The following is a 357492-nucleotide window of genomic DNA, read 5'->3' as shown; positions in this document are numbered from 1 at the left end:
ACAGCTTGACACCTGCAACGGGTGCCAGGACCACACGGTTTTGCCGTACGCTTATCCACGCCGTCGTCGAGGCGTAAACCAGCGTCCACCGCAACCCGTCCAACGTCCGTGACGACGGCCGACGCCCTCTGAGAGGGACGGGATGGCGATATATATGCACCTGATTTGTCTTCTGGTAAACAGAAATATTTTTCATTTCGGGGCTTGACACTAATTCCGTAAATCGTAAGTGATTTGCCCGTCGGGTTGATTTGTCGCACGCAGACCTCAAGATTGTGCTTGCGTGTGAGGCGACGCAACTGGCGTTTCGTAGTTGGCTGGCAGCATTGGGGCGAGGCCCCGTGTTTCGAGGTCAGGCCGGTCGCGTTAGTCGCGGGCGGAGGCGAACTGCGAAGGGTCGCGTGCCAGATGCTGGCCGGCCCCCTTGCGGCCGACCAGGGTGCCATCCGCGACGACCACCTCACCACGCACCAGTGTGGTCACGGGCCAACCGGTGACGCGGAGGCCCTCATAGGGCGTGTAATCGGGGCCGTGATGCAGGATGTCCTGGCTGATCGTCACCTCGCGCGTCGGATCCCAGATCGCGATATCTGCGTCGGAGCCGATCGCGATCGTGCCCTTACGCGGGTAGAGACCATAGGTCTTGGCATGGTTGGTCGCCGAGAGGGCAACGAACCGGTTCAGATCGATTCGTCCCTTGACCACGCCTTCCGAAAACAGAATCGGCAACCGCGTCTCGACGCCGGGAATCCCGTTCGGCACCCAGCGAAAGCTGGTGCGGCCTTTCGGGGCGAGCTTTCCGGTCGTGTCGTAACGGAACGCGCAATGGTCGGAGGAGAAAACGCTGAAGATCCCTTGCTGCAATCCTTCCCAGCAGGCGACCTGGCTTGGGACATCGCGTGGCGGCGGACTGCAGACGTATTTGGTACCCTCCATGTTGAGCCCCTCCATGTCCTTCTCGGTCAGGACGAGATATTGCGGGCAGGTTTCACCAAACACCTTGAGGCCGCGCTGCTGGGCACGACGAACTTCTTCCATCGCTTCGCGGTTGGAGACGTGGACGATCATCACGGGCACGTCGATCAGCTCGGCGAGGGCGATGGCGCGATGGGTGGCTTCACGTTCGACGACAATCGGCCGGGATGCGCCGTGGAAATGCGGCGCGGTCTGGCCGCCTCGCTCCAGGCGATCGGTGAGGAAACGGATGGCGTCGAAATTCTCGGCGTGGACCATGACCAGCGCGCCGGTCTCGCGGGCAACCGACATCACCTCGAGGATCTGGCGATCGCTGAGTGCCAGATCCTCATAGGTCATGAACACCTTGAACGAGGTGTAGCCATCCTTGATCAGCGCCGGGAGCTCCTGGCCGAGGACCTGTTCGGTCGGGTCCGAAATGATCAGGTGGAAACTGACGTCGATGTAGCAATTGCCGTCAGCCTTGGCGTGATAGTCCCGCACCGCCTGCCGCAGGCTCTGTCCGCGTTCCTGCAGACAGAACGGCAGCACCGTGGTGTTGCCGCCGAAGGCGGCCGCGCGGGTGCCGCTTTCGAAATCGTCGGCCATGACGATGCCGGGCCCGCTCGGCTGGGAGAAGTGGACGTGGCTGTCGATGCCGCCGGGCAGGACCAGCCGGCCGGTAGCATCGATGGTCTGTCCCGCATCGCCGAGGCCGTGGCCGAGGGCTGCAATCCGTCCGTCCGATATCCCGACATCGCAGGCGAAGGTGTCGGACGCCGTCGCCACTGTGCCGCCGCGGATGATGGTGTCGAATGTCATGTCGCGCTCCGGTCGGGTCGGTTTGCGGATTGCTCACCGGGGAGCGCTGCCGCGCCATGCGGCAGCACCTGCCGTCAGTTGGTGGGGCCGTCGCCGCGGATGACGAAAGTGGTGGCTTTCAGCTTGGTCATGCCGAACTTGTCGAACAGCTTGTCATAGGTGCCGTCGGTGCGGATGGCCGTCAGCGCGTCTGCCGCCGCCTGCGCCAGCAGCTTGTCGCGGAAGGCGAAGGTAATGTCGGTGCCGGCAATGTCCCGGACCCAGATCTTGGCGATGCCGCGCTGCTCGAGCGAGTTGGCGGTCTCGTTGATGTTGAGCGCAGCCTCGAGCTGTCCGGCGCGCAAGGCTGCCGAGGTCGCGGTGACGGTCGTGAACGTGCGCAACTCGATTTCCTTGAGCCCTTTGGCCACCATCGCGGCGCTGTACTCGCGCGCCTTGCGCTCGGTATAGGTCGCCGACTCGACGCCGACGACGCGGCCGGCGAGATCTTCGAACTTCTCCAGCTTCAGGCTCGATGCAGGATCGGTGTAGATGCTGATCGCCTGCTGCGCGTAGGGCACGAGGTACAGCATCTTCGAGCGCTCCTCGGTCCAGAACAAACCGGTGTTGATGGCGTCGAAGCGGCCGGAGCGCAGACCCGGAATCATTGGCGGGAAGTCCATCCGCAGGAACACCGGCTCGATGCAGATGCGTTTGGCGATTTCGCGCGCCAGTTCGACATTGAGCCCCTGCAGTTCGCCCTTGTCGTCGATGAACTGCTGCGGTGGCAGGGTCGGATTGATGGACATCTGCCATTTGCCGGCTTCGATCAGGCTCGATGCCGGCACTTTTGGCGTGCAGTTCTGGGCGTGAGCTGTTGGGACTAGGCCGATCAGCACGGCCAGAGCGGAGAAGATATTGAGAAGTCGCATGACGTGAACCCCTTACGTGAAAGTGAATAGGTGAGGCGGCGTTCCCGGGTCTGGTCGTCTTTTCGTTGTCTCGTTATGACGCGTCCGGCGTGGCGGATGCGCAATCGGGCTGGCGGGTCAGGATCAGCGAGGTATGGCGGGCTTCCGTCACCACCTCGTCGCGCTGGTTGATCAGCTCGAGTGCTTCGATGACGACGCCGCGCGCGGGGTTGCGGGTCGGCCGCTTCTCGACGAAGCGGAATCGCACGCGCAAGCGGTCGCCGGCGACCACCGGCGCCTTGAAGCACACGCCGTCCCAGCCGAGCGAGGCGACTGACGTCTCTTCATAGAGTTTCAGCTCCGACTTCAGCCCTTCCATCAGTGACAGGCCATACAGCCCATGCGCGATCACTGCCGGAAAGCCGCGGGACTTCGCGTAAGCAGCGTTGACATGCAGCGGATGATGATCGCGCGTGACGTCGGCGAAGGCCGCGATATCGGCGGGTGTTACGGTATGCGCCGCACTTTCGAACTGCGTGCCGGGTTCGATATCCTCATAGCGGAGATTGATCGACGCGGAGGCTATGGTTTCCATGGCGCGTCCTCAGGCGACCTTGCGCGGGCGAGCGGGCAGTTCGACGAAGCTCTGGCCGATTCCCATCGGCCCGGGCCGGAAGATCCGCGGGTCCATATCCCTGAGGTCGGGGCTGATGCGCGGCCGGAAACCCATATGCGCCAGCACATCCTGTTCCAGGCGTACGCCCGGGGCGATCTCGGTCAGCGTCATGCCGCCATTCTCCAGCTGGAACACGGCCCGTTCGGTGACGTAGGAGACTTCCTGGCCGCGCTGCGCGGCCAGACCAGCACTGAAGCTGATCTGGCCGACCTGCGGCACGAATTTACGGAAGGCGCCGTCGCGGCGGATCGTCAGGCGTCCGTTCTCGACGGCGATGTCGAACTTGCCGCCGGTCATGGTGCCGCTGAAGATCAGCCGCTTGGCGTTCTGGGTGATGTCGATGAAGCCCCCAGAGCCGTCGCGGCGGTCGCCGAAACGGGTGACATTGACATTGCCCGTCTCGTCGACTTCCGCGAATGAGAGAAAGGCGCAGGAGAGGCCACCGCCGTCGTAGAAATCGAACTGGTAGGCCTGATCGAGGATGGCGCGGGGATTGATGGCGGTGCCGAACTCCCGCGCATGGCCCGGTACGCCGCCGACCACGCCGGATTCCACGGTCAGGGTGATCAGATCCGCGATGCCTTCCTCGGCTGCGACATTGGGGATCATCGCCGAGATGCCGACGCCGAGATTGACCACGTCGCGCGGGCGCAGCTCGAAGGCGGCGCGGCGGGCGATCACCCGCCGTTCGGTGAGCGGATCGGGCACGATCATCGCGACCGGTACGCGGGTCTCGCCGCAGCGAGCGGGATCGTAGAGCGTGCCGTAGGTCTGCATCTGCCCGGGTTCGAGCACGACGTGGTCGATCAGGAAGCCGGGGATCTTGACCATCTGCGGATGGATCGAGCCGCGCTTGACGATCCGTTTCACCTGGCAGATCACAGTGCCGCCGGCATTGTGAACGGCTTGCGCGATCGAGAGATCCTCGCGCGTCGTGCCTTCGTGCTCCATGCTGACATAGCCGTCCTCGTCGGCCGAAGTGCCGCGGATGATGGCGACGTTGGGAGGCGAGGGCGCGCGGTAGAGCAGCCACGATTGGCCCTGCAGGTCGACGAGGTCGACCAGCGGCAGGGTGGTGCGTGCATTCATGCGCCCCCCGTCCTGGCGCGGGTCCATGTAGGTGTTGAGGCCGACATGGGTCAGCACGCCGGGATGCTTTGCGGCCATGGCACGGCAGAGCTGGCTCATCACGCCTTGGGGGAAGTTGTAGGCGTCGATCAACTCGTCGCGCACCAGGCGCATGAACGGCACTTGCAGCCCGAAATTGCCGCCGACCACCCGCGCGATCAGGCCTTCATGCGCGAGATGGCATAGACCCTTCTCGGTCACCGCGCCGACGCCGGTGATGTTGATCAGCGTTAGCCCGTGCGGCCCGCCGCCGCCGAGGAAACGCTGCTCCAGCGCATCGAGAACGGCTTCCGCCACGCCGGTTCCGCCATTGCCGCCGACGATCAGCGTATCGGTGTCGCGGATCAGGCTTGCGGCCTGTGCCGCGGTGATGATGCTCAGCACGGTTGCACGCTCGCCGTCATGCGGCCTCCTTCTCGACCTGGCGGGCGATGATGAGGCGCTGGATCTGGTTGGTGCCCTCATAAATCTGCGCGAGGCGCACGTCGCGGAACAGCCGTTCAATGCGGTAATCGCGTGAATAGCCGTTGCCGCCATGGATCTGCAGCGCGTTGGAGACGTGCTTCATCGCCATGTCGGTGGTGAACAGCTTGGCTTGCGCCGCTTCCTTGGCGATCGGCTCGCCGGCGTCGTGCAGGCGCGCGGCGTGGTGGATCAGAAGGCGGGCGGCGGCGATGTCGGTCGCCATGTCGGCCAGCATGAACTGAATCGCCTGAAAACCGATGATCGGCTGGCCGAACTGCTTGCGGTCCTTGGCGTAGGCGGTGGCATCCTCGAACGCGGCCTGTGCCATGCCGAGTGCCATTGCCGCCATCATCAGCCGGCTGAAATTGAAGTTGCTCATGGCCATCTTGAAGGCCTGGTTCTCCGGCCCCATCACGCTGTCGGCCGGCAGGCGCACGCCGGAGAAGGTGATCTGGCAATCCTCGAGGCCGTGCATGCCAAGGAGCTCTTCATTCTTGCCGCGCGCGATGCCCGGCAATTTGCCATCGACGAGGAGGCAGGAAATGGCGCGGTGTCCGGACTCGGCGCCGGTGCGGGCGAACACCATGATGCGGTCGGCGACGCCGCCGAGTGTCACCCAGGCCTTGGTGCCGTCGAGCAGCCAGCCGTTGCCGTCGCGCACCGCTGATGTCCTGATGCCGGCGACATCGGAACCGTGGTCGGGTTCGGAGACGGCGGTGGCGGGGATAATCTCGCCGCTCAGGATTTGCGGGATCAGCGCCTTGTGCGTCTCGGTGCCGTGCTGGTCGAAAAACAGCACCGCTTCGACCGGAATGGCGAAAGCGTTGGCCACCGCGCCCGAACAACGTGCCAGCTCTTCCATGGCGATGCAGGCGGCGACCGCGTCGAGCCCTGCGCCGCCCGCGCCTTCGCGAAGGCAGATGCCGAACAGGCCGAGGTCGGCCATGCCCTTGTAAAGCGAACGGTCGAAGCGGTCGTCGCGATCGATCGCCGCGGCGCGCGGCAGGATCTCGGCCTGCGCGAAGCGACGCGCGGTGTCTCGCAGCGCTTTCTGGTCCTCGGTGTAGAAACGGTCCATGGCGTGTCGCTTCCCTCAGTCGCTGGCGAGCTTGGAATCGTGGGCGACCTCGTCCTTCTCGCGGTCGAAGAAGTACGCGGCGACATCGGCCCCCGGCACGCCATAGGCGTTGCAGACGCTTCGCGTCAGCGCAGCCGCGGCGGCACGGCGCTCGGCCTCGCTGCGGCGGAAAGCGTGCACCTTGAGCAGGATACGCTGGCCGGTGCCTTGTGATCCCATCTCTCCGGCATGGGCATAGTCGTCGGGAGCGATCGGCAGGAAATAGAGCGTGATCGTCTGCGCGTCGACGCCGAAGCTCGACATCAGGCCGTCGGTGATGGATTTGGCCAACGCGGCCTTGCTTTGAGGCGGGGCAGGCGGCGCAAGGATTTCGACATAGGGCATCGGTCAGGCCTTCGCTCTGGACGATTTGGTTGCGGAGGATTTGCGTGGGGACGGATCGAACGGGCGGCAGGAATCGCGCTTCACCAGCCGGGCGCCGACGCGATATTCGCGCACGCCATCGGCGCCGTTGCCCTTGGCGTCCATGCGGTGCAGCAGGCGGTCGACGGCGAGGTTGGCAAGGTCGCTCGCGCCGTTGTCGACGATGCTGATGGCCGGGCGATGCCACTCGAACCAGGGCGAATGCTCGTAACAGAGCAACGAGAGATCACCGGGAATCGACAGGCCACGTTCGGCGATCACGCGCAGGACGCCGAGCGTCGCTTCGTGGTTGGCGACGAAGATCGCACTGGGGGGCTCGGCGAGATCCAGCAGCTTGCGACAGGAGGCGGCGCCGGTTTCCGGCTCGAAATGGCCGGCATGGATCAACGCGTCGTCCACTTGTATCGACGCCTCGCGCAGTGCACGGACATATCCCGACAGTCGCTCGCGTCCCGATGTCGTGTCTGGACGGCCGACAATAAGGCCGATCCGTCGGTGCCCGAGCCCGATCAGGTACCGCGTGCCCACGAAGGCGCCTTCGGAATCGTCGGCGAGTACGGTCTCGAGATCTGTCCCGTCGTCGCGGCGCACCAGACAGACGATCGGGATTTCATTTGCCAGAGCGGTCAAGCGGGCGCCGTTCTTGCCCGTGGGCACGACGATCAGTCCATCGACGCGATGGTCGGCAAGTGTCGTCAGCGTATCGCTTTCCAGCTGCGGATCGTCGCCGGCGATGCACAGCAGCATCTGGTAACCGAGCGCCTTCAGCCGCGCCTGCACCACCTCGGCCATTACCTGGAACGACGCATTGGCGAGGTTGTGGACCAAAAGCCCCACCAGCCGCGACTGTCCGGTTTTCAGTCCGCGTGCGATCGGGTTGGGACGGTAGCCGAGCTCGCGCGCAATACGCGTCAGGCGCTGCTGGGTACGCTCGCTCGTCAATCCGCTGCCGCCCAGCGCGCGCGAGGCTGTGCTGATCGAAACGCGGGCCGCCAGTGCCACATCTTTGAGCGTGACGCTCATCAATCCTGCCATTAGAATGGAAACGATTGCAAAACAGTATTGGCATAAATTTGCACGTGCAAGCCTAAATTTGAGATGGGTCTTGCCCAAATCAACGCCAATATTGCAATCGTTTGCAGCATTGCGGTGGCCCGCGATAGGGGCCGCTGCTCGGGTTCACGTTGAGCAACTGGAAGTCTCGATGAAGACATTTCGCGGCACCTACACCGTCATGATCACGCCGTTCACGCCGGGCGGCGATGTCGATGCCGAGGCGTTGCGGGACTTTGTCGATTGGCAGATCGAGCAGGGGATCCACGGGCTGATTCCGCTCGGCTCGACTGGCGAATTCCTGTCGCTCGATGACGACGAGAAAATTCTGGTGGCCGAGACGGTCATTGCCCAGGCGGCGGGTCGTGTGCCGGTGCTGATCGGGACCGGTGCGGAGGATACGCGAGAGGTGGTGCGCCTCAGCCGTCGTGCTGAAAAATTGGGCGCCGATGGCGTGATGATCATTCCACCGTTCTATTCGACGCCGACCGACGACGAGCTCGTCCATCACTACAAGACCGTGGCCGATGCGATCTCGTTGCCCATTATGGTCTACAATAATCCCGCGACTGCCAATGTCGATCTCAAGCCGGCACTGGTGGCGCGGCTCGCCGAGATCGACAACTGTCTTTACATCAAGGAGTCGACGCTCGAGGTGACGCGCGTGCGCGACATCATCCGGCTGTGTGGTGACCGGATGACCGTATTCGGCGGCATCCTCGGCTTCGAATCTTTCGTGGAGGGCGCGCAGGGCTGGGTAGCGGTTGCCTCCAACGTGGCGCCCCAGGCGATGGCGCGCATCTTCAGCCTCGTCGCCGATGAAGGCGAGATCAATGCGGCGCGCAAGCTCTATCTCGATTATTTGCCGGTGATCGAATTCGTCGGCGGCCAGGCTTATGTCGCCGGCACCAAAGCGCTGCTCGGCCATATGGGCTTTTCTGTCGGCGTGCCCCGTCCGCCGCGTCTGCCATTGCCGGCCCCGCAGGACGCGGCCGCGCGGGCGTTGGTAGCGAAGTTCGGCCTGGTCTGGCCAGGGGCAATGGTTTCATCAAGGCAGGTCGCCGGCTGAGGAAAGGGCGCGCATATGATCGCAGTAGCTCGTCACAGGCACAGCGCGGTTCCACGGCGCGAGCGATCATGAGTGATCGGATGAAGAAACCCGATCTGCGCGGCGTCACGGTCGCCACCGTGCTGCCATTCAACGACGACCTGACGATCGACTGGGAAGGCTACGCCCGGCTGCTCGATTATTGCGCCTGCCCGGATGGCATCGCGGCCGTCTTTGTCAACGGGCATGCGGGCGAGGGCGCCTCGCTGTCGGACGAAGAGCGCCAGGCGGTGATCGCGCGAACCCGAGCCCATATCGGCGAGAAGCCGCTGCTTGCCGGCATCATTGCGCACTCGACCGCCGACGTCATCAGCCAGGCTCGGCTCGCCGAGGCCGCCGGTGCGGATTGCGCGGTCTTGTTCCCGCCTGCCGCGCTCGGCGGCGGTGCATCCGCCACGTCGCGCGCGCCGGTTAGCTTCGTGCGGTCGGTCAGCGAGGCAATCGCAATCCCGGTGTCTATCTTCCAGTATCCGGTGGCGTCCGGTTTTGGTTATTCGCCGCAGACGCTCGCCGAAATGGCGGCCATCGACCGCGTGATCGCCGTCAAGGAAGGCAGCGATACGATGCTCGCCTATGACGAGAACCGGCGGGCCGTGAAAAAAGCCGATCCGGAGGTCGCGGTCTTGCCTTCGAATTACAACTGGTTCCTGCCGCAGCTCGCTGTCGGTGGCGACGGCATCCTGTCCGGGCTCGTCAGCCTGGCGCCGCATCTGTTTATCGAACTCTGGCAGGCGTCGGTCGCCGACGACCTCAAGGCGATGCGCGCCGTGAACGAGCGCCTCTATCCGATCGTCAAGGCGATTTACGGTCCAGCACCGATCGTTGACATGCATACGCGCATGAAAGTGGGCCTTAAAGAACTCGGCCTGATCCGCAACGCAGATCCGCGGCCACCGCTGTTGCCGGTTCTGCCCGGACTTTACGACGACATCGCAACGACGCTCGGCGCCGCGCGCCGCGCCAGCGACATTCGCCCGACTTGAGGATGTCATCATGTCCGACGAAGCCTTCATCGATATCGTAGCTCCCGACGGCGGCACAAAATTTGCTGCCGAACGGTATCTGATCGGAAAGCCATCCGCCTTCGAAGCCGGCAGCTGGCAGATGAACTGGCTCAGCCAGCCGATCGATCAGGCGCTTGCAATCGTCGGCCCCGGTCCGGCCTGACACATGGAGACGAGCCGATGACCCATTTCAATCTGGCGGCCAGCGTCGACTACTTTTTCAATTTCTTTCTGATGAAGGGCGTGCTCGTCACCATCGGCTTGACGGTTGCCGGAGTCGTTGGCGGGCTCATTCTGGGGATGGGCATAGCGCTGATGCGCATGTCATTTAACCCTGCGCTCAGCGGCTTCGCCCGATTCTACATCTGGTTCTTTCGCGGCACGCCGCTCCTGATCCAGCTCGTGGTGATCTACAGCGGCTTGCCGCAACTGGGTATCAAATTCGACGTGATCACCTGCGCCCTGGTCGGATTGATCCTCAATGAAGCCGCATATCTTGCTGAAATCGTTCGCAGCGGTTTCATGGCGGTGTCGGCCGGGCAACGGGAGGCCGCCTGGGCTCTAAGTCTGTCGAGATGGGTAACGTTCCGGCGCATTACGCTTCCGCAAGCGTTTCGACTGATGATCCCGCCGCTCGGCAACTCCATCAATTCGCTCCTGAAGGCGACGTCGCTCGCCTCTGTCATCTCGGTCGAGGAAATCATGCGCCGAAGCGACATGCTGATGCAGGAGCATTTTCAGATTCTCGAAGTCTATGCGGCCGCCACGGCCTATTACTTGATCCTCACCTCGGTCTGGGATGTGGCTCAGCGCCGCCTTGAAAAGCACTTTGGCCGTTCGAGCGCGACAAGATCGCGAAGATCCAACGCAACAGCGCCGCCGACGCAAGCCGGCCTCGAGGCCAGAGCATGATTGTGTCGAGGGAGGTTGTTGTTGCGAGGAACGAAGCTCCGGTCGCGAGGAGCAGCTCCGCTTCGCGCGCCACTTAAGGAAACGCATCGATGGCAACCGATATTGACGATGTACAGGGGCAGCCCCGCAAAGGCGAGGTGGCCGCGGTTCGGATGGAGGCGGTCTACAAGTACTACGGCGAATTTACAGCCTTGAACGAGATCGATCTCAAGGTGGCCAGTGGCGAGAAGATCGTGATCTGCGGCCCGTCCGGTTCGGGGAAATCGACCCTGATCCGGTGCGTCAATCATATCGAAAAGCACGACCAGGGGCTGATTTACGTCAACGGCACCGAGCTGGATGATCAGCGCAAGAACATCGACGCCATCCGGAGGGACACCGGAATGGTGTTCCAGAGCTTCAACCTGTTCCCGCACATGACGACCCTGGAAAACTGCATCCTGGCGCCGATGACGGTGAACGGCATGACGAAGCAAGAGGCGAAGGACATCGCCATGCACTTCCTGACCAAGGTTCGGATCCCCGAGCAAGCCGAAAAGTTTCCGGGGCAGTTGTCGGGCGGACAGCAGCAGCGCGTCGCCATCGCGCGCGCGCTCTGCATGCGGCCGAAGATCATGCTGTTCGACGAGCCGACGTCGGCGCTTGATCCGGAAATGGTCAAGGAAGTACTGGAAACGATGAAGAAGCTGGCGGAAGAGGGCATGACCATGCTCTGCGTCACCCACGAGATGGGCTTCGCCCGCGAGGTCGCGGACCGGATCGTATTCATGAATGAGGGAAAGATCGTCGAGCAAGCGGCTCCGGAAAACTTCTTCAATCATCCGGCGTCCGAGCGGGCGAGGACATTCCTCGAGCAGATCCTTCATTAGTTCGTAGCTCTCGCGCTTGAACGAGAGAGACCAATCGGCACCGAGTGAAGACGAAGCCAGACGACCTGGCGAGCAAACACGAGATGCAGCTGCGCGCAAGGCCAGAGCGGCGCGATTCATTCCGGGCAAGGACCACGCAGCCCAGGCATCAACTGATGCGGGGCGCGTTACAGTCGGATTGCCGATCGTTTGCGATCACCGAGCACCAGTCATGTCGGCGGCTCCGGGCAAAGCTTCGCTAACGCACCTTCTCTTCGGCGATGGTCTGCCGACCCAGAATTGTCGAAGACGATTTTCGTGATCGAGTCGGTCTGCAGTCAAAGAGTCTGGAGAAACCGCCGCCCCATCGCCACTGTGCCCTCCGCATAGCCGTTTCCCAGCAGACGTGCCGGCTCGGTTTCCGGGTGCGATGCGATCCAGGCCGTCAGCAGCATACGCCTCAGCATCACAAAGGTAAGCATCGCCTCATCCTCTTTCGATACCGGTGCCACGTTCTGATATCCTCAAGCCACGTATTCTGCAGATCGGTGATGATCGGTTCGTGCTCCATGAAGCTCACGGCCGCCGCGACTGGGTATGCACGGAGGAGCCGGAAGCAATCGGTCCAATTCCGCGCGCCGAGCCATCCTGATTGACGTGAACGAGCAGATCGATTCCGATTCGGCGAATGGTTTCGTCGCGAAACGTAATCATCTCGCGAAATTTCAAGGTTGTATCAACGTGCAAGAGCGGGAAGGGAAGCTTGGCCGGATGGAACGCCTTGATCGCCAGATGCAGCATGACGCTTGAATCTTTGCCGATCGAGTACAGCATCACCGGCTTTCCGAACTCGGCAATGACTTCGCGCATGATCTCAATTGATTCCGCCAAAGGCCTCGTCTGGCCCGGCGGCAATCTCGACAGGTCCGGTTATTCTTTCCACTTTAGAAAGCTTCAAAACTAGCGAGCGTGTTGTCGAAGTCCCGGATAGGTCGCGCGTCAGTCAACCCAAGCGAGAATTGCAAAGAAAATCAGGGGCGATCCATGGATCAAGAGCCGGTCGCGGTTTCGATGGTACTCGCTTTGCAACGCTCCTCAGGGAAAACCGCGTCGGCGCTCGCGCAGCTTGCGGAAGTCATCGCCCGCGTGGTGTGAGGAGCGTGTCAGCGGCGTGGCCGACACCAGCAGAAAGCCCTTGGCGTAGGCGATCTTTTGATAGGCCTCGAACTCGTCAGGGGGAACGAAGCGTGCGACCGCATGGTGCTTGCGCGTGGGCTGGAGATACTGGCCGATGGTCAGGAAATCGACGTCGGCGGAGCGCAGATCGTCCATCAATTGCAGCACCTCGCTCCGGTCTTCGCCGAGGCCGACCATGATTCCGGACTTGGTGAAGATCTGTGCGTCGAGTTCCTTCACGCGCTGCAGCAGCCGGACCGAATGGAAATAGCGCGCGCCCGGCCGCACCGTCAGATATTTCGACGGCACGGTCTCCAGATTATGGTTGAACACGTCGGGTTTCGCTGCAACCACCGTTTCGAGTGCGCCGCGCTTACGCAAGAAATCCGGGGTCAGGATTTCGACCGTCGTACCTGGGCTTGCCGCGCGGATGGCCGCAATCGTCGCGGCGAAATGCGCCGCACCTCCATCGGCAAGGTCGTCACGATCGACCGAGGTGACGACCACATGTTCCAGTCCCAGCTTGGCTACCGCTTCGGCGACCTTGACCGGTTCATCCGTATCGAGGGCACCCGGCAGGCCAGTGCGCACGTTGCAGAAAGCGCAGGCGCGCGTGCACGTGTCGCCCATGATCATGAAGGTCGCGTGTTTCTTCGCCCAGCACTCGCCAATGTTCGGACAACTGGCTTCCTCGCAGACGGTCACGAGCTTGTTCTCGCGCACGATGCGCTTCGTCTCGGCCCATTCGGCCGAGCCGGGAGCCTTGACGCGGATCCACGCAGGCTTGCTCTGCAAGGGCGTGTCGGGTCGTTTGGCTTTTTCGGGGTGACGCGGCTTGTCCGGCCGCATCCCGGCTCGCGGATCGCTGTTGAGGAGATCGAGTATGACGGTCATTTGGTCAGCCTCGTGAGTGCGGCAACTCGCGGACATTCGGCTATCCAAACGAAGTTCGTCAATTCGATTCTTCGTCCTCCCACCAGCGACCCCTCGCGACCGGTCGCTGCGCTGCGCGGGCGCTGCTGCCTCGATCGCGCAGGCCGGTTTCCGACTTCGAGCCGTGCATTTGGAACCCGTCGCCGTTCCGGTCCGACATTTCGGGTGATCCGTCCGGGTGGTTTTCCGGAGCTTCAGACAGATTCGAGCCGATCGCCCCCGAGGGCGCGACGGCTTGCATCGCAATCTCAAGCAAAATGAACGGCATGCGCGCGATGGGCCGCGCTTTTCGTGGTCTGGCACGAATGCTGCTTAGGTAATCGGCAAAAGAAGCATCCGCAAAAGAAGCGGCAGCTCAAGAACAGACAAAGCGAGGGGACGTTCAGATGCCAGCCAGTATTCAACTCATCACCTAGAGCGCCAGGCGATATCGCCTGTGCGGCATTGCGCGTTTCCGCAGTACGCGGAGCGCAATGAACGTTGACGCTTGTTTTCGGCTTGGCCTGCAATGGAGAAGGTAATGAAGGTCGCGGACGCGCATGATCTGGATCCGCTGGAAACCCGGGAGTGGCTGGATGCCTTGTCGGCGGTCCGGGGCCATCGCGGCAACGAACGCGCCGAGTTCGTCGTCAATGCGGTGATCGACGCCGCGCGCAGCGGCGGCCTCGGCATTCAGCAGACGTTGACCACGCCCTACTGCAACACGATCCCGCCGGACCAGCAGCCGGCGCTGCCGGGCGATCGCGCGATCGAACACAAGCTTCGCTCGATCATCCGGTGGAATGCGCTGGCCATCGTGCTGCGCGCCAACAAGGAGAGCTCGGAGCTTGGCGGCCACATCGCGAGCTTCCAGTCGGCGGCAACACTCTACGACATCGGCTTCGGCCATTTCTGGCACGCGCCGACCGAGAAGCATGGCGGCGACCTCATTTTCGTCCAGGGGCATTGTTCGCCGGGCATCTATGCGCGCGCCTTTCTCGAAGGCCGCTTGAGCGAGGAGCAATTGCTCGGCTTCCGGCAGGAGACCGCGGGCGGCGGATTGTCGAGCTATCCGCACCCCTGGCTGATGCCGGACTTCTGGCAGTTCCCTACGGTATCGATGGGGCTTGGGCCGCTGATGGCGATCTATCAGGCGCGGTTCCTGAAATATCTGGAGAACCGCCATCTGGCCGAAACCGCCAATCGCAAGGTCTGGGCCTTCATGGGCGACGGCGAAACCGATGAGCCGGAATCGCTCGGTGCGATTTCGCTCGCCGGCCGCGAAAACCTCGACAACCTGATCTTCGTCATCAACTGCAACCTCCAGCGGCTCGATGGGCCCGTCCGCGGCAACGGCAAGATCGTCCAGGAGCTCGAAAGTGTTTTCCGCGGCGCGGGCTGGAACGTCATCAAGGTGCTGTGGGGCTCGGGCTGGGATCGGCTGCTGCAGAAGGACAAGACCGGGCGGCTGCTCCAGCTCATGGACGAATGCGTCGACGGCGAATACCAGGACTTCAAGAGCAAGAGCGGCGCCTACATACGCGAGCACTTCTTCGGCAAATACGCGGAAACGAAGGAACTCGTCGCCGACATGAGCGACGATGATATCTGGCAGCTGGCGCGTGGCGGCCATGATCCGGAGAAGGTGTTCGCCGCCTACACCGCAGCGGTGAACCACAAGGGCCAGCCGACCGTCATCCTGCCGAAGACCGTCAAGGGCTTCGGCATGGGAGAATCCGGCGAAGGCCAGATGATCGCGCATCAGGCAAAGAAGATGACGCAGGATGCGCTGCGCGGCTTTCGCGATCGCTTCCAGGTGCCGGTCTCGGATGCGGACCTGAGCAAGGTTCCGTTCCTCCGTCTGCCGGAAGACAGCCCGGAGATGAAGTATTTCCACGCCCAGCGCGCAAAGCTCGGCGGCAGTCTGCCGCAGCGCCGGCGCAAATCCGCCTCCCTGCAAATTCCGCCGCTATCGACGTTCCAGCGGCTGCTCGACGCCACCGGCGAGCGCGAAATTTCGACCACGATGGCTTTCGTGCAGATGCTCGGCACCCTCGTGCGCGACAGGGCGATCGGCAAGCACATCGTGCCGATCGTGCCGGACGAATCCCGCACCTTCGGCATGGAGGGCATGTTCCGCCAACTCGGCATCTACTCGTCGGTCGGTCAGCTCTACCGGCCGCAGGATGCCGACCAGCTGATGTATTACCGCGAAGACAAGAGCGGACAGGTGTTCCAGGAGGGCATCAACGAAGGCGGCGCGATGTCGAGCTGGATCGTCGCAGCGACGTCCTACTCGACCAACAACGTGCCGATGATCCCGTTCTACATCTATTATTCGATGTTCGGCCTGCAACGCGTCGGCGATCTCGCCTGGCTCGCCGGCGACATGCGTGCCCGCGGCTTCCTGCTCGGTGGCACCGCCGGCCGCACCACGCTGAACGGCGAGGGGTTGCAGCATGAGGACGGCCACAGCCATTTGCTGGCCGCCACCATCCCGAACTGCATCTCGTACGATCCGACCTTTGCCTATGAGGTCGTGACTATCGTCCGCGAGGGTATGCGCCGCATGTACGAGACGCAGGAGGACGTCTACTACTACATCACCCTGATGAACGAGAACTATCAGCACCCCGGGTTGGCCGAGGCCGGCAAGGGGGCGGAAGAAGGAATCCTCAAGGGGCTCTACCTCCTCAAGAACGGCGGCGAGACCGCGAAGAAGGGTCTGCGTGTCCAACTCATGGGCTCCGGCACGATCCTGCGCGAAGTGATCGCGGCCGCGGATCTGCTCAAGGCGGATTTCGGCGTCACCGCCGATGTATGGAGCGCGACCAGTTTCAACGAACTGCGCCGCGACGGCATGGCGGCCGAGCGCTGGAATTTGCTGCATCCGACCGAGCCGCGGCGCAAGAGCTGGGTCGAGGCGCAACTTGAAGGACATGCCGGGCCGGTCGTGGCGTCGACCGACTACATGCGCAGCTACTCCGACCAGATCCGGGAATATCTCCAGGCAGCCGGACGGCGATACGTCACCCTCGGCACGGACGGCTTCGGCCGCAGCGACTATCGCGTGAAGCTGCGAAAATTCTTCGAGGTCGACCGGCATTACGTCGCGGTCGCCGCGCTCAAGGCGCTGGCCGACGACGGCGCGATCAAGCCGGCCGTCGTGGCCGAAGCCATCGCCAAATACAAAATCGACGCCGGGCGTGCTGCGCCCTGGACCGTGTGAGCCAGCGGAGCCGAGGACAGAACGATGAGTGGTCTGATCGACATCAAGGTTCCCGATATCGGTGATTTCAAGGACGTCCCGGTCATCGAGGTCTTCGTCAAGCCGGGCGACACGGTGAAGGCCGAGGATCCGCTGGTCGCGCTGGAGTCCGACAAGGCGACCATGGAAGTGCCGTCGCCGCGCGATGGCGTGGTGAAATCCGTGGTCGTGAAGCTTGGCGACAAGGTCAGCGAAGGCACGGTGATCGTGCAGTTCGATGGCGCCGGCGCGGAGCAGGCCGAGGCGCGCCCGGTGGTCAGCGCTCCGCCGTCTCCGGTCAACGCACCGGCGGGTGTTGCCGAGGTGCGCGTCCCCGATATCGGCGACTTCAAGGACGTTCCGGTCATCGAAATCTTCGTCAAGGCCGGCGACAGTGTGAAAGCGGAGGATCCGCTGATCGCACTCGAGTCGGACAAGGCGACGATGGAAGTGCCGGCGCCGCTCTCGGGCACCGTGCGCGAGATCAAGGTCAAGACCGGTGACAAGGTCAGCGAGGGCTCGATCATCCTGTCACTCGCAACCGGGGCATTACCTTTGCAGGCCGACATCCCTCCCGTGTCGCCGCCTGCGTCCTCGTCGGCCACCGCCGCTGGAACGGCGGTGGTCGGCGCCTTTGATGAAGGAAGCTTCGCGCTGGCCTATGCCGGTCCGGCCGTGCGCAAGCTGGCGCGCGAACGGGGTGTCGATCTCGGCAAGGTCAAGGGCTCGGGCAATCACGGCCGCATTCTGCGTGAAGACGTCGAGGCCTTCGGCAAAGGCGGGGCACCCTCCGCCAAGCCGCAAGCAGCGGCCGCAAGCGGCGGCGTCGGCGGTATCGACCTTCTGCCCTGGCCCAAGGTCGATTTTGCGAAATACGGGCCGGTCGAACGCAAGGAACTCGGCCGCATCAAAAAGATCTCCGCGGCCAACCTGCACCGCAACTGGGTCGTCATCCCGCACGTCACGACCCACGACGAGGCTGACATCACCGATCTCGAACAATTCCGGGTGACGATGAACAAGGAGCTGGAGAAGAGTGGCGTAAAACTCTCGCTGCTGCCGTTCATGGTCAAAGCCGCGGTCGCGACGCTGCAAAAATTCCCGGAATTCAATGCGAGCCTCGACGGCGACACGCTCGTCTACAAGAACTACTGGCACATCGGCTTTGCCGCGGACACGCCGAACGGCCTGATGGTGCCTGTGATCCGTGACGCCGACAAGAAATCGGTGCCCGAAATCGCCAAGGAGATGAACGCGCTCGCCAAGCTCGCGCGCGAAGGCAAGATCAAGCCCGACCAGATGCAGGGCGGGACTTTCTCGATCTCCTCGCTCGGCGGCATCGGCGGCATCTATTTCACGCCGATCATCAACGCGCCCGAAGTCGCGATCATGGGCGTCTGCAAGGGTTACTGGAAGCAGCACTCCTCCGATGGCCAGACCTCGAACTGGCGGCTGACGCTGCCGCTGTCGCTGTCCTGGGACCACCGCGTTATCGACGGTGCGGCGGCCGCGCGCTTCAACGTCTACTTCGCCAGCGTACTCGCCGATCTGCGGCGCGTGCTGTTCTGAGATCGGGGGAAACAGCATGGCTCAGCAGATCGAAGTGAAAATTCCGGATATCGGTGACTTCAAGGACGTTGCCGTCATCGAGGTCCTGGTGAAGCCCGGCGAGACCGTCGCGGTCGACACCAGCCTCATCATGGTCGAGTCCGACAAGGCGTCGATGGAGATTCCGTCGTCCCACGCCGGCGTCGTCAAGGAGGTCAGGGTCAAGGTCGACGACAAGGTGAGCGAAGGATCGACCATCCTCGTGCTGGAGGCAGAAGGCGCGGTCGCTGCGCCGAAGCCCGCGCCAGCATCGCAGCCGGCGGCGACCGCCAGCCCGCCGCCGGCCGCGCCTTCCGCCGCGTCCTATGCCGGCAAGGCGGACATCGAATGCGATATGTTGGTGCTGGGCGCCGGTCCCGGTGGCTACTCGGCCGCTTTCCGCGCCGCCGATCTCGGCATGAAGACCGTGCTGGTCGAACGTTACGACACGCTCGGTGGCGTGTGCCTCAACGTCGGCTGCATCCCGAGCAAGGCGCTGCTGCATACGGCTTCCGTAGTCGACGAAGTCAAACATCTGCCCGACCACGGCATTTCCTTTGGCGCGCCGAAGATCGACCTCGGCAAGCTGCGCGCGTTTAAGGACGGCGTGATCAAGAAGCTGACCGGCGGCCTTGCCGGCATGGCGAAGGCGCGCAAGGTCGAGGTTGTGACCGGCGTCGGTGCCTTCCTCGACCCACACCATCTCGAGATTGTCTCGGCCGGAGGCAAGAAGACGGTCAAGTTCGCCAACGCCATCATCGCCGCCGGCAGCGAGGCCGTGAAACTGCCGTTTCTGTCCGAAGATCCGCGCATCGTCGATTCGACCGGCGCGCTGCAGCTGAAATCAATCCCCAAGCGCATGCTGGTGATCGGTGGCGGCATCATCGGTCTCGAAATGGCGACGGTCTATTCGACGCTCGGCGCACGCATCGATGTTGTCGAAATGCTCGACGGGCTGATGCAGGGGGCCGACCGAGACCTGGTCAAGGTCTGGGAGAAGATGAACGCGGGCCGTTTCGACAAGGTCATGCTGAAGACCAAAACGGTGGGCGCGAAGGCGATCGAAGCCGGGATCGAGGTGAGCTTCGAGGGCGAGCAGGCGCCTTCCGGGCCGCAGGTCTATGATCTCGTTCTGGTCTCGGTCGGCCGAAGCCCGAACGGCAAGCAGATCGGGGCCGAGAAGGCCGGCATCGCGGTGACCGAGCGAGGTTTCATCGACGTCGACAGGCAGATGCGCACCAACGTGGCGCATATCTTTGCGATCGGGGACGTCGTCGGCCAGCCGATGCTGGCGCACAAGGCGGTGCATGAAGGCCATGTCGCCGCGGAAGTAGCGCATGGCGAGAAGTCGTATTTCGACGCGCGGCAGATTCCGTCTGTCGCCTACACCGATCCTGAGGTAGCCTGGGCCGGGAAGACCGAGGAGCAGTGCAAGGCCGAGGGTCTCAAGGTCGGCAAGGCGGTGTTTCCATGGGCGGCCTCGGGCCGCGCCATCGCCAACGGCCGCGACGAGGGCTTCACCAAGCTGCTGTTCGATACGGCGACCCATCGCGTGGTCGGCGGCGGCATCGTCGGCACGCATGCCGGCGATCTCATCAGCGAGATCTGCCTTGCGATCGAGATGGGCTGCGAGCCGGCCGATATAGGCAAGACCATTCACCCGCACCCGACCCTCGGCGAGTCGATCGGCATGGCGGCCGAGGTGTTCGAGGGCCATTGCACGGACCTTCCGCCACAAAAGAAAAAGTGACGCTGAAGTCCAACCAATTGCCAGAACAAGGGTGCGGTTGAAATGAAGGAGGCAGTCATGGTTTCAAGAACGTGGCGGATTCTGATCCTTCTCGCATTTGTTCTGCTTCCGCCCAAGTTGGCGTCGGCGGCGGAGGCGCATTGGCCCGAGACGCTTACTCTCGGCACCGCGTCGGAAGGCGGCACCTACTACGCCTATGGTGAAGGGCTGGCTCGATTGCTCTCGCGAGAACTCGGCATCGCGGTGGTGGCGCGACCGACTGGCGGCCCGGTCGAGAATATCAAGCTGCTCGAGACCGGCGAAATTCAGCTGGCCTTCGTTACACAGGGCGTGGCGTTGCAAGCCTGGAACGCCGGCGCTGCCTGGACCGATGGGCGGCAATACCGAAACATGCGCGCCATGTTCGCGATGTATGATACGCCGTTTCAGTTTCAGGTGCTCAGTGAATCGCCGATTCAATCGTTTGCCGAATTCGCCGGCAAACGTATCGGTGTCGGGCCCGAGGGCGGCACCACCGCCGCCTACTTTCCCGAGTTCCTCAAGGCGCTGAAGATCGAAGCCACCCTGGTTCACGGCGATTGGGCGGAGCTCGCGGAGAAGTCGCTGGCGCGAAGCATCGATGCGCTCGCGGTTGGCGCCGGCGTGCCGGTTCCGGTATTTATCGATATCGAGCGCAAGGCGAAGGTGCGCTACCTCCCTCTCACGCGGCAGGAGATCGCAACGCTGCGCCTGACGATGCCGGAACTCTCCGCATCCGTTGTTGCGGCGGGTTCGTATCCGACTTTGCGGCGCCGGTACGACACGATCGGCCTTTTCAACTTTGCCGTAGCGCACAAGGATTTGCCGAACGATCTGGTCACAGCCATCGTCGACACAGTGTTCGCCAATAACGAGCGGCTGGTCGAAGTTCATCCGGCGGCGGCGGAAACGATCCCCTCCAACATCATGCGCAACAATTTCATTCCGCTTCATGGCGGCGCGGTCAGTTGGTATCGCAGCAGGGTCACGCCCGGGGTTGTGCATTCTGATTGAGAAACAGTCCTTAGGGAAGGAATAGGATATGGCAACAGCAGCAACGACAGGCGGTCACCATTCCGCAAAATGGTATCAGCACCTCTATGTGCAGGTTCTGGCTGCAATCACGGCCGGCGTCCTACTGGGCCATTTTTATCCTCAGCTTGGCGAGCAGATGAAGCCGCTCGGCGATGCGTTCATCAAGTGCATCAAGATGATTATCGCGCCGATCATCTTCTTCACGGTTGTGCATGGTATCGCCAGCATGCGCGACATGAAGAAGGTCGGACGCGTTGGCTTGAAGGCATTGATCTATTTCGAAGTGTTGACGACGGCTGCGCTGATCATCGGGCTTATCGTTATCAATTTGTGGAAGCCTGGCGTCGGCATGAACCTCGATCTGTCGACCGTTGACACAAAATCGATCGCGGCCTTCACCGCGAAAGCGAAGGAGCAGGGCACGGTCCAGTTTCTGATGGACATTATCCCGTCGACCGTCGTCGGCGCGTTTGCCAACGGCGAAATCCTGCAGGTGTTGTTCTTCGCAATCCTATTTGCATTTGGCCTGCAAGCTCTCGGTCATCACGGTGAGGGCGTGCTGCGGCTGATTGATGTCGTGAGCCACGTGTTCTTCAAGATCGTAGGCTACATCATGAAACTTGCGCCGATCGGAGCGTTCGGCGCAATGGCGTTCACGATCGGCAAGTATGGCGTGGCGACGCTGATCTCGCTGGCAAACTTCATGCTGGCGTTTTACGTGACATGCTTGTTGTTCGTCTTCGTCGTGCTCGGCTCCGTTGCGGCCCTTAGCGGCTTTTCGATCTTCAAGTTCATCCGTTACATCAAGGAAGAACTCCTGATCGTGCTTGGCACTTCGTCATCGGAATCGGTGCTGCCGCGCATGATCGCCAAGACTGAGAACCTTGGCTGCGAAAAGTCGGTCGTCGGATTGGTTATTCCGACCGGCTATTCGTTCAACCTCGATGGCACCTGTATTTACCTGACAATGGCCGCGATCTTCCTGGCGCAAGCGACGAACACGCCCCTGACGATCTGGCAAGAGCTCGGCATCATCGGCGTTCTGCTCCTGACATCCAAGGGCGCCGCTGGTGTCACGGGATCCGGCTTCATCGTCCTGGCCGCAACACTTGCATCGGTCGGGACAATTCCGGTCGCGAGCATCGCCTTGATCCTTGGCATCGACCGCTTCATGTCGGAGGCGCGCGCGCTCACCAACCTCATAGGAAATGGCGTTGCGACGGTCGTCGTCGCCAAATGGGAAGGGGCGCTCGACGAAAGAATGCTTCATCGACGTCTGAACCAGGAGAGCGATGTCGAAGCTGATGATCCGGAGTCCGTAAAGATTGCGGATGACGAGATAGAGGCAGGCGCGCCCCGGCCAGTCGTCGCTTGACGTTGAAAACGGCAGAGGCTGCCAGCCTGGAGTTTGTTAACCCGCTTGGCAACGGCGTGGGAAGCGCAGGGAACACTAAACGAGGAGTTGATCATGACTGATGTAGTGATTGTGTCCGCCGCGCGGACGCCGGTTGGTTCTTTCAATGGAGCGTTCGGCTCGCTGACTGCCCACGAACTGGGGGCTGTGGCGATCAAGGGCGCGCTGGAGCGCGCCAAGGTCTCGCCGGAAGAAGTCGATGAAGTGATCCTGGGCCAGGTCCTATCCGGCGGCGAGGGGCAGAATCCGGCGCGGCAGGCCGCCATGGCGGCCGGCATTCCGCAGGAGAAGACGGCGTGGGGCATGAACCAGCTTTGCGGTTCGGGCCTGCGGTCGGTGGCGCTCGGACTGCAGCAGATCGCCAACGGGGATGCAAAGGTCATTGTCGCCGGCGGCATGGAGTCGATGTCGATGGCGCCGCATCTGTCGCACATGCGGAACGGCACCAAGATGGGCGACACCAAGTTCATCGACTCCATGCTGAAGGACGGCCTGCTCGATGCGTTCCACGGCTATCACATGGGAGTCACCGCGGAGAACATCGCCACCAAATGGCAGATCACCCGGGAAGAGCAGGACGCGTTCGCCACCAGTTCGCAGAACAAGGCCGAGGATGCGCAGAAGGCCGGCCGGTTCAAGGACGAGATCATTCCCGTCACCGTCAAGACCAGGAAGGGCGACGTCGTCGTCGACCAGGACGAATATATCCGCCCGGGCACGACACAGGACGCGCTCGCGAAGCTGAAGCCCGCCTTTAACAAGGAGGGCAGTGTGACCGCCGGCAATGCTTCCGGTCTCAACGACGGCGCGGCCGCGCTGGTGCTGATGAGCGCCGATGAAGCCAAAAAACGCGGCCTCACGCCGCTTGCCAGGATCGTCTCCTGGGCGACCGCGGGCGTCGATCCCGCGGTGATGGGATCGGGACCAATTCCGGCGTCGCGCAAGGCGCTCGAAAAGGCCGGATGGAAGGTTGGGGATCTCGATCTCGTCGAGGCCAACGAGGCCTTCGCGGCGCAGGCCATCGCGGTCAACAAGGACATGGGTTGGGATCCGTCGATCGTGAACGTGAACGGTGGCGCCATCGCCATCGGGCATCCGATCGGCGCATCCGGCGCGCGCGTTCTGACGACGCTGCTGTTCGAGATGCAGAAACGTGGCGCGAAGAAGGGGCTTGCCACGCTGTGCATCGGCGGCGGCATAGGCGTCGCCCTGACGGTCGAGCGCTAGACCGGCGGACGGGCCGGTCGTTCCGGCCGGAGCGAGGCGCGGACGGCACCGGGCCGCCCGCGAACGACAACGGCTCCCCGAGAGCCGGCAAATACAAGTTCAACCGATCAAAATCAGGAGGAGACCATGTCCAGAGTTGCGGTAGTGACGGGCGGTACGCGAGGCATAGGTGAGGCGATCTCGATCGCGCTCAAGGCGGCCGGCTACAAGGTGGCTGCGAGCTATGCCGGCAATGATGAGGCGGCCGCGAAGTTCAAGGGCGAGACCGGCATCAACGTCTACAAATGGGACGTGTCGAGCTACGACGCCTGCGTCGCAGGACTCAAGCAGGTCGAGGCCGATCTGGGTCCGGTGGATGTACTGGTCAACAACGCCGGCATCACCAAGGACGGCATGTTCCACAAGATGACGCCGGACCAATGGTACGCGGTTATCAACACCAACCTGAACTCGCTCTTCAACATGACGAGGCCGGTGTGGGAAGGAATGCGCGAGCGCAAGTTCGGCCGCGTGATCTGTATCTCCTCGATCAACGGCCAGAAGGGCCAGATGGGCCAGGTCAACTACTCCGCCGCCAAGGCAGGTGACATGGGCTTCGTGAAGGCGCTGGCCCAGGAGGGGGCTCGCTCCGGCATCACCGTTAACACCATCTGTCCCGGCTACATCGCCACCGAGATGGTCAGGGCGATCAACCCCGAGGTCGTGGCCAAGAACATCCTTCCCCTGATCCCGGTCGGCCGTCTGGGCGAACCGCACGAAATCGCGCGCACGGTGCTGTTCCTGGCATCCGACGATGCCGGCTTCATCACGGGCTCGACGATATCCGCAAACGGTGGGCAGAGCATGGTCTGAGGCGCCGCCATGTCGATGCAGCCACAAGGGGATCTGACGACGCGAACGCTCGCCATGCCTGCGGATGCAAATCCGAGCGGCGATATCTTCGGCGGCTGGGTGCTTTCCCAAATGGATATTGCGGGTGGCATCCATGCCGGCCAGCGCGCACAGGGGCGCGTCGCGACGGTTGCGATCGAGGCGATGCACTTCATCAAGCCGGTCCATGTCGGAGACGTTCTGTGCGTTTACGCCGCGGCCGAGCGTGTGGGGCGGACATCGCTGGCGATCCGCCTGGAGGCCTGGGCGCTGCGCCGCCGCCTGGGGGACCGTGTGAAGGTGACCGAAGGCATCTTTACGTTCGTCGCGCTCGACGCCGAAGGACGACCGTCGCCGATCGCAAGCGTGACCGACGCCGCTGCCACAAATCAACACCGCACCACTCACTCATGAAGGAGACGGACATGTCTGACAACAAGTCAATGCCGGGCGCAGATTGGGGCCTCCCCGGGTTCGACTTCGCCAAACTCATCGAATCCTGCCAGATCAGCGGCGTCGACATGATGTCGTTGATCGACATGGAGAAGAAGAACATCGACGCGCTCACCGAGGTCAATCGTTCGGCATATGAGAGCTGGCGAAACCTGATGGCACGGCAGACCGAGGTTTTCCAGGAAACCATGAAGGCGATCGCCGCCGAGGCAAGCAACGAAACCGTTGCGGGACGGCGCACTGAAATCGCCCGGCTGGGATTCGAGCAAGCTCTCGCCAACATGCGCCAGCTCGCCGAGACCGCGACCGAGTCCCAGAAGCAGACGATCGAAATATTGCGCCGGCGCTTCGAGGAAGGGATGGCCGCGATGCGCGCCCGTGGCGGAAGCGCCTGAGAGCCGCTGACCGAGCAAGAGCAGGAGAGGGGGCGCATCCGCCTCTCGAACCAAGGGTAGAATCGGGGAATATGATGGATCAGGATCTGAGGGAAGCCGCACTCGAATATCATCGCTTGCCGAGGCCGGGGAAGATCTCCGTCGTGCCGACCACGGCGATGGCAACGCAGCGCGATCTGGCCCTGGCGTATTCACCCGGCGTGGCGGAACCTTGCCTGGTCATTGCCAAGGATCCGTTGCAGGCCGATGAACTGACGGCGCGCAGCAACCTCGTGGCCGTCGTCACCAACGGCACCGCCGTGCTTGGTCTCGGCAATATTGGCCCGCTGGCGAGCAAGCCGGTCATGGAAGGCAAGGCGTGCCTGTTCAAGAAGTTCGCCGGGATCGATGTATTCGATATCGAACTCGCCGAGGAAGACCCTGACGCGCTGATCGAAACGATCGCCAGGATGGAGCCGACCTTCGGCGGCATCAACCTGGAGGACATCAAGGCGCCGGAATGCTTCTACATCGAACAGAAGCTCCGCGAGCGAATGAAGATTCCGGTCTTTCACGATGACCAGCACGGCACTGCGATCATCGCGGCGGCGGCAATCCTCAACGGGTTGAAGCTGGTCAAGAAGGACATTGCCGACGTCAAGCTGGTGTGCTCCGGAGCCGGTGCGGCGGCGCTGGCATGTCTCGATCTCATCGTCAGCCTTGGCCTGCGGCACGACCGTATCATCGTGACCGACGCAAAAGGCGTCGTCTATGCGGGCCGCACGGAGGGCATGGACGACAACAAGGCGCGCTATGCGGTGAAAACGGAGGCGCGAAAGCTGGGCGAGATCGTTCAGGACGCTGACATCTTCCTCGGCCTGTCGGCCGGCAATGTGCTGACGCCCGACATGGTCAAGAAGATGGCGCGAGATCCCCTGATCTTCGCCATGGCCAACCCGATCCCCGAAATCATGCCGGAGGACGCGCTGGCCGTTCGTCCCGATGCGATCATCGGGACAGGGCGTTCGGACTACCCCAACCAGATCAACAATGTCCTGTGCTTCCCGTTCATCTTCAGGGGCGCGCTGGATTGCGGGGCGACCACCATCAACGAGGAGATGAAGCTTGCGACGGTCCGCGCGCTTGCGGATCTGGCCATGACCGAAGTGCCCGAGGTGGTCGCCGCCGCATACAAGGGGGAGGGGCTTCGCTTTGGCCGCGACTATCTCATTCCCAAGCCGTTCGACCCGCGTCTTATCGAAATGATCGCACCGGCGGTAGCCAAGGCCGCCGCCGACACTGGCGTCGCCAGGCGTCCGATCGCCGATATGGAGGCCTATCGTCAGAAACTCGGTCGGTTCGTCTACCAGTCCGGCAACGCGATGCAGCCGGTTTTCTCGGTGGCGAAGGGAAGCGGCAAATCGCTCCTGCTGGTGGAAGGCGAGGATGAACGGGTGCTGCGCGCGGCACAAGTCGTCGTCGACGAGAGGATTGCAAGACCGCTGCTTCTCGGCCGGCCGTCGACGATCGAGGAGCGAATCAGGGCCTTCGGTCTCCGGCTCGAGCCGGGTAACGACTGCGAGATCATTGATCCGCATGATGCGCAGGTCTATTCCAAGTGCGCGGACGTCTACCATGCGAGCAGGAAGCGCGATGGTGTGTCGGCCGCGCTGGCGCTGTCGGAGACACGGAGCAATGCGACGGTGCTCGCATCGATCCTGCTCGAGAGGGGCGTCGGCGATGCGATGCTATGCGGGGTCATCGGAAGGACCGCCGATCACCTTGCCGCCATACGCAACGTGATCGGGACGCGGGAGAACGTGCGGACGCTTGCAGTAATGCAGATGCTCATTCTGCAGCAGCATCAGCTGTTCATTTGCGATACCCACTGCAATCTCAGCCCGACCGCCGAGCAGGTCGCCGACATTGCGTTGCTGGCGGCTGCCGAGGTCAGGCGGTTTGGCGTCACGCCGAGGGTTGCGCTGTTGTCGCATTCGAGCTTCGGTAGTTCGGCCGTCCCGGAGGCGCACAAGATGCGGGAGGCGCGCGCAATCATTCGCGAGCGATCGCCCGATCTGGCCGTGGAAGGCGAGATGCGCGGGGATGCCGCGCTGTCGCAGTCGGTACTTGATCACGAGTTTCCCGATTCCGGCTTCGTGGGTCCGGCGAATGTGCTGGTGATGCCGAATCTCGACGCCGCCAACATCTCCTACAATTTGTTGCGGATGGCGGCGGGCCAGGGACTGACGGTCGGCGGCATCCTGCTGGGGGCGGCAAAGTCGGCCCACATTCTCACGCCATCGTCGACGGTCCGGCGAATCGTGAACATGGCCGCCGTCGCGGTCGCAGATGCAGTCTCCGAGAGAGCCTGATCAGGAGGACGCGTTTGGGCGGGTTGTGAACTGATCGGTCGAGGCCATCATGAGTGAGCCACAGTTGGGAAAATCCCGCATCGTGATCGTCGGAGGCGGAGCCGGCGGATTGGAGCTGGCGACGCGCCTGGGCGACAAGTACGGACGCAAGGGAAAGCTCGACATCACGCTGATCGAGCGAAAGCGCACGCACGTGTGGAAGCCGAAGCTGCACGAAATTGCCGCCGGCAGCATGGATATCGCCGCCCACGAGGTCGATTATCTTGCCCAATCCTACTGGCATGGCTTTCGCTACCGGATCGGGGAGATGATCGGGATCGATCGGGATCGCCGTCAGGTGCAGGTGGCGCCGTATTTCGACGCCGAGGGCCGCGAGGTTACCCCGAAGCGGGCCTTTGACTATGACGTCCTCGTGGTTGCCGTCGGAAGCCAGAACAACGACTTTGGCACGCCCGGAGTCGTGGATCATGCGATTAAGCTCGAATCGCAGTCGGACGCACGTCGGTTCCACGAAAGAATGGTCAATGCATGTATCCGCGCGCATGCCCAATCGGCGCCTCTGGGAGCGCACCAGTTGAAAGTCGCAATCATCGGGGCCGGTGCGACCGGCGTCGAGCTTGCGGCCGAGCTCCACAGAACAACGCGCGAAGTGGTGGCGTATGGCCTCGATCAGGTTGATCCCCAAAAGGACATCAGGATCACGCTGATCGAAGCCGCCGAACGGGTGCTGCCCGCCTTGCCCGAACGGGTTTCGAAAGAGACGGAAAAGTTGCTTGGCAAGCTCGGAGTCAATGTGCTGGTCGGCGCCAAGGTCTCCGAGGTCGGGTCCGACCAGGTGAACCTGACGGACGGCCGGACGATTCCCGCCGAATTGATAGTCTGGGCTGCGGGCGTCAAGGCGCCCGACGTCCTGAAGGATATCGCCGGACTCGAAACCAACCGCATCAATCAGCTCGTGGTTCGGCCGACGCTGCAGACAACGCGCGACGACGGCATCTTTGCCATCGGTGACTGCGCGGCCTGCTCGTGGGGCGAGCGCGGCAATGTGCCGCCTCGCGCACAGGCGGCTCACCAGCAGGCCTCTCACCTGTATTCACAGATTCCGCGCTATCTGCGCGGCGAGCCGCTCAAGCCCTATCGCTACAGGGACTTCGGATCACTGGTGTCGCTCGGCGAATTCAGCACGGTCGGCTCGATGATGGGAGCGCTCGTGGGCGGCAATCTGGTCTTCGCAGGCATCTTCGCGAGGATGATGTATCTGTCACTCTACAAGATGCACGAACACGCGTTGCATGGTTCGGTGAAGGTGGCGCTCGACACGCTGGCCCGCCTGATCACCCGGCGCACCGAGCCGCACGTGAAGCTCCATTGATTGCAGGGCATGGATGGGATGGGTGCTGTGTCGGCCATTGTGCACTTGATTGGGGGTGAGGCACTGCGCCGAACCTGGAGGGAATGCTGATGGACGTCGTGGTCCTTGCGCGCATCCAGTTCGCCGCCAATATCACGTTCCACATTCTGTTTCCCTCGATTTCGATCGCGCTAGGCTGGGTTCTGCTGTTTTTTCGGCTGAAGCACCTGCGCGCGACCGACCCGCAGCAGAAGCTCGCTTGGCTGCGCGCCTACCGGCTTTGGACAAAAATATTCGCCCTGACATTCGCGCTCGGGGTCGTCAGCGGCGTCACCATGAGCTTCCAGTTCGGCACCAACTGGCCGGGCTACATGGAGCGCGTCGGCAATATCGCCGGCCCGCTACTCGGCTATGAAGTGCTGACCGCATTTTTTCTGGAAGCGGGTTTTCTTGGCGTGATGCTGTTCGGCCACCGCCGGGTAGGGGAGATGATCCACCTTGGGTCGACCTTCCTGGTCGCATTCGGCACAATGCTGAGCGCATTCTGGATCCTTGCCTTGAATTCATGGATGCAGACGCCGGCGGGCTACGAGATCGTCGACGGCCAGTTTCACGCGCGGAACTGGCTGGAAATCATCTTCAACCCGTCCTTCCCGTACCGCTTCGTTCATATGATGCTGGCATCCGCGCTGACCTGCGCGTTCCTGCTGATCGGGATTAGCGCCTGGCAGATCCTGAAAGGTGTCGCGACGGCCAGTGCGTCGCGCGTGCTGCGGACCGGGCTGGTATTCGCCTCCCTGGCTATACCGGCGCAAATAGTGGCGGGTGATCTTCACGGGCTCAATACCCTCCAGCATCAGCCGCAGAAGATCGCAGCGATGGAAGGTATCTGGGAAACAACTCGGGGAGCCCCGCTTCTGTTGTTTGCGATCCCGGATGACGCGACGCGAACGAACCGCTTCGAACTGGCGGTGCCGAAACTCGCGAGTCTGATCCTCCGGCACGATGCTGACGGCGAAATCAAGGGGCTGAACGAGTTTCCATCGGCCCATCCGCCGGTCTTTCCGGTGTTCTGGTGCTTCCGGATCATGGTGGGGACTGGCATCCTGATGCTGCTGGTCAGCTGGATCGGCTTGTGGCGGCATTGGCGCGATGGCTGGGATTTCGCCCGGATGCCGCGGCCGATGCTCAAGCTGTTCGCCGCGATGACCTTTTCAGGTTGGGTCGCGACCATCGCCGGATGGTACGTCACGGAGATCGGACGCCAGCCCTTCATCATTGCCGGCCTCCTTCGGACCAGCGACGTCGCCTCTCGTGTTCCGTCGTCGAGCATTGCCCTGACGCTCGGCATCTACATTGCGGTCTATCTGGCGCTGCTCGTCGCCTATGTCGGCGTGCTGAAGCACATGTCGGAAACATCGGAAAAGAAGCCGGGCATGATCACATCGGAAGGCTTGGCGGAGAGCCCGCAGGAATATCAGCGCCGGGGAGAATTCGCATGATTTCGATGTCGTTCGACGAACTGCTCCCACTGATCTTCATCGGGTTGATGGGGGTGTCGCTGCTCGTCTACGTCGTGAGCGACGGATACGATCTCGGGGTCGGCATGCTGATGCATCGGGCGACGCCCGAAGAGCGGGATACCATGGTCGCATCCATCGGTCCGTTCTGGGATGCCAACGAAACCTGGCTGGTTCTTGGCGTCGGCCTGCTCCTTGTCGCTTTCCCCAAGGCGCATGGGTTGGTCCTGTCGGAACTGTACCTGCCGACTGCCCTCATGCTGGTTGGCCTGATCCTGCGCGGCGCAGCTTTCGATTTCAGGGTCAAGGGCAAGGCCAGCCGGAAGGCGATGTGGGACCGCCTCTTCATCGCGGGGTCAATGCTTGCGTCCGTGTGCCAGGGCTGGATGCTTGGTCGCTATATCAGCGGCTTCGGTGAGGGCTGGAACTATCCAATCTTTGCTGGCGCCATTGCGGTAGCGCTGCCGATGGCATACGCGCTGCTCGGTGCGACATGGCTGGTGATGAAGACGGATGGCCAGCTCCAGGACAAGGCGATCGAGTGGAGCAAGATCGCCTGGCCGCCCATGGTCGTGGGCTTGATACTGATCTCGATGGCAACGCCGTGGATCAGCGAGACTGTTCGTGTCAGGTGGCTTACCTTGCCGGCGATGATTGCGGTGGCGTCGATCCCGATCACGACGGGCATTGCGCTGCTGACGGCGCGCCTCCTGCTCGGGTCGCCGGCCGTACGCGGCAGCCTGTGCTGGCTGCCCTTCGCATTGCTGGTGCTCGTCTTCTTCCTGAGCTTCCTCGGCCTCAGCTACAGCATCTATCCGTTCGTGGTGATCGACAGGCTTACCGTCTGGCAGGCCGCCAGCAGCCCCGAATCGCTCAAGATCATCCTGATCGGCGTTTGCGTCACGTTGCCTGTCATTATCGCCTACACCGGATTTTCCTATCGCGTATTCCGGGGCAAGACCATAGAGTTAGACTATGCATGAGCGGTCGTCCGTCGTGGCCGGCGCTCCTCGGATTTGTCTGGTTCCCGAGATGACGGACCTTCCATCGCTGGTGAACATCAAGGGGAGTCCCGCAATCAGTTCGGTGGCGCCCGGTTCCACGCGTTGGCTTGTGCGCGGAGCAATTGCAGCCGGGCTGGTCGTGGCCGCTTCGTGGCTCGGATATGCCGTGGCTTTCCAGCGCGGACTGGAGCATTTGCGCGCGGCAGCGCAGCAGCGGCTGGCCGTGGAGGCCGCCCGGCTCGACGGTCATCTTTCAAGATTTGAATACCTGCCGTCCTTGCTCGAGACGTCCCCCAGCGTCTTCCGGCTGCTCGACGCGCCCGGCGATCCCGCACTGCGGGAAGCCGTCAGCCAGTACTTGAAGTCGATCAATCTGCTTGCGGGAGCCGAAAATCTCTACGTCCTCGGCGTCTCCGGCGATACACTGGCCGCGGCTGATTTCGAGCAGCCGGGTACACCGTTTGGCCAAAACCTGTCGTACCGTCCCTATGTCAGCGAGGCTCTCTCGAAGGGTCGAGGGACGTTCTTCGGCGTCGGCATTACCAGCGCGCGCGCCGGCTACTATCTCTCCTACGCCCTGAAGGACGGCGGGGAGACGAGGGGTGTTGCCACCGTCAAGGTCAACCTGGATTCGTTCGAGCGCGCGTGGCGCGACATTGAGAGCGATATCCTTCTGCTCGACGAACGCCGGGTCACGATACTCTCGTCCCGGGACGCGTGGCGCTTTCATCCGATGGCGCCGCTGTCGCCTCAGATGCACGAAGAGATTTCGCGATCCAAGCCATACGGAAACCACGAACTGACGCCGCTCGGATGGACCTTCGTCGCTCAGTTCTCGGAGGGCGCTGCACGCGTCACCGCAGAAAACGGCGTGGCCTACACCCTCAGCGAACGGCCAATCAACCGCGGTCTGTGGAAGCTGGTCCTGCTCGACGATGAGGCGCCGACGCGGCAGACTGCGCTGATCATCGGCGCGATGTCGGGCCTCGCCTGCATCGTTGCGTTGCTGGCGGCTGGTCTGGTCGAGCAGCGCAGGCGAGCGATCAAGCAACGCCTGGCCAACCAGGCGGCGTTGCAGGCGGCGAACGACATGCTCGAGATCAGGGTGCAGGAACGAACCGCCGAACTGCGGGCCGCGCAGGATGATTTGGTCCATGCCGGCAAGCTCGCCGCCCTCGGCCAGATGTCGGCCGGAATCGTGCATGAACTGAACCAGCCTCTGGCCGCCCTGCAGACGGCCGCCGACAATGCGGTTCTGCTCGTCGACCGCGGGTCGATCGGCGATGCCCGCGGAAATCTGACCCGGATTGGCGAATTGGTGCGCCGACTCGGACGCCTGACCGGCCAGTTGCGGACATTCGCATACAAGTCGAGCAGCCCGCTTGAGGCGGTCTCCGTCGAACATGCCGTGGCCGAATCACTCAAGATACTCGCCGGGCGCGTCAAGGAAGGGGGAGTGACCGTCGTAACCGACGTTGACGCGAATATCTGCGTCATCGCCGATCAGACGCGGCTTGAGCAGCTGTTGTGCAACATCGTGGCGAATGCGCTGGACGCCGTGGAGAGCGCCGACCGGAAGTCGATCCTGATCCGCGCGAGCCGGGAACAGGGGCAGACCGCGCGCTGCCGCATCGTCATCAGCAACAGCGGTCCTTCAATCGCGCCCGATGTCCTGCAGCGCATGTTCGAACCTTTTGTGACGACCAAGCCGGCGGGCAAAGGGCTCGGTCTTGGTCTCATGCTCTCCAACCACATCGCGCACTCCTTTGGCGGCGAACTGCGCGCACGAAACCTGACGCCATGCGGCGCCGAATTTGCAGTGACCCTTCCATTGGCTGGCACATCAGAGGTTTCGCATGAGCGATGACCAATCGATCGGCGTGATCTACGTCGAGGACGATAACGATGTCCGGATCGGCGGCGTTCAGGCGCTTGAACTTGCCGGGTTTTCCGTCTCGGGGTTCGCCTCGGTCGAGACCGCCAGCGTGTCCGTCCGTGCCGACATGCCGTTCGTCGTGGTCTGCGACGTGCGTCTGCGCGGCAAGAGCGGCCTTGAATGGCAGTCCGATCTGCACAGGTTGGATCAGGATCTGCCAGTGATCCTGATCACCGGGCATGGCGATATTTCCATGGCCGTGCAGGCGATGCGAAACGGTGCCTACGACTTCATCGAGAAGCCGTGCTCGTCGGAGCAACTTGTCTCGGTGGTACGCAGGGCGACCGAAAAGAGGCGACTGACCCTGGAGGTGCGCTCGCTGCGATCGGCCCTCGCAGACCGCCAGGCAATCGAGGCGAGCCTCCTGGGCCGCTCGCCGCAAATACAGGAAGTGCGCCGGCTCGTTTCCACATTGGCCGCGACGAACGTCGACGTCACGATCTATGGCGAGACCGGAACCGGCAAGGATGTGGTTGCGCGCTGTCTCCACAATCACAGTGGGCGACGCGGCGGCCACTATGTCGCGGTGAACTGCGGCGGCCTCCCCGAATCGCTGGTCGAGAGCGAGTTGTTCGGCCATGAGGTAGGGGCGTTCACCGGCGCCACCCGTCAGCGTATCGGAAAGATCGAATATGCGAATGGCGGAACGCTGTTCCTCGACGAAATCGAGAGCATGCCGCTGAGCGTGCAGGTGAAGTTGCTGAGGTCGCTGCAGGATCGATCGATCGAACGGGTCGGAACGAACAAGCCGATCTCGGTGGATTGCCGCGTCGTTGCGGCGAGCAAGACGAATCTGCTCGAGTTGAGCGAGAAGCGGCTGTTTCGCGCCGATCTCTACTATCGCCTTGGCGTCGCATTCATCGAACTGCCGCCGCTTCGCGAGCGGCGCGAAGACATTCCCCTGCTGTTCGAGCACTTCACGCTGGACGCCGCCAGACGGTTCGAGCGCGACGCACCGATACTGGACGAGCAGACGCTGTCCATCTTGCTGGCCTATTCGTGGCCGGGAAACGTACGGGAGCTCCGTAACGTCGCCGATCGCTTCGTGCTTGGCGTGCTCGACGGCAAGGCCATCAACAAGCCCGGGTTGGGTGCATCCGATGTGTCGTTGCCTCGACAGTTGGAGAACATCGAGCGTTCGATCATCGAGGACGCGTTGCGGCGCAAGCAGGGCGACGTTCAGGCGACGGCAACGCTTTTGGGCATCCCGAAGCAGACGCTGTACGACAAGATCAAACGCCTTTCCGTCAACGTTGACGGGATCAGGGAGGGGACAAGTGTTCGCTCCGGCTCCTGACGACAACAAGCGGCCATTGCGACGGGTCCGGCCGGATAGCTGACAAGGTCTCGGCGCATACGAGAGCGAAGGGCGCCAGACAGAAGCTGCCCGAAGAGGAAACGAACGAAACATTCAATCTTGCTGAGCGAGGGTAAGTGATGGATCGGCCATTCAATATGCCTGACGAATTTGTCGAAGGTTTCATGAAGGCAGGCGCGAGCCTCTGGCGGTCGCTGGGTTGGACACCGAACGGCGATCGTGACGGCGCGGGCCTTGGTGCAACGCTGAATTCATCGGGGCGCATCGCCGAATTGCAGGCTGACCACCTGATGCGTCTGTACCAACTCACGGAACAGGTCATCAAATCGGCTGCAGGCGTGCAGGGCGAAGGCAGCGTCGGGCCGGTGCGTGGCGATCGCAGGTTCAACGCCACGGAATGGCGGGACAATTCGCTCCATAGTCTGCTGAAGCAATGCTATCTGCTGAATTCGCGCTATTGCACTGACTTCGTAGAAGCGCTGGATCTGGACGAAAAGGAAAAGCAACGGCTGCGCTTCTTCACGCGCCAACTCGTCGAGGCGATCAGTCCGACCAATTTTCTCGCCACCAATCCCGAAATCATCAAGCTTGCAACGGACACCGAAGGCCAAAGCCTCAAGGCAGGCCTCGACAATTTGATGTCGGATCTGGGCCGGGGCAGCCTGACGATCACGGACGAGGGCGCATTCGAGGTCGGAAAGGACGTCGCGGCATCCGGGGGCGCGGTCGTGTTCGAGAACGATCTTTTTCAACTGATTCAATATGAACCGGCGACGGAGCAGGTGGCCGTTCGGCCGTTGCTGATCGTGCCGCCCTGCATCAACAAGTTCTACATTCTCGACCTTCAGCCGGCCAATTCCTTCGTCCGGTTTGCGGTCGAGCACGGCATGACGGTCTTCATCGTTTCCTGGCGCAATCCGGATGCCTCTTGCGGACATTTTGGATGGGATGATTACGTCGAGCATGGCGCCATGCGCGCCATCGAGATCGCCCGATCGATTTCCGGCGCCGACAAGGTCAACGTCGTCGGCTGGTGCGTCGGGGGAACCATCCTGTCGTCTGCGCTCGCTATCCTGCGGACGCGGGGCGACGAATCGGTCGCCAGCGTGACTCTGCTGACGACCATGCTCGATTTCCGCGAACCAGGTGATCTCGGCGTATTCGTGGACGAGGAGAGCGTGCGACAGCGTGAGCAGACCATTGGGAATGGCGGCATCTACCGCGGCGCCGAACTCGGATTCGTGTTCCAAACCCTGCGTTCGAAAGAGCTGATATGGCCGAACGTGATCAACAATTATCTGAAGGGAAAATCGCCCGAGCGTTTCGATCTCCTGTTCTGGAATGCCGACGTCACCAATCTGCCGGGACCGATGTACTGCTGGTACATCAGGAACATGTACCTGGAGAACAATCTCCGGGAACCGAACAGGTTGACGATGTGCAACACGCCAGTCGATTTGGGGCGGGTCGATCTGCCGGCTTATGTTTTGGCGACCGTCGAGGACCATATCGTGCCGTGGCGATCCGCCTATCGCACGACCGGCCTGTTCAGCGGTGATACGCGCTTTGTCCTCGGCGCAAGCGGACATATCGCCGGTGTGATCAATCCCGCGTCGAAGAACAAGCGAAGCTATTGGGTGTCGACCAAGCGATCCGACGACCCGGCGACCTGGCAGGCAAGCGCCGATGAAAAGCCCGGCAGCTGGTGGAACGACTGGATGGCCTGGCTCAAGCCGCGGGCGGAAGAGCAATTGCCGGCGCGAACGCAACTCGGCAGCAACCTCTATCCTCCGGGCGAATCTGCACCCGGTCGATACGTGAAGGCGAAAGCCGACTGACAGCGTCTATGGCGAGCATGGTACTACCGGCAACCGAGAGGCAGTCGAGGCGGCGATGGTTGGCGCATGCGCGGCGGCTTTTGGCGGCCTACCATGTTCGGCCTGGCGAGCTAGGCTACCTCCGATCGATTCGCGAAACCGCGAAAAGGTATCCACCTAAGTATTTGATATATAATAGTGTTATACTATTTTTGCGATTTTAGTATAACCCGCTTGCCGGGATGTCCCTGATCGGATCGTCCTAGCAGCCCATGGTCGCTAGATGGGTGCTCGAAGTCTGAGCCAGCGTCGTCACACTGCTCACATTCTATTGAGGTGTTTCTCGACATGCGCCGACATTGGAGCACGCATGATCTCTTCAGTTCGCATTGGATCAACGCGGATTTCGTTGCAGAGCATGCGTGCAACGGCAGGTCGAAACGGGTACCAACGCGCGCAGTTTCCGTTTAGTCTGGATGCACATGTTTGCAGTTCATCACATTGAGAGAGTAGTCTAGGCTGTTGAAGCATCAAGATTATCGCTTCTCCGTCGCACCCATGATGGATTGGACCGACCGGCATTGCCGCGTGTTCCACCGTCTGATGACGCGGCGGGCGCGGCTTTACACGGAGATGCTGACGACCGGCGCCATCATCCATGGCGACCGAATGCGGCTGCTCGGCTTCGACCAGAGCGAGCACCCCGTTGCGCTGCAGCTTGGCGGCTCCGATCCGCGCGATCTCGCTACCGCTGCGAAGATCGGCGAGGATTTCGGCTATGACGAGATCAACCTCAACGTCGGCTGTCCGTCGGACCGGGTAAAGGACGGCCGCTTCGGCGCCTGCCTGATGGCAGAGCCGGCGTTGGTTGCCGAGGGCGTCGCGGCGATGAAGCGCGCGGTGAATATTCCCGTCACGGTCAAATGCCGTATCGGCATCGACGACCAGGATCCGGAAGTGGCGCTGGACGTGCTGGCGCGCGGCGTCGTTGCCGCGGGCGCCGATGCGCTGGTCGTGCACGCCCGCAAGGCCTGGCTCAACGGCTTGTCGCCGAAGGAAAACCGCGACATTCCGCCGCTCGATTACGACAGAGTCTACCGCCTGAAGGCCGCGCTGCCCGAGGTGCCCGTCATCATCAATGGCGGGATCGGCAGCCTCGCCGAGGCGAAGGCGCATCTTGCCCATGTCGATGGCGTGATGCTGGGGCGGGCGGCCTATCAGGAGCCGTGGCGATTGCTCAAGGTCGATCCGGAGTCATTCGGCGAGGCGGCGCCGCATGCGACGATGAAGGATGTGTTTGAGGCTATGATGCCCTACATCGAAAACCAGCTCGGGCAGGGCACGCGGCTGCATTCGATGACGCGGCATTTCGTCGGTGCGTTTCACGGCGTGCCGGGGGCGCGCGCCTTCCGCCGCCATCTCGCCGAAAACGGCGTCAGGCAAGGCGCCGGCGCCAACGTATTGTGCGATGCGATTGCGCTGGTCGAAGCCCGCGCGGCGTCTTCGATCGCGGCGTGACGGCAACGCTTCTGGCGCGCGACCCAGGCTGATGGCAGCGTTGGTGCTGCCGGCAATTTCTTCAATTAGCTGTCTCGCTTCCACGAGCCTGGCCACTCCATCTTTCACCGGCTCACTTGCCGGTCCGACAGATATCGCCTTGACAGCGCAATCATCCCGTCCGTAACTTCAGCTCACAAGATCAAAAAAACATCAACCAAGGAGAAATTGCTGCCAAAAGGGAGGAGTGAGAATGCTCAGGTACACGTCTATTGTCGTGGCTGCTGCCCTCGGACTCGCCGCCACCTTTACGGACCCAGCCCAGGCTCAGACCCCGGCTCCGGCGCCCAAGCCCCTTGTATTAAAAGGGCAATCGACCCACCCCGCGTCGTCGAACTTCCACCTCATCTTCAAATTGTGGGCCGAGACCGTCGAAAAGATGACGGCTGGCCGCCTCAAGATTGAAACGCTCCCGGCCGGCGCCATCGTTCCCCCGTTCGAGGTCTTCGACGCAACGTCGAAGAACGTTCTCGACGTTGGAATGGCGCCGTTCGGCTACATCCTCGGCCGCAACACGGCGACGATTCCGATGTCGCACGGTCCGTTGTTCGGCATGGACGGAAGCGACTACTGGGCCTGGTACTACGACGGCGGCGGCATGGCCCTGCTGGAAGAATTCTACCGCGACGTCCTGAAGCTCAACGTCGTGGGCTTCCCGATTCCGACCGACTATCCGCAAGGCATGGGCTGGTTCAAGAAAGAGATCAACAGCCTCGCCGACCTCAAGGGGATGAAGTATCGCATCTACGGCATCGGCGCGGAGACCTACGGCCGGCTTGGCGTGTCGGTCGTCACCATACCGGGCGGCGAGATCGTCCCGGCGATGGAGCGCGGCGTGATCGAAGGCGCTGAATGGATCAACTGCGAGGAAGACAAGAAGCTCGGTCTGCACCAGGTCGCGAAGCACTACTACACCCCTGGCATGCACGAGCCCGTCACCGGTGGTCAGTTGATGATCAACGGCGATGTCTGGAAGAAGCTGACGCCGGATCTGCAGGAGATCATCAAGGTTGCCAGCGTCTACGCCACGACGCAGCGCAATTTCTCCTTCAACCGCGAGACCGCGCAGGCCTGCCAGGACCTCCTCAAGATGGGCGTCCAAATGCATCGCACGCCGGATGATGTCCTGAAGAACTTCCTCGACGAGTGGGAGAAGATCCAGTCCGAGTACGCCGCCAAGAACCCTTTCTACAAGAAGGCGATGGACAGTCAGAAGGCCTACGCCGAGAAGATCGTCCCGTTCAAGCTTTCCTGGTTCCCGCCGTATAATTTCGCCGGCGAGTACTACTGGAAGGACAAGGTCTATCTGCAGAAGAAGTGATCCGCTTTCGCGTGCGCAACTGGCGTCATTGACAGGCGCCAGTTGCTTTTCAAGGGGGATCATGATGTCGACTGACGGCGGAGCCTCGTATCCTGCTGGCGTGGGAAGTGAGTTTCCACACGCCTTCTACACGATCATTCGGGCCATTGACCGGTTCTCGGACGTCACCGGCAAACTCATCTCCCTGACGATGCTGTTCCTCGTGGTGACGATCACCTACGAGGTCGTGATGCGTTACGGGTTCAATGCCCCGACCGCCTGGGTTTACGAGTCGAGCTTCATGGCCAACGGCGCGGCCTTCATGCTCGCCTGCGGATATGCGCTCTACAAGGGTGCGCACGTTCGAACCGATATTTACTGGGAGAATTTTTCGGAACGCACCAAGGGGATCATCGACATGATCTCCTACATCCTGCTGTTCTACCCGGTCATGATCACCTTCATGGTGGTCAGCTACGACGCCGCATTGCATTCCTGGGACACCGGTGAGAGGTCGCAGGAAAGCGTGTGGCGCGTGATCATGTGGCCGTTCCGGGCCACCATCCCGCTGGCGGCGGTCCTTCTCATGGTTCAGGGCGTCTCCGAAGTACTGAAGTGCTGGTATCAGATCCAGTTCGGGCGCGAGTTCGAGCACAAGGAAAAGATCGAGATATGACCGGACTCGAGCTGCTTGGCCTATTCATGCTGCTGGTGATGCTGGGCGCGATCTTCATCGGCCTGCCGATCAGCTTCACGCTTTTGTTTCTCGCAGGCGTGTTCGGCTACATCGGCATGGGGCCGCGGGTGCTCAGCCTCGCCTACCTGCAGACCATCGGCATCATGAAGCAGGACGAACTGGTCGCAGTGCCCATGTTCATCCTGATGGGCTTCATCTGCGATCAGGCCGGGCTGATGGAACGACTGTTCAGGGCGTTCCGCGATCTGTTTGCGCCGCTGAAGGGCGCATTATACGTGGTCGTCATCGTTACCGCGACGCTGTTCGGCATCGCTGCCGGAACCGTGGGCGCGACGGTGGCGCTGCTCGGCATCATGGCCGGGCCGATGATGATCCGCTCCGGCTACGACGTGCGCATGTCGGCGGGCGCGATCGCGGCTGGCGGCACGCTCGGCATCCTGATTCCGCCGTCGGTCATGCTGGTCGTGATGGCGCCCGTGCTCGATATCTCGATCATCGACCTGTACGCGGCCGCGTTCGGCCCGGGCTTCCTGCTGTCCGGCATGTTCATCGCCTACACGCTGATCCGCTGTCATTTCAATCCGAAGCTCGGTCCCCCGGTGCCAATCGAGGAGCGGCCGGAATCGATGAAGATCGTGCTGTGGGAGTGCCTGGTCGGCCTCGTACCGGTGACGGTGCTGACCATCGTCACGCTGGGTGCGATCCTGGCCGGCATCACGACGGCGGCGGAGGCGGCGGCACTCGGCGCGCTCGGCGCCATCCTTCTGGTCATCCTCTACGGCAAATTCACGTGGAGCGGTTTGCTGCAGGCCTGCTACAGCACGATGGCGACCACCAGCATGGTGCTGCTGCTCGCGGTCGCCTCCAACGTGTTCGGTGCGGTGTTCGCGTGGCTCGGCACCGCCAGCTGGATGACCAATGCGCTGCTTGCCTCGCCGCTGCCGGCCTGGGGCACCATGACGCTGCTGCTGACGCTGATATTCCTGCTCGGCTGGCCGTTCGAATGGCCGGCGATCGTGTTTATCTTTCTTCCCATGCTCGCACCGGTGGCCAAGGGCCTCGGCTACGACATGGTGTGGTTCGGCTGCATCGTCGCGGTCGTCCTGCAGACGGCGTTCCTGTCTCCACCCGTCGCGATGTCGGCCTATTATCTCAAGCAGGTCGTGAGGGAATGGAATTTGAGGTTGATCTACCGCGGCATGGCGGACTTCATGGTCATCCAGGTTCTCTGCGTGGTCCTGGTGCTGATCTTCCCGGCGATCGCGATGTGGTTTCCGGGCTGGCTGCAGGCCCGCAGGGATGCCGAACGCAAGAAGGTGCAGATCGAGTATGTGATGCCAGCGAAAGTCGCCGCTTCGGTGCTCGGGCCGAATTGACTCACACGCAGCCGAGCCACCCATCCGCAAGGCGCCGGCGGGCCGCGCGATGTGATCGCGCTAGTTGGCAGCCGCGCGGTCGCGCCGGGGGCGGCGCGGGGGGCTGACGCTGCCCGTCACGTCGGGATAGCCGTGCAGCATCAGCTGGTCGGCCTTGACGCCCCAGCTTTCCAGGCGATCCAGAAAGCTCATGCCGAGCAGGTTGGTTTTCATCTGCCCGCGCTGCACCACCAGCGCCGGGACCGATTTCTCGACGAGGTGTCCGACCGCGAGACGGTCGAGCGTCAGCCGCGCCGCCTTGGTGTGCCCGCCCACGGTTTCGACGTCGACATTGTATTCGAGCATCTCGAGCGGCAGCCCGATCGCTTTCGCGGTTTCCCAGGTCAGCACCACCGAGGTCGCGCCGGTGTCGATCACCATCGGCGCCTTGACGCCGTTGATCTTGGCATGCAGCGCGAACTCGCCGGCCTGGCCGCGCGCGATCTGTACCGCGGGCGCCGGCTGCGGGCTGTGCCGCCGCAGCATCTGCGAGACTGAATCGCTGGCGCGTGCGATCTGTTCGGGGTCGCCGTAAGCAACGACGGCGCCGGCGGTGGCGGCGAGCATGATCAGGACGAGCAGGATGCGGCTCATCGCGCGCCCCCCTGGGCAGTCCTGCGATCGATCAGCTGGACGTCGGACGCTCCGCGATCTGCGCCAGGCCGGCCTCTGCCATGCGGGCCGGCAATCCTGCCATCACGGCCAGCCGCTCCGCGCTGTCCATGCGGTGCCATTGCGCGATTTCCGGCAGCGTTCGTCCGCAGCCGAAGCAGAGTTTGGTTTTGGGGTCCATCATGCAGACTGCGATACACGGCGTTTCTTTGCTCATTCAGGGAGTGTGAAATGCTTTCGGTGGTTTGCGCAAGCGCTCCAGTTACAGTCCTGTTCCGGCGCTCATGATCGGTTTGTGGCGCGCCCGGCGCTTCTCGTCGGCGGTCGCAATGATGACGGGCTCCGGCTGCAGGGGCGGGGCCTCTTCGGCCATCGGCGCCAGCGCCGACATCACGCGCTCCGGCGGGAAGGTGACGATGACTTCGGTGCCGATCCGCAGCTTCGATTTCAGCGTGAAGGTGCCGCCATGCATGTCGATCAGGCTTTTTGCGATCGGCAGTCCCAGCCCCGCGCCCTGTTCGGCCGACTTGATCGAGTTGGAGCCCTGGCCGAACGACGCCAGCACGATCGGGATTTCGTCTTCGGCAATGCCGGAGCCGGTGTCCTTGACGCTCAGATACTGGCCACCGGACGCGGTCCAGCCGACCTTCAGCCAGATATCGCCGCCTTGCGGGGTGAACTTGATCGAGTTCGACAACAAATTGAGCACGATCTGACGGGTGGCGCGCTCATCGCCCCAGATCCGCGGCATGCCCTGTTCGAACACTTCGTGGATGGTGATGCCGCGGCTGGTGGCGCGCAGTTTCAAGAGATGATGGCAGTCGGCGACGACATGCACCAGCGACACCGCTTCCTCGTTGAGTTCGTAGCGGCCGGCCTCGATCCGCGACAGATCGAGGATCTCGTTGATGAGGTTGAGCAGGTGGACGCCCGAATTATGGATGTCGGCGGAATATTCCTTGTAGACCGGCACGGTGTGCGCGCCAAAAATTTCGCTCTTCATCACCTCGGAGAATCCGAGGATCGCGTTCAGCGGCGTGCGCAATTCGTGGCTCATCTGCGCGAGGAAGCGCGACTTGGCGACGTTGGCGGATTCGGCGCGATGCCGCGCCTCGTCGGAGATCGCCTTGGCCTGCTCGAGCTCGCCGATCAGCGCATCCTTTTCGGCGCGCGCCTCCAGCGTCGCCAGCGTCGTCGAGTGCAGGCGATGGGCGAGCAGCGCGAAATAGCCTTCGGCGGCCAGCGCCAGCATGGCGAGCGCGTAGGTGTCGAAGGTGCCGCCCAGCACGAAATTCAGCGCGATCGCGGCCGTCACCGGCGCGGTGGCCGCCAGCGCCGCAATCGGCAGGCTGGCCGCCAGCATGCTCGACACCGCGATCACCAGCAGCATCAGGAACATCATCATCGTGTTCGACACGACGTCGAGGCCGGCGGGGTGGATCAGGATCGCGGTCCAGCACAGGCCGTAGAGCAGGTCGAGCAGCACAAATCGCGTGCGCCATTTGCGCGTGGCGGCGAGCGAGGGCTGCACCGCCAGAAATCTCCGGCAATTGCGGATGATGACGGCATGAATGCACAGCATGCCGAAGGTCCAGGCCAAAGCCGCTATCGGGTGCATCCAAAGGCCGAACAGCACACCGGTCGCAACCACCAGCAGCATGACGACGTAGGAGGCCGACATCCGGGTCTGGGCATATTGCCGGAGCAGTTCGGTGTCGAAAGCCGGGCGGGTTCCGCTGGTCGACGTTAACCGGTCGCGCGCCTCGCGCACCCGCTGCGCCGCGGCGCGCCGGGTATTGACCGGCGCGGCGACTGGCGGGTCCGCCGGAAGCTGGACAACCTCGGGCTTTTCTGCGGGATTACTCATTAAACAACACAAACCCTGCCCGCGAACCGCGCGGGCTTTTTGTATTGTCTATCTGTGAGCCCAAATCCTTAAGCGATGACTTAAAGAGCTAAAGAATCCCGTTAACGCGAGGTTAAATTAACCTCTTCGCTCAGCGCTGCAGCCTTGCCAGCAGGCTCGACGTGTCCCAGCGCTTGCCGCCCATTTTCTCGACTTCGGAATAGAACTGATCGACCAGCGCGGTGACCGGCAGATTGGCGCCGTTGCGGCGGGATTCGGCGATGCAGATCGACAGATCCTTGCGCATCCATTCGACTGCAAAGCCGAAATCGAACTTGCCGTCGTTCATGGTCTTGTAGCGGTTCTCCATCTGCCAGGACTGCGCGGCGCCCTTGGAGATGGTCTCGATCACGGCCTGGACGTCGAGGCCGGATTTTTTCGCGAAATGAATGCCTTCGGAGAGGCCCTGAACCAGCCCCGCGATACAGATCTGGTTGACCATCTTTGTTAACTGACCGGAACCGGCAGGTCCCAGCAGCTTGCACATCCGCGCATAGGCCGCGATCACGGGCTCGGCGCCGGCATAGGCGTCCGCGGCGCCGCCGCACATCACGGTCAGGACGCCGTTTTCGGCCCCGGCCTGGCCGCCGGACACCGGCGCATCGATGAATTTGAAGCCCGCTTTGGTGGCGGCGGCATCGAGCTCGCGGGCGACTTCGGCCGACGCGGTGGTGTGATCGACGAAGGTCGCGCCCTTCGTCATGCCGGCAAAGGCGCCATCAGCGCCGATCGTGACCGCGCGCAGATCATTGTCATTGCCGACGCAGCACATCACGAAGTCCTGGCCTTCGGCGGCGGCCTTTGGCGTCGGCGCCGTGCGGCCGCCGAACTTGTCCGCCCATTCCTTCGCCTTGGCTCCGGTCCGGTTGTAAACGGTGACCTCGTGGCCGCCCTTTTTCACCAGATGGCCCGCCATCGGGAAACCCATCACGCCGAGACCGAGAAAAGCGACTTTAGCCATGTGTGCTACCTTATCGTTTGCCCTGGCGGGCTTGATCTTTGGGGGGCCGGACTTCGACCGAAGCTGGGAAGGGCCGGGCGGAACCCTGAGGCGGGTGGCCGCACCATAACCTCTGCGCCATGAAGGGCAACGCCTTCGTTTGGCTGGCGCGACCGGACACCGGTTCGCGTCAGGAAAACGCATCAAAACAAGAGGCTAGAGAAGTCGGTTATGATTCCATCAGAACCGATTATGCTCTAGGATCACCCGGTTCAAACAACTCACAAAAAAGGGAGTGAGATCGCATGGGCGTCAGCGTGGGCGTGCTCGATCATTTCAACATCCGGACCCGGAATCTCGCCGACACGGTCCGTTTTTACGAGGATATCCTGGGCCTGGAAAAGGGCGCCCGGCCGAACTTCGCCTTCCCCGGCGCGTGGATGTATTCGGAGGGCAAGGCGGTGGTGCACTTGGTCGATATTTCCAAGACCGACGAACCCCAAAAGCCTGACTCCGGCGTGGTCCATCACGTCGCCTTCGCCAGCACGGGCTTTGCCGGCATGCAGCAGCGGCTCAAATCCAAAGGAACGGAATTCGACTCGCGTCAGGTTCCCGGCGGCGATCTCTGGCAGATCTTCGTCACGGATCCCAACGGCGTCATGGTCGAATTGAACTATGAGGCCGCCAAGGAGGGCGGGGTCGTGGCCCCGGCCGAACGCCGGGACGACGTCGGAGCAAGGTAGCCTTTTGGGCTGCAACGCTCTAAGAGGGCCCCGGTTCTGATGTTCATCAGAACCGAAGGCTCCAGGAGACGTGCGGTGAGCGTAACGCAGCAACAGGTTCTCGATGCCTTGGCCAAGGTGGCTTCGCCGCGCGGCGTCGCCTTGACCAATGCCAATGTGCTGTCGGCGATCACGGCCACCGACGGCAAGGTGTTCTTCTCCATCAATGTCGACGCCGCGGAGGCCCGCGCGTGGGAAAGCGTGCGGGCGCAGGCGGAAGCTGCGGTTCGCGCCATTCCCGGCGTCAGCGTGGCGATGATCGCACTGACCGCCGAGCGCAAGCCCGGTGCGGCTTCGCCGTCATCAGGCGCGGCGTCTTCGCCGCCACCGCCACCGCATCAGCATCGCCATGCCCACGGCGTGCAGCCGGTATCGGCGCATAAGCCGCCGCAAAGCCCGGCGTCGCCGATGTCCAGGCAAGCCGAAATTCCGGGCGTTGCGGCCGTGATCGCGGTGGCATCCGGCAAGGGCGGCGTCGGCAAGTCGACCACGGCGCTCAATCTTGCGCTCGGCCTGCGCGATCTCGGCCTGCGCGTCGGCCTGCTGGATGCCGATATTTACGGCCCCTCGGTGCCGCGGCTGACCGGCATTCACGAGAAGCCGAAACTGAACGACGATCGGAAAATGATTCCGATCGAACGCTTCGGTCTCTCCATCATGTCGATCGGCTTCCTGGTCGAGGAAGAGACCGCGATGATCTGGCGCGGACCGATGGTGATGTCGGCGATCACCCAGATGCTGCGCGACGTGGCATGGGGCACGCTCGACATTCTCGTCGTCGACATGCCGCCCGGCACCGGCGACGCGCAACTGACCCTGGCGCAGAACGTGCCGCTGAAGGGGGCGGTCATCATCTCGACCCCGCAGGATCTCTCCTTGATCGACGCGCGGCGCGGCCTTGCCATGTTCAAGAAGGTCAACGTGCCCGTGCTCGGCATCGTCGAGAACATGAGCTATTTCCAGTGCCCGCATTGCGGCACGCGGTCGGACATTTTCGGTCATGGCGGGGCGCGGCACGAGGCCGAGCGGCTGGGTGTGCCGTTTTTGGGGGAGATCCCGCTGCACATGTCGATTCGCACCACCTCGGACTCCGGTAACCCTGTGGTGGCGAGCGAGCCGGACGGTCCGCACGCCGCCATCTACCGCGAAATCGGTACCAAGGTCCGCGACCAGCTTCAGGGCGCAAATGCAGCCGCCTGAGGGCCTTATTCTGCTTGCCTGAGACTTTCGTTTAATCAGTGCAGTCATGCCTTTGTCGCGTTTTCGTTAGCCAACTTCCATGTTAAAGCGCCCCCGCCAGAGCGCCCCGGATGACGTGGAATTCGCCCCGCCGGAGGATCGCTCGCGGAAATTGGGAAACGCCCCCGCCTTTAAGGAGATGCCTGAATGAAGCGTCGTGATTTTTTGAAAGTTTCAGCGGCCGGTGCTGCCGCGACCGCCGTTGCCTCGCCGGCGATCGCGCAATCCTCGCCTGAAATCAAATGGCGCTTGACGTCGAGCTTCCCGAAGTCGCTCGACACGATTTACGGCGGTGCTGACCAGCTGTCGAAATATGTCGCCGAAATGACCGACAACAAATTCCAGATCCAGGTCTTCGCCGCGGGCGAGGTCGTTCCCGGTCTGCAGGCGCTCGACGCCACCTCCAACGGCACGGTCGAGATGTGCCACACCGTCTCCTATTATTACGTCGGCAAGGATCCGACCTTTGCGATCTATGCGTCGGTCCCGTTCGGCCTGAACGCACGCCAGCAGAACTCCTGGTGGTCGCAGGGTGGCGGTGGGGAACTCGGCAACGAGTTCTTCAAGAAGTTCGGCGTGATCGGTTTCCCTTGCGGCAACACTGGCACCCAGATGGGCGGCTGGTTCCGCAAGGAGATCAAGACGGTCGCCGATCTGTCGGGCCTCAAATTCCGCATCGGCGGTATCGCCGGTCAGGTGTTGCAGAAGGTCGGCGTCGTGCCGCAGCAGATCGCCGGCGGCGACATCTACCCGGCGCTGGAAAAGGGCACTATCGACGCCGCCGAGTGGGTCGGTCCTTATGACGACGAAAAGCTCGGCTTCCAGAAGGTCGCGAAGTTCTATTATTACCCCGGCTTCTGGGAAGGCGGCCCGATGGTCCACGCCTTCACCAATCTGGAGAAGTGGAATTCGCTGCCGAAGAACTATCAGGCGATCCTCACCAACGCTGCGGCGCATGCCAACGGCTGGATGAACGAACGCTATGACATGCTCAATCCGGCAGCCTTGAAGCGTCTGGTCGCCGGCGGCACCCAGCTCCGTCCCTTCACCAACGAAGTGTTGGAAGCCTGCCTGAAGGCGACCAACGAGCTGTGGGCCGAACTGTCGGCCAAGAATGCCGACTTCAAGAAGACGATCGATTCGATGCAGGCCTACCGCTCCGACCAGTATCTGTGGTGGCAGGTTGCCGAATACACCTTCGACAGCTTCATGATCCGCTCGCGCACGCGCGGCTGATACATAGCGTTTTCGAGCGAAGTGGATCCCGGTTCGCGTCAAGAAAACGCGTCAAAACAAAAGTGAGACCCCTGGGTCTGATGTAATCAGGACCAGGGCCTCATCCTAAGTCGCACAAGCAAGCCCGGTCTCCGCGAGGAGGCCGGGCTTTTTGCGTTACGCCCTGCAGTTCGGGATGGAAATCGGGAACCGGATGTTCCATGGTGCCGCCAAAGCCTCGGCAAGAAGGCTATCGGACACACATCCACAAGGGCAGGATTACATGAAAAGAAGAGATTTTCTCAAGGTCACAGGTATTGGCGCCGCAGGTGCCGCAACTCTGGCGGCGCCCGCGATCGCGCAATCGATGCCGGAAATCAAATGGCGGCTGACGGCGAGCTGGCCGAAATCGCTCGACACGCTGTGGGGCGGGGTCGAGGTGATGGCCAAGCAGGTTGCCGAAGCCACCGACAACAAATTCCAGCTCCAGACTTTTGCCGGCGGTGAAATCGTTCCGGGTCTACAAGTCCTCGATGCCGTGCAGAACGGTACCGTCGAGATGGGACATACCGCGTCCTACTATTACTTCGGCAAGGACCCGACATTTGCGTTCGGCACGGCGGTGCCGTTCGGACCCAACCAGCGCCTCAACCAGGCCTGGTACATGCAGGGCGGCGGCAGGGAGCTGCTGAACGAGTTCTACAAGAGCTATAACGTCACGTCGTTTCTGGCCGGCAATACCGGCTGCCAGATGGGCGGCTGGTTCCGCAAGGAGATCAACACCGTCGACGACCTGAAGGGACTGAAGATGCGCATCGGCGGCTTTGCCGGCCGCGTCATGCAGAAACTGGGCGTCGTGCCGCAGCAGCTGGCCGGCGGCGACATCTATCCCGCGCTCGAAAAAGGCACGATCGACGCGGCGGAATGGGTCGGCCCCTATGACGACGAGAAGCTCGGCTTCAACAAGGTCGCCCCGCATTATTACTATCCCGGTTGGTGGGAAGGCGGTCCGATGCTGCTCGGCATCGTCAATCTGGAAAAGTGGAACACGCTGCCGAAATACTATCAAACCGTGCTCGAGCTGGCAGGGCAGTCCGCCAACAGCTGGATGATGGCGAAGTACGATCAGCTCAATCCGCCGTCACTCAAAAAGCTGCTCGCCGGTGGCACCAAGCTGCATAGCTTCTCGCCGCCGATCATGCAGGCCTGCCTGAAGGCGACCAAGGAGATTTATGCCGAGACGTCGGCGACCAACCCGAACTTCAAGAAGGTTCTGGACTCGCTGAACGGCTTCACCAGCAACGGCTACCAGTGGTTCCAGGTCGCCGAACTCGGCTACGACAGCTTCATGGCGCGCAACCCGCAGGGCTGATCGCCAAACAAGCAGCAGCTTTGACAAACAAAAACCCCGGAGCGAAAGCTCCGGGGTTTTTCGTTACAGGAATCTTGGCAGGGATCTCGGCGGGAAGCGCGCCCGCTATTGTTTAGGCTGGCCGAAATCCAGTGGTGGCAACTCGATCTGCGGCACCTCGATCCTGACCTTGCTGAGATCGACGTCGAGCGGCTTGTCGAGGAACACGGTCACCACGATCGGGAAGGCGATCACGATCGCCACCATGATCGCCTGCAGGCCGATCCAGGGCAGGGCACCCCAGTAGATGTCGGAGCTCTTTACTTCCTTGGGCGCGACGCCGCGCAAATAGAACAGCGCAAATCCGAACGGCGGATGCAGGAACGACGTCTGCATGTTGACGCACAGCATGACACCGAACCAGATCAGCGCCGCATCGGGCCCCACGACCGGCGCCAATACCTTCTGCGCGATCGGCGCCACCATCGGCAGGATGATGAAGGCGATCTCGAAGAAGTCGAGGAAGAACGCCAGGAAGAAGATGAAGAGGTTGATGAAGATCAGGAAGCCCCAGACGCCGCCGGGGATCGAGGTCAGATGATGCTCGAGCCAGACGCCGCCGGAGACGCCGAGGAACACCACCGAGAAGCAGGTCGAGCCGATCAGGATGAACACCACCATGGTGGAGAGGCGCATCGTCGACTCGTAGCCCTGCTTGATCAGGCCGCGCAGGTCGGGGATACGGACGGCTTCGAGGCAGAGCCAGACGACGGCGAGATAGACCACCGCGAAGGTGAGTTTCAATACCTTGCCTTCACCGAGCAGCATGCCGACGATTACGGCGACACCGGTGGCGGCGATGCCGATGAGGAGCATCTTGTGCCCCTTGTTGCTCAGATCCTTGTGGTGGATCGCGGCGAGCACGATGGCGCCGATGGCGCCCATCGCGCCGGCTTCGGTCGGCGTTGCGAGGCCGAGCATCATGGTACCCAGCACCACGAAGATCAGAACGGCCGACGGAATGATGCCCATCAGGCATTTCTTCCAGAGCGGCCAACCCGTCAGCGTGAGCGCGTCTCTCGGAACCGGAGGGACGTGATCCGGTTTGATGAGGCCGAGCATGAACGTATAGCCGGCGAACAGGGCGATCTGGAGGATTGATGGCCCCCAGGCGCCGAGATACATGTCGCCGACCGACTTGCCGAGCTGGTCGGCCATCACGATCAGCACCAGCGAGGGCGGCACCAGTTGGGTGATCGTGCCGGACGCGGCGAGCACGCCGGTGATGTAGCGAATGTTGTAGCCGTAGCGCATCATCACCGGCATCGAGATCAGCGCCATGGCGATGACCTGCGCCGCCACCGTGCCGGTGATCGCGCCGAGGATGAAGCCGACGATGATGACGGAATAGCCGAGGCCGCCGCGGATCGGTCCGAACAGCTGGCCCATCGAGTCCAGCATGTCTTCCGCAAGCCCGCACCGTTCCAGGATCGAGCCCATGAAGGTGAAGAACGGGATCGCCAGCAGCAATTCGTTGGAGAGCACGCTGCCGAAGATGCGGCCCGGAATGGCCTGCAGGAAGTTCATGTCGAAGAAGCCGAGATAGATCGACAGGAAGCCGAACGACAGCCCGAGCGCGGCCAGCGTGAAGGCCACCGGGAAGCCGATCAGCATGGCCAGAATCAAGCCGCCGAACATCAGCGGCGGCATCATTTCCAGCGTAATCATTGCACCGGCCTCTCGTATTTGGCGTCGATCATCACATAGCCCTTCAACGCCGCGATACGCTTGATCACTTCGGAGAGTCCTTGCAGAGCGAGAAAAACGAAGCCCACGGGAACGACGGCCTTGATCGGCCAGCGCACCAGGCCGCCGGCATTGCTCGAAATCTCGCTGACGGCGTAGGATTGCATGAAGAAAGGCCACGACAGATAGGCCAGCAGCAGGCAGGACGGGATCAGGAAAAACAGCGTTCCGATCATGTCGAGCCAGAGCTGTCCGCGCTCGGACAGCATGAGATAAAGAAGTTCGACGCGAACATGCTCGTTCTTCTTGAAGGTATAGGAGGCGCCGAACATCACGAAGACGGCGAACATGTACCACTGCAATTCGAGCCAGCTGTTGGAGCTGTAGCCGAACGCGTAGCGGATCATCGCGTTGGCGGCGCTGACCACGCAGGCGGCGAGCACGAGCCAATTGCAGATGCCGCCCAGTTGTTCGTTGATCCAGTCGATGCCGTTACTGATTGCCAACAATGGACGCATTACGTTCTCCTCGGGCACGTCATCGACATGCGCCGGATTTCTTCATTGATATTGCGTCGCCACCCCGCGTCAGGCGCGCAGAGCCGCTGCCGCGCGGCAAACGCGCAGCTTCGTTCCGGCGCGAAAAACGCGCAGGTTCGCAGCTCATTCGCTGGAGCGATTGCAACGATAGTCCTCCCCCGTTCGCACGCTTCCGCCGTCTTGGCTGTTCCATTGGGAAACAGCGGCCCATCCGGCCGTGCTGGCGTAAAGCAGCCGCACCATTTCAGTGCGTTGCAGCGGCGTCAATCGGAAAATGGACAAATTGACGCGGGCTATCAGTTGCGTGGGGAGGACGCGCTTCGTCGCGCCGGACGGCTGAAATACACGCTGAAATTTCAACCGCCGGTGACGCTCATGTGGCGGCTGACGCTTGGGCGGTTATGGCGGCGGTCGATGATGAAGTCGTGGCCCTTCGGCTTCAGGCCGATGGCGCGATCGATCGCGGCGGCGAGCAGGTCGTTGTCGGCAGATGCCCGCAAGGGTTTGCGCAAATCGGAGGCATCCTCGTGACCGAGGCAGGTGTGCAGCGTGCCGGTGCAGGTGATCCGTACCCGGTTACAGGACTCGCAGAAATTATGGGTCATCGGCGTGATGAAGCCGAGCTTGCCTCCGGTCTCGCTGACGCGGACATAGCGGGCTGGGCCGCCGGTGTCGTCGTCGAGGTCATCAAGCGTGTAGTGCTGGGCGAGACGCGCGCGCAACAATGACAGCGGCACGTACTGATCGATCCGGCCTTCGCCGATGTCGCCCATCGGCATCACTTCGATCAGCGTCAGCGCCATGCCCTTGTCGTGCGCCCATTGCATCAGCGAGGGGATCTCCTCCTCGTTCATGTTCTTCAGCGCCACCGCATTGATCTTCACCGCAAGGCCCGCCGCGCGCGCAGCTTCAATGCCGGCCAGCACCTTGTCGATGTCGCCCCAGCGCGTGATGGCGCGGAATTTGGCGGGATCGAGCGTGTCCAGCGAGACGTTGATCCGGCGCACGCCGGCGTCGCGCAACTCGCCGGCAAAGCGCGCCAGCTGCGAGCCATTGGTGGTCAGCGTCAACTCATCGAGCGCGCCGCTCGAAAGATGCCGCGACAGCGAGCGCACCAGCGACATCACGTTGCGCCGGACCAGCGGTTCGCCGCCGGTGAGACGGATTTTGCGCACGCCCTTGGCGACGAAGGCCGAGCACAGCCGGTCAAGCTCTTCCAGCGTCAGCAAATCGGCCTTCGGCAGGAACGTCATGTCCTCGGACATGCAATAGAAGCAGCGCAGGTCGCACCGATCGGTGACGGAGACCCGCAGATAGCGGATGCTCCGCCCGAACGGATCGGTCATCGGAGAAAACAGCTGATCGGGAGAAGTCGACAATCCGCTCATCCAAACTGCCTTGCAAACCCTGCCTGCGCGCCGCGTGCGGCGGAACCGCCGCAACGTCTGTCACCCATCATCCTATAGCGCTTTCGAGCGAAGTGGATACCGGTTCGCGTGAAGAAAGCGCGTCAAAACGAAAGACTTATATCCCGGTTCTGATCTTCAATCAGAGCCGGGATATAGGCACGAAGCAGGACGGCTACAATCCGCAGCTTTCGGGTGCGGTGCCGATCAGCGGGCCGGCTGCGCCGCCGGCGCGGCGGGGCTCGGGGACGGCGAGGCGGCGGCGGGCGCGGCTGCCGCAGGCTTCGGCTTTTTCTTCGGCCGCATCGGTTTTTTGCGCGGCGGCGGCCCCGCGGGCTTCAGCTCGGCGACCACGGGATTGGGATCGATCGTGGTGGAGGCCGGCGTTACGTAGTCGCCGGGGTCGCGAATCACCTGAACGGGAACCGTGACCGGCTGGAACCTCGGCATCGCGAAGGTGACCGTAAAGCCGGAATCGGGGGCGGCGACCGCAACCGAGCAGGGGGTCTTGCAGCCCGGTCCGACCGAGGTGGTGGCATCCGCCCCTGGTGGCACCGACTCCAGCTGGACCTGGATCGGCGGCGGCGTCGGCTTGAAGGAATCCATGGAAAACGAGGAACAGCCGGCCAGAGAGGCTCCGGCGACGGCAATCGCGAACACACGACCTATGATCATCACTCACCTGCGGCGATCAGCCACAATCCCCGATCCGGACCATAGGAGCGTGAGAACAGGGCCGCAACCGCGGCGTGCAGATTCGCTAAAGGATGGTTAATGTCGCTCCGTAGCGATTCGGATATGATATATAAATCAGCATGTTAGGAGGCCGTCGCGGCCCCGCTAAGACTGTTCACGGCCGCGGGCAGTTCGCGAAAATGGCCGATCAGCCGGTCCGGCTTCAACTCGGCAATCGGCACGTCGGTGTAGCCGAATTCGACCCCGATCACCGGAATGCCCGCGCGCCGGGCCACGCCGATATCGGGACCGGCATCGCCGACCATGATGGCGCCCTCGAGCTGCGTGCCGGCACGGGCCAGCGTCTGCTGCAGGATCACCGGATCGGGCTTTGAGACGCCAAAAGTGTCCGCGCCGCAGATCGCGGCGAACCGCTTGCTGAGGTCGAGCTTGTCGAGCAGCAGTTTCGAAAGCCATTCCAGCTTGTTGGTGCAGACCGCAAAGCGAAAGCCTTGTCCTTCCAGTTCATCCAGCGCCGCTTCCAGCCCCTCGAAGGGGCGTGATTCATCGGCGATGTGGGCGGCGTAATATTCGACGAAATCCCTGGTCAGGCGGTTGACGTCGTCCACGCTCATGGTGCGGCCCTCGAGTTCGAGGCCGCGCTCGATCAGCTTGCGCGCGCCGGCGCCGATCATGTTGCGCGCGCGGGCGAGCGGCACGGGGGCGAGGCCCTCGCGATGAAGCACGAAATTGAGCGCGCTGATCAGATCCGGTGCGGTATCGACCAGCGTGCCGTCGAGATCGAATACGAGGGTGCGGGGAGGTGTCATTTGGCATTCGCTACCGGCCCGGGCGTGATGATGCAAGGGCTCGATAGGCCCGATTTGGCCTCGTTAGCGCTATTCCTGCCGCCCAAACGACGCTAGATATGCGCCGCCAGACCGGCGGATTTTCAAAGGGCATATCCACGTGGACATGGACGCATTGAAACGGCAGGCGGCGGCGCGCGCGCTGGAGCATGTACAGGACGGCATGAAGCTCGGGCTTGGCACCGGCTCGACCGCCAAGCACTTCGTCGAACTGCTCGGCGAGAAGGTCGCGAAGGGCATGCGCGTGATCGGCGTGCCGACCTCCGAGGCGACCCGTGCACAGGCGCAGGCCTGCGGCGTGCCGCTGACCACGCTCGACGAGATCGACCACCTCGATCTCACCGTCGACGGCGCCGACGAGTGCGACGGCGCGCTCAATCTCATCAAGGGCGGCGGCGGTGCGCTGCTACGGGAGAAGATCGTGGCGGCCGCCTCCGATCGCATGATCGTGATCGCCGACGACAGCAAATGGGTCGATGTTCTCGGCCGCTTCCCCCTGCCTGTCGAGGTGATCCCGTTCGGGCTCGCCGCAACGCAGCGGGCGATCGTGTCAGCATTTGCGCAAAGCGGCGTTTCCGGGCAAATGGAGGTCCGGAAGGCCAAAGACGGCCACGTTTTTGTCACCGATGGCGGCCACTGGATTGTGGATGCCCATCTTGGGAAAATACCGGATGCGCCGCGCCTGGCAGGCTTGTTGAGCGTGATCCCGGGCGTCGTCGAACACGGCCTGTTCATTGGCCTGGCCCGCACGGCCGTGCTGGCCGGCGCACAGGGAATTCGCGTAGTTGAACGGCGATAGCGCCGAATCTTTGAGGAGAATTGGAATGAAGAGTCTTTCCGGAAGTTTGTCGGCTGCGGGTCTCGCGGTGGCACTGGCGCTGATCGGAGCGCCAGCCATGGCGCAGCAGAAAAATGCCCCTGCGCCCACCCTGGCCATACCCGGCAAGCCCGCGTCGCCTGGCGCCATCGCCGCGGCCAAGGAAATCCTGAACATGAAGAACGCGAGCGCGATGTATTCCAACGCCGTTCCAGGCCTCGTCGATAAGACCAAGAACGTGCTGCTCGGCGCCAACCTCAATTATCAGAAGGACCTCAACGAGGTCGCCGTGATCGTCGCCAAGAATCTGGCCGGCCGCGAGAAGGAAATCGGCGACGGCATGGCGCAGATCTACGCCAACGAGTTCACCGAGCAGGAATTGAAGGATCTGGCGACGTTCTACAAATCGCCGCTCGGCCAGAAATTGATCCTGAACGAGCCGAAGGCGATCTCGGGCAGCATGGCCTATATGAACGAGTGGGCGCAGTCCTTTGCCGAGGTGATCAACGGCCAGTTCCGCACCGAGATGAGGAAGCGCGGCAAGGAAATCTGATCTTTCGGTTACCTCGCCCCGCTTGCGGGGAGAGGTCGGCGCGCAGCGCCGGGTGAGGGGGTACAGGTCTCAACGCGCATGTTGCTCGTGGAGGGAGCCCCTCACCCCAACCCTCTAAGAGCGAGCTTTGCTCGTCTAGACCCCGCAAGCGGGGCGAGGGGGAATTGACAGGGGCTGACCATGGCTGAATACGACGTCGATCTGTTTGTCATCGGTGGTGGTTCGGGCGGCGTCCGCGCCGCGCGCATCGCGGCCGGCTACGGCGCCAAGGTGATGGTCGCCGAAGAATACCGGATGGGTGGCACCTGCGTGATCCGCGGCTGCGTGCCGAAAAAACTGTTCGTGATCGGCTCGCATGTCCGTCACGAGATCGAGGACGCCGCCGGCTTCGGCTGGACCATCCCGGAAGTTTCCTTCGACTGGCCCACTTTGGTCGCCAACAAGGACAGGGAGATCGCCCGGCTCGAGGGCATCTACACGACCAATGTCGAGAAGACAGGCGCGCAGGTGGTGAAGGCCCGCGCGGTGCTCGAAGATGCCCACACGCTGCGCCTGTCCGACGGCAAGCGAGTCACCGCGCAAACCATTCTGATCGCGACCGGCGGCCGGCCCAACCACGGCGCCGAGATTCCCGGCATCGAGCACGTGATCTCCTCGGATGAGGCGTTCCACCTCACTGAGTTGCCAAAGCGCATCGTGATCCAGGGCGGCGGCTATATCGCGCTGGAATTCGCCGGCATCTTCAAAGGCTACGGCGCCGACGTCACCGTAATCTATCGCGGCGACAACATCCTTCGCGGTTTCGACGAGGACGTGCGCAAGCATGTGCGCGCGGAGATGGAGAAGCATGGCATCAACATCATCACCGGCTGCACCATCGCGAAAATCGAAAAACACGGCAAGGAATTCACCACGCACCTCTCCAGCGGATCGAGCATCGCCTCGGACCAGGTGATGTTCGCGATCGGCCGCCATCCGAACGTCGCCAATCTCGGGCTGGAGACGGCGGGTGTCGCGATCAATCCGAAGAACGGCGGCATCGCCGTCGACGCCTGGTCGAAAACGTCGACGCCGAACATCTACGCCATCGGCGACGTCACCCACCGTATCAACCTGACGCCGGTCGCGATCCGTGAGGGCCATGCCTTCGCCGACACCGTGTTCGGCAAGCGCCCGGTGCAAGTCGATCACGCCACGATTCCGACCGCGGTGTTCTCGCAGCCCGAAGTCGGCACCGTGGGCCTCACCGAAGCCGAAGCCCGCGCGCAGTTCAGCCACGTCGATATCTACAAGACCGATTTCCGGCCCATTAAAGCGACGATGTCCGGCCGCGACACCCGCGTCCTGATGAAGCTCGTGGTCGACGGCACGAGTGACCGCGTGCTCGGCTGCCACATCGTCGGCGAAGCCGCTGCCGAGATCACGCAGGCCGTCGGCATCGCCGTGAAGATGAAAGCAACCAAGGCCGATTTCGACGCCACCATCGCGCTGCACCCGACCGCGGCCGAAGAACTCGTGACGATGCGGACGCCGACGGCGCGCTATGTGCGGGAAGCGGCGGCGGAGTAGGGCGCGCGTAGCCCGGACGAGCGCGCATGATCCGGCCAGCGGCCCGCGCGCCCCGAGAACGATGCTATCGACGAGATATCAGCTACTTGCAGCGACATTGCTTCACTGCCGCTCAGTATCGGGGTCGATAGTCGCCGCGCCGCTGCAGTGCGAAAGCGTAGTGGGGATTGATCCCGCAATAGGCGTCGGTACCGTTGGCGGTGGCCATGCATTGGGCGTAGCTGGAGAATTGGCAATTGCCCGGATAGCCCCATACGCGCCCTTGCAGGCAGTAGCTGCTCGGAACGCTCTCATAAGCCTGGGGACCGTAAAAACCTGGGCCATATGTCTGAGCCCGGGCTTGCCCGTCTGCCAGGGCGATACTCATCGTCAAGATCGTCAAAGCCAAAGTGCGCATTGGAGTTTCCTCGAAGTCGGCACAACACCGGTACACTTGGACCGCCGGCAATATTGATCCAGGTCAATGTATTCCCGATAGGTTCACACGTGAAGCGAGCGCGCGTCTGTCTTGTGTATTTCTTCCATCGAGCGATCCGCGCACCAGCGATACCCGGACGTGCCGAACCCCGGCATAGCCGGTGAGATCGACCACCCTGGCGACCATGACGCGGTGCACCCCCTCCCGCCTGTTATTGACCGGCCGTGCCCGACTCCAAGTAAGCAATGATCTTTGCGCGCTCGTCCGCCGATGCGAGACCGCCATACGGCTTCATGGTGTTGCCGGGCACGACCGCATCGGCGTTAGCCATGAAACGCTCGAGCTTGTCCGCATCCCAGGCGAAGCCTGCCTCCTTCATGGCACTGGAATAACCGTAGCCCGGCAGCGATCCTGCCTTCCGTCCGATAATTTTGTGCAGATTTGGGCCCTGCCGGTTATCGCCCTCCTTGATCGTGTGGCAGGTCCGGCACGCATTGTTGAACGCCTGTTGGCCGGCCGCAGCATCCGCGCCTTGCGCCGGTGTTTGCGATGCGGCTGACGACGACAGCATCAGGCACGCCATCCCGCTCAGGGCCATGGCTGAAACCAGGGTTCGCATCGGCCGTCCTCCGTATTCCCCTGCCAACAAACGCGCGAGGCAGCGAAGGTTTCCCTGGCCGTGAAGCAATCGGCGGCTCATGAGGCGAAAGAACAGCGCGGTCTCGTGTAAGGTACTGCTTGACGATCGTAAGGTATCGCCTTACATGTCGCTCATGATCCGCTCGTTGCGGGACAAGGCTCTCGAACGTTTTTTCGCGACCGGGGACGGGCGCCGGCTCAGCGTCCAGAATCCGAAACGGATTGCCAGCATACTGAGGGCGCTCGATGACGCGTCGCGGCCAGAGGATATGAATTTGCCGGGATTCCGGTTTCATGCGCTGGTCGGCCGCGATCGGGGGGCGCTGTGCGGTTAGCGCCAGCGGAAATTGGCGCATTACATTCGGTTGGACCGAAGGCGATGCCCTCGACGTCGATCTGGAGGACTACCATTGAGGATCAAGCCATGACCAAGAAGCTTCCGAAGCGTGGTTTGCCGCCGATGCATCCCGGTGAACTTCTTCGCGAGGAGATTTTGCCCGCTCTCGACCGGCCCAAGACAGAAATAGCCAGGCTGCTCGGCGTGTCGCGTCAGACGTTGTACGATCTCCTGAAGGAGAAGCAGCCGGTTACCCCGGTGATGGCGTTGCGGCTCGGGAAGTTGTGCGGCAACGGTCCAGATATCTGGCTCAATCTGCAAAAGCGCTACGATTTGGATCAGGCCGAGCGGGAGCTTGGAGAGGACATCAAGAACATCCCGACGCTGGCCGTTGCCTGACCAGCGTGCGAGTTACTTCGTATCCCGCGACGACCTTCTCCGGAAAGCCAAGGCCTCCGGCCCCCACATCCTGATCATCACGACCGCGCAGGAGGCGATGCCGACGAAGGCGAGCATGACGGTGAGGGCGATTTCCATGGTACGTGCATAAATGATTTGCGGGTGATTTGTCTTCCGTATCACTACGGTGTCATTGCGTTTCCCTGCATCGACGTTTCGGCGCTGACGGCCCACAATCCGCAATCTCATTCAGGTGTTCGGGGCGTTCATGCAGTCTTCCCGTCGAAACCGGCCCGCAAAGAAAGAACTCTGGTTTCAGTAGCGGCCGCTATTTCGCCCGCACGGTGCGGCGCGAGGATGCGTCCGCGCGCTGGGCGCAATGGCTCAGCGATCCCCTGGGTGGTCGAGGCGCAACCTCCCGGGATTCCGCGGGAGCGAAGCGGCTGCTTTTTTGGGCAGCGCCTATTTCGTGCGCTTAACGCGCGGGCGGCTTGGAGGGATGCCTGTCGACGACGACGGAGTCGGGATGCGAGACGATGGTCATGAACCAGATCGAGCTGACGACCAGCGACAAGAACGTATTCCAGTAAACCCAATTCATTGGTGCTTCCAATCCATCTAGGGCTTCCGGGTCCGAACGCTGCTCAGGCTGTTCGCAACAAAGTCTTCGAGATGCGCCGGCACCGGAGCCCCCTCAATATCACAGCGGCACTGAATTTCCTCTGCGACATTTTTGGAGATGTCGGCGGTCCAGTGTTCGAGCGTGTTGAAGGCGTAGATTCCGACCGGGTTGTTAAAGCGCGCCAGCATCAGATCGTTGATCACGGTATCGAGATCGGGGCGCTCGATCGGATTCTGCAGCTGCAAATCCCTCGGACCGAACGTATCCATCACCAGATACAGCGTTTGATCGGCGCCATAGGGCACGGTTAACGGCAATCCAGTCATGGCCTGGGCACTCCGTGGAACGCTTATTCAAGTTTGAATCGAAGCGTTGGTTCCAGCGGCGAGCGCAGCACCTTCGTCTAATTTTTCGCTGACATGGTTGATGACAACGCCGATGCCCGGCCGGGCGTCGGCTCAACGCCGGAAATGTGAGGCAGCAGGTTAGCCCGGCTGAGCAACGCGACATCCGGGTCTTGGTCCCCGCATATCGGGCTGCTCATGCGGGCTACTTGCTCGGGCCTGTCCGCCGATGCGTCGAGGCGAGGCCTCCCGTCAAGCAGACCGGGCCGGCCCTCAATGTCTTGTTGTTAGCCAATCTTGCGCGACGGGCCTTTTGTCCCTGCGCCGCCCAGAGCGCCGGCCAGCGCACCGGCCAACGCGTCGTTCGCGTTGCTGGCCTGCAAATGCGACACCGTAGCCAGAAGGCGCAGGGGATCCGTGCCGCCGCTGACGGACGCAAGCTCGTTCAGGTTCAGTTCGCGAATTTCGTTGGTCATTGTCCCGCTCCGTTGTGTCCGAAGGACGCGCGGTGATCGCGCGTCATGCAGGCACACTAGCCGTCGTTCTGAAAACCAACCGTGCGCTGAATCACACAGGGAAAGCCAGATCAGCCAGTAGCCCGCATATCGCGGTGCTCATGCGGCTACTGTCGGCAGGTGGGTTCAGGAGACCAGCGACAGCAGGCGCTCTTCCTTGAACCGCTTGTAGGCGTCGATCGCCCGGTTCGCGAGCATCAGCTTTCGCGTTTCGCCGCGCCGGATCAGGGTCTCGACGGCATCCGTCAGGAAGCGCGCCGCGACTTCGGGATCGCCGAGTTCGGCGGTCCCCTCGAGATAATCCCAGGCGATCTGGATCGAATTTTCCATCAGCAATGGCAATGGTTCGGTCATGGAAATAAAACTCCCTAAGGCAACATCAGTTCCTCAAGGCGGCGGCAGCGTGGGGCATCCACGCCGCGCCGCGCCGGGTTACGGCCTCGGGCCGTAGCTGCTGACCTTGCCGTTGATGTCGAAGGTGAAGGTCAAGCCGAGGAACGACAATTGACCGCCGCGGGCGTCGATCACGTCGGGGTTCTTGGTGCCGGGCGTCCACTTCATGCCGCCGTTCGCGGCGTCGAGCTCGATTGCGTTGAGTTCGCGATTGTCGGTGTTCATGTCCAGTCTCCATTGATTGGTGGCAAAGCCACATGCGATGGTGATGGAAGAACCACAGCGGCCGGTCCGCCACCGTGACCGACGTCACAATGCCGGCCGCCCCGATGGCGCGCGGCTGCAAATCCATAAACTTCGATTCAATGCGCCGTTAAAGCGCTAAGGGAACCTTACGGTCCTGCCTTCAAGTTGGTGGTCTGACCCAACGGATGTCACCCGTGACGATGGATGCCCTTAAGCCAAAGGTGGTGCGCGAACCGCGCCGGCAACTGCACAAGCAGCCGGCCTGGATGACGGTGGATGATGGCCTCACCAACCGTGAATGCTTCGTGCTCGACGTATCGCCGGGCGGCGCAAGGATCGTGACCGATGTCGCGATCGACGTCAGGGACAAGTTCGGATTGGCGCTGGTGCGCGATCGCCCAAAGCACCAGTCCTGCGAAGTCGTCTGGCGCCGCGGCAAGACCTACGGCGTCAAGTTTTTGGGCGCCGGCAAAGCAGGGCCGGTCAACGACCTTTCTGCCGTAGAGCCTCATGCGCAGGCGGACCTGTTCGACACAGCTCAGCGCGTGAAGGCGGAAGCCTGACCCGCCTTGCGGACCTTCGTCATTCCCCGATGCGCAATTGCGCATCGGGGAATGACGAAGCTGATTTCCGGCCGAAGGTGCGAAATCTTGCCGCGCGCAAAACGAAGGCCCGACACTTTGGGTGCCGGGCCTCCGCGGCGCGTCGCTCTAGCGAGCGAGCCTATTTCTTCTTGGTGGCGCTGCCCGTGGTCTGCTGACCCGGCGCGTGTTCCGATGCGCCCGGTGCCGTCGATTTCTTGGCGGCCTTCATCTTGTGACCCGGCGCGTATTCCGACGCACCCGGAGCCGTTGATTTCTTGGCGCCCTGCATCTGATGGCCCGGTGAGCTATCCGATGCTCCAGGTGATTTGGTTCCGGATTGCGCAAAGGCGGACGAAGCCAACGCGAGCGACGCCGCGACGATCAGGGATTTCTTGAACATCGTGTTTCTCCTCCTGGCTATCGGCAATCAATGCGCGGTGCGCGCGCATGTTCCACTTTTTCCCGAATGATTGTTTCAGGATGAACCGGCAAGGTTGATGAACGGATGTTTATCTCTCGCGCAAACGCTTCGCGTCTGTCGCAGTCCATGAGGACGGAGAACTCCTAAAAGCGTAGTCCGGATGGAATAGGCGGTGGGTTGTTGTGGAGCTGTGATGCTCATCACGTTCGCAGAACACTTCTGATTTGCGGAATCCATGTCAAGCCCTAAAATAAAAAATATTTCTGTTTACCAGAAGGGAAATCAGGTGCATATGTTGGCCCATCCCGTCCTACTCAGAAGGGCGTCGGCCGTCGTCACGGACGTTGGGCGGGTTGCGATGGACGCTGGTTTACGCTGAGACGACGGCGTGGATGAGCGTACGGCAAAACCGTGTGGTCCTGGCGCCCGTTGCTGGCGTCAAGCCGTCGGCTAAGCGTGAGCTGAACCGGCGGTGACGGAGTCAACCAAGAACTCGTCTCCGGGGAGATCACGGCATAAGCCGTAAAGCCATTGCGCAGGGAAGGCCGGGTGTTCACCGCTGCCCTGTATGCTCGTGTGCAGCCTACTTAGTGCAAACCGCACGCGAGACCGCGGGTGCAGCGCGCACCCGGTCTTCCCTGCGCCCTCTTGATGAGAGGGCGAGGAATTTCTGGCAAAGCTCGGGCGCAATGCGTCGCGAGAATGCGAAGCTATATCCACGTCGTCCCGGCGAAGGCCGGGACCCATAACCACAGGGAGACGTTTTGCGAAAGGTCTCTGCTACCGAGCTTCTATTGAGAGATCACGCGGTATGGGTCCCGGCCTTCGCCGGGACGACGAGGGGGACGACATCAACGACTACTCCGCCGCCTCGATCCATTCCGCCGCCCCACGCCACAACGTGTCGCGATGCTCAGGGCGGAAGAAACCAAAATGGCCGATCCGGCTGGCGCCGGTGTCCTTGGGTGTCACCGTGATGATCTCGGGCTTGATCGACGTAAATCCCGAGCACAGCAACTCCACCGCCGGCCGCGTCGCCCAGGGATCGTCAGACATGCTCAGCGCGCGCAACGCGCCTTTGTAGTTCGGAAAATTTTGCAAGGCCGCCAGATTCTTGTCGTCGAACATGTAGCGCGGGCTCATCACCCAGGAGACCCATTGCAGGAATACGTCCTTCGGCATGTCCATGCCGAGCCCGAGCCAGCCCGGCGTGTAGCCGAACGCGCGGGTGAGGGGGACCGCGGCATTGAGCATCGCATAGACGCGATAGCGCTCGGGCACCGCGATCAGTTTCCAGGTGCCGGCTTGGGCGGCGATAAACAGCGCGCGCGAAATCTCGGTGTTGTTCGGCAGCAGACCCAGCGCCTGGCCGCCAAAGGAATGCCCGACATAGGCAAACGGCAGCGCCTTGTAGCGCTCGCGCATCCAGGCCACCGCGGAGGTTACATCCTGCGCGGCCCAGTCCGACATCGAGGCCTTGAAGCCGACCAGCGATTTCGGCTGGTTGTAGCCGGTCATCGACTTCTGCCGCGAGTCGCCGGTGCCGCGGTAGTCATAGGTCAGCACCGCGCAGCCGCGCTTGGCGAGGTAGCCGGCAAAGCCGCGATAGACCTTGCGGTGGACCGCGGTCGCCGAATTGATCAGCACGGCGTGGCGCTTGGCCCCGCGCGGCAAGAACAGCGTTGCTCCCAGCGGATAGCCATCCGCCGCGGGAAGCGTGATATCGTCGATGAATACGTCGTCCAGCCCCAGCTCGGCCACCCGCGATTTCCTTCCTCGCTTTTCGCGATTTGGCCTTAACAAATGCGAATTCGGCTTTTGCTGCAAGGGCTTGACGGGGAGACCCGCAAGGCTTGACGGGGACACCCGCAAGGGCTTGACGGGGCAGGTGGAAATCTCATGGCGGTTGGCCATCGCCCTGTGTATAACCCGGCCCTTCGTAACTGCGGGTAAGTCGCGGTTTTTGCTCAGGAGTTAACGTCATGTCCGAGCGGTGGACACCCGATAGCTGGCGCGCCAAACCGGTGCTGCAGGTGCCCGATTATCCCGATGCCAAGGTATTGGCTGATGTCGAGGCGCAGTTGGCTACCTTTCCGCCGCTGGTGTTCGCCGGCGAGGCCCGCAATCTGAAGAAATCGCTCGCGCGCGTCGCCGCCGGCGAAGCCTTCCTGCTGCAGGGCGGCGATTGCGCCGAGAGCTTTGCCGAGCACGGCGCCAACAACATCCGCGACTTCTTCCGCGTGCTGCTGCAAATGGCCGTCGTTCTCACCTATGCCGGCGCGCTGCCGGTGGTGAAGGTCGGCCGCATCGCCGGGCAGTTCGCAAAGCCGCGCTCGTCGAACACCGAGAAGATCAATGGCGTCGAGCTGCCGAGCTATCGCGGCGACATCATCAACGACATCGCGTTCACGCCCGAGGCGCGCATCCCCGATCCGCAGCGCCAGTTGATGGCCTATCGGCAGTCGGCGGCGACCCTCAACCTGCTGCGTGCGTTCGCGACCGGCGGTTTTGCCAATCTCGGCAGCGTGCATCAGTGGATGCTGGGCTTCCTGAAGGACTCGCCGCAGTCACGCCGCTACAAGGAACTGGCCGACCGTATTTCGGACGCGCTGAACTTCATGCGCGCCTGCGGTCTCGATCTCGAAAGCCATCCCGAGCTTCGCGCCACCGATTTCTACACCAGCCACGAGGCGCTGCTGCTGGGCTACGAGCAGGCCTTTACCCGGGTCGATTCCACCACCGGCGACTGGTACGCCACCTCGGGCCACTTCATCTGGATCGGCGACCGCACCCGCCAGCTCGACCACGGCCATGTCGAATATTTCCGCGGCATCAAAAACCCGATCGGCCTGAAATGCGGCCCGTCGCTCAAGCCCGATGAACTCCTGAAGCTGATCGACATCCTCAATCCCGACAACGAGCCGGGCCGGCTGACGCTGATCAACCGCTTCGGCTCCGACAAGGTCGGCGATCATCTGTCGCCGTTGATCCGCGCGGTGCAGCGGGAAGGGCGCGTCGTGGTCTGGTCGTGCGATCCGATGCACGGCAACACCATCAGCTCGAATTCAGGCTACAAGACCCGCCCGTTCGACCGGATATTGTCGGAAGTGAAGTCGTTCTTCGCCATCCATCAGGCGGAAGGCACCCATGCCGGCGGCATTCACCTGGAAATGACCGGGCAGGACGTCACCGAGTGCATCGGCGGCGCCCGCGCCATCACGGACGAGGACCTCAACGACCGCTATCACACGGTCTGCGATCCCCGTTTGAACGCCGAACAATCGATCGACATGGCCTTCCTGATCGCCGAACTGCTCAAGCAGGAACGCGCCGGCAAGGTCAAACCGATACCGGCTGCAGCGGGTTTCTGACTTGCTGCGACTCTGGCGCGCCACGATCAATACGCGTAACGGCCTCGCTTTTGCGATCCGGTCGGAGCAGGCCGTCCGCGAGGAACTGTTTGCGCTGGCGCTGTCGGTGCCGCTGGCCTGGCTGGTCGGCGCCAGCGTGATGCGCCGGGTGGAACTGGTCGCGGCGGTGGCGTTCGTTCTCGTCGTCGAGATCCTCAACACCGCGATCGAAAAGCTCGCCGACCGGCTCACCACCGACCATGATCCGCAGATCGGGCGGGTCAAGGACATGGGATCGGCTGCGGTCGGCGTGGCGCTGTTGATGTCCGGCGCGTTCTGGCTGTTTGCCATCGCCGAACGCATAGGCGCGTTCTAAAGGCGGCGATTGAAGTTTCGGCGTGTGCAGGGCACCATTGGCGTATGAGCGAACCGAAATTCACAATTACGCTGGCGCAGTTGAACCCGACCGTGGGCGACGTCCCCGGCAACGCCGCGAAAGCGCGCGCCGCGCGTGAGCAGGCGAAAGCCGCCGGCGCCGATCTGCTGGTGCTGCCGGAGTTGTTCATCACCGGCTATCCGCCGGAAGACCTGGTGCTGAAACCGGCGTTCCAGGCGGCTTGCCGCGCGGCGGTCGAGGAACTGGCGCGCGAGACCGCGGGCGGTGGCCCGGCGGTGCTGATCGGCACGCCCTGGGTCGAGGACGGCAAGCTCTATAACGCCTGTGCCTTGCTCGACGATGGCCGCATCACGGCACTTCGTTTCAAGGCCAATCTGCCGAACTACGGCGTGTTCGACGAAAAACGTCTGTTCGCACGCGGTCCGGCCGCGGGGCCGGTGACGGTGAAGGGAGTCCGGGTCGGCGTCCCCATCTGCGAGGACATCTGGCTCGAAGAGTCAGAAGAGTATGAAAACGTCGTCGAGTGCCTCGCCGAGACCGGCGCGGAAATTCTGGTGGTGCCGAACGGCTCGCCTTACGCCCGCGACAAGAACGATCTGCGGCTGTCGATCGCGGTCGCCCGTGTCACCGAGAGCGGGTTACCGCTGGTCTATCTGAACCAGATCGGCGGGCAGGACGAACTGGTGTTCGACGGCGCATCGTTCGCGCTCAACGCCGACCTTTCGGTCGCGACGCAGATGCCGGCGTTCGAGGAAAACATCACGACGTTGATCTGGACCAAGAGCCCGGACGGCTGGCGCTGCAATGGACCGGTAGTGCCGCTGATCGACGGCGACAAGGGCGATTACGCGGCCTGCGTGCTCGGCCTGCGCGATTACGTCCGCAAGAACGGCTTTCCCGGTGTGCTGCTCGGCGTCTCCGGCGGCATCGACTCGGCGCTGTGCGCGGCGATCGCGGTCGACGCGCTCGGCGCGGAGCGTGTCCGCGGCGTGATGCTGCCGTTCCGCTTCACCGCGCAGGTCTCGCTCGACGATGCGGCCAAGCTCGCGACTGCACTGGGCTTCCGCTACGAGGTGCTGCCGATCGCGGATGCCGTGAACGGGTTCGAGAAGATTCTGTCCGGCACGTTTGCCGGCCTGCCGCGCGACATCACCGAGGAAAACCTGCAGGCGCGCACCCGCGGCACGCTGCTGATGGCGATTTCGAACAAGACCGGCGCGATGGTGGTCACGACAGGCAACAAATCGGAAATGTCGGTCGGCTACGCCACGCTCTATGGCGACATGAACGGCGGCTTCAATCCGATCAAGGACATCTACAAGACCGAAGTGTTCCGGCTGTCGAGCCTGCGCAACGAATGGAAGCCGGACGGCGCGCTGGGCCCGTCGGGCGAGGTCATTCCGGTCAACATCATCGTCCGCCCGCCCACCGCGGAATTGCGCGAGAACCAGACCGACCAGGATTCGCTGCCACCCTACGAGATACTCGACGGCATCTTGGAACGGCTGGTCGAACGCGAGGAGCCGCTGGCTTCCATCATCGCGGCGGGTTTCCCGGCCGATGTGGTGACGCGGATCGACCGGCTGCTCAACATCGCCGAATACAAGCGTCGTCAGGCGGCGCCGGGCGTCAAGGTCACGGAAAAGAATTTCGGCCGCGACCGCCGCTATCCCATCACCAACCGTTTTCGCGACAACGGCAAGGCATTGCCGGCGCCTGACGAGAAACTGGCCGCCCGCGCGGGGCGCGCCTCGGCGGACGTGTTCGACGGCTAAGGCTTTGACTCCTCGTCTTCATCTTGCCTAGGATGGTACGCCTTTTGCTTGCCGGAAGGTTGTGGCCGTCCTGCACGAAGAAGGCCTTGGCTGATGATGCCGCCGTTTACGTCACGCTCCTATTTGGATGTCGACTCGTTCCAGGCCGACATCACCAGCGTTTGCGGTCATTTCAACGTCAGCCCGGCAAGCCGAAGCGGGCAGATGAAGGGGCGGATCGCACTGGACCGGTTTTGCGGCGTCGAGATCGCATCCATCGGTCTCGATGCGGATCGCGTGGTGCGCGACCAGCGCGATATCAGGACCGATGACGCGGACTATTTCTTCCTGATCATTCAGTCCAGGGGCAGGGTTTTGATGCGCCAGGGCGGCTATCGCGCGCTGCTGCGCGAGGGCGACATGTTCCTGGTGGATTCGGCTGAGCCGGCGAGCTTCGAGTTTCAGGGCCGCTACGGCGAACAGATATCGTTGCATCTGCCGCGCGACGAAGTCATCCGCCGCTTCGGAGACAGCGTCCATGGCGGGATCGATCTCAGACGCGAAGATGCGCTGAGCCTTGCGATGCGCTCGGTCCTCGAGCGCATGCTCGATGGCCAGTCGGGCGGCAGCAATCGTCTCGCCGAAGCATTCTTTAGCGTGTTCGGCGCGTTTCTGTTCGAACGCCGCAATGGCGCGCGTCCGCAAATCGCAGATGATCGAAGCCTGATTGCCGCGGCGGTGCGTGCCATCGACTTGTACGCCAGCGACCCGGAATTCGGCCCCAAGCAACTTGCCGGTCATCTTGGCGTGTCGCTGCGCAAGCTGCAGCGTGAATTCAGGCAGATCGAGGAAACGCCGGGCCGGAAGCTGATGTCGACGCGGCTGGCGCGCGCCCATGAGGCGTTGCGGCGGCGATCGCCCGCGTCCGGACCGCGGACGGTAAGCGAGATCGCGTATGAGCAGGGTTTCAACGATCTCTCATATTTCTATCGCGAGTTTCGCAAGCGCTACGGCGTCGCGCCCGGCTGTGCCGCGCGCCCGGGGGGCAGCGCCGCGGATTGACGTTTCCGTCCATATCGCGCTGTCGCGTAGCTCCAAGACAATCCCGCAAGCCGTTTTCCAATGTGCGTCATGCCGGCGAACCGCCGGCGGGCCACGGGGGAAACGACGGGATGCCCGAGACTGCAACAACCTATTCGATGGTCATCGACGGCAAGGCCGTCGCCGCCGCCTCAAGTTTCCCGGTGTCCAACCCGGCGACGGGCAAGATCGTGGGCCTTGCACCTAACGGCACTGCGGCCGACCTGGACAAGGCGGTCACGGCCGCCGAGCGCGCCTTTCCGGGCTGGTCGGCAAGCCCGGATTCCGAGCGTGCAGCGGCCTGCGTGGCGATCGCCCGGAAGATCGGCGAGCATGCCGAAGAACTCGCCGCCCTGGTTACCCAGGAACAGGGCAAGCCGCTGAACGGCGTCGGTTCGCGCTTCGAAATGGGCGGGGTGCAGGCGTGGGCCGGCTATACCGCCTCATTGTCCCTGCCGATGCAGCTTCTCCAGGACAACAATGAGGGGCGGGTCGAGATGTACCGCAAGCCGCTCGGCGTGGTGGGCTCGATCACGCCCTGGAACTGGCCTGCCTTGATCGCCACCTGGCACATCCTGCCCGCCGTCCGCACCGGCAACACCGTCGTCGCCAAACCCTCGCCTTACACGCCGCTGTCGACCCTGCGCATGGTCGAATTGATCAATGAGGTCCTGCCGCCGGGCGTGGTCAACGTGGTTTCCTGCGACGATGCTACCAACAATCTGGGCGGCGCGATGGCGTCGCATCCCGGCATCCGCAAGATCGTCTTCACCGGCTCATGCGCCACCGGCTCGAAGGTGATGATGTCGGCGGCGGAAACCATGAAGCGTCTGACGCTCGAGATGGGCGGCAACGATGCGGGCATCGTGTTGCCGGACGTCGATCCAGAGGCCATCGCCGAAGGCCTGTTCTGGGGCGCCTTCATCAATATGGGCCAAACCTGCGCCGCGATGAAGCGGCTTTACGTGCATGAGGACGTGCACGACGCCGTCTGCGAGGCCCTGGTCGAATACACCAGGAAGATCCCAATGGGCGACGGCATGGACGAGAGCAGCATTCTCGGACCGGTCGCAAACAAGATGCAATTCGACAAGGTCAGCCGTCTGGTCGAGGACGCCAGGGGCAGGGGACGCGTCCTCCTCGGCGGCGCGCCGGCCGACGGGTTGTTTTTCAACCCGACCATCATCGCCGGCCTGACCAACGGCGATGCGCTGGTCGACGAGGAGCAGTTCGGCCCTGCGTTGCCGATCATCAAATACCGCGACGTCGAAGACGCGATCGCACAGGCCAACGCCTCCGAAAACGGACTTGGCGGCTCGGTCTGGTCCGCCGACATCGACAGGGCGCGCGAGATTGCCAGGCGCATGGAATGCGGTTCGGTCTGGATCAACAAGCACGGCATGATTCAACCCAACGCGCCATTTGGCGGGGTCAAGAAATCGGGTCTGGGCGTCGAGTTTGGCGAGGAAGGCCTGCAGCAATACACCGATATCCAGGTTGTATTCAGTTGAGTTCTCGCCGCCGATCGCCATTCACCAGCTCTCGTTTCGCTTGAGGAAGCACACGCCGATGACCAACAAACCGAACGGTAATCATGCACTCGACGGCACATTCGACTATGTGATTTGCGGCGCCGGCTCGGCCGGCTGCGTGCTCGCCAACCGGCTGACCGCCGATGGCGCCAGCGTGCTGCTGATCGAGGCCGGACGTCCGGATAATTCCGACATGATTTCGACGCCGCTGCGCCTGATCGAGTTGTGGCAGACGGAATACGACTGGGGCTACACTACCGCGCCGCAGAGGCACTGCCACCAGCGCCGGATCTATTGGCCACGCGGCAAAACGCTTGGTGGTTCGTCATCGCTGAACGGCATGATTTATGTCCGAGGCCACGCCAGCGACTACGACGCATGGGCTTATGCCGGCAATCCCGGATGGGACTACGTCAGCGTGCTGCCCTATTTCAGGAAGTCCGAAGACTACCAGCGCGGAGAGCACAGCTTTCACGGCGTCGGCGGGCCGCTGCACGTCACGGCGGACTTCGAGCCGCATCCGCTGACGAAAGCCTTTGTCACTGCCGCGGTCGAGGCCGGCCATCCCGCCAACGACGATTGCAACGGCGCCGACATCATGGGCGTCGGCTACACGCATCTCACAACAAAGGACGGCCTGCGCCATTCCACCGCTGCGGCCTTCCTGCGTCCGGCGCTTGGGCGCAACAATCTCAGCGTGGTCACGGGCGCGCTGGTGCAAAGGATCGAGATCGATGGCCTTAGGGCGGTCGGCGTGACCTACATGCTGGATGGCGCGTTGCATTCGGTAAGAGCCAACCGTGAGGTCGTCTTGTCGGCGGGAGCGCTGGAATCGCCCCGCTTGCTCATGCTGTCGGGCATCGGCGAGCGCGCACAACTCGAGGAATTTGGCATTCCCGTGATCAAGGAACTGCCGGGCGTCGGCAAGAACCTGCACGACCACACGCTATGCGCCATGATCTTCGAGGGCTCGAAGGAGATTCCGCCGCCGACCAACTTGGCCATTCAGCCGCTGCACGCCCACGCGTTCATGAAAACGGACGCGGCGCTGCCGGGCCCAGATCTGCAACCGCTGTTTTTCCACGTGCCCACCTATTTGCCCGAGCAGGAGGCGGTGACGCCGAATGCCTACACGTTGAACGCCGCCGGCATTCGCCCCACCAGCCGAGGTGAATTGCGTCTGACCAGTGCGGATCCACAGGCTCCGCTGATGCTCGATCCCAACCTTCTCGCGACGGATTACGATGTCGCGGCTCTGGTCAAGAACATGCGGATCAATCGCGAAATCGTAAAGCAGCCGGCGCTGGCCGAATGGACCGCCCGCGAGATCTATCCCGGTCCGGACAAGCAGACCGATGAAGAACTGGCCGACTACGCACGCAGCGCCGTGACCACCTATCACCATCAGGTCGGCACCTGCAAAATGGGGAGGGACGCCCTATCGGTGGTGGATCCATGTCTGAAGGTTCACGGCATTGCGGGTCTGCGGGTTGCTGATGCCTCGATCATGCCTCAGGTCACGTCGGGAAATACCAACGCGCCGACGATCATGATCGCCGAGAAAGCCGCCGACATCATCTTGTCCGGTTCGTGACGTGTGAGGTTGCGCACCGGCATCATCCCGTGATCCCGGTGCGGGACAGGATTACGCTGCAATTACTGTTTCGGCGGGATGAAGGTCGGCCCGACGGTGCGGATCGGCTTCTTCTCGTCCGTCGCGCCGGTTGACTCGGCGGCAGGCGCCGGAGTTGCAGGAGCGGGCGCGGCGGCCGTCGTGCCTGCCGGTGCCGTGCCTTTCTTGGCGACGGGGGCCGTCTTCTGCTGAGGCATCGCGCGCTGCTGCATCCTCTTCGCGCTCTCTTCGGTGACGATGATGTCGCCCTGCTGTTCGGCGGCGGCTTTCTCGTCGATCGATTTCAGCGCATCCGACCAGGTCTGGCCCGCGGCCTTGCAGGCGCAGGACGGATTGAACTCGGTGCGGAATTTGAACGCGTTGGGCAGCGACGAGTAGGGCTGGCCGCTGACCGAGACCGCCTGGTTGATGTCTTCGCCGGGATTACGAAAGGTGAACAGCGATGCTTCCGTTGCCGGGCACAGCGCCTTGCAGGTCTTCTCATCGTCCTGGAAGCGCGCCTGGTAGGTGGCGAACGAGACCGGGAAATAGGCGCCGTCGCAGGTGCGCACGCACACCGTGCGGAACGTGCCGGACGGCGCACCAAGATCGGCGCTCGGCGGAGGGATGGTGTTGTTGCCGAACAGATTGTCGATGAAGCTGCCCCCGCTGCGCGCGGCGGCGGCGTATTGCGGGCCGCAATTGTTCTGCGCGAGCGCCGTCAGCACCGAACGGCGCTGGTTTTCGCGGTCGGCGCCGCCGATGCCGCCTGAGCGCAACCGCTCGAGGCTGGTCGTCATCTGCTCGAGATTGCCGCGCATCTGCTGGATCTGGTTATTGACCGGTCCGCATTGTGCGGACTGGCCGTTGAACAGCGAGAAGAAGCCGGAACTTTCGCAGCCCATTCGCTTTGCTTGCATCGTGACGCGGTCAAGCTCGGCCTGCTGTTTGGTTGCCGCTTCCTGATAGCGGCGGATTTGTTCTTCCTTGGCGGGATCGCCGCCGCTGGCACCGCGGTCGACGGCTGCCAATTGTCCTTCAAGCCGGATGCAGATCGGGTTGGCTTGCGCGCCCTGTTGCTGCGGAGGCGGCGCTGCTCCGGGGGGCATTTGTGCGAGCGCGTCCATATTGGATTGCGCGGGATCGGCTTGTGCGGTCGCAGCCGAATTCGTCGCGGCGATGCCAGCAAGCAGCACGGCGCAGGTCAAAATCCACCGGGAGAAGGGAGTAGTCAGCGTCAGGGGCATGTCCAGCCATCAGAAACGAATCCGCGCGGCTTTATAGCCGAAAAGGCGCGGCCAGGGCGGCATGGTGCGGCCGAGGCCGCATCCCATAGCTGCTTCTCGGGGCAGCGTCACGTCGTTTCCGCGGCGCCGGTGTGGCAATGCAGCAACGGCCCGTTGTGGCGATCCGGGTCAGCGCTGGCAGGTAATGGCGACGTATTCGTCGCAGCCGCTGCCGCTACACCTGTCGTTTCCGCCCCTCGGAACCGATCCGGTGATTTCATCGGGATCGACGCGGCGGTAGGCGGTGGCAGAAGCAAATTCGCGTGACTGGCAATAGGAGCGGGCGGCATGGGCGCCGCATTTGTCACCTTTGGCGAGGCACTGGTCGATGCCGTAGCTGTCGGCCTGATTGGCAATGATGAAAACGCGGCTATCGGCATAAGCGGCCGAGGCGGCGAGCAGGAATGCGTTGGTAAAAAATGCTGCTGAAATTCGCATGGGGGCACCCAATAAGGAAAAGGGATCGCCCCTCTCAGATAAGCCCAAAGTCTTAACAATGATTAACCATGAGCCGGTTGCCGGGCGTTTAGCGGCGAATTTGGCTCAAAAACGGGCGCAGGCGGGCCTTGACGTCATCCCCCGGGCTGGGACATGGTGGAACCATGAACGGTTTCCTCGCCATCTGCAGCATTTGCCGCGAGATTATTAGCTAGCGATTCGCTGGCTGAGGCCGTCTTTTCTCAAATGAGATCACTGGACGCCCGGCCGTAAGGTACGGGATACCCATGCAATTACGACTCTACGATACGTTGACCAAGGAGAAGCGGCCGTTCACGCCGCTCGATTCCAATAACGTCCGCATGTATGCCTGCGGACCGACGGTCTATGACTTCGCCCATATCGGCAACGGTCGCGCCGCGATCGTGTTCGACGTGCTGTTTCGCGTGTTGCGCCATCGCTATGGCGCTGATCATGTGACCTATGTACGCAACATCACCGACGTCGACGACAAGATCAACGTGCGCGCCGCGCGCGACTATCCCGGCGTGCCGCTGAACGAGGCGATCCGCAAGGTCACGGAAACCACCTATCAGCAGTATCAGGACGACGTCACGGCACTCGGCTGCTTGGCCCCGACCGTGCAGCCGCGTGCGACCGAGCATATCCCGGAGATGCGGGCGATCATCGAGAAGCTGGTTGCCGGCGGCTTTGCCTATGCCGCCGAAGACCACGTGCTGTTCTCGCCGCAGGCCATGAATGCCGCAAATTCGGTGATGCCGCGCTATGGCGCATTGTCGAGGCGCTCGCTCGACGAGATGATCGCGGGCGCCCGCGTCGACGTCGCGCCCTACAAGCGCGACAACACCGACTTCGTGCTGTGGAAGCCGTCCAAACCGGGCGAGCCGTCGTGGCCGTCGCCGGCCGGTATCACCGTGGAAGGTCGCCCGGGCTGGCACATCGAGTGCTCGGCGATGGCCTGGAAACATCTCGGCGAGAAATTCGACATCCATGGCGGCGGCATCGACCTGGTGTTTCCGCACCATGAGAATGAACTGGCGCAGACCTGCTGCGCCTTTCATTCCGACCGCATGGCTGAGGTCTGGATGCACAACGGATTCCTGCAGCTCGAGAGCGAGAAGATGTCGAAGTCGCTCGGCAACTTCTTCACGATCCGCGAGATGCTGGCCGATTGGCCGGGCGAGGTGCTGCGCTTGAGCATGCTCAAGACGCATTACCGGTCGCCGCTCGACTGGACCACCAAAGGGGCGGAAGAAAGTGCCAGGACGCTGGATGATTGGTACGCCGTCGCAGCCGACGCCGACGCCGGTGAGCCGTCGCCGGCCCTGACCGAAGCCCTCTATGATGACCTCAACACGGCGCAGGCCATGGCGGTTTTGCACGGCCTGCGCAACGCAGCGGCGTCCGGTGGCGATCGCGAACGAAGCGAGTTCGCCGCGTCCCTTCGGCTGCTCGGTTTCCTGTCCGTGAGTGCGGCAGACTGGAAAGGTCGGAAGCAGCAGGCGAGCGGCATCGATGCAGCGCAGGTCGATCGGCTGATCGTTGACCGCGCCGCCGCGCGGGCGCGAAAGGACTTCAAGGAGTCCGATCGGATCCGCGACGAGCTCGCCGCGATGGGCGTTGTCATCAAGGACGGCAAGGACGCCGATGGCAAACCTGTGACCACCTGGGAGATCGCGTGATGGACAAGCCCGACACGCCTTTCCCAAAGCACTGGCGCTACTACATCTTCATCAAATGGGCTGTCATCGTTGCGGCGGTCGTGCTCGTGCTGAGATTGTTCGGAGTATTTTGACGCGATGGGACAGTCGTTGCCCAAACCCGCACTACGGCCGTTTCTTGCGGCGGATACCCCTGTTGTGGCGGCGATCTTCGTTGCCGCGATCCAGGAATTGACCGGCGACGATTACAGCGAGGCGCAGCAGGAGGCCTGGGCGTCGGCGGCCGATGATGAGGAACAATTCGGCAAGAAGCGGGCCGGTGAATTGACCCTGATCGCGACGCTGCAGAATTCGCCGGTCGGGTTTGCCTCCCTGAAGGGCGCCGATCACATCGAGATGCTCTTCGTGCACCCCAGCGCGGTGGGGCAGGGCGTCGGCGCCATGCTGTGCGATGCGCTGGAAAAGCTTGCCGGTGCGCGCGGCGCCAGGATTCTTACCGTTGACGTCAGCGACAACGCGCAGGAATTCTTCCTGAAGCGCGGTTACGTCGCCATGCAGCGCAACACCGTCACCATCAACGGTGAATGGCTCGCCAATACCACGATGCAGAAGACGCTGGCCGAGGCCGCGCCGGGAGCGCCACAATGAGCCGCGAACGCCTTTATCTGTTCGACACCACGCTGCGAGATGGCGCGCAGACCAACGGCGTCGACTTCACGCTGCATGACAAGCAGATCATCGCCGGCATGCTCGACGAGCTTGGCATCGATTATGTCGAAGGCGGCTATCCCGGCGCCAATCCGACCGATACCGAGTTCTTTGCCACCAAGCCGAAGCTCGACCATGCGCGCTTTACCGCGTTCGGCATGACGCGGCGTCCGGGCCGCTCGGCTTCGAACGATCCGGGGCTGGCGGCACTGATCGAGGCCAAGGCGGATGCGATCTGCTTTGTCGCGAAAGCCTCCGCCTACCAGGTGCGCGTCGCGCTCGAAACCACGAACGAAGAGAACCTCGCCTCGATCCGCGACAGCGTGAGTGCCGCCAAGGCCGCCGGCCGCGAGGTGATGGTGGATTGCGAGCACTTCTTCGATGGCTACAAGGAGAATTCCGAGTTCGCGCTGGCCTGCGCCAAGGCGGCTTATGAGTCCGGCGCGCGCTGGGTCGTGCTGTGCGACACCAATGGCGGTACCATGCCGCATGAAGTCGAGACCATCGTCGGCGACGTGATCAAGCTCATTCCCGGCGGTAATGTCGGCATCCACGCCCATAACGACACCGAGCAGGCGGTCGCCAACTCGCTCGCGGCGGTGCGCGCCGGGGTGCGGCAGATCCAGGGCACGCTGAACGGGCTCGGCGAGCGCTGCGGCAATGCCAATCTCTGTTCGCTGATCCCGACCTTGCGCCTGAAGAACGAATTTTCGGACGCCTTCGAGATCGGCGTCACCGATGAAAAGATGGCAACCTTGATGAAGGTGTCGCGGACGCTCGACGACATGCTGAACCGCGCGCCGAACCGCCACGCCGCCTATGTCGGCGAAAGCGCCTTCGTGACCAAGACCGGCATCCACGCCTCCGCTGTCATGAAGGACCCGCACACCTATGAGCACGTGCTGCCCGAACTGGTCGGCAACCATCGCAAGGTGCTGGTGTCCGATCAGGCCGGCCGTTCCAATGTGATGGCTGAACTGGATCGTGCCGGCATCCCTTACGAGAAGAGCGATCCGAAGCTGGCGCGGCTGGTCGAGGAGCTGAAGGAGCGCGAGGCGGCCGGTTACGCCTACGAATCCGCCAATGCGTCGTTCGATCTGTTGGCGCGGCGTACGCTTGGGCGGGTGCCGGAATATTTCCGGGTCGAGCAGTTCGACGTCAATGTCGAGCAGCGCTACAATTCCAACGGCCAGCGCGTCACGGTGGCGCTCGCGGTGGTAAAGGTCGATGTCGCCGGCGAGCGGCTGATATCGGCCGCGGAGGGCAACGGCCCCGTCAACGCGCTCGACGTCGCGCTGCGCAAGGACCTCGGCAAATACCAGAAATACATCGAAGGCCTGAGACTGATCGACTACCGCGTCCGTATCCTCAATGGTGGTACGGAGGCGGTGACGCGGGTGCTGATCGAGAGCGAGGATGAAAACGGTGATAGCTGGATCACGGTCGGCGTCTCGCCCAACATCATCGACGCATCGTTCCAGGCGCTGATGGATTCGGTGGTCTACAAGCTGGTGAAATCAGGCGCGCCGGTGTGAGGCCAAGAATGTAGCCCGGATGAGCGCAGCGAAATCCGGGACTGACGTTTATTGTTGATCCCGGATGTCGCTGCGCTCATCCGGGCTACGGGCGATCGATAGAAGGTGCCGCATGCTCGATCACGTCTCCGTCGGCGTTGCCGATCTCGAACGCGCGGCGCGCTTCTATGAACCGACACTGGCCGCGCTCGGCCTGTCACGGCTGGTGACGCGCCCGGCAACAATCGGCTTCGGCAAAACCTATCCCGAATTCTGGATCAACCTGCGTGCCGGCATGCCGCCGGTCGCGCCGGAGAGCGGCGTCCACATCTGCCTTCGCGCGCGGTCAACTGATGCGGTCGATGCGTTTCACGCCGCGGCGCTCAGCGCAGGCGGCCGCTCCGACGGCGCGCCGGGCTTGCGTCCGCACGACCGCGTGAAATACTATGCGGCGTTTGTGATCGATCCCGACGGCAACCGCATCGAGGCGGTGACGTTTCCCGATTTGTAGCAATGATCGGAAGCCAGGCAGCGATAGCGACGAAGCTCCGTCAGCTCAGTCGACGACTGCGACGGCCTCGATCTCGACCAGCCACTCGGGCAGTGCGAGCGCGGATACCCCGACGAGCGTGCTCGCCGGTGGCGTACCTTTCGCGAAGAACGGTGCCCGCGCTTTGCCGACGATGGCCCGATGCTCGGGTTTGTAGTTCACGACATAGGTGGTGATCTTCACGACGTCGCCGAAGTCGGCGCCGGCCGCGGCAAGGGCGAGCCCGACATTGCGCATCACCTGTTCGGTTTGCGCGGCCAGATCCCCGGCGCCGACCAGTTCGCCGCGCTCATCGATCGACACCTGTCCCGCCGTGTAGATCGTGCGCGTCCCGGTGGCTGCGACGACTTGCGAGAAGGCCGCATTGTGCAGCAGTCCTTGCGGGCGAGGGTGCTCCAGCGTGCTCATGCCCGGAATCCTTCTACCTACTTACAGCCGTCGCGCGACGTCCGGCGCCATCTCCTGGGTGCCCGCGGGCGCAAGGGCTGCGGCGGCGCGCAGGCGAGGCAGGACGTCCTCGACGCGTTCGGCCTTCAGGACCTCGACGTCCAGGGCAGGGCGGATGAACTGATTGGCGCGCATATGCGTCAGCAACGCGATCAGCGGCTCCCAGAAATCGTCGATGTTGGCGAGCAACACCGGTTTGGTGTGCCGGCCGAGCTGTTGCCAGGTCATCTGCTCGACCAGTTCCTCCAACGTGCCGACGCCGCCGGGAAGGGCGACGAATGCGTCGGAGCGTTCGAACATCAGCCGCTTGCGCTCGTGCATGTCAGGCGTGACGACCAGTTCGGTAAGGTTCGGATTCATGCGCTCGCGGTTGGCGAGAAAATCCGGAATGATCCCGGTAACGGTGCCACCGTGATCCAGCACGGATTTGGCAACCGCGCCCATCAGGCCCACCGATCCGCCGCCATAGACGAGGCGGATACTGTTCTCGGCGAACACCTTGCCCAGCGCGATCGCAGCTTCCACGAAACGGGGGTTCGAGCCGGAGCCGGAGCCGCAATAGACGCAGACGGTTTTGATTTGGTTCATGTAATTTATGTGGCACTGCAGCGTAGAAAGCTCAAGTCCGAGATTATACTGCCACAGTGGTTTTGAACCCGAAATGCGGGCAAACCGGAGAAAGTTTTGCCTTTCAAGGCTGTACGCGGCGTTTAAACGCTCTATATGACGAGCAGAATGACGATCAATGGAAACCATGTAACGGCGAACGGGCGCGCCATCAGACTTTTGGGCGCTTGATCCATGGCCGACACTGATTCGCGAGCCGACGAAGCGCCACTGCCCGATAGCTCCTCCCTCGAAAAGGCGACCCTGATCGGGACGCTGGCGCATCTGTGGCCCTATATCTGGCCCGGCGACCGCGCCGACCTGAAAATGCGCGTGGTCTGGTCGATGGTGCTGCTGCTGGTCGCGAAGCTCGCGACGCTGACGGTGCCCTTCACCTTCAAATGGGCGATCGACGCGCTCAACGGCCACGGCAGTGCGCCGGTGGAACCGTCGAACTGGACGCTGTGGTTGATCGCGTCACCCTTGCTGATGACCGCAAGCTACGGCGCGGTGCGGGTGCTGATGGCGGTGCTGACGCAGTGGCGCGACGGCATCTTCGCGCGCGTTGCGATGCATGCGGTACGCAAGCTCGCCAACATCACCTTCGTACACATGCACGAGCTGTCGCTGCGCTTCCACCTCGAGCGCAAGACCGGGGGACTGACCCGCGTGCTGGAGCGCGGCCGCACCGGCATCGAAGTGATCGTGCGGATGGTGATCCTGCAACTGATCCCGACCATCGTCGAGGTGTCGCTGTTGATGGCGGTGCTGCTGTGGCAGTTCGACTGGCGCTACGTGCTGGTCACCGCGGTCACGGTCGTGATCTATATGTACTACACCTACATCGCGACCGAATGGCGGATCGAGATCCGCCGCAAGATGAACGATTCCGACACCGAGGCGAACACCAAGGCGATCGACTCGCTGCTCAACTACGAGACCGTAAAATATTTCAGCGCCGAGCAGCGCGAGGCCGCGCGCTACGACCGCTCGATGGAGCGCTACGAGCACAACAGCGTGAAGACCTACACGTCGCTCGCGGTGCTCAACACCGGGCAGGCGGTCATCTTCACGCTCGGTCTCACCGCGACCATGCTGATGTGCGCGATCGGCGTGCGCAACGGTACCAACACCGTCGGTGACTTCGTCATGGTCAACGCCATGATGATCCAGTTGTACCAGCCGCTCAATTTCATGGGCATGGTCTATCGCGAGATCAAGCAGGCGGTGATCGACATCGAGAAGATGTTCAGCGTGTTGTCGCGCAACCCTGAAATCAAGGATATCCCGGGCGCCGTGCCGCTGGTGGTCGGTTCGGGCAATGTGCGTTTCGAAGACGTGCGGTTTGCCTATGACCCCGAGCGTCCGATCCTGAAAGGCCTCAGCTTCGAGGTGCCGGCGGGCAAGACGGTTGCGATCGTCGGGCCCTCGGGGGCGGGCAAGTCGACGATCTCGCGGCTGCTGTTCCGCCTTTACGACGTTTCCGGCGGTCAGATCCTGATCGACGGCCAGGACATCAGGAACGTCACCCAGGCGTCGCTGCGCGCCTCGATCGGCATGGTGCCGCAGGATACCGTGCTGTTCAACGACACCATCCGCTACAACATCCGCTACGGCCGCTGGGACGCCAGCGATGCGGAGGTGGAGGAGGCCGCGCAACTGGCGCAGATCGACAGCTTCATCCGGATGTCTCCGCTGGGATATGAGACCCAGGTCGGCGAACGCGGACTGAAATTGTCCGGCGGCGAGAAACAGCGCGTCGCGATCGCGCGCACCGTGTTGAAGGCGCCGCCGATCCTGGTGCTCGATGAGGCGACCTCGGCGCTCGATAGTCATACCGAGCATGAAATCCAGGAATCGCTCGAGCGCGTCTCGCGCGGCCGCACCTCGCTGGTGATCGCGCATCGGCTCTCGACCATCGTCGGCGCCGACGAAATTATCGTGCTGGATCAGGGCCGCATTGCCGAGCGCGGCACGCATGCCCGGCTTTTGGCTTCCGGCGGACTTTATGCCAGTATGTGGAACAGGCAGCGCGAAGCCGAGGAGGCGCGGGAGAAGCTCGCGCAGATCGACGACGACAACGAGGCGCCCAACCGCACCCCGCCGCCGGTCCAGGATCCTCTGGTCACCGCTGCGGAATAATTGAAATACAGCTCGATCCCGAAAGAACGGGACCGGGCCAGCCAATAGTGAGCCTTGATGTCGATTGCCAATTCCATCCGCGCGCAAATCCCGCCGATCCATCCCGAGGGCTATCCCTTCATCGGCGGCTTTGCGCTTGCAAGCCTGGTCCTGTTCTGGATCTGGACGCCGCTCGGCTGGATCGGCACGATCCTGACGGTATGGTGCGCGCTGTTCTTCCGCGACCCCGTGCGCGTCACCCCGGTACGCGAAGGCGTTGTGGTGTCGCCGGCCGACGGACGGGTCTCGATGATCTCTCAGGTGTTGCCGCCGGCCGAGCTTGGTCTCGGCGACCGGCCGCTGCTGCGCATCTCGATCTTCATGAGCGTGTTCAACTGCCACGTGAATCGCAGTCCGGTGGCAGGCCGGATCGACCGTATTGCCTACCGGCCCGGCACCTTCATCAATGCCGAGCTCGACAAGGCCAGCGAAGACAATGAGCGCAACTCGCTGGTGATCTCGACCGCCAGCCATGGCCGCATCGGCGTGGTCCAGATCGCAGGCCTGGTGGCGCGACGTATTGTCTCGTTCGTGCGCGAGGGGCAGACGATCGGCGCCGGCGAGCGGTTCGGCCTGATCCGGTTCGGCTCGCGGCTCGACGTCTATTTGCCCGAAGGCGGCAAATCGCTGGTTTCCGAGGGCCAAACCGCGGTCGCCGGCGAGACCGTGCTGGCCGATCTCGGCGGCGCCAGCGAGCAGGGGCGGACCTTCCGCGCCGATTAACCATCCGAATGGCTGAGGCGCCTGCCGGCCGCCACAATGGCGGTGCAGGCTGGCGCTTGCTATATATTGGCGAGCCATGATGATACCCGATCCCAAATCTCCGGAAATGCGCCGCCGCCGGTTTCGTCCGATTCCGATCCGGATGCTGGTGCCGAACTTCATCACGTTGCTGGCGATCTGCGCCGGGCTGACGGCGATCCGGCTGTCGATCGAAGGCCGCATGGAGCTCGCAGTTGCCGCGATCGTTTTCGCGGCGGTGCTGGACGGGGTCGATGGCCGCGTCGCGCGCATGATCAAGGGCCAGTCGAAATTCGGTGCCGAACTCGACAGCCTCGCGGACTTCGTCAATTTCGGTGTCACGCCCGGCCTGATGCTGTATTTCTGGCAGTTGCATGAACTCGGCAATGGCGGCTGGATCGCGGCCATGGTGTATGCGATCTCAGGCGGCCTGCGGCTGGCGCGGTTCAACGCCAGCATCGACGATCCGAACAAGCCCGCGTTCGCGGCAAATTATTTCACCGGCGTTCCGGCGCCACTCGGTGCGCTGACCGTGATGCTGCCGATCTATCTGGTCTTTTTGGGCGTCCCGCAGCCGCCGGCCATACTGACCGCGTTCTATACGCTGCTGATCGGATTCCTGATGGTGTCGCGGCTGCCGGTGCTTTCCGGCAAGACCGTGCGCATGCGCGTGCCGCCGGAAATGGTGCTGCCGGTTTTCGTTTCGGTGGTGTTCTTCATCGCGCTGCTCGTGAGCTATCCCTGGTACATTCTCTCGGTCGGGACGGTGCTGTATCTGTTGAGCCTGCCGTGGGGCTGGAAAACCTATCGCGATCACGAGCGAAACGCCGCTGCCGCGCTGGCGGCCGCGACCACCGATGCCGCGGCACCCGCCGGTCCGGCAACCGTATTCCCGGCGGCTCCGGCCGACGCCGAGCATGACGACCGGCCGGCGCGGCTGAACTGAGCCGCCTGCAAGACCTCCGGATACGAGCCTTCCGTTATATCTGCCATGAGCGCTGGCCGAGTTGGGTTCGACCCCAATCTCGGCTATAGGGCTTACGATGTCCGGCTGTCCAGAATTCCGGCCCAAAAATCAGGAGAGAAACGCAGTGACCCAGTCCGCTTCCGCCCCGCTACCGGCTTCCGTGCTTGAAGCGTTGGCCCGCTACGACACGCCGACGATCTGCAATGCGATGGAGATCGTGGCGCCTGAGCGCCGGCTGATCGGCTATACCACCAAGCCGCTGGTCTGCCCGTTTCCCAATCTGCCGCCGATGGTCGGCTATGCCCGTACCGTGTCGATCCGCTCGGTGCTCAAGTCCGACCTTCCGGCCGATGAGCAGGCAAGGCGCCGCATCGCCTATTATGAATATGTCGGCACCGGCTTTGGCCCGCGCATCACCGTGATCCAGGATATCGACGGCGCCGACGTCGGCTATGGTGCGTTCTGGGGCGAAGTGCAGAGCAACGTGCACAAGGCGCTCGGCTGCCTCGGCGTCATCACCGATGGTTCTATCAGGGACATCCCGCAATGGGCGCCGGGCTTCCAGGCGCTGGCCGGATCGATTGGTCCGTCGCACGCCTGGGTGCATGCCGAGAGTTTTGGCGGCGAAGTGCGCGTCGCCGGCATGACGGTGCATTCCGATGATCTGATCCATGCCGACCAGCATGGGGCGATCGTGATTCCGATCGATATCGCCGCCAAGATTCCGGACGCCGCCGAACTCTGCGGCCGCCGGGAGACGCCAATCCTCGATATTGCGCGCAGCCCGGACTTCACGCTCGAGAAACTGAAAGAGGCTTTGAAGCGGTCGGCCGAGATTCACTAGAGCCGGTTCGGTTCTGATTGAATCAGAACCGGGCTCTAGCCTTTTGTTTTGACGCGTTTTCTTGATGCGAACCGGTGTCCACTTCGCTTGAAAACGCTCTAGCGACAACAAGCCACCGGCAAAAAGCCGGGGTCATCAACAAGCGAGGGGAAACGTCATGAGAGCCTTTTGGGCGGCGCTGTCATTGCTTGTCATTGCCGGCGTCGCGGAGGTCGAGGCGCAAACCTATCCGTCGCGGCCCATCACGCTCGTCGTTCCCTTTCCGCCGGGCGGATCCACCGACGCCGCCGCCCGGATCATGGCCGAGCGGATGCGCGCAACGCTCGGGCAGTCGATCGTGATCGAAAATGTCGGCGGTGCCGGCGGCAGCATCGGCGTCGGTCGTGTCGCCCGCGCGGCACCGGATGGTTACACCTTCGACATCGGTCAATGGGACACCCATGTCGGCAGCATCATCTACAAGCTCGACTATGATCTGGAAAAGGATTTCGAGCCGATCGCGCTGATCTCCAACAACCCCCAGCTGATGGTCGCCAAGAAAGATCTGCCGGCGAACACGCTTGGCGAACTCGTGACCTGGATGAAGGCCAATCCCGACAAGATCAATTTCGTCAACCAGAACGCGGCCGCCAATGTCACCGGCGTCATGTTTGAGAAGCTGACCCGGCAGAAGGTGCAGTTCATTCCCTATCGCGGCGCAGGACCGGCGATGACCGATCTCGTCGCGGGTACGGTGGATCTTCTGGTTGTGCAGGGTGCGGTGGCGCTGCCGCAAATCCGCGCCGGCGCGATCAAGGCGCTGGCCAATCTGTCGGTGGCGCGCTCCGCCTCGATGCCTGATATCCCGACGGCGGACGAGACCGGCGTGCCCGGACTTTATATGTCGGGCTGGTTCGGCTTCTGGGCGCCGAAGGGAACGCCAAAGGACATCATTGCCAAGCTCAACGCGGCAACCGTCGAGGCGCTTGCCGATCCGGCGATCCAGAAACGCTTTACCGAGCTGGGGCTCGACGTCGCCCCGCGCGCACAGCAGACGCCGGAAGGACTGGCCGCATTCCAGAAGGCCGAGATTGACAAATGGTGGCCGATCATCAAATCCGCCGGCATCGGCGTACAGGCGCAGTGAACTGACCGAGCGAGTTGATCGATTGAATGGACTGCCCCTGCGGTCCGCGGTTGCCGGCGCATTATGGTTAGCGAAAGGTTGCGATCGCGCCAGGGCCCTTGATCCGGCAAATGGCGCCGATATTTTGACGGATTCCTGCGCCCGGGACGTCGGCCCTCGCAATTGTACGGCACAGCCGCGCTTAACCTTTACGCGTCTTTAACAGCGCCGACGTAGGGTTCAATTGGCGCGGCCCCCTATGGGGCGCGCCACCGTCCAGGACGGGCAGGTCGTTCGCGTACGCGTCGGAGTTCAGAATGGATATCACCACGCTAATTGGCCTGGTCGCCGGCGCCATCGTGCTGTGCACGCTGATTTTGATGGGTGGCGATTTCCGGATGTTCTACGACATCCACGCCGTCATCATCATTTTCGGCGGCTCGTTCGCGGCGACGCTGATCCGGTTTCCGCTCAGCGCGATCCTGCATGGCATGCCGCTCGGCGCCAAATTCGCTTTCACGATGAGCCGTCTGTCGGCGCGCGACCTGGTCGATGAACTCGCGCGTATCGCCGAAATCGCCCGCAAGCAGGGTCCGGTCGGGTTAGAAAAGGTCGATACCAACGAGCCGTTCCTCGCCAAGGGAATCCGCTACGTCGCCGACGGTTACGATCTCGAATTCATCCGCGACAACCTCGAGCGCGATCGCGACAATTTTTTGATGCACCTGAACGAAGGTTCGAAGATATATCGCGCCATCGGCGACTGCGCGCCGGCGTTCGGCATGATCGGCACGCTGCTCGGCATGGTGCAGATGTTCTCGAACATGCAGGATCCTTCGAAACTCGGTCCCTTCATGGCGGTCGCCTTGCTGGCAACGCTCTACGGCGCGCTGGTCGCAAACCTGATCTGTCTGCCGATCGCCGACAAGCTGCATGGCAAGCTGCTCGACGAGGAGACCAATCGCACGCTGATCATCGACGGCATCCTGATGATCCGGGATTCCAAGAGCCCGGCGCTGGTGCGCGAGATGCTGCTGGCCTATCTGCCCGAAAAGCATCGCCACGAGGAAGGCGAACTGGCGCCGGCCTGACCCTTCGGCAGCATCCAGGCGCGGATATAGAGCATGGCCAAGAAAAAACGCGAAGAGGCACACGGCGGTCACGGCTGGTTCGTGACGTTTGCCGATCTGATGGCGTTGCTGCTGGCCTTCTTCGTGATGCTGGTCGCGTTCTCCAGCCAGGACAAGGACAAGCTGAAGATCGTTGCCGGCTCGATGCGGGAAGCGTTCGGCGTGCAGACCGAAGTACGCTATTCCGGCATCGTCGAATCCGATGGTCTGCCGACGCGGCCGAAGATGAAGAACACCGCCCACATTTCGCCGGAAGACTCCTCCGCCACGCCGACCCCGGACGACAAGGAGCGTTCCCGCGAAAGCGGCGCCCGTATCACGGTCGATCGTGAGTTCGCGCTGGCTTCGGCGTCGTTGCGGCAGGCGTTGCAGGACCTGCCGGAACTGACCGAGATGTCCAAGCACATCATGTTCGAGGAGACCAGCCAAGGCCTCAATCTCGAGATCGTCGATCAGGAAGGGCGGTCGATGTTTGCCGATGGCTCCAAGGTGCCCCATGACCGCACCCGCCGGCTGATCCAGAAGCTCGCGGTTCCGCTGAAGGCGACGCCACTGCGATTGTCGATCGTCGGCCACACGGCGGCAGGCTTCCTGCCGGCGCGAAGCGATTATGGCGCGTTCGATCTTTCGGCCGACCGCGCCAACACGGTGCGTCAGATTCTGGAGCGCGAAGGCCTGCCGCCATCGCACGTCTTTGCCGTATCCGGCAAGGCCGACAGTCAACCGCTGTTTCCCGATGATCCGACGTTGCCGGCAAACCGTCGCGTGACCATCACATTAATGCGCGAAAATCCACCGCTTCCACCCGGTTTGAAGCCGTAATTCGCCGCAACTACCATCTTACCTCTCCAATAGTGTGATGAAATTTGCTTTGCTTGGGTGCCGCATCCCCAGCGGTGCTATGCTCGGCGATGATTGACAGGCGACGCAGAAGCGTCGATAGCCGCCCGGATCAAATAATTGAGAGCGTGTTTCCCGCGTCATGACTGTCAGCGCCACATCCACCGAGGCCCATGAGGGGCAGGTCACCTCAGGCTTTTGGGCCCTGACACTGGGCAGCATCGGCGTGGTGTTCGGCGACATCGGCACGTCGCCGCTGTATGCATTCCGCGAAGCCGTAACCCATGCGGCAGCGGGCGGGCCGGTGTCGCGCGAGATCGTGCTCGGCGTACTCTCCCTGATCCTGTGGTCGCTGTTCATCGTCGTGACCGCCAAATATGTGCTGCTGCTGCTGCGCGCCGACAATCATGGCGAGGGCGGCACGCTCTCCCTGATGGCGCTCGGTCAACGGGCGCTGGGCCGGCGCAGCTGGGTGTTGATGGCGCTGGGCGTCGTCGGCGCCTCGATGTTCATCGGCGATTCCATGATCACGCCGGCGATTTCGGTTTTGTCGGCTGTCGAAGGTCTCAAGCTCGTCGCGCCGGCGCTCGACCATTATGTGGTGCCGCTGACGATCTTCATTCTGGTGCTGCTGTTCTCGGTGCAGAGCAGCGGCACCGCGCGCGTCGCGTCGGCGTTCGGACCGGTCATGGTGGTCTGGTTCGCCACGCTGACGATTTTGGGCCTCATCCACATCAGCGACGATCCCACCGTTTTGCAGGCGATCAATCCCTATTACGCGATCCAGTTCGTGCTTTCGCACGGCATGATCGGACTGGTGACGCTGGGCCTGGTGTTTCTGGCGGTGACCGGCGGCGAGGCGCTTTATGCGGACCTCGGGCATTTTGGACGCAAGCCGATTCAGGCCGGATGGTTCTATCTGGTGATGCCGGCGCTTCTGATCAATTACTTCGGGCAGGGCGCCTTGGTGCTGTCCAATCCGGCGGCAATCGTAAGCCCGTTCTACCGGCTGGCGCCCGAAATCCTGCTGCTGCCGCTGGTGGTGCTTGCGACGGCGGCCACGGTGATCGCGAGCCAGGCGGTGATCACGGGCGCCTATTCGCTGGTGCGGCAGGCGGTGCAACTCGGCCTGTTGCCGCGGTTCGAGGTTCGTTACACCTCCGAGACCCATGCCGGGCAAATCTACCTGCCGCGGGTCAACCGGATGCTGCTGCTGGGAGTGATCCTGCTGGTGCTGCTGTTCCGCACCTCGAGCGGATTGGCGTCGGCCTACGGCATCGCCGTCTCCACCACCATGGTCGTCGACGGCATCATGGGCTTTGTCGTGATCTGGAAATTGTGGAACTGGCGCGCGGCGACAGCGGCCGCGTTGATCCTGCCGCTCGTAGTTGTTGATATGGCGTTCTTCACCGCCAACCTGTTGAAGCTGCTTGAAGGCGCCTGGGTGCCGCTGCTGTTCGGGGTCGCGATGGCGGTGATGATCTGGACCTGGCGCCGCGGCGCAGCGATCCTGATCGCCAAGACGAGGCGCATCGAGGTGCCGCTGATCGACCTGATCAAGAGTCTCGAAAAGCGTCCACCGCACATCGTCAAGGGCACTGCGGTGTTTTTGACCAGCGATCCGAATTTCGTGCCCACGGCGCTGCTGCATAATCTCAAGCACAACAAGGTGCTTCACGAGCACAATGTGATCGTGACGATCGAGACCGCACAGACGCCGCGCGTCGATCCGGCCGAACGCGTCAAGATGGAGACCATCAGCGAGAAATTCGCCACCGTGCGGCTGCGGTTCGGCTTCATGGAATCGCCGAACGTGCCCAAGGCGCTGGTGATCGCCCGCAAGCTCGGCTGGCAGTTCGACATCATGGCGACCTCATTCTTCGTCTCGCGGCGCTCGCTGAAGCCTTCGGCGCAGTCGGGAATGCCACAATGGCAGGACCACCTGTTCATCGCGATGAGCCGGTCGGCCAACGATGCCACCGACTATTTCCAGATCCCGACCGGACGCGTCGTCGAGGTCGGCACTCAGGTAACTATCTGATTACCTGACGAAATTTCGGTCCGCCAGCCTCCTGGAACCCATGCGCTGAATGCATATCGGAGGCCTGAATTCAGGCTAACCTATGCATTCACGACAGGAGTATAGGCCTGCACTTCCTGATTGTGCAGTGCGGCAAAAACCGAGGCCCGTCTGATGTCATCCCAGATTGCGATTACCGCGGCGGAAACGCCCGCGGCCAACGGGCATGGGGAAGCGCACTGCACCGCCGGCTTCAAGGCGCTGATGCTGGGCTGCATCGGCGTGGTCTATGGCGACATCGGCACCAGCCCGCTCTACGCGCTGCGCGAGGCCATCGTGGCGGCGAGCGGCAGCACAAGCAGCGCCGATCCTCAGGCGGTCCTCGGCGTTCTCTCGCTGATCCTGTGGGCGCTGGTCGTCGTGGTGACGCTGAAATACGTCGTCATCCTGCTGCGTGCGGACAACAACGGCGAAGGCGGAACGCTGGCGCTGATGGCGCTGGCGCAGCGCGGCGTCAGCAACAGCAAGGGCGCCGCCGCGATCGTGCTGCTCGGGATCATCAGCGGCGCGTTGTTTTACGGCGATGCCGTCATCACGCCGGCGCTGTCGGTGCTGTCGGCGATCGAAGGCATCAAGCTCGTCACTTCGACATTCGACCACTATGTCGTGCCGCTCACGGTGATCATTCTGATCGTGCTGTTCGCGGTTCAGTCGCGCGGCACCGCGCGGGTCGCCACGTTCTTCGGGCCGGTGATGTGCGTCTGGTTCGCGGTCATTGCCGTTGCCGCTCTGCCGCAGATCATGCGCCATCCCGAAGTGCTGCTGGCGCTCAACCCGCTCCATGCGGTTTCCTTCATGACCCATCATGGCGTGATCGGCTTCGTGACGCTTGGCGCGGTGTTTCTCGCCGTTACCGGCGCGGAAGCGCTCTACGCCGATCTCGGCCATTTCGGCAAACGGCCGATCCAGACCGCCTGGTTCTCCATCGTGCTGCCGTCGCTGGCGCTGAATTATCTGGGGCAGGGCGCGCTCCTGATCGGCGATCCCAAGACCATCGAAAACCCGTTCTTCCTGATGTTCCCGGATTGGGCGCTGATCCCGATGGTGGCGCTTGCTACGCTCGCGACCGTGATCGCGAGCCAGGCCGTCATCACCGGCGCCTATTCGCTGACGCGCACCGCGATCCAGCTCGGCCTGATGCCGCGGTTTGAAATCCGCCATACCTCGGAGTCGCATTCCGGCCAGATCTACATTCCGCGCATCAATCTGCTGCTGTTCATTTCGGTGATTCTGCTGGTGCTGCTGTTCCGCTCCTCCAGCGCTCTGGCCTCGGCCTACGGGATTTCCGTGACCGGGACCATGGTGGTCACGGCGATGATGGGCTTTGTCGTGGTCTGGCGGGTCTGGAAATGGTCGGCGGTGGCGGCCGCTGCGCTGATCGCGCCGTTCCTGTTCCTCGATCTCACCTTCCTTGCGGCCAATCTGCTGAAGGTGTTCGAGGGCGGTTGGGTGCCGCTGGCGCTGGGCGGCATCGTGATGCTGCTGATGTATACGTGGCGGCGCGGCAGCCGGCTGTTGTTCGAGAAATCGCGCAAGCTGGAATTCCCGCTGGTCGAACTGGCGGCGATGCTGGAAAAACGGCCGCCGCAGCGGGTCCCCGGTACGGCGGTGTTCCTGACCAGCGACCCCGAAAGCGCACCGACGGCGCTGATGCACAGCCTGAAGCATTACAAGGTGCTGCACGAAAAGAACGTCATTCTCACCATCGAAACCGCGCCGACGCCGCGGATCGATGATTCCGAACGGATCCGGATGGAGCAACTGAGCGAGACCTTCTCCAAGATGACGCTGCGGTTCGGCTTCATGGAATCGCCCAATGTGCCGAGAACGCTGGCGCTCGCCCGCAAGCTCGGCTGGCAGTTCGACATCATGGCGACGTCGTTCTTCCTGTCCCGCCGCGCGCTCAAGCCGGCTGCGCATTCGGGCATGCCGCGCTGGCAGGATCATTTGTTCATCGCGCTCAGCCGCAGCTCCAACGACGCCACCGATTATTTCCAGATCCCGACCGGGCGCGTGGTCGAGGTGGGAACGCAGGTGACGATCTAGGACGTGAACTCATATATCGAGATTGGCGGACGTCCGCTTTGTGCGCGATACGGACTTAACTTGGACATCGCACCAGGCCCGAAAAGTGCCAAACTCGGACGTCGCATCGCTATTGCAGAGAGCTTCTATGGGGCATCAACGCAGAAAAGTGTTTGCTCTCGTGTCAAGCGGCTAGAAAGAAATGTTCCACATCGCGACGCCTACTTCGCTCAACCGCCCATCGGCATCGAATTCCAAGTCTACGATCCACTGTTTGTGTCCAAGGACGTTGGGCGTCGTCGTTTGACAATCGACAAAGTCTTTTCTGGTCCGACCGCTGTTCGGCATATTCGTCGATCCACGAGCCTCCGGAAAGCGTTGCCGCAGCCGGGTGTCTGTGATCGGCTCAGCGATAGTCTGGCAGCCGAGTCCCTCCCTGCGGAGCACTGCGATGGCTGCTTCTCTTTCTGTTCTTAATGGCACTACTTCCAATAGCGCCTCACGTGCTGCTGCGGAGTCGTTTGTGCTGCTCTTTTGCCGGGCGCGCATTTCGCCAAGTAGGCGCTTTTCTTGATAAAAGCTCTCAACTTGAGCACTCTTGAACCAAGTCCAGAGCGACAGTGATGCCACCAGTACGGCTATGACAGCCGTTACTACAAGGCAGACCAGCAGCGCGCCTCTAACGACTTTCCGCACAGAGCTACCCATTTTGCGACAGACCGCGAGAAGACTATTTGGCAATTCCTAACAGTTTTTTGCCGATAGTTCCGGCAGGGTAACGTCCGAGTTGGGTCAATCGCGTCGATTTTGGCATTTCCACCGTATGTCTGGGCACGGGTCCAATCCCGGAAATGCCGTCGGTTTCGCCGGCTCGCATTAGGCTGCATTTGGTTGCATGAGTCCGCGCGCTGGAAGAACATAGGTGTATTTCACGTCTCATTGTAGGATCGCTAGTCGACATGGGTGCAGTCGTTCACCGCTTGGCAACCCACGACGACGCGCCCCGTTTGTTCGAGGTACGGCGCCGATCGATCCTTGAACTGGCACCGCGGGGAATGTCGATCGCAAATGCCGAGGCGTGGGCGGCCCAGCTCAACCTCGCCGGCATGGAGCGGAAGCTTCGCGAACAGGAAATATGGATTGCGGAGGCAGAAGGTGTGGTGGCCGGGTGGGGCGGCATCCGCGGCGACACTCTCGAGTCGCTGTACACGGCCCCCGAATATGCCGGGCAGGGCGTCGGTGCCGCGTTACTCGACCGGCTCGAGGGACTGATGCGTGGACGGGGCTTTGAGACAGTTCGTGCGGAAGCCAGCCCAAATGCCATGGGGTTCTATCTGCGGCGGGGTTACAGGGTGACCGGTTCGCTAACCCCGGTCGGTGCCTGGCCCATTGCAAGGCAACTTTCGACCTGAAAAGACCGCCGCGAGAGAATAAATGGCGCCATGCGCGGTGACCGCGTGACCCCGTTTCGGTGGCCTATTAAACCGTTCGCAGCGCTTGATTTTCGCCGCGCCAGAGGCGACTTTGGCGCCCGGCTGGCGGGCGGGACCCCTCAAAGCAGGATGTCGGGAGGATATTACGTGGCGGACCATCAGGTGCACGATTTGACGCCGGAAGAAGTCGCAAAGGGGATGGCGGAGGGACGCTATCTGCTCGTCGACGTGCGCGAGCCGAATGAGGTCGCCGTGGAAGCCTATCCTGGCGGCGTGGTGGTTCCGCTGCAGTCGTTCGATCCGGCGGCCATTCCGGACCCCAAGGGCAAGCAGGTGGTTTTCGCCTGCCGTTCCGGCAAGCGCTCGGTGACGGCGTCGCTGGCGGCGCAGGCCGCGGGGCTTCCCTACGACAAGCATTTGGCGGGCGGCATCATTGGCTGGAAGGCTGCGGGATTGCAGACCAAGGCCGGCGGTTGATTTTTCCAGGGACTGCTTTGAAAAAATGACCTCCATGAACAAGGTCTTCGCCGACCTTCCCGTCACCGTCTTCGAGGCGATGTCGCAAGCCGCGCGCGACAACAACGCCATCAATCTCGGCCAGGGTTTTCCTGATGATCCCGGGCCTGAGGATATCAGGCGCGCCGCCGCCGACGCGTCGATCAACGGCTATAACCAATACCCGTCGATGATGGGCATTCCGGAACTGCGGCAGGCGATCGCGTCTCACTATGGACGCTGGCACGGCCTCTCGCTTGATCCGATGAGCGAAGTGATGGTGACGTCGGGCGGCACCGAGGCGTTGACGTCTTCCATTCTTGCCGTCGTCGAGCCCGGCGATGAGGTCGTCTGCTTCCAGCCGGTCTATGACAGCTACCTGCCCATCATCCGGCAGGCCGGCGGCATCCCGCGGCTGTTGCGCCTCGAGCCGCCGGACTGGCGGCTCAGCGAGGAGATGCTGCGCAGCGTCTTCAATCACAAGACCAAGGCGGTGTTGTTCAACAACCCGCTCAATCCGGCCGCCGTAGTCTATCCGCGCGAGGACCTCGAATTGCTGGCGCGGTTTTGCCAGGAGTTCGACACCATCGCGATCTGCGACGAGGTTTGGGAGCATGTCACCTTCGACGGCCGCGAGCATATCCCGCTGATCACGATCCCGGGCATGCGCGACCGCACCATCAAGGTCGGCAGCGCCGGCAAGATCTTTTCGCTGACGGGGTGGAAGATCGGCTTCGTCTGCGCCGCGCCACCGCTGCTGCGCGTGGCAGCGAAGGTGCACCAGTTTCTCACCTTCACGACCGCGCCCAATTTGCAGGCCGCCGTCGCCTACGGTCTCGACAAGCCGGCCGAGTATTTTTACGACATGCGCAAGGAGCTGGCGCGGAGCAGGGATCGCCTGACGAAGGGGCTCGAGAGCATCGGCTTTCCCGTCCTCAAATCACAAGGCACTTATTTCCTGACCGTCGACCTGTCGCCGCTCGGACTCAACGAGACCGACGTGCAGTTTTGCCATCGCATCGTGAACGACTACAAGGTCGCCGCGATCCCGGTGTCGGCCTTCTACGAACAGGATGCCGTGACGTCGGTTGTGCGTTTCTGTTTCTCCAAGAAGGACGCCACCCTGGACACGGCGCTGGAGCGTTTGTCGGACGCGGTGCATCGCCGGAAGAGGTAGACGAGATGCACGACCGGACCCGCAATGTTGTTGGTTTCATTGGCGCGGTTGCCGCGATCCTGTTGTTGTCGCCGGCGCGAGCCGAAGAGCGCACGGTCAATTTCTACAATTGGTCGAACTACATGGCGCCTGGCGTGCTGGAGGATTTCACCAAGGAAACCGGCATCAAGGTAACTTACGACACCTTCGACGCCAACGAGACGCTGGAGACACGGCTGCTCGCTGGAAAATCCGGTTACGACGTCGTCGTTCCCACCGGCTATTTCCTGCAGCGCCAGATCACGGCAAAGGTTTTCCTCAAGCTCGACAAGTCGAAACTGCCCAACCTCGCCAACGCCTGGCCGGTGGTGACGAAGCAACTCGCGACCTACGATCCCGGCAATAATTACGGCGCCAATTTCATGTGGGGCACCACCGGGATCGGCTACAACGTCAAAACGGCGCAGAAGATTTTGGGCGCTGACGCCAAAATCGACAGCTGGGATATCGTCTTCAAGCCGGAGAACCTCGCAAAATTCAAGGATTGCGGCATCCACATGCTGGATTCCGCCGACGACATTCTGCCCGCGGCGCTGAGCTATCTCGGCATCGATCCGAACTCGACCAAGCAAGCCGATCTGGAAAAGGCCGCCGATCTCGTTACCAGGATCAGGCCCTATGTCCGCAAGTTTCACTCGTCGGAATATCTGGGCGCGCTGGCGTCAGGTGAAATCTGCTTCGTGGTCGGATGGTCGGGCGACATCATGCAGGCGCGCAGCCGGGCGGCGGAGGCCAGGAACGATGTCGAGATCGGCTACACCATCCCGAAGGAAGGCGCGCAGATGTTCTTCGACAATCTCGCGATCCCGGCCGACGCCAGGAACGTGACGGAAGCCTATCAGCTGATCGACTATCTCTACCGGCCGGAGGTCGCCGCCAAGAATTCGAATTTCCTGTCCTACGCCAACGGCAATCTGGCGAGCCAGAAGCTGGTCGATCCCAAAATCCTGGGCGACAAGAACATCTATCCGGATGAGGCGATCCAGAAAAAGCTGTTCGTGATCAACGCCCGCGATCCCGCGACCCAGCGCATCATCAACCGGCTTTGGACTCGGGTGAAGACCGGGAAGTAGGATCTATCGGCACGATCGCGCGGCGAAATATTCCAGGTCAGCAGTCACGAGAAAAGTCGGACCGTCACAACAGCTGATTAGACAGATATGTGAATCTGCCTGATAAGCGGCGATGTTCATTCGCATTTGCCGCTAAGTCGAAAATGCCTGGTCCGTTGGTCGTTCCTTCCCCCGGCGATCTCCAATTCATTGCTCGCCAAGTCTTAGAGACTCCTGTGCGATCCTCGCCCGTGCTGGACGCGCGGGTTGGGCGGATGATCCACGTCAAGGACGAGACCGTTCAACGTAGCGGATCGTTCAAGTTTCGTGGTGCCGTACTTGGGTTAAGAAACGCCGAGCGAGGTGTTGTTGCTGCCGGAGCAGGAAACTTTCCAATCGCGGTTGGTTTGGCGGCTCAGGTGCTCGACAAACCAGCCTGTCTGATGATGCCCAGCGACGCACCGGATTTCAAACGAGAACAGGCGCGGAAAACCGGAGCTGAGATAAAGATCGCCGAGCGGTCCGAGTTGACTGCACGTGCGCAGGCGGAAGCGCGAGGACGCGGTTGGCGTAACCTGCATGCCTTCGACGACATCGAGATGATTGCGGGAAGCTATACGCTTGGTTCTGAGGTGGCAGCTGCCATTGAGGCGAGGAGTACTGCTTCCGATGCGGTGGTCGTGGCCTGCGGCGGTGGCGGACTGGCTGCGGGTGTGGCGCTTGCCCTGCGGTCGCGATCTATTTCCGCTGCGATCTATGTTGTCGAGCCGGCCACCCACCGGCGATATGCCCGGGCACGCGAAGCGGGGATGCCGGTCCGGATCGAACCTTCAGGGGATACGATATGCGATGCGCTGCGCTCGCGTCAGATCGGGACGCGCGCATTCGAAATCCTGGAACGGTCGAACGTCCGGGTGTGCGCGGTCGACGACGAGCTTGTGCAGGGTGCAATGACGCTGCTCCACGAGACATGCGGCATTCGGGCGGAGCCGAGCGGAGCGTTGGCGATGGGAGCGGTCCTCGCAGGCGCCGTCGACAGCGAGCATTCGCGCGTGTGGGTCATTGCTTGCGGAGGAAACGTGTAGGTGCCGTCGGTAATGGACGGGATACACGCGCGTGGAAATACATGCCGTTGTCGGCAAGATTTTCCGGTGTGAAACTCCTTTCGCGGACAGGACACCAGCCGTTTCAGGCATTTCAGCTTGGCACAATGATTGCTGCCACCCTTGTCGCTGCGGAAGGGTGTATCGATGATTACGAGTATGGCTGGTGCCGGGAGTTATTTGCGTCCCGCGCAAACCTCATCGACGACGGTGTTGACGCGGGCCGACGCGTTACCCGTTCCCCAGCAGATGCAAGCACCACCGTAAGATCCCGGATGTTCGTGCGCTACTGTTGCCGGAACCCGAGGCAGATTCTATAGCTGCCGCCGGGAGCATCACATGACCAACATCCTCACGTTCTTTTCAACGCGCACGCTGCTGCAGATCATCCTTGTCCTGGGGGCGACCGTCGCGATGAAGGCGTGGAACCTCGGCTTGGTGTTCGGCGGCTAAGCCGGCCTGCAGCCCGGATGAGTGAAGAGATATCCGGGGACACCGCTGAGACCGGTCCTGGATATCGCGGAGCCTGTCATCGGGCGCGCATTCGCGCGACCCGTTGGCTCATATCCGGGCTACCAGAGAGGCGCTACCGCCACCTTCGGTGCAGCCACAGCCACTGGTCCGGATACTCGCGCACCCAGCCCTCGATGACAGAGGTCACGGCCTGCATCGTGCCGGCGATGTCGATCTGCCCCGATGCATCGCGCACTGGCTTGACCTCTTCGGAGAGTTCGGCGCGGAAGCGATGGTTGGGCAGGCGGATGATGCGCACGCCATGGATCGGGCATTCGACCTGGCGCACCAGGCGGGCCAGCGTCGGATTGGCCTTGGTCTTGCGGCCGAAGAAGGTGACGTCGACGCCGTTGGTCAAATACTGATCGACCAGCATCGCGACGTGCTGGTTGTTCTGCAGCGCTTCGGCGAGCTTGAGCGGCGCCTCACGGCCGGCCGGGATCAACGTGCCCATTTTGACGGCGCGGATCCGCTCGATCGCGCGATCGGCCGATTCGCTGTTGGGCCGCCGGAACAGGATCGCGCAATCGAGCCCGTGCGCGACGGCGCCGAGCGCCGGTATCTCCCAATTGCCGAGATGGCTCGCGAAGATGATGGCGGGCTTGCCGTCGTCCCTGAGCTGATCGAAGATCTGCTTGGTCCGCGCGCCGAACTCGACCCGGCTCGGCTTGTCCGGACGATCGACGTCGTAATCCCAGATGTGATCGAGATGGGCAAATTCGGCGCCGATGCGGCCGAGATTGTCCCAGACGCCGGCCAGGATCTTCTCGATCTCTTCCGGTGATTTTTCCGGGAAGGCAGCCGTGAGGTTCTCGCGGCCGATCCGGTCCTCACGCAGCCTGCGGCCGATGAAGCGCGTGACGCGGCCGAAGAAATTGGCAGTCTTGTCCGGATCGAAATAGCGCGTGGTGCGCAGCAGGGCGATCGTCAGCGCGCCCACGGCGGCTTCCGTGGCCGGCTTGGCGGCGTCGCGCAGGCGCGCCTTGGTGCGTAGGAGCAGGCGGTTCATGGGGACTACGATAGCGTTTTCAAGCGAAGTGGATCCCGGTTCGCGTCAAGAAAACGCGTCAAAACAAGAGGCCACGCGGCTGCTAGGCCGGTTCACGCGTCAGGATCAGCGAGGCATTCTGCCCGCCGAATCCGAAAGAGTTGGACATCACGGCGGTGACGCGGGCGTCGCGCGCTTGGTTGGCGACCACGTCGAACAAAATGGCCGGATCCGGAACCTCGTAGTTGATGGTCGGCGGAATCCGCTGATGCTCGAGCGTCAGCAGCGAGAACACGGCCTCGACCGCGCCGGCGGCTGAAATCGTGTGCCCGACCATCGACTTGTTCGACGACACCGGGATCTTCGGCAGATGATCGCCGAACACGACGGCGGTGGTGTTGTACTCCATCTTGTCGTTTTCCGGCGTCGCGGTGCCATGCGCGTTGATATGGTCGATCTGCTCCGGCTCGAGGCCGGCATCCGCCAGCGTCTTGCGCATGCAGCCGATGATCGGCTTGCCATCCGGGCTGGAGCGGGTGCGGTGGAAGGAGTCGGTCAGTTCGCCGCAGCCGGCGACGACGCCCAATATCCTTGCGCCCCGCGCCATTGCGGACTCATAGCTTTCCAGCACCATCGCGCCGGCGCCTTCCGCCATGACGAAACCGTCGCGGTTCTTCGAGAATGGTTTTGAAGCTGCTTGCGGCGGATCGTTCTGCGTCGAGAGCGCCGACAGCAGCGAGAACCGTACCAGGGCTTCCGGATTGACCGAGCCGTCGGTCGCCACGCACAGGGCGGCATCGGCGTCGCCGCGGCGGATCGCTTCAACGCCGAGCTGGATCGCGGTCGCGCCGGATGCGCATGCGGTGGAGAGCGAGATCGGCGAGCCCTTGGTGCCGTACGTCTCGGCCAGATGGCTTGCCACCGAGCCGAACATGAAACGGTGATGGAACGCCGAGAACCGGCCGCCGCCGCTGACGCGCAGCATGTCCTCATAACCGAAATCGGTCTTTCCGATCGCGCGTCCGAGTTCCAGCCGCTGCGGCCACTCGACCTCGACGGGCGCCACCGCCAGGAACAGCGGCCCGGGGAAGTCGGCCTTGCCGCCGATGGCGGCTTGTTCGAGCGCTTCCTCGGTCGCCAGTTTAGCCAGCTGCTCGGTCAGTCCCGTCGAGGAGACGGGATCGACACTGACGAAGTCGACGGTGCCCGCCATCGTCGACTTCAGGCCGTCGATCGGAAAGCGCGTCACGGTGCGAATGCCGGATTCGCCCGCGGTCAGCCTGGTCCAGTTGTCCTTCTTGCCGGCGCCAAGCGACGTCACGACGCCCATGCCGGTGACGACGACGATCGGCCTGCCGAATTTATCGCGTGGTGCTGACATGTTTCCCCCGTCGATGCTGCGCCGCAACTGAAAGCGCTCGCGCGCTCATTTCATGGTCTCGGCGTGATCCCGCCTGAACAGCTGTCTTGTTCCGGATCACGCGCTACTTGATGGCCTCGACCAGCGCCATGCCTTCGCCCTGCCAGTGACCGGCCCCGAGCACCACAATCTGGTCCGGCACACCAGGCTTTTCAACCTCGAGCCCGGTCGGATCGTTGGGCGGAAACAGCGCGCCGCGCGACAGCGACAGTGCCGCCAGCGCCAGTCCCAGCGGAAACTGGGTTTCCAGCGTGTGGCCGAACATCGTCCCGGTCGCGCGCACGGCAAAGCCGGGATGCTGGCGCAGGAATTCCTTTTCTTCCGACGTCACCGGTCCGACGCCGGTCGCGCCGGTAATCAGGTTGCCGGTATCGCCGGTGATGCCGAGCTTCGGCCACAACGCTTCCAGCGATTTCGTCACCGCGCCGGGTTGCTTGCGCTGGGCGAGGTCGGCGACCACCTTGGTTAGCCGGGCGTAGGGCTTGGCGCCGCGGGCTTCGGCGTGCTCGCGGGATTCCATCACCAGGAAGCAGCCGGCGGAACCAAGCGCGAAACCGCCTTTATCGTCGCGCTGCCACACCGGGGCGTATTTCTCGGTCAGATTGAAATCGCCGAATTCATAGAGGATGAGCAGATCGGGGCGCTCGCCATTATGCGCGGCGCCGACCAGTGCGATCTCGCTCTGCCCGGATTCGATCCGCGCCAGCGCGATCCGCGCCGCATCGATGGAGGCTGCTTCCTCGCCCATGAAGGTGCGCGAGGTTCCGGACACGCCATGGACGATGGCGATGTTGCCGGCGAGCAGGTTGGAGAGCTGGGCCAGAAACAGCGTCGGCCGCAAATCATTCATCAGCCGTTCGTTGAGGAAGGCCGGACTCGAATTACCCTTGGCGTCGGCGTTCATGATCGCGAGGTCGACGGCAATGTCGCGCTCGCCGCCGCCGGCGGCCACGATCATGTCCATCCGTCCCAGGATTTCCTGGTTGCCTTTGACGCCGGCGGAATCCAGCGCCAGCCCGGCGGCATAGGTGCCGATGCGCTGCCAGGCTTCCATCTGGCGCTGGTCGCCCTTTTTCGGGATCTGGGCGTCGAAGCTGACCGGGGCGAGGGGATGGACGATGTAAGGCGCGAAGCGCTTGTCGTCGACATTGATGCGCTTCTGGTTGAGCGCATCCCAATGCGCGTCCAGTCCCTCACCGAGCGAGGACACGATGCCGATGCCGGTGATCCAGACTTCCTTGGCACCCGGTGCCGTGGGTTCAGTCATGCTTCAGCACCTGCATGGGGAACCCGATCTCCTTAGCCTTCGCGTCCATGAACACGCGAAAAGTCGGGTCGGGGAATGGGGCAAGGCCGAAGGTTATTTCAGCGCTGCACTTCAGTTCCTTGCCGATGCGGCCCTTCGCCTTGGTGACCGCAAAGCCGGAACCTTCGTGCTCGACCTTGGCTTCGATCGTCAGTAACTGACCGGGACTGACGAACCCCCGCATCTTGGCTTCCTTGACGATGGCCAGGAACGGCATGCGCTCGAACTTCAACACGCCGAGCAAAAGCCAGCCCGAACTCTGCGCCATCGCTTCGGTCAGCAGGACACCGGGCATGATTGGGAAGCCGGGGAAATGGCCCTCGAAAATGGTGTGCTTTTCCGGAACCTGGGCTTCGACCACAATCGTCCGTTCGCCGAGATTGAGGTCGACGATCCGATCGATCAGCTGGAAATAATCAAGATCCATGGTGGGCGATTACGCGCCCGTGCCCGCGTTCTTGGCTGCGACCAGTTCGTCGATACGATCGGCGAGGTTCTTCAGCACGAAGTACTGTTCGGTCGTGGCCTTGCCGTCGTTGACCTCCTGGGTCCATTTTTCGAGCGGCATCTTGATCCCGAACGCCTTGTCGATGGCAAAGGCGATGTCGAGAAAGTCCAGGCTGTCGATGCCCAGATCGTCGATGGCGTGACTCTCCGGCTTGATCGTGTCGCGCGGAATGTCGCAAGTCTCGGCGATAATGTTGGCGATCTGATCGAATGTAGAGGACATCATTAAGCCTTTGATATATTGGAGATAAATCCGGGACGGCTTGGAGGAGGCGGGCGCGGCGTTTTTCCCCCGGCCGGAGTCGAGAGCCCGTATATCGGAGCGCAGCCCTGAGTTCAATGGAGGTTGGCAACCCCTGTGGGGACCGATTTATCGGCGAAAATGGCCGTTTAGGCCAGCATTCTAGGTGTGCGGCATCGCGGAAATCCGGGCGCAGTCCCGGCGTCCCATCAGCACGCAATCCTGGGTCTTGCGCAGATCGGCAATGCTGATCGCAAGCCATATCCCGATTACCGTCAGCGCCATCGTGAAGGCCAGGGCCGCAATGTTGGCCAGCATGCGATGACGGAAGTCGTCCGGCTCGTCACGGGACCGTTCGTAGCGGGACAGATCGTTTGCCGCCGGTTGGCCATTGGTCGGGGCGGGCGGCTGGGCATTGGCCGCGGCAGGCTCTTCCCGCCGGCTGGGGGGATGGGCCGAGGTGCGCGGCCGGAATTTGACCACGACGTGCTCGTCATCCCTTTGTATGGGCAGCTGGGGCTTCACTGCAGTCGGTCCGCAAAGGTTGTGGTGCTGTTTAGCATGCCGGCCGTGCTTCCAACATAAAATGTTGGTGCGCATCCACGCAGGCCGATCCCCGCAGAGTCTCATGGAACCTGCGTTTCACGACAGGGGCCTATTTCGGCAGCCGCCCCATCATGTAGAACTCGTCGTTCGGCCGCATCGCGGTGACGTTGGCCAGCCGGTTCGACAGCGCAAAGAACGCGGAAATCGCCGTCATGTCCCAGATGTCGTCGTCGGAGAATCCGTGGCCGGCGACTTCGGCAAAATCCTGTTCGGAAACCGTGTTCGCCTCCTGGCTCACCTTCATGGCGAAGTCGAGCATGGCGTGCTGGCGCGGCGTGATGTCGGCCTTGCGGTAGTTGACGGCGATCTGGTCGGCGATCTGCGGGTTCTTTGCCCGGATGCGCAGGATCGCGCCGTGAGCGATCACGCAGTAATGGCACTGGTTGGCGCTGGACGTCGCCACCACGATCATTTCGCGCTCGGCCTTGGTCAGGCCGCTGTCCTTTTCCATCAGCGCATCGTGATAGGCAAAGAACGCGCGGAATTCGTCGGGACGGTAGGCCAACGTCAGAAAGACGTTGGGAACGAAGCCCGATTTCTCCTGCACCGCCAGGATACGGGTGCGGATATCCTCCGGCAGCTTGTCGAGGGAGGGCGTCGGAAATCGCTTTGCAACAGGCTGCGTCATGGAATGGTTCCGGCTTTGGCCGCGCGATGCGGCGCTCGTGCCGGAACCATATCGCGTTTTTGAATGATGTGGATACCGGTTCGCGCCGGGAAAATGGGCGGGAACGCGAGACCCGCCGAAGCTGTCAGCGCAGCGGCTTCTTCAACAGCGAGAAGCGGTCGGGATCCAGGCCCAGCGACGGCTGCAGCATCGGCGCTTCGACAGAACGCGGTTCCAGCGTTCGTGCGGCGGGCCGTTCGTTGATCATGGGATCGTTGGGAACGTCGCGATGCGAGGTGGCGCCGCGCCAGCGGTCCAGCACGGCGCTGACGAAATGCATGTCGTGACCGGCGGCGACCGACGGCGCGGTCGCGATGGTGGCCTCGCTGCGCGGCAATTGATGGATAGGCACTTCCTTGAAGCGCAGCCGCGTCGGCAGTGCCACGCCTTCGCCGAACGCCAGCACTTCGCGGGTGCCGAGCGAGGGCACGAACGACAACAAATTGGCGGCGGCGTCCGAGACGGCCGAGCGCAGCAAGGCCTGATCGCGGTCGTTGGCAAGGCGCATCGCAAACAGTGTGTTGCACTGGGAGATGATGGTGGCGTCGAGTTCGGCCGGACGCTGCGTGACCAGGCCGAGATAGACGCCGTATTTGCGGCCCTCCTTGGCGATACGCGAGACCGCCTTGCGGGTCGGGCCGAAGCCGATATTGCGGTCGGCGGCGGCGTAACGATGCGCCTCTTCGCAGACGAACAGCAGCGGCGAGACGCCGTCGCTCCAGAGGCCGAAATCGAACGCCATGCGGCACAGCACCGACACCACGGAATCGACGACTTCGGCGGGGAAGCCGGCGAGCTGCATGATGGTCATCGGCCGGCCATTGGCGGGCAGGCGGAACAGATGGCTGATGACTTCCGCCATGGTGTCGCCGCCGACATTGGCGTTGTCGAACATGAACGCGTAGCGCGGGTCGTTGCGCACGGTTTCGACGCGCGAAATCAGCTTGTGATAGATGATGCGCGACGAGCGATTTTCCAGCTTGCCCATCCGCTCGTCGATCAGCGAAATCAGGTCGACCAGGCGATAGGGCACCGGCGTATCGACGGTGTAGCCGATCGCCTTGGGATCGATCCGTTTCAAGCCGACGCGGTCGGCGTTCTGGTATTGGGTGTAGATGCCCTTCGCCATCGGAATGACTTCGGCAAGAATATCGAGCTCTTCGGGCACGCCGGGGCGGCCGGCGAACAGGACGTCGACGATCTCTTCGAAATTGAACAGCCAGAACGGCAGTTTCAGGTTCCGCGGGTTGAGCACCAGCGCCCGGTCACCGAAGCAGCGGCCGTATTCGTTGTGGACGTCGAGCAGGAATATCCGCAGGTTCGGCCGCGATTTGAGGATTTCGTTGAGCAGCAGCGAGACGCCGGTCGACTTACCGACGCCGGTGGAGCCGAGCACCGCGAAATGCTTGGAGAGCATTTCCTCGACGTCGACATAGGCGATGACCGAACGGTCCTGTTGCAGCGTGCCGACATTGATCTGGTCCGAACCGGTCGGCGCATAGACCGTGCGCAATTCCTGATTGGTGATCAGCTCGACGGCATCGCCGATGGTCGGATAGTTGGTGACGCCGCGCTGGAATTTCGGGCGATCGCCGCCGAGGATTTCGCCGAGCAGGTCGACGCCCGCGCTGGCAATGTAATTATCGGAGCTCGGCAGGTCCTCGCAGGTTACGTCGGTGATCATGGCGACGATGGTGGAGGTTGCGCAGCGGATGCTGATGAAGCGGCCGACAGTGGCGCGTACTTCCGAGGTAGCCATCTGGCTTACCGCGAGAAGTCCGACCCGGGCGAGGGAGCCGCGCACCGAAATCACACGTCCGAAGGATGTCACGATGTTGAACCTGGCATGTCATGAGATTGGTCTGGCCGCATTATGGGCGGCCGGGACTAGCAAAACGGTTAAACCGCCGCCGTTCCAGATTGGCTAAATCTGTTGCATCCCGCTCAGGCTTCGTTTTGCAGCAGGCGCCTGCCACGGCCACGACACGCCAGTTGTGCAGGAAAATCAGCGCTTTTCTGCATTTGCGCGCGCGCGTGCGATCGGCTCTGGATTAATCATTCATTTACCACATCGGGGGAGAGGCCGGATTTGATCGGGGGCTGGCAACGTCCGGTACCGGACTCGAGATCAAGTGTCAGTCCGTGTATCGCGGTAACCGATTGCTAACCGCAAGTTGTAACCCGCCTTCCATTTGTCGTGCGTAACGATGTCACGCTGGGACGGACCAGGTGACTTTCGATAGCGGCCATTACATGCCGGGCGATTCTGCGAATCCTGTAGAGAAGACCGGGACGGTGAGGCGCCTGGCGCTTTGTGCTGTCCTGATCGCGGTGGCGATTTCGGCCGGCGTGGCGACATCGGCGTGGGAGCTTCGCGAACGCGTACTGCTTGCCCTCGTCGTGATCCTCGCACTCGTCGTCGCTCTGCTGCTGAGGCGTCATCGATTGTCCGACCAGCGGCTCGCGGCCGAACGGCGCCAGCTCACAATTGCCGTAAACAATATCCCGCAAGGTCTTGTTCTCTATGATGCATCGGCGCGCATCGTCATTTGTAATCAGCCCTATATCGATATGTTTGGCCTGTCGCCGGATGTAGCGAAGCCCGGCTGCACGATGCATCGCTTGATCGAACACCGCAAAGAAACCGGCTCCTTTGACGGCGATGTCGACGCGTTCTGCAATGCCATCATCCGCACCGTGTCGCTCGGCAAAGCCACGAGGCAACTCACGGAAGCGCCCGGCGGCAGGGCGATCGAGATCGTCAACCGGCCGCTGAATGCGGGTGGCTGGGTGGCCACGATCGAGGACATCACCGAGCGCACCCGCGCTGACGAGAAAATCGCCCACCTGGCGCATTATGACGGGCTGACCGACCTGCCCAACCGGCTCCTGTTTCGCGAGCGACTGGAACAGGCGCTGAAGACGGTCCGACCGGGCGAACAGCTGGCGGTATTCTATATCGACATCGACGAATTCAAGAGCGTCAACGATGCCCTTGGCCATGCGATCGGCGATGAGTTGCTCAAAGGCGTAGGCGAAAGGCTGCGCTTGTGTCTGAAGGATACAGATGTGGCGGCGCGGCTGGGCGGTGACGAGTTTGCCGTGATTCAAACCGGTATCAAGAAACAGACGGAAACCACTCAACTTGTTGAAGGAATTTACGCGGCGATCAGGGCGCCGTTCGAGTGCGCGGGCCACCTGATCACAACAGATGCCAGCATCGGCATCGCGCTCGCCTCCGGCGATGGGCTCGATCTCGACCAGTTGCTCCGGAACGCGGACCTCGCGCTGTACGGCGCCAAAGGCGAAGGACGGCGGACCTACCGCTTCTTCGAGGCCGGCATGGACGCCCGCGCCAAGGCGCGACGAGTCCTGGAACTCGAATTGCGTCAGGCGATATCAGATGGCGGCCTCGAGGCCTATTATCAGCCTGTGCTCAATCTCGAGGACGGCAAGGTTTCCTCCTGCGAGGCGCTGCTGCGATGGCGCCACCCCGAACGCGGCATGATTTCGCCCGCGGAGTTCATTCCGGTCGCGGAAGAGACCGGCCTGATCAACGAACTCGGGCACTGGGTGCTCAATACGGCGTGCGCCGAGGCTGCCAGCTGGCCGGCGGAGGTCCGCGTCGCGGTCAACGTTTCACCGGTTCAGTTCCGGAGCCAGACGCTGGCGCTCAACGTGGCGGCGGCCCTTGCTGCCTCGGGCCTCGCCGCATCCAGGCTCGAGCTCGAGATCACCGAGGCGGTGCTGATCCGCGACGACGACGGCGCGCTTCAGATGCTGCATCAGTTGCGCAAGCTCGGGGTACGCATCGCGCTGGACGATTTCGGCACCGGGTATTCCTCGCTGAGCTATCTGCAGCGGTTTCCATTCGACAAGATCAAGATCGACCGCTCTTTCATCAGGGATCTGGCCGGCGCAGGCGCGTCGTCGTCGATCGTCCAGGCGGTAGTGAACATTGCGGCCGCGAGCGACATGACGACGACAGCGGAAGGCGTCGAGACCGAGCAGCAGCGAAACCTGCTGTACATTCTCGGCTGCACCGAGATACAGGGATTTCTGTTCAGCCCCGCGATACCAGCCGCGGACATTCGGCGGCTGTTGCTCTCGCACCGCGGCAAGCTGGTATCCGGGAATTTGACGCCGGCGGGTTTCGCGGAAGCGGCCGGTTAATTGGTGTTAGTCCTCATCGGAACCGCTTCGAAAAAATCTTGATCGATCTCCTTGCGCGCGCGGAACCCGCGGCCGCCAAGCGTTTCCGAAGGATACTCCCCGAACAGCGAGTGATAGTAGTGAGAGAAGCGTCCAAGCTCGATGAAGCCGTGCCGGATCGCCACCTGCGCGACGGTGACCGTCGCAGGATTGCTTTCCCTCAGAACGGAATGAATGGCGCAAAGCCGCTTGTGACGCAGGAACGATATCGGTCCCAAACCGAAAACGTCGTAGAATGCGCGATGCAGAGTCCGTCGTGACACGTTGAGGTGGGCGCAGATTTCGGAAACGTGCACGGGGCGAAGGCCGGCGGCTTCGAGATAGTCGTCGACTTTCCCGACCAGCTGCATCGCCGAGGGCAGAAGCCCTCTGGTGTCAGGCGGTAATGATTGCGCGATGGTTCCGGTGACGGCATCGATGATCGAGCGCTTCCAGAAATCGGCGACGGCATCGGACAAGGCGCTCTGTTGCCGTGCCAACCGGGAAATGATCAGTGGCAATCGGTGCGTCGCCGCAATCCCGATCGAAGGGTCCGCCTGATAGACGTTTTTGTTGAGCCATGCGGCGGGGTCGCTCAATCTTGGTTCACCCTTGAACAGCGACATGACCTCGGCAAGATCGAGACGGATCGCGGCATAGGATGAGGCGCCATGAAAAATTCCGTCATGCTCGGTGCTGGGCGGCATGATCAGGACATCCGCCGGACGCATATCGAAGGACCAGTGGGTGACCCGGTCTTCCGAATTCAGCAGCATCCCGACAACGAGCTTGTCATCGGTCGAGACGCGCTGGGTGCGAACGCCGACGGAAAACGAGCCGATGCTGAGCGAAAAATCTCCGATCCCGACATGGCTCAATGAGCCTCGAAACTTTCCGCGGCCGAGTTGCGTCACCTCGACATGCGATCCTCTGATCGCGTTGTGAAGGCCTTCGAAGCTGTCCAGACTGGAGGTGTTGACCGCAAGCTGCCCGCTCATGGTTCGGCATCCCGCTGCTAAAACTTTGCCTTGATTGGCTTCAGGGGCGCAGCTTGGCTGCTGCTGTCGATCGCGAGCGGGACGGCCACGGTGAAGAAACCCGCGGTGCCTTCCATGCGGTTCCGCACGTCAAACTCGCGATAGACCTTGATGCGTGTCGATACCGGCAGCTTTCCTATCTCGAACATATAGCCGATCGATCCGCCGAGCGCGACCACGCGCCCTTCGAACGCACCGAGGAGCGCGCCGGTGCCGCTGTCCGGCGTCAGTTGCTGATAGAAGTAGCCGACCAAGCCGATCGTGAATTCCTTGGTCAGATATTTGGTCGCGGCCCATTCGAGGTGGAATTCGTCGCCGGTCTTGTAGTCGGTGGCGGTGTTCGTCTTGTTGAACGTGAACCCTGCGGCTGCGGAGAGATCCCAGCCGATCGCGGGATCAAGCCACGTGATCGCACCGAACACGTCGATGGCAGGCCGGTTCAGGGATACGTTGGACAACTGGCCAGGCACATAGGTGCCGGATGGAATGACGCCTCCGACACCGAGCTGCCAGTGGAAATTGCCGGCGTGCCATCCGATGAACGAGTTCACGAAGAAATCGCTCACGTTGAGCTGTGCATCAGTGGCGTTGACGCCGATCGGCCCGAACCGCGGCGAGTTCACCAGGAGATTGGCGTTGACGCGCGGTTCGCCGAACGGCGTGGTGAGGGAGACGGCGAGGTCACCGCCGAGAATCTTCGCCGGCGTGACCCACATCGTGGTCGGCAGATTGATCCAGCTCTGTGCGGAGACATTTGCGACCAGCAGGCCGCCCAGCGGCAGCGTACGCCCGCCGCCGATCTTGCCGCTGTAGAAGTAAGTATCGTCGTTGAAGTAGAGGCCCGGCGGCGGCGTGATGCCGGCTCCAACGGAGCGCGAACCAAGAAGGTAGATGCCGGTCGCGGCCTCGGCGGCTTCCGCGCGCTTCTCGAACGCGTGGAGCGTTGCCGCAGCGAGAAGTAACGAACACAAACCATAGCGCATCGACAACTCCCAAGGAAGCGATGCCCCATCCCCGACTCGATCTAGCCACAACTCCCGCGCGATCACAATGAATTTCAGTGATCCGCTGTGATCAGGTTTGCTCTGATGCACAGACGCTCAGCGCAGACTCGAGAGCCGGCGAGAATATTTGTCTAAAGTTTTGGACAGTACGAGATGCAGTTCGGTCAATGCGTTGATCGATTTGCGAAGTTGTCCATTAAGGCTGAAATCGAGCCGATGCAGATTGGCACAAACTGCACATCACAGAGCTTCGAGATTCGTTTAGCCTGCAAGTGCGCCAATGCTTCGTGTCTCGTAAGCCTTTGAAGAGGCTGAGGCTGTGCGCCAATGAGCCGCGCCAAAAATTGGGCGGAAAAAGGGAAGAGGGGCTGACTGATCTACGTCTGCCGCGCGCAACCCAAACGCGAGCGGCCGCAATAAGAAAAGGGTCCGCCTATGCGTTCAACGAGAACCCGCTTTGTCGATCTGGCCAACGCTCGCAACGAAATGCTCTACGCGCTGGCCTTCTCCGCCTTCGTTGTTCTGACGCCTTCGCCGGTAACGGCGACGGTCATCGTGCCCTCCGGTTCGCTGCAGCAGCAACTCAAGCAAGAACGCACGCAAGACAGTCTGGTGACTGAAGTCCACGCGCGAGCCGGAGGCTCTGTACGCCGGACCACCGTCGTCGGTCCGCGAGGCAACGCTGCCAGTCGGACCGTGGTGCGTGGGGGTGCGGTGGTGGGGCCGGGTGTCGCGCGCACCGGCCGCTGGGTCCGTCCGGCCAATTACTATTGGCGTCCGGGCGGCGCGATCGCGGCCGGTGCGGCGATCGGATTCGTCGCCGCTGCCTCCGCAGCAGCCTATGCCGGCTCACCGCCGGCGCCGGGTTACTGCTGGTACTACTCCGATCCGAGCAAGACGCAGGGCTTCTGGGACGTTTGCCCGTAACCGCGCACGTCAGGAGTCAGTGCCATGACGCTGCTGCAAACCGACGTCCGGCAGGGCGACAAGCCGTCGGAAGATGGCCGGACCGCCGACATGATCCGCATTCCCGGCGGCACATTCCGAATGGGCTCCGACAATCATTATCCCGAGGAAGCGCCGGTACATCGCGTGACGCTGGAGGGCTTCTGGATCGACCGCACGCCGGTGACCAACCGTCAGTTCAAGCGGTTTGTGATCGCAACCGGTCACAAGACCTTTGCCGAAATCCCGCCTGACCCAAAGCATTATCCCGGTGCTTTGCCGCACATGCTCTACGCGGGCTCGCTGGTGTTCGAGCGGCCGCACTCGACCTACGATCTGCGCGACTGGAGCCAGTGGTGGTCGTTTATGAAGGAGGCTGACTGGCGGCATCCCTACGGGCCCAAGAGCAACATCAATGTCCTGAACGATCATCCCGTCGTACATGTCGCCTATTCGGACGCGCTGCTCTATGCGCGATGGGTGGGCAAGGACCTGCCGACTGAAGCCGAGTGGGAATTCGCCGCACGTGGTGGTCTCGACGGCGTTGAGTTCGCATGGGGTAACGAATTTGTGCCCGATGGCGTGCATATGGCCAATACCTGGCAGGGTGAATTCCCGCTGCACAATCGCCATGAGGATGGCTACGACCGCACTTCGCCGGTGACGGCGTTTCCGCCGAACGGTTATGGCCTGCACGACATGATCGGCAATGTCTGGGAATGGACCTCGGACTGGTATTCGCCGAAACATGAGGCCGACGCGCCAAAGGCGTGCTGCATTCCCGAAAATCCGCGCGGCGGGCGCGAGGAGGGCAGCTACGACCCGCGTCAGCCGAACGTCAGAATGCCACGCAAGGTCATCAAGGGTGGTTCGCATCTGTGCGCACCGAATTATTGCCGCCGCTATCGCCCGGCGGCGCGGCATGCCGAGGCGATCGACACCTCGACCAGCCATCTTGGGTTCCGGTGTGTGGTGAGGGACGTCAAATGACATCAGCTCCGACATCGGCGTTTGCGCGTGCCCTGACCTGGCTCGCGGTCGCCGTGTCGGTCGTGCTGCTTGGCCTCGGGATCGCCTGGTACGGATGGTCGATCGAAATCCATCGCCGGTTCTGGGCGGACATCTTCGAACGCATCCACGGACCGATGACGTTCCGCTTCTATCTGCAGCCGGTGATGGCCGCGCTGGCGGCGTTGCCGGACGGCATCAGGGATGCGCGGCTCGGCCACAAATCATTCTTCTGGTCGGCGTGGTGGGACAACAACGCGTCAGCCGGGCGGCTGCGCGAGGGTGCCATTTCCACAGCGCGGGTCGTGCTGCTCGGGCTCAGCATGGACGTGATCTATCAATTCAAGGTGCTCGACCGCTTCTATCCCGCGGAAGCGTTGATGATGGCGATCCTGCTCGCCGTCATTCCCTACTTTATCTTTCGATGGATCGTCGAGCGCGCCGCCATCTGGTGGTTCGCGCGAAAGGGTACCGGCGCGTTGATGTAGTTAAGAGGCGTTCAATGGCTGAAGGCGTAACCTCAAAATCTGCTGCCGACCAGATCTCGGTCGAGTTGTCGTCGCGCCGCACCGGCATGTCCTTCCAGCGCACCCGCATGAGCGCCGACCGTACCCTGATGTCGGTGATCCGGACCTCGCTTTCGCTGATCTCGTTCGGCTTTACGATCTATCAAGTGTTCGAGAAGCTGCGCGACCAGAACATAGTCACGCATGGCGCGCCCGCGCGCAATTTCGGCTTGACGCTGGTGGCACTGGGAGTCCTGATGCTGCTTGGCGGCATCGGCTATCACCTTCAGTTCATGGCTCACCTGCGCGAAGAGCGCAAATCCATGGCGGAATCCGAACTGATTCACGCCCAGAGCGGCTTTCCGGTTTCGCTGACGCTGATCACCGCAGCGATTCTGCTGTTCATCGGCATCGCCGCCATCGTCAGCATGCTGTTTCAGGTCGGTCCGTTCGGGTGAGGAGATCAAATGGCAAAGAAGTCGGCAAAGAAAGGTCCAACGAAGAAGGCTGGCGGAAACACGGCTTCGGAGAAGGTCGCGTCAGTGAAGCAAAGAACAACCCAGAAAACTGCAGAACCAAAAGCATCAAAAAATGGGAGCGCGAAAATGGCCAAAGTAAAGAAGCCCAATATCCTCGTGATATGGGGCGACGATATCGGCATCTCCAATCTGAGTTGTTACTCAATGGGTCTGATGGGATACAAAACGCCCAACATCGATAGACTGGCGAAGGAAGGAATGATTTTTACGGATTCCTACGGCGAGCAGTCCTGCACCGCGGGCCGATCGTCATTCATTACGGGCCAGAGCGTAATGCGCACCGGTCTGTCCAAGGTGGGCATTCCGGGCGCGCCGGTCGGCATGAACGAAAAGATCGTGACGATTCCGGCGCTCTTGAAAAACGAGGGCTACACGACCGGCCAGTTCGGCAAGAATCACCTCGGCGATCTCAATCACATGCTGCCCACCAACCACGGTTTCGACGAGTTCTACGGCAACCTCTACCATCTCAACGCCGAGGAAGAGCCGGAGATGTATGACTACTTCCCCAAGGAAGAATTCGGCGACTTTATCGAAACCGTCAGGCCGCGCGGCGTCATCCACAGCTTCGCGACCGATAAAGACGATCCGACGGTCCAGCCGCGCTGGGGCAAGGTCGGCAAACAGAAGATAGAAGATACCGGACCGCTCAGCACCGAGCGCATGTTGACGTGCGATGACGACTTTGCCGAAAGGGCAAAGGGTTTCATCAAGAAGGCCGTGGACGGCGACAAGCCATTCTTCGTCTGGGTCAACTTCACCCACATGCATATGTTCACGCACACCAAGAAGGAAAGCCTCGGACAGGCAGGGCGCTGGCAGTCGCCGTATCATGACACCATGATCGATCACGACAAGAACGTCGGCTCGCTGTTGGACTACCTCGACGAATTGGGCATCGCCGAGGACACGTTGGTGATCTATTCGACCGACAACGGCCCCCACCGCAATTCATGGCCTGACGGCGGGATGACGCCGTTCCGCAGCGAAAAGAACACCAACTGGGAAGGCGCGTTTCGCATTCCGCTGGTCGTGCGTTACCCGGGCAAGATCAAGCCAGGCTCCGTCTCGAACGAGATTGTCCAGCATCACGACTGGTTGCCGACCTTCCTTGAACTGGCCGGCAACAAGACCGTGGTCGAAGACCTGAAGAAGGGCGTGAAGGCGCTCGGCCGTACCTACAAGAATCACATCGACGGCTTCAGCCTCCTAAGCTACCTGACCGGCAAGACGGAAAAGTCGCCACGCCAGATGTTCATGTACATCTCCGACGACGGCGACACGTTGGGGATTCGCTACGACAACTGGAAGATCGTCTTCATGGAGCAGCGCCTCAAGGGCACCATGGGAGTGTGGGCGGAACCGTTCACGCCGTTACGCGTGGCCAAGCTGTTCAATCTCCGGACCGATCCTTTCGAGTTCGCGGATGTCACGTCCAACTCATACTACGACTGGTTCCTACGTCACGCTTTCATCATCTATGGTGCGATCGCAGTGATGATGAAGTTCAACGAGACGTTCGTCGACTTTCCGAAGATTCAGAAGCCGAACACCTTCACCGCCGATCAGGCGATCGACAAGCTGCATGCGACGGCCGCAGGAAGCTGATGGGTTTCTGGAACACCGGGAGCGGGTGGCGTTGACGACCGAGCGAATACGGAAGGGCGGCACTCGCGCGGCCCTTCGCTACTGAGGATCTGAACCGGGGTCGCCCGTGAAGCAATGGCTGGTCTTCGCCACCGAGAACGCCGTCGTCTTCATCGATGCGTTGGCGCTCGTCATCATCGTGGTCGGTACGGTCGAGGCATTCTTCGGCGGCCTGCGGGCGATGCTGGGTTCGCCGTCCGGGCACGAACGTCGGGACATCTGGCTGCGCTATGCGCGATGGCTGGTTGCCGGGCTTACGTTCCAGCTTGCCGCCGACATCATCGAGACATCGATCACGACGAGCTGGGAAGCGGTGGGGCGCATTGCTGCGATCGCACTAATCCGCACCTTCCTCAATTACTTCCTTGATCGCGACTTGGAAGAAGTGCGCCAGCGGCAGCGCGAAGTCGCGGAAACGCCACCGAGGCCGGTATGAGGGGTCAGCAATGTTGAACCGACGCAGCCTGTTGGCGCTGCTTTTCGTCCTTTCCGCCATTGGCGCGGCCGCGGCGCAGCCATCGCAGGACCCATTGCCGTCCTGGAACGACGGTGCCGTCAAGAAATCCATCGCCGACTTCGTCGCCCGCGTAACGACACAAGGCGGTGCCGACTTCGTCCCCGTCGAGCAGCGCATCGCCACCTTCGACAATGACGGCACGCTGTGGTGCGAACAGCCGGTCGATTTCCAGCTCGCGTTCGCCTTCGACCGCATCAAGGCGATGGCGTCGCAGCATCCGGAATGGAAGACGACGCAGCCGTTCAAGGCGCTACTCGACAACGACATGAAGGCGTTCGCGGCGACCGGCGAGAAGGGGCTGCTGCAGATTATGACGGCAACCCATAGCGGCATGACCATAGATGAATTCAGGAAGGTCGTGCTCGACTGGACCGCGACCGCGCGCCACCCGGGCTTCAACCGGCCCTATACCGACCTTGTCTACCAGCCCGTGCTGGAGCTGCTGGCTTACCTGCGCGCCAACGGTTTCAAGACCTTCATTGTATCCGGCGGCGGCATCGAATTCATGCGGCCGTGGACGGATAAGGTCCACGGCATTCCGCCGGAGCAGGTGGTCGGCTCGTCGGGCGTGGCGAAACTCCAGACGGGCGCCAATGGCAAGCCGGAGCTGACGAAGCTCCCCAAGGTCGAATTCATCGATGACGGTCCCGGCGGGAACCGCTCCATCGGGCGGCGATCGATCTTCGCATTCGGAAATTCCGACGGTGACCTGCAAATGCTGCAATGGACCACCGCAGGCGAGGGCGCGCGCTTCGCCGGCATCGTCCATCACACCGATGCGGAGCGCGAATACGCCTACGACCGGCAGTCGAAAATCGGAAAACTCGACAAGGCGCTGGACGAGGCGAAGGCAAAAGGCTGGACCGTCGTCGACATGAAGCAGGACTAGAAGAAGGTTTTCGCGTTCGAACCGTAAGGGAGATGGCGCATTGATTATCGGTGCACGATTCGCAAGATGGGGTCTCGGCCTCTTCATCTTCGGTGTGTTCCTTACCTTCGGGATCATCGCGCACTACTGCGCGGGCTCTCGCTGGCCGAACGGTGCGCTGTTCATGCAGAATATCACGCTGTGGTAGGCCTGCCCGTGGACGCTGTCGGTCGCGGCCGTGCAAGCTGGCGGGCTCGGCATGGTGGCAATTGGTCTCACGCTGATGCTGGCCGCACGAGTATCGCCAACACGACCAGCGGCCGAAGGCTCGGCGGCGCTGTGGCTTTGCATCGTCGGGCTGTTGGGTGTCTTCGCCGTCGGTTATCCCGGTTACTTCGTCTTCGATGCGATATGGCCGAGCTACTACTACTCGCCAATAGCAACCGGAAAGAATGCGTGGCTGCTCGGTCAGGCGCTTTTCATCGCGATCTATTTGCAGGCCTCATGATCGCGTTCGGAGACGTTCGTCAGGCACTTTCGCTTGCGACACAAACCGCGACCAGAGCTTGAGGAGAACAACGATGAGCAAGAAACTGTTTGTCGCACTTGCGCTTTCCTGCCTTGCGGGAAATGCGGCCGCGCAATCGACACCGCAGGAACGGTTGGTCCGCAGCCGCGCCGTCGAAGCGGCGATCTGGGGCATGCCCGTCGTCAATTACGACCTGATGCTGCAGGAAATGCTGACCAAGACTCCGGGCAAGGTGAACCAGGTGATCTATTGGGGCAAGCCGCTCGACTGGAAGAACCAGACGCTGACGCCCAATCCCGACACGCTCTATTTCATGACGTTCCTCAACACCAAAGATGTCGGGCCGATCGTGATCGAGATCCCGCCTGCGGACGCGACCGGATCGCTCAACGCCAACATTGTCAATGTCTGGCAGATGCCGCTGGAGGATGCTGGCCTGCTTGGCGTGGACAAGGGGGCTGGCGTCAAGCTGCTGATCCTGCCGCCCGGTTACAACGGGCAGGTGCCGGCGGGCTATGAAGCGCTGCAGCCGAATACCTGGGGCAGTTACGCCCTGATCCGCTCCAACCTGAAGAGCCACAGCGAGACGGACGTCGCGAACTCCGTGGCCTATGCCAAGCGGCTCAAGGTTTATCCATTGTCGCAGGCATCCAACGCGCCTCCGACCGTCTTTACCGACGTCAAAGACGTCCTGTTCGACACAACCATTCGCTACGACGAGAGCTTTTTCGTAAACCTCGACCGCATGGTGCAGAGCGAGCCATGGCTGGGTCGTGACCGCGCGATGATCGACCAATTGCGTACGATCGGCATCGAGAAGGGCAAGCCGTTTGCTCCGGACGCCACGACGAAGCAGGCCATGAAGGAGGGTATCGCCGACGCCCATGCGTGGATGGCCGCCAAATACGACGCCGCCCCGCCTCAGTTCTTCGAAGGCACGCATTGGACGTTTCCCACGCATCCTGAATTGCTCAAGGGAGCAAGCGAGGAGTTTGAGGGAGCGAACGACTATCCCGTGGATTGGCGCGGGATCACCTATCACTATGCCTATATCGGCATCAAGCGGCTGGGTGCCGGCCAATTCTACCTCATCAACATCAAGGACAAGGACGGCGCCGATTACGACGGCTCAAAGACGTATCGTCTCCGTGTTCCCGCGGGCGTGCCGATCGAGCAATATTGGTCGTTGACCGCCTATGACCGGGACACGCATGCGCTGATCAAGAACGTCGACCGCGCCAGCCGCGCGTCGAACGCGACCGACATAAAGAAGAATTCCGACGGCTCCGTCGACATCTTCCTTGGCGCCAAGGCACCCGCCGGACAGGAGACGAACTGGATACCGACCGATCCCGCCCGCAAGTTCGAGCTGATGTTCCGCCTCTACGGTCCGAAGAAGGAGTTCTTCGACAAGGTGTGGAAGCTACCGGACGTGGAAGCGATCACTGCATCGACGATAGGGGGCAGCAAATGAGGGCAGAAGCTATTGCAGCATTTGCATTCGGTGAGCTGAAGGCTGCGTCACAAGGACAACGCTTATGGGAATTGAAGCAATGATCACCAACGCAGATCCCGATCGCAGAAATATCCTGCGCACCGGGACGACGCTCGCAATCGCGTCAGTACTGGCGGGGAGTACTTCGTCCGTCGCCAACGCTGAGTCCTCGTCGCTCAATCCACAGCCTCTGCCACCGTCGCCGGGATGGGTTCGCGCGCTGCCACCGGGGCCGGACGCACGCGTGAAGATCACCGAGGCCTATGCCGCCCACGTCGCGCGCGACGCCTTCTTCTGGGCCTGGCCGCTGGTCAATATCTATAACCGCCGGCTTGCGTTCTCGAAGATGACGGAACAGAGGTATGTCGGCCCGTTGCTCCAGGCGCCGCTCAACCGCCTCACGATGCTGACGGACTATGTCGATCCGGAAGAGCGCAATGTCGCGTGCCCGAACCAGGACGTCGTCTACGGCCTCGGCATGATCGCACTGGATGTTTCTCCGGTGGTGGTCCAGGTGCCGGATTTCGGCGATCGCTTTTGGGTGTATCAGATTGTCGATCTACGCACTGACAGCTTCGTTCAGCTCGGCAAGATGTACGGCACCGTGCCCGGCTTTTACCTCCTTGTCGGACCCAACTGGAGCGGTGAGGTACCAAAGGGAATCACCCGCGTATTCCGCGCGTCGAGCAATACCGGCCTTGTTGCGCCGCGTGTTTTTCAGGACGACACGCCGCAAGACAAGCGTACGATTCAGGGCGTGCTGACCGGTATCGCGATGTATCCGCTCGCTGACTACGACGGGCGGATGAAGAGCACGGAGTGGAGCAAGCTGCCCAAGGTAGCCGGCGCGCCTCCCGGCGAAGAGGAAACGCGATGGGTGCTCCCTGAGAAGTTTTTCGACGAGCTTCCGACCGTACTCGCCGACGCGCCGCCGCTGCCGGGCGAGGAAGCACGCTATGCACAGCTGCTCGCGGTACTGGCTGCCGCCAAGGATAATCCAAAAATAAAGCAGGGGATGATCGAGGCCGCCAAGGATGCGGAAGAGAAGCTGGTGAATCCGTTGTTCCAGTTCCGTAACTACGGTCAGCAATTGCTGCATAACTGGAGCACCATCTCCAACGAGTCGGCGTTTGGGACGGACTATTTCACCCGGACGGCGGTGGCCAAATCGAACATCCTGGTGAATTCGCCAAACGAAACCAAATATTTCTATCAGGACCTCGACGCCTCGGGGGCTCGGCTTAACAATTCCAACCGCTACGCCGTGACGTTCGCGAAGGACGGCACGCCTCCCGTGAATGGCTTCTGGTCGCTCTCGATCTACAACCAGCACCATTTCTTTGTCGCAAACCCGATCAACCGCTTCTCGGTCGGCACCAAGAACAAGGATCTCAAACCTGCCGCAGACGGTTCGCTCACCGTCTACGTGCAGGCCGAGGCGCCGGCCGATCCCACACAGCGCGCCAACTGGCTGCCGGCTCCGAAGGGCGATTTCTCACTCTACGTGCGCGCGTACTGGCCGAAAGCGCCCGTTCTGGATGGCTCCTGGACGCCGCCGCCGGTGCAGCGCGTCAGTTAGCGAGGCATCATGAGCGGCCTCGATATCTTCGCCTGGATTGTCCTGATCATTCTCGCCGCCTGTGTGGTCGGCGTGTTCTGCATCGCCGGCTGGCTGCCCGGGCATATCGCCAAGAGCCGCGGGCATCCCTGGGCCGAGGCGGTGACGGTGGCAGGTTGGGTAACGCTGATCTGCGGCTTTGCGCTGTGGCCGCTGGCGCTGATCTGGGCTTACGTTGACGTACCGGCGCGGCATTCGCAGGAGCGTGCCCCATGATCGTGGCGATGCTCTGCGTCTACCTCGTCCTGATGTTTGCGCTGGTGAAGTTTGGCATCATCAGCTTCAATCTGTTCTGGAAGGTGTCGCCGTTCATCGTCCTGCTGCTGCTCAATCTCGGTCTGTTCATTCCGATGGGGTGGGGCGCACCGCAGGGACCCGTGCTGGTGGTGCGCAATTCGGTCGCGGTTGTGCCAAGCGTGGCCGGCGAAGTGATCGACGTTCCCGTCGAGGCGAACAAGCCGCTGAGGGCGGGCGATGTGTTGTTCCGCATCGATCCCGTACCTTTCGAGGCGCAGGTCAAAGCAATCGAAGCACAGCTGAAGCTGTCGGCGACGCGTCTCGCTCAGATGACGCAATTGTTCGAGCGAGATTCCGGCCGCGGTTTCGACGTCGAGCAACGCCAGTCCGAAGTTGACCAGCTCAAGGCGCAACTCGAAGGCGCGAAATGGAATCTGGACAAGACGGTTGTGCGCGCGCCCGGCGATGGCTACGTCACCAACGTCGCGCTGCGCAAGGGCGCCCGCGTCGCCAACCTGCCCCTGGCTCCGGTGATGGCCTTCATCGATACGTCCGACAGTATCGTTGGTGTCGAAATCGCGCAGATCGATGCCCGCTATATTGAACCAGGCCAAGCCGTCGAGGCGACGTTCAAGTTCAAGCCGGGGCAGATCTACAGCGGCAAGGTCGAGAGCGTCCTTCAGGCGGTCGCGACCGGTCAGGTGCAGACCTCGGGACTGGCCGTGACGCCCAAGAATATTGCCTCCGTGCCGTTTGTTGTTCGTATCCGGCTCGACGACGCGCATCTGGTCCGGAGTTTGCCCGCCGGCAGCGCCGGCGATGCCGCCATCTTCACCGAACACGTCAAGCTGGCGCACGTCATCCGCAAGGTGCTGCTGCGCCAGATTGCGATCACGAATTACGTCAATCCGTTCTGAGTGGAGTGATTGATGGTGCTTCGATGACGAACAACAGAAGCCTACGGCTCGGGTTCAAGACCTCCGTCATCACGCTGTTCGTCGCGATCGTTCTCGTCATCGGTCTGGCGCTGGTCTATCTCAGCTTTGAGCGGATCACCGCGGTCACTAATGCGGCCGCCAGCCAGTTCATCGGCAAGGTGGCCGAATCGTCGGCGGACCGGATCGGCTCGCAACTGAAACTGGTGAGGGACAATCTCGAAATTCTCAACGCGCTGCCGCCGATCCAGTCCGCGGAAATCGAGGATAATCCGCGCCTGTATGCTCTGCTCGCGGCCATGGTGAGGAACAACACACAGCTCTTCAGCCTGTATGTCGGTTACGACGATGGCTCGTTCATCGAGATGGACGATATCGGCGGTACCGGTCGGGACTCGCGCGCGCGGCTGGAGGCACCCGAACAGGCCGCATTCCGGCTGGTCGTGATCTCGCGGTCCGATCCTGCTCGCGTCAAGTCAAGAAGGCTGTTTCTGTCAGAGACGCTCGAAATAATCAGGGAGTTGCCGGGGCCGCTCGATTACGATCCGCGCCAGCGCCCTTGGTACAAAGACGCTGAGCGCCGCGATGGCAGCTGGCTGACCGGACCGTACATTTTCTTCGCGACCGGAAAGCAGGGCTATACCGTGCAGTCCGCGCTGAAAGCGGGCAGGGGCGGCGTGATCGCGGGCGACCTGCTGATGGATGCGACGCAGGAGGTGTTGAAAAGGGAGAAGCTGACGGACTCCGGCGTCGCCTTCCTGTTTGACGATGACGATCGCATTCTGGCCCATCCCCGGATGTCGGAAATGCTGGGAAGAGAGGTGTCGGGTACTGTTCCGAGCCTGCGTGAGACCGATATGGCGGGAGTTCTCAAGGCGATCCGTGCCTGGCGCGCGAACGGGATTTCCGAACAGTTCTTTAACGACCCGGCGGGCCGGCTGTATGCCGCCGCATTCCAGACCATCCCCCGTTCGGGTCCGGCCAACCTCCGCGTCGCGGTGGTGGCGCCGGTCGATGAGTTCTTCGCCAGTATCCTCTCCGAGCGCCGACGGCTGTTTGTCGCCACGCTTGGATTCGTCGCAGCCATGGTGCCGATTGTCTTCGTTATCGGTTCGATTCTGTCCAAATCGCTGCGGGCGCTGGCGGACGAGACCGACCGAATCCAGCGGTTCCAGCCGGCGGTCGGGTCATCCCTGCATTCCACGATCCGCGAGATCGACGATCTCGGCCGGTCGGTCTCCACCATGCGCACGCTGGTGCAGACCTTCTCGAACTTCGTCCCTAAGCGCCTGGTGCAGCAACTCGTGGAAACCGGCGACGCGATGACGCTGGGCGGCGCGCGTCGGGAGGTAACGGTCCTGTTCACCGACGTCGTCAACTTCACCGGGCTGACCGAAAACAGGGACCCCACTCAGGTGATGCAGTACACCTCGCGCTACTTCGGGGCCATGTCCGAGGCGATCATGGCGAACGAGGGCACGGTCGACAAATTCATCGGCGATGCCGTGATGGGGATATGGAACGCTCCGATCGAGGATGATGATCATGTTGCCAATGCCTGCGCGGCGGTGCTCGCCTGTATCGAGGCCAACGGTGAGCTCAATGCCGCGTTCCAGCGCGAAGGATGGCCGCTCTACAACACGCGCTTCGGCCTGCATGTCGGCGATGCCGTGGTCGGAAATATCGGATCGTTGGACCGGATGAACTACACCGTTCTGGGGGCAACGGTGAATCTCGCCGCGCGCCTCGAAGGGTTGAACAAGAATTACGGGACATCGATACTGGTAAGCTCGGCTATTAAGCAGCGTGTCGACGGCCGGTTTCATTTCCGCAGCGTTGACCGTATCAACCCGAAGGGATTCGCGGAGACATTCGAAATCTACGAACTGAGATCGGAGCGGGCGGACGTGCCGAGCGCGGATGCGGAATTCTGCCTGGAATGGGAGATGGTCTACGTTGCGCTTCGCAACGGCCCGCTGGTTACGGCGGAAGAGCTGCTCGGGGCTTTCCTTGCGAAGTATCCGTGGGACGGCATTGCCGGCTATCACCGGCGACTGTCGGCAAGAGCAGGGTAGCCATGCGCTGGGGCTATCATAATTGACACAAGCGATCCCTGCACGCTATCCAAGCTCTAGCAAAGAACAAGAAACAGGGCAGGGTGGAACGCGATGAATCGCGACGGCGAGTCTTGAGCGATTTCGCGCGGCCTTCCGCGCTCGCTCCATTCCGGATCCGGAATTATCGTTTCCAGTGGCCCGCCGATCTGCTCACCTCATGGGCGTTCGAGATGGAGATGATCATCCTCGGCTGGTACGTGCTGGTCGAGACCGGGTCGGTGCTGCTGCTCACCGTGTTCGCCTCCCTTGGTTATATCGGTACATTGGTCGCCCCGATGTTCGGCGTCGTCGGCGACCGCATCGGCCACCGCGATCTCCTGGCCATGATGCGCGCGTGCTACGCGGTGCTGGCGAGCGTGCTGATGACGCTGGCGCTGTCAGGCCATCTCAGTCCACTCTTTGTTTTTATCGTCGCGGCGCTGATGGGGGTCGTCCGTCCGTCGGACCTCGGCGTGCGCGGCGCGCTGGTTGCGACCATCATGCCGCGCGATCAATTGATCGGCGCGATCAGTATCTCCCGAACCACGATGGATACCGCGCGCATCGCCGGCGCGCTGAGCGGCGCCGGATTGTTCGCCGCGCTCGGGATGGGGTCGGCCTATGTGGCGATCGTCTGCCTCTATCTCGTCGCGACCGTGCTGACGCTGTGCGTGGTGGCACCGGCCAAGCCGCATCCGACCGGGGATACCGAAGGCGAGGCGCTGCGGCCCTCGCCATTGCGCGACCTGATGGAGGGCGTGGCCTATTGCTGGACCACACCGCGCATGCGCGCCGCGCTGTGGGTCGCGTTCCTCGCCAACCTCACGGCCTATCCGCTGACCAACGGATTGCTGCCCTATGTGGCCAAGACGATCTACGGCACCAACCAGACCGGGCTCGGCTATCTCTCGGCAAGTTTCGCCTTCGGCTCGCTTGCGGGCTCGATCGTGCTGAGCCTGATCCACGGCATAAGGGTGGCGCGGCTCATGATCGCCTCGACCGTATTGTGGTACGCGACGCTGCTGCTGTTCGTGCAGATGCAGACGGTGCCGACCGCGATCGTCTGCCTGGTCATCGCCGGTTTCTCGCAGAGCCTCGCGATGATCTCGATCGCCGTCATCCTGATGCGCACGGCAGCCGAGAATTTCCGCGGCCGGGTGATGGGCGTCCGCATGATGGTGATCTATGGCCTGCCGTTCGGCCTTCTGGCCGCAGGCAGCTTGATCGACGAGATCGGCTTCGCCGCGACGGGAACACTGTACGCGGCGGTCGGTCTCGCCTTGATGCTGGCGATCATGCTGCACTGGCGCGCCGATTTGTGGCCGGTGCATGCCCCGGCCAATGCGCGATAGGCGTCGCGTTGGCGCGCCTCACTGCATCTTGATGTTGGCTTCCTTGAGCACCGGCTCCCATTTGGCGGCCTCCGCGCGCATGAATGCGTCGAATTCCTGCGGTGAGTTTCCGACCGGCGTCGCGCCCATCTTTTCCAGCGCGGTCAGAACCGCCGGGTCCTTGAGGGCGGCCTTGAGATCGGCGTTGATCCTGGTCACCAGTTCCGGCGCCATGCCCGCGGGTCCGAGAAAGCCCCACCATACCGACGCGTCGTAGCCGGGCAAGGTGGACTCCGCGACCGTCGGGACATCCGGCAGCGCCTTGGCACGCTGCGCCGTCGTCACCGCAAGCGCGCGCACCGTACTGCCCTCTAGCTGGCCGACGACCTCCGGCAAGGGATTGACGCTGATCGGAATCTCGCCCGCGATTACGGCGGTGAGGGCGGGCGCACCGCCCTTGTAGGGAATCGCAAGGATCTTCACCTTGGCCATGTAGTTGAGCAGTTCGCCGGCAAGGTGCGCCGACGTGCCGTTGCCGGACATGCCATAGGACAAGGCGTCGGGCTTCTCGCGGGCGATCGTCAGCAACTCCCCGAGATTCTTCACGGGGCTGTTCCTGGAGACGACGATGGCGAGCGGCGACGCGGCGATCTCGCTGATCGCGGTAAAATCCTTGAAGGTGTCGTAGGGCAGCTTTGGATAGAAGAATTGATTGAGCGGATGGCCGCTGGCAACCAGGATCAGGGTGTAGCCGTCGGGGGCGGATTGGGTCAGCGCCTGCGAAGCGATGGTGCCGCCGGCGCCGGGCCGGTTTTCGATCACGGGCTGCTGGCCCCAGATCTTCGACAGCGACTGGCCGACCGTGCGCGCGAGGACATCGACCGCGCCGCCGGCCGCATAGGGCACCAGGATGCGCACCGGCTTGCTTGGGAAACCCTCGGCGTTTGCCAGCGTACCGGCCAGCGAGAATAGTGCCGCGGCCAGAACGGAACGGATGAGTTTGCGCGACGTCAGCATGATAGGAAATCCTTCTTGTCCGGATCGATGGTTGGAAGTGGCCGGCGTGCGCCGCTAATTCTGTGTTTCTGGCGTAACCGCGCCGCGCAGCCCCGCGCGCGCAATCGCGGCCTTGACCAGGCCTTCCGATTTCGCGGCTTCGGTGAACTGCCGGATGAACGCCATCCCGCCGTCGCGTCCTTTGGGGACGCCGATTGCGAAACGCTCGACGCCCCAGCGGCCGTCGAGCACTTTTGACCCCGGCAGCTTCTCCGACATCTCGTACAGGGAGGCCTTGTTGGTGGCATAGGCGTGGAGGGTGCCGGCCGTCAGCATCTCGATGGCGGCATCGAAATTTGCCGCGCGCACGATCTCGGCCTTCTTCAGGTCGCGCGTAAGGGTGCCGTCCGAGGAGCTTCCTGCCGTGACGCCGACGCGCATGCCTGCTGCATCCACCTCGATCAGCGCTGTGAGCGCCGAGCCCTTCGGCACGAGATAGCCGAGCTCGACTTCAAAAACGGGCGGGCCGAAATCCAACTCCCGTGCCCGCGCGGCCGTGGCGTTGGTGAGGGCGATGTCGGCCTTGCCCGTCTTGACCGCTTCGAGGACCTCGGCGTTCACGGAGAAAATCACCGGCTCAAAGGGTACGCCGAGCCGGCTCGCGAGTTCCTTGCCGAGATCGTGGCCGACGCCCTTTGGTCCGCCCGACTTCGGATCCGGCAGGATCGAGGTCGGTGTTCCCGGATACAGCGCCACCCGCAGCGCACCGCTCGGCGCGAGGATCTGCCGAATCTCGGTGTCGGCCGCAATGGCGCCACCGGCAAAGAGCGCGGCAACCGCCAGCACCGCAACAATGATCTGGCGCCTTCCAGCCATATCGCTCTCCCGTGCCTTCCGCTCCAGTCGCGTCGGCGCCGGGTTTTTCCGGCGCCACCGATATATTTGTTGACTGGACCTGATAATTTGTACATCTGTACAAAAGAAAAAGCGGAAAGCAAACCCCAAAGAAAAGCCCAAAGAAAACTCATGACGCGCAATCCCAATATGCGGGAAGCAATCCTCAGCGCGGCCGAGAGCCTGTTCTCGACCCGGGGCTTCAACGCGGTCTCGATCCGCGACATCGCGCTGGAGGCGGGCGCCAATCCCGGCAGCGTCACCTATCATTTCAAGAGCAAGGACGGCCTGCTGCTCGAAATCTACAAGCGGCATTGCGGTCCCATGAACAAGCGCCGTATCGAGTTATTGGTGGCGGCGCGGCGCGTGCGCGACGTGCAGGACCGGCTCGAGGCCGTGGTGCGCGCCTATGTGCAGCCGGCGTTTTCGTCGAGCAGCGATCTGGCGGGCGGCGGCGCGCGGTTCACGCGGCTGCGCGCTGTCATGTCGGCGGAAGGCAACGCCGTGGTCGGCCGCATCATTGCGGAGATCTTCGACGACACTACCAACGCCTTCATTGAAGCGATCGAGCAGAGCCTGCCGCATCTGCCGCGCAGGACGCTGGTCTGGCGCTCCCAGTTCCTGCTCGGCGCGCTCTATTACACCCTGGTCAACCCGGAACGGGTGACGCGGTTGTCGCGTGGCGAGGCCGATGGCGCCGACATGGCCGAGGCGATCGAGCAACTGGTTTCTGCCACCGTCGCCGCACTGCAGGCGCCTGACATTAACGGCCAGGCGGCCGCCGAGCCCGCTGCGAAAGCCGGAGCCAGGAAAGCCCCGGCCGGTTCCCGCTCACGCACCGCATGAGAGCATGATGTCGAAGCCAACGATTCCCGGCCCGGATCGCAATACGCGGACGCCGAAATTCCGCCTGCCGCCGCTGGCGTGCGACGCGCACACCCATATTTTCGGGCCGGGCGACAAATATCCGTATGCGCCGGGGCGACCGTACACGCCGCCGGACGCACCGCTGGAGGATTTCAGGGCGCTGCATCAGAAGCTCGGCATTGGCCGGGCCGTCATCGTCAATGCCAGCGTGCACGGCACCGACAATCGCGTTGCGCTCGACGCCATCGCCGTCAGCAACGGGACCTTTCGCGCCGTCGCCAATATCGACGATACCATCACTGAGCGCGGCCTTCAGGAGCTTCACGACGGCGGTTTCCGCGGCTGCCGCTTCAATTTCGTGCGCCATCTCGGAGGTGTGCCCGACATGGCGGTGTTCCACAAGATCGTCGCGATGGTGGCGCCGCTCGGCTGGCACATCGACCTGCATTTCGATGCGATCGACTTGCCTGAATATGCCGACCTGCTGGCAAAACTGCCGGTGCGCTACACCATCGATCACATGGGACGGGTCAAGGCTGCTGACGGACTCAACCAGTTGCCGTTCCGGACCCTGATCGACCTGATGCAGCGCGACGAGAAATGCTGGGTCAAGGTCTGCGGCTGCGAGCGGGGGTCCTCCAGCGGACCGCCGTTCCACGACGCGGTGCCGTTTGCGCGCCGCATCATCGAGACGGCGCCGGATCGCGTGATCTGGGGAACCGACTGGCCGCATCCCAACGTCAAGGCGATGCCGAACGACGGCGATCTGGTCGACCTCATTCCACTATTCGCGCCGGAGCCCGAGTTGCAGCAAAAGATACTGGTCGATAATCCCGCGCGGCTGTTTGAGTTCTGATGGATCAACCATGACGGTCAGGCCCGAGGGTTTTGGTTTGAGCGGCCGCTGCGCATCGATCGCAGGCGCATTTGTGTTGGCAGTGTTGCTGCTGACGCCGCAGATCGCCTGCGCCCAGAATTATCCAAACCGGCCGGTGCGGCTGATCCTCCCCTTCGGTCCGGGCGGGGTTGCCGACGTCACCGCGCGGATCGTCACCGAGAAGCTCGGCGAAAAGCTCGGGCAGCGCTTCATCATCGAGAACATGCCGGGCGCCGGCGGCATCACCGCCGCTCGCGCGGTGCTGTCGTCGGCCGCCGACGGCTATACGCTGGCGCTGCTGAGCAATGGCACCGCGATTTCGGTGTCGCTGTTCAAGAACCTGAGATTCGATCCGGTCAGGGATTTCGTTCCGGTCTCGAGCATGGGTTATTTCGACTTCATCCTCGTCACTCAGGCCGGCTCGCCGTACCAGACATTGGCGGACCTGATCAAAGCGGCCAAGGCAAGGCCCGGTGCGCTCAATGTCGGCACCATCAATGTCGGCTCGACGCAAAACCTCTCGGCGCAATTGTTCAAATCCACTGCCGGCGTCGAAATCACCATCGTGCCGTTCCGCAGTTCGCCCGATGTCCTGATCGCGCTGCTGCGCGGCGATATCCAGATGGCGATCGAGAATTACACCGCGGTGCAGTCGCACATATCAGATAAGGCGGTGACTGCGGTCTCGACTTCAGGTTCGGTCCGCACGCCGTTCCTGCCTGACGTTCCGACGGTAAAGGAAGCCGGCGGCGGCGATTTCGAGGCGCAGTCCTGGAACGCGATTTTTGCGCCCAAGGGCACGCCGCCGGAGGTGATCAAGACGCTCAATGCGGCGCTCCGCGAGGTGCTCGACACGCCCGACTTGAAGAAGCGCGCGCTCGAGCTGGGCATCGAGGCCAAGGCCTCCACGCCGGAGGAAATCGCGCAGCGGCTGAAGGACGATATCGAGAAATGGGCTAAAGTGATCGAGCGGGCGGGCATCGAGAAGCAATAGCCGGAAAACCGAAAGAGGAAACAGCAATGACCAATGCAAACAAGACCGGCCTCGTGGTCACGGCGCATCCCGGCGATTTCGTCTGGCGCGCGGGCGGGGCGATCGCGCTTCACGCCAAGAAGGGGTACCGCATCAAGATCGCCTGCCTGTCGTTCGGTGAGCGCGGCGAGAGCCAGTTCGCCTGGAAGGAAACCGGTGCCACGCTTGAAAAGGTCAAGGCGGGACGGCGCGACGAGGCGCAGCGCGCAGCCGAGATGCTGGGAGCGAAAATCGAATTCTTCGATGCCGGCGATTATCCGCTGCGCACCACCGAAGTGCATTTCGATCGCATGGTCGATATCTACCGCGAACTCAATCCGTCCTTCGTGCTCACCCACGCGCTGGAAGACCCCTACAATTTCGATCATCCCAACGCCGCGCATTTCGCGCAGGAGACCCGCGTGGTGGCGCAGGCGATGGGCCACAAGCCCGGCGCTAAGTACACCTACGCCGCGCCGCCGGTGTTCCTGTTCGAGCCGCACCAGCCCGAGATGTGCAATTTCAAGCCGCAGGTGATCCTCAACATCGACGAGGTTTGGGAGCAGAAGCGCAAGACCTTTGAAATTCTCGCCGCGCAAAAACACCTGTGGGCGTACTATGAGCGCGTCGCATTGCAGCGGGGCATGCAGGGCGGCCGCAATTCCGGCAAGGCCATGACCTATGGCGAGGCCTATCAGCGGCTGTTCCCGATGGCGATGGAGGAACTGGCATGAAAACCGTTGTTGTCCGCAACATCAAGCGTACCGATGCCGACCTCGTGAACCGCCTTGGCACGCTCGGCGTCGCCACCGCGCACGAGGCCTATGGCCGCTTCGGCCTGATGAAACCATATTTGCGTCCGGTATGGGCCGGCGGCGAGGCGGCAGGCACGGCGGTGACCGTGCTGGCGCAGCCCGGCGACAACTGGATGATCCATGTCGCGGTGGAGCAGTGCAAGCCCGGCGACATTCTGGTGGTCGGCTGCACCACCGACAATACCGACGGCATGTTCGGCGATCTGCTCGCGACCTCGCTGATGGCGCGCGGCGTCAGGGGCCTGGTGATCGATGCCGGCGTCCGCGATGCCAAGGCGCTGCGCGAGATGGGGTTTCCGGTGTGGTCGAGGGCGATTTCCGCCAAGGGCACGGTCAAGGCGACCTTGGGCGCCGTCAATGTGCCCGTGGTCTGCGCCGGGATCAACGTGGTGCCGGGCGACGCTGTCGTCGCCGATGACGACGGTGTTGTGGTCGTCAGGCGGAAAGATGCCGCCGACGTCGTTGCCAAGGGAGAAAAACGCCACGTCGACGAGGACGGCAAGCGCAAGCAACTCGCCGCCGGTGTGCTCGGCCTCGACATGTACAACATGCGCGAGCCCTTGGCGAAAGCAGGCCTTGTCTATATCGATGAGCCGGAGAGCGACTGAGATGGCAATACGCCTGCGCACCTTGCTCGGCGACCATCCCGGCACCGCGGCGCTGAAGAGCGGCGCGATTAAATCCGATCTGGTCGAGTTCGACTTTGTCGACTATTCGCCGACCAACAAGGGCTTCAAGCCGATGGTCCGCGAGGCCGCGTTCGACGTCTCCGAGATGGCCATCGTCACCTATCTGATGGCCAGGAGCTTTGACAAGCCGATGGTGCTGCTGCCTGATGTGGTGATGGCGCGCTTTCAGCATGGACATGCGCTGTACAACGCAAAGCGGGGCGCGCTGACCCCTACCGATCTGAACGGCAAGCGCGTCGGTATCCGCTCCTTTACCACCACGACCGGCGCGTGGCTGCGCGGCATCCTCGCCAATGATTACGGCGTCGATCTCAATTCGATCGACTGGGTGACCTTCGAGGACGCCCATGTCGCCGAATTCAAGGACACGACCAAACGGGCACCGGCCGGCAAGCCAATCATCCAGATGCTTGTGGATGGTGAACTCGACGCGGTGCTCGGCGAGAAGTCAGACGATGCGGATTTGAAACCGCTGTTCGCCGACGTCGGCGCGGAGGAGAAGGCCTGGGCTGCGAAGCATGAGGTCGTGCCGATCAACCACATGGTGGTGGTGAGCCGGGCCCTATGCGAGAAAAATCCGGACGCGGTGCGGGAAGTGCATCGGTTGCTGGCGGAGTCGGCCAACGCATCACCCACCGCGCCACGTTTCACGGCAGATGAGATGCGACGTTCGCTTGAACTGATTATCGGCTACACGGCCCAGCAAGGCCTCATTCCGCGTGCTTTCAGCGTCGATGAGCTGTTCGACGACATAACGCGTGCGCTGCAATTGTAGGGAGGGCAAAGGCGCGTAGCGCCGTGCCCACCATCCGAACTTGAACTGGTGGGCACGCTACGCTTTGCCCACCCTACGAGAGAGACCACCTATGACCCTAGAGCCGATCTTCGATCTCGCCCATCTCGGCCACATGGAAATGCTGACGCCGAAGCCGGAGGAAAGCGAAAAATTCTTTGTGGACGTCATGGGCATGACCGTCAGCGGCCGCAAGGGAGGGTCGGTCTACTTGCGCGGCTGGGACGATTACGAGCGCTATTCGCTCAAGCTCACGGCTTCCAAAACCTCAGGGATGGAGCATATGGCACTGCGCGCGCGCAGCCCGCAGGCGCTGGAGCGACGTGTCGCCGCGCTGAAGGGATCCGGTTTCGATATCGGCTGGGTCGATGGCGACATGGGGCAGGGGCCGGCGTTCCGTTGCCGCGACCCGGACGGCCATATCGTCGAACTCTATTACGAGACCGAGTGGTATCAGGCGCCGCCCGAACTGAAGCCCGCACTGAAGAACCAGGCGCAGCGGTTTCCGGCGCGCGGCGTCAATGTCCGCCGGCTCGACCATCTCAATTGCCTCGCGGTCGACATCAAGGCCAACCGCCTGTTCTTCGAAAACTATCTCGGGTTGCGCACCACCGAGCAGATCGTGCTCAACGACGGCACGGAAGCCGCGATGTGGATGACGATGTGCAACAAGAGCTACGACTTTGCCTACACCCGCGATCACTACGGCAAGATGGGCCGCTTCCATCACGTCACCTACGCGCTCGACAGCCGCGAGGAGATATTGCGCGCCGCCGACATCTTCCTGGAGAACGGCATCCACATCGAGACCGGCCCGCACAAGCACGCGATCCAGCAAACCTTCTTCCTCTATGTCTACGAACCCGGCGGCAACCGCGTCGAGGTCGCCAACGCCGGCGCCCGCCTCATCCTCGCGCCCGACTGGAAACCGATCGTCTGGACCGAGGAAGAGCGCAAGAAAGGCCAGGCCTGGGGGCTGAAGACGATCGAGTCGTTTCACACCCACGGCACGCCGCCGGTGTGACGGGGGAAAGCCTGTCAGCACGCTTCTACCGAAGCAGCTCCCGGGCGATCACCACGCGCTGGATCTGGTTGGTGCCTTCGAAGATCTGGGTCAGCTTGGCGTCGCGCATCATGCGCTCGACCGGATAGTCCATGGTGTAGCCGTAGCCGCCGAAGATCTGGACGGCGTCCGTTGTCACCTTCATGGCCATATCGCTGCCGACGCATTTGGCCATGCTGGCGAGCAAATTGAGGCGCTTCCAGTCGCCGGCATCGCCGGCCCGGGCGCATTCGTAGACGAGGGCACGTGCGGCCTCGATCTGCATGGCCATGTCGGCCAGCATGAATTGCACGCCCTGAAACTCCGCGATCGCCTTCTTGAACTGTTTGCGCTCCTTGGCGTAGGCAACGCACGCGTCGAGCGCGCCCTGGGCCAGGCCGACGGACTGGGCGCCGATGGTCGGCCGGTTGAGGTCGAGCGCGCGCATCGACGCCCGGAAGCCCTTGCCTTCTTCTCCGACGAGGTTCTCCGCAGGGACGTGGACATTGTCGAAGAAGATCGGTGTATTCGGCGCGCCGCGGAAGCCCATCTTGCGCTCGTGGCGTCCAAACGAGATGCCCGACATCGTCTTCGGTTCGACGATGAAGGCACTGATCCCGTCGGCGCCCGGGGCGTCGCTGGTCCGGGCCATCACCACGATGTAGTCGGCGACGACGCCATAGCTGCACCATTGCTTGCGGCCGTTGAGGACGTAGCTGTCGCCGTTCTTCCGGGCACGGGTATTGATCGCGGTGACGTCGGAGCCGGCTTGTGGCTCGGATATCGCGATCGCCGTGACGACGCCGCCCTTGGCGATAATGGGTAGGTATTTGGCACGCTGCTCCTCGGAACCGAAGTGAAGCAGCGGCATGATGAACATGGTGTTGAGGGCTGCGATCGAGGCGCAAGCCGGCGAGACCCTGGATATCTCCTCCCGGGCGAGGCAGGCCAAGGTCAGGTTGCCGTTCGGACCGCCGTAGCGTTCCGGCACCCAGAGCTGCATCAGCCCCATCTCGCCGAACAGCTTCACCAGTTCGAGCGGGAAGCGGTCGGTCTCGTCGATTTCGGCCGCGACAGGCGCGACGTGCTTTGCGACCATCTTCCGCACGGTGTCGCGGAACGCGATCTGCTCCTCGGTGAAGCTCATGTTGATCCCCGGGTCATCTTTTCTTGCCGGAAGTTTAAAAAAGGGACTTCCATTGAATGGGTGATCCATTTAATAATTCACCGCATGAGCACCAAGTCAAGCCCTCGCACGCCCGCCCGCCCCAGGTCTTCGACGCCCAACCGGCGCGAAAGGGTCCCCGATCACCGCGCGGCTGGCGCGCCGGCCGCGCCGGCATTCCGCCCGATCCACACACGGCGTGCGTTCGAGGAAATCTGCGAGCGCATCCGCGAGCAGCTCGCGCTCGGCGTCCTCAAGCCGGGCGACAAGCTGCCGCCCGAACGAGACCTGGCCCAGCAGCTCGGCGTCAGCCGCAACGTGCTGCGCGAGGCCTTGCGCAGCCTCGAAATGGCCGGCGTGCTTCGGCTGCAGAAGGGCGTCAAGGGCGGCGCCTTCATTCAGGAGGGCGACACCAGCCGCATGAACGGCGTGATGCGCGATATGCTGTCGCTCGGCACGATTTCCGTCCGGGAATTGTCGGAAGCGCGCGTTCACGTTCTCGATCTCGTGGTGCGGCTGGCGTGTGCCAATGCACGAAAAGCCGATCTCGACGCGCTCGAGGCCAATATTCGGCGCACCGAGGATGCGACGCGGGAAGGGCGGCTGCTGGACCGCGTCGAATGCTCGCGCGAATTCTACAAACTGCTCGCGGCGTCGACCGGTAACAAAGTGATCGCCATGATCATGGATTCGGTCACCGAGATTCACATGCGCTTCGTCTACGCCAAGGTCTCGTCGAGCGGCGTCGCGATGGCGCGGCTGGCGGAAAAGCGACGGCAATTCCTGGCGGCGCTGGGTGAACGAAATGTTGCGTCGGCGACGCGCCTGATGCGTACCCATCTGGAATCCGTGCAGCGGATGCTGGAGCAGGACCCCGGCGCGATGTCGCTTCACGTCGCGTTGGCGGAGGTGCAGCCCGGAATGCGCAGATAACAGAGAGTGGCTCGATCCACGCTCGAACAATTATAACAACGGAGGAAAATGTGTCCCAATATGCCAGATACGAATGCCTGACGGTCGAGGTCGCGGACAAGGTCGCGACCGTGACTTTGAACCGGCCGCAAGCACGCAACGCCATCAATCAGAAGCTGATCCGCGAACTGCGGACCATCTGGGACGACCTGGCCGACGATCACGCCGTCCACGTCGTGGTGCTGACGGGCGCGGGTGATTTCTTCAGCGTGGGTGGCGACGTGAAGGCGATGTCGGAGCGACCGGGCGGCGACGTTCTCGAGGAGGGGGAAGTCCACGACCCCATGATCAGCCGCCGTGGCGTGACGCGCCAGCTCGAACTCGACAAGCCGATCATTGCGGCGATCAACGGCGACGCCATCGGCCTCGCCGCAACTCACGCGCTGCTTTGCGACATCACGGTGATGGCGGAGGACGCGCGCATCGGCGACACCCACGTCTCGCGGGTCGGCCTGGTCGCCGGCGACGGCGGCACCGTGATCTGGCCGCTGCTGATCGGCATCAACAAGGCCAAGGAGTGCCTGATCCGCGGCACCCTTCTGAAAGGTGCGGAGGCTGAGCGGATCGGGCTGGTCAATCATGTCGTGCCGCGCGCGGAGGTGCTCGCCAAGGCCCGCGAGATCGCGATCGAGCTCGCCAACGGCCCGACCTGGGCCATTCGCTGGACCAAGCTGTCGATCAACCAGATCGTCAAGGATCGCGTGAATATGATGCTGGAGGCCTCGATGGCGCTCGAGCAGGTGACATTCGAGACCGCCGACCACAAAGAGGCGACGATGTCGTTCAAGGAGAAGCGCAAGCCGAAATACGGCAAGGCCTAGTCTCCCATGGATGCGGCCGCGCCTCCGAGCGACGACACCGCCAAAATGCTTCGGGATTCCCTGCGCGGGTTTCTCGAAGCGCATTGGGTCGCGGGCGGCGGCAAGGAGCGGCCGTTCCCGGACGATACCTCGGCGGTCTGGCGCAAGCTCATCGGGCAGGGGGTGGCTGCGCTCGGCTCCGGCCGCGATGAAGGCGGCCTTCGCGAGATCCTGGTGGTGATGGCGGAACTTGGCCGCGCCGCATGTCCGGCGCCGATGTGGTCCGTCGCGCTGGCCAACTTTTCCCTCTCGGGCTCGCGGACCGACGCCGCCGTGGAGCTGCTGGAAAAGCTGCATGCCGGCACAGCGGTGGCTGCTTTCTCCTTCGGCGCCCGCGACCCTGATGTGGGTGCAGGATCGATCCGGATTGACGGCTCGCGCGCAACAGGCGTGCTTCGTTTCGTCGAGGCCGCTGGTGCCACACATCTTCTCGTGGCCGTTGACGCGTCCCATCTTGCCCTCGTCCAACTGGATGCTCCCGGCATTGTCCTCGCGCCGACGCGCGCCATGGGCGCATGGGGGCTCTGCGAGGTGCGGCTGAATTCGGCGCCGCTGACGCTGCTTCCGCTGGAGGCGGTCGACCTCGATGATATCAGCCTCAAGGCCCAGGTCGCATTGCTGGCGAGGGCACATGGCGCCGCCCGGCGCGCGTTCGAGCTGGCCACGGACTACGCCAGGGAGCGTCACCAGTTTGGGCAACCGATCGCAAAGTTTCAGGCGATCCAGCACAAGCTCGCCAATGGCTTGATCGCGCTCGAAGGCGTCCGCCTGATCCTGGATCATGCGGCCAGGCTGCACGACATTGGTGATTGCAACTGGCGCTATTTTGTCGATTGCGCGGTTGCCTTTGGCGGGCATGCGCTGCGGCGCGTGTCGCTCGAGACCCAGCATATTTTCGGCGCCATCGGCTATGCCGAAGAGCACGAGGCCACGCGACATTTCAAGCGCGTGCACCTGGACACGGTCGCGCTCGGCGGGGCGCCTGATGCACGGCGGCGGCTGGCTTCGTATTTGCTGGATCGCGGCGGCGCGCCGTTGCCGCAATACGATCTCGGTCCGGCCGGCAACGAGCTGCGCGAACAGGTGCGGCGGTGGCTCGATCAAAACTGGTCGGGAGACCGGAAGGCGAGGTTCGACCAACAGCCATTTGAAAAGCGTGAGTTCGACGCCGAGTTCGCGCGCGATATCGGCAAGACCGGATGGATCGGCCTCGGATGGCCAAAGCAATTCGGCGGGCAGGGCCGTTCCCCGTTGGAGCAGATCGCATTCATGGAGACGATGGAGCAGGGCGAAGCACCGCGGATCGGCGCGTCGATCCAGGCCAACGCCCTGATGATGTTCGGCACGCCGGAGCAGCAGCAGAACTACTTGCCGGAAATTCTCCGGGGCGAGGCCATGCACGGCATGGGCTACAGCGAACCGCAAGCCGGCTCCGATCTCGCCGCGCTGCGCACCAGCGCGGTGCGAGACGGCGAGCACTGGGTCATCAACGGCCAGAAGATCTGGACCACGACCTGGTGGGGAAAATACATGTTTCTCGCAGCCCGGACCGACAGGAATGCCAAGCCGCCGCACGCCGGCATCAGCATGTTTATCGTCCCGATGAATGCGCGGGGCATTACGATCCAGCCGGCGAGCACGATGTATGACGGCACGTTTGCCAACATCTTCTACGACGACGTTCGCATTCCCCTGGAAAACATTGTCGGCGAGGTCAATGGCGGCTGGAAAGTCCTGACGGGCGCACTCGCCTTTGAGCGCGGTCTGGTCGGCGGCGGCATCGTGTTGAAGGTGGCCCACGCCTTCGAGCAACTGCGCCGGCATGTGATGGCGGCCGAGGGCGATCGGCCGCCGCCCGCTCAGGATGCGATCGTGCGCGACAAGATGGCGACGCTTGCCTGCGAAATCGAGGTTGGCCGGCAACTGATGATGCATTGCGCCGAACTCGCGGCCGATGGCGTGACGCCGCCGGAATATGGCGCGATCAGCAAGGTCTATTCCGGCGAACTGATGGAAGGGTTCGGCGAGGCGGCGCTCGACATTCTCGGGATGCGCGCCGCGATTTCCGAGCAGATGCCGGGCGCGATCGACAATGGCCGGTTCGAACAGAACCTGCGGCATTCGCTGATGTGGGTGATCAGCATCGGGACCAACGAGATACAGCGCAGCCTGATCGCCCAGCGCGGGCTCGGGCTGCCGAGATAGGAGGCAGGCAGTATGCAGAACCAAACATCGACATCGGCCCTCGAGGGCGTGCGGGTGCTGGATTTCTCCATCATGCTGGCCGGGCCCTATTGCGCGCGGCTGCTGGCCGATGTCGGCGCGGAAGTGATCAAGATCGAGCCGCCGGAAGGCGACGAAATGCGACTGCGCGCGCCGGTGCGTGACGGCCACAGCGCCTATTTCGGCCAGCTCAATGCCGGCAAGCGGAGCATCGCGCTCGACCTGAAATCTTCAGATGCGATCAAGCTCGTCCATCGCATGGTCGAAGACACCGACATCCTGGTCGAGAATTTCCGACCCGGTGTGATGGAGCGCCTGGGTCTCGGATATGAGACGCTGCGACAGATCAATCCGGGACTGATTTACTGCTCGATCTCCGGCTACGGCCAGACCGGTCCGCAGGCCGAGCGCGCCGCGTATGCGATGATCGTTCATGCCGAGAGCGGCTTCGATCGCACGCTGATGCGGTATGCCGACGACCGCGACCGGCCGGCGGCAGGTGCGGTGTTCGTCGCCGATGTTCTCGGCGGCATTTTCGGCTTCTCGGCAATTCAGACTGCAATGGTGCAGCGCTCGCGCACCGGCGAAGGACAGCGCATCGATGTCGCCCTGATGGATTGCATGCTGAATCTCTTGGTGTATGAGCTGCAGGAAGCGCAATTCTCCAAGCCGATGCCGCGGCCGACTTACGGGCCCGTGCGCACCATGGACGGCGACATCCTGATCGCGCCGGTGTCGGCGCGCAACTTCGCGGCGCTTCGCGACCTGACCGGCCTGGCGGAGCTTTCGTCCGACCCGCGCTTCACATCGGTGCCGAAGCGCGGCGCGAACTGGACCGCGATGATGCAGGTCATCGAAAAATGGACCATGCAATACACGATGGACGAATGCTTAGCCTTGCTCGATCAGGCCGGCATTCCCTGCGCGCGCTTTCGTGACCCGGCCGAGGCCTTGGACGATTCCGATCTTGCTGATCGCGGCACATTCGCGCCGATCGCGGACGCCGCCGGTGAATTCAAGGGCGTCAACGCCCCGTGGCGAATGTCGGGTGCGCGTAGTGCGATCGGGCGGGAAATTCCGTCCGTAGGGGCGCACCGCGACGACGTGCTCGAACGCGTGCTCGGACTGTCCGCGGATGAAATCGCAAAACTGGCCGCCTCCGGCGCGTTCGGAAAGGTCGCCAGAACGGCAGCGGAATAAAGCCGACCGGAGAGAAAGACTGCATCAAAAAACAAAAGAGACGACCTGATGGGAGGATCGACGTGAAACGACTTCATTTCTTCGCTCTTGCACTCGGCCTTGTGGTTCTTGCCGGAACTGCCGCCGCAGATAATTACCCGTCGCGGCCGATCCGGCTCATCGTTCCATATCCCGCCGGCGGTTCGACCGACATCATGGCGCGCGCGCTGCAGGAGCCGATGGCAAAGATCCTCGGCCAGCCGCTCGTCATCGACAATCGCGGGGGCGCGGCGGGCACGACCGGCGCCAACGAAGCCGCCCGGGCGGATCCGGATGGCTACACCCTTTTGTTTGCAAACAACGGCCCGATCTCGATCGCCCCACTGCTTCAGAAGGGCGTCGATTTCGATCCGTTGAAGAGCTTTGCACCGGTCTCGCTGGTCTCCAAGGCGCCGCTGGTTCTGGTTGCGAGTGAAAAGGTGCCGGTGAACGATGCCGCCGGGCTGATCGCCTACGCCAAGGCGCAGGGCAAGCCGATGCTGTATGCGACCGCCGGACCTGGCTCGCTCGGACATCTCAGCACAGAGCGCTTTCTCAACCAGGCCGGGCTGCAGATGGTCCACGTCCCGTACCGCGGCCAGGCACCGACAACGCTCGCGATCTTTGCCGGCGAGGTCGACATCCTGCTCACGACAACATCCGACACGCTGAACGAACATATCCGCTCCGGCAAGGTGAAGCTGCTCGGCGTTTCGTCGCCTGAGCGCTCCGCCGTTGCTCCCGGGGCCACGCCCATCGGGAACGTCTTGAAGGGGTATTCAGTCGAAACCTGGTTCGGGCTGTTGGCTCCCGCGGGTACGCCGCCTGAGATCGTCAGCAAACTCAACGCCGCTATCAAGACGACGCTGGCGATGCCGCAATTGCGCGACCGCTTTCTGGCCTACGGCGTGGAGGCCACGACCAGTACTCCCGCCGAACTGTCCGCCATCATCGCGGCCGAAATTCCCGTGTGGCGCAAGGTGATCGAGGAGCGCCATGTCAAGACCGAGTAATGGCCGGCAGATGATCGAGCTTTGTTCGAATCAGAACGTGCCGGGATAGGCGCCGCCGTCGATCAGAATGTTTTGCCCGGTGATGTAACCGGCTTGCGACGAGCACAGGAACGCGCAGGCAGCGCCGAATTCATCGGGCTGGCCGAACCGCTTGGTCGGGTTGGCCGTTCTGATCTCCTCGGTCACGGCGCCGACCTCGCGCGACGAATGCCGGGCCAGCGCCGTCAGATTGGACTTGAGGCGGTCGGTATCGAACGTGCCGGGCAGCAGGTTGTTGACCGTCACGTTGTGTTCGGCGACCGACCGGGCCAGTCCCGCGACAAAACCCGTCAAGCCGGTGCGCGCGCCGTTGGAAAGCGCAAGCATCGCTACCGGCGCTTTCACGGCATGCGAGGTGACATTGACGATGCGACCGAACTTGCGCGCGATCATGCCGTCCAGCGTCGCCTTGATCAGGGCGATCGGTGCCAGCATGTTGCCATCGAGGGCCTTGATCCAGTCCTCACGCTCGAATTTGCGAAAATCCCCGGGTGGCGGCCCGCCGGCATTGTTGATGAGAATGTCGGGAGCCGGGCAGGCGGCGAGAATGGCGTCACGGCCCTCTTTGGTGGTGACGTCGGCAATGACGGTTTTGGGCCGGTTGCCGGTCGCAGACGCGATCTCCTCCGCGGCACTCTCCAGCACATCCCCGCGGCGGGCCGCGATGATGAGGTTGACTCCTTCGCGGGCGAGCGCCATCGCGCTCGCCTTGCCAAGGCCCTGGCTTGCCGCGCACACGATCGCGGTACGTCCCCTCAATCCCAGATCCATTTGTACTGTTCCAATCAGGAGTTCGGCAAAGCCATGCCCGCGGGTTTCGAACCCCACATGCAGAAACTGGTCGGCTCAAAGCCGAATTGCCGCGGCCGGTGCGTCGCCTCGTCCTCGATCTCGTCGACGCCGACCGAGTATTCGAAGATCATGCCGTCCGGGCCTTTGAAGTAGAGGAAGCGCGCGCCCGAGGTCGGATGGCGGCCGGGGCCGAACACGATCGGCACGCGCCGCTCATTGAGGAAGTAGTAGGAGCGCAGCACGTCGTCGCTGGTCTCGACCTGGTGGTTGATGTGCTGGATGCCGGCCTTCGGCGCCCGCACCAACGCAATGGTGTGATGGATCGCGTTGACGCGCATCAGCGGAATATCGCCGATCCGGTCGCTGACACGGGCGTTGCACACTTGCGTCCAGAACCGCTCATCGCGCGCCGGATCGGTGGAGTTGAGGCCGATATGGCTGAAGCCGGTGATCCCGGCATCGCGGCTGGCGAAATAGCGCCGGCCGCTGCGCTCCGGCCGCACCACCAGCTCAATATGATTGCCGGTCGGATCGCGAAAACCGATGAAGGCTCTTACCTTGCGCCGCTCGGCTTCCTGCGCAGTCCCTGCGTGGACGGCATGCCCGAGCTGTTCCAGCGTTGAGGCCGCTTCCTGCAGGCTTGCCTCGTCCTCGACCTCGAAGCCGACGGTCTGGTCGTCAGGGTCGCCTTCCATGTAGCACAGCGTGTGCGCACGCTCGTCGGAGCGAAGGTACAGATCCTTCTTGCCGCGCTCGGCAATCTGCAGGCCGAGACAGGCGGTCGCGAAATTCTCGGCCGCTTCGAGATCGGGCGAACCGAGGCGGACGTAGCTCACATCCTTCAGCTGGATCATGTTGTTCTCCTGTTCATCGGCCCGGCGCTCAGTTCCGGTACGTCCTTGCTTTCGCTGCCCCAGTCGCAGAGCGAGGAGGCAGCAAGCGGGAATTGCCGCGCCAGCCGCGGCTTGCCGTCGATTTCAGTCATGCCGTTCACGTAAGAGAAGATCAGGCCGTCCGGGCCTTCGACGTGCAGGAACATCTGGCGTGAGGCGGCCTCGCGGCCCGGGCCCTGCACGATCCTGATCTGGCTTTCCTGCATGAAGTAGCTGTTCTGCATGATCTGATCGAGCGCCTCGACTTCGAACGCCGCATAGAGCAGCCCATTGCGGTTCGAGGGATACAGCGCGATGCGGTGGTGCAATCCGTCGATCCGCAAATAGGCGATGTCGCCGACCCAGTCGCTGACCTCGGCGCCGAGCGCGCGCCAGAATGCGAGGTCGCGTGCGTGATCGGTGCTACGAAGGCCGACGCCATGAAACGCGACGATGCCGGCATCGCGCGGTGGAAAATACCGCCGTCCGCTTCGTGTCGGCCGCACTGCCAGATCGATCCGGTTGCCGGATGCGTCTTCCGTCAACAGCGCCGACCGGACATAGCGGCGCCGACACTCGCTGGCTGACGCCTCTTGCACCGTGAAGCCGAGTGCGCGCAATCGCCCGCCGATTTCTGCCAGCGCCGTATCATCCCAGACCTCGATCCCGACGCTGGGGCCATCAGAAAAATTCTGTCCAAGGCTCACCGTGCGAAACCGGTCGTCGGAACGAAAGGCGATCTCGCCATCCTGATCGGCGACGCGCTGCAGCCCAAAAATATCGGACACAAAGCGTGCGCTCGCGCTCGGCTCGCTAACGGCGAGGCGAACGTAGCAGACCGATGTGATCAGAGGGGTGGCGCGGCCATTGTTCATCGCGCCCGCGCCTTCGGATGCTGGGATTCCAGGAAAATCTTGATCATCCGCCGCCACACCGCGAACAGCTCGTCGAACCATTTGGGATCGTTGTCCCACAGCGTGCGCAGCGCCATGCCGCGGACGAGGCTTAATGTTAGGGCCACGATATCGGCCGACAGCGAAGGCGGCACGCCGCTCGCAGCCAGCGCTTCGGTCCAGGCCGTCTCGACCGGCCGGCGCGCCTTGCGGGAGATGTCCAGGATCTGCTTGCGGACGGCCTGATCGGTCGACGTCGACAGCACGATGTCGATCGCTACCATGAAATGTTCGCTGAAGAAGAACTCGCGTGCGTCCTCGATCACGGCCTCGATCAGATCACGCGGCCGGTTCACCGCCGCGGCGCGGCGCCGGCTTTGGATCTGCGCCTGCTCGAAGACGTATTCCAGGGTGGCGACAACAAGCGAATCCTTGGTCGGAAAATGATGAAGCTGCGCGCCACGGGACAGGCCCGCTTCGGCGGCGACGTCGGCGGTTCGAAAGCGGGCGTAGCCGCGCCGGCGAATGAGTTCCGATGCGGCCTTGAGGATGCGCGTGCGCGTTTCCTCGGTTCGTTCGGCCTGGGTGCGCCGCCGGGCTGTGCCAAGCGGTCGGCGCGCGGATTTCAGCGGGGCGGGGACACGGTCAGGACGGCTCGCCATTTCTAGACCTCGATCTGAACGTTGCCGTCAACGATGGTGACGGGGTAGGTTTTCAATGCAATTTCGCAGGGCATGCCGGTCGGCTCGCCGGTGGTCACGTCGAACGTGCCGAAGTGGAACGTGCACTCCACGGTTTTGCCGGTAATGATGCCTTCTTCCGCTAGCGATGCCTCTCCGTGAGTACACATGTCGGCGGTGGCGTAGATCGCGCCGTCGACCCGGTAGAGCGCCACGTTGGAGCCATCGGGCAGCGGCGCCTGCTTGATTTCGCCTTCGACCACTTCATTAGCCGCGCAGAGGACGAGTGTTTCACCCATATCAAGACCTAGAGCATGGTGCTGCCGCCGTTGACGCTGATGACCTGTCCGGTCACGAACGATGCTTCGGCGGAAGCGAGATAGGAAACCATCGAGGCGACTTCCTCCATTTCGGCCGGACGGCCCATGGGAATGACGCTGACGAATTTGGCGGCGAGCGCGGGGTTGCTCTTGGTGATCGCCACCATCTGCGGCGTGTTCACCGCGCAGGGGGCGACCGTATTGACCGTGATGCCGTCCTTGGCGAATTCCCGTGCCATGCCTGTCGTGAGGCCGTGAACGCCGCCCTTGGCGGCGTTATAGGCAGCATGATCCCACAGGCCGTTGCGGACTGAATCGGCGCCAAGGTTGATAATGCGGCCATAAGCCTGCGCGCGCATCCTGGGGACCGCGTACCAGGAGCACCACAGCACGGTCCAGAGATTGCGATCGATGGTGGTCTTCAGGGTTTCCGGCGTTTGCTCGGCGAACGCCTTGATGATGCCGCCGCCGGCATTGTTGATGAGGATGTCGAGCCGGCCGAAGCGCTCACTCGCGAGATTGATGGTCTTCTCCGCCGTGCCCTGATCGGAGAGATCGCCGGCTTGGCTGGTGACCTCGGCGCCGAACTCCTTGCTGAGATGAGTGGCAGCCTGCTTCAGCCCGGCCTCGTCGAGGTCGGCAAGCACGAGCTTGGCGCCGTCCCGCGCCAACCGCTCGGCGATCGCAAGGCCGATGCCCTTGGCCGCGCCCGTGACGATGGCCACATTATCCCTGAGCTTTTGATCCATTTCTTGCTTTGCTTTCACAGAATGATGCTGACGCGGCCCTGGGCGCGAAGACCTTCGCTGTCCAGCAGGCAGCGCTTCTCCTTGATCCGGAACGTGCCGTTGCCGGGCACCAGACGATACCGGTTGCTGCCGAAATAGGTGTCCGTCACGCCGTCCTTGGTGCGATAGGTGATAAAGGCCGAACTCACCTCGATATCGTCGCCGATATGCTTTCTGATGCGGACGTTGCTGACGAGGTGTCGCGTCCTCGAATGCGGGAACTCGGCATGCGCGGTTCGTTTCATCAAGCGCTTGACCCGCTCGCTGAGCCGGAAGCGGTCGTCGGCGACATAGAACAGGTTGTTGTCGGGCGAAGCGTCGACGGCCAGGTCCGTCGCCGGGACGTAATAAATCGCGTCGTCAGTGAACAGCTCCAGCCATTCCGGCAGCCGCCATTCATCCAGCAGTTCGGCTTCGGCAAACAGGAAATCCTCGACGTCGGTACGGGCTATGGCGTGCATCGCGGTTACTCCGTCGCTCATGCCGGCACCCTGAAAATATGCTCGTTCCAGTTCGACCAGAACGCGCGCATCTGCAATTCGTCGTCGTAGGACGGGTTTTCCTTGCCCATGCCTTTCGAAATGTCGTTCCACTGCGCCTCGGCGGAGTTGCGAAAACCGCGCTGGCACTGCTCGAGCGCCTCGACGTCGTCAGGCGTTGCAAAGCCGCCGGGCCCGAGAAATTCGAGGAAGTTGAACAGCCGGTATTTCCGTGCCCATTCGGTCTCTTCCTTGGGGGCCAGGGCCCAGGCGCTGATGTTCATGAAGTCGGGCGCGGCGGGATAATAGGTTCGTACCGTCACGGCCATGATGTCGTTGATCACCAGGTTCGGAAAGATAAACAGATTGCGGTTGAAGGTGGCGATGCGATCGGCGCGCTCCTTGCCGAACCGCTTCACCAGGCCATCATAAAGACGGGTAAGCTCGTGTTTTCCTTCCTCGCCCCATGAGGGAATCCATTGCGCGACGGGGCGGCCCCAGGGCGCCTTGTATTCGAGCACGGCATGGCCTTTGCCGAGATCGCGCGCAGAGCCCTCAAAGGCGACCTGAGCCAGCGCGCCGCTCGCCGACTTCAGGTAGTCCAGATAGGTCGCATGCGTCGTCAGCGCGTGGTAGCCGTCGATGCTGTTCTCGGTCAGCAGCTTCCAGTTCGCCCGCATCGAGTATTCCTGCGTGCCGCCGACGATGGTCATTCCCATCTCGGCCTGATCGCAGATCACATCGAGATACTCCTTCACCGGACCGAGATAGTCCGAAAGGCTCTCGACGCCCTTGTCGAAGCAAATGAAATTGAGATCGCGGTAGCTCTCGAACCGCGCCACCTGTTGCATGTTGGAGGTCGAGCGCTCCTTGAAATCCGCGGCGTAGGAGGACTCGCCAGGCTGGCTGCGCAGCGTTCCATCGAGCCCAAATACCCAGCCGTGATAGAAGCATTGGAAGGATTTGGCGCTGCCGTGCTTTTCGCGGCAGACCTGCGCGCCGCGATGCGGGCAGGTGTTGAGCATCGCCTTGAGATTGCCCTTGCCATCGCGCGCGAACAGAATGTTCCGCCCCCCGACCGAACGCGTGACAAAGTCCCCCGGCTTGGCGAGTTCGGAACTATGGCCGAGGTAGAGCCAGCATTTGTCGAAGATCTGCGCCCGCTCGGCCTCCAGAATATCAGGATCGACAAAGGCCCGGCGCGAAACCTTGAATATCTTCTTGCCTTCATCGATCATGAGCGCGGTATTCATCCGTTGGAACGCGTTCATTGCTGTTTCTCCCTGGAAAGTTCTTTGCTTTTCATTTCAAGGCGGCCCGCAAATCGTAGGCGGGCGATTCAAGATCGGCACGTGACGGCTTGGTGTTCGCCGCGATCACGCGCTTGAGTATCGCCATCTCCTTGGCGGCATTAACCGACAACGCGCCGACCACTTCCGAGCCGCGCATCGCTACAACCGAGAATTTCCCAGAACGTTCATCGCCGCGGACGATGTGGTCGCTGTCGAGCATGTCGCCGGCGACCTGGATGTTCAGGTCATATTGGTCGGTCCAGAACCAGGGCGGGTCGCTGTACTCTCTGGCCTCGCCGATCATGTTCGCCGCGACCGAAATCGCCTGGTTCTGCGCGTTGGCCCAGGTCTCGACCCGGATCGCGCGGCCGTGACAGCGGCTCCATTGCAGAGCGGCATCGCCGGCGCAGAACACGCCTGACGCCGCGGTGCGGCCGCAGGCATCGACGGCGATCCCATCCGCCGTTGGCAGGCCAAGCCGTTCGGCGACCGTCGGCACCGGTTCAACGCCAATGCCGATCAGCACCAGATCCGCCTCGACCCCTTCGCCATTGCTGAGCTGAATGCCTTCAGGCGTACTTCCGGTGACGGTCGCGCCAAAGATGAAGTTGACTCCATGGCTGCGATGCTTGGCGGCGACGATGTCGCTGACGAGCGACGGGAATGCCCGGGCCAGCAAGCGCGACTCGCTCTCGATCACCGTAACGCGACATCCGTTCTTTGCGGCTGCGCAGGCCGCCTCGAGCCCGATCACGCCGCCGCCGACGATCGCGATCCGGGATTGATGCTGAACGGATTTGCGAAAGCGCAGCGCATCCTCGACGTTGCGCAGGTACTGAATTTCAAGGCCCGGCTGTTCCAGCGCAGCAAGCCGGCGAGGCCGCGTTCCGGTCGCGATCAGCAGGCGATCGTAGGCGAACGAACGGCCATCGGCTGTGGTAACCGTGCGGCGGTCGGCGTCGCAATCAGTCACTGCCGCGCCGGTTTCGAGCCGAACGTTCAGGACGTCGCTCCAATCCCGGGCCTGCTTGATGTAGGCTACCGGCGCGTCCGGGCTGCAGAGCATCGCCTTGGACAATTGCGGCCGCTCGTACGGCGGATGGGGCTCTTCGCCGAGGATGGTGATGGCGCCCTGAAAGCCGCGGGCGCGCAACGCTTCCGCCGCACGGCCGCCGGCCTGGCCTGCTCCTGCAATCACGATGTTTTCGACTGGCGCCGTCAATTTTCCGCTTTCACTCCCTGACGCGATCTTGATCGTCGCGTCCTTTCCGCAAGTCGGTTGAGCGGAGGTCCGCAAAACCCTGCAATTCGTTTCTTTGATTGCATCCATATTAAAAACAGTCCAACCTGCTTGTAAAGTAGCATCGCAGGTTCCGCCCGGAGAATGTGGGCGGGGAACACTGGTGCGGTGCATAACAATATCGAGGAAGCGCGTTGTGGCCGAGGCCATCGATACCCATACCCATTTCGTTCCCGGCAGCATTCCGCAGCAAGCCGGGCGCAATCCGCTTTGGCCGTCGATCGAACGCAAGGGGGCAGATAGCGGCGCGGTGATTGTCGGCGGCAAGGTGTTCCGCGTCATCGATTCCCGAAGCTGGGACGCCAGGCGCCGCATCGACGACATGGCAGCCGACGATGTCGACGTGCAGGTCGTCTCGCCGATGCCGGAACTGCTGTCGCACTGGTTTCCGGCCGCGGATGCCGACGCGCTGTGCCGGCATATCAATGAGGGTATCGCCGAACTCTGCAATGCGAACCCCGGGCAATTCATCGGCATCGGCATGGCGCCGATGCAGGATGCGTCTCTCGCCGTCAAGCGGTTGGACGAGATCAAATCGCTTGGCCTGCGCGGCATCGAGATTGGCAGCCACATCAACGGTATTCCGCTCGGCGATATCAGGCTGCACGATATCTATGCCGCGGCCGAACAGGCGGGCTTGATGGTGATGGTCCATCCGCTGCATCCGCTCGGTCTCGACCGCATGGGCGGTCGGCCCGAGCTGGCGGCGGTTGCGGCATTTCCGCTCGAAACCGCGTTTGCCGCGGTGTCGCTGATGACCAACGGTGTGACTGAGCGTTTCCCAAATCTGCGGATCCTGCTCAGTCATGGCGGCGGCGCGCTGCCCTGGATCCTGCCGCGGCTGCGGCACGCCCGGAGCATTGGACCGCCCTTGGATAGCCTGTTTCCGCGCGATCCCGGCGAGATGGTAAAGTCGTTCTTTTACGACACCATCCTCTATGACGATGTCGCGCTGGACTATCTGGTGACCAAGGTCGGGAAGGACCGCATTGTGGCTGGGTCGGACTATCCGTTCACGATCAAGCAGGATCGGCCGGCGGAGTTTGCCGAGCGGGCGCTGGGCCTCGCGCGTGAAACGTTTATGAGCAATGCGAAGGGCTTGTTGGGTCTCGACATCAGGGCCCCAGCTTGAAGCAAACCTGAAGGGAGGCTGTTCTGGCTACCTGCTATTCCTATCGTCAATTCTGTTCGCTTGGGCTTCTCCCACCGCGTACGCCGGCAAGGCCGGACCCGCAGGTGCCGCGCGACCGCGCATTGGGACCGTGCGCGCATGGCAAAATCGGTGCATTTTATTTCTATGCGGAGGGCTCGCGCGACGATCCCGCGTTCGGCTTTTGCGACATCGAGGTTTCGATCCAGGTGGTAGCGACCGGGAAGGTGCGGCTCGAACTCTATTGCATCGCCGATGGCTACCAGACCGCACGCGGTGTCGGCGCCAGGCATCCGCTCAAGATCGCGGTGATGGCAAAGGACCGGGTACTGGCTGTGGCGGCCTGGCACTTTGCCGACGTGATATGCGGCCATGCCGATCCCATGAACTTCGCAACCGATCTTGATATCGCGGATGAATTGTTCGCGCAGATCGACCGGATTGAACTGCAGGAAACCAAAGGCGAATCCAGGGCGTGCGAGTAGAAGGGTAGGCCGTGCTGATGCGTGCCGACGACGCTACCTGCGGGCCCACGACAAAAGAAACCGGCCAACTTGCTTGTAAGCCAAAAATTAGTATGCTAGTGTACCGTTAAATCGAGATCCGTTCAAGCGGGCTTAACGGGGAGGGAAGCATGATCCGGAAATTTGGATGGACGGCCGCGGTTGCCATGATGGCCGTTGCAACGATCGGTGACCTGTCGGCCGCCGAGAAGAAATACGGGCCCGGCGTCACCGACACCGAGATCAAGCTCGGTCAGACGGTTCCCTATAGCGGGCCGGCGTCGGCGTTCTCCAGCTACGGCCGGGTGATGACCGGCTATTTCAAGATGGTCAACGAGGCCGGCGGCATCAACGGCCGCAAGATCAACATGATCTCGCTCGATAACGCCTTCAGTCCGCCGAAGGCAATCGAACAGACCCGAAAGCTGGTCGAGAATGACGAGGTGCTGGCCGATGTCGGTACCGTCGGCACGACGCCGAATGTCGCGATCCAGAAATATCTGAACGGCGCCAAGGTGCCGCACATCTTCGTGTCTGCCGGTGGCCGGCGTTTCGCCGACCCGCAGAACTTCCCCTGGACCGTGCCGATGTATCCGGGCTTCGAGATGGAGGGAAAAACGTTCGGGCAGTACATCCTGAAGCACAAGCCGACCGCCAAAATCGGCGTGCTCTATCAGAACGATGATTACGGCAAGGACTTTCTGGTCGGCCTGAAGGCTGCGCTCGGCGACAAGATCAAGATCGTTGCCGAAGTGACCTATGAAATAACCGAGCCGACCATCGACTCCCAGATCGTTCGTCTGAAGGATTCCGGATCCGACACGTTGCTGTACTTCTCGACGCCAAAATTCACCGCGCAAGGACTGCGCAAGGTGAAGGAGACGGGCTGGACGCCGCTGCAGTTCCTTGCCAGCCCGACCAATTCGGTCAAGACGGTGCTGGAGCCGGCCGGATTCGACAACGCGCAAGGCATCATCACGACGCAATTCACCAAGCAGGCTGGTGATCCGGCCTGGGCCGATGACCCCGAGGTGAAGGAGTATGTGGACTTCATGAAGAAGTGGGCGCCGAACGACAATCCCGGCGATTTCGTCGCCCTGTCGGGCTATGTCAACGTGCAGGGCATCGTCCAGGCGATTACGAAGTGCGGGGACGACCTGACGCGGGAGAATCTCCTGAAGCAGGCGACCAACATGAAGGGCACGCGCCTCAAGATGATGCTGCCCGGAATCCAGCTCAACACCACGCCGCAGGACTATGCTCCCTATGAATCGCTGCGCATGGCAAAGTTCGAAGGCTCTTCGTGGAAGCTGATCGACGAGGCTGCAACGTCGGCCTCGGCCAAATAGCGGCATTGGTCCGGAGTACCGGCCGTCACCTGATCCTGATCAGCCGCTTGCCGGTGTTCTCACCGCGATAGAGTCCGGCGATCGCTCCCGGCGCGTGTTCGATGCCTTCGAGCACGTCTTCGGAATAGCGCAGTCGTCCATCGCGGATCCACTGGGCCAGACGGGTGACGGCCTCTTCGAACCGGGGCGCGTAGTCGAAGATGACGAAACCCTGCATGCGTGCGCGTTTGACCAGCAAATGGCGCTCGGTGCGCGGACCGTTGGGCCACGGATTCCAGCTCGACACCGACGCGGTACCGCAAATCACCACGCGGGCACCGACGGCGAGATGGCGAAGCACAATGTCGCTGATAGCGCCACCGGTGTTGTCGAAATAGAGGTCGACACCCCTTGGGCAGGCCGTGGCAAGCGCGGTCTCCAGACTGTCGCTCTTGTAATCGATCGCCACGTCGTAGCAGAACAGTTCACGACACTGGGCGACCTTGGCCGGCCCGCCGGCAATCCCGACCGTCCGGCAACCCGACAGTTTTGCGATCTGGCCGACCGCTGACCCCACCGCGCCGGCCGCGGTCGACACCACAACGGTGTCGCCGGGGCGCGGCTGGCCAACGTCCAGCAGCCCGAAATAAGCAGTGATCCCGTTGAGACCGGTGACGCCGAGCGAGAGCGAAAGCGGCAGTCCGTCTTCCCCGATCTTTCGCGTGACGGCGGCAGGTCCGACGACGGCGAACTCCTGCCATCCGAACATGCCCATCACCTTGTTGCCCGGCTTGAAGTCGGGATGTGCCGATTGCAGCACCTCGCCGGCGGCGAATGAGCGCATCACTTCGCCGATGCGCACCGGCTCCGAATAATTGGCGACATTGCTGACCCAGCCGCGCATGGCAGGTTCGACCGAAAGATAAAGGTTCTGCACCAGGATTTGGCCCTCCCGCAGATCGGGAACGTCGGACTCGATGATTTCGAAATTGTCGGCCTGAGGAATATCGGCCGGCCGGGATTTCAGGATGACCTGACGATTGCGATTGTTGTTCATGGCCAACGGTTCCTGTTGGGAGGGTATGCGGTGCGCGCACGCGACGAGCTGATGGGCTCACCGATCCGCTTGCATTAGTCCGCAAAGATAGTACGTATGTGTACTATATCGGACAAGGCCCATATGTCGAGGTCGATCCGGAAGGCGATGCCGCCCAAACGCCAACAGGGGAGAGATGAGCTTGAGGGCCAATTTAGTGCGGGCTATCGCTGTCGTCGTACTTCTCTTGGCCGCTTGCTTCCCGGCGGCTGCTGCGGAACCCTATCCCTCGCAGCGTCTCACCCTGATCGTTCCATTCCCGCCCGGCAGCGCGACCGACAGCGTGACGCGGCATCTGGCCGAAAGCATTCGTGCAACGACCAACGCCACCGTTGTGGTCGAGAACAAGCCCGGCGCCGACGGCAATCTTGCGGCGCTCGCGGTCCTGAAGGCGGAGCCCGACGGTTATACGGCATTTGTGACGACGAATTCGACGCAGGCGGCGAACATCAGCCTGTTCAATTCGCTGCCCTACGATCCCAAAGCGGACTTCGCACCGGTCGCCGGCATCATGACAATACCGATGATGCTGACGGTAAGGGCTGATTTTCCGGCCAGGACCGTTACCGAATTCGTCGCGCTGGCGAAGCAGCGCGAAAAACCCTTGTCCTTTGGCAGCGGCAATACATCGAGCAGGGGCGCGGCCGAGCTATTCAGGTTTCGCCAGGCCATCGAAATGCAGCACGTGCCGTATCGCGGCATGCCGCAGGCCTTGACGGACGTGATGGGCGGGCAGATCGATTGTGTCTTCGCCGATCCCGCGAGCGCGCAGGGACTGGTTCAGGACGGCAAGCTGCGGGCTTTGGCCGTGACCAGTGCAAAGCGGCTGGAGACGATGCCGGAGCTACCGACCATCGCGGAAAGCGGATTGCCGGGTTACGAATTGACGGCCTGGGTTGGCGTCTTCGTCCGGGCAAAGACGCCAATCGACATCATCGCAAGGCTCAACACGCTGGTCACCGGCTTCGTCAACAGCGCTGAGGCGAAAAAGTACCTGACCACGATTGGTGCTGCGCCATTTCCCTCGACGCCGCAAGAGCTCGGGGCCTTTCAGGAAGCGGATACCAGGCGCTGGGCCGAGATCGTCGCGACCGCGAAGATCGAAAAGAAGTGAACGGCACTCTGCTGTTCGTCGACGTGCGCAAATGGCGCTGCGGCGATGGCGAGTTCCCCTGAGTGTACGTGTCAGTGAAACGAAACGATCCAGGAACAATGAAAATGGGAAATCTGTGTGCGGGACGTGTTGCGATCGTGACGGGTGCGGGCCGCGGCCTCGGGCGCGAATACGCGCTGATGCTGGCCGAGCAGGGGGCGAAGGTCGTCGTCAACGATCTCGGCGCCACCGCGGCCGGTGAGGGCGCCGATCTGACGCCGGCGCAGTCGGTGGTCGAAGCGATCAGAGATGCCGGCGGCGAGGCGATCGTGAACGGCAACGACGTCAGCGACTGGGGCGGCGCGAAGGCGCTGATCGACGAAGCGGTTGGGACATTCGGGCGCCTCGACGTCCTGATCAACAATGCCGGTATCCTGCGGGACCGCATGATGGTCAACATGACGGAGCAGGAATGGGACAGCGTCATCAACGTGCATTTGAAGGGGACGTTCGCGCCTTCGCACCATGCGGCACAATATTGGCGGCAGGAAGCCAAGCGGCGCGGTTCCCCGGTGGGCGCGCGGTTGATCAATACATCTTCCGCCTCAGGCCTGTTCGGCAATGTCGGCCAGACCAATTACGGGGCGGCGAAGGCGGGCATCGCCGCCTTCACCATCATCAGCGCGACCGAACTCCGGCAGTATGGAATAACCGTCAACGCCATCGCGCCGCGCGCGCAGACCCGGATGACGGAAGGATTGAGGGAGCGCACCGAGGAAGACATCAAGCGGCGCAATCCGCGCTGGGTCGCGCCGATCGTCGTCTGGCTGGCCAGCGAGGAATCCCGCGACGTCACGGGCCGCGTGTTCGAAGCGGGCGATGGCATTCTCAAAATTGCCGAGGGCTGGCACGCGGGGCCGGGGATAGAGCCGGTCGAGGATCCCAATGAGTTGGGTCCAAAGGTTGCGGAGTTGCTGAAGCAGGCACGCCCCAATGCCGATATTTGGGGGCGAGACATCGTGTCATAGAGCGCCACCGCATCGCTAACGATCGATGCGGTCTGCTCAGCACGTAAAGGGATGAGCGGCTACGCCGCTTTCCTGCTCTTCCGTGGTTTGCCCTTCTTGCCGACGTCTGCTTCGCTCTCATCCGGCAGGGCGCTTCCGTCGGACATCGCCAGCAGATTGTGCTTCATCGCCAGCAATGCGTCCGAAGCCGCCTCCAATGCCTGCCGGTCAATCCCGTTGGTCAGTTGGGCATTGAATTTGTCGGTCTCCTTGCGAAGTTTTTCCAGGAAGCCGCGCGCCTGCTTGGTGACGAAGACGCGCTTGACGCGGCGATCGACCGGGTCCGCCTGCCGAAGCACGAAGCCGGAAGACTCCAGACGATCGATCAGCGCTCCCACGCCGACCTTGCCGACGTCGAGCTCATTGGCGAGCTGAGTCTGCGGCAGTCCGTCTTTCCGCGAGATGAAGGCAAGCACCCACCATTGCGACCGCGTGATGCCGAGCGGCGCCAGGGCGCGGTCGAACATCATCCGGCGCAGCCGGGAAACGTCGTGGATGAGGTAGCCTAGTCGGAGATCCCAGTCGGGCCGGTCGACCATTCGATTTTTTCCTCGTCAGAAGCTGATACCGATTGCGTGTCCATCACCGGCGATTCAACTGATATCATACACAAGCGTATTTTAAAAGGAACGCGCCGCGGCGATCCCGTCCGCGGCGATTCATGGCCGTACGTATCCCCAGGAATCGGCTCTATTTGCTGGGGATTAAGCCGGATCTAGCTCCCGGGGACATCCTTGAGTCGGGACGATCGCGATTTACAGATGAAGTACATTAGTGTATTAATTTGGCTTGGCGGCCTGGCTTGGCTGTAATGTAAGCTTCGAATAGCGGGATTTGCCGTTCATGTTCAGCCGTGACGTCCTCAAGGGAAAGCGCGTCCTCGTGACCGGCGGCGGCACGGGGCTCGGCAAGGAGATTTCCTTGGGCTTTGCCGCGCATGGCGCGCATGTCTTCATCTGCGGCCGCCGGCCGGAAATTCTCGAGCAGGCGGCGGGCGAAATTCGTGCGCGATCGGGCGGGCAGGCCGAGGCGCTGGTCGCCAACGTTCGCGATCCCGACAGCATTGAAAAGATGATGGCGGAAATCTGGGCTACCGGACCTCTCACGGGCCTCGTGAACAACGCCGGCGCCAATTTCCTGGCGCCGACCGAGACGTTGTCGCCTCGCGGTTACGAGGCGATCAGGTCGACCATCATGGACGGCTCGTTTTACGCGGCGCAGGGCTGCGGAAGACGCTGGATTGCGGCGGGGCTCCCCGGCGTGATCATCAGCAATCTCGTCACCTGGGTCTGGACAGGATCGGCCTATGTGGTGCCGGCCGCGATGGCCAAGGCCGCCGTCCATGCGATGACGATGTCGCTCGCAGTCGAATGGGGACCGAAGGGCATCCGCGTCAACGCGGTCGCGCCCGGTCCGTTTCCGACCGAGAATGCCTGGGACAAGCTCAATCCGCTGGCGGAGACCGGCGTGGGGGCGACCCAGGCGGACGAGGTTCCGCTGCGCCGGTTCGGCAAGATGGATGAGCTGCGCAACCTCATGATCTTCCTGATGTCGGATGGCTGCAGCTACATCACCGGCGACACCATCAGCATCGACGGCGGGCATCATCTGGCGGCGCCAAGCACGTTTGCCGGGCTCTCAAAACTTTCGCCTGACGATTGGCAGCGGGCGCGCGAGGCCATTCAAGCCTCCACGCGCAAGGAAAAGGAAGGCCGGTCAGCCTGACGCCAGGCCGGCGACGAAAAGCCGTTCCATGCTGGCCGCCTCGAACGCATTTTCAAGAAGGTCCGAACGCCCTGGGAGAGACGCAATGGGTCTGGCAATCGCTACCACCAGCTTCGAATGCACGATCGACGGTGGCCTCGCGCATATCGTTCTCAATCAGCCCGAGCGGGGCAACCCGATCGACGGCGACTTCTGCCGCGAGTTCGGCCTTTGCATGGCAGAATTAAGCGAGCGCGACGATGTGCGGTCCGTGCTGATCTCCGCACGCGGAAGGCTGTTCAGTGTCGGCGGCGATCTCGCAGCGCTCGCCTCCCGTGGCGCCGCGTTGCCCGTGACTATCAAGTCTTGGACAGCCGATTTGCATGCCGCCATCGTGCGGATGGTCCGCATGCGTGCGCCGGTCGTCGTGGCCGTGCAAGGCAACGTCGCGGGCGGCAGCGTCTCGCTGATGGCAGCGGGCGATCTGGTGGTGATCGGCAAATCGGCGCGCATTTCATCCGCATTCGCCAGGATCGGCTTCACGCCGGACAGCGGCTCGACGACAACCGTGACGCGGCGCATCGGGGTCGCCCGTGCCCGGCGGTTTTTCCTGCTGGCGGAGACGATGGACGCCGACGCCGCGCTGGCGACGGGGCTGGTCGACTATGTCGTGAACGACGACGCGGTTGTCGCCGAGGCCGAGAAGATCGCGCGCGAGCTGGCTTCGGGTCCCACCGAAGCCTATGGCGGGATCAAGCGCCTGTTCCTGCAGACGCTCAACCGTCCCATCGAGAGCCAGTTGGAGGATGAGGCACAAACGCTCGCAGCGATCTCGCGAACGGCGGATGCCCAGGAGGGCATAAAAGCCTTCAGGGAGAAGCGCAAACCGACATTTGCGGGAAGATAGGTTCTATTGATCCCTGTAGGTCGGGTCGCGCTTCTCTCGAAATGCCGCGACAGCCTCCTGGTGGTCGCTGGTTTCAAGCAGCATCACCTGCTGGCGGTCCTCGATCATCAGCGCGGCATCGATGCCGGGAGCGTCGATCAGCGCGTTCAGCGTTTGCTTGGTCATGCGCAAGCCCATTGGCGAGGCGCGGGCCATTTCAGCGGCGAAAGCAAGGCCGGTCTCGAGCAATTTGTCGTCGTCAACGACGTCGCTGACGAGTCCTACCGCCTTGGCCCGGTCCGCACCCAGAAACCGCCCGGTCAGCAACAATTCCGACGCCACCGAAAGACCGATCAGCCGCGGCAGCAGATAGCCGGACCCCATGTCGCAGCCGCCGACGCCGACGCGTATGTAGGCGGCGTTCATCCGCGCCGCCGGCGTGGCGAAGCGAACATCGGAGGCCAGCAGCAAGGAAAACCCGGCGCCGCATGCCGCTCCCTGAACAAGTGCGACGATCGGCTGCGGGCAACTTCGCATCAGGCGGATGATCCGCGAATAGCGCTGCTGCATGTCCAGCTGCCGCTGCGGACGCCCCGCGCCGGGCGCTGCGAACGCATCGGATCCGAGTTCGGCCCCGGCGCAAAACGCCCGCCCATTGCCGCGGAAGATGACGATGCGCGTGGTCAGGCGTTCGTGCAGACCCGAAAAGTAGGCGATCAGCTCGTCGGCCATCGCTGGTGTCACCGCATTGAGCGCATCCGGCCGATTGAGGGAGAGGATTTCAATGGTGTCGCGCGCTTCGACGGTGATGGTCGTGAATTTGTCCATGTCGTGCGTTTCCAAGGGCATCATTCGGCGCCGGGACAACACAATGTCACGGGGCGATGTGGATGGCCATAAGCGGCCGGTTGTTCCAATCGTTCGGCCTCCGGCCTTGTGGCGAGGCCCGCCGCAAAGCGCTTGCGAAACAGAGTACACCATATCATAATATAGTGTACTAATTCTGGCAATGCGGCGTGACCCGCCAGTCCGTCACTCTCGGAGAGCACGATGCCGTATCAATCGGTTTTCAGGTCCGATCTGTTCAAGGGCAAGACGATTATCGTCACCGGTGGCGGCAGCGGTATCGGCCGTTGCACCGCACACGAACTGGTTGCTCTCGGTGCCAATGTCGCGATCCTCGGCCGCACTGCCGAAAAGCTGGCGGAGGTGAGGGCGGAGATTGAAGAGGATGGCGGACGGGTCCTCACCCATGTTTGCGATATCCGCGACGAAACGATGGTAATCGCTGCGATCGACGCGGTGCTCGGCACTTATGGCCGCATCGACGGGCTGGTGAACAATGCCGGGGGTCAATATCGCGCGCCGATGAAAACCATCTCGACCAAGGGCTTTGAGGCCGTGGTCCGCAGCAATTTGACCGGTGGCTTCATTTTCATGCGCGAGGTCTACAACCGCTGGATGGAGGCCAATGGCGGGGCCATCGTCAACATCATTGCCGACATCTGGCATGGCTGGCCCGAGTTCGCCCACTCCGGTGCGGCGCGCGGCGGAATGCTGACGCTCACCGAAACCGCGGCGTGCGAATGGTCCGCTTCGGGAGTCCGTGTCAATGCGGTCGCGCCGGGCGGCATCGTGTCCAGCGGGTTCGATACCTACACGCCGGAAATGCAAAAGAAGCTGCATGATTTCACGGCCGGTGTGCCGCTGCAGCGGTTCGGCACCGAGGCCGAAATTTCGGCCGCGATCGTGTATCTGTTGTCGCCGGCTGCCGCCTACGTCACCGGTTCCTGCATTCGGGTCGATGGCGGCACACCGAATGCGCGGACGACGTGGAAGCTCGAACCGCACAATCGTAGCGCGCCCTTTGAAGGCTTTCATCGCTCCAGGCTTCCGGAGGCGTTGAAGAAAGCGCCCTGACTCCTGTCGGGCAGCGTCAATAAGAAATAGTACGTGTGTGTACGAATACAGAAAGGCGAGGAAACGGGATGGCGGGACTCTATTTCGAGCAGTTTTCGGTCGGGCAAACTTTCGTTCATGAAATCCGGCGGACGGTCACCGACATGGACAACATCCTGTTCTCGTCGCTGACCTATAATCCGGCGGCCGTGCACATCGATCACGAATACGCCAAATCGACCGAATTCGGCAAACCGCTGATGAACTCGATCTTCACCCTCGGCCTTGTCATCGGCCTGTCGGTGCAGGACACCACCCTGGGAACGACGGTCGGAAACCTCGGGATGGAAGACACCAAATTTCCACGCCCGGTCTTTGCCGGTGATACGATCAGGGCGGAAACGAAGATCCTGGCGGTGCGCGAGAGCAAGTCCCGCCCGACCCAGGGCATCGTCACGTTCGAGCATCGCGGCTTCAACCAGCACAACGAGGAAATCGCTTATTGCCGCCGCACAGGCCTGATGATGAGGCGTCCCGCATGAGATTGCGCTCCCTTCTGTTTGTGCCTGGCGACAGCGAGCGCAAATTCGCAAAGGCATCCGGTATCGGCGCCGACGCGCTGATCCTCGATCTTGAGGATGCCGTAGCGCCGCCGCGCAAGGCGCTGGCGCGCGAGATGGTGAAAAACCTGCTGGGTGGTCCGGCGCGCGACTGGGCGTTTCTGGTGCGCATCAATCCGCTCGGCAGCGAGCTGACGCTCGAAGACCTCGCGGCGGTTGTTCGTCCGGGCCTCGACGGCATCCTGATCCCGAAGGTCAACGGCACGCAGGATATCGAACTGATTTCGAACTACGTCGACGTGCTCGAGGTGGCAACCGGGGTCACGCCGGGGCATGTGAAGTTACTCGTGGTGGCGACCGAGACACCGGCTGCGATGATCGGCTTTGCGAGTTATGCAACGCCGAGCAGGCGCCTGGTTGCGATGACGTGGGGCGCCGAGGATTTGGGTGCGGCGCTCGGCGCACTGTCCAACAAGGAAGCCGACGGAAGCTGGACGTTCCCGTATCAGGTAGCGCGGGCGCAATGCCTGTTCGCCGCGGGTGCTGCGGGTGCCATGGCGCTGGACACGCTGTATGGGGATTTCAAGGACGAGAAAGGGCTGGCGGAAAGCTGCCGGATCGCACGCCGCGACGGCTTTGTTGGAAAGATCGCCATTCACCCCGCTCAGGTCGCGACGATCAATCAATGCTTCACGCCGTCGGAGGCCGATCTGGCGCATGCGCGCCGCGTGGTGGCGGCGTTCGCGGCGCAGCCCGATGCGGGGACGCTCGGTATCGACGGCAAGATGTATGACATGCCGCATCTGATCGCGGCCAAGCGCGCGCTCGCGTCGGCCGGGGAGGACGTCACATGAGTGCATTGGCCAACGAGTTCGAGCCGGGAGACGATCAGGCGGCTATTCGCGAGGGCGTACGCTCAGTCGTCACGCGCTTTGGCGACGATTACTGGCTGGCGCGCGATGACGACGGCAAGTTTCCGTTCGAGTTTCATCGCGCGATGGCCGACGCCGGCTGGCTCGGCATCACCATGCCGGAAGAGTATGGCGGTTCCGGCCTCGGGGTGACCGAGGCTGCGATCATGATGCATGAAGTCGCCAGCCATGGCGGCGGTATGTCCGCGACATCGGCGGTGCATATCAACCTGTTCGGACCGCATCCGATCGTCGTGAAGGGCACGCCGGAACAGAAGGCGCGCTGGGTGCCGCGACTGGTCGCCGGCGAAGATCAATGCTGCTTCGGTTTTACCGAGCCGGATGCCGGGCTGAACACGACCAGGATCAAGACTTTCGCGCAAAAGGTCCCCGGTGGCTATCTCGTGCACGGCCAGAAGGTCTGGACCTCGACCGCACAGGTCGCCAACAAGATCATGCTGCTGACCCGGACCACCAAGTATGAAGATTGCGCGCGGCCGACCGATGGCATCACGATCTTCTACACCGACCTCGACCGGTCGAAGATCGATGTTCATCGCATTCCGAAAATGGGCCGCAAGTCGGTTGATTCCAATGCCATCTTCATCGACGGCCTGTTCATTCCGGAAGCCGACCGGATCGGCGAGGAGGGCAAGGGCTTTTCCTACATCCTGCACAGCCTCAATCCCGAGCGCATCCTGATTGCGGTCGAAGCGATCGGGATCGGCCAGGACGCGCTGCGCCGGGCGGCGAAATATGCAAGGGAGCGCGTGGTGTTCGACCGGCCGATCGGCCAGAATCAGGGCATCCAGCATCCGCTCGCGGAAAACTGGATGTATCTGGAGTCAGCCTGGCAAATGGCGATGCGTGCTGCCTGGCTCTACGATCACGACAGACCCTGTGGCGCCGAAGCCAACGCCGCCAAATTCCTCGGCGCCCGCGCCGGCCACGACGCGGCGTGGCAGGCGATCATGACCCATGGCGGCTTTGGATACGCCAAAGAGTATCACGTCGAGCGCCTGTTCCGCGAAGTCTCGATCACGCGGCTGGCCCCGATCACCGAACAGTTGATCCTCAGTTTTATTGCCGAGAAGGTGCTGGAATTGCCGAAGAGCTATTGAGGGATTCTGAAAATGATTCGCTTTTTCGTCATGGCCGGGCTTGTCCCGGCCATCCACGTCTTTCTTGCCTAAGGAAGCCAGGATGTGGATGCCCGGCACAAGGCCGGCATGACGACGTGAGAGCCGCGAAGCGGCTTCTCGAACGATGCAGCCCCGATCTGCCCTACAGATTGCGCGAAATCAGCTCACGCATGATTTCCGAGGTGCCGCCGTAGATCCGCAGCACCCGCGCATCCGCGTAGAGGCGGCAGATCTCATACTCGCGCATAAAGCCGTAGCCGCCGAAGAATTGCAGGCATTGGTCGACAAGCCGGCCATGCATTTCGGTGATCCAGAGTTTTGCCGTCGACGCCGCGTAGGTGGTTAGTTCGTGGTTGATATGGTCGTGCAGACACTGGTCGGCATAGGCCCATCCCACCGCAAGATCGGATTTCAGGTCGGCCAACTTGAACCTTGTGTTCTGGAAGCTGCCGATCGGCGATCCGAAAGCGTTGCGCTGCTGCACGTAGTCCTTGGCAAGATCGAAGGCCTTCTGCGCCGCGGCGATCGAATGCAGCGCGATGGTCAAACGCTCCTGCGGCAGCTCGCTCATCAGCGCGCCCATCGCGCCACCTTCCGCTCCCAGCAGATTGCTGACGGGGACGCGCACGCCGTCGAAGAACAGTTCTGATGTATCGGAGGAGAGGTGTCCGAGCTTTTCGAGGTTGCGGCCGTGGCGAAAGCCGGGACGGTCGGTCTCGACAAGAACCAGACTCATTCCTCGTGAACCACCTTCCGGGTTGGTCCTGACAACGAGGATGACGAGGTCGCACATCTGCCCGTTGGAGATGAAGGTCTTCTGGCCCGAGATCACGAACTCGTCGCCTTCGCGTAACGCGCGGGTGCGGATGCCCTGCAGGTCGCTGCCGGTGCCGGGTTCGGTCATCGCGATCGCGCAGACGGTTTCACCCGTCACCATGCGCGGTAGCCATTTCTTCTTTTGTTCGGGTGTGCCGTAGCTGAGCAGGTACCCGCAGCAGACATCGTTGTGCACGGAGAAGTCAGTGGCCGGGCCTGCGAAGCCGGAATAGCTGAGTTCCTCGATCACGACGGCATTGTGCCGGAAGTCGCCGCCGGCGCCGCCGAACTCTTCGGGGACCTGCGGGCAGAGCAGGCCGGCCGCGCCGCCGGCGCCCCAGAGCGACCTGTCGATGATCCCGGCTTCTTCCCATCGTGCGAAATCGGGCGCGATCTTCGATGCCGCGAAGCGCCGCACGGTTTCCCTGAACTGTTGATGTTCTTCGTCGTAAACCCTGCGATGGGGCAGCATTGAGGCCTCCCGTTGATTGCTTTTGGCGATCCGGCCGCTACATCATTCCGATCGATCAGCGGTCAGAACGCGACCTTGTCGCCGCCCTTGAGCTCAAGGATCTCGCGCGCCTCGTCGGCCGTCGCGACGTCCAGTCCCAGCCCTTCGATGATCTTTCGAACCTGCGTCACCTGATCGGCGTTCGACGCCGCAAGTTGGCCGGCGCCGATCCACAGGCTGTCTTCGAGGCCGACGCGCACATTTCCGCCGATGGCCGCCGCAATCGCCGCGACCGGCATTTGTGCGCGCCCGGCGCCCAGCACCGACCAGCGATAATTGTCGCCGAACAGGCGATCGGCGGTGCGCTTCATGTGCATGACGTCTTCCTGATGCGCGCCGATGCCGCCCAGGAGGCCGAACACGGTCTGGATGAACAGCGGCGCTTTCACCAGACCCTCGGTCCAGAAGTAATGCAGATTGTAGAGATGACTGGTGTCGTAGCACTCGAACTCATAGCGCGCGCCGGTCGAGTTAAGCGTTTCCAGCGCGTAACGGATATCCTTGAAGGAATTGCGGAACACGAGGTCGTGGGAGCCCTCCAGCATCGCGGGCTCCCAGTCATGCTTGAACTGCTTGTATCGCTTGAGCATCGGGAACAGGCCGAAATTCATCGATCCCATGTTCAGGCTGGCGACCTCCGGCTTCCAGACTGCCGCGGGCTTGATCCGCTCTTCGACGGTCATATAGGGCGAGCCGCCGGTCGTCAGATTCACGACCACGTCGGATCGCTGCTTGATGACACGAAGAAAGGGCTCGAAGGCTTCCGGCGACTGGTCCGGCCGGCCGTCTATCGGATTGCGGGCGTGAAGGTGCACGATCGCGGCGCCTGCCTCGGCCGCCCCCAGAGCGGATTCCGCGATCTCCGCCGCGGTCACCGGGAGGTGAGGCGACATCGAGGGCGTATGGATCGAGCCCGTGATCGCGCAGGAAATGATGACCTTACGTGCCGGCACGGTGTTTTCCTCTTGCGATGCGCGTTCAGCGATGCGAGGTGAGGGCATCGGCGAGCGCGAGGGAGGCGACGCGTTCATTGCCAAAAGGGCTAAGTGAACTTGTGGAAGTCCGGCGTCCGCTTCTCGTTGAAGGCGGCGACGCCTTCCTTCGATTCCGCGGTATCGTAGAACAGCTTCACCGCGTGAAGGGCCAGGTTGCTGATACCGCGAATGTTGTCGCTGTCGGCGTTGAAGGAGCGCTTTGCCAGCGCGATCGCGGTCGGTGACCGCTGCGCAAGCTTGTCGGTCCAGTCCTTGACCGCGGCATCGAGTTCGGCGGCCGGAACCACCTTGTTGACCAGCCCCATTTCACGCGCCTGTTCGGCGGTGTAACGGTCGTTGATGAACCAGATCTCGCGCGCCTTCTTGTCGCCGACGTGGCGGGCCAGCAAGGCGGTACCCCAGCCGGCGTCGACGGAGCCAACCTTCGGTCCGACCTGCCCGAATTGCGCGGTGTCGGCGGCAATCGTCAGGTCGCACAGCGTCGCCAGCACGTTGCCTCCGCCGATCGCAAAGCCATTGACGCGTGCAATGACAGGTTTGGGAACATCCCGGATCAGTCCCTGCAGCTCGTCGATCGGCAGCCCGACGACGCCGCGGCCGTCATATTGCCCTTCATGCGCGGACTGATCGCCGCCGGTGCAGAAGGCCTTGTCGCCGGCGCCGGTCAGCACGATGCTCGAAACGTTGCGGTCGTTGGCGGCAATCTGGAACGCCTGAATCAGTTCTTCGAGGGTCTGGCCGCGAAAGGCATTATAGACCTTGGGCCGGTTGATGATGATCCATGCGGCACGATCGCGGACTTCGTAGATTACGTCGGTGAATTTGGTCGGATCTGCTATCATCGCTAAACCTCACATCTGCTAGATCATGTTCATGCCGCCGGAGACCGAGATGGCCTGTCCGGTGATGAATTTGCCGTCGTCCGACGCCAGTAAAGCGATGATCCCGGCATAGTCGTCGGGCTCGCCCATGCGCTTTAAGGGAATGCCGCGAACCATCGCGTCCTTCCATTTCACAGCCTGTTCGCCTTCGCCCAGCACCGCCGCCATCATCGGCGTGTTGGTGGGACCCGGACACACCGCATTCAGCAGCACGTTCTTGCGGGCGAGTTCGCGAGCGATCGATTTGGTGAAGGAGATCAACCCGCCCTTGCAGGCCGAGTAGACCGCCTCGTCGCTGGTGCCGACGCGGGCCGCGTCGGAAGCGATATTGATGATACGGCCGCCGCCATGTTCGACCATCAGCGGCGCGATGGCGTGGTGGGTATTGAGCGGACCATACAGATTGATGCGGATGATCTTGTCCCAGAGTTCCTTGTCGGTCTTCAGGAACGGCATCGGCCGGTCCCAGCCGGCGTTGTTGACGAGAACCCAAATGGGGCCGATTTCGGCCTCGACCTGCGCGACTGCGCGATCGACCGAGGCGCGGTCGCCGACATCGACGGTGTAGGTCGTGATCGCCGACTGCGGCGCCAGTTTCGCCGTCTCATGTCCGGCGTCGGGATTGATGTCGAAAATCGCCACCTTGCAGCCTTCTTCCGCGAGCCGAAGGGTGATGGCGCGGCCGATGCCCTGGCCGCCGCCGGTAACGATCGCTACCTTGCCTGATAAGCCTCTCAAATCTCACTCCCTTGGTTTGCGACGCTTCGGTCGTCTGTTCTGTTTCGGCGGATACCTTGGCGTCCGCCGGCCGTGTGGCATCAATGCGATCAACCGCTCTTGGTGAGCGCAAAACCACATTGCGCGAACATCTGGCGGGCGATGATGGTTTTCATGATCTCGATCGATCCGCCCGCAATCTTGACGATCCGGGCGTCGACATAGGCGCGCGCGATCGGGTACTCCGTCATATAACCCCAGCCGCCGAATAATTGCAGGCATTCATCGACGGCTTCGCAGTGAAGTTCGGAAGTGAACATCTTGGCCATCGCGGCGTCGACCGGATCGAGCTTTCCTTCCATGAAGAGCGAGATGCATCGATCGGTAAAGACACGGGCGACCGTTGCCTTGGTCTTGAGATCGGCGAGCTTGAACTGGGTATTCTGGAAGTTGGCGAGCTTTTGACCGAACACGCTGCGGTCCGACGTGTATTCAACGGTCCAGTCAATCACGGTTTCGGTGACGGTGGCGGATCGGATCGCCTGGGCGAGCCGCTCCTGCGACAGCTTCGTCATCATCAGGGCAAAACCCTTACCCTCCAGTCCGAGCATGTTGGTCGCGGGAATGCGGATGTTCTCGAAGAACAGTTCGGAGGTATCCTGGGCCTTCATCCCGATTTTTTCGAGGTTTCTTCCGCGCTGAAAGCCGGGCCGGTTGCTCTCGACGATGAACAGCGTCACGCCCTTGGCGCCGGCGCTGCCGTCGGTCTTGGTCGCCAGCACGACGAAATCGCAGAGCTGGCCATTCGAGATGAAGACCTTCTGGCCGTTGATGACGAAATCATCGCCATCGCGCACGGCGCGGGTCCGGATCGCCTTGAGGTCGCTGCCGGCATGCGGTTCCGTCATGCCGAGCGAGCCAATCGCTTCGCCCGAGACCATCTTCGGCAGCCAACGCCGCTTTTGCGCTTCGGTGCCGAACGAAAGCAGATAGGTCGCCACGAGATCGGTGTGAATCAGAAATCCCGGGCCGCTCGCGCCGGAGCGCCATAATTCCTCGAACACGACCACGTCGAACAAATAGTCGAGGCCCATGCCGCCATATTCTTCCGGAACGGTACAGCAGAGCAGCCCCTCGGCGCCGGCCTTGAGCCACAGTTCCCGTGGCACGATGCCGTCTTTTTCCCACTGCGCATGAAACGGCACGATCTCGCGATCGACGAAGCGCCGGACCGATTCCCGGAAAATATGATGTTCCTCGCGGAAAATGGTGCGCTCGATCATCGACATCCGTCCACATCAATTTAGTTAGGTAGTGTACTATATGTTCGAGGATGGTAAAAGGCAAGCTGGCGCCGCGGGCTTTTTGCATCAGCGGTAAATAACGTCAGTGTCAGAACTTTCGCGCCCTGCGGCATCATCGCTGCAACCGAAGTAGAGCATTTTTCAAGGCGGCAAAGCTGTTGGTTTAAACTAGTACACAGATATACGATATGCTATAGGGCAAAAAACAACGGCGGAGAGGAAGCCCATGGACGAACTGCGAAAGTTGCAGCAATTCCGCGCCGAACGCCGCGAAAACAATGTCCTACATCTTGTTTTCGACATGCCCGGCCGTCCGATGAATGTGTTCTCCAACGCCGCGATTGCCGAACTCGCCATTTTCAGCCGGTGGCTCCGCGACAGCGACGTCAAGGGCGTGGTGATCCGCTCGGGAAAGCCATCGGCATTCTGTGCCGGCGCCGATCTCGCCGAACTGGGATTGGCCTACGACATGATCATGGCAGCGCCGGCCGAGACGCGGGATCGCGTGGCGTTCGACCATTTCTTCCGCCTCAGTCAGGCGCTGCGTGGAATCGAAACCGCGGGCAAGCCAGTCGCGGCGGCAATCGCGGGCCTGGCGCTCGGCGGCGGCGGCGAACTGGCGCTGGCGACCCACCACCGGGTCATGGTCGATGATCCCAAGGTCGCGTTTGGCTTGCCGGAGTCTCTGGTCGGGCTGTTGCCGGGAGGTGGGGGAACCCAACGGCTGCCGCGTCTGACCGGAATCGAAAAGGCATTTTCGATCCTGCTGGAAGGTGCGCGGCTGTCCGGCCAGGCCGCTATTGCCGCCGGCGTGGTCGATGAGTTGGTTGCTGCCGGCGAAGAGGTGGCGGCGGCGGAACGATGGGTGCTGTCGCATCCATCGGCGTCGCAGCCTTGGGACCGTTCCGGTTGGCGGCCGGTGGACGTCGATGATGCAGCTTCAATCATCGAGCGGAAACGCGAGGGTGTTCTGGCGGAAACACTTGGGCACTATCCGGCGCCGCTCGCTATTCTCGATTGCGTCGCGCAAGGGCTGCCGCAACCCTTTGATGCGGCGATCCGCAGCGAGATGCAGATATTCTCAAAGCTCATCCAGCGGCGCGAGCCGCGCAACATGATCAGGACGCTGTTTCTCGGGCGGCTCGATCATGACCGTTTTCGCAAGGCGGGAGGCATTCCGGCGCCCGTCGAACAGGCCGTGGCGGCGGTATCCGAGGCGCTGCAGGCCGGAGCAGATGCAACGCTTGCAAACGCGTTCGCCCGCGCCGGTTTTCACGGCCCGGGCAAGGCGCCGGCATTCGATGGCGTCATTGCCCAGTCCGCATTCTGGCTGGAGGCGGAGCCTGTCACCGAAGGCAAACGCGCGCTGCGCGAGCGGCTGACGCGGGCGTATGCCGCGGCAGACCAATGGCGGGCCACCTTCTCCGAGGATCAGCGCCGCGCGGCGGATTATCTGCTGGTCACGAAATATGGCTTTCCCGCCTACATGGCAGGTGCCTTCTCGTCCGCTCAGCCGGGCGCCTGACTGATGCCGGCGTCGAAACTTCATCTACCGCGGCTCGCGCAACTCAATTGAGAGAACGACAGTGTCAAAACCCCTGACCGGCATCCGCGTCCTCGACCTGTCGAAGGTCCTGGCAGGTCCGCTATGTGCGCAATATCTCGGCGATCTCGGCGCCGACATCATCAAGGTGGAGACCGTCGGCCAGGGGGATGAGACGCGCGGCTGGCCGCCGTTTCCGGCGCCGGGCCTCGGCACGGTCTTTCTCAGCGCCAACCGGAACAAGCGTAGCATCGCCGTCGATATGAAAACGGAGAAGGGCCGCGAGATCGTCCACGCGCTGGCCAAATCCGCCGACGTCGCCATCGAAAGCTTTGGAACCGGAGTGGCCGAGCGTCTCGGCATCGACGCGGCAACGCTGCGCACCCTGAATGACCGCCTGATTCATTGCAGCATCTCCGGGTTTGGCCGCGCTGGGCCGCTGAAAAACTCGCCCGGCTATGACGTGATCCTGCAGGCATTTTGCGGGGTCATGTCGATGACCGGCGACGAGGACGGCGGCTATATCCGCAGTCCGATCTCGCCGATCGACCAGATGACCGGTGTGCATGCCTTCAGCGGCATTCTGGCGCTGCTGTATGCGCGGGAAAAAACCGGGAAGGGCGGCGAGATCCAGGTCTCGCTGTTCGAAACCGCACTGGGCCTGCTCGGTTACAACCTCCAGACCTTCTGGGAGCGCGGCGTTCAGCCGCCGAAATGCGGATCGAGCCATGAATCGCTCTGTCCCTATCAGGCCTTCGAGGCGGCCGACGGGCCGATCATGATCGGGGTCGCCAACGACAATCTCTGGCGCAAATTCTGTGCGGTCACCGGATTGAGCGCAATCGTCGATGATATCAGATTCAGGACCAATGCGGATCGCGTTGCGCACCGCAAGGAAACCCTCGGCCATGTCCAGGCGGCGCTGCGGCAAAATTCCGTCGCGCACTGGAACGAGGTGCTGACCGGCGTCGGCGTGCCCTGCGCGCCGATCAATTCGATCGCGCAGTTGCTCGACCATCCGCACACCAAAGCAAGCGGCATCATTGTCGATTACGAGCACCAGACCGCGGGTAGGCTGAAGGGTGTCGGTCACCCTGTTCTGATCAACGGGGCGGAACGTCGCGCAGGCAGGCCGCCGCCGGTGCTGGGACAGCACACCGACGACGTGCTGGGTGAAATAGGTCTGTCATCCGAAATAATCGGCGAATTGCGTCGGGAACGTGTGATCGGTTGAGGTTTGCGCCGCTTAAGGGGAAATTGAGAAGATGGGACAATCAACAGATACGGCCTTGGCCGCGCTGAAAATCAGTGGACGTGTCGCTTACGAGCGCCTGGCGCGGCCAATGGCGCGCCGGTTCGACGATGTGCCCTGCACACCTTACGCTGTTACGCCTGAATGGCTGACGGCGGTCCTCTGCGGCAAGGTCCCGGGAGCCATTGTCACAGACGTTGAAATCAAGCCTGCGAGTGCAGGCACCCACGAGCGGCATCAGTTAAGAGTGTCCTACAACGAGGAAGGTCGCCGCGCCGGCTTGCCGGTCTCGATCTTCACCAAGTCGCTGCCGAGTATCGTCACCCGCATGATCGGCGGCTTCAACGGCACGGCGCGCGTGGAGGGCAGTTTCTTTACGCAGATCCGCGCCCAACTCGAGATCGAAGCCCCGCTGTGCTATCATTCCGCCTATGACCGGCGAACGTTTGCGGCGATCCATCTGCTGGAAGATTTGGTCGCAACCAAGTCAGCGACGTTCTGCAATCACAAGACATACGTCACCCGCGCCATGGCCGACGACATGATCGATCTCTTGGCGTCGTTGCACGGCCGCTTCTACGGCGATCCGACGCTGGCCGAACGCTACCGCTGGCTCGCCAGCTATCCCCGATGGTTCACCATCGGTGCGGCGAAAATGGGCACCGAGTATTACACGAGGAAAGCGTTTGACGCCGCCGCTCACGTCATCCCAGCTGCGGTCATGGCGCGCCGCGACGATGTCTGGCCCGCAACAATGCGCGCACTTGCGCTGCATGACAGCGAGCCGCAGGGCCTCATTCACTCCGACGTGCACATCGGCAACTGGTACCGGACAGGTTCGGGCCAAATGGGGTTGTGCGACTGGCAATGTCTGTCGCGCGGCCATTGGTCACGCGACTTCGCCTACGCCGTGACGGCGTCGCTGACGCCGGATGATCGCCGGAGCTGGGAGCGCGAACTGCTGGCCCGCTATATCGAGCGGTTCGCGGAGAAGACCGGCGTCAAGCCGGACTTCGACCTCAGCTTCCGGCGCTATCGGCAGCAGATCGTGCACGCGCTCGCAATGTGGACGATCACGCTGTGTCACTCGCCGCTGTTGCCGAACATGCAGCCCGAGGCCACCACGCTGACGATGATCGGGCGGATGACGACGGCGATGGCCGATCTGGACGCGCTCGACAGTTGATCTTCGTTGGCTTGCAGTTTTGTGCGCCGAAATCCGCCGCGTCGTTGCGCTTGTGTACTAGTTCGTCGACCAAACTCCCGGCGTGACGGCATACGTGTGGCAGAGCAGCGCAGGTTGGTTGGCGTTTTGCGTTTGCGGGGCATAGAAGTATATGATAAACACGTGTACTAAATAGCGGGCATAGACCCGGTCCGCCGGCACGGCGGGAAAAGAAGCAGTTCGGCGTCGCGCCCGCGATCGGATCGTTGGCGCACGCCTAACGTGGCGGGGAGGGTCCATTGCGGAAGCGGGTGCGCAAATTGGCGGCGTATCGGACGGACGCGTTTCGTCCGCGGACGCATGACGAGAGGGCGCCGGCGTGATCGCGCTGTTGATCGCCAATTCGCTGGCGCTTGCCTCGCTGCTGATCATGCTCGCCAGCGGCCTCGCGCTGATCTACGGGCTGCGCGACGTCATCAATTTCGGCCACGGCGCGATTTACATGCTCGGCGCCTATCTCGGCTACACGGTCTCGCTGGTCGGTGGATTCTGGCTGGCATTGATCGTGGTGCCGATCCTGCTTGCGCTGCTCGGCATCGCCTTCGAATATCTGGCGCTGCGGCCCCTGCAAGGCAGGTCGCATATCGAGGTCGCGCTGGTCACGCTCGGGCTCGGCATCATCCTCGGGCAGATCATCATCTTCTTCTATGGCGGCGTTGCGCGCAGCGTCGATGCGCCGCAAATCCTGTCCGGTTCGGTCACGGTGCTGAACCTGTCCTATCCGGTCTACCGCATTTTCCTGATCATCATGGGGCTGGGGTCGTGCGCGCTTCTTGCCCTGTGGCTCAGATACACATCCTCGGGGCTCTATGTCCGCGCGGTGAGTCAGGATCCGTCCGTGGCGCGCATGATGGGCATCAATGCCGACCGGCTCAGTCTGCTGGTGACCAGCCTCAGCACCGCGTTCGCCGGTGTCGCCGGCGTGCTGGCAGGTCCCTATCTGTCGATTGACCCGGGAATGGACGTGACGATGATCGTCAACTGCCTCATCATCGTGGTGATCGGCGGCACCGGAAGCATTGGTGGCGCGATCGTCGCCGCGTTGCTGTTCGGGTTCATGCAGGTCGCGGGATCGGTTTTCCTGCCGAATATCGCTGCCCTGGTTCCCTACATCTTGCTGATGATCGTGCTGCTGGTCGCTCCCCGCGGCATCGGGCGCGGCAGGGTGCTCAATTGAGTAACCGGACAACGACCGCGGCAAGCGAGCGCGTTGCCCCGCTTGGCGCGATCGGCGGATCGTCCCTGCGCGTGCCGCTGACCCTTGTCGCGGTTGCGATCGTGTTCGTGGTGGGTGCGGTGGCGCCAACCCGCTTCGCCGGCGATTTCGTGCTCCGGCTGGCCAATGAAGGCTTGCTGCTCGGCATGCTCGCCCTCAGCGTCGCGTTCCTGATGAACCAGGCCGGACTGGTGGCGCTGGGCGCGGCGAGCATCTATGGCGGCTCCGGCCTGCTGTTTGCCATCGCCATGAACGATTGGAACCTGACCCCGGTGTGGGCGTTGTGCGCCGCCTTTCTCATCATTGTCGTCTACGCCACCGTTCTCGGCGCGCTCATTGTGCGCACCAACCCGCTCGCCTTCATGATGCTGACGCTTGCCGCCGGCGAGATGATCAGCCACGCCGTCATGCTGGAAGCATTGCGCGACTACACCGGAGGCGCCGACGGCCTCGTCGTCAGCTTCAAGGGCACGGTATTCGGCATGGAGGCCGCGGACTTTGCCAGCCCGGCGCGGTTCTGGTTGGTGATGTGGGTCGCCGCATGGCTTTCCGGTTTGGCGCTGTGGGCCGTCGGCCGTTCCCGCCTCGGTGCCATCCTGCGCGCGGTGCGCGAGAACGAGGAACGCATGCGGTTCTCGGGATTCGACACCTATCTGCCGCGCCTGATCGCCTATGTCCTCGTCAACATCGTCGCCGCCGTCGCCGGCCTGCTGCACGTACTCAACGCCGGCTTCGTCTCGCCGGAGAGTCTTGGGATTACGATCAGTACCAATTCGCTGGTCGCAGCGCTGATGGGCGGCATTGCTGGCTCCGTTGGACCGCTGCTGGGCGGCGTGATCTTTTCCTTTGCGCAGGATGAATTCGGCGCGCGCGGGCTCACGCAGCTTTTGACAGGCATCGCCATCGTCGTGTTCATCGTGGTTTTCCCGCGCGGTGTCGTCGGCGGATTGTCGAGCATGGCATGGCTGCGGAAGCTCGGGTTCGGCGGACGACGGGAGACGTCCTGACATGCTCAAGATCGAGAATCTTTCCGTGAGCTATGGATCGGTCCGGGCCCTGTCGGACGTCGATCTGGAAGTCCTTGGCGACGGCATTCTTCACGGCGTGATCGGTCCCAACGGCGCCGGCAAATCCACACTGCTCGACGCGGTTTGCGGCCGCCGCCGTCCGGTCGCGGGAACCGTCCACTATCGCAACGAGGATATCACGCGGCGCTCGGTGGCCTGGCGGCGGCGGCAGGGCATGGCGCGCTCGTTCCAGCGCACCAGCGTGTTCCAGGATCTGACCGTTCACGAACAGCTTCATTTGGTTGCGCAGCATCTTGGCGACAACAGGCTCGACGACGTGATCGAGGTGATGGATCTCTCCGGCTATCTGCACCAGAAGGCCGGCCGGATCGCCTACGGCGTGCAGCGCAGGGTGGACGTCGCCCTGGCCTTGATCGGCCGCCCGCATTTGCTGTTGCTGGACGAGCCGGGCGCAGGCCTTTCGGCGGCGGAGACGCTGCACCTGTTCGAGCATCTGCGCGATCTCGTGCGCGAGCGGAAGATTGCGGCGGTCGTGGTGGAGCATGATGTCGACGCGGTATTCGCCTGCTGCGGCAAGGTCACCGTGCTCGACCTCGGCCGCCACCTCGCCACCGGCACGCCGCAGGAAATTCGCGCCGACCATCGCGTCGTCGCCGCCTATCTCGGAACCGCGGCATGAGCGCGCTCCGCATCGAGAAGCTGGTTGCCGGCTATGGCGCCTCGACGGTGCTGCATGGGATCGACCTCACGGTCAATGAAGGGGAATCGGTGGCCGTGGTGGGCCGCAACGGGGCGGGCAAGTCCACGCTGCTGCTCTCGGTTTTTCGCGAGACCAACATCATCTCCGGCGCAATCTGGGTGCATGACAGCAGGGTCGATCATCTGCCCGGCTATATGGCGGCGAAACTCGGCATTTCGATTGCACCGCAAGGCCGTCGCATCCTGCCCAATCTGACCGTCAAGGAGAACCTGCTGCTCAGCAAGGCGACGGGCAGGGCTGGGTATTGGGATCTGAGGGCCGTCTACGATCTGTTCCCGGTGCTCGAAGAGCGCGCGAACCGGCCCGGCACCATGTTGAGCGGCGGCCAGCAGCAGATGCTGGCGATTGGCCGGGCGCTGATGGCCAACCCGAGCCTGGTTTTTCTCGACGAGCCGTCGGAGGGCCTTTCGCCGGTGCTGATCGACGGGCTGGTTGGCGCCCTCAATACGATCCGCCAGGCAGGAACCGGTGTGCTCGTAGTCGAGCAGCATTTGAATCTGGTCAAGCGTGCGACTGACCGATTCATCATTCTGGCCAAGGGAGAAGTCGTCGGCTCAGGACCGACACCGGCGATCGGTGCGCCTGAGAACCAGGCACTGATGGCGTTGTAAGAAAATTTAAAACCAGGCGTAGGGAGAGCAAATATGAGGAAGGCACTTACCAGTACGGGCTTCGGCGCGCTGCTTTCGGCGGCCCTCGCCATCGCGATGGCAACCACGGCGCCGACCACAGCTTCCGCCAACGATACCGTCAAGATCGGCGTGCTGCTGATTGACAGCGGGCCATTGGCTGGCCTGAAGGAAACCCAGACCAAGGCGGTCAATCTGGCGATCGAGCGGATCAATGCCGCCGGCGGCGGCGCCGGCAAGAAGCTTGAAGCCGTCTTCATCACCTATCCCGGCACGCCTGATACCGCCGTGGACGGCGCCACGCGCGCCGTCCAGAAGGATGGCGCGTTGTTCATTACCGGAATGGACACCTCGTCCGTCTCGCCGGCGCTACAGGCGAAACTTCCGGCATTGAAAGCCTTGATGGTCGAAGTGATGGCCAATGCCGATGGTCTGACCGGCAAGGGCTGCTCGCCGAATTACTTCCGGGTCAACGCCAACGACTCGATGATCATGGGTTCCTACAGGGAATTCCTGAAGGACCAGGGCGTCAAGAAATGGGACATCATCGCGGTTGATTACGCGGCAGGGCGCGACTCCGCCGAGAAGTTCAAGGGCTTGATTACCTCGCAGGGTGGAACGATCGCGAAGACGTTGTTCACCCCGTTCGGAACGCCGGACTTCGGCGCCAAGATTTCCGAGCTCGGCGCAGAACCGGCCGACGGCCTGTTCGTGACGATCTTCGGCAGCGACGCCATCAACCTCGCCAAGCAGCAACAGCAGTTCGGCCTGTTCAAGAAGTACAAGATGGTGCTGGGAAATTCCTTCGTGATCCCGCAAACGCTGCCCGCGCAGGGCGACACGGTGCTGGGCGTCTATCAGAACATCGGCTTCGTTGCCGGTTTTCCGGGCGCGCAGGCCGAAGACTTCGTGAAGGCCTATGGTGAAAAGTACAACGGCGAACTGCCGCCTTACACCGGCGCTGACCAGTACGCCGCCATTCAGCTGATCGCGGCCGCACTCAACAAGGCGAATTCGACCGACATCAACGCCGTGCGGACGGCGCTGTCGGGCCTGAAGGCCGATACGGTGCTTGGCGACGTGGAGATGCGCGCGGGCGATCATCAGGCCGTGCGGCGGATGGCCATCAGCCAGATCCTGCCGGGTAAGGATGGCAAGCCGACCTACCACATCAAGAAGATCGAGCCGGGCCCGGACATCATTCCCCCGGTCGATCCCGCCTGCAAGAAGTGAGCGGTCCGGCGCCGATGTCGATCAAGTTTCGACGCCGGCGCCGAATTGTCTGCGTCAGGCCGCGCCTGTTTGCGGCCTGCCTGTCACGGCACCAGCGACACCTTGCCGAATTGCGCCCCGGACGCGAGATGGTCGAATGCGGCGCGTATGTCCGCCATGTCAAATGTCGCATCGATGACCGGTTTCACCAGACCGCGATTGAACACATCGAGCAGTTGGCGGAATTCGGCAAGGCTGCCGCCGGTCGATCCGTAAATCTCCAGCTGGCGGATGAACACGCGTTGCAGATCGGCCGGCGGGTTGGAACCCGTCGTCGCGCCGCAGGTGACAAGCCGCCCGCCGCGCCGCAGCGACCGCAGCGATTCACCCCAACTCGCTTCGCCGACGCTGTCGATCACCATATCGACGCCGCCATCGCTCATTTGCAGGATAGCGTTCGAAACCCGGTCTCTTTGATAGTTGACGCCGCCGCTGGCGCCCAGCGCGATCGCGCGCTCGATCTTCTCATCGCTGGACGAGGTGACGAAGACCCGCGCGCCCACCAGTTTTGCAAGCTGCAGGCAGGCGACCGCGACGCCCCCGCCGATGCCGACGATCAGGACGCTCTCGCCGGGCTGCAAGGTCTTCTTGCCGAACAGCATACGCCAGGCGGTGAGGTGGCCCGTCATCAGGGCGCCGGCCGCGACCGGATCGGCGTCATCAGGCAACGGCAGGAAACATCGGTTCGGCATCGCGATATATTCGGCAAAGCCGCCATGGCGGTGCTCGCCCATGATCTTCACGTTCTCGCACAGCGGCTGGTCGCCGGCGAGGCAATAGCGGCAATTGTTGCAAAACGCCTCGGAAAACAGGATGGCCTTCATGCCGGGCTTCAACCCGCTACCGGGCTCGGCCTCGACGATCTCGCCCGCGGCCTCCACGCCCATCACCTGCGGCAAGGTGTGCGTGATCCCGGCGCCGTTGTCGCGCATGTAGAGATCGACGCGATTGAGCGACGAGGCCGCGACCTTGAGCACGGATTCGCCGGGGGCAGGGGCCGGATCGGGAAAATCCCGCCAGCTGACGCCGTCGGCTCCGCGCCGTTCCAGGACCGCCGCTTTCATGGTGCCTTCTCCTGCTTCGCCCGTCGCGCGTTCCGGTATTCGGACACACGTTTATCATATGTGTCTTGTGCTTGTTCCCTCAAGGCGCGCTCGCCCCGCCGCGGTCGGTACGCGGTCCAGTTTCGATAGGTGAACGGGCCGGTAGATTTTTGAGTTGCGGTTCATCGGAAAACTAGTACACTAGCGAACGAATAGGCCGTCAAGCGCCGCGATATGATTTCAGGGAGAGAACGCATGAGCGGAAATCGATTTGATCCCGTCGCCCACGCACGGTCGATGCGCGCAGGCGGCTTCTGGATCGACAAGAGCTTCGACGAATTTCTGCAAGCGACCATCGCGGCCACGCCGGGAAAGCTCGCCCTTCTGGCCGACCGCGCCGATCGCCCCGAGGCCAAGCGCTTCACCTATGCCGAACTCGGCGATCTGATTTCGCGCGCGGCGGCCGCCTTGAAGCGCCTCGGTGTCGGCCCTCGCGATGTCGTCTCCGTTCAGCTTCCCAATTGGTGGGAGTTTGCCGTGATCGCGCTCGCCGCCTTCCGGGTCGGCGCCGTCGTCAACCCCCTGATGCCGATCTTCCGCGAACATGAACTGAGCTACATGCTCGACTTCGCGGAAACCAAGCTTTTGATCGTGCCAAAACTGTTCCGTGGCTTCGATCACGAGGCGATGGCGCAGTCGCTGCGGCCCAAATTGCCAAAACTTCAGCACATCATCGTCGTCGACGGCGAGGGGGCCAGCAGCTTCGACCAGGCGTTGCTCTCCGGCAGCGATCGTCTCGCGCCGCCCCCGAACGGAGAGATCGGCGCGCTTCCGGCCGATCAGATGGCCGTGCTGATGTTCACCTCGGGCACGACAGGGTCGCCCAAAGGCGTCATGCATTGCCTCAATACGCTGCTGGCTTGCAATATCGCGCTGGCCGGCCGCTTCGGCCTCGATACCAACGACACGATGCTGGTCTGTTCGCCGCTCGGCCATATGACCGGCTTTGCGGCCGGCATGCTGCTCGGCCTCAAGATCGGCGCCTCCGTCGTGTTCCAGGACGTGTGGGAGCCGAAGCGCGGTATCGCCATCATGGCCAATGAAGGCGTTACCTATTCGGCGGGTGCCGCGACGTTTCTCGCCGACATGTGCGAGGCGGTCGCCGGCGGCGCGGCAAAGCCTGCGCGGCTGCGCAAATTCCTGTGTGCCGGCGCGCCAATTCCGCCGGCATTGATCGATCGCGTCTATCGCGAGCTCGATCTCAAGGTCTGTTCGCTGTGGGGCATGACGGAATCGCTGTCGAGCACGTTGACCGAGCCGGAACGCGCGCTCGAAAAATCGTCGAAGACCGACGGCCGCCCGCTGGAGGGCGTTGCCGTAAAGGTGCTTCGCATGGACGGATCGCCGGCGCCGGTCGGCGAGAAGGGGTTGCTCAAGGTGCGCGGCGCGCAGATGTGCCTCGGCTACTACAAGCGCGCCGACATGGAGCCGTTCGACGCCGAGGGGTGGTTCGACACCGGCGACATGGCCTACATGGACGACGAGGGCTACATCCGCATCGACGGTCGCATCAAGGACATCATCATTCGCGGCGGCGAGAACGTGCCGGTCTTCGATATCGAGAACCTGCTGTTCAAGCATCCCGCGGTGCTTTCGACCGCGATCGTGGGTTATCCGGATCCGAGACTGGGCGAACGCGCCTGCGCGTTCGTGGTGCTGCGTCCCGGCCAGACGCTCGATCTGGCCGCCGTGCAGGCCCTGATGGCGGAGCACAAGGTCGCGAAACAATATTGGCCGGAACGCATTGAGATCGTCGCCGATCTGCCGAAGACCCCGGCGGGCAAGGTGCAGAAATTCCAGCTGCGTGAGATCGCAAAGGCGTTCGCCGAACCGCCGCACAAGGCCAGCGCATGAACTCCCGCCTCAGGGATCGCGTGTGCGTCGTCACCGGCGCCGCGCGCGGGATCGGCCTTGCGATCGCCGAGCGCTTCGGCCAGGAGGGCGGTCGTATCGCCTGTGTCGACGTCAGCGCGCGCCGTCTGGAGCCTGCGGTCGAGGGGTTGAAGAGCAAGGGGTTCGACGCCAAGCCCTATGAAGTGGATGTCGGTAAGCGCGACGATGTTCATGCCTTGTTCGCGAGGATCGAGAGCGAGTTTGCTGCGCCGGTAGCCGTGCTCGTCAACAATGCCGTCTTTGCGCGCTTCGAGCCGCTGGCGCAGATCGAAGTCGAGACCGTCGACCGCATGTTCGCGGTCGGCGTGCACGGCCTGATCTGGACCACGCAAGCGGCGGCGCCGCAGATGGAGCGTCGCGGCGGCGGCTCGATCGTGAATTTGAGTTCCGTGTCGGCGTTCAACCCCGCCAAGGACTCCATTGCCTATTCCGCCCTGAAGGCCGGCGTCGTCGGCCTCTCCCGGGCATCGGCGATCGAGCTCAGTGCCAAGAAGATCCGCGTCAACGTGATCGCGCCGGGCATGATCGGCACGCCGGCTTCGATCGCGCAATTCGATGAAGCGACGATTGCCACGCGCCAGGCCGAGATGCCGGCCGGACGCTTTGGCGAGCCGGAAGAGATCGCAGCCCTTGCCGCATTCCTCGCCAGCGACGACGCGAGCTACATCCAGGGCGCCGTCATCACCGCCGACGGCGGTTGGACCATTCCTGCCAGATAGGAGAAGCGCGATGAGGCGACTGGAGGGCAGGCGCGCGGTCGTTACCGGCGGTGGCAGCGGCATCGGCCGCGCCAGCGCGATCCGTTTCGCGCGCGAAGGCGCTTCCGTGCTGGTGGTCGGCCGGGCCGGCAATACCGAGGAAACGGCAGCAGCGATCCGGGACGAAGGCGGCATCGCATCGGCGTTGATCACGGACGCGGCGGTCGAGGAAAACGTCGCCGAGATCGTCCGGCGCTGCGTGGCGGAATTCGGCGGTCTGGAAATCTTCTTCGCCAATATCGGCGTCACCGGAACCAACACGCCGCTGCTGGAGCAGACGGTCGAGGAATGGTCGGACGTCTACCGCATCAACACCATCAGTTGCTTTCTCGCCATCAAATATGCCGGCCGGCACATGACGGCGCAGGGCTACGGCTCGATCATCCTCACCTCGTCGGCCGCATCGCTGCGCGCCAATGCCGGCGCCATCTCCTACAGCGCGAGCAAGGCGGCGGTGAACAATCTGGCGCAGACGGCGGCCAACGCCTTTGCCGGCACCGGCGTGCGCGTCAATGCCGTGCTGCCGGGGCTGGTCGAAACGCAGCTGACCCGAAAAGTGTTCGAAGATGCGCGCGCGCGGGGCGTCGAAGCCAAGCTCGGCCATGTGACGCCGATGAAGCGACCCGGGCGTGCCGAGGAGATCGCGGCCGCCGCGGCCTTCCTGGCCAGCGATGATTCTTCCTACGTGGACGGACAACTGCTCTCCGTCGATGGCGGCGTCAGCAGTACCCACCCTTATGGGCGGATCGCGCTCTAGCAGCGGCCTAAAACAAAGAGAGCACCGGGAGAGGCGCCATGGACTTCGAACTGCCCAAGGAAATCACCGACAAGCTTGCTGAGCTGGACGCCTTTATCGAGGCCGAGATCAAACCGCTCGAGCGCGACAATATCAAGTTCTTCGATCATCGCCGCGAGAATGCCCGAACCGACTGGGATGATGACGGACGCCCGCGCACCGAATGGCGCGCGCTGATCAGCGAAATGGAGCGCCGTGCCGACAAAGCAGGGCACCTGCGCTATGGCCTGCCGAAATCATGCGGCGGCCAGGCCGCATCCAATCTTGCGATCGCAGCGATCCGCGAGCACCTCGCCGCCAAGGGACTCGGCCTGCACAACGATCTGCAGGATGAATCCTCGATCGTCGGCAATTTCCCGATCATTCCGGCGCTCGCCGACTACGGCACCGAGGAACAGAAAAGCTATATCGAGGGCATCATCACCGGAAAGAAACATCTTTCCTTCGCCCTGACCGAACCCGGACATGGCAGCGACGCGACCTGGCTGGAGACGACAGGCGTGCGTGACGGCGATCATTGGGTCATCAACGGCCGCAAGCGCTGGAACAGCCAGGTTGCCCGCGCCCATGCCAATCTGGTGTTTGCGCGCACCTCCGGCAAGCCGGGCGAAGCCAGGGGCATCACCGCCTTCATCGTTCCGACCGACACGCCCGGCCATCACGTGCTTTACAATCACTGGACCTTCAACATGCCCAGCGATCACGCGGAGACGGAACTGCTCAACGTGCGCGTGCCCGACAGCGCCATTCTGCACAAGGAGGGGGAGGGCCTTGTCGTCGCGCAGCGCTTTGTGCACGAGAACCGCGTGCGCCAGGCCGCGGCGAGCGCGGGCGCCGCGCGCTACTGTATCCTGAAGGCGGTCGAATACGCCAAGACACGCGTCGCCTTTGGCGAGCCGCTCGCCCGGAAGCAGGCGGTTCAGTTTCCGCTGGTCGAGCTGTGGTCCGAATACGAACTGGTGCGCAACTTCATCTTCCGCACCGCCTGGCAGATGGACCGCCAGAATCCGCTGGAGATCAGCGATATGGTCTCGATCTGTAACTTCCGCGCCAACCGGCTGTGCTGCGAGGCGGCCGACCGGGCGATGCAGGTGCATGGCGGCATTGGCTACAGCCGTGCGCTGCCGTTCGAGCATATCTACCGTCACCATCGCCGTTATCGCATCACCGAGGGTACCGAGGAAGTGCAGATAAGGCGCGTCGCGCAATACTTGTTCAACTTCAGCGGCAAGCGTGCGAGCAGCGGATGACCGGGGCGGACGCCTCCGACCGCGGCATCGACTTCGACGTGGCGCGGCTCGATGAATATCTAAAGGATTGGCTCGGCGGCACAGGTCCGACGCGGGTGGAACGCACCCATGGTGGGATGTCGAACCCGACCTACTTTGTCACCCGCGGCGGGTGGCGCGCGGTGCTGCGCAAGCAGCCGAAGAACGTGCTGCCGTCGGCACATGCGATCGACCGCGAATTTCGTGTCTTGACGGCGCTGCAAGGCAGTTCCGTACCGACACCAAAACCCTATCGATACTGCGAGGATCGCGAGATCGTCGGGACGCCGTTCTATCTCATGGAATGGCTTGACGGCCGCGTCTTCAACGAGTTCGGAACGCCCGGTCTCGCCCGCGCCGAGCGCGCCGAGCTGTTCCGCTCGATGTGCGCCGCGCTGGCCGCCATCCACAGGCTGGATTACCGGGCGCTGGGGCTGGGCGATTTCGGCCGGCCCGGAAACTATTTTGCCCGCCAGCTCAAACGCTGGTCGGAGCAATGGACAAAATTCCGGAGCGGCGATGACGATAACCCCGCGCTCGACCGGATGGTGCGCTGGCTTGCCGAGCGTTTGCCCGAAAGCGAGACCACAGCCCTTTGTCATGGCGACTTCCGTATCGCCAACGTGATGTTTCATGCAACAGAGCCGCGCGTGATCGGCGTGCTCGACTGGGAGCTCTCCACGCTCGGGCATCCCCTCGTCGATCTCGCCTTCAACAGCCAGGCCTGGCTGATGGCGCCGGACGAGAACGGCGGATTGCTCGGCCTGCCGCTCGAGGAGCTGGGGATTCCGTCCGAGCGCGATTATCTGGAACTCTATTACGAACTGTCCGGCGCGACCGAGCGCCTCACCCGATTTCACCAGGTGTTCGCGATGTTTCGCGGTGCGGTCGGCAGCGCCGGCGTCGCTGCGCGCGGGGATCTCGGCACCGGGGTGTTGCCGGACGCGGCGCGCGTCGGACGGCATCTGGCGCGGGCCTATGCCGCGCGAGGTGTCGCGTTGATCGAGGAAGAGCGATGAGCATGCGCGAACGGCCCGCCATCACCATCGACGAGGCGATCCGGCGCCGCCGCTCGGTCCGTGGCTTTCTGCCCGACGAAGTTCCGGAGGCGACGTTGCGCGAGGTATTCGAGCTTGCGCAATGGTCGCCGTCCAATTGCAACGTGCAGCCCTGGACGCCGCATGTCGTTTCGGGTGAAGCGTTGAAACAACTTCGCGCGGCGCTGGTCGCGGCCGGGATGCGGGACGAGCCGATCAAGCCGGACTGGCCGGCTGACGGCAAATTCACTGGTATCTACCGCGAGCGGCAGGTGGACGCGGCGCAGAAATTATATGGCGCGATGGGGGTCGAGCGGAGCGACGTGGTTGGCCGCAAGATGGCCTATATCCGCAACCACGCCTTCTTCGATGCGCCGCACGCCGTACTGATCTTCATGCCGACGCCGTTCGATACGCGCGAAGCGGCCGATATCGGCATGTATGCGCAGACCCTGATGCTGGCGCTGACAGCGCGCGGCATCGCGTCCTGCGCGCAGGGCGCGCTCGGGCTGTTTCCTGAGATCATCCGCGAACAGCTCGGCATTTCCCGGAATTACAAACTGCTGTTCGGCGTTTCGTTTGGCTACGAGGATCACAGCATCAAGGCCAATGCCGCGCGCGTCGGCCGCGCTGATATCGGCGATGCCGTCCGGTTCCACCGCTAGAGAGGAGACTTCATCGTGACGGGACCGTTGAACGGCTTTCGCGTCGTCGAGATGGGCGGGATCGGCCCGGCGCCATTCGCCGGAGCGCTGCTCGGCGATCTCGGCGCCGACGTCCTGCGGATCGACCGCATCGCCAAGGTGGGCATCGAGCCGGATTTGCCGCCGCGCTTCGACTTCTACAATCGCAACAAGCGCTCCGTAGCGCTGGACCTCAAGCAGCCGCAGGCTGTGGCGACCGTGCTGGATCTCCTAGCCGGAGCGGACGCCCTGATCGAAGGGTTTCGTCCCTCGGTGATGGAGCGGCTCGGGCTCGGTCCCGACATCTGCCACGGGATCAATCCGCGGCTGGTCTACGCGCGCATGACGGGCTGGGGGCAGGAGGGGCCGATGGCGCAGGAGGCCGGCCACGACATCAACTACCTCGCGCTGACGGGCGCGTTGCATTGCCTGGGCGATGCCGATCGGCCGCCGCCGCCGCCGCTCAATCTGGTCGCCGATCTCGGCGGCGGCGCAATGTATCTGGTGGTGGGCCTGCTCGCGGCGTCGATGGAAGCGCGTCAATCGGGCCGCGGACAGACGATCGACGTCGCCATGATGGACGGCGTCACGCATTTGATGTCGGCGTTCCAGGCTTTTCGCCAGCAGGGCAGCTGGACCGGGCGGCGTGCCGATAACATCGTCGATGGCGGCGCGCCGTTTTACGGCAGCTATGCCACGCGCGACGGCAAGTTTATCGCGGTGGGCGCCATCGAACCGCAATTCTACGCCAGTCTCCTGAAGGTGATGGGCATCGACGGCGAACGCCTGCCGGACCAGAATGATCGTGCGGCGTGGCCGGAGATGCGCAAGCGCTTTGCTGAGATTTTCGCAACGCGCACGCGCGATGAGTGGGTCGCGAAAGCTGCGGGGCGCGACGCCTGCCTTGCGCCCGTGCTGACGATCGACGAAGCGCCGCAGCATCCGCAGATGCAAAGCCGCGATGTCTACACGGCGTTCGACGGTCTCCGGCATCCCAGCCCTGCGCCCCGTTTTTCCCGCACGCCTTCCGACCTTCGCCGGCCGACGCCAGCCGCCGGACGTGACAGCCGGGAGGCTCTCGCAGATTGGGGGATTTCTGCGGCGCAAATCTCTGAATTGGAAGCCGCCGGCGCCATGGGGCAGGTTTGACGTGGTCGATCGGGCAGCCTGGTGAATGGTCCGACGCGCAGCACGCGTCGGCGGCTTTTCGGTTTAAGCGGCTCCAACTGGCGCTTGCGTAGCTTGCGATATGACGCGAGCGGCGCACGAAGCGGTCACCTCGTTGGTTCAATGCGAACGGCGATTCTGGACGAAGAACCCCGGCTTAAGCCGCTGCGCTTCTCGATCATCTTGAATCTGGGATATCAGGCCGCCAGTCGTACCCGCGCCCAGCGGCGCGGTCTGCGGCGCGAGAGCGCGAATTGATTGTTGCAATCGCAGAATTGAGCGGTCTCGCGCCTGGACCTCGGCAGTGGCGACAAGCTGCTCTACAGTTATCGGAGCCGAAGGCTTGCAAACGAGCTTCTCAAGCTGCTCTCTGCGAAACGGAATAAGGAATTCCGTTAGAGCCGGCGAGAGCGCTGCCTTCTCATCGATGTGAACAAAGTTGAGGCTAGCAGGCCAAAGGATTTCTTCCGCTCCAAGTTTGGCTATTGGTGCAGTTCCTGCAGGCGGCCCCGCCTTGAAGAAATTGTGACATCCGGCGCATGTAACGGCTGCCGCGCGAGCAACCAACTGTGTTGAATCCACACCAACCTTGGCCAGCCTGGCAGCTTCTGGATCGACAACTGTTTGCTTGAAGGCCGTGTTATCTATAGCTGGGCCCATGGGATTGTCGATTGGCGAAACTGAACTCTGGAACTCGTTGAACTTGTCGTCGAAACGAGCACCAAGCTTGCTAAAGAGGTAGCTTTTGAAAACTTTGAGATCGAATTCCGGAGCGGTCCTATCTAAGCGTTTATCATAGTTTTTGTGGTTTTTATCCGTTGCAACTTCATCGAACTCAATCAACTGCCCCAGGTAGCTGCCCTTGAACTCCCTCCAAAACTCGTCTTTGACAGTTGCCGCACGCGCCTGCGGAGCCGCCGTAGCGGGTACGCCGGCACCGTAGAGTTCGGCAAGCGGATTTGTCTTCACCGTTACCGGAACGAAACTGCTCGAGTTGCCATCGACGCTTGTGATGATCCACTCTCGCAAATTCCACTGGACCGGCCCGGTGGACATGCCGACCTTGTTTACAAAAAGATTGCCCCGAACCTGTCCAAAACGATAATTGTCGGCATGTACCACGGGACCAATGTTGGCGGACAACCCCGTATAGTAAAAACGATCCAATTCGTCGGCTATGACCCCACCATCCGCGAGTTTTGACAAATTGGCCCAGAACTCTGCTACGGGTTGGCAGCCGATCTGGCCTCCTAGTGGATTTCGAAGACGGGCTTCAAAGATTATCGTCATCCGGCTGGCTGGCGGACTGTTGCCGTGATCGATTGCCTTGTTGAAAGTGTAGACGATACGATGCTCTCCGCAGTCCGACCAATCCTCGGGTACTAGATCCAGCCTATTGAAGAGGCCAACAGGAACCATGGCAAAAGGGTTGTCTGGCTTATCCGCATCCAACAAATCGGACGCTTTCAAAACGGACTCCATGGGCCGTTCTGATACCTGCATCCGAAGCTGACTGTTGCGATTTACGAAGTCATCGGCCACAAACGACGACAACATTGTCGAAACAAGTTTTTCGGCGGCCTCCTTAGTCACCGCAATACCTTGCGACTTCAACACTGCGTTGATCGTTTTTCGAAAACTAAACCGGTCGGCCAAAGCCGCCTTATCGTTGAAAACGATCGAATGCTGCTTTAACGGCTCAGGACAATATGGCTGGGCGTACGCCGATGAATGCGTAGCGATTAGAATGACTGCAGTACTCATCCGAAGTTTAGCGACGGAAATCATGACCGATTACCCCTCAAACTAAACGTGCAATAGCTCGAACTTCAACCTTATTATGCATACTCGCTTGGCGTGTGCAACCTGCCTCGTGCTACAGGCGGAGTCCGGGCGGCTTCAGGTTTCGACGCATTGGCGACCTAGAGGAAGGTGTTCGACCTGGCCTGCAAGGCAGAGAGGTTGTTTAGGGTGAACGTCGCGCGCGAAGAGAGGCGGCTTTTGGAATTTGTCCCCGCTGGTTCGACGTAGAAGGGCGAGGAGCTATCGGCGACGGTCCGTCAGCCTTCGATTTGCTTGCGGAAACAGCCCCCTCGCGGCGGCTAGGGGATAAACGGGTAAAATACGTCTGAGCATCCAAATTGGCTGGGGAACTAGGATTCGAACCTAGACAAACAGAGTCAGAGTCTGTTGTGCTACCGTTACACCATTCCCCAAGAATTGCTTAGCGACATCAAAGGCTTAGTGAGCCGGTCGGCAATTGCTCGCGGCCGGATCCTGAGAATCCGGCGAACTGGCGCCCTTCTACTCGCTACCTTGCGCCCTTGGCAAGCGCGCGGGGAAGGCGTTGTTGCATTGGGGGCCCGCCAAATCGGGTCATTTACGGCGCGGTCGCGCCGCAGTCAGGGCCTTGGTCGATGAGCCTTTCATTCGAAGAACTGGACTTCCGCCCGACGCCGATGGGCGTGCTCAGCCTGCGGCGCCGGCGGCGGCCGATGTCCGACGTCGATGTCTACGAAATCAAGCTCGGCGACGAGTTTCTGATGTCGAGCCAGTTCACGTTGGCCGAGATCGAACTGGCTCGGCTTGGCCTCGCGGCGCTCGATCGCGCGGATCTGGACGTGGTGGTCGGTGGCCTCGGGCTCGGCTACACCGCACGCGCGGTGCTCGAAAACGCCGGCGTGCGATCGTTGATCGTGGTCGATGCGCTTTCGGAGGTGATCGAATGGCACGAGCAGGGATTGCTGCCGCTCGGCAAGGAACTCACCGGCGATCCGCGCTGCCGCCTTGCCCATGGCGATTTCTTTGCGATGTCGGCCTCCGCCGAAGGGTTCGACGCGCGTTCACAGGGGCGCCGTTTCGATGCGGTGCTGGTCGATATCGATCACTCGCCGCGCAAGCTGCTGCATCCGCGGCACGCCGCGCTGTACGAGCCGGAAGGGCTGGCGCGGCTTGCCGGCCATCTTCAGCCGGGCGGCGTGTTCGCGCTGTGGTCGAACGATCCACCGGACGATGCGTTCGAACGCGTGCTGGCCGGCGCCTTTGCGACCTCGACAACCCATGTCGTGACCTTCGACAATTGGCGCGGGGATCACGATGCCAGCAACACCGTCTATGTGGCCGTGAAAGCGGAGTTGCCGCTGTCTGGGGCCGTCGCCTGAGCAGAGCAGCCGACGCGCGCCGTTACTTGATCTTGTCGTAGGCCGAGGCGAAGTCGGCGAGCGGCATCGGAATGGTGATGCTTTCCTTGGCCATGTTCTGGAACGACACTTTCAGCTGCTTGCCGGATTTCATCGCCGCCAGCATATCCGCCGGGATCGGGCTGTTGGCGTAGCAGCCGCGCTGCTCGCAGGTCTGGATCTGCAAATCCGAAACCTTGCCATCGTCGACCTGGAGCTTGGCGCCCGCCGGCAGGTTCAATCCGAGCGGCAGCTGGATGATGGCCATCGGCTGACGGGTGTCGCCGGCGACCCGGATGTTGAGCAGCACGATCACCTGTCCGGTCTTGGTGAGCACCGCTGTCTGTTCGACCGCGCATTCGAGCGGCGCGTCGCGGCTTGGGCTGGAGCAGCGCGCGACCCAGCCGGGAGGGGCGGGGGTGTTGGCCGGCGCAGCATCGGCCTGCGGGGCCGGCGTCGGCGACGGCGTGGCCTGGGCTGCACGCGGCCCCGCCTTGGCCTTGGGTGCCTGCGGCGCCTGGGCGAAGCCGGGGGAGGCAAACGTAACGGCGACGACGAGCGTTGCTGAAATTTTCACTGTGGATCCGGCTCCGAAATATGTCGCTCTCGGATGTGCCGTCGGACGCTCAAAGTCAAGTAACTCGCCAGGCCAGATCGCCTGCAGGGTTAAATCACTGGCAATCCATCACGCGCAAAGCCAGTTCACTCGGCGGCTTGCTTGACCGCGCCCTGTTGTTCCGGATCGGCTTCGCGATCGGGATGCGCCGGTCGCCCCCAGCGCGCAAACGCGTTCGAGAGCCGGTCGAGATAGAGATAGATCACCGGCGTCGTGAACAGCGTCAGCGCCTGGCTGACGATGAGGCCGCCGACCATGGCATAGCCGAGCGGCTGGCGGATTTCCGATCCGGTACCGGTGCCGAGCATCAGCGGCACGCCGCCGAGCAGGGCGGCCATCGTCGTCATCATGATCGGGCGGAAACGCAGCAGCGCCGCCTTTCGGATCGCGGCCTCGGGCTCCAGCTGCTCGTCGCGCTCGGCCGAGATCGCGAAATCGACCATCATGATGCCGTTCTTTTTCACGATGCCGATCAACAGCACGATGCCGATCAGCGCGATCAGGCTGAAATCGAATCCGAACAGCATCAGGATCGCCAGTGCACCGACGCCGGCCGAGGGCAGCGTGGACAGGATCGTGATCGGGTGGATGTAGCTTTCATAGAGAATGCCGAGGATCAAATAGACGACCACGAGGGCCGCGAGGATCAGCAGCGGCACGGTGCCGAGCGATTGCTGGAAGGCCTGCGCGGTGCCCTGGAAACTCGAGTTGAGCGTCGTCGGCGCGCCGATCTCGACCATCGCCTTCTGGACGGCGCTGGTCGCCTGGCCCAGCGCCACGCCCTGGCCGAGATTGAAGCTGATCGTGATCGCCGGGAACTGGCCCTGGTGGCTGATCGACAGCGGCCGCACCGGCACGCTGGTCCATTTCGCGAAGGTCGATAGCGGCACCTGGTCGCCGGTGGTCGGGGATTTCACATAGATCTTGTTCAGGGTGTCGATGCTGCCCTGCAATTCCGGCAGCACCTCGAGGATCACGTGATAGCTGTTGAGCTGCGTGAAGTATTGCGTCACCTGGCGCTGGCCGAAGGCGTCGTACAGCGTGTCGTCGATCAATTGCGGCTGGATGCCGTAGCGCGAGGCGGTGTCGCGATTGATCTTCAGTTCCACCGTGGTGCCATTGGTCTGCTGGTCGGTCGCGACGTCGCGCAGTTCGGGCAGCGTCTGCATCTTGGCCAGGATCTTCGGCGCCCATTCGTTCAGTTCGGCCAGATTGGCGTCCTGCAGCGTGAATTCGAACTGGGTTCGCGTCGGCCGGCCGCCCAGCCGCACGTCCTGCGCCGCCTGCATATAGAGCCGGGCGCCCTCGACCTTTTCCAGCTTGGGGCGCAGCCGCGCGATGATCTCCTGCGCTGACGCCTTGCGCTCGTTGCGCGGCTTCAGCGTGATGAACATGTTGCCGTTATTGCCGGCCCTGCCGCTGCCGCCAATGTTCATGGCGATGGTCGCGACATCGGGATCGGCCATCACGATCTTGCCGAGCTCCTCCTGGTGGCGCTTCATGTCGGCGAACGAAATATCCTGGCTGGCCTCGGACGTGGCGGTGATCAGGCCGACGTCCTGTTGCGGGAAGAAGCCTTTCGGGATGATCACGAACAGGTAGACCGACAATCCGAGCGTCGCGAAGAAGATCATCAGCGTCGTGAATTTCCAGCGCAGCGCCAGGTCGAGGCCGCGCTCATAGGCGCGAAGCATGGCGTCGAACGCGCTTTCGCTCCATTGGTAGAAGCGCCCACGCCTGGTCTCATGATGCGACCTGAGGAAGCGTGAGGCCATCATCGGCGTCAGTGTCAGCGACACGATCATCGATACGAAGATCGTCATCGCCAGCGTGACCGCGAATTCACGGAACAGCCGGCCGATGATGCCGCCCATCAACAGCAGCGGGATCAGCACCGCGACCAGCGAGATCGAGATCGAGACGATGGTGAAGCCGATTTCGCTGGCGCCCTTGAAGGCGGCGGCCATCGGCTTTTCGCCGTCCTCGATGTAACGGGTGATGTTCTCCAGCATCACGATGGCGTCGTCGACGACGAAGCCGACGGCGATGGTCAGCGCCATCAGCGACAGATTGTCGAGCGAATAGCCGAATACCCACATCAGCGCGCAGGCGCCGAGCAGGGCCAGCGGCACCGTGATGGTCGGGATCACCGTTGCCCAGAAGCTGCGCAGGAAGATGAAGATCACCATCACCACCAGCGCGATGGTCAGAAGCAGCGTGAATTGCACGTCCTCGACCGCGGCGCGGATGGTCTGGGTGCGGTCGCTGATGACCTCGATCTTGATCGCAGGCGGGATTGCCGCGACCAGCCGCGGCAGCGTCGCCTTGATCTTGTCGACGGTCTCGATGACGTTGGCGCCGGGCTGCTTGAACACGACGAGGAACACGCCGCGTTTGCCGTTGGCCCAGGCCGCCTGCTTGGCGTCTTCCGGGCCGGTGACGGCCTGGCCGATATCGCGAACCCGCAGCGGTCCGCCATTGCGATAGGCGATGATGACGTCGTTCCAGTCCCTGGAATCGAGCAGCTGGTCGTTGGCGTAGATGGTGTAGGCGCGGGTGGCGCCGTCGATATTGCCCTTCGGGCTGTCGACGGTGGTGATCGTGATCTGGCTGCGCACATCCTCCATCGACAGGCCCTTGGCGACGAGCTTGGCGGGATCGATCTGGATGCGGATCGCCGGCTTTTGTTGCCCGCCGATGATGACCTGCGCAACGCCGGAAATCTGGCTGATCTGCTGCGCAAGCTGGGCGTCGACGCTGTCGCTGACGGTGGTCAGCGGCAACGTATCCGACGTCGCCGACAGCAGCAGGATCGGCGAATCCGCCGGGTTGACCTTGCGATAGGTCGGCGGCGAGGGGAGGTTCTTCGGCAATTGACCGCCGGCGGCGTTGATCGCGGCCTGCACGTCGTTGGCGGCGCCATCGATCGAACGGTTGAGATCGAACTGGATGGTGACCGCCGACGTGCCGAGATAGCTGGTCGAGGTCATCTGCGCGATGCCGGGAATTTGCGCGAGCTGGCGCTCCAGCGGCTGCGCCACCGACGAGGCCATGGTCTCCGGACTGCCGCCCGGCAGGCTGGCGGAGACCTGGATGGTCGGAAAATCGACCTGCGGCAGGGGGGCCACCGGCAACAGCGGATAGGCGACGAGACCGATGAACAGAATGCCGGCCATCATCAGCGAGGTGCCGATGGGGTAGCGAATGAAGGGCGCGGAGATTCCGCCGCTCATTTTCGGCCGACCTTGGCCGGCACCGGATCCGAACTTGCGACCGCGGTCGAAACCAGCGTGCCCGGCTGAACCTTGTATTGGCCAGCCGTGATCACCTGCTCGCCGGGCGACAATCCCTCATCGATCACGGAGCGCCCGTCGATCGACCGCGTCACCTTGATCTTGCGCAGTGCGGCCTTGTTGTCCTGGTCGACCGTGAAGGCGTAGAGGCCGTCGGTCCCGTGCTGAACCGCATCGTCGGGCACCACGGTGGCGTCCTTCAGCGTCGCAATCAAAAGCCGGGTCGAAACCGACTGGCCCGGCCACAGCGCATGATCCTTGTTGTCGAACAGCGCCTTGAGCCGGATCGTGCCGCTCGTGGTGTCGACCTGGTTGTTGATCAGCGCCAGCGTTCCAGTCGACAGCACGCGCTTGCCGTCGGTCGACAGCGCGATCGTTTCCGGCGGCGCCACCGCAAGTGCAGCCCTGATATCGGGCAGTTGATCTTCGGGGGCCGTGAAGATCACGGCGATCGGTTCGATCTGCGCGATGGTCACGATGCCGGTCTGGGTTGCGGCATTGACGATATTGCCGACGTCGACCTGGCGCAGGCCCGCAACCCCGGAGATCGGCGCCTTGATGGTGGCGTAGTCGAGCTGGGTTTGCGCATTGAAAATGGCCGCGGCGTCGGCCTCGATCTGCGCCGTCAGCTGCGCGACGGTGGAGCGCTGGGTATCGGTTTGCTGCCGGGTCGCGAACTCGCCGAGCTTGGTAAAGCGCTGCAAATCGAGACTGGCGTTGGCGAGATTGGCTTCGTCCTGGGCTTTCTTGGCCTTGGCCTGATCGAGCGTCGCCTGGAACGGCCGCGGATCGATCTCGACCAGCGTATCGCCCTGCTTGACGAACTGACCTTCCTGGAAGGCGATCCGGTTGATCTGGCCATCGACGCGGGTGCGGACCAGGACAGTATTAAAGCCTTGCACCGTGCCGAGGCCGGTCAGATAGACCGGGAAATCGGCCTTCTCGACGGCGGCGGTCTTGACGGCGACGCGGGCCGGTACGCGCTGCTGGGAACTGGCAGCCTGCGCGGCGTGGTTTTCGCCATGGAAGCGCTGCCAGCCGAAATAGCCGAGCCCGGCCATTGCACCGATCAGCAATAACAGACGGATCGCGCGCGATTTGGACATGCAGGCTTCTTGGGTTCGGGAGGGTATTCAAACGAGTCCCCAGCGAAGACCGGTGTAATATGCGCGCCGTTTGGCTGTAAACACACTAAGACTTGAAGAATCCTAAACAATTGGAAAGGTTTGAAGCCTCGCAGCTTGATCGAGAATGTTGCTTCGCAATGCCTGCCGATTGCGCAACTCGCCGGGCGTTCGCGCGCCGCATCGCGGTGGATGAATGCATCAACAAACGTCGTGGCGAGACGAGTTCTGTTGAAGCCGGACAACATCGCCTCAACGCCTCAACGCCTCGCGCGACGCGATCGACGGCTCGTCGAGCTCCCGCACCTCTTTTGGTTGCGTCATTTCGAAATGGTTGAAACACGATTGGATGTCGTCCATAGCGCGCGAGCAACGTTGCGACATCGGGAGCAAGTGATGGATGAGTTGAACGGACGCATGATGGCCTGCGAGATCCTGGTCACGGGATTGATCGCGCGCGTCGCCAACAGCTCGCCCGATCCGTTGCGGTTTCTCACCGACTTCCGCGACGAGATCAAAGCGGTGGTCAAGGGCGTCAACATCGCCGGGATGGAAAACACCGAGCGGGTACGACAGGTCGCGCAGGCGAAGGTCGATGAGTTGTTTTCGCTGATGAAGCCGCCGAGCTCGGATTGATCAAAACAGAAATGAGAGGAGGCCTGATTTCCAAGCCACCATTTTTTCAAGCCGCTATCTGCATCATTTTAGAACGCTTCAAATCTCAGTTTAGAACGGTTTCAAACTGCAGATTAGAATTACTTTTAACTCGATCGATTCAAGCACTCTGTTGCCGTAATCGCATTGACCGGAAATTCCCCACTGGATAGCACCACAATGGGACGGATCGTCGCGCGTCAAAATTGCGCACGAACCAAAGTTTTTCAGGGGCGCGTTTCATGAACAAAGCTAAAGCACCGAAATCGCTGCGTTTCGGGGCGGCGATCAGCTCGGCCAATCAAACCATCGAAAACAATTCCGGCAAAACGGTCACGGCGGTCGCGGGTCTGATCGCCGTTGCTTCGTTCTCCGGCGCCGAAGCCCAGCAATCCAGCCTCCCGCCGGTGACGGTCGATGCCCCGGTCGCTCGCCCACGTCCTGCTGCTGCGAAACCTTCGGCGGACCAACTCCGTGCCCGCTCGGCGCTGCGGCGCGCGGCGCGCCGCGCGCAGCCCACGGCGGCCGCGGCGGTGCCGTTCCCCAATGCCGGTGGCTTGCGCGCGGACCGCAATCCCTATGCAAATCCGGATGCGCCCTACATGGCCACCCGGGTGCAGGCGTCAGGCAAGTTTCCCGAGCCGATCCTCAATACGCCAAAGACGATCACAGTGCTGACAAAGGAAGTGCTGGAAGACAAGAACGCCACCACGCTCAAGCAGGCGATCCTGAGCACCGCGGGCGTGACGCTGGGCACGGGCGAGGGCGGCAACGCCTTCGGCGACCGCTTCTTCATCCGCGGCTTCGACGCCCGCAACGACATATTCATCGACGGCGTGCGCGACTCCGGCGTCAGCGTCCGCGAGAATTTCTTCACCGAGCAGGTCGAGATTCTCCGCGGACCCGGTTCGTCCTTTGCCGGCCGTGGTACGACCGGCGGCGCGATCAACATCGTGACCAAGCAGGCGACCACTGAGAAAAGCTTCTACAACATGGACACCACGTTCGGCACCGACCACGCCAAGCGGGTGACGCTCGACCTCAACCAGGTGATCAGCCCGACGCAGGCGCTTCGTGCTGGCGGGCTGTTCCAGGACGCGGACGTCGCCGGCCGCAGCTACGTCACCGATAACCGCAATGGCGGCTTTGTCGCGGCAACCTGGAAGCCGGTCGATGCGGTGAAGGTCACCGGCAACTATATCCATACCGAGCTGACCGGTATCCCCGATTTCGGCGTGCCTTACTACCGGCCGAGCACGGCCACCACGGCCGGCGGCCCGTTCACGGATTTCGGCGTCAATCGCAACAACTGGTACGGAGCGATCAACCGCGACTTCTACAGGACCGGCCAGGACATCGGCACGATCAACGCCGAGGTTCAGATCACGCCCGACCTGATGATCAGTAACAAGTTCCGCGCGTCTAGCTCGACCCAGAATTACATCGGAACGCTGCCGGAATCGCCAGTGCTAGCCAACCCGCTCTCGGCTTCGACGCTGACGTCCAACCCGCAGAGCCGTTTTCAAATCACCGACGTGCTCGCCAACCAGACGGAAGCGATCTACAAATTCCAGGATGCGGTCGGGTTCAAACATACCGTGCTGGCGGGTATTGAAGTCGCTCGTGAGAGAACGTCGATCGACAAGTATTTGGGGCTTACCTCGGAGGCAAACGGAATTCCTGTAAGCCCGTCTGGCTCGCCAACGAACACCAGCGTCTTCTATCCTCAAAACACGAATTTGCCTCACGGAATCCCGTCGCTTTCGGGATTCCCGACAAAGGTCGCGATCGACACCACGAGCGGATATGTCATGGATTCCGCCAATTACCGCGACCTCGTGATCGTCAACGGTGGTTTCCGCTACGATGACTACAGCATCAAGACGTCAGGATACGCGGCAAATAATGCCTTCGGCCAGCAGTCGGCGGATTTCCAGATTCCCAACTTCAACCTCGGTGTCACGCTGAAGCCGTTGCCGAACGGCAGCTTCTATGTGGCTTACGCGACCTCGGCGAACCCTGTCGGCGCCGAATTCGACGGCACCAGCACGGCCTATGGCGGCATCAATCCGGTACTGCCCGGTGGCAATACCCAGATCTTCGGGCCGGAAAAGAACAAGGCCTTCGAAGTCGGAACCAAATGGGAGCTGTTCGATCGCCGCCTGCTGGTGACCGCGGCGCTGTTCCAGACCGAGAAGGAAAACGCTCGCGAAGCGCAGAATGTGAGCAGCTCCAGCACTGCGACCGCGCTTGGGTGTGTCTATCCGACCGGTACGACGGGCAACATTTCCTGTATCACAGCCGGTGCCGCTTACCGCATCCGCGGCATCGATCTCGGGGTGGGCGGCAAGATCACCGACAAGTGGAGCGTGTTCGGCGGGCTCGTGCTGATGCAGTCGGAGGTCACGAAGTCGCTGGCGCCGTCACCCAACACGGTGCTGTTCCCCACCAACGTCGGACTGAAGCTTGCCAACGTCGCGCACCAGTCCTTCAGCCTGCTGACCAAATACCAGCTCACGGACGTCTGGGAGCTCGGCGGACAGGCGGTGTACCGCTCGGAGATTTACGGCGGCACCTTGCTGGCCGCCAACCAGGGCACGTCGATCCCGAGCTACTGGCGTTTCGACACCTTTGCCGAAGCGAAGATCAACCAGAACTGGAAGGTCAAACTGTTCGTCAACAACATCTTCGACAAGCGCTACTACGACGCGCTGTATCAGAGCGCAGCACCGTTCGTGCTGGAAGCGCCTGGCCGCGCGGCCTATCTGGTGCTTTCGGCGCGGTTCTAGACAAATTCTAAGGATGCAGGTGGCATGCTGATCTGCATCCCCGCGGTGCTTGATAAGGCTGATGTGGCGGACTTCCGCCGCATCATGGATGAGAGTGCGTGGGAGGATGGTCGTTCCACCGCTGGCGCGCAGTCCGCGTTGGTCAAGCGCAACGAGCAATTGCCGCCGGACAGCGAGGTCGCCCGCAAGCTCGGCCATCGCGTGCTGTCGGCGCTGACGGCGAGCCCGAGATTCATCTCGGCGGCGATCCCGCTGCAGATCTTTCCGCCGCTGTTCAACCGCTACGCCGCCTCCGACGGACATCATTTCGGTGTCCATGTCGACAACGCGGTGCGGGGCGACACCCTGACCGGCTTGCGGATCCGGACCGACCTGTCGGTTACGTTGTTTTTGTCGGAACCCGACGAGTACGACGGCGGCGAACTGGTGGTCGAGGACCGCTATGGCTCCCAGGAAATCAAGCTCCCGGCCGGGGACATGGTTCTTTATCCTGCTTCTAGTTTGCATCTGGTGACGCCGGTCACACGAGGTATGCGTGTCGCATCTTTTTTCTGGCTGCAGAGCATGGTACGGGATGCTCACGCCCGCAGCCTGATCTTCGATCTCGATACCGCGATCCAGGCATTGGTAGAGCGACTTGGGCGGGATGACCCTGAAACGGTCAAATTGACCGGTATCTATCACAACCTAATCCGCTACTGGGCCGAAGTATGAATTCCATAATTGTTCGCACCACCGTTGCCGTGATCGCCGCCCTGGCGATGCTTTCGTCGACCGTGCCTTCGTCGGCCCAGCAGAAGATGGCGCCTGCAGCGCCGCCCGCGCCTGTGGTTCAGCAAGCTCCGGCGGCGGGGCAGCAGCCCGCCGCGCCGGCCGCACAACCTCCGGCCGTTCAGGCTCCCGCGCCGTCGGCGGCCGCAGCGCCAAACGCCGCATCCCCGGCGGCAGAAGCCACCGCGGCGCCGGCCGAGCGTGACAAGCTGCTGAAGGCCGCCGCTGCGGAGCTCCGCGAATTGTCGCCGTGGTCCATGTTCAAGTCGGCGGACGTGCTGGTCAAGGCGGTCATGATCGGTCTCGCCTTTGCCTCGCTGCTGACCTGGACCATCTTCATCGCCAAGATGATCGAGATGACCGTCATCCAGCGCAAGCTGCGCAACGCGCTTAACAAGATCAGCGACGCCCGCTCGCTTGCGGAAGCGCAATTCGCGCTGGGCGCGAAGGGTAGCGTGCTGTCGTCGTTGCTCGCGGCCGCGATGCGCGAAGCGCGCCTGTCGGCGGGTATCTCGAGCGACGCCGGCATCAAGGAGCGCGCGGCGTCGAGCTTCGCCGAGATCGTGCGCGCCGAGGCGCGGCGGATCCGGCTCGGCATGGGCCTGCTCGCCACCATCGGCGCAACGTCGCCCTTCGTCGGACTGTTTGGCACGGTCTGGGGCATCATGAACAGCTTCATCGGCATCTCGAAATCGCAGACGACGAATCTGGCCGTGGTGGCGCCCGGTATCGCCGAAGCGCTGCTGGCGACCGCGATCGGTCTGGTCGCCGCGATCCCCGCCGTCATCATCTACAATCACTTTTCGCGCGTGACCAAGGGCTACCTGGAACTGGTCGGCCGCGCGTCGGGCGCCGCGGGACGGCTGCTGTCGCGCGATCTCGATCGCACCCATGTCGGCGGTTCGCATTCCCGCACGGCAGCGGAGTAGGCGATGGGCGCTTCAATCGCAGACAGCGACGACGACGACAGCGATTTTGCGGAATCGCACGAGATCAACGTCACGCCGTTCATCGACGTCATGCTCGTCCTCCTGATCATCTTCATGGTGGCGGCGCCGCTCTCGACCGTCGATCTTCCGATCGATCTGCCGACATCGACCGCGACCCCGCAGAAGAAGCCGGACAAGCCGACTTACGTGAGCATCAAGCCGGATCTGGCGGTTGCGATCGGCGAGAACCTGGTCAAGCGGGTCGACCTGGTGCGCTCGCTCGACGCGATGCCGGATATGAGCAAGGATAAATATGTGTTCCTGCGCGCCGACCGCGCGGTGCCCTATGGCGAGTTGATGGACGTGCTGGAGATCCTGCGCGCCGGCGGTTATTCCAAGCTCAAGCTGGTGACACTCGAAGGCGTTCCGGATGCGGCGGCCTTGCCGGCAGCGCCGGCCGAATCGAAGCCTTGATTCTTTATTTTTGACGCGTTTTCTTCACGCGAACCGGTACCCACTTCGCTTGAAAACGCTACGGGTAACTGATGACTGACCTTGACGAACAAACGACGTCCCGGCGGCTCTGGATTTTCGCAGGCGTCTGCGCGCTCGCGCTTCACATCGGCGGCGCGGCGCTGGCGATCTCGCATCTGCAGACCGAAGAGGCGGACGACGCGCTTGGCGCGCAGGCGATCGAGATCGGGCTCGAAATGGCCTCGGTCCATCGCGAGGTGACCGATCTGCCGCCAGGCCCCGATACGGATGCGTCGACGGCGTCACCTCAGCTCGCCGAGCAGAAGGCCGAGGTCAAGGAAACCGAGCTGCCGCAGGACAAGCCAACCGAACCCGAAGAAGCGGACCGGGTGGTGACGGAGACCGAGTCGAAAAAACCCAAGGAAGACGATCCGAAGATCGCGGCGGTGCAGACCGCAGCCTCGACGGAGTCAGTCGCGTCAGAAGCAACCGCCACCCCCAGTTCCGAGGCGATCCCGGAGGGGCCGCGCTCGATCGCACCGGCCATCGGCAGCGGCGAGACGGCGCGCCGCGTGCGTGCGACCTGGCAGAAGGAACTGTCCGCCCATCTCGACAAGCACAAGAAATATCCAAAGTATCGCGCACAACAGGCCGCCGAAATCGCTGTTCGTTTCACGCTGGACCGGATGGGGCGCGTGCTTTCGGTCAGCATCGAAAAAGGATCCGGCGACGCCGCGTTCGACGAGGCCGCACTCTCAATGGTGCGGCGCTCCGATCCCGTGCCCGCGCCGCCGCCATTGATCGCGGACGAGGGGTTGAGCTTTACCGTGCCGGTGATCTTCCGCGTCAAATCGAAGAAGGGCTGAGCGGGGCCTACGACGCCGGCTCCGTTCGGAGCGCGCGCACCGCGGCTCTGATCATCGCGACGATTTCGAGCTTGGCGTCGCCGTCCTCAGGTTGACGCCACGCGCTCTGGATTGCGACGACCACCTGCTCGGCCGGATTGACGACGATGATCTGGCCATAGTCGCCATTCGCCGAAAAGACACCGTTGCTGACGCCGCCCGGCAAGGGCGGCATCGCCCACCAGTGGTAGCCGTATCCCAACGGCGAACCGGGCATGAGCCGACCGAAGCCGGTGGGGGCGCTGTCGGGCTGTCCGGCGAGATCGCGCCAGCCGGGCGGAAGGACCCGCTGCCCATTGAAGGCTTCGCCATCCTCCAGCACCAGCTGGCCGAAGCGGCCGAAGTCGCTCAGGCGTGCGCTGACGCCAAACCCGGCGAGCTCCAGGCCGCCTTCAGAGTCAAGTTGCCAATACCCATCGGCCTCCATGCCGGCAGGTCCCCAGATCTTCTCAGCGCAGTAGTCGGCCAGGGGCCGGGCTGTTGCGGCCGCGACCAACGCGCCAATCAGGTAACTCTCGCCGGTCGAATAGTTGAAGACTGTGCCCTGCGGCTGTGCGCGCGGCAGTTTGCACAGGAGGTCGAGGACGGAGCCTGGCCGCCGTCTCACCATGGCCTTGACCAGGCGAGTGCAGTCTGACCGTCCGTCTGCATCGTCGTGCTCGCGCCAGGCCACACCGGAGCACATCCGAAGGAGGTTACGAATCGTGACGCCCTCGTAAGCCGAGCCGCGCAGCCGCGGCAGGTATTGCTCGCAGCGATCGTCAAGGCTGCCGATCGCGCCATCGTGGAGCGCCGCCCCGGCGAGCGTCGCGGTGATCGACTTCGCGGTCGACATGCTGACCCACCGGCTCTCCGGGCCGTTGCCCATGCCGTAGCATTCCAGCGCAATCTCGCCATGCTTCAGGATCAGCAGCCCGGCCATGCGGCGGCGGGCCATGTGGTCGCTGAGGCCGAGGCGCACCCCGCCCACCTCAAAGCTCAGGTCCGCGAGCGAATGGGCGTGCGGTGGGAGCGGCCGTACCGCGTCGCCGCGCCGGATGACGCGCACCGGCCAGACCTGGTCCTGGTTGCGGAAGGTCGGCGGCTGGTTTTCGGATGTCGTGTTCCAGTGGTTCGGAGCCGCCCGCTCCGGGGCGGCGTCATCAGCGGCATTCGTCGGTGCAGGATTGGCCATGACTACGCCCTCGTTCGTTGAGACGACGGCCAAATCGCCCGGGAACGGCGCGTTTGCAAAGCAAATCAAGTTGGTTTGACCTGGCCTGGTCCCGCTGGCATGCTGACGGCCGACGATACGGAGACATAGCCCCGTCAGGGGATGTGCGAATGTCCGCCCAGGGGCAAACTGAGAAGTCCAGACCGGCGCGCGGGAAGTCGGGTATGCCTGCGGGACCGGACATCGTCGTGCCGTTCACCACGTCGCAAAAGTGCCATTAGCCGCTGTGAGCAATCGCAGCACAGCGGCCTCCCGAGCCGCCGCCGCTTCCACGCGGGTACCACCCGTCCTTGTGGAGGGGGTTCTCCTTTGATTTAGATCTGACCCGCTTGCTGGAGTACCTGGGCGAATGTCTTCATCGCCTGCAGCTGCTCTCGGTTTTCCTGTTCTTTGACCTTCACCTTGTTGCCGCCAGACGCCGCATCGAGCTCCTCGGAGGACAACTCGTGCAGTTCCAGAGCTTCGCTCTTAGCGTTGATTGCATTTCCAGTCATCGCATTTCCCCTTTGAATTAGCCGCCGCGATCATCCGCGCCGATGCGGCCATATCTGGCATCACCGCTCTCGTCGGTATGTGACGGCCATCACAAAATGTCTGATTTAACCGGGGCGCTCGCCTATAAGCTTGGGCGTGGCAGCGAAATCTTCCCGCTTATGTCGGCTTGGGTTCAGTCGCGTCACTTTGACTGCGTGCTGCGAACTTCCGCTCGTCAACAATCAGCGGGCATCACCGATCGTGTATGTCAGGTCCGACAAGTGCCACTTCCAGACGTCAAACCATGTCAGCGCCGCCCCGTCATCTTGCTCAATTCTTTCGATACGCGCTTCACAGCCTTCAGGCCGTCTGGATCGGCCGGAGCGAGTTGAGAGTGCATCTTGAAGTCAGCCAATGCCGCTTGCAGACTGCGTTTCTTCTCCCACGCAACGCCGCGGTTGTAATAGGCTTTGGCAATTTTCGGATCGAGCCGGATCGCCTCGTTGTAATCCGCAATGGCCCGGTCGAGGTCGCCCCTGTTGCCCCAGGCGCTGCCGCGGTTGACGTAGGCGCGCGCATATTTCGGATTTAGCTCGATCGCCTGGTTATAGTCCGCGACCGCCCGGTCGTATTTGCCCCCGGCGCCCCAGGCGCGGCCGCGGCCGTAGTGCGCTTCAGCATCTTTCGGATCGATCTCGATCGCCCGGTTGAAGTCCGCGATGGCCCGGTCGAGGTCACCCTTGGCCCCCAAGGCGCTGCCGCGGTTGGCGTAGGCGACCCCATATTTCGGATCGAGCTGGATCGCCTGGTTATAGTCCGCGATGGCCCGGTCGAAGTCGCCTTTGTGGAACCAAATGTTGCCGCGGTTGCTGTACGCAGCCGGATACGTCGGATCGATCCGCATCGACTCGTTGTAGTCAGCCACTGCGCGGTTGACGTCACCCTGTGCCTGGTACGCCCCGCCGCGACGCGTATGCAGCCGCGCGAGGTTTCGCCCGGTGTATTGGTGCGAATCGATGGCGCGCGAGCACTCTGTGACCGCGAGGTCATCTGACAGTTTTATGCAGAAATCCAACTCGTCTGCGGCTGCCACTCTCGGCAACCCGGCGAGAACCACCACGGCCATGCATGCTAGCAACCGGTATGTTGAGAAGCGCATCTGCATCGCACGTGGTCTCCGCACGTTGGTCGGAGCAGCCGGAACAACCGACCGCCATTCTCCGGACGTTCATTTGTCCCTTAGTCGGGGTCGCAGAACAAATGGTTCATCAGCGATGATTGGACGCTCGGTTTCCGCGTCGGGTCAATCGCGGCGGTTTGTCGATTGACCGGCATCTTCCGGTCCACCCCAGTCAGCAGACATCGTGAGAGCCGACCGTCAAGTCTCAAATGTGCCGGATCCGGAAGTTGCGCGCTCTTCACTGAAAGAACAAGAAACCCCGCGTCGCATTATCGCAGCATAAACTTTTGCGGCATTATAAGGAGACGGCAACCTAGAATGGTCGTGGTCATGCGCCTCCATATTTTATTAATCGGCATACTTCTGGCTTGCGTCGTGCCGGCAAAAGCCGAACCAACGTCCATTCACTGCGACGGCAAATTCTATCTGCAGCAGCAACCTTACTTCGTAACCTACGACCTTGAGACAAACTACGTCGTATGGGAACGCGCTGGTGGCAACATAGTTACGGGTGAAATCATTGCGACGAGTGGTGCGCAGCTGGAGCTTAGCCTGAGGGCCAATGGCGGACGTATCCTGCTTTTCTTCAACCGCGAGCGCAAAGAGATAACGTGGCCGGGAATGCCTGCCGGTGAACTGGGAAGACCTTATTTGCGACACCCCTGCACGGAGGTGACTGGCAGAACAATGCTATCGTCATTTTGGCAATCCGAGCCATTCGACCCGAAACGTAGAGATGCCGTAGATGCATTTTCGCTCACTTGCCAAGGCGATACCGGTTTATTTTTCATAACTTTCGATCGCGTCACGAAAAGCGTAGTTGTCGAAGCCGAAGGTGGCTCTAGCAGTTTTGCGGGCAATATCACGGGCATCGACGATGGTGTCATCAAGTTTACATATGGAATGAGCCGGTCAAATGTTGCGCGGTGGGACGAGCGAAACCAATCCCTGATGTTTATCGATTTTCCCGACGATCCGGCAAGGTCGCCCAGGATCAAGCGGTGCAACGTGACAAAGCCGCGATCAATTTTGGAGTTCTACAAGGCATGGGTGCGTTCGGGTAAGTGAGAAAGTATCTATTGGCTGCCTCCTTTGGGTCATTCGCGTCGCTTCCGGCCTACCGGTCGAAATCCGCTCGGCGAGAACCATCGGACACGCGCCGCACCATTCGCAGACTGTAGTCGATCCTCTTTAGTTTGAGATCCGCCCGACCGAGCTTGCTGCGTCGCTTCGCGAGCAAGCGCTATTTTGCGGCCCAGGTGCGACAAATCAACCCGACGGGCAAATCAATTCTGAGTATCAGAAATCGTGTCAAGTAGAAAATTTCTGTAAATCAAAAATATTTCTGTTGTCGGCCGACCCAAATCAGTGCGCATCTATCGCCATCCCGTCCTGGTCAGAAGGGCGTCGGCCGTCGTCACGGACGTTGGGCGGGTTGCGATGGACGCTTGTTTGCGCTGAGACGACGGCGTGGACTAAGCGTACGGCAAAACCGTGTGGTCCTGGCGCCCGTTGCTGGCGTCAAGCCGTCGGCTAAGCGCAAGCTGAACCGGCGGTGACGGAGTCAACCAAGAACTCGTCTCCGGGGAGAGCACGGCATAAGCCGTAAAGCCATTGCGCAGGGAAGGCCGGGTGTTCTCCGCTGGACCTGTATGCTCGTGTGCACCTTGTTTTGTGCAAACCGCACGCGAGACCGCGGGTGCAGCGCGCACCCGGTCTTCCCTGCGCCCTCTGTCTTCGAGGGCAAGGAATTTCTGGCAAAGCTCGGGCGCAATGCGTCGCGAGATCGCGAAGTCGCGTTTGGATGATGGTGCAATGACAAACACCGCTGTCGTCCCGGCCTTGAGCCGGGACCCATAACCACAGGAAGAAGTTTTGCGGATGGTCTCTGCTACCGAGCCTTCACCGAGAGATCACGCGGTATGGGTCCCCCGATGCGCAATTGCGCATCTGAGTTCGCCGGGACGACGATAGGGCGGGCTGTATGAAAACTGAATCAGAACATCTCGCGACGGATCCTGTTTCGCGTCGTCGCGAGGGAAGGGGCCAACCGATCGCCCAACAAAAATGCCGGCGATCGCTCGCCGGCATTTTGCACTTGGGACGATCCGCCGGATCAGGTCTTCTTCAGCATCGGGCAGACGCTCTTGTCGAGTGGAATGAAGGCTTCCTCGGCCGGGATGGTGGCGACGAGGTTGTAATAGTCCCACGGATATTTCGAATCCGCCGGCTTCTTCACCTCGAACAGATAGGCCGGATGGATCTTGCGTCCATCGGCACGGACCGTGCCCTTGCCAAACAGGTCGTCGTCGGTCGGCATTTCCTTCATCTTGGCGACCACCGCGCGGCCGTCATGCGGGTTGCCGCCGAGCGCTTCCAGTGCCTTGAAGTAATGGATCAGCGAGGAATAGACGCCGGCCTGCACCATGGTGGGCGGGCCCTTCTTGTGCTTTTCATTGAAGCGCTTGGTGAACGCGCGGGTCTTGTCGTTGGCGTCCCAATAGAACGTCTCGGTGAAGTTCAGGCCCTGCGCGACCTTCAGCCCGAGCGCATGAACGTCGGTGATGAACATCAGCATGCCCGCGAGCTTCTGCCCGCCGGAGACGATGCCGAACTCCGCCGCCTGCTTGATCGAGTTGGTGGTGTCGCCGCCGGCATTGGCAAGGCCGATGATCTTCGCCTTCGAGCTCTGCGCCTGCAGCAGGAAAGAGGAGAAGTCGGCATTGTTGAGCGGATGCTTGACGCCGCCGAGCACCTTGCCGCCATTGGCGGTGACGACCGCCGCCGTATCGCGTTCGAGCGCGTGACCGAAGGCGTAGTCCGCCGTCAGGAAGAACCAGCTGTCGCCGCCCGACTTGACCAGCGCCTTGCCGGTGCCGTTGGCCAGCATCCAGGTGTCGTAGACCCAGTGAATCGTGTTCGGCGAGCATTGCGCGCCGGTCAGGTCCGACGACGCCGAACCGGAGTTCAAATTGACGACGTTCTTGTCCTTGGCAAGGTTTGAGATCGCAAGGCCAACGCCGGAGCTGGCGAGATCGACGAACACGTCGACCTTCTCGACGTCGATCCACTGCTTGCCGATGTTGACGCCGACATCAGGCTTGTTCTGGTGATCCGCCGAGATCAGTTCGATCTTCCAGCCTTTCGCCAGCAAACCGGAATCATCGATCGCCATCTGCGCGGCGACGCTGGAGCCGGGGCCGCCGATGTCGGCGTACAGGCCTGATTGATCGCCGAGGCTTCCGACCTTGACGACCTTGTCGAGCGTTTGCGCAAACGCTCCCCCTGCAAATACCAGGCTCGTGGTCATCACCAAGGCTGCAATGGATCGCTTCATTTCCCCTCCAGGGATATTCTTGAATGTTTGCAAATTCACAGAGCCATTATGCCCGGCATCGTGTTCGCCGCCTAGCTGCTGCAATGAATTGTGCCTGCAGGGAATATTCCATGCCGCGGTGAATTCGGCGCACGCGCCGGCGCTGCATGCCACTGAAACGCGAAAATGTCGCGAAGACGTATCGCGTCGATCAGCGCGGATTCAAATCATTCCGCCCTGGAATAGAAAGCCGCAACTCGGAGGCATCGTACGGCAGCGAAGATCACCGTCATCCCGGCAATCGCGCGTTAGGCCTGCAACCGTATGCAGCGCCACGGTCAGCTCTCTTTCCCCCATGCCGCATTCTGCCCGATTGGCGTCAGGTACGGAGCGTCTCCGCGCATTGCGACGAGGCCAAGCTCGATCAGCTTCGCCAAATGATCCTTGTTGAACGATCGCCTTCCGGCAATGTCCCGCAACGTCCATCTGAGATCGACCGCGTCGATCCCGAACTGTGCAAGCGGATCTGCGTCGTTGCTCATTTCGCTTTCTTGCGCGAGGGTCGGGCTATCGCCAGTAATAGCGGATGCCGACATAGACGACGACAAGGCACGCAAAGATCAGCGCCACCGGAAGCCGCGGTTTTGCCTGTGGTCCTGATGCGGCGACCTTTGGCTTGGCAGGCGGCCTGCGAAAGGCGGTGACGTTGCCGGTGTCGGCGGCGGGATCGCTGGATCGCGCGGGGATTTCCGGTGCGGTTCCGGCGCCGCCCATCTCCGCATAATAGCTCTTGTACATGAGCTGGATGGTAGCCTCGGAAGCATCCGCATCCGTCATCTTCTCAAGCAGCTGCTTGTAGCTGACGAGAAAACCTTGCGCCTCGGCGGGCAGGGCGGAAGCGCCATTAAGCTTGGCGAGCATTCTCCAGGTAGCAAAATCCGCCCTCGCGCGGGTGTCGGCGCGTCGTGCGATCAACATATCGGCGGCTTTGATCACCATGGCTCCAAGCCAACTCCTCCTTGTCCGGCGTTCTCTATCTCAGGTTTAAGCGTTGCCCGTGATAAAGAGAAGCGCGCGGATCACATAGCCGGTCAGTGTCCGCAGTATTGCCGAAATAACATCAAGATTTAGGCCGAGCTGGCTGCCCAGGATCGGCAGCAGGATCAGCAGGCCGATCAGGATCAGCATGCCATAGGGTTCCAGCCGCGACAGCGGGTAAGCCAGCACCCGCGGCAGTAGCCCCACCGCGACCCTTCCGCCATCCAGCGGCGGGATCGGCAGCATGTTGAAGATCGCCAGCACGATGTTGATCAGGAACGCATTTTTGAGGTTGTCCGCGGTCCATTGCGCCGCATTCGCGGGCACCAGGGGCATGATATGGAAGGCAAGGGCCACCAACACGGCCAGGACGATGTTGGTGGCCGGGCCCGCCAGCGCCACCCAGACCATGTCGAGCCGGGGATGGTTCAAATTGCGGAAATTCACCGGCACGGGCTTGGCGTAGCCGAACAGGAACGGCGAATGCGAAAGCAGCAGCAATCCGGGGAGAATGACGGTCCCGAACGGGTCGATATGCTTGAAGGGGTTGAGGCTGACCCGGCCGAGTTGCCAGGCCGTGTTGTCGCCGAGGCGATAGGCGGCAAAGGCGTGGGCGGCCTCATGCAGGGTGATGGCGAGCAGGACCGGCAGTACCCAGACCGATACGGCGTACAATGAGATGTTCAATCGATCGGCCCCGATTCACGCGCTGTGCTGGGCTCAGCCTAGCACGTCGGCGTCACTGGGGAACCGTCTCCTGGTATTGCGGTAGGCCGTCGTCGAGCCGTACCCAATCGATCTTTTCCGAGACCCAGATGTGCTCGGTCGGCGCAAAGGTGTTGCGGTCGTCGAAGGCGGCAAGCGCGACGCCGACCACCGTGCCGTTGGTCCGCCGGGAAAACAGCCGGGTGCCGCAGGCCTTGCAGAACATCCGGTCGAGTGCGTCCGAGGATAAATAACCCGCCGTGTCGCCCTCGACCGTCAGCGCGCGCTGGTCGAACAGCGCGCGGGCAAAGAACGGCGATCCCATCGACTTCTGGCAGTTGCGGCAATGGCAGATCCGGATATTGACCGGCTCGCCGTCGGTCTTGAACCGGACCGCGCCGCACAGGCATCCGCCTTCCCGGATCGTGCCCATTTCAATACGTCGCCCGGCCGCCGGAGATGTCGAACACGGCGCCGGTCGAGAACGCGCAGTCTTCCGATGCCAGCCAGGCCACCATGGCGGCGAGTTCTTCCACCAGCACGAAACGGGCCTTCGGAATTTTCGACAGCATGAAGTCGATGTGCTGCTGCGTCAGCTGGTCGAAGATCGCGGTTTTCGCCGCTGCCGGCGTCACGGCGTTGACCAGGATGTCGTGCGCCGCCAGTTCCTTGCCGAGCGATTTCGTCAGCGCGATCAGGCCGGCCTTGGACGCCGAATAATGCGCGGCGTTGGGATTGCCTTCCTTGCCGGCAATCGAGGCGATGTTGATGATGCGGCCGTATTTGTTGGCGAGCATCGCCGGCACCACGGCCTTGCAGCAGATGAAGGGGCCGTCGAGATTGATGCGCATCACCTTGCGCCATTCGTCGAGGTCGGTTTCCCACACCGTCTTGTTGATACCGGCGATGCCGGCATTGTTGACCAGGATGTCGATCTTGCCGAACGCCTTCAGCGTCGCATCGCGGGAGTCTTCGACGGCGGCGAGGTCGGAGACGTCGACCTTGAACGCGGTGACATTCTCGCCGATCTCCTTCGCGGTTTTTTCCGCAAACGGCAGGTCATGGTCCCAGATCGCCACCTTGGCGCCGGACGCCACAAAGCGTTCGGCGATCGCGCGCCCAAAACCCTGCGCGCCACCGGTAACGATCGCGCAGCGGCCGTTCAGATCGATCTTGTTCATGCTGGAATCCCTTGATCGCGTGGCCGTTAGAGCATGTAGCCGCCATCGACGACGAGGTCGACGCCGGTGGTGAATGCGCTTTCGTCGCTCCCAAGATAGATCGCCATGGCCGCGATTTCCTGTGCGGTACCCAGTCGGCCCATCTTCTGGCGGGCAACGAACTTCTCGCGTCCATCCGGGCCAGCGGCGGCCGCGCGATCGAGCATCGAAGGCGTCTCCACGGTGCCGGGGCAGATGCTGTTGCAACGGATGCCCTGATTGATGAAGTCGAGCGCTACCGCGCGCGTGAGCAGCGAAACCGCCGCCTTGGACGCACTATAGACATAACGGTTGGCCGGTGGCCGGAGCGCCGCGCAGGACGAGATGTTGACGATGCTGCCGCCGCCGCCTGCGATCATGGCTGGCAAAAACGCCTTGATGGTCCGGTGCATCGATTTGACGTTGAGGTCGAACGAGAAATCCCAATCTTCTTCGGAACACTCCATGATGGTTCCGTGGTGCACGAAGCCCGCCGCATTGAGCAGGATGTCGATCTTTCCAACGCGCCTGGCGAAGGCGTCGACGTCGGCGGTGCTGCGAACGTCGAGCCGAGCCGTCTCGGCGACGCCTTCCTTGCCCAGGGTGGCGATGCCGCTTTCATTGATGTCGGTGGCGATGACAGTGGCGCCTTCACGCGCAAATGCTATTGCGCAAGCACGCCCGATGCCCGCCGCTGCGGCGGTGACGACAGCGCGCTTTCCCTTCAGTCGATCAGACATCTTCTTCTTCCTTTGAACCTTAGCGAATTATCTTCGGTGTCATACGCGGGCTTGACCCGCGTATCCATCTTCTCAAGAGCGATGGATTGCCGGGTCGAGCCCGGCAATGACATCGTGGCTCAATGATTATCCCGCGCCACGCCGACCGTGCCGGCGATGTCCTGATAGCGCGTGGCGAGTTCCATGCAGGCGCCGGTGGCCTGCTGGCCGACGGTCGAGCGATAGAGTTCCTGCCACGGCGTCTGGTGCGCCGGGTATTTGAAGCCGCCGCCCGCCTTGAGGTCGGCGTGACGCTGCTTCAGTTCCGCATCCGAAATGAGGATGTTCGCTGAGCCCTTGTTGAGGTCGATGCGGACCTTGTCGCCGGTCTTCAAGATCGCGAGTCCGCCACTGGCGGCGGCTTCCGGCGAGGCATTAAGGATCGATGGCGAGCCCGAGGTGCCGGATTGCCGGCCGTCGCCGATGCAGGGCAGGGCCAGGATGCCGCGTTTGATCAGCGCCGCCGGCGGCTGCATGTTCACGACTTCGGCGCCGCCGGGATAACCGATCGGGCCGGCGCCGCGGATGAACAGCACGCAGTGCTCGTCGATATTGAGCGAGGGATCGTCGATCCGGTCGTGATAGTCCTCCGGGCCCTCGAACACGATGGCGCGGCCCTCGAATGCGTTCAGGTCCTTGGCGTTGCTGAGATAGCGGTCGCGGAATTCCTTGGAGATCACGCTGGTCTTCATGATCGCGGAATCGAACAGATTGCCGCGCAACACCAGGAAGCCGGCCTCCTTGACCAGCGGCTTGTCGTAGCTCCAGATCACGTCGCCGTCGGGTTTTGTCGCCTCGCGGCAATTCTCGCCCATGGTGCGGCCGTTGACCGTTTTGACGGCTTCATGGATTTTCTTGTGCGCCATCAATTCGCGAACCACCGTCGGCACTCCGCCAGCGCGGTGAAATTCCTCGCCAAGATAGAAGCCGGCCGGCTGCAGGTTCACCAGCATCGGGATTTCGTGGCCGTGTTTCTGCCAGTCATCGATCGAGAGCTCGACGCCGATGTGGCGCGCCAGCGCGTTGATGTGGATCGGCGCGTTGGTCGAGCCGCCGATCGCCGAGTTCACCACGATGCAGTTCTCGAACGCCTCACGGGTCAGGATGTCGGACGGTTTGAGGTCCTCCCAGACCATCTCGACGATCCGCTTTCCGGTCTCGTAGGCGATCTGGCCGCGCTCGCGGTAGGGAGCGGGAATCGCCGCGCAGCCCGGCAGCGACATGCCGAGCGCCTCGGCCAGCGAGTTCATGGTCGAGGCCGTGCCCATGGTGTTGCAATGGCCGACCGACGGCGCGGAGGAGGACACTATCTCGATGAATTCGTTGTAGTCGATCTCGCCGGCGGCAAGCCGTTCGCGTTGCTTCCAGACGATGGTGCCGGATCCGGTGCGCTCACCGTTGAACCAGCCGTTCAGCATCGGGCCGCCCGACAGCACGATAGCGGGCAGATTGACGGTCGCTGCCGCCATCAGGCAGGCCGGGGTGGTCTTGTCGCAGCCGGTGGTCAGCACCACGCCATCGAGCGGGTAGCCGAACAGGATTTCAACCAACCCGAGATAGGCGAGGTTGCGGTCGAGCGCCGCGGTCGGGCGCTTGCCGGTTTCCTGGATCGGATGTACCGGGAATTCCATCGCAATGCCGCCGGCCATACGGATGCCCTCGCGCACCCGGTGCGCCAGTTCGAGATGGTGGCGGTTGCAGGGCGACAGATCATTACCGGTCTGCGCGATGCCGATGATCGGCTTGCCGGACTGCAATTCCTCGCGGGTCAGGCCGTAATTCAGATAGCGCTCCAGATAGAGCGCGGTCATCCCCGGATTGTGCGGGTTGTTAAACCACTCAAGGGAGCGAAGCTTCCGTCCCTTGCCATTGCTGGCACCATTATTGTCATTTTTTTTCATTGGTTCCTCCCGCACTGCAAACTGCTTAGGGCGGCTCAAATCACGGCAGCGGTTTCCACCATGCTCAAAATTTCATCCGCTGCAAACGCGGCCGCGCATCCAATTCCTGACTCTCTTGTTCGATCCTAGTTCGCGCCAAAAGACAGCGCTACCATTTTCTGTGCAACCCTGCATGAGCCGTGTGACACAAGGCTTTCAAGCCGTCTGCGGCGTCGAACTTTCGCGGATCATGAGTTGAAAACCAAGGTCGAGGACCGGTTCCCGCGGCCGGCGGCCCTCGATCGCGTCGATCACCATGGTGATGGCGTGACGGCCCATCTCGTAGCGATTGGTCCGCACGCTGGTGAGCGAGGGGACGGCGGAGGCCATGAATTCCAGATCGTTGAAGCCGACAATCGCCATCTCGCCGGGAACCGATATCTGGCGGCGCTGGCATTCGAACAGCACGCCGAGCGCAAGGTCGTCATTGACGCAGAACACCGCGTCGATATCAGGCGTCTTCGCAATGAGATCGGCGAACAGCGTACCGCCAAGCGTCACGGTGGTCGGCACCGTCGTCGTGACGACGAGGTTTGGATCGAACAGCGAGGCCGCCTTCATGGCGTCGCGATAGCCGTCGAACCGCCGCTGGACGCGGGGATCCATCCGCGCGCCGAGGAAGCCGATGCGCCGGCGCCCTTGCTCGAGAATATGCGAAATAGCCGCAAAACCGGCGTCGTAATGCGAAAAGCCGATCATCATGTCGACCGGGCTGTCCCCGATCTCCATGATCTGCGCGACCGGGCAATCCATGGTCTCCAGGATGACGCGGGATTCCGCGGTCTGGTTGATGCCGGTCACGATCAATCCGGCCGGCTTCTGCGCCCGGAACAGCCGCAGCATCTTCTCTTCCTGCAGGATGCTGTAGCGCGTATTGGTCAACTGGATGCTGTAGCGGCTCAGCTCGGTCGAATCGTAAATGCCACGCAAGACGTCGGCGAACACGCTGTTGGTCAAAGACGGAATCACGACGCCGATGACTTCGGTGCGATGCGAGGCCAGCGCGCGCGCCGCCAGATTGGGCACATAGCCCAGTTCCTTCACGGCGCTGTCGACGCGTTCGCGTTTGGCGAGCGACAGCGCATCCGGGTTTCTGAAGAAGCGGGATGCGGTGATTGGCGACACGCCAGCCAGCTTGGCGACCTCGGTGAGGCGGATTTTGCCAGACTTCGTCGGTTTTCGTGCCATTCCGCGCTCTTACCATAAGAAACCAGACAAATGAACAATTATTGACAGCGCTACCATCGCATTGCTAAAAACCGCCAAACTGCGGATGATAATGCTTGGCTGAATTCGGCTGGATGGCATTAGAGTCGAACAAGACAGCGTGGCGCCGGCCTCCGTCCGATGGCGTCAGAAAACAGAAAATGAGGGGAGAGAAGTCCGATGTCGTCGGTACAGATTCGCGACGTGCGAAAGTCGTTCGGTAATTTTGAGGTTTTGCACGGCGTTTCGATTCCGATCGAGGACGGCGAGTTCGTAGTGCTCGTCGGCCCCTCCGGTTGCGGCAAGTCGACCTTGCTGCGGATGCTCGCGGGCCTCGAAAACATCACCTCAGGCACGATTTCGATCGGCGACAAGGTGGTCAACAATGTCCAGCCGAAAGAGCGCGACATTGCGATGGTGTTCCAGAATTATGCGCTCTATCCGCATATGACGGTCGCCGACAATATGGGCTTCTCGCTCAAGCTGCGCGGCGCCAAGCCTGAGGAAATCTCCAACGGCGTCAAGCGCGCCGCGGAAATCCTGGCGCTGACCCCATTGCTCGAGCGTTATCCCCGGCAGTTGTCCGGCGGACAACGTCAGCGCGTCGCGATGGGCCGCGCCATCGTGCGCGATCCCCAAGTGTTCCTGTTCGATGAGCCGCTGTCCAACCTCGACGCCAAGCTGCGGGTTGCGATGCGCACCGAAATCAAGGAACTGCATCAGCGCCTGCGCACCACGACGGTCTACGTCACCCACGACCAGATCGAAGCCATGACCATGGCCGACAAGATCGTGGTGATGCATGACGGCATCGTCGAGCAGATGGGCACGCCGCTCGAACTGTACGACACGCCGGCCAACCAGTTCGTGGCGGGCTTTATCGGTTCGCCGGCGATGAACTTCCTCAAAGGCAAGGTGAAGTCGAACGGCAGCGCCGGGTTCGAAGGCCCGAACGGTGTCAAGCTGCCGCTGATGTCGGCGCCCGCCAACTCCGAAGGCAAGCCGGCGGTCTACGGCGTCCGGCCCGAGCATTTCACCATCGCCGATGACGGCGCCGAAGCCGAGATTGTGGTGGTCGAACCGACCGGCTCGGAGACCCAGGTCTTCGCCAAGCTCGGCGGCGAACAGGTCGTCGCCGTGTTCCGCGAGCGACATCAATTCAATCCGGGCGACAAGATCCGGCTGAAGCCGGATCCTGCGCTCGTCCATCTGTTTGACGAGACCACAGGAAAGCGACTGAACGCCTAAAAAACATAATCAAAATCAAATTCACAGGGGAGGATCTACGATGCACGATTTTACTCGCCGCTCGCTGCTTCAAGGCGGCACTGCGCTGGCCGCGGCTGGCGCGCTGACCGGGCCTGCACTGCTGGATTTCGCCAAGGCCTGGGCGCAAGCCTCGCCTTGGAAGGCGGAGCCGGGCGCCAAGCTGACGGTGATGCGCTGGAAGCGTTTCGTGCCGGCGGAAGACGACGCGTTCAACGCCATGGTCGCCGCCTTCAAAGCCGCGACCGGCACCGAGATGAACGTGTTCAGCGAGTCCTTCGAGGACGTGCAGCCGAAGGCGTCCGTCGCTGCGAACACCGGCTCCGGACTCGATGTCGTCTGGGGCCTGCATACGCTGCCGCAACTGTTCCCGACGCAGGTGATGCCACTGAACGACGTCGCCGACTATCTCGGCAAGAAATACGGCGGGTGGACCGAAGCGGCGGCTGTTACCTGTAAGCAGGGTGACAACTGGCTGGGTATCCCGGTCGCCACCATTGGCGGCTACATGACTTACCGAAAGTCTGCCGTGGACAAAGCGGGCTTCAGCGAGTTTCCCAAGGACTTTCCCGGCTTCCTTGAAATGTGCAAGGCGCTCAAGAAAAACAATACCCCGGCGGGCTTCGCGCTCGGCCATGCAACCGGCGACGCCAACGGCTGGCTGCACTGGATCCTTTGGGGTCACGGCGCCTATACCGTCGACAAGAGCGACAAGGTGATCATCAACTCGCCGGAGACCCTGAAGGCGCTGGAATACACCAAAGCGCTTTCGGATACTTTCATTCCGGGCGCCGCGTCGTGGAACGATGGTTCCAATAACAAGGCGTTCCTTTCGGGCGAACTTTATGTCACCGCCAACGGCATCTCGATCTACGTCGCGGCCAAGGATGACCCGACCAAGAAAGAGCTCACTGAGGACACCTACCACGCGCTGTATCCGGTCGGTCCGATTGGCAAGCCAACCGAACTGCAGCTGTGCGTCCCGATCCTTGCGTTCAAGTTCACCAAGTACCCGAACGCTGCGAAGGCCTTCATCGCCTTCATGCTGGAGAAGGAAAACTACGACAAGTGGTTGTCCGGCGCGCGCGGTTATCTGACCCACACGCTCAACGCTTATGACTCGTCGCCGGTGTGGACGGCAGACCCGAAGAATGCGGTGTTCGCCCAGGCCAGCAAGCGCGCGCTCCCTGCGTCCGGCATCGGTACGCCCGGCGAGAAGGCGGCGACCGCGATCGCCGACTTCCTGGTGGTCGACATGTTCGCGAACTATTGCACCGGCCGTGAGACCGCCGCCGGTGCGATTGCGATCGCCGAACGGCAGCTGAAGCGCATCTATCGCTGATGACAACAGCTACGGGCGGCACGCAATGCCGCCCGTAGTTGCCGGATGCTTCGCTATCGAGGACGAGACGGCACCACGGCCGTTACACTTGCGGGATTTTGCCAATGGCTGACATCGCCCTCCAACCCCGGACTGCCAGACGGCCGATTCGCGAGGCGTCGAGGTGGGACCTGATCAAGGCCAATCGCAACTATCTCGGCTTCTGGTTCATGCTGCCCGCAATGGTGTTCCTGGTTCTCTTCCTGGCTTATCCGCTGGGGTTGGGAATCTGGATTTCGTTCACCGACGCGCGCATCGGCAGGCCCGGCGCGTTCGTCGGGCTGGAAAACTATGAATGGCTTTGGGGCGACTCGATCTTCTGGCTGTCGGTATTCAACACGCTGCTCTACACATCCGTCGCCAGTGTCATCAAGTTCGCGATCGGCCTTTATCTCGCGCTGCTGCTGAACGAGAACATGCCGTTCAAGGCGATGCTGCGAGCCTTGGTGCTGATCCCCTTCATCGTGCCGACGGTGCTGTCGGCACTGGCGTTCTGGTGGATCTTCGATTCGCAGTTCTCGATCATTTCCTGGTCGCTGAAGCAGATGGGATTGATCACCGACAATATCAATTTCCTCGGCGATGTGACCTGGGCGCGGATCTGCGTGATCTTCGCCAACATCTGGCGCGGCGTTCCCTTCGTTGCGATCACGCTGCTGGCCGGCCTGCAGACGGTCTCGCCGTCGCTTTACGAAGCCGCGACGCTCGATGGTGCGACCAGCTGGCAGCGGTTCCGGTTCATCACCTATCCGCTGCTGACGCCGATCATTGCCGTCGTAATGACCTTCTCGGTGCTGTTCACGTTCACCGATTTCCAGTTGATCTGGGCGATGACGCGCGGCGGTCCGGTCAATGCCACGCACTTGATGGCGACGCTGTCCTATCAGCGGGCGATCATCGGCGGCGTTCTCGGTGAGGGGGCCGCGATCTCGAATGCGATGATTCCGTTCCTGCTGGCGGCGATCATGGTCTCCTGGTTCGGACTGCAGCGCCGCAAGTGGCAGCAAGGTGAAAACAATGACTGATCTGCCCACACAGAGGCTCGACCTCAAAGGGGTGTTGTCGGGATCGGCGCGAACCGCGGCTGCCGACGATCACACCGTCGGCATGAGCTATCTGGAGTCGCTGCCGCGGCGCCTGGTGACGCTTTATCTGCCGCTCGGGATCATCGTCGTTGTGCTGTTGTTCCCGTTCTACTGGATGGCGCTCACCGCCATCAAGCCGGACGAGCAGTTGCTCGACCTCAACACGTACAACCCGTTCTGGACCTGGAACCCGACGTTCAAGCACATCCACAAGCTGCTGTTCGGAAGCTACTATCCGCTTTGGCTGTGGAACACGATGTATGTGGCGGTCTGCTCGACCGTGCTGTCGATCTTCGCCAGCGTGCTGGCAGCCTACGCCATCGTGCGGCTGCGCTATCGCGGCGCGCAATGGGTTGGCGGGCTGATCTTCCTGTCCTATCTGGTGCCGCCCTCGATCCTGTTCATTCCGCTCGCCACCGTGGTGTTCCAGTATGGTCTGTTCGACACGCCGTTCGCGCTGATCCTGACCTATCCGACCATCCTGATCCCGTTCTCGACCTGGCTGTTGATGGGCTATTTCAAGACCATCCCGTTCGAGCTGGAAGAGTGCGCGCTGATCGACGGCGCCAGCCGGTGGCAGATCCTGACCAAGATCGTGCTGCCGCTGGCGATCCCGGGATTGATCTCGGCCTTCATCTTCTGCTTCACGCTGTGCTGGAACGAGTTCATCTACGCGCTGACCTTCCTGACTTCGGTGCAGAACAAGACGGTGCCGGTGGCGATCGTCAACGAATTCGTCGATGGCGACGTCTACCGCTGGGGATCGCTGATGGCCGGCGCGCTGGCGGGTTCGCTGCCGCTGGTTATCCTTTACGCCTTCTTCGTCGAGCATTATGTGTCGGCCATGACGGGAGCCGTGAAAGAGTGAGCGCGCGGGCCCGAAGCAAGAAATAACAAAAGCCATCGCTGTCGTCCCTGCCTAGGGCGCAATTGCGCTCAGGAGCAGGGACCCATAACCACCGGCAGCAATTGTTGAAACGAAGTCGTCAACCATTTCGTCTCAGTCACATCGGCCGGGGCGTATGGGTCCCGGCTCGAGGCCGGGACGACCAAAAATGAAAAAGGAGTAGGTCTTGCACATTCTTATTCTGGGTGCCGCCGGCATGGTCGGCCGCAAGCTGACCGAGCAACTGCTGCGCGACGGCCGGCTCGGCAAGCAAGACATCACCCGCATGACGCTGCAGGACGTGGTGGCGCCCACCAAGCCGGCCAGCTCGATCCCGGTCAACGTCGTTGCCTCCGATTTTGCCGATGCCGGTGCCGCCGCGCCGCTGATCGCCGAACGGCCTGACATGATCTTCCATCTCGCCGCCATCGTGTCTGGCGAGGCGGAGGCCGAATTCGACAAGGGCTACCGGATCAATCTCGACGGCACGCGGCATTTGATCGACGCGATCCGTGCGATCGGCGGCGGCTACAAGCCGCGGCTGGTATTCACGTCCTCGATCGCCGTGTTCGGCGCGCCGTTCCCCGAAAAGATCGGCGACGAGTTCTTCCATACGCCGCTGACGAGCTACGGCACCCAGAAGTCGATCTGCGAACTCCTGATCAACGACTACACCCGCAAGGGCCTGCTCGACGGCATCAGCATCCGCCTGCCGACGATCTGCGTGCGGCCGGGCAAGCCGAACAAGGCGGCGTCCGGGTTCTTCTCCAACATCATCCGCGAGCCGTTGGCGGGCAAGGAGGCGGTGCTGCCGGTGTCCGAAGACGTGCGCCATTGGCACGCCTCGCCGAAATCGGCGGTCGGCTTTCTCATGCACGCCGGCACCATGGACCTCAACGCCATGGGCGCGCGGCGCAATCTCAGCATGCCCGGGATGTCGGTGACCGTCGGCGAACAGATCGCCGCGCTTGATCGCGTCGCCGGCAAGAACGTCACCGCGCGCATCAAGCGGGTGCCCGATCCGACCATCATCAGCATCGTCAGCGGCTGGCCGCGCGATTTCGTCACCGACCGCGCGCTCAAGCTCGGCTTCACCACGGCCGAGAAGACTTTTGATGACATCATCCGGATTCACATCGCAGATGAACTCGGCGGCAAATTCGCCGGCTAAAGCATGATCCGGAAAAGTGGAAACCGGTTTTCCCTCGACAAACGCGAAGCGTTTGCTCGGAGATCATGCTCAAACAAAAGGATAGAGCGAGATGACGAAGTCATCTTGCTCTAGCGTGCGTTCCGGCGATCCCGTACAGATGCGGTCATGACCAGGGTAGCCTGTATCGGCGAATGCATGATCGAGCTGAAGCAGGCCGAGCACGGCCTGTTTTCGCGCGGCTATGGCGGCGACACGCTCAATACCGCCGTCTATCTGGCCCGGCTTGGTGCCGGCACCGACTACATCACGGCACTCGGCGACGATACGCTGAGCGATGAAATGATCGCGGGCTGGGAGGCCGAGGGTGTTGGCACGGCGCGGGTGTCCCGGCTATCGGGCAAATTGCCGGGCCTCTACATGATCCAGACCGACGACAAAGGCGAGCGTCGTTTCTTTCACTGGCGCGAGAGCGCCGCCGCGCGCAGCCTGATGGATTTGCCGGAGACGGCGGATATCCTGAATTCACTGGCGAGTTACGACATCGTTTATCTCTCGGCGATCACGCTATCGCTCTACAATGACGTTGGCCGGGCGCGGTTGTTCTCGGGGATCAAGCGCGCCCGCGAAGCCGGGGCGCGGTTTGCCTTCGATACCAATTTTCGTGCCCGCGGCTGGCCCGACCTGAATGTGGCCCGCGCCGTCTATCAGGATGCATTCGATCTCGCCGATATCGTGTTGGCCTCGACCGAGGATTTGCTGCCGCTCTATCCCGGTGAAAGCCACGATGGCTTGCTGGCGCGCATTCCGGGCGGGGAGGTCGTGCTAAAACTTTCCGAACCCGCGAGCATCCTCCGTCTCGACGGCGCGTTGCATCGGACCCGGGCCGAGCCGCTGACGAAACCCGTCGTCGATACCACGGCGGCGGGCGACAGTTTTGCAGCTGCCTACATCGCCGCACGGCTTGCGGGTGCTGGGCCAGTTGAGGCCGCGCGGGCCGGGCATCGTCTTGCCGGCGTTGTGGTATGTCACCCCGGTGCGATTATCCCGCGCAACGCAATGCCGGCCTGATATCGTTGGCCACCAGCAACCTCTCGCAAGGCGTCCCTATGAGCGTGAATGTAACAGCAAGGCAGGAAAATCTCGCGGCTTTGGTGAAATCCGCCACCGTCATACCGGTGCTGACCATCGAGCGGCTGGAAGACGCGGTGCCGCTGGCCAGGGCGCTGGTTGCCGGGGGCGTGCGCATGCTGGAAGTGACGCTGCGCACGCCGGTAGCGATCGAGGCCGCCAAGGCCATGATTGCTGAGGTGCCGGACGCCATTGTCGGGATCGGCACCATCCTGAACGGCGATGATCTCAAGCGGACCGAGGCGCTCGGCGCCAAATTCGGCATTAGCCCCGGAGCGACGCCAGAACTGCTGAAGGCTGCTGCGGCCAGCGACCTGCCGTTTGCGCCGGGTATCGCGACCGCGTCCGAACTGATGCAGGCGCTGGCGCACGGTTTTGACCTCGTCAAATTCTTTCCGGCGGAACAGTCCGGCGGTATCAAGGCACTGCGTGCGCTCGCAGGTCCGTTCCCGAACATCAGGGTTTGCCCGACCGGCGGCATTGGCGAGGCCAATGCCGCGGCGTGGCTGGCCGAACCGAATGTGCTGGCCGTGGGCGGTTCCTGGCTCTGCCCGGCGGCGGATATACGGTCCGGCAACTGGGCCGGCATTTCAGCCATGTGCGCGCGGGCGATGAAAACGCTGAAACCGGCGTGAAGTATTTTTTCCGATAGGGTACAAAACCGTCCGAACCGGAACAGGGAGAACGACCATGACAGCCAGCATCGTGGGATGGGCGCACACGCCATTCGGCAAATTCGACGCGGAGACCGTTGAAAGCCTGGTGGTGAAGGTAGCGACCGACGCAATGGCCGATGCCGGCATTTCCGCTGAAGACGTCGATGAAATCGTACTCGGGCATTTCAACGCCGGCTTCTCGCCGCAGGATTTCACCGCCTCGCTGGTGCTGCAGGCCGACCCCAAATTGCGCTTCAAGCCGACCACGCGGGTCGAGAATGCCTGCGCCACCGGTTCGGCCGCGGTGCATCAGGGCATCCGGGCGATCGCCGCGGGCGCGGCCAAGATCGTGCTGGTGGTCGGCGTCGAGCAGATGACGCGCACACCGGGCCCGGAGATCGGCAAGTACCTGCTTAAGGCGTCGTATCTGCCCGAGGATGGCGACACCGTCGGCGGTTTCGCCGGGGTGTTCGGCAAGATCGCGCAGAGCTATTTCCAGAAATATGGCGACCAGTCCGATGCGCTGGCGATGATCGCGGCGAAGAACCACAAGAACGGCGTTGCCAACCCCTATGCGCAGATGCGCAAGGACTTTGGCTATGAGTTCTGCCGCGCCGAGAGTGAGAAGAACCCGTTCGTCGCGGGGCCCCTGAAGCGGACCGATTGCTCGCTGGTGTCGGATGGCGCAGCAGCGCTGGTGCTGACGGATTCGGAGACCGCAAAGACCATGGGCAAGGCGGTGAATTTCCGCGCCACCGCGCACGCGCAGGATTTTCTGCCGATGTCCAAGCGCGACATCCTGCAGTTTGAAGGTTGCACGGTCGCCTGGCAGCGCGCGCTGCAGCAGGCCGGCGTTAGCCTTTCCGACTTGTCGTTCGTCGAAACCCATGACTGCTTCACCGTCGCTGAGCTGATCGAATATGAAGCGATGGGCCTGACGCCGCGCGGGCAGGGCGCCCGCGCCATCAAGGAAGGCTGGACGCAAAAGGACGGCAAGCTGCCGGTCAATCCGTCCGGCGGGTTGAAGGCGAAGGGCCATCCGATCGGCGCCACCGGCGTCTCCATGCATGTGATGAGCGCGATGCAACTGGTCGGCCAGGCGCCCGAGGGCATGCAGCTGAAGAATCCAAAACTCGCGGGCATCTTCAACATGGGTGGCGCCGCGGTGGCGAACTACGTTTCAGTGTTGGAGCCGGCGAAGTAAGACGGTAAATTCCGTGTCGTCCCGGCGCAGGCCGGGACCCATAACCACCGTCGTTCGTTGTTTTGCCGAGCCGTAGGCTCCGTCTTTCGACTGCAACTTCACGGCGTATGGGTCCCGGCCTGCGCCGGGACGACGCGGAGTATTGAGCTTCGCCACGCATACGCCCATACCCCTGACGCCCTTGCTCTTCGTTTCACCCTGCCGTTACTAGATGGGGAATAACCACATCCGGGAGCGAATTGGGCATGGGACCGCTAAAAGGCATCAAGGTCGTCGACATGACGTCCGTGCTGATGGGGCCCTTTGCCACCCAGACGCTCGGCGATTACGGCGCCGACATCATCAAGGTGGAATCGCATGATGGCGACGTCACGCGGCAGATCGGGCCAACGCGGCATCCAGGCATGGGGCCGGTGTTCCTCAACACCAACCGCAACAAGCGCAGCATCTGCCTTGACCTGAAGAAGCCGGCCGGGCGCGACGCCGTGCTGCGGCTGATCGCGAAGGCCGACGTGCTGGTCTACAACGTGCGCCCGCAGGCGATGGCGCGGCTGCAGCTCGGCTACGACGTGGTCTCGAAAATCAACCCGCGTTTGATTTATGCCGGCGTGTTCGGCTTCGGTCAGGACGGGCCTTATGCAGCCAAACCCGCCTATGACGATCTGATCCAGGGCGCCACCGCGCTGCCGGCGTTGATGGCACAGACCGGCGACGGCGTGCCGCGTTATGTTCCCAATGCCCTGGTCGACCGCATCGTCGGGCTCACCGCGGTCGGCGCGATCTGCGCCAGTCTTGTGGATCGCGACCGCACGGGCCGCGGCCAGCGCGTCGACATCCCCATGTTCGAGACCATGGCGAGCTTTGTGATGGGCGACCACATGGGCGGGCTCACCTATGAGCCGCCGCTCGACAAGGGCGGCTACGCCCGGCATCTGTCGCCGGACCGGCGGCCCTACAAGACGTCCGACGGCTACATCTGCGTGATCGTCTACAACGACAAGCAGTGGGAGAATTTCTTCCATGCCACCGGCCGCGACGATTTGCGCAGCAATCCGAAGTTCGCAACCTTTGCCGGCCGCGCCACCAATATCGACACCGTCTATGCCGAACTGGCGCGCATCCTTGAGACCAAGAGCACGGCCGAGTGGACCGCCATCCTCGAGAAGGCCGACGTGCCTGTCATGCCGATGCATGACCTCGAAAGCCTGCTGCAGGACCCGCACATAACAGCGACTGATTTCGCTCCCGTGATAGATCATCCGACCGAGGGACGGATTCGCAACATGCGGTCGTCGGCGCGGTGGTCGGAGACACCGGTGGAGATGACGCGATTGGCACCGCGCCTGAGCGAGCACAGCGCCGAGATTTTGCAGGAAGCAGGCTTCTCGGTCGACGAGATTGCCGCCCTGGTTCGCGACGGCGTCACCAAGACCGTATCAAACACCTAAGGACTGAGACCATGGATTTCGCGCTGTCGGCCAACCAGGAATCGATCCGCGATGCGATCGGGAAAATCTGTTCGCGCTTTGACGACGCCTATTGGCTGAAGAAGGACAAGGAAGGCGGCTATCCCGCCGACTTCCACCGCGCGCTCGCGGATGCCGGCTGGCTCGGCATCTGCATCCCCGAGGAGTATGGCGGCTCAGGTCTCGGTATCACCGATGCCGCAATCATGATGCGCACAATTTCGGAGTCAGGCGCCGGCATGTCGGGCGCCTCGGCGGTGCACATGAACGTGTTCGGCCTCAATCCTGTCGTCGTATTCGGCACCAAGGAGCAATGCACACGCATGCTGCCGCCGATCATCGACGGGCGCGACAAATCCTGCTTTGCGGTGACCGAGCCCAACACCGGGCTCAACACCACGCAGCTGAAAACCCGCGCTGTGCGCAAGGGCGACAAATACATCGTCAACGGCCAGAAGGTCTGGATCTCGACCGCCCAGGTTGCCAACAAGATCCTGCTGCTGGCGCGCACCACGCCGCTCGAAGAGGTGAAGACGCCGACGCAGGGCCTCAGCCTGTTCTACACGGACTTCGACAAGCAGCGCGTTGCCGTGCACGAGATCGAGAAGATGGGCCGCAAGCCCGTCGATTCCAACGAATTGTTCTTCGAGAATTTTGAAATCCCGGTCGAGGATCGGCTCGGCGAGGAAGGCCGCGGCTTCGAATATATCCTGCACGGCATGAATCCCGAGCGCATCCTGATCGCAGCCGAAGCCGTCGGCCTCGGCCAGGTCGCGCTGTCGCGCGCGTCGGCCTATGCCAAAAACCGCATCGTGTTCAATCGTCCGATCGGCATGAACCAGGGCATCCAGCATCCGCTGGCCAAGAACTGGATGGAGCTGGAAGCCGCGTGGCTGATGGTGCTCTCCGCCGGCTGGCAATATGATAAGGGCATGCCGTGTGGCCCGGCGGCCAATGCCGCGAAATATCTGGCGGCCGAAGCCGGCTTCCATGCCTGCGAGCAGGCCGTCATGACCCATGGCGGCTTTGGTTACGCCAAGGAATATCACGTCGAGCGTTACTTGCGGGAATCCCTGATCCCGCGCATCGCCCCGATCAGCCCGCAGCTTATTCTCAGCTTTATCGCCGAGAAGGTGCTGGGGTTACCGAAGTCGTATTGAGGATGGCCATACGATTACCCCACGTCGTCATTCCGGGATGCGCCGCAAGGCGCAGGCCCGGAATCCATTGGGCTACTTGCGACGGCGGCGAAATGGATTCCGGGCTCGCGCTTCGCGCGCCCCGGAATGACAATGGGGGACGACCATGAGCTTCATCACCGGTGTCGGACTGACGTCATACGGCAAGCACGAAGGCTCGTCCTCGCTCGATCTCATGAGCAAGGCAGCCGAGATGGCGATTGCCGATGCCGGGCTGAAGCGCTCGGAAATTGACGGCATCCTCTGCGGCTACAGCACGGTTTCGCCGCACATCATGCTGGCAACGGTGTTCGCCGAACATTTCGGCATCCGGCCGTCCTACGCCCACGCCGTACAGGTCGGCGGCGCGACCGGGCTCGCGATGACCATGCTGGCGCATTATCTGGTCGATGCGGGAATCGTAAAACATGTGCTGGTGGTCGGCGGCGAAAATCGTCTCACCGGGCAGAGCCGTGACGCCTCGATTCAGGCGCTGGCGCAGGTCGGCCACCCCGACTATGAGGTGACGCTGGGGCCGACGATCCCGGCCTATTACGGCCTCGTCGCGTCGCGCTACATGCACGAATACGGCGTCACCCAGCAAGACCTCGCCGAATTCGCTGTGCTGATGCGAGCGCACGCGCTGACACATCCCGGCGCCCAGTTCCATGAGGCGATTACGGTCGCCGACGTGATGGCGTCAAAGCCGGTGGCGATGCCGCTTAAGCTGCTCGACTGCTGCCCGGTGTCCGATGGTGGAGCGGCATTTGTGATCAGCCGCGAGGCGACCGGCGCGACTGGTATCCGCGTGCGTGGTGCCGCACAGGCACATACCCATCAGCATGTCACCGCGGCACCAGCCTTGAGCGAGCTCGGCGCCGAGATTTCGATCGCGAAAGCCAAAGCCGCATCCGGCCTAACGATCTCCGACGTGCGCTATGCTGCCGTCTACGACAGTTTCACCATCACGCTGGCGATGCTGCTGGAGGACCTCGGCCTTGCCAAACGCGGCGAGGCGGCGGCAAAGGTGCGGGCAGGGTACTTCGGCCGCGACGGTGAGATGCCGCTCAACACCCATGGCGGTTTGCTGAGTTACGGCCATTGCGGCGTCGGCGGCGCGATGGCGCATCTGGTCGAAACCCATCTGCAGATGACGGGGCGCGCTGAAAATCGCCAGGTTCGAGATGCCTCGATCGCGCTATTGCACGGCGACGGCGGCGTGCTGTCGTCGCATGTCAGCATGTTCCTGGAGCGGGTGCGATGAACGCGGATTGGACCAAGGGCGGCGAAGGCATCGTCTACCAATCCTGCGCCGCTTGCGGGAAGGTGCAATATTTCCGTCGCAGCTTTTGCGCGGCCTGTGGCGCGCCGGATCCGGCGGAGAAATCCGCAAGTGGAGCAGGGACGGTCTACGCGACCTCGCTGGTATGCCGCGCCGCAACGCCTGAGACCCGCGCGCACGTTCCCTACAATATTTTGCTGGTCGATACGCCGGAAGGGTTTCGCATGATGGCCCATGGCGACCACGATCTGGCCATTGGCGATCAGGTCAGCGCGACCTATCAGCCATTTGCCGGGCGGCTGATTCCTTATTTCGCAAAGGCAAAATGAAGCATAGCGTTTTCGAGCGAAGCATGCCCTCGGACTTGATCCGGGGGTGGACACCGGTTCGCGTTAAGAAAACGCGTCAAAACAAAATGCAAAGCTCCGAAGCAATCCAGAGTGACGCGGAACGGATGTTTTCTGGATTGCTTCGTAACGCTTTCACTCACAAACCGCGGCTTCACCGCGCGTAGAAGATGACGCTGGCGATGACGAGCATTGCCGTCACCGCCAGCATTTGCGCAAGCGCCTCCGAGGCCGCCCTTTTGGTGGCTTCCTTCATGCTTTCTCCCTAGACTTGGGCATAGCTCATCGCTGCACGACAAGCGTGCTGGACGGCCGTTTATTTTTACTCGGAACACCCCGCGACGATCATTCGCTTCGATTGAGTCCCCACTCAGCGAACATCGACCGTGCCAAGTTTGAACAGCAATGCGGCGGCATTTTGGCTCAGGCGCAGCCGGATTTTGCGCGCGTGGTGGCGATTTCCGAGCATAGTCTGGTTGATCCGCAGGGAACCGCAAGGCATGATCCGCCTGCAAAATCAAAGAAAACAAGGTGAGAAATGGCCCGTATCGAATACAGCGATCCCGCTAAACACAACGATCGTACCCGCGAAATCCTCGGCAAGAACCGCAATGCCAATATCTTCAGAATGATGGCGCATTCGCCGAGCTATTTCGAGCAATATTGCCGGCTGGGCGGTGCGATCAGGCACAAGGGCGAGCTCGATCCGGTCGTGCGCGAACTTGCCATCACCCGCACCGGCATCCTGTGCGAGGCGCCTTACGAGATCGTCGCGCACAAGCGTATCGGCAAGAACGTCGGCGTCAGCGACGAGCAGAACGAAGCGCTGGAAAACTGGCAGTCGGCCACATGCTTCAACGAGGTGCAGCGCGCCGCGCTCGCCTTCACCGATGAAATCGTCAAGCTGCACAAGCCGACCGATGCGACCTTCAACGCCATTGCGTCGAAGCTGACGGCGGCCGCGCTGGTCGAGCTGCAGCTTTCGGTTGGCTTCTACATCATGACGTCGAAGTTCCTGGAGACGTTTGCCATCGACCTGCAGCCGGTGACCGAAGTGATTCCATAGGTGGGCGAGAGTATGACTGAAGAGGAACTCGACGCCTCGGTAAGCGTGGCCATCGCCCGGCTACATCAGGCGATGGCCAGAGTTGCCAATGGTGATGTGTCCGCGATCAAGGCGCTTTATTCGCACACCTCGGAAGCGACCAGCTTCTACGGCTGGGGCGGCTACGAGAAGGGATGGGAAGCGGTGTCTCGGCGGTGGGACTGGGCCGGCGCGAGGTTCAAGGGCGGAACCGTCCGTCACGAGAATATCTCCAAGGTCGTCACCCCTGCGATGTTCTACGTGACCGATATCGAGACCTTCGAAAACCAACGCGTCGCCGACGTCGAAGGCATCACCGGCTGGTCCAATCGGGTTACGCATATCTTTTGCCGCGAGGCCGGCGAATGGCGCCTCGTTCACCGCCACGGCAACCGGCTGGAATCGCAGCACGAGCCATCCACCAAACTTGGCGAAGTTGGCCGCTGAGGCGATGGTTTGCCGTCGGCTTCCATTCAATAACGACTGTGTTCGGATGCGGGTGCCCTCATGAGCAACGGATGGGAGCTTTCAGCGCAAGCCTGGATCGACTCCATGGGCGAGCGCGGAGATTGGGGCCGCGAGCACGTGCTCGATCCGGTCATGCTCAGCCGCGTGGCGGCAGGCCGGTTCGAGCGAGCGCTGGATGTGGGCTGCGGAGAGGGCCGCTTCTGCAGGATGCTGAAGGCCGCCGGCATCGCAGCGACCGGGATCGATCCGACCGGTCAATTGCTCGAGGTAGCAAGGCAGCGCGATCCATCCGGTGACTACCGGTCCGGCAATGCCGAGCAGCTTGAATTCGAGGCGGCAAGCTTCGATCTGGTTGTCAGCTACCTCACGCTGATCGATATCGTCGATTTCAGAACGGCGATCAGCGAGATGGCCAGGGTTCTGAAACCCGGCGGCTCGCTGCTGATCGCAAATCTCACCGGCTTCACGTCGGCCGCTGCCGATCGGGGGTGGGTGAAAGATGCCGAAGGACGCCATCTTCACTTTCCCGTCGATCGTTACCTCGAAGAGTTTCCATTCTGGTTCGAATGGGCGGGAATACGCATCCAGAACTGGCACCGGCCGCTTGCCGCCTACATGACGGCCTTTCTCGAAAGCGGTCTGCATCTGACGTTTTTCGCGGAGCCCGGACCCGTATCCGGCGAGGCCGCGCATCAGGAACGTGCCCGGCGGGTGCCCTGGTTCGTCGTGATGGAGTGGCAGCGGCCTTCCGTGGGATGATTTCAGGCCCGCGGCCCGTATCTCCGCAGCGCCTCCAGCGTCAGTCCTTTGCCGACCGCGCCGAACGTGTCGCCTTCGACGAGACGGGCCGCCGGCACCGCCTTCCTGATCGCATTGCGGACATGGGCGAGCTGCACCGAACCACCGGTCAGGAAGACAGCGTCGATGTCCTCAGGCCCAAGCCCGGCCTGCGTGAGGCAATTCTTGATGCGGGCGGCGATACGCTCGGCCAGTTGACCGGTATGGCTGACCAGATCGGGGCGGCTGATGCCAGCGTTGAGGCCGGGCATCACCCATTCCAGCGGAATGTCGGCGCGGCGCTTGTCCGACAGGGCGATCTTGGCTTCCTCGACCTCCATCAACAGCGTGTGGCCGCGCTGTTCCTCGACCACGCGCGCCAGCCGGTCGAGCAATTCAGGCTCGCTGGCCTCGCGCCGGACCTGGCGGATGTCCGCGAGCACGCGCGGCTCATACATGCGGTTGATGCTCGACCAGGTCGCGAGGTCGTGGAAATAGCTTGAGGGCACGTCGAGCCCGGCGCGGCTCATGGCGCTGCCGAAGCCGAACAGCGGCATCACGACGCCGAGGCTGAGCTGGCGGTCGAAATCGGTGCCGCCGATCCGCACGCCGTCATTGGCGAGAATGTCGCTTGAGCGGTTGGCCTTGGCGTGGCGTTCGGGCCCGAGCCGCACGATCGAAAAATCCGACGTGCCGCCGCCGATATCTGCGATCAGGGCAACTTCTTCGCGTTCGATCTGGCGCTCATAATCCAGCGCCGCGGCAATCGGCTCGAATTGGAAGGTGACGTCGTCGAAGCCGACTTCTCGCGCGATCTGGCGCAGCGTCTCTTCCGCCTTGCGGTCGGCGTCCGGCGCATTGTCGACGAAATGCACGGGGCGGCCGTGCACGACATCGCGCAGTTCGAGGCCGGTAGCTTGTTCCGCGCGCCGCTTCACCGCGCCGAGGTAATAGGCGATCACGTCGCGAAAGCCGGTCCGCTGGCGCCCGAGGCGGGTGGTTTCGTCGATCAGCGAGGTTCCGAGCACCGATTTGAGACTGCGCATCAGGCGGCCGGGGGCGCCGTCGACATAGGCGGCGATGGCCTTGCGCCCGATCAGGACCGCGCCGTCCACCTCATAGAAGATCGCGCTGGGAATGGTGGTGTAGCCGGCTTCCAGCTCCGCCAGGACCGGCGCTTCGCCTTCGATGGTGCCGAGCGTCGTATTCGACGTTCCGAAATCTAGACCGCAAATGGACATGGACGCTCCCAGGGGAAGCGTCCGTCTACACATTACCGGGCCGTCGATCCACACATATATTGGCCCGTTAATAGGGACTTGACCCAACGATTCCGGCAATCCGGCCACGCTGATCCACAGATCAATTTCTTTGCGTTTTCGCGGCCCTGGCGGGTTGATGAATCGATCCGTGGTAGTCCATAAGCGGCGTCCCGCGGCCATCATTCCGCCGCGGCCAGTCTGGAAAGAGGTTGCGTGGCAAACATCAATCGACAGATCGCAGAAGAGCTTGGCGTTCGCGAGCAGCAGATCGAGGCGACGGTCACGTTGCTCGACGGCGGCGCCACGGTCCCGTTCGTGGCGCGCTACCGCAAGGAAATCACCGGCGGGCTCGATGACGCCCAATTGCGCACCCTGGAAGAACGCCTGACCTATCTGCGGGAGCTGGAAGAGCGCCGCGTTGCGATCCTCAATTCGGTCCGCGAACAAGGCAAGCTCGATGCCGCGCTGGAAGCCGCGATCATGGCCGCCGACAGCAAGGGGCGGCTGGAAGACATCTATCTGCCGTTCAAGCCGAAGCGCCGCACCAAGGCGGAGATTGCCAGGGAAGCCGGCCTTGAGCCGCTTTCCGAATTGCTGCTGACACAGCCGCAAAACGATCCGCAGGTGGTGGCCGCCACTTACGTCGATGCTGAAAAGCAAGTGGCCGATGTCGCGGCGGCGCTCGAGGGCGCGCGTGCGATTCTGGTGGAACGGTTCGCGGAGGACGCCGACCTGATCGGCAAGCTGCGCGAGGAAATGTGGTCGAATGGGGTAATGACCTCGACCGTGCGCAAGGGCAAGAAGCTCGAAGGCGAGAAGTTCAAGGACTATTTCGAATACAACGGAGCGCTGCACAAGCTGCCGTCGCACCGCATCCTCGCGCTGTTCCGCGGCGAGAAGGAGGAAATCCTCGAGCTGCAGATACTGCCCGACGCGCAAGTCCCGGTCGCCAACGTGCCGAGCGCCTATGAGCTGAAGATCATGCAGCGCTTTCTGATTTCCGACCAGGGCCGCCCCGGCGACCGCTGGCTGGTCGAGACCGCGCGCTGGGCGTGGCGCACCAAGATCCAGGTGCATCTCAATATCGACCTGCGCATGCGGCTGTGGACCAATGCCGAAGCCGAAGGCGTGCGGGTGTTCGCCTCGAATTTGCGTGATCTTCTGCTGGCGGCGCCTGCAGGCGCCCGCGTCACCATGGGGCTCGATCCCGGCTTCCGTTCCGGCGTCAAGGTCGCCATCGTCGACGCCACCGGCAAGGTGGTGGCCACCACCGCCGTCTATCCGCACGAACCGCAGCGGCAGTGGGACGCGGCGCTGGCGACGCTCGGCAAGCTCGCGGTTGCGCACCGCGTCGATCTGATTGCGATTGGCAACGGCACCGCGTCGCGCGAGACCGACAAGCTGGCGACCGAGCTGGTCAAGCTGCTGCCGGACCTGAACATGTCGAAGATCGTCGTGTCGGAGGCCGGCGCGTCGGTTTATTCGGCCTCGGCCTTTGCGTCCGAGGAATTGCCCGAGCTCGACGTCACCCTGCGCGGCGCAGTCTCGATCGCGCGGCGCCTGCAGGATCCCTTGGCTGAACTGGTGAAGATCGACCCCAAGGCGATCGGCGTCGGGCAATACCAGCATGATCTCGGCGAATCCAAGCTGGCGCGTTCGCTCGATGCCGTGGTCGAGGATTGCGTCAACGCGGTCGGCGTCGATGCCAACACGGCGTCCGCGCCGCTGCTGGCGCGGGTGTCGGGCATCGGCGCGGGTCTGGCGCAGAGCATCGTGCAGCACCGCGACGCCAACGGCCCGTTCAAGTCGCGCAAGGGGCTGAAGGAAGTGCCGCGGCTCGGCCCGAAGGCATTCGAACAGTGTGCCGGCTTCCTGCGCATCCAGGGCGGCGAGGATCCGCTCGACGCCTCCGGCGTGCATCCGGAAGCCTATCCGGTGGTACGCAAGATTCTGACCGCGACCAAGAGCGACATCAAGGCGCTGATCGGCAATGCCGAGATCGTGCGCCAGCTGAAGCCGCAGAGTTTCGTCGACGACACGTTCGGCCTGCCGACGGTGACCGACATCCTGCGCGAGCTTGAAAAGCCCGGCCGCGATCCGCGCCCGGCGTTCAAGGCGGCGGTGTTCAAGGAGGGCGTCGAGGAGATCAAGGATCTCAAGCGCGGCATGATCCTCGAGGGCACCGTGACCAACGTCGCGGCGTTCGGTGCCTTCGTCGATATCGGCGTGCACCAGGATGGATTGGTGCACATCTCGGCGATGTCGAAAACCTTCATCAAGGATCCGCGCGAGGTGGTGAAGCCTGGCGACATCGTCAAGGTGAAAGTGCTGGAGGTCGAGGTCGCCCGCAAGCGCATCGCACTGACATTGCGTCTCGACGACGAGGTCGGCGACAAGGGCCCCAAGCTGTCGGACAGCAAGATGCGGGAATACTCGAAGGCATCGATGACGTCGTCAGCGCCGCGCAAGGCCCAGGAATCTGGCGGGGGCGCGCTCGCTGAGGCCTTGAAGCGTGCCGCGGAGAAAAGCGGGCGCGGAAAGATCTAATTCGACGTCAGCAAATTCACCTTGGCGTTGGCGAGGATCAGGCGGTCGGCGAGCAGTTGCGCGAGGTTGCGCATGATCCGCTCGCCGGCGCGGGGATGCTGCTCACGAAAACGTTCGAAATCGCGGAGCGGGACCTCAAAGGCGGTGGCCGACATATCGGCCAGCACGTCGGCGGAGCGGCGTGGCTCCAGCAGGGCCATCTCGCCGAACGGCATTCCCGCGGTCAGCGTCGCCAGCCGGATGCCGTCGGGCAGGGTGACGTGAACCACGCCGCTGCGCAGGAAAAACAGCGAGGTGGCGGGATCGCCTGACGCGATGATCTTTTCGCCGGGCTGGTAGGTCGTGATGCTGCAGAGCGAACCCAGATCGGTCAGTTCCTCGTCCGTCAATCCCACCAGCAGCGGCTGTTCGGACAGTTCCGTCGTCTCGAAAAAATCGATCGAACCGCCATGGCGAAACACCACCTGGTCTTCCGCCCATTCGATCGCGGCGTCGAGCAGGAAATAGTACCGCATGTTCGGCAGGGTGCCGGTCCGCTCCGCGATCGGCTGCCATTCCGCGTCGGCCCGCTTGATGCCGGACACGATCACGGTGACCTGATAGGCCGCCAGCTCGCGAAACTCCTCGGCGAGCAGCCGGGCGCCCGCCGGGGTCATCGACGTGACCCGGCGAAAATCAAAGATGACGAATTGCGGGAGTGGCTTGGCCACGAGCCGGCGCGCAATATAGTCGACATTCGACAGCGACAGCGTGCCCATCAGCTCGATGACGCGGACGTCCTGATAGTGCGCGGCGAGGATGGTTTGCTCGTGCGGGCGGCGGCTGCGCCGTGACGGATTTTCGCCGATATCGTAATCGGCAATAATGGCGTTGCGCGCATTGTCGCTGCGGTTGAGCATGTGCAGGTCGTAATGCGCCGACAGCGCCTCGCAGACCTTGATGCCGCGTACGCTGTTGCCGTGCTTGTCGAGTTTGGGCGAATAGCTGCCGAGCCCGATCCGCGCCGGCAAGGCGGCGAGGATGCCACCGCCGACGCCGCTCTTGGCGGGGATGCCGACGCGGTAGATCCATTCGCCGGCGTAGTCATACATGCCGGAACTGGTCATGACCGACAGCGTCCGCGAAATCGCGTAAGCGCTCATCACCTGTTCGCCGGTGACCGGATTGATGCCGCGATTGGCCAGTGTCGCCGCCATCACGGCGATGTCGCGCGCGTTGACCAGGATCGCGCATTGGCGGAAATAGACCTCCAGCACCGAGCTGACATTGTCCCTGATGACCGCGTTGGTACGCAGGAGATAGCCGATCGCCCGGTTGCGGTCGCCGGTCAGGCTCTCGGAGGAATATACGGCGTCGTCGACGCCAAGCTCGCGCCCGGCAAAACGTCCCAAAGCCTGGCGGATGTACTCGAACGCGCCGTCGCCCTTGGCCTCATAGATCAGCCCGGAGCAGGCGATGGCGCCGGCATTGACCATCGGATTGAACGGGTGGTTCTCGGCGTTGAGACGGATCGAGTTGAAGGGATCGCCAGAAGGCTCGACGCCGATCACGCTCTCCACGCGCGCGGCGCCCAGCGTGTCCAGCGCCAGCGCGAACACGAAGGGCTTTGACATCGACTGGATCGTGAAGGGGACCTGTGTGTCGCCGACCTCGTAGACATGGCCGTCGAGGGTCGCGAGGCTGATGCCAAAATGGGCAGGGTCGGCCTTGCCGAGCTCAGGGATGTAGTCGGCAACCGCCCCGCTGGTCTCGGGCAGGTATTCGGCGTGACAGCCGTCGAGAAACCGCAGCAATGGCGGTTTCGAACTGGTCCAGGCCGGGGCGCCGGTGGGCGATACTTTCATCGCCTACCGTTTTGCCGCGCAATCACGGGGCGCGCAACTGGTTCGGCAACAGACTTTGGCGCCGGCACAACAGGAAGGCGACCAGCACGGTCGGGATCAGGATGGCGAGGCCAAGGCAGGTGATCTGCAATTGCGAGATCGGCATGATGCCGCCGCCGGGTGTCGCGATCACGAAGCCGCCGATCACCAGCAGCACGCGCAGCGGCCATTCCAGTGCGCCGGCGCCGCGGAGGTCGCCGACATAGGCCTGATAGCCCTGGATGCCGCCGCATATGAAGATGATGCCGAAACAGGCCAACCCCGTCAGCCCGATCGCTTCCAGATAGGGGTTGTTCCCCTGCAGCAGCAATGCGGGGTTCAGCACGAAGAAGAACGGGATGAAATAGATGATGCTGCCCACCCACATGCTCTCCCAGCCCGTCTTCATCGCGGGCGCACCGGCGATGCCGGCCGCGGCAAACGAGGCGATGGCGACCGGTGGCGTGATCGCCGACAGCATGCCCCAGTAGAAGATGAACATGTGCACGGCCATCTTGTTGAGCCCGAGCTTTTCCAGCGCAGGGGCCACCAGGATCGCGAGGAAGATGTAGCAGGACGTCGTGGTCAGCCCGAGCCCGAGGATCAGGCTGGTGAACGCGCACATGATGAGCAGGAGGAACGCGTCGCCGCCGGCGATGTTCAGCAAATCGTTGGCAAGGCTTGAAATCACGCCGGTGAGCGAGAACGCACCGATCAGGAGACCGCAGCCAGCGAGAATGGCGATCAGCTCGACGAAGGTCTTGCCGTTCAGTTCGAGGAACTGCAGCCAGCGCGCGCCGCCCCAGTTCTTGCCCGGAAAGAATTCGTTGAGCGCGGCGAGCAGGCACATGCCCCAGAGGATCGCGTTGAGCACGTCGAACCAGAACATCAGCCCGGTCGCGACGATCGAGAGGACGAGCACCGCCGTATTGCCGCGCTTCCATGGCGCCGGTCCCGACCATTGATGCAGGATCACCAGCAGCACGGATGCGTAAAACGGCGCGTGACTTTCGCGCTTGAAGTGCAGCAGCATGACCACGAGGATCGCGATGACAAAGAGGTAGTACCAGCCTTCCTTGAAGGCATCCCAGAAGCGCGGGAGCTCCTCCCGCGGCAGCCCCTTCAGCTTGTGACGCGCGGCGTAGGCGTCGACCTGCGCGAACAGGCCGACATAATACAGGATCGAGGGGATGGTCGCCGCCAGCGCGACGTCGGCATAGCTGGTGTTCATGAACTGCGCCATCACGAACGCGGTGGCGCCGAGCACCGGCGGCGCCAGAACGGCGCCGGTCGAGGCGCAGGCTTCGATCGCGGCGGAGTAGGATGGTGTAAAGCCGGTCTTCTTCATCGCCGGGATGGTCATCGTGCCGGCCGTCAGCACGTTGGAGACGATGCTGCCGCCGACGGTGCCGAGCAGGCCGCTGGCAAAGACACAGACCTTTGCCGCGCCGCCGCGGAACGTTCCGCACATCGCGAATGCGATATTGATGAAGAACTTGCCGGCGCCGGTCATCATCAACGCGGTGCCGAACACCAGGAAGCCGATCACCGTGTCGGCGAAGGCCTGGACCGGAATGCCGAGCAGGCTTTCGCCCGACAGCGTGTGATAGGCGGTGGTCTGTTCGAGGTTCGATTGGGTGCCGCGAAATGGTCCAAGCCATTTGGAATCGGCGAACATCGGATACAGCGTGAATGGAAGCACGCTGAGCAGGAGGCTCCAGCCGCCGGTGCGCCGCAACGCCTCCATCAGCACGAACCACATCACCAGGCCGGCTGCGATCACCGGCGTCGGCGCGCCGCCGAATTCCCAGCCTGCCGACGCCGCCTTGCGGACGTTCATCATCAGGTAGATCGCCGCACCGAATGTCAGCAGGAACAGCGCGATGTCATACCAGGGCATTCGCTCGATGCTTGCCTTCTCCGAACCTGGAAATATCAGGAACGTAAAAGGCAGCATCAACGCGATCAGCAGATAGAAATATTCGGTGTTGAGCTGCGTGTAGTCGATGAAGAACCGCAATGAGAATTGCTGGTTCACGCAGAGCAGGATCGTCACCGCGGTCAGGACGATCAGCAACCAGCGCCAGCCGCCTTTCAGCGTTCGGATGCGCGAGACCTCGGCTTCCTGCAGGTCGGCTACCGCGACCAGCGGATCGGCCAACTCGACCTTGGCCGGCTCGGCCGGGCCGCCGCCGGTCGGCGACGACACGGCGCGCGGCTGCTGCGCTCTATCGGATGGAGGAAGCGTCATTCATCTGTTCCAATAGTTGCGGGCGATCGGTCGTGCGCGGGTTTGCGATGGTCTATTCGAATCCGTTCGGCATGCCGGCTTTGGCAAGGGCTGCGGCGCGAGCCTTCATCCAGCCATCCAGGAATGCCTTCTCATCCGACGGCGGGCTGGCTTTGCCGTAGTCGGCCCACGCCGCGGCCAGAACGGCCTGCCGCTTGAACAGCGCATTGTTGTGCGCCTCCTGGTCGTCGCTCCATTGGCCGGCTTCCTTCATCGCCTTCACCGCGCCGGGATGGAGGGGCACCGCCCAGTTTTTGGTCTGGCGGTCGGCCGCTAGACCGGCGGCGCCGGCAGCAGCGTCCTTGTAAAGGTCGTAGCCCGTGATCATCGCCTTGGTCACGGCATAGACCTGATCAGCCGGCTGCGATCCATAGACGACGAAAATGGGATACGGATAGTTTCCGAGTTCGATCGGCTTTTCCTTCGTAATGCCGGCGCCGCAGGTGGCGACGTGCGGGAAGAAGAACGAACCGACTTTCTTGACGCGTTCCCAACCAGCCTTGTCGCTGTGCGGGAGCGGGGGCCAGACGATGCCGCGCGGCGAGGTCTCGGCTTCCTTTGCAGGGGCGGTGATGGTGGTCGCGAAGGCAGCGTCGACGTCGTTGTTGATCAAGCCCTTCCACATCGCGCCATAGCTGGAGAATTCCACCGCCTTGACGTCGCTCTGCTTGAGATCGCCGAACGCCAGGATCGCAAGCGCATTCTGGTTCAGCGCCGGGGAGCCGACGACGAATCCGACCCGCTTTCCGCGGAGATCCTTGACCTCCTTGACCCCGGTATCGCGGGCGACGCCGAGTGAACCTGCGTTGCAGTCGACCGACGAGAGCACCAGTTGCAAGGCTTGCGGCCCCCATTCCTTGGCGCCGAATTCAAACACGCCTTCCTGCGCGAAATAGGTGCCGGACCCCATCGCCGAAGACATCGCGCGACCGGCGCGCAAGGGCGCGAGGCGCGCCACGTCATTGCCTGCCGGGAGAACCCGCAGGTCGGTGCCGTATTTGTCCTTCATCATCTTGCCGACGGCGACCGCAATGTTGAATCCGGCGGTACCGGTGTCATAGGCGGTGAACGTCATGGTCGGCGGCAGCTTGACGTCCTGGGCCAGCGCCGGCGCAAACGCCATGAGCGAGATGCCTGCGAGTGCGGCAGGCGCAAAGTTCGACAGTCGACGGTTCATGTTTCCCCCAAATTGTTTCGCTAGATGAAACTTTTTCTGATTAGGATGATGTCATCGCAGCATTGCTATGGCAACGTCCGAGCACGTTCACGTCCACCATTATGCCAGTTGCACTGGCGGACAGATCGTCACGCATCAAAAGTATGAGCGCGAAAGAGCTAAGCTTCGACGATCGCGACCACCTGTCCTTCAGCGATCACGTCGTCGAGTTTGACCAGAATTGCCTTGATTTTCCCGGTAATTGTCGACGTTACCGGGATTTCCATTTTCATCGCTTCGACGAATGCAATCTCGTCGCCGTCACCGACACTCGCTCCAGCTTCTGCAGCCAGCGCGCACACGCGTCCGGCGACTTCGGTCACAATCTTGATCTCTGGCATGCCACCCTCCGGTACCGTGTGACGTGACAATTTCGTCCCGCGAACGGCTTTTTGTTGTGGCTGCAGATTGCCTGAGGTAGCTTGATCTGCAAGTGGAATTTTATTCCGCAGGGCGGAACGGAGCCAAAATATGGGAAGGCGCTCAGAGCGGCTTAGCAAACAGGGAATGCTTGCCAGCGATCTGGCGGGCGAGGGCGATGTGATCCAAGTGGTGTCGCGGGCGTTCGATGTCCTGCGCTGCTTCGAGGGTCACGAAGCCCGACTCGGCAATCTCGAAATTTCCAATCGCTGCGGTCTGCCGCGATCGACGGTGTCGCGGTTGACGCACACGCTGACGCGGATGGGTCAGCTGGTCTATCTGCCGCGCGACCAGAAGTACCGCATCGGCCCGAGCGCGGTGGCGATGAGCACCTCGATGATGAAGGGATTGCAGCTGCGCAATCTGATCCGGTTGCGGTTGCAGGATGTCGCCGAGCAATTGCCGGGCACCGTCGGTTTCGTGATCCCCGATCGTTTTCAACTGGTCTATCTCGAGTTCGCCCGCGCCGCGAATGCGCTCGGCCTGCACGAGACCACCGGCAGCCGCATTGCGATGGCGAGCACGGCGGCGGGCCACGCCTACACCGCGGCGCTCGACGACGATGTCGGCGATGCGCTCATCGTGGAAATGGAACGCGAGATGCCGGATAGCGCGCGGATGCTGAAGTCGCGCATCGAGGACAATCGCCGTCATCTGCGCGAACACGGCTATGTCGTGGCCTGCGGCACCTGGAGCCCGCACATCAACGGTTGCGCCGTGCCGCTGTGGTCGCCGCAATATCAAACCTACGTCGTCGCGACGATCGGTCTGTTGTCCGCGATGTTCGATGAAAAGCGGGTGCACCGCGACGTGGCGCCGGTGATGGTCGAACTGGGGGCTGCGCTCGGCGGTCTGCTCGAAGGCGCCGACGGCGACATCTTCACCAACCGGCTGGAAAGAAAAGCGCTTCCGGTGTCAGTGCATAACAATAATAAAATCATCAAGGCGGAGGATACGAATGAACTGGAAGCCGGAACTCGACGACCTCGCCCGGCGCGAAGCGTTCGCGCGCGAGATGGGAGGCGTTGACAAGGTCAAGCGTCAGCATGACCAGGGCCGGCTCACCGTTCGGGAGCGCATCGACAAGATCGTTGACCAGAAGTCCTTCCACGAAATCGGCGCCATCTCCGGCATCGCCGAATATGACGAGAACAGCGAACTCAAGCACCTGACGCCCGCGAACTGCGTGTTCGGCCGGGCCAAGGTCGAAGGCCGTCCGGTGGTCGTCGTTGGCGACGATTTCACCGTGCGCGGCGGCTCGGCCGACGCCTCGATCTCCGCCAAGCCGCTGATGGCCGAGGAGATGGCGCATGATTTCCGCCTGCCGATCATCCGCGTGATCGAAGGCTCGGGCGGCGGCGGCTCGGTGAAGACGATCGAGACGCGAGGGGCCGCTAATCTGCCGGGCGGCGTCGGCGGCACGCGCTGGTACTGGTTCACGACGGCGAACATGGCGCGCGTGCCGGTGGTGGCGCTCGGCCTCGGCTCGGTCGCGGGCCTCGGCGCGGCGCGGCTGGCGGCGAGCCATTATTCGGTCATGACCAGGAACTCGGCGATGTTCGTCGCGGGGCCGCCGGTCGTGAAGCGTCTCGGCCAAGACCTGACCAAACAGGAACTCGGCGGCGCTGACATCCAGACCCGCGCCGGCGGTGTGGACGATGCCGTCGATACCGAGGAAGAGGCGTTCGAGCGCGCCCGGCGCTTCCTGTCCTATCTGCCGTCATCGGTCTACGAGCTGCCGCCGACCACGCCCTGCACCGACGATCCGGAGCGCGCCGAGGAAGTGCTGATGAAGGCGGTACCGCGCAACCGCCGTCAGGTCTACAAGATGCGCCCGATCATCGACGCCGTCGTCGACAAGGGCTCGTTCTTCGAGGTCAACGCCAATTTCGGCCGCCCGATCATCACGGGCCTCGCGCGTCTCGAAGGCCGCGCGGTGCTGCTGCTCGCCAGCGATCCCTTCCACTATGGCGGGTCGTGGACGGCGGAGGCCTGCCAGAAGGTGGTGCGCTGGGTCGACTTCGCCGAAACCTTCCATCTGCCGGTGGTCTATCTGATGGATTGCCCGGGCTTCATGATCGGGCTCGAGGCCGAGAAGTCGGCGACCATCCGGCACGGCGTGCGCGCGATGGCCGCCGTCAACCAGAGCACCGTGCCCTGGTGCACCATCATCGTGCGCAACGCCTTCGGCGTCGCCGGCGTCGTGCACCAGCCGGCCAACCGCTATTCGATGCGTTACGCCTGGCCCTCGGCCTATTGGGGCTCGCTGCCGCTCGAGGGCGGCATCGAGGCCGCCTATCGCGCCGACATCGATGCCGCGGAAGACCCGGCGGCAAAGCTGAAAGAGATCGAGGACCGTCTCAACAAGCTGCGCTCGCCGTTCCGCTCGGCCGAAAAATTCTGGGTCGAGGAAGTGATCGATCCCCGCAAGACGCGCTCGCTATTGTGCGAATTCGCGCGGCTGGCTGAACGGGTCCTCACGACGGGGCCGGCGACGAACATGGCCATCAGGCCGTAGGTGGTTGCCGCGCACTCAAGTCGTCATACGCGGGCTTGACCCGCGTATCCATCGCCCGCGCTAGCGGACAATCGCGATTCATTCGAAGAAAGATGGATTGCCGGGTCAAGCCCGGCAATGACGATAGTCGAGCTACGCCTCGTTCTCCCGATGCACGTCGTGGATCACAATACCCATGCCTTCGTCGGGCATCCGGATCCAGTCGCGGCGCTTCAGGGTGCGTTTGGTGTCCTCGTGGCCGCTCATCCAGTGCTCGCGCATCGAGGTGCCCGAGAATTCGTGGTCCTTGGCGTCGCCTTCATAGGCCTTCTGCTGGTAGATCAGTTGCAGGATCGCGATCTCGGGCAGATTGCCGATGCTGGCCTTGATCTGACGCTCTTCGTCGGACAGCTGATCGTCGGGAATTCGTGACAGCGCCTTGTGCAGGCGCGCTTTCAGATTGTGCGTCTTGCGGTAGACGTCGGTATTGTGGCGCGTGCGCGAGGAATACATGATGTCCTTGTGCCGGGCCATCACGTCCTGGATGTCGCGCGGCAAGGCTCCGCGGGCGCTGAACAGGTCGACCTGGAACACCAGCGAATTGAGGCTGTCCTCCTGGTCCAAGAGATGCTGCAGCGGCGTGTTCGAGACGATGCCGCCGTCCCAGAAATGGTCGGTGCCGACCTTCACCATCGGCAGGGCCGGCGGCAGCGCGCCGCTCGCCATGATGTGCTCGGGAATGATCTCGTCATGGGCGTTGTCGAAATAAATGAAATTGCCTGACAGCACGTTGACCGCGCCCACCGCAAACCGGATCCGCTTGTCGTTGATCATGTCGAAATCGACGAGCTCGAGCAGCGTCTGGCGCAGCGGCTCGGTGTCGTAATAGCTCGTCGCCGTCCGGGCGCCGGTGGCGCTGAGCCACGGGTTGGTCATGTGCGGGGTGAAGAAGCCGGGCTGGCCCAGCGACGTCGTCATGAGCGAGCTCGCGAAATTGCGCGCCTTGCGATAGATGTCGCCGTCCGGCGTGTAGTGCCAGATCTTGCGGCTGGTGATGCGGTCCCAGAAAATCTGCAAGCGTTCGAGCCGGCGCTCCGGCGGGTTGCCGGCGATGATCGCCGAATTGATCGCGCCGATCGACACTCCGCACACCCAGTCCGGCTCGATATGGGCCTCGTGCAGGGCCTGATAGACGCCGGCCTGATAGGCGCCGAGCGCGCCGCCGCCCTGCAGCACCAGCGCAACGCGGTCGCAGCGCTCCGGCCGCCAGCCGCGCGCATGGATGGTCTGTTCGAGATGTGGGGTTCGCGCGTCCATGTTCATTACTCCAAAACTGCCCGACAATTCCGCGCGCTGGTGACGCGATGATGACAAATGTGTCGATCGGCTTTTGCCGCCTCGCGTTTTGCCTGCGCCTGAAGCATTGACGTGTTCGAAAAACGGAGGCCGAAATTTGCGGTCATGACGCTGAAGGAAATCCCTCACATCCCTGTCAATTTCGGCCGCTAGCAATCGGCAGGACGATTTTCAGCAGGGGATTGCAATGCGCAGGGAAGACTTGCTCAAGTTTCCGTCGATGCCGGCCGCAGGGCCAAGCTATCCCGCCGGTCCGTATCGTTTCGTCAACCGCGAATTCCTCGTCATCACCTATGAGACCGATCCCGAACTGATCCGTGCGGGATTGCCCGAGCCGCTGGAGCCGGTCGATCAGCCGATCGTGCACTATGAATGGATCAAGATGCCGGACAGTTCCGGCTTCGGCAGCTACACCGAATCCGGGCTGGTCATCCCGGCGCGGCTGCATGGCGAGGAAGTCAATTTCGTCTCGCAAATGTATCTCGACGACGATCCGCCGATCGCAGCGGGGCGCGAAATCTGGGGCTTTCCGAAGAAATACGCACACCCCAAACTCGAGATCGTCAAGGACACCTTCACCGGCACGCTGGAATATGCTGGCCAGCTCGTGGCGATGGGCACCATGGGCTACAAGCACGAAAGCATGGCCGGCAATGGTGAAATCACGCGCGCCACGCTGTCGAAGACGCAGATCAATCTCAAGATGATCCCGGGCGTCGATGGCCGCCTCGAGATCTGTCAGCTCGTCGCGATCAATCTCACCGACATCGTCGTCAAGGGCTCATGGATCGGGCCGGGGCGGTTGCATCTGGTGCCGCACGTCAACGCGCCGGTGGCGGATTTTCCGGTGCGCCGGGTGGTCGGCGCCCATCATTTCCTGGCCGACCTGACGTTGCCGTTCGGCCGCGTGGTTCACGACTACAACAAGGAAGTCGAACAGGCAGCGGTAACCGGTCTCGCCGCGGAGTAGGCGGCGAGAGCGATCTCTTCGGTGACATCAAACTGTAACAATAGTGCAATTGAATCGCCTGGCATGCACGAGGGCCGCTGCGGCTGAGTTCTCCTATGGCCGCTGCGCAGGGTTTGGCGGGGGCTGCTGATGTCTTCGATGGATACGTTGGCCGAGCCTGCAACGGGGACGGGTGCGCCGGTCTTGGATGCCGCTTCGGCTATCCCGGGACTGGTGTGGGTGTTTCGCCTGCACAGCGATGGCAGCGCCGAGCCGCTGCCGATCAACGTGCCGATCGAATTCAGCCATGACGGGCGGCTGTGGCTGCACTTTAATCTGACCGACGCGAGGGCGCGGTCGTGGCTGGCGGGTGTGGACGTGCCACTGCCGGCGCGCGAGCTGCTACTGTCGAAAGACAATTATCAGCAACTCCACATCTCGGACCATTGCGTCTACGGGGTGTTCTCCGATCTCGTTCGTGCCATCGACACCGCGACCGAGGAAACCGGATTTCTTCGCTTCGCGATGACCGAGCGCCTTCTCATCAGTGGCCGGCATCAGGCGCTTTGCGCCGTCGATTCCACTCGCCGTGTGCTGGAGAGCGGTCATCGCGTCGATACCGTCGCCGCATTGCTGGAGAAGATCGTCGACGAGGTCGCCGATACCATGGACCGCATGGCCGACAAGATCGGCACCGCAATCGACAATATCGAGGAGCGGATTCTCGCAGGCGAGACAAGATCGGAAATGCGCGCAGCACTTGGCCGGTCGCGGCGGACCTGCGTGCGTTTGCACCGGCAGCTGGCGGGATTGCGCGTGCTGTTCCACCGGCTCGAGCAGAAGAGCGTTGAACACCTCAGCCCGGCGCTGCGGCTTCAGGCCGGAAAACTGGCGCAGCGGCTCGATGGCCTCGACCACGATATCGTCGAACTGCGCGAGCGCAGCCGCCTGCTGGAGGAAGAAATACATTTCAAGATGGAGGAGGAGAGCAACCGGCACCTCCACACGCTGTCCATCGTCACGACGATGCTGCTGCCTCCGACGCTGGTGACCGGCATCTTCGGCATGAACACCAAGGGCCTGCCGCTCACCGACACCGAAACCGGATTTTTGTGGGCGGCGGCGATCATGGTTGGCGTCGCCGGTGCGGCCTATCTCGCCATGCGCCGCTCAGGCTTCTTCAAATAGAGCAGTCGGCGGCGGTATCGACACCATGTACAGCGTTCTTTCCCGCGCCGTCACCTTGCTCGCGACGGCGGCCTGTCTTGTACTCGCACCGGTCGCGTATGCCGACATCGCTCCGGCGAAGCCAAAGGAAACGCCACAGGACGCGCGCGAAGCCTTGGCGGATGCCGGCTATCAGTTCAGTCTGATCTACATCGGAGAGGGGCTCGCCAATATCTCCGGCGGCATGCGGACGGGGGCGATCTACACCGGCCGTCTCGATTTGGGCACCACGATCGATCTGGAGAAGGTGGCGGGTTGGACCGGCGCCAGCTTCCACGCCAACATGTTCCAGATCCACGGCGACGGGCTGTCCCGCAGCTATATCGGCAATCTGATGCTGGCCAGCGGCGTCGAGGCGTTGCCGGCCACGCGGCTCTACGAATTCTGGGTCGAGCAGAAGCTGCTTGGCGGCAAGCTCGCCGTCCGTGTCGGGCAGCAGGCGTCCGACATCGAGTTCATCGACAGTTCCTATGACGACATCTTCGTCAATTCGGCGCTGGGCTGGCCGGGCCATGCCGGCATCAATTTGCCGAGCGGCGGGCCGTCGCCACCACTCTCGGTGATGGGCATCAGGGTGAAAGCCGAACTCACGGACCGGCTCACGGCGTACTTCGCGCTGTTTAACGGCGACTCGGCTCCACCAGGGCCGGAAGATCCGCAGATCAAGAATCCCCACGGGCTGTTGTTTCGCGTCAGCGATCCACCGTGGTGGATCGCCCAGCTCAAATACAAAGTTGAACTTGGTGAAAGCCGGCTGCCCGGGACGATCACCGGCGGCGGCTGGTACCACATAAAGTCGTTTCCGGATCAGCGGTTCTCCGCCGATGGCCTTTCGCTGGCCGATCCCAACAGCAATGGGGAGACCGCATGGCGGCGGCGGAATCCCGGCGTGTTCATGGTCTACGAGCAGTTGTTGATGCGCGCGTCGCCGGGCTCCGACAAGGGCATCGCCTTCTTCATGCGTGCCTCGATGAGCCCGTCGGACCGCAACCTGGTCAGCGCCTATATCGATGGCGGCTTTTTGTTCACTGGTTTCAGTACCCAGCGCCCGAACGACAGGTTCGGGATCGCCGGGACCTATGCGCGAATATCCGACCGCGCCCGCGCGCTCGACCGCGACACGCAGATCTTTACCGGCACGCCGTACCCGGTGCGCGATTATGAGGCGATCCTGGAGATCACCTATCAGCACGAAGTGCGGCCGGGCTTCCTGTTACAGCCGGTGGTGCAGTACATCGCGCATCCCGGCGGCGGCATACCCGATCCGAACGATCCGACGCAGTCCAAGCGCATCAAGGACGGCGTGATGGTGGGTGTTCGCGCCACCATCACGTATTGAGCTTTACGCCGGCGCCACTGCCGCCGCCGGCTTCGGCGCCGGCCGCGAGATCGCCAGCGTGATCAGGGCCGCGACGATGCAGAGCGCACCGGCGGCGAAGAACGCGTGCAGGTAGGTCCCAGAGACCGTCCGCCACAGGCCCGCACCGAAGGCCGCGACGCCGGCGCCCAATTGGTGGCCGGCGAAAATCCAGCCGAACACCAGATTGGCGCGTTCCGCTCCGAACCGCTGCGCGGTCAGGCGTACCGTCGGCGGCACCGTGGCGATCCAGTCCAGTCCATAGAACACCGCGAACACCGACAGGCCGTAGAACGAGAAATCCGTAAAGGGTAAGAACAGCAGCGAGAGCCCACGCAGGCCGTAATACCAGAACAGCAGCCAGCGATTGTCGTAGCGGTCCGACAGCCAGCCGGACACGATGGTGCCGACGAAATCGAAGATGCCCATCGCGGCAAGCAGGCTCGCGGCCTGGACCTGCGGGATGCCGTAATCGAAGCACATCGGAATCAGGTGCACCTGGATCAGGCCGTTGGTGCTGGCGCCGCAGATGAAGAAGGTGCCGAACAGGATCCAGAACACTTTCGTCTTCGAGGCGTCGCGCAAGGTGCCGAGCGCCGCGGCCATGATTGGCGCGTTGCTCGGCGGCGGCGCTGCGATCGGCTCGGTGCCCGTATCGCCGTATGGACGCAAACCGAGGTCGCTCGGGCGGTCGCGCATGATCATCGCCACGGCAAAGGCCGCGGCCGAGCATCACGCAGATCAATCCCAGCGCGGTCCGCCAGCCGTAATGCTGCGTCAGCGTGGCGAGTAGCGGCAGGAACACGAGCTGGCCCGTCGCCACGCTCGCGGTGAGGATGCCGACCACCAAACCGCGTCGCGCCACGAACCAGCGAGCCGAAATCGTGGCGCCGAGCACCAGCGCGGTCATGCCGGTGCCGAGACCGATCACGACGCCCCACAGCAGCATCAGGTGCCAGACCTGGGTCATGAACAGCGACGCGATCAGCGCTGTGCCGACGATCAGCAACGACAACAGCGACATGTTGCGCAGGCCGTAACGGTTCAGCAGGGCTGCCGCGAACGGCGCCATCAGCCCGAACAGGATGAAGCGGATCGACAGCGCCGAGGAGATCTCGGCAGCGCTCCAGTGGAATTCCTCCTGCAGCGGCACGATGAACACGCCGGGCGCGCCAACGGTGCCGGCCGAGATCAGCGCGGTGAAGAAGGTCACGCCGACCATCGCCCAGCCATAATGGATGTTGCGGCGGGCGAGGGCGGCGGAGAGCCAGTTCGAAATCATTGGGCCTCTGAAAAATTCAATTGGAAGGTTTGCAGGATGTGGCGGAGCACCACATCCTGACACAAACGCCTAGCGACATAAATGCTGAACTTCCCTCGTTTTCGGACATGCATCTAATGCACGATGCGCTCGACCGCGATCGCGGTGGCTTCGCCGCCGCCGATACAGAGCGCCGCGACGCCGCGCTTCAGGTTCTGCGCTTCCAGCGCATGCAGCAGCGTGACGATCAGGCGCGCGCCGGTGGCGCCGATCGGATGACCGAGCGCGCAGGCGCCACCGTTGATATTCAGCTTCTCGCGGGGAATCCCGAGGTCGCGCTGCGCCGCCATCGCCACCACTGCAAACGCCTCGTTGATCTCGAACAGGTCGACATCGCCGACGCTCCAGCCGACCTTGTCGAGCAGCTTCCGGATCGCCGGGATCGGCGCCGTGGTGAACCATTGCGGCTCCTGGCTGTGGGTGGCGTGGCCCTTGATCTCGGCGAACGCCCGCAGGCCTTCGCGATCGGCGAGCGAGCGCCGCGCCAGGATCAGCGCCGCGGCACCGTCGGCATTGGCGGAGGAGGCGGCGGGCGTAATCGTGCCGTTGGTGCGGAACGCCGCCTTCAGCCCGGGAATTTTGGCGGGATCGACCTTGAGCGGATGCTCGTCATTGGCGATCACGCGCGGACCGGTCTTCTCGCTGACGGTAATCGGCACGATCTCGGCCCTGAACGCGCCGCCTTCGACCGCCTTGCGGGCGCGCGTCAGCGTCTCGATCGCGTAGGCGTCCTGATCGGCGCGGGTGAACTGATAGGCTTCCGCGGTGGCCTCGCCGAAATCACCCATCGAGCGGCCGGTCTCGTAGGCGTCCTCAAGCCCGTCCATCATCATGTGGTCGATGATCCGGTCGTGCCCGGCGCGATAGCCTCCGCGCGCCTTGCTCAGCAGATAGGGCGCGTTCGACATGCTCTCCATGCCGCCGGACAGGACGATCTCGGCCGAGCCCGCCTTGATGATGTCGTGCGCCAGCATGGTGGCCTTCATGCCGGAGCCGCACACTTTGTTGACGGTGGTGGCGCCGGTGGCATCCGGCAGCTTGGCGCCGCGCGCGGCCTGACGCGCCGGCGCCTGGCCCTGGCCGGCCGGCAGCACATTGCCCATGAACACTTCGTCAATCCGCTCCGGCGCCAGTTTCGCGCGTTCCAGCGCCGCGCCGATCACGTGCGAGCCGAGCTTGTGGGCGCTGAAGGGCGACAATTCGCCCATGAAGCGGCCAAGCGGGGTGCGGGCGGCGGACAGGATGACGACGGGATCGGAGGCGGCCATGGCGGAACTCCCAGGGATGTTCGGATAATAAGATTATGAACATCATATGATGCGCTGCAAAAATTGCAACGGATGATCTCACGGAAATGGGTGGATCATTCCATGAGAAAATATCGCGATCGGATGAGCAGAATTGATCCTGCGATCGGATGAGCAGAATTGATCCGGTGATCGAGCAGGAGATGTGGAGCGGCTACGCGCTATTCCAGCCCGTCGAGCGCCGTCCGGATGGCGTTCTGGAACACGGCGATATCGCCGAGTTCATGGCCGAGCACCAGCGCCAGCCGGGTCAGGAACAGCGCCTCCCGCTCGGGCCCGGCCGAATCGATGGCCGTTGCGAGCGTCTCATAGGCGGTTTCGAAATCCGCTGATGGCATCGTGCTCATGCTCTGGCCCTCCCGAGGCACAAGGCGGCAGTCCGCAGCACCTCATTTGCGGCGATCGTTTTCCATCGCCCGGCGACATGCAGGTCGGGACGCAGCAGATAGAGCGTGCCGGGAGCCGCCGCGTACAGGCGAGCAATCTCGCCGTCGGCATCGCTGATGTGACTGGTTCCGATCAAGAGTGCGGCAAGGCGCTTGTCCGTGTTGCGAAGCCGGTCGAGGAGCATGATGTCGTCGGTGGACGGCGCGCCCCGGCAGAACAGGATGGCAGTCATGCCAATGCCGGCCTGATCCAGCAAATGACTGCCGTCGGGAAGCTTCGCGTTCGGCGCAACGCTGCCGCAGACGGGGCCACCCGTAAACTCGGCATCTCTGATGGCATAGGGTGTCAGCGGGCTCTCGGAATAGGTGTAGGGCTGCATCTGCCTGGGATTGGCGAGGCCACGCGGAAATTCGTGCTTCAGGCTCAGCGAGAGCGCCGCCTCGCGCGCCAGCCGCCAGCCACGGGTCGGCGGCGTCATGAAGCGCGTGCTCTTGGTGGCGTTGGCGAACACGTCCAGCGTGGCGCCGCGGCGCTCCGGCGAATAGCTGTCGAGCAGCGTTTCGTCCGCCTCGCCGTTGAGGACGAGCGCCAGCTTCCAGCCGAGATTTTCGGAATCCGCGAGGCCGTTGTTCAGCCCGCGCACGCCAAAAATCGGCACGACATGCGCGGCGTCGCCGATGAAGAACACCCGGCCGTGCCGGTAGTCGTCAAGGCAGAGCGTGTTGGCGGAATAGACGCTCCACCATTCCAGTTCCCACGGTCTGTCGTGGCCGATGTCACCAAGGATGGCGCCGACGCGGGCGCGGATGTTTTCCTCGCGCATCGCATCCTGTTCGCTTTCGCCTTCGCGAAGCTGGTAGTCGATGCGCCAGATCCCTTCCGGTTGCTTGTGGATCAGCACCGTGCCGCCGGGATTGCCACTCGGCTCGAAGAAGGCCCGGCGTTCGGTCGGGAAATCGTGATCCATGCGGATATCCGCAATCACGTAGCGACCTTCGTAATTGTCGCCCTTCATCCGCAACCCGAGCTGCGATCGGATCGGCGAGCGCGCGCCGTCGGCGGCCAGGACATACCCGGCATCGAGGCGGTAGTTGCCGGCGGGCGAGGCAATGCCGATCGAAACGCCATCCGCGTTCGGCTTGATGTCGGAAAGCTCGCTCTGCCAGCGCATGTCGATGAGGTCGCACGCCGCGACCGCGTCATGCAGATATTGCTCGATATACTGCTGCTGCAGATTGTACATCGGCAGATATTTTTCATTCGGCGGATGCGGCATCTCGAGCCGGAAGATCTGCTCGCCGCGGTAGTAGCTGCGGCCGTAGCGCCATCCCAGTGATTTCTGGAGGAAGGGCGCGACCGCGCCGATCCGTTCCAGGATATGCATGCTCGGCCGGGCGATGCAGAGTGCGCGGCTGCCGTCGTTGAAAGTGTCCTTGCGATCGATCAGCACGCTGCGAACGCCGTAGCGCGCCAGCACCAGCGCTGCCGTCATCCCGATCGGGCCGGCGCCGACGATCGCAACGGGATGGCGAGCGGCCACGCCGTCCAGTTCGGGCACGCGCCGCGCCGGAAAGATCGGATAGTTGAAGTAGAGCGAATCCAGCGGCCCCTTGCCGGCAGGTCTCATGCGTTTCCCGCTTTGTTCATCCGGTTCCTTGTTCACGCCGACTACAGCTTGAAAGAAGCGGGATGGCAAGGCAGCATGTGTCGAACGCGAACAACCTTCACGATTGAAAGAAGGCCGTACGATGAATCAGCCAGCCCGCAGCGAGCAGACGGAATCCAACGAAGTTCTCTACGAGGTCGACGAGGGTATTGCGGTCATCACGCTCAATGCGCCTGAGCGTATGAACACCATCTCCGGGCCGATGCTGAACGACCTGACGCGCCTCCTGATCAGGGCCAATGAGGACAAGGCCGTGCGCTGCGTGATCCTGACCGGCAAGGGGCGGGCCTTTTGCGCGGGGCTGGATTTGCGCAAGGAGCGCAGCGGGGATGGGCTCAGCTCGGCCTCATCGAGCACCTCGCTCGACCTGCGCAACACGCCGCCGACGGTGATGCAGGCGATGGACAAGCCGACGATCTGCGCCGTCAACGGCGGCGCTGCGGGCTACGGCATGGATACCGCGCTCGGTTGCGACATCCGCATCATGGCGGAATCCGCCAAATTGGCTGCCGCCTTCGTCAAGCGCGGGGTAGTACCGGAGTCCGGCGGCACCTGGTTCCTGCCGCGCATGATTGGTTGGGCCAAGGCCTCCGAACTGATCTTTACCGGGCGCACGCTCAGCGCGCGCGAATGCCTCGAATGGGGACTCGCCAACGAGGTGGTTCCTGATGCGGATCTGATGGGGAGGGCGCGTGCGGTGGCGCGGGAGATTGCCGCCAATGCGCCTTTGGCGGTGCAGGCCGCCAAGCGGATGATGCGGATGGGGCTGAACGAAACATTCCCGGACCATGTGCACCACGTCTATCTGCAGCTCCTGCCGCTGTTCAAGACGCAGGACATGCAGGAAGGCATCAATGCCTTCATGGAGAAGCGCGAGCCGAAATTCGAGGGCCGTTGAGGCGGGGGATAAATTGTCGTGACGTGGCCGCCTTTTGCGGCGAAGCGCGCCGGGATCTCAGATAGCGCCTGAAAACGAGAACTTGCTTACGTCCAGATGTGATTGACCAAGCGCCATCTGCGCAAGGGTTTCTCCAACAGCTGCGGAATGTTTGAACCCGTGTCCCGAGCACGGCGAGGCGATGATGACGTTCTTCATGTCGGGGTGATGGTCAATGATAAATCGGGCGTTCTTCACACAGGTGTAAAGGCACACCTTCGCCTTCACGCAATTTTCGTCGAGGCCGGGGAAGAACGGCCCGACATAGGTTCTGAACATCCTGGTGATCTCGTCTGGATCAACGCTCCGGCGAACCGTGTCGGGCGTCGTAGTATCGACATACTGCTCGGTGGCGATCTTCACCCCTTGTTCGGGGTGGCCAATCAATGGAAAGCCGTAGATGCTCTGGGGTGCCGGAAGTTGCCAGATGTAAACCGGAAATCGCTCTGGAAGAAATTCCGGGTATTGGTGCTGGTTTTTCAGGCCAAACCAGTAAAGCACCTGCCGTGTTATGCTGAATTGCCGATCCAGGCCTAATACCTGGTTGATCCATGGACCAGCGGTTACGATGAGTTTTTTGGCGCGATAGGTGCTGACGCCTGTCGTCACCTGCACGCCGTCGCCATCGGGTTCGAATTTGAGCACCTTCTCGTAAAAGCGCAGCACGGCGCCCGAGGTGGCCGCGAGCTGAAGCTGTGCCTCGACGCATGATTCAGGTCGCACAAAGCCGCTGACCTCGTCGAAATAGGCTTCGTCGTCGTCGTTGACATTGAAGGCGGGAAAACGTTCCTTGATCGTTTTGCCATCCAGAATTTCGTAGTGGATCCTGGCCTCGTCGGCCGCTGCCACCGTGGTCTTGAGGAATTCCGGATTTTCATGTCCAGCTGCACGCTGACCCTTGCCTGAGATCACCAGCAGTCCATTTTGGGTGAAAAGATCCCGACCGGTTCGGCTCTCGATGTCGCGCCATATCTCGTGCGACCGCTGGGCAAATGGCGAATACTCGGGACCCTCGCCGCAGGCGATACGCGTAATTCGGGTATCGCCGTGCGTCGAACCCAACTCATGAGGCGGCTTGAACTGATCAATCCCGAGAACGGAGGCGCCTCGACTGGCCAGCTGGTAAGTCGCGGCGGAGCCCATTGCTCCCAAACCGAGTACGATTGCGTCGAACGACCGTTCCATTTCTTCTCCTGCGCCTATCGCTTCCGGTCGAGAAATCCCTGCATCATCCGCTGCGGTTCGCCGGTCAGGAAGGACTGCCCGAATACGCCAACGCTAAGATTGACAGATTCCGTCAGCGGCAGCTCTTCCCATTGTCGCATGAGCGCCTTCTGCGAACGCAGCGCTTCCGCTCCGCATTCGAGCAGCGCCTTGACCGTATGCTCGACCGCGTCATCGAGGCCGCCGGCCGGCGCGACCTTGTCGACCAGTCCCCAGGCCAGCGCCGTCGGCGCGTCGATGTTTTCGGCCGTCATGACAAGCCAGCGGGCGCGGCCCCAGCCGATCAGCCGCGGCAAGAGTGCTGCGTGGATCACCGAGGGAATCCCGACCTTGACCTCCGGCATGCCAAAATGGGCGTCGTGCGCGGCAATCCGGAAATCGCAGGCAGCCGCGACTTCAAGGCCGCCGCCGAGACACCAGCCCGGCAACCGCGCGATCACGGGCGCCGGGAATTGGCGCACGGCTTCGCAGAGGTCGCGCAGCCGCGTGATGAAGGCTTCGGCGGATTTCTGGTCGAGTTTTGCCATTTCCTTGATGTCGGCGCCGCCGATCATGCTCTTCTCGCTTTGGCCGGCCAGGATCACCGCGCGAATGGTCCGATCGGTGGCGAGTTTCTCAAAGCCTTCGCGTACGCCTGATGTGACGGCCGAGCTCAGGATGTTCAGCGAACCGGCGTTGCAGATCGACAGCCGCACCACGCCGCGCGGATCGCGGTCGATACCGCAATGGGGATTGAGCATTTCCATCTGATTTTCTCTGATTGGTTTTGGTTTTTGGGTTCAATGGCACGGTTCACGCCACTTCCCGGACAATGCGCTGAATTGTCAAGGGCAGGCAGGCGAGAGGCGTTGCGCGGCGACGGTCGGCCATATAATATGACAATCGTCATCTAAAAGGAGTTGCCATGAGCGCGATTGATACCGCCGACCTGTTTTCTTCAGCCATGCGCCGGGAGCGCGTGGTCGACTGGCAGGCGCCGGGGCCGGCCGCGAAGGCCGCCGCAGGGATGACGGGCATGGAGGCGATGTGCGCGATCCGCGACGGCGTGCTGCCGGAACCGCCGATGGCCCGCCTGATCGATTTCCGCCTTCGCACTGTCGAACCGGGGCGGATCGTGATGGAACTCCAACCGCACGAGAGCCTGGAAAATACCATCGGTCTGCTGCACGGCGCAACCGCGGCAGCTCTGCTCGATACCGCCATGGGTTGTGCGATCTCGACCATGCTTCCGGCCGGGCAGGGCGCGGTGACCCTCGATCTCAAGCTGACCTATCTGCGACCGCTCTCGGTCAAGTCGGGCAAGATCTCGGCCGAAGGCAAAATCATAAAACTCGGCCGCCAGACCAGCTATACCGAAGGCTTTGTCCGCGACGGCGCCGGCAATCTTGCAGTGCACGCGACCGCCACCTTCTCGATGATCGGCGAGGGGCCTAAGACGAAATAGGTGCAGCTTTTTTCGTACGCAACTGCTATTATATGACTGCAAACATCTAATGGTTCAGGAATCGCGATGCGCTATTCGAAGGAGCACAAGCAGGAAACCCACGCGCGGATCGTGAAGAAGGCGTCCGTGCGGCTTCGCGAAAAGGGCGCGCATGGCATCGGCGTCGCCGACCTGATGAAGGAGGCCGGCCTGACCCATGGCGGCTTCTACGCCCATTTCGATTCCCGCGAGGCGCTGGTCATCGAAGCCTTTGCCTATGCGATGGACCGCTCGACCGAGCGCTGGCGCAAGGTCGCCGACGAGACCCCGCCGGACAAGCGTCTCGCAACCATCGTCGAGAACTATCTGACGCCTGTTCATCGCGACGATCCCGGCCATGGCTGCGCGATTCCGACGCTCGGCGCCGAGATCGCGCGTGAGAGCGCGAAGACGCGGAAGGCTTTTGCGGCCAAGCTGGAAGCGATGATCGACATGATGGCCGATCAGATTCTCGACGTGCCGCGCAAAGTCGCGCGCAAGCAGGCGGTCGCGGCGCTCGCGACCATGATGGGCACGCTGGTGCTGTCGCGGATCGCCGGCAATGGCGAGTTTTCCGACGAAATGCTGGCCGCCGGGCGCGAGGCCGTGCTCGGTCGCGCGGCGGCGGCGAAACCGGCGGCGAAGAAGGCCGCAGCGAAGTCGAAGCCGAATTAGAAGCCACCACCACCGCTGTCGTCCCGGCGAAGGCCGGGACCCATACGCCGTGACGGCCGTGTTGGAAAAGAAAGCAATTAACAACGATCTCGGCAGACGATTGCAGCCTGTGGTTATGGGTCCCGGCCTTCGCCGGGACGACACACGTCGCTTCACCGCCCACTAAACAGCGCGCGCTCGTTCTCCACCGTCTCATAGATGTAATCCGCCACCGCGCGGATCCGCGCCAGATCCTTGCTGTCGGCATGCATCAGCAGCCAGAACGTCCGCGAGATCGTGATCTCGTCCGGCAGCACCGGGCGCAGCTCGGGATGCGCCGTCGCCATGAAATGCGGCAGCACGGCGATGCCGAAGCCGGCGATGGTGGCGTTGAGCTGGGCGATCAGATTGGCGCTGCGGAATTTAGCGGAGATCTTCGGGCTAACCTGCGGCAGATAATCCAGTTCCGGCGTGAACAGCAGTTCCTCGATGTAGCCGACGAAACGATGTGCGGCGAGGTCACTGCGCCCGGTAATCCCGGGCGCGCGATCGAGATAGGCGGGGGCGGCATAAAGCCCGAGGCTGTAGTCGAGCAGCTTGCGCCCCACGATCCGGCCTTCCTTCGGCATCGTCAGGCTGATCGCGATATCGGCCTCGCGCTTGGAGAGGCTGAACAGCCGCGCGGTGGCGACCAGCTGCAGGTCGAGGTCCGGGTATCGCTCGACGAATTTTACCAGCCGCGAGGCTAGGAAGTGGCTGCCAAACCCGTCCGGCGCCCCGATCCGCACCGTGCCGGTCAGATGCGCGCGGGAGCCGCCGACCGCCTCCTGGTTGGCGACGATGGTCGATTCCATTGCTTCCGCGCTGTCGGCGACGCGCTGGCCGGCCTCGGTCAGCAAATATCCGGTTTTACGCCGATCAAACAGTTTTGCGGACAGATGCCGTTCCAGCCGGTCGACACGCCGGATCACTGTGGCATGATCGACGCCAAGCTGTTTTGCGGCAACGGATACCGTTCCGCCGCGCGCAATCGCCAGCAGAAAACGGAAGTCATCCCAATCGATCGTACCGCCGCCTTGATCCAGCATTTCCGCACATCTATGGTGCAATTTATCGCACTTGTATCCTAGGAAATGCAGGTCAAAAAGGGCGGTAAAGCGATCTAACCGGGTCTAGGGAGAAGATTCATGCGTTCAATCGGACATTTCATCGGCGGCAAAGAGGTCAAGGGCAATTCGGGCCGGACGGCCGACGTTTTCGAGCCGATGACCGGAGACGTCCAGGCCAAGGTGGCGTTAGCCTCCAAGGCCGAGGTTCGCGCCGCCGTCGAGAACGCCAGGGCAGCTCAGCCGGAATGGGCCGCGACCAACCCGCAGCGCCGCGCGCGCGTGATGATGAAATTCGTCGAACTGGTACAGCGTGATTACGACAAACTCGCTGATTGCCTTGCGCGTGAGCATGGCAAAACCGTTCCCGACGCCAAGGGCGATATCCAGCGCGGACTCGAAGTCGCCGAATTCGCCTGCGGCATTCCGCACCTGATGAAGGGCGAATACACCGAAGGCGCCGGCCCCGGCATCGACATCTATTCGATGCGGCAACCGCTCGGCGTCGTCGCCGGCATCACGCCGTTCAATTTCCCGGCGATGATCCCGATGTGGAAATTCGCGCCGGCGATCGCCTGCGGCAATGCCTTCATCCTGAAGCCGTCGGAGCGCGATCCCGGCGTGCCAATGATGCTGGCCGCCCTGATGATCGAGGCCGGCCTGCCGCCCGGCGTGCTCAACGTCGTCAACGGCGACAAGGAGGCCGTCGACGCCATCCTCGACGATCCCGATATCAAGGCGATCGGCTTTGTCGGCTCGACGCCGATTGCGCAGTACATCTACGAGCGCGCTGCACAGACCGGCAAGCGGTGCCAGTGTTTCGGCGGCGCCAAGAACCACGCCATCGTCATGCCCGACGCCGATATGGACCAAGCTGTCGATGCCCTGATCGGCGCCGGCTACGGTTCGGCCGGCGAGCGCTGCATGGCGATTTCGGTCGTGGTGCCCGTGGGCAAGACCGCCGCCGATCGCCTGATGGAAAAGCTGATCCCGCGCGTGGAGTCGCTCAAGATCGGCACCTCGATCGATCCCTCCGCCGATTACGGCCCGCTGGTGACGCGCGAAGCGGTCGAGAAGGTGAAGAGCTACATCGATATCGGCGTCAAGGAAGGCGCGACGCTCGCCGTCGACGGCCGTGGCTTCAAGATGCAGGGCTATGAGAAGGGATTCTATCTCGGCGGTTCGCTGTTCGACAACGTCACCAAGGACATGCGGATCTACAAGGAAGAGATTTTTGGGCCGGTGCTGTCGGTGGTGCGCGCGCACGACTACAAGGAAGCGCTGGCGCTGCCGTCGGACCATGACTATGGCAATGGCGTTGCGATCTTCACCCGCGACGGCGACGCCGCGCGCGATTTCGCCGCCAAGGTCGAAGTCGGCATGGTCGGCATCAACGTGCCGATCCCGGTGCCGATCGCCTATTACACGTTTGGTGGCTGGAAGAAGTCCGGCTTCGGCGATCTCAATCAGCACGGCCCGGATTCGATCCGCTTCTACACCAAGACCAAGACCATCACCTCGCGCTGGCCGTCGGGTGTGAAGGAGGGCGCGGAGTTCTCGATTCCGACGATGAACTAGCGCGCAGAAGCCGAGCGCAAAATGCATTTCGCTCTCAACGAGGACCAGATTGCGGTTCGCGATATGGCGCGGGAGTTCGCCGCGGAAAAAATCGCGCCGCATGCGATCCGCTGGGACGAGGAAAAGCATTTTCCCGTCGACGTGATGCGCGAGGCCGCGACGCTCGGCATCGGCGGGGTCTATATCCGCGACGATGTCGGCGGCTCGGCGCTGACGCGGTTCGACGCCGCGCTGATCTTCGAGGCCCTGGCGCAGGGCTGCCCGACGGTGTCGGCGTTCATCTCGATCCACAACATGGCGTCCTGGATGATCGATGCCTATGGCAACGATACCCAGCGCCAGAAGTGGTTGCCAAAACTCTGCACCATGGAGCTGCTGGCGAGCTATTGCCTGACCGAGCCGGGCTCCGGATCGGACGCGGCTGCCTTGCGTACCCGCGCGGTGCGCGACGGCGATCACTACGTGCTCAACGGCCAGAAACAGTTCATTTCAGGCGCCGGCAAGGGCGATCTCTATGTGGTGATGGTGCGCACCGGCGCCGATGGCCCCGGCGGCATCTCGACCCTGGTGATCGAGGGCGATACGCCAGGGCTGTCGTTCGGCGCCAATGAGCGCAAGATGGGCTGGAACGCCCAGCCGACCCGCGCGGTGATTTTCGAAAACGCTCGCGTGCCGATCGAAAATCGCCTCGGCGACGAAGGGATCGGCTTCAAGATCGCGATGGCCGGGCTCGATGGCGGCCGCATCAACATCGCCGCCTGTTCGCTCGGCGGCGCGCAGAACGCGCTCGATAAATCGCTTAGCTACATGAAAGAGCGGAAAGCCTTTGGCAAGCGCCTCGACGAATTCCAGGCGCTGCAGTTTCGCCTCGCCGACATGGCGACCGAACTGGAAGCTGCGCGGACCTTTGTGTGGCGCGCAGCCGCCGCGCTCGACCGCAAGGATGCGGACGCAACCATGCTGTGCGCGATGGCCAAACGCTTTGGCACCGATGTCGGTTTCGAGGTTGCCAACCAGGCGCTGCAACTGCATGGCGGCTACGGTTACCTCAGCGAATACGGCATCGAAAAGATCGTGCGCGATTTGCGCGTGCACCAGATCCTGGAAGGGACCAACGAGATCATGCGGTTGATTGTGTCGCGAAAACTGATCGAAGGCGCGCGATGACAGCAGTCGAATCGCCAGAGGGTGACCTGATCGCGCGGCGCGAGGGATCTTGCGGCGTAATCCGCCTCAACCGGCCGAAGGCGATCAATGCCGTGACGTTGGAGATGTTCCGCGACATCGACAAGGCGCTCGATCAGTTCGAGGCCGATCCAGCGGTCGCGGTGATCCTGCTTGAGGGGGCAGGCGAGCGCGGCCTCTGCGCCGGCGGCGATATCCGCGCGCTCTGGGAAAGCTCGAAGGTCGCCGGCGATCTCGGCAAAATCCTGTGGCGCGAGGAATACATCCTCAACGCCCGCATCAAGAGATTCCCAAAGCCCTATGTCGCCTTCATGGACGGCATCGTAATGGGCGGCGGCGTCGGGCTATCCGCCCACAGCAGCCATCGCGTGGTGACCGAGCGGACAAAGCTCGCCATGCCTGAAGTCGGCCTCGGATTTTTCCCAGATGTCGGCGGCACCTGGCTACTCTCGCATTCGCCGGGCGAGATCGGAACCTATTTTGGCCTGACCGGCCAAACCATGAATGGTCCAGACGCGATTAATGCGCGCTTTGCCGACACGGTGGTGCCGTCGGCCAAATTGGCCGCGCTGCGCGAGGCGCTCACCAAAGTCCGGCCCGGAGCAACATCAGCCGAAATCAAGACCCTTATTGATGGCTTTGCGACCGGCGAGACTGCCGGTCCCGTCGCCGCGATACAGGCAAAAATCGACAACTGGTTCGCCCATGACCGGATGGAAGATATCGTCGCCGCCCTGCAGCGCGACGGCTCGGAACTGGCGCTTTCAACGCTGAAGACGCTTGGCGAAAAATCGCCGCGCGGCATGGTGGTCACGCTGAAACTGCTGCGACTGGCGCGGGCGTCGTCCTCGATGGAAGAATGCCTGGTGCGGGAATATCGCGCGGCCCTCGAAGTGTTTGCCAGCGACGACTTTCGCGAGGGCGTCCGCGCCGCCGTGATCGACAAGGACCGCAGTCCAAAATGGTCGCCGCCACGGATCGAGGACGTGACCCCTGCGATGCAGGCGCCTTATTTCGCCGAGATCGGCGCCGACGAACTCAGGTTCAACTGAAACAACAAGAACAGCTCACGCGGAGGATTCGAGATGGCAACTATCGCATTCATTGGCCTCGGCAATATGGGCGGGCCGATGGCGGCCAACCTGGTCAAGGCCGGCCATAAGGTCATCGCCTTCGATCTGGTCGAGGCCTCCAAGAATCAGGCCAAGAGCGACGGCGCCACGATTGCGGAAAGCGCCGCGGCCGCGGTGAAGGGGGCGGATACCGTCATCACCATGCTGCCCGCGGGCAAGCACGTGGTCTCGGTCTGGACCGACGTGGTTCCGGCGATGGCCAAGGGCGCGCTGATCATCGATTGCTCGACCATCGACGTCGAGAGTGCAAAACAGGCGCATGCGCTGGCGGCCAAGCACGGCATGGCTTCCGTCGATGCACCGGTGTCCGGCGGCACCGGCGGCGCCAAGGGCGCGACGCTGACCTTCATGTGCGGCGGCGAGGAGAAGGCGTTCGGCGCCGCCAAGCCGGTGCTGGAAAACATGGGCAAGAAGATCGTGCATTGCGGCGGCGCCGGCGCAGGGCAGGCGGCCAAGATCTGCAACAACATGATTCTTGGCATTTCCATGATCGCGGTCGGCGAGGCCTTCGCGCTCGCCGAGAAACTGGGCCTGTCGCATCAGGCGTTGTTCGACGTCGCCTCGACCTCATCGGGACAATGCTGGTCGCTGACGACTTATTGCCCGGTGCCGGGCCCGGTTCCGACCTCTCCGGCCAACAACGACTACAAGCCCGGTTTCGCCTCCAATCTGATGGTGAAGGATTTGACGCTGGCGCAGGACGCCGCCAATGCCGCGGGCGCCGCGACCCCTCTGGGCAAGCACGCGCAGGAGATCTACAAGGCGTTCGACGCCGCCGGCCATGGCGGGGTGGATTTTTCCGGGATTATCCAGCACGTTCGGAGTCTCGCCGGGAAATAACGGAGAGCCGATGACGAGTTTCCAGGAAGCGCGCGCCTTTCTGCTCAAGCACCGCACCGACTACGACACCGCGGTAAAGGGGTTCCGCTGGCCGGATCCGGTTCCGTTCAATTGGGCGCTGGACTGGTTCGATGCCGAACTGGCGCGTAACTCCGACAGCAAGGACCGCGCGGCGCTGTGGATCGTCGATGCCGGCAGCGACAAGGAGACAAAGCTTTCCTTTGCCGCGCTGTCGCGCCGTTCCAACCAGGTCGCCAACTTCCTGCGCGCACAGGGATTGAAACGCGGCGATCATCTGCTGCTCTTGCTCGGCAATGTCGTGCCGCTGTGGGAGACCATGCTGGCGGCGATGAAGCTCGGCGTCGTCGTGATTCCAGCGACCACGCTTCTGACCCCCGATGAATTGCGCGACCGGCTCGACCGCGGCCGGGCGAAGGTGGTGGTGGCCTCGCAGGATCAGGTCGCAAAATTTGCCAGTCTCGGCGCCGAAGGCCTGGTGCGCATCGTGGTCGGCGCGACATCGAAGCACGAGGGCTGGTTGCCGTTCGAAGAGGCTGCCGGCGCTTCGGAAACATTCGCAGCCGATGGTCCGACCAACGCCGACGACGCGATGCTGCTCTATTTCACCTCGGGCACCACGGCAAAGCCAAAGCTGGTGCGGCACAGCCAGCGCAGTTATCCCGTCGGCGCGTTGTCGACGATGTTCTGGCTCGGGCTGCAGCCGGGCGATGTGCATCTCAACATTTCCTCGCCGGGCTGGGCCAAGCATGCCTGGAGCTGCTTGTTCGCGCCCTGGAATGCCGGGGCCACCGTGTTCGTGGTCAACCAGCCGCGCTTCGACGCCAAGGCGTTGCTCGCGACCATCGGCCGTTGTGGCGTGACGACCTTGTGCGCACCGCCGACGGTGTGGCGGCTGTTCATCCAGGAGAAGCTTGCGGCCTTCAAAGTCTCCTTGCGCGAAGTCTGCGGCGCCGGCGAGCCGCTCAATCCCGAAGTCATCGATCAGGTCCGCACCGCCTGGGGCCTGACCATCCGCGACGGCTATGGCCAGACCGAAACCACGGCGCTCGCCGGTAATTCGCCGGGCCAGACCGTCAAGGTCGGATCGATGGGCCGGCCGTTGCCCGGCTACCGCGTGCAGATCACCGACAATGATGGCCACGCGACCAAAGAGGGCGAGGTGACGCTGGTGCTCGGCGCGGACCGTCCGGCCGGCCTGATGCAGGGCTATCAGGGCGAGGACGGCAAACTGAGCGGCGCCGATGGCGACCTCTATCGCAGCGGCGACGTGGTGTTCGCCGATGACGAGGGTTATCTGACCTTTGTCGGCCGCTCCGACGACGTCTTCAAATCGTCCGACTACCGCATCAGTCCATTCGAACTGGAGAGCGTGCTGCTGGAGCATGAATCGGTCGCGGAGGCCGCGGTCGTGCCCAGTCCCGATCCGATCAGGCTCGCAATCCCGAAAGCCTATGTCCTGCTGGTCGCGGGCGTCGAGCGCACGCCGGAGACCGCGCTGTCGATCTTCAACCACCTGCACACCCGCCTGGCGCCGTTCAAGCGTATCCGCCGCATCGAGCTTGTGACCGAGCTGCCGAAGACGATTTCGGGAAAAATCCGCCGCGTGCAATTGCGCCGGCTGGAGCACGACGACAACCGCGCCGATGCGCTGCGCGGGACGGAATTCCGCGAAGAACAGTTTCCGGAGCTGCAGAAGGTGCGGACTGCCGGATTGGAGACCTGAGTAATGAATGAAGTCTGGAAGAAACCGCCGGTCTCGTTTGAAGCCTATCAGGCCATGGTCGGCAAGGAGATCGGCGTCTCGTCCTGGCACCTGGTCGATCAGGCCAGGATCAACCTCTATGCCGACGTGATCGAGGACCACCAGTTCATCCATGTCGATCCCGAGCGCGCCAAGAAGGAAACCGCTTACGGCACCACCGTGGCGCACGGCTTTCTGACGATGTCTCTGCTGTCGATCATGTCCTACGAGGTGATGCCGGTCATCGAAGGCACCACGATGGGGGTCAACTACGGGTTCGATCGGCTGCGGTTCATGTCGCCGGTGCGCGCGGGCTCCCGCGTCCGCGGCCGTTTCACGCTGCTGGAGGCAATTTTGCGTAAGCCCAAGGAGCTGCAGTCGCGCACCAATGTCACCGTCGAGATCGAGGGTGAAGCAAAACCCGCTTTGGTCGCCAACTGGCTCGGCTTGATCTATTTCGCGTAAGGTTTCGCCAGTCATGCCGGGCTTGACCCGGCAATCCATCACTGCTCAAAAACCTCTCGATTTTGGGTGGATGCCCGGGTCAAGCCCGGGCATGACGAAGAGCAGGAACTGCAATCATGACAATCAGGTTTGACGGACGCGTCGCAATCGTCACCGGCGCGGGCAATGGTCTGGGACGGGCGCATGCGCTGGGGCTGGCCAGCCGCGGCGCCAAGGTCGTCGTCAATGATTTCGGCGGCGCGCGCGACGGCACCGGTGGCTCGCTGACCCCGGCCGAGACCGTGGTTGAGGAAATCCGCAAAGCCGGCGGTACCGCGATCGCCGACGGCGCCGATGTCTCCAATTTCGAGCAGGTCACGGCGATGGTCGAGCGCGCCACCAAAGAGTGGGGCAGCGTCGATTTGCTGTGCGCCAATGCCGGCATCCTGCGCGACAAGTCGTTCACAAAAATGGAAGTCGCCGATTTCGCGAAAGTGCTGGATGTCCATCTCACCGGCACCTTCTATTGCTGCAAGGCGGTGTGGGCCGGCATGCGCGAGCGCAATTACGGCCGCATCGTCGTCACCACCTCCTCATCCGGCCTGTTCGGCAATTTCGGCCAGGCCAATTACGGCGCGGCCAAAGCCGGCATGATCGGCCTGATGAACGTGCTGGCCGAGGAGGGCCGCAAGAACAACATCCGCGTCAACACCATCTCGCCGACCGCGGCGACGCGCATGACCGAGGAACTGCTGCCGCCGCAGGCGCTGGCGCTGATGCGCCCCGAGGCGATCACGCCGGCGGTGGAATTCTTGCTCAGCGAGGACGCGCCGACCCGCACCATCATGGGCGCCGGTGCCGGCTCGTTTGCGGTGATCAAGGTCGTCGAGACCGAAGGCATCAACCTGGCCCAATCCGACTGGACGCCGGACGCGATCGCCGCGAACTTTGCCGCGATCGGCGATATGTCCACGGCGAAGGCGCTGCAGGGCGCGTTCGAGCAGACGCAGAAGTACGTGGGGCAGGCCGCGGCGAGAGCGGGGATCAAGCTGTAGCGCTCGCCGTCATTCCGGGGCGAGGCGAAGCGTCGAGCCCGGAATCTCGAGATTCCCCAGGGCGCAATTGCGCCCCTGAGGTCTGGTCCTTCGGACCATCCCGGAATGACGTTCTTTTTTGCGGTAGGCGAATCCGGCTTACACTCACGCCATGTCATCGCCTCGCGCCAACAACATCGCCATCATCGGTGCCGGCCCCGCCGGCCTGATGGCCGCCGAGGTGTTGGCCAATGGCGGCGCTGCCGTCACCGTCCATGACGCGATGCCGTCCGCCGGCCGCAAGCTGCTGATGGCCGGGCGGGGCGGGCTCAATCTGACGCACAGCGAACCGCTGCCCGCGTTTCTCTCGCGATACGCCGAAGCAATGCCGAACCTGAAGGCGGCCATCGATGCCTTTCCGCCACAGGCGCTGCGCGACTGGAGCGAGGCACTGGGGCAATCGACCTTTGTCGGCTCCAGCGGCCGGGTTTTCCCAAAGGCGTTCAAGGCCTCACCGCTGCTGCGGGCATGGCTGCGGCGGCTGGACGGGCAAGGCGTTCAACTCGCGCTGCGCCATCGCTGGACCGGGTGGGATGACAACGGCCGCTTGCTTTTTCAAACACCCGATGGCCAACGCGAGATCGAGGCGACGGCAACCGTGCTGGCGCTCGGCGGCGCTAGCTGGCCACGGCTCGGCTCCGACGGTGCATGGGCGGAAACGCTTGCCGCCAAGGGTGTGACGATATCAAAGCTGCGCCCGGCCAATTCCGGCTTCACCGTCGCTTGGTCCGACATTTTCCGCGATCGTTTTGAAGGCCAACCGCTGAAAGGCGTCGCGCTGACGTTTGGCGCGCGCACCGTTCGCGGCGAAGCGATCGTCACCCGAACGGGCATCGAAGGCGGCGCGATCTATGCGTTGTCGGCGGACTTGCGCGAAGCGATCCCCAGCGCGGGGCAGGCGACGCTGCAGATCGCGCTGCGCCCTGATCTGGCGATCGAGGAATTGACCGCGCGGCTCTCGGCGCCAAAGGGCAAACAATCCCAGTCGAATTTCCTGCGCAAGGCCGTGCATCTTTCGCCTGTTGCGATCGGGTTATTGCAGGAGGCGGTCAAGATATCCGGCGTGTCGATGGCGTCGCTATCGCCACCTGATCTCGCCCGTCTGATCAACGCCGTGCCCATAGAACTCAACGGCGTCGCGCCGATCGCGCGCGCGATCTCGACCGCGGGCGGTATCGCCTTCGACGAACTCGACGACGCCTTCATGATCCGTCGTTTGCCAGGCGTATTCGCCGCGGGTGAAATGCTGGATTGGGAAGCCCCAACTGGCGGCTATCTGCTGCAGGCGTCGTTTGCCACCGGCGCTGCGGCGGGCAGGGGCGTATTGAAGTGGCTCAGCCTGGCTTCGTAGGGTGGCAAAGCGAAGCGTGCCCACCATTTCGTTGGATAGATAGATGGTGGGCACGGCGCGAAGAGCGCGCCTTTGCCCACCCTACGTGCGTATCACCGCAACTTCCCCCGCGCCGCGACCGGCAGCGTTCCAAGAATCTCGTCGCCGCGCACCATCACCACTTCGTCCATCATGTTGACGACGACGCAGACATGGTTGGGCACGATCCGCACGACGTCGCCGACGTTCGGCCGCGTATTGCTGCGGGTGAGGTCGAGGAAGCCATGCTCTTCGGCAAAACGCGCGATCTTGGCTTCGGGATGCTCGAGGATCAGGCCGTGGCCTTCGAGCCCGCCGGTGTCGGACGTCAGTGTCTTGGAGCCGGCATCGAGAATGCCGCGGTCCGGACCGGCGCGGCTGACGACCGTTGAATAGATGCTGAGTGCGCAATCGTCCCAGCTGGCGACGCCGGCCGCGACCTGCATGCGGTCGTTGTAGATGTAGGTGCCGGGCCGATGCTCGGTGGCGCCCTTGAGCTTGCCGACATTCTTCATGTTCGGCGAGCCGCCGGTCGAGACCATGGTTGCATCGAGGCCGTGGGCGCGGACGCCTGCCAACGCCTCGTCAAAGAACTTCTGCGCTTCCGCCCAGCCGGTTTCGGTCGGGTACAGCATGAAGCCGGCGAATTTCAGCCCCTTGGAGCCCGCGATCTCGCGCGCCAGCGCGATGGATTCCGCCGGGGTCTCGACGCCGGCACGCTTGCGGCCAGTGTCGCATTCGACCACCACCGACAGCTGCCGGCCGGATGCAGCGGCCGCCTGCGGCAGGCCCGCCACCACGACGGAATTGTCGCAGGCGACCGTCATGTTGGCCTTGCCCTGCAGCGCGCCGAGCCGGGCCATCTTCTCCTCGCCGATCAGATTGTAGCTGATCAGGATGTCGTCGATCCCGGCGTCCGCCATCACTTCGGCCTCACCCAGCTTCTGGCAGGTGATGCCCTTGGCGCCAGCCTTGATCTGCATCGCGGCCAGCAGCGGGCTCTTGTGGGTCTTGATATGCGGCCGGTTGGCGACGCCTGCGGCATCGCACGCCGCCTGGATCCGCGCGATGTTGCGCTCGACCCGGTCCATGTCGATCACGGCGGCGGGGGTGCCGTATTCACGGGCGATCTTGGCGGCGAGGGGTGTGGTCATTTTTCACTCCAATTCAGCATGCTCGTCATTGCGAGCGAAGCGAAGCAATCCATCTATCCGAGGTGCAGAATGGATTGCTTCGTCGCTGCGCTCCCTTGCGCAAACGCTTCGCGTTTGTCGCAGGCAATGACGATGGCAACCATCCCACGCATCATGCCTGTTCTATCTCTTCGCGCAGCACCTCAAGCTCCAGCCACTTGTCCTCGGCTTCCTGCAATTCCTTCTGCGCCTTTGTAAGCGCATCGGAGGCGGAATCAAACTTCTTGCGGTTCTTCTTGTAGAGATCGGTATCGTCGAGGATGCGCTGCTGCTTGGCAATCTCGGCTTGCAGCTTCGCCATGGTCTTGGGTAGCGTTTCCAGCGCGTGCTTTTCGTTGAAGTTCAGGCGCCGTTTCGGTCCGGTCGAAGGCGATCCAGCGGCAACCCTCGCTTCCCGTTTCTCTTCGGCGACCTTTACCGCCTCGCGCTTCAGATCCGCGCCGCGCTGCGCCAGCATGTCGGTATAGCCGCCGGCATATTCGATCCAGCTTCCGTCGCCTTCGGGCGCGATCACCGAGGTCACGACGCGGTCGAGGAAGTCGCGGTCATGGCTGATCAGGATCACCGTGCCTTCGTAGTCGCCGAGCATTTCCTCGAGCACGTCGAGGGTTTCGAGGTCGAGATCGTTGGTCGGCTCGTCGAGCACCAGCAGGTTGGATGCCTTGGCCAATGAGCGAGCCAGCATCAGCCGCCCGCGTTCGCCGCCCGAAAGTACCTCCAGCGGCGTGCGCATCTGCTCCTGCGCGAACAAAAAGTCCTTCATGTAGCTGACGACGTGCTTCGGCTTGCCGCCGATCATGACGTGGTCGCTGCCGCCCCCGGTCAGGGCGTCGGCCAGCGTCGATTTGGGGTCGAGGCTTTCGCGGTGCTGGTCCAGCGTCGCCATCTCGATATTGGCGCCGAGCCGGATCGTGCCGCTGTCGGGCGGACTGCCGCCGGTCAGCATGTCAATGAGCGTGGTCTTGCCGGCGCCGTTCGGGCCGACGATGCCGATGCGGTCGCCGCGCTGCACCCGGATCGAGAATCCGTCGACGATCTTGCGGTCGCCAAAGGATTTGCCGATGTTCTTGGCCTCGATGACCAGCTTGCCCGATTTGTCCGCTTCGGCGGCGGCGAGGCTGGCATTCCCGGTCGCGCCGCGATAAGTGCGCCGCTGATCGCGCAGGGCATGCAGATTGCCGAGCCGCTTGACGTTGCGCTTGCGGCGGCCGGAGACGCCGTAGCGCAGCCAGTGCTCTTCGTTGACGATCTTGCGGTCGAGCTTGTGCTGGTCGCGCTCTTCCTCGGCCAGCACTTCGTCGCGCCAGGCCTCGAATGCGGAAAAGCCGCGGTCGATCTGCTTGATCTGGCCGCGGTCGAGCCAGGCGGTAGAGCGCGACAGGTTGGAGAGGAAGCGGCGGTCATGGCTGATGATGACCAGCGCACAGCGGCGGCTCTCCAGCTCGCCTTCCAGCCATTCGATGGTGGTGAGATCGAGATGGTTGGTCGGCTCGTCCAGCAGCAAAATGTCGGGGGCGGGCGCCAACACCCGCGCCAGCGCCGCGCGGCGGGCTTCACCGCCCGAGACATGGGCGGGATCTTCATCGCCGCTCAAGCCCAGCTGCTCGATGAGATAGCGCGCCTGATAATGGTCGTCGCCCGGATTGAGTCCGGCCTCGACATAGGCCAGCGTCGTCTTGTGCGCGCCGAAATCAGGCTCCTGCGGCAGATAGCGGATGGTGGCGCCGGGCTGCACGAAGCGGCTGCCGCTGTCGGGCTCGACGAGTCCGGCGGCGATCTTCAGCAGCGTCGATTTGCCGGAGCCGTTGCGGCCGATCAAACACACGCGCTCGGCCGTCGACACGGACAGTTCCACGCCCGACAACAGCGGCGTGCCGCCAAACGTTAGCGCGATATCTTTCAACTGGATCAGCGGCGGCGGCATCGTTCAGCTCAATTCTGGTTCGGCGCAGGCGGCAAAGCCCGCTGACGCTGGATGCGCCGGATAGTCTGGTCGAGCGCGGAGAGGAACGCCGAGCGGTCGCGCGGCGCAAAGGATCGCGGGCCGCCCGTCACTTCACCGGACGAGCGCAGGTCGGTCATCAGATTGCGTACCGCGAGCGTCATGCCGATCGATTGTTCGGTGAACGGCTTGCCGTTGGGGGCCAGCACCTCGGCGCCGGCTTTCACGCAGCGGCTCGCCAGCGGAATATCCGAGGTGATGACGATATCGCCTTTGCCGGCGCGTTCCGCAATCCAGTCGTCAGCGGCATCCATCCCGGCGCCGGCGGCGATCCGCTCGATCAGCGGATCCTGCGGCACGCGGATGAAATTGCCCGCGACCACGCTGACGGGCAGGCCGTGCCGGCTCGCGACCTTATAGATCTCGTCCTTGACCGGGCAGGCGTCGGCGTCGACATAGATGCGGGGTGGATTCAAGTCAGGCACTTCAGTCGGTTTATTGGGGTGGATTCGGTCTCGTCGTCTCGTCCGCGCGTGGTACTCCATGGGGCGGAAAAAGGCGAGGAAAACAGGCCGGGGAACACGCTTGCCACGACACTTTCTTTGCGTACGATAACGCCCGGAAACAACAAGAAAATAAAGGAAACGGGCATGACAAGCCGGATCGGGCCGTATCGCGTCTCGGCCTACAACACTTCCAAGCATTCCGAGAACAAGATGCACGATGACACGGTGGCGAAGCGCTATGGTTTTAGCGGCGGTCTGGTGCCCGGTGTCGATGTCATGGCCTACATGATGCACCTGCCGGTCGCAAAATGGGGCCGGGCCTTTCTGGAGCGTGGCCTGATCGAGGCGCGCTTCGTCAAGCCAGTTTATGACGGCGAGCAGGCCGACGTCATGGGCGAGGAAACCAACGGCGTGCTTGAGCTCCAGGTCGAGAGCCGGGGAGATATTTGTGCGACCGGCACAGCTTCGCTGCCATCGGCAGCGCCATCATTTTCGCTTTCCGACTTTGTCGAGGTCGCAGCCGCAGGCGAGCGCAAGCCGGTCGATGCGTCGTCCTATGCACTGGGTAAATGGCTCGGCGCGGCGCCGCGCACCTGGGCGACGGACGCGGCAAAACAATATCTGGCGGATATTCGCGAAACCGAAGTGATCTACGCGCAGGAAGGACTCGGCCACCCCGGCCTGTTGCCGCGGGTGATGAACATGGTGCTGGTCGACAACGCCGTTATGGGCCCATGGATTCATGTCGGCACAAGGATGCAGCTCCTGTCAGCGGCCCGCATCGGGGATGAATTGACCGCGCGCGCCAAAGTGATCGGCAATTACGACAAGAAGGGCCATCGTTTCGTCGAACTCGATGCGCTGGTGGTCGCCAACGGCAAGACACCGCTGGCGCATTGCCACCACACCGCGATCTACCAGCCGCGCGAACAGGTGGCGGCGTAACCATGGGCATTACCATCGACTACTATCTGTCGCTGAACTCGCCCTGGACCTACATGGGCAGCGGCCCGTTCGCCGAGATCGCGCGGCGCTATGGCGCGGAAGTCAACGTCAAGCCCGCCAAGTTCGGCCCGATCTTCGAGCAGACCGGCGGGCTGCCGCTGCCAAAGCGCTCGCCGCAGCGGCAGGCTTACCGGCTGATGGAGCTCAGGCGCTGGCGCGAGGTGCGGGGACTTCCGCTCAATGTCGAGCCTAAATTCTTCCCCAGCGATGACGCGGCGGCGACGCGCCTTGTGATCGCGGCCAAGCTGCAGGGCAAGGACGCTCATAAATTGTCGCTGGAGCTGGCGCGCGCCATCTGGGAGCGCGAGGAATCGTTTGCGGACCCCGTGGTGATGGCATCATCAGCGCAACGCGCCGGACTCGACGCCGCCGCGCTGCGCGCCGGCGGCCCGTCGGACGCGGAACTCGATGCGCTGTACGAGCAGTACACGCAGGATGCTCTGAAGGCGGGCGTGTTCGGCGCGCCCAGTTACGTCTTGCCCTCGGGCGATATCTTCTGGGGCCAGGACCGGCTGGAGCTCCTGGAGCGCGCATTGAAGCTCGCCGCCTAGGCGGCGTGCTTCACATCTCGAAGACGCGACCGGGATTGAGGATGTGATGCGGATCAAGCGCGCGCTTCAGCGTGCGCATGGTCTCGATCTCCTCCGCGGTGCGGCTGAGCTTGAGATAGGGCCGCCTGGAGATGCCGATGCCGTGCTCGGCCGAGATCGAACCGCCGAAGTCGCTGGTGAGGCCGAAGACCAGTTTCTTCATCTCCTCATGCTTGTCAGCCGGAGGCGAGTATTTTGTGTTGACGTGCAGATTGCCGTCGCCGACATGCCCGAGCACGATGGTGTAGGCGTCCTTGTCGACCGCCTTGATCGCCTTTGCGACCGCTTCCGTGAACGGTTCCATCTGGTCGATGGCGAGGCTGATGTCGAAGCCGACGGTGGGCGCGGTCGCCCGGCTGAGTTCGACGCTGGAATCGCGAACCCGCCAGATCGCGGCTGTAGAAGCACCTGAATTGGCAATGATCGCATCGAGGATGATGCCTTCACCCAGCGCCTCTTCGAGCAGTTGTTCAACGTCGGCGCGGAGGCGCTCGGCGTTGCTGCCCGAGGATTCCATCAGCAAATAGAAGGGATGGCTGGCTGGCAGCGGCGCGGCGACGCCTCGAACCAGCTGCGTCACGAGGCGGTAATAGCTGTTCCACATCACCTCGAACGCGGTCAGTTCGCCGCCAAGCCGCTTGCGCGCCAGGTCGAGCATCGCCCGCACCTTGTCGAAACTCGGCAGCGCGCAAAGCACCACCTGTTGTTCGGCCGGCGCCGGGAAAATCCGCAACGCCGCGCGGGTCACCACGCCGAGCGTGCCTTCGGTGCCGATGAACAATTGCTTGAGGTCGGTGCCGGTGTTGTTCTTGATGTATTTGCGCACGCCCTTGAGCACGGTGCCGTCAGCAAGCACCGCTTCGAGCCCAAGCACGAGATCGCGCGTCATGCCGTAGCGGATCACCCGGTTGCCGCCGGCATTGGTCGAGATGTTGCCGCCGATCGTGCAGCTGCCGCGGGCGCCGAGATCGAGCGGGTACATGAAGCCGTCCTGCGCGACGCGCTCGTGCACGCGTTGCAGCGGCACGGCGGCCTGGGCGATGACGACCCCGCCGCCGGTGTCGACCTCTTCGATCGCGTTCATGCGCTCCATCGACAGCACGATTTCGCCGGCCATCGGCATGGTGGCGCCGACGAGTCCGGTCATGCCGCCCTGGGTCGTGACCGCAACGCGCGCCCGGTGGCAGATCGCCAGGAATCGCGAGACGTCCTCGGTCGAGCGCGGCCGCATCACCGCAATCGGCGGAGGGACGGGGATGCCGGCTATATCGGTGTAATAGCGCGCATCGATATCGGCGCCGGTCAGGACCGTTGTCGCGTCGAACGTTGCGCGGAGTTCACCGATGATGGCTGGTTGCATCCTATGCCGCCTTCCTCGCCTTGGCCTCCTGGATCGCACGCCAGACGCGTTCTGATGTCAATGGCATGTCGATCTGCGAAATGCCGTACTCCGACAGCGCATCGATCACGGCATTGACGATGCAGGCGAGGCTGCCGGCGCAGCCGGCTTCGCCGCAGCCCTTGGTGCCCAAAGGATTGGTCTTGGCCGGCGAGGGGTGATCGGCGGTTGCCATCAGCGGAATGTCGCCGGCGCGCGGCATCGCGTAATCCATGAAAGAGCCGGTGATCGGCTGGCCGCTGGAATCGTAGCTGACTTCCTCCATCAGCGCCTGGCCGATGCCTTGCGCGACGCCGCCATGCAGCTGGCCGTCGACGATCATCGGATTGACGATGGTGCCGAAGTCAGAGATCCCGGTGTAGCGCACGATTTTCGTAACCCCGGTGTCGGGATCGATCTCGACTTCGGCGACGTGGCAACCATTGGGGAACGTCGACGGCGTGTCCTTGGTGGCGTGATCGACGTCGAGCGTATCGGGCACGCCCTCCGGCACCTTGCCGTCGCGCAGCCGCTGCGCCAGTTCCATGATGCCGATCGAGCGGTCGGTGCCGGCGATGGTGAAGCGGCCATTGCCGAATTCGATGTCGCCCTCGCTGGCTTCCAGCAGATGCGCCGCCGCCTGCTTGCCCTTGGCGACCACCAGCGCCGCGGCTTCGACGATCGCCTGACCGGTCGCGGTGATCGAGCGCGAGCCACCGGTGCCGTTGCCGAAACGCACGAGATCGCTGTCGCCCTGTTCGAGCGTGACCTTCTCGAAGGGTACGCCGAGCTCTGCGGACAGTACCTGCGCAAACGGCGTGGCATGCCCCTGGCCGTAATCGAGCGTCCCGGTGGTTAGCTTCACCGATCCGTCCGGCTCGAAATTGATCTTGCCGAGTTCACCGCTCGGCGGTGCGGTGACTTCGAGATAGGAGCCGACTGCAATCCCGCGCAGTTTGCCCTGCTTCTTGCTTTCCTTTTTGCGCTTGGCAAAATTGGCGTGGTCGGACAATTCCAGCGCCTTGGCGAACACGCCCTGGAAATCGCCGCTGTCATAGGTGACACCGGATGCCGCCGGGAACGGCAGTTGCGCCGGCTTGATGAAGTTGCGCTTGCGCAGGGTGAGCCGGTTGATGCCCATTTCATCGGCGGCGCGGTCGATTAGCCGCTCCATGTAGTAATTGGCCTCGGGCCGGCCGGCGCCGCGATAGGCGCCCATCAAGGTGGTGTTGGTCAGCACCGTCTTGATGTCGACGCCGAGCAGCGGCGTACGATAGACGCTCGCAAGATTCTTGGCGGTGTTGAGCGACAGCGGGCCCGGCGCCACGCCGGTGATGTAGGCGCCGAGATTGCCATAGCCCTTCAGACGCACGGCGAGGAATTTACCCTCGGCGTCGAGCGCCAGTTCGCAATGCATGATCTGCGCGCGGCCGTGGCTGTCGGACAGGAAGCTGGTCGAGCGCTCGTCGGTCCACTTCACCGGACGGCCCAGCACCTTCGAGGCATGCGCGATGCAGGTGTATTCCGGATAGTTCATGTTCTTCATGCCGAACGAGCCGCCGACATTGGCGGTCAGGATGCGAACCTTGTCGTTCGGCACGTTCAGGATTTTTGCAAACGTGACCTTGTTGCCGGAAACGCCCTGGGTCGGCACCTGGATGGTGAAGCGCTCGCTGGCCTTGTCGTAGGAAGCCAACGCCACGCGCGGCTCCATCGACACCACGGCGACGCGGGTGTTGACGATATCGAGCTTTGTTACATGCGCGGCGCCGGCGAATGCCGCATCGATCTTCGCTGCATCGCCATAGTGATAGTCGAGCGCTGTGTTGTTGGGGATGTGATCGTAGAGCTGCGGCGCGCCGGGTTGTGCCGCTTCCTCGGCACTGGTCACCGCGGGCAGCGGCTCGATATCGAGCTCGACGGCTTCCGCCGCATCACGCGCCTGCGCCAGCGTTTCGGCGACGACATAGGCCACGGGATCGCCGACGAAGCGCACCTTGTCGGTCGCCAATGCCATGCGGTTGGTCTGCAGCAGCGGCGAGCCGTCGCGGCTCTTCAGCGGCAGACCGCAGGTGAAGGGGTTGTAGCCGGCGGCCATAAGGTCCTGGCCGGTCCAGGCGCCGAGCACGCCCGGCATGGTCCGCGCGGCCTTGATATCGATGCCGCGGATGATTCCGTGGGCGTGGCTGGAGCGCACGATCCAGGCATAGGCCTGGCCCGGCAGGCTGAAATCATCGGTGTATTTGCCCTTGCCGCGGACCAGCGTGTCGTCTTCCTTGCGGCGCACAGGCTGCCCGACGCCGTATTTTTGCACTGCGATAGCGTTTTCCAGCGACGACGGCGACGTATGATCTTGCATCGAAAAATACCTGAAATGCTTGGATTTCCGCGACTTTCGCGGGCTCGGAACCAAATAACCCACCGATCCCCCAGCGACAACGCCTGTTTGGGCATGGTCCTATGTGATGGGATGTTGCGTAGGCCCTTGGCGCTGCTAAAGTTTCCGTGAGCGCTCATTCTTCGGCGGCAGCAAAGCCGCGGAAAGACAGTTTTGATGAACGAGGATACGCGGCTTGCCGATGGCCTTGCGGCCCGCGCAAGCCCGTCAGGGTCTGCTGTGGCAGGGGCGGAAAGCGGCGTCTACGCCGCGCTCGACCTTGGCACCAACAACTGCCGGCTCCTGATCGCCTGTCCGGCCGGCGACGGCTTCCGCGTGGTCGATTCGTTCTCGCGGATCATCCGGCTGGGCGAGGGCATCTCCTCGACCGGTTCCATCAGCGAAGCGGCGATCGACCGTGCCATTGCGGCCTTGAGTATCTGCAGCGACAAGATCCGCTACCGCAAGGCCCGGCGCCTGCGGTTGATCGCAACCGAAGCCTGCCGCGCCGCGGCCAATGCCGAAAGCTTTCGCGAGAGGGTGGCAAAAGACACCGGCATCCGGCTCGAGGTGATCGATCGCGAGACCGAGGCGACGCTCGCGGTGATCGGCTGCTCGCCGCTGCTCGACCCCAAAGGGCGAGGCGCCATCCTGTTCGATATCGGCGGCGGATCGACGGAACTGGTCCGGATCGAGCGCGATCCAGGGGAAGAAAACGCCGTCCCGCGGATCAAGGCATGGATGTCGATCCCGCTCGGCGTCGTCACCATCGCCGAGCATTTCGGCGGCAAGGACGTCACGGCCGAATCCTATGCGCGGATGATCGCCGAGGTCGCGCAATACGTGGCGCCGTTTGCGGCCGAGCATGGCGGTGATCTGCGTGACATGCATCTGCTCGGCACGTCGGGCACCGTGACGACGCTGGCCGGCGTGTTTCTCAATTTGCAGCGCTACGACCGGCGCCGCATCGACGGCATCTGGATGAACAATTCCGACGTCACGTCGGTGATCCAGCGGCTGCTCGGCATGAGCTATCAGGAGCGCGCCAACAACAATTGCATCAGCATTGAGCGCGCCGATCTGGTGCTGGCCGGTTGCGCCATTCTCGACGCGATCCGCGACGCGTTCCCGCTGCCGCGGCTGCGCGTCGCCGACCGCGGCCTGCGCGAGGGCATGCTGGTCGAAATGATGCGGGAGGACGGCGCGCTAAGGTCGTGCTAAGGCGGCGCACGTGCGGCCTGGCTTACCTCACCCCGCTTGCGGGGAGAGGTCGGATCACATCGCAGATGTGATCCGGGTGAGGGGGTACAGGTCCATCAACTGGAACCAATTTCGCGGATCGAGCCCCTCACCCCAACCCTCTCCCCGTGAAGAACGGGGAGAGGGAGAACCACTGTATCGCGTTTCAATAGTATCCAAAGGCAAGCATCCGCATGGCGAAAGACACCACCGGCCGGTTGCACGTCACGGTCAAGTCTGGTGGCAAGCGCAAGCTGTCATCAAAGCTCTGGCTGGAACGGCAGCTCAACGATCCCTATGTGGCGCAGGCCAAAAAGGACGGCTGGCGCTCGCGCGCGGCCTACAAGCTGATCGAGATCGACGACAAGCATCGCTTTCTGAAGTCAGGCATCTCCGTGGTCGATCTCGGCGCGGCCCCCGGCGGCTGGAGCCAGGTCGCGGCCAAACGCATCGGGGCGGCCAACGGCAAGGGCAAGGTGGTCGCGATCGATCTGCTGGAAATGCCGGAAGTGCCGGGCGTCACCTTCGCGCAGCTCGATTTCCTTAGCCATGACGCGCCGGAAAAACTGCTGGCGATGATGGGCGGCCGCGCCGACGTCGTGCTGTCCGACATGGCGGCCAACACCACGGGCCATCGCAAGACCGATCAGCTCCGCATCATCGGGCTGGTCGAAACCGCGGCGGCGTTCGCCACCGAGGTGCTCAATCCCGGCGGCACTTTCGTCGCAAAAGTGTTTCAGAGCGGCGCCGAAGGCGAACTGCTGGCGCAGCTGAAGCGCGATTTTGCCACCGTCAAACACGTCAAACCGGCGTCAAGCCGACAGGACTCGTCCGAGCGCTACGTGCTGGCGATGGGCTTTCGCGGCGGCGCGAAGTCACAGCAATAAGTTTCCCGTCATTGCGAGCGAAGCGAAGCCCGGTCGGAAGCATGGATTGCTTCGCTTCGCTCGCAATGACGAAAGACTTCCAACAAAAGAGGCCGCCTGATGTGCGGCCTCCTGTCGGTCCGATGTGCGAATGATCAATATTTGTTCCAGGGACCGAACGGAATCGGAAACGGGAACGGGAACGGAAACGGGTCGGTCGGAAAGGTCGGGCCGGTCCCGGTCGGAAGCCGCGGTCCGGTCTGCTTGATCATGCCGCCAGCGACCTTGTTCAGTTCATCGAGGCTCAGTTCATTCTTGGTCATGTCAGTCTCCTGTTGGTTTGGGATTGATCGTTAGCCGATGGTCCAACGCGCGAAGACGTCCTTGAACGTCCAGTCGCCGGTCGGGTACGGCGGGGGCACCGGGCGTCCCGGAATGCAGCCGCCATGCTGGACGCCGCCTGCCACCGCTTCCAGCGCGGCGTCGTCGAGCAGACGAACCGGCTGATCTGAATTCCTAGAGTTCACCATTGTCGTCTCCCGTGTATCCTTGAAGCGAGACCATTCCCGCCATCCGTGATCACAGGGATACGGCATGGGCCGGCCCCTTGCCGTGACCGACGTCACACAGCAAGACGGGGCTTATTTCGGCTTCAAATGGGAGCGCTTGGCCAGCCCGCGGCGGCTAGAGCCTTTCCGTTCCGATGGAATCGGAACGGGGCTCTGGATTCTTGTTTTGACGCGTTTTCTTCACGCGAACCGGTGTCCACGTCGCTGGAAAACGCTCTAGCCCTTGGTGAACTGCCTGAAGTCCGGCTCGCGGTGGAACCAGAATTCGTAGCCTCCGATGTTCTTTTGCATCGCGACGTCGTGGATCGGCTGGTTGAGCGGAATCACCGGAACGTCGCGCATGCACAGCGCAATGAACGCCTTCACGGTCGTTTCGTACTCCGCGGCATCGGTCGCAAAGCGCGCTTTGTCGATCAGCTTGTCCATCTCCTTGTTCTGGTACGAGGAGATGTTGAAGATCGAATTGTTGCCGTGGAAATTCCAGTAGAAGTAATATTCGGGATAATCGAGCCAGCCGCTGAATCGGTTGAGCGCCCGCGGCAATTCCTTCTTGTTCAGCGTCGTCCGCCAGTTGGCGCCCGGAATCTTGCTGATGTCGGCCTTGATACCGATCTTGGCGAGGCTCTCCTGAATGAGCACGATGGTGGGCTCGCCGACCGTTGCCGTGCCGGTGTCAAGCGAGAGCGTCGTCTCGAACCCGGTCTCAAAACCGGCCTCTTTCATCAGCGCCCTGGCCTTGTCGAGGTCGGTGACATAGGGGAAGGGTTGTGGCCATATCGGCTTTGAGATCTCAGTGGGGCCGCCATACATCGGAACGGCGCGGCCGAAGAAGGCGCTGCTCTGGATCTGTTCGTAAGGCATCGCCCAGGCGAGCGCCTGGCGCAGTTTGACATTGTCGAACGGCGGCTTGGCGGTATTCAGCGCCAACGACCAAAGCGCATTCGGGATCGGCACGCCGGAGACCTTGACCTTGCCGTCCTTGTTGACCTGATCGAAATCACGAGGGGCAAAGCCGCTCGAGAGATCGGCATCGCCGCGTTCCAGCGTGGCCCGCCGCGTGCCGGCGGAAGGGATGTCCCGCATGATAATGCGTTTGATTTTCGGAAGCGGGCCGCTCTTCCAGTCGTCGAAGCGCGTCAGGACGGTCTCGGTGCCGGGCTTCCAGCTGTCAAGCTTGTAGGCGCCGCCGCCGGCCTCGTTGTTCTTCAGCCAGCTCAATGCCCAGGGATCCTCTGGCGTCGCATTCTTCTTCGCCAATTGCGAATTGATGATGAAGGGGACGACGACGGCGACGTTGAACAGCAGCAGTTTGTCCTTGCGGACATAGTCGATCCGGAAAGTGTGGTCGTCGACGACGACGAACTGTTCCGTTTTTTCCAGCGAGCCCGCCGACATCTGAAAGGTGGGAAAACCGCCGACCTTGACCGCGCGATCAAACGACCATTTGACGTCGCTGGACGTGACCGGCGTGCCGTCGTGAAACTTTGCGTCCTTGCGCAGCTTGAAGGTGCAGGACATGCCGTCGGCCGCAGCTTCCCAACTCTCGGCCAGTTCAGGCGCGAGTTTTTCGCGGTCGTAGGACAGCGTCCCGTCGGGCAGCGTTTTTGACGCGTAGGTCAGGAGCCGGTCGTAGCAATTCCAGGACAGCCCGTTGACGGTCTGGTTCGAACCGACGCCCTGCATATCAAGCGAATTGGGGCCGAGCTCCTGCACGACCAGCAATGTTTCCGAGCGGCCTTGCGCAGCGGCGTCCGAACCGTGGAAACCTACGGCTGTCGCGCCGGCCAGGGTGGTCTGCAGAAAGTGCCGGCGGCTGAGGAAAAACGATGAATGCGACATGAGCAGCGATCCCTCTGCAGAACAAAGATGCTCATTTGCAGGCAAGGTCTGTGCCACAGGTGGGTAAGCGCTTCGGTACGTTGCGCCTTCATTGGGCCGGGTGCAAACATGCTGAAATCGACGCGATTGCCCGTCGACGAGGCGATCGAATGAAGCGCAGGCAGTTTCGCCGGCGGCGCGGCTTGGCGCGTCCGCAGAAGGCGTCGGTCCATGCGCGCCGTCGCGGCTCAGCTTCCAAAAACTCGCAATAACGGCCTCAGCGCCTTTCAAGCTTCGGCGCCGAGGCCGTTAGAGTCAGAAGCGCTATTCGCGCCAGCGTGTCAGCTGCAGTGCAACTGATCGCCCTTCACGGTCAGCGTACTGCCTGAGAGGACGCAGCTCGCCGCGAACCACAGCCGATGGAGGTTCTCGTAAAGGGTGCGTTCACCGCCGCTCACGAGTTCCAGATCGGTGTCGTCGAGACGATTGGTCGAAGCTTCCGTGTTCGCTTTGGTCATAGACGTTTCCCTCCTTGATTTCTGGCGAGCCCATCTCGCCAGGAGGGAAATCTTTGCCAGTGTATCGATGGATCGCAGTGATAAAAATCACATACAACCGTATGTCAGGACACGGCGCTATCGTCCCACGCCCGAACCCGGAGCAGGAGTTACCGGCGATCCGCTGGGGGAGGTATTGATTGCGGGATTTCCTGATGGATTCCGCGCGCTGTTCGCGCCGGCGGCGGCGCTGCCGGCATCGTTGCTCAAGCCGGTGGTCGAACTGCCTGTCGTCGTGCTGTTGACCGACGGTCCCGTGGTGGTGCCGCTTGTGGTCGATCCGCCGGTCGCGGTGCTGCCACCGGTGGAACCAGTACCGGTCTGTGCGAGCGCGAAGCTGCTTGCAAGTGCAAGTACCGCGGCCAATCCAAGCGTTCCGAATTTTGCGAGTTTCATGGTGTCTTTCCTTTCGAGGTACGAAAGGAAAACGGTTGCGCCCGGATATGTTTCCGGCGCCGGGATCAACTGGGTGTGACGGATCTATCCCAGCCGCTGATCGCGCGCGTCCTCGGTGCCTTCGCTGGCGGCTTTGGTCGCGGCCTTTTCTGCGCCCTTGCGGCTGGAAATCTCGACCGCTTTGCGGCCCGAAATTTCGTGCCCGGCGTCATCGGGCATCTGCCAGAAGAACCAGGCCGACACCGCCGAGATGATCGCGACCACGATGAAGGCCGGGCCGAACATGGTTGCATCCAGTTCGGTGGCGTGATGCCACAGCATGGTCGATTCCACCGAGAACGCGCCGACGGCGACGCCGGCCGAGGTCGCCAGCTGCTGGTTGACGCTCACAAGCGTGGTGGCGCGGCTCATCTGCGCCGGTTCGACTTCTGCATAAGCGACGGTGTTGATCGCGGTGAATTGCAGCGAGCGGAAGAAGCCGCCGACCACGAGGATGAGGAAGATCAGCGTCAGCGGCGTCGTGATCGTGAACAGGGCGCAGGCGGCGAGAAATACCGAGCTGATGATGGCGTTGACCGCCATCATGTTGCGAAAGCCGAAGGTGCGGATGATGCGCGCGGCCAGCGTTTTCATGCCCATGGCGCCGACCGCGGACGAGAACGTCACGAGGCCGGACTGGAACGGCGTTAGCCCAAAACCTTCCTGCATCAGCAGCGGCAGCAGGAATGGCAGCGCGCCGATGCCGAGCCGGAACAGGAAGCCGCCATAGATGCTGGCGCGCAGCGTCTGTAGCCGCAGCATCGAGAAGTCGAGGACCGGCGAACCCGTCTTCCGCGCGTGCACCATATAGAGCGCCATCGAGATCGAACCCACCGCAACCAGGCCCGCGACGACCGTCCACGGCAGGAGATTGAGCCCGGCGACCGAGAGGCCGAAGGCGATGCCGGCGAGGCCAATGCCCGCCAGCACCAGCCCGTAGAGATCGAACCGCTCCGGGTCTTCGCTGCGGATCGGATCGATGTATTTCATCGCCATGAAGATGCCGAGCAGCCCGATCGGAATGTTGATCAGGAAGATCCAGTGCCAGGAGAAATAGGTGGTGATGAAGCCGCCGAGCGGCGGCCCGATCACCGGGCCGATCAGCGCCGGCACCGTCACCCATGTCATCGCCTGCACCAGCCCGCTTTTGTCGATCGAGCGCAGCAGCACCAGTCGTCCGACCGGCGTCATCATCGCGCCGCCGAGACCCTGCAGGATGCGCGCGATCACGAAATGCGTGACCGACGTCGACATCGCGCAGCCGATCGATCCCAGCATGAAGACGCCGATGGCGATGGAAAATACCATCCGCGCGCCGAAGCGGTCGGCGGTCCAGCCGCTGGCGGGAATGAACACCGCGAGCGAGAGGAGGTAGGACGTGATCGCCAGTTTCAGCGTCAGGGGACTGGTGCCGATATCAGCCGCGATCGCCGGCAGCGACGTCGCAATGACCGTCGCGTCCATGTTTTCCATGAACAGGGCGGTGGCCACGATGAGCGGGATCAGGCGCTGTTTGTCCATCGGGAATCGGGGTGCGGGAGGGCAGGCGGGGTGAATTGGGCTGTATCACCCCGCTGTCGGACAAGCCATTGCGGAACCGTGCAAACCACCTAAATCCTGCGTGACGCCGCTAGCTGGCGCCACCGGAGACCCGACGATGATCTACCTGCTCGCCGCGCTGTTGCCGCCACTTGGGCTGCTCCTGAACGGACAGCCATTTTCGGCGATCTTCAACCTCGTTCTGCTGGTGTTTTTGCCTGGTTTTCGGCCTGTTTTTCCACGTCCTGCTGCTGGTGCCGTCGGCGCATGCGCTCATCGCGGTTCACATGAAGCGGGAGGACCGCCGGCACCGGGAGGTGGTTGAGGCGATCCGCCAGCACGGCCCGCCGCCCGGATATCAACGTTAAGGCCCTTTAACTAAGGGCTTTTCGGGAAAAGCCTGTGCATAGCGGCCAAACGCTTTGATTCGGCCGTCCGCCATGCTATCGACCACCGTCAACCCCACCGATGGGCTTCGATTCGACGGCAGCGCCGCTCGCGCAGCCGAAGGCGACGTTCATCTTAAATAATATGCGGCGGAAGGCCGCCGAAAGGAGTTGGCAAATGGCGCAGGGACTTCAGGCTATCCGCGAAGCCTACACGTTCGACGACGTGCTGCTCAAACCCGGTCTTTCCGACATCCTGCCCTCGGAGGCGGATATCCGCTCCCGCGTGACCCGCGCAATCCCGCTCAACATCCCGATCATTGCTTCCGCAATGGATACGGTGACCGAAGCGCGGATGGCGATCGCGATGGCGCAGGCCGGCGGCGTCGGCGTCATTCACCGCAATTTCGATCCCGAAGGCCAGGCCGCCCAGGTGCGGCAGGTCAAAAAGTACGAATCCGGCATGGTGGTCAATCCGCTGACCATCGGCCCCGACGCCATGCTGTCGGACGCGATGACGTTGATGACCGATCACGGCTTCTCCGGCATTCCCGTGGTCACCGGTGCCTCCAAGGGCGTTCCCGGCAAGCTGGTCGGCATCCTCACCAACCGCGACGTCCGTTTTGCCACCGACCCCAGGCAAAAAATCTCCGAGCTGATGACGCATGAAGGCCTCGTCACGGTGCGCGAAGGCGTCAGCCAGGACGAGGCGAAGCGGATGCTGCACAAGCATCGCATCGAAAAGCTGCTGGTGGTCGACGAGCAATATCGCTGCGTCGGCCTGATTACCGTGAAAGACATGGAAAAGGCGGTCGCGCATCCGCTCGCCTGCAAGGACGCGCAGGGACGGCTTCGCGTCGCGGCGGCGACTACGGTCGGCGAGGGCGGCTTTGAGCGCACCGAGCTGCTGATCGACGCCGGTGTCGACCTCATCGTGGTGGATACCGCGCACGGCCACTCCTCGCGGGTGCTGGAAGCCGTCAATCGCATCAAGCGGCTTTCCAACGCCGTGCAGGTCATCGCCGGCAACATCGCCACCAAGGAAGGCGCGCAGGCGCTGATCGATGCCGGTGCGGATGCGATCAAGGTCGGCATCGGGCCGGGTTCGATCTGCACCACGCGCATCGTCGCCGGTGTCGGCGTGCCGCAACTGACAGCGATCATGGATGCGGTCGAAGCCGCCAAGAAATCCGACATCCCCGTGATCGCCGACGGCGGCATCAAATATTCCGGCGATCTGGCCAAGGCGCTCGCCGCCGGCGCCGACATCGCCATGGTCGGCTCCTTGCTCGCCGGCACCGACGAGACCCCGGGCGAAGTGTTCTTGTGGCAGGGCCGTTCCTACAAGGCCTATCGTGGCATGGGCTCGGTCGGCGCGATGGCGCGCGGCTCGGCGGACCGTTACTTCCAGCAGGACATCAAGGACACGCTCAAGCTGGTGCCCGAGGGCATCGAGGGCCAGGTGCCGTATAAGGGCCCGGTCGGCAACGTCATGCACCAGCTCGCCGGCGGTCTTCGCGCGGCAATGGGCTATGTCGGCGCGCGCAACCTCGCCGAATTCCACGAGAAGGCGCAGTTCGTGCGCATCACCGGTGCGGGCCTGCGCGAAAGCCATGTCCACGACGTCACCATCACCCGCGAAAGCCCGAACTATCCGGGCGGAGTTTGAGCTAAGGCCCGTCATTCCGGGGCGATGCGCAGCATCGAACCCGGAATCTCGAGATCCCGGGCCTGGTCCGGACCATCCCGGAATGACGCTGCCTTCATGCGCTAGCAGCGCTGTTTTTGAAAGAAATTGAACATCATGGTCGATTGGTCGGACGACAGGATTGCCGCGCTTTCAAATCAGGATTTGAAGAATCTGCTCGTCAACGCCGAGCGGAAAGCCGCGGCTGATATCATCGCGCGGTGCAACGCCGAGCTGCAAAAGCGCAACGCGGCCAAGCCAGGCAAGGCATCGAAGCCGCGCACCGAGGCAAAAGAGTTCGAGCACGCGATGTCGGAGCAGCTCGCCGAAATCGGCAAGGCGATGGCCGCCAAATTCGATCTGTCGGAAGAGACCGCGAAAGCGAAGTCGGTTGGCATCAAGGGTTTCAAGGCCCACAAGCTGCTCGACTCCAAGGGCTTTGCAAAACTCGGCGGCATGCAGCGCGACGGTTCGGTGGCGGTCGACCGCTATATTTCCTATCGGCGAGGTACTGACATCGTCTCGCTCAGTGTCTTCCTGCTGAAGGATCAGCCGGTCGAAACCCATGAATTTCACGTGATCGCGCCGGCGGCCTTGCTCGATGGGGCAAAGCCGATCGCGGAAGTGCGTCCCACCGCGACCGCGGACCAGAAGCAGACCGCCGATAGCGGGCTTGCTTTCGCGGATTTGCCAAGCGCTGCGGCGGCGTTTGAGGCCGCGCTGGCAAAAATCGCGGCCTGATATTCGAGTACGGTAATATCAGACGTCATTCCGGGGCGATGCGAAGCATCGAACCCGGAATCTCGAGATTCCGGGTCTGGTGCTTACGCACCATCCCGGAATGACGTAGCATCATCGCTACGCTCGCAATGACGACAAATAACAATCCGGAGGAAACAACCATGTCCGCAAAACGCATCGTTCTCGCTGCTCGCCCCGTGGGCGAACCGAAGCCATCCGACTTCCGCCTCGAGGAATATACCGCGCCGACGCCCGGTGAGGGCCAGGTCCTGCTGCGCACCATCTGGCTGTCGCTCGATCCCTACATGCGCGGGCGGATGAGTGACGGCCCGTCCTATGCGGCGCCGGTGCCGATCGACGGCGTGATGGAAGGCGGCACGGTCAGCGAGGTGATCGCCTCGAACAATCCCGGTTTTGCGAAAGGCGACATCGTGCTGTCGCGCGCCGGCTGGCAGACGCATGCGATTTCCGACGGCAAGGGACTCGCCAAGATCGATCCGAAGCTCGCGCCGATCTCGACCGCGGTCGGTGTGCTCGGCATGCCCGGCATGACCGCCTATACCGGCCTGCTCGATATCGGCAAGCCGCAGCCGGGCGAGACCGTCGTGGTGGCCGCGGCCTCCGGCGCCGTCGGGTCGGCCGTTGGGCAGATCGCGCGGATCAAGGGCGCGCGGGCGATCGGCATCGCCGGCGGCAAGGACAAATGCGACTACGTCAAAAAGGAACTCGGCTTCGACGATTGCCTCGATCACCGCGATCCGGATCTCGCCGCAAAACTGAAGGACGCCTGCCCGAAGGGCATCGACGTCTATTTCGAGAACGTCGGCGGCGCGGTGTTCGATGCGGTGTTTCCGCAGCTCAACGCGTTCGCGCGGATGCCGGTCTGCGGCTTGATCGCCGAATACAATAATTTCGGCGAGACCTCGCCGAAATGGGCCGGCAAGATGATGCGCGCGGTGCTGACCAAGCGCCTCACCATCCGCGGCTTCATCGTCAGCGATTTTGCCGCGCGCCATGGCGACTTCCTGCGCGACATGTCGGGGTGGTTCCGCGAAGGCAAGATCAAGCACAAGGAATTCGTCACCGAAGGTCTCGACAGCGCGCCCGCTGCGTTCATGGGCCTGCTCAAGGGCGCCAATTTCGGCAAGCAGCTGGTGCGCGTCGGGCCGGACAAGGCGTAGGGAGTAGGTCTCAGATGCTGCCGCGCTCGACGAAGAAGAGTTCGACCGCGTGTCGCTGCACGGCATGCGGCGTACCGGCCAGACGCGCCAGCAGAAGTTCGCCGGCGATCCGGCCGATCGCCGCGGAATCAAATGCGATCGTGGTGAGGCCCGGCGTCATCTGATCCGCCACGTCGTTGTCGCCGAAGCCGAGCAACGCAAGATCGCGCGGCACGGACAGGCCGCGGGAGCGCGCTTCGATCAGCGCTCCCGTCGCCAATAGATCGTTGGCGCAGAAGACGGCGTCGACCGGATCGCCGCGGGCGAGAAGGGCGCCGAAGGCGGTGCGGCCGTCGACAAGCCCTGTGATCTCGCCGACGGCGATCTCGTGCACGATCTCGATGCCGAGTTTTCCAGCGGCTGCCCGAAAACCGTCGCGGCGTAGCGCGCCGCGGCCGCTGCTGCGACCGATGAAGGCAACGCGGCGATGTCCGGCGGTCGCCAGTCGCCGTGCCGCCATCGCTCCGGCATCCGCATTGGAGAATCCGACGAGCATGTCGATCGGATCACGCGGATAGGCCCATGTCTCGATCACCGGAATGGCCAGTTCCTGCAGGGCGGCCCGGTTCTCTTCGAGCTCGATCACGCCGGTAAACAGCACGGCCGCCGGCCGGATGCCGCGCAGCGACTGCAGCATCGCCACTTCCCGGGCATAGGAGTAGGAGGTCTGACCGACCAGCACTTCGTATCCTTCCGGCTCGAGCGCCGCAGCGAAGCTTCGAACGGCCAGGCCGAACTGCTGGCTGAGGATGTTGGAGACGAAGGCAATGACGACGTTGGAGCGGCCCGAACGCAACGCCCGCGCGTGAGGGTTGGAAGCGTATCCGGTCGCCTCGATGATCCCCAGAATGCGGTCGCGGGTCTCGCGATTGACCTTCTCGGGATGACGCAGCACCCGCGACACCGTGATCGGGGAGACCCCGGCGCGTTCCGCCACCTCTTCGATGCGCGGCGGTCGCCCGACCGCAGTGCCGCGCCCGGGCGGCGCCGGAATTCGCACGACATCATCGAAGGTTGTCACGGTCGGATCGGCCATCGAACCCAAGTGCTGGCGTTGTCTAGAGCCTTTTCCGTTCCGATGAAATCGGAACGGGGCTCTAGATTCTTGATTTGACGCGTTTTCTTGACGCGAACCGGCGTCCACTTCGCTGGAAAACGCTCTAGAGTCGTTTCGCGCATCAAAATCTCATCGGCCCGAAACCTCACCCCGTGTCAACGGCCGGCCAACCTGGACCAGGCAATCACCGCTCTGGCAGTCCGTGTGGAGACGTTGCGAGATCACGATCCCGGCGGCGGGGAAGTGCAGCACTTCCTCCGGCGCCTCGGGTCGTTCGAAATCGTGGTACCAGCCCGCCACGTCGCCGTCCCCAACCCGCGCGCCGACCACGACCGCCGGTTCGAACCAGCCGCGCCGTGTCGCGAACACCGCCTGGGCGTGGCTCTCCAGCGCCAGCAGTTCGGTTTGTCCTTCGATGGGGACGTGTGGGCCGAGCACCGGTGCATCAATGATGCCAAGCGCGAGCAGCAGGCGGTCCACGGCCCGGGCGGTCAGGGCCATCGTCTGCGGCGTGACGGTGCCGCCGGAGCCGAATTCGCCGGAGATGCCGATCGCTCGGGCCCGCGCGGCGGCTGCCATCGAGGTCGGGGCTTCGGGACCGTTTTCGGCGACGAAGGCGAACGGCATTCCGAGCCCCTCCATGAGACTGAGCGCGCGGGCGAACATGTCCGGCGGGCCTTGGCGCTCGATCAGGGCGCAAGGCAGATGCGCCATCGACGTCCCACCGGAATGGATGTCGAAGATCACGTCGTGGCGGGGGAAGAGTTCATGTTCGAGGAAATGAGCGAGCCGGAAAGTCGGCGTGCCCGAGGGGTCGCCAGGGAAGGCGCGGTTGAGATTGCCCTCGTCAAGCGGCGAGCGTCGGCGGGCTGCCATCACCGCCGGGAGATTGGCGAAGGGCAGGATCGTCACCGCGCCCTTGATGATGGCGGGATCGAGCCGGCGAAACAGCCGCGCGAGCGTGATCTCACCCTCGTATTCGTCGCCGTGGTTACCTGCCATCAGCAGAACCCGAGGGCCCGCACCGTTGCGGATCCGGAAGATCGGAATCTTGACCTGAAAATACGGCGATCGATCGATCGAGAACGGGATGCTGAGGTGGCCGGACCATTTGTGGTCGGCGTCGAAGTCGATCTCGTGGAAAAGTCCGGTATGCATTGGATGCCTCAGGGCCGCGTCGTCACCGACGCCGGCCGAAGGTTGAAGGAGAGCACGAAGCGCGTCTCAGACGGCGGCGACGGCCGTCATCTCGACGCGCAAATCGGGGTCGGCGAGCCGCGCTTCGACGCAGGCGCGTGCAGGCGGATTGGCGGGATCGATCCAGGCGTCCCACACCGAGTTCATCGCCTCGAAGTCGGTGATGTGCGGCAGGAAGACGTTGACCGCGACCAGCCTGGAGCGATCGGATCCCGCCTGCTTCAGCAGCGCCTCGATCTTGCCGAGTACCTGGCTCGTCTGGGAAACGATCCCCGCCTTGCGGTCGTCGGCCACCTGGCCGGCGATATGCACCATGCCGGCGCAGACAACGGCCTGGCTCATGCGCGGGCCGACCAAATAACGTTCAATCATGTTTGCAGCTCCTTGAGAAAAAAGAAGTTCGCCTGAACTCACAAGGTCGGCAGTGACTGCTCTTCCTTGAACCACTTCAGCTGCAGAGCGCCGAGCTTGCCGTTCAGCTTGTTGGTGAAGAGGTCGGTGTTGATCCAGTTGAGCAGATTCTGCTCGCCCTGCCGCAAGCCGATATGCGCCGGCGACTGACGGATGAGGAACTTCAGCTCGACCTCCTTGGTTGGATTCTGCTCTTTCACCTTGAGCGCGATCGCGCTGTTCTCGGCGAAGGTATCGGCCTGGCCGGCGAGATAGGCGGCGATCGCCGCGGGAGTGTCCTCGAAGCGCACCAGCTTCACCTTTGGCGCGTTGTCGGTGAGCCAGACGTCGAGCGTCGTTCCCTTGGCCACAGCGACGGTGTGGCGTTCGAGGTTTTCGGCCTTCTTGCCGGTCGCTGTGGCAATCGACTTCGGACCATAAACGCCGAGATTCACCACCGCGTAGGGCTGGGAGAACATGACCTGCTGGGCGCGTTCCGGCGTTGCACCAAGACCTGCGATCAGGACATCGATCTTGTCGGACAACAGGCTCGGGATGCGCGCCGCGCCCGTCACCGGGACGAGTTCGAGCTTCACGCCCATATCGGCCGCAATCAGCTTGGCGAGATCGGCGTCGAGGCCGGCGATTTCGCCCTTGTCGTCCTTGAAGCCCCAGGGTGCAGCGTCGGTGAGGATGCCGACGCGCAGACGTCCGGCACCGAGCACATCCTGCAGCTTGTCGGCCCTGGCAAGACCTGGCGCAGCGAGGACGGCGAGCGCCGTGGTGGCGATAGCGAAGAGGGATTTCAATCTTCTCATAACTCTCTCCTGGTGGCGGCACGATGGCCGGTTTGCTTGGAAGGTGCTCATTTCACCGAGGCGATGAAACTTGCGAGTTCGGGGGTCTCGGGTCGGACGAACAGTTTCGACGGCGGTCCCTGTTCCCAGACGCGGCCCTGGTGCATGAAGACGATGCGGTCGGCGACGTTGCGGGCAAATCCCATCTCGTGCGTGACAAGGATCATCGTCATGCCCTGGCGCGCCATCGCCTCCATCACCTTCAAGACCTCGCCGACCAGTTCGGGGTCGAGCGCCGACGTCACCTCGTCGAACAGCATGAGGTGCGGGGCCATGGCGAGGCAGCGGGCAATCGCCACCCGCTGTTGTTGACCGCCGGAGAGCTGCTCCGGCCAGGCGTCGATCTTGTCGGCGAGGCCGACGCGGGCGAGGACATCCAGGGCAAGCGGGCGCGCTTCGGACTTGCCGATGCGGCCGGTGAGCAATGGGGCCAGCGTGATGTTGCGTTCGACCTTGAGGTGGGAAAACAGGTTGAAGGCCTGGAAGACGATGCCGACGCGCTGGCGAAACTGCCGCAAGTCCGGCATCCTGGCGTGGACCCTTTGTCCCTCGACGTGAATCTCGCCGGCATCGACCGTCTCGAGCGCGTTGATGCAACGGAGCAGCGTCGATTTTCCCGAGCCGGAGCGGCCGATGATCGTGACGATCTCGCCCTCTTCGACGTCGAGCGAAACGCCGTTGAGCACGTCGGTCCGGCCGAACTTCTTGTGGACGTCGCGGATTTCAACGAGAGCCATCGAGGCGAGCCTCCAGGGAACGGGACCACAGCGTGAGCGGCAGGCAGGTTGCGAAGTAGATCGCCGCGACCACGGCGTAGGTGAGGAGCGGCTGGAAGGTCGCGGCGCTCACCACCTGGCCGGCGCGCGCCAGCTCGACGAAGCCGATGATCGAAGCGAGCGAGGTGCCCTTCACGAGTTGGACGAGGAAGCCGACCGTCGGCGGCAGCGACAGGCGCAGCGCCTGCGGCCCCACGATGTGGCGGAATTGCTGCCAGCGCGACAGGCCGAGGCAGGCACCGGCTTCCCATTGCGCCTGTTTCACGGCCTCGAGCCCGCCGCGCCAGATCTCGCCCAGGAAGGCCGCGGTGTAGAGCGTGTAGGCCACCGTAACCGCGACGAGCGCCGGCACCTGGATGCCAAGGAACACCGGCATGCCGAAGTAAAAGAAGAAGAGCAGGCCGAGCAGTGGCACGCCCTGGATCACCTGGATCGCTGCGGCCGAGATCCAGCGCAATGGGGCGAGGCGGCTGATCCGGCCCGTCGCCAGCCCAAGTCCGAGCGGCGCGCCGAAGCCTAGCGCGAGGACGACAAGCACCACCGTCCAGCGCAGCGCCGAGAGCAGCGAGACGAAATCGATGAAGGAGAAGGATCGCATGCGGCGGCCTGCCTCAACGCCGCCGGGGCCAGCGGAAGGCGAGGGCGCCTACCACCGCGAACAGGATCTTGAACGACATCGCCATCGCGAAATAGACCGCGCAGATGATCGCGTAGACTTCGAAGCTGCGATAGGTGCGGCTCTCGATGAAGCCTGCGACGTGGAACAGCTCGTCGGCGGCGACCTGCGAGGCGAGCGAAGTCCCGAGCAGGAGCAGCACGAACTGGCTGGTCACCGCCGGATAGGCGTTGCGCAGCGCCGGCGGCAGCAGGACATGGAAAAACACCTGCCAGCCGCTGAGACCGAGGCATTGGCCGGCCTCGATCTGGCTTTTCGGGACGGAGTCGAGGCCCGAGCGGATGATCTCGACCGAATAGGCGCCGAAGTAGAGTGACAGCGCCACCGCCGCCGCCTCAAACGCCGGCAGCTTCAAGCCGAAATTCGGCAGCACGAAGAACACGATGAAAAGCTGGATCAACGATGGCGTATTGCGGAACAGCTCGATGTAGCTGCGCACCAGCCAGCGCGTGGGCTTCACGCGCCCCTTGAGTGCGACGGCGCCGGCGGTGCCGATCAACAGGCCGAAGCAAGCGGCTATGACGGTCAGTTCGAGCGTGACGATCGTCCCATCGATCAACTGGTCGCGATAGCGCCACAGCGGCAGGAAGTTCATCGCCGTTCCCTCAGCCGAAACGGGTGTGCAGGACCGGCCTCAGGGTCCTGTCCGCATCGGGACCGAAGATCACGCGCCACCGATCGAGCTGGGTGCAGGAATGGGAGAGGCCGAGGGGGATGTGTCGCTCCATCTGTGGCGAGGTACCGGATCACCGTATGATAGAATGACAACGTTGTCATTATCAGTTTTTAGCCATTTTTGGCCCAAGAAGGAGGCAAAGGCGTATCCGGGGAGGGGACGACAGCGGACGAGGAACCTAGCCCGCGCCGAGGACCAGCCGGCCGAGCGAAACGGAACGACCACCAAAGCGGACGGCCGTCGACCATTCTGAATTCGCGGGTTCGCGGGCTAGCTGGCCGGCGCTTTTTGGAGCAGCTCATCCAGGTCGACATCGACCTGGCCGGGCGCTCTGATGTGGCGGACTTCAAAACTGTCGAGCGTGAACCGGTATTCGACCAGCCCGGTTTCCTTGATCGCGATCAACGGCTGCATGCGACCAGGAATGACGAAGCCCACAGAAGGCGCCCAGACATGGCGGATGCGGCCATAGGTGAAATCGCGGCGCTGGTGGACGTGGCCGGAGGCCACTAAACGCAGATCGACCGTGCCGAACATCTCGATCAGCCGCGCCCGCGCCGGCTGCGGCACGTAGCGGATCGCAGAAGACTCAAGCTCGGGATCGTCGGGCGCGTCGAGATAGAGCGGCTTGTGCAGGAACAGCGCGACCGGCTTGCCGTTCGTGCGCGCCAGCTCCGACGCCAGCCAGTCGAACTGCTCGGCCTCGCTGGCAAGCCCGGTGTTCATGATCAGCGAGTTCAATCCGACAAAACACCAGCCGGCTTCGTCGAACCGCCAGCGGTCTTCGCCGATCACAGCGCGAAAGTTTTGCAGGTGCTGTTCGCTCGCCGGATGCGACGGCACCGGTCCGACCGCGGTCGGGTTGTCGCCGATGTCGTGATTGCCGGGCAGATAGCGGCAGGCAACCGGCAGCTCGGCGTGTAGCGATTTGGCGAAGGCGAGATCGTCCGGGCTGGTCGGGGCACTGAATGCGAGATCGCCGCTGTTGATCACGAGATCAGGCCGCGTCGCGTCGATATGCGCAGCTACGCGATGAAAATTGTCGGTGAGCTTTGCGAGGCGGCGGGCGAGGTGGGTATCGGAAATCTGGGTCAGGCGGAATGAGCTCATGCGAAAATCCTTTCGTCGCCGATTATAGATTTGTCGGCGACGGAATGATGGAATTCCAATGGTAACCGCCCCGTCCGACGACAGGCAACCGAAGGTTGTTTGAAGGATTGTTTGAAAAGATGTTCGAATTGAGAACGCCGCGTCTTCCATCCCTCTCACAAGGGGAGAAGGGAAAAGAGATCGGCTCACAGCACGCGGTAGCGGATCGCAAAAGCGTTGTGCGTCTCGGGTGTCACGGTGTCGCCCTTCGCAAGCGTGATGCCGTCGGCCAGATGCCACGGCCCGAACTTGTCGGAATGCGTCGGGCTGGCCGGCAGCCGCAGCTTGAACTGGGTTTGCGCTCTCCCGGGCAGATTGAGCACCACCATGCGTTCGGTGGTGCGGTAGTCGAGCGTGACGGTTCCCGTGAGCACGCTGCGGCCGTCCGATGTCGAGGCCAGCGCATCCTGCACTCTGGCCAACTTCTGGTTCCGGTCGGTGAGCAGTTCCACCTGGGTATCGGCAATTGCCGTCAGCGCCGCCTTCGGCAGCCGGATTTCGAATTCCACGGCGGGTTTTGCCGGATTGATGCCGAGATAGGCCAGCGCGGCATGCCTGACGTCGTAGACCACGAAGGCGAAGAGGGCGATCACGACAACAGCGGCGAGGCCGTGCTTGAAAAGGTCGCGCGGGCTGCGGTAGCCGCTGCGGAAATAGACCGACAGCACGATGGCCACCGCCAGCGCGGCGGCGACACCGGCCAGCGTCGACGTCACAATGCCAAGCCCGCCATCGACGCTGTCGTCGAACCATCCGGTTCCGGCGCCAACCATTCTGAGCAGGGAGGTCACGGAATCGCCGGGTACTTCGGCCACACGGGCCGCGCCGGTCCAGAGCGGTGAGGTGATGTTCATGGCGCCATCTCGAAGGTCGCGTCGGAGCCGTCCGAAGCCGGAATGACCTGAACCCTCCAGCTTTTGGTCACGGCGGAGCCGATTGCGGTTCAAGCGGACGCGGCTGCTGATTTGTCACAGGGCGGCACCCCCGCTATTGGTTGGCCGGGCGGCGAACGCCCTGCGGGGGAGATTCCCATGGGCGTCCTGATGTCGATTCAACTGGTCTTGCTGCCTGTCTTTGCCCAGGTCGGGCTCACCTTTGCGCTGCTGCTGTGGATGGCCACGGCGCGGACCGGTGCCCTGAAAGCGAGGGAAACCACCCTGAAGGACATCGCGCTGCGCCAGCCGAACTGGCCCGAAAAGGCCACCCAGATCGGCAATTGTTACAGCAACCAGTTCGAAATCCCGGTTCTCTTCTACATCCTGATCGCGCTGGCGCTGCCGCTGCGCAAGGCCGATTTCTTCATCCTGCTGATGTCCTGGGTGTTCGTGGTGACGCGCTTTGCCCATGCCGGGATTTTCGTGACCTCCAACGATGTCCGGACCCGCTCGCTGGCCTGGTTCGCCGGCGTCCTTGTGCTGCTGGCGATGTGGATCTACTTCGCGCTGAAGATGCTGTTGCTGATTTGAGAGCATGATCCGGAAAAGTGGGAACCGGTTTTCCGAAGAAGATCATGCTCAAAGAGTAAGGCTTGCGCCCTTCTCGAACCGAAAGCTTTGAATGACCCCCGCCGCTCGGCTGTCCGCAGCCATCGAACTGATCGACACTATCGACGCCCAGCGTGTTCCCGCCGCCAAGGCGCTGAAGGAGTGGGGCACCGCGCACCGCTATGCCGGCTCCGGCGATCGTGCCGCGATCTCGGGCCTGATCTGGGACGTGCTGCGCCGCCGCGCCTCGAGCGCCTGGCTGATGGAGGCCGACACGTCGCGGGCCCGCGTGCTCGGCATGCTCCGGCTTGAGCGCAAGCTCGATACGGATGCCATTGCCGCGCTCTGCGACGGCAGCCGTTTTGCCCCGGAACCCCTGAGCGTCGGCGAACGCTCCGCGCTGACCTCGCGTTCCCTCGACGGCGCGCCGCCGCACATTGCCGGCGATTACCCGGAATGGCTGGATGCGCATCTGGCTGATGTGTTCGGCGACGACCGCGTCGCGGAAGCCACCGCGATGGCCAGCCGGGCGCCGCTCGACCTTCGCATTAACACCCTAAAAGCCAACCGCGAGAAGATGTTGCCGCGGCTTTCTCATCTCGGCGCACAGCCGACGCCATGGTCGGCGATCGGCCTGCGCATCGAACTCGGCGCCGATGCCCGCAACCCCGGCATCCATGCCGAGGAAGACTTTATCAAGGGCGCAGTTGAAGTGCAGGATGAAGGCTCGCAGCTTGCGGCATTGCTGTCGGCGGCAAAACCCGGCGAGCAGGTGATCGACCTCTGCGCCGGCGCCGGCGGCAAGACGCTTGCGCTAGCGGCAATGATGCAGGGCAAGGGCCGTTTGATCGCCACCGACCACGACAAGCGCCAGCTCGCGCCGATCCACGAGCGGCTGTCGCGCGCCGGCATCCACAACGCCGATGTCCGCACGCCGAAGGGCGACGCCGACCCGCTGGCCGACATCCACGCCTCAGCCGATCTGGTCGTGATCGACGCGCCGTGCACCGGCACCGGCACCTGGCGCCGCAACCCCGACGCCAAATGGCGGATGCGCCCCGGCGCGCTCGAGGTGCGCTTGAAGGACCAGGCTGAAGTGCTTGATCGCGCGGCGGCTCTGGTAAAGCCGGGCGGCCGGATCGCTTACATCACGTGCTCCGTGCTGCCACCGGAAAACGGCGCGCAGGTTCGCAGTTTTGTCGCGCGCCATCCGGGGTTTGCGGTCGTACCGCCGGAACAGACGGCGAGCGTGCTGTGGGACAAGGCGGTGGATTTTGCCAAGGCCGCGCTGGAAACGCCGGAGGGTTGGCTGATGACGCCGCGCAGGACCGGAACGGACGGGTTCTTTGTGTCGGTGTTGAAACGCAGCTAACTCGTCATGCCCGGCCTTGTGCCGGGCATCCACGTCTTTGCTTCACCAGCCAAGGAAGACGTGGATGGCCGGGACAAGCCCGGCCATGACGAACGAGCGACTATCCGAGCTCAATCCACAATAAACAGCTTCACCCCCGTCGTCGTCGACGACCGGTGCGCCGCATCGCCGAAATCCGATACCTGATAACTCATCCCCGCCGTCAGCTTGAATTTACGCCCATCCCGCAGCTCGCTATCGAGCTCACCCTCCAGCACATAGAGCACATGCCCGCGGTCGCACCAGTGATCGGCGAGGTAGCCCGGCGTGTACTCGACCATCCGCACCCGCAAGTCGCCGATGTTCAACGTCCGCCACGTCGCCTGACCGGTCTCACCCGTGTGCGTCGTTGGCTCGACCTTGCTCCAGTCGGTGACGGTGAAGGGGAGTGTCGGGATTTTCATGGGGTGAGCGTCCTCAACGATGAATTCACAACTGCCGGCGTCTTGGTCACCTCGCCCCGCTTGCGGGGAGAGGTCGGATTGCGAAGCAATCCGGGTGAGGGGGTACAGGTCTATCGTTAGACCACCATGGCGGAGGGAGCCCCTCACCCCAACCCTCTAAGAGCGAGCTTCGCTCGTCTCGACCCCGCGAAGTGCGGGGCGAGGGAGAAGTCACCCTCTAATGCACCAGATGATTGGCCGAACCCTGCCTGATCTTGCCCTCATCATTCAGCCGCAGATACTCGCAAAGTTTCGCGCCGCGATCGTTCTGATACAACACGATCACGCTGTCCGGGCTCACAAAAATATCGATCAGCTCAAAACGCAAACCGGGCAGCCGCTGCAGAGCCAGGCTCCAATAGGCACGAAGGGAATCCTTGCCGCGCAGCGTGCCCGAGGCATCGAGCGCCGGAATCCCGTCGGACGTCATCTCGCTGTCCTCGGCATACATCGCCAGCACGCGTTCCAGATCGTGCGAATTCCAGGCGGAAATCCATTCCCGCCCCAGCGCGGCGAGGTCGGCGGCATCGTGGGGCAGGCTTGCCATGGCTTCCTCCGTTTCCGTCACCCAAATTAGGTCAATAATACTGACATAATGGCGCCTGTCCATCCCCGCAGAAGAATGTGAGTCCCCCGTTTGTGCGGTTGCGAGTACGGCCCCCGTCGCGTAATTCCTGTCCATGACAGCAGCACAGCCCGCAGCAGAGTCGACGCCCTCAGTGGCCTCGGCGCACGACAAGATTCTGATCGTCGATTTCGGCAGTCAGGTGACGCAACTGATCGCCCGCCGCGTGCGCGAGGAGGGCGTCTATTCCGAGATCGTGCCGTTCCAGAAAGCCGAACAGGCCTTCCAGGAGATGAAGCCGAAAGCGGTGATCCTCTCCGGCGGTCCGGAATCGGTGCATGAGGCCGGCTCGCCCCGCGCGCCGCAGCTCATTTTCGACTCGGGCGTTCCCGTGCTTGGCATCTGCTACGGCCAGATGACCATGGCCGCCCAGCTCGGCGGCGAGGTCGAGGGCGGTCATCACCGCGAATTCGGCCGCGCCGACGTCGAGGTCAAGGCGGCGAGCCGGCTGTTCGAATCCACCTGGGGCATGGGCGAAAAGCACCAGGTCTGGATGAGCCATGGCGACCGCATCACCAAGATGCCGCCGGGCTTTTCGGTCGCGGGCGTCAGCGCCAATGCGCCGTTCGCGGTCATCCAGGACGAGAAGCGCAAATATTACGGCCTGATGTTCCACCCCGAAGTGGTGCACACGCCGGACGGCGCCAAACTGATCCGCAATTTCGTCCGAAAGGTTTCCGGCCTCACCGGCGACTGGACCATGCGCGCCTTCCGCGAGGAGGCGATTGAAAAAATCCGCGCCCAGGTCGGCAAGGGCAGGGTGATCTGCGGCCTCTCCGGCGGCGTCGATTCCGCGGTCGCCGCGGTGCTGATCCACGAGGCGGTCGGCGACCAGCTCACCTGCGTGTTCGTCGATCACGGCATGCTGCGGCTCGATGAAGCCAAGACCGTCGTCGACCTGTTCCGGCACCACTACAACATTCCGCTGGTGCACGTGGACGCGTCAAAGCAGTTCCTCGGCGAACTCGCTGGGGTCACCGATCCCGAAGTAAAACGCAAAACCATCGGCCGCCTGTTCATCGACGTGTTCGACACTGAGGCGAAAAAGATCGGCGGCGCGGATTTCCTGGCGCAGGGCACGCTCTACCCCGACGTGATCGAGAGCGTCTCCTTCACCGGCGGCCCGTCGGTGACGATCAAGAGCCACCACAATGTCGGCGGCCTTCCTGATCGCATGAACATGAAGCTGGTCGAACCCCTGCGCGAATTGTTCAAGGACGAAGTCCGCGTGCTGGGCCGCGAACTAGGCCTCCCCGAAATCTTCGTCGGCCGCCACCCGTTCCCGGGCCCCGGCCTCGCCATCCGCTGCCCCGGCGACATCACCAAGGAAAAGCTCGACATCCTCCGCAACGCCGACGCCGTCTATATCGATCAAATCAGGAAACACGGCCTCTACGATGCGATCTGGCAGGCCTTCGCCGTGCTGCTGCCGGTCAAAACCGTCGGCGTGATGGGCGACGGCCGCACCTACGAATACGTCGTCGGCCTCCGCGCCGTCACCTCCACCGACGGCATGACCGCCGACTTCTATCCCTTCGAGATGAAATTCCTCGGCGAGACCGCGACGAGGATTATCAACGAGGTGAAGGGGGTCAATAGGGTGGTGTACGACGTGACGAGCAAGCCGCCGGGGACGATTGAGTGGGAGTGAGAACCGGCTGACGTCGTTGGTTTTCAGTGTCCGGCCTTTGCGCGATCGATGATCCAGCGCGGGTCTCAGCATCGACTTGCGGTCGGTCGTACGCTGGGTTTCCCGGGCGTGGGCGCGATGTGGAACCGGTTAGATGACCGCATACGACGATGACGATGTGGCCGGCCGCAGCCGAACCATTGCGGACCTCGAACAAAAACTGAAAAACGTCTCCGCAGAGCGCGACGAGCTGTTTGAACAGCAGGCGGCTACCGCGGCTATATTGAGGGTTATCGGCGGCTCCCGATTCGATCTCCGAACCGTGGTGGACACGATCGCGCGCTCGGCCTGCCAGATTTGCAAGGCGGATCTTGGCGCGGTGTCGCTTCGTGACGGCGACACGTTGACGACCCTTGGCGTGTTTCATACCGATCGCAAGATGGCGGATATGGTCCGGCAAATCCCGATCAAGATCGACGATCAGAGTTATGTCGGCCGGACAGTGCTTACCGGCATTCCCTCGACTGTCTCCGATTTCGAGACCCATAGAAAAACCAACCTCTACACGTTCCGGAAGGCGCTCGGATTCAAGTCGATCATGTTCGTCGCGTTGATGCGGGAGGGACGGGCCATCGGCGTCTTCTCCATGGCTCGCAACTCGGAAGGAGAATTTGTGCAGCGGGACATCGACCTGGTCAACACGTTCGCCGATCAGGCTGTCGTTGCCATCGAGAATGTGAGGCTCTTTGAAGAGGTTCGGCAGCGCTCGGACGAGTTGGCGCAGTCGCTCGATGAGCTGCGTTCCGCGCAAAATCGCCTGGTGCAGACCGAAAAGCTGGCGTCGCTGGGCCAGCTCACTGCCGGGATCGCACATGAAATCAACAGCCCGATCGGCACGGGTCTGACGATCGCTTCGAGCCTCGTCCTGCGATGCAACGCCTTTGTCGGCGAACAGGCAGCCGGTTCGCTGCGACGTTCCCAACTCGACGCGTTCGTTGCCGGCGCGCGAGACGCCGCCAATCTGCTCGTCGCCAACCTGGAACGGGCGAGTGAACTCGTACGATCGTTCAAACAGGTCGCCGTCGACGAGACAGCCGCGGATCGCCATTCATTCGATCTCGGACTCGCAACCAGCCAAATGCTGGCAACGCTGCGGCCCCACCTGAACGGACTTGACGTAACGGTGGAGACCAACGTTCCCGACGGCATCGTGATTACTTCTTATCCCGATCTGTATGGGCAGATGTTATCCAATCTGTTTATCAATGCCGTGGTGCATGGCCTTGCGGAGATGCCGCGCGGATTCATCAGGATCAGCGCGCGGCGCGAGGCGGACCAGGTGGAAATCGTCTTCAGCGATAACGGAAAAGGAATGTCCGACGAAGTGCGGCGTCTCGCATTCGACCCGTTTTTTACCACCAACCGTAATCAGGGAGGGACCGGGCTGGGCCTTCATATCGTGCACAACATCGTGGTGCAGCGATTTCGCGGTACCATAAAGCTCGAGTCCGGTCCTGGACGAGGCACGACGTTTGTTATCTTGGTGCCGCTGAACGCTCCCGGTTAGGCGCGGCCCGCGCCTCACCCCGCCGCTTGTCTTCCCCCGATGATTTGTTGTCCGAAGCGCGTAGGACCTCCTACCCTCGGTCAAGTGGGCGGTCTCCCTTTATTTCGAAAGAGTAGCGCCGTGCTCGATGCTGTCCAGGACGCTTCGCGCCGGCTGCGCCGGTGCCAAAGGGCATCCTGGACAACATCTGCGCGCGACGCTCTGCCGATCGGCAGCTCTTAGGGTGGATTATTAGCCGAAGGCGTAATCCACCGCATTGCTTCACCGTGACAGCCTAGTGGTGCGGCGGGTTACGGCTTCAAGCCGCCGATTCCGAGCGTGCTATTGACGAAAATTGAAGCTTTGGATAGCAGCTTGCTCGCCCGCCATCCAACGCCGGCAGCTACCGGCTCGGTCAACCGGCCAAGGGTCGTTTTCCCTGGCGCGAACAAATAGCCACCGCCGGTCGGTGTGATCCACTGTTGTCCGTCGTCTGAAAGTTCGACCGTTCCCGAAGGGAAAGCAATAGGCATACTCCTCGGACCATTATTGCGACCAACCAGAAGGTCGTGACCCGCACTTCCCGCCGGCGCGGCTGGACTGTTCATCCACGCTGAGGTCAGAAATTCCAACTGCTCCTGAATGGAGGTCTGGTAAGATATGAACGCCAGACCACGTTCAGCGGGCGGGTCGCTATCAAATGGCGGTCCGAACGGAATGCCGCGGCGAAGGATGCGCAACACATCGACGACGTCCTTGGGGCCGGATCGAGGATTCACCTTGCGGATGTGAGCGCCCAGCGGGCATTCTGCCCATAATGGGTCGCTCGGAAAATCAAAGGCGTTGTCGTTCGGACGTTGGCCCGGATCGGTGGTGACGCCGATCAGCGTGAGCGCGCCCTTCGGCCAGCGGCCAACGATCAAAGCCTCAAGATGGGCCGCAGTCAAACCAGGAAAATGTTGCGCAAGTGCTTTAGCTTTTCGATGGCAGAAGTCACGAAAGGCCCCCACGTCCTGCGCCAACCGGCGAAACACTAAAAATGAACCGTTGCGCAGATACCCCTTGGGGTCACCGCCTGGGAGATAAGGATTCTCGCCCGCCTTGCGTGCATAGCCAAACACGAAGTTGCCTGCATCGATGACACCGCCAGTATCTATGCCTCTGACCAGCGGTTGCGATACGCCGTCCCGAAAGCCGAAATGCTCAAGGTCGTCGATCCTCCGCGCAGTCTCCCGATACGAATTGCGAAGCCCGGCCGCTGCGGCCTGGGCGAGGAGTTCATCGGCGCGCCCATCAGCGGCACCCTCATTGTTCGACCCGAAGATCAGCAGCACGTCGAGCGGGTTATCGGGACTACCAACCCGCCAGGCATTTTGGTCCGTGCGATCACCCAGAACCGGACGAGCGCGTTTGCGAAACCCAAGTGTGAAGCCTGCATCGAAAAAAAACAGATCTTCCCGGATTTGGGCGAGAAAATCGGAGCCAATGCCGATACCTAGCCAGACACGCTCGCCGGTCCCCCCGGTGAGTTGAGCCTTCATGATCCCGCGCTCCTCGCGGATATCCGCCATCGACGTAATCGACGGCGCCAACCCTGCCAGCCAAGCGGCAGCATCGCTAGCTCGGCCGGCATCGACTGAAAGTCCGATCAGGACTTGCATATTGGTATTAAAACCAGCGAGGACGTTTCCTTGGATTTCACGTAGATCGAGTTCCACCCCTTAACGGCCCTTATCTAGCGGCGCGGTTGCGGCGACGGCAGCCAGGTTGTGCGTTGACGCGACGATTGCAGCGGGGTCCTTGATCAAGCCAGGGAAGGCGAGGTCAAAATCAGGTGCGCAGGTATCGTTCGTTATCACCAATTGCTGGGTGCCGTGCCGGCGGCAGCAAGTGCCGGTACATGGCAGGCTGGGGTTCTCGCTTCCGTGCTCCCGATCCCAGACGGTTACGAAGAGGTGCACTTGTAGCAAGTCAGCGAGTTGACCAACGAAGCGAACCGGTTCTCCGTCAACTTCAAGGTCCTCAAGCGTAAGTTTTGAGTTTTTGGGAGGCGCAAGTTCCAGGCGAAGCACACGGCTGGTGCTCGGCTTGTCGAGGCCGTTTCCGCGTACCACTGTCCACCAATCCGGCGTAAGATCTTCGCCGCCCCGGGTCTGAACGCGTTGGTGGTTTATCGATGCGATATAGAGCCCGACTGGATTTGCAAGCGTGTAGCGCTTGTTGTTGCGCACCAGCCCATAGGCCTGTTGCGAAATGAGTGGGTCGCTATTTCTATTCGGATTTCCGCCCTCGCAGCAGCAGAGCAGTTCCTCGGGATTGGTTCCGTCAAGGATGGTTCCGTCGGCCTTCAAGCGAAGAATGCCGGAAACCCCGGCCAGATTGACTTCTGCGCCAAGCGAGTTCGCTCGATGAGAGAGATGTACGATGCCCGGATTGATATTGAAGCGATTGCGCGGGTTGAAGCTGCCGGGTTCAGCGACGGTTAGGCGGGATCCATTGGGCAATCTTCGGTAGATGCCGTGCCGCGCACGCAAATCATCTACCCTAATTGTCGAGTCCTCGGTGAAGTCGCGATACAACTCCAACGCTCTGCCTTCGTCGTGTTCGAACAACTCTGAGTAATAGTCGTAACCCTCGGCTACAAATATGGCTTTTGACAGCTTTCCATCGGTGTTCCTGCGGCCAACCCATTCGAGATATTCGTCCTGACGATGGCGAACCGGCAAATGGAGCACGCAGTCATTTTGGTCGACAAATACCCCCGGCCTGTGATCCTCATCACCCAGATGCTCCGCCGCTCGGCGCGTGCCGTCATTGTCGCCCGTCACTGGTTTGAAATCGAGCCAGGGTTTTCGTCTTGTCACGGCGCGTGGAAATGCTGGCCAGGAAGCGATATTGACTGTCTGCCCGGGAGAACTCGGTGGGGTCGTCGCAGGATCGATGTAGCCGAGCGTGGGGGCGTGTTCGGCGATCTCGTCGTCTGTCACGTCGCCTGGGTTTTTCTTGACAATGTCCGCAACGAGTTGACGGACAATGCCACGAGCTTCCTCTGCCATGGCATTATGCCAATTTCTCGGATTTCTGAAGTCGGTTACGCCACCGGGTGCCTCGAATAACCAATCCGTCATGGTGTGCTCCCTTATCCAAGCTAAAAATCACTTTGCCTCGGATGAACTTCACGGCCGAATATGCCGAAGAATCTGGTAACCCGAAAGAATACACGTAAAGGTAGCATTTATGACATTCGGAGTCGAGTTAATAAGGGGAGTTGTCCGCGGTAGCTCGCGAGCCAAGGTGGAAGCAATCCATCGATCGCTCGCGCCGCTTTGGACTGCCGCGCCTCTCACGCAATAACGAAGTTGTCGTTCCACCTGCGACAAAACAACCCGACGGGCAAATCACTTATGATTATCGGAAATCATGTCAAGTACAAAAATTCCGAAAAACAAAAATATTCTTGTTTCCATCGACCCCAAATCAGGAGCACATCTTTACCCATCCCGTCCCACTCAGAGGGGCGTCGGCCGTCGTCACGACGAGGGACGGGTTGCGGTGGACGCTGATGTTGCGATTGACGGTCGCGGCTGATGCGTACGGCGAAAGCGTGTGGTCCTGGCGCCCGTAACGGCGTCAAGTCTTTCGGGAGCCAACGCTTCCGAGGGGCGACGGTGGCAATAGAGGCCGTCTCACCGGGGAGAGCGCGTTATAAGCCGTAAAGCCATTGCGCAGGGAATGTCGGATGTTCTCCGCTGCCCTGTATGCTCATGTGCAGCATTCTTATGCACAATCGCACATGAGACCGCGGGTGCAGCGCGCATCCGGCATTCCCTGCGCCCTCTGTCTTTCGAGGGCGAAACCAAAGCAATAGCTCGGGCATGTCGTGCCGCGAGAATGCGGCCCCGTGCCACCGTATTGTTTCACCGCGACGAAGCGGCGGGTTACGCTAAGTTTATCATCGGGCGCGCATTCGCGCGACCCGGCGGCTAACCCCGCCCTACGGGCCATTCGGCGGAACAGGCGTGAGGTTATCTTTAAAAAATCCCAGACACCATGTCGGCCCGATCAAGGCTCATTCGTCCTCGGGGCACCAACCCGCAATCCAAGAGGTCCATCAGCATGCCCAGCACCATCCGTTTGCACCGTGTCCTGACAACCAGCCCGCAAAAAGTCTATCGCGCGTTCCTCGAAGCGGATGCGCTTGCGAAATGGCTTCCGCCGAACGGCTTTGCCTGCACCGTGCACCATCAAGAGCCGAAGGTCGGCGGTACGTTCAAGATGTCCTTCCGGAACTTCACGACGGAAAAAAGCCACTCGTTCGGCGGCAAATATGACGAGCTCGTTCCGGGCGAACGTCTGCGCTACACCAATACATTCGATGATCCGGGCTTGCCCGGCGAGATGCAGGTGACCGTGACGCTGAAGAAGGTGTTGGTCGGCACCGAGGTGAATATCGAGCAGGCCGGTGTGCCGGACGTCATTCCAGTCGAGGCTTGCTATCTCGGTTGGCAGGAGTCGCTGCGAAACCTGGCGAAGTTGGTCGAGCCCGAGATCAATCAGTAGGGTTCGTAGGCTGGATAAGCCGGGCGCGAGCCCGGAATCCATTAGGCCACATACTCTGTAGATGAATGGATTCCGGGCTCGATGCTGCGCATCGCCCCGGAATGACGGAGAGAGAACTCGTAGGATGGATTAGCCGACTTGTCCGACGTGGCTCGCAGAGCGAAGGCGGAAGGCGTAACCGGAACGAAGAGGTGGCCTCATGATCGTGAAGTCCTGCAGTCGCAACGTCCTCAGCGGCACGTCGGGAGGGTGGCGCGTCTGGTCGCTATCGGACGGCTACCTCGATATGCCTGCGTCCCTTTTGCGAGACGCGCGGGATAACCCCGTGCCACAGACCGGGCGGGCGGGGACGCTTCGCTTATCGGTCAATTGCTTCGCCCTCGCAGGTCCTGATGTCGACGGCGTTCTGATCGACAGCGGAGGAGGTGGCTGGAACCCGACAGTGGGGCGTCTCGAGCAGACCATGGCGGATGCCGGGATCGAGCCGGCTTCGATCACGGTTCTGGCGTTGACGCACACCCACCAGGATCACTTGCACGGGCTGTTGACCGCGGACGGCCGGGTGCTGTTTCCCAACCTGAAGACGATCGTCATTTCCGAGGCGGCTGTGGAGAGCTTTTTCGCCGAGGCGCACCTTGCGCGGTTCCGGCCCCTGCTGAAATCCATCCGGGATGGCGATCGGGTGGCCGAGCGATTGAGCGCGGTCGCATTGCCCGGTCATGCTCCCGGTCATACCGGCTACGCGTTTGATACGAACGAAGACCGTTTTCTGTTTTTCGGGGACATCATTCATGTCCCGGCGCTGCAGTTTGGCAATCCCGATTTCAGTTGGGGCTATGACGACGACCAGCCGGCTGCACGCGCAACCCGCCAAATGGTTCTCCATGAGGCGGCTGAGACCGGGACGTGGATCGCCGGCGCGCATCTTGGCTGGCCGGGCATTGGCCGCGTCGTTCGCAAGGGCGAAGCATACGGCTATGAGCCGGCGGCAGGATGATCGCACACATGGAACGAACAACCGCGGGCTGGGGCAGTGGGCTCCTCGGCGTGATTATCTTCAGCGGATCGCTGCCGGATGCGCCAGCGTCAGCACAAACCCACAGACTGACCCCCGCGAACGCTTCTTGCGCCGCGGGGGCAGTCTGGAAGATGAATCAGTTCGGGCGGTCGGTCGCACGGCGAAGGTCGCCGTCTCCTTTCAAACGGCGAACGATCCAGCGCCCGATGTCGCCGAAGATGTTGCCGCCGCTGATCGCCTCGAGCTCTGCATCGGTCAATTCGCGGATTTCCGAGGTCTTCTGTTCCATGTTCTGCATTGTCGTCCACTCCTTGTCAGGTCGGGCGGACCATTCCGCCGTCGATGGGCAGATCAATGCCGCAGGACGCCGCGCGTCGCTGTGACTGACGTCACACGGCGTCGCTTGGGTGCCGACGAGGTTCGAAAACGCGGTGAAGAAATCTCAAGCTGCATCTGCCGCAGCAAAATGCGCCAACTGGTCTGCGTGTGCCTTCACGAAAGACGGTCGGGCCGTGGCGCGCGCGACATAGTCGTGACAGGCGGGATATTTTGCGAGGCCGTCGAACCGGGCGACGAGGCGCAGCACATCCACCATGAGGATGTCGGCGACGGAAAATGTCCCGGCGAGCCATTCGCGTCCTGCCAGCACGGCCTCCATGTGTTTGAGCCGGTGCTGATGGAGGAACCCGTCAAAGAGTTTCAAGGCCGGCGTGTCGCCGGTGTTGCCGGAAAAGATGAGCAGGGACCAGGGCAGCCTGGCCATCTCGACGGAGTTGAGCGCGGCGAACAGCCATTGCTTCGTATCGCTGCGAGCGCGCGGATCACTGGGCATCAGCGCGTCGCTGCGCTCGCCGAGATGCAGCAGCATCGCGCCGCTCTCGAAGATCGAGATGTCGCCATCGGTCAACCACGGCACTTGGCCGAACGGCTGGTGGGCGAAATGTTCGGCGCTCCGATCGCGAAACGGCACGCTCTCGACCCGGTAGGGCAGGCCGGCCTCTTCCAGCGCCCAACGCTCGCGGATGTCGCGCACATAGCCGCGCGGCGGTTCGGGAACCCAATCGAAGGTGGTGAGGATCAGGTCGCTCATTCGGCTTCTCCAGAAAAAACCTCGAGAAAGACGGGTAGTTTGTCGAGCAGGCCGCTCCAGCCCTGCTCGTGACTCTTGCGCGCCTCATCGTCGGGAAGATGCTCGTGTCGCAATGTCAGCCTGGTGCCGCCGTCGTCAGGCTCAAGCAGAAACGTGACCAGCGACTCGCGTGCCTTCGTTCCCGGCAAGTCCCAGGTGAACACCAGCTTCCTTTCGGGAATCACCTCCTGATAAATTCCGGTGGGATTGTGCTCCTCGCCGTTCAGCAACCGGAAGACGACGCTGAAGCGGCCTCCCGGCCGCACGTCCGCCTCGGCGCGCAGTGTCGGCCCGGCATCAGGACCCCACCACTGCATCATCAGTTTGGGCTGCGTGATCGCCGCCCACACCCTGGCGGGCGGGGCCTTGATTCTGCGCACGATGGTCACGCTCGGCAGGCTCCACGTCATCGCTCGCCATCCTCTTCCACGAGCGCAACAAGGCGATCGAGGCTGACCGTCCAGAGCCGCTCATACCGTTTGAGCCACTCCATGGCCTCCCGCATCGGCCGGACCGAAAGATGGACCGACACGGTGCGACCGGTTTTGGTGCGCTTGATCAATCCCGCATCGGACAGCACATCCAGATGCTTCATCATTCCAGGCAGTTTCAGCGAAAACGGCCGGGCGAGTTCGCTCACCGAAAGCCCGGGTTTTTCCTTCAGCCGTAGCAGGACGGCCCGCCGGGTAGGATCGGCGAGCGCGGAAAACGTGCGGTCCATACGGGATGCTTGATACTTCACCATGTAGCGAAGTATTGCTTTTGTCGCCGGCGGTGTCAACTTCGCCGTCGGATTGATGAGGTTTCCAACCGATATGACTGAGGATAATGTTGACGCGATGAAGCCAAGACCCGCCGACCCCTCCGAAACCAGCGTGCTGACACGCCTGTGGTATGACGGCTGGCAGGATGCCCACGCCGCGATCCTGCCGCCGGCGCTGGCGCGTGCGCGCACGTTTGAAGATTTTGCCGAACGGATGTCCGCCGCGCTTGCCGATGTGCGGGTGGTCGGCCCGCTGGGCGCGCCATTGGGCTTTGCGATGCTGAAGGGCGATGAACTCAACCAGTTCTACGTCACATCGGCATCGCGCGGCACGGGTGTCGCGGCCACGCTGATCGCGGATGCTGAGGTACAGATGTCGCAGCGCGGCGTCGAGACGGCCTGGCTCGCCTGTGCGATCGGCAATTCGCGCGCCGCAAAATTCTACGAGAAGAGCGGATGGTATCTCGCCCGGACGATGGTCAACCGCCTCGATACCGTTGACGGCCCGTTCGATCTAGAAATTTGGCGTTATGAGAAGCGCCTGGCGCAGCGGTGAAGTTGCTGTGACTATTGCGACGTCATTGCTCGATTTGCAGCAATCCGACCGCAAGATGCCGGAACGCCGCGACTGCCTTGGCAAGAACGGCGCGGGGATCGTCAGCCGCGGCAATCCACAGCGCGGCGCTGAGCGCGGCGCCATTGAGCAGCCGGGCGGCCGCTTCCGCATCCACCGGCCTGACGGTTTTCGCATCGATCAGCGCCTGGATGGTTTGCGTCGTGGTGCGCAGGCACTCGTTCTGGTTCGGCCATCGCGAGGGATCGCCGAGCACGGCCGGCCCGTCCAGCAGCATGATGCGCTGGATCTCCGGCTCCAGCGCCATCTCGATAAAGGCGATGTTGGCGTCGAGAAATCCGAGCCACGCGGTCTTGGCCCGGTCCTGGACGGCGCGCATCCGCGCCACCATTTCCGCGTCGATCTGGTCGATCACCGCCTGCAGCAGGCCCTTCTTGTCGCCGAAATTGTGGTAGAGCGCGCCGCGCGTCAGGCCGGCCTTGGCGGTCAGATCGTCCATCGACGCCGCGGCATAGCCCTCCGCCGCAAACGCCTTGCGGGCGGCCCTGATGAGCTTGACCCGGGTCTTCTCCACCATCTGCGCCCGCCGCTTTGCGACCAAAGCCAACTCCGATCAAAAAACATACGCAGCGTATGCCATTGACATACGGCGCGTATGAACAGATATAGCGGCATGCGGGGCGTATATCAATGCTCCCGCCGGCCGCGACCGTTGCGGCCGGGTCTTGCCTCGTTCAAACGGAGTGAAACAATGTCAAAACGCGACGCGATTTTCCCTGCCGGCCGGCAGGCGCTGTACGAAATCAACCGCTACTCGGCGGCGATCCGCTCCGGCGATCTGCTGTTCGTCTCCGGCCAGGTCGGCAGCCGCGATGACGGCTCGCCGGAGCCTGACTTCGCAAAGCAGGTCCAGCTTGCCTTCGACAATCTCGCCGCCGTGCTGAAGGCCGCCGGTTGCACCTTCGACGACGTCGTTGATGTCACCACCTTTCACACCGACCCGGCCAAGCAGTGGGAGACGATCGGCCCCATCAGGCTGAAGGCGATCGGCGAGGCGCCTTACCCGAACTGGACCGCGGTGGGCGTGAACTGGCTGGCCGGCTTCGATTTCGAGATCAAGGTCATCGCGCGCGTTCCGCAGTCTGCCTGATTGGATGGCGGCGTATCGCAACGAGAAAAGCGCCGTGTCACCGCAATCCGCAATGCAGATCGGCGCAGCAAGCCAGCGACGCGCCAGCCTGTCAGCGCCATCCGCCCGGCACGGTCTGCAGCAGTTTCTGACCGGCCTGGGTTTGGTCGGAGGCCAAAGCGACCAGCACTTTCGCGACGGTGGCGAAGGCCAGTTTGGGAAGACCCGGAACATTGCGCACCTTGTTCAGTGCCACGAGATCCCAGGCGGGATCGGGCGGTCCCTTCCTCAGGCTCACTGGATAGACCGCGGTCCAGTTCGCTTCGCAACGGGAGAGCGCCTGCTCGGCAATGGATTTGTCGTCGAACAGCCTCTTGGCGATGAAGTAGTAGAACAGAATCCTGGGAAGCAGCGACGCCTTCGCCGCCGTTTCGCCAACACCGAAGGAGGACATCAGGACGAAGCGCTTCACTCCCGCCTGATTGATCGCCGAAATAACCTTGGGCAGCATTCGCCGTTGAAAATCGGTTCCCCGGAGCAGGGTCCCGACCGTAACGCGGGCGCCGAGGCAGGAGATGACAGCATCGGCTCCCACGAAGGCCTCGCGCATGGCGGCCTCGTCCTCGATCGAGCCGCTGACGACCGTGAGCCGTTGACGCGGCGTGACCGCCCGGGCGTTGCGGACAAAGGCGGTCACGTCATGCCCGGTCGCCAGCGCCTCGTCCACGACGAGCCCGCCGGTCGTTCCCGTTGCTCCCAAGACCACCATTTTCACTGCAGGCACCTCGTTACATGTGGACATAGGGATATTGGTACAAATTTCAATTAATCCAGATCGGTCGGCGCAATACGTTCTGTCATTGCGGCCGGCGACTGATCGCTCCTCAACCCCGCGACACCTTCTCGAACCGCTTGATCAGCCGCTCGCGCTTCAGCCGGGACAGCCGCCTGATCCAGAAAATCCCGTTGAGCTGATCGATCTCATGCTGATGGCAGACCGCGCGGAGGCCTTGCGATTCCTCGGTTCGGGCATGGCCGTCGATGTCGTGATAGCTGATCCGCAACCGCGCGTGGCGCTCGATGTCATCGTTGACGCCGGGCATCGAGACGCTGCCTTCCTGGTGCATGATCATCTCGGGCGAGGCCCAGATGATCTCCGGATTGACATAGGTCCGCGCGCCATCGACCGGGTCGAGATCGAGCACGACGACGCGAAGCAAGACGCCGATATGCGGCGCGGTGATGCCGATGCCGGGGGCGGCGTGCATGGTTTCCAGCAGGTCCGTCGCCAGCTCGCGCAGCGCGCCATCGAACGCGGTCACTCGCTGCGCGGTGAGCGCGAGGCGCGGGTCGGGATAGCGGACGATGGGACGGATCGTCATGAGCTGTTGTAGCGCACACGATGGCGCGCGTGAACCTCGCGAGCGGCGCGATGGATTGCGTCGCGGAGCTTTCATCGGGCGAGCATTCGCGCGACCCGTCGCACTCGCAATGCCGAAAGTTGGGTCGCAGGGTGCGACAAAACAACCCGTCGGGCAAATCTTTCAAGCCCCGAAATAAAAAATATTTCGCGTTTCCAGAAGGGCAAATCAGGGGCATATTTCTCGCCATCCCGTCCCACTCAGAGGGCGTCGGCCGTCGTCACGGACGTTGGACGGGTTGCGATGGACGCAACAGTTGCGCCTGACGAGCGCTCTGAAGCGTACGGTGAAGTCGTGCGGTCCCGACGCCCCGATGCTGGCGTCAAGTTGGTGGAAAGCTCAGGCTTCTCACTGATGACGGTGTCAACGAGCTCGGCCCGACCGAGGAGAGCACGAAGTAAGCCGTAAAGCCAATGCGCAGGGAAGGCCGGATGCTCTCCGCTGGACCTGTATGCTCGTGTGCGCACTCTTGTTGCACAATTACACACGAGACCGTGGGTGCAGCGCGCACCCGGTCTTCCCTGCGCCCTCGGATTGGAGAGGGCAAGGAAATCTGGCAAAGCTCGGGCATATCAGGCCGCGAGAACGCGGACCTGTGTTTGATCCGTGGTGTAACAACAAACACCGCCGTCGTCCCGGCCTTGAGCTCAGATGCGCAATTGCGCATCGGGGGACCCATAACCACAGGCAGAAGTTTTGCGAAAGGTCTCTGCTACCTGAGTCTTCATCGAGAGATCACGCGGTATGGGTCCCGGCGTTCGCCGGGACGACGCATGGGTGGAGTCATGTTTGACAATACTCACCACGGACAGACCTGCTATTCCAGGCAGGCCGCGCCAAATCTGTCTGTCTGTGGCAACATCACCGCAATTCTCATCCTCGGCCAAGGATAAATCCATGTCACGCGTGTCGATCAAGACCAAGAACGATCTCCCGGCTGAGTTGCAGCCGCTGTGGGACAAGATGACGACGTATGGCGCGTTCGAGAACCAGGCGGGTGTGATGGCGCACCGGCCGCCGATCTTCAAGCATACGTGGTCGCTGCTGGTTGATCTCGCCGAGAGCGGCACCTTGTCGAAACGGCATCTGGAGATCGCGCTGGTCGCGGTGTCCCTGTTGAACAAGTGCGACTATTGCGTTTCGCACCACGCGCCGAAACTGGCGATCCAGGGCGTATCGGAAGCGGGCGCCGAACGGCTGCTCGACTACAAGGACCATCCGGAACTCGATGACGTCGACAAGCTCGTGGTCGAATATTCCGTTGCGGTGAACAATAACTGGAGCAAGACCCGCGACGAAATCTTTACCCGCCTTCGCGAACATTTCTCCGAAGCCCAGATTGTCGAACTGACCTGGCGCATCGCCCTGTGTGGCGCCTTCAACCGCTTCACCGATATCCTGCAATGCGATATCGAGCCGAGCGTCCCCGCGCGTGAAGCCGCCGAGTAGCCCGCGCGATGTCCGACGATATGAACTGGCTTTCCGCCCGCGAGATGACCCGGCGCTTCGCCAAGGGCGACCTGTCGCCGGTCGATGTGTTAGAAGCGACGCTGGCGCGACTGCATGCGGTCAATCCGGCTCTCAATGCGACCTGCCTGCTGGATGAGCCGCAGGGGAGACGATTAGCTGCGGTGTCGGCGGAGCGCTGGCGTCGCGGTGAGCCCATGGGGCCACTCGACGGCGTGCCGGTCGCGATCAAGGACACCGGACATGTCAAGGGGTGGCCGATGCGCATCGGCTCGCACTCGACGGCAACGGCGCCGAGCACGGAGGATACGCCGGGTGTCGCGCGGCTGCGTGAGGCCGGCGCGGTGTTCTTCTGCAAGACAACGACTCCGGAATTCGGCTGGAAGGGGATTACGCACGGCCCGCTGACCGGCATCACGCGCAACCCCTGGGATACTTCCCGCACGCCCGGCGGCTCCAGCGGCGGCTCGGCCGCCCTGGTTGCGGCGGGCGTCGTGCCGCTGGCCACCGGCGGCGATGGCGGCGGCTCGATCCGCATCCCCGCCGCATTCAGCGGTGTGTTCGGATTGAAGCCGAGCTACGGCGTGGTGCCGAATTTGCTGGGGCCGATGGGAACGCTCGCGGTCTATGGCGGCCTGTCGCGCGACGTCGCCGACAGCGCGCTGCTGCTGAACGTGCTGACGCGCCCCGATGCGCGGGATTCCTTCGCCATTCCCTATCGCGGCATCGACTATCTCGATGGCCTCGACCAGGGGCTGGCGGGAATGACAATCGCATGGTCGCCCGATCTCGGCTTCCCGGTCACCGAGCCTGCAGTCGTCGCCGGCATGCAGCCGGCCATCGACGCACTGGTGAAGGCCGGCGCCGACGTGAAGAGCATTGATCTGGATCTGTCAGCTGCGCAGCCTGCACTGGAAGTGATCTGGGGCGCATCGCATGCCGCTGTGGTACGCGATTTCGACGGCGCGCAACTGGCGGCGCTCGATCCGGGTCTGCTGCGGCTGGTCATCGCCGCCCAGGATATTTCGGCGAGCGAATTGCAGGCGGCCTATGCCGACATGCGCACGCTCAGCCAGCAGATGCATCACTTCCATCAGCACTACGATCTCTTGCTGACGCCGACCATTCCCATCACCGCCTTCGCCGCCGGCATCGACACGCCCGATTCGGCACGCTTTCCCCAGTGGTTCGATTGGACGCCATTGACGTGGCCGTTCAATCTCACCCGCCAGCCCGCGGCCTCGGTGCCGTGTGGTTTTGTCGAAGGCTTGCCGATCGGCCTGCAGATCGTGGGGCCGATGTTCAGCGAGGAAAAAATCCTCCGCGCCAGCCGTTGTGTCGAACAGGCATGCGCCAGCGGCGCGCGGCCGACCCTTGTCTAGGAAGACTTGCCAATCAAGCCTTGTCGATCAGCCGAACGTGAAGGTGTAAGCGCTCAGGCCGGCCTTGGGCACTTTCAGGCGCAACACATGCTCGCCGCTGCTGCCGCTGTAGAGAGGATAAAGCCGGCTTCCATCGATGGTGACCGGCGGCTGCGGCGTGCCGTCCACGGTGATGGAGACCGCTTGCGGCGATGCGCTGCCCGCGACCAGATTGACCTTGGGCGCGTTGAAGCGGAGCACGATCTCGCTACCGTCTGCCGAGGCGGTGGCGCTGTCGCCAACCAGCTTCCAACCGCCACCGAGCGCGAAGCGACCTTGCGGCACGCTGTCCGGCAGCGCGTAGGATCGCTCTCCGGCTGCGGCATCCTGCGAGCCCACGATGGCGCCGTCGTTCTTCTCCGACCCGAGATAGACTTCGGGCGTTTCGATGCCGGCGAGATCCGGATCGCTTGCCTGCGCCGCCGGCTTGGCTTCGCCGACGAGGCGGGCGATCGTGTTCTCCATCTGCTGGTAGCCGCCTTCGCCGAACTGCGTCGCGACGATGGTGCCGGACCTGTCGATCAGATATCCGGCCGGCCAATACTGATTACCGAAGGCGCGCCAGGTGCGGTACTGATTGTCCTGAGCAACCGGGTATTTGATACCGAAGCGCTTGGTGGCGGTCTCGACATTCGCCGTCTCCCTCTCGAAGGCGAATTCAGGCGTGTGCATGCCGACCACGACGAAACCCTTGTCCTTGTAGGTGTCGTACCACTTCGTCACATAGGGCAGGGTGCGCACGCAGTTGATGCAGGAATAGGTCCAGAACTGCACCAGCACGACCTTGCCGCGCAGGCTTTCCAGCGTCAGCGGCGGAGAATTCAGCCAGGCCGAAATTCCGGCGAATTCCGGCGCGGTGCGGCGCTCGCTCGATGTGGTTTGCTCACCGCGGGTCAGCGACGGGCTGAACTGCACGACGACGAGGAAGCCGACGATCAGAAGCACAATGACGGTGAGAAGCTTGCGCATGGTCATAGTCCTGTTTGGTGGTTCGGGTAGAAGTCCGAGAGCCACACCGTGATGATGGTGTCGTATTGCGTGTAGAAAGCGAACGCGACGAGCAGTACTGCCGCGCCGAAGCTGCGCTGCAGGGCAGGCGTGTAGGGCACGAGCCTGCGCATCTGGGTGGTGGCGTATTGCCCGCCATAAGCGATCAGCAATATCGGGAGGGCCGCGCCGATTGCGTAAGTGACGAGCAATACGCTGGCGCGTGCGAGGTCTTCCGACGTCGCGATCAGCGTGAGTATGGAGCCGAGCACCGGCCCGGCGCAGGGCGTCCACAACACGCCGAGCGAGAGGCCGAGAACGAGGCCGCCGAAATTGCCCGGTCCGGCAGCCCGCACGGCGCCATCCGCGTGCGCGAGGAGACCGCTCAACCGCGCCACAAGCCACTCATAGGGTTGCGGCCAGAGCATCAGCACGCCGAATCCGCCGAGCAGCACGATGGAAATCTTGCGCAAGCTGTCATGCGACAGCCCCAACACCGTTGGGAACGCGCTGAACAGCAAGGCGAAGCCGGAGAAGGCGATGACGAAACCGCCCACGATGAACATTGGCCGCAACCGGCCGTGCTGGCCGATCGACGTGCCGAGCAGGATCGGAAGCAGCGGCAGGATGCACGGCGCTGCTGCCGTCAGCAGTCCTGCCGCCAGGGCGAGGGCTATGTCGATCATCGCAGTAATCCCCGTGGGAAGCCGTCGCCGTCACTTCTTCAACGTCAGAAGCGGCTTGCCCTTTTCGACGATGTAGGTGGCGAGCTCGCTGCCGGTGACGCTGCCGACATTCTTGGCCGCGTGAACGGTACCGGCCGGAATGAACAGAACATCGCCCGCCTTGAGTGTGACCGGTGGCTTGCCCTCGATTTCGTATTCGAGCGTGCCCTCCAGCACATTGACGATCTCTTCGCCGGGATGGCTATGCCTGCCGAACGCCGCACCCGGCGCGAAATCGACGCGCACCTGGACGGCCTCGCGTCCGGGAATGCTGAGATCATGCCGCTGCAGGTCGGTTCGCGTGATGCCGGACGGCTGTGCCTGCGCCGCAGGCAGCGCCAAAACGCTTGCCGTGATCAACGCCGCGCTCGCTACAACTCGCATCGCCTTCATCAGATGGTTGCTCATATCGATTCTCCTTGGGTTGAGGAATTTCACGAGCCCGCGTGGACCGGGCCGAGACCCGGCCGGTCCGCGTGGGATAAAAGCTGCTCACAGCGGCAGCGGCTCGCCGGCCTGTTCCTTGGCGATGTACTCGGCGTACCAGTCCGGCCAGTTCACATCGTGCTGGCCGCCGTTCCGCTTCTCGTGCTCGCCATGGGCTGCCGCCGCGCGGCGAAGCGCGCTGGCGATTTCGGCCGACGACGAGAAATTCGTGTCGCCTTCGACGCGTCCGGGGGCGCGGGCGGTGACTTCCTGGAACAGCCAGCCATTGCCATCAGGATCGCTAAAGGAAGCATACGACTGGTAGGTGCGACGCTCCGGATCCGGGCCGCTGGCGCGATCACGCCCGAGCAGGAAGGGTTCATGTTTGGCGGTGAACACGCCGTCGGCGGCATGGAACACTTCGCTCACGTCGACGCCGCGACCCTGCAATTCCTTGCGCGCGGCTTCGATGTCGGAGACGACCAGATAGAGTCCCTTTGCGGAGCCGGGGGCCGCCGCGGTGACGTTCTTGCCGAAGATGACAGAAGCGTCGGAGCCGGGCGGGGTGAACTGGATAACGCGATAGTCCTTGCCATCGGCGAAGTCGGCATCGAGCCGCCAGCCGAGGCTGCCGTAGAACGCCTTGGCGCGATCGACGTCGGAAACCGGGATAACGACGACCTCGAGCTTCATGGCGGGGGTCGCGGTCTTGCTTGCATTTGTCATGGTCCTTCTCCCTTTGCGAGTTAGATCGGATGCGATCTATTTGCGTACGCGCTATAAAGGCCCGAAAGCCTCGAAAGTCAACGTGTCCGATTAAATCGTATGCGATATATTATTCACGTGTTCGTGTCCGGCAGGCGGGCGCCGGCTACGGTGAAAGACGGCCCAGGGCCGATTCCCCAGACAATTCAAACGAGAAGCGGCGCGGCATGCCGGAAATGCCGGGAGATGTGTAAGTTGGCGACGGCGGGCGCCAGTGCTGGCTGGAGCAATTTGGACGACATCGACGAGGGAAAGTAAGGCCGGCCGCGCGCTGCGCCGCTCCTGAAGCCCGGTAGATGTGCGCGATGATAGAAGCGTTCAACTACGAATGATTCTCCGATCAAAGGTCCGCTGGTGGCACCCGTCAAAATCAATCCCGACAAGATCCGCGAATTCAAGGACGCCGTGAGTTTCTACAAATGGCTCGGCAGATACCACGACAAGGAAGACGAAATCTGGATCAAGATCCACAAGGTGGATTCAGGATTCAAATCGATCACGCCCAAGCAGGCCATCGATGTCGTGCTGTGCTGGGGATGGATCGATGGCCAGCGCAAGGGTTTTGACGACAAGAGCTATATGCAGCGCTATACGCCGCGCACGAGGAAAAGCATCTGGAGTCAGATCAACGTCGATAATGTCGCGCGGCTGATCGACGAAGGCCGGATGACCGATCACGGCTTAAAGGAAGTCGACGCGGCCAAGTCCGACGGACGCTGGGCGCGCGCCTATAACAGCAAGGACATGAAGATCCCCGATGATCTGCAGGCCGCGATCGATGCCGAGCCCAAGGCAAAGGCCATGCTGGCGAAACTCAGCGCGCAGAACCGCTTCGCGCTGGCGTTTCGGACCCACAACATGAAAACCGAATCCGGACGGAAGAAGAAGGTCGAGACGTTCGTCGCGATGCTCAAGCGCGGCGAGACGATCCATCCGCAAGGCAAGAAATGAGGCGAGAAATGAGTGATGTTGCGGTCACTCCGCCAGCGCCTCCTGGCGGCTGCGCCGGATCGCGGGGAATATCATCAGCAGGAACAGCACCGCGACCAGGGCGAGCAGCGTGGCGCTGATCGGTCGGCGCAGGAAGACCGAAAAATCGCCGTCCGCCAGCAGCATCGCGCGCCGGAAATTTTCCTCAAGCTGCGGGCCGAGCACGAGCCCGAGCAGCAGCGGCGCGGGCTCGACGCCGACCTTGATGAAGAAGTAGCCGATCACCGCGCAGCCGAGCATCAGCCAGACGTTGAACAGATTGTTCGCGATGCCGAAGGTGCCGATGCAGCAGAACAGCACGATTGCCGGGAACAGCAGCCGGTAAGGAATTTTGAGCATCGAGACCCAAACGCCGATCAGGGGCAGGTTGATCACGAGCAGCATCAAATTGCCGACCCACATGCTGGCGATGACGCCCCAGACCAGTTGGGGTTGCTCGCGCATGATCTGCGGCCCGGGCTGGATGCCCTGCATCATCAGCGCGCCGATCATCAGCGCCATCAGGGCATTGGCGGGGATGCCGAGCGTCAATAGCGGGATGAAGCTGGTCTGCGCGCCGGCATTGTTGGCGGCCTCAGGCCCCGCGACGCCCTCGATCGCGCCCTTGCCGAAGCGGGAAGGATCACGGGCGAGCTTTTTCTCCAACGCATAGGATGAGAACGGCGGCAGCGCCGCCCCGCCGCCCGGCAACACGCCGAGGACGGAACCCAGCAGTGTGCCGCGGACCATCGCCGGGAAGGCGGCGCGAAGATCGGCGCCACTCGGGATCAGGCTGCGGATCGACTGGCTGACGACGCGCATCGTCGCCGGGCGCTCGAGGTTGGCGATGATCTCGCCAAGGCCGAACAACCCCATCGCGACCGGCACGAAGTCGAGTCCGTCGGAGATCTCGGGGATCCCGAAGGTCATCCGCGGCGCGCCAGAATTGACGTCGATGCCGACGAGGCCGAGCAGGATGCCGAGCAGCACCATCGCGAGCGACTTGGCGACGGAGCCGTGCGCGAGCACGACGGCGGCGATCAAACCGAGGACGAGCAGGCTGAAATATTCGACAGCAGTGAATTTCAGCGCCAGCGCCGCCAGCGGCAGGCTGAGCACGGCGATGACGACCGTAGCTACCGTGCCGGCAAAGAACGACGAGATCGCGGCGATGGCGAGCGCGGTCCCGGCCTTGCCCTGTTTGGCCATCTCGTGGCCGTCGAGGCAGGTGACGACCGAAGACGTTTCGCCGGGCACGTTGACGAGGATGGCCGTGGTCGAGCCGCCATATTGCGCGCCGTAGAAGATGCCGGCCAGCATGATCATGGCGGACGGTGGCGACAGGCCGAAGGTGAACGGCAGCAGCAGCGCGACCGCGGGGATCGGCCCGATGCCGGGCAGCACGCCGATCGCGGTGCCGATGACGACGCCGATCAGGCAGAACAGCAGATTGTTCAGCTGCAGGGCGGTAGAGAGCCCCATCAGCAGATTGTCGAAAAGCTCCATGTCAGAACCACGCTCCAGGCCAGATCGGCACCGGCAAGGCCAGCGCCTTGACGAAGAGCAGCACCGCGGCCGCCGAGAGTCCCAGCGCGAACAGCAGGGTTTCGATCGGCCGCGCTTCCCGCGTCGCCAGGCTAGCGATCAGGATTGCGGCAAAGGACGACAGCGCAAGGCCGTAGCGCGTTGCTGTCAGTGCGAACACGGCAACGGATGCCGTGATCGCGAGCAGGGGCTGCAGCCGGACCGGCGCGATCCCGACAAAGGGGCGGCGGAGCCCGCGGACACTGAACCAGAGCCCGAAGCCCAGCAGCATGATGGCGATGGCGCGCGGCATGTAGCCCGGCCCCATGTCGGCGGCATTGCCGCCCGACAAGGTGCGCGTCGCCGCCAGCGCGATTGCAGCGACAGCGATCAGGAACAGGCCGAAGAGCAGGTCCTGCCAATCCGTTCGGCGGGCGTTCATCACAAGCCTCGCTTGGCCAGTATCGGTCGCGTCATTCGCCCTTGATGCCGGCTTCGCGAATGATGTCGCCCCAACGCTTTGTTGAATCCTTCAGCCAGGTCGCCATCGCATCCGTGCTGCCGGCGCGGACTTCGCCGCCCTGTTCGGCGATCTTGGCCTTGATCTCGGGTGTCTCCAGTATCTTGCCGATCTCGGCATTGAGTCGTGCAATCACTGCCGGCGGCGTACCGCTGGCCACGACGATGCCTTGCCAGGTGCCGAACTCGCCGCCGGGCAGCTTGGCTTCCTTGAACGTCGGCACGTCCGGCGCGGAGGGGACGCGGTTCTCGCCGGTGACCGCGAGGCCGATCAACTGCTTGTTATTCACGAAGGGAAGGGTGGCCGACGCGCCATTGATGAGGGCGCCGCTCTCGCCGGCAACGACGGCGCGGGTGGCCGCAGCACCGCCCTTGTAAGGTACGTGCTTGAACTGGATGCCGAGTTCCTTCTGCATCACCACGGCGGTGATGTGATTGGCGCCGCCGACGCCGGAGTTGGCGACGGCGAGTTTGCCGGGATTGGCCTTGGCATAGGCAATCAGTTCCGCCGCCGTCTTGACCGGGATCGATTCATGCACGGCCAGCACATAGGGGCCGAACATCACCATCGTGACGGGGGCGAGGTCCTTTTCGAGACTATAGGTCAGGTTCGAAAACAGGCTGGGCGCCGTCGTTAGCGATCCGAGATCCGTCAGCAGCAACGTCGTGCCGTCAGGCGTCGCCTTGGCGACGGTGTCGGCGCCGAGATTGCCGGACGCGCCGGGCTTGTTCTCGATCACCACGCTCTGGCCGATCGCCGCCGACAGTTTCGGGCTGATCAGCCGCGCCAGGATGTCGGAGGTTCCGCCGGGCGCGAACGGCACGATGATGCGCACCGGCCGGTCGAAGTTTTGGGCGTATGCAACGCCGGGCAGTTGGCTGAGCAGGATGGCTGCGGCGGCGGCGAGGGCGGCGCGGCGCCCGAAACGTGGAAGCATGTTTTTCCTCCGGTCGAATTCGCGCAAGCGCCTGCGGCGTCGCGCATCGCGGTCTTTGGCCGCGCTGATGGCACGATAGGCGATGACCGATCCAATAGCGAACTAGAATGAGGATGGTCCGATACCAATTTTGGATCAAATAGCAGGGATGCGCTAGGCTAGCGAACTGGGAGCCGGTATGCGGCAAACGATAAAGGGAGTGGGATGTTCGAATTGAGTCAGGTCCGCTGCTTCGTGGCCGTGGCCGAGGAGCTGCATTTCGGCCGCGCCGCTGCCCGGCTGAACATGACGCAACCACCGCTGAGCCGGCAAATCCAGATTCTCGAACGGATTCTGGGTGTAAAACTGCTTCAGCGCGGCAATCGCCTGGTCCGGCTGACACCGGCCGGACAAAGCTTCCTGACTGAGGCGCGGCTGATCCTGAAGCTCACCGAAAGCGCGGCCTTGTTGGCGAGGCGCGTGGCGGAAGGCAAGGCCGGCTCGGTCAATATCGGCTTCACCGCCGCGTCTTCCTACAGCTATGTCCCCGAGCTGGTCGCGGCCTGCCGTCAGCAATTGCCGGATGTCGAACTGATCCTCAAGGAAATGGTCAGCGGCGACCAGCTCAAGCGTCTCGGTGCCGGCGAAATCGATATCGGCCTGTTGCGGCCGCCGATCCCGCGCACCGGCCTGCAGTTTTTCCGGGTCAAGGCCGAACGGATGATCGCGGCGGTGCCGGCCGGGCACAAGCTCGCCGGGGCGACGACGATTGATCTCAGGGATCTCGCGGCCGAACCGTTCATCACATATGCTCCCTATGAAGCCCGTTACTTCCATGACCTGCTGGTGGAGCTTTTCTCGCGCGCAGCATTGGCGCCGGTCTATGTCCAGCACCTCGCGCAGATCCATTCGATCCTGGCCATCGTGCAAGCCGGCGTCGGCGTCGCCCTGGTGCCGGAAGCGGCCGAGAAACTGCAGTTCAGGGGCGTCGCCCTGCGTCCGCTGGCGGACGACCAGCAGCGGGCGGCCGAACTCTACTTCGTCTGGCGGGACGACAACGACAATCCGCTGTTGCCGGTGATCGCGGCGATCGCCCGCGATCTTGCCGGCGCCTGAACCATCCAATCAATGGATCATTCGATCCAGCAATTGGTCTGCGGCGGCATCTGTCCCGGTCTACTCCTGAGGTCTTCACAGCGAGGACCGCAGCGATGAGCAGAATGACCCCGAAGGAAATGGCACTGACGATCGGCAACGGGCTGCTGTCGTTTCCCGTTACGCCGTTCGACACAGCCAACAAATTCGACGCCGCGCGCTATCGCTCCAATCTCGACTGGCTGTGCAGCTATGAGGTGGCCGGTCTGTTCGCGGCCGGCGGCACCGGCGAATTCTTCTCGCTGACGCCGGCGGAAGTGGTCGACGTCGTGGCAACCGCCGTGCAGCAGACCGCCGGCCGCGTGCCGGTACTGGCCGGCGTCGGTTACGGCACGGCGATGGCGACGGAACTTGCCGCCGCTGTCGAGCACGCCGGTGCGGACGGCATCCTGCTGCTGCCGCCTTACCTGGTTTTCAGCGAGCAGGCGGGGCTGGCTCATCATGTCGAGGCGGTGTGCAAGGCGACCAGCCTTGGCGTCATCGTCTACAACCGCGACAACGCCATCCTTACCGAGGACACGATCGCAAGACTTTGCGAACGCTGCCCGAACCTTGTCGGGTTCAAGGACGGCGTCGGCGACATCGAACAGATGACGCGGATCTATCTGCGCATGGGGGACCGGCTGACCTATGTCGGCGGATTGCCGACGGCCGAAACCTTCGCGCTGCCTTATCTCGAAATGGGCGTCACGACCTATTCCTCCGCCGTGTTCAACTTCGTGCCTGAGTTCTCGACCAAATTCTACGCGGCCGTGCGGCGGCGCGACCGCGAGACCGTCCAGGCGGGCTTGCGCGATTTCATCATGCCGCTGCTCGCGATCCGCAACCGCAAGCGCGGGTATGCGGTCTCGATGATCAAGGCCGGGATGAAAGTGATCGGTCGCGATTCCGGCCCGGTGCGCTCGCCGCTGACCGACCTGACGTCGGGAGAGGTCGAGGAACTTTCGGCGCTGGTAAGCCGGTTGAAAGCAAGTGAATTCACGCGCCGGTCGCTCGCCGCCGCCTGAGTTCGTGCGGCTGCACGCCTAACAAATCCCTTGTAGGCTCGTCCGCAACCGATTCTCGGTTGCGGAGGGGACGCGTATGGCGTTGCGGTCGATCAAACGCATGGCGCTCGCGCTGCTGGTATGTGGCGTAGGCTTCAGCCCTTCAACAGGCGCCGATGCCGCCGAACCGATCCGCATCGGCGCGGTGCTGCCGTTTTCCGGCGGCGTTGAGCTTTACGGCCAGCAGGCCAAGCTCGGGCTCGACCTCGCGGCCAAGGAGATCAACGCGGCGGGAGGTGTTCTCGGCAGACCGATTGAAGTGATTTACGCCGACGACAAGACGAGGCCGCCCTCCGCCGAGGACGCGATGCGCAAGTTGCTCGCCGATGGCGTTGTCGCGGTAGTCGGCCCCGTCACCTCGGCGAACCTGAATGCGATCGTGCCAATCGCCGAGAACCTGAAGACACCGCTGCTCTACGCCACCAATTTTGAAGGCGGCAAGTGCAGCCGTTATGTCTTCTCGTTCTCGACCGTGCCCAACCAGGACATGGGCCAATTACTGCCCTACATGAACCAGACCTTCGGCAATACGTATTTTCTGCTGGGCGCCGACCGGGTCTGGCCGCACCAGATGTTCGATATCGCAAAACCGCTGATTGAGAAGCTCGGCGGCAAGGTCGTCGGCACGCAATATACGCTGGGCACCGAGACGGATTTCACCCCGCTGATCGCGCAGGTGGCGGCGGTCAAACCGAAGGTGCTGCTGTTCGCGCTGAAAGGCGACGGCATCGATTTCATCCGGCAGGCCGACGAGCAGGGGTTGTTCAGGGAAACCACGGTCGCATTCCTCGGGTTGTCCGAAATCGATCTCGGCATTTTCCGCGGCAAAGGCCAGAACATGTATACGGCGGTGCCTTCGGTCGCCACCAGCGACGATCCCGCCATCAAGGCCTTCGTCGGCAAGGTTCGCTCTGAGGCCGGCGCCGACGTCCTGGTGTCGAACTATGTCATGACCCACTACAACACGCTGATCGCGCTCAAGGCAGCGATCGAGAAGGCCGGCAAGGTCGACAAGGAAGCCATCATCGACGCGATGGCGGGGCTGGTCTTCGCATCGCCGACCGGGCCGGTGACGATCGACCGGAACCACTATGCGACGATGAACATGTTCATCGCCAGGACGCAGGGGAACGAACTCGTCACGGTCCGCGCGCTCGGCCAGATCGCGCCGCAGCCGGGGTGCAAGCTGGCGGATCGCTAATGCGGAGGCGCTCTATCGAGCACCTCCAAAGGCTCCGCCGCTGCCGCTACTGGCCGTAGCCCACAAGCAGTTTCGGTAGCCACAATACCGTCGCGGGAAACAGCGAGATGATGATCAGCACCGCGACCCCGGCGCCCAGGAAGGGGCCGAGTTCACGGCTCTCCTCTTCCAGCTTCACGCCGGCGAAGTTGGCGCAGATGTAGAGCAGGATGCCGACCGGTGGCGTGATCAGCCCGAGGCAGAGGTTGAACACCATCACCAGTCCGAAATGGACGAGGTCGATGCCGACGGCCTGAACCACCGGCACCAGCACCGGGATCAGAATGAACATCGCCGGCAGCGGCTCCATGAAGATGCCGATGATGAGCAGGAAGACGTTGATCATCATCAGGATGATCGTCGGATCCGAGGAGAGGGAGCCGATCCAGACCGCGAGCGCGCGCGGCGTGCCCGACACCGCGAGCAGCCAGCCGAAACCCGATGACAGCGCGATGATGAACATCACCAGCGCGGTATCGAGGGCGGTCTGGATCAGGATCGGCCAGATCGTCCTGAGGCTGAGCTCCCGGTAGACGAAGAAGCCGATGAAGGCGGCGTAGACCACGGCGATGGTGGCGCTTTCGGTGACCGTGACGATGCCGCCGGTGACGCCGATCAGGATGATCACCGGCATCATGAGCGCCCAGCTTGCCGGCAGGAAGAGCCGCGGAATCTGCCGGATCGGCACGGCTTCCGAGACCGGGTAGTTGCGCTTCACCGAAATCCAGTAGGCCGCGACCATCAGCGACAGCGCAAGCAGGACGCCCGGCACGATGCCGCCGAGGAACAGCGCGATGATGGAGACGCCCTTTCCTGCGGATAGCCCGTAGATGACCAGCGGGATCGAGGGCGGGATGATCGGTCCGTTGACGCAGGCCGACGCCATTAGCGCTGCGGCGAAACCGCCGCCATAGCCCTGTTTCTTCATCGCCGGGATCAGCACCTTGCCGAGCGCCGAGGCGTCGGCCGCCGCCGAGCCCGACAGGCCGGAGAAGATCATCGCCGCCGTCACCGAAGTCAGCGCCAGACCGCCGCGGAACCGGCCGACCATGGCGTTGGCGAGGCTGATGATCTGGTGGGTGATGCCGCCGCCATTCATCAGGTTTCCGGCCAGGATGAAGAAGGGGATTGCGAGCAGCGCGTAGGAATCGGCGCCGACCAGCGTGCGCTGCGCCAGGATCGACATCGGCAGCGAGCCATGGGTCAAGATCGCGCCGATGGTGGCGAGCCCCATCGCGAAGGCAATCGGCACCGACAGGGCGAGCAGCAGGAAGAAGCCGCCGATCAGAACGGTGCTCATCTCAGAAATCCCCCGCGAAGCCGTCAGGCTGCCGCTTGGAGGGATCGACGATCTTCTCGATGAAGTAGAGCATCATCATCGCGCAGGAGACCGGCGCCGAGAAATAGAAGAAGGCCGGGGTGATATCGAGCGCGCCATAGGTGTTGGGCAGGACGTCGATCGAGAGTTTCAGGCTGTAGATGAACAGCACGATGATGAAGGTCAGGTTGGCGAGTTCGATCACCCAGAACATCACCTGCTGGGCGCGTCCCTTGAGCATGCCGATGAACATGTCGACGCCGATATGCAGCTTTTGCCGGTAGAGTACCGCCGCGCCGATGAAGGTGATCCAGATGAACAGGATGTTGGAGACCTGCTCGACCCAGGCAATCGGTGCGTTGATGACATAGCGCCACCACACGGCGGCGAGGGTGATCAGCACGATCGCCGCGACGCAGAGCCCGAGCGCGAACTTGGCGATCTCGGTGATGCCGTCCGATAGCCTGCCGATGAGCGCCTTCATGCGGGATGCTCCGCTGTCAAACAACAATTGCCCGCCCCGGACGCGCTCACGCGCCGCCTCGGCCGTGGACCGAAGCGGTGCGCGTCCGCAGCGGGTCTGAACGCATCAGGCGATCTGGCCGATGCGGTCGGCCCATTTCTTGCCGGCCGGAAACTCGGTGGTCAGGCCCTTCACGGTCGCCGTGAAGGCCGCCTTGTCGACCTCGGAGATCACGATCTTCTTGGCCTTGATCAGTTCCAGGATGCGAACGTCGTCGCCGATCACCTTCGGCCGCATCTCGGCTTCCATGTCGCGCGCGGCCTGGTCGACGGCCTGGCGCAGCTCCGGGCTCAGTTTCTGGTAGGCCTGTTCGCTCATGACGACGCAGTTGTCCTGCATCATGTGCTCGGTCAGCGACAGATGGGTGTTGGCGTCGAAGATGCCGGAATTGTAGGTCAGGCCCATCGGGTTCTCCTGGCCGTCGATCACGCTCGACTTCAGGGCCTGGAAAACTTCGGGGAAGGGAAGCGGGGTAGGCGAGGCGCCGAACAGCTCGAAGGTGCGGCGCCAGAGCGCGGTTTCCGGCACGCGGATTTTGAGCCCCTTCATGTCGGCTGGCACTTTCACCACCCGGTTGCAGGAGAGCATGCGCGGCATGCGCGGGATCGCGCCGAGCGGCCGCAGCTTGGAGGTCTTGGCGATGTCATCCTGATATTCGGCGCGCATCGTGTCCCACACGCGATCCTTGTGGGCGACGTCCTTGAACAAATAGGGATGGGTCCAGACCTCTGCCGGGCGGTACCAGCCGGCGACCACACCCTGGCCCGGCGTTGCGATCTGGATCGCGCCCTGGAGGACGGCCTCGACATGCTCGCGTTCGCCGCCGAGCGCGCCGCCGTGGTGGCCGGTGATTTCGATCTGGCCCTTGCTCAGTTCGGCGACGCGCTTGCTGAAGAAATCGAGGCTGATGCCGATGAAATCGTGCTGCGAGGCTGCGCTGGCGCCGATCCAACTGAGCTTCTGGGCCCTGAGCACGCCCGGCATGCCGATCAGCGCCGCGCCGGTCGCGAGCCCGCCGAGCATGGCGCGGCGGGATAGATAGCTTCGTCCCTTGGTCGTCATGGTTAGTCCTCCTCGGTTGTGGTTCGGCCCGTTGTTCGGGCTCTGGGGCGATGGCGGGGCGCAACGGCGCCCCGTCATGAAGTCGGTCAGGCGACGCGGGTGTTGGGGCGCGCGAAGGCCGCCTCCATCTCGCGCCGGACTTTTACGGCGAGATTGGCGGGGTCGTAGGCGACGTCGCTCCATTTCAGGCGCTGGCCTTCGGCGATGTCGGTCTTGAGCTTGACGTTGTGGGCGAGCCCGAGCGGCAGATAACCTTCATCGAGCGAAGCCGAGGCGGGCGTCTGCTTGCCCCATACGCAGAAGCCGCCTTCGCCGTCGAGCATCTCGCCGGCCTTGAGCGCGCGCTTGGCGGTGGCGACGACATCCGAGTTGAACATGATCGGCGCGCCCGTCGGCTCCTTGCGCAGCGCGGCCGATGCGACCGAGATGCCGAGTTCCAGTCCGATCATGTGGATCGGCCGGTACAGGCAGGAATATTTGCCGGTCTTGTCCGGCAGCATGCTGTACTCGCGGAAGCACTCCTCGCTATAGGCGCTGTCGCTCTCGAAGACGACATAGGTCCCCATGACGAGGCTGTTGGCGACATCGGTGCCGTCGCGATAGACGGAAGACGTGACCTCGGTAACGCCACTGCGCTCCAGAACGCCGCCGTCCGATTTCGGCTTGCATATCTCGGCATGCTCGAAACGTGTCGCCGGCGGGAAGGAGAGGCCGTCGGCCTGCGCATGAAGGCCGGTCGCGTTGCAGACGGCGGTCATCTCGATGCCCGACTTGGTGCCGTCGACGAAGCTGTTGAACATCTTCGGATTGATCGAGTTGCGATCCTTGATCTTCATGTACTTGTCGAGAATGTCCCAGACCGTGTCAGGGGTCGACTGGTGGTAGGTCGGGTGGTAGCGCGTGCCCTTGCCGGCCGACACCACTTTGAAGCCCGCCGCGCGCGCCCAGTCGACATGGTCGGCGATCAGCGCCGGCTGGTCGCCCCAGGCGAGCGAATAGACCACGCCGGCCGCGGCCGCCTTGCGGGCCAGGATCGGGCCGGCGACGGCGTCGGCTTCGACGTTGACCATGATGATGTGCTTGCCGTGCTCGATCGCTTTCAGCGCGAAACGGATGCCGGCGCCGGGATCGCCCGTCGCTTCGATGACGACCTCGACTCCGGGATGGGTGACCAGCTTGTCACCATCGTCGGTGATATGCGTCGCGCCATTCTTGAGCGCGTCCTCGATCGAGGCGGCCGCATACTGCTCCTGCGGCCAGCAGGCGAGCTGCAACTGCGAGCGGGCGCGCGCGGTGTTGAGGTCGGCGACGCCGACGATGTGCATGCCGTCGGTGTTGCGGGCTTGCGAGAGGAACATCGTTCCAAATTTTCCGGCGCCGATGATGGCGACCGTGACCGGCCGTCCGGCCGCCTTCCGTTCCAGGAGCATGCGATGCAGGTTCATGTTGGTGCGCCTTCCGCCTTCGGCCGATCGACGATCGGGCCAGCCTCATCCAGTGAGGAATCGACGGAAACAGCGAGTGCTGTGCCGCGTACCAGGCGGCATACAGCGACCACCAGGGGCTTGCGCCGCCTGCCGGTCTTCGCCCCCCACGATGGCGGGTGACGTCTCTTCCCGATCGCTAGCAGCTTCTTTTGATGAGCTGCATTCCTCATTTATGCGTGCTAGCATGGGCAAATGGGGCAACAAAAGCGAATAAGGATGCCTGAATCGATGAGCCATGTTCGTCAATGATTGGCGAGTTGCCGCCCCTGCAGTGGCTGTTGACCTTCCGCGCCGTGATGGAAACCGGCAGCTTTGTCGGTGCTGCCAGGCTGTTGAACCTGACGCCTTCTGCGATCAGCCATCAGATGCGCGCGCTGGAAGGCACGCTGGGGCGCCCGCTGTTCCTGCGCGTCAAGCGAACCGTCATCCCGACGGAGGAGGCGCTGACCTACAGCGCATCGGTAGGCGAGAGCTTCGCCCGGCTCGTGACCGCAACCAGCCGCGTCGCCTCCGGCGCCGGCGTGCGCCGACTGCCGATCCACGCCTCGCCAAGCTTCGCGACGCTTTGGCTGGTGCCACGGCTCGGTCAGTTCCTGCGCGAGCACCCGGCGATCGACATTGCGCTCTACGCCAGTCACGAGCCGGCGCGGCTCGGCCAGGACGGCATCCTGGTCGATATTCAGTATGCGCGTCCGGTGCCGGAATCCTGCGAGGCGGTGCCGCTCGTCGAGGAGTTGATCGTGCCGCTGGCGAGCGCAGGCTTCGTCGCCGAGCATCGGTTGACGAGCCCTGCCGATATCGCCCGCGTGCCGCTGATCCACTCGCTGCGTTGTGTGGTGCCTTGGGACCAGTGGTCGGCCAGGCACGCGCGGCTGGTGCCGCTCAATCCGCGCGGCCTGCAATTCGACCGGGCCCATCTTGCGCTTGCTGTCGCGGCAGACGGGCTTGGCCTCGCTCTCGAATCGACCTTGCAGGCGGGTGACCATCTGCGCCGAGGCGCATTGATCATGCCTTTCGGGCCGCTCGGCATTCCTGCTGTCGCCCACCGGCTGCTCTATCGCCGCGAGGATCGCGCCAATCCGGAAATCATCGCCTTTGTTGATTGGATCACTGGCATGCTGGCGCAGGAACGCCATTCCGAGTGGCGGTGAACAATGGATTTACATGCAGGATGGATCACGCCGCACCCCGTGTGCCGTTCGGACCCCGGTCGGGACCGGGATCGCGGCCGGCGGCGGCTGAGGTCAGCCGGCCGAGATAGTGCGCCCAACCCTTGTCATGGCTGGCGCGGGTTGTCTCGTTGGGAAGGCCACTGTGCGTCATGCGCAGCAGCGTGCCGCCATCCTGTTCGATCAGATCGATTTCGATCAGGCTTGATCCCGGCGGCACCTCGTCGTTGGTTTCCCAGCCAAAACTGTAGGCGAGGCGGTGCACCGGCACGACCTCGCGGAATGCGCCGCGCGCGGTGGCGCTGCCAACGCCTTTCAGGAGATAGAGCCCGCCCGGGTGCATCTGTGTCGTCGCCTCGGTCCCCATCCATTGCACGATCTTGTCGGGATCGGTGAGGAAGGCGAACACGCTGGCGCGGGGGGCCGCAATGTGGGTCTCGCGCTGGACGACGAACGCTTCAGTCATCGAAAACCTCGTTGCTCGTTGGCATGAAGAAGGTGCAACCGATGCGAACATATGCCCGCGCGCGGATTTACCAAGGGCGGTTGATGACAATGACGCGCCGCTGCCACATGATCGGCCCATGCAACTCAATTCGACGCTGACATGGCTGGTGGATGCGGCGGGCGCTTCACCGGGTGCGGACCGGTTCCTTGCCGAACTCGGCGCACATTTGATCGCTGATAATCTGCCGCTCGCCGGCGGCGCCCTGACGCTCGCGGTTCCGCATCCGATCATTGCCCGTCGTACCTGGCTATGGCGGGCCGACAACGGCGAGGTGATCGAGGCAGTGGGCTTCGCGCCGGCGGGATTCGCAAATGCAGGACAGAAGGATTCCGCCGGTGATGCCGGCCGCCGCTGGCTGGCCGGGCTCGCGGGCGGAATGGTGCATGAAGACGTCGTGGGGCCGGTACCGGATGGACCTGTGCTTGGCTGGATCGCTCCGCACCCGTTCGCGGAATCCGAGATCGGTCGGCTGCGCGAGGTCGCCCGTTTTGCCGCCGCACCACTCGCAGCACTGTCAGCGCGCGCGACGCTGACCGCAGCGCTTGAGGCCTATCTTGGCCGCCGCAGCGCCGCGCGCGTGCTGGCGGGACCGCTACGGCGCGATGTCGGCGAAACCATCCGTGCCGCGTTGCTCTATGCGGATTTGCGCAGCTTCACCGCGCTGTCCGAGACTTCGCCGCCGGCTTCCGTCATCACCGCGCTCGATGCCTGGTTCGATTGCATCGCAGGCGCCGTTCACGCCTTCGGCGGCGAAGTTCTGAAATTTATCGGCGATGGAATGCTCGCGATCTTTCCAGTCACTGGGGAAAATCCCGGCGATGCCTGCAACGCGGCGCTTCGTGCGGTCACATCGGCGCAAGCCGGCATGGCGCATCTTGACGGGATCAGGCGAGAGCAGGGGCTGCCATCTCTCAGCTTTGGCGCCGCGCTGCATCTCGGCGAAATCCTGTGGGGCAATGTCGGCGCGGCGGACCGGCTGGATTTCACCGCGATCGGTCCCGCCGTCAATCTGGTCAGCCGGCTCGAAGGGCTTTGTCGGCCGCTCGGGCGGACGGTTCTGATTTCCGGTGCGGTCGCCGCCGAGACCACCGCAAAATTGATCCCGCTCGGAACGCATCCGCTGCGCGGCATCGCCGCTCCCTGCGACGTCTACACCGTGCCGGACGGTTAGCCTCGGAACCCAGAACTCGATCACAAAGAAGTTAAACCGATCGGTTGACAATCCACTTCGGGCGACTATGTTAAACCACATGGTTGAACAACAAGCCCATCTCGATGCCGTCTTTCATGCCCTCGCGGATCCCACCCGGCGGGCAATGCTTGGCCAGCTGGCGGAACGCGAACTCACGATCGGGGAACTGGCGACCCCGTTCAGCATGAGTTTCGCGGGCGTCTCGAAACACGTGCGCGTGCTCGAGAACGCGGGGCTGGTAACGCGCACGATCCAGGGCCGGACGCATCTGTGCCGCCTGCAGGCGGCGCGGCTTGCAGAAGCCAACGAGTGGCTGCGGCGTTATGAGCGCTTCTGGAATGAAAAACTCGACACGCTGGAATCCCTGTTGCGCGCCGAAGACGAAGCGGCAGCAAAGAAAAGCAAGACGTGAAGGAGTAGAACTATGGATGCGAAGACACCCGATGCCTACGGCACGCTGATCGAACCCACGACGTTGAAAATTCAGCGGCTGTTGCCCGGTCCGATCGAGCGCATCTGGGCCTATCTCACCGACAGCGACCTGCGCCGCAAATGGCTGGCGGCAGGCGCGATGGAGATGAAGGTCGGCGCGCCCGTCGAATTCGTTTGGCGCAACGGCGAGCTCAACGATCCGCCAAGCCCGCGCCCGGCGGATTTTCCCGAAGAGCACCGCATGCAAAGCCGGATCACCGAATGCGATCCGATGCGCAAGCTTTCCATCGCCTGGAACAACAGCGGCGACGTGACGTTTGAACTGGAGCCAAAAGGGCAGGGCGTGCTGCTCACGGTGATCCATCGCCGTCTGCCAGATCGCTCGACCCTGCTTAAGGTCGGCGCCGGCTGGCATATGCATCTCGATGTCCTGGTCGCCCGCGCATCCGGCAAGGAGCCGGCGCCGTTCTGGGAAGGCTGGAGCAGGCTGCGCGACGAATACGACCGGCGGCTTCCAGCCTGACGCCGCAGCACGACGCGTAACGCAACAAGCATCGCAACCACCAGGAGGCTAGCTATGACTCTAGCAATGAAGACTCATGTCGTTTCGGCCCAGGACTGGGAAGCCGCACGCCAGCAGATGCTCGTGAAGGAAAAGGCCAATACCCGCGCCCGTGACGCGCTGGCGGCCGAGCGCCGGCGGATGCCGTGGATGGCGGTAGACAAGAAGTATTCGTTCGAAGGACCTGGCGGCAGCGCGAGCCTGGTCGACCTGTTCGACGGTCGCCGTCAGCTGATCGTGTACCGCGCCTTCTTCGAGCCCGGCGTGCACGGCTGGCCCGAACAGGCCTGCCGCGGCTGCTCCATGGTGGCCGACCAGGTCGCCCACCTCGCTCATTTGAACGCCCGCGACACCACGCTCGCGTTTGTCTCGCGCGCGCCGCAGGCGGACATCGCGCGGCTGAAGAAGCGGATGGAATGGAAGATGCCCTGGTACACCGTCACCGACAGCTTCGACAAAGACTTCGGCGTCGACGAATGGCACGGCACCAATGTGTTCATCCGCGACGGCAACAAGATTTTCCGGACCTACTTCATCAACAACCGCGGCGACGAGCAGATGGGCGGCACCTGGAACTACCTCGACATCACGCCGCTTGGCCGGCAGGAGGTCTGGGAGGATTCTCCGGAAGGCACTCCGCAGACGCCGACCTACAAATGGTGGAACTGGCACGACAGCTATGTCCCCGACGCCGCGCCGGACAAGAAATGGGTCGAGGTGTCGGATGCCGGCGAGGCCGCCATGCGCAAGCAAAGCGGCTAATCCGGCGACGTCAGCCGCCGCTCGCGCAGTGCTGCGCGAGCGGGAGCAGCCAGGTAGCAGTAACGCAGGAGAAGGACATGAGTGAGACGCATGCCGTCGCACGCAGCACCGGTGCGATTCCTCGCAACAACGGCAATGCGGCCGCGACCGGCGCCGCCGAATTTCTATACCTCGCGGCCGCGCCGACCTTCGCGATCATGGCGTTGCTCACGTCCGTTCTTGGCGGCGGAGCGGTGGAGGCGTTGTGTTCGCCGGCGTCACCGCTGAGCGGAATGGTTCCGATGTATTTGCTGATGAGCGCCTTTCATCTGGCGCCATGGCTCAAGCTGATTTCTCACCGGTGAAATGGTGTTGACCGGTGCTGATCCTGCTTTCGAAATCCAGATTACCTCGCATCACCCCCACGAAAAGGAACAACATGAGCAAAGCTTTTACCGGCGGCTGCGCCTGCGCCGCGATCCGTTTTGAAATTTCCAGCGAACCTGTCTTCATGAACCACTGCCAGTGCCAGGACTGTCAGCGCAGGAGCGGCACCGGGCACGGCTCCTATCTCACCTTCGCGGGCAGGAACAGCGTGAAACTCGAAGGCAAAGCGGCGCATTGCGACGTCGTCGGCGACAGCGGCAATGTGAAGACGCACAGTTTTTGCCCGGCCTGCGGGTCGCCGGTGTATCTGACTTTTGCTGCCATGCCGGATCTCTTCACCGTGCACGCGGCAAGCCTCGACGATCCCGGCCGCTTCAAGCCGCAGGCCGTCACCTACGGAATACGTGGCCACGCCTGGGACGATCTCGATCCGGCATTGCCGAAATTCGACAAGATGCCACCTGCTGCCAGTTCCTGAACCGGCCATATGCTCTAAAATATTATCCTGATCATGTCGCCTTTGGCGCTTCTCAAACGTCTTGAACCGAGAAGCGCCAAAACGGAGATTTGTAATGGACCATTCTCGCTATCGTTGGGTGATCGTCGTGGCCGGCGGCACGCTGGGCTGCGTCGCGGCCGGGGCGATGTTTTCCCTGCCGGTGCTGCTGCAATCGATCACGCGGGATACTGGCTGGTCGGTCGCAGGCGTATCGAGCGCGATGACGATCGGTTTCCTGGCCATGGCGTGCTGCAGCATGCTCTGGGGCAGCCTGTCCGACCGCTTCGGACCGCTGCCGGTGGTGCTGACGGGATCATTGGTGCTGGCCGGAAGCCTCTTGCTCGCCAGCGTGGTGACTTCGCTGCTCGCGTTCCAGTTCATCTTCGGCGTTCTGGTCGGCGGCGCCATTGCCGCGATCTTTGCGCCGATGATGGCCTGCGTCACCGGCTGGTTCGATACAAATCGCAGTCTCGCGGTCTCATTGGTGTCGGCCGGCATGGGAATAGCGCCCATGACCATGGCGCCGCTGGTGGCCTGGCTGGTCTCGGTCCACGACTGGCGAACGACGCTGCAGATCGTGGCTGGTATCGTTGCCGTGATCATGATTCCGGTATCGCTGTTGGTGCGGCGCCCGCCGGCGCTCGCGGCGGCCAACGCCCCAGCTTTGGCAAACGGCGAGCAGCAAACCGAGATGTCGGTAGGCGAGGCGGTGCGTTCGCCGCAGTTCGCGATCCTGCTGCTGACGAATTTCTTCTGCTGCGCCACCCATTCGGGTCCGATCATCCACACCGTCAGCTATGCCGTCAGCTGTGGCATCCCGCTGATCGCGGCGGTTTCGATCTACAGCCTCGAGGGGCTCACAGGGCTCGGCGGCCGTGTCGCGTTCGGCATCCTCGGCGACAAATTAGGCGCCAAGCGCGTTCTGGTCACGGGATTGCTGGTGCAGGCCTTCGGCGCGCTGGCCTATGTGTTCGTCCGCGACCTTGCCGGCTTCTATGCTGTCGCGGCGGTGTTCGGATTCATCTATGCCGGCACGATGCCACTCTATGCTGCAATCGCGCGCGAGAATTTTCCGCTGAAGATGATGGGCACCGTGATCGGCGGCACCGCGATGGCCGGCAGCCTCGGCATGGCCATGGGCCCGGTGGCCGGCGGTCTGATCTACGATACCCTTGGCAGCTACACGTGGCTCTATGTCGGCTCCTGGGCCATGGGACTTGGCGCGTTCCTGATCGCGATGACCTTCAAGCCGTTCCCCAAGGCGAACGCCAACGCGCAAGCGGCGCAGGTGCCGGCTTCGGCATAATCGGATAAGCAAACCCGGGGCGCTGTTGGCGCGCCCGGGCCTGGCTAGGCGAAAGCGAGTGCGGCGGCGTAGGGAAAGCGAAGATCACCGGAAGCGAAGCCCGGTGGTGAAACCACGATTTGCCGCGACCCGTTGCGGAATTGGCTGACATCGTGGCCGGATATTCCCTGGAATTGGACCTGCAGAACCCGTGGTTCTGCCCATTCGCCTTTTGCGCCGAACTTGATATCGCCCATCACGGTGTGAAACGTCGCGGCGCGGGTGTATGCCGCAAGGCTTGAATCGTCGAAGCCACCGGTCGCTTCGACCGCCTGCGTCACCACCTGCATCTGGGCATAGGCGAGCGGTGCCATGTAATGTCCGAGGAGATCGACGCCAGCTTCGCCAGCGCGCGCCTGGTAGGTGTTCAGCATTTCCTGAACGCCGGGAAGCATCCGCTTCGGGATCGGCACCCAATATTCGTAGTTCACGAAGCCGTTGAGCAATGGTCCGAGCGTGGTTTTCACCGCCGTGTTCTGCGGACCGATCATGGCGCCGCCGACCATTTTGGGGCGAAAGCGATGTCCGTGGATGGTTCGCACGAGGCCGATCGAGTCGGCGAGGTAGGAGCAGAGAAACAGCAGATCGCAATCGGTTGCGGCGACCGCGTCGATCACAGGTGTGAAATCGTCAGTGGTCAGCGGATAGGTGGCCTCGTGGACGATCCGGAAACCGTACTTTTCGGAATTCGCCTTCGCACCGAGGACAGGATTGCGCGAGAACTCGGCGTCCGCAGAAACCAGCGCCACCGTGGCAGGCTTGGGCTTCTGCTCTGCGGCGAGCGCAAAGAACCCTTCGGTGAGGGCGGCGTTCGGATCAGGGCCGGTCGGAATCATCGCGAAGTAGTTCGGATAGAGCAGCGCGTGGTTGACGCCGAGACCCATCAACCCGACGAAAAAGCGCTGCCGCTCCATGATGGCAGGCATCGCTGGCAATATGGTGTTGGTGCCGTAGCCGCCGATGACGAGATCGACGCGATCATCGTCCAACAGACGTCGGTAGATGCCGGGGACGCGCGAAGCGTCCGCGCCATCGTCGTAGCAGATCAGTTCGACGGGACGGTCGAGCAGCCCACCCCGTCGGTTGATGTTCTCGCGCCATATCTCGTGAGCGAGCCGGGCCGATTTGCTGTTGTCGGCGACCGGACTGGTCAATGACAGGGCGTAGCCGATACGGATTGGCGCTGGCGTGATGGGCATGACGTCGCTCTTCAGACGCCGGCCCCGGCGCGCCCGGCGAGAAGTTGCAGTTCCCAGGCCAGCGCGACAGCGCTGGCGCCGCCATGTTCGAGAACGACGGCCGCGACGCCGGCCGCGGTCTTCTCGCGCGCCCAGTCGCGCTGCCATTCGCCCAGCACCGCAAGCCAGGTGATCGGCACCGCGCCGGCGGCGACCATGCGGCGCACCGCCATGTCGTGGGCTTCCAGCGAGACGCCGCCTGATGCATCGGTGACGATGAAGACGTCATACCCTTCGGCAAGCGCCTGGATCGCCGGCATCGCAAGGCAGATCTCGGTGTAGAGCGCGGCCAGCACCAGCTGCTTGCGCCCGCTCTTCTTGACGATGTCGGTAACCTGCGGGTCTTCCCAGGTGTTGATGAAGGTGCGGTCGATCGGTTTCTGCTCGGGGAACACATCCTGCAGACCCTTGATGATATAGCCGCCGCGCTCTTCGATCACTGTGGTCAGGATCGTCGGCACGTCGAACACTTTCGCCGTCTTGGCGAGACCGATGACGTTGTTGATGATCATCGTCGGCTCGTGGCTGTTCAGATTGGTGAACTGGTACGGCTGATGGTCGATCAACACCAGGATGCTGTCTTCCGGGCGAAGCAGGGCGTCGAGGCCGGTCTTGGCAGGCATGAATACTCCTTGGAATGTGTAGGCGCTCAGGCGCCGGTGGGGTCGAGAAAGACGTGGAGGGATTGGATACGGCCGTCTTCGATCCGGGCGACATCGGTTCCGGTCACGACGGCGGGACCATCCGGAGGACCGGACCGCCAGCGCAGCCGTCCCATGCCGTGATGACCGACAGCGGGACCAACCGAAGTGAAGACGAAATTGGGCGGCAGGTTCGCCAGCAATGCTTCCACCGCCTGACTGATGGCGGCATGGCCGGTCGCCGCGGCATCCGGTGGTTCATACAATGTCGCGTTGTCGGCATAGAGTTCGGTGACGGCTTTGAGCCGGCGCGAGGCGTCGCGCTCGCCGAACACCCGCGCGAGGTTCGCCTGCATCAGGCTGTCATAGTCGATGGATTGAGCGGTCATCTGCTGCGTTCCGGGGGTGAGAAATTCCGGAAGGCGGGTGTCGTCACGCACTCAAGGCAGCTCGCCCGCCTGTCCGGTCGGGCGACTATTTATTCTGCCGTGTGGGAAAGGCACTGTTCGATTCTGCTGCCGGCAGTTCAAAACTGCTATGGGCTCAGTTTTTTCGGTCGTATCGCCACGCCGCCGGTGTCGCGCCGGTGAGTTTCCGGAAGGTGCGCCCGAAATGTACCGCGTCGGCAAAACCGGTGGCTTCAGCCACGTCGTCGAGCGAAGCGCTGGTATCGATTAGCAGCGCCTGCGCGCGCCGGATGCGGGCGTCGAGCTGCCAGCGGTAGGGCGCCATCCCGGTCGAAGCCTTGAACGCCCGGCTGAACTGCGACTGCGACAGGCCCGCCAGCTCTGCCAGACGCGCAAGTTCAACACGCCCCGGCAAATGCGCGTTAAGATATTCGATGACGCGCTGAAGCTGGTGGGGTGCCAACCCCTTGGCATCCGCGCCCGGTGCAGGTGGATCGGCGAACAGCCGCGCCGCGATCGCCGCGACCAACCCATCGCCATAGAGTTGCGCCGACGGATCGGGATCGTTCACCGCGTCGGACAGCAGCCTGACCAGGGTCCATATTCGATCATCAGCAAAGCGCAACCGCGGCGCAGTACTCGCATCGGCGTTGAAGCCGGTGGCCAGCCGCTCACCCAATACCGCAAGGTCGAAGCTCAGGGTGGCGTCTTTCACAATGCGCGCGTCGGCGCTGCCCCACATTTCCATGCCGGCGGGCGCGAAGTGCATGTGCCGGGGCATATAGGCGATCGGGCAGGGCTGGTCCTCGCGCAGGCGTGGTTCGCAGCGGCCTCCGACCTCTTCCAGCACCACGCTGAGGCGGGTTTCGGTCTGGTGGCGGAGCGGATGAACCACGTGGCCGGCGCAGTGATATTCGCTGATTTCGACGCTCACGCCGTTCCACGCGCGCTGCGCGACCGCCAGGCTCAGCACGTTCTCCGGCAACGAGGTCAGGCGGTCGGCACGGGTAAGCAGGTCGATATCCTCCGAAATGCGGCCGATATCATATCACAACCCCCTCCGCCGCGGCAGCATTCATCCCGCCCGTATCTATGGATGGGCCCGGGCACGTATTAGCGCGCCCGGGCCCGTTGTCACCTTGATCAACTTGCGGTGTCAGGGATCAGCCGGCAAATGCCTTTTCCAGATCGGCAATAACGATCTTTCGCATCTTCATCATGGCCTGCATGGCGCGATCGGCCTTGTTGCGATCGGGATCGCCGAGGTATCGGCCCAGCGCCGTGGGCACAACCTGCCAGGACAGGCCGAATTTGTCCTTCAGCCATCCGCATTGCGATTCCTCGCCGCCATCGGCGGTCAGTCTGCTCCAGAAATAGTCCACCTCTTCCTGGGTCTCGACGCTGATGAAGAAGGAGACCGCCTCGTTGAACCTGTATTTGGGGCCGCCATTGAGGGCGTTGAACTTCTGCCCCTCGAGTTCGAAACTCGCCATGAAATCATTGACGACCTCGACCTTGGCGTTGGGAAACACCGATTTGTAGAACGCGACGGCCGCGGGGACGTTGTTGTCAAACCAGAGGAACGGCGTGATGGAAGTCATGACGGATGTCCTTGTTGGTCGGGGTGATGGGCAGGCTCGGTGCTTGGAGAGAGAGGGTGGTCCGGGCAGGCAGGCAGATCAGCGAGGATTATTGGGCCGTCGTCGGCGTGGGCTCATCGGGTGGACGAACGAGGGCACAGGATTCCGACACGGTCTGTTTCTTTTTTCGCAACGCCCAATCCACCCCTCCGGGGGCAGGGCTGGTCTGGTAGGCTTCCTCGGTTCGTCTGAAACCGGATTGCTCATGTCCATTGATCTTGAACGCCTTCGCGCTGAGACGCCCGGTGTTGTCAGCCGTGTCCACCTCAACAATGCCGGCGCCGGCCTGATGCCCTTGCCGGTGCTGCAGGTGATGACAGACTACCTCAGGCGAGAGGCCGAGATCGGGGGGTACGAGGCGGCCGCCGAGGCTGCACCACGCCTTGACGGCGTCTACGACAGTGTTGCCGGTCTGATCGGCGCCGCCAGGGATGAGATCGCGCTGACCGAAAATGCCACTGTGGCGTGGCAAATGGCCTTTTACGCCCTGCCACTGCGCGCGGGCGATCGTATCCTGACCGCGCGGGCCGAATACGCGGCAAACTACGTTGCGTTTCTGCAGGTCGCCAAGCGCACGGGGGCGGTGATCGAGATCATCCCCGATGACGCAAATGGCGTGCTGGACGCGGAAGCGCTGGAGCGGATGCTCGACGAGCGCGTGCGTCTGATCGCGATCACCTGGGTGCCGACGAATGGCGGCCTGGTGAATCCTGCGGCTGACGTCGGCCGCATCGCACGGGCGCACGGGATTCCCTATCTGCTCGACGCGTGTCAGGCCGTCGGACAGATGCCAGTCGACGTAGCGGCGCTTGGCTGCGACATGCTTTCGGCGACTGGACGCAAGTTCTTGCGCGGTCCGCGCGGGACGGGATTCCTGTATGTGCGTCGCGAACTGCTGGGCAAGCTCGAGCCACCGATGATCGATCATTTTGGAGCGCCGTGGGTGGCGCCCGATCGCTACCAGCTTCGGCCTGACGCCCGTCGCTTCGAGACCTGGGAGAACAACTACGCCGCAAGATTAGGGCTCGGTGTCGCGGTGGACTATGCGCAAGCGATCGGAATCGAGCCGATTGCCGCGCGTTGCCGGACGTTGGCCGGCCTGCTGCGCACCGGGCTTGGCCAGATTCCGGATGTAACGGTCCATGACCTCGGACCGCATCCGGCGGCGATCGTGACATTCTCCGTCCCTGGCTTTGGGGCCGATGCGGTGAAGACGCATCTGGCCGGCGCGGGGATCAATGTCAGCACGTCGGACCCTGCGAGCACGCTGCTCGACGCGAAGCGGCGCGCATTACCTTCGATCGTGCGCGCCTCGCCTCACTATTATAATACGGAGGACGAAATCGATCGTCTGACGACGGCTGTTCGGAAGCTCAGGGATCGCCAGTGATCAGTTTGCGCATCCCGCCGCGTCAAGAAGGAGCGGATTGCTTGGTCGCTTTCGGTCGGCCGCTTGCGTTCGGACCGCCATGGCGCGAAACTCTGCGCCAAGACTGATATCCCCCGCACTCCAACGAAAGCAAAAACCTGATGGCACGCGTGCGCTGTATTACCGAAATGGGCATGGGCGTTGATGTTCATGGCCGCGACGCCACCAAGGCCGCGAAGCGCGCGGTCTCGGACGCGATCCGCCATTCCAGCCTCGGCTTCTTCCGGATGCTGGGCAAGACCGCTAACGATATGTACGTCGATGTCACCATCGCCGTGCCGAACCCCGAGGCGGTGGATACCGCGGCGGTCGCCAAGGAATTGCCATATGGCACCAAGACCGTGAAGGCGATCGCGGGCGGGCTCGAGATCCCGTCCGATCTGGGCAACGATCCTATCCTGATCGCCAACGCTGCCGTGATCGTGAGCTTTGACGACGGTAAAACCGGCTAGACACCCAACAAGCCGTCGTCCAAGCTGCCGATAAGAACAACACCGGGGAAACAAGGGAGCGTCACCGCCATGAAGCACTCTGTCAAATCCTTGCTCGTGTCCGCGGCGCTCTGCGCCCTCCCGCTCTGGCCCGCACATGCCGAGTTGGACGTTCCCGCGCTCAAGGCCGCAATCGAAAAATCGTTCGAGGCGGACTATCCAAAACTCGATGCGCTCTACAAGGACCTCCATGCCCATCCTGAGCTCGCCTTTCAGGAGGTAAAGACCGCGGCAAAACTCGCCGCCGAGATGCGCGCGCTTGGTTTTGAGGTCGCCGAGAAGGTCGGCAGGACCGGGCTGGTTGCGATCTACAAGAACGGTGACGGCCCCACCATTCTGGTGCGCACCGAGCTCGATGCGCTGCCGATGGAGGAGAAGACCGGCCTCGACTATGCGAGTCGCGAAAAGACCACCTGGAACGGCCGGGAGACGTTCGTCGCGCATAGCTGCGGCCACGACATCCACATGGCGAACTGGGTCGGAACGGCCAAGACACTGGTAGGCCTGAAGGACCAGTGGAAGGGCACGCTGATGTTCATCGCGCAGCCGGCCGAGGAAATCGTGCAAGGCGCGAAGGCCATGCTGGATGACGGCCTGTTCACGCGATTTCAGAAGCCCGATTTCGCCTTTGCCCTGCATGCCGGCGGCGTTCCCTACGGCAATGTCAACTATCGCGTCGGTGTCGGCTCATCCACTGTCGACGGCCTCTATATCAAGTTCCGTGGCCGCGGCGGTCACGGTGCGATGCCGCAGCTGACGATCGATCCCGTGATGATGGCGGCGCGCTTCATCGTCGATGTGCAGAGCGTGATCAGCCGCGAAAAGGATCCGACCGAATTCGCAATTGTCACCATTGGGTCGATCCATAGCGGCACGGTCGGGAATATCATCCCGGATGAGGCAACGCTGCTGGGGACGATTCGTACCTTCAAGCCCGCGGTGCGCAACAAGTTAGTGGCGGGTATCGAACGGGTGGCGAAGGCCGCCGCTGCGATGTCGGATGCGCCGCCACCGGAGATCAATATCGCGGAGGGCACCAAGGCCGTGATCAACGATCCTGGCGTGGTCGCGACCGCCGAGAAAGTGCTCAAGGCGGCGTTCGGCGAAAAATTGAGGCAGACGCCGGCGAACACGACAAGCGAGGATTTTTCCGAGTTCGCCGGAGCCGGGGTGCCGTCGATGATGTTCAATATCGGCGTCTACGAGCCTGAACGATGGATGGCGGCAAACAAGGCCGGTACGCCGCTGGCGGGCAATCATTCACCGCTGTTCGCGCCGGTGCCGAAGCCGACTATCCAGACCGGCATCACGGCGTTGACGCTCGCCGTGCTCAGCGCGTTCGATCAGCATGCAAGGGGCAAATAAACAATAATGGTTGAAGACAGCAGCACCTACTGGAAGAAAGCCCGCGTCGAATTGCGTGCCGCCGGCTTCGAACCGGACCGCGCCGCGAAGACCAGCGCCGTCGTGACGATTGCGAGCGCCTATACCAACGCGCATCGCTGCAACAATCGCGTGCGTACCATTACGGATTTGCTCGTCGAACTTCTCGCCGAACGAGGCGGCCAGGGGCTGATCGTGGGGGCGCCTGCGGTGTCGGACGCGCTGACGCAGGGCACGCCGACGGCGGGCTACAGCCTGGCATCGCGTGACGTCGTCGCCGATTGCTTCGAGATCGGCCACTACGCGCACCATGGCGACGCCATGATCGTGATCTCCGGCTGCGACAAAACAGGAGCTGCCGCCCTGATGCCGCTCGCGCGGACCAATGCCTTCGGTCTCGTGCTCTATCCTGGCACCAGTTCGCCGGGCCGGGTGTCGTTCGGGGCGTGGGCCGCCAAGGGCAACAATCTGACGGTGATGGATTACGCCGAGGCGCGCGCGGCCAACGATTCCGGTCGCATCTCGTCGGAAGAGTTCCTTGAAATTGAACGCAACGTGATGCCCGGCAGCGGGACCTGCGGTGCGATGTTCACCGCCAACACGATGAGCACGATAGCGGAAGCGATCGGCATGATGCTGCCGCGCGGCGCCTCGCATCCCGCCGACTACCATGCCGGCAGCGATATCCATGCCGACGTCCGCGCGCAGGCCCGTGCTTCGGTCGACGCGCTGTACCGGCTGATCGAGGCCGGCATCCGGCCGCGCGACATCATGACCGAGCGTGCCTTCGAGAACGCGATCACGACCGTCTACGCGATGGGCGGTTCGACCAACATGTATCTCCACCTGCTCGCGGTCGCGCGCGAGGCGCAGGTGCCGGTTGGGATCGAACGCATCCAGCAGGTCGGCGAGCGGGTGCCGCTGCTGGCCAATCTGCAGCCGCACGGACCGTTCGCGATGGGAAGCCTGCATGCGATCGGCGGCGTGCCTGTCGTGATGAAGGAACTGCTGCGCAACGGCCTGCTGCATGGCGACGTCATGACCGTGACCGGCAAGACGCTGGCGGAAAACCTCGCTGATGTGCCGACACTGGAGCAGATCGGCCCGCAGGAAATTGTTTCCCCGGTGTCCAATCCGGTCGCGCCACCGAACAACCATATCAGTGTCCTGAAGGGTAATCTCGCGCCCGAAAGCTGCCTGCTCAAGCTGTCGGGCAAGACGCTCGACAACGGACAATTTCGCGGCACGGCCCGCGTGTTCGAGTCCGAGGCTGCCACGATGGCTGCGATCCGCGCCGGCGAGATCGTGGCCGGCAATGTGATCGTGGTGCGCAATGTCGGTCCGGTCGGCGGGCCGGGCATGCCCGAAATGGTAATGCTGACGATCCAGTTGCAGGGGCAGGGCCTCGGTGAGGATGTCGCGCTCATCACCGACGGGCGCTTCTCCGGCGTCTCGCACGGCATCCTGATCGGCCATGTCTCGCCGGAAGCGGCGCGTGGCGGGCCGATCGCGGCGGTGCGCGACGGCGATATCATCGTGATCGATCCCGGCGCTCGCACCGTCACCCTCGACGTGTCGCCCGAGGAGATCGCCCGGCGCATGGCCGACTGGCGCGCGCCTGACGCGGCACGGGTGCGGCGCGGCTCGGTGCACGACAAATATATCCGGCTGGTGTCGTCGGCGCATTATGGCTGCGTGCTTTGAGCGGACTTGCGCCAGCAAAACCATGACCCATCCGCTCGATCAGCCCATCTGGAGCGCTCTAACGACCCGGCAGCAGGCGCTGGCGGAGGGCGGTGCCGTGGCGCGGCGCTTTCCGCTCACGATCGCGCCATTCGCTGACATGGTGGACATGTCACCCGAAAGCTTTGCAGCCCTTGGCGCGTTGATGTCCGGAACCGAGATCGCTGTGCTGTTTACGTCAGAAGCGGTCAGCGTGCCGGATGACTTCAAAACCCTGCTTGCCGAGACCGGAGAGCAGATGGTCGGCACACCAGCGCAAAGTTCGCTTCCCGGCGTGGACATCGTCACGCTCGGCGCCGCCGATGTGCCCGAGATGATCGCGCTGGTCGAGCTGACAAAACCCGGTCCCTTCAGTACGCGAACCCATGAACTGGGAACGTTTCTCGGCATCCGGGTCGATGGCCAGCTCGTCGCGATGACCGGCGAGCGCATGAAGCCCGGCAATTACACCGAGATGACCGCCGTCTGCGTACATCCCTCGTATCGCGGCCGCGGCTACGCGCAGGCGTTGCTCGGTGCAGTGGCCAGTCAGATTGTGGCGCGGGGAGAAATTCCGTTTCTGCATGTGTTTACCAGCAATGAATCCGCCATCGCGCTGTATCGGCGGCAGGGAATGGAAATCCGCCGCCGCCTGCATGTGACGGTGCTGCAGAAAAAGGCGTGACGGTTCAATCAGGCGATCGTGAGCCCTTGTTTGATCTCTTCCAACGTTTGGAAGAAATGCGTCGGCCCGGCGGCCTGCAGCGCGGCGGGCAGGGCGTAGCCCCACGCCACCGCGCCTGAATCCATCCCGGCGGTCTTGGCGGCTTCGATATCGCGGAGTTCGTCGCCAATGCAGAGGACTTCGGAAGCACTTGTTCCAAGCTGCCGCGCAACGCGCTTGAATTTGTGATGCTTGCCGAAGAGCGAGGCGCCGCAGTCGAAGCGCTCGATCAGCGCCGCGGAAGGACCGAGGACCTGGCGTACCGATGCTTCGCTGTCGGAGCTGACGATCGCGGTGTGGATGCCGAGGCTCTGCAGGTCGGCCAGCAGTTGCGAGGCGCCGTTGAACAGCGATATCTGGTTTGCGGCCGCAAGCTTGCGCCTCCGTATGTCGCGCGAGATGGCTGGAAGCTTCCACATCGGCATGTTGAGGCGGGCGATGATTTCGCGGCCCGAGCGTCCGCGCAATCCCTCCAGTTCCTCGGCGCTGACGGGCGCGAGGTCGAACTTCGTGATCAGGTCGTGAAAAACGGTTCGAAACCAGGGAAGCGAGTCGGCGAGCGTGCCGTCGAAATCGAAAATGGCGAGGCGATAGCGGGGCATGCGGGATCGACTAGCACATCACCTGTCGCCGCCGAAATAGTCCGGCTTGCCGGTGGTCCAGGTCTCACCCCAGAGCTGACCGCCGCCGTCGACCGTCAGCGTTTCGCCGGTGACGAATTTGCCGGATGGGGCGGCGAGGTAGACGCTGGCTTCCGCGATGTCCCAGGGCGACCCCGCGCGCATCATCGGGTTCGAGCGCGGATAGGCGGCGCGGGCTTCCGGCGTGTAGACGTTCCAGCCCTCGGTTTCGATCGCGCCGGGCGCCACGCAATTGACGCGGATGTTCAGCGGCGCCCATTCGACGGCGACGGCGCGCGACAGCCCGATCACGCCGGCTCGCGCCGCGACCGAATGCGCGATGCCGTAGAGCCCGTGTGTCGTCACCACCACGATATTGACGATGCTGCCGGGATGCTTGCGGTCACGCCAGCGTTGCGCGGCGGCCTGCATCATGTACCAGGTGCCGTTTAGGTTGGTGTTGATGACCGTGTTCCAGCCCTTCACGGAAAAGTCGATCGCGGCTTGCGGAAACTGCCCGCCGGCGCTGTTGACGAGAATATCGAGCCTTCCATGGGCGTCCCAGACGGCGTCGAACAGGGCGTCGACTGCGTCGGGCTCCCTGATGTCGGCGGTGTGGGCCGATGCTTTCAGGCCGCGTCCGGCCATTTCGGCCACCAGCGCATCGAGCTTGCCCTGATCGCGCCCGACCACGGCGACATGCGCGCCGAGCCGCGCAAACAGCCAGGCGATCGCTCGCCCGATGCCGCCGGCGCCGCCCGACACCAGCACGACCTGACTTTTGAGAGCATCCGCCGCGAACACAGTCGGATGAACCGCGAGCTCCGCGTCTGTCATGCCCAGCTTCGGCGGCGACGGATGATCAGTCATTGGTGGCGCCAACCCTTGTTAAGCGCGGCAAGGTTCGTACATTACCCGCCTGACAACAACCAAGCAAAGAACGAGTGTCAATGTCCGACCTTTCCGGCTTTCCCATCACAAAACGCTGGCCCGCCAAACATCCCGAAAAACTTCAGCTTTATTCGCTCCCGACGCCGAATGGCGTCAAGATCTCGATCATGCTGGAAGAGATCGGGATGCCTTACGAAGTGCATCTGGTCGACTTCAACAAGGACGACCAGAAGACGCCGGAATTCCTGTCGCTGAATCCGAACGGCAAGATACCCGCGATTCTCGATCCCGATGGACCCGGCGGCAAGCCGCTTGGTCTGTTCGAGTCCGGCGCGATCCTGCAATACCTCGCCGAGAAGACCGGCAAGCTGCTGCCGGCGGACGCCGCGCGCCGCTGGCAGACCATTCAATGGGTGCACTTCCAGATGGGCGGGATCGGACCGATGTTCGGCCAGGTCGGCTTCTTCCATAAATTCGTTGGCAAGGAATTTGCCGATAAGCGGCCGCTCGAGCGCTATGTCGCCGAGTCCAAGCGCCTGCTCGGGGTGCTGGAGATGCACCTCAATGACCGGCAGTGGGTGATGGACGATGAATATACCATTGCCGATATTTCGATGCTCGGCTGGGTGCGCAACCTGATCGGTTTCTATGGTGCGCGTGAACTCGTCGCGTTCGATAGTTTTAGACACGTGCCGGCATGGCTGGAGCGCGGCCTCGCGCGGCCTGCCATGGAGCGCGGCCTGAATATTCCGAAGCGGCCTTAGGAGAAGCGCTTGAGCAGTTCGTAGACGGTCGGATTGTCGGCGCAGGCGCCGAAACCGCATTCAAGGAGGGTCGAAACCACATTGAGACCTGTCAGCCCGATCACGAGCCAGACGGCGGCCTGCGCAAACAGGCCGCCGGTCGGCGGCAATGCAGCGCCATCATCTTCGAACTGACGGTCGAACAGCAGCGCCGCCGCGAGCAGAACGATGGCAGCGATGAAGCCGATCAGGGCCCAGGTGTAATAGTGATAGCCGAGCAAGGCCGAACCATAGCCCGGATCTCCCGGCATGATGTGCAGCAGCACCTGCCGCGTCGAGGCGACCGCGCCGGCAACCGCTGCCAATAGCGACAGCGCATAATGGCTGGGGCGGGGCCCAAAGCGGATGTTCAGGATCGGGCCGATCGCCAGCATTGCGAACAGGATGCGTTGCAGCAGGCACAGCGGGCAGGGCAGTTCGTGCAGCAGGAGCTGCGCCGCGAACGCCGCCGCCAACACCAGCGCGACGGCGTAGAGGCTGAGCGCATTCAGGGTGATGGCGCGGGTCTGGGTCATGCGCGGCTCAGAACGACAGTTTCAACGTATCGGTTGCGTGATGCAGATAGGTTGCGACGCAGGCGATCATGGCGGCGGCGTAAAGGCCGAGCGCAAGGGCCCGAGAACCGCGCCAGGCAACCAGCATCACGATGCTTGCTGCCAGAAACAAAAGGGTGAATTCCATGCGGGGCCTCACCTGCGGGTGACACGTCAGTCTATGATGGATTCGCTGATCTGCATTGTATAAAAACCTGCGGACGCTCCGCCAGCATGGCGCCAAATCTGGAATGCATTGAAATGCCCATCACCATCTACGGCATCAAGAACTGCGACACCATGAAGAAGGCCCGGGCCTGGCTCGACAGCCAAGGCGCCGCCTACGACTTCCACGACTACAAGACCGCGGGAATCGCCAAGGACAAGCTCAAGCAATGGTCCGATGAACTCGGCTGGGAAACCCTGCTCAACCGCGCCGGCACGACCTTCCGCAAACTGCCGGATAGCGACAAAGAAGGGCTGAACGAGCGCAAGGCGCTGGCGCTGATGCTGGCGCAGCCGTCGATGATCAAGCGGCCCGTGCTCGATCTCGGCGGCAAATTGCTGGTTGGCTTCAAGCCGGATATATACGCCAAGGAAGTGGTGTCGAAGGGCAAGCGCAAGGCTTAGTCGAGTTAGAGGCCTAGTCGAGCTAGAGGCCTAGCCCAGTTCGATGACGTCGTCGGACAGCTGCCGGCTCGCGGTGCTCGGCACGAAATCACGATCGATGATGGCCCGGACCAGGATCACAGGAACGGCTTTGGGCCGGAGGCCCATCAGGTTGTTGATCTTGAAGCCGCCCTCGATGCTGATGCTCTTGTAGGAGCCCACGATCTGTTCGACCGCATCGCCCCGGCCGAACGGCATCAGCAGCCGCTCGTAGGACACGTCCTTGTTGTCGGCGTCCTGCACCGTTGAAATCGAATAGGCCGGCCGCCTGTGCTTCAGGCAAGCGCGATACAGGGCAATCACGCGGGCATACCGTTCAGGCCCGAGCGCGTCGTCAAGATAGCGATTGATGCGCTGAGCCGGGCTGAGATGGTCGCTGCCGTAAGTGGCGCTTAATCTGGCGCCTGCCTGGGTAATCAGGAAGCGCGCGCCGTCGCCTTCGCCTTCGACGTCAAATCCCATCATGTCGGGCAGTTCGTCGCCGACGCGGTTCGGATTGAAATCATCGACGAGGGGAAGAGGCCCGTGCCTGGTTGCGGCGCGCAGCCACGCATTCAGGAGCTCGCGCTGCTTGATCGACCTCACGACCGAAGGATCGGCACTTGCGAATTCCATTGCCCTAGCCGAATTCGAGCACGTCGCCGGACGGAATGCGGCCGGGCGCGCGATGGAAAAGATCGCGGTCGATGATGGTGCGAAGCTTGGGCACCGGCAGCTTGTCGCTTCCGCGCATCAGATTCCTGATCTCGAAACCGCCATCCTCGCTGATGGTCTTTAGCGATGCGATGATGCGGGTGACGTTGCCGTCGTCGGAGAACGGCAGCAACAGCCGCTCATAGGCAACGATTCGCCCGTAGATGTCATCGATATTGGCGATGGTGTACGCGGGCAGGCGGCGGGCGATGCATTCGTAATAGACCGGCATCACGATCGGTGCGAGCCTTGCGCCAAGATACTCGTCCAGATAGCGGCCCTTGCCGGTATTGCCATACGCGCTCGACATCCGCGTGCCGTCGCTCTGGATCACCAGGCGCGGCGGCTGAGCGCCGGTATCGACATCCAGAAAAACAAGGTCGGGAAGTTCATCCTCGATCCGCGCCGGTTGAAATTCGTTCATGCGCGGCACGGCCTGATCTCGGGCAAAAAGCCGCAGCCAGGTGTTCAGCAAATCGCGCTGCTTGATCGATTTGACGATTGATGGGTCGGCGCTTGCAAAATCCACGGCCGCGATCCCTGCCTGACTAAATCGCGAGATGATCTGCCCCGGGCGGTAATATTCTATGAAACGGCCCGATTGCAGCAAAACACCGTTAACGGCGGCTTTCCGGTGCACGGGTACGGCGGAAAAACGCTCCGGCCCCCTGCCATTCGCGCAGGCCGTGCAATTCGACTAAGGGCGGATTTGGAACCGGCACTAATGCTTTGGCCTAGCCAAGCTTTCCGCCTTGCCTAATCCGTGCCGTTGACGGCATATTCCGCCCGGAGGCGGCAGGTCCGGGACGGTTTCCAAGGCGTCCGGGAGAGCCTGCCCGACAAGGGAAAAATTGGCCGCGCGCGAGGGGACTTCGCAGCGGGCTGATGGGGGAAGTTTGTTTGGCCGATGAGATCATTCTCGAAACCCACGGATTGACCAAGGAATTCGCGGGTTTCTTCGCTGTTCGTGACGTTGCTCTCAAGGTGCGTCGCGGCAGTATTCATGCGTTGATCGGGCCGAACGGCGCCGGCAAGACGACATGCTTCAATCTCCTGACCAAGTTTCTGAAGCCCTCGGCGGGCCAGATTCTGTACAAGGGGCAGGACATCACTGCGATGGCGCCGGCCGATGTGGCCCGCCTCGGGCTGGTGCGCTCGTTCCAGATTTCGGCGGTGTTTCCGCACCTCACGGCGCTGGAGAATGTTCGGGTCGCGCTACAGCGCCAGCATGGTTCTTCATTCGATTTCTGGCGCTCCAAGAGCGTGCTCGATCGCTTCAACAATCGTGCCCATGAGCTGTTGAACGACGTCGGCCTGAGCGAATTCGCCACGACACCGGCGGTCGAGATGCCCTATGGGCGCAAGCGCGCGCTCGAAATCGCAACGACGCTGGCGCTCGATCCGGAGATGATGTTGCTCGACGAACCGATGGCCGGCATGGGCCACGAGGACATCGACAAGATCGCGGCGCTCATCAAGAGCATCTCGGCGAAACACACGATCCTGATGGTCGAGCATAATCTCTCCGTGGTGGCGAACCTTTCCGATATCATCACGGTACTGACGCGCGGTCAGGTGCTGGCGGAAGGCAACTATGCCGATCTGTCCAAGGACGAGCGCGTCAAGGAAGCCTATCTGGGGGCCGGTCATGGCTGAGGTAAAGATGGCGGAAGCCCCTGCAAAGACGACCGGCACGCCGGTTCTCTCGGTTCAGAACCTGGAGGCCTGGTACGGCGAATCCCACATCCTTCACGGCATCAACTTCAATGTGAATGCCGGCGAGGTGGTGACGCTGCTCGGACGCAACGGTGCCGGCAAGACCACCACGCTGAAATCGGTGATGGGGATCATCGGCAAGCGCACCGGTTCGATCCGCTTCAACGATCAGGACATTACCCGCGCCGCGTCCGACAAGATCGCGCGGATGGGCGTCGCCTTCTGCCCAGAGGAGCGCGGCATTTTCGCAAGCCTCGACGTTCGCGAAAACCTGCTGCTGCCGCCGATCGTGCGCCCCGGCGGCCTGTCGCTCGATCAGATCTTCGAGCTGTTTCCGAACCTGAAGGAGCGGCTCAACAGCCAGGGCACCAAACTTTCGGGCGGCGAGCAGCAGATGCTCGCGATCGCCAGAATCCTGCGTACCGGCGCGCGGTTCCTGATGCTGGACGAGCCGACCGAAGGTCTGGCACCGGTTATCATCCAGCAAATCGGTCACACCATCGCGCGGCTGAAGTCAGAAGGCTTCACCATCTTGCTGGTCGAGCAGAATTTCCGCTTCGCCGCGACGGTCGCGGATCGCTACTACATCGTCGAGCACGGCAAGGTCATCGACGGGTTCGCGAATTCGGAACTGCAGGCCAATATGGACAAGCTCCACACTTATCTTGGCGTCTGATCGGTATAGTTCGGCAAGCAAAATTCAGGGAGAAAATATGAAACAGAAAATTTCGGCACTTCTTTTCGGTACCGCGCTGACGCTGGCCGCAAGCGGCGCGCTGGCGCAGGACAAGAACATCAAGATCGGCGTCCTCACCGACAATTCCGGTCTTTATTCCGACCTCGGCGGCGCCGGCTCCACGCTCGCCGCCCAGATGGCGATCGAGGATTCCGGGCTTGCGGCCAAGGGCTGGAAGATCGATCTGGTCTCGGCCGACCACCAGAACAAGCCCGACATCGCCACGACCATCGCGCGCCAATGGATCGACGTCGAGAAGGTCGACATCTTCATGGACGTGCTGAACTCCGGCGTTGCGCTGGCGGTCAACAATTTGGTGAAGGAAAAGAACGCCATCATGATCAATACCGGCGCGGCGTCGTCGGACCTCACCAACGCCCAATGCTCGCCGAACACAATCCACTGGGTCTACGACACCTACATGCTGGCGAACAGCACCGGGCAGGCGCTGGTGAAGGCCGGCGGCGATACCTGGTACTTCCTGACCGCGGATTACGCGTTCGGCCACGCGCTGGAGCGCGACACCGCCGCGGTCGTGACTAAATCGGGCGGCAAGATTATCGGCACCGTCAGGCATCCGCTGAATTCGTCGGACTTCTCCTCGTTCCTGCTGCAGGCGCAGGCCTCCAAGGCCAAGATCGTCGGCATGGCCAATGCCGGCGGCGATACCACCAACACCATCAAGCAGGCGTCGGAATTCGGCATCGTCGCTGGCGGCCAGAAGCTGGCCGGTCTCCTGCTGTTCATCACCGACGTTCACTCGCTCGGTCTGAAGGTAGCCCAGGGCCTGAGCTTCACCGAGACGTTCTACTGGGATCTCAACGACGACACCCGCGCGTTTTCCAAGCGCTTCTCCGAGCGCATGAAGAACAAGGCGATGCCGTCCATGGTGCAGGCCGGCGTCTATTCCGGTCTGATCCACTACTTCAAGACGGTCGACGCGATGGGCGGCAATCCGCATGACGGCATCAAGGTCGTCGAGAAAATGAAGGCGGCGCCGACCGACGACCCGCTGTTCGGCAAGGGCACGATCCGCGCCGACGGCCGCAAGCTTCATCCGGCCTACCTGTTTGAGGTCAAGAAGCCGGCCGAATCCAAGGGGCCGTGGGACTATTACAAGCTGATCGGGACCACCCCCGGCGACCAGGCTTTCCGGCCGCTTTCGGAAAGCGCCTGTCCGCTGGTAAAGAAGTAAGACGATCGCCCGCCGGCACCGTGCCGGCGGGCTTCACTTCGCGTCACTACGCGATACCTTCGCGTCACCGCGCGAAATAGCGTCACAACGAAATCGAGTGCGAAACCGATGCAAGCTCTCTACGCACAGTTGTTGGTGGGACTGATCAACGGCTCGTTCTACGCGCTGCTCAGTCTGGGGCTCGCCGTCATCTTCGGCATGCTCAACATCATCAATTTCGCCCATGGCGCGCTCTATATGATGGGTGCGTTCTGCGCCTATTTCCTGCTCAATTTGGCGGGTATTGGATACTGGCCGGCGCTGATCATTGCGCCGATCGTGGTCGGCATCTTCGGCATGATCCTGGAACGGACCATGCTGCAGTGGCTTTCGGGCCTCGATCATCTCTACGGGCTGCTGCTGACGTTCGGTATCGCGCTGATCGTGCAGGGCGTGTTCCAGAATTATTTCGGCTCCTCGGGCCTTCCCTATGCGATCCCCGATGAACTGAGGGGCGGCATGAACCTCGGCTTCATGTTCCTGCCGATTTACCGCGGCTGGGTGGTCGTGTTCTCGCTCATCGTTTGCCTCGCCACCTGGTACCTGATCGAAAAGACGCGGCTTGGTGCCAATCTGCGCGCCGCGACCGAAAACCCGACACTGGTGCGCGCGTTCGGCATCAACGTGCCCAGGATGATCACGCTGACCTATGGGCTCGGCGTGGGCCTCGCGGCGCTGGCCGGTGTCTTGTCCGCCCCGATCAACCAGGTCCGGCCGCTGATGGGCGCCGACCTGATCATCGTCGTGTTCGCGGTGGTGGTGATCGGCGGCATGGGCTCCATCATGGGATCGATCATCACCGGCTTTTCGCTCGGCGTGATCGAAGGACTAACCAAATACTTCTATCCCGAAGCTTCAAACACCGTGGTTTTCGTCCTGATGGTACTGGTGTTGCTGGTGAAGCCAACGGGTCTGACCGGACGGGCGGCCTGATATGAGCGCATTGACTGACGATACACTGCCGGCATCACCGCGCGCCGTGCGCGACGAGATGATCGTATTCGTCCTGATGGCGGCGCTGCTGGCGATCGTGCCGCTGACCGGAATCTATCCGTTCTTCGTGATGCAGGCGTTGTGCTTTGCGCTGCTGGCCTGCGCGTTCAACCTCCTGATCGGCTACGGCGGGCTGTTGTCGTTCGGCCACGCGATGTTTCTGGGCACGGCCGGTTACTTCACCGCGCATGCGCTGAAGGTCTGGGGGCTGTCGCCGGAGCTCGGAATTCTGGTCGGCACCCTGGGTGCCGCCGGGCTTGGCGTCATTACCGGCGTCGTCGCCATTCGCCGTCAGGGCATCTACTTCTCGATGATCACGCTGGCGCTGTCGCAGCTTCTGTATTTCATCTACCTGCAGACGCCGTTCACCCATGGTGAGGACGGCATCCAGGGCATCCCGCAGGGCTATCTGTTCGGCATCTTCAATCTCGCCAAGCCGACGGTGCTCTATTACGTCATCCTCGTCGGGTTCCTTGGCGGTTTCCTCTTGATCTATCGCACCATCAACTCGCCGTTCGGCGAGGTCTTGAAGGCGATCCGCGAAAACGAACCGCGCGCGATCTCGCTCGGTTACAAGACCGATCACTACAAATTGCTGGCCTTCATCCTTTCCGGAACGATCGCCGGTTTCGCAGGTTCGCTAAAGGTATTCGTGGCGCAGAACGCCTCGCTCACCGACGTGCACTGGACGATGTCGGGCGAAATCGTGCTGATGACGCTGGTCGGCGGTCTCGGAACCGTATTCGGTCCGGTGGTCGGCGCCTTCGTGATCATCGCCATGCAGCAATATCTGGCCGGTTTCGGCCAGTGGGTGACGGTGATCCAGGGCGTCATCTTCGTCGCCTGCGTGCTGACTTTCCGCCGCGGCGTGATTGGCGAGATCGCGCATTTCTTCCGCCGTTCGCTGTAAATTGCCCGTTCGGGTGCATTTTTACGGCCTACAAAGCGGTGGATGACCACTATTCCGGGGTCCGTCGTCGCGCGCTTTGCCTGTGAATGGTCTATGACAGTTTTGTGACAGGCTGCCTCGGGCAGCCGTTCCAGAACGATGGATAAGGCCGATGTTGCGCTGGTTTCGCTATTTCCTGCCCAAGGAAGAGCGGTTTTTCGACCTCTTTGCCCGTCATTCCCAGACCGTCGTGCAGGGGGCGCTGGCCCTGCAGGACATGCTGCGCGGCGGCGACGAGACGCCGGTGTTCTGCCAGCGCGTCAATCAGTTCGAAAACGATGCCGACAATATCACCCGCGAGGTGCTGACTGCGGTCCGGCGCACCTTCATCACCCCGTTCGACCGCGGCGATATCAAAAACCTGATCACCTCGATGGACGATGCCATCGACCAGATGCAGCAGACCGCCAAGGCCGTCATTCTGTTCGAGGTCCGCGTCTTCGAGCCGCCGATGCGCGAAATCGGAACGCTGATTGTCGAGTGCGCCAATCTGGTCGGGCGCGCTTTGCCGTTGATGCAGGCGATCGGTGACAACGTCGCGATGCTGACGGCGATCACCGAGGAGATAGGCAAGCTGGAGGGCCGCATCGACGACCTGCACGATATCGGGCTGAAGGAGCTGTTTCTCAAGCATCGCGACGCCAACACCATGGATTTCATCGTGGGCGCCGAGATCTACAAGCATCTTGAAAAGGTTTCAGACCGCTTCGACGACGTCGCCAATGAGATCAACAGCATCGTAATCGAACAGGTATGAGCATGATTCGGAAAAGTGGGTACCGGTTTTCCGAAAAAATCATGCTCCCAGTAATATAGGGCAGGGCCAACAAGTGGATGCTTCGCTTGGTCTCCCAATCCTGATCGCATTGATTGCGGTCGCGCTGCTGTTCGACTTCCTCAACGGGTTGCACGACGCCGCCAATTCGATCGCCACGATCGTGTCGACGCGCGTGTTGCGGCCGCAATATGCGGTGTTTTGGGCCGCCTTCTTCAACTTCATCGCCTTTCTGGTGTTCGGTCTTCACGTCGCCAACACCATCGGCACCGGCATCATCGAGCCCAGCATCGTCGATGCGACGGTGATCTTTGCCGCGCTGGTCGGCGCCATCGTCTGGAACCTGATCACCTGGGGGCTTGGCATTCCCTCGTCCAGTTCGCACGCGCTGATCGGCGGCTTGCTCGGCGGCGGGATCGCCAAGGCAGGCCTGTCCGCAGCGGTCTGGAGCGGGCTTTCGAAGACGCTGCTGGCAATCGTGCTGTCGCCGCTGGTCGGCTTCCTGCTGGCGCTGGTGCTGGTGGCGATCGTGTCCTGGCTCTCGGTGCGCTCGACGCCGTTCGCGGTCGACCGCGCCTTCCGCATCCTGCAATTCGTCTCGGCCTCGCTGTATTCGCTCGGCCATGGCGGCAACGACGCGCAGAAGACCATGGGCATCATCGCGGTGCTGCTCTATTCGCAGGGCCATCTCGGCACTGAATTCTCGATCCCGTTCTGGGTGGTGATCTCGTGCCAGGCGGCGATGGGGCTCGGCACGCTGATGGGCGGCTGGCGGATCGTCCGTACCATGGGCCTGCGGATCACCAAACTGACGCCGATGCAGGGTTTTTGCGCGGAAACCGGCGGGGCCGCGACCCTGTTCATGGCGACCTGGCTCGGGGTTCCCGTTTCCACCACCCATACCATCACCGGCGCCATCGTTGGCGTCGGCGCGGCGCGCCGGGTCTCGGCGGTGCGCTGGAACGTGGCCAGTTCGATCGTCTATGCTTGGGTCATCACCATCCCGGCCTCGGGAATCGTGGCCGCAGCGACATATTGGGCGGTGGTGCTGCTGCGCTAATCAGGTGACCAGCTTCAGCCCGACAATGCCGGCTACGATCAGCCCGATGCTGGCCAGGCGGGCCGCGGTGGCGGGTTCGCCGAAGAGGGCGATGCCAAGGATAGCCGTGCCGACGGCGCCGATTCCGGTCCAGACGGCATAGGCCGTTCCGATCGGTAAGGTTTTCAGTGCCAGTCCGAGCAGGAGGATGCTTCCGGCCATGGCCGCCAGCGTCAGGGCCGACGGCACCAGCCGCGTAAAGCCTTCGGTGTATTTGAGACCGATGGCCCAGCCGATTTCCAGGAGACCCGCGGTGAACAACACAGCCCAGGCCATGACAAACCCTCCAGATAAGGCAGGGTCGTCCCCGCGGATGATGGTGATGGGAAGGTCGTCCTTCCCTGCTGGATATGGGGGTTGTATCCACGGTCGGCAATTGCCAAATCGCCCTTGATTGCGCCCGTTTTCCCTGCCAAACGCTCGATTCATGTCCGACATTGCCGTTTCAGCCGAATCGCCGTCCCGCTCGCCGCTTGCAGATGAAGTGGCGCGGCGGCGGACCTTTGCCATCATTTCCCACCCGGACGCCGGCAAGACCACGCTGACCGAAAAGCTGCTGCTGTTCGGCGGCGCCATCAACCTTGCCGGCCAGGTCAAGGCCAAGGGCGAGCGCCGCAACACCCGATCCGACTGGATGAAGATCGAGCGCGAGCGCGGCATCTCGGTCGTGACCTCGGTGATGACCTTTGAGTTCGATGGCCTGGTCTTCAACCTTCTGGATACGCCGGGCCATGAAGACTTTTCGGAAGACACCTACCGCACGCTGACCGCAGTCGATTCCGCGGTCATGGTGATCGACGCCGCCAAGGGCATCGAGGCGCGGACGCGAAAACTGTTCGAGGTATGCCGCCTGCGCGACATCCCGATCATCACCTTCATCAACAAGATGGACCGCGAGAGCCGCGACACGTTCGAGTTGCTCGACGAGATCGAGAAGACGCTGGCGCTCGACACCACGCCGATGACCTGGCCGGTCGGCCGCGGCCGTGACTTCCTCGGCACCTATGACATCGCCACCGGCGGCGTGCGCCTGCTCGAAGGCGGCGGCGCCAAGACCGGCGCCGCGCAGCAGATCGACATCGCCGATCTCGCCGGCCGGAGCGCCAATCTCGACGTCGCCGAGGTCAAGGACGAACTCGCGCTGGTCTCGGAAGCCTGCAAGCCGTTCGAACTCGAGGCGTTCCGCGAGGGCCATCTGACGCCGGTCTATTTCGGCAGTGCGCTGCGCAATTTCGGCGTCGGCGATTTGCTGGAAGGTCTGGGGCGCTTTGCGCCGCCGCCGCGCGCGCAGGAGAGCAACCTGCGCAAGGTCGAGGCATCAGAGCCGCGCATGAGCGCCTTCGTGTTCAAGATCCAGGCCAACATGGATCCGAACCACCGCGACCGCATCGCGTTCGCGCGGCTGTGCTCCGGCAAGCTCAGCCGCGGCATGAAGGCCAAGCTGGTGCGCACCGGCAAGAACATGTCGCTGTCCTCGCCGCAATTCTTCTTTGCCCAGGACCGCTCGGTGGCGGATGAAGCCTTTGCCGGCGATGTCGTCGGCATTCCCAACCACGGCACTTTGCGGATCGGCGACACGCTCACCGAAGGCGAAGACCTCACATTCGTCGGCGTGCCGAGCTTTGCGCCGGAAATCGTCCGCCGCGTGCGCCTGACCGACGCCATGAAGGCCAAGAAGCTGAAGGAAGCGCTGCAGCAGATGTCGGAGGAGGGCGTCGTGCAGGTGTTCCGCCCGCGCGACGGCGCGCCGGCGCTGGTCGGCGTGGTCGGTCCGCTGCAGCTCGACGTGCTCAAAGCGCGGCTCGATGCGGAATATTCGTTGCCGGTCGAATTCGAAGTCTCGGAATTCCAGTTGGCGCGCTGGATCTCGTCCGACGACCGCAAGAAGCTCGACGCGTTCATGTCGGCCAATGGTTCGGGTGTCGCCGATGACGTCGACGGTGACCCGGTGTTCCTCGCCAAGAACGAGTTCTATTTGGGCTATACCAAGGAACGCGCCGAGGGCATCGTGTTTTCTCACATCAAGGATGTGAAGAAGAAGGCGTGAGGGACGCGGGGAGGCTGCAATTGGCCCCCGTTCTCCTGTCGTCCTCCGCGAAAGCGGGGGACCCAGTCCGCCGCGGCCTTTCGATTATTCAATAACCATCTCTGGAATACTGGGGCACCCGCCCCAGTGCGCAATTGCGCACAAGGCGGGTGACGACAGCAGCGGCGTGTCGTTACAGCACAGCACGCCCATTACCCATGCATCCAGTGGAGGCATGTATGCGTTTCTTGCTCCCTGACTGGTCTTGCACGCCCGCAGGCATTCCGAAAGTATCCAGTGGATGCTTATAGAACAGGGAGGCACACATGACTGATCTTGCGACCTATTCCCGCACCGGCCCCGTCGGCACCATCGTGATGGACGATGGCAAGGCCAATGTGATGTCGCTGGCGATGCTCAACGCGCTGCATGCGGCGTTCGACCAGGCGGAAAAGGACAAAACCGTCGTGATCCTGAAGGCGCGCGGGAGGCACTTTTCCGGCGGTTTCGACCTCAACGTCTTCGCCAAAGGGAGCGCCGAGGATCAGTACCTGATGCTGAAAGCGGGCGCCGAACTGGCGCTGCGCATCCTGTCGTTTCTGACCCCGGTGGTCGCGGTCTGCCAGGGCAACGCCTATCCGATGGGGGCCTTCCTGATCATGTCCAGCGACCACCGTCTCGCCGCCGAGGGCAATTACTTGATCGGGATGAATGAAGTTGCAATCGGGCTCACGGTGCCGCGGTTCGCCATAGAGATCGCCCGGCAGCGGCTGACGCCGGCCTATTTCAGCCGGGTCGTGATGACGGCCGAAATGTTCGGTCCGGCGGAAGCCGTCACGGCCGGCTTCTTCGACCGCGTAGTGCCGGCTGACGCCCTGGAGCGCAGTGCGGCGGAGGTGGCCGGGAAGCTGAGCACGCTCGACATGGCGGCGCATGCCGCCACCAAGGCGCGGGCGCGCGGTGCCGTGATCAAGATGATCCGCGGCATGATCGACGAGGACATCACCCCGCAATATGGCGAGGATCGCATCAGGAGCCGCGTTTCGGCTTAAGCTTCGGAAAATCGTGTCCGCGACAGTGGCGCTGCGGCCGGGGCCTTTGTATGAAGGGATATGACCGCATCGCCGCGCCGGGCGACTTACCGCCACGGCAATCTGAAATCAGCCGCGCTGAAGGCCGCCACCCGTCTGGTGGCCAAGGCCGGCCATGAGCAATTGAGTTTGCGCGAGGTGGCTGATGCCGTCGGTGTTGCGCATCGCTCGCTGTATAATCATTTCAGGGATCGCGAAGCGCTGCTCGATGCGGTCGCCACCGGCGCCTATGACCGGCTGGCCGCGATCCTCGTCAAGGCGACCACGCCGGAGGATTACACCGCGAAATATGTCCGCTTCGCGCTCGCCAACCGTGCGCTCTATGCGCTGATGACCAGCCGCCCGCACGCGACGATGAAGCACAATCCGCCGCTGCAGACCGCGGTCCACGGCGTCATCACCCAGGCGATGCGGATCTTTTGCCAGGACATCCCGACATCAGCCGCGCGGCGCCGGGCCGTGATGAAGATCTACATCACGCTCTATGGTGGTATTTCGCTCTATGCGGCCGGCGTGCTCGACCAGCCCAGCGAAAAGGCGCTGATTGCGGAACTATCAGCGATGAATGCCGGGAAATGAACGCGGGGATGTGAACGCCGGCCCGCTTGAACCCGACCAAGGCGCGGACCAACTTGATTGGATCGTCGACTTCAAGGGAACCGGCGTATGCTCCGGCGTGTCATCATCTGCCTGATCGTCGCGGTTGCCGGTATCGGCGCCGCTGACGCCCAGTCGCGGCGTCAGATCGACGCCACGCCGTTTTCGCACGCGCCCTGCAGCGTGCTCGACGGCCAGCCTTGCACGCCGTCGTTCTGCAGCGTGTTCAACGACGGCCCGTGCATTCCCGAGATCGATTATCCCTACGGCCAGAACCTGCAACTGACGATCGAAAGCGTTCCGCCAAAGGACCAGGCCGCGAAATACCGGAAGCCGGACCACGACCTCGACAGCATCGGCGACCTGTTTGCGGCGCTGCGGTCCTGCTGGACCCCGCCGCCGGCCGATAGCGCGCGCGAGGGCATGCAGATGTCGGTGCGCTTCAGTTTCAAGCGCTCGGGTGAAATCATTGCCGCCCCTCGGCTGACCTTCGCCACCGCCGGTGTTCCGGCCGATACCCGCGCCGCCTATCTTAAGGCGATCAACGCCTCGCTCGATGCCTGCAAGCCGCTTAAATTCACCGGCGAGCTCGGAGGCGCGCTGGCCGGGCGACCGATCGCGATCCGCTATGTCGACAACCGCGATCTGAAGAAGCAAGCGGAGAAGCCATGAGGCGGATGGCGGCGTAGCGCATTGCGCTCCAAGCCCCATCAATGATAGGCGAGGGTAGAAGCGAAGCCGCCCAGGGAGAGGACATCATGGGACTGCTGGTGATGATCCTGGGCCTGGTCCTGTTTCTCGGCGTCCACACGCTGACCACGCAGCGCAAATTGCGTGCACGGGTCGTCGGCTCAATGGGCGAGGGCGGCTACAAGATCGGCTATACGCTGGCCTCGGTTGCGGGCCTGGCGCTGATCATCTGGGGCTTTGCCAATTATCGCGCTACGGGCTGGATCAACGTCTGGAACCCGCCGACGGCGTTCAAGCACATCACCGTGG

346 protein-coding genes, 1 tRNA gene and 4 pseudogenes (1 of these 351 running past the window's edge) are annotated in these 357492 nt (G+C 62.7%); 203 read left to right on the top strand and 148 right to left on the bottom strand.

Features of this window, described 5'->3' with window-relative positions; genetic code table 11:
- Nucleotides 1-366: 366 nt before the first annotated feature.
- The 7 genes from hydA to JQ611_RS04540 form a co-directional block, all read right to left on the bottom strand.
- Nucleotides 367-1776, bottom strand: coding sequence for a dihydropyrimidinase (hydA, locus tag JQ611_RS04570; RefSeq protein WP_212464632.1), 1410 nt, complete (start codon nt 1774-1776; stop codon nt 367-369).
- Nucleotides 1777-1850: 74 nt separating this feature from the next.
- Nucleotides 1851-2687, bottom strand: coding sequence for a transporter substrate-binding domain-containing protein (locus JQ611_RS04565; protein ID WP_212464631.1), 837 nt, complete (start codon nt 2685-2687; stop codon nt 1851-1853).
- A 73-nt stretch (nt 2688-2760) separates the two neighbouring features.
- A complete protein-coding gene (locus tag JQ611_RS04560; protein WP_212464630.1) occupies nt 2761-3261 on the bottom strand; it encodes a MaoC/PaaZ C-terminal domain-containing protein in 501 nt (166 codons plus the stop codon).
- A gap of 9 nt (nt 3262-3270) precedes the next feature.
- On the bottom strand, nt 3271-4854 hold the full coding sequence (locus JQ611_RS04555) for a CoA-transferase (protein WP_212464629.1): 1584 nt from the start codon (nt 4852-4854) through the stop codon (nt 3271-3273).
- 16 nt (nt 4855-4870) lie between these two features.
- On the bottom strand, nt 4871-6013 hold the full coding sequence (locus tag JQ611_RS04550; RefSeq protein ID WP_212464628.1) for an acyl-CoA dehydrogenase family protein: 1143 nt from the start codon (nt 6011-6013) through the stop codon (nt 4871-4873).
- 15 nt (nt 6014-6028) lie between these two features.
- On the bottom strand, nt 6029-6397 hold the full coding sequence (locus JQ611_RS04545) for a tautomerase family protein (protein WP_212269415.1): 369 nt from the start codon (nt 6395-6397) through the stop codon (nt 6029-6031).
- A gap of 3 nt (nt 6398-6400) precedes the next feature.
- Entirely contained in the window at nt 6401-7459 is a 1059-nt protein-coding gene (locus JQ611_RS04540; RefSeq protein WP_212464627.1) for a LacI family DNA-binding transcriptional regulator, read from the bottom strand.
- A gap of 181 nt (nt 7460-7640) precedes the next feature.
- On the opposite strand from JQ611_RS04540, the gene JQ611_RS04535 reads away from it, so the two are divergent.
- The 5 genes from JQ611_RS04535 (at nt 7641) to JQ611_RS04515 (ending at nt 11382) form a co-directional block, all read left to right on the top strand.
- Nucleotides 7641-8558: a dihydrodipicolinate synthase family protein gene (locus JQ611_RS04535; protein WP_212464650.1), complete on the top strand. Its 918-nt coding sequence runs from the start codon at nt 7641-7643 to the stop codon at nt 8556-8558.
- 80 nt (nt 8559-8638) lie between these two features.
- Nucleotides 8639-9580, top strand: coding sequence for a dihydrodipicolinate synthase family protein (locus tag JQ611_RS04530; RefSeq protein WP_249132893.1), 942 nt, complete (start codon nt 8639-8641; stop codon nt 9578-9580).
- Nucleotides 9581-9590: 10 nt separating this feature from the next.
- Entirely contained in the window at nt 9591-9764 is a 174-nt protein-coding gene (locus JQ611_RS04525; protein ID WP_212269419.1) for a hypothetical protein, read from the top strand.
- A 17-nt stretch (nt 9765-9781) separates the two neighbouring features.
- The gene (locus tag JQ611_RS04520) at nt 9782-10513 is read left to right on the top strand and encodes an amino acid ABC transporter permease (protein WP_212464625.1); all 732 of its coding nucleotides are present in this window, start codon (nt 9782-9784) and stop codon (nt 10511-10513) included.
- An 89-nt stretch (nt 10514-10602) separates the two neighbouring features.
- Entirely contained in the window at nt 10603-11382 is a 780-nt protein-coding gene (locus JQ611_RS04515; RefSeq protein ID WP_212464624.1) for an amino acid ABC transporter ATP-binding protein, read from the top strand.
- A 317-nt stretch (nt 11383-11699) separates the two neighbouring features.
- Here JQ611_RS04515 and JQ611_RS04510 read toward each other — a convergent pair whose 3' ends face one another.
- The 3 genes and pseudogenes from JQ611_RS04510 to lipA form a co-directional block, all read right to left on the bottom strand.
- Nucleotides 11700-11873: a hypothetical protein gene (locus tag JQ611_RS04510; protein WP_212464623.1), complete on the bottom strand. Its 174-nt coding sequence runs from the start codon at nt 11871-11873 to the stop codon at nt 11700-11702.
- Between the two features lie 79 nt (nt 11874-11952).
- Nucleotides 11953-12231 (bottom strand): annotated as a pseudogene (locus JQ611_RS04505) (phosphoadenosine phosphosulfate reductase family protein); the annotation flags it as partial.
- Nucleotides 12232-12456: 225 nt separating this feature from the next.
- On the bottom strand, nt 12457-13431 hold the full coding sequence (lipA, locus tag JQ611_RS04500) for a lipoyl synthase (RefSeq protein ID WP_212269423.1): 975 nt from the start codon (nt 13429-13431) through the stop codon (nt 12457-12459).
- A 559-nt stretch (nt 13432-13990) separates the two neighbouring features.
- On the opposite strand from lipA, the gene aceE reads away from it, so the two are divergent.
- From aceE to JQ611_RS04400, 20 genes are all read left to right on the top strand, one after another.
- On the top strand, nt 13991-16678 hold the full coding sequence (gene aceE / locus JQ611_RS04495) for a pyruvate dehydrogenase (acetyl-transferring), homodimeric type (protein WP_409411247.1): 2688 nt from the start codon (nt 13991-13993) through the stop codon (nt 16676-16678).
- 24 nt (nt 16679-16702) lie between these two features.
- A complete protein-coding gene (locus JQ611_RS04490) occupies nt 16703-18265 on the top strand; it encodes a dihydrolipoyllysine-residue acetyltransferase (protein WP_212464621.1) in 1563 nt (520 codons plus the stop codon).
- Nucleotides 18266-18281: 16 nt separating this feature from the next.
- Complete coding sequence (gene lpdA / locus JQ611_RS04485) at nt 18282-20033, top strand: dihydrolipoyl dehydrogenase (protein ID WP_212464620.1); 1752 nt, start codon at nt 18282-18284, stop codon at nt 20031-20033.
- Nucleotides 20034-20090: 57 nt separating this feature from the next.
- Nucleotides 20091-21065 (top strand): TAXI family TRAP transporter solute-binding subunit, encoded by a 975-nt coding sequence (locus tag JQ611_RS04480; protein WP_212464619.1) that lies wholly within the window; start codon nt 20091-20093, stop codon nt 21063-21065.
- 28 nt (nt 21066-21093) lie between these two features.
- Nucleotides 21094-22461: a dicarboxylate/amino acid:cation symporter gene (locus JQ611_RS04475; protein ID WP_212269428.1), complete on the top strand. Its 1368-nt coding sequence runs from the start codon at nt 21094-21096 to the stop codon at nt 22459-22461.
- 93 nt (nt 22462-22554) lie between these two features.
- On the top strand, nt 22555-23727 hold the full coding sequence (locus JQ611_RS04470) for an acetyl-CoA C-acetyltransferase (RefSeq protein ID WP_212464618.1): 1173 nt from the start codon (nt 22555-22557) through the stop codon (nt 23725-23727).
- Nucleotides 23728-23853: 126 nt separating this feature from the next.
- The gene (gene phbB / locus JQ611_RS04465) at nt 23854-24579 is read left to right on the top strand and encodes an acetoacetyl-CoA reductase (protein WP_212464617.1); all 726 of its coding nucleotides are present in this window, start codon (nt 23854-23856) and stop codon (nt 24577-24579) included.
- A 9-nt stretch (nt 24580-24588) separates the two neighbouring features.
- Entirely contained in the window at nt 24589-25011 is a 423-nt protein-coding gene (locus JQ611_RS04460) for an acyl-CoA thioesterase (RefSeq protein WP_212464616.1), read from the top strand.
- Nucleotides 25012-25022: 11 nt separating this feature from the next.
- A complete protein-coding gene (phaP, locus tag JQ611_RS04455; protein ID WP_212269432.1) occupies nt 25023-25445 on the top strand; it encodes a TIGR01841 family phasin in 423 nt (140 codons plus the stop codon).
- Between the two features lie 74 nt (nt 25446-25519).
- A complete protein-coding gene (locus JQ611_RS04450; RefSeq protein WP_212386124.1) occupies nt 25520-27796 on the top strand; it encodes an NADP-dependent malic enzyme in 2277 nt (758 codons plus the stop codon).
- Between the two features lie 49 nt (nt 27797-27845).
- Nucleotides 27846-29168, top strand: a complete 1323-nt coding sequence (locus JQ611_RS04445; RefSeq protein WP_212464615.1) for an NAD(P)/FAD-dependent oxidoreductase — start codon at nt 27846-27848, stop codon at nt 29166-29168.
- Nucleotides 29169-29257: 89 nt separating this feature from the next.
- Nucleotides 29258-30649, top strand: a complete 1392-nt coding sequence (locus JQ611_RS04440; RefSeq protein WP_212464614.1) for a cytochrome ubiquinol oxidase subunit I — start codon at nt 29258-29260, stop codon at nt 30647-30649.
- Complete coding sequence (locus JQ611_RS04435) at nt 30646-31650, top strand: cytochrome d ubiquinol oxidase subunit II (RefSeq protein ID WP_312011863.1); 1005 nt, start codon at nt 30646-30648, stop codon at nt 31648-31650. Before JQ611_RS04440 ends, JQ611_RS04435 begins: the two co-directional genes overlap by 4 nt.
- A gap of 187 nt (nt 31651-31837) precedes the next feature.
- Nucleotides 31838-33538, top strand: a complete 1701-nt coding sequence (locus JQ611_RS04430; protein ID WP_312011862.1) for an ATP-binding protein — start codon at nt 31838-31840, stop codon at nt 33536-33538.
- Complete coding sequence (locus JQ611_RS04425; RefSeq protein WP_212269437.1) at nt 33528-34904, top strand: sigma-54 dependent transcriptional regulator; 1377 nt, start codon at nt 33528-33530, stop codon at nt 34902-34904. Before JQ611_RS04430 ends, JQ611_RS04425 begins: the two co-directional genes overlap by 11 nt.
- A gap of 158 nt (nt 34905-35062) precedes the next feature.
- On the top strand, nt 35063-36763 hold the full coding sequence (locus tag JQ611_RS04420) for an alpha/beta hydrolase (protein ID WP_249132891.1): 1701 nt from the start codon (nt 35063-35065) through the stop codon (nt 36761-36763).
- Between the two features lie 501 nt (nt 36764-37264).
- Nucleotides 37265-38260, top strand: a complete 996-nt coding sequence (dusA, locus tag JQ611_RS04415) for a tRNA dihydrouridine(20/20a) synthase DusA (protein WP_409411246.1) — start codon at nt 37265-37267, stop codon at nt 38258-38260.
- A 232-nt stretch (nt 38261-38492) separates the two neighbouring features.
- Nucleotides 38493-39620, top strand: a complete 1128-nt coding sequence (locus JQ611_RS04410) for a TRAP transporter substrate-binding protein (protein WP_212031760.1) — start codon at nt 38493-38495, stop codon at nt 39618-39620.
- A gap of 64 nt (nt 39621-39684) precedes the next feature.
- Nucleotides 39685-40275: a TRAP transporter small permease subunit gene (locus tag JQ611_RS04405; protein ID WP_212464612.1), complete on the top strand. Its 591-nt coding sequence runs from the start codon at nt 39685-39687 to the stop codon at nt 40273-40275.
- On the top strand, nt 40272-41672 hold the full coding sequence (locus JQ611_RS04400; protein WP_212464611.1) for a TRAP transporter large permease subunit: 1401 nt from the start codon (nt 40272-40274) through the stop codon (nt 41670-41672). Before JQ611_RS04405 ends, JQ611_RS04400 begins: the two co-directional genes overlap by 4 nt.
- A gap of 60 nt (nt 41673-41732) precedes the next feature.
- On the opposite strand, the gene JQ611_RS04395 is transcribed toward JQ611_RS04400, so the two are convergent.
- The 4 genes from JQ611_RS04395 to JQ611_RS04380 form a co-directional block, all read right to left on the bottom strand.
- Complete coding sequence (locus JQ611_RS04395; RefSeq protein ID WP_212386109.1) at nt 41733-42305, bottom strand: TIGR02281 family clan AA aspartic protease; 573 nt, start codon at nt 42303-42305, stop codon at nt 41733-41735.
- Between the two features lie 31 nt (nt 42306-42336).
- Nucleotides 42337-42540, bottom strand: a complete 204-nt coding sequence (locus tag JQ611_RS04390; protein ID WP_212031756.1) for a DUF1289 domain-containing protein — start codon at nt 42538-42540, stop codon at nt 42337-42339.
- 45 nt (nt 42541-42585) lie between these two features.
- On the bottom strand, nt 42586-44190 hold the full coding sequence (locus tag JQ611_RS04385) for a HAMP domain-containing sensor histidine kinase (RefSeq protein WP_212269442.1): 1605 nt from the start codon (nt 44188-44190) through the stop codon (nt 42586-42588).
- Between the two features lie 130 nt (nt 44191-44320).
- Complete coding sequence (locus JQ611_RS04380) at nt 44321-45190, bottom strand: NAD(P)-dependent oxidoreductase (protein ID WP_192734704.1); 870 nt, start codon at nt 45188-45190, stop codon at nt 44321-44323.
- Between the two features lie 284 nt (nt 45191-45474).
- Between JQ611_RS04380 and JQ611_RS04375 the strand changes: the two genes are divergently transcribed.
- The 4 genes from JQ611_RS04375 to JQ611_RS04360 all read left to right on the top strand — a co-directional run bounded on the left by JQ611_RS04375 (nt 45475) and on the right by JQ611_RS04360 (nt 49777).
- Nucleotides 45475-45912 (top strand): VOC family protein, encoded by a 438-nt coding sequence (locus JQ611_RS04375; RefSeq protein WP_209836065.1) that lies wholly within the window; start codon nt 45475-45477, stop codon nt 45910-45912.
- A 75-nt stretch (nt 45913-45987) separates the two neighbouring features.
- On the top strand, nt 45988-47151 hold the full coding sequence (locus tag JQ611_RS04370; protein WP_212386107.1) for an Mrp/NBP35 family ATP-binding protein: 1164 nt from the start codon (nt 45988-45990) through the stop codon (nt 47149-47151).
- Nucleotides 47152-47337: 186 nt separating this feature from the next.
- Nucleotides 47338-48426, top strand: coding sequence for a TRAP transporter substrate-binding protein (locus JQ611_RS04365; RefSeq protein ID WP_192734707.1), 1089 nt, complete (start codon nt 47338-47340; stop codon nt 48424-48426).
- A gap of 262 nt (nt 48427-48688) precedes the next feature.
- Nucleotides 48689-49777, top strand: coding sequence for a TRAP transporter substrate-binding protein (locus JQ611_RS04360; protein WP_212269446.1), 1089 nt, complete (start codon nt 48689-48691; stop codon nt 49775-49777).
- 105 nt (nt 49778-49882) lie between these two features.
- On the opposite strand, the gene JQ611_RS04355 is transcribed toward JQ611_RS04360, so the two are convergent.
- From JQ611_RS04355 to JQ611_RS04335, 5 genes are all read right to left on the bottom strand, one after another.
- Complete coding sequence (locus JQ611_RS04355; RefSeq protein WP_212464610.1) at nt 49883-51484, bottom strand: TRAP transporter large permease subunit; 1602 nt, start codon at nt 51482-51484, stop codon at nt 49883-49885.
- Nucleotides 51481-52020, bottom strand: a complete 540-nt coding sequence (locus JQ611_RS04350; protein WP_212269448.1) for a TRAP transporter small permease subunit — start codon at nt 52018-52020, stop codon at nt 51481-51483. Before JQ611_RS04350 ends, JQ611_RS04355 begins: the two co-directional genes overlap by 4 nt.
- Before the next feature lie 377 nt (nt 52021-52397).
- Nucleotides 52398-53429, bottom strand: coding sequence for a GTP 3',8-cyclase MoaA (gene moaA, locus JQ611_RS04345; RefSeq protein WP_212464609.1), 1032 nt, complete (start codon nt 53427-53429; stop codon nt 52398-52400).
- Between the two features lie 225 nt (nt 53430-53654).
- Complete coding sequence (locus tag JQ611_RS04340) at nt 53655-54122, bottom strand: hypothetical protein (protein ID WP_212464608.1); 468 nt, start codon at nt 54120-54122, stop codon at nt 53655-53657.
- Nucleotides 54123-54265: 143 nt separating this feature from the next.
- A complete protein-coding gene (locus tag JQ611_RS04335; RefSeq protein ID WP_212269451.1) occupies nt 54266-54952 on the bottom strand; it encodes an HAD-IA family hydrolase in 687 nt (228 codons plus the stop codon).
- Between the two features lie 145 nt (nt 54953-55097).
- Here JQ611_RS04335 and rpiA point away from each other — a divergent pair, with 145 nt between their 5' ends.
- The 3 genes from rpiA to gor all read left to right on the top strand — a co-directional run bounded on the left by rpiA (nt 55098) and on the right by gor (nt 57930).
- On the top strand, nt 55098-55790 hold the full coding sequence (gene rpiA / locus JQ611_RS04330; protein WP_249132890.1) for a ribose-5-phosphate isomerase RpiA: 693 nt from the start codon (nt 55098-55100) through the stop codon (nt 55788-55790).
- A 25-nt stretch (nt 55791-55815) separates the two neighbouring features.
- Nucleotides 55816-56361: a DUF2059 domain-containing protein gene (locus JQ611_RS04325; RefSeq protein WP_212269453.1), complete on the top strand. Its 546-nt coding sequence runs from the start codon at nt 55816-55818 to the stop codon at nt 56359-56361.
- Between the two features lie 180 nt (nt 56362-56541).
- The gene (gor, locus tag JQ611_RS04320; RefSeq protein WP_212464607.1) at nt 56542-57930 is read left to right on the top strand and encodes a glutathione-disulfide reductase; all 1389 of its coding nucleotides are present in this window, start codon (nt 56542-56544) and stop codon (nt 57928-57930) included.
- Between the two features lie 112 nt (nt 57931-58042).
- On the opposite strand, the gene JQ611_RS04315 is transcribed toward gor, so the two are convergent.
- Both JQ611_RS04315 and JQ611_RS04310 read right to left on the bottom strand, forming a co-directional pair.
- A complete protein-coding gene (locus tag JQ611_RS04315; RefSeq protein ID WP_409411251.1) occupies nt 58043-58297 on the bottom strand; it encodes a DUF3551 domain-containing protein in 255 nt (84 codons plus the stop codon).
- 262 nt (nt 58298-58559) lie between these two features.
- Nucleotides 58560-58931 (bottom strand): cytochrome c family protein, encoded by a 372-nt coding sequence (locus tag JQ611_RS04310; RefSeq protein WP_249132920.1) that lies wholly within the window; start codon nt 58929-58931, stop codon nt 58560-58562.
- A 480-nt stretch (nt 58932-59411) separates the two neighbouring features.
- Between JQ611_RS04310 and JQ611_RS04305 the strand changes: the two genes are divergently transcribed.
- Complete coding sequence (locus JQ611_RS04305) at nt 59412-59723, top strand: HigA family addiction module antitoxin (protein WP_212464605.1); 312 nt, start codon at nt 59412-59414, stop codon at nt 59721-59723.
- 475 nt (nt 59724-60198) lie between these two features.
- Here the strand turns inward: JQ611_RS04305 and JQ611_RS42370 are convergent, their stop codons facing one another.
- From JQ611_RS42370 to JQ611_RS04285, 5 genes are all read right to left on the bottom strand, one after another.
- Nucleotides 60199-60324: a hypothetical protein gene (locus tag JQ611_RS42370; protein ID WP_283813472.1), complete on the bottom strand. Its 126-nt coding sequence runs from the start codon at nt 60322-60324 to the stop codon at nt 60199-60201.
- A gap of 17 nt (nt 60325-60341) precedes the next feature.
- Complete coding sequence (locus tag JQ611_RS04300; RefSeq protein ID WP_212269457.1) at nt 60342-60671, bottom strand: hypothetical protein; 330 nt, start codon at nt 60669-60671, stop codon at nt 60342-60344.
- 305 nt (nt 60672-60976) lie between these two features.
- Entirely contained in the window at nt 60977-61165 is a 189-nt protein-coding gene (locus tag JQ611_RS04295) for a Blp family class II bacteriocin (protein ID WP_212386098.1), read from the bottom strand.
- Nucleotides 61166-61330: 165 nt separating this feature from the next.
- Nucleotides 61331-61558, bottom strand: coding sequence for a hypothetical protein (locus tag JQ611_RS04290; protein WP_212269459.1), 228 nt, complete (start codon nt 61556-61558; stop codon nt 61331-61333).
- 78 nt (nt 61559-61636) lie between these two features.
- Nucleotides 61637-61822 carry a hypothetical protein gene (locus JQ611_RS04285; protein ID WP_212464604.1) on the bottom strand — a complete coding sequence of 62 codons (186 nt, stop codon included), beginning with the start codon at nt 61820-61822 and terminating at the stop codon, nt 61637-61639.
- A 221-nt stretch (nt 61823-62043) separates the two neighbouring features.
- Between JQ611_RS04285 and JQ611_RS04280 the strand changes: the two genes are divergently transcribed.
- A complete protein-coding gene (locus JQ611_RS04280) occupies nt 62044-62406 on the top strand; it encodes a PilZ domain-containing protein (RefSeq protein WP_249132919.1) in 363 nt (120 codons plus the stop codon).
- Nucleotides 62407-62566: 160 nt separating this feature from the next.
- Here the strand turns inward: JQ611_RS04280 and JQ611_RS04275 are convergent, their stop codons facing one another.
- Both JQ611_RS04275 and JQ611_RS04270 read right to left on the bottom strand, forming a co-directional pair.
- Nucleotides 62567-62827 (bottom strand): hypothetical protein, encoded by a 261-nt coding sequence (locus JQ611_RS04275; RefSeq protein WP_212269462.1) that lies wholly within the window; start codon nt 62825-62827, stop codon nt 62567-62569.
- A gap of 879 nt (nt 62828-63706) precedes the next feature.
- Entirely contained in the window at nt 63707-64609 is a 903-nt protein-coding gene (locus JQ611_RS04270) for an alpha/beta fold hydrolase (protein WP_312011861.1), read from the bottom strand.
- Nucleotides 64610-64830: 221 nt separating this feature from the next.
- Between JQ611_RS04270 and JQ611_RS04265 the strand changes: the two genes are divergently transcribed.
- The 6 genes from JQ611_RS04265 (at nt 64831) to JQ611_RS04240 (ending at nt 72555) form a co-directional block, all read left to right on the top strand.
- On the top strand, nt 64831-66219 hold the full coding sequence (locus tag JQ611_RS04265) for a class II 3-deoxy-7-phosphoheptulonate synthase (protein ID WP_212464602.1): 1389 nt from the start codon (nt 64831-64833) through the stop codon (nt 66217-66219).
- A gap of 1 nt (nt 66220) precedes the next feature.
- On the top strand, nt 66221-66574 hold the full coding sequence (locus JQ611_RS04260; RefSeq protein ID WP_212207353.1) for a diacylglycerol kinase: 354 nt from the start codon (nt 66221-66223) through the stop codon (nt 66572-66574).
- A gap of 44 nt (nt 66575-66618) precedes the next feature.
- Nucleotides 66619-68370, top strand: a complete 1752-nt coding sequence (locus tag JQ611_RS04255) for an NAD+ synthase (RefSeq protein ID WP_212464601.1) — start codon at nt 66619-66621, stop codon at nt 68368-68370.
- A gap of 93 nt (nt 68371-68463) precedes the next feature.
- A complete protein-coding gene (locus JQ611_RS04250; RefSeq protein WP_212464600.1) occupies nt 68464-69411 on the top strand; it encodes a helix-turn-helix domain-containing protein in 948 nt (315 codons plus the stop codon).
- 110 nt (nt 69412-69521) lie between these two features.
- Nucleotides 69522-70940 carry an aldehyde dehydrogenase family protein gene (locus JQ611_RS04245; RefSeq protein ID WP_212464599.1) on the top strand — a complete coding sequence of 473 codons (1419 nt, stop codon included), beginning with the start codon at nt 69522-69524 and terminating at the stop codon, nt 70938-70940.
- A 58-nt stretch (nt 70941-70998) separates the two neighbouring features.
- On the top strand, nt 70999-72555 hold the full coding sequence (locus tag JQ611_RS04240) for a GMC family oxidoreductase (protein ID WP_212269521.1): 1557 nt from the start codon (nt 70999-71001) through the stop codon (nt 72553-72555).
- Between the two features lie 62 nt (nt 72556-72617).
- On the opposite strand, the gene JQ611_RS04235 is transcribed toward JQ611_RS04240, so the two are convergent.
- Together JQ611_RS04235 and JQ611_RS04230 are read right to left on the bottom strand one after the other, a co-directional pair.
- Complete coding sequence (locus JQ611_RS04235) at nt 72618-73820, bottom strand: DUF2865 domain-containing protein (RefSeq protein ID WP_212269522.1); 1203 nt, start codon at nt 73818-73820, stop codon at nt 72618-72620.
- 168 nt (nt 73821-73988) lie between these two features.
- Nucleotides 73989-74297, bottom strand: a complete 309-nt coding sequence (locus JQ611_RS04230; RefSeq protein WP_212269523.1) for a hypothetical protein — start codon at nt 74295-74297, stop codon at nt 73989-73991.
- Between the two features lie 287 nt (nt 74298-74584).
- On the opposite strand from JQ611_RS04230, the gene cysS reads away from it, so the two are divergent.
- From cysS to JQ611_RS04210, 4 genes are all read left to right on the top strand, one after another.
- Nucleotides 74585-76000: a cysteine--tRNA ligase gene (cysS, locus tag JQ611_RS04225; protein ID WP_212269524.1), complete on the top strand. Its 1416-nt coding sequence runs from the start codon at nt 74585-74587 to the stop codon at nt 75998-76000.
- 117 nt (nt 76001-76117) lie between these two features.
- Nucleotides 76118-76627, top strand: coding sequence for a GNAT family N-acetyltransferase (locus JQ611_RS04220; RefSeq protein ID WP_212269525.1), 510 nt, complete (start codon nt 76118-76120; stop codon nt 76625-76627).
- Nucleotides 76624-78222, top strand: coding sequence for a citramalate synthase (gene cimA / locus JQ611_RS04215; RefSeq protein WP_212269526.1), 1599 nt, complete (start codon nt 76624-76626; stop codon nt 78220-78222). Before JQ611_RS04220 ends, cimA begins: the two co-directional genes overlap by 4 nt.
- Before the next feature lie 112 nt (nt 78223-78334).
- On the top strand, nt 78335-78712 hold the full coding sequence (locus JQ611_RS04210; protein WP_212269527.1) for a VOC family protein: 378 nt from the start codon (nt 78335-78337) through the stop codon (nt 78710-78712).
- Between the two features lie 45 nt (nt 78713-78757).
- Here the strand turns inward: JQ611_RS04210 and JQ611_RS04205 are convergent, their stop codons facing one another.
- Nucleotides 78758-79159 carry a RidA family protein gene (locus tag JQ611_RS04205; RefSeq protein ID WP_212269528.1) on the bottom strand — a complete coding sequence of 134 codons (402 nt, stop codon included), beginning with the start codon at nt 79157-79159 and terminating at the stop codon, nt 78758-78760.
- Nucleotides 79160-79180: 21 nt separating this feature from the next.
- Nucleotides 79181-79786, bottom strand: coding sequence for a TIGR00730 family Rossman fold protein (locus tag JQ611_RS04200; RefSeq protein ID WP_212269529.1), 606 nt, complete (start codon nt 79784-79786; stop codon nt 79181-79183).
- Between the two features lie 213 nt (nt 79787-79999).
- Here JQ611_RS04200 and JQ611_RS04195 point away from each other — a divergent pair, with 213 nt between their 5' ends.
- The 9 genes from JQ611_RS04195 to JQ611_RS04155 all read left to right on the top strand — a co-directional run bounded on the left by JQ611_RS04195 (nt 80000) and on the right by JQ611_RS04155 (nt 91738).
- A complete protein-coding gene (locus tag JQ611_RS04195; RefSeq protein WP_212464598.1) occupies nt 80000-81946 on the top strand; it encodes an ABC transporter ATP-binding protein/permease in 1947 nt (648 codons plus the stop codon).
- Between the two features lie 57 nt (nt 81947-82003).
- Nucleotides 82004-82708: a phosphatidylserine decarboxylase gene (locus tag JQ611_RS04190; protein WP_212269531.1), complete on the top strand. Its 705-nt coding sequence runs from the start codon at nt 82004-82006 to the stop codon at nt 82706-82708.
- 79 nt (nt 82709-82787) lie between these two features.
- Entirely contained in the window at nt 82788-83672 is an 885-nt protein-coding gene (locus tag JQ611_RS04185; protein ID WP_212269532.1) for a phosphatidylcholine/phosphatidylserine synthase, read from the top strand.
- A gap of 97 nt (nt 83673-83769) precedes the next feature.
- Entirely contained in the window at nt 83770-84537 is a 768-nt protein-coding gene (locus JQ611_RS04180) for an RraA family protein (protein WP_249132889.1), read from the top strand.
- 157 nt (nt 84538-84694) lie between these two features.
- On the top strand, nt 84695-85663 hold the full coding sequence (locus JQ611_RS04175) for a tripartite tricarboxylate transporter substrate-binding protein (protein ID WP_212269534.1): 969 nt from the start codon (nt 84695-84697) through the stop codon (nt 85661-85663).
- 296 nt (nt 85664-85959) lie between these two features.
- Nucleotides 85960-86733, top strand: a complete 774-nt coding sequence (locus tag JQ611_RS04170; protein WP_212031723.1) for a motility protein A — start codon at nt 85960-85962, stop codon at nt 86731-86733.
- A gap of 33 nt (nt 86734-86766) precedes the next feature.
- Complete coding sequence (locus JQ611_RS04165) at nt 86767-87594, top strand: flagellar motor protein MotB (RefSeq protein WP_212268907.1); 828 nt, start codon at nt 86767-86769, stop codon at nt 87592-87594.
- A gap of 160 nt (nt 87595-87754) precedes the next feature.
- Complete coding sequence (locus JQ611_RS04160) at nt 87755-89653, top strand: potassium transporter Kup (protein WP_212268906.1); 1899 nt, start codon at nt 87755-87757, stop codon at nt 89651-89653.
- A gap of 153 nt (nt 89654-89806) precedes the next feature.
- Complete coding sequence (locus JQ611_RS04155) at nt 89807-91738, top strand: potassium transporter Kup (protein WP_212464597.1); 1932 nt, start codon at nt 89807-89809, stop codon at nt 91736-91738.
- Between the two features lie 171 nt (nt 91739-91909).
- Here JQ611_RS04155 and JQ611_RS04150 read toward each other — a convergent pair whose 3' ends face one another.
- Nucleotides 91910-92413 (bottom strand): hypothetical protein, encoded by a 504-nt coding sequence (locus tag JQ611_RS04150; protein ID WP_212464596.1) that lies wholly within the window; start codon nt 92411-92413, stop codon nt 91910-91912.
- A 263-nt stretch (nt 92414-92676) separates the two neighbouring features.
- Here JQ611_RS04150 and JQ611_RS04145 point away from each other — a divergent pair, with 263 nt between their 5' ends.
- The 5 genes from JQ611_RS04145 to JQ611_RS04125 all read left to right on the top strand — a co-directional run bounded on the left by JQ611_RS04145 (nt 92677) and on the right by JQ611_RS04125 (nt 96998).
- A complete protein-coding gene (locus JQ611_RS04145) occupies nt 92677-93129 on the top strand; it encodes a GNAT family N-acetyltransferase (protein ID WP_212268903.1) in 453 nt (150 codons plus the stop codon).
- A gap of 168 nt (nt 93130-93297) precedes the next feature.
- Nucleotides 93298-93627 (top strand): rhodanese-like domain-containing protein, encoded by a 330-nt coding sequence (locus JQ611_RS04140; protein ID WP_312011860.1) that lies wholly within the window; start codon nt 93298-93300, stop codon nt 93625-93627.
- 25 nt (nt 93628-93652) lie between these two features.
- Nucleotides 93653-94822: an aminotransferase gene (locus JQ611_RS04135; RefSeq protein WP_192740427.1), complete on the top strand. Its 1170-nt coding sequence runs from the start codon at nt 93653-93655 to the stop codon at nt 94820-94822.
- Nucleotides 94823-94827: 5 nt separating this feature from the next.
- Nucleotides 94828-95934 carry a polyamine ABC transporter substrate-binding protein gene (locus tag JQ611_RS04130; RefSeq protein WP_212464595.1) on the top strand — a complete coding sequence of 369 codons (1107 nt, stop codon included), beginning with the start codon at nt 94828-94830 and terminating at the stop codon, nt 95932-95934.
- Between the two features lie 143 nt (nt 95935-96077).
- Nucleotides 96078-96998 carry a threonine/serine dehydratase gene (locus tag JQ611_RS04125; RefSeq protein ID WP_283816723.1) on the top strand — a complete coding sequence of 307 codons (921 nt, stop codon included), beginning with the start codon at nt 96078-96080 and terminating at the stop codon, nt 96996-96998.
- Nucleotides 96999-97602: 604 nt separating this feature from the next.
- On the opposite strand, the gene JQ611_RS04120 is transcribed toward JQ611_RS04125, so the two are convergent.
- The 8 genes from JQ611_RS04120 to JQ611_RS04085 all read right to left on the bottom strand — a co-directional run bounded on the left by JQ611_RS04120 (nt 97603) and on the right by JQ611_RS04085 (nt 105095).
- The gene (locus tag JQ611_RS04120) at nt 97603-98538 is read right to left on the bottom strand and encodes a lipid A biosynthesis lauroyl acyltransferase (protein ID WP_212268899.1); all 936 of its coding nucleotides are present in this window, start codon (nt 98536-98538) and stop codon (nt 97603-97605) included.
- A gap of 82 nt (nt 98539-98620) precedes the next feature.
- On the bottom strand, nt 98621-99898 hold the full coding sequence (locus JQ611_RS04115; RefSeq protein ID WP_212268898.1) for a beta-ketoacyl-ACP synthase: 1278 nt from the start codon (nt 99896-99898) through the stop codon (nt 98621-98623).
- A gap of 103 nt (nt 99899-100001) precedes the next feature.
- Nucleotides 100002-101204: a beta-ketoacyl-ACP synthase gene (locus JQ611_RS04110; RefSeq protein WP_212464593.1), complete on the bottom strand. Its 1203-nt coding sequence runs from the start codon at nt 101202-101204 to the stop codon at nt 100002-100004.
- Nucleotides 101197-101670, bottom strand: a complete 474-nt coding sequence (locus tag JQ611_RS04105) for a 3-hydroxyacyl-ACP dehydratase FabZ family protein (protein ID WP_212464592.1) — start codon at nt 101668-101670, stop codon at nt 101197-101199. The genes JQ611_RS04110 and JQ611_RS04105 overlap by 8 nt, the downstream gene beginning before the upstream one ends.
- Nucleotides 101671-101679: 9 nt before the next feature.
- The gene (locus JQ611_RS04100) at nt 101680-101973 is read right to left on the bottom strand and encodes an acyl carrier protein (RefSeq protein ID WP_192740419.1); all 294 of its coding nucleotides are present in this window, start codon (nt 101971-101973) and stop codon (nt 101680-101682) included.
- Nucleotides 101974-102153: 180 nt separating this feature from the next.
- Nucleotides 102154-102516 carry a hypothetical protein gene (locus JQ611_RS04095; RefSeq protein WP_212268917.1) on the bottom strand — a complete coding sequence of 121 codons (363 nt, stop codon included), beginning with the start codon at nt 102514-102516 and terminating at the stop codon, nt 102154-102156.
- A gap of 130 nt (nt 102517-102646) precedes the next feature.
- Nucleotides 102647-103225 carry a peroxidase-related enzyme gene (locus tag JQ611_RS04090; protein WP_212464591.1) on the bottom strand — a complete coding sequence of 193 codons (579 nt, stop codon included), beginning with the start codon at nt 103223-103225 and terminating at the stop codon, nt 102647-102649.
- Nucleotides 103226-103349: 124 nt separating this feature from the next.
- Nucleotides 103350-105095 (bottom strand): ATP-binding protein, encoded by a 1746-nt coding sequence (locus JQ611_RS04085; protein ID WP_212386076.1) that lies wholly within the window; start codon nt 105093-105095, stop codon nt 103350-103352.
- A 461-nt stretch (nt 105096-105556) separates the two neighbouring features.
- Here JQ611_RS04085 and JQ611_RS04080 point away from each other — a divergent pair.
- Nucleotides 105557-107437: pseudogene (locus JQ611_RS04080) on the top strand (putative bifunctional diguanylate cyclase/phosphodiesterase); the annotation flags it as partial.
- Here the strand turns inward: JQ611_RS04080 and JQ611_RS04075 are convergent.
- A complete protein-coding gene (locus JQ611_RS04075) occupies nt 107434-108453 on the bottom strand; it encodes a helix-turn-helix domain-containing protein (protein ID WP_212464590.1) in 1020 nt (339 codons plus the stop codon). The pseudogene JQ611_RS04080 and the gene JQ611_RS04075 overlap by 4 nt on opposite strands.
- A 17-nt stretch (nt 108454-108470) precedes the next feature.
- Nucleotides 108471-109475, bottom strand: coding sequence for a transporter (locus JQ611_RS04070; protein ID WP_212386075.1), 1005 nt, complete (start codon nt 109473-109475; stop codon nt 108471-108473).
- 456 nt (nt 109476-109931) lie between these two features.
- On the opposite strand from JQ611_RS04070, the gene JQ611_RS41555 reads away from it, so the two are divergent.
- The 15 genes from JQ611_RS41555 (at nt 109932) to JQ611_RS03995 (ending at nt 123788) form a co-directional block, all read left to right on the top strand.
- Nucleotides 109932-110423, top strand: a complete 492-nt coding sequence (locus tag JQ611_RS41555) for a hypothetical protein (protein ID WP_249132886.1) — start codon at nt 109932-109934, stop codon at nt 110421-110423.
- Nucleotides 110424-110513: 90 nt separating this feature from the next.
- Nucleotides 110514-111431: a formylglycine-generating enzyme family protein gene (locus JQ611_RS04060; protein WP_212386202.1), complete on the top strand. Its 918-nt coding sequence runs from the start codon at nt 110514-110516 to the stop codon at nt 111429-111431.
- On the top strand, nt 111428-111937 hold the full coding sequence (locus tag JQ611_RS04055) for a hypothetical protein (RefSeq protein ID WP_212386074.1): 510 nt from the start codon (nt 111428-111430) through the stop codon (nt 111935-111937). The genes JQ611_RS04060 and JQ611_RS04055 overlap by 4 nt, the downstream gene beginning before the upstream one ends.
- Nucleotides 111938-111951: 14 nt before the next feature.
- Nucleotides 111952-112413 (top strand): YidH family protein, encoded by a 462-nt coding sequence (locus tag JQ611_RS04050; protein WP_249132885.1) that lies wholly within the window; start codon nt 111952-111954, stop codon nt 112411-112413.
- 147 nt (nt 112414-112560) lie between these two features.
- A complete protein-coding gene (locus JQ611_RS04045; RefSeq protein WP_212268890.1) occupies nt 112561-114102 on the top strand; it encodes an arylsulfatase in 1542 nt (513 codons plus the stop codon).
- A gap of 106 nt (nt 114103-114208) precedes the next feature.
- On the top strand, nt 114209-114577 hold the full coding sequence (locus tag JQ611_RS04040; protein WP_212268889.1) for a DUF1622 domain-containing protein: 369 nt from the start codon (nt 114209-114211) through the stop codon (nt 114575-114577).
- A gap of 10 nt (nt 114578-114587) precedes the next feature.
- A complete protein-coding gene (locus JQ611_RS04035) occupies nt 114588-115547 on the top strand; it encodes an HAD family phosphatase (protein WP_212464589.1) in 960 nt (319 codons plus the stop codon).
- Nucleotides 115548-115587: 40 nt separating this feature from the next.
- Nucleotides 115588-115734, top strand: coding sequence for a hypothetical protein (locus JQ611_RS04030; RefSeq protein WP_212464588.1), 147 nt, complete (start codon nt 115588-115590; stop codon nt 115732-115734).
- Nucleotides 115735-115785: 51 nt separating this feature from the next.
- Nucleotides 115786-116034: a hypothetical protein gene (locus JQ611_RS04025; protein ID WP_212464587.1), complete on the top strand. Its 249-nt coding sequence runs from the start codon at nt 115786-115788 to the stop codon at nt 116032-116034.
- A gap of 73 nt (nt 116035-116107) precedes the next feature.
- A complete protein-coding gene (locus JQ611_RS04020; RefSeq protein WP_212464586.1) occupies nt 116108-117529 on the top strand; it encodes a DUF1254 domain-containing protein in 1422 nt (473 codons plus the stop codon).
- Nucleotides 117530-117608: 79 nt separating this feature from the next.
- On the top strand, nt 117609-119129 hold the full coding sequence (locus tag JQ611_RS04015; protein WP_212464585.1) for a DUF1254 domain-containing protein: 1521 nt from the start codon (nt 117609-117611) through the stop codon (nt 119127-119129).
- Between the two features lie 9 nt (nt 119130-119138).
- Nucleotides 119139-119384 (top strand): DUF3302 domain-containing protein, encoded by a 246-nt coding sequence (locus JQ611_RS04010; protein ID WP_212268884.1) that lies wholly within the window; start codon nt 119139-119141, stop codon nt 119382-119384.
- On the top strand, nt 119381-120322 hold the full coding sequence (locus tag JQ611_RS04005; protein WP_212268883.1) for an HlyD family secretion protein: 942 nt from the start codon (nt 119381-119383) through the stop codon (nt 120320-120322). The genes JQ611_RS04010 and JQ611_RS04005 overlap by 4 nt, the downstream gene beginning before the upstream one ends.
- A gap of 23 nt (nt 120323-120345) precedes the next feature.
- Nucleotides 120346-122415, top strand: a complete 2070-nt coding sequence (locus JQ611_RS04000) for an adenylate/guanylate cyclase domain-containing protein (protein ID WP_212464584.1) — start codon at nt 120346-120348, stop codon at nt 122413-122415.
- 113 nt (nt 122416-122528) lie between these two features.
- Nucleotides 122529-123788 (top strand): MFS transporter, encoded by a 1260-nt coding sequence (locus tag JQ611_RS03995; RefSeq protein ID WP_212464583.1) that lies wholly within the window; start codon nt 122529-122531, stop codon nt 123786-123788.
- Nucleotides 123789-123806: 18 nt separating this feature from the next.
- Here JQ611_RS03995 and JQ611_RS03990 read toward each other — a convergent pair whose 3' ends face one another.
- On the bottom strand, nt 123807-124784 hold the full coding sequence (locus JQ611_RS03990; protein ID WP_212464582.1) for a tripartite tricarboxylate transporter substrate binding protein: 978 nt from the start codon (nt 124782-124784) through the stop codon (nt 123807-123809).
- Nucleotides 124785-124838: 54 nt separating this feature from the next.
- Nucleotides 124839-125639 carry a transporter substrate-binding domain-containing protein gene (locus tag JQ611_RS03985; RefSeq protein WP_212464581.1) on the bottom strand — a complete coding sequence of 267 codons (801 nt, stop codon included), beginning with the start codon at nt 125637-125639 and terminating at the stop codon, nt 124839-124841.
- A 150-nt stretch (nt 125640-125789) separates the two neighbouring features.
- On the opposite strand from JQ611_RS03985, the gene JQ611_RS03980 reads away from it, so the two are divergent.
- The 7 genes from JQ611_RS03980 (at nt 125790) to JQ611_RS03950 (ending at nt 131734) form a co-directional block, all read left to right on the top strand.
- Complete coding sequence (locus JQ611_RS03980) at nt 125790-126503, top strand: TetR/AcrR family transcriptional regulator (protein WP_212464580.1); 714 nt, start codon at nt 125790-125792, stop codon at nt 126501-126503.
- Nucleotides 126504-126510: 7 nt separating this feature from the next.
- Entirely contained in the window at nt 126511-127380 is an 870-nt protein-coding gene (locus JQ611_RS03975) for an amidohydrolase family protein (protein ID WP_249132884.1), read from the top strand.
- Between the two features lie 10 nt (nt 127381-127390).
- The gene (locus tag JQ611_RS03970) at nt 127391-128395 is read left to right on the top strand and encodes a tripartite tricarboxylate transporter substrate binding protein (protein WP_212386060.1); all 1005 of its coding nucleotides are present in this window, start codon (nt 127391-127393) and stop codon (nt 128393-128395) included.
- A 26-nt stretch (nt 128396-128421) separates the two neighbouring features.
- Complete coding sequence (locus JQ611_RS03965) at nt 128422-129147, top strand: PIG-L deacetylase family protein (protein ID WP_212464578.1); 726 nt, start codon at nt 128422-128424, stop codon at nt 129145-129147.
- Complete coding sequence (locus JQ611_RS03960) at nt 129144-129836, top strand: 4-carboxy-4-hydroxy-2-oxoadipate aldolase/oxaloacetate decarboxylase (protein ID WP_212464577.1); 693 nt, start codon at nt 129144-129146, stop codon at nt 129834-129836. The genes JQ611_RS03965 and JQ611_RS03960 overlap by 4 nt, the downstream gene beginning before the upstream one ends.
- A gap of 1 nt (nt 129837) precedes the next feature.
- Nucleotides 129838-130692, top strand: coding sequence for a hypothetical protein (locus JQ611_RS03955; RefSeq protein ID WP_212464576.1), 855 nt, complete (start codon nt 129838-129840; stop codon nt 130690-130692).
- Between the two features lie 91 nt (nt 130693-130783).
- On the top strand, nt 130784-131734 hold the full coding sequence (locus JQ611_RS03950; RefSeq protein ID WP_212464575.1) for a catechol 2,3-dioxygenase: 951 nt from the start codon (nt 130784-130786) through the stop codon (nt 131732-131734).
- Nucleotides 131735-131759: 25 nt separating this feature from the next.
- Here JQ611_RS03950 and JQ611_RS03945 read toward each other — a convergent pair whose 3' ends face one another.
- The gene (locus JQ611_RS03945; RefSeq protein ID WP_212464574.1) at nt 131760-132899 is read right to left on the bottom strand and encodes an acyl-CoA dehydrogenase family protein; all 1140 of its coding nucleotides are present in this window, start codon (nt 132897-132899) and stop codon (nt 131760-131762) included.
- Nucleotides 132900-132983: 84 nt separating this feature from the next.
- On the opposite strand from JQ611_RS03945, the gene JQ611_RS03940 reads away from it, so the two are divergent.
- The 5 genes from JQ611_RS03940 (at nt 132984) to JQ611_RS03920 (ending at nt 139203) form a co-directional block, all read left to right on the top strand.
- Nucleotides 132984-133850 carry a FadR/GntR family transcriptional regulator gene (locus JQ611_RS03940; RefSeq protein WP_212386055.1) on the top strand — a complete coding sequence of 289 codons (867 nt, stop codon included), beginning with the start codon at nt 132984-132986 and terminating at the stop codon, nt 133848-133850.
- Nucleotides 133851-133900: 50 nt separating this feature from the next.
- Complete coding sequence (locus JQ611_RS03935) at nt 133901-134710, top strand: enoyl-CoA hydratase/isomerase family protein (RefSeq protein ID WP_312011859.1); 810 nt, start codon at nt 133901-133903, stop codon at nt 134708-134710.
- Between the two features lie 45 nt (nt 134711-134755).
- Nucleotides 134756-136954, top strand: coding sequence for an acyl-CoA dehydrogenase (locus tag JQ611_RS03930; RefSeq protein ID WP_249132883.1), 2199 nt, complete (start codon nt 134756-134758; stop codon nt 136952-136954).
- A 12-nt stretch (nt 136955-136966) separates the two neighbouring features.
- Entirely contained in the window at nt 136967-138172 is a 1206-nt protein-coding gene (locus tag JQ611_RS03925; RefSeq protein ID WP_212464572.1) for a CaiB/BaiF CoA-transferase family protein, read from the top strand.
- Between the two features lie 62 nt (nt 138173-138234).
- Nucleotides 138235-139203, top strand: coding sequence for a tripartite tricarboxylate transporter substrate binding protein (locus tag JQ611_RS03920; protein ID WP_212464571.1), 969 nt, complete (start codon nt 138235-138237; stop codon nt 139201-139203).
- Between the two features lie 30 nt (nt 139204-139233).
- Here the strand turns inward: JQ611_RS03920 and JQ611_RS03915 are convergent, their stop codons facing one another.
- The 9 genes from JQ611_RS03915 to JQ611_RS03875 form a co-directional block, all read right to left on the bottom strand.
- Complete coding sequence (locus JQ611_RS03915; RefSeq protein ID WP_409411250.1) at nt 139234-139941, bottom strand: SDR family oxidoreductase; 708 nt, start codon at nt 139939-139941, stop codon at nt 139234-139236.
- 86 nt (nt 139942-140027) lie between these two features.
- Complete coding sequence (locus JQ611_RS03910) at nt 140028-140888, bottom strand: VOC family protein (protein WP_212464569.1); 861 nt, start codon at nt 140886-140888, stop codon at nt 140028-140030.
- A complete protein-coding gene (locus JQ611_RS03905) occupies nt 140885-141781 on the bottom strand; it encodes a VOC family protein (RefSeq protein ID WP_212464568.1) in 897 nt (298 codons plus the stop codon). The genes JQ611_RS03910 and JQ611_RS03905 overlap by 4 nt, the downstream gene beginning before the upstream one ends.
- Nucleotides 141778-142461 carry a TetR/AcrR family transcriptional regulator gene (locus tag JQ611_RS03900; protein ID WP_212386050.1) on the bottom strand — a complete coding sequence of 228 codons (684 nt, stop codon included), beginning with the start codon at nt 142459-142461 and terminating at the stop codon, nt 141778-141780. The genes JQ611_RS03905 and JQ611_RS03900 overlap by 4 nt, the downstream gene beginning before the upstream one ends.
- A gap of 2 nt (nt 142462-142463) precedes the next feature.
- Nucleotides 142464-142778 carry a non-heme iron oxygenase ferredoxin subunit gene (locus JQ611_RS03895; RefSeq protein WP_212464567.1) on the bottom strand — a complete coding sequence of 105 codons (315 nt, stop codon included), beginning with the start codon at nt 142776-142778 and terminating at the stop codon, nt 142464-142466.
- An 8-nt stretch (nt 142779-142786) separates the two neighbouring features.
- Nucleotides 142787-143548 carry an SDR family oxidoreductase gene (locus JQ611_RS03890; RefSeq protein WP_212464566.1) on the bottom strand — a complete coding sequence of 254 codons (762 nt, stop codon included), beginning with the start codon at nt 143546-143548 and terminating at the stop codon, nt 142787-142789.
- A gap of 14 nt (nt 143549-143562) precedes the next feature.
- Complete coding sequence (locus JQ611_RS03885) at nt 143563-144069, bottom strand: aromatic-ring-hydroxylating dioxygenase subunit beta (RefSeq protein ID WP_212464565.1); 507 nt, start codon at nt 144067-144069, stop codon at nt 143563-143565.
- Complete coding sequence (locus JQ611_RS03880; protein WP_212386046.1) at nt 144066-145337, bottom strand: Rieske 2Fe-2S domain-containing protein; 1272 nt, start codon at nt 145335-145337, stop codon at nt 144066-144068. The genes JQ611_RS03885 and JQ611_RS03880 overlap by 4 nt, the downstream gene beginning before the upstream one ends.
- Nucleotides 145338-145368: 31 nt before the next feature.
- Nucleotides 145369-146580, bottom strand: a complete 1212-nt coding sequence (locus tag JQ611_RS03875) for an NAD(P)/FAD-dependent oxidoreductase (protein ID WP_212464564.1) — start codon at nt 146578-146580, stop codon at nt 145369-145371.
- 214 nt (nt 146581-146794) lie between these two features.
- On the opposite strand from JQ611_RS03875, the gene JQ611_RS03870 reads away from it, so the two are divergent.
- The 3 genes from JQ611_RS03870 to JQ611_RS03860 all read left to right on the top strand — a co-directional run bounded on the left by JQ611_RS03870 (nt 146795) and on the right by JQ611_RS03860 (nt 149660).
- Nucleotides 146795-147790: an amidohydrolase family protein gene (locus tag JQ611_RS03870; RefSeq protein WP_212464563.1), complete on the top strand. Its 996-nt coding sequence runs from the start codon at nt 146795-146797 to the stop codon at nt 147788-147790.
- A gap of 104 nt (nt 147791-147894) precedes the next feature.
- Nucleotides 147895-148293: a hypothetical protein gene (locus tag JQ611_RS03865; protein WP_212464562.1), complete on the top strand. Its 399-nt coding sequence runs from the start codon at nt 147895-147897 to the stop codon at nt 148291-148293.
- Nucleotides 148294-148442: 149 nt separating this feature from the next.
- Nucleotides 148443-149660, top strand: a complete 1218-nt coding sequence (locus JQ611_RS03860; protein WP_212464561.1) for an ABC transporter substrate-binding protein — start codon at nt 148443-148445, stop codon at nt 149658-149660.
- Nucleotides 149661-149685: 25 nt separating this feature from the next.
- On the opposite strand, the gene JQ611_RS03855 is transcribed toward JQ611_RS03860, so the two are convergent.
- Entirely contained in the window at nt 149686-150696 is a 1011-nt protein-coding gene (locus tag JQ611_RS03855) for an NADP-dependent oxidoreductase (RefSeq protein ID WP_212464559.1), read from the bottom strand.
- 181 nt (nt 150697-150877) lie between these two features.
- Here JQ611_RS03855 and JQ611_RS03850 point away from each other — a divergent pair, with 181 nt between their 5' ends.
- Together JQ611_RS03850 and JQ611_RS03845 are read left to right on the top strand one after the other, a co-directional pair.
- A complete protein-coding gene (locus JQ611_RS03850) occupies nt 150878-151849 on the top strand; it encodes a tripartite tricarboxylate transporter substrate binding protein (RefSeq protein WP_212464558.1) in 972 nt (323 codons plus the stop codon).
- Nucleotides 151850-151953: 104 nt separating this feature from the next.
- A complete protein-coding gene (locus JQ611_RS03845; protein ID WP_212464557.1) occupies nt 151954-152856 on the top strand; it encodes an SDR family oxidoreductase in 903 nt (300 codons plus the stop codon).
- Between the two features lie 59 nt (nt 152857-152915).
- On the opposite strand, the gene JQ611_RS03840 is transcribed toward JQ611_RS03845, so the two are convergent.
- Complete coding sequence (locus JQ611_RS03840; RefSeq protein ID WP_212268837.1) at nt 152916-153434, bottom strand: MarR family winged helix-turn-helix transcriptional regulator; 519 nt, start codon at nt 153432-153434, stop codon at nt 152916-152918.
- A 304-nt stretch (nt 153435-153738) separates the two neighbouring features.
- Between JQ611_RS03840 and JQ611_RS03835 the strand changes: the two genes are divergently transcribed.
- Both JQ611_RS03835 and JQ611_RS03830 read left to right on the top strand, forming a co-directional pair.
- Nucleotides 153739-154620, top strand: coding sequence for an SDR family oxidoreductase (locus JQ611_RS03835; RefSeq protein ID WP_212464556.1), 882 nt, complete (start codon nt 153739-153741; stop codon nt 154618-154620).
- A gap of 85 nt (nt 154621-154705) precedes the next feature.
- On the top strand, nt 154706-155506 hold the full coding sequence (locus JQ611_RS03830) for an enoyl-CoA hydratase/isomerase family protein (protein ID WP_212464555.1): 801 nt from the start codon (nt 154706-154708) through the stop codon (nt 155504-155506).
- Between the two features lie 3 nt (nt 155507-155509).
- Here the strand turns inward: JQ611_RS03830 and JQ611_RS03825 are convergent, their stop codons facing one another.
- Complete coding sequence (locus JQ611_RS03825; RefSeq protein ID WP_212464554.1) at nt 155510-156313, bottom strand: enoyl-CoA hydratase/isomerase family protein; 804 nt, start codon at nt 156311-156313, stop codon at nt 155510-155512.
- A 222-nt stretch (nt 156314-156535) separates the two neighbouring features.
- Between JQ611_RS03825 and JQ611_RS03820 the strand changes: the two genes are divergently transcribed.
- The 4 genes from JQ611_RS03820 to JQ611_RS03805 all read left to right on the top strand — a co-directional run bounded on the left by JQ611_RS03820 (nt 156536) and on the right by JQ611_RS03805 (nt 159976).
- Complete coding sequence (locus tag JQ611_RS03820) at nt 156536-157405, top strand: SDR family oxidoreductase (protein WP_212268833.1); 870 nt, start codon at nt 156536-156538, stop codon at nt 157403-157405.
- Nucleotides 157406-157473: 68 nt separating this feature from the next.
- Nucleotides 157474-157926, top strand: a complete 453-nt coding sequence (locus JQ611_RS03815) for a MaoC family dehydratase (RefSeq protein WP_212268832.1) — start codon at nt 157474-157476, stop codon at nt 157924-157926.
- Complete coding sequence (locus JQ611_RS03810; protein ID WP_212464553.1) at nt 157923-158798, top strand: CoA ester lyase; 876 nt, start codon at nt 157923-157925, stop codon at nt 158796-158798. Before JQ611_RS03815 ends, JQ611_RS03810 begins: the two co-directional genes overlap by 4 nt.
- A complete protein-coding gene (locus tag JQ611_RS03805) occupies nt 158795-159976 on the top strand; it encodes an acyl-CoA dehydrogenase family protein (protein WP_212268830.1) in 1182 nt (393 codons plus the stop codon). Before JQ611_RS03810 ends, JQ611_RS03805 begins: the two co-directional genes overlap by 4 nt.
- Nucleotides 159977-160139: 163 nt before the next feature.
- Here JQ611_RS03805 and JQ611_RS03800 read toward each other — a convergent pair whose 3' ends face one another.
- The 5 genes from JQ611_RS03800 to JQ611_RS03780 all read right to left on the bottom strand — a co-directional run bounded on the left by JQ611_RS03800 (nt 160140) and on the right by JQ611_RS03780 (nt 165200).
- The gene (locus tag JQ611_RS03800; protein WP_212464552.1) at nt 160140-161285 is read right to left on the bottom strand and encodes an acyl-CoA dehydrogenase family protein; all 1146 of its coding nucleotides are present in this window, start codon (nt 161283-161285) and stop codon (nt 160140-160142) included.
- A 62-nt stretch (nt 161286-161347) separates the two neighbouring features.
- Nucleotides 161348-162325: a 3-keto-5-aminohexanoate cleavage protein gene (locus JQ611_RS03795; RefSeq protein WP_212464551.1), complete on the bottom strand. Its 978-nt coding sequence runs from the start codon at nt 162323-162325 to the stop codon at nt 161348-161350.
- Between the two features lie 41 nt (nt 162326-162366).
- Nucleotides 162367-163161, bottom strand: a complete 795-nt coding sequence (locus tag JQ611_RS03790) for an enoyl-CoA hydratase-related protein (protein ID WP_212268827.1) — start codon at nt 163159-163161, stop codon at nt 162367-162369.
- An 18-nt stretch (nt 163162-163179) separates the two neighbouring features.
- Nucleotides 163180-163938: a glucose 1-dehydrogenase gene (locus JQ611_RS03785; protein WP_212268826.1), complete on the bottom strand. Its 759-nt coding sequence runs from the start codon at nt 163936-163938 to the stop codon at nt 163180-163182.
- A gap of 89 nt (nt 163939-164027) precedes the next feature.
- Entirely contained in the window at nt 164028-165200 is a 1173-nt protein-coding gene (locus JQ611_RS03780) for an acyl-CoA dehydrogenase family protein (protein ID WP_212464550.1), read from the bottom strand.
- A gap of 247 nt (nt 165201-165447) precedes the next feature.
- Between JQ611_RS03780 and JQ611_RS03775 the strand changes: the two genes are divergently transcribed.
- From JQ611_RS03775 to JQ611_RS03740, 8 genes are all read left to right on the top strand, one after another.
- Nucleotides 165448-166746 (top strand): enoyl-CoA hydratase-related protein, encoded by a 1299-nt coding sequence (locus JQ611_RS03775; RefSeq protein ID WP_212464549.1) that lies wholly within the window; start codon nt 165448-165450, stop codon nt 166744-166746.
- 61 nt (nt 166747-166807) lie between these two features.
- Entirely contained in the window at nt 166808-167998 is a 1191-nt protein-coding gene (locus JQ611_RS03770) for a CaiB/BaiF CoA-transferase family protein (protein ID WP_212268823.1), read from the top strand.
- 31 nt (nt 167999-168029) lie between these two features.
- On the top strand, nt 168030-169202 hold the full coding sequence (locus tag JQ611_RS03765; RefSeq protein WP_212268822.1) for a phosphotransferase family protein: 1173 nt from the start codon (nt 168030-168032) through the stop codon (nt 169200-169202).
- Nucleotides 169203-169560: 358 nt separating this feature from the next.
- Nucleotides 169561-170418, top strand: coding sequence for a branched-chain amino acid ABC transporter permease (locus JQ611_RS03760; RefSeq protein WP_212268821.1), 858 nt, complete (start codon nt 169561-169563; stop codon nt 170416-170418).
- The gene (locus JQ611_RS03755) at nt 170415-171464 is read left to right on the top strand and encodes a branched-chain amino acid ABC transporter permease (protein WP_212464548.1); all 1050 of its coding nucleotides are present in this window, start codon (nt 170415-170417) and stop codon (nt 171462-171464) included. The genes JQ611_RS03760 and JQ611_RS03755 overlap by 4 nt, the downstream gene beginning before the upstream one ends.
- Nucleotide 171465: 1 nt before the next feature.
- Nucleotides 171466-172164 carry an ABC transporter ATP-binding protein gene (locus JQ611_RS03750; protein ID WP_212464547.1) on the top strand — a complete coding sequence of 233 codons (699 nt, stop codon included), beginning with the start codon at nt 171466-171468 and terminating at the stop codon, nt 172162-172164.
- The gene (locus JQ611_RS03745) at nt 172161-172856 is read left to right on the top strand and encodes an ABC transporter ATP-binding protein (protein ID WP_212415777.1); all 696 of its coding nucleotides are present in this window, start codon (nt 172161-172163) and stop codon (nt 172854-172856) included. The genes JQ611_RS03750 and JQ611_RS03745 overlap by 4 nt, the downstream gene beginning before the upstream one ends.
- 33 nt (nt 172857-172889) lie before the next feature.
- Complete coding sequence (locus tag JQ611_RS03740) at nt 172890-174107, top strand: ABC transporter substrate-binding protein (RefSeq protein ID WP_212464546.1); 1218 nt, start codon at nt 172890-172892, stop codon at nt 174105-174107.
- 83 nt (nt 174108-174190) lie between these two features.
- Here JQ611_RS03740 and JQ611_RS03735 read toward each other — a convergent pair whose 3' ends face one another.
- Nucleotides 174191-175210, bottom strand: a complete 1020-nt coding sequence (locus tag JQ611_RS03735; RefSeq protein WP_212464545.1) for a zinc-binding dehydrogenase — start codon at nt 175208-175210, stop codon at nt 174191-174193.
- 234 nt (nt 175211-175444) lie between these two features.
- Between JQ611_RS03735 and JQ611_RS03730 the strand changes: the two genes are divergently transcribed.
- The 7 genes from JQ611_RS03730 to JQ611_RS03700 are packed head-to-tail and all read left to right on the top strand — an operon-like array spanning nt 175445 to nt 182833.
- Nucleotides 175445-177103 carry an AMP-binding protein gene (locus JQ611_RS03730; RefSeq protein WP_212386027.1) on the top strand — a complete coding sequence of 553 codons (1659 nt, stop codon included), beginning with the start codon at nt 175445-175447 and terminating at the stop codon, nt 177101-177103.
- Nucleotides 177100-177861, top strand: coding sequence for an SDR family NAD(P)-dependent oxidoreductase (locus tag JQ611_RS03725; protein ID WP_212464544.1), 762 nt, complete (start codon nt 177100-177102; stop codon nt 177859-177861). Before JQ611_RS03730 ends, JQ611_RS03725 begins: the two co-directional genes overlap by 4 nt.
- A gap of 10 nt (nt 177862-177871) precedes the next feature.
- Nucleotides 177872-178657, top strand: a complete 786-nt coding sequence (locus tag JQ611_RS03720; protein ID WP_212268813.1) for an SDR family NAD(P)-dependent oxidoreductase — start codon at nt 177872-177874, stop codon at nt 178655-178657.
- Between the two features lie 38 nt (nt 178658-178695).
- Nucleotides 178696-179946 (top strand): acyl-CoA dehydrogenase family protein, encoded by a 1251-nt coding sequence (locus JQ611_RS03715; RefSeq protein WP_212464543.1) that lies wholly within the window; start codon nt 178696-178698, stop codon nt 179944-179946.
- The gene (locus JQ611_RS03710) at nt 179943-180983 is read left to right on the top strand and encodes a phosphotransferase family protein (protein ID WP_212464542.1); all 1041 of its coding nucleotides are present in this window, start codon (nt 179943-179945) and stop codon (nt 180981-180983) included. The genes JQ611_RS03715 and JQ611_RS03710 overlap by 4 nt, the downstream gene beginning before the upstream one ends.
- Nucleotides 180980-181666, top strand: coding sequence for a nitroreductase (locus tag JQ611_RS03705; RefSeq protein ID WP_212464541.1), 687 nt, complete (start codon nt 180980-180982; stop codon nt 181664-181666). Before JQ611_RS03710 ends, JQ611_RS03705 begins: the two co-directional genes overlap by 4 nt.
- A gap of 15 nt (nt 181667-181681) precedes the next feature.
- Nucleotides 181682-182833, top strand: a complete 1152-nt coding sequence (locus JQ611_RS03700) for a CaiB/BaiF CoA-transferase family protein (protein WP_212464540.1) — start codon at nt 181682-181684, stop codon at nt 182831-182833.
- A 138-nt stretch (nt 182834-182971) separates the two neighbouring features.
- On the opposite strand, the gene JQ611_RS03695 is transcribed toward JQ611_RS03700, so the two are convergent.
- Both JQ611_RS03695 and JQ611_RS03690 read right to left on the bottom strand, forming a co-directional pair.
- Complete coding sequence (locus JQ611_RS03695; protein ID WP_212464539.1) at nt 182972-184639, bottom strand: hypothetical protein; 1668 nt, start codon at nt 184637-184639, stop codon at nt 182972-182974.
- A gap of 354 nt (nt 184640-184993) precedes the next feature.
- A tRNA-Gln gene (locus JQ611_RS03690) sits at nt 184994-185067 on the bottom strand.
- A 201-nt stretch (nt 185068-185268) separates the two neighbouring features.
- Between JQ611_RS03690 and JQ611_RS03685 the strand changes: the two genes are divergently transcribed.
- On the top strand, nt 185269-186012 hold the full coding sequence (locus JQ611_RS03685) for a spermidine synthase (protein WP_212386020.1): 744 nt from the start codon (nt 185269-185271) through the stop codon (nt 186010-186012).
- Nucleotides 186013-186034: 22 nt separating this feature from the next.
- Here JQ611_RS03685 and JQ611_RS03680 read toward each other — a convergent pair whose 3' ends face one another.
- The 3 genes from JQ611_RS03680 to JQ611_RS03670 form a co-directional block, all read right to left on the bottom strand.
- Nucleotides 186035-186607, bottom strand: a complete 573-nt coding sequence (locus JQ611_RS03680) for an invasion associated locus B family protein (protein ID WP_212464538.1) — start codon at nt 186605-186607, stop codon at nt 186035-186037.
- A gap of 125 nt (nt 186608-186732) precedes the next feature.
- Nucleotides 186733-189879, bottom strand: a complete 3147-nt coding sequence (locus JQ611_RS03675) for a multidrug efflux RND transporter permease subunit (RefSeq protein WP_212464537.1) — start codon at nt 189877-189879, stop codon at nt 186733-186735.
- Nucleotides 189876-191045 (bottom strand): efflux RND transporter periplasmic adaptor subunit, encoded by a 1170-nt coding sequence (locus tag JQ611_RS03670; RefSeq protein ID WP_212464536.1) that lies wholly within the window; start codon nt 191043-191045, stop codon nt 189876-189878. The genes JQ611_RS03675 and JQ611_RS03670 overlap by 4 nt, the downstream gene beginning before the upstream one ends.
- A 414-nt stretch (nt 191046-191459) precedes the next feature.
- Here JQ611_RS03670 and JQ611_RS03665 point away from each other — a divergent pair, with 414 nt between their 5' ends.
- The 6 genes from JQ611_RS03665 to JQ611_RS03640 all read left to right on the top strand — a co-directional run bounded on the left by JQ611_RS03665 (nt 191460) and on the right by JQ611_RS03640 (nt 197546).
- Nucleotides 191460-191699 (top strand): hypothetical protein, encoded by a 240-nt coding sequence (locus JQ611_RS03665; protein WP_192740401.1) that lies wholly within the window; start codon nt 191460-191462, stop codon nt 191697-191699.
- A gap of 260 nt (nt 191700-191959) precedes the next feature.
- Complete coding sequence (locus tag JQ611_RS03660; RefSeq protein ID WP_212464535.1) at nt 191960-194506, top strand: TonB-dependent siderophore receptor; 2547 nt, start codon at nt 191960-191962, stop codon at nt 194504-194506.
- A 24-nt stretch (nt 194507-194530) separates the two neighbouring features.
- Complete coding sequence (locus JQ611_RS03655; RefSeq protein WP_212268803.1) at nt 194531-195220, top strand: Fe2+-dependent dioxygenase; 690 nt, start codon at nt 194531-194533, stop codon at nt 195218-195220.
- The gene (exbB, locus tag JQ611_RS03650; RefSeq protein ID WP_249132881.1) at nt 195217-196206 is read left to right on the top strand and encodes a tonB-system energizer ExbB; all 990 of its coding nucleotides are present in this window, start codon (nt 195217-195219) and stop codon (nt 196204-196206) included. Before JQ611_RS03655 ends, exbB begins: the two co-directional genes overlap by 4 nt.
- Nucleotides 196207-196209: 3 nt before the next feature.
- Complete coding sequence (gene exbD, locus JQ611_RS03645; RefSeq protein ID WP_212464534.1) at nt 196210-196680, top strand: TonB system transport protein ExbD; 471 nt, start codon at nt 196210-196212, stop codon at nt 196678-196680.
- Nucleotides 196681-196751: 71 nt separating this feature from the next.
- A complete protein-coding gene (locus JQ611_RS03640; RefSeq protein WP_212464533.1) occupies nt 196752-197546 on the top strand; it encodes an energy transducer TonB in 795 nt (264 codons plus the stop codon).
- Nucleotides 197547-197553: 7 nt separating this feature from the next.
- On the opposite strand, the gene JQ611_RS03635 is transcribed toward JQ611_RS03640, so the two are convergent.
- From JQ611_RS03635 to JQ611_RS03625, 3 genes are all read right to left on the bottom strand, one after another.
- A complete protein-coding gene (locus tag JQ611_RS03635; protein ID WP_212464532.1) occupies nt 197554-198759 on the bottom strand; it encodes a serine hydrolase in 1206 nt (401 codons plus the stop codon).
- A gap of 353 nt (nt 198760-199112) precedes the next feature.
- A complete protein-coding gene (locus tag JQ611_RS03630) occupies nt 199113-199292 on the bottom strand; it encodes a hypothetical protein (protein ID WP_212268799.1) in 180 nt (59 codons plus the stop codon).
- Nucleotides 199293-199579: 287 nt separating this feature from the next.
- The gene (locus JQ611_RS03625) at nt 199580-200437 is read right to left on the bottom strand and encodes a tetratricopeptide repeat protein (RefSeq protein WP_212464531.1); all 858 of its coding nucleotides are present in this window, start codon (nt 200435-200437) and stop codon (nt 199580-199582) included.
- A gap of 333 nt (nt 200438-200770) precedes the next feature.
- On the opposite strand from JQ611_RS03625, the gene JQ611_RS03620 reads away from it, so the two are divergent.
- A complete protein-coding gene (locus tag JQ611_RS03620; protein WP_212464530.1) occupies nt 200771-201520 on the top strand; it encodes a hypothetical protein in 750 nt (249 codons plus the stop codon).
- A gap of 1048 nt (nt 201521-202568) precedes the next feature.
- Here the strand turns inward: JQ611_RS03620 and JQ611_RS03615 are convergent.
- From JQ611_RS03615 to JQ611_RS03575, 9 genes are all read right to left on the bottom strand, one after another.
- Nucleotides 202569-203789: an ABC transporter substrate-binding protein gene (locus JQ611_RS03615; protein ID WP_212388798.1), complete on the bottom strand. Its 1221-nt coding sequence runs from the start codon at nt 203787-203789 to the stop codon at nt 202569-202571.
- Nucleotides 203790-204106: 317 nt separating this feature from the next.
- Complete coding sequence (locus JQ611_RS03610; RefSeq protein WP_212270317.1) at nt 204107-204310, bottom strand: hypothetical protein; 204 nt, start codon at nt 204308-204310, stop codon at nt 204107-204109.
- A gap of 25 nt (nt 204311-204335) precedes the next feature.
- Entirely contained in the window at nt 204336-204764 is a 429-nt protein-coding gene (locus JQ611_RS03605) for a hypothetical protein (RefSeq protein WP_312010971.1), read from the bottom strand.
- Between the two features lie 48 nt (nt 204765-204812).
- Nucleotides 204813-205493 (bottom strand): site-2 protease family protein, encoded by a 681-nt coding sequence (locus JQ611_RS03600; protein ID WP_212270316.1) that lies wholly within the window; start codon nt 205491-205493, stop codon nt 204813-204815.
- Nucleotides 205494-205545: 52 nt separating this feature from the next.
- Complete coding sequence (locus JQ611_RS03595; RefSeq protein WP_212388796.1) at nt 205546-205944, bottom strand: GFA family protein; 399 nt, start codon at nt 205942-205944, stop codon at nt 205546-205548.
- Nucleotide 205945: 1 nt separating this feature from the next.
- Nucleotides 205946-206692, bottom strand: coding sequence for an SDR family NAD(P)-dependent oxidoreductase (locus JQ611_RS03590; protein WP_212388794.1), 747 nt, complete (start codon nt 206690-206692; stop codon nt 205946-205948).
- A gap of 26 nt (nt 206693-206718) precedes the next feature.
- A complete protein-coding gene (locus JQ611_RS03585; protein ID WP_212464529.1) occupies nt 206719-207450 on the bottom strand; it encodes an SDR family oxidoreductase in 732 nt (243 codons plus the stop codon).
- A gap of 119 nt (nt 207451-207569) precedes the next feature.
- Nucleotides 207570-209390 (bottom strand): IlvD/Edd family dehydratase, encoded by a 1821-nt coding sequence (locus JQ611_RS03580; protein ID WP_212464528.1) that lies wholly within the window; start codon nt 209388-209390, stop codon nt 207570-207572.
- A gap of 195 nt (nt 209391-209585) precedes the next feature.
- Nucleotides 209586-210617: a LacI family DNA-binding transcriptional regulator gene (locus JQ611_RS03575; RefSeq protein WP_212388792.1), complete on the bottom strand. Its 1032-nt coding sequence runs from the start codon at nt 210615-210617 to the stop codon at nt 209586-209588.
- A gap of 198 nt (nt 210618-210815) precedes the next feature.
- Between JQ611_RS03575 and JQ611_RS03570 the strand changes: the two genes are divergently transcribed.
- The 16 genes from JQ611_RS03570 to JQ611_RS03495 all read left to right on the top strand — a co-directional run bounded on the left by JQ611_RS03570 (nt 210816) and on the right by JQ611_RS03495 (nt 225978).
- Nucleotides 210816-211883 carry an ABC transporter ATP-binding protein gene (locus JQ611_RS03570; protein ID WP_212034178.1) on the top strand — a complete coding sequence of 356 codons (1068 nt, stop codon included), beginning with the start codon at nt 210816-210818 and terminating at the stop codon, nt 211881-211883.
- A gap of 40 nt (nt 211884-211923) precedes the next feature.
- Nucleotides 211924-213243, top strand: coding sequence for an ABC transporter substrate-binding protein (locus tag JQ611_RS03565; RefSeq protein ID WP_212464527.1), 1320 nt, complete (start codon nt 211924-211926; stop codon nt 213241-213243).
- A 104-nt stretch (nt 213244-213347) separates the two neighbouring features.
- Entirely contained in the window at nt 213348-214307 is a 960-nt protein-coding gene (locus tag JQ611_RS03560; protein WP_212270309.1) for a carbohydrate ABC transporter permease, read from the top strand.
- Nucleotides 214300-215235, top strand: coding sequence for a carbohydrate ABC transporter permease (locus JQ611_RS03555; protein ID WP_212270308.1), 936 nt, complete (start codon nt 214300-214302; stop codon nt 215233-215235). The genes JQ611_RS03560 and JQ611_RS03555 overlap by 8 nt, the downstream gene beginning before the upstream one ends.
- Before the next feature lie 205 nt (nt 215236-215440).
- Nucleotides 215441-216424, top strand: coding sequence for a D-erythronate dehydrogenase (gene denD, locus JQ611_RS03550; RefSeq protein WP_212464526.1), 984 nt, complete (start codon nt 215441-215443; stop codon nt 216422-216424).
- Between the two features lie 147 nt (nt 216425-216571).
- Entirely contained in the window at nt 216572-217474 is a 903-nt protein-coding gene (locus JQ611_RS03545; protein WP_212464525.1) for a sugar kinase, read from the top strand.
- A gap of 44 nt (nt 217475-217518) precedes the next feature.
- Nucleotides 217519-218169 (top strand): bifunctional 4-hydroxy-2-oxoglutarate aldolase/2-dehydro-3-deoxy-phosphogluconate aldolase, encoded by a 651-nt coding sequence (gene eda, locus JQ611_RS03540; protein WP_312011864.1) that lies wholly within the window; start codon nt 217519-217521, stop codon nt 218167-218169.
- Nucleotides 218170-218224: 55 nt separating this feature from the next.
- Nucleotides 218225-219394, top strand: coding sequence for an acetyl-CoA acetyltransferase (locus tag JQ611_RS03535; RefSeq protein ID WP_212270304.1), 1170 nt, complete (start codon nt 218225-218227; stop codon nt 219392-219394).
- Nucleotides 219395-219639: 245 nt separating this feature from the next.
- The gene (locus JQ611_RS03530) at nt 219640-220842 is read left to right on the top strand and encodes a CaiB/BaiF CoA-transferase family protein (RefSeq protein WP_212264955.1); all 1203 of its coding nucleotides are present in this window, start codon (nt 219640-219642) and stop codon (nt 220840-220842) included.
- A gap of 11 nt (nt 220843-220853) precedes the next feature.
- Nucleotides 220854-222020 carry an acyl-CoA dehydrogenase family protein gene (locus JQ611_RS03525; protein ID WP_212464523.1) on the top strand — a complete coding sequence of 389 codons (1167 nt, stop codon included), beginning with the start codon at nt 220854-220856 and terminating at the stop codon, nt 222018-222020.
- Between the two features lie 145 nt (nt 222021-222165).
- A complete protein-coding gene (locus JQ611_RS03520; RefSeq protein WP_212464522.1) occupies nt 222166-223302 on the top strand; it encodes a thiolase family protein in 1137 nt (378 codons plus the stop codon).
- Nucleotides 223299-223649 carry a Zn-ribbon domain-containing OB-fold protein gene (locus JQ611_RS03515; protein ID WP_212388785.1) on the top strand — a complete coding sequence of 117 codons (351 nt, stop codon included), beginning with the start codon at nt 223299-223301 and terminating at the stop codon, nt 223647-223649. The genes JQ611_RS03520 and JQ611_RS03515 overlap by 4 nt, the downstream gene beginning before the upstream one ends.
- Nucleotides 223650-223968: 319 nt before the next feature.
- On the top strand, nt 223969-224202 hold the full coding sequence (locus tag JQ611_RS03510; protein ID WP_212464521.1) for a hypothetical protein: 234 nt from the start codon (nt 223969-223971) through the stop codon (nt 224200-224202).
- A gap of 3 nt (nt 224203-224205) precedes the next feature.
- Nucleotides 224206-224733, top strand: a complete 528-nt coding sequence (locus JQ611_RS03505; protein ID WP_212464520.1) for a carboxymuconolactone decarboxylase family protein — start codon at nt 224206-224208, stop codon at nt 224731-224733.
- Between the two features lie 12 nt (nt 224734-224745).
- The gene (locus tag JQ611_RS03500; protein WP_192739710.1) at nt 224746-225198 is read left to right on the top strand and encodes a nuclear transport factor 2 family protein; all 453 of its coding nucleotides are present in this window, start codon (nt 224746-224748) and stop codon (nt 225196-225198) included.
- A gap of 60 nt (nt 225199-225258) precedes the next feature.
- Nucleotides 225259-225978, top strand: coding sequence for a class I SAM-dependent methyltransferase (locus JQ611_RS03495; protein WP_212464519.1), 720 nt, complete (start codon nt 225259-225261; stop codon nt 225976-225978).
- A gap of 2 nt (nt 225979-225980) precedes the next feature.
- On the opposite strand, the gene JQ611_RS03490 is transcribed toward JQ611_RS03495, so the two are convergent.
- The gene (locus tag JQ611_RS03490) at nt 225981-227237 is read right to left on the bottom strand and encodes an Hsp70 family protein (protein ID WP_212264948.1); all 1257 of its coding nucleotides are present in this window, start codon (nt 227235-227237) and stop codon (nt 225981-225983) included.
- A gap of 234 nt (nt 227238-227471) precedes the next feature.
- On the opposite strand from JQ611_RS03490, the gene JQ611_RS03485 reads away from it, so the two are divergent.
- Nucleotides 227472-229805 carry a Tex family protein gene (locus tag JQ611_RS03485; RefSeq protein ID WP_212464518.1) on the top strand — a complete coding sequence of 778 codons (2334 nt, stop codon included), beginning with the start codon at nt 227472-227474 and terminating at the stop codon, nt 229803-229805.
- On the opposite strand, the gene glsA is transcribed toward JQ611_RS03485, so the two are convergent.
- From glsA to JQ611_RS03465, 4 genes are all read right to left on the bottom strand, one after another.
- Nucleotides 229802-231649 (bottom strand): glutaminase A, encoded by a 1848-nt coding sequence (glsA, locus tag JQ611_RS03480; protein WP_212464517.1) that lies wholly within the window; start codon nt 231647-231649, stop codon nt 229802-229804. The two genes, JQ611_RS03485 and glsA, sit on opposite strands and share 4 nt — an antisense overlap.
- A 22-nt stretch (nt 231650-231671) precedes the next feature.
- Nucleotides 231672-233918 carry a TRAP transporter permease gene (locus JQ611_RS03475; protein WP_212264945.1) on the bottom strand — a complete coding sequence of 749 codons (2247 nt, stop codon included), beginning with the start codon at nt 233916-233918 and terminating at the stop codon, nt 231672-231674.
- A gap of 52 nt (nt 233919-233970) precedes the next feature.
- Nucleotides 233971-235134, bottom strand: a complete 1164-nt coding sequence (locus JQ611_RS03470; RefSeq protein WP_212464516.1) for a TAXI family TRAP transporter solute-binding subunit — start codon at nt 235132-235134, stop codon at nt 233971-233973.
- 158 nt (nt 235135-235292) lie between these two features.
- Complete coding sequence (locus JQ611_RS03465) at nt 235293-235514, bottom strand: acetyl-CoA carboxylase biotin carboxyl carrier protein subunit (protein WP_192739703.1); 222 nt, start codon at nt 235512-235514, stop codon at nt 235293-235295.
- Nucleotides 235515-235644: 130 nt separating this feature from the next.
- Here JQ611_RS03465 and JQ611_RS03460 point away from each other — a divergent pair, with 130 nt between their 5' ends.
- Entirely contained in the window at nt 235645-236622 is a 978-nt protein-coding gene (locus tag JQ611_RS03460; protein ID WP_192739702.1) for an IclR family transcriptional regulator, read from the top strand.
- Entirely contained in the window at nt 236552-238111 is a 1560-nt protein-coding gene (locus JQ611_RS03455) for an acyl-CoA carboxylase subunit beta (protein ID WP_212464515.1), read from the top strand. The genes JQ611_RS03460 and JQ611_RS03455 overlap by 71 nt, the downstream gene beginning before the upstream one ends.
- 132 nt (nt 238112-238243) lie before the next feature.
- On the opposite strand, the gene JQ611_RS03450 is transcribed toward JQ611_RS03455, so the two are convergent.
- Nucleotides 238244-239407, bottom strand: coding sequence for a patatin-like phospholipase family protein (locus JQ611_RS03450; protein ID WP_212264942.1), 1164 nt, complete (start codon nt 239405-239407; stop codon nt 238244-238246).
- A 226-nt stretch (nt 239408-239633) separates the two neighbouring features.
- On the opposite strand from JQ611_RS03450, the gene JQ611_RS03445 reads away from it, so the two are divergent.
- The 3 genes from JQ611_RS03445 (at nt 239634) to JQ611_RS03435 (ending at nt 242961) form a co-directional block, all read left to right on the top strand.
- Nucleotides 239634-240416: an acetoacetate decarboxylase gene (locus JQ611_RS03445; RefSeq protein ID WP_212388766.1), complete on the top strand. Its 783-nt coding sequence runs from the start codon at nt 239634-239636 to the stop codon at nt 240414-240416.
- 138 nt (nt 240417-240554) lie between these two features.
- Nucleotides 240555-241583 carry a transporter gene (locus tag JQ611_RS03440; protein WP_409411249.1) on the top strand — a complete coding sequence of 343 codons (1029 nt, stop codon included), beginning with the start codon at nt 240555-240557 and terminating at the stop codon, nt 241581-241583.
- 25 nt (nt 241584-241608) lie between these two features.
- Complete coding sequence (locus JQ611_RS03435) at nt 241609-242961, top strand: carbohydrate porin (protein ID WP_212464514.1); 1353 nt, start codon at nt 241609-241611, stop codon at nt 242959-242961.
- Between the two features lie 3 nt (nt 242962-242964).
- Here JQ611_RS03435 and JQ611_RS03430 read toward each other — a convergent pair.
- The 4 genes and pseudogenes from JQ611_RS03430 to JQ611_RS03415 form a co-directional block, all read right to left on the bottom strand.
- Nucleotides 242965-244261, bottom strand: a pseudogene (locus JQ611_RS03430) (MFS transporter).
- 113 nt (nt 244262-244374) lie between these two features.
- Entirely contained in the window at nt 244375-245568 is a 1194-nt protein-coding gene (locus JQ611_RS03425) for an acetyl-CoA C-acyltransferase (RefSeq protein ID WP_212464513.1), read from the bottom strand.
- A 200-nt stretch (nt 245569-245768) separates the two neighbouring features.
- Nucleotides 245769-245954 carry a DUF2783 domain-containing protein gene (locus JQ611_RS03420; protein ID WP_192739698.1) on the bottom strand — a complete coding sequence of 62 codons (186 nt, stop codon included), beginning with the start codon at nt 245952-245954 and terminating at the stop codon, nt 245769-245771.
- On the bottom strand, nt 245951-247621 hold the full coding sequence (locus tag JQ611_RS03415) for an FAD-dependent monooxygenase (protein WP_212464512.1): 1671 nt from the start codon (nt 247619-247621) through the stop codon (nt 245951-245953). Before JQ611_RS03415 ends, JQ611_RS03420 begins: the two co-directional genes overlap by 4 nt.
- A 121-nt stretch (nt 247622-247742) precedes the next feature.
- Here JQ611_RS03415 and JQ611_RS03410 point away from each other — a divergent pair, with 121 nt between their 5' ends.
- Nucleotides 247743-248558, top strand: coding sequence for an enoyl-CoA hydratase/isomerase family protein (locus JQ611_RS03410; RefSeq protein ID WP_212264934.1), 816 nt, complete (start codon nt 247743-247745; stop codon nt 248556-248558).
- A gap of 57 nt (nt 248559-248615) precedes the next feature.
- Here JQ611_RS03410 and solA read toward each other — a convergent pair whose 3' ends face one another.
- Entirely contained in the window at nt 248616-249782 is a 1167-nt protein-coding gene (gene solA / locus JQ611_RS03405) for an N-methyl-L-tryptophan oxidase (RefSeq protein WP_212264933.1), read from the bottom strand.
- Between the two features lie 14 nt (nt 249783-249796).
- A complete protein-coding gene (locus tag JQ611_RS03400; protein WP_212264932.1) occupies nt 249797-250567 on the bottom strand; it encodes an enoyl-CoA hydratase in 771 nt (256 codons plus the stop codon).
- A 158-nt stretch (nt 250568-250725) separates the two neighbouring features.
- Between JQ611_RS03400 and JQ611_RS03395 the strand changes: the two genes are divergently transcribed.
- Together JQ611_RS03395 and JQ611_RS03390 are read left to right on the top strand one after the other, a co-directional pair.
- Nucleotides 250726-251265 carry a PaaI family thioesterase gene (locus JQ611_RS03395; RefSeq protein ID WP_212264931.1) on the top strand — a complete coding sequence of 180 codons (540 nt, stop codon included), beginning with the start codon at nt 250726-250728 and terminating at the stop codon, nt 251263-251265.
- Nucleotides 251266-251331: 66 nt separating this feature from the next.
- Nucleotides 251332-251958: a TetR/AcrR family transcriptional regulator gene (locus JQ611_RS03390; protein ID WP_212264930.1), complete on the top strand. Its 627-nt coding sequence runs from the start codon at nt 251332-251334 to the stop codon at nt 251956-251958.
- A 152-nt stretch (nt 251959-252110) separates the two neighbouring features.
- On the opposite strand, the gene JQ611_RS03385 is transcribed toward JQ611_RS03390, so the two are convergent.
- Nucleotides 252111-253025: a LysR family transcriptional regulator gene (locus tag JQ611_RS03385; protein ID WP_212464511.1), complete on the bottom strand. Its 915-nt coding sequence runs from the start codon at nt 253023-253025 to the stop codon at nt 252111-252113.
- Nucleotides 253026-253124: 99 nt separating this feature from the next.
- On the opposite strand from JQ611_RS03385, the gene JQ611_RS03380 reads away from it, so the two are divergent.
- The 8 genes from JQ611_RS03380 to JQ611_RS03345 all read left to right on the top strand — a co-directional run bounded on the left by JQ611_RS03380 (nt 253125) and on the right by JQ611_RS03345 (nt 262430).
- Nucleotides 253125-254621, top strand: a complete 1497-nt coding sequence (locus tag JQ611_RS03380) for a CoA-acylating methylmalonate-semialdehyde dehydrogenase (RefSeq protein WP_212464510.1) — start codon at nt 253125-253127, stop codon at nt 254619-254621.
- 21 nt (nt 254622-254642) lie between these two features.
- The gene (locus tag JQ611_RS03375; RefSeq protein WP_212464509.1) at nt 254643-255788 is read left to right on the top strand and encodes an isobutyryl-CoA dehydrogenase; all 1146 of its coding nucleotides are present in this window, start codon (nt 254643-254645) and stop codon (nt 255786-255788) included.
- Nucleotides 255785-256858: an enoyl-CoA hydratase/isomerase family protein gene (locus tag JQ611_RS03370; RefSeq protein WP_212464508.1), complete on the top strand. Its 1074-nt coding sequence runs from the start codon at nt 255785-255787 to the stop codon at nt 256856-256858. Before JQ611_RS03375 ends, JQ611_RS03370 begins: the two co-directional genes overlap by 4 nt.
- Nucleotides 256859-256891: 33 nt before the next feature.
- Nucleotides 256892-257779: a 3-hydroxyisobutyrate dehydrogenase gene (gene mmsB, locus JQ611_RS03365; RefSeq protein ID WP_212264925.1), complete on the top strand. Its 888-nt coding sequence runs from the start codon at nt 256892-256894 to the stop codon at nt 257777-257779.
- Nucleotides 257780-257789: 10 nt separating this feature from the next.
- A complete protein-coding gene (locus JQ611_RS03360; RefSeq protein ID WP_212464507.1) occupies nt 257790-259523 on the top strand; it encodes an AMP-binding protein in 1734 nt (577 codons plus the stop codon).
- A gap of 3 nt (nt 259524-259526) precedes the next feature.
- Complete coding sequence (locus tag JQ611_RS03355) at nt 259527-260006, top strand: MaoC family dehydratase (RefSeq protein ID WP_212264923.1); 480 nt, start codon at nt 259527-259529, stop codon at nt 260004-260006.
- Nucleotides 260007-260122: 116 nt separating this feature from the next.
- Nucleotides 260123-261040 carry an SDR family NAD(P)-dependent oxidoreductase gene (locus JQ611_RS03350; RefSeq protein WP_212264922.1) on the top strand — a complete coding sequence of 306 codons (918 nt, stop codon included), beginning with the start codon at nt 260123-260125 and terminating at the stop codon, nt 261038-261040.
- Nucleotides 261041-261248: 208 nt separating this feature from the next.
- Complete coding sequence (locus JQ611_RS03345; protein WP_409411248.1) at nt 261249-262430, top strand: TIGR03862 family flavoprotein; 1182 nt, start codon at nt 261249-261251, stop codon at nt 262428-262430.
- A gap of 92 nt (nt 262431-262522) precedes the next feature.
- Here JQ611_RS03345 and JQ611_RS03340 read toward each other — a convergent pair whose 3' ends face one another.
- The 3 genes from JQ611_RS03340 to JQ611_RS03330 all read right to left on the bottom strand — a co-directional run bounded on the left by JQ611_RS03340 (nt 262523) and on the right by JQ611_RS03330 (nt 266059).
- Nucleotides 262523-263602: a D-TA family PLP-dependent enzyme gene (locus tag JQ611_RS03340; RefSeq protein ID WP_212464505.1), complete on the bottom strand. Its 1080-nt coding sequence runs from the start codon at nt 263600-263602 to the stop codon at nt 262523-262525.
- Nucleotides 263603-263753: 151 nt separating this feature from the next.
- Nucleotides 263754-265565 carry an ABC-F family ATP-binding cassette domain-containing protein gene (locus JQ611_RS03335; protein ID WP_212464504.1) on the bottom strand — a complete coding sequence of 604 codons (1812 nt, stop codon included), beginning with the start codon at nt 265563-265565 and terminating at the stop codon, nt 263754-263756.
- 8 nt (nt 265566-265573) lie between these two features.
- On the bottom strand, nt 265574-266059 hold the full coding sequence (locus JQ611_RS03330; protein WP_212034138.1) for a YaiI/YqxD family protein: 486 nt from the start codon (nt 266057-266059) through the stop codon (nt 265574-265576).
- 174 nt (nt 266060-266233) lie between these two features.
- On the opposite strand from JQ611_RS03330, the gene JQ611_RS03325 reads away from it, so the two are divergent.
- A complete protein-coding gene (locus tag JQ611_RS03325; RefSeq protein WP_212464503.1) occupies nt 266234-267034 on the top strand; it encodes a hypothetical protein in 801 nt (266 codons plus the stop codon).
- Nucleotides 267035-267036: 2 nt separating this feature from the next.
- Nucleotides 267037-267645, top strand: a complete 609-nt coding sequence (locus JQ611_RS03320) for a 2-hydroxychromene-2-carboxylate isomerase (protein ID WP_212464502.1) — start codon at nt 267037-267039, stop codon at nt 267643-267645.
- 10 nt (nt 267646-267655) lie between these two features.
- On the opposite strand, the gene JQ611_RS03315 is transcribed toward JQ611_RS03320, so the two are convergent.
- Nucleotides 267656-269044, bottom strand: a complete 1389-nt coding sequence (locus JQ611_RS03315; protein WP_212464501.1) for an FAD-binding oxidoreductase — start codon at nt 269042-269044, stop codon at nt 267656-267658.
- 1 nt (nt 269045) lies between these two features.
- Nucleotides 269046-271421: a xanthine dehydrogenase family protein molybdopterin-binding subunit gene (locus JQ611_RS03310; RefSeq protein WP_212464500.1), complete on the bottom strand. Its 2376-nt coding sequence runs from the start codon at nt 271419-271421 to the stop codon at nt 269046-269048.
- 195 nt (nt 271422-271616) lie between these two features.
- Between JQ611_RS03310 and JQ611_RS03305 the strand changes: the two genes are divergently transcribed.
- Together JQ611_RS03305 and JQ611_RS03300 are read left to right on the top strand one after the other, a co-directional pair.
- Complete coding sequence (locus tag JQ611_RS03305) at nt 271617-272660, top strand: Ppx/GppA phosphatase family protein (protein ID WP_212264913.1); 1044 nt, start codon at nt 271617-271619, stop codon at nt 272658-272660.
- A gap of 212 nt (nt 272661-272872) precedes the next feature.
- On the top strand, nt 272873-273565 hold the full coding sequence (locus JQ611_RS03300) for an RlmE family RNA methyltransferase (protein ID WP_212464499.1): 693 nt from the start codon (nt 272873-272875) through the stop codon (nt 273563-273565).
- Nucleotides 273566-273699: 134 nt separating this feature from the next.
- Here JQ611_RS03300 and JQ611_RS03295 read toward each other — a convergent pair whose 3' ends face one another.
- The 4 genes from JQ611_RS03295 to JQ611_RS03280 all read right to left on the bottom strand — a co-directional run bounded on the left by JQ611_RS03295 (nt 273700) and on the right by JQ611_RS03280 (nt 276449).
- Complete coding sequence (locus tag JQ611_RS03295) at nt 273700-273867, bottom strand: hypothetical protein (protein ID WP_212464498.1); 168 nt, start codon at nt 273865-273867, stop codon at nt 273700-273702.
- A gap of 30 nt (nt 273868-273897) precedes the next feature.
- The gene (locus JQ611_RS03290) at nt 273898-274074 is read right to left on the bottom strand and encodes a hypothetical protein (RefSeq protein ID WP_212464497.1); all 177 of its coding nucleotides are present in this window, start codon (nt 274072-274074) and stop codon (nt 273898-273900) included.
- A 255-nt stretch (nt 274075-274329) separates the two neighbouring features.
- Entirely contained in the window at nt 274330-275952 is a 1623-nt protein-coding gene (locus JQ611_RS03285) for an ABC transporter substrate-binding protein (RefSeq protein ID WP_212464496.1), read from the bottom strand.
- A gap of 320 nt (nt 275953-276272) precedes the next feature.
- Complete coding sequence (locus JQ611_RS03280) at nt 276273-276449, bottom strand: hypothetical protein (protein ID WP_212034130.1); 177 nt, start codon at nt 276447-276449, stop codon at nt 276273-276275.
- On the opposite strand from JQ611_RS03280, the gene JQ611_RS03275 reads away from it, so the two are divergent.
- Complete coding sequence (locus tag JQ611_RS03275; RefSeq protein ID WP_212464495.1) at nt 276433-276963, top strand: hypothetical protein; 531 nt, start codon at nt 276433-276435, stop codon at nt 276961-276963. The genes JQ611_RS03280 and JQ611_RS03275 overlap by 17 nt on opposite strands.
- A 5-nt stretch (nt 276964-276968) precedes the next feature.
- Here the strand turns inward: JQ611_RS03275 and JQ611_RS03270 are convergent, their stop codons facing one another.
- Entirely contained in the window at nt 276969-278444 is a 1476-nt protein-coding gene (locus JQ611_RS03270) for an MFS transporter (RefSeq protein ID WP_212264909.1), read from the bottom strand.
- Nucleotides 278445-278580: 136 nt separating this feature from the next.
- On the opposite strand from JQ611_RS03270, the pseudogene JQ611_RS03265 reads away from it, so the two are divergent.
- From JQ611_RS03265 to JQ611_RS03250, 4 genes and pseudogenes are all read left to right on the top strand, one after another.
- A pseudogene (locus tag JQ611_RS03265) lies at nt 278581-278830 on the top strand (hypothetical protein).
- 196 nt (nt 278831-279026) lie between these two features.
- Complete coding sequence (gene guaB / locus JQ611_RS03260) at nt 279027-280517, top strand: IMP dehydrogenase (RefSeq protein WP_212264907.1); 1491 nt, start codon at nt 279027-279029, stop codon at nt 280515-280517.
- 135 nt (nt 280518-280652) lie between these two features.
- Nucleotides 280653-281276, top strand: a complete 624-nt coding sequence (locus tag JQ611_RS03255; protein WP_212264906.1) for a hypothetical protein — start codon at nt 280653-280655, stop codon at nt 281274-281276.
- 161 nt (nt 281277-281437) lie between these two features.
- The gene (locus JQ611_RS03250; RefSeq protein WP_212464494.1) at nt 281438-282457 is read left to right on the top strand and encodes an NADP-dependent oxidoreductase; all 1020 of its coding nucleotides are present in this window, start codon (nt 281438-281440) and stop codon (nt 282455-282457) included.
- A gap of 10 nt (nt 282458-282467) precedes the next feature.
- Here the strand turns inward: JQ611_RS03250 and JQ611_RS03245 are convergent, their stop codons facing one another.
- The 9 genes from JQ611_RS03245 to JQ611_RS03205 all read right to left on the bottom strand — a co-directional run bounded on the left by JQ611_RS03245 (nt 282468) and on the right by JQ611_RS03205 (nt 290128).
- A complete protein-coding gene (locus JQ611_RS03245) occupies nt 282468-283532 on the bottom strand; it encodes a LacI family DNA-binding transcriptional regulator (protein ID WP_212464493.1) in 1065 nt (354 codons plus the stop codon).
- A gap of 150 nt (nt 283533-283682) precedes the next feature.
- Nucleotides 283683-284711, bottom strand: coding sequence for a succinylglutamate desuccinylase/aspartoacylase family protein (locus JQ611_RS03240; RefSeq protein WP_212464492.1), 1029 nt, complete (start codon nt 284709-284711; stop codon nt 283683-283685).
- A gap of 66 nt (nt 284712-284777) precedes the next feature.
- The gene (locus tag JQ611_RS03235; protein ID WP_212034121.1) at nt 284778-285122 is read right to left on the bottom strand and encodes a RidA family protein; all 345 of its coding nucleotides are present in this window, start codon (nt 285120-285122) and stop codon (nt 284778-284780) included.
- 38 nt (nt 285123-285160) lie between these two features.
- Nucleotides 285161-285958, bottom strand: a complete 798-nt coding sequence (locus JQ611_RS03230; protein ID WP_212264903.1) for a transporter substrate-binding domain-containing protein — start codon at nt 285956-285958, stop codon at nt 285161-285163.
- A 47-nt stretch (nt 285959-286005) separates the two neighbouring features.
- Nucleotides 286006-286734 carry an amino acid ABC transporter ATP-binding protein gene (locus JQ611_RS03225; RefSeq protein WP_212264902.1) on the bottom strand — a complete coding sequence of 243 codons (729 nt, stop codon included), beginning with the start codon at nt 286732-286734 and terminating at the stop codon, nt 286006-286008.
- Nucleotides 286721-287371: an amino acid ABC transporter permease gene (locus JQ611_RS03220; protein ID WP_212264901.1), complete on the bottom strand. Its 651-nt coding sequence runs from the start codon at nt 287369-287371 to the stop codon at nt 286721-286723. Before JQ611_RS03220 ends, JQ611_RS03225 begins: the two co-directional genes overlap by 14 nt.
- 13 nt (nt 287372-287384) lie before the next feature.
- Complete coding sequence (locus JQ611_RS03215) at nt 287385-288044, bottom strand: amino acid ABC transporter permease (protein ID WP_212464491.1); 660 nt, start codon at nt 288042-288044, stop codon at nt 287385-287387.
- Between the two features lie 351 nt (nt 288045-288395).
- Entirely contained in the window at nt 288396-289235 is an 840-nt protein-coding gene (locus tag JQ611_RS03210) for a metallophosphoesterase (protein WP_212464490.1), read from the bottom strand.
- A 185-nt stretch (nt 289236-289420) separates the two neighbouring features.
- The gene (locus JQ611_RS03205; protein WP_312011857.1) at nt 289421-290128 is read right to left on the bottom strand and encodes an acriflavin resistance protein; all 708 of its coding nucleotides are present in this window, start codon (nt 290126-290128) and stop codon (nt 289421-289423) included.
- Nucleotides 290129-290317: 189 nt separating this feature from the next.
- Between JQ611_RS03205 and JQ611_RS03200 the strand changes: the two genes are divergently transcribed.
- Together JQ611_RS03200 and JQ611_RS03195 are read left to right on the top strand one after the other, a co-directional pair.
- The gene (locus JQ611_RS03200; RefSeq protein ID WP_212264972.1) at nt 290318-290740 is read left to right on the top strand and encodes an MAPEG family protein; all 423 of its coding nucleotides are present in this window, start codon (nt 290318-290320) and stop codon (nt 290738-290740) included.
- A gap of 91 nt (nt 290741-290831) precedes the next feature.
- Nucleotides 290832-292130, top strand: coding sequence for an RsmB/NOP family class I SAM-dependent RNA methyltransferase (locus JQ611_RS03195; RefSeq protein ID WP_212464489.1), 1299 nt, complete (start codon nt 290832-290834; stop codon nt 292128-292130).
- A 110-nt stretch (nt 292131-292240) separates the two neighbouring features.
- Here the strand turns inward: JQ611_RS03195 and JQ611_RS03190 are convergent, their stop codons facing one another.
- Nucleotides 292241-292573, bottom strand: a complete 333-nt coding sequence (locus tag JQ611_RS03190; RefSeq protein ID WP_212464488.1) for a DHCW motif cupin fold protein — start codon at nt 292571-292573, stop codon at nt 292241-292243.
- 217 nt (nt 292574-292790) lie between these two features.
- Nucleotides 292791-293159, bottom strand: a complete 369-nt coding sequence (locus JQ611_RS03185) for a nuclear transport factor 2 family protein (protein ID WP_212464487.1) — start codon at nt 293157-293159, stop codon at nt 292791-292793.
- 133 nt (nt 293160-293292) lie between these two features.
- Here JQ611_RS03185 and guaA point away from each other — a divergent pair, with 133 nt between their 5' ends.
- The gene (gene guaA / locus JQ611_RS03180) at nt 293293-294888 is read left to right on the top strand and encodes a glutamine-hydrolyzing GMP synthase (RefSeq protein WP_212464486.1); all 1596 of its coding nucleotides are present in this window, start codon (nt 293293-293295) and stop codon (nt 294886-294888) included.
- A gap of 133 nt (nt 294889-295021) precedes the next feature.
- Nucleotides 295022-296434 carry a GAF domain-containing sensor histidine kinase gene (locus JQ611_RS03175; protein WP_212464485.1) on the top strand — a complete coding sequence of 471 codons (1413 nt, stop codon included), beginning with the start codon at nt 295022-295024 and terminating at the stop codon, nt 296432-296434.
- Nucleotides 296435-296724: 290 nt separating this feature from the next.
- Here JQ611_RS03175 and JQ611_RS03170 read toward each other — a convergent pair whose 3' ends face one another.
- Nucleotides 296725-298131 carry a Dyp-type peroxidase gene (locus tag JQ611_RS03170; RefSeq protein WP_212464484.1) on the bottom strand — a complete coding sequence of 469 codons (1407 nt, stop codon included), beginning with the start codon at nt 298129-298131 and terminating at the stop codon, nt 296725-296727.
- Between the two features lie 3 nt (nt 298132-298134).
- Nucleotides 298135-299541: a hypothetical protein gene (locus JQ611_RS03165; protein ID WP_212264892.1), complete on the bottom strand. Its 1407-nt coding sequence runs from the start codon at nt 299539-299541 to the stop codon at nt 298135-298137.
- Nucleotides 299542-300529: 988 nt separating this feature from the next.
- Here JQ611_RS03165 and JQ611_RS03160 point away from each other — a divergent pair.
- On the top strand, nt 300530-300973 hold the full coding sequence (locus JQ611_RS03160; RefSeq protein ID WP_212464483.1) for an SRPBCC family protein: 444 nt from the start codon (nt 300530-300532) through the stop codon (nt 300971-300973).
- A 199-nt stretch (nt 300974-301172) separates the two neighbouring features.
- The gene (locus tag JQ611_RS03155; protein WP_212464482.1) at nt 301173-301970 is read left to right on the top strand and encodes an MBL fold metallo-hydrolase; all 798 of its coding nucleotides are present in this window, start codon (nt 301173-301175) and stop codon (nt 301968-301970) included.
- Between the two features lie 157 nt (nt 301971-302127).
- Here the strand turns inward: JQ611_RS03155 and JQ611_RS03150 are convergent, their stop codons facing one another.
- From JQ611_RS03150 to JQ611_RS03135, 4 genes are all read right to left on the bottom strand, one after another.
- Nucleotides 302128-302289, bottom strand: coding sequence for a hypothetical protein (locus tag JQ611_RS03150; protein ID WP_212464481.1), 162 nt, complete (start codon nt 302287-302289; stop codon nt 302128-302130).
- A 144-nt stretch (nt 302290-302433) separates the two neighbouring features.
- Entirely contained in the window at nt 302434-303081 is a 648-nt protein-coding gene (locus tag JQ611_RS03145; RefSeq protein WP_212464480.1) for a glutathione S-transferase family protein, read from the bottom strand.
- Nucleotides 303078-303530 (bottom strand): SRPBCC domain-containing protein, encoded by a 453-nt coding sequence (locus tag JQ611_RS03140; protein WP_212464479.1) that lies wholly within the window; start codon nt 303528-303530, stop codon nt 303078-303080. Before JQ611_RS03140 ends, JQ611_RS03145 begins: the two co-directional genes overlap by 4 nt.
- The gene (locus JQ611_RS03135; RefSeq protein WP_249119179.1) at nt 303527-303841 is read right to left on the bottom strand and encodes an ArsR/SmtB family transcription factor; all 315 of its coding nucleotides are present in this window, start codon (nt 303839-303841) and stop codon (nt 303527-303529) included. Before JQ611_RS03135 ends, JQ611_RS03140 begins: the two co-directional genes overlap by 4 nt.
- 118 nt (nt 303842-303959) lie before the next feature.
- Between JQ611_RS03135 and JQ611_RS03130 the strand changes: the two genes are divergently transcribed.
- Nucleotides 303960-304439: a GNAT family N-acetyltransferase gene (locus JQ611_RS03130; RefSeq protein ID WP_212464478.1), complete on the top strand. Its 480-nt coding sequence runs from the start codon at nt 303960-303962 to the stop codon at nt 304437-304439.
- A gap of 22 nt (nt 304440-304461) precedes the next feature.
- On the opposite strand, the gene JQ611_RS03125 is transcribed toward JQ611_RS03130, so the two are convergent.
- The gene (locus JQ611_RS03125; protein WP_249132879.1) at nt 304462-305058 is read right to left on the bottom strand and encodes a TetR/AcrR family transcriptional regulator; all 597 of its coding nucleotides are present in this window, start codon (nt 305056-305058) and stop codon (nt 304462-304464) included.
- A 150-nt stretch (nt 305059-305208) separates the two neighbouring features.
- On the opposite strand from JQ611_RS03125, the gene JQ611_RS03120 reads away from it, so the two are divergent.
- Nucleotides 305209-305607 (top strand): RidA family protein, encoded by a 399-nt coding sequence (locus JQ611_RS03120; protein WP_212464477.1) that lies wholly within the window; start codon nt 305209-305211, stop codon nt 305605-305607.
- Between the two features lie 91 nt (nt 305608-305698).
- On the opposite strand, the gene JQ611_RS03115 is transcribed toward JQ611_RS03120, so the two are convergent.
- Together JQ611_RS03115 and JQ611_RS03110 are read right to left on the bottom strand one after the other, a co-directional pair.
- Nucleotides 305699-306355 (bottom strand): NAD(P)-binding oxidoreductase, encoded by a 657-nt coding sequence (locus JQ611_RS03115; RefSeq protein WP_249132907.1) that lies wholly within the window; start codon nt 306353-306355, stop codon nt 305699-305701.
- 115 nt (nt 306356-306470) lie between these two features.
- Nucleotides 306471-306968, bottom strand: a complete 498-nt coding sequence (locus tag JQ611_RS03110; RefSeq protein WP_212464475.1) for a peptide deformylase — start codon at nt 306966-306968, stop codon at nt 306471-306473.
- Nucleotides 306969-307904: 936 nt separating this feature from the next.
- Between JQ611_RS03110 and JQ611_RS03105 the strand changes: the two genes are divergently transcribed.
- Nucleotides 307905-308456 (top strand): carboxymuconolactone decarboxylase family protein, encoded by a 552-nt coding sequence (locus tag JQ611_RS03105; RefSeq protein ID WP_212464474.1) that lies wholly within the window; start codon nt 307905-307907, stop codon nt 308454-308456.
- Between the two features lie 8 nt (nt 308457-308464).
- On the top strand, nt 308465-309856 hold the full coding sequence (locus JQ611_RS03100; RefSeq protein ID WP_212464473.1) for an amidase: 1392 nt from the start codon (nt 308465-308467) through the stop codon (nt 309854-309856).
- Between the two features lie 27 nt (nt 309857-309883).
- Here the strand turns inward: JQ611_RS03100 and JQ611_RS03095 are convergent, their stop codons facing one another.
- The 4 genes from JQ611_RS03095 to JQ611_RS03080 all read right to left on the bottom strand — a co-directional run bounded on the left by JQ611_RS03095 (nt 309884) and on the right by JQ611_RS03080 (nt 312759).
- A complete protein-coding gene (locus tag JQ611_RS03095; protein WP_249132878.1) occupies nt 309884-310864 on the bottom strand; it encodes a thioredoxin family protein in 981 nt (326 codons plus the stop codon).
- 2 nt (nt 310865-310866) lie between these two features.
- Complete coding sequence (locus JQ611_RS03090; RefSeq protein ID WP_212264879.1) at nt 310867-311568, bottom strand: cytochrome c biogenesis CcdA family protein; 702 nt, start codon at nt 311566-311568, stop codon at nt 310867-310869.
- A gap of 30 nt (nt 311569-311598) precedes the next feature.
- Entirely contained in the window at nt 311599-312000 is a 402-nt protein-coding gene (locus tag JQ611_RS03085; RefSeq protein ID WP_212264970.1) for a cupin domain-containing protein, read from the bottom strand.
- A gap of 99 nt (nt 312001-312099) precedes the next feature.
- On the bottom strand, nt 312100-312759 hold the full coding sequence (locus JQ611_RS03080) for a VOC family protein (protein ID WP_212264878.1): 660 nt from the start codon (nt 312757-312759) through the stop codon (nt 312100-312102).
- Between the two features lie 393 nt (nt 312760-313152).
- On the opposite strand from JQ611_RS03080, the gene JQ611_RS03075 reads away from it, so the two are divergent.
- Nucleotides 313153-313749, top strand: coding sequence for a YdeI family protein (locus JQ611_RS03075; protein WP_212464471.1), 597 nt, complete (start codon nt 313153-313155; stop codon nt 313747-313749).
- A 24-nt stretch (nt 313750-313773) separates the two neighbouring features.
- On the opposite strand, the gene JQ611_RS03070 is transcribed toward JQ611_RS03075, so the two are convergent.
- From JQ611_RS03070 to JQ611_RS03060, 3 genes are read right to left on the bottom strand one after another with little or no spacing between them, the layout of a single operon-like run.
- Nucleotides 313774-315273 carry a tripartite tricarboxylate transporter permease gene (locus JQ611_RS03070; protein ID WP_212264876.1) on the bottom strand — a complete coding sequence of 500 codons (1500 nt, stop codon included), beginning with the start codon at nt 315271-315273 and terminating at the stop codon, nt 313774-313776.
- 1 nt (nt 315274) lies between these two features.
- The gene (locus JQ611_RS03065) at nt 315275-315733 is read right to left on the bottom strand and encodes a tripartite tricarboxylate transporter TctB family protein (protein ID WP_212464470.1); all 459 of its coding nucleotides are present in this window, start codon (nt 315731-315733) and stop codon (nt 315275-315277) included.
- 31 nt (nt 315734-315764) lie between these two features.
- The gene (locus tag JQ611_RS03060) at nt 315765-316748 is read right to left on the bottom strand and encodes a tripartite tricarboxylate transporter substrate binding protein (protein WP_212388693.1); all 984 of its coding nucleotides are present in this window, start codon (nt 316746-316748) and stop codon (nt 315765-315767) included.
- Between the two features lie 204 nt (nt 316749-316952).
- On the opposite strand from JQ611_RS03060, the gene JQ611_RS03055 reads away from it, so the two are divergent.
- The 3 genes from JQ611_RS03055 to JQ611_RS03045 all read left to right on the top strand — a co-directional run bounded on the left by JQ611_RS03055 (nt 316953) and on the right by JQ611_RS03045 (nt 320129).
- On the top strand, nt 316953-317843 hold the full coding sequence (locus JQ611_RS03055; protein ID WP_212264873.1) for a LysR substrate-binding domain-containing protein: 891 nt from the start codon (nt 316953-316955) through the stop codon (nt 317841-317843).
- Nucleotides 317844-317938: 95 nt separating this feature from the next.
- A complete protein-coding gene (gene kdgD, locus JQ611_RS03050; RefSeq protein WP_212464469.1) occupies nt 317939-318889 on the top strand; it encodes a 5-dehydro-4-deoxyglucarate dehydratase in 951 nt (316 codons plus the stop codon).
- 76 nt (nt 318890-318965) lie between these two features.
- Nucleotides 318966-320129, top strand: a complete 1164-nt coding sequence (locus JQ611_RS03045; RefSeq protein ID WP_212264871.1) for a substrate-binding protein — start codon at nt 318966-318968, stop codon at nt 320127-320129.
- Between the two features lie 46 nt (nt 320130-320175).
- Here JQ611_RS03045 and JQ611_RS03040 read toward each other — a convergent pair whose 3' ends face one another.
- From JQ611_RS03040 to JQ611_RS03025, 4 genes are all read right to left on the bottom strand, one after another.
- Entirely contained in the window at nt 320176-321468 is a 1293-nt protein-coding gene (locus JQ611_RS03040) for a TRAP transporter large permease (protein WP_212464468.1), read from the bottom strand.
- A gap of 1 nt (nt 321469) precedes the next feature.
- Nucleotides 321470-321970 carry a TRAP transporter small permease gene (locus tag JQ611_RS03035; protein ID WP_212264869.1) on the bottom strand — a complete coding sequence of 167 codons (501 nt, stop codon included), beginning with the start codon at nt 321968-321970 and terminating at the stop codon, nt 321470-321472.
- Between the two features lie 105 nt (nt 321971-322075).
- Nucleotides 322076-323071, bottom strand: coding sequence for a TRAP transporter substrate-binding protein (locus JQ611_RS03030; protein ID WP_212464467.1), 996 nt, complete (start codon nt 323069-323071; stop codon nt 322076-322078).
- Between the two features lie 86 nt (nt 323072-323157).
- Nucleotides 323158-324516, bottom strand: coding sequence for an NAD(P)H-dependent oxidoreductase (locus JQ611_RS03025; RefSeq protein ID WP_212464466.1), 1359 nt, complete (start codon nt 324514-324516; stop codon nt 323158-323160).
- Nucleotides 324517-324803: 287 nt separating this feature from the next.
- Here JQ611_RS03025 and JQ611_RS03020 point away from each other — a divergent pair, with 287 nt between their 5' ends.
- Nucleotides 324804-325709 (top strand): LysR substrate-binding domain-containing protein, encoded by a 906-nt coding sequence (locus JQ611_RS03020; protein ID WP_212464465.1) that lies wholly within the window; start codon nt 324804-324806, stop codon nt 325707-325709.
- A 25-nt stretch (nt 325710-325734) separates the two neighbouring features.
- On the opposite strand, the gene JQ611_RS03015 is transcribed toward JQ611_RS03020, so the two are convergent.
- Entirely contained in the window at nt 325735-326193 is a 459-nt protein-coding gene (locus JQ611_RS03015) for an SRPBCC family protein (protein WP_212464464.1), read from the bottom strand.
- 118 nt (nt 326194-326311) lie between these two features.
- Here JQ611_RS03015 and JQ611_RS03010 point away from each other — a divergent pair, with 118 nt between their 5' ends.
- The 7 genes from JQ611_RS03010 (at nt 326312) to JQ611_RS02980 (ending at nt 331354) form a co-directional block, all read left to right on the top strand.
- On the top strand, nt 326312-327406 hold the full coding sequence (locus JQ611_RS03010) for an adenylate/guanylate cyclase domain-containing protein (RefSeq protein WP_212464463.1): 1095 nt from the start codon (nt 326312-326314) through the stop codon (nt 327404-327406).
- A 67-nt stretch (nt 327407-327473) separates the two neighbouring features.
- Complete coding sequence (locus JQ611_RS03005; RefSeq protein WP_312011856.1) at nt 327474-327839, top strand: metalloregulator ArsR/SmtB family transcription factor; 366 nt, start codon at nt 327474-327476, stop codon at nt 327837-327839.
- A 12-nt stretch (nt 327840-327851) separates the two neighbouring features.
- The gene (locus tag JQ611_RS03000) at nt 327852-328382 is read left to right on the top strand and encodes an SRPBCC family protein (RefSeq protein ID WP_212464461.1); all 531 of its coding nucleotides are present in this window, start codon (nt 327852-327854) and stop codon (nt 328380-328382) included.
- Between the two features lie 54 nt (nt 328383-328436).
- Nucleotides 328437-329183 carry a DUF899 domain-containing protein gene (locus tag JQ611_RS02995; RefSeq protein WP_212464460.1) on the top strand — a complete coding sequence of 249 codons (747 nt, stop codon included), beginning with the start codon at nt 328437-328439 and terminating at the stop codon, nt 329181-329183.
- Nucleotides 329184-329260: 77 nt separating this feature from the next.
- Nucleotides 329261-329527 carry a hypothetical protein gene (locus tag JQ611_RS02990; protein WP_212207927.1) on the top strand — a complete coding sequence of 89 codons (267 nt, stop codon included), beginning with the start codon at nt 329261-329263 and terminating at the stop codon, nt 329525-329527.
- A gap of 74 nt (nt 329528-329601) precedes the next feature.
- Entirely contained in the window at nt 329602-330027 is a 426-nt protein-coding gene (locus JQ611_RS02985; RefSeq protein ID WP_212464642.1) for a GFA family protein, read from the top strand.
- A 94-nt stretch (nt 330028-330121) separates the two neighbouring features.
- Nucleotides 330122-331354 carry an MFS transporter gene (locus tag JQ611_RS02980; RefSeq protein ID WP_212464459.1) on the top strand — a complete coding sequence of 411 codons (1233 nt, stop codon included), beginning with the start codon at nt 330122-330124 and terminating at the stop codon, nt 331352-331354.
- Nucleotides 331355-331398: 44 nt separating this feature from the next.
- Here the strand turns inward: JQ611_RS02980 and JQ611_RS02975 are convergent, their stop codons facing one another.
- The 5 genes from JQ611_RS02975 to JQ611_RS02955 form a co-directional block, all read right to left on the bottom strand.
- A complete protein-coding gene (locus tag JQ611_RS02975; protein ID WP_249132877.1) occupies nt 331399-332592 on the bottom strand; it encodes an amino acid ABC transporter substrate-binding protein in 1194 nt (397 codons plus the stop codon).
- A gap of 11 nt (nt 332593-332603) precedes the next feature.
- Entirely contained in the window at nt 332604-333254 is a 651-nt protein-coding gene (locus tag JQ611_RS02970; RefSeq protein WP_212464458.1) for a hydrolase, read from the bottom strand.
- Nucleotides 333255-333280: 26 nt separating this feature from the next.
- The gene (locus tag JQ611_RS02965) at nt 333281-333661 is read right to left on the bottom strand and encodes a nuclear transport factor 2 family protein (RefSeq protein ID WP_212464457.1); all 381 of its coding nucleotides are present in this window, start codon (nt 333659-333661) and stop codon (nt 333281-333283) included.
- Between the two features lie 154 nt (nt 333662-333815).
- Nucleotides 333816-334664, bottom strand: coding sequence for a helix-turn-helix domain-containing protein (locus JQ611_RS02960; protein ID WP_249132876.1), 849 nt, complete (start codon nt 334662-334664; stop codon nt 333816-333818).
- 178 nt (nt 334665-334842) lie between these two features.
- Nucleotides 334843-335280: a VOC family protein gene (locus JQ611_RS02955; RefSeq protein ID WP_212388671.1), complete on the bottom strand. Its 438-nt coding sequence runs from the start codon at nt 335278-335280 to the stop codon at nt 334843-334845.
- Between the two features lie 244 nt (nt 335281-335524).
- Between JQ611_RS02955 and JQ611_RS02950 the strand changes: the two genes are divergently transcribed.
- The 5 genes from JQ611_RS02950 (at nt 335525) to JQ611_RS02930 (ending at nt 341029) form a co-directional block, all read left to right on the top strand.
- Nucleotides 335525-336709, top strand: a complete 1185-nt coding sequence (locus JQ611_RS02950; protein ID WP_212464456.1) for an aminotransferase class V-fold PLP-dependent enzyme — start codon at nt 335525-335527, stop codon at nt 336707-336709.
- A gap of 140 nt (nt 336710-336849) precedes the next feature.
- Complete coding sequence (locus JQ611_RS02945) at nt 336850-337200, top strand: Lin0512 family protein (RefSeq protein ID WP_192739734.1); 351 nt, start codon at nt 336850-336852, stop codon at nt 337198-337200.
- Between the two features lie 69 nt (nt 337201-337269).
- Complete coding sequence (locus JQ611_RS02940) at nt 337270-338604, top strand: amidohydrolase (protein ID WP_212464455.1); 1335 nt, start codon at nt 337270-337272, stop codon at nt 338602-338604.
- Nucleotides 338605-338610: 6 nt separating this feature from the next.
- Nucleotides 338611-340326, top strand: coding sequence for a dihydroxy-acid dehydratase (locus tag JQ611_RS02935; protein ID WP_212264852.1), 1716 nt, complete (start codon nt 338611-338613; stop codon nt 340324-340326).
- 22 nt (nt 340327-340348) lie between these two features.
- On the top strand, nt 340349-341029 hold the full coding sequence (locus tag JQ611_RS02930; protein ID WP_212388665.1) for a GNAT family N-acetyltransferase: 681 nt from the start codon (nt 340349-340351) through the stop codon (nt 341027-341029).
- Nucleotides 341030-341037: 8 nt separating this feature from the next.
- Here the strand turns inward: JQ611_RS02930 and JQ611_RS02925 are convergent, their stop codons facing one another.
- Both JQ611_RS02925 and JQ611_RS02920 read right to left on the bottom strand, forming a co-directional pair.
- Complete coding sequence (locus tag JQ611_RS02925) at nt 341038-341670, bottom strand: HAD hydrolase-like protein (protein ID WP_212264851.1); 633 nt, start codon at nt 341668-341670, stop codon at nt 341038-341040.
- A gap of 18 nt (nt 341671-341688) precedes the next feature.
- On the bottom strand, nt 341689-342558 hold the full coding sequence (locus tag JQ611_RS02920) for an SDR family oxidoreductase (RefSeq protein ID WP_212264850.1): 870 nt from the start codon (nt 342556-342558) through the stop codon (nt 341689-341691).
- Nucleotides 342559-342638: 80 nt separating this feature from the next.
- On the opposite strand from JQ611_RS02920, the gene JQ611_RS02915 reads away from it, so the two are divergent.
- Nucleotides 342639-343343 carry a glutathione S-transferase family protein gene (locus tag JQ611_RS02915; protein WP_212464454.1) on the top strand — a complete coding sequence of 235 codons (705 nt, stop codon included), beginning with the start codon at nt 342639-342641 and terminating at the stop codon, nt 343341-343343.
- Here the strand turns inward: JQ611_RS02915 and JQ611_RS02910 are convergent.
- Together JQ611_RS02910 and JQ611_RS02905 are read right to left on the bottom strand one after the other, a co-directional pair.
- Nucleotides 343340-343897: a disulfide bond formation protein B gene (locus JQ611_RS02910; RefSeq protein ID WP_212388659.1), complete on the bottom strand. Its 558-nt coding sequence runs from the start codon at nt 343895-343897 to the stop codon at nt 343340-343342. The two genes, JQ611_RS02915 and JQ611_RS02910, sit on opposite strands and share 4 nt — an antisense overlap.
- 7 nt (nt 343898-343904) lie before the next feature.
- The gene (locus JQ611_RS02905; RefSeq protein ID WP_212207941.1) at nt 343905-344063 is read right to left on the bottom strand and encodes a DUF5993 family protein; all 159 of its coding nucleotides are present in this window, start codon (nt 344061-344063) and stop codon (nt 343905-343907) included.
- A gap of 113 nt (nt 344064-344176) precedes the next feature.
- On the opposite strand from JQ611_RS02905, the gene JQ611_RS02900 reads away from it, so the two are divergent.
- The gene (locus JQ611_RS02900; protein WP_212388657.1) at nt 344177-344545 is read left to right on the top strand and encodes an ArsC family reductase; all 369 of its coding nucleotides are present in this window, start codon (nt 344177-344179) and stop codon (nt 344543-344545) included.
- A gap of 30 nt (nt 344546-344575) precedes the next feature.
- Here the strand turns inward: JQ611_RS02900 and JQ611_RS02895 are convergent, their stop codons facing one another.
- The gene (locus JQ611_RS02895; RefSeq protein ID WP_212464453.1) at nt 344576-345199 is read right to left on the bottom strand and encodes a hypothetical protein; all 624 of its coding nucleotides are present in this window, start codon (nt 345197-345199) and stop codon (nt 344576-344578) included.
- A 4-nt stretch (nt 345200-345203) separates the two neighbouring features.
- Nucleotides 345204-345806, bottom strand: a complete 603-nt coding sequence (locus JQ611_RS02890; protein WP_212388652.1) for a PAS domain-containing protein — start codon at nt 345804-345806, stop codon at nt 345204-345206.
- 371 nt (nt 345807-346177) lie between these two features.
- On the opposite strand from JQ611_RS02890, the gene JQ611_RS02885 reads away from it, so the two are divergent.
- The 7 genes from JQ611_RS02885 (at nt 346178) to JQ611_RS02855 (ending at nt 352740) form a co-directional block, all read left to right on the top strand.
- A complete protein-coding gene (locus JQ611_RS02885; RefSeq protein WP_192739607.1) occupies nt 346178-346933 on the top strand; it encodes an ABC transporter ATP-binding protein in 756 nt (251 codons plus the stop codon).
- The gene (locus JQ611_RS02880) at nt 346926-347669 is read left to right on the top strand and encodes an ABC transporter ATP-binding protein (protein WP_212264842.1); all 744 of its coding nucleotides are present in this window, start codon (nt 346926-346928) and stop codon (nt 347667-347669) included. Before JQ611_RS02885 ends, JQ611_RS02880 begins: the two co-directional genes overlap by 8 nt.
- A gap of 37 nt (nt 347670-347706) precedes the next feature.
- Nucleotides 347707-348924, top strand: a complete 1218-nt coding sequence (locus JQ611_RS02875) for an ABC transporter substrate-binding protein (RefSeq protein WP_212388650.1) — start codon at nt 347707-347709, stop codon at nt 348922-348924.
- A gap of 108 nt (nt 348925-349032) precedes the next feature.
- Entirely contained in the window at nt 349033-349896 is an 864-nt protein-coding gene (locus JQ611_RS02870; RefSeq protein ID WP_212264840.1) for a branched-chain amino acid ABC transporter permease, read from the top strand.
- Nucleotide 349897: 1 nt separating this feature from the next.
- A complete protein-coding gene (locus tag JQ611_RS02865; protein ID WP_212264839.1) occupies nt 349898-350866 on the top strand; it encodes a branched-chain amino acid ABC transporter permease in 969 nt (322 codons plus the stop codon).
- Between the two features lie 151 nt (nt 350867-351017).
- Entirely contained in the window at nt 351018-351662 is a 645-nt protein-coding gene (locus JQ611_RS02860) for a DUF47 domain-containing protein (RefSeq protein WP_212264838.1), read from the top strand.
- Between the two features lie 73 nt (nt 351663-351735).
- Nucleotides 351736-352740, top strand: coding sequence for an inorganic phosphate transporter (locus JQ611_RS02855; protein WP_212464452.1), 1005 nt, complete (start codon nt 351736-351738; stop codon nt 352738-352740).
- On the opposite strand, the gene sugE is transcribed toward JQ611_RS02855, so the two are convergent.
- Nucleotides 352741-353055 carry a quaternary ammonium compound efflux SMR transporter SugE gene (gene sugE / locus JQ611_RS02850; protein WP_212034055.1) on the bottom strand — a complete coding sequence of 105 codons (315 nt, stop codon included), beginning with the start codon at nt 353053-353055 and terminating at the stop codon, nt 352741-352743.
- A 151-nt stretch (nt 353056-353206) separates the two neighbouring features.
- Here sugE and JQ611_RS02845 point away from each other — a divergent pair, with 151 nt between their 5' ends.
- The 5 genes from JQ611_RS02845 to JQ611_RS02825 form a co-directional block, all read left to right on the top strand.
- The gene (locus JQ611_RS02845; protein ID WP_212264836.1) at nt 353207-354826 is read left to right on the top strand and encodes a peptide chain release factor 3; all 1620 of its coding nucleotides are present in this window, start codon (nt 353207-353209) and stop codon (nt 354824-354826) included.
- Between the two features lie 305 nt (nt 354827-355131).
- Nucleotides 355132-355857, top strand: a complete 726-nt coding sequence (locus JQ611_RS02840) for a crotonase/enoyl-CoA hydratase family protein (RefSeq protein WP_212464451.1) — start codon at nt 355132-355134, stop codon at nt 355855-355857.
- A gap of 60 nt (nt 355858-355917) precedes the next feature.
- Complete coding sequence (locus JQ611_RS02835; protein ID WP_212388646.1) at nt 355918-356475, top strand: TetR/AcrR family transcriptional regulator; 558 nt, start codon at nt 355918-355920, stop codon at nt 356473-356475.
- An 87-nt stretch (nt 356476-356562) separates the two neighbouring features.
- The gene (locus tag JQ611_RS02830) at nt 356563-357165 is read left to right on the top strand and encodes a hypothetical protein (protein ID WP_212464450.1); all 603 of its coding nucleotides are present in this window, start codon (nt 356563-356565) and stop codon (nt 357163-357165) included.
- Nucleotides 357166-357251: 86 nt separating this feature from the next.
- Nucleotides 357252-357492, top strand: partial view of an NnrU family protein gene (locus tag JQ611_RS02825; RefSeq protein WP_212464449.1) — the start only. The gene runs 344 nt beyond the window's last position; the window shows 241 of its 585 coding nt (coding positions 1-241); it begins with the start codon at nt 357252-357254; its stop codon lies beyond the right edge, outside the window.

This window comes from Bradyrhizobium sp. AUGA SZCCT0182, from assembly GCF_018130185.1.
In the GTDB taxonomy this organism is placed as follows: Bacteria; Pseudomonadota; Alphaproteobacteria; order Rhizobiales; family Xanthobacteraceae; genus Bradyrhizobium.
Note: the sequence above shows the minus strand (reverse complement) of the source record. Positions and strands in the feature narration are given on the sequence as shown.

Bases quoted from the DNA above. Each gene is read 5' to 3' on its own strand.
- JQ611_RS03685 (WP_212386020.1), top strand. From the start codon at position 185,269: ATGAGCCTTTCATTCGAAGAACTGGACTTCCGCCCGACGCCGATGGGC.
- JQ611_RS04060 (WP_212386202.1), top strand. From the start codon at position 110,514: ATGATCCGCATTCCCGGCGGCACATTCCGAATGGGCTCCGACAATCAT.
- JQ611_RS04265 (WP_212464602.1), top strand. From the start codon at position 64,831: ATGTCCGAGCGGTGGACACCCGATAGCTGGCGCGCCAAACCGGTGCTG.
- JQ611_RS03055 (WP_212264873.1), top strand. From the start codon at position 316,953: ATGTTCGAATTGAGTCAGGTCCGCTGCTTCGTGGCCGTGGCCGAGGAG.
- JQ611_RS04460 (WP_212464616.1), top strand. From the start codon at position 24,589: ATGTCGATGCAGCCACAAGGGGATCTGACGACGCGAACGCTCGCCATG.
- JQ611_RS03155 (WP_212464482.1), top strand. From the start codon at position 301,173: ATGATCGTGAAGTCCTGCAGTCGCAACGTCCTCAGCGGCACGTCGGGA.
- JQ611_RS03620 (WP_212464530.1), top strand. From the start codon at position 200,771: ATGGTCGTGGTCATGCGCCTCCATATTTTATTAATCGGCATACTTCTG.
- JQ611_RS03295 (WP_212464498.1), bottom strand. From the start codon at position 273,867: ATGACCAAGAATGAACTGAGCCTCGATGAACTGAACAAGGTCGCTGGC.
- JQ611_RS41555 (WP_249132886.1), top strand. From the start codon at position 109,932: ATGCGTTCAACGAGAACCCGCTTTGTCGATCTGGCCAACGCTCGCAAC.
- JQ611_RS04155 (WP_212464597.1), top strand. From the start codon at position 89,807: ATGTCATCCCAGATTGCGATTACCGCGGCGGAAACGCCCGCGGCCAAC.
- JQ611_RS03325 (WP_212464503.1), top strand. From the start codon at position 266,234: ATGACAAGCCGGATCGGGCCGTATCGCGTCTCGGCCTACAACACTTCC.
- JQ611_RS03500 (WP_192739710.1), top strand. From the start codon at position 224,746: ATGACTGAAGAGGAACTCGACGCCTCGGTAAGCGTGGCCATCGCCCGG.
- JQ611_RS03200 (WP_212264972.1), top strand. From the start codon at position 290,318: ATGTCGATTCAACTGGTCTTGCTGCCTGTCTTTGCCCAGGTCGGGCTC.
- JQ611_RS04210 (WP_212269527.1), top strand. From the start codon at position 78,335: ATGCTCGATCACGTCTCCGTCGGCGTTGCCGATCTCGAACGCGCGGCG.
- JQ611_RS04180 (WP_249132889.1), top strand. From the start codon at position 83,770: ATGTCCGGCTGTCCAGAATTCCGGCCCAAAAATCAGGAGAGAAACGCA.
- solA (WP_212264933.1), bottom strand. From the start codon at position 249,782: ATGGAACGGTCGTTCGACGCAATCGTACTCGGTTTGGGAGCAATGGGC.
- JQ611_RS04440 (WP_212464614.1), top strand. From the start codon at position 29,258: ATGGACGTCGTGGTCCTTGCGCGCATCCAGTTCGCCGCCAATATCACG.
- JQ611_RS03745 (WP_212415777.1), top strand. From the start codon at position 172,161: ATGAGCGCGCTCCGCATCGAGAAGCTGGTTGCCGGCTATGGCGCCTCG.
- JQ611_RS03465 (WP_192739703.1), bottom strand. From the start codon at position 235,514: ATGCCAGAGATCAAGATTGTGACCGAAGTCGCCGGACGCGTGTGCGCG.
- JQ611_RS04435 (WP_312011863.1), top strand. From the start codon at position 30,646: ATGATTTCGATGTCGTTCGACGAACTGCTCCCACTGATCTTCATCGGG.
- JQ611_RS03235 (WP_212034121.1), bottom strand. From the start codon at position 285,122: ATGATTGAACGTTATTTGGTCGGCCCGCGCATGAGCCAGGCCGTTGTC.
- JQ611_RS03110 (WP_212464475.1), bottom strand. From the start codon at position 306,968: ATGACGATCCGTCCCATCGTCCGCTATCCCGACCCGCGCCTCGCGCTC.
- JQ611_RS03705 (WP_212464541.1), top strand. From the start codon at position 180,980: ATGAGCATGCGCGAACGGCCCGCCATCACCATCGACGAGGCGATCCGG.
- JQ611_RS03840 (WP_212268837.1), bottom strand. From the start codon at position 153,434: ATGGTCGACCGGCCCGACTGGGATCTCCGACTAGGCTACCTCATCCAC.
- JQ611_RS04230 (WP_212269523.1), bottom strand. From the start codon at position 74,297: ATGCGAATTTCAGCAGCATTTTTTACCAACGCATTCCTGCTCGCCGCC.
- sugE (WP_212034055.1), bottom strand. From the start codon at position 353,055: ATGGCCTGGGCTGTGTTGTTCACCGCGGGTCTCCTGGAAATCGGCTGG.
- JQ611_RS03610 (WP_212270317.1), bottom strand. From the start codon at position 204,310: ATGAGCAACGACGCAGATCCGCTTGCACAGTTCGGGATCGACGCGGTC.
- JQ611_RS04220 (WP_212269525.1), top strand. From the start codon at position 76,118: ATGGGACAGTCGTTGCCCAAACCCGCACTACGGCCGTTTCTTGCGGCG.
- JQ611_RS03950 (WP_212464575.1), top strand. From the start codon at position 130,784: ATGACCCTAGAGCCGATCTTCGATCTCGCCCATCTCGGCCACATGGAA.
- JQ611_RS02955 (WP_212388671.1), bottom strand. From the start codon at position 335,280: ATGACTTCCATCACGCCGTTCCTCTGGTTTGACAACAACGTCCCCGCG.
- JQ611_RS03025 (WP_212464466.1), bottom strand. From the start codon at position 324,516: ATGAACCTGCATCGCATGCTCCTGGAACGGAAGGCGGCCGGACGGCCG.
- JQ611_RS03675 (WP_212464537.1), bottom strand. From the start codon at position 189,879: ATGAGCGGCGGAATCTCCGCGCCCTTCATTCGCTACCCCATCGGCACC.
- JQ611_RS04190 (WP_212269531.1), top strand. From the start codon at position 82,004: ATGTCGATTGCCAATTCCATCCGCGCGCAAATCCCGCCGATCCATCCC.
- JQ611_RS03940 (WP_212386055.1), top strand. From the start codon at position 132,984: ATGAGCACCAAGTCAAGCCCTCGCACGCCCGCCCGCCCCAGGTCTTCG.
- JQ611_RS02830 (WP_212464450.1), top strand. From the start codon at position 356,563: ATGCTCCGGCGTGTCATCATCTGCCTGATCGTCGCGGTTGCCGGTATC.
- JQ611_RS03165 (WP_212264892.1), bottom strand. From the start codon at position 299,541: ATGACGGATTGGTTATTCGAGGCACCCGGTGGCGTAACCGACTTCAGA.
- JQ611_RS02865 (WP_212264839.1), top strand. From the start codon at position 349,898: ATGAGCGCATTGACTGACGATACACTGCCGGCATCACCGCGCGCCGTG.
- exbD (WP_212464534.1), top strand. From the start codon at position 196,210: ATGGGCGCTTCAATCGCAGACAGCGACGACGACGACAGCGATTTTGCG.
- cysS (WP_212269524.1), top strand. From the start codon at position 74,585: ATGCAATTACGACTCTACGATACGTTGACCAAGGAGAAGCGGCCGTTC.
- JQ611_RS03630 (WP_212268799.1), bottom strand. From the start codon at position 199,292: ATGACTGGAAATGCAATCAACGCTAAGAGCGAAGCTCTGGAACTGCAC.
- JQ611_RS02905 (WP_212207941.1), bottom strand. From the start codon at position 344,063: ATGGAATTCACCCTTTTGTTTCTGGCAGCAAGCATCGTGATGCTGGTT.
- JQ611_RS04300 (WP_212269457.1), bottom strand. From the start codon at position 60,671: ATGACTGGATTGCCGTTAACCGTGCCCTATGGCGCCGATCAAACGCTG.
- JQ611_RS03000 (WP_212464461.1), top strand. From the start codon at position 327,852: ATGGATGCGAAGACACCCGATGCCTACGGCACGCTGATCGAACCCACG.
- JQ611_RS04535 (WP_212464650.1), top strand. From the start codon at position 7,641: ATGAAGACATTTCGCGGCACCTACACCGTCATGATCACGCCGTTCACG.
- JQ611_RS04175 (WP_212269534.1), top strand. From the start codon at position 84,695: ATGAGAGCCTTTTGGGCGGCGCTGTCATTGCTTGTCATTGCCGGCGTC.
- JQ611_RS02875 (WP_212388650.1), top strand. From the start codon at position 347,707: ATGAAACAGAAAATTTCGGCACTTCTTTTCGGTACCGCGCTGACGCTG.
- JQ611_RS03545 (WP_212464525.1), top strand. From the start codon at position 216,572: ATGACCAGGGTAGCCTGTATCGGCGAATGCATGATCGAGCTGAAGCAG.
- JQ611_RS02860 (WP_212264838.1), top strand. From the start codon at position 351,018: ATGTTGCGCTGGTTTCGCTATTTCCTGCCCAAGGAAGAGCGGTTTTTC.
- JQ611_RS04025 (WP_212464587.1), top strand. From the start codon at position 115,786: ATGGTGGCAATTGGTCTCACGCTGATGCTGGCCGCACGAGTATCGCCA.
- JQ611_RS03880 (WP_212386046.1), bottom strand. From the start codon at position 145,337: ATGAACGCGTTCCAACGGATGAATACCGCGCTCATGATCGATGAAGGC.
- JQ611_RS03945 (WP_212464574.1), bottom strand. From the start codon at position 132,899: ATGAGCTTCACCGAGGAGCAGATCGCGTTCCGCGACACCGTGCGGAAG.
- JQ611_RS03215 (WP_212464491.1), bottom strand. From the start codon at position 288,044: ATGAACTTCCTGCCGCTGTGGCGCTATCGCGACCAGTTGATCGATGGG.
- JQ611_RS03340 (WP_212464505.1), bottom strand. From the start codon at position 263,602: ATGACCACACCCCTCGCCGCCAAGATCGCCCGTGAATACGGCACCCCC.
- JQ611_RS03460 (WP_192739702.1), top strand. From the start codon at position 235,645: ATGGGAAGGCGCTCAGAGCGGCTTAGCAAACAGGGAATGCTTGCCAGC.
- gor (WP_212464607.1), top strand. From the start codon at position 56,542: ATGGCTGAATACGACGTCGATCTGTTTGTCATCGGTGGTGGTTCGGGC.
- JQ611_RS04315 (WP_409411251.1), bottom strand. From the start codon at position 58,297: ATGAGTATCGCCCTGGCAGACGGGCAAGCCCGGGCTCAGACATATGGC.
- JQ611_RS03355 (WP_212264923.1), top strand. From the start codon at position 259,527: ATGAATGAAGTCTGGAAGAAACCGCCGGTCTCGTTTGAAGCCTATCAG.
- JQ611_RS04365 (WP_192734707.1), top strand. From the start codon at position 47,338: ATGAAGCGTCGTGATTTTTTGAAAGTTTCAGCGGCCGGTGCTGCCGCG.
- JQ611_RS03775 (WP_212464549.1), top strand. From the start codon at position 165,448: ATGGACGAACTGCGAAAGTTGCAGCAATTCCGCGCCGAACGCCGCGAA.
- JQ611_RS04565 (WP_212464631.1), bottom strand. From the start codon at position 2,687: ATGCGACTTCTCAATATCTTCTCCGCTCTGGCCGTGCTGATCGGCCTA.
- hydA (WP_212464632.1), bottom strand. From the start codon at position 1,776: ATGACATTCGACACCATCATCCGCGGCGGCACAGTGGCGACGGCGTCC.
- JQ611_RS04520 (WP_212464625.1), top strand. From the start codon at position 9,782: ATGACCCATTTCAATCTGGCGGCCAGCGTCGACTACTTTTTCAATTTC.
- JQ611_RS03615 (WP_212388798.1), bottom strand. From the start codon at position 203,789: ATGAAGCGATCCATTGCAGCCTTGGTGATGACCACGAGCCTGGTATTT.
- JQ611_RS03190 (WP_212464488.1), bottom strand. From the start codon at position 292,573: ATGAAAATCCCGACACTCCCCTTCACCGTCACCGACTGGAGCAAGGTC.
- JQ611_RS03780 (WP_212464550.1), bottom strand. From the start codon at position 165,200: ATGATCGAGCGCACCATTTTCCGCGAGGAACATCATATTTTCCGGGAA.
- JQ611_RS02940 (WP_212464455.1), top strand. From the start codon at position 337,270: ATGAAGCACTCTGTCAAATCCTTGCTCGTGTCCGCGGCGCTCTGCGCC.
- JQ611_RS04475 (WP_212269428.1), top strand. From the start codon at position 21,094: ATGGCAACAGCAGCAACGACAGGCGGTCACCATTCCGCAAAATGGTAT.
- JQ611_RS03415 (WP_212464512.1), bottom strand. From the start codon at position 247,621: ATGAGACCTGCCGGCAAGGGGCCGCTGGATTCGCTCTACTTCAACTAT.
- JQ611_RS04205 (WP_212269528.1), bottom strand. From the start codon at position 79,159: ATGAGCACGCTGGAGCACCCTCGCCCGCAAGGACTGCTGCACAATGCG.
- JQ611_RS03390 (WP_212264930.1), top strand. From the start codon at position 251,332: ATGCGCTATTCGAAGGAGCACAAGCAGGAAACCCACGCGCGGATCGTG.
- JQ611_RS03910 (WP_212464569.1), bottom strand. From the start codon at position 140,888: ATGATCCAGCTGAAGGATGTGAGCTACGTCCGCCTCGGTTCGCCCGAT.
- JQ611_RS04010 (WP_212268884.1), top strand. From the start codon at position 119,139: ATGAGCGGCCTCGATATCTTCGCCTGGATTGTCCTGATCATTCTCGCC.
- JQ611_RS03350 (WP_212264922.1), top strand. From the start codon at position 260,123: ATGACAATCAGGTTTGACGGACGCGTCGCAATCGTCACCGGCGCGGGC.
- JQ611_RS02985 (WP_212464642.1), top strand. From the start codon at position 329,602: ATGAGCAAAGCTTTTACCGGCGGCTGCGCCTGCGCCGCGATCCGTTTT.
- JQ611_RS03960 (WP_212464577.1), top strand. From the start codon at position 129,144: ATGAAAACCGTTGTTGTCCGCAACATCAAGCGTACCGATGCCGACCTC.
- JQ611_RS03725 (WP_212464544.1), top strand. From the start codon at position 177,100: ATGAACTCCCGCCTCAGGGATCGCGTGTGCGTCGTCACCGGCGCCGCG.
- JQ611_RS02950 (WP_212464456.1), top strand. From the start codon at position 335,525: ATGTCCATTGATCTTGAACGCCTTCGCGCTGAGACGCCCGGTGTTGTC.
- JQ611_RS03525 (WP_212464523.1), top strand. From the start codon at position 220,854: ATGGATTTCGCGCTGTCGGCCAACCAGGAATCGATCCGCGATGCGATC.
- JQ611_RS03010 (WP_212464463.1), top strand. From the start codon at position 326,312: ATGCAACTCAATTCGACGCTGACATGGCTGGTGGATGCGGCGGGCGCT.
- JQ611_RS03820 (WP_212268833.1), top strand. From the start codon at position 156,536: ATGCCGTATCAATCGGTTTTCAGGTCCGATCTGTTCAAGGGCAAGACG.
- JQ611_RS03095 (WP_249132878.1), bottom strand. From the start codon at position 310,864: ATGCGCAAGCTTCTCACCGTCATTGTGCTTCTGATCGTCGGCTTCCTC.
- JQ611_RS03660 (WP_212464535.1), top strand. From the start codon at position 191,960: ATGAACAAAGCTAAAGCACCGAAATCGCTGCGTTTCGGGGCGGCGATC.
- JQ611_RS04130 (WP_212464595.1), top strand. From the start codon at position 94,828: ATGCACGACCGGACCCGCAATGTTGTTGGTTTCATTGGCGCGGTTGCC.
- JQ611_RS02845 (WP_212264836.1), top strand. From the start codon at position 353,207: ATGTCCGACATTGCCGTTTCAGCCGAATCGCCGTCCCGCTCGCCGCTT.
- JQ611_RS03015 (WP_212464464.1), bottom strand. From the start codon at position 326,193: ATGACTGAAGCGTTCGTCGTCCAGCGCGAGACCCACATTGCGGCCCCC.
- JQ611_RS03320 (WP_212464502.1), top strand. From the start codon at position 267,037: ATGGGCATTACCATCGACTACTATCTGTCGCTGAACTCGCCCTGGACC.
- JQ611_RS04050 (WP_249132885.1), top strand. From the start codon at position 111,952: ATGGCTGAAGGCGTAACCTCAAAATCTGCTGCCGACCAGATCTCGGTC.
- JQ611_RS03905 (WP_212464568.1), bottom strand. From the start codon at position 141,781: ATGAACAATGGCCGCGCCACCCCTCTGATCACATCGGTCTGCTACGTT.
- JQ611_RS04340 (WP_212464608.1), bottom strand. From the start codon at position 54,122: ATGATCATAGGTCGTGTGTTCGCGATTGCCGTCGCCGGAGCCTCTCTG.
- JQ611_RS03900 (WP_212386050.1), bottom strand. From the start codon at position 142,461: ATGGCGAGCCGTCCTGACCGTGTCCCCGCCCCGCTGAAATCCGCGCGC.
- JQ611_RS03400 (WP_212264932.1), bottom strand. From the start codon at position 250,567: ATGGAAATGCTCAATCCCCATTGCGGTATCGACCGCGATCCGCGCGGC.
- JQ611_RS03060 (WP_212388693.1), bottom strand. From the start codon at position 316,748: ATGCTTCCACGTTTCGGGCGCCGCGCCGCCCTCGCCGCCGCCGCAGCC.
- JQ611_RS03795 (WP_212464551.1), bottom strand. From the start codon at position 162,325: ATGCCCTCACCTCGCATCGCTGAACGCGCATCGCAAGAGGAAAACACC.
- JQ611_RS04045 (WP_212268890.1), top strand. From the start codon at position 112,561: ATGGCCAAAGTAAAGAAGCCCAATATCCTCGTGATATGGGGCGACGAT.
- JQ611_RS03080 (WP_212264878.1), bottom strand. From the start codon at position 312,759: ATGACAAATGCAAGCAAGACCGCGACCCCCGCCATGAAGCTCGAGGTC.
- JQ611_RS03915 (WP_409411250.1), bottom strand. From the start codon at position 139,941: ATGGCGCTCGCCCGCGAAGGAGTCAACCTCATCATCGCGGCCCGCCGC.
- JQ611_RS03230 (WP_212264903.1), bottom strand. From the start codon at position 285,958: ATGAGAAGATTGAAATCCCTCTTCGCTATCGCCACCACGGCGCTCGCC.
- JQ611_RS03855 (WP_212464559.1), bottom strand. From the start codon at position 150,696: ATGAACAACAATCGCAATCGTCAGGTCATCCTGAAATCCCGGCCGGCC.
- JQ611_RS04235 (WP_212269522.1), bottom strand. From the start codon at position 73,820: ATGCCCCTGACGCTGACTACTCCCTTCTCCCGGTGGATTTTGACCTGC.
- JQ611_RS04360 (WP_212269446.1), top strand. From the start codon at position 48,689: ATGAAAAGAAGAGATTTTCTCAAGGTCACAGGTATTGGCGCCGCAGGT.
- JQ611_RS04005 (WP_212268883.1), top strand. From the start codon at position 119,381: ATGATCGTGGCGATGCTCTGCGTCTACCTCGTCCTGATGTTTGCGCTG.
- JQ611_RS04055 (WP_212386074.1), top strand. From the start codon at position 111,428: ATGACATCAGCTCCGACATCGGCGTTTGCGCGTGCCCTGACCTGGCTC.
- lpdA (WP_212464620.1), top strand. From the start codon at position 18,282: ATGGCTCAGCAGATCGAAGTGAAAATTCCGGATATCGGTGACTTCAAG.
- JQ611_RS03285 (WP_212464496.1), bottom strand. From the start codon at position 275,952: ATGTCGCATTCATCGTTTTTCCTCAGCCGCCGGCACTTTCTGCAGACC.
- phaP (WP_212269432.1), top strand. From the start codon at position 25,023: ATGTCTGACAACAAGTCAATGCCGGGCGCAGATTGGGGCCTCCCCGGG.
- JQ611_RS03495 (WP_212464519.1), top strand. From the start codon at position 225,259: ATGAGCAACGGATGGGAGCTTTCAGCGCAAGCCTGGATCGACTCCATG.
- JQ611_RS03020 (WP_212464465.1), top strand. From the start codon at position 324,804: ATGATTGGCGAGTTGCCGCCCCTGCAGTGGCTGTTGACCTTCCGCGCC.
- JQ611_RS04295 (WP_212386098.1), bottom strand. From the start codon at position 61,165: ATGACCAACGAAATTCGCGAACTGAACCTGAACGAGCTTGCGTCCGTC.
- JQ611_RS03695 (WP_212464539.1), bottom strand. From the start codon at position 184,639: ATGATTTCCGTCGCTAAACTTCGGATGAGTACTGCAGTCATTCTAATC.
- JQ611_RS03345 (WP_409411248.1), top strand. From the start codon at position 261,249: ATGGCCGCCGAGGTGTTGGCCAATGGCGGCGCTGCCGTCACCGTCCAT.
- JQ611_RS03360 (WP_212464507.1), top strand. From the start codon at position 257,790: ATGACGAGTTTCCAGGAAGCGCGCGCCTTTCTGCTCAAGCACCGCACC.
- JQ611_RS04530 (WP_249132893.1), top strand. From the start codon at position 8,639: ATGAAGAAACCCGATCTGCGCGGCGTCACGGTCGCCACCGTGCTGCCA.
- JQ611_RS03115 (WP_249132907.1), bottom strand. From the start codon at position 306,355: ATGGTGGTCTTGGGAGCAACGGGAACGACCGGCGGGCTCGTCGTGGAC.
- JQ611_RS04550 (WP_212464628.1), bottom strand. From the start codon at position 6,013: ATGGACCGTTTCTACACCGAGGACCAGAAAGCGCTGCGAGACACCGCG.
- JQ611_RS03580 (WP_212464528.1), bottom strand. From the start codon at position 209,390: ATGAAAAAAAATGACAATAATGGTGCCAGCAATGGCAAGGGACGGAAG.
- JQ611_RS04355 (WP_212464610.1), bottom strand. From the start codon at position 51,484: ATGATTACGCTGGAAATGATGCCGCCGCTGATGTTCGGCGGCTTGATT.
- JQ611_RS03210 (WP_212464490.1), bottom strand. From the start codon at position 289,235: ATGAGCTCATTCCGCCTGACCCAGATTTCCGATACCCACCTCGCCCGC.
- JQ611_RS03985 (WP_212464581.1), bottom strand. From the start codon at position 125,639: ATGGCTGGAAGGCGCCAGATCATTGTTGCGGTGCTGGCGGTTGCCGCG.
- JQ611_RS04255 (WP_212464601.1), top strand. From the start codon at position 66,619: ATGAGCGAACCGAAATTCACAATTACGCTGGCGCAGTTGAACCCGACC.
- JQ611_RS04540 (WP_212464627.1), bottom strand. From the start codon at position 7,459: ATGAGCGTCACGCTCAAAGATGTGGCACTGGCGGCCCGCGTTTCGATC.
- JQ611_RS03315 (WP_212464501.1), bottom strand. From the start codon at position 269,044: ATGCAACCAGCCATCATCGGTGAACTCCGCGCAACGTTCGACGCGACA.
- JQ611_RS03040 (WP_212464468.1), bottom strand. From the start codon at position 321,468: ATGAGCACCGTTCTGATCGGCGGCTTCTTCCTGCTGCTCGCCCTGTCG.
- JQ611_RS04395 (WP_212386109.1), bottom strand. From the start codon at position 42,305: ATGAGCCGCATCCTGCTCGTCCTGATCATGCTCGCCGCCACCGCCGGC.
- JQ611_RS04560 (WP_212464630.1), bottom strand. From the start codon at position 3,261: ATGGAAACCATAGCCTCCGCGTCGATCAATCTCCGCTATGAGGATATC.
- JQ611_RS04135 (WP_192740427.1), top strand. From the start codon at position 93,653: ATGACCTCCATGAACAAGGTCTTCGCCGACCTTCCCGTCACCGTCTTC.
- JQ611_RS04450 (WP_212386124.1), top strand. From the start codon at position 25,520: ATGGATCAGGATCTGAGGGAAGCCGCACTCGAATATCATCGCTTGCCG.
- aceE (WP_409411247.1), top strand. From the start codon at position 13,991: ATGAAGGTCGCGGACGCGCATGATCTGGATCCGCTGGAAACCCGGGAG.
- JQ611_RS03225 (WP_212264902.1), bottom strand. From the start codon at position 286,734: ATGGCTCTCGTTGAAATCCGCGACGTCCACAAGAAGTTCGGCCGGACC.
- JQ611_RS03575 (WP_212388792.1), bottom strand. From the start codon at position 210,617: ATGGCACGAAAACCGACGAAGTCTGGCAAAATCCGCCTCACCGAGGTC.
- JQ611_RS03375 (WP_212464509.1), top strand. From the start codon at position 254,643: ATGCATTTCGCTCTCAACGAGGACCAGATTGCGGTTCGCGATATGGCG.
- JQ611_RS03535 (WP_212270304.1), top strand. From the start codon at position 218,225: ATGACAGCCAGCATCGTGGGATGGGCGCACACGCCATTCGGCAAATTC.
- JQ611_RS03030 (WP_212464467.1), bottom strand. From the start codon at position 323,071: ATGACGACCAAGGGACGAAGCTATCTATCCCGCCGCGCCATGCTCGGC.
- JQ611_RS03975 (WP_249132884.1), top strand. From the start codon at position 126,511: ATGTCGAAGCCAACGATTCCCGGCCCGGATCGCAATACGCGGACGCCG.
- JQ611_RS03145 (WP_212464480.1), bottom strand. From the start codon at position 303,081: ATGAGCGACCTGATCCTCACCACCTTCGATTGGGTTCCCGAACCGCCG.
- JQ611_RS03085 (WP_212264970.1), bottom strand. From the start codon at position 312,000: ATGAAGGCGATGCGAGTTGTAGCGAGCGCGGCGTTGATCACGGCAAGC.
- kdgD (WP_212464469.1), top strand. From the start codon at position 317,939: ATGAGCAGAATGACCCCGAAGGAAATGGCACTGACGATCGGCAACGGG.
- JQ611_RS04145 (WP_212268903.1), top strand. From the start codon at position 92,677: ATGGGTGCAGTCGTTCACCGCTTGGCAACCCACGACGACGCGCCCCGT.
- JQ611_RS04195 (WP_212464598.1), top strand. From the start codon at position 80,000: ATGGCCGACACTGATTCGCGAGCCGACGAAGCGCCACTGCCCGATAGC.
- JQ611_RS03560 (WP_212270309.1), top strand. From the start codon at position 213,348: ATGGCTGACATCGCCCTCCAACCCCGGACTGCCAGACGGCCGATTCGC.
- JQ611_RS04410 (WP_212031760.1), top strand. From the start codon at position 38,493: ATGCTCAGGTACACGTCTATTGTCGTGGCTGCTGCCCTCGGACTCGCC.
- exbB (WP_249132881.1), top strand. From the start codon at position 195,217: ATGAATTCCATAATTGTTCGCACCACCGTTGCCGTGATCGCCGCCCTG.
- JQ611_RS03160 (WP_212464483.1), top strand. From the start codon at position 300,530: ATGCCCAGCACCATCCGTTTGCACCGTGTCCTGACAACCAGCCCGCAA.
- JQ611_RS03395 (WP_212264931.1), top strand. From the start codon at position 250,726: ATGAGCGCGATTGATACCGCCGACCTGTTTTCTTCAGCCATGCGCCGG.
- JQ611_RS04445 (WP_212464615.1), top strand. From the start codon at position 27,846: ATGAGTGAGCCACAGTTGGGAAAATCCCGCATCGTGATCGTCGGAGGC.
- JQ611_RS03890 (WP_212464566.1), bottom strand. From the start codon at position 143,548: ATGGATCAAAAGCTCAGGGATAATGTGGCCATCGTCACGGGCGCGGCC.
- JQ611_RS04240 (WP_212269521.1), top strand. From the start codon at position 70,999: ATGACCAACAAACCGAACGGTAATCATGCACTCGACGGCACATTCGAC.
- JQ611_RS03380 (WP_212464510.1), top strand. From the start codon at position 253,125: ATGCGTTCAATCGGACATTTCATCGGCGGCAAAGAGGTCAAGGGCAAT.
- JQ611_RS03805 (WP_212268830.1), top strand. From the start codon at position 158,795: ATGAGTGCATTGGCCAACGAGTTCGAGCCGGGAGACGATCAGGCGGCT.
- JQ611_RS03530 (WP_212264955.1), top strand. From the start codon at position 219,640: ATGGGACCGCTAAAAGGCATCAAGGTCGTCGACATGACGTCCGTGCTG.
- moaA (WP_212464609.1), bottom strand. From the start codon at position 53,429: ATGAGCGGATTGTCGACTTCTCCCGATCAGCTGTTTTCTCCGATGACC.
- JQ611_RS04385 (WP_212269442.1), bottom strand. From the start codon at position 44,190: ATGAGTAATCCCGCAGAAAAGCCCGAGGTTGTCCAGCTTCCGGCGGAC.
- JQ611_RS03720 (WP_212268813.1), top strand. From the start codon at position 177,872: ATGAGGCGACTGGAGGGCAGGCGCGCGGTCGTTACCGGCGGTGGCAGC.
- JQ611_RS02880 (WP_212264842.1), top strand. From the start codon at position 346,926: ATGGCTGAGGTAAAGATGGCGGAAGCCCCTGCAAAGACGACCGGCACG.
- JQ611_RS03065 (WP_212464470.1), bottom strand. From the start codon at position 315,733: ATGAACGCCCGCCGAACGGATTGGCAGGACCTGCTCTTCGGCCTGTTC.
- JQ611_RS04285 (WP_212464604.1), bottom strand. From the start codon at position 61,822: ATGAACACCGACAATCGCGAACTCAACGCAATCGAGCTCGACGCCGCG.
- JQ611_RS03335 (WP_212464504.1), bottom strand. From the start codon at position 265,565: ATGCCGCCGCCGCTGATCCAGTTGAAAGATATCGCGCTAACGTTTGGC.
- guaA (WP_212464486.1), top strand. From the start codon at position 293,293: ATGACAGCAGCACAGCCCGCAGCAGAGTCGACGCCCTCAGTGGCCTCG.
- JQ611_RS04335 (WP_212269451.1), bottom strand. From the start codon at position 54,952: ATGACACCTCCCCGCACCCTCGTATTCGATCTCGACGGCACGCTGGTC.
- JQ611_RS04120 (WP_212268899.1), bottom strand. From the start codon at position 98,538: ATGAACCGCCTGCTCCTACGCACCAAGGCGCGCCTGCGCGACGCCGCC.
- JQ611_RS03240 (WP_212464492.1), bottom strand. From the start codon at position 284,711: ATGCATACCGGACTTTTCCACGAGATCGACTTCGACGCCGACCACAAA.
- JQ611_RS03845 (WP_212464557.1), top strand. From the start codon at position 151,954: ATGGGAAATCTGTGTGCGGGACGTGTTGCGATCGTGACGGGTGCGGGC.
- JQ611_RS03740 (WP_212464546.1), top strand. From the start codon at position 172,890: ATGAGGAAGGCACTTACCAGTACGGGCTTCGGCGCGCTGCTTTCGGCG.
- JQ611_RS03100 (WP_212464473.1), top strand. From the start codon at position 308,465: ATGTCCGACGATATGAACTGGCTTTCCGCCCGCGAGATGACCCGGCGC.
- JQ611_RS03425 (WP_212464513.1), bottom strand. From the start codon at position 245,568: ATGGCCGCCTCCGATCCCGTCGTCATCCTGTCCGCCGCCCGCACCCCG.
- JQ611_RS03665 (WP_192740401.1), top strand. From the start codon at position 191,460: ATGGATGAGTTGAACGGACGCATGATGGCCTGCGAGATCCTGGTCACG.
- JQ611_RS02935 (WP_212264852.1), top strand. From the start codon at position 338,611: ATGGTTGAAGACAGCAGCACCTACTGGAAGAAAGCCCGCGTCGAATTG.
- JQ611_RS03195 (WP_212464489.1), top strand. From the start codon at position 290,832: ATGACCCCCGCCGCTCGGCTGTCCGCAGCCATCGAACTGATCGACACT.
- JQ611_RS03970 (WP_212386060.1), top strand. From the start codon at position 127,391: ATGACGGTCAGGCCCGAGGGTTTTGGTTTGAGCGGCCGCTGCGCATCG.
- JQ611_RS04020 (WP_212464586.1), top strand. From the start codon at position 116,108: ATGAGCAAGAAACTGTTTGTCGCACTTGCGCTTTCCTGCCTTGCGGGA.
- JQ611_RS04470 (WP_212464618.1), top strand. From the start codon at position 22,555: ATGACTGATGTAGTGATTGTGTCCGCCGCGCGGACGCCGGTTGGTTCT.
- JQ611_RS04525 (WP_212269419.1), top strand. From the start codon at position 9,591: ATGTCCGACGAAGCCTTCATCGATATCGTAGCTCCCGACGGCGGCACA.
- JQ611_RS02925 (WP_212264851.1), bottom strand. From the start codon at position 341,670: ATGCCCCGCTATCGCCTCGCCATTTTCGATTTCGACGGCACGCTCGCC.
- JQ611_RS03070 (WP_212264876.1), bottom strand. From the start codon at position 315,273: ATGGAGCTTTTCGACAATCTGCTGATGGGGCTCTCTACCGCCCTGCAG.
- JQ611_RS02965 (WP_212464457.1), bottom strand. From the start codon at position 333,661: ATGACCGCTCAATCCATCGACTATGACAGCCTGATGCAGGCGAACCTC.
- JQ611_RS02980 (WP_212464459.1), top strand. From the start codon at position 330,122: ATGGACCATTCTCGCTATCGTTGGGTGATCGTCGTGGCCGGCGGCACG.
- JQ611_RS04185 (WP_212269532.1), top strand. From the start codon at position 82,788: ATGATACCCGATCCCAAATCTCCGGAAATGCGCCGCCGCCGGTTTCGT.
- JQ611_RS03955 (WP_212464576.1), top strand. From the start codon at position 129,838: ATGGCAATACGCCTGCGCACCTTGCTCGGCGACCATCCCGGCACCGCG.
- JQ611_RS02835 (WP_212388646.1), top strand. From the start codon at position 355,918: ATGACCGCATCGCCGCGCCGGGCGACTTACCGCCACGGCAATCTGAAA.
- JQ611_RS04110 (WP_212464593.1), bottom strand. From the start codon at position 101,204: ATGACTGAACCCACGGCACCGGGTGCCAAGGAAGTCTGGATCACCGGC.
- JQ611_RS02840 (WP_212464451.1), top strand. From the start codon at position 355,132: ATGACTGATCTTGCGACCTATTCCCGCACCGGCCCCGTCGGCACCATC.
- JQ611_RS04100 (WP_192740419.1), bottom strand. From the start codon at position 101,973: ATGTCCTCTACATTCGATCAGATCGCCAACATTATCGCCGAGACTTGC.
- JQ611_RS04290 (WP_212269459.1), bottom strand. From the start codon at position 61,558: ATGACCGAACCATTGCCATTGCTGATGGAAAATTCGATCCAGATCGCC.
- JQ611_RS04375 (WP_209836065.1), top strand. From the start codon at position 45,475: ATGGGCGTCAGCGTGGGCGTGCTCGATCATTTCAACATCCGGACCCGG.
- JQ611_RS02990 (WP_212207927.1), top strand. From the start codon at position 329,261: ATGAGTGAGACGCATGCCGTCGCACGCAGCACCGGTGCGATTCCTCGC.
- JQ611_RS04390 (WP_212031756.1), bottom strand. From the start codon at position 42,540: ATGAGCAAAGAAACGCCGTGTATCGCAGTCTGCATGATGGACCCCAAA.
- JQ611_RS03625 (WP_212464531.1), bottom strand. From the start codon at position 200,437: ATGCAGATGCGCTTCTCAACATACCGGTTGCTAGCATGCATGGCCGTG.
- JQ611_RS03185 (WP_212464487.1), bottom strand. From the start codon at position 293,159: ATGGCAAGCCTGCCCCACGATGCCGCCGACCTCGCCGCGCTGGGGCGG.
- JQ611_RS03280 (WP_212034130.1), bottom strand. From the start codon at position 276,449: ATGACCAAAGCGAACACGGAAGCTTCGACCAATCGTCTCGACGACACC.
- JQ611_RS02920 (WP_212264850.1), bottom strand. From the start codon at position 342,558: ATGACTGATCATCCGTCGCCGCCGAAGCTGGGCATGACAGACGCGGAG.
- JQ611_RS03590 (WP_212388794.1), bottom strand. From the start codon at position 206,692: ATGAACAAGATCGATCTGAACGGCCGCTGCGCGATCGTTACCGGTGGC.
- guaB (WP_212264907.1), top strand. From the start codon at position 279,027: ATGGCGCAGGGACTTCAGGCTATCCGCGAAGCCTACACGTTCGACGAC.
- JQ611_RS03765 (WP_212268822.1), top strand. From the start codon at position 168,030: ATGGGACAATCAACAGATACGGCCTTGGCCGCGCTGAAAATCAGTGGA.
- JQ611_RS03570 (WP_212034178.1), top strand. From the start codon at position 210,816: ATGTCGTCGGTACAGATTCGCGACGTGCGAAAGTCGTTCGGTAATTTT.
- JQ611_RS03470 (WP_212464516.1), bottom strand. From the start codon at position 235,134: ATGAACCGTCGACTGTCGAACTTTGCGCCTGCCGCACTCGCAGGCATC.
- JQ611_RS04070 (WP_212386075.1), bottom strand. From the start codon at position 109,475: ATGCGCTATGGTTTGTGTTCGTTACTTCTCGCTGCGGCAACGCTCCAC.
- JQ611_RS04480 (WP_212464619.1), top strand. From the start codon at position 20,091: ATGGTTTCAAGAACGTGGCGGATTCTGATCCTTCTCGCATTTGTTCTG.
- JQ611_RS03150 (WP_212464481.1), bottom strand. From the start codon at position 302,289: ATGCAGAACATGGAACAGAAGACCTCGGAAATCCGCGAATTGACCGAT.
- JQ611_RS04515 (WP_212464624.1), top strand. From the start codon at position 10,603: ATGGCAACCGATATTGACGATGTACAGGGGCAGCCCCGCAAAGGCGAG.
- JQ611_RS03655 (WP_212268803.1), top strand. From the start codon at position 194,531: ATGCTGATCTGCATCCCCGCGGTGCTTGATAAGGCTGATGTGGCGGAC.
- JQ611_RS04310 (WP_249132920.1), bottom strand. From the start codon at position 58,931: ATGGCGTGCCTGATGCTGTCGTCGTCAGCCGCATCGCAAACACCGGCG.
- JQ611_RS03090 (WP_212264879.1), bottom strand. From the start codon at position 311,568: ATGATCGACATAGCCCTCGCCCTGGCGGCAGGACTGCTGACGGCAGCA.
- JQ611_RS03370 (WP_212464508.1), top strand. From the start codon at position 255,785: ATGACAGCAGTCGAATCGCCAGAGGGTGACCTGATCGCGCGGCGCGAG.
- JQ611_RS03475 (WP_212264945.1), bottom strand. From the start codon at position 233,918: ATGACGCTTCCTCCATCCGATAGAGCGCAGCAGCCGCGCGCCGTGTCG.
- JQ611_RS03135 (WP_249119179.1), bottom strand. From the start codon at position 303,841: ATGGACCGCACGTTTTCCGCGCTCGCCGATCCTACCCGGCGGGCCGTC.
- JQ611_RS03990 (WP_212464582.1), bottom strand. From the start codon at position 124,784: ATGCTGACGTCGCGCAAACTCATCCGTTCCGTTCTGGCCGCGGCACTA.
- JQ611_RS03980 (WP_212464580.1), top strand. From the start codon at position 125,790: ATGACGCGCAATCCCAATATGCGGGAAGCAATCCTCAGCGCGGCCGAG.
- JQ611_RS03245 (WP_212464493.1), bottom strand. From the start codon at position 283,532: ATGGCCGATCCGACCGTGACAACCTTCGATGATGTCGTGCGAATTCCG.
- JQ611_RS03585 (WP_212464529.1), bottom strand. From the start codon at position 207,450: ATGTCTGATCGACTGAAGGGAAAGCGCGCTGTCGTCACCGCCGCAGCG.
- JQ611_RS03565 (WP_212464527.1), top strand. From the start codon at position 211,924: ATGCACGATTTTACTCGCCGCTCGCTGCTTCAAGGCGGCACTGCGCTG.
- JQ611_RS03205 (WP_312011857.1), bottom strand. From the start codon at position 290,128: ATGAACATCACCTCACCGCTCTGGACCGGCGCGGCCCGTGTGGCCGAA.
- JQ611_RS03860 (WP_212464561.1), top strand. From the start codon at position 148,443: ATGATCCGGAAATTTGGATGGACGGCCGCGGTTGCCATGATGGCCGTT.
- JQ611_RS03730 (WP_212386027.1), top strand. From the start codon at position 175,445: ATGAGCGGAAATCGATTTGATCCCGTCGCCCACGCACGGTCGATGCGC.
- JQ611_RS04000 (WP_212464584.1), top strand. From the start codon at position 120,346: ATGACGAACAACAGAAGCCTACGGCTCGGGTTCAAGACCTCCGTCATC.
- phbB (WP_212464617.1), top strand. From the start codon at position 23,854: ATGTCCAGAGTTGCGGTAGTGACGGGCGGTACGCGAGGCATAGGTGAG.
- JQ611_RS04200 (WP_212269529.1), bottom strand. From the start codon at position 79,786: ATGAACCAAATCAAAACCGTCTGCGTCTATTGCGGCTCCGGCTCCGGC.
- JQ611_RS03305 (WP_212264913.1), top strand. From the start codon at position 271,617: ATGAACGAGGATACGCGGCTTGCCGATGGCCTTGCGGCCCGCGCAAGC.
- JQ611_RS03140 (WP_212464479.1), bottom strand. From the start codon at position 303,530: ATGACGTGGAGCCTGCCGAGCGTGACCATCGTGCGCAGAATCAAGGCC.
- JQ611_RS03815 (WP_212268832.1), top strand. From the start codon at position 157,474: ATGGCGGGACTCTATTTCGAGCAGTTTTCGGTCGGGCAAACTTTCGTT.
- JQ611_RS03830 (WP_212464555.1), top strand. From the start codon at position 154,706: ATGGGTCTGGCAATCGCTACCACCAGCTTCGAATGCACGATCGACGGT.
- JQ611_RS42370 (WP_283813472.1), bottom strand. From the start codon at position 60,324: ATGAATTGGGTTTACTGGAATACGTTCTTGTCGCTGGTCGTCAGCTCG.
- JQ611_RS03925 (WP_212464572.1), top strand. From the start codon at position 136,967: ATGCAGAACCAAACATCGACATCGGCCCTCGAGGGCGTGCGGGTGCTG.
- JQ611_RS03520 (WP_212464522.1), top strand. From the start codon at position 222,166: ATGAGCTTCATCACCGGTGTCGGACTGACGTCATACGGCAAGCACGAA.
- mmsB (WP_212264925.1), top strand. From the start codon at position 256,892: ATGGCAACTATCGCATTCATTGGCCTCGGCAATATGGGCGGGCCGATG.
- JQ611_RS02970 (WP_212464458.1), bottom strand. From the start codon at position 333,254: ATGCCTGCCAAGACCGGCCTCGACGCCCTGCTTCGCCCGGAAGACAGC.
- JQ611_RS03220 (WP_212264901.1), bottom strand. From the start codon at position 287,371: ATGCGATCCTTCTCCTTCATCGATTTCGTCTCGCTGCTCTCGGCGCTG.
- JQ611_RS03595 (WP_212388796.1), bottom strand. From the start codon at position 205,944: ATGGGCACGATCCGGGAAGGCGGATGCCTGTGCGGCGCGGTCCGGTTC.
- JQ611_RS04545 (WP_212269415.1), bottom strand. From the start codon at position 6,397: ATGCCCTATGTCGAAATCCTTGCGCCGCCTGCCCCGCCTCAAAGCAAG.
- JQ611_RS03670 (WP_212464536.1), bottom strand. From the start codon at position 191,045: ATGTCCAAATCGCGCGCGATCCGTCTGTTATTGCTGATCGGTGCAATG.
- cimA (WP_212269526.1), top strand. From the start codon at position 76,624: ATGAGCCGCGAACGCCTTTATCTGTTCGACACCACGCTGCGAGATGGC.
- JQ611_RS03300 (WP_212464499.1), top strand. From the start codon at position 272,873: ATGGCGAAAGACACCACCGGCCGGTTGCACGTCACGGTCAAGTCTGGT.
- glsA (WP_212464517.1), bottom strand. From the start codon at position 231,649: ATGAAAGTATCGCCCACCGGCGCCCCGGCCTGGACCAGTTCGAAACCG.
- JQ611_RS03420 (WP_192739698.1), bottom strand. From the start codon at position 245,954: ATGAGCACGATGCCATCAGCGGATTTCGAAACCGCCTATGAGACGCTC.
- JQ611_RS03965 (WP_212464578.1), top strand. From the start codon at position 128,422: ATGACCAATGCAAACAAGACCGGCCTCGTGGTCACGGCGCATCCCGGC.
- JQ611_RS04245 (WP_212464599.1), top strand. From the start codon at position 69,522: ATGCCCGAGACTGCAACAACCTATTCGATGGTCATCGACGGCAAGGCC.
- JQ611_RS02945 (WP_192739734.1), top strand. From the start codon at position 336,850: ATGGCACGCGTGCGCTGTATTACCGAAATGGGCATGGGCGTTGATGTT.
- JQ611_RS04115 (WP_212268898.1), bottom strand. From the start codon at position 99,898: ATGTCAGCACCACGCGATAAATTCGGCAGGCCGATCGTCGTCGTCACC.
- JQ611_RS03290 (WP_212464497.1), bottom strand. From the start codon at position 274,074: ATGGTGAACTCTAGGAATTCAGATCAGCCGGTTCGTCTGCTCGACGAC.
- JQ611_RS04250 (WP_212464600.1), top strand. From the start codon at position 68,464: ATGATGCCGCCGTTTACGTCACGCTCCTATTTGGATGTCGACTCGTTC.
- JQ611_RS04325 (WP_212269453.1), top strand. From the start codon at position 55,816: ATGAAGAGTCTTTCCGGAAGTTTGTCGGCTGCGGGTCTCGCGGTGGCA.
- JQ611_RS03490 (WP_212264948.1), bottom strand. From the start codon at position 227,237: ATGTCCATTTGCGGTCTAGATTTCGGAACGTCGAATACGACGCTCGGC.
- JQ611_RS03800 (WP_212464552.1), bottom strand. From the start codon at position 161,285: ATGCTGCCCCATCGCAGGGTTTACGACGAAGAACATCAACAGTTCAGG.
- JQ611_RS04105 (WP_212464592.1), bottom strand. From the start codon at position 101,670: ATGGATCTTGATTATTTCCAGCTGATCGATCGGATCGTCGACCTCAAT.
- JQ611_RS03750 (WP_212464547.1), top strand. From the start codon at position 171,466: ATGCTCAAGATCGAGAATCTTTCCGTGAGCTATGGATCGGTCCGGGCC.
- JQ611_RS03120 (WP_212464477.1), top strand. From the start codon at position 305,209: ATGTCAAAACGCGACGCGATTTTCCCTGCCGGCCGGCAGGCGCTGTAC.
- JQ611_RS03410 (WP_212264934.1), top strand. From the start codon at position 247,743: ATGAATCAGCCAGCCCGCAGCGAGCAGACGGAATCCAACGAAGTTCTC.
- JQ611_RS03505 (WP_212464520.1), top strand. From the start codon at position 224,206: ATGGCCCGTATCGAATACAGCGATCCCGCTAAACACAACGATCGTACC.
- JQ611_RS03435 (WP_212464514.1), top strand. From the start codon at position 241,609: ATGTACAGCGTTCTTTCCCGCGCCGTCACCTTGCTCGCGACGGCGGCC.
- JQ611_RS04405 (WP_212464612.1), top strand. From the start codon at position 39,685: ATGTCGACTGACGGCGGAGCCTCGTATCCTGCTGGCGTGGGAAGTGAG.
- JQ611_RS04125 (WP_283816723.1), top strand. From the start codon at position 96,078: ATGCCTGGTCCGTTGGTCGTTCCTTCCCCCGGCGATCTCCAATTCATT.
- JQ611_RS03895 (WP_212464567.1), bottom strand. From the start codon at position 142,778: ATGGGTGAAACACTCGTCCTCTGCGCGGCTAATGAAGTGGTCGAAGGC.
- JQ611_RS03515 (WP_212388785.1), top strand. From the start codon at position 223,299: ATGAACGCGGATTGGACCAAGGGCGGCGAAGGCATCGTCTACCAATCC.
- JQ611_RS02915 (WP_212464454.1), top strand. From the start codon at position 342,639: ATGTCCGACCTTTCCGGCTTTCCCATCACAAAACGCTGGCCCGCCAAA.
- JQ611_RS03385 (WP_212464511.1), bottom strand. From the start codon at position 253,025: ATGCTGGATCAAGGCGGCGGTACGATCGATTGGGATGACTTCCGTTTT.
- JQ611_RS03445 (WP_212388766.1), top strand. From the start codon at position 239,634: ATGCGCAGGGAAGACTTGCTCAAGTTTCCGTCGATGCCGGCCGCAGGG.
- JQ611_RS02870 (WP_212264840.1), top strand. From the start codon at position 349,033: ATGCAAGCTCTCTACGCACAGTTGTTGGTGGGACTGATCAACGGCTCG.
- JQ611_RS03930 (WP_249132883.1), top strand. From the start codon at position 134,756: ATGCTTCGGGATTCCCTGCGCGGGTTTCTCGAAGCGCATTGGGTCGCG.
- JQ611_RS04275 (WP_212269462.1), bottom strand. From the start codon at position 62,827: ATGTTCAAGAAATCCCTGATCGTCGCGGCGTCGCTCGCGTTGGCTTCG.
- JQ611_RS04400 (WP_212464611.1), top strand. From the start codon at position 40,272: ATGACCGGACTCGAGCTGCTTGGCCTATTCATGCTGCTGGTGATGCTG.
- JQ611_RS04305 (WP_212464605.1), top strand. From the start codon at position 59,412: ATGACCAAGAAGCTTCCGAAGCGTGGTTTGCCGCCGATGCATCCCGGT.
- JQ611_RS03255 (WP_212264906.1), top strand. From the start codon at position 280,653: ATGGTCGATTGGTCGGACGACAGGATTGCCGCGCTTTCAAATCAGGAT.
- JQ611_RS03640 (WP_212464533.1), top strand. From the start codon at position 196,752: ATGACTGACCTTGACGAACAAACGACGTCCCGGCGGCTCTGGATTTTC.
- JQ611_RS03710 (WP_212464542.1), top strand. From the start codon at position 179,943: ATGACCGGGGCGGACGCCTCCGACCGCGGCATCGACTTCGACGTGGCG.
- JQ611_RS03250 (WP_212464494.1), top strand. From the start codon at position 281,438: ATGTCCGCAAAACGCATCGTTCTCGCTGCTCGCCCCGTGGGCGAACCG.
- JQ611_RS02995 (WP_212464460.1), top strand. From the start codon at position 328,437: ATGACTCTAGCAATGAAGACTCATGTCGTTTCGGCCCAGGACTGGGAA.
- JQ611_RS03450 (WP_212264942.1), bottom strand. From the start codon at position 239,407: ATGGACGCGCGAACCCCACATCTCGAACAGACCATCCATGCGCGCGGC.
- lipA (WP_212269423.1), bottom strand. From the start codon at position 13,431: ATGACCGTCATACTCGATCTCCTCAACAGCGATCCGCGAGCCGGGATG.
- JQ611_RS04490 (WP_212464621.1), top strand. From the start codon at position 16,703: ATGAGTGGTCTGATCGACATCAAGGTTCCCGATATCGGTGATTTCAAG.
- JQ611_RS03455 (WP_212464515.1), top strand. From the start codon at position 236,552: ATGAACTGGAAGCCGGAACTCGACGACCTCGCCCGGCGCGAAGCGTTC.
- JQ611_RS03005 (WP_312011856.1), top strand. From the start codon at position 327,474: ATGTTAAACCACATGGTTGAACAACAAGCCCATCTCGATGCCGTCTTT.
- JQ611_RS04160 (WP_212268906.1), top strand. From the start codon at position 87,755: ATGACTGTCAGCGCCACATCCACCGAGGCCCATGAGGGGCAGGTCACC.
- JQ611_RS04170 (WP_212031723.1), top strand. From the start codon at position 85,960: ATGGATATCACCACGCTAATTGGCCTGGTCGCCGGCGCCATCGTGCTG.
- JQ611_RS04035 (WP_212464589.1), top strand. From the start codon at position 114,588: ATGTTGAACCGACGCAGCCTGTTGGCGCTGCTTTTCGTCCTTTCCGCC.
- JQ611_RS02895 (WP_212464453.1), bottom strand. From the start codon at position 345,199: ATGGAATTCGCAAGTGCCGATCCTTCGGTCGTGAGGTCGATCAAGCAG.
- JQ611_RS04425 (WP_212269437.1), top strand. From the start codon at position 33,528: ATGAGCGATGACCAATCGATCGGCGTGATCTACGTCGAGGACGATAAC.
- rpiA (WP_249132890.1), top strand. From the start codon at position 55,098: ATGGACGCATTGAAACGGCAGGCGGCGGCGCGCGCGCTGGAGCATGTA.
- JQ611_RS03715 (WP_212464543.1), top strand. From the start codon at position 178,696: ATGGACTTCGAACTGCCCAAGGAAATCACCGACAAGCTTGCTGAGCTG.
- JQ611_RS03790 (WP_212268827.1), bottom strand. From the start codon at position 163,161: ATGATAGCAGATCCGACCAAATTCACCGACGTAATCTACGAAGTCCGC.
- JQ611_RS03310 (WP_212464500.1), bottom strand. From the start codon at position 271,421: ATGCAAGATCATACGTCGCCGTCGTCGCTGGAAAACGCTATCGCAGTG.
- JQ611_RS03735 (WP_212464545.1), bottom strand. From the start codon at position 175,210: ATGAAAGCGGCGGTCCTGGAACGGCGCGGAGCCGACGGCGTCAGCTGG.
- JQ611_RS02975 (WP_249132877.1), bottom strand. From the start codon at position 332,592: ATGCCCATCACGCCAGCGCCAATCCGTATCGGCTACGCCCTGTCATTG.
- JQ611_RS04280 (WP_249132919.1), top strand. From the start codon at position 62,044: ATGGATGCCCTTAAGCCAAAGGTGGTGCGCGAACCGCGCCGGCAACTG.
- JQ611_RS03835 (WP_212464556.1), top strand. From the start codon at position 153,739: ATGTTCAGCCGTGACGTCCTCAAGGGAAAGCGCGTCCTCGTGACCGGC.
- JQ611_RS04015 (WP_212464585.1), top strand. From the start codon at position 117,609: ATGATCACCAACGCAGATCCCGATCGCAGAAATATCCTGCGCACCGGG.
- JQ611_RS04075 (WP_212464590.1), bottom strand. From the start codon at position 108,453: ATGAGCGGGCAGCTTGCGGTCAACACCTCCAGTCTGGACAGCTTCGAA.
- JQ611_RS04090 (WP_212464591.1), bottom strand. From the start codon at position 103,225: ATGACGCAGCCTGTTGCAAAGCGATTTCCGACGCCCTCCCTCGACAAG.
- JQ611_RS03440 (WP_409411249.1), top strand. From the start codon at position 240,555: ATGGATACGTTGGCCGAGCCTGCAACGGGGACGGGTGCGCCGGTCTTG.
- JQ611_RS04165 (WP_212268907.1), top strand. From the start codon at position 86,767: ATGGCCAAGAAAAAACGCGAAGAGGCACACGGCGGTCACGGCTGGTTC.
- JQ611_RS03130 (WP_212464478.1), top strand. From the start codon at position 303,960: ATGAAGCCAAGACCCGCCGACCCCTCCGAAACCAGCGTGCTGACACGC.
- JQ611_RS03270 (WP_212264909.1), bottom strand. From the start codon at position 278,444: ATGGACAAACAGCGCCTGATCCCGCTCATCGTGGCCACCGCCCTGTTC.
- JQ611_RS03885 (WP_212464565.1), bottom strand. From the start codon at position 144,069: ATGAGCGACGGAGTAACCGCGATGCACGCCATAGCCCGTACCGACGTC.
- JQ611_RS04380 (WP_192734704.1), bottom strand. From the start codon at position 45,190: ATGGCTAAAGTCGCTTTTCTCGGTCTCGGCGTGATGGGTTTCCCGATG.
- JQ611_RS03555 (WP_212270308.1), top strand. From the start codon at position 214,300: ATGACTGATCTGCCCACACAGAGGCTCGACCTCAAAGGGGTGTTGTCG.
- JQ611_RS03175 (WP_212464485.1), top strand. From the start codon at position 295,022: ATGACCGCATACGACGATGACGATGTGGCCGGCCGCAGCCGAACCATT.
- JQ611_RS04350 (WP_212269448.1), bottom strand. From the start codon at position 52,020: ATGCGTCCATTGTTGGCAATCAGTAACGGCATCGACTGGATCAACGAA.
- JQ611_RS04420 (WP_249132891.1), top strand. From the start codon at position 35,063: ATGCCTGACGAATTTGTCGAAGGTTTCATGAAGGCAGGCGCGAGCCTC.
- JQ611_RS03825 (WP_212464554.1), bottom strand. From the start codon at position 156,313: ATGGACAAATTCACGACCATCACCGTCGAAGCGCGCGACACCATTGAA.
- JQ611_RS03045 (WP_212264871.1), top strand. From the start codon at position 318,966: ATGGCGTTGCGGTCGATCAAACGCATGGCGCTCGCGCTGCTGGTATGT.
- JQ611_RS03810 (WP_212464553.1), top strand. From the start codon at position 157,923: ATGAGATTGCGCTCCCTTCTGTTTGTGCCTGGCGACAGCGAGCGCAAA.
- JQ611_RS02930 (WP_212388665.1), top strand. From the start codon at position 340,349: ATGACCCATCCGCTCGATCAGCCCATCTGGAGCGCTCTAACGACCCGG.
- JQ611_RS02900 (WP_212388657.1), top strand. From the start codon at position 344,177: ATGCCCATCACCATCTACGGCATCAAGAACTGCGACACCATGAAGAAG.
- JQ611_RS02910 (WP_212388659.1), bottom strand. From the start codon at position 343,897: ATGACCCAGACCCGCGCCATCACCCTGAATGCGCTCAGCCTCTACGCC.
- JQ611_RS03635 (WP_212464532.1), bottom strand. From the start codon at position 198,759: ATGGCCAATCCTGCACCGACGAATGCCGCTGATGACGCCGCCCCGGAG.
- JQ611_RS03105 (WP_212464474.1), top strand. From the start codon at position 307,905: ATGTCACGCGTGTCGATCAAGACCAAGAACGATCTCCCGGCTGAGTTG.
- JQ611_RS03035 (WP_212264869.1), bottom strand. From the start codon at position 321,970: ATGAAGGCGCTCATCGGCAGGCTATCGGACGGCATCACCGAGATCGCC.